This window comes from Pseudomonas sp. TH07, from assembly GCF_016651285.1.
Taxonomy (GTDB): Bacteria; Pseudomonadota; Gammaproteobacteria; order Pseudomonadales; family Pseudomonadaceae; genus Aquipseudomonas.
In genome coordinates, this window is sequence record NZ_JAEKED010000001.1 from 3,909,021 (window position 1) to 4,357,262 (window position 448,242).

Below are 448,242 nucleotides of genomic sequence, written 5' to 3' on the forward strand. Positions count from 1 at the left end.
CATCTCCGTGCTGACCGACCCGGTCTACGGTGGTGTGTCGGCGAGCCTGGCGATGCTGGGTGATGTGATCGTTGCCGAGCCCAAGGCCCTGATCGGTTTCGCCGGTCCGCGGGTTATCGAGCAGACCGTGCGTGAAAAGCTGCCAGAAGGCTTCCAGCGCAGTGAGTTCCTGCTGGAGCACGGCGCGATCGACATGATCATCGCCCGTCAGGAACTGCGCCCACGTCTGGGCAATCTGCTGGCGCAATTGATGGGGCTGCCGACGCCTGAGTTCGTTGCTGCACCTGTCGAGCCGATCGTGGTTCCGCCGGCTCCAGCCAACCTATGACCCAACGTACCCTTGGCGAATGGCTCGCCTACCTCGAGCAGTTGCATCCGTCGGCCATCGACATGGGGCTCGCGCGCTCGCAAGAGGTAGCGTCCCGTATGGGATTGGGCAAGCCGGCGCCTCGGGTGATTACGGTGACCGGTACCAACGGCAAGGGTTCGACCTGTGCGTTCGTGGCGTCCCTGCTGCGAACCCAGGGTTTGCGAGTAGGGGAGTACAACTCGCCACACCTGTTGCGTTACAACGAGCGGGTGCAGATCGATGGCGTCGAAGCCAGCGATGCCGAGCTGTGCGAAGCCTTTGCCGCGGTCGATGCCGGGCGTGGCGAGATTTCCCTGACCTATTTCGAGGTGGGCACCCTGGCAGCCTTCTGGCTGTTCCAGCGTGCCGGGCTTGATGCGGTGGTGCTGGAGGTCGGCCTGGGTGGGCGCCTGGACACGGTCAACCTGGTGGATGCGGATCTGGCGCTGGTGACCAGTATTGGTGTCGATCACGTTGACTATCTTGGCGATACCCGTGAGTCCGTGGCCTTCGAGAAGGCCGGGATCTTCCGCCAGGGCGCGCCCGCGCTGTGTGGGGATCTCAATCCGCCACAGCCACTGCTGGACAAGGCGCGTGAGCTCAATTGCCCATTCTTCCTGCGTGGGCGCGATTTTGACCTGGGTATGACCGAGCAGCACTGGCAGTGGCGCGGCCTCGATCTTTCGGGTGCCCCGGTGGAGCTGCACGATTTACCGTTGCTCGATCTGCCCATGGAAAACGCTGCCCTGGCCTTGCAGGCCTATTTGCTGACGGGCCTACCTTGGCAGCCAGAGCGGATAGTGGCTGCCTTGCGCCAGACCCGGGTGGTCGGTCGCCTGGATCGTCGGCAGTTCGAGTGGCAAGGCAAGCGCCTTAATCTGCTGCTGGATGTGGGCCACAACCCCCACGCCGCGCAGTACCTGGCCGAACGCCTGGGCCGTCGGCCGCTGGCTGGCAAGCGTCTGGCGGTGTTTGGTCTGCTGGCGGATAAAGACCTGGCTGGCGTGGTTGAGCATCTGCATCCGCAAGTCGAAACCTGGGCGGTGGCCCCTCTGGATTGCCCTCGGGCGCGTCCGGTTGCGGATTTGCAGGCGGCGCTGGAGAACCTTGGGGCTCGCGTAACGTCCTATGACAGCGTTGCTGCCGCTTTGGAAGGGCAGTGCGCGCTTGCAACGGCAGAGGATGAAATCCTGCTGTTCGGATCTTTTTATTGTGTTGCCGAGGCGCTTGAGTGGCTCGCCCGGCGCTCCACGGAGGAAGCTGCACATGGCTATGCTGGATAACGTCTACAAGCAGCGAATGGTTGGAGCTCTGGTTCTGGTGGCACTGGCGGTGATCTTCCTGCCCATGCTGTTTTCCCGCGAAGATGAGCAGCGTCATGTCAGCGTCGAGGCGCCTGCCGCGCCGCAAGCGCCTGTCATGCCTCAGGTGCAGGTCGAGCCGGTTGTGGTTCCCGAGCCGCAAGCGCTGCCCCAGGAGCCGATTCCGAGCGATGACGAGGTGGTGCAGCAGTCCGCACCGTCTGCGCCGATTGTGCCCAGTGCACCGGCGATCCCTGTTGCACCACCGACAGCTGCGATCAAGCCAGCTCCAGCGCCGGTCGCGCCCAAGCCTACACCTGCTCAATCTGTTGCCAGCACACGGCCGGACACCAGCCAGAGCCGGATCGATGCCAATGGCCTGTCGTTGAGTTGGTCGGTGCAACTGGCCAGCCTGTCCAGCCGCGAAAGCGCTGAAAACCTGCAGAAAACCCTGCGCAGTCAAGGCTATAACGCCTATATCCGTTCCGCCGATGGCAAGAACCGGGTATTCGTCGGTCCGCTGATCGAGCGTGCCGAAGCTGATCGCCTGCGTGACTTGCTGGGTCGCCAGCAGAACCTCAAGGGGTTTGTGGTGCGTTTTCAGCCTGAGCGTGGTTAAGGCTATCTGCTTGATTTGAAAAGCACAGTGAATCGCAGCTTACCGACAGCCAAGCGCTCTGCTAAAATGCGCCGCCTTATCCGTCTGTAGGCTGCACTGTGCCATTTACCTGGGTTGATTGGGCGATCGTTGCAATAATCGCCATCTCCGCGTTGATCAGTCTGAGCCGCGGCTTCGTCAAAGAAGCACTGTCGCTGCTGACCTGGATTATCGCTGGAGTCGTTGCCTGGATGTTCGGTGGCTCACTGTCCGAGTACCTCGCCGGATACATCGAAACACCTTCGGCTCGCGTGATCGCGGGCTGTGCCATCATGTTTGTCGCCACCTTGCTGGTAGGCGCAATGATCAACTTTCTTATCGGCGAATTGATTCGCGTCACCGGCCTCTCCGGGACCGATCGATTTCTCGGCATGGCCTTTGGCGCCGCGCGTGGCGCGTTGCTGGTGGTCGTGGCGGTCGGGCTTTTGAGCCTGGGGCCGGTACAACAGGATTCCTGGTGGCAGCAGTCGCGACTGGTGCCACAATTTCTATTGGTTGCAGACTGGTCGAAGAACCTCATATTGGGGTGGAGCAGTCAGTGGCTGGCCAGCGGTATCAGCGTACCCGCTGATATTCCGTTCAAGGAGCACCTCTTACCGGCCAAAACGCCTCAGTAAGATGTGTTCAGTTCAGTTTCATTAAGTAGGGGTTGCGTCGCATGTGTGGCATCGTCGGTATCGTCGGTAAGTCGAACGTCAATCAGGCGCTGTATGACGCGCTAACCGTCCTCCAGCACCGCGGCCAGGACGCTGCCGGTATCGTGACCAGCCATGATGGCCGGTTATTCCTGCGCAAGGACAATGGTCTGGTCCGTGATGTATTCCATCAACGGCATATGCAGCGCCTGGTCGGCCACATGGGCATCGGCCATGTGCGCTATCCAACCGCAGGCAGCTCGACTTCGGCCGAAGCTCAACCGTTTTACGTCAACTCGCCGTACGGCATCACCCTGGCGCATAACGGTAACCTGACCAACGTTGAACAGCTGGCCAAGGAGATTTACGAATCCGACCTGCGCCACGTCAACACCAACTCCGACTCCGAAGTCCTGCTCAACGTGTTCGCTCACGAGCTGGCCCAGCGCGGCAAGTTGCAGCCGACCGAAGAAGACGTGTTCGCGGCCGTGACTGACGTGCACAACCGCTGCGTCGGTGGTTACGCAGTCGTGGCCATGGTGACCGGTTACGGCATCGTCGGTTTCCGCGACCCGCACGGCATCCGCCCGATCGTTTTCGGCCAGCGTCACACTGACGAAGGCGTCGAGTACATGATCGCCTCGGAAAGCGTTTCCCTGGACGTGCTGGGTTTCACCCTGATCCGCGACCTGGCACCGGGTGAAGCGGTCTACATCACTGAAGACGGCAAGCTGCACACCCGCCAGTGCGCGACCAACCCGCAACTGACCCCGTGCATCTTCGAGCATGTGTACCTGGCGCGCCCGGATTCGATCATCGACGGCGTCTCGGTGTACAAGGCGCGCCTGCGCATGGGCGAGAAGCTGGCCGAGAAGATCCTGCGCGAGCGTCCTGAGCATGACATCGACGTGGTTATCCCGATCCCGGATACCAGCCGTACCGCTGCGCTCGAGCTGGCTAACCACCTGGGTGTGAAGTTTCGCGAAGGCTTCGTGAAGAACCGCTACATCGGCCGGACCTTCATCATGCCGGGCCAGGCTGCGCGGAAAAAATCCGTACGCCAGAAGCTCAACGCCATCGAGCTGGAATTCCGCGGCAAGAACGTGATGCTGGTGGACGACTCGATCGTGCGCGGCACCACCTGCAAACAGATTATCCAGATGGCTCGCGAAGCCGGCGCGAAAAACGTCTACTTCTGCTCCGCAGCGCCAGCCGTGCGCTACCCGAACGTGTACGGCATCGACATGCCGAGCGCTCACGAGCTGATTGCGCACAATCGTTCGACCCAGGACGTAGCTGACCTGATCGGTGCCGATTGGCTGATCTACCAGGACCTGCCGGACCTGATCGAAGCGGTCGGCGGCGGCAAGATCAAGATCGAGCATTTCGACTGTGCAGTGTTTGACGGCAAGTACGTCACGGGCGACGTCGATGAGGCCTATCTGAACAAGATCGAAAACGCGCGTAACGATGCCTCCAAGGTCAAGACCCAGGCGGTCAGCGCGATCATCGATCTGTACAACAACTGATTCAGAGCATTTAGAAGACTTGAGGAGTAGGCGGCATGAGTCAGGATTGGGATGCCGGTCGGCTGGACAGCGACCTTGATGGCGTAGCTTTCGACACCCTGGCCGTACGTGCCGGCCAGCACCGTACGCCGGAAGGCGAGCACGGTGACCCGATGTTCTTCACCTCAAGCTATGTGTTCCGTACGGCCGCCGATGCGGCCGCGCGGTTCGCTGGCGAAGTGCCAGGCAACGTCTATTCGCGCTACACCAACCCGACCGTGCGTGCCTTCGAAGAGCGCATCGCCGCCCTGGAAGGTGCCGAGCAGGCGGTGGCCACGGCTACCGGCATGGCTGCCATTCTGTCGGTGGTGATGAGTCTGTGCAGCGCGGGCGATCATGTGCTGGTGTCGCGTAGCGTATTCGGCTCGACCATCAGTCTGTTTGAAAAGTACTTCAAGCGTTTTGGCATCGAAGTCGATTACGTGCCCCTGGCGGACCTGTCCGGCTGGGATGCGGCAATCAAGGCCAATACCAAATTGCTGTTTGTCGAATCACCGTCCAATCCCCTGGCAGAGCTGGTGGATATCGCCGCGCTGGCCGAAGTGGCTCACGCCAAGGGTGCGATGCTGGTGGTCGACAACTGTTTCTGCACGCCTGCGTTGCAACAGCCATTGAAGCTGGGTGCCGACGTGGTGGTGCATTCGGCGACCAAGTTCATCGACGGCCAGGGCCGTTGCATGGGCGGCGTGGTGGCCGGCCGTGGTGAGCAGATGAAAGAAGTGGTGGGTTTCCTGCGTACCGCAGGGCCGACCCTGAGTCCGTTCAATGCCTGGATCTTCCTCAAGGGGCTCGAAACCCTCAGCCTGCGCATGCGTGCCCACTGCGCCAATGCCTTGGCCTTGGCGCAGTGGCTGGAGCAGCAGGATGGCATCGAGAAGGTGCACTACGCCGGCCTGCCAAGCCATCCGCAATATGAGCTCGCCAAGCGTCAGCAGCGTGGATTCGGGGCGGTGGTCAGTTTTGAAGTCAAGGGTGGCAAAGACGGTGCCTGGCGCTTTATCGATGCCACGCGCCTGATCTCTATTACCGCCAACCTGGGTGACAGCAAAACGACCATCACTCACCCGAGCACCACCTCTCACGGTCGCCTGGCGCCGCAGGAGCGTGAAGCGGCGGGCATTCGCGACAGTCTGATCCGGGTCGCTGTGGGGCTCGAAGACGTTGCCGACCTGCAAGCCGACCTGGCTCGCGGCCTGGCCGCCTTGTGATCGAGTTGTCCTCGCAGCAGGGCAGTGCCAATGGTCGCGTTGCGCTGGTCACCGGCGCGGCACGGGGCATTGGCCTGGGGATCGCCGCCTGGCTGATCAGCGAGGGCTGGCAAGTGGTATTGACCGACCTTGATCGCGCGCGCGGCGCCAAGGTGGTCGAGGTCATGGGGGAGAGCGCCTGCTTTATCGCCATGGATGTCTCGGACGAAAAGCAGGTGGCCCAGGGTGTGGCGCAAGTGCTCGGCCAGTTTGGTCGGCTCGATGCGCTGGTGTGCAACGCGGCCGTGGCCGATCCGCGCAATATCACCCTGGAAAGCCTCGATCTGGCGTACTGGAACCGTGTACTGGCGGTGAACCTCAGTGGGCCGATGCTGTTGGCCAAGCACTGTGCGCCTTACCTGCGCGCTCACGGTGGCGCCATCGTCAATCTGGCCTCGACCCGCGCCGGCCAGTCCGAGCCCGATACCGAGGCTTACGCGGCGAGTAAGGGTGGGTTGCTGGCCTTGACCCATGCCTTGGCTATCAGCCTGGGTCCGGAAATCCGCGTCAATGCGGTCAGTCCGGGCTGGATCGACGCACGTGACCCGGCAGCGCGCCGTGCGCAGCCGTTGAGTGATCTTGATCATGCTCAGCACCCCGCGGGCAGGGTCGGGACGGTCGAGGACGTTGCGGCGATGGTGGCCTGGCTGTTGTCGAAGAACGCCGGGTTCGTCACGGGCCAGGAGTTCGTGGTCGACGGCGGCATGACCAAGAAAATGATTTATCAGGAATAAGAGCAGCGACAAGCTTTTAGCTGCAAGCGGCAAGCAGGGGTGAGCAGTATCCCTTGTTGCTGCTTTTTCTTGCAGCTTGAAGCTAGCTGCTCTCAGCTGTTTTTGAAAAAAACTCCAACGCTGCTATTGACTTAGCTTCGGTATCTGCGTAAATTTCGCGGCCTCAACGAAGCAAAGGGTGATTAGCTCAGCTGGGAGAGCATCTGCCTTACAAGCAGAGGGTCGGCGGTTCGATCCCGTCATCACCCACCACTTCTTGAGTGTCTTTCGAAAGAAAGGCGGAAGCTTCCAAGGAAGCCTCCAACCGACGCGCAGCGGTAGTTCAGTCGGTTAGAATACCGGCCTGTCACGCCGGGGGTCGCGGGTTCGAGTCCCGTCCGCTGCGCCATATTTTCCAAGTCAGGTTCGCCTGGCTTGAGATTGAAAAGCCTCGAAGCTGATCAGTCCGACGATTTAAAAGGTTCAAATGGACGCAAGTCCAAGCGATACGCAGCGGTAGTTCAGTCGGTTAGAATACCGGCCTGTCACGCCGGGGGTCGCGGGTTCGAGTCCCGTCCGCTGCGCCATATCTGCCTCAAGGCCCACTGAACGCCTTGAAGCTACGAAGACGCCACAGGTGCTTCGGATTGATAGCAAAGACCCTGGTCGAAAGACCGGGGTTTTTTGTTTTCGATATTTGGAATGTCAGTCGCGTTTTTTGGTTCTGCCGCACACATGAAAACCCCGCCTGTTTGGCGGGGTTTTTTGTGGGAGTTTAGAAACCGTATTTGTCCCGCAGGCTGTAGTACCAGGCGCCCAGGGCGGTAAATGGAGTGCGCAGCAGCTGACCGCCAGGGAAGGGGTAGTGCGGCAGGTCGGCAAAGGCGTCAAAGCGCTCTGCCTGGCCGCGCAGGGCTTCGGCCAGGACCTTGCCCGCCAGGTGGGTGTACGTCACGCCGTGGCCGCTACAGCCCTGGGAGTAATAGATGTTGTCGCCCAGGCGTCCGACTTGTGGCAGTCGCGAGAGGGTCAGCAGGAAGTTGCCGGTCCAGGCGTAATCGATCTTGACGTTTTGGAGTTGGGGGAAGGCCTTGAGCATCTTCGGTCGGATGATGGCTTCGATATTGGCCGGGTCGCGGGCGCCGTAGACCACGCCGCCGCCGAAGATCAGGCGCTTGTCCGCAGAAAGGCGGTAGTAGTCCAGCAGGTAATTGCAGTCTTCGACGCAATAGTCCTGGGGCAGCAGGCTGTTCGCCAGTTCGTCGCTCAAGGGTTCGGTGGTGATGACCTGGGTGCCGCAAGGCATGGACTTTGCGGCCAGTTCCGGAATCAGGTTGCCCAGATAGGCATTGCCCGCGACGATGATGAACTTGGTCCTGACCTTGCCCTGTGGCGTGTGCACCACCGGATTGGCGCCGCGCTCGATGCGCAGGGCCGGGGATTGCTCATAAATAGTGCCGCTCAGGGACTCCACGGCTGCCGCTTCGCCCAGGGCCAGGTTCAGCGGGTGGATGTGCCCGCCACTCATGTCGAGCATGCCGCCCAGGTATTGATCACAGGCCACGACTTCGCGGATGCGGCGTTGGTCCAGCAGTTCCAGTTGGCTATGGCCGTAGCGCTCCCACAAGCGCTTCTGCGACTCCAGGTGGTCCATCTGCTTGCTGGTCAGGGCGGCAAACACGCCGCCGTCCTTCAGGTCGCACTGAATGTGGTACTTGGCCACGCGTTCGCGAATGATCCTTGCGCCCTCAAAGGCCATTTGCCCTAGCAGCTGCGCCTGCTTGGGGCCGACGCTGCGTTCGATCACATCGATATCGCGGCTGTAGCTGTTGACGATCTGCCCGCCATTGCGGCCCGAGGCGCCAAAGCCGACTTTGGCCGCCTCCAGTACTGTTACGCGAAAACCGTTTTCCAGTAGAAACAACGCGCTCGACAAACCGGTATAGCCGGCACCGATCACACAGACATCGGTTTCTACCTCGCCCTGCAGTGAAGGGCGTTCTGGCACGGCGTTGGCCGACGCTGCGTAATAGGATTCTGGGTAGGGAGTGTTCGCCATCCTGCAGCCTCTGTTTAATATATTTTACGAGTGCGCCGATCGTACCTGAGTTGAAAATCGGCTGCCAGCCGCTGATAAAGTCTTGCTCGCCACTAAAAAATTAAATAATTCGCATATTCATAGGCTTAGCTGCAAAAAAGGTGTTGACACCCCTCCGGAATTCCGTAGAATGCCGCCTCACAGCAGGCACGTAGCTCAGTTGGTTAGAGCACCACCTTGACATGGTGGGGGTCGTTGGTTCGAGTCCAATCGCGCCTACCAAACAAAATCCGCTCTGCTGGGCGGTCTAGAAGGGCTCACCGAAAGGTGGGCCCTTTTTTGTTGTCTGGGATTTGCAAAGCCCTCATTCATTGATTTCCCCATTGGCATTCGCTACCAATCACCGGGATTGGAGCAGAGCCGCCTTTATGGCGGCTCTGGTCGATGGTGGTCAGTCCTGGGGGATGAATGTCGGGCCGGCAAACGACCTTACAGCGTTGCCCCGCTCGACCTTGTGGTGGGAGTCCCGGCGCTGCAGGCGCAGGGTGTTGTGGGCTTCCTGCTCAAGGCCTGCGAGGCGCTGCTGAATCAGCAGCACTGCCAGGCGCTTGTTGTCGTGCTGGCTGCGCCCGGACTGGACCTTGACGCTGATCCCTGAAGCCAGGTGAGTGGCGCGCACCGCCGAGTCGGTCTTGTTCACATGCTGGCCGCCGGGTCCTGAAGAGCGCATGGTTTCGAAGCGTATCTGGCTCTCCTGGTTGCCTTGCGGGGCGTTGAAGACCTGGCCGGCGAAGAACCAGTTCTTGCGCTTGTGCCCGGGTCGGTAATGGCTCTTGCAGCTCCAGAGCAGGGTGCCGGTCCAGCGTCCGGCAAGCGCCTTGGCATTGTCGCCATCAAGGCCGACCAGTACCGACTTGCAGGTGCCGTTATGCCAGCCGGGTTCGCGCTCTATCACGCACAGACTGACCGCCTGGGTTTCGGCTTCGTCATGCAGCCTTTGCAGGGCCTTGGTCACGGCCAATTCACACTCGGCCGGCCCCTGTGCCGATGACAGCTGTAACAGAACCATCAGCAGCACCCCCGGCGTTTGTAGGTCAGCACCGGCTTGAGTCGCGCGATGATGTGCAGCAGGCCTGCGTCACGCAGGCTGCCGACCACGCTGTCGATGGCCTTGTAGGCTTCTGGAGCCTCTTCGTACATCAGGGCGCGATCTTCGCAGATCACTCGGCTGCCGAGGCTGGTGCGCTTGAGCTGATCGAAGCTGAAGCGCGCCGCCAGGCGACCCTTGCAGTCGCCGCGAATCCACTTCCTGCCGGCGCCATGGGCCAGGGAGTACAGGCTGCTGGCAAGCGGGATGGGCTGCACCAGGTAGCTGTAGTCACCGCGGGAGCCGGGGATGACCACCACGCCCTGATCGGACGGTGTGGCGCCCTTGCGGTGGATCCAGCCGGCTTCGCCGTCGACGCTGCCGGGCGATACCAGGTTGTGGTTGATATCCAGCGCGCTGCGGCCTTTCGCCCGCAGATTGACCAGGATGCGCTCCGCAATCAGCCGGCGGTTGGCTTCGGCAAAGCGCAGGGCTTCGTCATGGCGTTGCAGGTAGTCGACGCCGGCCGGGCTGTCGACCGCGATACCGGCATGGCCGTGTTGATCGACATGCCGGCGCAGAATGGCTTCGCCCAGGCCGCGCGAGCCGCTGTGAACCAGCATCAGCAGCGAGCGCCGGTCCAGGCCCAGGGTGTCCATGGCATCGCTGTCATGAACCTCGTCGATCTGTTGCAGCTCGGCGAAATGATTGCCGCCGCCGATGGTGCCCAGGGAGTGTTCGTGGCCGGTGGCGGCCAGCGCCAACTGCGCCAGTTCCTCCTGCCATTGCTCATCCAGGGCGGTGTCGATGTTGCCGATTTTCTTTTCCAGCTTATCCAGGTTCAGTCGGGCGCTCGGGATGTCCGTCTGCCACAGCGTCATGCCGCAACCGATGTCATTGCCCACCAGTGCCGGGTAAAGGGTTTCGCTGGAAAAGAAGGCTGCACCTACCGGATAGCCGCGACCTGGGTGCAGGTCAGGCATGCCGACCACGCGGCGCATGCCGGGCAGTTGTGCAGTCGTTTGAAGTTGCTGGATCGCTTTGTCTTCGATCCAGGTGCTGTCGGAGGCGATAAGTGATACGCCGGCCGACAAATTGCGGATGCAATTGTCCATGTCCAATTCCTGATTGGAGAAAATATTCAGGTAAGTGGCAGGGCGGATCCGGAGTAAGCGAGGCGCTAGAAACTAGCGGGTATAGCGTTTAAACCAGGCACGTCCTGCAAAGAGCGATCAGGTATTTCATGGTGGATCTCCTTTGCGAAAGTGTGGGAAGGGCGCGCAGATTAATCCGCGTTCGCGAATCTGGCAATGGTTGTCGCGGATTTTTGTCGGTGGGCGGCTGTTCCGGGCGAGACCCGGGGTTGGAAAAGGGCACGTTTGGGACGGCGCAGGGTCCTAATCGTGTTGCGTCATGAATGAGGAATTCCATGGACAAGTTTGGAGAACGGTTGAAAGAGGAGCGCAAGGCGCTTGGTCTTTCCCAGCAAGAGTTCGGTGCCATTGGCGGGGTTGAGGCCAATGCCCAGGGTCGTTACGAGAGCGGCGAGCGGCTGCCCAAGTCGGATTATCTGATGGCGGTGGGGCGCAAGGGCGTGGATTTGCTGTATGTCCTGACCGGTGAGCGTTCGAAGCTGTCGGACGGCCAACTGAGTGCGGAGGAAAGCCGGATCATCGAGCATTACCGCAGCCTGGGCGAGGACGATCAGGAGGCCATCGCCCAACTGGCCTCATCCCTGGCGGAGTGCTGAGCGCGGGTCGCCAGGGGTTTTTCTGGCTGTGTGGTATCTGCCGGCTCCAGGGTGGGCGATACTCTCGGTTTTTCAGCACGAGGTAGCATCATGCGGGTGTTAATGGCGATGATCGCCGCGGCGTTGCTTGCGGGATGCGCGAGTTCGGCAATGAATGAAGCGCGCTCCAAGAGTCCTTCGCGGGTGCTCTCTTCGGCCAAGGCCGATCAACTGGTAGCGCAGTGCGTGCAGTTTGCCTGGCAGGACGAGGCGGTCTTCGGCGTCGATGCTGCTGCCTATCTGGAGCCACGCAAAGGCGGTGGGTACACGGTCTATACGCGTTCCGCGGAGTCCTTTGCCGATATCCAGGTGCAGGCTTCGGGCACCAGCGTCAGTTACTACGCGCTTCACGACGACTGGATCGCCAAGCGCAGGCTCGCGGCCCTGGGTACGTGCTTGTAACGCGTCGCAGGACCCAAAGGCGTCTCGGTTGAGGCGCCTTTTTTATGCCTGATGCAATGGGGGGCTTCACCGCGTCATCTGTTGCGAAGTTTTAATCAGTTGTGAACATTGGTAAGCGGGGGCTGCGTAAGCCGGGTCGGGGGTTGTAGGCTCGCCCCTTGAATTTACCTGAATGGACGCAGCCGATGTTTGTGATGAATGCCCTGGTTCCGGAGATGCTCGTCAGTGACTTGCAGCGGAGTCTGACGTTTTACCGCGATGTGCTGGGGTTCAAGGTCGAATACGAGCGTCCGGAGCACCTGTTTGCCTTTTTGTCGTTCCATGGCAGCCAGCTGATGTTGGAGCAGGACGATGGCGAAACGTCCCCATGGCGCGTCGGTCCACTGGAGCAGCCGTTTGGGCGCGGTATGAACCTGTCGATCGAATGCCCTGACCTTGCAGTGTTGGTTCAAGCCCTGGCCGACGCCGGTTACCCATTGCGCAAGGAAATCGAGGAGCGCTGGTATCGCCACGATGCCCTGTTGCATGGGGAACTGAACTGTTTGCTGCTCGATCCTGATGGTTATCTGTTGCGCTTCACTCAGGACCTGGGGTTCAAGCCAGTGGAGGGCGGGGCTGCCTAGGAAAGCTGGCTGAAGGCTTTGCAGACCGTGTCGCGATTGGTTTTGTACTCAGCCTGCTGCACCGGAATGATGCCGAATTCATCGCTGATGATGGAGAGGGCGCGGTGCAGGAAGTCGACATTAGCCCTGGAGCGGAACGTGAAAATGCCACGCTTGACCTGGTACAGGCCTTCTGTGGAGCACGCGGCAACGGTTCTCATCGCATTCGGGTCATTGGTGATCAGCAGATAAGCGAACTCTTGCATCAAACTGCTCCTGGTTCATAAGGCATCGACTGGCGTCGTTGACGCTGGCTGACTCGCGTACGTGCGATAGCTGAAAGCTACTCCTGCGACAGCGCCATGCGTTACTGGGCATTTATACAAAGGTGGCTAATTGCCGGTGGTGCAGGCAGCCGCGTGCCTTGGGCGCAAAAGGACAGGGCCTTGCGCTTTTCAGGTCGAGTTGCAGGAAGGGGGCGCTAGCGAAGCAGGGAGGGAATGAGACTGAGTCCAGCGCCAGCCATTGTGGTCAGACAAAGGGCTGGCAACTCATCAAGCTCAAGGTGTTTCGCGTTTGTCCGGAGCGGTAAGCCCGGCCTGGATCCGTTGATAGATCTCTTCACGGTGTACGGCTACGTCTTTGGGGGCGTTGATGCCGATCCGGACTTGCTGGCCGCTGACGCCCAGGATGGTGATCGTAATGTCGTCACCGATGTTTATGCTTTCACCGACTTTGCGGGTGAGTATCAGCATGAGCTTCTCCTTGATTGCGTAGTAGGGCACCTGATTTCAGACAGTGCAGATATCGGTCGTATGTATAGATTAGTGCGAAGTTCCACTGAGTGGGTGCCTCTTTTCTGACGCGCAGACGATGTATTAATTCCCAGGGTGCAACTATACAGAGGCGATAAACATGATTCTCCCTGTTTCGGCCTGTTTTTGTGGCAGTGACCTGGCAGCCGGCAGTGTTAAAATCGCCGCCTCAGAATTTTAAGGGGTAGGTTGTGCGCACAGTAGCGATGATGGTTGCGGTATTGGCCTTGGCTGGCTGCGGCGAAGGCAAGGTGGCAGACGCCGGCAATAAGCCCGCTGCGCCGGCCCAGGCCCAACAGGTACAAGAGGCGGCGACCCCGCAGTGGGACGTGCTGGTGGGTAGCGATCTGCCGCAGGCGGTGAGCGATATGACCGGCTGGCTGATCGAGCACGGCATCATCTCTAGCGTGGTGATGCAGGACGGCAAGCAATTGATTCTGGTTGGGCCGTTCAACTCCCAGGCTGAAGCCGAGGCGAAAAAGGCCGAGCTCGAGGAGAAGTTGGCCAAGGCCAAGAAGCGCAACGTCAATGCAACGGTGATCGAGCACCGGGCAACGCAGTGAGCTTGAAGGGGCTGACGACAGGCACGGTCGGCAACCTCGCCTGAAAGGTTGGATCCAGGCCTCGCAGAACCGGCGAGGCCTTGGCGCTGAAGGCTAGCCGCAGGCTTTCAGATCCACCGGGCCAACAAAATCGTTACCGTGGCCCATCACGCAGCCCACGCTTTGATTGCGCTGGCGTTCCCAGGCCTGGACCGGGTAGGTCTTGTTCCAGGCTTCATACAGCTGGCGGTCCTGCTTGGACAGGTTCAGACCGTATTGCTTGCTCATGTAGAAATAAGTACGGGCGATCATTCCGCGAATCGAAGGGCGCGGCATGACCTTCTTCGCCTTGAAATCGACCTGGGTCAGGCATGAGCCGTATTGCCCGGTTTTCTCCGGCAGCCAGCCAAAGCTGAAGTTATTGCGGTCGCCATTCACCTCGCCGATGCTCGGCACCAGGTTGTGCAGGTCTGCCTCGGCGCGCTGGTAGATCTTGTCGGTGCGGGTGCAGTTCTTGCGTCCGCCCTGTTGCCAGCATTGGCGCTGGTGGCCAATCTGCCAGGCCGGGACAATGTGCTCCCACTCGATACGGGCTGCGCGATTGGCGTTCTTGCGCGGTATGTAACCGCACGCCGCAAGGTCCACCCGATTGCCGTTGTATTTACAGCCACAGTAGAACTCGGTGGATTGCGGGGCGTAGAGCTTCCAGGCGACCTTTTTCGCTTGGCTGAACGTACTTGGCGCATCGGCTTGGGCATTGAGGGCAACGCAGAACAGCAAAAAAACCAGACAGCGGACAATCATCGACTCAATCTTCCTTCGGCACGACCCAGAAAATCTGCACGCCGCCGTCGTCCCGATAGGCCAGGGTGACGTTGTCGTTTTCAGCAATTTCCTCCAATAGACGCGCCCATTCGTCCGCAGGCTCATCTTCAAGGCGGAAGATCAGTGCGGCTTTGGCCTTTTGTGCGGTAGGGGAGTTGATGATTTTTTGAACGCGTAGCCCCATCCGTTCGTAGGAGCCTGGCGGGGTATTGCTTGCAGCAGAAGACTTGGCCACGGAGTAATCCTTATTAAGCTGTACGTGCGTACAGTATTTAACTGTAGGCAATTTCGCAACTGCTTAAAATTCAAGAAAATCTTCTGACAGCACTTTTTCCGATTTGTCTGAAATCGTGGGGATTTTTTATTGCGGCGGGCGGGAGGAGGGGTGTGCCGCTTGCCCGGGCGTGCAAGCGGCAGGGTGCCCGACCAGGGAAGGTCGGGCGAGTGCTATCAGTATTCCCAGAACATCCGTTGCAGCTCTTTGCTGTCCTGAGTCTTGGTCAGGGCAACCATGGCCAGGATGCGGGCTTTCTGTGGATTCAGATCATGGGCGACGACCCAGTCGTACTTGTCGTCAGGCTGTTCTGCGTTGCGCAGGACAAAGCCGCCGGCATTGACGTGGGACGAGCGAATGATCTGCACGCCATTCTTGCGCAGTTCCTGCAGGGCCGGCACAACCCGCGAAGACACCGAACCGTTGCCGGTGCCGGCGTGGATGATGGCTTTGGCGCCGCCTTGGGCCAGGGCTTTGTAGGCGGTGTCGCTCACGTTGCCGTAGCCGTAGGCGATTTCGACGTCAGGCAGGCTCTTGATGTTCTTGATGTCGAATTCCGAATCCATGGTGTGGCGCTTGGCTGGCAGGCGGAACCAGTAGGATTTGCCTTCGACCACCATGCCCAGCGGGCCCCATGGGCTCTTGAAGGCTTCGGTCTTGATGTTGATCATTTTGCTGACATCACGACCCGACTGGATCTCGTCGTTCATGGTGACCAGTACGCCCTTGCCGCGAGCGTTCTTGCTGCCGGCAACAGCCACGGCGTTGTACAGGTTGAGCATGCCGTCAGCCGACATGGCGGTGCCTGGACGCATGGAGCCGACCACGACGATTGGCTTGTCGGTTTTTTCCACGAGGTTGAGGAAGTAGGCGGTTTCTTCCAGGGTGTCGGTACCGTGGGTGATCACGATGCCATCGACGTCCTTGCTGTCGGCCAGTTCGGCGACACGACGGCCCAGTTGCAGCAGGTTGTCGTTGGTGATGCTTTCGGAGGCGATCTGCATGACTTGCTCGCCACGTACGTTGGCCAGCGTGCTCAGTTCCGGAATCCCGGCGATCAGTTGTTCGATACCCACCTTGGCGGCCTGGTAAGTGGCGCTGTTGGCGGCGCTGGCGCCAGCGCCGGCAATGGTGCCGCCGGTGGCAAGGACCACGACGTTGGCCAGTTTCTGTTGGGTCTCGGCTTCTTTTGCTTGCAGTGCAGTAGGCAGGAGCAGGAGCAGGGCCAAAGCGCCCGGAACGAAGGTATTGAAGGCAGATTTCATTATTTTCTCTCTAGTGGTGAGACGGTGCTGGTGCAAGTTCATCTAGAAACACCCCGGCGGCAGATCTGAATGCCGTGGGGCGATGAGGAGGGAGCAGGATCTGTACCAGCGTCACATTGGCTCGGTAAGTATTTTAAGTTACTGATTTATATCAATTTTATTTCAGTTGTTATTTGATCGACGTGGAACCTTGTCCGGGTTTCCGAACATTTGGCGATTGCTTTGTTCGGCAATCCGAAAACGGCCCGTGTCCGCTAATAGCGTTTTGCCACAGGCTAAAGAATCGGCCTGGCCGGTCGATGCCGTTCAAAGGATATTTTTTCAGGAGTTCACATGTCTTTTTCAATCGGTTTCCCAAGTGCCGGTGCGATCACCATCAATGGCAAGTCGCCGGCCACCATCGACGCGTTGAGCAAGGCGACTGCCGATACGGCGTCACAGGTCCTGGGCACCGATGACCAGGACAAGGTCAAGGCGGGTGGGGCGTCGCAGGCTGAAGAAGGTTCTGCCCAAGGTTCCGATGGCGGTGGCAACAGCATCGTGGTGCAGATACTGCTCAAGCGCATGCAGGAGTTGCAGGAGCAGCTCAAGCAACAGCAGCAACAACTGGCAGCGGCCCAGGCGGCCAACTATCCGACTCCCGAAGCGAAGCAGACCATGGTGATGGCGGTTCAAGGTCAGATTGCCGATACCAATGGCGCGCTGCTGGACGTCTCGGGCCGTTTGGTCACGGAGCTGAGCAAAGGCTCATCCTCCGGCTCAGTGATTAGCACCACCGCCTGAAAAAGTGCCAGTGCCGACCCTCGAAAGAGGGTTTTCGGCATGTTGGAGCGGGGGTGTCGAGGATTCTCCGACGATAGGGTTATGCGTTGACAAAACGCCGTAGCGTTCGCATAGTTGATTTCCGCAAACGTTTGCGAGGTATTCAAGGGGTGACTTTCATTCCTTGAAGCGCGCGTTGATTGCCGTTGTCAGCGGTGGCGATCGTCAAAGCTTCTAACCTTGCAGGCGCTGCTCACAATAATCATAAGATCGGAGTCAATCCATGAAGCTGCCATTTGCTGGACGTCTTCTCGCTGTCGCTATCCTGGCCGCGGCATCCGCTGCGCTTCCTTTCTCTTCGGCCTACGCCGATACCGCTCAAAAACCCAAGGTCGCCCTGGTCATGAAGTCCCTGGCCAACGAGTTCTTCCTGACCATGGAAGATGGCGCCAAGGCTTATCAGAAAGAACATCCCGCCGATTTCGACCTGGTCTCCAACGGCATCAAGGACGAAACCGACACCGCCAACCAGATCCGTATCGTCGAGCAGATGATCGTGTCCAAGGTCAACGCCCTGGTGATTGCCCCGGCTGATTCCAAGGCCATGGTGCCGGTGATCAAAAAAGCCATGGATGCCGGCATCACCGTGATCAACATCGACAACCAGCTCGATCCGGCAGTGCTCAAGAGCAAAAACATCAGCGTGCCTTTTGTCGGGCCTGATAACCGCAAGGGTGCGCGGCTGGTGGGCGAGTACCTGGCCAAACAATTGAAGGCCGGTGATGAGGTCGGGATCATCGAAGGCGTGTCCACCACCACCAACGCGCAGCAGCGTACCGCTGGCTTCAAGGACGCGATGGAGGCGGCCCAGGTCAAGGTGGTTTCCCTGCAGTCCGGTGATTGGGAAATCGACGCCGGCAACCGCGTGGCGTCGGCCATGCTCAGCGAGTACCCGAATATCAAGGCGCTGCTGGCCGGCAATGACAGCATGGCCGTCGGTGCGGTTTCGGCAGTGCGTGCAGCAGGCAAGGCGGGCAAGGTCCAGGTGGTGGGCTACGACAACATCAACGCGATCAAGCCGATGCTCAAGGACGGCCGAGTACTGGCGACAGCCGACCAGTTTGCCGCCAAGCAGGCGGTGTTCGGCATCGAGACTGCGTTGAAAATCCTCAAGGGCGAGAAGGTCGACAGCGGCACCAACGGCGTCATCGAAACTCCGGTTGAACTCGTCACCAAGTAGTCATTCTGGCGGCACAACGGCGTCCGTCCACAGGGGCGGGCGCATGGAGAGTTTCCTATGTCAGTTTCCGCTGCGAACGCTGTCCTGACGGTCAGCGGTATCGGCAAGACCTACGTCCAACCGGTCCTGACCGGCATCGATCTGACGCTGATGCGCGGTGAGGTGCTGGCACTGACCGGTGAAAACGGCGCCGGCAAAAGCACCCTGTCGAAAATCATCGGTGGCCTGGTTACGCCCACCACCGGGCAGATGCAGTTCAATGGCCAGGCGTATCGCCCTGGCAGCCGCACTCAGGCCGAAGACCTGGGTATTCGCATGGTCATGCAAGAGCTCAACCTGCTGCCGACCCTGTCGGTTGCGGAAAACCTGTTTCTCGACAACCTGCCCAGTCGCGGCGGATGGATCAGCCGCAAGCAATTGCGCAAGGCGGCGATCGAGGCCATGGCCCAGGTCGGGCTGGACGCCATCGACCCCGACACCCTGGTCGGCGAACTCGGCATCGGGCACCAGCAAATGGTGGAAATCGCCCGCAACCTGATCGGCGATTGCCATGTGCTGATTCTCGACGAACCGACCGCGATGCTCACCTCGCGGGAAGTCGAAATGCTGTTCGAGCAAATCACCCGCCTGCAAGCCCGGGGCGTGTCGATCATTTACATCTCCCATCGCCTGGAAGAACTGGCGCGGGTGGCAAAGCGCATTGCGGTGTTGCGCGACGGTTGCCTGGTCTGTGTCGAGCCCATGGCCAATTACAACAGCGAGCAACTGGTCAACCTGATGGTGGGGCGCGAGTTGGGCGAACACATCGACCTGGGACCACGACAGATTGGCGGCCCGGCGTTGACGGTGAAGGGGCTGAGCCGTTCGGACAAGGTGCATGACGTTTCCTTCAGCGTGCGCAGTGGCGAGATTTTCGGGATTTCCGGTCTGATCGGGGCCGGGCGTACCGAGCTGTTGCGTCTGATCTTCGGCGCGGATAAAGCCGACAGCGGTACGGTGGCCTTGGGTACGGCGGAGCAGGTGGTGAGCGTTCGCTCGCCTGCCGATGCGGTGGCCCATGGTATTGCCTTGATCACCGAGGACCGCAAGGGCGAGGGGCTGCTGTTGAGCCAGTCGATCGGAGCGAATATCGCCCTGGGCAACATGCCGGCTATTTCCAGTGCCGGGCTGGTCAACGGCCAGAGCGAGGCACGGCTGGCACAACGGCAGATCGATGCCATGCGTATCCGCAGCTCCGGACCGGCACAACTGGTCAGCGAGCTTTCGGGCGGCAACCAGCAGAAGGTGGTCATCGGCCGCTGGTTGGAGCGCGATTGTTCGGTACTGCTGTTTGATGAGCCGACTCGCGGCATCGACGTCGGCGCCAAGTTCGATATCTATGCCTTGCTCGGCGAGTTGACGCGCCAGGGCAAGGCGCTGGTGGTGGTTTCCAGTGATCTGCGCGAGCTGATGTTGATCTGTGATCGCATCGGTGTGCTGTCCGCCGGGCGCCTGATCGACACCTTCGAGCGCGACAGCTGGACCCAGGATGAATTGCTTGCCGCCGCATTTGCCGGCTATCAAAAACGTGATGCGTTGCTCAATGAAGCGGCGCCTAGGAATGCACCATGAAAACTGCACCTGCAACCGGCAAGCGTGCCGGCAACTATTACGGCCTGGGGACTTACCTCGGCCTGGCGGGCGCCTTGCTGGCGATGATCATCCTGTTCTCGACCCTGAGCAGTCATTTTCTGTCCTATGACACCTTCAGCACCCTGGCCAACCAGATTCCCGACCTGATGGTGCTGGCGGTGGGCATGACCTTCGTACTGATCATCGGCGGCATCGACCTGTCGGTGGGTTCGGTGCTGGCCCTGGCGGCGTCGACTGTCAGCGTGGCGATTCTCGGCTGGGGCTGGAGCGTGCTGCCTGCCGCCTTGTTGGGCATGGCCTGCGCGGCGCTGGCCGGAACCATCACCGGTTCGATCACCGTGGCCTGGCGCATTCCGTCCTTTATCGTGTCCCTCGGCGTGCTGGAAATGGCCCGGGGTGTGGCCTACCAGATGACCGGTTCGCGAACTGCCTACATCGGCGATGCCTTTGCCTGGCTGTCGAATCCGATTGCCTTTGGCATTTCTCCCTCGTTTATCATTGCCCTGTTGATTATTTTCGTCGCCCAGGCAGTGCTGACGCGTACCGTGTTCGGTCGCTACCTGATCGGTATCGGCACCAACGAAGAAGCGGTGCGCCTGGCGGGGATCAACCCCAAGCCTTACAAGATCCTGGTGTTCAGTCTGATGGGGTTGCTGGCTGGCGTGGCGGCACTGTTCCAGATTTCACGCCTGGAGGCGGCGGACCCGAATGCGGGCTCCGGCCTGGAGTTGCAGGTCATCGCTGCGGTGGTGATTGGCGGCACCAGCCTGATGGGTGGGCGTGGTTCGGTGATCAGCACCTTCTTCGGCGTTTTGATTATCTCTGTGCTGGCTGCAGGTCTTGCGCAAATCGGCGCGTCTGAGCCGACCAAACGCATCATCACCGGCGCGGTCATCGTGATTGCCGTGGTGCTGGATACTTATCGCAGTCAGCGTGCACTTCGGCGGGTTTGATTCATGGCAACAATCAAGGATGTGGCGGCGCTCGCGGGGATTTCCTATACCACGGTGTCCCATGTAGTGAACAAGACGCGGCCGGTCAGCGAAGAGGTGCGGGTCAAGGTCGAGGCGGCAATCAAGCACCTCGATTATGTGCCCAGCGCCGTCGCGCGGTCGCTGAAGGCCAAGACCACCGCGACCATTGGTTTGCTGGTGCCCAACAGCCTCAATCCGTACTTTGCGGAACTGGCTCGGGGTATCGAGGATTACTGCGAGCGCAATGGTTACTGCGTGATCCTGTGTAATTCCGACGATAACCCGCACAAGCAGAGCAGTTACCTGCGAGTGCTGCTGGAGAAACGTGTCGACGGGCTGATCGTCACCTCGGCTGGCGGCGACAGCGGGCTGGCGGAAGGCCTGGCTGCTGTGCGCACGCCCATGGTGATCGTCGATCGTGGGCTCGAAGGCGTGGATGCGGACCTGGTGCGCATCGATCACGAATACGGCGCGTACCTGGCCACTCGGCATTTGCTCGAACTGGGCCATCGCGATATCGCCTGCATTGGCGGCCCGGCCAATACCAGCGTGGCGCAGATGCGCCTGGCGGGGTTTCTCCGGGCATTGAAAGGGGCGGGGTTTGCGGTCCCGCCAGAGCGCATTCTGCAAAGCGATTTCACCAGTACCGGTGGGTATAGCGCTGCGGCGTTTCTGCTGCAGAACAACCCGCCAAGCGCCATTTTTGCCTGCAACGACATGATGGGCATCGGCGTGCTGCGTGCGGCGGCTGAGCGCAATATCCGGGTGCCCAGCGAACTCTCGGTGATTGGCTTCGACGATATCCAGATGAGCCGTTACGTCTATCCCGCGCTGACCACCGTCGGCCAGTCGATCCTGCAACTGGGCGAAAAGGCCGCGGAGCTGCTGCTGCGGCGGATTGCCAAGCCGGGCCAGGCGATTGATCAGCGCATCGTTACACCCAACATTGTCTTGCGAGAGTCGACTGCACCGCTGGCCGGAGCATTCGCCGAATACCGCTGAATCGAATTGATGAGTACCGATGTATGTCAGCAAAAGTAGTGGTAGTGGGCAGCCTGAACATAGACCTGGTAACCCGGGCCGAGCGCCTGCCCCGAGGTGGTGAAACCCTGATTGGAAAATCCTTCGCCACGGTGCCCGGCGGCAAGGGAGCGAACCAGGCGGTGGCTGCGGCCCGGTTGGGCGCACAGGTGTCGATGGTCGGCTGCGTGGGCGACGATGCCTATGGCGAACAGCTGCGCGGCGCCTTGCTGGCCGAGACCATCGATTGCCAGGCGGTCAGCGTGATCGAGGGGTCCAGCGGGGTGGCGCTGATCGTGGTCGACGACAGCAGCCAGAATGCCATCGTCATCGTTGCCGGGGCCAACGCCCAGCTCGCCCCCGAGGTGGTGGCAGGGTTTGACGCAATCCTGCAGGCAGCCGATGTAATCATCTGCCAGCTTGAGGTGCCGTATTCGACTGTGGGTTATGCCCTCAAGCGCGGGCGGGAACTGGGCAAGACCGTGATTCTCAACCCGGCGCCGGCCAGCGGGCCCTTGCCGGCTGATTGGTATGCGTCGATTGATTACCTGATTCCCAATGAGAGCGAGGCTTCGGCCCTGAGCGGCTTGCCGGTGGACTCCCGGGAGAGTGCAGAAGCCGCAGCCAGCCAGCTGATTGCCGCCGGTGCGGGGAAGGTCATCGTGACACTGGGGGCTCAGGGCTCGTTGTTCGCCGATGGCGCACGCTTTGATTACTTCCCGGCGCCCAAGGTCGAGGCGATCGACACCACGGCGGCGGGTGACACCTTTGTCGGCGCATTCGCGGCGGCCTTGGCTGCCGGTAAAAGCGAAGCCGAGGCCATCAGTTTTGGCCAGGTCGCTGCGGCGTTGTCGGTGACCCGAGCCGGCGCGCAACCTTCTATCCCCACGCTGTCCGACGTCCAGGCGTTCTCTCCCTCATGAAAAAGACACCTTTGCTCAACGTCGCGCTGTCGCGTTTGGTTGCCTCCCTGGGGCATGGCGATATCGTGGTGATCGGCGATGCCGGCCTGCCGGTGCCGGCCGGCGTCGAGCTGATCGACCTGGCCTTGACCCACGGCGTCCCGGATTTCGTCACGACCCTGCGGGTGGTGCTCAGTGAAATGCAGGTGGAGAGTCATGTACTTGCCGAAGAGATCCTGCTCAAGCATCCACCGTCCCTGCAGGCGCTGGATGAGTTGAGCGCCAGTGGCGAGCTGGGCTCGCGCGAGCTGTTGAGTCATGAGGCATTCAAGGTACTCAGCCGCCGGGCACGAGCCGTGGTGCGCACCGGTGAGTGTCAGCCTTACTGCAATATCGCCTTGATTGCCGGGGTGACCTTCTAGCCAACCCGGCCTGTTATTTCTTCACGCACAAGGAGTGCGCCATGCACCGCTATGCTCAGCTACTGCACCATTGGCTTCGGAGTCTGCTGCTTTTGTCTTTGCTCACTGCTACAAGCGCCCAGGCGGCGGAAAAAATCGACCTGATCATCGACACCGATCCAGGGGCCGACGATGTGGTCGCCTTGCTATTCGCCCTGGCCTCACCCGAGGAGTTGCAGGTGCGTGCGCTGACCACGGTCGCCGGCAACGTGCGCCTGGACAAGACGTCGCGCAATGCTCGCCTGGCCCGTGAGTGGGCAGGGCGTGAAGAGGTTCCGGTGTACGCGGGGGCGCCTGGCCCACTGCTGCGGACGCCGATCTATGCCGAAAACATTCATGGCAAGGAAGGTATTTCCGGGGTCACTGTACATGAGCCCAAGGCGGCGCTGGCAAAAGGCAATGCGGTCAATTACCTGATCGATACCCTGCGTGCGGCCAAGCCTCACAGCATCACCATCGCCATGCTCGGCCCGCAGACCAACCTCGCGCTGGCCCTGATCCAGGCGCCGGATATCACCCAGGGCATCAAGGAGGTGGTGGTCATGGGCGGCGCGCACTTCAATGGCGGCAATATCACCCCAGTGGCTGAGTTCAACCTGTTTGCCGATCCACAGGCCGCCGAGGTGGTGCTCAAGAGTGGGGTGAAGCTGACGTACCTGCCGCTGGACGTCACCCATAAAGTGCTGACCAGCGAGGCGCGCCTGCAGAAGATTGCGGCCTTGAACAACCAGGCGAGCAAGATCGTGAGCGATATTCTCAACGAATACGTCAAGGGCGATATGGAGCATTACGGTATTCCGGGCGGTCCGGTGCACGATGCCACGGTGATCGCCTACCTGCTCAAGCCCGAATTGTTCAGCGGGCGTCAGGCCAATATGGTGATCGACAGTCGTGAGGGTCCGACCTTCGGCCAGACCATTGTCGATTGGTACGACGGTTTGAAGCAGCCGAAGAACGTGTTCTGGGTTGAAAACGGCGACGCCCAGGGCTTCTTCGATCTGCTGACTGAACGCCTGGCTCGGCTGAAATAAATCTGCGTGCTAGAGCGCGGTCAGCCTGAGGGCTGTCACTCGCGCTCGGGATCCGGGGCGCCCGGGTGGTCGGCAGGGTACTTTTCGAAGACTTGTCGGATAAACGCCTGGGCAGCCTGGGTTCCGAACTCCTTGACCAGCAGGTCGATACCGATGATTGCCAGTTCCTCCGGGCTGCCGGGGCTGTAGGAGCAATGGCCTTGTGGCCACTTGGCTTTGATGTCGGCGTCGATACTTACGATGGCCATGAAAATCTCACGATGTCTGTAGTTGAGGCGGGGCCTGAAAGGCACTAGTGCGGTATTGGCGGTGCGGCAAAGTTAAACATCTTGCCAGATTTTTAGCACTGCTACTTAGGCATGAGGGGAGGGCTATGCGACACTTGGGCTTTGTCTGTTTTCAAGGAAGCTCGCGTGCAGATCGATTTGAATAACCCTGACGCCTTGACCCTTGAGGCGGTTCGGCAGTTGCTGGCGTCGGCCAGTGACAACGTTCATACCCAATTGAGGGTTACCAAAGGCGGCATTGCCTACCTTTCCTCGGGAGTGGTGGGAGGCGTTGATATCGATGACCTGCTGTTCCGGCTCGAAACCTGGGCCGCCGGCTCTGGTTATGTAGGCCTGGTGGCGGCCAGCGATGAAGTCTGGGTCATGCAGATATTCAACGCATTGAAACAGAACTGGCCCAAGCCGCCGTTCGACTACATCGACATTTATTGAGCGCTGTTCATATTCAGTGACGATTGTGTGCTCAGGCTTGAGTCGCGTCTGAGGCAGACTTGTCCGCCACAGGGCAAATGGCCATTTTTTGAAACCAAACGTCCCTGCCGCTGTCGCACGATCTCTGCTTATTTTTGAAAAGGAGGCTTCATGCCTTGGAAGCTTGCATCATTCGCCACCCTGCTGGCCACGATCACCCTGGCTGGGTGCAGCACCTCGGGAGCGGAAAAGGACCCAGTGGTTGCCGATTCCGGTAACAGTCGTTGTGAGTCGAAGGCCGCCGAGTTCGCTATTGGCAAGAAGGCTTCCCCTGAACTGCTGGAGCAGGCCCGTACCCGTGCGGGGGCGCAGAATGCACGAATTCTCAAGCCGAATGACATGATCACCCTGGAATACCGTTCTGACCGCTTGAACCTCAATACCGATGCCAACCTGGTGATTACCCGGGTCAATTGCGGCTGATTGCTTCAAGACATTGTCAGCGCACATAAAAAACCCCGTCACATGGACGGGGTTTTTTTAGCTCGCGTAGATTTTACTCTGGGCGAACTTGTGCAGCTTGCATACCCTTTTGGCCTTTCTCAGCCACGAAGGAAACGGTTTGGCCTTCTTTCAGGCTTTTGAAACCGTCGCTTTCAATAGCTTTGAAGTGTACGAACAGGTCGTCACCGCCACCTTGAGGAGTGATGAAGCCGAAGCCTTTTTCATCGTTGAACCATTTTACGGTGCCGGTTTGGCGATTAGACATGGTGTATCTCCAAGAAACATATATTTTCAGTAGTGCTGTGCTGCTCAGGCCAACTGGGCACACCGGGCTATCATAGTCGAAATGTTCGACTTGGGAGCCCCCCGGCGGTGCTGTTTACCTGGTAGTTGCATGCTTTTTGTTGCTCTGATCGGCTGAAACCCCCGGTTTAAGGGGCTTTGGCAGAAAATAATCGGTTATAAAAAAAGCCGTAAAAGCTGCGTAAATTGTGAAAAAAGCCACTTTTTCAACCTGCTTTAGCCCTGAAAAAGTGTCCCTTCACTGATAGCTTCGAGCTATTTCACTACCCGGCAAGCTGCAATTGCATCCAGCGCCTTGGTTCTGAGTTCTGCGCTGGGCGGGTTCTGCTTGCTCATCAGCTCTTTGATTTGCTCACCGGTGAATTTTTCGTTCAGTTTGTCCGCGCCGCACGCGCAGTGCTTCTCAGCGGTCTTGGCATCGACGCTCTGACTGGCAGCGGCGGTGCAATCCTTCATATAGTCGGCGCGCAGACCGGTGGGCCAGGCAGCTTGGGCGCTAAGAGGCAAAAGCAGGGCAAAGGGGGCAGCTAGGGCGAGTAATTTAGTGAGGCGCATGAGTCGGGCTCTCCTGAGGTCGATAGCAAGAATGGCGATTCTCCGATTATTTGAGGCCGACGGTACACATCAAGTTCACTTTCTTGCACAAAAGCCTATTAACCAGGTGGCCGCAGCGCGATGACCGTTCATCTGTGCTAGCATGCTCGGCTTGGGTATTTGCCGGCTTTGGACGAATTCAATTGTCCTTGCCCTTTATGCCCCAATCTTTTGATTTGAATCCCAGTCACTCTGGTTCGATTTTCCGGTTGGCCGCCAAGGCCCCTGCCACTGTGCGGCAGGCGTTGTCAGACAACGGCCTGGATTGAACCGCGTACTGGCTCATCCCAACCCACGTGACCTTTGGTAGGGGTCACCACTAGGAGAGGAGGCGCCATGCCCACCATTACTCTTCCCGACGGCAGTCAACGTTCATTCGATCATCCGGTTTCCGTAGCCGAGGTCGCCGCATCCATTGGTGCAGGCTTGGCCAAGGCCACCGTGGCCGGCAAGGTCAATGGCAAGCTGGTCGACGCCTGCGATTTGATCGACGGCGACGCGACCCTGCAAATCATCACGCCAAAGGATGAAGAGGGGCTGGAGATCATTCGCCACTCTTGCGCCCACTTGGTCGGCCATGCGGTCAAGCAGTTGTATCCGACTGCGAAGATGGTTATCGGCCCGGTCATTGATGAAGGCTTCTATTACGATATCGCCTATGAGCGTCCTTTCACTCCGGACGACCTGGCGGCGATCGAACAGCGCATGCAGCAGCTGATCGAAAAAGATTACGACGTGATCAAGAAGGTCACTCCGCGCGCCGAAGTGATCGATGTGTTCAAGGCCCGTGGCGAAGACTACAAGTTGCGCCTGGTCGAAGACATGCCGAATGAACAGGCCATGGGCCTGTACTACCACGAAGAATATGTCGACATGTGCCGCGGTCCACACGTGCCGAACACACGCTTCCTGAAGTCTTTCAAGCTGACCAAGCTGTCCGGCGCCTACTGGCGTGGCGATGCCAAGAACGAGCAATTACAGCGCGTTTACGGCACCGCCTGGGCCGACAAGAAGCAACTGGCGGCTTACATCCAGCGAATCGAAGAGGCTGAAAAGCGCGACCATCGCAAGATCGGCAAGCGTCTCGGTCTGTTCCATACCCAGGAAGAAGCACCGGGCATGGTGTTCTGGCACCCTAACGGCTGGACCCTGTACCAAGTGCTCGAGCAGTACATGCGCAAGGTTCAGCGCGATAACGGCTACCTGGAGATCAAGACACCTCAGGTCGTGGATCGCAGCCTGTGGGAGAAATCCGGGCACTGGGCCAACTACGCTGAAAACATGTTCACTACTCAGTCGGAAAGCCGCGACTACGCGATCAAGCCGATGAACTGCCCGTGCCACGTGCAGGTGTTCAACCAGGGCCTGAAAAGCTACCGCGAGTTGCCGCTGCGCCTGGCCGAGTTCGGTGCTTGCCACCGTAATGAACCGTCGGGTGCGCTGCACGGCATCATGCGCGTGCGCGCCTTCACTCAGGACGATGCGCACATCTTCTGTACTGAAGAGCAAATGCAGGCTGAATCCGCTGCATTCATCAAATTGACCATGGATGTCTATGCCGACTTCGGCTTTAAAGACATCGAAATGAAGCTTTCCACTCGTCCTGAAAAGCGCGTGGGTTCCGATGAGTTGTGGGATCGGGCCGAATCGGCCTTGGCTGCGGCGCTTGATAGCGCGGGCCTGCCTTACGACTTGCAGCCGGGCGAAGGCGCGTTCTACGGTCCGAAAATTGAGTTCTCGCTGAAAGATTGCCTTGGCCGTGTCTGGCAGTGTGGTACCTTGCAGCTCGATTTCAACCTGCCGATCCGTCTGGGTGCCGAATACGTCTCCGAAGACAACAGCCGTAAACATCCGGTCATGTTGCACCGGGCTATTCTCGGTTCATTCGAGCGCTTCGTCGGAATTCTGATCGAGCACTACGAGGGGGCTTTCCCTGCGTGGCTGGCTCCGACTCAGGCAGTGATCATGAATATCACTGATAAACAGGCAGATTTTGCCCTTGAAGTCGAAAAAACTCTCAATCAAAGCGGATTTCGTGCCAAGTCCGACTTGAGAAATGAAAAGATCGGCTTTAAAATCCGCGAGCATACTTTGCTCAAGGTTCCTTATCTCTTGGTTATCGGAGATCGGGAAGTCGAGATGCAGACTGTCGCTGTGCGTACCCGTGAAGGTGCTGACCTGGGCTCGATGCCCATCGCCCAGTTTTCGGAGTTCCTCGCACAAGCGGTTTCCCGGCGTGGTCGCCCAGATTCGGAGTAATTACTATTAAGCGTGAAATGAGACAAGATAAACGAGCTGCACCGAAAGCCCCGATCAACGAGAATATCTCGGCACGCGAGGTTCGGTTAATTGGGGCTGAAGGTGAACAGCTTGGGATTGTGTCAATTGAAGACGCGCTTCTTAAGGCTGAAGAGGCCAAGCTGGATCTGGTGGAGATTTCCGCCGATGCAGTGCCCCCTGTTTGCAAACTGATGGACTACGGCAAATCGATCTTCGAAAAGAAGAAACAGGTTGCCGCAGCGAAGAAAAACCAGAAGCAGATTCAAGTAAAAGAAATCAAGTTTCGTCCAGGGACGGAGGAAGGGGATTACCAGGTAAAACTGCGCAACCTGGTACGTTTCCTGAGTGATGGGGACAGGGCCAAGGTATCCTTGCGATTCCGCGGCCGTGAGATGGCCCACCAGGAGCTGGGGATGGAACTCCTCAAGCGGGTTGAAGCTGACCTGCTCGAGTACGGTTCGGTCGAACAGCATCCTAAGATGGAAGGACGCCAGCTGATCATGGTCATCGCCCCGAAAAAGAAGAAGTAATCAATAGGGCACGGCAGGCCTTCTGATTATGTTTATCAACTGAATGCGGAGTATCCGAACATGCCAAAGATGAAAACTAAAAGTGGTGCTGCTAAGCGGTTTCTGAAAACTGCTAACGGTATCAAGCACAAGCACGCTTTCAAGAGCCACATCCTGACTAAAATGTCGACCAAGCGTAAGCGTCAACTGCGCGGTAGCAGCTTGCTGCATCCGTCCGACGTGGCAAAAGTCGAGCGCATGCTGCGCCTTCGTTAATTTTAGTCAAGAATAGAGGAAGTAACTCATGGCTCGTGTAAAGCGTGGCGTCATTGCCCGTAAGCGTCACAAAAAAATTCTGAAACTTGCTAAAGGCTACTACGGTGCACGTTCGCGCGTATTCCGTGTTGCCAAGCAAGCGGTAATCAAGGCAGGCCAATACGCCTACCGTGACCGTCGTCAGAAAAAACGTCAGTTCCGCGCTCTGTGGATCGCTCGTATCAACGCTGGTGCACGTGTTAACGGTCTGTCCTACAGCCGTTTCATCGCTGGCCTGAAAAAAGCGTCCATCGAGATCGACCGTAAGGTTCTGGCTGATCTGGCAGTGAACGAAAAAGCGGCGTTTGCTGCGATTGTCGAGAAAGCTAAAGCCACCTTGGCTTAAGTACCCCCGACAGTCACCTGGGCTCACCTCTGTGGGCTAGGGTGTTAAACGTCATAAATAGGGGAAGAGCCTTCAAGCTCTTCCCCTATTTTGTATCTGGAGTCTGTACATGGAAAACCTGGATGCGCTGGTCTCTCAAGCACTAGAGGCTGTGCAAAGCGCTGAAGATATCAATGCCCTGGAGCAAATCCGGGTTCACTACCTTGGCAAGAAGGGCGAGTTGACTCAGGTGATGAAGACCCTGGGGAATTTGCCGGCAGAAGAGCGTCCGCAAGTCGGCGCCCTGATCAACGTTGCCAAGGAGCGTGTCACAGAGGTTCTCAATGCGCGCAAGGCGTTGTTCGAGGAGGCCGATCTTGCGGCCAAGCTCGCCGCCGAATCCATTGACGTGACCCTGCCTGGCCGCGGCCAGACCTCTGGCGGTCTGCATCCGGTTACCCGGACTCTGGAACGTATCGAACAGTTCTTCACCCATATCGGCTACGGCATCGCCGAAGGCCCTGAGGTCGAAGACGACTATCACAACTTTGAGGCGCTCAACATCCCAGGCCATCACCCGGCCCGGTCGATGCATGACACCTTCTATTTCAACGCGAACATGCTGTTGCGCACCCATACCTCGCCGGTACAGGTCCGCACCATGGAGTCGACCAAGCCGCCAATTCGCATCGTCTGCCCGGGCCGTGTGTATCGCAGCGATTCCGATATCACCCATTCGCCGATGTTCCATCAGGTCGAAGGCCTGCTGGTCGATCGCGATATCAACTTTGCCGACCTGAAAGGCACCATCGAAGAGTTCCTGCGGGTGTTCTTCGAAAAAGAGCTGGCGGTACGTTTCCGTCCTTCCTACTTCCCGTTCACCGAACCTTCCGCCGAAGTCGATATGGAGTGCGTGATGTGTAGCGGTAAAGGCTGCCGCGTCTGCAAGCAGACCGGCTGGCTGGAAGTGATGGGTTGCGGCATGGTGCACCCGAACGTGCTGCGCATGTCCGGGATCGACCCGGAAGAGTTTTCGGGTTTTGCCTTCGGCATGGGCGTTGAGCGTCTGGCCATGCTGCGTTACGGCGTGAACGACTTGCGTCTGTTCTTCGACAACGACTTGCGGTTCCTCGCGCAATTTCGCTAGTCGTAACGGATCTTTAGGAGAGCAGGATGAAATTCAGTGAACAATGGCTGCGTGGCTGGGTAAGCCCGCAGGTAAGTCGCGACGAGCTGGTTGCTCGTCTGTCGATGGCCGGTCTTGAGGTCGATAGCGTAACGCCGGCCGCCGGTGACTTCAGTGGCGTGGTAGTGGCCGAGGTGCTGAGCACCGAGCAGCACCCGGATGCTGACAAGCTGCGCGTATGCCAAGTCAGCAATGGCGCGGAGACTTTTCAGGTGGTATGCGGGGCGCCCAATGTGCGTCCAGGCCTGAAAATTCCATTCGCCATGATCGGTGCCGAGCTGCCTGGCGACTTTAAGATCAAGAAGGCCAAGCTGCGCGGCGTCGAGTCCAACGGCATGTTGTGCTCTCAGGCAGAACTGCAAGTGGGCGAGGGCAACTCCGGCTTGATGGAGTTGCCTGCGGACGCGCCGGTGGGTGAAGACATTCGTGCCTACCTCAAACTGAACGATGCCAGCATCGAGGTCGACCTGACCCCGAACCGTGGCGACTGCCTGTCCCTGGCGGGCCTGGCTCGCGAAGTCGGCGCCTTGTACGCCGAGCCGGTTGCACGTCCAGCTGTGGCTGCCGTTGCAGCGGTGCACGATGAAGTGCGTCCGGTTGAAGTGCTGGCGCCCGCTGCGTGCCCGCGCTACCTGGGCCGCGTCATCCGCAATGTCGACCTGTCCAAGCCTACGCCGCTGTGGATGGTCGAGCGCCTGCGTCGTGGCGACGTACGCAGCATTGATGCGGTCGTGGATGTCACCAACTACGTGATGCTGGAGCTTGGCCAGCCGCTGCACGCTTTCGATCTCGCCGAAATCAATGGCGGCATCCGCGTGCGCATGGCTGACGAAGGCGAAAAACTAGTCTTGCTCGATGGCCAGGAAATTACTCTGCGTGGCGATACCCTGGTCATCGCCGACCATACTCGTGCCCTGGCGATTGCCGGCGTCATGGGGGGGGAGCACAGCGGCGTTACCGCTGGTACTCGCGACATCTTCCTTGAAAGCGCGTTCTTCGATCAGATCGCGGTAGCCGGCAAGGCGCGTTCCTACGGCCTGCACACCGATGCCTCACATCGTTACGAGCGCGGCGTGGATTGGCAATTGGCCCGTGAAGCCATGGAGCGTGCTACCGGCCTGCTGCTGGAAATCACTGGTGGTGAATCTGGTCCGATCATCGAAACCGTTAGCGAACAGCATCTGCCTTCGGTTGCGCCAATTACCTTGCGCGCTGAGCGCGTCACCCAAATGCTTGGCCTGGAAATCGACGCTTCCGAAGTCGAGCGTCTGCTCACTGGTTTGGGTCTGAAAGTTTCCGCTGATGGGGCAGGGCAGTGGCGTGTTGAGGTGCCAAGCCATCGTTTCGATATCAGCTTGGAAGTTGATTTGATCGAAGAGTTGGCCCGCCTGTACGGCTACAACCGTCTGCCGGTTCGTTACCCGCAGGCTCGCCTGGCACCTCAAGCCAAGGCGGAAGCGCGTAGCGACCTGTCTGAGTTGCGTCGCCTTCTGGTCGCTCGTGGTTATCAGGAAGCGATTACTTATAGCTTTATCGATCCGAAGCAGTTCGAATTGTTCAGCCCTGGCGTTGAGCCGCTGTTGTTGGCCAACCCGATTTCAAATGACATGGCAGCCATGCGCGCCTCCCTGTGGCCTGGTCTGGTCAAGGCACTTCAGCACAACCTGAATCGTCAGCAGGATCGTGTCCGTCTGTTCGAAAGCGGCTTGCGCTTTGTCGGTCAGTTGGAAGGTCTGAAGCAAGAGCCAATGCTGGCTGGTGTGGTTTGCGGCAGCCGCTTGCCTGAAGGCTGGGCGCAAGGTCGCGACGTCGTGGATTTCTTTGACGTCAAAGCTGATGTCGAAGCGGTATTGGGCTTTGCCGGTGCTCTGGATTCGTTCAGTTTCGTGCCCGGTAGCCACCCAGCGTTGCACCCGGGGCAAACGGCCCGCATTGAGCGTGAAGGTCGCCTGGTGGGTTATGTGGGCGCCATTCACCCCGAGCTGTCGAAGAACCTCGGTTTGGATCGCCCGGTCTTCGTCTTCGAGCTCGTTCTGGCCGAAGTTGCTCTGGGTAAAATGCCTAAATTCCAGGAGTTGTCGCGTTTTCCTGAAGTGCGTCGTGATCTTGCACTGGTGGCCGACAAAGACGTCGCAGCCAGCGCTGTGTTGGATGTAATCCGTGAAAATGCAGGTGAATGGCTGACAGACCTCAGGCTATTTGACGTGTATCAGGGTAAAGGCATTGATCCGCATAGAAAAAGCCTTGCAGTTGGCTTGACCTGGCAGCATCCATCGCGCACTCTTAATGATGATGAGGTGAATTCTGCGACACAAAATATCCTCACCTCGCTCGAACAAAGGTTGAACGCCACGTTAAGGAAGTGACGTATGGGGGCTCTGACGAAAGCTGAAATGGCCGAACGTCTCTACGAAGAGCTGGGTCTGAATAAACGTGAGGCCAAGGAATTGGTCGAACTGTTTTTTGAAGAAATCAGACACGCTCTCGAAGACAACGAACAGGTCAAATTATCCGGTTTCGGTAACTTCGACCTTCGGGATAAACGCCAGCGTCCTGGCCGCAACCCGAAAACGGGAGAAGAAATCCCGATCACGGCTCGCCGTGTGGTCACCTTTCGTCCAGGGCAGAAGTTGAAGGCCCGAGTTGAGGCTTATGCTGGAACCAAGTCATAACGACGAGCTACCCGTCATCCCGGGTAAACGCTACTTCACCATCGGTGAGGTCAGCGAGCTCTGTGCGGTCAAACCGCATGTGCTGCGTTATTGGGAGCAGGAATTTCCTCAACTCAACCCCGTCAAACGCCGCGGAAATCGCCGGTATTATCAGCGCCAGGATGTGCTGATGATCCGGCAGATCCGCGCGTTGCTTTACGATCAAGGGTTTACTATCGGAGGTGCGCGCCTGCGCCTTTCCGGTGATGAGGCCAAAGACGACACCACCCAATACAAACAATTGATCCGCCAGATGATCTCCGAGCTGGAGGATGTTTTGGTGGTGCTCAAGAAGTGATTTTTTGCTTTTAAAATACTTCCATATTTCAAAAGCTTGCGATATATTCTTCATCGCTTCGTTAGAAGCGAACCCAGTATCACGCCTAGTCGGGGCGTAGCGCAGTCCGGTAGCGCACTAGCATGGGGTGCTAGGGGTCGAGTGTTCGAATCACTCCGTCCCGACCATATTATTCAATGAAAAAGCCCAACTTTAGCGAGTTGGGCTTTTTCATGTGCGTGACTTTTTCGGCCCTACCTTTTTGTGAGTTGGCAGCAGATTTGGGTACTCACTAGCAATAACGAGCTTTCGAGCCCAACTCCAGTGCCTTATCCAGCGTCAGCGCCATTCACCTCAACTCCAGGTTTAATCCCGTGCTCGCCCGAAACAGCAACGTCACCTGCCCGCTGACGGCCGACCTTCGCCGCTTCTAACCGCTCCCGCCTAAGCAGCGCCCCCCCAACCCTCAACTCGTTGCATAAAACGCAACAAGTTACTCACGCCCTGTGATTGTTGCCCCTCCAGCTCATCGCTAATTTCCTGTCATCGCAATGTAAACGCTGGCAGGTGCTCTCTTATGAATTCATCCCTTGCAGATATTACGGTCCTGGCCGAGCGCGTCAGGGTGCTTGAGGCTGAGTCGGCGGTGCGGCGGGTGCTGCATCGCTACATGGCTTTGTGCGACGTTCCTGGTGAGGAAGATCGTCTGCCGGCGCTGCGCCAGTTGTTTTGCAGCGATGCGTATTGGCAGGGTGTGGGGTCGCGTTATGCCCGCAAGTTCGGTCGGCTTGAGGGGCGTGAGGCGATTGTGGCGATGCTTGCGGGTTATCTGCCGCCTAACCCGCACTTTCGCTTCAATGCGCATTTTCTGGCGGGCGAGCAAATTGCCGTTGACGGTCTTGAGGTGACTGGCCGTTGGTTGCTGCAGCAGCTCTCGCGTTATGACTCGGGGCAGGGGGAAGCCATTGTCGCTGCGCTGAACCTGAGGTTTCGCCTGGAGGAGGGCGCCTGGCGCATAGCGTCTTTCACCACCGAGCGACTCGATGTCTGCCCCTTTGCGCACGCACAGGAAGGACAGTCATGAGCCCGCTGGTTGTTGAAACTCATAAGCGGGGACCAGGGCCTACCGTGGCCATAAAGGATTCGCTGGATGTGGCCGGCTGGCCAACCCGCTGTGGCAGCCGTGCCTTTGAAGCGGCGCCGCCGGCCCAGCGCAACGCTACAGTGGTGCAATCACTGCTGGACGCGGGTTGGCAGGTGGTCGGTAAAACCGTGTTGCACGAGCTGGCCTTTGGCGTCACCGGGATCAACGATTGGGCGGGTACGCCGATCAATCCTCAGGCTCCCGAGCGCATTGCGGGTGGCTCGTCCAGCGGTTCTGCGGTGATTGTCGCCCAAGGCGCGGTCGATGCAGCGCTGGGGACTGATACCGGTGGCTCGGTTCGCATGCCTGCCGCCTGCTGCGGTGTGTATGGGCTCAAGCCGACCTTTGGCCGCTTGAGCCGGGAAGGTGTGTACCCGCAGTTCAGTTCCCTGGACTGTGTCGGCCCCATGGCCCGCGATCTCGACACATTGGTCGCCGCGATGCTCGCCATGGACGCCACTTTTGTCATGCCCCGGGCGCCCGAGCGGGTCCGTATCGGCCTGGTGGATGTGGCCTGTGACTCCAACATCCGCGCCGCCATTGACGAGGAAGTCAGCCGTCGTGGCTGGGGCTGTGAAGTCGTCAGCCTGACGCTGCTGGACTCGGCGTTCGAAGCGGCGTTGAGCGTGATCAATGCTGAAACCTGGGCCGCATTTGGCCAATACACCGGTCGCGGCCTGCTGGGTGCAGACATCGAAGCCCGACTGCTGCGTGCAGCCGCCACCGATGACGACGAGCTGCGCGCCGCCGAGGCTGTCCGCACTGCGTTCAGTGAGCAGGTGGACGGGTTGCTTGCGCAGTTCGACGCCCTGGTGCTGCCCAGCCTGCCGCGATTGCCGCCCTTGCTGGCGGATGTGCGCGCTGGTGCGCCGGTAATCGATCTGACCCGTTTTCTACGCCCGTTCAACCTCAGTGGCCACCCGGCGCTGAGTGTGCCCATCCCCTGTCCACAAACCTGTTTGAAAACCAGCCTGCAACTGATCGGGCGCAAGGGCGGCGATGCGCAGTTGTGCGCCATCGCGAACGCCTGACTCATAAAAACGCTGCTCGACATCAACGTATAGGACCTGACCGTGACCCAACTTATCGACGCCGTGAACCTGGGCATCAATCCCGCTGACCTGGTCAAGCCGGACCGTGTCCACACTTCGCTGTATACCGACGCCAAGCTGTTCGACGCAGAGCTTGAGAAGATTTTCTACAGCACCTGGGTCTGGGTGGCGCATGTCAGCGAGATCCCGGAGTCGGGCAGTTACAAAAGCACCTACATCGGCAAGCAGCCGGTGATTGTGGTGCGTGATCGCAAGAAGCAGGTGCACGTGCACCTCAATCGTTGCCGTCATCGCGGGGCAACCGTCTGCGAGCACAAGAAGGGCAAGACCAACAGTTTCGTCTGCCCCTACCACGGCTGGAGCTACGCCCTCGATGGGTCGTTGCGCGGCGTGCCGCATCCGGAGAGCTACGGGGACTGCCTGGATAAAGGCGAACTGCCCCTGGTGAGCCTGCGGGTGGAGGAGTACGCCGGGATGCTGTTCGCCACCTTCAAGGACGACATCGAACCTCTGGTGGACTTTCTCGGCCCGGCGAAAAAGTGGATGAACCTGTTCATGAAGCAGGGCGCCGGTTATCCGATCAAGGTCCCGGGCGAGCACCGTTTCCGCTTCCCTGGCAACTGGAAGATTCAGCTGGAAAACACCACTGACGCCTACCACTTCCCCTTGGTGCACAAGTCGTTCCTGTCGTCCGTGGATGAACAGACCCTGGCGCTGTTCGATTTCGTCGAAGGCCCGGGCTACGTCGAAGACCTGGGCAATGGTCACAGCGTGATGGTGATGATTCCCGACCTGGTGGACCTGGAAGCCGATCTCGACAAGCCGATCCCGGAGCGTTTCGCCGGGCTGGCTGCGGAGTTGCGCGATGAAGGCCTGGAAGAGAACCAGGTGCGGCGCATTGTTCGCGCCGTGGGTGGTTCGGGCTTCAACCTCAACCTGTTTCCCAACGTCGCCTGCTCCATGGCGTTCTTTCGCGTGTTGCAGCCGATCTCGGTGCTGGAGACCGAAATCCATCATTCGGTGATCACCATGGACGGCGGGCCCGTTGCGGCCAACCGCTACCGCCTGCGGCTGCACGAGCACTTCCAGGGCCCCATGGGCTTTGGCACGCCGGACGATTCCGAAGCCTGGGAGCGGGTGCAGAAGGGCGCCAGTGCCGGGGAAAACCTCTGGATCATGCTCAACCGTGGTTTGCCCGGCGAACGGGCGACCGAGGATGGCCTGGTCAGTGATGTCAGTGCTGAGACCGGAATGCGCGCGGCCTACCAGCAGTGGAAAAAGATGATGTCGGTGTAACCGGCGGAGAACCTTGATGAACCTGAATTTACTGAACGAAGTCACCGCTTTCATCTGGCAGGAAGGCGACATGCTCGACCATGGCGAATTCGATGCCTGGCTGGACCTATGGGCGGAGAAGGGCACTTACATCATCCCGATCGACCCCCAGGAGCAGGACTTCGAAAACACCCTCAATTACGCCTATGACGACGCCTACATGCGCCAGCTGCGGGTGCAGCGCCTGACCAGCGGCGAGTCGATTTCCACCAGCCCGCAGCCGCGTACCGTGCGCACGTTGTCGCGCTTTCGCGTGCTGTCGGAAAACGCGCAACAGGTGACGGTGCGCTGTGCGCAGAACCTGCGGGAGTTTCGCAAGGATTCGCTCAAGCACTACAGCGCCGACATCGTCTATGAGCTGGAACGGGACGCAGGCACCTTCAAGATTCAGCGCAAGCTGATTCGCCTGATCAACTCCGACGATACCCTCGCCGGTATCGGTTACATCCTCTGATCATGGGCGTGAATCGATGACTGACAGTGTATTGAAGGTTGTGGTGCACGAGGCCCGGCAGCAGGGCGGCAACGTGCTGGTACTGGACCTGTGTGCCTCGGATGACACGCCGTTGCCCGCGTTCGAGGCCGGGGCCCATGTGGATGTGCATTTGCCCGATGGCCTGGTGCGCCAGTATTCGCTGTGCAGCGATCCGGCAGACCCTGGCCTCTATCGATTGGGGGTGCTCAAGGATCCGGCCTCGCGCGGTGGCTCCGAGGCGGTTCATGCCACGTTGCGCGAGGGAAGCGTGGTGACCATCAGCGCTCCGCGCAATCTGTTTCCGCTGGCGGTTGATGCCCAGCGCTCACTGCTGATAGGAGGCGGAATCGGCATCACACCGATGATCGCCATGGCCTATGCACTGCACGCCAGGGGCGCTGATTTCGAGTTGCACTACTGCGGTCGCTCGCGCAGTCAGGCGGCGTTTTTGCAAGAACTGGCCAGCGCACCGTTTTCCCAGCGGGTCAGCACCCATTTCGATGATGAGCCGGCCGGCAAGCTCGACCTGAATGCCGTGCTCGGCACTGCGGCTCCAGGCTGCCATGTGTACACCTGTGGGCCGTCGGGGTTCATGAGCTGGGTGATCGACGCGGCCACGGCGGCTGGCTACGGCAATGATCAGGTGCATCGCGAGTATTTCCAGGTTGAGGTTGACGGTTCCGGGGAGGCTTTCGAAGTCCACACCGCCCGCAGCGGTAAAACCCTGCAGGTGCAAGCCGGGCAAAGCATCGTGCAGGCCCTGGCCGAAGTGGGTATCGCTATTGACGTGTCGTGCGAGCAGGGCGTCTGCGGCACTTGCCTGTGTGACGTGCTGGAAGGAGAGCCCGATCACCGTGACGTCTACCTGACTGCAGACGAGCGCGAGGCGAACGATCAAATGCTGCTGTGTTGTTCAAGGGCGCGCTCCGGGCGCCTGGTTCTGGATATCTGATTCACCACTCAAACAACAATAAAAAACATGACAGCCGCGGGCGTTCAGATCGGCGCTGTCATTCACTGCCATGTCTCTGAAGTTCTGCCCCCAACCGTGGCAAACCTGTATGGATGTAACTATGTCAAAGCGAGCTTTGCGTGTGCATGCAATTCACTCCTTAGGGCTTATAGGGATAGCAATACCGTGGTCGGCCCACGCCGACCTGATGGACGAGAGTCACCTGTCCTTGAACTTCAGGAACCTGTACCTGAACCGCAACTTCACCAACAGCGAGGCGCCCACCTCCAAAGTCGGCAACTGGTCCCAGGGCTTTGATCTGCAGTTTCAATCCGGATACACCGACACCCCGCTGGCCATCGGTTTCGATGCCAATGCCCAGTACGCGTTGCGGCTTGATTCCACCGGCAACGATGGTTCATTGCCCTACAGCACCTACGAGCAAAAGGCTGCTAATGACTACAGCCGCGCCGGTGGCACGCTGAAGCTGCGTTACTCGAAAACCGAAGTGAAAATCGGTGACCAGAAACCCAACCTGCCGATCGCTTCCAACGATCCCAGTCGGCAGCTCGATACCATCTACCAGGGGGCGGTGGTCAACTCCCGGGAAATAGACCGCCTGGAGCTGACGGGAGGGCGCTTCTGGTCCAGCGTCACCCGGCAGTCTTCCAACCACGAGCAGCTCTACAAGTACGGCTCGACCGACGATCTGGACAGCAAGGGGCTGGATTTCGGCGGCGGCACCTACTCGTTCACGCCGACCCTGCAAGGCACTTATTTTTATGGCGTGCTCAACGATATCTACCGCCAACACTACGCCGGTCTCAAACATGCGCTGGACCTGGGGGACGGCTACGTCCTGAAGACTGACCTGGGCTACTTCAACAACAGTGAAGATGGCAGTGCCCTTGCAGGCAAGGTCGACAACCGATCCTACAGCGGCCTGGTGACCCTGCAAAAAGGCGCCCATCTGTTTGGCGTCAGCTATCAGCGCATGCTGGGTGAAACGGTGTTCCCAACGCTCAACGGCTATGTTCCGCAACCGTATCTGCCGAACTGGGCAGGCCTGCCGTTCATCCGGCCGGACGAGCGATCGTGGTCGGTGCGTTATGGCTATGACTTCGCAAACATGGGGATACCCGGCCTGAAACTGTTCACGCGCTACATCAAGGGCACCGCCATCGACCGTGGTGCAGGGTTGAGCCATGACCAGGAAAGTGAACGCAACATCTTCCTGTCTTATGTGGTTCAAAGCGGTGCGCTCCAGGGCTTGAGCGTTGACCTGAAGAACTTCAACACCAAGCAGAAGTACGGCAACAACTATGACGAGTACCGCCTCGTCACCTCATACACCTGGAAGATCTGGTGAGCCGCTGGCTCGGTTTGGAGAAGTAGATGAGTAATTTCAAAGCAGGCGTTACCCAAACACCCAGCTCTTCCACCATGCGCCGAATTGTCATCGCCTCGGTGTTTGGCAACGCATTGGAGTGGTATGACTTCTTCCTGTACGGCACGGCGGCGGCGTTGATTTTCGGCCCGCTGTTCTTTCCTGCCGGGACTGATCCGGTGCTTGGCACCATGGGCGCGTTCGCAGGTTTTGCCGTGGGCTTTTTTGCCCGCCCCCTGGGCGGGATTATCTTTGGTCATATCGGCGACCGGGACGGGCGCAAAAAAGCGCTGGTCATGACGCTCAGCATCATGGGGGTTTCGACATTCCTGATGGGCTTGCTGCCGACATTCGAACAAGCGGGTTATCTGGCGCCCATCACCCTGGTGCTGTTGCGTATCGCCCAGGGCATCGCTTCGGGGGGCGAGTGGGGCGGTGGCGTGTTGATGATCAGCGAAAACGCGCCGGCCAATCGCGTCGGTTTCTATGCGGCCTGGAGCCAGCTTGGCGTTTCCGGTGGGTTTGTGCTCTCGGCCGCAGCGTTCTACCTGGTGCAGATGCTGCCCACCGAGGATTTCCTGAGTTGGGGCTGGCGCCTGCCGTTCCTGGCCAGTGTCCTGGTGTTCGGGGTCGGCATCTACATTCGCCGCAACCTGCCGGAGAGCCGCGATTTCGAGGATGCTGCGGCGCAACGGGCGAAGGTCAAGCATCCGCCGGCGATGGAGGTTCTGCGCAAGCACCCCAGGGAAGTGTTCCAGGCCATGGGGCTGCGCATGGCCGAAAACAGCTGCGCGTATATCTTCCTCGCCTTCGTGATGGCTTACGCAAAACTGACCGGCTTGAGCACGCAAGTGGTGCTGGGCGGGGTGATGGTCGCCATGATTGTCGAGGCCTTCACCATTCTGTTCTGGGGTTGGCTGTCCGACATCATTGGCCGGCGTACGGTCTATGCCATCGGTTCCATCAGCCTGGTGCTGTTCGCGTTCCCGTTCTTCTGGTTGATCGATACCCATGTCAGCGGCTACGTCTACCTGGCATTGCTGGTCGGCCTGGCCTTCTGCCATGGCGCCATGATCGGTACCCAGCCGGCGTTGATGGGGGAACTGTTTCCGGCCCATGTGCGCTATTCCGGCATGGCGTTGGGGCACGAGATTGCGTCGATTTTTTCCGGTGGGCTCGCACCGTTGGCGGCAACGGCCTTGTTCGGGGCCTTCCACTCGGCCTGGCCGGTGTCGGTGATGTTGATTGTGTTTGGCTTGATCACCACGGGCACCTTGTTCAGCATCCGGCGCAAACCGGATTTGCCTCACTGACCTTGCCCTGACAAAAAAGGCGGAACGGTTTCTACGTTCCGCCTTTTTTGTGGTTCCGGTTCAGCCGGCGTTGCTCAATTTGCTGATTGAACGCGCCAGGTGGCGGATCAGTTCCTGGGTGACGGGGGGCAGTTTGCGTGACTGGCGGCGAATGATCTGCAACTCGGTGCTGTTCATCTCCGGGCACTCCACCTCAAGGGCCACCAGGGTTCCGGCCTTGAGCTCCGGCAGGATCATCACCTCGGCCAGCAGGGTGCTGGCCATGTTGGCTTTGACGAAGTCGATGATCACCTGCAGTGAGTTGGCAGTGATTGCCGGTTCAATTTCAAACGGCTTGCCCTTGCACGACAGGGTGACCAACTCCCGTACCCGATAGCCGTGGTTGGGCAATACCAGTTGGGTGCTCGCCAGTTGTTCCAGGGTAATGGATGGCTGTCGGGCCAGCGGGTGATCAGGGTGGACGATGGCCCGCAGCGGCTGCTTGATACCGAACTGGCGGCGCAATGCAGGGTTGGGATGGGGGGCGAAGAGCACGCCGATCTGCGCCTGGTCTTCCATCACCATGTGCTGAACTTCAAGGGTCGGGGCAATCAGGATCTCGGTGCGCAGGCCCGGGTAGGATTTGAAAAAACTCTGCAGTTTGCCGATCAGCTGCGCACCGAAGAGCCCTTCACCCACGGCCACCACTGTCTTGCCCAAATGCTGGCCGCGCAAATCGTCCAGCCGGTTGAGCAGCGCCTCATGTTGGCTCGCCCGTGCACGGTAGTAATCCACGGTGACCAGGCCCGCTTCGGTCAGGCGAATGCGGTGAGTGCCGGCTTCGATCAGATCGATGCTCAGCTCTGTCTGCAGTAAATTTATTTGCCGGCTGACCGACGATGGGGCGATCCCCAGTTGGTCTGCCGCAGCGCGCATGGACCCTAGTTGATAGCTGAGAAAGAGATACTTCAGCCGCTGGTCCTGAAACTCCAGGGACGGGGTAAGTTTTGAAAGATCCATGCAAGGGCGACCTCTGAACTGCACATCAGGCGAAAGGAGCGCGACTCGTTGTTCGTGCTCTCGTTATGGTTATTTTTTTGCAATTAACGTGCCCCACCCGACTTCGTTTCCAGCTCTGCGCGTGCGCTAGTTTCTGATGGCCGTCCCTGATCAAAGCAGCGTGCATGCGCTGAAGGGCATGCAGGTGAGCAAGACGCCGTGTGGGTGGTTGAGGCTACTATTTGCGCGGCTCGGGGCGTTACTGGAAATTCGTACAGACAGGCAACTGCAGGGTTTGCATGGACAACAAAGCCCGCACTCGGCGGGCTTTGGCGGATCAGTGCTCAGGTCATTGCTGCGCAGTGGATAGGCTGGATCTGCAGCCCCGAATGTTTAGACAAACGGCTGCGAAGCAAAGCCCCGGGGCAAGCGTTGCGGCCCCTTCATGGCAGTCAGTCTTTCTCGCCATGCGGCGCGCCAATCATTGGCGGTGTGGGTGGCCCTGGCTTTGCGGGCGGCGCGACGGGTGGCGTTGCGCTCATCCTTGCGGGCCTGTTTGTAGGCCTCGGTATTTCTGCAGCTACGGCATTTGACCCGGGTCAGTTCGGAGCTTGAGACCAGGTGGGTGCCGTGGTGGCCGCAGGCAAGGTGCCCTGCGACCTTGTAGTGGGTAACCATTGAGTGTCTCCTTCGTTAAGCGGGCGGCGCCCGGAACATCTGGGGTGCTCGCTCGATCAGGCGAAGTACTCGATTGTCAGAGTGCTTCGCTGCGTCTGAATCCGCTTATCGCTGATCACGACATCTTGACTCTCGCCCGTATCAGCAGCGTCTTCATAAAGGTTTCGACCTTTATGGACCTGTGACGTTCACCTGCGGGCCGGGACATTGCACGGCCCGGAAGATCGCGCCGTACGCCCACTCTGTTGTATTTTTGCCCGCGGTCGCAATTTCGCGCCTGCTTTGCGGATTACGCCCCATGGACGCCAAGCAACTGAAGGAGGCCTGCGAACGCCTCATCATGACCGACCACGAGGACCATGAAGAAATCATCTGGTCGCTGCAGCAGGCCGCCGACCCTGGCAGCGTGCCGTTCCTGCGCCAGGCGGTGTTGTTGAAGCCGCTCCTGGAGTACCTGGAATACGACGACTATGGCGCCTACTACAAGAAGTGCTTCTGGGCGCTACGGGCGATTGGCACCAGCGAGGCGGTGGCGGTGATCAAGGCGTTTGCCGAGTCCGAGGACCAGGTGCTCAAGGAGCAGGCGCTGTATCGCCTGCACAAGATCCGCAATCCCGAGACAGGTAGCCGCTACCCGCGCCTGGATATCTGAAGCAGCGCGGGCTCAGTCGAGCAGCCCGGCCTTCTTCAGCAGCTCGTACAGCCCCACGGGCACCAGTGGCGCCTGGTGGGTGAAGCTTGAGCTGTCATGCCAGCTTGCGGTAAAGGCCATGCCGTCGGTTTCATGGCCATTGAGGTGAGGCTGTTGGTAGAGGCTGGGGTCGTCGAAGTCGGCGTCGTAGATCTGCACGATTTCATGACCCTGGGTGCCGTCGTACATAAACAGGCTTTCCAGGGTGCCGAGCAGCCGAACGCCGCTGATGGCCACGCCCAGTTCCTCACGGACCTCCCTGACCACCGTCTGTGCACTCAGCTCACCGAACTCGATGCCGCCACCGATCGGGCGGAAGAAATGCTGCTCTTTGACCTTGTCGTACGCCTGGTTGACCAGGATTTTGCCGTTGTGGTGAAAGACGCAGAGGGCAAGTGGACGAATGCGTTGGGCAGCCATGGGCGGGGTCCGGTTAGCTGAAAAAAGGGCGCCATTAGAGCACGCTTTTTTTGATTTTCAGCCAGGCTGACGGTGCTCTGCCGCGTGCATCGCCAGGTAGGCGTCCAGGCGTTCATCGTGGATGCCCGCGACCCGCAGGATCTGCGCCATAAAGCTCACGGGTGCGGTGCCCGGGGCGGTGACGACACGCTGGTCGGCCACGGCATAGGGCACATCCTGATAGTGGGCGGCCCCCGCATAATTGAGGGCCAAGAGGTTTTCTGCCGAGTTGGAAGTGTGGCGCACCGCATCCAGCACGCCTGCCTGGGCCAGGACCCGGGTGCCGTCGCAGATGCCGGCGACGATCAGGTTTTTAGCATGGGCGGTGCTGATCAGGGCGCTGATGTCCGGGGCCTGCTCGGACTGCCAGACCGTGCCGCCACATACGATCAACAGATCGAGTTCATCGAGGTCGATGGCCTCGATCGCCAGGTCAGGAAGGATGCGCATGCCGCCGGAGGAGGTCACCGCCGCGCCGCCAGGGGTGGCAAAACGCGTCTGGAAACCGAAGTAACCGCGGCCCGTGGAGTTGATCAGGGCGGTTTCCCAATCGGCAAAATTCTCGCTGAGGATGGTGATGGAGCGTGTCATCGGAGTGTCCTTCTCATGGGGGGCCTGTTTCAGGCGTCGAGTAGCCTGAAGTCGCCGTCAGCCTAACCGGGTTTGGTGTCAGTTTCTGTCAGGAGCGGGCCAGGCCACTGGTGCAGTCCCCTGATGGAAGATGGCTGGATTGATCAATGAGTTGTCCAGGTTGAACGATGCGGTCAATTTGGCTTTTGCAGATGATAGATATTCTTGTTTGTCAGTTGCCGAGGAAGCCTCCCATGATCATCGATCACCGCCAATTTCCCCTGGTCTGGTTGCACTACCGCCCAGCCGTGGGCCAGGACGATCCATTCGCCCAGCTCGACGCCTTGCTGCAACGCCAGCAGCCCTTTGTGCTGGTCACCGCCGACGTGCCGGGCGAGCAGCCGCAACCGAAAGAGGATAGCCAGGCTTCGCTCAAGCAGGCATCGCTGTGGATGAAGCAGAACAAGCAGGCGCTGCGCCGCTGGATCAAGGCCAGTATCGTGATTGCCCCGGACGCCGAGGCCCAGGCCCGGGTCGAGGCCTTCGCCGACAGCTACCAGAAGTTCTGGGGTTACCCCTTGTTGCACTGCGCTTCAGTCGAGGCCGCGAGTGCCAGGGTCGACAGCCTGCTGAGCCGCGCGCCGGCCACCCGTCACAATGGGTAGGGCGCGTTGTTGCCCGGGACCCCTGTACCAGGTGGCTTCAGGCGGTGCCCGGGTAGCGGGTCTGCATCACGATCGACAGGGCATCGGGGCGCCAGAACTCCTGGTCGAACTCCACCGGCTGATCCGCTTCGCCGAAGTTCAGGCGCTCCAGGTAGACGCTGGTGGAGCCGGGAGACAGTTGCAGCAGTTCGGCTTGTTGCTCGTTGACCGTGCCGATGTGCATGTCCAGTTCGCAGCGCGATTGCACCCGCGAGAAGCGTTCGCGCAGCAGTCGAGTGAGGGAGGTGTTCAAGTCGGCGTCGAGCAGGCCCGGGCACCAACTGGCCAGCAGCGCGTTGAACTCCAGAAGCACCGGGCGACGGTCGATCCAGCGCCGGCGCTGAAGGTAGAACACGGGCTCGTCGGCCGAAGCCAGGCCCATGCGCCGTGCCAGCCAACTGCCGGCCGGGCGCAGTTCGGCCTGCAGGCATTCGGTGCGCGGGGTACGGCCCTGGGCGCTGACGTATTCCATGAAGCCGCTGATGCGCGTCGGGTCATAGCGGATGCGCTGCGGGCTGACGAACCAGCCCCGGCGGTTTTCGCGGTACACCAGGCCTTCGGCTTCCAGTTGCTGCAGGGCCTGGCGCAAGGTGACCCGGGTGCAACCGAAGCGTTCGATCATGTCGCGCTCGGAAGGGAATTTCTGATCGGCCTCGGGTACGCCATTGGCGATGTCGCTGGCGATCTGCTCGCGGATCCGCTGGTAGTGGGGGGAGATGGGATCGAAGGGCATTCGGTCTGGCGCCTGTTGGCGAAGCGAAGAGGACGATGGCGCCAAACGGCGCCATCAATAGGCTGCCTACACTAACCAATCGACTTGCCAGCCGTCGAGCGGGCTCACACGGGGCGCGCGTGTTGTTCCTGGCGCGCCAGGTCCTGTTGCCAGGCACGCAGGCCGTACACCGCCAGCACCACGAAGCCTGCGTACAACCCGGCCGTCAGGCGCAGGTCCTTGAACAGGAACAGGCCGACATACAGGCAGTCGAGGACGATCCACAACCACCAACTGACCACATATTTGCGCGCCGCCCAAACGCTGGCCACCAGGCTGAAGGCGGTGAGCAGCGCGTCCATCCAGGGCGCCGAAGCGTCGGTGTAGCGGTGCATCACTGCTCCCAGCAACAGTGCGCCGATAGCGCCGCACAACAGGCCCAGCAGGCCTTCGCGCAGGGGCAGGCGCGCCACCCGGACCTTGCCGTCGGCCAGGCCGCCCTGGCTCCAGCGCCACCAGCCGTAGCCCTGCAACACCACGAACACGCCCTGCAACAGGGTGTCGGAGTAGAGCTTGGCCTCATAGAAGATCCACCCGTACAGCAGCACCGCAAGCACGTTGACCGGCCAGCACCAGCGGATCCGCCGGGCGGTCAGCCAGACGCCAAGGATGTTGGTGATGACGGCAGCTATTTCGAGATCGGACATAGCAGGTTCCTTAACTCACACGTCAGGGGGGCAATCAGAAGTTGATCGAAGCACTCAGGCGGGCCGTCAGTGGCGCACCCTGGAACAGGTAGGCATCGCCCATGTATTCGCCGGCATCACGCCAGTAGCGCTTGTCGAACAGGTTGTCGACCGTCAGGCGAAACACCGTGTCGTAGCCGTCGATGCGAGTGCTGTAGCGGCTGCCGAGGTTGAAGATGGCGTAGGACCCGGTCTGCACCTGGCCCAGGTTGTCGGCGTACTTGCGGGCACTGTATTGCACGCCGCCGAGCACTGCCAGGCCATCGAACCAGGGCAGGGCGTAGTCACCGTAGAGGCTGGCCCGCAGCTTGGGGACGTTGATTGCCTGGTGCCCGTCATAGGCGTCGGTGCCACTGTCGCTGACCCGGGCGCGGATCGCTGCCACGCTCGCCGAAATCTGCAGGCGCTGGCTGGCCCAGCCATTGGCCGAGAGTTCCAGCCCAGTGTTTTTCTGTTGGCCCTGCTGGACGAAGGTGAAAGTGTTGGCGACGTCATTGTTGGGCCGCGAGTACTGGTAGGCCTGGCGCAGCTGGAACAGCGCGGCGGCGAAGCTGATGCGCTGCCAGTCATACTTGACCCCGGCCTCAATCTGGCGCGACACGCTGGGCGCCAGGATTTCAAATTTGTTGCTGGCAAACCACGGCGCTTCGCCGCCCAGGGACAGGCCCTTGCTGTAGCGGGTGTAGAGCGCCAGGTTGGGCGCCGGTTTATAGATCAGCGCCGCCTCGGGCAGGAACACGTATTGCTGGGTATGGCGGACGTCGCTGCCGTTTTGGTCGAAGGCCTGTTCGTCCAGGCGCACTTCGCGCCCGCCGAGCACGGTCTGCCATTGCTCGTTGAAGCTGATCCGGTCATTGACGAACAGCCCATACTGGCGGCTGTCGAGGCGGGTGTGGGACTTGTTGAGCGGGCCGCTGTAGCGCGCCAGGTCTGCCGGTTCGCTGTTGATGTTGCCGCTGCCGAGCCACTCGTTGATCGGCTCGCGTTTATCCACCACGCGGCGCAAGGCGCTGCTGCCGACGCTGAGTTCATGGCCCAGGCCGGCGGTGTCGAAGCGGCCGCTGAGCATGGCCTGGGCTTCGTCGGTGCGCCGGGTGTCGTCGGGGCTGCGGAAGTCGTAGATGTCGTAGTCGCCTTCCGGGCTGAAGTAGTTGGCGACGCCGGGGGTGATGCAGCCGACGGTGCAGCCGCCCCAGGCGAACGAACTGTAGTCGTCGATCACCACCTGGCTGCGCGACGCGCTGAAGCTGCCTTTCCACTGTTCGTTGAAACGGTACTCGAAGTTGCCATTGAGGTTCAGCGCCTCGCTGCTGACCGGCTTGGAGCCGCTCTGGTGCGCCAGCAGTTTTTTCGGCGAGGCGTGGTGCGGCAGCTGGGAGCCGCCAAGCAGTTGGTAGCCCGGCACCGAGCGCTGTTCCTTGGTCTGGTACTCGGCATCCAGTTGCAGCAAGGCGTCGGGGCTGATGTTCCAGTCGAAGGCCAGGGACACGAAGTCGCGCTGGCCATTGGCGTGCTCGACGTAGGAATGCAGGTCTTCATGGGCCACGTTGGCGCGCAGGCCGAATTGCTGCTGGCTGCCGAACCAGCCGCCGACATCGGTGGCCAGGTAGCCGCTGCCGCGATCGTCGGTGGAGACCGTCACCGAGCGCACGTCAGTCGGACGCTTGGTCACGTAGTTGATCAGCCCACCGGGTTCACTGATGCCGCTCTGCAGGCCGGCCAGGCCCTTGAGCAGTTCCACCTGCTGCTTGTTTTCCAGGGCGACATTCTGTTCGCCGGTGATGGTGCGGCCGTTGATTTTGTAGCTGCTGGCGGCGTTCAGCGAGAAGCCGCGCACCACGAAGTTTTCGTAGTAGCCGACTGGTGCGTAGCTATCGCCCACCGAGGCATCGTTGCGCAGCACTTCGCTGAGCAGGCGGGCCTGCTGATCCTTGATCATGGCGTCGTTGATCACCGTGATCGAGGCCGGGGTTTCAAGCAGGGGCGCGGCTTCAAAGCCGCCGACCGACGCGCTGTGGGCCTGATAGCCCGAGGTGTCTTCGCCGGTGACGGTCACCGCCGGCAGTTCGGTTTCGCTGGCCTGGGCCGCAGGCATCGCGTTGGCCAGCAGCAGGCCAAGGGTCAGCAGGTTCAGTGCGAACCGCGGGGCGGACACTCCTTGGCGGGCCGTCCGGTAAAGCGTATCCATGTAAAGCTCCTCGACGACTGCGATCCCGGGCCAGGCGCGTGCCGGGCGCAGTAGCCCAGGCGCGCTCCAGGAAGGAGCCGTGCTGTTAAGACAGGAAAAAGCGATGAGTGCCCTAAGGGCGTCAGGCCGGAGTTGCTCCGGTGGTCATTGGCAAGTCTGAATCCGCGGCCCACTCTTGAAGCGAGCCATCATACAAGAGGACGTCGTCGCGTCCGACCCTTGTCAACGCCAGCGCGAGCGCCGCCGCTGAAATACCACCGCCGCAATACAGCACCAGCGGGCCCGGAGCCTGGAGCAAGTCGCTGCCCAGTTCCTGCTGCAGTTGTCTGCGTGGCAGGTAGCGGCCCTGGGCGTCGAACACGGTGCGCGCCGGCACGTTCAGGCTGCCCGGCAGGTGCCCGCGGCGGGCGTAACGGCTGGCCGTGGTGCCATGAAACAGCGCCGCCGACAGGGCGCAGATCAGCAGCCCCGGGCGCTCGCCAGCCAGCACGGCCTGCACGCCCTGGCGCTCGATCCAGAACCCCGGGCCCTGTTCCAGGCGCTGGGGAGCGACCGGCACCGGCGTCGATTCACCCTGTTCCAGTGGCAGCCCGGCATCGCGCCAGGCGCTGAGACCGCCGTCCAGCACTTGGGCGTGAATGCCCACGCTGCGCAGCATCCACCACAGGCGTGCGGCCCAGAAACCGTCGCCACGGTCATAAATCACCAGGCGGCTGCTCGCGGCGATCCCCAGGCGGGCCAGGCCGTTGGCCAATGCCTGCGGGCCGGGCCAGGCAAAACTGAATGGGGCCTCGGGCAGGGCCAGGTCATGCAGCAGGTCGGCATGCAGTGCGCCCGGAATATGGGCCTGGCGCCAACCTTCGCGGCCGCTGGCCACGCGGTAGTCCTGGTCGAAGCGCGGCGACGGCAATTCGACGCTGGCGTCGAGCACCCGCCACTGGGGTTGGCCCAGATGCCCGGCCAATTCGGTGGGACTGATCAGGATCGGTTTCATCGGCCATGACCTCCCAGGCTGGCCAGGCGTTGCAGGTGTTCCAGCAGGCCTTGACCGGCATCGCCGGCAAACCAGCGCAGGTGCCCCAGCAGGTAGGCGTGGTAGGCCACATCGGCACTGGCAGTGGAGCCCACCACGCCCTGGAAATAGGCGATTTCCGACAGGGCGAAATCCACATGCACCACCGGCAGCAGGGCGGCCAGGGTCTGCAGGTCGCGGGCGGATAGCGGCTTGACGCTGGCGTAGCCGTCGAGCAGGGCGTCGATATCCCCGAGGGCGGCCCGGGCGCTGCCGCCCTGGTCGAGTTCCAGCCAGGGGATGGCGTTGCGTTCAATGGCCGTGGCCAGGTCGAACAAGGCAAAGGTGCGATCAGCCAGGCCGAAGTCGAGCACGCAACTGACGGCGGCATCCTTGGCGCTGGAACTCCACAACAGGTTGGAGCCGTGCCAGTCGTTGTGGGTCCACAGTGCCGGTTGCCGTGCCAGCAGCGGCTGCAAGGTGCGGTGCCAGGGTTGCAGCAGCGGCAGCAAGTGCGCGCGCCAGTCACGCTGCCCGAGGTAATCGGCCAGCGCCGGATCGCGGGCGATGGCTGCGTTGAGGCTGGACCCGAGGTCGCCGCCGGCGAGCACTGTGCAGTTGGCCAGCAGGACACGGGCCTGGCGTGCGGGCGCCGGGTAATCCTCGGCGGCACGATGCAGGCGGGCCAGAGCCTGGCCGGCGGCCCAGGCCTGTTGCTGGCTGAAAAACGGCGTCCAGGACAACGCGTCGCGGTACAGGTCCTGACCTTCAGCCAGGGCGTGCACCTCGTACGTCCACGGGCCCTGGGCGATGGCCGTGGCGCCGTTTGCGTCCGCCAGCACCGGGCTGACGTTGATGCCGCGCTGGCCCAGATGCGCCATGAAACGGTGTTCTTCCTGGAGCCAGGCCGGGGTGCGCACACTCTGGTGATGGCGTTTGACGAACAGGGTCGCGGCGTCGGTCTGGACCAGGCTGGCGGCGGAAAACGGCCGGGGGCTGTGCCAGTCGATACGCTGCACCGACCCCAGTTGCGGGTAGCCGCGCAGCAACTGCTCGACGTCGTCGGCCTGCAATGCCGGCCAGTCGGCGGCCACCGGTTCGAGGCTCAGGCCGTGGGCGGTCAATGCCTTGAGCGCAGTCATCAGACTGGCTCCGGCAGGAAGGCATTGCTGGTGGCCTGGCGCCAGGCCTGGGCATCGTCCAGCACCCCGTTGGCGTGCAGCCAGTGGGCGTAGGGTTCGAGCAGTTCATCCCGTTGCCGGCCCCAGGCCCCCTCATGCAGCCAGGTGGGGGCGATCTTGTGCAGCGACGCCGCCAGCAGTTCGCGAGGGAAATAAGGCGTCACGTTTTCGTAGGCCTGCAGGGCGCTGGCCGGGTCCGCCGCGGCGGCCAGGTAACCCCGGGCACTGGCCGCAAGGAACGCGCGGGTCAGCTCCGGTCGGGCCTGCAACGTCTGTTCGTGGGCGCCCAGCAGGTAGCTGTGGTAAGCCGGTGCGCCCAGTTCGTCGACTGGCCAGACCACCCGCCGTTCAGCCTCGATCGGGCTGTCCATCAGGGCCTCCCAGGCCCAGTAGCCGCCGAAGCTGGCATCGGCGATGCCGGCGGCCAGTTGCTCGGGTCGCAGTTCGCGGGTGCCGCTGTCCACCAGGACCAGGGCATCCGGGTCGCCGCCGTCGACCCGCACCAGGTGCCGCACCATGGCCAGGCCGCGCGGTGTGGGGTTGAGCGCTAGACGCCGACCTGCGAGGTCTCGTGGGCGCCGGATTCCCGAGTCGGTGAGGGTCTGGATCGACTCCAGGCCCTGATGATTGATCGCGGCCACGCCTTGCAACGGCTGCCCCAGGGCCCGGCGTACCAGCAGGCGATTGCTGGGGAAAAGCCCGAAGTCCACGGCACCGGCCAACAAGTGATCCAGGGTGTCGCCGCGCCAGGGGTCATGCACCACCAGCTCCACATCCAGCCCGGCTTCTTGATACCAACCACGTTCGCGCGCCAGATACAGGCCGGCCGAATTCGGCCAGGGGTGAAAATATTCCAGCATGACCCTTACAGAAACCATCGCATTCGACTCCAACCCGAAGCCTTCGACGGCCTCGTGCACTGTGTTTGATTGCGGCGATTTATAAGGGAGCAATCTGGTATATACCAATATCCTTTATCACTATGGATATACCCGGAATGCGCAACGCCCGCGCAGGGCGGGCGTTGCTTGGGGTGGAGCCGCAGTGCCGGTGCTCCAGGTACGTCGCCCGCAAGTGCGGACGACAACTCAGCCAGGACTTAAGCCCAGCGCTTGAACAGCACGCTGGCGTTGACCCCGCCAAAGCCGAAGCCGTTGGACAAGGCGTACTCCATGGGCCATGGACGGGCCTGGCCGCTGACCAGGTCGAGGCCGGCGGCGGCGCTGTCGGGGGTTTCCAGGTTGAGGGTGGCGGGCACGATCTGGTCGCGCAGCGCGAGCACGGTGAAAATCGCTTCGATGCCGCCAGCGGCGCCCAGGAGGTGGCCGGTGGCGGATTTGGTCGAGCTGATGGCCAGGCCGCTGCCTGGGCCGAACACCGCCTGGATTGCCGCCAGTTCGCCTTTGTCGCCGACCGGGGTCGAGGTGGCATGGGCGTTCAAGTGCTGGATCTGCTCGGCCTGTACCCCGGCCTGGCGCAATGCCTGGAGCATGGAGCGGCGTGCGCCGTCGCCATCTTCCGGGCCGGCGGTCATGTGATAGGCGTCGGCGCTGGTGCCGTAGCCCACCAGTTCCGCCAGCGGCGTCGCGCCACGGGCCAGGGCGTGTTCCAGTTCTTCGATCACCAGCAGGCCGGCGCCTTCGCCCATGACGAACCCGTCCCGGGCCTGGTCAAAGGGCCGCGAGGCGCGCTGCGGGCTGTCGTTGTAATCGCTGGACAAGGCGCGGGCGGCGGCAAAGCCGGCGAGGCTGACCCGGTGGATCGCGGCTTCCGCGCCACCGCATACGGCGACATCGACTTCACCGGCGCGGATCATCCGCGCGGCATCGCCAATCGCCTGGACCCCGGCAGCGCAGGCGGTGACCGGCGCGCCCAGCGGGCCCTTCAAGCCATGGCGGATCGACACGTGGCCGGCCGCCATATTGCTCAGGAATGAGGGGATGGTGAACGGCGACAGGCGCCGCGGCCCCTTGCTGTCGGTGGTGCGCACGGCTTCGGCAATCGCCGGAAAACCGCCCACGCCCGAGGCGATGATGGTGGCGGTGCGTTCCTGGGCCTCGGCGGTTTCGGGATGCCAGCCCGCCTGGGCCAGGGCTTCTTCGGCGGCGGCCAGGGCGAACAGGATGAAACGGTCCATCTTGCGCTGTTCCTTGAGCGCCAGCAGGGCGTCGGGATCAAACCCGGCCTCGGGGTCCTGGTCACGGTCCTGGACCTGGCCACCGATGCTGATCGCCAGGTCGCCGATCAATTCCTCGGGCAGGCGACGGATCCCCGATTGCCCGGCCAGCAGGCGTTGCCAGATCTGTTCGACGCCACAACCCAGTGGGGTCAGCGCGCCCATGCCGGTGACGACTATGCGTTTGTTCATGAGGGTCCAGCTCCTTCAGCGTTTGGGGGGGAAGCGTCTTATGGACGTCACTATCATTATGAAAGTAACATGGCGCAGCGATAAAAGTCCTGGCCCACCCCGCCCGCTCGTCCAAGGAGACCCCATGCAGCGCAAGACCCTGATCCACGCCGAATGCCCGATTGCCCTGAGCCTGGAGCGGGTAGGGGAGTGGTGGAGCATCCTGATCATGCGCGACGCTTTGCAGGGGCTGCGGCGCTTCGAGGAGTTTTCCCGCAGCCTGGAAATCGCCCCGAACATGCTGACCCGGCGCCTCAACTCATTGGTCGAGGACGGCCTGCTCGAACGCCAGGCCTACAGCCAGCGCCCGCTGCGCTACCAGTATGTGCCGACCGCCAAGGGCGAGGATTTCGCTGGGGTGCTGCTGGCCCTGGTGGCCTGGGGCAACCGCCATTACGCCCACGAGGGCGAGAGCGTGCAGATTGTCGAGCGCGGCAGCGGACGCCCGCTGCAACCGATGATGGTGGACAGGGCCGATGGGCGCCTGGTGCCCCTGGACCAGTGCACGGTGCAGGCCGGGCCTGCGGCCAGTGCCGGTATGCGCCAGCGCCTGGAGGGCCTGGCCCTGGAGAGCCTGGCCGAGACGCCATGAGCCTCGGCGGCCATTCGTCAGTTGCCTCGCACCTTGGTTGCCGTGGGGGCTCTTAGCTGTAGGCCGGCGCTTTTGCCGGGCCCTGAGCAGGAGGTGCACATGAGTGCCAGAACACCCACCGGGCCGCGATCGTCCGAGCATGGTTCAGGTCAGGATGATCTGGGTTTCGACCCTGACTCCCCGGACCTCGCCGACCCGCAAGTCGACCCCATCGGCCCGGCCAAGGCGCCACTGGACGAGCACGATGACCCGTCCGAGCAGCGCTCCCGGGCCTACGATCCGCTGGCCAACCTGAAGAAAAAGTGAGGCGCCAGCAGCGGCGCCGTCCCGACGTCTGGCGGGCACGGCCCGACCAGCCGGGTGTAAGGTAGTCCAGGCCATGTGCTCGGTCTCGGTCGAGACGGAGCGGCGATAAGGAGGTGACTATGAGCGTTGCGATGCTGAACAAAATGCATATCAACGGCTACGACGTGCTCAGCGTGAACAATGGGCCCTGGCGAGTCTGCACCCAGGGCGACCGCCTGGGTTCCTTCGGTACCCGGGAAGAGGCCCTGGCCTATGCCGCCTGCCTGCCGGTGCGCAAGGAACGACCGGCACTCAAGGCGAGCACGCGCTGAACTATCATCCACGGGCCTGGAGCCTGGATCGGCCTGACCCTCGCCACACCCCCTGTGGCGAGGGAGCTTGCTCGCGTCGGCGCGCGAAGCCGCCCTGAAAAATCGAACGGCTACCCTTGGCACCACTCAGTGACCTGATCCCCCCGCCTGACCCTGCGCTTTATCCTGCGTCCCCACCCCCAGCGAGACCTGCCGTAGCGGCTTGTCATCAGCCGTCAGGCGCACCTGCAACACCAGCAGCGGCAACCCCAGGAAGTAGATCAGCAGCACCCCGGCAGCGATCATCTGCAACAGGCCCTTGCGCCGAGTCAGGGGCGGTCGCTGGCGCGGCGCCGGCTTGCGGCAGTAGACAAACCAGCCGATGCCCAGCCAGCCGATCGCCAGCCACATGGCAAGTTCAAGCTCTTTGGGCGGCGGGCTGAAGAGCAGGTTGCCGTCGAAATCATCCGGGTAGTTCAGGCGCCAGCCCAGGGAAATGCACAGTTGCACAATGCCGCCGGCGAACCACGCCAGGCGCGCCCCGGGCAGGCGCAACAGGGCCAGCAGGATCAGACCGAGGCAGGCTCCGGCCCAGCCTGCCGCCATAGCTGCCGCACCCATGGAACCACCGAACAGCGTGCCGCCGATGTCCACGGGGGTCAGCAGCTCCCAGCAGAAGTAGCTGAAGTGGGCCACGATCAGCGCGGCGCTGAGCCCGCTCAGGACGTAATACAGCCGTAACCACGAAGGGGATTGCAGAGGGGTCATTGATCCTGCTCGGTCGATAAGGGGAGAGAACGCCATGGCTCAGGCCAGCAGCGCCAGGCTGCCGACGGCAAACAGCAGCAGCGCCAGGCCGATGCCCAGCAGCGGCACGCGGAACCAGTAGCGCTGCGCCAGGATCAGCATGGCGCCCAGGAACAGCAACCCGATGGCCAGCAGCAAGGGGGCGTCGAGCAACATTTGCCGATGCAGCAGGCCCAGGTAACCGTAGAGGGCGCCAAACAGCATCGCCCCCAGGCTGTGGCTGGCGTTGAAGCCGATCCAGGCGCGCCACAAGGTGGTTTGCGGCGAGATGGCCGGCGACACGCACTGCATATGCGCGGTCAGGGCTGCGTCGCGGGGCACGAATTTGGCGCTGAAGTAGGTGAGTAACAGGTGCAGGGTGCCGAGCAGCAGCACAATGGCCGCGCTGGTTACGATCAGGGTTTGCGCCAACACAGTCGTTCCTTGGGTGTGTTTGGGGGCGCAAGTATGCCGTGCCCGGCACTAATTTGCATGAGCAGGCGCCGGGCCCTGCGCCCGACGCCGGATGGCGCTCTAGAACTGTTCGGCGGGCAGTTCGAACAACGGGCTGCTGCCGGCGCGAATGCTCTGTTCCAGGCTGAGGATGCGCGGTAGCAGGCGGCTGAAGTAGAAGCTCGCCGTGGCCAGCTTGGCGCTGTAGAACCCCTGGTCCTCGGCGCGCCGATGCTCGGCAATCTGCGCCATGCGCGCCCAGAGGTAGGCGTAGGCCACATAACCGAACAGGTGCAGGTATTCGACGCAGGCGCTGCCAATCGCGTTCGGGTCGAGGGCGGCTTGCTGCTGCAGCCAGTCGCTGAGGGTTTCCAGGCGTTGCACCGCATCCAGCAACGGCGCGGCGTAGGCGGCGCCCGGCAGGTAGGCGTAGGCGCGGATTTCGGCGGTAAACAGGCGCAGCGCCACACCGCCATTGCCCACCACCTTGCGTCCCAGCAAGTCGAGGGCCTGGATGCCGTTGGTGCCTTCGTAGATCTGCGCGATGCGCACGTCGCGCACCAGTTGTTCCTGGCCCCACTCGCGAATATAGCCATGGCCGCCGAACACCTGCTGGCCGTGGATGCAACTGTCGAGGCCGGTGTCGGTGAAAAACGCCTTGGCCACCGGCGTCAGCAGCGCCACCAGGGCCTGGGCGTTGTCGCGCTCGGCCGCCTGGTCGGAGAACTTGGCCAGGTCCAGCTGTTGCCCGACATAACTGGCAAAGGCTCGGCCGCCTTCGGTCATGGCCTTCATGCTGAGCAGCATGCGTCGCACATCGGGGTGGACGATGATCGGGTCGGCGATTTTATTCTTGGCCTGGGCCCCGCCCGGGGCGCGGCTTTGCAGGCGGTCGCGGGCATAGGTGCGGGCGTTCTGGTACGAGGCTTCGGCGCAGCCAATGCCCTGGATACCGATCGACAGCCGCTCGTAATTCATCATGGTGAACATCGCTGCCAGGCCCTTGTTGGCCTCGCCGATCAGCCAGCCGCTGGCGCTGTCGAAGTTCATCACGCAGGTGGCCGAGGCCTTGATCCCCATCTTGTGCTCGATGGAGCCGCAGCTCACCGCGTTGGCCGCGCCCAGGGCGCCGTTGGCGTCCACCAGGACCTTGGGCACGAGAAATAGCGAAATGCCTTTGGGCCCGGGCGGTGCGTCCGGCAGTTTGGCCAGCACCAGGTGGATGATGTTTTCGGTCAGGTCCTGATCGCCGCCGGTGATGAAAATCTTGCTGCCGCTGAGGCGATAGCTGCCATCGGCCTGGGGCTCGGCGCGGGTACGAATCATGCCCAGGTCAGTGCCGGCATGGGCTTCGGTCAGGCACATCGAACCGGCCCAGCGGCCTTCGTACAAGGCGGGCAGGTAGCGCTGTTTCAGCTCCTCGCTGGCGTGGGCGTCGATGGCCAGGCAGGCACCGGAGCTCAGGGCCGAATACAGGGCGAAGCTTGAGTTGGCGGCGTAGAGCATCTCCTCGAACTGCACCGCGAGCATCTTCGGCATGCCCATGCCGCCGAACGCCGGGTTGCCGCTCAGGCCCACCCAGCCGCCGGCGATGTACGTCTGGTACGCCTGCTTGAAACCCTCGGGGGTGGAGACCTGGCCGGCCAGCCACTGGGCGCCCTGTTCGTCGCCGCTGCGGTTGAGCGGGGCGATCAGGTTGCCGGTGACCTTGGCCGCTTCTTCGAGGATCGCGTCGGCGGTGGCGCCGTCGACCGTCTCGGCCAGGGCCGGCAAGCGCGCCCAGAGGGCCGGGGCGTCGAACAGTTCATGCAGGACAAAGCGCATGTCGCGCAGCGGAGCGTTGAATTCGGGCATTGCACAAAACCTCGTGTCAGGCGGGGCAGGCGGACGCAACCGCCTGCTTCAAAAGGGGCCAGGCCGTGTGTCACCAGCCTGGCGTCGCAGGCGCCGCTAGAGCGCCTTGGCCATGTCGCGCAGGACGAATTTCTGGATCTTGCCGGTCGACGTCTTGGGCAGCAGGGTGAAGACCACGCTGCGCGGGACCTTGAACCCTGCCAGATGCTCGCGGCAGAAGGCGATGATCTCGGCTTCGCGCACCTGCTGGTGGTCGGCCTTGAGGGTGATAAAGGCGCAGGGGGTCTCGCCCCATTTTTCATCGGGCCGGGCCACCACGGCCGCTTCCAGCACCGCCGGGTGCCGGTAGAGCACGCCTTCGAGTTCGATGGTGGAAATGTTCTCGCCCCCGGAAATGATGATGTCCTTGAGCCGGTCGCGGATCTCCACGTAACCGTCGGGGTGGGTCACCGCCAGGTCGCCGGTGTGGAACCAGCCGCCTTCGAAGGCTTCGGCGGTGGCGCTGGGGTTTTTCAGATAGCCCTTCATCACCGTGTTGCCGCGCATGAAGATCTCGCCGATGGTCTGGCCGTCATGGGGCGTGGGTTCGAGGGTTTTCGGGTCGGCCACCATCACCCCTTCCAGGGTCGGGTAGCGCACGCCCTGGCGCGCCTTGATCTGCGCCCGCTGCTCCAGGGGCAACTCGTCCCAGGCCGCGTGCCAGGCACACAGGGTCACCGGCCCGTAGACCTCGGTCAGGCCGTAGACGTGAGTGACCTTGATGCCCATTTCTTCCACGGCACCTATCACTTTGGCCGGCGGCGCGGCGCCGGCGACCATGGCGTTCACCGGGTGGTCGATGGCGGCCTTGGCCGAGTCCGGCATGTTGACCAGGGCATTGAGCACAATCGGTGCGCCGCACAGGTGAGTGACCTGGTGCTCGCGGATCAGGTTGAGGATCTTCTGCGGGTCGACCCGGCGCAGGAACACATGCACCCCGGCCAGGGCGGTCACGGTCCAGGGGTAGCACCAGCCGTTGCAGTGGAACATCGGCAGGGTCCAGAGGTACACCGGGTGGTTGCCCATGGCCCAGGTCATCTGGTTGCCCAGGGAATTGAGGTAGGCGCCGCGGTGGTGGTAGACCACGCCCTTGGGGTTGCCGGTGGTGCCCGAGGTGTAGTTCAGCGAGATCGCCTGCCACTCGTCATCCGGCCATTGCCAGGCAAAGTCCGGGTCGCCCTCGGCCAGGAACGCCTCGTAATCCAGTTCGCTGACTGCCTGGCCTTCGCCGTATTCCGGGTCGTCGAGGTCGATTACCAGGGGCGGGTGGTCGAGCATGCCGATGGCCGCCTGCACCACATCATGGAACTCGCGGTCGGCGATCAGCACCTTGGCTTCGCCGTGGGCCAGCATAAAGGCGATGGCCTCGGCGTCCAGGCGCACGTTGAGGGCGTTGAGCACCGCGCCGATCATCGGCACGCCGAAGTGCGCCTCCAGCATCGCCGGGATATTGGGCAGCATCACCGCCACCGTGTCGTTCTTGCCGATGCCGCGTCCGGCCAGGGCCGAGGCCAGGCGCCGGCAGCGGCGGTAAGTGTCGGCCCAGGTGCGGCGGATCGAGCCGTGGATCACCGCCGGGTAGTCGGGGTAAACGCTGGCGGTGCGTTCGATGAAACTCAGGGGCGAAAGGGCGATGTGATTGACGGCAGTCGGCGCAAGGCCTTGCTCGTAGATGGACATGGTTCGGGTACCCGGTGGCTGATTATTAGCTCTATGGACCGAGGCTTTTTTAACGGCGCTCGGTGACTTATCCGGGGTCTTTTATATACTGTTTGCCGGTCGGTATGGAAGTACTACCTGAGTTGTATAGTAGTTGTACTATAATTATAATTTGCTGCTCCGGCTCACAGGTTGATCGACGATGCCCAGCTCCACTCCCTTGAACCGCTGGTTGCGCCAGCAACGTGAAGGCCGGCTGACGGACACGCCCTGGCTTGGCCACGACCCGCAACCCAGTGTGCTGCTGGATGCCCAGGCGCAGCCCCTGGACCTCAACCCGGCCCTGGAGCAATGGCTGGAAACAGCAGCGCCGTGCACGGTGTCGGCGCTGTTGCCGGTCAACCACCCGGCTCTGGTGCGGGCCTGCCTGGAGCAGCAGCGGGCCATCGAAGACGTCGAGGCCCAGTGGGGCGAGCGGATCCTGCTCTGGAGCTTTATCCCCGACCCGCAACGGCAACGGGTCCTGGCCCGCTGCCGTGAGGCCACGGCGCAGATCCACGCCGAGCGCGAGTCGGCCCGGGCCCGGCGCCTGTACCGGCTGATCACCGAAAACACCACCGACCTGATTTCCCGGCACACCCCCGACGGCTGCTTCCTCGATGCCTCGCCGGCGTCCTTTACCCTGCTCGGCTACTGGCCCGAAGAGCTGCGCGGGCGCCTGGCCCGCAGCCTGTTCCACAGCCAGGACCTGGCCGGGCTGATGCAGCGCACCCGCGATGCCCTGGAGCAGGACGGCTATCACACCATGACCTACCGCATCCGCCATCGCGACGGCCATTACCTGTGGTTCGAGACCGCCTGCCGGGCCATCCGCGAAACCTACACCGGGGCGGTGGTGGAGGTGGTCAGCGTGTCGCGGGACATCACCGCCCGGGTCCAGGCCGAGGAGACCAAGCGCCGCCTGGCCGAGGTGGTGGAAGCCCATACCGACCCGGTGCTGTTTATCCAGCCCAGTGGCACCGTCACCTACCTCAACCCGGCAGCCCGGCGCACCCTGGGCCTGACCGCGCGCCAGGAGATGCCTAACCTCGACCGCCTGCTGGCCCCCGAGGCCCTGGCGCGCCTGCAGCGTGAAGGCTGGACCTGCGCCGAGCGCGATGGCCGCTGGAGCCTCGACACCCGCCTGCACCCCGTGGTCGATGGGCAATCGGTGGCGGTGTCACTGATGCTGCTGGCCCATCGCTCGGCCAGCGGCGAGCGCTTTTATTCCCTGGTGGCCCACGACCTGACCGAGCGCGAATTGCGTGAGGCCGAGCAACGCCACCACCAGGACGAACTGGCCCATACCGCGCGCCTGGTGACCCTGGGTGAACTGGCCTCGGGCATCGCCCATGAGATGAATCAGCCGCTGGCCGCAGTGGTCAATTACGCCAGCGCCAGCCAGCGTTACATGCAAGCCCTGGGTAGCCAGCCCCAGGCGGCCGAGCGTGTGGCCCAGGGCCTGGAGCGGATCGTGGTCCACGCCACCCACGCCGCCGAAGTGATCAAGGGTCTGCGCGCCTTCTTGCGCAAGGGCCGGCGGCGCATGGAGGCGCTGGACATCAGCGAAGTGGCCCGGGAAACCGTACGCCTGTGCGCCTGGGAGGCCGGTGCCTGCCAGGTGACGATCGAGCAGCAGTTGCCGGATAATCTGCCGCCGATTTATGCCGACCGGGTGTTGCTCGAACAGGTGCTGCTCAATTTGCTGCGCAACGCCATCGACGCCAACCGCGAGGTGCACGCGGATGCGCCGTCGCGGATCATCCTCGGCGCCCAGGGGCTGCCTGATGGCGGGGTCCAGGTCAGTGTCAGCGACCAGGGGCCGGGCGTCTCCGAGGCGCAGTTGCAGCAGATCTTCACCCCGTTCTACACCAGCAAGGCCAATGGCCTGGGGCTGGGGCTGTCCATGAGCCGCAGCATTATCGAAGGCTTCGGCGGCGAGTTGCAGGCCCGGCCCCAGGCGGTCGGCTTGCAGATGTGCTGCCGCTTGCCGGCCCCCGCGCTGAGCGGGGCAACCTCACAACAACAGGAGTAAGGCCATGGCGAATGTGGCGCAGCAGGTGGTGTATGTGGTCGACGATGACCAGGGCATGCTCGACTCCACCGTCTGGCTGCTGGAGTCGGTGGGCCTCAAGGCGCTGCCGTTCACCAGCGGTCGCGAGTTTCTGGACGCCTGTGACAGCCGGCTCAATGCCTGCGTGCTGTTGGACGTGCGCATGCCGGGCATGGGCGGGCTGAATGTGCAGGAAGAGATGCGCAGCCGCGAGTTGCGCCTGCCGGTGATTTTCGTCAGTGGGCATGCCGATGTGCCGATCGTGGTCCGCGCCTTCAAGGCCGGGGCCCATGACTTTATCGAAAAGCCCTACAACGAGCAGTTGCTGCTGGACAGCGTGCAACAGGCCCTGAGCCACAGCGATGAGCGTCAGCCCGACGCGGGCCTGGGCGCGGTCCAGGCGCGCCTGCAAAGCCTCACCCCACGGGAGAACGATGTGCTGCTGCCGCTGGTGCAGGGGTACAGCAACCGCGAGGTGGCGGAGCAACTGGGGGTCAGCGTCAAGACCATCGACCTGTACCGGTCGCGGGTGATGAAGCGCATGCAGGCCGACAACCTGCCGCAATTGGTGGGCATGGCCATCGCCGCCGGCCTGGTCGATCCGCTGCAACTGCGCTGAGGGGCCGCTTCAGGCCACCGCCACCTGCAGACTCGGCTTGGCCGCCAGCACTCGCTCGATGGCCCCGGTCAGCAGGTTTTCCAGCAACTCATCGCGTTCCCCTGGCTCCAGCGCCTGCTGGGCCAGCCAGCTGGGGGCGCTGTTGAGCAGAATGGCGATGGCATGCCCGGCCGCCTGCAGCGCGCCGGGGCTCAAGCGGCGCGGGCGGCCGAGCATCAGCAGCAACTGGCGTTCGTATTGCTCGCGCAACTGCCGCACCCGCAGCTGTTGATCGTCGTTAAGGCAACTGCTGTCGCGCTCCACCAGGCGAAAATGCCAGGGCATCTCGCGGTACAGCTCCAGGTGCGCGCGAATCAGCCGCTGCAGGTTGCCGCGCCGCGAGCGCGGTGTCTGCTCGATGCGCTCCAGAGTTGCCAGCAGCTCCTCGTAGAACTCTTCGATCAGGTCCAGCAGCAAGTGCTGCTTGCTCGGGTAGTGGTGATACAGGGAGCCTGGGGTCAGCCCCAGGTAAGTCGCCAACTCGCGCATGCCGACCTGGCCGAAGCCCTTGCAGGCGAACAGCTCCAGGGCCTTGTCGCGGCTCTCGGCAAAACGCGAGCAGCGCTCAGCCATAGACATGGAAGCCGCGTCCGGTTTTGCGCCCCAGGTAACCGGCGGCCACCATTTCCTTGAGCAGCGGGGCGGGGCGGTACTTGCTGTCGTTGAAGCCGTCGTAGAAGGCTTCGAGAATCGCCAGCAGGGTGTCCAGGCCAATCAGGTCGGCCAGGGCCAGCGGGCCGATCGGCTGGTTGCAGCCCAGGCGCATGCCGGCGTCGATGTCCTCGGCGCTGGCCAGGCCTTCCTGAAACACCAGGATCGCTTCGTTGATCATCGGCACCAGGATCCGGTTCACCACAAACCCCGGGCGGTTGCCGGCGGTGATCGCGGTCTTGCCCAGGCGCTGGGCCAGGTCCATGGCCAGGGCGTGGGTCGCGTCGCTGGTTTGCAGGCCGCGAATCACTTCGATCAGGCCCATCATCGGCACCGGGTTGAAAAAGTGCAGGCCGATAAAACGCTCGGGGGCGTTGACGCTGGCCGCCAGTTGGGTGATCGACAGCGACGAGGTGTTGGAGGCGATCACGCAGTCGGCGTCGACCACGCCGGCAATCTGTTGCAGCAGGCGCAGCTTGAGGTCGAGGTTCTCGGTGGCGGCTTCGATCACCAACTGCGCCTCGGCCAGGCTGGCGTAGTCGGTGCTGGTGCGGATCCGGGCCAGGGCGCTGTGTTTTTGCTCTTCGGCCAGGGTCTGCTTGGCGATCTGCCGGTCGAGGTTCTTGCTGATGGTGGCCAGGGCTTTTTCCAGGGCGCTGGCGCTGATGTCCAGCAGGGTCACCTCGAAACCGGCCAGGGCGCAGACCTGGGCGATGCCGTTGCCCATGGTGCCGGCGCCAATCACGCCAAGGGTGTGCAGATTCATAAAGGACAGTCCTGTGCAAACGGATTTCGAATGAGCGCGTGTGGCCGAGGGGGCATCGTCGGTCGCCTGCGACTGGCGTACCATGGCGCGCGGCCCTCGACACGGGGTTGGGCGCCAGTCTAGAGGCCACCGCCTGGTGGGCCTATGCCATAACTGTTCAGCGATGCTGGCGTTTTTTGCCATTCGGCTGATGGGGAGAACCGGCTTTGATGCGGGAAAAGGATTCGGTCGCGGCGTATTTCGTGCACGCCATGATCCACGGGCTGCGTGATCAGCCCCAGCGCCTGGCGGCGGTACTGGCCGAGGCCGGCATCGCCCCGGCGTTGATGGAGCAGCCCCACGCCCGGGTGCCGGCCAGTGCGTTTGCCGCGTTGTGGCTGATTCAGATCCGCGAGTTGCAGGACGAGTTCTTCCAGCTCGATGCCCATGGCATGCCCGTCGGCAGTTTCGCCCTGATCTGCCGCGCGCTGATCCAGGAGCCCGACCTGGGCAAGGCACTGCGCCAGTGCCTGGCCAATTTCGGGCTGTTCCTCAAGGACTTTCACGGCAGCCTCAGCGTGCGCGGCAAGCGCGCGGTGATCAGCCTGCACACCACTGCCACGGACCCGGACGCGCGGCGTTTTGGCGAAGAGACCTTCCTGGTGCTGATGATCAGCCTGCTGTGTTGGCTGGGCGGGCGGCGTATCCCCATCGACCGCGCGGATTTTCGTCAGACGCGCTTGTCCTTGAGCGACGACGCGTTGCTCTGGGGGCCGAATTTGAGTTTCGGCGCCGAGCGCACCGAGATCGAATTTGCCAGCCGCTTTCTGCGCTTGCCGGTGGTCCAGGACCTGGCCTCGCTCAAGGTGTTTTTACGCAGCGCGCCGCAGTGGCTGGTGATCCGCTTTCGCAATCAGCATGGGTTGGCGACCCAGGTTCACCAGCGGTTGCGGCGCAGCCACTACAGCCAGTGGCCGACCCTGGATGCCTTTGCCGGCGAGCTGCAAATGAGCCCCAGCACCCTGCGCCGGCGCCTGGAGCGGGAGGGCTGTTCGTACCAGGAAATCAAGGACGAAGTGCGCCGCGGCATGGCCTTGCAACTGCTGCGCAACAGCGCCACCAGCATCGGCGAAATCGCCGAGCAGACCGGCTTCCAGGAACCCAGCGCCTTCCACCGCGCCTTCAAGAAATGGACCGGCGAAAGCCCCGGCCGCTACCGCGCCCGTTTCCAACCCCACACCCTGTAGCCGCTGCCGAGGCACGAGGCTGCGCTGGCCGGCCCGAACGTCGCAGCAATACGGCGCCAATCAGGGCTATCGCCAGCGGCTACAGGCTTCGGCCGGGCATTTCGATGCCGTGCTGGTGCACGCGGCGGTACAGGGTGGCGCGGGAGATGCCCAAGGCCTTGGCGGCGGGCAGGGGTTTCCAGCGGTGGCGCACCAGGGCGTCGAGCAGGGCCTGGCGTTCCGGGCTGGCGTGGCTCTCGGCCGGGCTGTCGAGGGGCGTGCCGTCCACTGCCAGGCCTTGCAACTGTTCGGGCAAATCCCGCAGCTGAATCAGGTCGTCCTCGCACACCGCACAGGCGTAGCGCAGCACATGCCGCAACTGGCGCACATTGCCCGGCCAGCGGTAACCCAGCAGGCATTCCAGGGCGGCACTGCCCAGCTGCACCGGCGCCCCGCACAGCTGCGACTCTTCCTGCACAATGCGCTGGATCAGCGCCAGGCGATCGCTGCGCTCGCGCAACGGCGGCAACTGAAAGCGTGCGCCGCCCAGACGAAAATACAGGTCCTCGCGAAACTCGCCCGCCGCCACCAACTGCTCCAGGTCACGGTGACTGGCGCACACCACCTGGATATCCACGGCCTTGCGCCGCGAAGCCCCCAGCGGCGCCACTTCGCCCTCGGACAGCACCCGCAGCAGCCGGGTCTGCAACGCCAGGGGCATATCGCCGATTTCATCGAGAAACAGCGTGCCGCCATCGGCCTGTTGCAACAGGCCCTGCATGCCCTTGTTCGACGCCCCGGTAAAGGCCCCGGCGACATACCCAAACAACTCGCTTTCAATCAGGCTTTCCGGGATCGCCGCGCAGTTCACCGCCACGAACGGCCGCTCGCGGCGTTGGCTGGCCTGGTGCACCTGGCGGGCAAACACCTCCTTGCCGGAGCCGGTTTCACCCTGGATCAGCACCGGCAGGTTGCGGTCCTTGACCCGTACCGCCAGGCGCAGGCTTTCGGCCAGGCGCGGGTCGAGTTCGGCTGGCGCCAGGGCCAGGCGCTGGCGATTGCGGTTGACGCGCCGCGGCGCACTCAGGCGCCCGTGCAGCGCCTGGCGGCCGCCCAGGCAGGGCAGCAGGCACAGCGACTCATCCCGGGCCCGGTGCAGCGACTGTTGGTCGAACACCTGGCCGATGTGCTCCGGCAGGCGCCCCAGCCCCTGCAATAACCACTGGCGCGCCGCCGGGTTCAGCGCGTGCAGGCGGCCATCGTCGTCCCAGGCCAGCAGGTAGTCCGGCTGGCTGTCGACATAGCCCGGGCTGTGGTGGGCCCGCAGCACCCAGAAGCCCTGGGCGCTGCTCATGAAAAACGCCTGTTCGATCTCCCGTGCGCTCTGCACCACCATCTGCCGGATCAGGTGCTGGGAGCGGCGCTCGTCCGGGGAGCGCACCGCCGACACATCGAGCACCCCGAGCAGCTCGCCCTGGGGGTCGAAGACCGGCGCGGCGGAGCAGGTGAGGCCGATAAAGGCAGCGCGAAAGTGGTCGCGCTTGTGCACCGTCACCGGGGCCCGGGCGGTCAGCACTGCGGCCACGCCGCAGGTGCCTTCCTCGCCCTCGGACCAGCAGGTGCCCAGGTACAGCCCGGCCTTGCGGCAATCATTACGAATGGTGCTTTCGACCCGGTAGTCGATGGTCTGGCCCTGGGCGTCGGTGAGCAGCACGCAATAGTCGGCGTCGCGCACCCGGCCGTGCAGGCGCGCGACCTCTTCGCTGGCGATGCGCAGAAACAGCTCGGAACGCTCGCGGCATTCCTGCAGCACATTCTGCGACAGGATCCGTGGCCCCTGCAGCGAGCCCGGGTCCAGGTGATGTTGCTCCATGGAGCGGCGCCAGGAATCGAGGATCAGGTCCGAGACCGGCAATTGCGGCAGGTGTTCGGCGTTTCTCAAGACACGGCTGACGCAATCCACATGCGCCTTTGAATGTGCGCAAAGCATGAGGGCCTCCGGTTCCAGCTTCTTATCGTTGTGCGGGCATTAAGCGCCGAACACCGGCCGCCGACAAGCGCCCTCTGATCGCGGGTCGGGGTGAGACGCAACGTCTCAAGGTCTCGTCCAGGCCCCGTGCAGCCTGACATGCAGCGTCTCAGCCGGTGTCTTCCGACGCCACTCGGCCATTGCTTGCGCGAGGCCCTGGCCCGGGCTTTTGCGGGGTTTTTTCGCAACCTGGCACCGGCCTTGCTCTAGCTCTGATACCCAGCCTGACTGGCCAGATAATAAGAAGAGGTGCCCTATGTCGTTCGCTCAAGGTTCGTTCGCCGTTGTGCCCGGGGTGGCTGCATGAGCCGTTTGCCCTTGACCGTGGGCATCATCGCCAACCCGGCCTCGGGGCGCGATGTGCGCCGCCTGACCGCCAATGCCGGGCTGTTTTCCAGCACCGACAAAGTCTCGGTGATCCAGCGCTTGCTGGCGGCGTTTGGCGCCACCGGTATAGAACGGGTGCTGATGCCCACCGACATGACCGGCATCGCCGCCGCGGTGCAGAAAAACAGCCACAGCCGCCAGGCCCGGGACAGCCATTGGCCGGCGCTGGAGTTTCTCGACCTGACCCTGCGCCAGAGCGTCGAAGACACGCGCAAGGCCGCACGCTGGATGGCCGAGCGCGGCGTGGCGCTGATTGCCGTGCTCGGGGGCGATGGCACCCACAAGGCGGTGGCCGCCGAGGTCGGCGATATTCCGCTGCTGACCCTGTCCACCGGCACCAACAACGCCTTCCCCGAACTGCGCGAAGCCACCAGCGCCGGGCTGGCCGGCGGGCTGTTCGCCAGCGGACGGATCCCGGCCGAAATCGCCCTGCGGCGCAACAAACGGCTGCTGGTGCGCGAGCCCGCACGGGGCCTGCACGAGATCGCCCTGGTGGACGTGGCAGTGTCCTCGCTGCCCTTTATCGGCGCTCGGGCCATCAGCCGTGCGGCGGACCTGGCCGAGGTCTTCGTGACCTTTGCCGAGCCCCAGTCCATCGGCCTGTCTGCCCTGTGCGGACTGTGGCTGCCGGTCACCCGCCAGGAACCCTACGGCGCCTGGATGCGCCTGGACCCCCATGCGCCCCAGGCCCTGCTGGTGCCCCTGGCCCCGGGGTTGTTGCAGGGCTGCGGGGTGCGCGACGCCGGTTACCTGCAACCCGGGGTGCCCCGGCCCCTGTCCCTGCCCAGCGGCACCCTGGCCCTGGATGGCGAGCGCGAAATCGAATTCAACCTGCATGACCGGCCCACGGTCACCCTCGATGGCGGCGGCCCGCTGAGCATCGATGTCCAGGCGGCCCTGGCGTTCACGGCGCAAGAGCGCCTGTTGGCCATCGGTCGCGAACACCCGCAACACCCCGTGAACCTTCAGCACCAAGACACTCCTGGAGAATAAAAATGTCGACACCTTTGACCTCTGATCAGTTGCTGCATGCCTACCAGGTGATGCGCACCATCCGTGCCTTCGAAGAGCGCCTGCACGTGGAATTCGCCACCGGCGAGATCCCCGGTTTCGTCCACCTGTATGCCGGCGAAGAAGCCTCGGCCGCAGGCGTCATGGCCCACCTGGGCGACGATGATTGCATCGCCTCCAACCACCGCGGCCACGGCCATTGCATCGCCAAGGGCGTGGACGTGTACGGGATGATGGCCGAGATCTACGGCAAGAAAACCGGGGTCTGCCAGGGCAAGGGCGGCTCCATGCACATCGCCGATTTCGAGAAGGGCATGCTCGGCGCCAACGGCATCGTCGGCGCCGGCGCGCCACTGGTGGTGGGCGCGGCCCTGGCCGCCAAACTCAAGGGCACCGACAGCGTGGCAGTGGTGTTTTTCGGCGATGGCGGCTCCAACGAGGGCGCGGTGTTCGAGGCCATGAACATGGCCTCGGTGTGGAACCTGCCGTGCCTGTTCATCGCCGAGAACAACGGCTACGCCGAGGCCACGGCCTCCAACTGGTCGGTGGCCTGCGACCACATCGCCGACCGCGCCGCCGGCTTTGGCATGCCCGGGGTCACGGTCGACGGCTTTGACTTCTTTGCCGTGCACGAAGCCGCCGGCGCGGCCGTGGAACGGGCCCGGGCCGGGGAGGGGCCATCGCTGATCGAGGTCAAGCTGACCCGCTATTACGGCCACTTCGAAGGCGATGCCCAGACCTACCGCGCGCCGGATGAGGTCAAGCATTTTCGCGAGCACAACGACTGCCTGATGCAGTTCCGCGAGCGCAGCACCCGCGCCGGGCTGGTCCAGGCCAGCCAGTTGGACCAGATCGACCACGAGGTCGATCTGCTGATCGAAAACGCCGTGCGCAAGGCCAAGTCCGACCCCAAGCCGAGCCCCGCCGACCTGCTCACCGACGTCTACGTCTCCTACCCCTGAATACTCCCTATAACAAGAATCGAGACCTCTATCATGGCGAGAAAAATCAGTTATCAGCAGGCCATCAACGAAGCCCTGGCCCAGGAAATGCGCCGCGACCCCAGCGTGTTCATCATGGGTGAAGATGTCGCCGGCGGTGCCGGTGCCCCCGGTGAAAACGATGCCTGGGGCGGGGTGCTGGGCGTGACCAAAGGCCTGTACCACCAGTTCCCCGGGCGCGTGCTCGACACGCCGCTGTCGGAGCTGGGCTATGTCGGCGCGGCGGTCGGCGCGGCCACCTGTGGCGTGCGCCCGGTGTGCGAGTTGATGTTCGTCGACTTCGCCGGTTGCTGCCTGGACCAGATCCTCAACCAGGCGGCCAAATTCCGCTACATGTTCGGCGGCAAGGCGGCCACGCCGCTGGTGATCCGCACCATGGTCGGCGCCGGGCTGCGCGCGGCGGCCCAGCACTCGCAGATGCTGACCTCGCTGTGGACCCACATCCCCGGGCTGAAAGTGGTCTGCCCATCCTCGCCCTACGATGCCAAGGGCTTGTTGATCCAGGCCATTCGCGACAACGACCCGGTGATTTTCTGCGAGCACAAAATGCTCTACAGCATGCAGGGCGAAGTGCCGGAAGAGCTCTACACCATCCCCTTCGGCGAGGCCAACTTCCTGCGCGACGGCAAGGACGTGACCCTGGTCTCCTACGGGCGCACGGTCAACACCGCGATGGACGCGGCGCGCAGCCTGGCCGGGCGCGGCATCGATTGCGAGGTCATCGACCTGCGCACCACCAGCCCGCTGGATGAAGACAGCATCCTCGAAAGCGTGGAGAAGACCGGGCGTCTGGTGGTCATCGACGAAGCCAACCCGCGCTGCTCCATGGCCACCGATATCTCGGCCCTGGTGGCGCAAAAAGCCTTCGGTGCGCTCAAGGCACCGATTGAAATGGTCACCGCGCCGCATACCCCGGTGCCGTTCTCCGATGCCCTGGAAGACCTGTACATCCCCGACGCGGCGAAGATCGAAAACGCCGTGCTCAAGGTCATCGAATGGAGCAAGCGCTGATGAGCCAGATCCATACCCTGACCATGCCCAAGTGGGGCTTGTCGATGACCGAGGGCCGGGTCGATGCCTGGCTCAAGGAAGAAGGCCAGGCCATCACCAAGGGCGATGAAGTGCTGGACGTCGAGACCGACAAGATCTCCAGCAGCGTCGAGGCGCCGTTCTCCGGGGTGCTGCGGCGCCAGATCGCGCGCCAGGACGAAACCCTGTCCGTCGGCGCCTTGCTCGGCATCGTGGTCGAGGGCGACGTCAGCGACGCCGAGATCGACGCGGTGATCGAGCAGTTCCAGGCCGACTTCGTGCCCGGTGCCGGTGCCGAGGAAGACAGTGGACCCAAGCCCCAGAAAGTCGAACTGGACGGGCGCCTGGTGCGCTACTTCGAGCGCGGCGAAGGCGGTGTGCCGCTGGTGCTGGTGCACGGTTTTGGCGGCGACCTCAATAACTGGCTGTTCAACCATGAAGCCCTGGCCGCCGGGCGCCGGGTGATCGCCCTCGACCTGCCGGGCCATGGTGAGTCGGCCAAGCAGTTGCAGCGCGGCGACCTGGATGAACTGAGCGGCGTGCTGCTGGCGCTGCTCGATCACCTGGATATCCCCGAGGCGCACCTGGTGGGCCATTCCATGGGCGGTGCGGTGTGCCTCAACGCCGCGCGCCTGGCCCCGCAGCGGGTGCGCTCGCTGACCCTGATCGGCAGCGCCGGCCTGGGCACGGAAATCAACGGCAGCTACCTGCAGGGATTCGTCGAGGCGGCCAACCGCAACGCCTTGAAGGCGCCGCTGATGCAGCTGTTCTCCAACGCCGAGCTGGTCAACCGGCAGATGCTCGAAGACATGCTCAAGTACAAGCGCCTGGAAGGGGTGGACAGCGCCCTGCGGCAACTGGCGGCGAACCTGTTCGGCGAAGGCCGGCAACAGCTCGACCTGCGAGCCGTGGTCCAGGACGGCGCGCAACCGGTGCTGGTGATCTGGGGCAGTGATGACGCGATCATCCCGGCGGCCCACAGCCAGGGCCTGGCGGCACAGATCGAGATCCTGCCGGGCCAGGCGCACATGGTGCAGATGGAAGCGGCGGAACAGGTCAACCGGCTGGTGCTGGAGTTTATCCGCCAGCACTGAAGCCCGTGATGGCTGCGCCGGCCCCCTGGCTGCGCAGCCCTATAACAATAAGGCGTAGCCAAGATGGGTGTTTCTCTCAAATCGACTCAAAGCATGCGTGCCGCCGTGTGGCATGGCCGCAACGACATCCGCGTCGAAGACGTGCCGTTGCCGGGCGCGCCACCGGCCGGCTGGGTGCAGATCCGCGTCGAGTGGTGCGGGATCTGCGGTTCCGACCTGCATGAATACGTGGCCGGCCCGGTCTTCATCCCGGTGGATGCGCCGCACCCGCTGACCGGCATCAAGGGCCAGTGCATCCTCGGCCATGAGTTCTGCGGCGAGATCGTCGAGCTTGGCGCCGGGGTCCAGGGTTTCAGTGTCGGCGAGCCGGTGGCGGCCGATGCCTGCCAGCACTGCGGCACCTGTTATTACTGCACCCACGGCCTGTACAACATCTGCGAAAACCTGGCCTTCACCGGGTTGATGAACAACGGCGCCTTTGCCGAACTGGTCAACGTACCGGCCAACCTGCTGTACAAATTGCCGGCCAACTTCCCGGCCGAAGCCGGGGCGCTGATCGAGCCCCTGGCGGTGGGCATGCACGCGGTGAAAAAGGCCGGCAACCTGCTGGGGCAGAACGTGGTGGTGGTCGGCGCCGGGACCATCGGCCTGTGCACCATCATGTGCGCCAAGGCCGCCGGCGCGGCCCAGGTCATCGCCCTGGAAATGTCCGGCGCACGCAAGGCCAAGGCCTTGGAAGTCGGCGCGACCCACGTGCTCGACCCCAAGGAATGCGACGCCCTGGCCGAGGTCAAGCGCCTCACCGGCGGCCTGGGGGCCGATGTCAGCTTTGAATGCATCGGCAACAAACGTACGGCCAAGCTGGCCATCGACCTGATCCGCAAGGCCGGCAAATGCGTGCTGGTGGGCATCTTCGAAGAGCCCAGCGAGTTCAACTTCTTCGAGCTGGTGGCCACCGAGAAACAGGTGCTGGGCTCCCTGGCCTACAACGGCGAATTCGCCGATGTGATTGCCTTTATCGCCGACGGCCGCCTGGACATCACGCCGCTGGTGACCGGGCGCATCCAACTGGAAGAGATCGTTGGCCAGGGCTTTGAGGAGCTGGTCAACAACAAGGAACACAACGTGAAAATCATCGTTTCACCGGGTCGCGTGTAGCACGCCCAAGCGGGCGATTTGGCGATGGCCGTGGGTGGCCATCGCACTTTTTTACGTTTTGCCGCTCTATTCATGGCCAGGCCGCGCTGATCCCCAGCTGTGCCAGTGAATATTGACCCGGTGCCGATGGCCTACGCCCCCTTCTTTTGCATGAAGCAATTGCTGCGCCGCCCCCTGCTGTTGGCAGGGCTGTTGGTGCTCTGTTCCAGTGGCTGCAGCCAGCAGCAAGGACGCGATATCGCGGAACAGTTTCGTAAAGGCAAACCCGACGAATTCTTCCAGACCAGCGTCGACCGCATGGCCACCCTGGGCATGCGCGACAACCTGCAAAGCCTGTACCTGCTGATGGGCAAGCTGTACCTGCGCAACCCGGCGCAGTGGCGCAAATCGGGCTACCCCGACGGCACCACCGCCCAGCGCGAAATCCGCAACGCCATCGAAAAACGCCAGCCGCTGCCTTCATTGGGCGATCGCCGGGATCTGGCGGCCTTGAGTTATTCCCTGAGCCCGGAATTCCAGGGGGATCGGGTCGGGGCGTTTATCTATGCCATCGGCAGCATGCTGGTGACGGCCCATGGGGGGCGCACCGAGTTTTATATGACTGATGCCATCGATCCGCAGTTTGTCAGCAATGCGGCGCGCAATATTGAGAAGGCCACTTGGTTGTTGAGCCAGCGGCAGGATGCCAATGGGGTGCTGTTGTTGTTTTCCAATGAGATTTCGGAGGAGGGCAGTAACCTGAGTTTTGCGGTTGAGTTTGGGAAGATTGTGGCGCGGTTGGATTTGCTGACGCAGATGTTGGATGAGCGGTATCGGCGGATTGGGTTGAATTATGCGCAGAGTTTGCTGTTTATGAATTTTTTGCCGGTGCAGTGATTTGGGGCTCCCAGGCGGCCCTCCGGCCGGCCTGCCTTACCCCTGTGGCGAGGGAGCTTGCTCCCGCTGGGCCGCGTAGCGGCCCCAAGACCTGGCACCTCGGTTTTATGGGGGTGCATATCCATTGCTGCGGGTGTGGCGGCTAAGGGTTCCGCCCTTACGGCGGCTCACTTTTGAAAAGCGCAAAAGTAAGCAAAACGCTCTTGCCCCACCACTCGGTGCCTCGCCTAGGCTCGGCATGCCCTCACTCCGGCAGTGATCCGTGGGCCGCCGCGATGGGCCATCCCTGGCCCAGCGCGGCTAACCCGGCGTCCTGCCGGGTTGCCCACGGCTCACTGCCTGCGTTCGGCCAGCGTGGTTTAACGGGGCGCTTCAGATCAAAATCAAGGGCAAGACGGCGGCCTTCCGGCCGGCCTGTTTTTGTTCGTTCTGCCCCTGTAGCTGCTGTCGAGCCTGCGAGGCTGCGCTGGCCCTCATCGCCGCCCAACACATCCGCCACGGCCACCGTCCGAACGCCCCCCGACTCATCATCCGCAGCTACAGGTCAACTGCTCGCCGCCCGGGTCCTCAACGCCCCAATTTCTCCATCGCCGCATCCGCCAGAAAAGACGACCGGCTCTTGATGTTGTGCTCTCGCACGAACCGGTCGATCCGTTGAATCACGTACCCGGGCAAGGTCACGTTGACCTTCTCGGTTTTGCCCAGGTAAGGCGCGACGTCGATGTCCAGCATGCCCCAGCCCATCCCCGCGAAATCGGGGTTGGCGCGGTGCTGGCCGATGGAGGTGGGCAGGGGAATGGCGTGTCCTGCACGGGCCAGTTCTTCGAGCATGATGTGGGCGATTTCCATGGCGGCGCCGTACGCGGTCTCGAAGCTGTCGCCAGCGGTGACGGCTCCAGGAATGTCGGGAATCTGGATGCCGGTGGCCGTCTGTTCGTCGCCCCACTCGATGCAGATGGGATATTGCACGGGGATTTCCTCAATAGATGAAGGTTGAAGGGCTATATCAGTCCAGCCAGTTTCCGGATGGCCCTGACCGTGCCCGTGGCAGGTCCTTCTTCGGGTGCGGCACCGGAACGGTCTCGGGCCGGTAGGGATGCTTGAAAAGATGGTGGCTTCCGGTAACCCGGTCCAGTACCCATCCTGCGGCTTAAAGCTCCTTGATCAGCTGTCTGCTTTGCACCTCCATCTCCTTATCGGGGTGAGGGGTGCTTTATAACTCCAGGCGCATGGTAACGCAGGTTAAATTGTGTGTCTGGAGTTATGTATCGGAAAGTGTCGTTCAGGTGTCTTGGCAAGCATGAAAGCGCTTTCGGCCAACGGCTGCCGGTCGCAAAGGGCTGCAAGGGGGCGATTTTTGAAAAAACTGCGCTTTGTACAACACTTAGGGTTCGCCTGTGGATGTGCCTAGGTTCAGCGCGGCTGGAATGAAGGCGTCAGGCCTGATTCTGGAGAAGAAAAATGCTCAGCAAAAACACGATCTGCCTCTGGTACAACGGCACTGCGCAAGATGCTGCGCAGTTCTACGCCCAGACCTTTCCGGACAGCGCCGTCGTCGCTGTTCATCACGCGCCTGGCGACTACCCGGCGGGCAAGCAGGGCGATGTCATAACGGTCGAGTTTACGGTCATGGGCATCCCTTGCCTGGGATTGAACGGCGGGGCGGGGATCACGCATAACGAGGCTTTTTCATTCCAGGTGGCGACCGACGACCAGGCCGAAACGGACCGCTTGTGGAACGCGATTGTCACCAACGGAGGCCAGGCAAGCGTGTGTGGCTGGTGCAAGGACAAGTGGGGCGTGTCGTGGCAGATCACGCCCCGTGTGCTGACCGCCGCGATCATCGACCCCGATCCCGCCGCAGCCAAGCGCGCTTTCGACGCCATGATGACCATGACCAAGATAGACATCGCCGCCATCGAAGCCGCACTCGCCGGTTAGCGGGCCTGTGAGCCGCTGCGTTTTGGTATTGGCCGTCATCCGAACGCCAGCGGCTACAGAGCCTGTAGCCGCTGCCGAGGCACGAGGCTGCGCCGGCCAGCGCCGGCTCCGTGACACTTCAGGTGCATCAGGGCTCTTGTCCCGTACGCCACTGAATCACCTCCAACACCGCGCACCCTTCCCGGGTGAGCAGGTGCTCCCCACGAGTGATCCGCGTCAGATCACAGTCGGAAATATCTTTCAGATTAAGCGTGGACAGCGTGTCCATCAGATCCCGCACCACAGTGAAACGATGGGCCGCGCTGCTGGCCAGATCGTTCAGAGAGGCTTGGGTGTCGAGGTAGAAAACCGCTTGATCGGCGTCGTGGGTGTCGACGGCAGTAAAGCGCGAGTGTGCTTGGTCAATCATCGGTGCAGCTCCTGTGAGTGGTGCAATCACCTGAGATGCCGGCTACGAGGGAAATGACGATTGTGCGGGTATGTGCCGACCTGGGATCCACCGTGCACAGCCGTCATAACATCCTGTCGCGGGCACCTGATAGGCGACTGCAAGAGTGTGTCGAACGCTGATGCTGCGTTGTAATCCCGACCGGCCAAGGTCGTTCGCGATTTTGCTGCGAGGGCGAACTATAGGGTGAGTGGTTGAGAGCGACAACCGGGTATCGGTTGAGATTGTTTGAGTAGGTGTGTCGTGGGAGCAGCGGAAACAGTGGCGACGGCACATCGGTGATTAAGCTGTGGTTTGCCCTTGGGTATTGAGTACGTACAAGAGAGGCCGCTATCGGCCAAAATCGGACGTTCGCAAGTGACCTATTTCGACCCATAGCATCCGGTCACGAAACCTGTTGGCCTTTCGATAAGCCCCGACCAAAAATTGAGGTGACTGAAGGCGATCGCTAAAACGATGGGGGCACCGATCCTCACACTCACCGCCATCGACAGAGTTATGTCAATATGCCATCCATGCCTGTCGGCTTCATCAGCAGGTATCAGTGCCGCTCCAGGAGGTCTATCCGTGCATGAAGCATAAGCCAGTCAAAAAACCTCTGGGCATCCACCGCTGGAAACTGCGCTATAGCCATAAATTAGGGCGTGGCCTCCAGTTGATGCCGGCTGTAGGACAGATTCGCTCTCAGGTTTTCCTGAGCATAGAACTTTTTCTCGGAAGTATGGTTTCCGGTAGGTGCGTATGGGACATTTAGAACAAACAGCGGCAGATAAAAGCGCTTTAGGTTTTGAGTATCAGGATCTTGTACTCGTCAATATTCTGCTTGGATTAAAGCCAGGAGAGCAAATTGGGCTAGAGGTGTTCGATGATGTTCACACCGAGAGTATCACTCATGACCTCTGCCTTATTCAGGTTAAACATAGTCTTTCCGGAGGAAATATAACCGAGAGGGATATCGACCTGTGGAAGACACTGTACAATTGGTGGAAGTCGGTACCGGAGTTGCCACCCGGCAAAAATATTGAGTTCCAAATATATTCAAACAAAAAACTCAATAATCAAAATCTGATTGTTCTTCTGAAAGCCGCGAAGGAGAACAAGGAAAAAATCATTGATGCGATTCTGGCTATTTTTGAAGATATCCAAGCGGCTGAGGCGCTAAAAGCACCGACCGATCCAGAAAATCCTATTTTTAGATATGTAAAAGCCCTCGCAACAGCCAAGCATGAAGAAGTCGAGTTTCTTCTGGAACGCTTTAGTTTTCAGACTGATAGCGAAAGTATTAAACGCCAGATAAACAAAAAACTAGCGTATTTTGCCGTGCCGGATAGCAAGTTAGATGATACTCGAAAGTTTGTAGTTGGAGCCTATAAAGAGTTCAAGGTGGAAACTATTACATCGGGTGCAAAAGTGTTGATCACTTATCAGGCTTTCCGAGTTCAAATGGGTTTTGATAGGATTTTGAGATCATCGAGGAGCAACGAGGTCGATTATGATAGGTTCTATGATAAGTACTATCATTTCCAGCGCCTAGAAAATCTATCGTTTTTAGGGAGCATCTTTAGCACTCAATTGCTAGACATTGGTAAGACTGAAGCTGATGCTGTTGAGCACGGAATTGAGATGCTTGCAACTGAAGAGTTGATAGGTGAGTTAAAGAAAGAGGGCGACTTTACTTACCAAGATGATACTCGATTAGAGCAGCAGTGCGAGATAAGCTGGAAAAATATACACAAGCAAGCTCATGGAGCATTTTCCCAAGACGGTTCTCAGCCCCTCTTGGCCGCTCAAGCTTGCTATGAAAAAACCCTGAGTAAAGAGTTAAAAATAAAAAACATTGCACTTCCAGACGGGTTCAGTCGAGGAAAATTCATCAAGCTGTCTAATACCCCGTCGATTGGATGGAAGATAGATTGGCAGGAGCTTTACCTAAAATGAATCCTCTTGTAACAAACGAAGTGCTCGGGGTATTGGCGCTCCAAGCAACGCTGGCATGCATGCCAGATCGCACGATCGAACTTTCCAACTCACTGCTGATTTTGCCGTTAATCTTTAATAAGCGGATTCGGTCAATTCTAAAAAACAAAAACGTGGTGTATATCAGTAGTCGTGATCTGGTACTTTCATTTCCAAAAGACTTCTCCGCTGTGAGTAATCACTTCCTAGATTTTTCATCCGTCTCGGTAAATACAGTGTTACTTGCATGCGAAATGGGGGTCGCAGAGTTTGACGAAAGAACTTTATCCCTTATCTCTGAAGTTTTTACATCGACGAACCAAAAGTCGGTAGGGCAACTAGGAGCCGAAATTTATCTTGCTGCTCCGAGGTTGGCGAAAATTTTAGAAGAAAATAGCACTGAGCTATATCAGAATTTTAGGATTGTTCTATGAGCAGTATTCAAATAAAAAATATACTTCTTTGGCAAAAAAACGGAATTCTTAGAAATTTAGAATTCCTTGAGAATCGGGTTAACGTAATCACAGGGGACTCTGGAAAAGGCAAGTCGTCGATACTCTATATTATAGACTATTGCCTGCTTGCCAGTGAAACGAAAGGAATATCAAAAACCAATATTGACTCCAAGGTGACTTGGTATGGACTCAGGATTAATATTCACGGTCGTGAAATTTTGATTGGACGCCCTTCTGAAGAAAACGCGGAAACCTCTCAAGCGTTTTTCTCTGAAGATGGTATTATTCCAGAGGCACCACACTTTAACATCAAAGTCGATAATCTCAAGAAGATTCTCAACGATGCATTTGGTATCGACTCCGAGCTGAAAATTCCATATGGTGGCAGGCACATTCGTACCGGCTCTAAAGTTTCCTTTCGAAGCTTCCTTCCTCATAGCTATCAAGATCAGAACGCAATTATTGCTCCTGAGTATCTGTATATTCGGCCAGCTGACGGGCGATACCAAGAGTCTATTGAGCGAACTTTTCGAATGGCGCTAGGAGTTGAAAACGCCAAAACCTCGACCGCAAAAACAAAGTTGCTTGATCTCGAGCAGAAGCAGGTAGCAATAGAGCGCAAAAGAGAAATCTTTGAAAAAAATAAACTAGCGTTCGCCGACGACTTACAAGGTCTGGGTCGGGAGGCGGCTGCTCTGGGCATAATTGAGGATGTTCCCACCGACGTCGATGCGCTTTTGAGAAAATTGAAAGAAGTGGTAATCGACTCAGATATTGCGTTGCCTGGGAAGGGTGAGACGGAGGCGCTTGAAAAGAAAATATTTTCGCTTCGCTCTAAAAATAAAAAATATGAGGCCTTTGCTGATAAGAAACTTGAATTCTCCAACTCTACCAAGCAGGCAGAGGATGCATTGCGTCCAGTCGAGTTCTTTAACGAACATCCAGAATTGATCTTTCCATCAGAATTGGCCAATAGCCTCATTCATCATCTTCAGACAGAACTTAGCCGCCTACGTGCCGCACTTAAAAGTAAAAGCCAAGCTCCCTTTTTGGCAGAGGTGAAAGATTTAATATCAGAAAACACTCAAGAAATTAACAGCTTAGAAGAAAAGCTAGCTGCGTTACAAAAAAACCAGAAATCTCGCTCCAGCCCTAAAGAATATTACAAATATATCGGAAGGCTTGACACAAAAATCCAGCTTTTCAGTGACTCAGACAATCATACGTTTTCATACGATCCTGAAGAGTTTCAGACCAAGGTCGATCAGCTAAAAAGTGTGATTGAGGAAGATAATCTAAAGGTGGAGTTGGCAGAGCAAAAGCTTAATGAGTTTATTAATGACAAACTCAAGAGGCTGAAGCTCAAGGGTTACGATAATTTTACCGCTCGGTTTAGTGAGAAAGAGCGCCTGATTCATTTATTTTCCGAGGATTTGTCTTCTGTAGAAAAAATGCCTGATATTGGCAGTGCATCCAACTACCTATATCTTCACTTAGCTTATTTTTTTGCGATCCACCAAGTTGCTAAGCGACACAAAGTGACGTGGATGCCTTCGTTCATGGTTTTGGATCAGCCTAGCACCCCTTACTTCTCAAATGAGGGAGAACCAACTGATGACATTATCAGTCTTGATGCTGCGTTAATTGAGATGAATTCTTTTATCAAACAAATGGACGAAGAGGGTGGGTTTCAGATAATACTGCTTGAGCACATCAAGGAAACACATTGGAAACGCCTGGCGTTAGACAGGTTTCATTTGGTAGATAAAGAATTGCGCGGAGATTATGGTCTGATCCTCGACTGAAGATATAAAGCGTGAGCACCCTTGCAGCAAACGTGACAAAGGTGCTCCGTTCCTTGAGCTAATATCGGAGCAGCGTCGTTTTATAGTGATGTCCTGGATGAGCACAGCGAATTCGCTGAGACGAAGGCTCTGGCTTATTTAATGAACAATGCGAAGAGTTTGTCAAAATTCCATGAGTGGTGACGATAACTTAGTCGTCAGTTTTTATCCGAAGGATGAGGCAAAGAATTTGCTTGATCTAGGGGTAACAAAGTAATACCAATTGATGGAGTACTGCGAGTTATAAAAACCGGATCTGCTTATTCTTTTCAATAATGAACGCGGGGTAGCAGGCAGTGCTGAGTAACAGGCAACTCTGTTCCTTTGAATCGTTAGGTGCCATTCCTAACGGCAGCTTCTGGCCGAAATCAGCCAAAAGCGGTCGCTCATTATCTAAGAAATCCGGGGCGATTCAGTCTCAGAAAGTCCCTCTACTACCTCTGCCGAACCCTTGCCGTCGTCGCTATTAAATACGATGATATCACCGTGAAATTATGGCATGCGGGCGTTACCAAGGAAGGTTTCCTTCACGAGAAGGCTTGATGCCTCCTTTCGTCTCTCTCGGTGCTACCAGCCAAATGCACGCCAGCTGAGAACTGCTGCGCACTGCCCTACACGAGAGAGATGATGTCCATCATCAAAACGAAATATCTGGTCTTACGCCCCCGTGGCGAGAAGTTGATAGACATCGTCATCCTTGCCCAAGCTTGGAAAAAGACCCAAGGTTTCATCCGTCGCCACAACTCGTACGCTGATGTCCTTGAACTCGATAGATCTACCGTCAACCTAGAGCGGCAATTGATCGTGTGGGCCACGGACTTAAAGAAACCTCAGTTTCGGACTATGGAAATGATGCTGGTCCCTGCTCCAAAAAATGGAAGGTGGGTATTCCCGACGGACCTTGAGCCGGAGAAAGACAATTTCTTAGATAGCATTCTTACCAGCTCTCTATTTAACGCCTGGGGACCGGTTCCAAAGAAAGAAGATAATCCATCTAACCAACCCAGCCTTCAAAAACTACGGCCTCTCGCTCATATAGGTATTCGCGATCAGTCTCTAGCGACTGCCGTAATGATGTGCCTTGCTGAATCCATAGAAACAACCCAAGGGAACCCGGACGAAGTTGATGCAGTTAAAGCACGCTCAAATGGCCTCACAAGTTACGGAAATCGACTCCACTGCCGATGGTCCGAAAGTGCTGGAAGCCGTGCTAAAGCTAATTTTTCTTGGGGTAATAGCCAGACCTATCGTAAATACTACCAAGACTATCGCGCGTTCCTATCTCGCCCACGCCAAATCTGTGCCGAGTCAGCTCAACGGACACCTAAAGGAAAAGAGCTATCCGTAATTTCTCTTGATTTAAAGTCATTTTATGACCGCGTGGACTGTCAGGCATTGGTAATTGAGCTACAACGCCTTGAGACCGAGTTTAACCGAGAATTTCATGTGCAGGCGGACAATGGCGCCGACCAAGAGTTTTGGGATAAAACGGAAAAAATATTAAAATGGCGCTGGCGGGACAGCGACAACGAACAAGCTGAATTATTCAATGAATTGGGAAGTAAAAAGCTAGACCTTGGACTTCCGCAAGGTCTCGTAGCATCAGGTTTTTTAGCAAATGCATATTTAATCGGCTTTGATCAAGCAGTCGACAGAGACACTCGTGAGAACCTCGTAATCGAAAATAGCGGAATCAAGATTCTTGATTATTGCCGTTACGTCGATGATATCAGGATTGTAATTGAAGCACCAAGCCACAGCTCTCCACTCAATCAAGTAAAAAGCTATGTAATTGAAAAACTTCAAGAGCATTGCAAACGCATCGGGGCCCAAAAAGATATTGTCCTATCAGAGGATAAGTGCTCTATAATTCCCTATCGCTCAATGTCGTCCCAGAATAACGTATCAACATTAATGAGTGTGCTTGGGGCTGAGTTGAGCGGAACGTTTGATATCGATTCATTAGCACAAGCTGCTGGCGGCCTCGAGGGCTTGCTCTGGATATCGGATCAGATCGAAGGATCACAAGAACCGCCAAAATCCAAGCTACGATTAGCAACGATAGCTGCCCCCGCAACAGACGTTCGAGACGACACAGTCAAACGCTTTGTGGCGACTCGCCTCGTAGAGTTGATGAGACAGCGTCTAGCCATGACTGATCTCAGCGCACCTGATGATACAGGCGAGTCCTTAGGGGATCGGATGAATGGCGGAGAAGCCCTTGCCCATGAATTCGAATCTACAGCGCGTAAATTAATTAAATGCTGGGCAGAAAATCCCGCTTTAGTATTATTGCTCCGATGCGGGCTTGATTTATTTCCCCACCCTAAGTTGCTCGCACCAGTACTAGAAGCACTTAGTGCAAAGCTTTTCGAAGCTCCCGGCGAACCAAATCAAAATGAGCAGCGTCAAATTAAAAGCGCTGAATACATCGCCGCAGACTTGCTACGTGCCGGCATTGTGGAAACCGGCTTCCGGGATGACGAGAGCTATCCCGAAAACATCGACATTCAAGGTTACAGAGAAGATCTGGGAGGTTTCGCAAGAACTATCGTCGTAGAGCGAGAAAATTCGCCTTGGTACTTATTACAGCAGGCACTGCTTTACTTAGCATCGATTGGAGATAACAGTGTAAGCCTTGATGATATCGAGGAACCTGCGATAGACGAACCATATAAGAGGCTGCGAAGCGCACTTCTCTTTGAGCGTTCCAGCTCAGGCGAACTATTGAAGACAATTCCGTATGCACTTGTTGCTCAGCAGATGCATCCCAATCCCCGGCGCTTTGCCGCTTGGATAGCTGAAGGGCTTCGCTCTACCACGTCAGCCACTCAGATACAAAAAATTGTTAACTTAATAGCCCTTGAAAGGCCTGATTTGCTTCTCGAGGCGACCAGCAAGCGGGATGCCACGTTGCAAAAATGGAAAAAATTTGTCCCACAATCTGTAGTTGAAATTGGCCGCATCAGTGCCAGCAAACAAAAAGAAAATAAAACACTAGCAACACGCCAGTTACTTCGAGTCATGCAAGACCCATTAAATGCTTTCGGCCAAGAAAATGGGCTTTTAATGCTTGCCAAAGCACTTCTTATTACACCAGGTATTGAGGCGCGACTCTCAAATAGACTCAGTCCTATAGATATTACCGTTACATGTTCAAACTGGGCACAGCTACAATCACTTCCGAACACCCCTGAATTCTTGAAAGTTATTTTGTCAGAAGAGTCAGATGAAAATAATCCGCTATATGAGAATCCAGAGTGGGTTAGCGATGATCAGACCTGGATGTACGGATTAGGTCGAATCCTAAGATCAGCATTAACAGGAGATTTCGACTTCACCGCGCGGAGATTCTTAGTAACAGAGGAAGTTGGACGCTACAGAGGCATTCGGAGCAGCTGGTATAAGCGTCGCTTTGGAATGCTCAATTCTGGCAGCGGCATGCTGGACGAGCCTGCACCAATTTCCCCGTGGCTTTCTGGATTTATTTCAATACTCCTCCAATGGCCTGGTATCGAATTTAAGGCCAATGATGCGGCACCGGTTTCCGACGTCCGCACACCGGGTGAGCTGTTAGCAATTCTTGAAAAACGCATTTCAGAGCAACGGGAATTATATGGGGTGCGTAGTAAAACTCCTTTCTACGTTATCCCTACCAGCGACGGCACCACCCTTGTGGACAGGCCGTTGCGGGTTGCGATTGTCCAGACGCTTCGTCCTAGGATGGATGATTTCGATACCAAGGACCCTACCCACTGGACTCCGGCGATGTTGTCACAACACCGACGTCACTTGGCTCAGGTGTGTCGACTAGCGCACGCTAAATTGAGTGCTTGGACTTCGTCTCGACCGCTAAAAGACGGGGAGGATGAAGACTCCAAAATCGATGTTATTCTTTTCCCTGAATTGGCAGTTCATCCCGAACATGTTTTTTTTCTACGCCGCCTTTCAGACATGCTTAAGGCCAATATCTTCACTGGACTGACATTCATGCATTCCAGCAAATGCGGAGGCCCAATCAATCAGGGCCTATGGCTAATCCGAACAGATGCTCCAGATCAGGGCCGGAATATCCAATACGTGTGGCAGGGAAAACTGCACCCAATGAAACTTGAACAACAGATGGGAGTTAAAGGACATCGCCCTCATGTAACGCTTGTGGAGCTTCCCATAGGTACAACTTCACCAACACGCCTGGCTGCGGCGATCTGCTACGATGCAACTGATCTTGATTTGGTAGCAGATTTACGAGACCGGTCAGATGTATTCCTCGTTTCAGCGTTGAATCAGGACGTGCAAACATTTGACAATATGGTGGCGGCACTACATTTCCACATGTATCAACCAGTAGTACTTGCGAACTCAGGTGAATTTGGGGGTTCTACAGCCCAAGTTCCGCTTCCTAAACATGAACGCTTAGTAGCCCATGTCCATGGCAACAATCAAGTCGCGGTTAGTGTTTTCGAAATAGATCCAGCCCCATTCAAGTCCACAAAACCACGGCGATCACCAACACAGGTAAAAACTGCTCCCGCCGGTTATAAAGGAAGAGTGCACTGACTGGAGATCCAGCGTTCTTCCGAAGCTGTGCTTCGTGCACCTAAAATACTTGCTCCACAGGATGGAACCAGGAGATCCCTAGGCTTCCCGCGATTAGGTTTCTACATTTTGGAAGCTCTACGCTTGAATCCTATCGGCAGTAAAAATGGAGAGCGGGGTACAAAACTACCGGACCCAGCTCCGTATACAGAGTCGATTATTGGGATACCCAGTAGATGCAAAATCCCGTGTTTCCCGCGAACGGCTGCATTGGGTCGATTTCAGCCGGTCGCTACTGGCCGAAAGCAGCTGGTTGTGAACGGCAGTTATTGGCTCTAAGTCTTCCTTCTCGTAGAGGGTTATTGATCAGAGGCTTCAGGTCAATGTTTCTCAACAGTCGCGCGGAATCCATCTAGCAACCCTCCCAATATTTCCTACACCAGAAAAACCCAACCCGCTTTTCATGGACGCCCCCATGCCGTCCATTGAACTATTGCGCCGACCTTTCAGTCACCCACCATTCTCCCGTCAATGGCCGCCCCATCAACGGCCCACGCTAAGGAAGCAACCCGTTTTATGACCGTCTCCGAACTGTTCGCCGCTATTCGTAAACCCTATGTTGAAACGCTTTCACGTGTTGCTGCGCAGTGCGCGTCGCACGTTGAGCCGGCTTATAGAAACAGCGATGGCTCATTGGCCACTGAAGGGGCAATGGACACGCCCTGTCGGGTGGATGCCATTGCAGCGGAGGGCGTTTCGGCTGGGCAGCTGGTGCAGGTCGACTCTGAAACCGAGCTGGCCTTTGAGCCTGTACGTTTTGAGCTTGGGCAGACGGCGGTGGTCATTTCTCCGTTTGGTTGGGACTGGTTGCCGTTGCAGGTGCGGGGCTTGAGTGGGGAGGTGGCCTCACAGGTGGTTCGGGCCTGGTTCCTGGAGTGGTTCGATGGGGAGGATGAGAACTCGCCTACCGAAGAAGGGCTGCAAGGTGTGGTGCACTTTGTGTCGGACCCGGAGGCGACGGAGGAGGGGTACAGGGTGAAGATTGATTTGGGGTCGGCTCCGGGGAGGCGGTGGAGGGGCTGCTTTTTGAGTTGTCAGATGCGGGGGCTGTTGGGGTTGCGCTTGGGTGAATGAGTGCATCTGAGGGGGCATGGGGTTTTACAGGGCCCGATCAGGCCGGCCGGAAGGCCGCCGTCTTGCTCTTGATTTTGCTTTTGATCTGAAGCGCCCCGTTAAACCACGATGGCCGAACGCAGGCAGTGAGCCGTGGGCAACCCGGCAGGACGCCGGGTTAGCCGCACTGGGCCATGGATGGCCCATTGCGGCGGCCCACGGATCACTGCCGGAGTGAGGGCATGCCGAGCCTAGGCGAGGCACCGAGTGGTGGGGCAAGAGCCCTTTGGTTACTTTGGGGCTGTTCCAAAGTGACCCGCCGTAAGGGCGGAACCCTTAGCCGCCACACCCGCAGCAATGGATATGCACCCCCATAAACCCGAGGCGTCAGGTCTTGGGGCCGCTGCGCGACCCAGCGGGAGCAAGCTCCCTCGCCACAGCAAGCTCCACCACCTCACAAAGTCAGCTCGCCAGACCCGCAGATCACGCATCTACATCCCAAAAATCAATGCACAATCTGCGCAAGAAACGCCTTGGCCCTCTCACTCTTCGGCGCCCCAAAAAACGCCTCCGGCGGCGCATCCTCGACAATCCGCCCCCCATCCAAAAACAACACCCGCTCCGCCACCTGCCGCGCAAACCCCATCTCATGGGTCACACACAACATGGTCATGCCACTCCCCGCCAGCTTCACCATCACATCCAGCACCTCACTGACCATCTCCGGGTCCAGCGCCGAGGTCGGCTCATCGAACAACATGATCTTGGGCTCCATGCACAACGCCCGGGCAATCGCCACGCGCTGCTGCTGCCCGCCGGACAGCTGGCTCGGGTATTTGTCGGCCTGGTTCTCGATCCCCACCTTGGCCAGAAACCCCCGGGCCAGTTCTTCGGCTTTTTTGCGCGACAGGCCGCGGACGGTGATCGGCGCCAGGGTGCAGTTGTCGAGCACGCTCATGTGCGGGAACAGGTTGAAGTGCTGGAACACCATGCCCACTTCGCTGCGCACGCGGGCCGCTTCGCGGGTGGCTTGGGAGAGGTCGGTGTTGTCGATGAGGATCCGGCCTTTCTCGGCGATTTCCAGGCGGTTGATGCAGCGGATCAGGGTCGATTTGCCCGAGCCGGAAGGGCCGCAGAGGACGATGCGTTCGCCCTCGCGCACTTTGAGGTCGATGTCGTGCAGCACGTGGAACGCGCCATAGAATTTGTTCAGGCCGCTGATATCCACCACCACTTTGCGGGTGTCGGTGGCGGTGATCGGCGCGGTGGTCAACGGGGCAGTCTGGGTCAGCATGGTCGGGTCTCCGGCGATCAGTGGAAGCGGTCGGCGCTGTAGGGCGCAGGGTCGGTGAACGGCGCGGCGCCGGTGAGCATTTCCGCCAACAGGCGGCCGCTGACCGGGCCCAGGGTCAGGCCGTGGTGGGCGTGGCCGAAGTTGAACCACAGGCCTTTATGGCGTGCGGCCGGGCCGATCACTGGGCACATGTCGGGCAGGCATGGGCGACGGCCGAGCCAGGGCTCGGCGTCGACCCGTTCGCCCAGGGGGTAGAAGCGGCGGGCCAGGGTTTCGCAGCGGCGCAGCTGGATTTCATTGATCGGGTCGTCGCGGTCGGCGAACTCAATGCCGGTGGTCAGGCGAATGCCGCCGACCATCGGCGCCAGCACGTAGCCGCCCACCGGGTCCAGCAGCGGGTGCTGCAAACGGGTGCCCGGCAGCGCCGCGTAGTGCATGTGGTAACCGCGCTTGATCGCCAAGGGGATCTGGTAGCCCAGGGGTTCGAAAATCCCCCGCGCTTCAGGGCCCAGGGCGACCACCGCCTGTTCGGCGCTGATCACCCCGGCCTCGCTCTGCACCTGCCATTGGCCGTCGACCTGGCGCAGGCTCAGGGCATCGCCGATCACGAAGCGGCCACCGCGCTGCTTGAACAGTTCGGCGTAGCCGCGGGTCAGGCCGCCCGGGTCGGTGACGGTCTTGGGGTCGAGCCAGTGCAGGCCGCCGACCACGTCGGGGTGCAGCCCGCTTTCCAGTTGATGGATCTGCTGGCGGTCGAGCACCCGGTAGTTCAGGCCGTATTCCTCCAGGGCCAGGGCGTCGGCCTGGGCCTTGGCGAAGGCGGCCGGGTCGTTGAAGGCTTCGATCCAGCCTTCACCCTGGATCAGGCCCTGCATCCCGGCGGGTTCGGCCAGTTGCATATGTTCGCTGACGCAGCGCTCGATCAGCGGCAGCATGGCGCGGGTGGCGCGGGCCAGGCCTTTGGGCGCGGAATGGCGCCAGTACTGCAGCAGCCAGGGGCCGGCCTTGGGCAGGTGGCTGAAGCTGTAGCGCACGTCCGATTGCTGGTTGAGGCCGTAGCGCAGCAGCTTCGACACTTCCCGGGGGAAGGCGTAGGGGATCACGCTGGCGCGCTCGATCAGCCCGGCGTTGCCGTGGCTGGTGCCGTTGCCCGGTGGCTGGCGGTCGAGCAGGATCACCTGCTGGCCGCGTGCTTGCAGGTGCAGGGCGGTGCTGACGCCGACGATCCCGGCGCCCAGAACGATGGTTTGGCAATGCATGGGGTCAATCCTTGGTACGCGGGCCGCCAGGGCGTCCCGCTGGAGTTCGGTCAGTTGAGGTGGCGGCTGAGGCGGCCTTCGAGGAGTTTCAGGCTGCGCCGCACCACTTCAACGATCACCAGGTACAGCACCGCGGCCCATAGGTAGATCTGGAAGTCGAAGCTGCGGGAGAAGGCCAGTTTGGTCACGCCCATCAGGTCGTAGATGGTCACCAGGGAGGCGATGGCGCTGGCCTTGATCATCAGGATCAGCTCATTGCCCAGGGGCCCGATGGCCACCAGCAACGACTGCGGCAGGATCACTTTGCGAAAGCTGGTCCAGCGCGACAGGCTCAAGGCCTTGCACGCTTCGCGCTGGCCTTCGGCGACCGCCAGCAGGCTGCCACGCAGGATCTCGGCCTGGTAGGCGGCGGTGTTCAGGGTGAACGCCAGCAGGGTGCAGAACCACGCATCGCGGAAGAACCACCACAAGCCCACGTCCTGCCAGAAGCCTTTGAACGAGCCCAGGCCGTAATACAGCATGAACAGTTGGGCCAGCAGCGGCGAGCCGCGGAAGAAGTACACATAGGCGCCGCTGACGTTGCGCAGCAGGCGGCTGTTGGACAGGCGGGCGAGGGCGATCAGCAGGCCGAGCACGGCGCCGAGGCTGAAGGAGATCGCCACCAGCTTGCCGGTGACCAGCAGGCCGTCGATAAAGCGCGCGCCGTAGCGGTCCAGCAGCTCGGGGCTGAGGAACAGGTTGAGCAATTCATCCAGGCTCATGGGCGCGCGCTCCGTTGATGACGGTTGAAGTACTGCTCAAGGAAGCGGAACAGTTGCCCGGACAACGCCGAGAAAAACAGATAGCCGAAGCAGGCCACGGCGTAGAACAGCATCGGTTCCTTGGTCACGCTGACGGCCAGGTTGGTCTGGCGCATCAGGTCCACCAGGGAGATGGTCGAGACCAGGGAGGTGTCCTTGAGCAGTGACAGCCAGTTGTTCGACAGGCCCGGCAGGGCGATGCGGGTCAACTGCGGCAGCACCACCTTGGTGAAGGTGGTACGGCGCGACAGGCTCAGGGCCGAGGCGGCTTCGTACTGGCCCTTGGAGATGGTCTTGAAAGCGCCCAGCCAGATCTCGCTGGAGAACGCGGCGAACACCAGGCTGAAGGCGATCATCGCGGCGACGAAGGTGTTGATCGCCACTTCGCCGGGGTAGCCCATGGCGCCCAGGATCTTCTGTGCAGCAATCTGGCAGCCGTAGTAGATGATCAGCAGGGTCAACAGCTCCGGCAGGCCGCGAAATACGGTGGAGAAGGTGGTGGCCCAGGCCCGCACCCAGCGATTTTTCGAGCGGGCGGCCAGGGCGACGGCGAGCCCCAGGGGCAGGCCGATGGGCACGCAGCTCAGGGCCAGGGCGATGGTGACCAGGGCCCCGGCCAGCAAGGCCGAACCCCAGCCGCCGCTGGCGAACGATAACAGTGACAGATGTTCGAACATGCTCGAACCCTCAGGACAAATTGAGCCTGCACGCCGGCGCCGCACTCAAGGGGTGAGTGCAGGGCAGGGGTACTCGAAAGAGGCGGGCCGCCACGCGGCCCGGGGCGGTCAGTAGATATCGAAGGCGAAGTAGCGGCTGGAGATCTTCTTGTAGGTGCCGTCGGCCACGATCTCGTCCAGGGCCTTGTTCAGGCGCTCGCGCAGGGCGTTGTCTTCCTTGCGCACGGCGATCGAGGCGTCGGCGGTGGTGCCTTGCACGTCACCGATGATCTTGCAGCAGTCCTTGCCGGCGGTTTCGGCCCAGGCCAGCAGCGGAAACTTGTCGGCGATCACCCCGTCGACACGGCCGGCGGCCAGGTCGCTGTTGGCTTCGTCCAGGGTCGGGTAGAACTTCACGTCGGCACCGGCCGGGCCGTAATGGTCTTCGGCGTAGATGGCCTGGGTCGAGGACGACTGGGCGCCGACGGTGCGGCCTTTAAAGCTGGTCTGGGCGTCGGTGATGTCCGAGTCCTTGGCCACGGCGACCGACAGCGGGGTGCGGTAGTAGTGGTTGGTGAAGGCGATTTTCTTCTTGCGCTCGTCGGTGGCGATCATCGAGGCCACCACGGCGTCGTATTTCTTCGCCAGCAGCGCCGGGATGATGCCTTCCCAGTCCTGGGCGACGATGGTGCATTCGACCTTCATGCGTTCGCACAGGGCGTTGGTGATGTCGACGTCAAAGCCGTGCAGCTTGTTGTCGGAGTCGACGTAGTTGAAGGGCGGGTAGGCGCCTTCGGTGGCGATTTTCAGGACTTCAGCCTGGGCACCGGTAGCACCGGCGAGGACCATGGCACATGCACTGGCAAAGCGAACGACATTCTTCATTTAGCACCTCGATTATTGTTTTGGTCTGGCAGAGGATGTGTAACCCACGAACTCGTTATGCAGGGCGGCGGTGGCTTCCAGGCGGCGCTCGACGTCCGGGCCCAGTTGCTTGCACACCTCGTTCACCAGCAGGTGCACCAGCGACAGCATGGCTGCGGTGGACTCCCAGAACAGGTTGAACTCGGTGGGCACGCGGAACACTTCATCGGCGTTCTGCTCGGCCCAATCGCAGAACGTGTCGGTGACCAGGGTCACCGCGATCCCGGCCTCACGGGCCTTGCGGCACAGGTGCAGGGCGTGGCGCGAATAGCGCCGGGCCTCGAACACCACCAGGGCGCAATCCCCCGGCTGGCTCAGCAGCACCTCGGCGTAATGCCCGGCGGCACCGTCCACCAGGTGCACGTCATCGCGCAGGTACTGCAGCAGGTGGACCATGGACGCGGCGATACCGCGCTCGGTCTGGAACCCGGCGACAAACACCTTGCGCCGGGTGGCCAGGCGCTGGGCCACGGTGATCCAGGCCGGGGTCAGGCTGTATTCATAGACTTTCATCAGGGCGCCGACTTCCAGCTCGAAGCTGCGCGGCAAACCCTGGGGCGCCTGGTTCGGCTGCTGGCGAAATTCCTGCAACCGATCGCCGACCAGCCACGGGCCTTCGCCGAGGTCATTTTTCAGGTCGTTCTTCAGGTCTTTGAAGTGGCTGTAACCGATGGCGCGGCAGAAACGCCCAACGCTGGATTCGCTGACGCCGAGCTTGTCGGCAATGTCGGCGGCGGTCTGGAAGGGCAGCTCGTAGAGGTTGGCCAGCATGTAGCTGGCAATGGCCCGGCCCGAAGCGGTGGCGCTCGACAGACTGCTTTCAAGGCGTTGTTTGATGGGCTGGCTCACGGCGAATTCCTGTGGTTGGACAGCGCGTGGAGTGGAAAATGAATGTTTTCTGTCATTAAGTCAATGTTTGACAGATAACTGGCGTGACGCGATAGTCAGGCCACTTCCAATAACAACTCCACCGGAGCCTGCGATGTCCGAAGCCACCCCCGTGCACGCCGAAATCGAGCACCTTGAGCTGTCCGAATTGACCCAGTTGCTGCAGCGCATTTTCCTGCGCCATGGCACCAGCGCCGAGGTCGCGCAGGTACTGGCCGACAACTGCGCCCGGGCGCAACGCGACGGCTCCCATAGCCATGGGGTGTTTCGCATCCCGGGTTACCTGGCGTCCCTGGCCAGCGGCTGGGTCGATGGCCAGGCGCGGCCGGTGGTGGAGGATGTGGCCAGCGGTTTTATAGCCGTGGATGCGGCCAACGGCTTTGCCCAGCCGGCCCTGGCCGCGGCCCGCGAGGCCCTGATCGAGAAGGCGCGCAGTGCCGGGATCGCGGTACTGGCGATTCGCAATTCCCACCACTTCGCCGCGCTCTGGCCCGATGTCGAGCCCTTTGCCGAAGCCGGCCTGGTGGCCCTGAGCGTGGTCAACAGCATGACCTGCGTGGTGCCCCACGGCGCTCAGCGGCCGCTGTTCGGCACCAACCCGATTGCCTTTGCTGCGCCACGCGCCGGGGCCGACCCGATTGTGTTCGACCTGGCCACCAGCGCCATCGCCCATGGCGATGTGCAAATCGCCGCGCGCCAAGGCGAGCAGCTGCCGCCGGGCATGGGTGTGGACAGCCAGGGCCAGCCGACCTGCGACCCCAAGGCGATTCTCGACGGTGGCGCCCTGTTGCCGTTTGGCGGGCACAAGGGCTCGGCGCTGTCGATGATGGTCGAGCTGCTGGCCGCGGCGCTGACCGGCGGCAACTTCTCCTTTGAGTTCGACTGGTCCCAGCACCCCGGCGCGCAAACCCCCTGGACCGGTCAGTTGCTGATCGTCATCGACCCGAGCAAATCCGGGGGCGGGCGCTTTGCCAGCCGCAGTGACGAGCTGGTGCGGCAGATGCAGGCGGTAGGCCTGGAGCGCCTGCCGGGCGACCGCCGTTATCGCAGCCGCGCCCAGGCTCGCGAGCACGGGATCCCCCTGGCCGCTGCCGAGCTGGCCAAACTGCGCCAGTTGGCGGGTTGAGCCGCAAGTCGTTCATCCTCTCGGGCCGGGGCTTGTAGGCCTTAAGTTTTGCTCCCGGTAGCGGTCCGGTCTTACGTCGAGTTTGCCGGGCCCTGCCAGCCACTCCAAAGCAGCCGCCATTCAGCGCCAAGGCAGCATGGGCCTGGCCGCAGGTCCTTTTGATAATCGCCTCCGACATCTCGTCCCCCGTTTGCGGAGCGCGCCATGCATAACAATAAGAATTTGCGGCAGTCTTTCCTGCCGGCCCTGATCGCCGGCTTTTCGACCCTCGGCCTGAGCACCATCGCCGAGGCCGAGATCATGCTGTACGACAAGGACCAGACCACCTTTTCCACCGACGGCTACATCAACGCCTTCTACGTCAACAGCGATGTCGACCGTGCCGGCGATCAGTACGACCGGCGCCAGGCACGGGTCAAGATGGGCTTTTTGCCCAACTACCTGGGCTTCAACATGGGCAAGCAGGTGGACGACTTGAAACTCGGGGCCCGCGCCTCGTTCTGGGTGACCATCAACGACAGTGAAACCAACGGCACCGACACCGCCATCGACGTGCGCCAGTTCTACGGCACCGTGGCCAACCCGGAGTGGGGCGAGGTGCTGATCGGCAAGGACTTCGGGCTGTTCGCCCGGTCCAACATCCTGCTCGATGAACTGCTCGCCGGTTACGGCCAGGTCAGCGACAGCCTGGGCCTGGTGGATGGCGGCGGGGTGTCGTTCGGCAATATCGGCAGCGGCTACCCGTACCCGTTCCCGACCTCGCAGATCACCTATCGCACCCCGGTAATGGACGGCCTGCGGGTCGCGGTGGGGATCATGGACCCGGTGGACACCAACGACAGCAGCCCGACCGGCAAGGCCTACCAGGAGAACCCGCGCACCGAGAGCGAGATCACCTACCAGTTCGACCTGGGCGGGGCCAAGGTCTACAGCTGGCTCAACGGCAGTTACCAGAGCTCGGACAACACCGACTCCACGGTCAAGTCCGTCACCTCCAAGGGCCTGGGCTATGGGGTGCAGGCCAAGATGGGCGGTTTGTCCCTGACCGGCTCGGGGTTCCAGGCCAAGGGCATCAACCCGTTCTTCACCAACAACGCCGGCGAAGCCACGCTGCGCAATGTCGACAGCAACGGCTACCTGCTGCAGGGCTCGTACAAACTCGGCAAGAACCGCCTGGCCCTGTCCTATGGCAAGACCCGTGACGACGGCAACGGCGTGGTCGGCAGCGGCGCCGACTATGAAACCCGCGGCATCGCGCTGTTCCACGACATCAACGACAACCTCAAGCTGGTGGCCGAGTACAACCAGTTCGAGATCGATGGCCACGACACCAGCGCCCAGAACGAAAACACCGACACCTTCGCCGTCGGCGCAGTCCTCACCTGGTAACCCCCTGGCCCGGATCCCGCCGTGCGCATCGCGGCGTGGCCCCGGCCGTCTGCCTGGCGCCGGCGGTCGGCGTCTCATCCCATTGAAGCGCCCACCCACTACCCAAGTAGCATTCGTCGGGCGCGGGTGACTTCGTACACTCATGCCTCATACAGCGCACCCGCGGGAGGCGAAGATGCAACAAGCCCAGAGCGAGGGTGTCGTCAGCGCGATGTCCCAGGCCACCGATGTGCAGCAGGTCGCTCAGGAGCTGGCGCGGCAGCTGTTGCACCCGCACCTGGGGTTCGTGCTGTTTTTCTGTTCGGCCGAATATGACCTGCAGGCCCTGGGCCAGGCCCTGCATCAGGGTTTTGGCGGGATCCGCCTGGTGGGCTGCACCAGCGCCGGGGAGATCACCCCCCAAGGCTACGGGCGCAATTGCGTGACCGCGATCGGCTTTGACCACCGGCACTTTTCCATCGCCACCGAGCTGATCGACCAGATGGAGCACTTCAGCCTGATCGACGCCCAGCAGATGGTCGAGCGCCTGGTCAGCGACTGTCGCAGCAACACCCTGGCGCCGATCAAGGGCAACAGCTTTGCCCTGACCCTGCTCGATGGCTTGTCCAGCCGCGAAGAAATGGTCCTGGCGGCGCTGAGCGCGGCCCTGGGGGATATCCCGCATTTCGGCGGCTCGGCCGGCGACGACAATTACCTGACCCACACCCATGTCTACTTCGGCGGCGAGTTCCACAGCGGCGCGGCGGTGGTGGTGCTGGTCAATACCTGGCTGGATTTCGAGGTGTTCACCACCCACCACATCCTGCCGCGGGAAGAAAAACTGGTGGTCACCGGCGTCGACAGCAGCTTGCGCCGGGTCTACGAACTCAACGCGGAGCCGGCCGCCGAGGAATACGCGCGGCTGATCGGGGTGCCGGTGGCCGAACTCGACCACCGGGTATTCGCCGCCCACCCGCTGGCGGTGCGCATCAACCAGCACTACTACGTGCGCGCGGTGCAACAGGTGCACCCGGACCTGAGCCTGAGTTTTTACTGCGCGGTGGAAAACGGCATCGTCCTCACGGCCATGACCCCGGGGCCGTTGCTGCCCAACCTGCAAGCGCTGTTCGACGGTCTGCAACAGCGCCTGGGCGGGCTGCTGCTGACCATCGGCTGTGACTGCTTTTTGCGGCGCCTGGAACTCGAAGACCGCGGCAGCCTGGACGAGATCGGGGCCTTTTTGCGCGAGCAGCGAGTGATGGGGTTCAACACCTACGGAGAACAGTTCAATGGCATGCATATCAACCAGACCTTTACCGGGGTTGCCATTGCCCGCAGCCGAACCCCCGCCAGCCGCTGAGCTGCAAGCCCAGGTCACGCGGCTTGCAGAAGAGAACCGCAAGCTGCGGCGGATCAACGCCGCGCTGATCGAGCGGGTCGAATCCGGGGTCACCCGGGGCAACGACCCCTACGCCGCGTTCCAGCATTCGGTGGTGTTGGCCGAACAGGTGCGCGAGCGCACCGATGCGCTGAACCAGGCCATGGCCGAGCTCAAGGCCGGCAATCGCCTGTTGAGCGAGGCGCGGCTGCGGGCCGAGACCGCTCATCAGTACCTGATCGATGCCATTGAGAGTATTTCCGACGCCTTTGTGCTGTTCGACGAAGAGCAGCGCATCGTGCTGTTCAACAGCCGGTTCAAGGCGTTCTGGAGCAACAGCCGGGTGCGGATCATGGCCGGCATGCGCCTGGCCGAAGTCAAGCGGCTGATGACCAGCACCGGGATGTTCAGCGAAGAACCCCGGGGCCATGGCGACGAACACTTGCTGTATCGCTTGCAGGACGGGCGCTGGTTGCAGATCAGCGAACGGCCGACCCTGGAAGGCGGGCGGGTGATCCTGTTCACCGACATCACCGAGGTCAAGCTCAGCGAAACCCTGCGTCGGGAGCAGGCGGTGGCGCAAAAATCCCACCTGCTGCAGCGGGCGGTGGACAACCTGTCCCAGGGCGTGGCCATGGTCAACGCCGAGGGCATCCTTGAACTGTGGAACCGGCGCTTCCTGGAGCTCAGCGGCCTGGCCCCGGTGGCGGCCCACCGGCCATTCGCCGAGGTCATCGCCGACAGCGAACTGAGCCTGCTGACCCCCGCCAGCCGCGACAGCAACGGGCGGGTGATCCATGAATGCGAGCAGCGCCTGTACGACGGGCGCATGCTGGAAATCCGCACCCATCCGCTGCCCACCGGCGGTTTCGTCAACACCTTCACCGACATCACCGAGCGCTACCAGCACGCCGAGGCCCTGAGCGAAAGCGAGCGTTGGATCCGCCTGATCACCGACCATGTGCCGGCGCTGATCGCCTACCTCAACGCGGACCTGGTCTACGAATTCACCAACAAGGTCTACGAGGAATGGTACTGCTGGCCGCGCGGGGTGATGCTCGGCCAGAGCCTGCGCGAGGTCCACAGCGAACAGCACTACCAGCGCCTGGAGTCCTACGTGGCGCGGGCCCTGGCCGGGGAGAGCGTGACCTTCGAATTCCCGGAAACCAACATCAATAACCAGGAGCGCTACATGCTGCGCTCATACGTGCCCAACCGCCTGGCCACGGGTGAGGTGGTGGGGATTTTCGTGCTGATCCGCGACATCACCGAACGCCGGCGCACCGCCGAGGCGCTGCACCAGGCCTATCAGAACCTGGAGCTGCGGGTCCGTGAACGCACCGCGGAATTGACCACCCTCAACCAGCAGCTGCTGCGGGAAATCGACGAGCGCAGCCGGGTCGAATCGCGCCTGCGGGAAGCCAAGCTGGAAGCGGAGCAGGCCAACCTGTCGAAAACCAAATTCCTCGCGGCGGTCAGCCATGACCTGCTGCAACCCCTGAACGCGGCGCGGCTGTTCACCAGCGCACTGCTGGAGCGGCGCGAGCCCCAGGCCTGCCAGGTGCTGGTGCGCAATGTCAGCAATTCCCTGGAGGACGTGGAAAACCTGCTGGGGACTTTGGTGGATATTTCCAAGCTCGATGCCGGGGTGATCAAGGCCGATATCGCGCCGTTCGCCCTCAGCGAGCTGCTGGACAACCTGGCGGTGGAATACGCCCAGGTGGCGCGCAGCGAAGGCCTGGAGCTGCATTTTGTCGGCTGTTCGGCACTGGTGCGCAGCGATATCCAGTTGCTGGCGCGGATCCTGCGCAACCTGCTGAGCAATGCCATTCGCTACACCCGCAGCGGGCGCGTGGTGCTCGGCTGCCGGCGCCAGCGCCAGCGGCTGTCGATCGAGGTGTGGGACAGCGGCATGGGCATCGCGGAAAACCGTCTCGAGGAAATCTTCCAGGAATTCAAGCGCGGCGATGTGCAGCGCCCGGACCAGGATCGCGGGCTGGGCCTGGGGCTGGCGATCGTGGAGAAAATCGCCGGCATCCTCGGCCACCGGATACGGGTGCGCTCGTGGCCGGGCAGGGGTTCGATGTTCGCCGTCGAAGTGCCCCTCAGCGCCACCGCGCCCAAGGCCCTGCCCAGCCTGAACATGAGCGAACCGATGCTCGAACGGCTGCGGGGCGCGCGGGTGTGGGTGCTGGATAACGACGCGGCGATCTGCGCCGGCATGCGCACCCTGCTCGAAGGCTGGGGTTGCCGGGTGGTGACCGCCTTGTCCGAGCAGGACCTGGCGCGCCAGGTCGACAACTACCACGCCGAAGCCGACCTGCTGATTGCCGACTATCACCTGGACAATGACCAGAACGGCGTCGACGCCGTGGCCCGGATCAACGCCCGCCGTGCGTCGCCGGTCCCGGCACTGATGATCACCGCCAACTACAGCAACGAACTCAAGCAGCAAATCCGCGAGCTGGGCCATACCCTCATGCACAAACCCGTGCGCCCGATGAAACTCAAAACCGCCATGAGCCACCTCCTGGGCCCCAACCCATAGCCGCTGCCGCCAGGCTGCGCTGCGCCGAGGCACTCAGGTCAATTGGGGGCGTTATTGAGGGCCAGCGTCCGACCGCGGCCCGAGCCTTCGGCAGCGGCTACAGGGTGCTGCGGCTTCCCGTTTCGGGGCGCGTTCAGACGCCGATGGGCTACCGGCTCAACGACGCAAATAGGCGCCGAAGTCGATGTCCCCGGCGCTGAGGATGGCCTGCACGCGGTTGTGGACGTTGAGTTTGCGCAGGATGGCCGAGACGTGGGCTTTGACCGTGGTTTCGGCGATGTCCAGGGTGTAGGCGATCTGTTTGTTCGATTCGCCCTTGGTCATGCGTTCGAGCACCAGCAGTTGTTTGCGGGTCAGGGCCTGGAGCAGTTCCGGCGGGAAGCTGGGGTTTTCGTTCATGCGCCGCCCGGAGCTGCTCTTCTGGGTGCGGATGATGTCCGGCGGCAGGTACACGTTGCCGTTGAGGATCTGCTCGATGGCCTCGGTCATCTGCGAGCGCGGCGAAGACTTGGTGATAAACCCCACCGCGCCATAGGTGATGGCCTGGAGCACGATCTGCTTGTCCTGCTCGGCCGAGACGATCACCACCGGGATGGTCGGCGCTTCGTTGCGCAGGTTGATCAGGCCGTTGAGGCCGTGCATGCCCGGCATGTTCAGGTCGAGCAGGATCAGGTCCAGGTCGTCGTGCTGCTGGGTCAGGGCCAGGGCGCTTTCCAGGTCGGCGGTTTCCATGACTTCGCTGCCGGGGAAACCATCGCTGATAACGTTGTGGATCGCTTCACGAAACAGGGGGTGATCGTCGGCAATCAGAATTTTGTACATGGCCTTTCACCTCGTTATTTTTTGATTGTGGTGGGGCTGGAGCACGCGGGTATTGGCTCAGGGAAAGGGTTCGGGCTGGGCTGGCGACACGGGCAGGTTGGCGGCTTGCCAGGCGTCGAGGCCGTCGCGGTACCAATACAGGGTTTTATAGCCCAATGCTGCGGCGCGTTTTACCGCGTTCCAGCTCAACCAGCAATCGGATCGGCAATAAAAGACCAACGGTTGTTCCAGGCGGCCGGCGCTGGCTTGTTGCAGATGGCGGGCGAAGTAGGCCTGCCAGGGCGCGCCGAGTTCGCCGTCGCCGGTATTGGCCAGCCACAGGCTGCCGGGCAGGTTGGCATGGGGTTCGTCCTCGATGAAGCGGCCTTGCAGCCATTGCCGGCGATAGACATCGACCAGCACCGGGCGCGGGGTCTGTTGCAGCAGCTGTTGCAGGGCGGGGGTGTCGATGATCTGCGCACCGTCCAACTGGTTCGGCGTCGGGCTGCGGTACAGGCTGGTGCGATAACCCTCGGCGGAAAACAGCGGGGTTTCGGCGTGTGCCGGGCCGGCCAGCAGGCTCAGCCAGGCAAGTGCCAGGCAGGGGCGTAACAGACAACGCAGGGCACGTGGCATAGGGCTTTTATCCTTCTTGTTATAGGCCCATTACATGCCACGGATGGAGCTTTGTGAATGCGACGATAGACAGTAAAACCGCTACGAAAGTACTGTTTTCTGCCCGCAGCAGGCCTCGGCGGCGCCCTCAGCCCTGTTTGCGCAGCGCCGCATGCTGCGGGTTGAAGGTCAGCACCGCCAGCAGCGAGAACAGCAGGGTCAGGCCCAGGCACACCGCCAGGGCCAACGGGTTGAAGCGCTGGTACAGGGCAAAGCGCACCAGTTCCACGCCATGGGTGAAGGGGTTGAGGGCGCACAGCCAGTACAGCCACTGGCTGGCTTCGAGCATCTTCCACAGCGGGTACAGCGCTGACGACAGGAAGAACAACGGGAAGATCACGAAATTCATCACCCCGGCAAAATTCTCCAGCTGGCGAATGGCATTCGACAGCAGCAGCCCCAGGGCGCTCAGCATCAGGGCCACCAGCAGCAACGCCGGCAAGACCATCAGCAAGCCCATGGCCGGCGGCTGCACGCCGTACAGCCAGGCGATGGCCAGGAAGGCATAGACCTGCAGCAACGAGATCAGCGAGGTGGCCAACAGCTTGCTGGCCAGCAGGAAGGCCCGGGGCAGGGGGCTGGTGAGCAGCACCCGCATGCTGCCCATTTCCCGGTCGTAGACCATCGACAGCGAGCCCTGCATGCCGTTGAACAGCAAAATCATGCAGGCCAGCCCGGGGATGATGTAGACCTCATAGGGGATGTAGGTGTCGTAGGGCTCGATGATGGCGATGCCCAGTGCCGCGCGAAAGCCGGCGGCGAACACCAGCAGCCACAGGAGCGGACGCACCAGGGCGCTGAGAAAGCGCGTGCGCTGCAATACGAAACGCAGCCATTCGCGCAGCACGATACCGCTGAAACACTGCCAGTAGGCGTTCATCGGCCTGCGACTCCAGAAGGGGATGGGGCGGTGAGGCGGGCGAAGGCCGAATCGAGATCGCCGCCGTGTTCTTGGCTCAAGGCCGCGGCCTGTCCGCTGGCCACCAGCCGGCCCTGATGCAGGATCAGCAGGTCGTCGCTGGCCTGCACTTCGTCCAGCAGGTGGGTGGTCCAGAGCACGCTTAACTGCTGCTCGCGGCACAGGTTGCGGATGTGCTGGTTGAGGGCCAGGCGGCTGGCCGGGTCGAGGCCGGCGCTGGCCTCGTCGAGCAATAACAGGCGCGGTTCATGCAACAGCGCGCGGGCGATTTCGACCCGCCGCCGGTGCCCGCCATTGAGCTCGCGGACCCGTTCCCGCCGGCGCTCGGCGAGGCCCTGGCGCTCCAGTTCAGCGTCGATGCGGGCATGGCTCTGGCGCCGTGACAAACCGTGCAACGCCGCGTGGTAACGCAGGTTCTGCTCGATGCTCAGGTCCAGGTCCAGGGTGCTTTGCTGGAACACCACACCCAATTGGCGCAGGGCCGGGCGCGGGGCCTCGCGCAGGGAATGACCGCCGACCCGGACCTCGCCCTGCTGCACGTCATACAGCCGGGTGAGCAAGGCGATCAGGGTCGACTTGCCGGCGCCATTGGGCCCCAGCAACGCGGCAAAACGCCCGGGTGCCAGGCTGAAGCTGACCTGTTTCAGGGCCTCGCGCGGGCCGTAGGCAAAGCTCAGTTGGCTGACCTCCAGGGCATTCATGGGGTAACCACCACGCCCCACGGATAACGCCCGACCTTGATCGACTTCAGCACCTTGCGGCTTTGCACATCGATCACCGAGACGTCGCCGCTGACGCCGTTGGTGGCCAGCAGTTGGCGCTGGTCCGGGGTAAATGCCAACTGCCAGACGCGCCGGCCCACCAGCAGGTAGTCGAGAATTTCGAAGGTCTTGGCGTCGATCACCGCCACATGATTGGCCGGGCCCAGGGCGACGAAAGCGTACTGGCCGTCGGCACTGAGCTTGATCCCCACCGGCTGCACTTTGTCGGGGTGCACGCCCTTGATCTGGAAGTTCAGGGTCTTGAGGATCTTGCGTGTGGCGACGTCGAGAATGGTCACCGTGCCGCCGATTTCCGCCGAGGCCCAGAGCTGCGAACCGTCCTGGTTGAACTCGACAAAGCGCGGGCGCTGATCCACCAGGGTGCTGTCGGCCAGGGTCTGGGTGCTGGTGTCGATCCAGTGCAGCATGTTGGTGGTTTCACTGGTGTTGACCGCCCACTTGCCGTCGGGGCTGACTGCCATGCCTTCGGGCTCGACCCCGACATTGATCTGGCCGATGACCTTGGAGGTCTCGGTATCGATCACCGTCACCAGCGCATCGTCCTCGTTGGACACATACAGCCAGCGGTTGTTGGGGTGCAGGGCGAACTGCTCGGGGTCCTTGCCGGACGGCAGTTCCTTGATGATCTTGCGCGTGGCCACGTCCATCACCTGGACCCGGTCCGAGTCGCTGGCGCAGATGTACAGCAGCTTATTGTCGTGGGACAGCAGCAACCCGCGCGGACGCTGGCCCACGGGCAGGGTCTCGGTGACTTGCAGGGTCTGCATGTCGATCAGGCTCAGGCTGTTGTCTTTCTCGTTGGAGACCCAGGCGGTGGCGGCCGCGGCGTTTCCGGCAGCGAGCAGCAGGGCGCATGAGAGCAGGGTGCGACGCATGGCGGATTCCTTGTTGTTGTGGTGTTGGGATCAGGGGTAGCGGCAGGTCACCTCGGGCTTGTCGTAGCCCAGGCTGTCCATTTCATTGAAGGGGTGCAGGAAGCCGTCCTGGGGCGAGGTGCTGACCAGTGCCCGGGGTTGGACGATGGGGATCGGCTGGCGCAACTGGCCGTTCCACGGGCGATAGCTGAGCTTGCGGCCTTTGAACCCGTCCAGGGGCAACTGCTCGGACAGTTCCAGCTGCTGGATGGCCACGGGGTCGGCCTGGCGCAATTTGCTGACGGCGCTGGCGATGCTGCGCACGGCGATCCAGGCGGCGAAATCCCGGTCGTTCATCCAGCGTCCGGCCAGGGCCTCGAAGCGTTTCTGCAATTGCGCGGCGCCGTAGGTTTCCACGGTCTTGTGCCAGCCGGTGGGCGTCAGGCCCTGGGTCCCGGCCACCGGCCGCGGGTACCAGGTCTGGTACGGCACGTACTCGCCGAAATCGCCGCGTTCGTCGGCCACCAGCACCACGTCGTATTCGGCGGTCTGGGTGAACAGCGGCATGTCGGCTTGGGCGCTGCGGCGCTGGTCGTTGTCGAAGCTCCAGGGTTTTTCGGCGACGATCTTCACCCCGAAACGCTTGCTGGCGCGGCGCAGGGCGGCCGCATAGGCCTCGTCGTCCGGGGTCTGGCCGACGATCAGCAGCGCGCGCTGCCATTTGCGCACGGCCATGAACTGCACCAGCGCGTCGGCGAGCATGGCCCGGCTCGGCAGGCTGTGCAGCACGTTGCCCAGGCAGGCGGTGCTGCGCAGGCTGTCATCGGCGCTGCCGGCGTTGAACAGCAGGCTGTCGGGCAGGGCGGCGCTGAGCTGGCGCAGGCTGGCCGCCGGGGCATTGACCACAAACAGCCGCAGGCCCTCGGCGTGCTGGGCCTGGGCGGCTTGCAGCAGGGCCTCGGGGCTGTCGACGCTGGCGCTGCGCAGTTGGTAGTCGTGCTTGAGAAAACGCCCGGTGCTGTTGCTGTCCTCGATCGCCAATTGCGCGCCGCGCTCACCGGCGTCATTGGGCTCGGGAATGACGTTGGACAGCAGCGGGCCGGGGTCGGGGCGATACCCCAGGTAGCCGATGCGCACGCTCAGCGTGCCCTCGTCGGCCTGGCTTTGGGTCGCCAGCAACGCGGCGCTGGCAATCGCCAGCAAGTAGATCAAGGCGTAACTGACGAGCTGGCGCATGGGGCACTCCGCTAGGGGAGGCGTCAGCATAGGAAGCCCTGGCGGGCGGGGAAATATGCAGAAAGTACCGCTCGGCCAGTACCAAGGTAGTACCCCGCTGGCTCCGGCGCGGTTTTAGCATGAGGGCAACGGTCACCTGGCACGCCACCTTCCTTGCATCGCCACCTTGGAGAGCACCGAACATGCGGATTCTCAAAGCGTTGCTGTTGCCGCTGTTACTGATCCTGAGCCTGATCGGCGTCGACAAACTGCACCCGGCGCGCCCCTTGCAGACCCTGGTCGCGCCTGCAGTGCCGGGGCGTTAGGGATGTCGGCACTGTGGCGGATCAACCTCTGGGTGACGGCGTTTTTCGCCTTGGTCACGCTGGCCTGCATGGCGCTGCTGCTGCACCAGGCGGTGGCGGATGTGGAGCGCGAGCTGCAATCGGCCGAGGCGGTGGTGCAGTACCTGGGTGAAACGGCCGAGCGCGATCCGGCCAGCCTGCAACCGCGCCTGACCCGCAGCCTGCGCCATGTGCGGGTGCACTGGCTGGCGCCGGGCGAGTCACTTGAACTGGCCCCCGAGCAGGGGCTGGATGCCTGGCTCGGTCGCCAATTGTTCGACGGCAGCCGTCGCAGCCACAAGGTGCTGGACTTGAGCGACGGGCGCCGAGTGCTGATCGGCGTCGACCCCAGTGATGAGATCGATGAAGTCTGGGATTCATTGCAGCAACTGCTGAGCCTGTGTGGCATGGCACTGTTGCTCAGCCTGCTGACCATCTGCTGGGCGGTGCGCCGCGGCATGGGCCTGCTGGACGACCTGCTGCGCGCCTTGCGGCAAGTGTCGGGCGGGCAACTGGCGGTGCGCCTGCGAGCCGAGGGCCTGCCCGAGGCGCGGCAGCTGGCCGGCCACTTCAACCACATGGTCGAGGCCCTGGAACAGGCCCGGGCCGATAACACGCACCTGACCCAGGCCCTGCTGGCGGTACAGGAACAGGAGCGCACCCACCTGGCCCAGACCCTGCACGATGACCTTGGGCAATACCTGGCGGGGATTCGCGCCCAGGCCTGCCTGCTGCGGGTGGTGACCGACCAGCCGGCGCTGCTGGCGCAGACGGTGCAAGCCCTGGAATCGAACTGCGAACACCTGCAACAGGGCTTTCGCGCCCTGGTGCACGACGTGTATCCGGTGGTGCTGCAACACCTGCCGCTGGACCAGGCCCTGGGCCTGCTGGTGGAGCATTGGCGGGGTAGCCAGGGCATCGATTGCCAGCTGCGGGTAGACCAATACCTGCCGCCGCTGTCGATGCCGAGCAAGACTCACCTGTATCGGCTGCTCCAGGAAGCCCTGACCAACGTCGCCCGCCACGCCGGGGCGAGCCGGGTACGGGTGCGCCTGCAACACCGCGCCGGGCGCCTGCGCCTGTCGATCCGCGACAACGGCCGTGGCGCCCAGCAGCCGCAGCAGCCTGGGGTGGGCCTGCATTCGATGTTCGAACGCGCCCGCAGCCTGGGTGGCGAACTGCGCATCAACAGTCAGCCCGGCGCCGGTTGGGCGCTGGCCTTGAGCATTCCCTTGGAGGCGTGATGAATATTTTGCTGGTCGATGACCACGCGGTGGTCCGCCAGGGCTATGCCAGCCTGCTGCGGGCCTTGTTGCCGGCGATCCAGGTGCGCGAAGCGGCCACGGGCGAGGAGGCCCTGGTTCGGGTCCAGGAAGAGGTGCCGAACCTGGTGATCATGGATTTTGGCCTGCCCGGCATCAGCGGCCTGGAAACCACCCGGCGCTTGCGCCAGCGTTTGCCACAGCTGCGGGTGCTGTTCTTCAGCATGCATGACGAGCTGCCGCTGGTGCGTCAGGCGCTGGATGCGGGGGCTTCAGGCTACCTGACGAAGAACTCGGCACCTGAGGTGTTGATCGAGGCGGTGCGCAGGATCCTCGCGGGGCACGCCTACATCGAACAACCCCTGGCCACGCAACTGGCCTGCACGCCCCAGCAGAATGCCAGCGACCCGCGCCTGCAAAGCATGACCCAGCGCGAACTGGAGATTTTTGTGATGTTGGCCAAGGGCACACCGGCGCGGTTGATTGCGCAGCAGCTGTGCATCAGTGCGAAAACGGTGTCCAACTATCTGACCATGCTCAAGAGCAAGTTGCAGGTTAGTTCTCATGCGGAGTTGGTGCATTTGGGGATTGATATGGGGGTGGTTAGGGTGGCGGGGTGATTTTTTGGGGGGCTTATCCGTTGCTGCGGTAACGGCGGCTTAGGGTTTCGCCCTTACGGCGAGGTACTTTTGGCAAACGCCCGGAATGCCGGCCCAGCCAAAAGGAACCAAAAGTCTCGCCCCGAGCGTACGGCCCTCGCTGCGCTCGGGTTCCCTCGTTCCGGCGTCCCTCAGGGGGCATCGCTTCCAGCGACGTCTTCGACTGCGTCGAAGGGCGCTGCGCGCCAATCCCCTGATGAACACCTCCACTCGGCCTGCCGAAGGGGCGGGTAGATCAAAATCTGAAGCCGCTGCCGCCAGGCTGCGCTGGGCGGCATTGGCGCGGTGGTCTATCAGGTTGGTGAGTGTTGTTGAGGGCCAGGGTCCAAACGCGGCATGAGGCTGCGCTGGCCGGGATGGGCGCTGTGTTTTTATCGGGTGTATTGGGTGTCAGTGAGGGCCAGCGTCCGAGCGCGGCCCGAGCCTGGCGGCAGCGGCTACAGATGGCCGGTTAAGGCGCCTTGATTTTAGGGAGGACGGGACGCGCAGGTACCGGCCCAGGCCGGCCGGAGGGCCGCCTCGCTCTTGATTTTGATCTGAAGCGCCCCGTTAAACCACGATGGCCGAACGCAGGCAGTGAGCCGTGGGCAACCCGGCAGGACGCCGGGTTAGCCGCACTGGGCCATGGATGGCCCATTGCGGCGGCCCACGGATCAATGCTGGAGTGAGGGCATGCCGAGCCTAGGCGAGGCACCAAGTGGTGGGGCAAGAGCGTTTTGCTTACTTTTGCGCTGTTCAAAAGTGAGCCGCCGTAAGGGCGGAACCCATAGTCGCCACAACCGCAGCAACGGATCTGCCCCCAATCCCAAATCCCCCGACCGACCCCCTACTTATCCCAACTCCCCGGACACCCCCCACACCCCTCCATATTCGCATCCTGAAAATTCGCATAATGCTGCCGCGACCCACTCAGGTTCGCCCGCTCCAGATTACTCTCGCCAAACTTGGCCTCCTGCAGATTCGCATCCCGCAAATCCGCCCCCTGCAAATCCGCCTTGCTCAACCAAGTCATTTCCAGGTCGGCAGCCTGCAGATTGGCCTGGTGCAACTTGGCCCCGGACAACCTGGCAAATTGCAGATAGGCACCGCTCAAATTGGCGTTTTGAAACTGCGCCCCCTGGGCAAACATCCCCCAGCCCTGAATCGACATCAGCTTGGCGCCCGTGAAATCCGCCAGGCGCAGGTTGCTCTGCTGTAAGCTGGCGCGGGTCAGGTTGGCGCCTTGCAGCTGGGCTTTTTCCAGGTTGGCCAGGTCCAGCTGGGCATGGCGCAGGTCGGCATCGCGCAGGTCGGCGCCGGCCAGGTTCATCTTGCGCAGGTCCTGGTTGGCCAGGTTGGCCCCGCGCAAGTTGGCGCCAGGGCACTGGCTGGATTCGTCGATCAGGCAACCGTTGATGGTCAGGGGGACATCGTTGCCGTCGTCGTCGATATTCACGGCGAAGGCAGGGGAGAGGGTCAGCAGCAGGGCCAGTGGCAGATAGTTCATGGTGCGGTTCTCCGGCTGGAGTGAAGGCGGGTGTGGTGAGGGCGCGGGCTGGCCGGCGCCCCGGGGCGTAGCCGTGGTGAATCCGGCCCACGCGCTATGCCTGAGCTAGCGTGTGGGCGGGTTTCGGGGCCGCTGCGCGCTGGTACGCCAGCCCGGCCCGGCGGGAGCAAGCGCCCTCGCCACACGTCGGTTAGCGCTGGGCGGTCTTGGTATCCCAGCTCGGGATCTTGAACACCCAGAACGAACCGCCTTGCGCCACCGGCTTGGTCAGCTCAGCCATGTCGCCACCCCACAGCGGCACCGCGCCGCCGTAACCCACGGTCACGCCGATGTACTGCTCGCCATCCTGTTCCCAGGTGATCGGCGGCGAAACGATGCCGCTGCCGGTCTGGAACTTCCACAGCTCCTTGCCGGTTTTCGCGTCGAAGGCCTTGAAGAAACCGTCGCCGGTGCCGGTGAACACCAGGTTGCCCTTGGTCGCCAATACCCCAGCCCACAGCGGCAGGTGTTCCTTGTGCTCCCACACCACCTTGCCGGTGGTCGGGTTCATCGCACGCAGGGTGCCGACGTGGTCGTCGTACATGCGCTTGATGCGGAACCCCATCCCCAGGTAGGCCGAGCCTTTCTTGTAGTTGACCTCCTCGGTCCAGTATTCCTCCTTCCACTGGTTGCCCGGGATGTAGAACAGCCCGGTGTCCTGGCTGTAGGCCATGGGGTTCCAGTTCTTGCCACCCAGGAACGGCGGCGAGACTTCCACTGGCTTGCCCTTGGTTTCACCCGGTAATGGCTTGGCCGGACGCTGGCCTTCGTTTTCCACGGGGCGACCGGTCTTCAGGTCGATATGGCTGGCCCAGGTGATGTTGTCGACGAAGGGGAAGGCGTTCTGCAGTTTGCCGTTGTTGCGGTCTACGACGTAGAAGAAGCCGTTGCGGTCGGCGTGTCCGGTGGCCTTGACCACCTTGCCGTCCTTGTCCTTGTAGTCGAACAGTACCAGCTCGTTGTTGCCGGAGAAGTCCCAGGCATCGTTCGGCGTGTGCTGGTAGAACCACTTGACCTCGCCGGTGCTCGGGTCGACGCCGACCTGGCCCGAGGTGTAGAGGCTGTCGTAGTCGTGGGGGTTGCCGTCTTTCGAGGTCCGGGCCCAGGTGTTCCACGGGCCGGGGTTGCCGGCGCCGACGATGATAGTGTTGGTTTCGGCATCGAAGCTCGCGCTCTGCCAGGGGGCACCGCCGCCGTGGCTCCAGGCTTCGACCTTGCCGGTTTCGGTGGTCTTGTCATCGGGCCAGGACGGCGCCTTGACGTCGCCGGTGGTGGTGCTGTCCTTGCCATTCAGGCGGCCCATGTGGCCTTCGACGAAGGGCCGCATCCACACCTCTTCACCGGTGTCCGGGTCGCGGGCGAACAGTTGGCCGACCACGCCGAATTCATCGCCGGAGCTGCCGTGGATCAGCAGCACCTTGCCGGTGACCTTGTCTTTGATCAGCACCGGGGCGCCGGTCATGGTGTAGCCGGCGCTGTGGTCGCCGAATTTCTTGTTCCACACCACTTTGCCGGTGTTTTTGTCGAGGGCGATCAGGCGCGCATCGAGGGTGCCGAAGTAGATCTTGTCACCGAAGATCGCCGCCCCGCGGTTGACCACGTCGCAGCACGGACGGATGTTGTCCGGCAGGCGGTGGTTGTAGGTCCACAGGCGCTTGCCGGTCTTGGCGTCGAGGGCGAACACCCGGGAATAGGAACCGGTGACGTAGACCACGCCGTCGCTGACGATGGCCTGGGATTCCTGGCCGCGCTGTTTTTCGTCACCGAAGGAGTAGGACCAGGCCGGGGTCAGCTTGAACACGTTCTTGTCGTTGACCTGGGCCAGGGGGCTCCAGCGCTGGGCATTGGTGCCCATGCCGTACTGCAGCACGTCCTTGGTGGTCAGGTGATCGTTGGCGATGTCTTCCCAGGTCACGTTCTTGGTGGCAGGCGCCGCCGGGGCGGTGGCGGCCACGGCGGCCGAGGTCAGCGACAGGCTGCTGACCAGCAAAAGGCTTGCACAGACAGGGTCAGGGGCGAAAGGGCGGGTAGCGATCTTATTGTCATGGTTGCAGTTCCCAGTGGAGGTTTTGGCCTGCATAGGGTGGGTTGCCGCCGGTTTTGCAGATACGGAAAAAGTCCCGCCCTTGCCGGGAAAAGTTCCCAGGCGGCACATGATTTAGGCCCTCGCCACAAGCCCTACTACCAAGGGAGTAGGGGCCGACCACCAAAGCAGCATACGGCTGGCGCGGGGGTGTTCATAAGATGGCGGCATAGCCTCTGTAGAGAGGTCTTGCGTGCAATCTTGAGGGCATAACAATGACAACAAAACGCAACGCCTTGCTCGCGGTAGGGCTCCTGGCCGGGTTGATCAGTACCGGTGCGGTCTGGGCCCATGGCAACGTGGTGCCGCAGGCGGTGGAAACCAAAGGCCTGACCCCTGTCAAGGACGCAGGCGTGACCGTGGATGGCGACGGCTGGGCGGCGGTCAACCCGTACCGCACCTCCGCGGAACACGACAAGGCGGTGGAAATCGGCGCCTCGGCCTACAACCAGAACTGCGCGGCCTGCCATGGCCTTGAAGCCAAGTCCGGCGGTATCGCCCCTGACCTGCGCATGCTCGATGTCGGCGAAGCCGGCGATGAGTGGTTTGTCGAACGCGTGCGCCATGGCGCCGTGCGTGACGGCCGGGTGTACATGCCGAAAATGGCCGACTACCTGAGCCAGGAAGCCCTGTGGGCGGTGCGCACTTACCTGGACAGCGTGCACGTCGAGGAGTAAGCGCCATGCGCCTGTTTGCCGCGCTGTTGACCGGCCTGCTGCTGTGCTGCCAGGCGGCGCAGGCGCAGGTGCGCACATTCGACCAGATGATCGCCGACGGCGAATTGAAGGTCGCTGTCTACAAGGACTTCGCCCCCTACAGCTTCGAGGACCAGGGCCAGGCCAAGGGGGTCGACGTCGAGTTGGCGCAAGCCTTGGCCAAGGCCCTGGGCGTGCGCCTGCAACTGATCTGGGCGCCGCCCGGGGAAAAACTCGACGACGACCTGCGCGACTACATCTGGCGCGGCAGCCAGCTGCGCAACCAGCAGTTGGCCGACCTGATGATGCGCGTGCCCTACGACCATGACTACGCGCAAAAACGCAACGAACTGGGGGAGCTGAACAATGACCATGTGGTGATGTTCGGCCCGTACCAGAGCGAGTGCTGGCAGGTGGCCTATGATCGGCGCCGCCTGGACTCGGTGGCCAGCGTGGCGGTGTTCGAGCAGCACCCGATCGGGGTCGAGGTCGACAGTGTGCCGTCGTTTTACCTGACCTCGGTGTTCAACGGCATGCTCAGTGCCAAGACCCATCATTACCCCGATGTCGGCCAGGCCTTTGCCGCGATGAAAGCCGGCGAGGTGGACGCCGTCATGGCCATGCGCGGCGAGATCGACTGGCAGGTGCACCAGGCCGCCGACCCGCAACTGGCGCTCGCCGAAAACGCCTACCCGAACATGGGCAAGCAGCTGTGGGAGATCGGCATGGCGGTGCATGAAAGCAATCGCCAGCTGGCCTACGCCGTGGAAGAGGCCCTGGAAGGGCTGATCCGCGACGGCACGCTCAAGGCGCTCTACGCCGGCTACGGCCTGCGTTACGAAGTCCCGCAGATGTATCAATAGGAGCGTGTGATGAACTGGCGAGCGAGTTGGCTGCTGATCTGCTGGCTGCCCCTGGCGGGCCAGGCGGCGACGGTCGACCCGGGCAAGGACCCGGTGCCCTCGGTGATGTGGGCCTTCTACCACAAGCAGATGCTCGGCGATGCGCCCTTTGTTTTCGATGACCGGGTCAAGCTGCTGGCGCCGCCCTTTGCCGAGGATGCACGGCAGGTGCCGCTGGAGATCGATGCCCGGGCATTCGCGGGGCAGGTGGTGAAGATCCTCGCCTGGGCCGAGCTCAACCCGTTGCCGAAGATTGTCGACTTCCAGCCCGGGCCCGGGGTACAGCCCTGGTTGTCGATCCGCATCCGTATCGAGCAGGCCACGCCGCTGCGGGCGGCGGTGCAGACCCGCGACGGCCTGTGGCACGTCGGCTCGACCCTGATCGACGCCGCCGGCGGCGGTTGTACCGCGCCCAGTGTGGTGCGCACCCAGCCCGGCTGGGAGGAGCACATCGGCGAAGTCCTGGGCGGGCGCTACCCCCGCGGCGACTCCAGCCGCCTGCGTTTGCAGGTGGCGCACCCGATGGACAACGGCATGGTCAGCGGCATCCCCGAATTCTTCCTCAACCACGCCGAACTGCAGGACGCCCAGGGCCAGGTGCTGGCGCGCCTGGAGCTGTTTCCGGCGGTCAGCGAAAACCCCAACCTGGGGTTCGACCTCGAGGGCGCCGGGCAGACCCGCTTGCTGCTGCGTGACAACAGCGGCAATGAGTTCGAGGCAGCGATTCCCTGAGCCCATTGCCGCACCCCATTCGCTGAACAAGGGAGCGCGCCATGCGCTGGATACTGCTGTTGTGCCTGAGCCTGTGCCTGCCGGCGTGGGCCGAGCTGGACTACCACCTCAAGCCCCGGCAGATCGCCGAAGGCACCTGGCTGCTTGAGGGCAGCACCGACAACTTCGCCAAGAACAATGGCGGCAATATCGTCAATACCGGGTTTATCGTCACCGACAGCGGGGTGGTGGTGATCGACAGCGGGCCTTCCCGGCGCTACGGCGAAGCCCTGCGCCGGGCAATTGCCGCGACCACCGACAAGCCGGTGATCCAGGTGCTGCTGACCCACCATCACCCGGACCATGTGCTGGGCAACCAGGCCTTCGTCGACGTGCCGATCGGTGCCCTGGCCGGCACCACCGACCTGCTGCGCCAGCAGGGCGATGCCATGGCCGAGAACATGTACCGCATGGTCGGCGACTGGATGCGCGGCACCGAGGTGGTGCTGCCGACCCAGGTGCTGGAGCCCGGCACCCTGAACATCGGTGGCCACCCGTTGCGCCTGCTGGGGTTGGGCGGGCACACCGGGGCGGACCTGGCGATCCTGGATGAAAAAACTGGGGTGTTGTTCGCCGGTGACCTGGTGTTTTACCAGCGCGCCCTGACCACCCCCAACAGCCCCGGGCTGGACGTTTGGCTCAAGGACCTGGACACCTTGCAGGGCCTGCCCTGGAAACTGATCGTCCCCGGTCACGGACCGCTGGCCAGCGATGCCGCGCCCTTTGCCCAGATGCGCGATTACCTGGGCTGGCTCGACCAGTTGATGCGCGACGGCGCGGCCCAGGGCGATGACATGGCCGAGATGATCCGCCGCCCCATCCCCGAGCGTTTTGCCGGCATCAGCCTGAGCCGTTACGAGCTGATCCGCAGCGTCAGCCACCTGTACCCGCGTTATGAGCGGCAACAGTTGCGGCGTGTGGACACGCAGTAGTCCAGGCGCCGAGGGTTTTTTCTGTGACGAAGGTGTTGGCGCTGCTGAAGGGCTTCATGTGGCGAGGGCGCTTGCTCGCGCTGGGTTGCAAAGCAACCCCAACCCCGGCGCATGGAGTCTGCCTGTTGCAACCCGTACCCAGGTTTTACGGCCGCGGCGCAGCCGAGCGGGAGCAAGCGCCCTCGCCACAGGCGTGTTCACAGCCGCGCTCTTACATTTACCCCCCACCAAGGAACTAGAAAACTCCGTACTGCGGGTAATTGTTGGGAAGCGGGCCGGGACCAAGAATCTGCGCCAGACCGGGAAAATTTCCCGGGTACAACAAAAAACCGCAGAGGTAGCCGCCATGTCCCATCCCGCACGTCGCCCGTCCTTCGCCGTGAGCCTGTTGCTCAGCGCCATGCTGCTGTCCGGTACGGCGCTGGCTGGTGTCACCGATCAGGAAATCCTCCAGGACCCGCAGAACCCCGAGCAGATCGTCACCAACGGCCTCGGGGTCCAGGGTCAGCGCTACAGCCCGCTAGATACCCTCAACGTCGACAACGTCAAGGAGCTGCGGCCGGTCTGGGCGTTTTCGTTCGGCGGCGAGAAGCAGCGCGGCCAGCAGGCCCAGCCCCTGATCAAGGACGGGGTGATGTACATGACCGGCTCCTATTCGCGGGTGTTCGCCGTGGATGCGCGCACCGGCAAGAAGCTCTGGCAATACGACGCGCGCCTGCCGGATGACATCCGCCCCTGCTGCGACGTGATCAACCGGGGCGTGGCGCTGTATGGCGACCTGGTGTTCTTCGGCACTCTGGACGCCAAGCTGGTGGCCCTGAACAAAGACACCGGCAAGGTGGTGTGGAGCAAGAAAGTCGCCGACCACAAGGAAGGCTATTCCATCAGCGCCGCCCCGATCGTGATCAACGGCAAGCTGATCACCGGGGTCGCCGGTGGCGAGTTCGGCGTAGTCGGCAAGATCGAAGCCTACGACCCGAAAAACGGCGACCTGCTGTGGACCCGGCCCACGGTCGAGGGCCATATGGGCTACGTCTACAAGGACGGCAAGGCGGTGGAGAACGGCATCTCCGGTGGCGAGGCCGGCAAGACCTGGCCCGGCGACCTGTGGAAGACCGGCGGTGCGGCGCCGTGGCTGGGGGGCTACTACGACCCGGAAACCAACCTGCTGCTGTTCGGCACCGGCAACCCGGCACCGTGGAACTCCCACCTGCGCCCCGGCGACAACCTCTACTCATCGTCGCGCCTGGCGCTGAACCCGGACGACGGCAGCATCAAATGGCACTTCCAGAGCACGCCCCACGACGGCTGGGACTATGACGGCGTCAACGAGCTGATTTCCTTCAACTACAAGGAAGGCGGCAAGGAAATCAAAGCGGCGGCCACCGCCGACCGCAACGGTTTCTTCTACGTGCTGGACCGCACCAACGGCAAGTTCATCCGCGGCTTCCCATTTGTCGACAAGATCACCTGGGCCACCGGCCTGGATAAAAACGGCCGGCCGATCTACAACGAAGCCAGCCGTCCGGGCGCCCCGGGCAGCGAGGCCAAGGGTTCTTCGGTGTTCGTCGCCCCGGCCTTCCTCGGGGCCAAGAACTGGATGCCGATGGCCTACAACCGCGACACCGGGCTGTTCTACGTGCCATCCAACGAGTGGGGGATGGACATCTGGAACGAAGGCATCGCCTACAAGAAGGGCGCGGCGTTCCTCGGTGCGGGCTTCACCATCAAGCCGCTGAACGAGGACTATATCGGCGTGCTGCGCGCCATCGACCCGGTCAGCGGCAAGGAAGTCTGGCGCCACAAGAACTACGCGCCTCTGTGGGGCGGCGTCCTGACCACCAAGGGCAATCTGGTCTTCACCGGCACCCCGGAAGGTTTCCTCCAGGCCTTCAACGCCAAGACCGGCGAGAAAGTCTGGGAGTTCCAGACCGGCTCCGGGGTCCTGGGCTCGCCCGTGACCTGGGAAATGGACGGCGAGCAATACGTCTCGGTGCTTTCCGGCTGGGGCGGCGCGGTGCCGCTGTGGGGCGGCGAAGTGGCCAAACGCGTCAAGGACTTCAACCAGGGCGGCATGCTCTGGACCTTCAAGTTGCCCAAGGCTTTGGTGAAGCAGTAGTGAGCTACAAGCTGCAAGTAACGAGCTTTTGGTGTAGCGCTTTGGGTGTGCAGCAGGCGCGAGCGGCAAGCTGACCGCGTTCCGCTCCGCACTTGGCGCTTGCAGCTCCAGGCTTGCAACTGGGCCGCAAGCGGCCCCGCCCTACTACCAAATAACGAGAGTCCCCCTGCCAACGGCGCATTCGTCTGGGGCCCGGGGCTCTCTACCATCGGGGTATCGCCTGTTGACCGACAGGCTTCGACCCAAGCAGAGGCCCAGCATGATCTACGCACAACCCGGAACCCCAGGCGCTGTCGTTTCCTTCAAGCCGCGCTATGGCAATTTTATCGGCGGCGAGTTCGTGGCCCCGGTCAATGGCCAGTACTTCAGCAACACCTCGCCGGTCACCGGTGAAGTGATCGCCGAATTCCCCCGCTCCAGTGCCGAAGATGTGGAAAAGGCCCTGGACGCCGCCCACGCCGCCGCTGACGCCTGGGGCAAGACCTCGGCCCAGGACCGCTCCCTGGTGCTGCTGAAAATCGCCGACCGTATCGAGCAGAACCTGGAGATCCTGGCGATCACCGAAACCTGGGACAACGGCAAGGCCGTCCGCGAAACCCTGAATGCCGACGTGCCCCTGGCTGCCGACCATTTCCGCTATTTCGCCGGTTGCATCCGCGCCCAGGAAGGTTCGGCCGCCGAGATCAACGAACACACTGCCGCCTATCATTTTCACGAGCCCCTGGGCGTGGTCGGGCAGATCATCCCGTGGAACTTCCCGCTGCTGATGGCCGCCTGGAAACTCGCCCCGGCCCTGGCCGCCGGCAACTGCGTGGTGCTCAAGCCGGCCGAGCAGACGCCGCTGTCGATCATGGTGTTCGCCGAGCTGATTGCCGACCTGTTGCCGGCCGGGGTGCTGAACATCGTCCAGGGCTTTGGCCGCGAAGCGGGCGAGGCGCTGGCCACCAGCACGCGCATCGCCAAGATCGCCTTCACCGGCTCCACGCCGGTGGGCTCGCACATCATGAAATGCGCGGCCGAGAACATCATCCCGTCCACCGTGGAACTGGGCGGCAAATCGCCGAACATCTTCTTCGAAGACATCATGCAGGCCGAGCCGCAGTTCATTGAAAAGGCTGCCGAAGGCCTGGTGCTGGCGTTCTTCAACCAGGGCGAAGTCTGCACCTGCCCGTCGCGGGCGCTGGTCCAGGAGTCGATCTACGAACCCTTCATGGCTGAAGTCATGAAGAAGATCGTCAAGATCAAGCGCGGCAACCCGCTGGACACCGAAACCATGGTCGGTGCCCAGGCGTCGGAGCAGCAGTACGACAAGATTCTCTCGTACCTGAAAATCGCCCAGGAGGAGGGCGCCGAGCTGCTCACCGGCGGCGCTGCCGAGCACCTGGAGGGCGACCTCTCCAGCGGCTATTACATCCAGCCGACCCTGCTCAAGGGCCACAACAAAATGCGCGTGTTCCAGGAAGAAATCTTCGGCCCGGTGGTGGGCGTGACCACCTTCAAGGACGAAGCCGAAGCCCTGGCGATTGCCAACGACAGCGAGTTCGGCCTCGGTGCCGGCCTCTGGACCCGCGACATCAACCGCGCGTACCGCATGGGCCGGGCGATCAAGGCCGGTCGCGTGTGGACCAACTGCTACCACCTGTACCCGGCCCACGCCGCGTTCGGTGGCTACAAGAAGTCCGGCGTGGGTCGGGAGAACCACAAAATGATGCTCGACCACTATCAGCAGACCAAAAACCTGCTGGTGAGCTACGACATCAATCCCCTGGGCTTTTTCTAAAAAGCAGGGTCGTAGCGGGGCAGTTGGGTGCTGCCTCGCTCCGACCTGAAGGAACACAATAAAACGGCGCGACGTCTTGGGTGGACGCCGCGCCGTTTTGCGTTGCCCCCCAACCTCATCCCCTACCAACGCACCCCGCCAGCTTGTCCCAAAGTAGCATTCGGCCCCGTTGCCCCCCGTGCATTAATGCCTCTACCGGAATCGCCCGGCACAAGAAGAGGATTGACCCATGTGGCATAAACCCGCGTACACCGATCTGCGTATTGGCTTCGAAGTGACCATGTATTTCGCCAACCGCTGATGCGTTCCGCTCCGGTCAATCGTCTGCGTTGGCCGGAGTCTTCCTCGATTCCGGGAGCTTGCCCATGCATATCCGCATTCTTGGTTCCGCGGCCGGTGGCGGCTTCCCGCAGTGGAACTGCAACTGCCGCAACTGCGCCGGCGTGCGCGACGGCAGCGTGCGCGCCCTGCGCCGTACCCAATCCTCGATTGCCCTGAGCGACAACGGCGTCGACTGGATCCTGTGCAACGCCTCGCCCGACATCCGCGCCCAACTCGAATCCTTCCCGGCCCTGCAACCGGCGCGGCAACTGCGGGACACGGCGATTGCCGGGGTCATCCTGCTGGACAGCCAGATCGATCACTGCACCGGCCTGCTCAGCCTGCGCGAAGGCTGCCCGCATCAGGTCTGGTGCACCGAGATGGTCCATCAGGACCTGAGCAGCGGCTTCCCCTTGTTCAACATGCTCAGTCACTGGAACGGCGGCCTCGACTGGCAGCCGATCGATCTTTCGGGCGAGGCCTTCAGCGTCCCGGCCTGCGAGCACCTGCGGTTGCGGGCGATCCCCTTGCGCAGCAGCGCGCCGCCCTATTCGCCGCACCGGGGCAACCCGCACCCGGGGGACAACATCGGCCTGTTTGTCGAGGACCTGCGCAGCGGCGGCACCTTGTTTTATGCGCCGGGCCTGGGCCAGGTAGACCCGGAGCTGCTGGGCTGGATGCGCCGCGCCGACTGCCTGCTGGTGGACGGCACGCTGTGGCGCGACGATGAAATGCGCGTCTGCGAAGTCGGCGACAAACTGGGCAGTGAAATGGGCCACCTGGCACAAAGCGGTCCTGGCGGCATGCTCGAACTGCTCGACGGCTTTGCGAGGGCGCGCAAGGTGCTGATCCATATCAACAACACCAACCCGATCCTCGATGAGGACTCCGCCGAACGGGCGCTGCTCGACAGGCGCGGGATCGAGGTCGCGTTCGATGGGATGGACATTCACCTCTGAGCCCCTGCTGTAGCCGCTGCCGCAGGCTCGGGAACCACCGCAGTTCCACGGCGTGCTTCAGGGCCGGCGCAGCCTCGCGGGCCTGGCAGCGGCGACAGGCATTGGGTGGTGTTCGAACTGCCACGGCGTAGGTCAGGCAGCGGCTACAGGGGTACCCGATGGTCGGATTGCATTCGCAGCGGGATGCTTTAGGCTGGCGTTCATCTTCCAGAACAACAAGAAACAGGCTTCCCATGGGCCAGAATCTCAGTCTGCTGCGTAAATTCGTTTCCCCGGAAATCATCTTCGGTGCCGGCTGTCGGCACAACGTCGGCAACTATGCCAAGACCTTCGGTGCGCGCAAGGTGCTGGTGGTCAGTGACCCCGGGGTGATCGCCGCCGGCTGGGTGGCCGATATCGAGGCCAGCCTGCAGGCCCAGGGCGTCGACTATTGCCTGTACAGCGCGGTCTCGCCCAACCCTCGGGTGGAAGAGGTGATGCTGGGCGCCGAGATCTACCGCGAGAACGGCTGCGACGTGATCGTCGCGGTCGGCGGCGGCAGCCCGATGGATTGCGGCAAGGCCATCGGCATCGTCGTCGCCCACGGGCGCAGCATCCTTGAGTTCGAAGGCGTGGACATGATCCGCGTGCCGAGCCCGCCGCTGATCCTGGTGCCCACCACGGCCGGCACCTCGGCCGATGTGTCGCAGTTCGTGATCATCTCCAACCAGCAGGAACGGATGAAGTTCTCCATCGTCAGCAAGGCGGTGGTGCCGGATGTGTCGCTGATCGACCCGGAAACCACCCTGAGCATGGACCCGTTCCTCTCCGCCTGTACCGGCATCGATGCCCTGGTGCATGCCATTGAAGCCTTTGTCTCCACCGGCCACGGTCCACTGACCGACCCCCACGCGCTGGAGGCGATGCGCCTGATCAACGGCAACCTGGTGCAGATGATCGCCAATCCGACCGACATCGCCCTGCGGGAAAAAATCATGCTCGGCAGCATGCAGGCCGGCCTGGCGTTTTCCAACGCCATCCTGGGCGCGGTGCACGCCATGTCCCACAGCCTGGGCGGCTTCCTCGACCTGCCTCACGGCTTGTGCAACGCGGTGCTGGTAGAACACGTGGTGGCCTTCAACTACAGCTCGGCGCCGGAGCGTTTCAAGGTGATTGCCGAGACCTTCGGCATCGACTGTCGCGGCCTCAACCATCGACAGATCTGCGGGCGTTTGGTCGAACACCTGATCGCCCTCAAGCACGCCATCGGCTTCCACGAAACCCTGGGCCTGCACGGCGTGCGCACCGCGGATATTCCGTTCCTCTCGGAGCACGCCATGGATGACCCGTGCATCCTCACCAACCCGCGGGAATCGAGCCAGCGTGACGTCGAGGTCGTGTATGGCGAAGCGCTCTGAGGAGCAGCAACGCGCCCTCGCCGGGCTGCTGGGGCTGGGCAACCACTCGGCGCGCAAGAGTCATTACCCGGAGCTGGCGGCGCGCCTGGACGACCTGGAAGCCGAGCGCAACCGCTACAAATGGCTGTTCGAGAACGCCGTGCATGGCGTGTTCCAGGGCAGCCTGCTGCAAGGCATGCGCGCCGCCAACCCTGCCCTGGCGCGGATGCTCGGTTATCAGGACCCGCAGGAGGTGCTGTTTTCCCTGGCGGACCTGGCCGGCAACCTGTTTGTCGGCGGTGCCCCGGAGCTGGAAGCCATAGGCGAAATGCTGCAACGCCAGCGCAGCCTGCTGGGCTATGAAACCCAGCTGCGGCGCAAGGACGGCAGCAGCATCGATGTGCTGATGAACCTGTTGCTCAAGCCGGACCAGGATGAACTGGTGGAAGGCTTCGTCGCCGATATCACCGAGCGCAAACTGGCCCAGCAGCGCCTGCAACAACTCAATGACCAGCTTGAACAACGGGTCGCGGCACGCACCGACGAACTGCTGGAGGCCAACCGTAACCTGCAGCAGCAGATCGCCCAGCGGGAACAGGTCGAACAGGCCCTGCGCGATGCCCGGGACGCCGCGCAAGCCGCCAACCGCAGCAAGGACAAATACCTGGCCGCCGCCAGCCATGACCTGCTGCAACCCTTGAATGCCGCGCGGCTGCTGATTTCCACCCTGCGTGAACGCCAGTTGCCCGCTGCCGAAAAGGTGCTGGTGGAGCGTACGCACCAGGCCCTGGAAGGCGCCGAAGATCTGCTCACCGACCTGCTGGACATCTCCAAGCTCGACCAGGCCGCGGTCAAGCCGGATGTGGCGCTGTACCGCCTGGATGAACTGCTGGCGCCGCTGGTCTCGGAATTCCAGTCGGTGGCCGAGGCGACCGGGCTCGATTTGCGCGCGCGCATCGGTGATTTCGCGGTACTCACCGACCTGCGGCTGATGACGCGCATCTTGCGCAACTTCCTCAGCAACGCCTGTCGCTATACCGAGCGCGGCAGCATCCTGCTCGGTGCCCGCCGACGTGGGGCCATGCTGCGCCTGGAAGTCTGGGACACCGGCCGCGGTATCGCCGCCGATCGCCTGGACTCGATCTTCCTCGAATTCAACCAGCTGGATGTCGGCCGCGCGGCCGATCGCAAGGGCGTCGGCTTGGGCCTGGCGATTGTCGAGCGCATTGCCAAGATCCTCGGCTACCCGGTTTTGGTGCGTTCCCAGCCAGGGCGCGGCTCGGTGTTCAGCATCGATGTGCCGCTGTCTGGCGAAGTGCCGCTGCCCATCAGCCTGGCCATGCCGCAGCCGAGCACCGGCAACCCGTTGCCGGGCCGACGCCTGCTGGTGCTGGACAACGAAGTCAGCATCCTGGAAAGCATGGCCGCGCTGCTCGGGCAGTGGGGTTGCGAGGTGCTGACCGCGACCGACGAGGCGGGGGCACTGGAGGTTTTGCAGGGGCGGGCGCCGGAGCTGATCCTGGCGGACTTCCACCTCGATCACGGGGTCATAGGGTGCGAGGTGGTGCGCAACCTGCGGGAACATTTCCGTTTGCCGCTGCCGGCGGTGATCATCACCGCCGACCGCAGCGACCAGTGCCGCCGCGCCCTGCAACAGCTCGGCGCGCCGCTGCTGAACAAACCGGTCAAGCCGGGCAAGCTGCGGGCGGTGCTCAGCCAACTGCTGGGCTAGGCTGCGCCGGGCGCTGCCGTTAAGATGCCGCAGTTTTTTCACGGACGAAGGCTGCGGGCCAATCGATGAAACCCCTGTCGCTGTATCACCCGCTCCTGTACTGGCTACGGGTCCGGCAAAAACGCCTGGTGCGGCATCTGGCCTGGCGCTTTGGCCGCCGGCGTTATGCGCGCCCCGAGGCGGGCAGCGAGCGCCTGGCGTACCGCTATATCAAGCACACCTCGAAACTGATCCGCAAACTGGGCGACTCCGACCTGGCCCTGCAGCACAACAAGGTGATCAACCTGCGGCTGGCGGTGGCCAGTATCGATGGGGTGCGCATTGCCCCGGGCGAGTACTTTTCGTTTTGCCGCCTGGTCGGTCGCCCAAGCCGCGAGCGGGGGTTTGTCGAAGGCATGGAGCTGTCGTTCGGCGAGGCGCGCAGCGGCATCGGTGGTGGCATCTGCCAGTTGAGCAACCTGATTCACTGGATGGCGATCCACTCGCCGCTGGTGGTGGTCGAGCGTTCCAACCACAGCTTCGACCCCTTTCCCGACGAGGGCCGGGTGCTGCCATTCGGTTCGGGGGCGGCGATCTTCTACAACTACATCGACCTGGTGCTGCATAACCCGAGCACAAGCACCTTCCAGCTCAAGTTGAAGGTCGGCGAGTCTCAGCTCGAAGGCGAACTGCTGTGCGAGCAGCCGCGGGATTTCAATTACCACATCTACCAGCGCGGCCATCGCTTCACTCGCGAGGGCAGCCGGGTGCTGCGTGAGAACGAGATCTGGCGCGATGTGCTGACCAAGGGCCAGAACCCGCAATTGGAGCGCCGGGAGTTGCTGTACCGCAACCGGGTCGTGGTCAAGTACCCGGTGGCGGACGAGCTGCTGGACCCGCCGCTACAGGACCCGCAGCGTCCACAGTAGGCCGAGGAAGACCACCGCGATGCCCAGGGGCAGCACGTACAGCAGGCGCGCCTGGGAAAAGAACGAAGGCACGTCGCCGATCAGGGTCGAGTCCTCCAACTGCTGGCGGGTCATCACCGGCACGCCGTCCTGCGCCGGGGCGCTGAGCTGGGCCTCGATATGGGGTTCGACGGCCGCCACTTTGCGCATCAGTGCCCGGCCCGAGGCGAACAGCGCGGCACCGACGAAGATCAGCAGGTAAATCACCAGGTATTTCCAGTGCTGCGAACTGTTGAGCCGAATGAAATCCGGGACCGGGCTGTTACTCCAGAACCAGTCCAGGGGCCGGGTGTTTTCGTAGAGCCAGTACATGAAGTTCTTGATCGGCCGGTTGATGGTGCCGGCCATGGCGGTGTAGTCGTCCAGGCGCCACTTGAACATCTGCAGGGTGGAAAACACGGTGGAGATCAAGGCGCCGGTGAACATCAGTGCACCTACGCCGATGAACAGCCGGTATTTCAATTGGGCGCGGGTGTAGTTCATGTGTGCTTCCTGCCATGAAGAAAAGGGGCGCAATACTATATTCCGCCGCGCCTGGCCGATAGTGGCGGCGCGGGTTGATGGGCGCTCAGGCATTGACTGCCTGGAGCGGCGAAGGTTTCAGCGCCACGCACACCTCGAAACTGATCCGGAAGCTGGGTGACTCCGACCTGGCCCTGCCGCACAACAAGGTGATCAACCTGCGGCTGGCGCTGGCCAGTAGCGATGGGGCGCATTGCCCCGGGCGAGTACGTTTCGTTCTGCCGGCTGGTCGGTCGCCAGCGTCGGGCATCAGATGATGCCCAGCATCCACAGTAGGCCCAGGTAGACCGCCGCGGCGCCCAGCGGCCAGACCACAAGCAGGCGGACCTGGCTGAAGAACGACGGAGCCTTGTCCACCAGGGTCGAGTCTTCCAGCTGTTGCAGGGTCTTGGCCGGTACGCCTTCCTCCACCGGGGCCTTGAGCTGGGCTTCGATCAGCGGCTCGACTGCTTCGACCTTGCGCATCATTCCCCGGCCCGTAGCGAACAGCGCCGCGCCGACGAAGATCAGCAGGTAGATCACCAGGAATTTCCAGTGGGACGGGTAGCTCAGGTCGATGAAGCTGGGTGTCGGGCTGTTGTCCCAGAACCAGTTCAGCGCCTGGGTGTTGTCGTTGACCAGGTACACGAAGTACTTGATCGGGCGATTGATGGTCGAGGCCATGGTGGTGTAGCTGTCCAGGCGCCAATAGAGCATTTTCAGGGTCGAGAAAAAGGTCGAGATCAAAGCACCGGTAAACAACAGTGCGCCTGCGGCGATGTACAGCCGGTACTGCAATTGGACCCTGGTGTAGGTCATGGATGCTTCCTGCAATGAAAAAAGGGCTGCAATACTATATTCCGCCGCGCCAGGCCGATAGGGGCGGCGCGGGTTGATGGGCGCTCAGGCATTGACTGCCTGGAGCGGCGAAGGTTTCAACCGGCCTCGGGCGCTGCACGCGCTATCCTTGGGCCTCATCTTCGGTCGGACGATTCAGCCCATGCTCGATGTACAAGGAGTGTTCAAGAGTTACGCCACGCCCCAGGGGCCGTTGGCGGTGCTGCAGGGTGTCGACTTACAACTGGGGCAGGGCGGCAGCCTGGCGCTGATGGGCGAGTCGGGCAGCGGCAAGAGCACCTTGCTGCACCTGGTGGCGGGGCTGGATCAGGTTGATCGCGGCAGCATTCGCGTTGGCGGGCAGCCGCTGGAGCGCATGAACGAACACCAGCTGGCCAACTGGCGCCGCACGGAAGTGGGCCTGGTGTTCCAGCAGTTCAACCTGATCGGCAGCCTGCGGGTTGACGACAACCTGGCGTTCCAGGCGCGCCTGGCCGGGCGTTTCGATCCGCGCTGGCAGGCGCAATTGGTGGAGCGCCTGGGCCTGGGCGAGTTGCTGCGGCGCTACCCGGAGCAGTTGTCCGGTGGCCAGCAGCAACGGGTCGCCCTCGGCCGCGCGCTGGCGTCCAGGCCTGGCCTGCTGCTGGCCGACGAACCCACCGGCAGCCTCGACGAAGCCACCAGCGACGAAGTGCTGCAGCTGTTGCTCGACCTGCTGGCCGACAGCCCCACCAGCCTGCTGATGGTTACCCACAGTCAGCGGGTCGCGAGCCGCCTGGGGCAGATTGTGCTGTTGCACGGCGGACGCCTGGCCGACCCGGACGGGCACTGAGATGGGGGTCTTCACAGGCGCCCTGGGCGCGCTGCTCAGCCATTGGCGGCGGCACCCGGTGCAGTTCTTCAGTGTGCTGACTGGTTTGTGGCTGGCCACCAGCCTGCTGACCGGAGTCCTGGCGCTCAACAGCCAGGCCCGTGACAGCTACGCCCGGGCCAGCCAACTGATCGGCGGCGAGCCCCAGGCCAGTCTGGGCACGGCCAGCGCCGGCAACTTTACTCAAGCCTGGTTCGTCAGCCTGCGCCGTGCCGGTTGGCCGGTATCGCCCGTGCTGCAAGGGCGCATTACGCTCAAGGAACATCCGCAGGTGCGCCTGCAATTGATGGGGATCGAGCCGCTGTCGCTGCCGGCCGGGGCCGCGGTGGCCGGCAAGGCCCTGGACCTGCGGCAGATCGTCGACTTCTTCGGCCCGCCCGGGCGCACCTGGATCGCGCCGCAGACCCTGGCTGCCCTGGGTTATCACGAGGGCCAGCAGCCGCAGACGGCGGATGGCCAGGTGCTGCCGCCGTTGCACAGCCAGGCCGACATGGCCCCGGGCATGCTGTTGCTGGATATCGGTTTTGCCCAGGCCTTGCTGGGCCAGCCGGGGCAAGTCTCACGGCTGCTGTTGCCCCGGGATTTCGCCGCCCATGCGCCGCCGTTGCCCGCCGAGCTGGCCGGGCAGTTGCGGCTCAAGCAGGGCGCCGATGAGAGCGACTTGTCGCGCCTGACCGAGAGCTTTCACCTCAACCTCAATGCCCTGGGCTTTCTGTCGTTTGTGGTCGGGCTGTTTATCGTCCACGCCGCCATCGGCCTGGCCCTGGAGCAGCGCCGCAGCCTGCTGCGAACCTTGCGTGCCTGCGGTGTCAGCGCGCGGATGCTGATCTTCTGCCTGGCGGTGGAGCTGGGCGGCCTGGCGCTGCTGGGCGGGATTGCCGGGGTGGCCAGTGGTTACCTGCTGGCGGGGTGGTTGCTGCCGGATGTCGCTGCCAGCCTGCGCGGGCTGTACGGCGCCGAGGTGGCGGGGCAATTGAACCTGAGCCCCGGGTGGTGGCTGAGCGGCATCGGCCTGAGCCTGTTGGGGGCCTTGCTTGCCGGCGGCAACAGCCTGCTGCGTGCCGCGCGCCTGCCGCTGCTGGCCCTGGCCAACCCCCAGGCCTGGCATCAGGCCCACGCCCACTGGCTGCGGCGCCAGGGCCGGGTCGCCGCCCTGGCGTTGGCCGTGGCGGGCGCGGCCTGGTGGCTGGGCGACAGCCTGAGCAGCGGCTTTGTACTGATGGCGGCCTTGCTGCTGGGGGCGGCCCTGGGATTGCCGGTGCTGCTCGATGCCTTGCTCGGCGGCCTGCTGGGGCGCAGTCGCTCGGTACTGGGGCAGTGGTTTGTCGCCGATTGCCGTCAGCAACTGCCGGCACTGAGCCTGGCGTTGATGGCGCTGCTGCTGGCCCTGGCGGCCAATATCGGCGCCGGCAGCATGACGTCGGGTTTTCGCCAGACCTTCACTGACTGGCTCGAACAGCGCCTGACCGCCGAGCTGTACCTCAACCCCCAAAGCCCGGCCCAGGCCCGGGAGCTGCAGCAGTGGCTGCCCGAGCAGCCGGAAGTGACAGCGCTGTTGCCCAGCTGGCTGGTGCCGTTGCAAGTGCAGGGCTGGCCGGCGGAGCTGTACGGGGTCATCGACCATCCAACCTACCGCCAGCACTGGCCGCTGCTGGAAGCCCTGGGCGAGCAGCCCTGGGACCAGTTGGCCCGGGACGACAGCCTGATGCTCAGCGAACAGCTGGCGCGTCGGCTCAAGGTGCGCGTCGGCGACCGCTTGCCGATCCCGGTGCCCGAAGGCCAATGGGCGCCGCAGGTGGTGGGGATCTACGCCGACTACGGCAACCCCAAGGGCCATATCCTGGTCAACGCCGGGCACCTGTTGCAGCACTGGCCGCAACTGACGCCGAGCCGTTTCAACCTGAGGATCGAGCCGTCGGCCATCGGCCCCCTGGTCAGCCGCTTGCACCAGCAGTTTGCCCTCGACGACAGCCGGATCATCGATCAGGTGCAACTCAAGGGCTGGTCGAGCCAGGTCTTCGAGCGCACCTTCGCCGCCACGGCAGCCCTCAACAGCCTGACCCTGGGGGTGGCCGGCGTGGCGCTGTTTATCAGCCTGCTGACCCAGAGCCAGAGCCGCCTGGGCCAGTTGGCGCCGCTGTGGGCCCTGGGCGTGACCCGGCGCCAACTGATGCTGCTCAACCTGGGCCAGACCTGGCTGCTGGCGGTGCTGACCCTGGTCCTGGCACTGCCCCTGGGCATCGCCCTGGCGTGGTGCCTGGACACCGTGATCAACGTCCAGGCCTTCGGCTGGCGCCTGCCGTTGCGGGTGTTTCCATGGCAGTTGCTGCAACTGCTGGGGCTGGCGCTGCTGGCCACCTTGCTGGCGTCGGCCTGGCCGCTGTTCACGCTTTACCGCACGCAACCTGTGGACCTGCTGAGGACGTTTGCCGATGAGCATTGATCGGGCATGCCGCCTGTTGCTGGTGTTGAGCCTGTGCCTGGGCGGTTGTGATCAGCCCGCCGCACCGCAACAGGGCTTCGCCGGGCTGGGCAACCAGGCGGCCGACTTCGCCCAGGTGGTGCCGGGCCGCACGTTCGGGTTTCCCGCCGATCACGGCGCCCATGAGGGGTTTCGCATCGAATGGTGGTACCTCACCGCCGATCTGGTGGACCCCCAAGGCCAGCACTTCGGCGTGCAGTGGACGCTGTTTCGCAGCGCCTTGCGGCCCGGCCCCGAGCAGCCCGGCTGGGGCGCGCCGGTGGTGTGGCTGGGCCACGCGGCGGCCACGTCGGCCGACGCCCATCACGCCGCCGAGCGCTTGGCCCGGGGCGGGGTGGGCCAGGCCGGGGTCAGTGCCCAGCCGTTCCAGGCCTGGATCGACGACTGGAGCCTGCGCAGCCTCACGCCCGTCGGCGATCCCCTGGCCCACCTGCAGGTGCAGGCCAGCGGGCCGGGCTTTGCCTACCAATTGCAATTGCGCGCCAGCCAGCCGCTGGTGTTGCAGGGCGAGGGCGGCTACAGCCGCAAGTCGGAACAGGGCCAGGCCTCCTATTACTACAGCCAGCCGTTTTTTCAGGCGGCGGGCAGCTTGCAGATCGATGGCAAGACCTATCAGGTCAGCGGCCCGGCCTGGCTCGACCGCGAGTGGAGCAGCCAGCCACTGGCGGCCGGGCAGAGCGGTTGGGACTGGTTCTCGTTGCACCTGGACAGTGGCGAGCGGCTGATGCTGTTTCGGGTTCGGGAGAACGATCGGGAGCCGTACCTGACCGGCACCTGGATCAGCGCCGATGGCCGCACCCAGACCTTGCACAAGGATGATATCGAACTGCTGCCCCTGGACCTGACACGGGTCGCCGGCCGCGACTTGCCAACCCGCTGGCAGCTGAAAATCCGCTCCAGGGGCCTGGATATCAGCACCCAGGCACTGAATCCCAAGGCCTGGATGAACCTGAGCATTCCTTACTGGGAGGGACCGGTACGCCTCAGTGGCAGCCATGGCGGCAGCGGTTACCTGGAAATGACCGGCTACTGAGGTCGCGGCAAAATCGGGCGCCGGGTGTGGCGTGCAGTGGGCGGGCGGGATGACGACCTGGCGGGCGCACTCGCCAGCAGCGTCTATGCTCATGCCCCACGCCTGATCGAACACCTCGATTGGCGGTCGGTTTTGTTTTCAACCACAAGGAATGTAGCCCTATGAAACTGCACACTTTAACCAAGGCCATTGCCCTGGCCACTCTGCTGTCAGCCGCCAGCCTCAGTGCCCATGCGGCGGATATCCCGCTGGCTGGCGCGGTGGAAGCCGATGAGGTGGTGACCAAGGTCCTGTCCGTGGACGCGGCCAAGCACCAGGTGGTTCTGGAAGGCGCAGGCGGCAAGCCGGTGCATGTGCAACTCAGTGACCAGGCCAAGGACCTGGGCAACCTCAAGGTGGGCGATCAGGTCAAGGTCCTGGTCACCCATTCGGTGGTCGCCGTGCTCGACACCCAGGTGGATAAAGGCGCGCCGGATGCCAGCGAAAGCAGCGGGGTGATCCGTGCCACCAAGGACAACCCCAATCCGGGTGGCGAGGCCTATCGCCAGGTCCAGGTGCAGCTGAAAATCACCGCCATCGACCTGAAGAAAAACCAGCTGACATTCGAAGGTCCGGCCGGCAATAAAAAGGTCGTGAGCGTCGAGAAGCCGGAAGTCCAGGCCCGCCTCAAGGATCTCAAGGTCGGCCAGAGCGTGGTGGTGACTTACACCGACGTGCTCAAGGTCACCAGCGAGCATGAAAGCTGATCGAGGTTTGTCGCCGCACCCGGTTCGGTTTGAGGCGCAATGGGTGTCTCAAATCGAACATTCAGCGCGGTGATTGTGTGCAGATTTATTCAGAATCTGTGCACGGACTTTCTTCGGACGTTCGATTAAAATAGCCCCCGTTCGCCCGGTGCAAAGGCTCTTTACCAGTGCATGGATTGCCGAGGCCAAAGCACTGGGCGAACACCTTTTTTTCGACGTGATGCAAGGCCGGGCTTCAGCACTTCAAGGTCTGCAACGGACCGATCTTCCGGCTCAACGCTGCTGCGAATTGCGCCTCGTCCGCAAACTGTTCCGTCTCGATAAAATCCAGAAACCACAGCCCCTCGGCCCCGGCCAATACCTCCAGCCAGCCGGGCTTGCGGATCTGTTCCTGGGGAATTGTGCTGCCGCCCATGCCATGGCCTTTACCCTCGCTCAGCATAAACAGGCGCTGCTCAAAGCAGTAGGCAACCTGCTTGGGCCACTCGGCGTGATGGGGGTACTGGGGAAACAGGTCTTTTTCGGCGATCACGTAAAAGGTTCTCATGGGCAGGCCACCATCGGCGCGACATCACCCTTGAGGCAGCTCTCGAGGAAGGCACGGGCCGCCTGCGGATCACGCTGGAACAGCTCGAAGGACGCCGCGTCCAGCTCGAAGTAATGATCGAACTCCACCAGGCTGCGGCCCGGGCGTATCGGGGTGGACATATAGGTCCGGCCCGACTCCTGCTCGATACCGAGGCAAAACTGCTCGGTGCGGTTGATGAATACGTCGTGGTACGTCATGTGCGCTCCTGATAGTTGACGCAATGGGCCAGCAGGAATTGCAGGAAGTCGGCCGGGGCGAAGCTGCTCCAGCGCTCATCGTCGTGCCGGTAGATCGACACCCGGGGCAGGCAGCGACCGTCCCTGATTGCAAAACCGTACAGGTCACCGCAACCGTTATCGGAGAACAGCACATGTTGGCCGCGCAGGGCAGCGTATTGCTGGTTGAGCTGGACCAGGTTCAAGCTACTGTCCGGGTCCAGCGAGTAGACCGTGCCCAGGGCAAAGAAGCCGCCGCCATGGCGGCTGATGAACCTGAGGTAGTCGTCGGGCAACAGGCAGTTCAATTGCTGCTGGGCATGCTGGATCTGGCTGGCGTTCGGCGGTTGGTCCGTCTCCAGTTCAAACCAGATCGGCTGCCGTTGGCGCGCATCGTCGATCAGGCGCTCAAAGATTTCAAAGTCCATGCTGCACACCCGGTGATGGGACAGGGAGATGCCTGCGATTCATGAGTACTGGCCCTCGCAACTGTCCAGCAGGTTGCCCAGGCATTCCTCGTCGAGGGTGATGTTGTCCAGTTGCTGCGGGTCCAGATCGCTCCAGTCTTGTTCGGCGCTGATTTCATGGATGGTCAGGGGGATTTCCCGGGCCTGGAAAAACGCCAGGATCGCACGCAACGTGGCCGCTTGTTGCACATGCTCGTTGCTGTAGACCTGCCCGTCGTAGAAGAACCCGGTTGCGCCCGCCGCCAGTTTGGCGCTGGCCATGGACAGTGGCAGGCCCAGGCGTTGGTGAAGGAACTTGGTGGCTTCGAGGTTTTTCAGCGGCAGGGTTGAGGCAATTCTGATTCTGGACATGGTCTGGTTCGCTGAGCCCGTAGTAGAAAGTGGGAAGTGCCGGGTGTGGACGCTCGATGGCGTCACAGTCGCAGGTTCACGTAGTCCTGGAAAAACAGCGAGAAGCTCGGGTTGAGCACGCGCTCGATCTTGCGCTGGAACAGGCTGTAACTCAGCACCCGGCCCTGGCCCTGGTCGCTGCAATCCACGGCCCAGCAGACTTCGTCGTCACGCAGGTAGATGACGGCCAGGTGTTCGGGCAAGCCGAATTCGCTGCGGCAATAGGTGGTGGCGTAGAGCAGGCTGCCGCCATTGCAGAGTGTCGCGTCGTTGTCTTCAATGCCGGCGATTTCCGATTGCACCACGCCTCCGCCGCCGCAGGTCAGCAGGAACGCCACCAGGTCGGCAGGCAGTTGCAGTTTCAGCAGGCCTTGCAGGCGGTGTATCTGCTCCGCGCTGGCGGGGCCGAACCAGAAGGTTTCCTCGTCGCTGGCGTCCAGGGCGTCGATCAGGGGCTGATAGTCAGTCATGGTTGTGCGCTCGATGGAGGGCCTGGTTGCGGTTGCGGTGCCCGGTCGTACCGACAGTCGTCGGCGATGATGCTCAGCACCGGGCGGCCGCTCCAGGCGCAGATAAAACTGTAGCTGTCAGGGGCCGATGACAACTCCCCCGGCTCCACCTGGGCCAGCAATTGCGACAGAGGAGCGCGGCTCAATTCGGCTATCTCCGTGCCTTCGGCGCCGAGGCTCTGGTAGGCCACCAGCCCGGTGAAGGACAGCACCCAGGGCTGTTGCTGCCAATCGATAAACTCGACGCGCAACAGCCCCGGGCTGCTGCCGAGGTGTTGGATGCTGCCGTCGGCGACACAGAACGGGGTGTCCGGGCCTGGTGTTGACGGGGTCACAGTGCAACACCCTGCAACGTGACATCGCGCGCGACCAGTTCGACCCACCCGGTGCGAGCCTCCGGGTTCGGTGCCAGGGAAATCAGCACAATCGAGCCGCCAACGTTGAGGGCCCCGGTGCCGTCGGCCTCGATGGCGATCAGCTCGGCGCGCAGGTGCAGGGCATCATCCTGGACGCGCAGCTGGCAGTCGTGGTGGGTACTGGGTTTGAGGTTTTCCCCCCAGTGGAATGCATCGTCGAGGTCGAGCTCGACCTCCAGCCAGGCGTCGAGCGCCGGCCGCGGCCCTGACCAGTTGGCCTGGCCCGTGCCGTGGGCGCTGAGGAAGCTGACCCGGGCCGGGTTCGAAGGCTTGCATTGCAACAGACGAACCTTCATTGGCGCGGTTTTACCGCATCGAAGGTTTCACCGGTTACCGTCAGCACATCGCCGTTGAGCTCGGAGGTGAACAGGTTGTTGATCACCAGTTCCAGGCAGCCCTCATTGTAGGGAAACAGATGCTCCAGCAATTCCTGCCACAGGTACTCGCGGATCAGCCAGGCCGCCACGTCTGGCCAGCGCTCGGCCAGGGTCTGTAGGTCCGGGTAGCCCAGAACCTGTATTTCGGAGATGTCGACGGTGCCGTATTGCTGGTCATCGATCGGGCATTCGGCGATGAAAATATCGGCCAGGGCAAAGAACGCCGGGCGCAATTCATCCAGGGTCACGCTGAAGCTGAAGGCCTTGGTAGGGCGGTCGACTTTCTGCGAAAAACCCGGCTCGCGTTGAGTGATTATCCGTGGGTCGACCACGTTGCCTGCGGATAGGACGATCATGCCGTTCCCTGTTGATGTGAATGAACGCTTCCTTGTGCCAGCGACCCGGGCAGAAGGGGCGCTGCCGGGGGATTTTTACACAGTAAGTGCTTGCCGATCAGCTGCTTATTTTTCCGGGGGCGGTTTTTGTTCGGGCCCTGGCTGTTCAGTGCCCATCGGGCCGCTCGCCATGGCTCTGCTCGGCGCTGTAAAGGCTGCTGAGTCCCAGGGCTTCGAGGTGCTGCTGCACCCGCTTCACGTTTGCGGCATCGGGTTTGTCGGTGCCGTGGACGCGGTAAATATCGTTGAGCACCCGATCCGGATCCCTGGCACTGAGCGTGGCGATCAGTTCGGCCAGATTGCGGTCGGAAAAGTGTTCGTAGAGCAACGCCAGCAAGGGCCGGTAGTCCGCGTCGGGCAGTCCCTGCGGGTAGGCGATCTGCAGCATCTTCAAGCTGGTTGGCATGGGGCAGGTCCTCACCTGGAGCGATGGTTCAAAGCACGTGCAGGTCAAGCATCTGCAGCTGTGGGCGGTCGCCTTCGAACAGCACTTGCAGCGACAGGGTCAGGTCGCTCAAACCTTCCTCGGCGGTCCACAGCGGTACGTCCAGGTGCAGGCCCGACCCATCCTGATAGGCGTAGCGCTCGATGCTGTCGATAAAGGCGGGGGGCGGAGCCACCAGCGTGGCGCCGTACTCGTGCAGGCACAGTTGCACGTCGTCCTGACGCAGCCGGCCGAGCCAGCCTTCGGCGCAAAGGGTGGTGTAGTCCGCTGTCACCAGTGCATTGACCAGCTCGCGGATTTGCTGTTGCAGAGGGGGATCGACGTCCATTGTCCAGGGCCTTTCAAGTGAGGGCGAAGCCTGTCGCGGTGCGGTGCTTTTTACAAGCCGGCGCACTGGTTTTTTTGCGACCTGCCGGGGTTGTTCGCCGCGATGCCTGCGCCAGGGCGACAGGCTGCCGGGTGTTCAGGGCCGCCTGCCGGCTTCAGCCGTGGGTCACTTGGGTACGCAGTTGAATTCCCAGGGCGCGCATGACCTTGACCACGGTGTCGAAGCGCGGCTTGGCGCCGGGGGCGAAGGTTTTATAGAGGCTGGCGCGGCCCAGGCCCGAGTCGCGGGAAACCTGGGCCATGCCCCGTGCACGGGCGACGTGGCCCAGGGCGCGCAGCAGTTCATCGGTGTCGCCGTCGGCCAGGACCTGGGACAGGTACTCGCTGATGGCCTCGTCGCTGTCGAGCAGGGTTGCCATGTCGAAGGGAACAAGTGTGCCAGCCATATTAAAACTCCTTTGCCAGGGCGCGGGCCTTGTGGATGTCGGCTGCCTGGGTCGCCTTGTCGCCACCGTGCAGCAGAATGATCAGCCAGGTGCCACGCCGAATGAAATAAATGCGGTAGCCGGCGCCGATATCGACGCGCATTTCACCGAGTTCGCCGCCCAGCGCCTTGACGTCGCCGAGGTTGCCCGCCGCCGCGCGCTCGAGGCGCCGTGCGATGGCGATCCTGGCCCGCAGATCGCGAAGTGAGGCATGCCAGCGCGCAAAACCGGGCGTCTGCTGGAGCGTGTAATCCATGGCTGAGTGTATCCATATAGAGACAAAAAACAATGCCGTCATGAAGCCATCCGACTGGCGGCTCACAACGAATGCCTGGCTATAAGGTAAGCAGCGAAGGGTGCGGGGAGGGCGGCATTTTTCGTATCGGAATGTTCAGTGCAAACCCCGGCCAGAGCCAGGGGCGCGAGCTTCAGCCTTGCACGGCGTCCAGCGCGGCGACAGCCAGGCGCGCCAGTTCCGCGTCCTGCTCGGGCCTGACGCCGGAAACGCCAATCGCGCCGATGCATTGCCCCAGGTGCAGGATCGGCACCCCGCCTTCAAGCATGCCTTGCAGCAGCGGTGCGCTGAGAAATGCCTGGCGACCGCCGTTGATCATCTGTTCATAGGCCCCGCTGTCGCGGCGGCCGAGGGCGGCGGTGCGGGCTTTTTCCGTGGCGATGTAGGCGCTGATGGGCGCCGCGTCGTCGAGCCGCAGCAGGCCCAGGGGATGGCCACCGTCATCGACCACGGCAATGCTCACGGCCCAGCCGCGTTCACGGGCGGCGTGCTCGGCTGCAAGTAGCATCTGGGTGACGTCGGGCTGGGACAGGACCGGTTTGTTGCGCATGCTGTTTCCTCTATCGAGCGCCACTGGCCAGGCGCGTGTCACGCGCCCGGCCAGCTTCGTGGGGGTTAGGTCTGGCACGTTCACCGTTGCCGGCTAGCGGGCCGCAACGGCGTCCGCCAGGGGGAGGGCTTACTCGCCGTAGATATCGAAGTTGAAGTACTTCTTGCGGATCTGCTCATAGCTGCCGTCGGCCCGTATCGCCGCCAGGGCCTGGTTCAGTTCGGCGCTCAGCGGGTCGTTCTTGCGCACCGCGATGCCGATGCCAGTGCCGAAGTACTGCGGGTCGGTGAAGCTGGGCCCGACAAAGTGATAGTCGCCGCCTTCGGGCCGTTTGAGCAGGCCTTCTTCGACGGCCACCGAACTGGCCAGGGTGGCGTCGACGCGGCCGGCCAGCAGGTCGAGGTAGATTTCGTTCTGCGAGCCGTAGCGCACGATCTGTGCACCGGCCGGCTCGAAGGTGGCCGAGGCGTAGCGGTCGAAGTTGGTGGCGCGCTGCACGCCGATGCGCTTGCCGGCCAGGGACGCTGGAATGGCCTCGATGCCGTTGCCCTTGCGGGTCACCAGCTTGGCCGGGATGCGGTAGTAGCGGTCGCTGAAGTCCACCGATTTGAGGCGCTCGGGGGTGATCGACACCGAAGAAATCGCCGCGTCGATCTTGCGCACCTTGAGCGCCGGGATCAGGCCGTCGAATTCCAGTTCCTGCCACTGGCAGGTGACCTGCATCTTGGCGCACAGGGCCTGGCCGATGTCGTAGTCGAAACCTTCCAGGCGGTTGTCGCTGGTCTTGTAGGCAAACGGCGGGTAAGCCGCCTCGATGCCCACGCGCAGGGTTTTCTCGGCGGCCTGGGTGCTGGCGCCGAAACTGGCGAGGCTGGCCAGGCCAAGGACGGTGAGGGTTTTTTTCAGGTTCATACAAAGCTCCGGATGCGTGTTGTTGTACATCGGGCACTCGCCAATGCAAGGCGCCCGTTATCGGCAGTCGCAATGAGAACGCAGGGTCGGGCGGCTCGCAGGTGGCTGCCCTGACCGGTTGCCCGCGTGTGCGGGCGGCTTGCCTGAGCCTCAGACGGCGCCGGTGACGATCAGCTCGAGGCGGATCTCGGCGTCGTCGAAAGCCACCTGGGCCGTGGCTCGGGCCGGGGTTTGCGTGGGGTCGACCCAGGCGCTCCACAGCGCATTCATGGCGTCGAAATCGGCGGTCATGTCTTTCATCCAGATCTGCACACTGAGCAGGCGGCTCTTGTCAGTGCCGGCCTCGGCCAGCAACTGGTCGACACGCTCCAGCACCTGGCGGGTCTGGCCCTGGATGTCCTGGCTGCAATCGGCGGCGACGATGCCGCTGAGCCAGGCCACCTGGTTGTGCACCACCACGCGGCTTAGCCGTGGGTTGCTTTGGATACGCTGGATAGAGGTCATGGGTGCTCCTGGGAACGGTCGAGGCAGGCTTCACCTGCGAGTTGGGTGAGGGTGATGGGTTTGAGTGGCGGGCGGATGCGGTAGTAGCCGACGGCGGCCGGGGAAACCTGGCGCCGCTCGGCGATCACTTCGCTGACGCTGAGCCCGCACAGGCGGCCCTGGCAGGGGCCCATGCCGCAGCGGCCGAAAGCCTTGGCCTGGTTCGGCCCGAGGCAGCCCAGGTCGACGTAGTGGCGCAAGTCGCCGGCGCTGACTTCTTCGCAGCGGCAGACGATGACGTCGTCGGCGGGGATGCGGTTCTGCTGCTGTGGGCGGTACAGGGCGTCGATCAGCGGACGGGCCGCCAGGTGCCGGGCCAGGGCGCGGCGCAGCGCTGGCAGTTGGGCATCGATCTGCGCGGCAGCATGGGGCTGCAACTGACGGGCGATTCCCAGGGCCGCTATCCGCCCCTGTTCCCGCGCGGCCAGGGCGCCGCCGATGGCCGCGGCATCGCCGGCGATAAACACGCCGGGCTGACTGGTTTCTCCAAACGGGTCGCGGTGCACGGTCCAGCACAGTTGTTGTTCGTCCCACTGGTGCTTCAGGCGCAGCGACCAACTGATCTGGGTGTTGGGCACCACGCCCTGATGCAACAGGATCAATTGCGCCGGGAGCCGATGTTCATCCCCGCCGCAGCGAAAGCGCAGGGCCCGGGCCTGGTCTTGACCCTCGATCAGCAAGTCGCGCGCGCCCCGGAAATGGCGGATCCCGGCACGCCGCAGTTGCCTCAGCAGGCCCAGGCCCTTGCGCAGTTCGCGCCAGCCGCCGAGGGCCGCCGGGATCTGGCGCCAGGCGCGCAGCAGGTCGGCGTGGCTGCTGGTGTCCACCAGGGCCGCGACCTGGACCCCGGCCCGCAGGTATTGCGCCGCCAGCAGGTACAGCAGCGGGCCGCAGCCGGCCAGCAGCACCGGCACCGCCGGCAGCAGCGCAGCGCCCTTGAGCAGGATCTGCCCAGCGCCGGCGTTCATCACCCCGGGCAGGGTCCAGCCGGGAATCGGCAGGGCGCGTTCGTAGGCCCCGCAGGCAATCAGCAGGCGCCGTGGGTGGAGGGTTCGCGCCTGGCCCAGGTGCAGAAAATGCACTTGCTGTTGCGGGCTAACCAGCCACACCGAGGCCTGGGGGATATAGCGCGCGCCGCAGGCCAGGAAGCGCTCGACCAGGGCCAGCCCGGCCTGGTAGTCGGCACCCAGCACGGCCAGACGCTGAGGGTCGGCGAGGCGCACATCACGGTAGATCTGCCCGCCGGGGCTGGCCTGTTCGTCGAGCACCGTCACGCTCAAGCCCAGGCCGCAGGCCTCGATAGCAGCCGCCATGCCGGCGGGGCCGGCGCCGATGATCAGCAGGTCCACAGGTTCAGGATTCATCGTCGGCCCCCTCGGTAGTCGACACTGCACGCACCCCGTGCTGGCTGCGCACACGCATGCCTTCGCGCACCGGCAGCAGGCAGGCCTGGCAACTGGCTTGGCCGTCGACCTCCACCAGGCACTCAAAGCACACCCCCATCATGCAAAACGGCGCCCGCGGGCTGGCACTGACCACGCTGCTGCGGGTGCTGCGCACGCCACTGGCGAGCAGCGCCGCTGCCAGGGAAACACCGGCCAGCACCCGCAGGGGTTGGCCGTCGAATTCGATGGTCAGGGTCGGGTTGCTGGCGGACATGGGTTGAAACAGGCGATCAGCCGGCATGCTGCACCTCGCTGGCAGATTGAAAGCGCGCCAGGCCAAAAGGCTGCACGTCGGGAAGTTGGCCCTGGCCGCTGAGCCACGGCGCCAGCAACAGGGCGTGGGCCGCGGCCAGGGTGACGCCGCTGTGGCAACTGGCGACAAACACCTGCGGGCACTCGGGCAGCGTCTGGTAAATCGGCAGGCCATCCGGGCTCAGGACCCGCAGCGCACCCCAGGCCCGAACCAGGCGCACATCGGCCAGCAAGGGGAAGCAGCGCACGCCGCGCTGGGCGATGTCGGCCATCACCTCGGCGCTGCCCCGGTCGTCGTAGCCCACGGCTTCCATGGAGTCGCCGAGCTGCACCGTGCCTTCGTCGGTCTGGCGCACATAGGTGGTGGGGTAGTGCAAAAAAGGCGCGAGGCGCTCGGTGACCAGGATCTGCCCGCGATTGGGCTGCACCGGTACATCGGCGCCGAGCAGGGCGCCCAGCGAACGGTTGCCCAGGCCGGCGGCCAGCACCAGTTGCCCGGCCTGCCAGCGCTGGTCGCCAGCGCGCACTTCAAGGCCATCACCGACCTGGCGGATGGCGTCGACCCGATGGCCGTTGTCGATCTGCACCCCATGGCGGCGGCAGCCGGCATACAGCGCTCGCAGCAATTTCAGCGGGTTGACCTGGCCATCCATCGGCGAATAGCAGGCCCCGACCACATCCGGACCGACGCCGGGCAGGCGCTTGCGCAGCTCGCCCGGGCTCAGCAGTTCAAAGGGGTAGTCGCCGTCCAGGGCTTGCTGCAGCCAGGCCAGACGCTGGCTTTCCTCGGCCATTTCCGCCTCGGACAGGCACAGCTGGAACCCCCCGGCCTGTTGCAGGCAGACATCCACGCCGCTGTCCTCGCGCAGGTACGCCGCCAGTTGCGGCCACAGCGCCACGGACTGCCGGGTCCACTGGGCATAGGCGCTTTTGCGATAGCCCTTGCCCTGCACCCACAGCAGGCCGAAGTTGCCACGGGCCGCGCGCAGGGCACTGTCGCCCTCGTCCAGCACGCGCACCTGGCGCCCGCTGCGGGCCATGCCGTAGGCGATCGCCAGGCCCACGAGGCCGCCGCCGATTATCAGTGCATCAGGTTTTTGCATGGGTGGGTCCAGTTCCAGGCCGGTCAGGCGTTATCCCGATAAATAGGGTGGAGGCTGAGGCGGTTGAGGCATGGCTAGGATGCTAGGGGGCTGATGCAGCGATGAAAAATGCTTTATTTTGCGCAGATCATGTCTTTTTGTTATGGGGTGCGGTGGGATGAATTTGCGTCAGCTGGAAGCCTTTCGTGCGGTGATTCTCGGCCAGACCGTGACCCGCGCCGCCGAGATGCTGCATATCTCCCAGCCCGCCGCGACGCGCTTGATCAGCGCGCTGGAGGAAGACATCGGCTTTGCCCTGTTCGAGCGTCTCAAGGGGCGCCTGCAGCCGACGCCCGAGGCGCTGGTGCTGTATGAGGAGGTGCAGCGCTCATTACTCGGCGTTGAGCGTATTGCCCGCACCGCCCAGGAAATTCGCACCCTCAAGCGCGGCTCGTTGCAGATCGCCTGCGCCCCGGCCATGGGCCTGGGATTCATGCCGCGGGCCATCACCGCCTTCCAGCGTGAACACCCCGAGGTGCAGATCAGCCTGGTGGTGCACTCCTCGCGCGAGGTGGTCGACCTGGTGGTCGGCGGGCGCTGCGACCTGGGGGTGATCGTCGAGCCCAACACCTACCCCAGCCCGCGCGCGGAGAAACTGCTGAAATCGCGCATGCTCTGCGCCTTGCCGGCGGGGCATCGCCTGGAGCCGCAGGCGCTGATCGTGCCCGAGGACCTGGAGGGCGAGGCGTTTGTTTCCTACCCCCATGCCATCGCCTCGCGCCAGCACGTCGACGCGATCTTTGCCGCCCATGGCGTGCAGCGCCACTTGCGCCTGGAAACCCAGCTGTCGCTGCCCATGTGCCTGTTTGTCGAAGAGGGCGCCGGGGTGGCGCTGGTGGATGCCATCAGCGCCCTGGAATACCGCGGGCAGGGCGTGGTCTTCCGTGCCTTCGCGCCGGCCATCGAAATGGACTTCAGCCTGCTGCTGCCGCCCCAGGCGCCTCTGTCCCGATTGCAGGAGCGCTTTGTCGAGCACATGCGCGAGTTCGTCGCGACCCAGGTGCCGTCGGCGTATCGGGTGCAGTAGGGATCCGGGCGCGGCGAATTTCGCTGCCCAGGGTTCAACCGGCGCTGGCACATGCCCTAAGATGCGTCGGACTTTTTGCGCGGATGACCCCGCCGAACTTTGCAGAAGTGAATGCACATGAGCGATTTTGAACGGCTGGCCGAGACCGCAGGTATAGCCTTGCCAGCGGAGCTGCAGTGGCTGCTGGCCGAGGGACGGACCCGCTACGGCAATAGCCGTGAGGACTGGAGCAAGGGGTGGCGTGAGTACACCCTGTCGGCACAACCGGCGCTGTCCTGCGCCTACGACTTCGAGTGGATCGACGGGCAACAGGCCGGCGACGTTATCGAAGAATGGCTCAACCCGGCCTACCAGGACGGGCGGCGGTTCTTGCCGTTTGCCCAGTCCGGTGCCGGCGACGCGTACTGCCTGACCCCCCTGCAAGACGGGCAGGTCGGCGTCGCCCTGGTCTGGCATGACCGAGAGTCCAGCGAAGTGGAAAACCTGTCGTTTGCCGGGTTCGCCTACCGATTGCTGGTGGAGTCTGCCCAGGATATCGAGCATCTGCTTGACGACGACTGGGCGTTCGACGATGCCAGGCACTGCGTGATCGCCAACTTGCAGCTTATGGAAAACTGCCTGCCGGAGCCCTTCAAGGCCGGGCTCAAGCAACTGGTGGCGCAGGTGCAGCAAGCCCATGCAAACCCGCACGCGTTGATCACGGCAGAACAGGCGCGGGTTGCGCTGGCGGTTGTGCCCGAGCCTGTCGCGGAGCGGTTTTCAGTGACCGCCAGATGGGAGTGCGGGCAGGGTTGAAGCGGCGCTGAGGTCAGGATCCACCGACAACGTCAGCGCCATGGCGGTGGATCACGCGGCGCCTGTATTCACACCCCGGGCAGGCCCAAGGCACTCGCACACTGCTCCAGCGAGCGCTGCTGGGTCTGGGCGTAGAGCTGCAATTCATCGATGGTCGGCCGGCCCAGGGCCTGTTCGAAGGCCTGCTGGTTGGACTGGCCGGCATAGTGACTTTGTGCATCGTCGCCGAGGTTGGACTGGAAGATCCCGGCGGCGCTGACCGGTAGGAAGTCTTCATACACCAGAGGTTCGAAGCGCACGTGCCCGGCGGCAATCAGTGCGGCCAGGGTGGTGGGCCGCTGGGCCTGTTCGCGTGCGGCCAGGCCCTGTTCGGTGGCGAAATAGCGGAAGTACGCCAGGTCCTCTTCGCGCATGGCGTCGTGGCTGTCGGGGAAGGCTTCGAAGTGGTCGCGCATCAGGGCGTCGTAGCGATCGGCGTTGGACTCGTTGGGGAAGGCATTGAGCTGGTCGCGGGCGGCATTCAGCAGGCGGTCGTACAGGGCGCGGCCTTTGGGGGTGAGGGCCGCACCGCGTTGTTCGATTTCGCCGAAGCGTGCGCTGTGGCTGCCCTGGCTCTGTTCCTGGTCGGTGAAGGCCACGGTTTCCTCCAGGGCCTTGAAGCTGGTCTGGCGCAGCAGGATCGGGCAGTCCCGCCGTGGCGGGCCTTCGATCACGGCCTTGGGGGTGATGCCGTGGGCGGGCATCAGGCGTTGCACCTGGTCGATGTCCAGGGTGCGTGGGGTCAGGTGGTTGATGTGCGGACCCTTGAACGCCACCACGTCGGCGATCAGCCGATGCTGGGCGCTCAGTTGCTGATACTGCGCGGCGGTGACGGTGGCGCTGTGGTGCCAGCGGAAGGTTTCCAGGGCCTGCTCGACGAACGCCTCGGCATCCGCCTGGTTCAGCCCGCCATCCGCTTCGCACTGGGCGATCAGGCTCAGGGCCCGGGCGGTGAAGATCGAGCGCCGGGCCAGGACCGATTCGGCAAAGGTGCGCAGTTCGGGGTTCTCGATCAGTTCCAGGCGCAGCAGTGAGGTGAAGACCCGGAACGGGCTGATGTGCAGCGCCGTTTCATGCACCGCGCGAAAGGCCGTGGAGTGCACCGGGACCCCGGCCGGGGTCAGGTCGTAATAGCCCACCGGCTGCATGCCCATGACCGCGAACAGGCGGCTCAGGGTCGCCAGTTCGGTCGAGGTGCCGACGCGGATGGCGCCGTGGCGCTCCAGGTCCAGGCGTTCGATTTCACCGGTCTGGCGCAGGTGCCGGGCCAGGTCGGGATGCTGTTCCAGGGTCTGGGCGTTGACCTCGGCCACCAGTTCCATCAGCGCGCCATACAGCGGCACTTCATCGCGGTACATGTCCGACATCGCCCGCGAAAAGCGTTGGCGGATCAGGTCAGGGCTGACGAAGCTCTGGTTGCTCATAAACAGGATTCCCGGTGCAGTGACATCAAGGGTGGAGTGGGGCCGATTCTGTTCGGCGTCGGGGGCGCTGACAAACGAAGTTTCCTCTGAACTTCATTCTGCAAATGAATGCACTGCCGTTCGGGCGCCGCGCGTCGGGCGCCGTGCCCGGGCGTCGCTGGCAAAGTGGGCACGAGCGTTCAGCGGCTATTGCGCAGGGCTGCCTGTTGCAGGAACTGGCGGTACAGCCGGGCGCTGCGGTTAGGGCGCTCGACCATGGGCATATGGCCGATGCCTTGCCAGATCTCCACCTGCAACTGGGGGATGCCCCGGGCCCAGATCAGCGCGCTGCTGGCATGCAGCAGCCGGTCCTCGCGGCCCCAGAGCAGCAGGGTCGGGGCCTGTATTGAGCCCAGCAGGGGTTCCATGGGCGCACTGCCATGGAAGTCGTCGAAGATTTTCGCCAGCTGCGGGCGCCGCTGCCGGTAGCGTTCGGCGATGGCCGCCAGGACCACCTCCGGCACCCAGGGCGGATCGGCCATGGTCATGCCGTAGAAGGTGTCGAAGTCGGCGCGGGTGTCGATCAGGAACGGATTGCGGCCCACCGCCAGCATGCGCTCCAGGTCGCTGGGCTCGGGCGCGCTGACGCCGGCGGGGTCGAACAGGGTCAGTGACGCTACCCGCTCCGGGCTGGTGGCCGCCAGCCACGCCGCGATATAGCCGCCCATGGAGTTGCCGACCAGGTGCACCCGCGCCTCCTGGCAGGCGTCGAGCAATTGCAGCAGGCGTCGGCCCTGGGCCGGGATGCTGTAGTCCTGGCTGGCGTCGAAGCCGGTGGCGCCGTGGCCGCCCAGGTCCGGGATCAGCACCCGGCAGTCGTTGCTGAAGTGCCGGGCAAAACGCAGCCAGATGCTTTTGTCGGCGCTGTAGCCGTGCAGCAGCAACAGGGTCTGGCTGGCGGTGGTCGGGCCGCCCATGTAAGTCGCCAGGGTCATGCCATCGATGGCCACCGGGTGTTTTTTCAACCGGTAGAGCCGGGCCTCCAGCGCGCTGCTGGCGTCATACAGCCAATGGCCGATGCGCGGGTAGGTGCGATAGCACCAGAACAGGCCAAGGGCGAGCAGGGCGATAATCACGAACATCGGGTGGCTCCTGTGCGGGCACGGGTCAGGACAGTTGATGGTCCACGGGCTTGAGGCCCCGGGTCAGCCAGTGGTAGCTGAAGCTGAAGCCGGGAAACAGCGCCGTCACATGCCCGCTGCTGCTGCGGTACCAGCTCTGGCAACCACCGGATTGCCACACCGTGCGCTGCATCTCGCGGTGGATCATCGCGGTGTAGCGCGCCTCCGCTTCCGGGCGAGCTTCAATGGCCTGCAAGCCCTGGGTCTTGAGGGCCCGGATGCAGCTGAGAATGTAGCGGGTCTGGGATTCGATGATGAACAGCAGCGAGGTGTGGCCGATCCCGGTGTTGGGGCCGCAGAGGATAAACAGGTTGGGGAACCCCGGCACACAGGTGCCCAGGTAGGCGCGCGGGTAGGGCGCCCAGGCATCGCGCAACAACTGGCGGTCCTTGCCGCGCACCGGGTAGGCGATCATGCCGTCGGTGGTGTCGAAGCCGGTGCACCAGATGATCAGGTCCAGCTCCAGGTGCTGGCCGTCTCGGGTGTTGATGCCGCTGGCGTCGAGGCTCTGGATGCCTTGCTCGCGCCCGTGCAGGCTGACGTTGGCTCGCCCCAGCGCCGGGTACAGGGTGTTGGACAGGATCACCCGCTTGCAGCCGATGCTGTAGTCCGGCGTCAGTTGGCGGCGCAGTTGCGGGTCGGGCACCTGGCGTTTGAGCAGGCGCAGGGCCTGGCGCTGCACCAGGGTCATTGCCGGCCGTGAATACTTGAAGGCGATGATCCGGCTTTCCAGCTGCCAATAGATCAACCAGCGCAGCAGGGTGTAGGCCGGCTTGAACCCCAGCAGGCGCCGTTCTAAGGCACTGAAGTGCCGGTCAGGGCGCGGCAGCACCCAGTGCGCACTGCGCTGGAACACATGTAACTGGGCGACATCGGCGGCAATTGCCGGGATGATCTGCGCCGCGCTGGCGCCACTGCCGACAATCGCCACGCGCTTGCCACGGTAGTCGTAGTGGTGGTCCCACTGGTTGCTGTGGAACTGGTGGCCGGTGAAGTCGGCGAGGCCCTGGAGGGGCGGAATCAGGGGTTGGCTCAAGGGCCCCGAGGCGTTGATCACGAACTGCGCCTGGAATCGACCGCGGGCCTGGGTCTGGACGATCCAGCGTTGCTGCGCCGAGTCCCAGTCCATGGCCTCGACCTCGGCCCCGAGCAGCACCTTGTCCTGCAAGCCTTGCTGGTGCAGCAGATGCTGGGTATAGCGCTGCAATTCGTCCTGGGTGGCGTACATCTGGCTCCACCGGTAAGGCGCGAACGACAGGGAGTACAGAGGCGAGGGCACATCGACCGCGGCGCCGGGGTAGGTGTTCTGGCACCAGGTGCCGCCAGGGAAGTTGCGGCGCTCCAGCAGCAGGAAGTCATCTATTCCCGCCTTGAGCAGATTGACCGCTGCACACTGTCCGCCAAAACCGCTGCCGATGATCAGTACCTGATAGCTGTGCATGCGCCTCCTCCGGGGTACTTGGCAAGCGGGCGCAGAGTAATGTTATGTGCCCACCGTCAGTTATAGCCAAATATTCCCGCAATGCCGGGCCAGGGCGCTGTAAACAGGGGAGAAGGGGTAATGGCTATTTGACTCTTCGCTGGTAGACTGCTCGGCAGTCCCAGTAGCCTCATCGACCCTCGTACTGCTTGCACGGAGGAGCCTTGGCCCCTACGCCACATACACCAGGGAAGGGACTTTCATTGGCCAGGAGGCTATACAAGTCGCGGATCCTGGGTCTGGCCCTGGGCTTCTTCTGCGTCGCCGCAGCCATGCAACCGCTGCAGCCCCCGGCCTGGCTCTGGGGCTTCATGCTGTTCAACGCCTTTGCCTGGCCGCACCTGGCGTACCAGTGGGCGCGCCGGTCACGGGTGCCGTTTCGCGGCGAACACCGCAATTTGCTGGTGGACTCGTTCCTCGGCGGGTTCTGGGTCGGCGCCATGCATTTCAATCCGCTGCCGACCACGACCACCCTGGCGATGATGGCGATGAACAATATCGCCATTGGCGGTGTGCGTTTCTTTCTCGCCGGGAGCCTGGCCCAGGCCCTGGGGATCGGCGTCTCGCTGCTGCTGTTCAGCCCGTTGTTCATCGCCGAAACCAGCCAACTGCAAGTCTATGCCTGCCTGCCGATGCTGACGTTGTACCCGCTGGCCCTGGGGTATATCTGCTACCAGCAGGCGTGCGTGCTGGCCGGGCACAAGCGCGAGCTGTTGGCCCTGAGCCGCACCGACAGCTTGTCCGGGCTACTTAACCATGGCGCCTGGAAGGATCAGCTGGAGGTTGAGTTCCAACGCTGCCGACGCCAGCAGCAGGGTGGGGCCATTGCCCTGATCGACATTGATCACTTCAAGGTCATCAACGACACCTACGGCCATGTGGCCGGCGATATCGTGCTGCGCCAACTGAGCAAGATCCTGCGCCAGAACCTGCGGGTCAGCGATCAGATCGGCCGTTATGGCGGTGATGAGTTTTGCGTGATCCTGCCGGACGTGCCCCTGGAGCAGGCGGCCCAGTTGATGGAAGGCCTGCGTACCCGCTTCGGTGCCCTGGGCTACGAGCAGAACCCGGCGCTGCAAGTCAGCCTGAGCATTGGCCTCGCGGCGTTTGATCCGGAGTACAGCGACGCGGTCAACTGGCTGGACGACGCCGACCAGGCGCTGTACGAAGCCAAGACCACCGGCCGCAACAAAGTCAGCTGCCGACCGGGAGACGTGCCGTCGCGGGTGCTGCTCAATTCCTTGCATTGACCCCACCTGTAGCCGCTGCCGAGCCTGGCGGCAGCGGTTACAGGTGCGCCGGTTCCTATCGATTGATAGGACCCGCGCAACCTCGCGCTAGCGGTTACAAAGGTTCCTGGATTTTATAGGGTTCGCCGTTGCCCAGTTTGTTCAGCAGGAACAGGTACACCACGCCGACGACTATCCAGATGGCGCCCAGTTTCTGTGCCTCGATCCCCATGTTGAACAGGATCGCGCAGACGATCAGCAGGCCGATGGCCGGGCACACCAGGTGGCGGATCACCTGGCCGGACTTGAGCCGGCGCCAGTAGTAGTTGATCACTGTCAGGTGCAGCAGGATAAACCCGCTCAAGGCGCCAAAGTTGACCAGTGAGGTCAGGGTGTCCACCGAGTCGATGAACAGGTAGCAGATCAGCAGCGACAGCACGGCCACCAGGTAGATGCTGATATGGGGCGTGTTGTGTTTGCGATGGACCCGGGCCAGGACCTTGGGCAGCTTGCCGTCGCGGGCCATGCCGAACAGCAGGCGCGACACCGCGGCTTGCGAGGTGATCGCCACCGCCACGCCCCAGGCCAGGGCCGTGGCCACCCCGGTCAGGGTCGCCAGCCAGCTGCCGGCGGCGATCTCGGCGATCTCGTAGAAGGCGGTGTCGGTGGACTTGAAGCCCATGCCGGCCGCTAGGTCGGTGGCGATCCAGGTTTGCACGACAAAGATCAGCCCCATCACCACCAGGGTGATCAACGCCGCCCGGCCGACGCTGCGCCCGGGGTCGCCCTTGACCTCTTCGGCCAGGGTCGAGATCGCGTCAAAACCCAGGAACGACAGCACCGCGATCGACACCCCCTGCATCAACATGCCGAAGTGGAAACCTTGCGGGTTGTACAGCGGCGCCAGGGTCAGTTGACCGTTGCCGGCGCCCCCGTGCAGGGCCGTCCAGGCGTAGAACAGGAAGATTCCCAGCACCACCAGTTGCGCCAGCAGAAACACGATGTTCATCCGCGCGGTAAAGGTGATACCGCGCAGGTTGACGAAGGTGGCACTGACCAGGAACGCGAGGATAAACCCGACCTTGGGGATGTCCGGGTACAGGTGGTTCAGCGCCATGGCCGCGTAGACGTACAGCAGCGGCGGGATCAGCAGGTAATCCAGGAGCATCAGCCAGCCGGCGATAAAGCCGACATGGGGGTTGAGGCCGCGCTGGGCGTAGGAATAGACCGAGCCGGCGATGGGAAAGGCCCGGGCCATGCAGCCGTAGCTGAGGGCGGTGAAGACCATCGCCACCATGCCGATGATGTACGCCAGGGGCACCATGCCCGGGGCTTCCTGGTTGACGTAGCCATAGACCCCGAACGGCGCGATGGGGATCATGAAAATCATCCCGTAGACCACCAGGTCCCTGAGGGTCAGTCCGCGTTTGAGTTCCTGTTTGTAGCCGAATTGTTCAATCTCCATGACACAGTGCTCCTGAGCAGGCATTGAGTGGGGTGCAGGCCCGCGCAACGTGGCGCGAGCGCACGTTGAACAAGGCCCGGTGTTCGAACCTGGCAGGTTAAAAGACACACCACGGCGGTTTTTGTAATTGTTCTACCGGTCCGGCAAACAGCAGTTGGTGCAACAGCGACAGCGTGATTCGACAGCAGGGTCTACAACAGCGGCGCCAGGTAATCGCTCCAGCGCCGTACCGCTTGCGGGGTGCGCAGCAGGTCGTTGCGCACCTCGATCAACACCGAGTCCAGGCCGCGCCCGTCGCCGTGCACCGGCACCGTCATGTCGCTGCCGGCCTCGATCCGATACGGCTGGTTGCCCGCCACCTGCAACGGGTGTTGGCCCAGGCCGGCCACCAGGCGTTCGGCGTAGGCCTGGGCGCGGTCGTAGAGCACGCCGATTTCCAGTTGGCGCGGCTCGCCGAAGTACACCGGAGTGAAGCTGTGGATGCCCACCACCCGTACCGTTTTTCCGGCGGCCAGGCGCTCGTCGATCAAGCTCGCCAGGCGTGAGTGAAACGGCCGGAACAGGCACTGGCGCCGGTATTCGCGGGTGGCTTCATCCAGCGCCTGGTTGCCCGGCACCGGGTAGATCTCGCTCTTGAGCGGGATGCTGTCGGGGGCGTGCAGCGGGCGATTGAGGTCGATCAGCAGGCGTGAGTAATTGGCCGTCAGCAGCGTCGCGCCCAGGGCCTCGGACAGGCTCTCGGCCAGCGCCAGGGCACCGATGTCCCAGGCGATGTGCTGCTGCGCCGCTTCCGGGTCCAGACCCAGGTCGTTGAGCGGCGCGGGGATATAGCGGCTGGCGTGCTCGCAAACCAGGATCAGCGGGTGCTCGGACGCTTCACGCAGCAGGCCATAGGCCGGCCGGTCGTAGTAGCCAAGCTCGGGGGTTTCAGTAGAGGCGTGCATAGTGTTCACAGAGTTGGGCCGGGTCGAGGTTTTGGGTCAGGCGCAGTTCTTCGTGCTTGACCGCCAGGTAAGTGTCGAGCAGTGGCTTGGGCACGGCCAGGGTCAGCGCCGGGCTGGCGGCCAGCAGCTCCAGGGCCTGGGCCAGGGAGCCGGGCAGGGCGACGATGCCGCGCTCCTTGAGCTGAGCCGGGCTCAGGGTGTCGGGCGCATCGTCGGTGGTGGCGCGCAGGGCCAGCCCCTGCTGGATCCCCAGGCGCCCGGCGATCAGCACCATGGCCATGGCCAGGTGCGGCGAGGCGGTGGCGTCCAGGGCGCGAAACTCCAGGTTGTACTGCGGCGCCACGTCCTTCCCGCCCAGGCTGACGGTCGGGCAGATACGCAACGAGGCTTCGCGGTTGCGTTGCCCGAGGCAGGCGTAGGCGGCGCTCCAGTGATGGGGTTGCAGGCGCTGGTAGGAGATCGGTGTCGGCGCGGTAAAGGCGCACAGCGCCGGCAGGTACTTGAGCACCCCGGCGGCCCAGCGCCGGCCCAGTTGCGACAGGCCATTGTCGGCCTGCGGGTCGTAGAGCTTCGGCCGGCCGTCGAGGTCTTGCAGGCTGATATGCAGGTGCACGCCATTGCACACCGCATGCTGCGACACCTTGGGTGAAAAGCTCACCTGCTGCCCCAGTTGCCGGGCGATTTCCCGGGTGATCTCCCGCACGTTCACCGCGCGGTCGGCGGCGGCCACGCCCGAGGTCGGGCGGCAGGTGATCTCGTACTGTTGCTTGCCGTACTCGGGGAGGAACATCTCCGGCTCGACCCCGGCGGCGCGCAGGGCGCTGAGCAGCCAGCCGCCGAAGTTCGCCCCCTGGCGCTGAGCGCCCAGGGAGAACGCCAGTTGCTCGGCTTGCGCGGGGGCGCCCTGCAGGTTGAATTCGTGTTCGAAGGCGGCGGTGATCTGCAGTTTCAGGTCGTCGCGATAACGCGCCACCTCTTCGCGCAGCAGGGTGCGCGGGCAGGCGGCCCAGGGCGTGCCGTCGGTTTCGCAGATATCGGCGTGGAGGTAATCCAGGGGCGCGGCCTCGGGATCCGGGCCGTTGGCGACGCTGACCCGGCTCGCCATGTCCGGGATCAGCCGCAGGTCGCCATAGGCGCCCCAGGGGTTGGCCTCGGCAATCTGGTCCTGCGGGGTCAGGGCGCTGTTGGCCGGAACCCAGCCACAGCCGGCGGCCTGGTAGCTGTCCAGCTCGTCGCTGGGAAAGGAACGCCCGCGGGTCACGCCGATCAGGTCGGTGGTGACGATGCTGGTCATGGCCACGGCGGCCAGCGGCGTCACGCCGCTACCCCGGCTCATGCCGCCAACTCATGCAGGCGGTCGAGCACGGTCCGGGTGTCGGTGATCCAGCAATAACCCTTGATCGCATTCAGGCAGGCCAGGTGCCGCGCCTCGGTGTAGGTGGCGCAGGCGTCTTCCACCAGGGTCACCAGGTAGCCGCGATCGGCGGCATCGCGCACGGCCATGTCCACGCACTGGTCGGTGACGATGCCGGCGATGATCAGGTGCCGGGTCTGCAGGTTGCGCAGCACGTAGTCGATATTGGTGGAGTTGAAGACCCCGGACGAGGTCTTGGGCAGGATGATTTCGTTTTCCCCGGCCGCCAGTTCATCGATGATCGCCGCCTGCGGGCTGCCCTTGGGCAAGTGCATGTCAGACAGCTTGTGGTCCAGCGAGCGGTCGCGGCCGTCGGCGGTCAGGCTTTCGATCAGGGTGTGCAGCACGTTCTGCCGGGCGCCACGCATGGCCGCCAGGAGCTGTTGCTGGTTAGGGATCACCTGGGTCCGTGTCCGTTGCAGGAAGTACTGCGCGTCGGCGTCCTGCAGGTGCGGGTCGAACTGCGGTTCGAGCCAGGCACGTTGCATATCCACCAGCAGCAGGGCGGTGTGGTCGGCGACAAAGGGCAGGTCGCGGGGCGAGCGATGGGGCAGGCTGAACATGCTTACTGATCCTCCAACAGGTGGGTGGCAAAGCTGTCCCGCAGGGCGTCGATACCCTCCAGGCGATCTTCAAGATGGTCGCCGCGCAAGGTCAGGCTGGCGATCAGCGCTTCAACCTGGGCCAGGGCCGGCACCAGGGTGTCGAAGGCCGAGACCGACTCCACCGGGGCGCTGATCACCAGGTCCGCCAGTTCGCGCAGGGGCGAGGCGTAGATGTCGGTGAACAGCACCACCCGGGCGTAGCGCGCCTTGGCCGCGCTGGCCACGCGCAGGGCCTGGGCCTGATAGCGGCGGTAGTCGAACAGCAGCACGAGGTCCTGGCGTTGCAGGTCGTACAGGCGGTCGGGCAGGTGCGCGTTGTCTTCCAGGGCGAAGCAGCCCGGGCGCAGCAGCCGCAGATGGTTGAGCAGGTAGCCGGCGAGGAAGCTGCTGAAGCGGCCACCGAAGCAGTACACGGCGTGCCGGCTGTCGAGCAGCCACTCCAGGAGGATGCGGATGTCCTCGGGCTGGGTCAGCGCCTGGGTCTCCACCAGGCGCCGGGCGCTGTCATTCAGGTAGTGATTCCAGGCGTCGTCCTGTTGCAGGTGCGAGCGCGGCTGCAACAGGGTGCTGGGCGAGCGCAGGCGGTCATCCATGTCGCTGAGCAGGGCTTCCTGGAACTCGGCATAACCGCCGAACCCGAGCTTTTTCACCAGGCGCACGATGGTCGGATCGCTGACCCCGGCATGCTCGGCCAGGCGCGACATGGGCCCCAGGCCGTTGCGCGGATAGTGGTCGAGCAGGGCCCGGACCACCTTGCGCTCGGCGGGGGTGAGTTCCAGTGCGGGGTCGGTGATCAGCTCTCTGAGCGAGGACATGGCAGCGCCTTGAATGTCGTGTGTTGTTTTTATTTCATATCTGGCGAAATTAGTATTTATGTAATTTACGCTACATGTCCAGCGAAAGTTTCAGCGCCGGTGAAATGCCCCGCAAGGGGGCGTAATGCTGTTCACTTAAGAACCAACACCGTACCTGTTGCGAGGGAGCTTGCTCCCGCTGGGGCGCGAAGCGGCACTAAAAATGGGACGGCTGCGCACCGGCGCGCCGGCCGGTCCAGTGGGAGCAAGCACCCTCGCCACATTGACCACACCTATAGCCGCTGCCGCCAGGCTCGGGCCGCGTGCGGACGCTGGCCGGTAGGGCGCCCAGGTCGGGGTTGGCAACGCAGTGGGAAATTGCCCGTCGGCCATGCTACAAACGCAACCTCAGCCCAGGCCGTCGATGGCCCTTTTTCGAGAATGCCCCGTGCAAGCCACCCGCTTGACCCTGATTTGTCATGCCCGAACCGTCGCCCAGAAACGCGCGTGCTTCCCCCTGGACGAGCCGCTGGAGCTTGACTGGCAAGCACTCGCCGGCTCGCGGGCGGCGCTGTTCAAGCGTCCGCCGCGCCTGCTCAGTGCCCCGGAGTTGCGGGCGCGGCAGAGCGCCGGGTTGTATGGTGCCGAGCCGCAGATCGTCAGTGCCTTGCGCGATTGCGACATGGGTGATTGGGCGGGGGTGGCGCTGGATCACTTGCAGCAGCACCAGCCGCAAGCCTTGCAGGCGTGGCTGGCCGACCCCCAGGCGGCGCCCCATGGCGGTGAGTCGGTGGCGCAGTTGTGCGAGCGGGTCGCGGCCTGGCTGGAGAGCGTGAGCCAGAGCCCCGGCCATGTACTGGCGGTGACCCATCCGCTGCTGATTCGCGCGGCCTTGCTGCAGGTCATGCAATGCCCGCTGGCCAGCTTCAATCACATTGATGTCGAGCCGCTGTCGGCCCTCGAACTACGCTTCAACGGGCGCTGGCGCCTGCGCCTGGATGCCCGGCCATAAGTGGCCGGGTCCCTAAGCCCCCCCATACCGGGCTCCTGCCCACAGATTGAGAACCGCCCATGAAAACCCTCCTGATCATCGGCATCGGTGCCGGCAACCCCGACTACATCACGATGCAGGCGGTCAAGGCGCTGAACCGCAGCGATGTGTTCTTCCTCATGGACAAGGGGGCGAGCAAGGACTCATTGATCGACCTGCGCCGCGAGATCTGCGAGCGCTATATCACTGAGCCGGGCTACCGTTTCGTGCAGGCGCAAAGCCCGGAGCGGCTGCGTGGCGATGTCGATTACCAGGCCAGCGTCGAGGACCTCAACCGCGACAAGCAGGCGACCTTCGAACGCCTGATCGACGAGGAATTGGCCGATGGCCAGACCGGGGCCTTCCTGGCCTGGGGCGATCCGGCGTTGTACGACAGCACCCTTCGCATCCTGCAGGCGATTCTGGACAGCGGTCGCTGCCGCTTCGAGTTCGAGGTCATCCCGGGTATCACCAGCGTCCAGGCCCTGGCCGCGCAGCATAAGGTGCCGCTCAACCGCATCGGTCGCTCCGTGGAAATCACCACCGGGCGTCGCCTGGCAGCGGGGCAGGTGAGCGACGCCGACAGCCTGGTGGTGATGCTCGATGCCGAGGACTCCTATCGCCAGGTGCTGGACCGCGAGCTGGATATCTACTGGGGCGCCTACCTGGGCACCGCGGACGAGATTCTGATCAGCGGCCGGTTACAGGACGTGGCGGATGAAATCCAGCGTGTGCGCAAGGCGGCGCGGGAGGCCAATGGCTGGATCATGGACACCTACCTGCTGCGCAAACCGGACGCCTGACGGGCGCCGCCGGCTTCATACCGGGGTCTTGGCGCCCCGGCCAAAGCGCTCGCGGTACACCGAGGGCGGCACCCCCACCACGCTGCGAAACGCCACGCGAAAACTCTCCACCGAGCGATAACCGCAGCGCAGGGCGATGTGCTCGGTGTGTTCGCTGCCGCTTTCCAGCAATTCCCGGGCCCGGGCCAGGCGCTCATGTTGCAGCCAGGCCTTGGGCGAGGCACCGGTGGCTTCGCTGAAACGCCGCAAGAATGTGCGCTCGCTCATCAGCGCCTGGCGGGCCAGGTCGCGCACCTCCAGTGGCTCATGCAGGTGTTCGCGCGCCCACTGCATGACTTTCGACAGGTCGCTGCGCGGCGTACGGCTGACCGGCGCCGGAATGAACTGGGCCTGGCCGCCGGTGCGCTGCGGCGACATCACCAGGCGCCGCGCCACCGAGTTGGCAACGTGGGTGCCGAAGTCCCGGGCCACCAGGTGCAGGCAGGCGTCGATCCCGGCGGCGCTGCCGGCCGAGGTGATCAACTGCCCGGCGTCGACGTAGAGCACATCCGGGTCCACCTCGATCAGCGGGAAGCGCGCCGCCAGTTCCTCGGTGTAGCGCCAGTGGGTGGTGGCGCCACGGCCGTCCAGCAGCCCGGTGGCGGCGAGGGCAAACACCCCGGAGCAGATCGACAGCAAACGTGCGCCACGCCGGTGGGCGCGGCGCAGGGCGTCGATCAGGGGGCCAGGCAAGGGATCGCTGCGGCTGCGCCAGCCGGGAATGATGATGGTGCGGGCCTGCTCCAGCAGCTCCATGCCGCCGTCGGCCGTCACCTGGATCCCGCCGGTGGCGCGCATGGGGCCTGGGTCCACGGCGACGATGCGGTGCTCATACCAGGGGAAATCGAACTCCGGGCGCGCCAGGCCGAAGATCTCCACGGCAATGCCGAACTCGAAGGTGCACAGGCCGTCGTAGGCCAGGATCGCGACTAAACCGGGGTGGGCGTGCATTTGGCGGAAAGTTACCAGTCAGTGTCTTGTGCGCCACTGTAGCGGCGCGGGCGTGGCGGATAAAGTCTTTCTCTCACCCCCATTCGCTTTCGGAGATGCCCCCCATGACCAGCCTGGTCCGTGATGTTCCCGCCGCCCCCTCGGCCATTGCCCTGATGCATTTTTCCAACCGCCTGACCTTTGAAACCGACTGCTCCGATGTGCACGCCAGCCAGCAGGCGGGCGCGCTGGATTTTGTGTTACTGGACGTGCGCGGCCCGCAGGCGTTCGAGCGCGGGCATGTGCCGGGGGCGATCAATATCCCCGGGCGGCAGATCAGCGCCGAGCGCCTGGCGGGTTACGCCCGGGACACGCTGTTCGTGGTCTATTGCGCCGGGCCCCACTGCAACGGCGCAAACAAGGCCGCGGTGAAACTGGCGGCGCTGGAGTACCCGGTCAAGGAAATGATCGGCGGCGTCACCGGCTGGCTGGATGAGGGGTTCCACCTGAGCGCACCTACCGAGCGCCCAGCACCCACCGTGATCGAGTGCGCCTGCTAAACCTGGCCTCCCCAACGACGCCAATCGACCCACCCCGATTCCTGTAGCCGCTGCCGCAGGCTGCGGCTACAGGTGCAACGCGTATTTCAAGGCCAGCACAGCGGGTTACAGGATTTGTGGAGGGGGTGTTTTCAATTCGACCACCGGGTCGGATTCCGGACGGCGGGTGGGCGCTTTACCGGCTTTTGCACCGCTCTGGGGCGGGGCTTTCAGGGGGGAATGGCACGCGTGACTTTTTCATAAATATTTGTCGCATAAACGCAATTTGCTTCCCGGGGGCGCCTCTAGACTGCTGGCCACTTCGATTTTCCGTAATCGAAACCCAGCCAATAAAAGTCTCCACCCTTGGAGTTATAAATGAACAAGTTTGCGTTCTTCGGTGCCCTGGCACTGTCGATGTTTTCCCTCTGCGCCGTGGCCGATGAAGCCAAGCCGATTCGCATTGGTATCGAAGCCGGCTACCCACCGTTCTCGATGAAAACCCCCGACGGCAAGCTCACCGGTTTTGACGTGGATATCGGCGATGCGCTGTGTGAGCAGATGCAGGTCAAGTGTGTGTGGGTCGAGCAGGAATTCGACGGCCTGATCCCGGCGCTGAAGGTCAAGAAAATCGACGCCATCCTGTCGTCGATGACCATTACCGACGACCGCAAGAAAAACGTCGACTTCACCATCAAGTACTACCACACCCCGGCACGCTTCGTGATGAAGCAGGGCATCGAGATCAAGGACCCGCTGACCGAGCTCAAGGGCAAGAAAGTCGGTGTGCTGCGCGCCAGTACCCACGACCGTTTCGCCACCGAAGTGCTGGTCCCGGCCGGGATCAGCCTGGTGCGCTACGGCTCGCAGCAGGAAGCCAACCTGGACATGGTCTCCGGCCGCATCGACGCGCTGCTGGCCGACTCGGTCAACCTCGACGACGGTTTCCTGAAAACCGACGCCGGCAAGGGCTTCGCTTTCGTCGGTCCCGAGTACAACGATCCGAAATACTTCGGTGGCGGCGCCGGCATTGCCGTGCGCAAGGGGGATACCGCCCTGGCCGAAAAATTCAACACGGCGATTACCGAAGTGCGCGCCAACGGCAAGTACAAGGCCGTGCAGGACAAGTACTTCAAGTTCGACGTTTACGGTGAGTAATCGCCAGCAGTGAAAAAAAGGTGGCGCCCGTTGATACGGCAGCCACCTTTTTTATGCGCTGCTGTTTTATCCTGCGCCACCCCATTTTCCTCAGGGAGCTGCCATGCAACGTATTGACCACCCATTGCCCTGGAGCCACCTGGGCAGCGAGCGCCAGCTCAGCGTGTTCCGCTTTGGCGCAGGTTCGCGCAAGGTGTATATCCAGGCCAGCCTGCACGCCGATGAGCTGCCGGGCATGCGCACCGCCTGGGAACTGAAAAAACGCCTGGGCGAACTCGAAGCCAACGGCCAGTTGCATGGCGTGATCGAGCTGGTGCCGGTGGCCAATCCCATTGGCCTGGACCAGTACGTGCAAAACAGCCACCTGGGGCGCTTCGAGCTGGGCAGCGGGAAGAATTTCAACCGTGCGTTCTTTGAACTCAGCGGCCCGGTGGGCGACCTGATCGGTGGCCAGCTGGGCACTGACGCTGCGGCCAACGTGGCGCTGATCCGGCGCACCATGGGCCAGGTGCTGGACCGCTTGCCTGCGCCGGGCTCCCAGCTCGAAGCCTTGCACCGCCTGCTGTTGCGCCATGCCTGCGAGGCCGAGATCACCCTCGACCTGCACTGTGATTTCGAAGCGGCGATCCATCTCTACGCACTGCCCCAGCACTGGCCGCAGTGGCAACCCCTGGCCGCGCGGTTGAAGGCGGGCGTGGCCTTGCTCTGCGAGGACTCCGGCGGCAGCTCGTTCGATGAGTCCTGCTCCGCGCCCTGGTTGCGCCTGGCCCGGGACTTTCCCCGGGCGGCGATTCCCCCGGCCAACCTCGCCACCACCCTGGAGCTGGGCAGCATGGGTGACACCCGGGTCGAGCAGGCCCAGGCCAATTGCGAGGCGATCCTGGGGTTCCTGGCCGAGCAGGGTTTGATCAGCGGCGACTGGCCGCCAGCCCCCGATGCGTGTTGCGAAGGCATGCCGTTCGAAGGCACCCAGTACCTGTTCGCCCCTCACCACGGCGTGGTCAGTTTCCTGCGTGAAGCCGGCGAGTGGGTCGAGGAGGGCGATGCGCTGTTCGAGGTGGTCGACCCGCTGCAGGATAAAGTCAGCGTGGTACGGGCGGGCACCCGCGGCGTGCTGTTTGCCCTGGACCGTGGGCGCTACACCCAGCCGGGTATCTGGCAGGCCAAGGTGGCCGGGCGCGACGCGATTCGCGCGGGCAAGCTGATCAACGACTGACCCGATCTCTTTGAAGGCGAATGGCTCCATGCACCGATGTTCTCTGCTGATTCGCCTGCTGTTCGCCTTGTGCTTGTTGGCGGCGACCGCCAATCACCTGCGGGCCGTGCTTGATCACGGCTGGCTCTGGGATTACGGCTATGGCCCCCAGACCTTGCTGGCCAGCCGGGTGTTCTGGGGCGCGTTGACCGTGCTTGATCCGCTGGCGGCGCTGCTGCTGTGGTTCAGGCCGCGCTGGGGCCTGCTCCTGACCCTGGCGATCATTGCCTGTGACGTGCTGCACAACAGTTTCTACGTCGCCGCCCATGGGCAATGGACACAAACCTTTTACCTGTCCCAGCTGGGCTTTTTACTGGCGGTGCTGGTGCTGTCACCCCTGGCCTGGCGCGGAGTGCGCAACCCGCTGAGGCCGGTCGGCTGAATCTCATCGCTGTTTGTCGGTCCGATCTTCAGTCACCCGCCTTGTGGCTACCCGCCGCGCCGTGAAAGGAAAACGCCTCATGTCCAAGACCTCGCTGCTCAAGTGCTGGCTGGTGCCGTTGCTGCTGGCCTGCGCCTCAGCCCAGGCTCAGTCCGGCTCGCCCACGCTGCACAGTGACCTGCCGTTGCAGTACCTGGAGCAGGCCGGCGCCGATACCCGCAACCAGCCGCTGGTGATTTTCCTGCATGGCTACGGCAGCAACGAGGAGGACCTGTTCGGGCTCAAAGAGCAGCTGCCGGCCGGCTACACCTACCTCTCGGTACGGGCACCCCAGGTGCTGGAGGAGGGCAGTTATCAGTGGTTCCACAAGAAGGGCGACGGGGCCTATGACGGCGTGACCGAGGAACTGGCCAGCAGCGCCCAGGTGCTCGAGGCCTTTGTGGCCAAGGCTGCGGCCAAGTATCAGACCCCGCCTGACAAGGTGTTCTTACTGGGCTTCAGCCAGGGCGCGATCATGTCCTATGAAGTCGGCTTGCGGCACCCGCAGGCGGTGCGTGGGATTGCGGCACTGAGCGGCAGTGTGCTGCCGGTGCTGAGGTCGCAGCTCAAGCCCGACCCGGGGTTGAAGCACCTGGCGATTTTCATCGGCCATGGCACTGCCGATCAGCGCCTGCCCTACAGCGATGGCTCAGAGGCCAACAGCCTGCTGCAGGGCCTGGGCCTGGCGCCGGAATTTCATGCCTACCCGGGCCTGGGGCACAGCATCAGCGAGAGTGAAGTCCACGACCTCAAGGACTGGTTGCAGCGGCTCAACCCCTGAGAACCTGTTCACGACCTGCTGCGCCTAGCTCAGGGGCGTTAACAATGCCTGAGCGTCGCTGGCTGGTTCGTGAACAGGTTCCGGGACCGCTGCCAGGCCTGCTCAGCGGCCGAGGATCTGTTTCATCAGGGCCTCGTGACCGGCCTTGTCGCTGATCCGCGACACCACCTGGATTACCGCGATACGCCCGCCGGAAGCGGCCAGCAGGGTCGAGTTCAGGGTCTTGCCGCCGCCCATGGTGGCGCTGCTGTCGATCTGGCGTACGCCCAGGCCCTTGATGGTCAGGCTCTTTTCACTTTGCTTGGTGAAATCCGGCAGGGCCGCTGCCTGTTGCTTGAGAAACCCCGCCACGGCTGCGTCGAGGAACGGGGCGTCGTTGTCCTTGGCCTGTTGCCCATTGGGGATGGTGTTTTCCGCAGCGATCACCGCAGTCTTGGTGTCGTTGTTGGAGTACAGGGTGCCGGTCGCCCCGGCGGTGCCGTTGGCCGCGCTGCCGGCGGGCAGCACCGTGGCCGTGAAGCCTTTGGGCAGGCTGAAGGCAAGTTTGCCGCCCAGCATCGAGACCTTTTGCGCTGTGGCGCCAGCGGCACTTGGCTGGGCCGCATAGACGCTCGCCGCGCCCAGGCCGAGCAAGGCTACCAGGGCCAGGCCCAGGGCTTTTTTACCGAACAATGACATGCAGATTCTCCAGAGTGATCGCGTCAGGCGCGCATCATCCCACGGGCCCCGAGCGACACTCCAGCGGGTTATGGCGGTTCGGATAAAAGGCGCCGGCGAGCAGGGCAGCCCCTGGCCAATCATTGCACCGCGTGTGCATCCATTCTTCGACCTGATCCGTATGTACAACCATGGGCAGGTCGGCTTGTTCGTTTTGTATAGGTTTTTTCGGATTTTGATTGGTTTTTGCGTCAATATCCGCTAAATAGTTATACATTCTTAATTGTGTTGTATAGGTATTGAGAGTGGCGGCCCTGCGAATGGGATCCACCGCTCCATGGTTAGTGGACCCGAGGTCAAGTCCGGGCAGCGCCAGGGCTGGGCCAGTCAAGCAATCGGCTACCTCGGGTCCACCTTTGTTCAGCCGGGCCAGGCACTCAAGCAGATTGAGGCGGGCTCCTATCAGGACGTGCTGCCATGAATTCGCTTGTGCCCGAGCCTGGAGGAAGCTGCAAGCGTCGCGGCGGATCCGCCTGGCGGCCCTGGTTGTGGCTGCTGCTGGTGCTCAGTGCCACGGCGGCGGCCGGCTGGCAGCAGACGCTGCCCGGTGCCCGGGTGGTGGGTAGCGGCGAGTTCAGCTGGTTTGGTTTCAAACTCTACAACGCCCGGCTCTGGAGCCCGGTCACGCCGCTGGCAGCGGACACCCCGTTCGCCCTGGAGCTGACCTATCGCCGCAGCATCAGCCGCGACGATCTGGTGAAGGCCAGCCTCGATGAGATCAAGCGCCTGTCCGGTTCTGCGGTCAGTGCCGAGCAATTGAGCCGTTGGCAGGCGCAGATGCAGCAGTCGTTTGTCGATGTGCAGGCCGGCACCGTCATCACCGGGGTGTTTCTGCCGGGGCAGGGCGCGCAGTTTTTTGTCGACCAGCAACTGCGGCATGAGGTCAGGGACCCGGCGTTTGCCCGGGCCTTTTTTGATATCTGGCTGGACCCGCGTACGCGCAACCCCGAATTGCGCCGGCAGTTGCTGGGCCAGGCAAAACCCTGAACGGCCGAGGGCCATGAGCATGTGGAAAACCTGGATTCTGTTGTTGGGCCTGGGCGCCGGCCTCGCCGGTTGCGGCGGTATTGATGTCACTCACTACCGCGAACAGACGCCGCCCCTGGAACTGCGCCAGTTCTTCAGCGGACGGGTCGAGGCCTGGGGGCTGTTTCAGAAGCGCTCGGGGGAGGTGATCAAGCGCTTCCATGTCGTGATCGACAGCCACAGCGAGGGCGACACCTTTGTCATGCACGAAGACTTCACCTACAGCGACGGCACCCGCCAGACCCGGATCTGGACCCTGCACCCGGACGGCCCGGGTATCTGGCGCGGCACCGCGGGCGATGTGGTCGGCGAAGCCCTGGGCGAGGTGTCCGGCAATACCTTGCGCTGGCGCTATGTGCTGAACCTGCCGGTGGACGGCAAGACCTATCAGGTGCACTTCGACGACTGGATGTACCTGCTGGATGAAAACACCCTGGCCAACCGCTCCTACATGACCAAGTTCGGGGTCGAACTGGGGCAGGTCACGTTGTTCTTCCGCCGCCAGCCGGGTCAGTCCTGATGGTTGAGAAAGCGTCCGCGGTGCTCGGCGCTGGGCAGCAGGCACTGGTCGTAACGGCCGAACAGCCGATAGCGGTTGCGGGCGATCCGGTCGTAACCCCAGTCGCGCAGCGGTCGCGGCACCAGGCGCAATACCCTGAGCCAGGACCAGGGCCGCGGCAGGTGGCGCATCAGCTGGATAAAGGCCCCGGAGCGGGTATACAACTGCTGGTCGTCGATCAAGGCCACGGTGTCGAAACGCTCGGTGGGCAGGCCGAACCAGGCGAGCAGGGCCTGGCCCTCCACCGATTGCACCGAGGCCAGTTTGATCCGGCGCCGGGTGTCGTGGCGGATGACGAAGCCGACCGAGGCATTGCACAACTTGCACACACCGTCGAACAGCAGCACCCGGTCACCGGGTTGTAAAAAAGGCGGGGAGCTGGAGTTCATGCCAATCCTTGGGTGCCAGGGTTGAGGTGCCAGCAGCATACGCGCCTGGGCCTCGGTTTTCAGGCTTGGGCGTGGCGGCGCAAACGTCTAAGCTGGGCCATTGTTTCATGTTGCTGGATGTGTCCGTGAAATTGACCTTGCCGAAAATCGCTACCGCTCCCTTCTGTCCACCGGAAGTGGCGGGCAGCATCAGCGTTGACCCCACTGCCTCGTTGTTCAAGCGTGTCCTGCGTTTCGCCGGCCCCGGACTGCTGATTTCCATTGGCTACATGGACCCCGGCAACTGGGCCACGGCCATCGAGGCCGGCTCGCGCTATGGCTACAGCCTGTTGTTCGTGGTGCTGCTGGCGAGCCTGGCGGGGATGGTCGTGCAATGCCTGTGTTCGCGCCTGGGCATCGCCACCGGGCGCGACCTGGCGCAACTCTGTCGCCAGCGCTACAGCCCCCGCGCGGCGCGCACCCAGTGGCTGCTGGCGGAGATCTCGATCATTGCCACCGACCTGGCCGAAGTGCTGGGCTGCGCCCTGGCGTTCCACCTGTTGCTCGGGGTGTCGCTGAGCACCGGGATCATCATTACCGCCTTCGACACCTTGCTGATCCTGGCCCTGCAGAACCGGGGCTTTCGCCGCCTGGAAGCAATCATGCTGGTGCTGGTGGCAACCATCGGCGTGTGTTTCTTCATTGAGTTGCTGCTGATCAAACCCTACTGGCCGGACGTGGCTCGCGGCTTTGTCCCGTCGCTGGCGGCGGTCAGCGACGCCGCGCCGCTGTACCTGGCGATCGGTATCCTCGGCGCCACGGTGATGCCCCATAACCTGTACCTGCACACTTCGATCGTGCAGACCCGGCTGGTGGGGCACGACCAGGCCAGTCGCGAGGATGCGATCAAGCTGTCGCGCATCGACACCATCGGCTCCCTGGCCCTGGCGCTGCTGGTCAACGCGGCGATCCTGATCCTCGCTGCCGCGGCGTTCCACCAGACCGGGCACACCGAGGTGGTGGAGATTCAGGATGCCTATCACCTGCTTGATCCCCTGGTGGGCGGGGCCCTGGCCAGTGTGCTGTTTGGCGTGGCGTTGCTGGCGTCGGGGCAGAGTTCGACCTTTACCGGGACCATTGCCGGCCAGGTGATTATGGAGGGTTACCTCAATCTGCGTTTGCCGTGCTGGCAGCGGCGTTTGATTACCCGTGGTCTGGCGCTGATCCCGGCGTTTGTTGGGGTTTGGTTGTTGGGGGATGGGGCGGTGGGGCAACTGTTGGTGTTGAGTCAGGTGGTGTTGAGTCTGCAATTGCCGTTTGCGTTGTATCCGTTGATTCGTATGACTAACGATCGGCAGTTGATGGGGGTGTTTGTTAATCGGTGGCCGACTCGGGTTCTCGCTTGGGGGTTGTTTGTTGTGATTAGTGGGGCTAATGCGTGGTTGATCGGGCAGTGGTTGGGTTGAGTGTTCTGTAGTGGGGTTGAGGGTTTTTTTGGGGGGGCTTTGGATGTGGCTCCGGGGTTTCGTACATCTTGTGGCGAGGGAGCTTGCTCCTGCTGGGCCCGCAGCGGCCCCCAAGACCTGGCGCCTTGGTTTTATTGGGGGGCATATCCGTTGCTGCGGGTGTGGCGGGTATGGGTTCCGCTCTTACAGCGGCTCACTTTTGAAAAGCGCAAAAGTAAGCAAAACGCTCTTGCCCCACCACTCGGTGCCTCGCCTAGGCTCGGCATGCCCTCACTCCGGCAGTGATCCGTGGGCCGCCGCGATGGGCCATCCCTGGCCCAGCGCGGCTAACCCGGCGTCCTGCCGGGTTGCCCACGGCTCACTGCCTGCGTTCGGCCAGCGTGGTTTAACGGGGCGCTGCAGATCAACATCAAGAGCAAGACGGCGGCCTTCCGGCCGGCCTGGGTTGGCAACTGCGCGTTCCCGACACACGGCCAGCAAGCGGCTACACCCGACCTCGGCGGCTACGGTTATTGGTCCCAGTAGGGCACGGGGCCGAATTTTTCGACGAAGAAGTCGATCACGGTGCGCACTTTGACTGACAGGCGTCGGCTGCCGGGCCACAGGGCGGCGATTTGTTGGGGTTCGAGGCTGGTGGCTACCTGGTAGTCGCCGAACAGCGGCACTAGCCGTCCTTCGCGCAGGGCTTCGCCGATCAGCCACGATGGAAACAGTACCAACCCCAGCCCTTGCTCGGCGGCCTGGGTCAGGGTATCGGCGTGGTTGCCGGTGATCGCGCCTTTGACGCTGTAGGGCGTCCAGTCCATGTCGTCCTGGCGGAAGAACCAGCGCTGCTGGCCGGTCTCGCCCTTGTAGGCCAGGCACTGGTGCGCCGCCAGTTGCTCGGGGTGGTGCGGCGTGCCGTGTTCGGCGAGGTACGCCGGGCTGGCGGCGATGCGGTAGCGGTGCGGGGCGAAGATCCGTGCCTGCATCCCCGAATCGTTGAGGCTGCCGATGCGAAACAGCAGGTCGGCGCCTTCCTGCAAGGGGTCGACGTAGCTGTCGGTCTGCTGGATATCCAGCTGCAATTTCGGATAACGCCGACACAGTTCCCCCAGCCATGGCGACAGGTGGCGCTGGCCAAACACCACCGGTGCGTTGATCCGCACCAGCCCGCTGGGCTCGCTTTCCTGTTCCTGCAGCGCCTGTTCGGCTTCTTCCCACTGCGCCAGGACCCGCCGCGCGTGGTAGCCCAGCAGGCGTCCGGCCTCGGTGGGGCTGACTGCCCGGGTATGGCGGTAGAGCAACTGCTGGCTCAGGGCCTGTTCCATCAGCTGGATCTGCCGCGAGATCGACGACGGCGCGAGGCCTTCGCGCCGGGCCACCGCGGAAAAGCTGCCGAGGTCGAGCACCGCCACAAACAGGCGCAGTGCCTTGAAACCCAGTTCATTGAAGCCGTGCATGATCGGTCCTTGCCGTGCGTAATACGCAAAGGTGTTGTCGGCATGCTCCCATTTATCGCAAAGGATCGGCAATCGATAATGGGCGCATTCCCTTACTCCTTGACGCAGGTTTCCCATGCAGGCTTCTTCCCTTGATCACGTCGCGGCAGCCCCGACCCCGGCCGTGGCGGCCCCCGTTCCCAACCCCTGGCTGCGCCTGTTGCTGCTGCCGCTGGTGATCCTCGCCGGCATGGGGCTGTCGGTGGAGGCCGGGCTGCTCGGGCCGCTGGGGGTGCAAGTCGGGCACCTGTGGGCGACCTTGAGCATCTTCGGCGTCGGTGCGGCGCTGCTGTTTCTGCTGTTGCTGCTCAGCGGCCGCCAGCAGGGCCCGGCCTTCAGCGAGCTGCCGCGCTGGCAGTTGATCGGCGGCTTTCTGGGGCCGATCTATGTGGTGGTGCTGACCCTGGCCACGCCCCATATCGGCATCGCCATGACCATGATCGCGATCCTCTCCGGCCAGGTCGGCAAGAGCGTGTTGATCGACCATTTCGGCTGGTTCGGCAGTGCCCGCAAGCGGGTCAACGGCGAGCGCTGGCTGGCCCTGGCGCTGATTGTCGCCGCCCTTGTCCTGATTGCCCGAGGTTAAGCATGAACCTGATTCTATTGTTGGTTGTGGTAGTGGCCGCCGGCGCGGTGTTGAGTGTGCAGGCGGCGATCAATGGGCGCCTGGGAGAGACGGTCGGGGTCCTGCGCAGCAGCCTGCTGACCTTTGCCGTGGGCACGGTGGTGACGGCGCTGCTGATTGTGTTTTTCGAGCCGGCGCACGCCGTGAGTCTGCTTGATGTGCCCAAGTGGCAACTGGCCGGCGCGCTGTTCGGTGTGGTGTACATGATGGTCATGGTCGGCGCGGTGCCCCGGGTTGGCACGGCGGTGGCCACGGTGGCGGTGATCGTCGGGCAACTGGGCATGGGCATGCTGATCGACAACTTCGGCTGGCTCGGCAACCCGGCCATCGAGTTGTCGGGCAGCCGGGTGCTGGCGATGGTCTGCCTGGCCCTGGCGCTGCTGTTCATGTACCGCAGCAGTGCCCGCCAGGCCTGAGCCACGGGGGATTCAGCCGAGGCTTTGGGCGCCGCGGCGGGCAACCTGGGCGTCCTGCTCGGACTTGACCCCCGACACCCCGACGGCGCCGACCACCTGGCCGTCGACGATGATCGGCACTGCGCCTTCGAGGCAGATCAACAGCGGTGCCGAGAGAAACGCCGTGCGCCCGCCGTTGACCATCTCTTCGTAGAGCCGCGATTCGCGGCGACCCAGGGCCGAAGTCCGGGCCTTTTCGGTGGCGATATAGGCACTGGCCGGCGAGGCGCCGTCCAGGCGTTCGAAGGCCAGTGGATGGCCGCCGTCATCGACGATGGCGATGCTCACCGCCCACTGGTTGGCCTGGGCCTCGTCGCGCGCGGCGGCAAGAATCTGGCTGACTTCGGTCTGGCTCAATACGGCTTTGCTGTTCATGGGGTTCTCCGGGGAGCAGGGGGCTGATGGGGCAATGCACCGTCCACCAGTTCGATCCAGTGCCGGACCGGCGTGCGGCCGGCGCCGTCGAGGTGGGTCTGGCAGCCGATATTGGCGGTGACGATGACATCCGGGTGGCCACTTTCCAGGGCGCTGAGTTTATTGTCACGCAGTTGTCGCGCCAACTCGGGCTGGGTCAGTGAATAGGTGCCCGCCGAGCCGCAGCACAGGTGGCTGTCGGGCACCGCCGTGAGGTTGAAGCCCAGGCGCACGAGCACCGCCTCTACCGCGCCGCCGAGTTTCTGCGCGTGCTGCAAGGTGCAGGGGCAGTGGAAGGCCAGGCGCTGCTCGCCGTGGACGCCGAGCTGTTCCAGGGGCTCGTCGCCCAGGAACTGCACCAGGTCGCGGGCCATGGCACTGACACGTTCGGCCTTGGCCGCGTAGCGCGGGTCGTGGGCCAGGAGGTGGGCGTAATCCTTGACGAAGGCGCCGCAGCCGCTGGCGGTCTGGACGATGGCTTCGGCGCCGTTTTCCAGCAGTGGCCACCAGGCGTCGATATTGCGTCGCGCCCGATCCAGGCCTGCTTCCTGGGCATCCAGGTGATAGTCCACAGCGCCGCAGCAGCCGGCCTGGGGCACGGGCCGGATGCCGATGCCCAGGCGGTCCAGGACCCGCGCGGTGGCGGCATTGGTATTGGGCGACAGCCCCGGCTGCACACAGCCTTCCAGCAGCAGCACCTGGCGCGCATGGGCGTTGCCGGGGCGCGCCTCGGCCACCTGGACCCGGCGCGGCAGCTTGCCTTGCAGGGCCTGGGGCAGCAGCGGGCGCAAGCGTTCGCCGCTGTTGACCAGGGCCTTGAACAACTGCGGGTTGGGCACCAGCGCCCTCAGCCCCTGGCGCAGCAGGCGCTGGCCCAGCGGGCGCGGCACCGTGGCGTCCACCAGCGCGCGGCCGATGTCCAGCAGGTTGTGGTAGTCGACCCCGGAGGGGCAGGTGGTTTCACAGTTGCGGCACGACAGGCAGCGGTCCAGGTGCTGCTGGGTCTTGACCGTCGCCGGCTGGCCTTCGAGCACCTGCTTGATCAGGTAGATCCGCCCGCGCGGGCCATCCAGTTCATCCCCCAGCAGCTGATAGGTCGGGCAGGTGGCGTTGCAGAAACCGCAATGCACGCAACTGCGCAGGATGCGTTCGGCCTCTGCGGCGCGGGGCAGTTGCCGCGCCTGGTCGCTCAACGTGGTCTGCATGGTTCAAAGCTCCGCGTACAGTCGGCCCGGGTTGAAGATCCCTTGCGGGTCCAGTTGTGCCTTGAGTTGCCGGTGATAGCGCAGCAGGGTCGGCGCCAGCGGCTGGAACGGGCTGTCGATCAGGCCCGGACGGTAGCAGGTGGCATGCCCGCCGACGGCCTGGACCCGGGCGCGGATCTGTTCGGCACTGGCGTCGGACTTGAGCCAGCGCTGGGCCCCGGCCCAATCGATCAACTGCTCGCCGGGCAGGTCCAGGGGGCCGGTGTTGGTCGGCAGCGACAGGCGCCACAGCGGCAGTGCCTGGGCAAAAAATGCCAGGCGCTGTTCGTTCAGGTCGCTCCAGTAGGCGGACGCCAATGGCTCGCCCCCAGACGCTCGTGGGCCGCCGCCACCGATCCGGCGCCGCCCTCCAGCCGCAGGTGCAGGCGCTGGCCATCGTGGCTGGCGGCACTGATCGGCAGTGGCTGCTGGCCCCATTCGGCGAGCTTGGCCAAGGCCCGGGCGCTGTCCATTTCCAGGGCCAGGCTCAGGCACTGCCGGGGCTTGGGCAGGACCTTCAGCGAGACTTCGGTGAGCAGGCCGAGGCAGCCGAAACTGCCGGCGAGCAAGCGCGAAAGGTCGTAGCCGGCGACGTTTTTCATCACTTCGCCGCCAAAGCGCAGGTGCTTGCCGGTGCCGGTGATGACCCGGGTCCCGAGCACAAAGTCGCGCACCGAGCCCGACCACGGCCGCCGTGGCCCGGACAACCCGGCGGCGACCATGCCGCCGACAGTGGCCTCGGCCCCCAGGCTCGGCGGCTCGCAGGGCAGCATTTGCCCGGCGCGCTCCAGTGCGGCGTGCAGTTGGTGCAGCGGGGTGCCGGCGCGGACGGTGATTACCAGTTCGGTCGGGTCGTAACTGACGATGCCGCGATGGGCGCGGGTGTCGAGCACCTGGCCCTCGGTGGGGCGCCCGAGGCCGGCCTTGCTGTTGCCGCCCTGGATCCGCAGCGGTGTGCGGCGCAGCAGGGCCTGGTTGACCTGTTCCAACAGGCTGGCGCTGGCGTCGACGTTCTGTGGCTCGGTCATCAGAAACGCTCCAGCTCAGGGAAGGGCAGTTGCCCCAGGTGCACATGCATCGCGCCGAATTCGGCGCAGCGATGCAGGGTCGGGATGTTCTTGCCCGGATTGAGCAGGCCGCCGGGGTCGAAGGCGGCCTTGACCGCGTGGAACAGGGTCAACTCGTCGCTGTTGAACTGGGCGCACATCTGGTTGATTTTTTCCCGGCCGACGCCGTGTTCGCCGGTGATGCTGCCGCCGACCTTGACGCACAGTTCGAGGATCTTGCCCCCCAGGGCTTCTGCGCGGTCCAGTTCGCCGGGCTGGTTGGCATCGAACAGAATCAGCGGGTGCATATTGCCGTCGCCGGCATGAAACACGTTGGCCACCCGCAACTGGTACTCGGCGGCCAGCGCGGCAATGCCCTTGAGCACCCCGGGCAGTTCGCGGCGGGGGATGGTGCCGTCCATGCAGTAGTAATCCGGTGACAGCCGGCCCACCGCCGGAAACGCGTTCTTGCGCCCGGCCCAGAAGCGCACGCGTTCGGCTTCGTCCCGGGCCTGGCGCACCTCGGTGGCGCCGGCGCGTTCCAGCACGGCGCGCACCCGCTCGCAGTCGTCGTGCACATCGGCTTCCACACCGTCCAGTTCACACAGCAGAATGGCCTCGGCCTCCACCGGGTAGCCGGCGTGGATAAAGTCTTCGGCGGCGCGCAGCGCCAGGTTGTCCATCATCTCCAGGCCACCGGGGATGATGCCGGCGGCGATGATGTCGGCCACCGCGGCACCGGCCTTTTCCACCGAGTCGAACGCCGCCAGCAGCACCTTGGCGATCTGCGGCTTGGGCAGCAACTTGACCGTGACCTCGGTGATCACCCCGAGCATGCCTTCGGAACCGGTGAACAGCGCCAGCAGGTCGAACCCCGGGGAATCCAGGGCTTCGCTGCCCAGGGTCAGGCGCTCGCCCTCGACTGTGAGCACGTCCACCTGCAACAGGTTGTGCACCGTCAGCCCGTATTTCAGGCAGTGCACGCCACCGGCGTTTTCCGCAACGTTGCCGCCGATGGAGCAGGCGATCTGCGACGACGGGTCGGGCGCGTAATACAGGCCAAAGGGCGCCGCCGCCTGGGAGATTGCCAGGTTGCGCACCCCTGGCTGGACCCGGGCGGTGCGGGCTGCCGGGTCGATGTGCAAGATGGCGTTGAAGCGCGCCATCACCAGCAGCAGGCCTTTTTCCAGGGGCAGGGCGCCGCCGGACAACCCGGTGCCAGCGCCGCGTGCCACCACCGGAACCCGCCATTCATGGCAGATCTGCAACAGGGTCTGCACCTGGTCGAGGTGGCGCGGCAGGGCCACCAGCATCGGCGTAGTACGGTACGCCGAGAGCCCGTCGCACTCATAGGGGCGCAATTCTTCCAGCTGATGCAGCAGCTCCAGGTCCGGCAAGCGCGCTTGCAGGGTCTTGAGCAATGCGGCTTTGTCCACCGTCGGCAGGGCACCGTCGACGCGTTCGTCGTAGAGAATATTCATGGGCGGCTAATGACCCTGAGTTGTTTTTATTAGGGCGCGTTGTCAGCAACGGCTGCCTTGCATCATTGGCCCGGCGGGCTTTACTGTCCATCGGGCGCCAGGGTGGTCGAACCAGTTTGTGCAGCGGTGACTGCTTGCGGGTCGACTTAAAACCACGCATTTCAATGGCTTGAATCGCCCAGTCGGTGGCCGGGGTTTAGCGGTCGCTTCTGGTCATACCAGTTGGAGAGCCCATGAGCGCCAGCCATACCCCGCCACAACCCCATGTCGCAGACGTGGTGTGCCAGCGCATCGAGCGCTTGATCGTCGACGGCGTGCTCAAGACCGGGCAGCGCTTACCCTCGGAGCGACGGCTCACGGAAAAACTCGGCGTCTCGCGCACCGCCTTGCGCGAAGGCCTGCAACTGCTGCGGGCGCGGGGCATAATCGACACCGCCCAGGGCAAGGGCTCGTTCGTCGCGGATTTGTCAGGGCAGGGCCCGGCCTCGCCGTTGATGCACTTGTTCAGCTCCCAGCCGCGGACCCTGTATGACCTGTTCGAGGTGCGCAGCCTGCTGGAAGGCGAGTCGGCGCGCCTGGCGGCATTGCGCGGCACCGAGGCCGATTTTGTGTTGATCGGCCGCGCCTATCAGGCCCTGGTCGACGCCCGCGAGCAGACGCTGGAGGCCTCGGCCCACGCCCGGCTCGATCATGCCTTCCATCTGGCGATCTGCGAGGCCTCCCATAACCCGGTGCTGGTGCAGACCCTGGCTTCATTGACCGATCTGCTGTTGAGCTCGGTGTTCGCCTCGGTCAACAACCTCTACCACCGCGACGTGCAGAAACGCCAGATCGATCGTCAGCATGCGCGGCTCTACAACGCCGTGACCGGCCGCCTGCCCGAACAGGCGCGCAAGGCGGCGGTGGCCCATATCCAGAGCATCTGCGACAACCTGCGGGAAATCGAAAACGAAGAGCAGCGCCTGGTGCGCGCCACCTTGCGCCTGGAGGGCTGGGACTGATCAGCCCCGCTCAGGTCTGGCGCCGCTGCCGAAGCGCCACAGCGCGCCGATGCCGATCAGCGCACTGAGCCCGGCCAGGGCCAGGATCACCCGTTGTGTGCCCCAGGGCGTGGCCAGCAGCGCCACCAGCAAACCGGCCAGGGGTTGGGACAGGTTGTTGAGCAGGGTCAGCACGCCCACGGTCTTGCCGAAATCCCGGGTCGGAATCACTTGCTGGCGCAGGCTGCGGATATAGACATTGAACATTTTGTCGAAGCCGACAATCAGCAAAAAACCCAGCACATAGCCCGACAGCCCCGGGCTCAGGGCGCAGATAAAGGCGCCGCCGCCAATCATCAGGTAGGCCACCAGCCCCAGCACCCGCAATGGCAGGGTGACGCGGGCGAGAAACAGCAGGATGCCGATGGTCACCAGGGCACCGACCGCTTGCAGGCTGGCGTAGTCATCTTTGCTGGCGCTGTACTGGCCGATGACCATGGCCGCCGAGGTGGCCAGGGTCACGCCGATGATCAGGTTGACCCCGACCGCCAGGGTGATGATTTTCTGCAGTTGTGGCTGCTCAGCGATATGCCGGAAAGCGATGCGCAGCGGTTGCAGCCAGATATCCCGGTGTTGATCGAAGCTTTCCAGGGGGGTGCGGTTGTGGCGCTGCCACACTCCCATCCCCAGGTCGGCCAGCAGGAACAGCCCGGCCACCCACAGCACCACCCAGTGCCAGGCGCAGAATTCCAGCAGCAGCGCGGCCACCAGGGGCCCGAGTACCAGGCCGGCCTGATCGGCAATCTGCGAGTAGGACAGGGTCTTGGTGTAGCTGTAATCACTGAAGATGTGCGGCAACAGCACTTCCCGGGCCATCAGGCCCTGGGTGGTCAGCACGCCGCACAGCGCCGAGAGCGCGATCACCCAGCCGATCCCGCCGAAGACCCCGTGCAGCGCCATCGCCAGCACACAGGCCAGGGCCCGGTAGACCTGGCTGATGTGCAGCACCTTGATCGGCGAGTACTTGTCGCAGAGGGCGCCGCACACCGGAAAGGCCAGGTAGCGCGGCAGTGATTCAATGAAAAACGCCAGGCCGGCCCAGGCAGCGCTGCCGGTGGTCTGGAACACGATCAGCGGCACCAGGAACAGCAGAATCTGATCTGCCAGCCGCGAGACAAACAGCGAGCTGAAAAAGGCCAGGTATTCCTTGCGCATGGTGACGTCCTGTCGGGGCGGGCGGTGGGGCGGCTATCTTAGCCGGCGCCGAGCCGCGTTGCTTGAGCTTGAGCAGGCGTCAAGTTCCCGGAACTTGCTTTCACCCCAGGCAGTCACTGTTTCAGGGGCGGAAAAACCCTGCGCCCTGACGACCACTGCCAAAGGAGTCACACCATGAATGATCAGACCTGTGCCTGCCCGAGCTGCAAATGCAAAGTCGGCGCCAATGCCATCGTCCATCAGGGCAAGCACTACTGCTGCGAAGGCTGTGCCGAGCACCATGCCCAGGGCCAGCCCTGTGCATCGACCGAGGGCTGCAAATGTGCCGAGGGTTCCGGGGAGGGCTGACGGCCAATGACAGGCGGAGCCGGGTAGGGCTCCGCTTTCAACGCCTGGCGTGATGAAGGTGAATCTGCTTTATCGGGATCAAGCCTGAGGTTTCAGACTGACGGGCGCCACGTCACGTTTTCGATGCCGAATTTCTCCGCCAGCGGCTTGCTGGTTTTTTTCACCTGCTCCCGACCGAAACGCCCGATCCGGCCGACCCCTGCATCGCAGCTTGCCCAATGCCAGGCTTCGGCGTTGTCCATCTTGTCCAGGCGGATGATGAAAGACTTCGGCGTGCCGTGCAGGGTGTATTCGATGACGAAAAGTTTTGCGTTGTTCATAAAGCCATTAATTCTCCCTGTGATGCTTAAGTGATCCTGCGTGGCGCAAATAATTCACTCCGATTGCCCGGCGGCGGCACCAGCGGTAGAGCCCTTGGCGCCGATTCATTCGAACGGGTTCGTCGCGCAGTGCACAGGGCTCCGTTCGGGGGGATCTGCGGGCGCTGGCGGCGCCCGGAGCGGCTGGTTACCATGGCCACCCCTCGATCAATCACGTGCCTTGTCATGGCCCTTGCCACGCCTCCCGACCTCAGCGATACCGATGTGCCGGTGCAACCCCTGGCGCGCACCTACCCGCGCGGGCTGTTTATCGAGCCGCATCAGCATGTCTGGGGCCAGTTGCTGTACGCCATGAGCGGGGTGATGTGGGTCGAGACGCCCAGCGAGGCGCTGGTGGTGCCGCCCCAGCGCGCGGTGTGGTTGCCACCGGGGGTGCCCCACGGCATTCGCGTGGTCAGCGACCTGCAGATGCGCAATATCTACCTGCGCCCGTCCCTGGCGGCGACGCTGGACAGCCAGGTCCAGGTGTTGCAGGTGGATAACCTGCTGCGCGAGTTGATCGTGCGTCTGGTCGAACAGGATCAGCCGCAGCCGGAGTACTACGAGGCGCTGGTGGGGCTGGCCTTGCTGGAGCTGCGCCGGGCCCGGCGCTCGTTGCTGAAAATCCCCCTGCCGGACGGTGGCGAGCGACGGCTGATGAACCTGTGCCAGGCGGTGATGGCTGCACCGTCCCTGGCCATTTCCTTCGAGCAGCACGCCGATGCGGCCGGGGCCAGCGTGCGCACCCTGGCCCGGCTGTTCAAGGATGGTCTGGGCATGGGCTTTGCGCAGTGGCGCCGCCAGGTGCAACTGGCCACGGCCGCCGCCGAGCTGATCCAGGGCGTGCCGATCGGCAGCATCGCCCGGGAGTTGGGCTATTCCCCCAGCAGCTTCAGCGACATGTTCCGCCGCGAGCTGGGAGTGGCGCCGTCGCAGTACGGCGCGGAGCAGGGCCTGCGCGCAGCGGGCTGACAGCGCCGGGGCAGGGCAAGGGCCCTGGCGATGGCCGTGCGTCGACCCGGTGTCGCGCCTCATCTTGGCCGAAATTCAGAAGCCCTTGACCGATCGCCCGGGCGGCACCTGCCTACACTCGCGGCATGCCCAATCACTCCCGCCCCCCATGGAGTCTGTCATGAGTTACCTCATTTCCCTGGCCATCGGCCTGGGCGTCGGCTTGCTCTATGGCGCCCTGAACGTTCGTTCTCCGGCACCTCCGGCCATCGCCCTGGTGGGCCTGCTCGGCATGTTGGCCGGGGAGCAGCTGTGGCCCATCGGGCGGCAGTGGCTCAGTGGCTGGTGGTCCTGAAACCCCTTACTCAGTTGGATGAAGACACTTATGAAAGCACTGCAATTTTCCCGTACCGGTGACCTCGCGGCGCTGCAATCGGTCGAGGTGCCGACTCCGGTGCCGGGCGCCGGGCAGGTGTTGGTGCAGATCAAGGCGGCGGGCCTCAACCCCAGTGATGTGAAGAATGTGCTGGGGCGCTTTCCCTACACCACCTTGCCGCGCATCCCCGGGCGCGATTTTGCCGGGGTGGTGGTGGACGGGCCGCAGGCGCTGCTGGGGCAGGAAGTCTGGGGCACCGGCAAGGAACTGGGTTTTTTCGCCGATGGCTGCCATGCCGAGTACGTGGTGTTGTCGGCCAAGGGCGTGGCGCCTAAACCCCGGCACCTGAGTTTTGCCCAGGCCGCCAGCCTCGGGGTGCCGTACACCACAGCCTGGGATGCCTTGCAACGCAGCCAGGTGGGCTCGGGTACGCGTCTGCTGGTGATCGGCGGTGGTGCCGTGGCCACTGCGGCCCTGGCCCTGGCCAAGGTCAGCGGTGCCCAGGTACTGGCGGCGGTGCGTCGACCCGAGCAGACCGAGGCGCTGCGGGCCCAGGGGTATGCCACCTTGCAATTGACCGAGCCCGAAGCCTTGGCGGCGCAGGTCAATGACCTCTACAGCGGCGGTGCCGAGGTGATTTTCGACACCACCGGCTTCTGGTTGCCGGCCGCGGTGCCGGCCCTGGCCCCGTTTGGTCGCATCGCGATCATCGCCGCACCGGTCGACGGCCACGTGCAACTGCCGGCCCTGGCCCTGTACCGGCGGGGCGGCTCGCTGGTGGGGATCAACTCTCTGCTGTACGGCGTCGACGCCTGCGCCCTGATGCTGGAGCAGTTTGGTCGGTTCTTCGATCAAGGCTTGCTGCCATTGCCCGAAGGCCTGGTAGAAGCGCCCCTGGAACAGGGGCTGGAGCGCTACGCACAGGTCAACCAAGGCACCAGCGAGAAAATAATCCTCGTGCCTTGATGCGCCACGGTGTCCTCACGGGCCAGCGTCCAAACGCGGCCCGAGCGGCTACAGGGGGTTTCCCGCGGGGTTTCCCCGCGGGGTGTTCGCGAGGGCTGCAGCGCTTGCGATATCTATGTCGATTTGGAATACCCAGGGTCACCTTTTCTATTATCGGGTAATGGATGCCGGAGTTAGGATCCGCGGGCGTCTATGGGCTGTCTGCCGCACCGACTAATAAGAACAATGCCCCGAGGGATCCGTATGTCCAGCTCGACCCCGCTCCGTACGCGCGATTATTGCGTTCATCTTGACCAGGTGGATGAACTCAGGCGTTTTCGCGCACGTTTTGATTTGCCCAGGGACCAGATCTACTTCGATGGCAACTCCATTGGCGCGATGCCGGCCCATGTGCCCGAGCGCATGGACAAGGTCTTGCGCCAGGAGTGGGCCCAGGGCCTGATCCGGTCCTGGAACGATGCCGACTGGTACCCGGCGCCGCAGCGCACCGGAGCCAAAATCGCCCGGCTGATCGGAGCCCAGGGTCATGAGGTGATCGTCGCCGATTCGACCTCGATCAACCTGTTCAAGGTGCTGGTGGCGGCCCTGCGCATGCAGCCGGGGCGCAAGGTGATTCTGGCCGAGCGCGGCAACTTCCCCTCCGACGTGTACATCGCCCAGGGCGTGGCCGAGCTGACCGCCTGCGAGTTGCGCTGCGTGGAGCCGGAGCAGGTGCTGGACGCCCTTGGCGAAGACGTGGCGATCCTCTCGCTGACCCACGTCAACTTCAAGTCCGGGCGCCGCTACGACATGGCGGCCATTACCGCCCGTGCCCACGAGCTTGGGGTGCTGGTGGTCTGGGACCTGTGCCACTCGGCCGGGGCCATGCCCATCGAGCTGAACCAGGCCGGCGCCGACTTCGCCGTGGGCTGTGGCTACAAATACCTCAACGGTGGCCCGGGAGCGCCGGCATTCGTGTTTGTCGCCGAACGCCATATTCCCCAGGTGCGCCAGCCGCTCACCGGTTGGCACGGCCACGCCAAGCCTTTTGATTTCACCCACGACTACGTCCCGCACCCGACCATCGACCGCATGCTGGTGGGCACCGCGCCACAACTCGGGGTATTGGCCCTGGAGGCCGCGCTGGAGGTGTTCGACGACGTCGACATGAGCGCCCTGCGGGCCAAGAGCGAAGCCCTGGGCGACCTGTTCATCGAGCTCTGTGATCAGCACCTGGGCGGGCTCGGTGTGGAGCTGCGCAGCCCGCGCGAGGCCGGGCAGCGCGGCAGCCAGGTGTCCCTGGCCCATGCCCAGGCCTACGCGGTGATGCAGGCACTGATCGCGCGCGGCATCATCGGCGACTTCCGCGCGCCGGACCTTTTGCGCTTCGGTTTCGCGCCGCTCTACAACGGTTACCAGGATGTCTGGGATGCCGTGGCCGCCCTCAAACACATCCTTGAACAACAAGAATGGGATCGCCCGGAATTCCTTGCCCGTAAATCGGTGACCTGAGTTCCCACGCCAAGCCCTGGAGCATGAATGTCATGACAAAAACAACACGCACATTCGAACAGGTTTCAGACCGCGAAAAAGGCCTCAAGCAGAGCCTGACCAGTGGCCAGCTGTCGATGATCGCCATCGGTGGCGCCATTGGTACCGGGCTGTTCCTGGGCAGTGGTTTCGCCATCGGCTTTGCCGGCCCCAGCGTGCTGATCAGCTACGGCATCGGCGCGGTGATCGCGCTGCTGCTGATGGGCTGCCTGGCGGAAATGACCGTGCGCCACCCGACCTCGGGTTCGTTCGGCTCGTTCGCCGAGTTCTACGTCGCGCCCTGGTTCGGCTTCGCCATCCGCTATGCCTACTGGGCCTCCATCGTGTTTGCCGTGGGCACCGAAATCACCGCGGCGGCGATGTACATGAAGTACTGGTACCCCGAGGTGCCGGGTGGCTACTGGATGGTCACCTTCTCGATGGCGCTGATTCTGGCCAACGCCTTCAGCGTCAAAGTGTTCGGCAGCATCGAGTATGTTTTTTCCTTGCTCAAGCTGTGCGCCATCGTCGGTTTTATCCTGCTCGGCGCCTGGGTGGTGTTCGACGCCCCGGCCCAATCGAGCATCGGCTTTGCCAACTACAGCAATGACCGCGGGTTCTTCCCCAATGGCTTGTGGGGCACCTGGGTGGCGGTGATCGTGGCGTTCTTCAGTTACCTGAGCATCGAGATGATCGCGGTCGCCGCCGGCGAGGCCAAGGACCCGCAACAGGCCGTGACCCGTGCCTTTCGCATTACCGTGGTGCGGCTGGTGGTGTTCTACCTGCTGACCATCGCGCTGGTCCTGGCCATTGTGCCCTGGGGCAAAAACAGCGGTGGCGAAAGCCCGTTCGTCACGGTGATGGCGGCCACCGGCATTCCCTATGCGGGCGCGGTGTTCAACGCGGTGATCCTGATTGCCGCGCTGTCGGCGATGAACAGCCAGCTGTACATCACCACCCGGCTGATGTTCAGCCTGTCGCGCGCCGGCCAGGCGCCGGCGGTGTTCGGCAAGCTCAACGACAAGGGCGTGCCGTTGCCGGCGCTGCTGCTGTCGTCCCTGGGAATTGCCCTGGCGACCTTGCTCTACCTGGCGTACGCCGACAAGGCCTTCACCCTGATGATGTCGATTGCCATGTTCGGCGCGATGTTCACCTGGGCCGGGATCTTCCTTACCCACCTGTTCTTTCGTCGGCAACAGGGCGACCAGCCGCTGGCGTTCAAACTCTGGGGCTACCCCTGGACCAGCCTCGGCGGGTTGCTGCTGATGCTGGCGGTGATGGTCACTACGCTGTTCACCGCCGAGTTCGAATTGACCCTGTGGATCGGCCTGCCGTTCCTGGGGCTGATCCTGCTGATTTACTTCCTGCGCTTCCGGCACAAGGCGCCCCTCATTGCAGACGCCCCCAAGCCGTTGCCGATCCGTCACTGAGTACCCGGGGCCGGACACGGCCCCACCTTCACCCTGCCCCCCCTGGACCGTTCCGGGCCGCTTATCGGCTTGGGCTCACGGCTGTGCGCGATGGCGCGTGCAGGCTTATTACAACAACAAGAAAAGAGGCACCCATGCGTCAACCAACCCATCCCCATACCCTGTTGCTGCTGCCCCTGCTGTGCTCGCTGCCGTTGGCGGCCGCGGCTGGCGAGGGCGAAAGCGGCTTTATCGAAGACAGCCACCTGACCCTGCTCAGCCGCAACTACTACCTCAACCGCAGCATCCAGGACGGGCGCCGCGACCGCAAAGACTGGACCCAGGGCTTTATCGCGCGTTTCAGTTCCGGCTTTACCCAAGGCACGGTCGGGGTCGGGGTCGATGCCTTCGGCACCCTGGGCCTGAAGCTGGATGCCTCGGGCGGCAAGATCGGCACCTACAACCTGCCGGTGCACGATAACGGCAAGCCGGCGGACGAATACTCCAAGGGTGGCGCGGCGCTCAAGCTGCGGATTTCCGAGACCGTGCTGCGTTACGGCGAGCAGTCGGTGGACACCCCGGTGTTCGCCGTCGGCCACAACCGCCTGATTCCCCAGGCCGCCACCGGCTTTGCCCTCGACAGCCGGGAAGTGCAAGGCCTGAAGCTGCGGGCCGGGCACTTCACCTCGGCCAGCGGCCACGTCACCACCAACAGTGACGGTGATCTCTGGGCGTTCTACGCCGGGGTCACCACGCCGTCGGTGGACTACCTGGGCGCCGACTACCAGTTCAGCGACAAGCTCGGTGCCAGCCTGTACACCGCACGCTTTGCAGACATCTGGAACCAGTACTACGCCAACTTCAACGGCAGTACCGACCTGGACGAGCGCCAGCAAGTGGGCTTCGACCTGAACTTGTACCGCACCGTCGACACCGGCCAGGCCAAGGCCGGGGCCATCGACAACACCACCCTTGGCGCATCGGTGTTCTACGGCCTGGGCGCCCATCGCCTGACCCTGGCCCTGCAGAATGTGGATGGCAACACGCCGTTCGACTACCTCGGGGTGGGTGATATCGACCGCAACGGGCGCAATGGCCGCGACCAGGGGGCGTCGATCTATCTGCCGAACTCGGCGCAGTATTCGGACTTCAACGGCCCCAACGAACGCTCCTGGCAATTGCGCTACGACCTGGCGATGGACAGCTACGGCGTACCGGGCCTGAAGCTGATGGCGCGCTACCTGCGCGGCTCCGGCATCGACGGTACGCACATGCCGGTGGGCAGCCCCTACGCCGGTTTCTACGGCAAGGACGGGACCCACCGCGAGACCAACCTCGAAGCCCGTTACGTGGTGCAGAGCGGCCCGCTCAAGGACCTGAGCCTGCGCCTGCGGCAAACCTGGCACCGCGCCAATGCGGCCCAGGGCGAGGGCAATATCGATGAGTTCCGCCTGATCACCGACTACCCGCTGGATATTTTCTAAGCCGGTTGCCGCATAAAAAATGCCGCTGGGCCTGTTGGGCGCAGCGGCATTTTTTTTTCAGGTTCAGCAGTACCTGGCCATCAGCTCTCGACCGGCGCCTCTTGGTGCCGGCCCTGGCTGTTCATCAGCATCAGCGCCAGGCTGGCGATCAGCACCGGCACCGCGATCCAGATAAAGAACTGCGGCAGGTCGCCCGCGCTGCTGAAGATCCAGCCGCCGAGCATCGAACCGATGATCGAGCCGGCGCGCCCGGCGGCCAGTGCCCAGCTGACGCCCGTGGCGCGCGAGCGGGTGGGGTACAGGGTCGCGGCCAGGACACTGAGGTTGTTCAGGGTCCCGGTCAGGCTGAAACCGGCCAGGAACACAATCGCCAGCAAGCGTGCGCCGTGCTCCAACTGGCTGCCGGTGCAGGCCAGGGCCACGGCGCCGGTCAGGCACAGCAGCGGCAGCACGCGCAGGGCGCCCAGGCGGTCCATCAGCAAGGCCATGGCGATCCCGCCGAGCACTCCGCCCAGGGGAATCATCGCGCTGATCTGCGCCGCATTTGCCGTGCTGTAGCCGCTGCCGCGGAGCACGGTGGGCAGCCAGTTGGTCAGCAGGTAGAACACAAACAGGCAGCAGAAGAAGGTCAGCCACAGCAGCAGGGTGCGGGCCATCTGGCCCTGGCTGAACAGCGCCGCCACCGACGAGTGCCCGGCGCGTTGCGCGGCGTCGCCGATAAAGCGCACACCGTGCCAATCCTCGCGCCCGCTGATGCGCTCCACCGTGCGCCGCAACGCGGCCTGATGACGCGGGCTGTCGGCCATGAAACACACCGACTCGGGCAAGGCGAACCACAACACCGGCCACAGCAGCAGCGGCGCCAGGCCACCGATCAACAGCAAGCCCTGCCAGCCCACCAGGGGCAGCAGCACCCCGGCCACCGCGCCGCCCAGGGCCAGGCCCAGGGTAAACCCGGAATAACTCAGGGTGACCAGCAGCATGCGCCGCCGCGCCGGTGAGTATTCGGAGCTCAGGGTGATGCAGTTGGGCAGCACCCCGCCCAGGCCGATGCCGGTGATAAAACGCAACACCGCCAGCACCTCCACCGACGGCGAGAGCGCCGAGGCCAGGGTGCCGAGGGCGAAAATCAGCACGCACACCAGCAGCACGCTCTTGCGCCCATGGCGGTCGGCCAGGGGGCCAAAGCAGAAGCTGCCCAGCAGCATGCCGAACAGCCCGGCGCCAAACACCGGCGCCAGTTGGGCACGCTCGATGTGCCAGCTTTGCAGGAGTTCCGGGGCGATGTAGCCGATGGCGGCGGTGTCGAAACCGTCCAGCAATACCACCAGGAAACACAGGACCAGCACCCGTATCTGCAAACGCGAGAGCGGGCTCTGGTCGATCAGTTCAGTGAGGTTTTGCGTGCTGTGGGACATGGCTTGCTCCTTGTGATTGTTGTTGGAGTTGAGCGCAGCGAAGCTGTCTGGCGGCCACAGTCGCCCGTTACCGGGCACGCCCGGCGCGTTGTACCAGCGCCGTCAGACAGGGGGTGGGCCGCCGGGGCCCAGGGATCAGTGCAGGTCGAAGAAGGCCTGGGCGTTGCCGGCGAGGATCTGCGCCTGCTGGGTGCGGTCCAGTTGCGGGTGTTCCAGGACCCCGGCACCGATGCGTTGCTCGCCGAGGGGGAAGGGCGAGTCGGAACCGAGCATCACCCGGTCGCTGCCCATCACGTCCACCAGCAGTTTGAGCGCGCCCGGGTCGAACACCGCCGAGTCGACGAAGAAGCGTTTGACGTAGCTCGACGGCAACTGCGGACAGTCCTCGCGCACGATGTCGCGGTGCAGCCAGGCGTTGTCCACCCGCCCCAGCAAAAAGGCAAAGCCGCCGCCACCATGGGCGAAGCAGATGCGCAGCGACTCGGGCAGGCGCTCGAAGGCCCCGGACAGGATCAGCGATAGAATCCCCAACTGGGTCTCCGCCGGCATCGCCACCAGCCACGGCAGCATCCATTTTTTCATGCGTTCGCCGCCCATCATGTCCCAGGGGTGCACCAGCACCGGGATGTTGTCGTGGGCGCAGTGAGTGAGGAAGCTCACCAGGTTGTCGTGGTCCAGGTCATGGTTGCCCACATGGTTGCCGATCTGCACCCCGACGTGCCCACAGGCCTTGGCCCGGCTGGCTTCGCGGCAGGCGGCGTCGAGGTCCTGCAGTGGCACCTGGGCCAGGACCTTGAGTCGCTCGGGAGCGCTGGCGGTCATTTCCAGGGCGCGGTCGTTCATCAACTGGGCCCAGGGCAGGGCCTTGGCGATGGGCGCGTCGTAGGCAAACATCACCGGCGTGGCGCACATGACCTGCTGGTCCAGGCCTTGCTCGTCGAGGTGCTCGATGCGCCGCTGCGGGTCCCAGAGCACGTCGTGCACCGGGCGAAAGGCCTTGTCGCCGACCATGATCTGGCCCTTGCGCCCCTCACGCTGCAACCAGGGCGCGCGCTCGGGGTTGAGCCGAGCCGCCTCGGCCTGGCTGATGGGGGGGAAGAAGTGCGAGTGGATATCGATTTTCATGGGTGCTTCGCTGCGTTGAGGGTTCGGTGCCAGGTCTGCCAGTCGCGGCCAGGGTGGGTTTCGCCGCATTCGCTGCAGCGCCGCTCGCTGTCGCTGGTGGCGTAGAACTGTTCGTACACCGGCGGCAGGTCGTGGACGATGCTCTGCAACTGCATCTCGTAGCGCTTGATCAGGGTGCCGCAATGGGCGCACGACCATTGCAACGCGTCATGCAGGCCCTGGGGCCGCTGGCGCTCGATGACCAGGCACAGGCTGCCGGGCTCCGGGCGCTGGGGCGAGTGGATGACGTGGGGCGCCATCAGGTAGATATCGCCCTCGCGCAGATCGATGCGCTCATAGCGCCCACGGTCCCAGATATTGAGGTAGGCGTTGCCCCGGAACTGGTAGAAAAACTCCTCCACCGGGTCATCGTGAAAGTCGGTGCGCTGATTCGGGCCGCCGACCACCGTGACCATGAAATCGGCGTCCTGCCACACCTGGCGGTTGCCCACGGGGGGCTTGAGCAGGTGCGCGTGTTCGTCGATCCAGCGGTTGAAGTTGAAGGGTGGGCTGTAGTGATGCTTGTCCATGTTCGAGGTGCTCTTTTTATTGTTGTTCTGGGGCGCCACCGCGATCGAGCGGGGCGTAGGCCACGGCCTTGATTTCGATCCGCAGGTGCGGGTGCGGCAATTGATGCACGGCCACGGTGGTGCGGGTCGGGCCGCTTTCATCGAAGTACTCGGCGTAGACCTGGTTGTAGCCGCCGAAGTCGTTCATATCGACCAGGTAGCTGCACAGTTCCACCAGGTCCTGCAGGCCGGCATTTTCGCTGGCGAGGATATCGCGAATGTTCTCGATGACGGCGCGGGTCTGGGCACGAATGTCCAGGCAGGTGGTGCCCATGGCGTCGACGTCGACCCCGTCGAAACTGTTGTCCGGGCGCCGCGAGCTGGTGCCCGAGACATAGAGAAAATCCCCTGCGCGCCGGATATGGGGGAAGCGCCCCCGGGGCGTGGCCTTGCCGGCCACCACGGTCGAGCGGCTGGCGGTCATGGCGCGACTCCCGGGCGGGTGCCGCTGCAGGTGAAGCCACATTCGCCGTAGCCGGCGATCTCCACCGCGACGTGGCTCCCGGGCACCAGGGCAACCGCAGCGGTGGCGGCGCCGGCCATGATCAGGCTGCCGGCCGGCAGGGCGATTTCGGCCTTGGCCAACAGCTGCGAGGCCTGCACCAGGCTGCGCAGCGGATGGCCGAGAATCGCCGCGCTGGAGCCGCATTCCACCAGGCGTCCGTCGACACGCAACAGCACCCCGGCATTGGCCAGGCCGCTGAAATCCCGGGACCAGGCGCCCACCACCAGCCCGGCCGATGAACAGTTATCCGCCACCACGTCCTCCAGGCTGAACTTGAAGGCCTGGTAGCGCGAGTCGATGATCTCGATCGCCGGGGCCACCGCTTCCAGGTAGTCGGCGGCCTCGAGCTGGGTCAGCGGGCCGTCGATGGCGCGTTTGGTGAGAAAGCACAGCTCGGGTTCGGCCCGGGGGTGGATATAGCGCGACAGGTCCACCAGGCCGCCGTCCTCTTCGAGCATGGCGTCGGTCAGCCAGCCCCAGATCAGGCTGTCGACCCCCATCTGGATCATCTTCGCGCGGCTGGTAAACCCCAGCTTCACGCCGATCATGCGTTCGCCATCGGCGTAGCGGTGCTGCATCGAGGCGCGCTGGATCCGGTAGGCCTGTTCCAGGCTGAACGGGGTGACGCTGCTGAATTGCACCAGGGCTTCGGCGCGGCGCGCGGCCTGGTCGAGGGCGTGGGCGATACGGGCGGTATCCGGGGTCATGGGCGCTGCTCCTGAGGGTGGGCGAGAAGGTCGAGGGCGACGTCGACGATCATGTCTTCCTGGCCGCCGACCATGCGCCGGCGGCCCAGCTCGACCAGGATGTCGACGGTTTTCAGGCCGTACCGGGCAGCGGCCACCTCGGCGTGGCGCAGGAAGCTCGAATAGACCCCGGCATAGCCCAGGGCCAGGGTTTCGCGGTCGACCCGCACCGGGCGATCCTGCAGGGGCCGCACCAGGTCGTCGGCGGCATCCATCAAGGCATAGAGGTCGGTGCCGTGGTCCCAGCCGAGCTTGTCGGCGGCGGCGATAAACACTTCCAGCGGTGCGTTGCCGGCGCCGGCGCCCATGCCGGCAAGGCTGGCGTCGATGCGGTTGCAGCCTTCTTCCACGGCGACCATGGAGTTGGCCACCCCCAGGCCGAGATTGTGGTGGGCGTGCATGCCGGTCGCGGTCTCGGGCTTGAGCACGGCCTTGAAGGCACGGAAGCGCTCGCGAATGTCCTGCATGTTCATCGCGCCGCCGGAGTCGACCACGTAGATGCAGGTGGCGCCGTAGCTTTCCATCAGCAGTGCCTGCCGGGCCAGTTCGGCTGGCGCCAGCATGTGGCTCATCATCAGGAAACCCACGGTGTCCATGCCCAGTTCCCGGGCGGCCTCGATGTGCTGGCGCGACACGTCGGCTTCGGTGCAATGGGTGGCGACCCGCACGATGCGGGCACCGGCGTTGTAGGCGGCCTTGAGGTCATGCACGGTGCCGATCCCGGGCAGCAGCAGGGTGGCGATCCGGGCATGGCGCACCACGTCGGCAGCGGCTTCGATCCACTCCAGGTCGCTGTGGGCGCCGAACCCGTAGTTGAAGCTGGAGCCTTGCAGGCCGTCGCCGTGGGCCACTTCGATGCTGTCGACCCGGGCGGCATCCAGGGCCCGGGCGATGCGCTGCACCTGGTCCAGGGAGTATTGATGGCGCACGGCGTGCATGCCATCGCGCAGGGTCACGTCGCTGATGTACAGCGGGGTGTTGGGGATTGCAGTCATGGCGCGGTTCCTCAGCGGCAGTGGCTCATGGACTGGGCCATGCGTTCGGCGGTGGCCAACGCGGCGCAGGTCATGATGTCGAGGTTGCCGGCGTAGGCAGGCAGGTAGTGGGCGGCGCCTTCGACTTCAAGAAAGATCGAGGTCTTGAGGCCGCTGAAGCGTCCGATCCCGGGCAGGTACAACGGCGCGTCGGCGCTGATCGGGTCGAACTGCACCTGCTGCTTGAGGCGATAGCCGGGCACATAGGCCTGGACCGCCGCGGCCATCTCTTCGATCGAGGCGGCGACCCGCTGCGGGTCGGCGGCGGCCGACAGCACGTACACCGTGTCGCGCATCATCAGCGGCGGCTCGGCCGGGTTCATGACGATGATCGCCTTGCCCCTGGCTGCGCCGCCGATGACTTCGATGGCCTTGGCCGTGGTTTCGGTGAACTCGTCGATATTGGCCCGGGTCCCGGGACCGGCGGATTTGCTGGCGATCGAGGCGACGATTTCCGCGTAATGCACGGTCGCTACCCGTGACACCGCAGCGACCATGGGAATGGTCGCCTGGCCGCCGCAGGTGATCAGGTTGACGTTGAGTTGGTCGAGGTTGTGTTCCAGGTTGACCACCGGCACGCAATACGGGCCGATGGCCGCCGGGGTCAGGTCGATCAGGCGGATGCCCGGCCGGGCCTGGCGCAGCAGGGCGTCGTTGCGCACGTGGGCGGTGGCCGAGGTGGCGTCGAACACGATCTGGATCTCGGCGAACTGCGGCATCCGCAGCAGGCCTTCGACCCCTTCATGGGTGGTGGCCACGCCCAGCCGGCGCGCGCGTTCAAGGCCGTCGGAAGCGGGGTCGATGCCGACCATCACGCTGATCTCCAGGTGCCGGGCCTGGCGCAGAATCTTCAGCATCAGGTCGCTGCCGATATTGCCCGAGCCGATGATGGCGGCTTTTATTTTCGGTTGCATGTGCCAGTCCTTGTTCAGTGCGCGGCGGCGAAGGCGGCGGTGACGCTGCCCAGGCCCTGGATATGCGCGGTAAAGCTGTCGCCGGGACGGGCCACGACCATCGGCCCCAGGGCTCCGGTGAGCAGCACGTCGCCGGCACGCAGGGGCTGGCCGAGGCGCACCTGGGTGTCGGCCAGCCACAGGGCGGCGTTCAGCGGGTTGTCCATGCAGGCCGCGCCGGCGCCGACCGAGACCGGCTCGCCGCGCAGGGTCATGTGCATGCCGCAGCGCACCAGGTCCAGGGTCGCCAGTGGTACTGGGCGGCTGCCGAGCACGAACAGGCCGGAGGAGGCGTTGTCGGCGATGGTGTCGAGCAGGCGGATGTCCCAGTTGGCGATGCGGCTGCCGACGATTTCGATGGCCGGCAGGGCAAAGGCGGTGGCGCGGATCAGGTCGGCCACGGTGTGCCGCTCATGGGTCAGGTCGTGCTCCAGGACCAGGGCGATCTCCGCCTCGACCTTGGGTTGCAGGGTGTCGGTCCAGGCGATGGGCTGGCCATCGCCCCGGGCCATGTCGGCGAACAGCTGGCCGAAGTCCGGTTGCTCCACCCCCAGCTGTTGCTGCACGACGCGCGAGGTGAGGCCGATCTTGTGCCCCACCGGGCGCCGTCCGTCCGCGATCGCTCGTTGGTTGTTATGGCGTTGCACGGCATAGGCCAGGTCGATGGCGGCCTGTTGCGGCAGGTCGGCCTGGGCGCTGGCGATCAGCTCGCGCAGCGGGGCGCAGGGCTGGCCGGTGAGCTGGGCCTGGTGCAGGCGCTCGGCGGCTTGAAGAAGTGCTGCATGCATGGGGAAGCTCCCGCTCAAGGGTTGACGCAAATGGTGGTGATCGCGGAGTAGAAATCCAGGGAATGGTGGCCGCCTTCGCGACCCAGGCCCGACAGCCGCGCACCGCCGAACGGGGTGCGCAGGTCGCGCAGGAACCAAGTGTTGACCCACACCATGCCCACGTGAAAACGCCGCGACACCTGGTGCGCGCGCTTCAGGTCGCGGGTCCACAGGGCAGTGGCCAGGCCGTAGGCGCAATCGTTGACCCGGCGCACCACTTCGTCCTCGCTGTCGAACGGGGCGATATGGCACACCGGGCCGAACACCTCTTCGCGCATGCAGCGCGCGTCGTCGCCGAGCCCGGTCCAGATGGTCGGCTGCACGTAGGCGCCGTTGTCCCGGGCGTCGCCAAAGTGCGGCACGCCGCCCCCGGTGACCTGGGTCGCGCCTTCATCCCGGGCCAGCTGGAAATAGCCGAGCACCTTGTCCCTATGCTTGTGGGAGATCAGCGAGCCCATGTTGACCCCGTCTTCATCCGGGTAGCCGATCTTCAGTGCCTCGGCCCCGGCCGCCATGGCCGCGACAAACCGCTCGTAGATCGGCCGTTCGACGTACACCCGTTCCGAGCACAGGCAGACCTGGCCCGAGTTGCTGAAGCTTGAGCGCAAGACCCCGGCCACGGCGGCGTCGAAATCGCAGTCGGCAAACACCACCGCTGCGTTCTTGCCCCCCAGTTCGAAGGACACTTCACGCACCCCTTCGGCGGCGGCTTTCATGATGGTCGAACCGGTGCGGGTCTCGCCGGTGAAGGTAATGGCGTCGACGTCCGGGTTGCGGGTCAGGAACTCGCCCGTGGACTGCGGGCCGAAGCCGTGCACCAGGTTGAATACGCCGCTGGGCAGGCCGGCATCGCGCATGACCTCGGCCAGCAGGGTGGCGCTGGAGGGCGAGTCTTCCGACGGCTTGACCACCACCGAGTTGCCGCAGGCCAGGGCCGGGGCGACTTTCCAGGTCAGCAGCAACAGCGGCAGGTTCCACGGCGAGATGATCGCCACCACGCCATGGGGTTTGCGCACGGTGTAGCTGAACACCTCGTTGCCATCGGCGGCGCGCATCTCGAAGTACTCGCCGCCGGACTGGCGCAGCAGCTCGGCGAAGGTGCGGAAGTTGTGCACGGCGCGGGCGATGTCCAGGGTTCGCGCCTGATGCACCGGGCGCCCGGTGTCGGCGACTTCGGCGGCCACGAACTCTTCGAAACGTTGCTCGATGCCCTGGGCGATGCGCAGCAGCATGTCGGCGCGCTGGCTGCTGCTGTAAGCGGCCCAGGGGCCTGCCTGGGCAGCGCGGGCGGCGGCCACGGCCTGGTCGACCTGATAGGCGTCGGCCTCGCAGACCTGACTCAGCTGGCGGCCGTCGATGGGCGAGATGTTGGCAAAGGTCTTGGCGCTGGCGACAAATTCGCCGGCGATGAAATGGCGCAACAGGGGCAGGGCAGTGGACACGCGAACCTCCGGAACTTGGGTTTCGGAGCGAGTGTAGGCAGGCCAAGTATTAGTTAATAATCAAATACTCCGGGTTGTCTATTAGTGATTGGAATACATGGATTCAGGTCTCGAGGCTGGCCTGCTGTGGGTCCGATTCTTCGCGGGCGGCGAGGTACAGGCATTCGCGGAACAGGCGCGCGGCCGGGCCCAGGTTGCGGGCATTGGAGAAGAAACAGCCGATATCGCCGAACTGCATCGGAGCCCCCAGATCAAAGGCCTTGAGCATGCCGGCCGCGACAAACTGCAGGGTCGCCTCGTAGGGCATCAGGGCCACGGTGCGCTGGTCCTGCATCAGGCTGAGGTTGGTCAGGATCGACAGCGACTCTGCAACATTGTCCGGCGTCGACAGCCCGGCGGCGGCGAACATCTGGTCGGACGTGCGGCGCAGCAGCGAGTCGCGGGTCGGCAGCACCCAGGGGTAGGCGTGCAGGTCGTGCAGGCTGATGGCGCCCTTGCCATGCAGCGGGTGCGCGGCCCCAGCGACCACACTCAACTCCTCGCCGTACAGCACCTCGACGTCCAGGCTCGGCGACTGGTTGCGCCAGCTCCAGTCGTCCGGAACCCGGCCCACCACCAGGTCCACTTCGCCCACCGCGAGCGCCGGGAACAACTGGTCCATCTGCCCTACGCGCAACGACACCAGGACCCCGGGCGCCCGTTGCTTGAGCAGGCGAATGGCCTTGGGCAGCAGCGAGGTCGAGGCGGAAATCAGCGTGCCGACCATGACCTGGCCCGCGGTGCCTTCCTGAAAGGCGTTGACCTCGTCGGTCAGCGAGCGCAGTTCGGCCAGCAGCGACTTGGCCCGCAGTACCACCAGTTCGCCGAGCTCGGTGGCCGTGACCCCGCGGTTGCTGCGTACCAGCAGCGGTGCGTCGAAATAGGATTCCAGCTCGTGGATGATCTTGGTCACCGCCGGCTGGGTCAGGTTCAGCGCCTGGGCCGCGCGTACCAGCGAGCCGCTTTGCAGCACCTGGTCGAACACCAGCAGTTGGTAGAATTTGAGCTTGCGGGCAATGGAGATGGTGGTGAATTTCATGCAGGGCCTCGGTTCGTTCGCTGGGGGCGCCGCGTGGCGCCGGGCAAGACTAACCAAAGCCGCGGGCTTTTGCTCCTTTGGCACGGCGTACCGTGCTGGCCGGGTTGTCAGCGGCGCGGCAAGAGGCTGGACAGGGGGGGCGCCACCGGTTAATGATCGGGCGCCGTTTATTTCAGCCTACGGGCTGCAACACGCCTGAGTGCGTGATGCCGCGGCATCGATGACGTGGCCAGGAGGCCTGGCCTGTCGATTATCCAAGGAGGAGAACCCCATGAGTCTGCATCAACAATTGCTCGATCTGGAAAACCGCCTGCTGCAGGCCGAGGTCCGCGCCGACCGCGAAAAGTTGCGGGCACTGCTGGCCGAGGACTTTTTTGAATTCGGCGCCAGCGGCGGCACCTGGCACCGCTCCGAAGTGCTGCAACGCCTGCCCGGGGATGAGTTCGTCGAGCGCAGCATCAGTGATTTTTCGGTCAAGCGTCTGTCGGACGTACTGGTGCTGGCGACCTATCGCTGTCGTCGCGCCGAGACCGCCGGGCAGCCGGCGCTCGATTCCCGCCGCAGTTCGATCTGGCGCTTTGACCAGGGGCGCTGGCAGATGATCTTCCATCAGGGCACCCAGGTCCCGGCCTAGGGGTCAGCTCGGGCAACTTTCCTGGCCGTTGTCCAGGCCTTGCTTGTAGTTGCGGCTGAGCAGGGTGGCCTTGCCGTTGTGCCAGGTCAGGGTCAGCACATACAGGGTGTCGAAATCGTTGGAAGCCCAATCGTCGGTGATGGTGCGCTTATCGCCGACGGCTTCCTGGGCCACCTTGTTGATCAGTTCCGGCAGGTAACCGTGGGACCAGGCGGTGTAGATAATCGAGTTGTGGTAGCGGTCTTCGAGCAGCTCATCGGCCAGGGCACTGGTGTCGTTGGCCGAAAACTCGATGTTCACCGGCAGGCCGAGCTTGATCGCGCTGGGGCTGATCGTCATAAGCGGGCGGATGTAGCTGTAGGAATTATCGAACTCGCCTTCTTCGACATTGCGCGTCGGGTTGGCGGCGAACACGTAGTCGGCCTTGCCGAATTTTTCGGGCAGCAGCGAGGCCAGGTCGATGGCGCGGTTCAGGCCCTGGCAATTGAGCTGGCCGAGACCGCCGGCGGGTTTTTCCGCGTGGCGCAGGAACACCAGGGTCTGGGTACCGTCGGCCGGCTGGGCGCGGCTCTCGCCGGACTCCAGCGACAGCAGCAGGCCGCTGACGAGCAACAGGGCCGGGAGCACGACGTAACCGCGATGTTTAAGGCGTTTGGCGAGGTTCAGCAGCTTGGTCATTGAATAGGTGTTCTTCAGCGCATTCGATTGAGGCTGACAAACCTTTGCACGGCACCCTGGCGGTGGCCTGTGGTTTTCCCTGTCATAAGCGATGCATCCACCCGAAGGTAGTTGTCTGAGTCCCTGCACGGCTTTTGGTTCGATCCTGGCAGGCTGATGGCACTGTATGCGCCTTGGCCCCAGGGTGTGAGCGAGCTTAACCACAGGATGTTGCCGATTTAAGAATGCGTCTCGCCGCGTGACGCTTATAATCGATCCGCCGCCGCTCTAGCGCCTGCGGCACAGCCCCCCTGACCGTCACTGGAAACCTGTCATGACTGATCTCTCAGCCTTTCCCATCACCCAGAAGTGGCCCGCGCAGTTTGCTGACTGGATACAGCTGTACTCCTTGCCCACGCCCAACGGGGTCAAGGTCTCGATCATGCTCGAGGAAATCGGCCTGCCCTACGAGCCGCACCGCGTCGGTTTCGACACCAACGATCAGTTGTCCGCGGAGTTCCTGTCGTTGAACCCCAACAACAAGATCCCGGCGATTCTCGACCCCCACGGCCCGGGCGACCAGCCGCTGGCCTTGTTCGAATCGGGGGCGATCCTGATTTACCTGGCCGATAAGAGCGGGCAATTGCTGGCCCAGGAATCCGCCGCGCGCTACGAGACGATCCAGTGGCTGATGTGGCAGATGGGCGGCATCGGCCCGATGTTCGGCCAGCTTGGCTTCTTCAATAAATTTGCCGGCAAGGACTACGAGGACAAGCGTCCGCGCGACCGTTACGTGGCTGAATCCAAGCGCCTGCTGGGCGTGCTCGAAGGGCGCCTGACCGGCCGTGACTGGATCATGGGCGAGCGCTACACCATCGCCGATATCGCGGTCTTCCCCTGGGTGCGCAACCTGATCGGCTTCTATGAGGCTGGCGATCTGGTGGGTTTCAAGGACTTCCCCAACGTGCAACGGGTGCTGGACCGCTTCCTGGCCCGGCCCGCCGTGATCCGCGGGCTGGAAATCCCCAAGCCGGTGTAAACCTGTAGCCGCTGCCGAAGGCTCGGGCCAGCGCCCGAACGCGGTCCGAGCCTGGCGGCTACAGCGCTATCCGATAACCCTTCTTCAGCGTGCTAATTCAACCCGGGACCGGCAATGAGCCAATTCGATTTCAGGCAAGTGGATGTGTTCAGTACCCAACCGCTCAAGGGCAATCCGCTGGCGGTGGTGCTGGGGGCCGATGAGTTGAGTGATGAGCGCATGGCGGCCTTCGCCCGCTGGACCAACCTCAGTGAAACCACCTTTGTGCTCAAGCCCCGGGACCCGCGGGCCGACTATAGGCTGCGGATTTTCACCACCCTGGAAGAGTTGCCCTTCGCCGGTCATCCGACCCTGGGCAGTTGCCATGCCTGGTTGCAAGCCGGTGGCGTGCCCCAGGGCGAGGAGGTGATTCAGGAGTGCGAGGTCGGCCTGGTGCGCATTCGGCGCCAAGGCGCGGACCTGGCTTTTCTCGCGCCGCCACTGTTGCGCTCGGGTGCGGTCGAGCCCGAGTTGCTGGAGCAGGCGCGGCGTGGCCTGGGGTTGGCGCCGGGGGCGATTGTCGAGGCGCAATGGGTCGATAACGGCGCCGGCTGGATGGCGCTGATGCTCGCCGAACGCCAGCAAGTGCTGGAGTTGCAACCCGATTACCCGCAGCTGCAAGGCCTGGCCGTAGGCGTTATCGCCCCATGCGACCCGCAGCGCGACGATACCGATGCGCAGTTTGAAGTGCGGGCCTTTATCGCCGGGGACGGCATGCCCGAAGACCCGGCCACCGGCAGCCTCAATGCCGGAATCGCCCAATGGCTGCTGGGTGCGGGCCTGGCGCCGTCGAGCTACGTGGTGAGCCAGGGCCTGAGCATGGGCCGGGCGGGCAGGATTCACGTGCAGCAGCGGGACGAGGAAATCTGGATCGGTGGCGCGGTCGTGACCTGCATCCAGGGCCGCCTCGACCTGTGAGCCAACACCCGGCCCCCGGCGCACCGGGGGGCCAGGGTCATCAGCGGTTGTTGGTCGCCAGCTTGATGCCAAAACCGATCAGCGCCAGGCCGGCAACCCGGGTCGCGATGCGCCGCGCCATGGGCAGGGCCTTGAGGCGGATCGCCGCGGCGTTGCCCAGGAGCACCAGGCCGACCTGATACACCAGGCTGATGGCGGTGATGTGCAGCATCATCACCAGCAGGGTCATGCTGGAGCCGTCAGGACGAATGAACAGCGGGAAGAACGCCACGAAAAACAGAATCACTTTCGGGTTGGTCATGGCCACGGCCAGCCCGGTGCGGAAATAGACCCAGCCCGAGGTTTTGGGCTCGAGCCCCGAGTCTTCCGCCTTGATCGGGGTGCGCAGCAACTGCACGCCCATCCAGCACAGGTAGGCCGCGCCGAACCATTGCAGGCCCTGGAACAACATCGGGTTGGCCTGCATCAGCGCGGCCAGCCCGGCGACGGCGGCGACCATATAGATGATGTCCCCGAGCAGGGTGCCCATCGCCGCGCCGATCCCCGCGTTGACGCCATTGCGCGCCGTGGCATTGAGAATGGTCAGGGTGCCGGCGCCAGGAATCATCTGGAAAATCACGATGGCGGCAATAAAACTGCCGTAGTTCTGGATATCGAACATCGGAGTGACTCCTGTCACGGGGGGGAGGCCAATACTAGTCAACAATTCCATTGTTACGAAAGCGGAAAAATACTCTTGGCAAAGCGGTGTTTGTGCCCTTGGCATTCAAGGCATAAGCTTTGCCCCTTTTTAGACTTTGGTCCTGTTTACACTTGGCCTGCCGTTAGGAAATCCCATGTCCAGCCAGTTCCCCGAAGCCCGTCCACGTCGCCTGCGTCGCACCGAGCAAATGCGCAGCCTGTTCCAGGAAACCGAGTTCACCCTCAACGACCTGGTGCTGCCGATTTTCGTCGAGGAAGAAATCGACGACTTCGTGCCGATCAAGAGCATGCCGGGGGTGATGCGCATCCCCGAGTCCAAGCTGGCGGGCGAAATCGAGCGCTACGCCCGGGCCGGGATCAAGTCGGTGATGACCTTTGGCGTGTCCCACCACCTGGACAGCACCGGCAGCGACACCTGGAATGACAACGGCCTGGTGTCGCGCATGTCGCGTATCGCCAAGGACGCCGTGCCGGAAATGATCGTGATGTCCGACACCTGCTTCTGCGAATACACCGACCACGGCCATTGCGGCGTGGTGCACGGCCATGAAGTGGACAATGACCAGACCCTGATCAACCTGGGCAAGCAGGCCGTGGCCGCGGCCCGTGCCGGCGCCGACGTGATCGCGCCGTCGGCGGCCATGGACGGTCAGGTCCAGGCCATTCGCCGGGCCCTGGATCAGGCCGGCTTCAGCCACGTGGCGATCATGGCCTACTCGACCAAGTTCGCCTCGGCGCTCTACGGCCCGTTCCGTGAAGCCGGCGGCAGCGCGCTCAAGGGGGACCGCAAGAGTTACCAGATGAACCCGATGAATCGCCGCGAAGCGGTGCGCGAGTCGTTGCTCGACGAGCAGGAAGGCGCTGATTCGCTGATGGTCAAGCCGGCGGGGGCCTACCTCGACATCATTCGCGATATCCGTGAAGTGTCGCGCCTGCCGCTGACCGCGTATCAGGTCAGTGGCGAGTACGCGATGATCAAATTCGGCGCCCTGGCCGGTGCCATCGACGAGCAGCGGGTGGTGCGTGAAAGCCTGGGTTCGATCAAGCGTGCCGGCGCCGACCTGATTTTCACCTACTTCGCCATGGACCTGGCCCGCGACGGGATCTGACCCGGATCAGGCCGCAGCCGGCGGCAGGTGCTGCTCCAGCAGCGCCTGCAGGTTCTCCAGCGGGATCGATGCCGGTAGCCGGTTCCAGTTCATGTACAGGCCGATGCCCGGGTTCGGCGTCTGGCTGACCGGGGCCAGCGGGCGTAACACCAGCTCATCCCTGAGGCCGCTGGCGGCGAACGATTGCGGCACCAGGGCCACACCGAAACCGCAGGCCACCAGGCCCAGCAGGGTCTGGATCTGCGCCGCCTCCTGCACGATGCGCGGGTAGAAACCGGCGCTTTCGCACAAGGCAATCAACTGTGCGTGGTACCCGCTGCCCAGCACTTGCGGGGTAAACACAAAATCCTCTGTGGCACAGTCCTGCAACTGCACCTCGCTGTGCGCGGCCAGCGCGTGATCGCGGGGCAGGGCCAGCAGCACGGGTTCATCGAGAATCAGCCGTGACGCCAGATGACCGCCCGGCAGCGGCAACTGGCGCATAAAGGCGATGTCGCTGTCGCCGGTCAGCAGCGCCTTGGCCTGCTCGGCGGACGGCATCTCGCGGATGATCAACTGCACCTGCGGGTAGGCCTGGCGAAAGGCCTTGAGGCTGTGCAGCAAAAACGGGTAGCCGGCGATGGAAATGGCGGTGACCGTCAAGCTGCCGGCCATGCCCTTGGCCACTTTGCGTGCCTGTTCGACGCCGTGCTCCAGGGTCTGGAGGGTGGCGTGGGCGGTGGCGAGAAAGTCCGCGCCGGCCACGGTCAGCCGCACTTCGCGCTTGTCCCGGGTGAACAGGCTGAAGCCGAGTTTGTCTTCCAGGCGGTTGATTGCCTGGCTCAGGGGCGGCTGGGCCATGTGCAGGCGGATCGCCGCGCGGTGAAAATTCAGCTCCTTGGCCACGGCGATAAACTGCCTGAGCAGGCGGGTTTCGATCATTCGAGGGGGTCTCCGGGCAAGCGGCGAAGGGGCGGCAATCCATAGCATGAACGGGCAGTGTGCGTGGGCCCGGGTTTAACCTCCGACCCCATACGCATCCCACAATTTATTGCGAAATTTATTCCCTGGATCGACCCGTGCCTTGAGCGCAAAAAACTCGGGCGCCCGTGGATAGGCCGCGCGAAACTGCGCCGGCGTGGCGTGGATCTGGTAGGGCAGGTAATAGCTGCCGCCACGCTCGATCGCGCTGTCCACCAGGGCCCGGGTCCATTCCCGCACGTCATCCCGCGCTGCCGGCGCGGTGCTCTGCTGGTAATACAGCACGAGCGCGAAGACGTCGGTCTTGGCCCAGGCCAGCAGGGTGCCGGGATCTGCCTTGGCGTGGCGGATCGACAGGTTGATCACGTTGACCTGGTGCGCGCGCAGGGTGGTGCCCATCTCCTGGATAAAGCTCTCCAGTTGCGCCGGGGGCACGAAATATTCCTGCAGCACGTACGTGCGCTTGGCCCGGGAGTCGGGTTCCAGTTCGCGCACGTCGAGGCTGGCTTCGTGGTTGCGCCAGCTCACTTGCGGCTTCTTCAACACCAGCGGGTCGATCACATCCTGGCGCAGGGTCTTGCCCATGGGCCACTGGCTCACGACCTTCAAGGCTTTCTGTTCTTTCCAGTAGTTGCGGTCCAGGGGTGTCAGGCGTTCGGCGACGGTGAGCGGCAGCTCGGTCTGGCGGTAGGACACGGCGCGCAGGGTCTGATACTGGTCGGGGTAGAGCACGGCGTTGTGCAGGATAACCTTGGGATCGTGCTCGATCTGTTTGACGAAAAAGGGCCGGTAGTCGCTCAGGGGCATCTCTTCGACGCTGCGCAACAGGCGAACGTTGTCGCTCAGGCGCAGGGTGGCTTCGACTATCACCCCCAGGCCGCCGTAGCCGCCGATGGCGCCGTAGAACAGATCGGCGTTGTGCTGCGGGCTGGCCTCGACCACCTGACCGTCGGCCAGCACCAGCTTGATGGCCTTGACCGAGGTAACCAGCGGGCCATAACCGACGTAACGCCCGTGGGCGTTGACGCTCAGGGCGCCGCCAACGGTGAAGTTGGCGTAGCTCTGCATGATGCTGACAGACAGGTCATGGGGGTCGATAACGTCTTGCAGGGCCCGCCAGGTGATCCCCGGCTGGACCGTGATCTCCTTGCGCTCTTTGGAAAAATCCAGCACCCGGTTGAAACCGCGCATATCGATCTGCAACGCATACTCGGTGGCGGTCTGGCCGCCCATGCTGTAGCGCCCGCCACCGATGGCGATGGGCCCGGGGTGGGTGGCCACCAGTTGCGCGATCTGCTCCAGGGTCGTGGGCCGGGCCACCTGGTCGACCACGATGGGGTTGAGCTGAGTGATGTCGTTGACGGTTTCTGCCGCGTGGGCATTCAGGGCGGTGCCGAGCGCACAGCAGAAAAACAGGCCGATCGCGAATCTCATTCGCCGTGTCCATCCTTGGTGGAGCGCCACCGATTCGGGCGCGAGTGGCGGCAGAATAACTTTCTCGCCCGGTCCTGACCATGGGCCCCTGCCATCGGGTCGCCGCGCGGCGTTGTGGCTGATACCTGGAACGTCTCAAAAGCGCCTGTATTAAGTATTAAACCCTTGATTTCATTGTTGTTAGGCTGGAAAAAAAGGAGGACTCCAGCATGAATTTCAAAGGTAGGACCGCCATCGTTACTGGCGCTGGCCGCGGCTTGGGCCTGGTGTATGCACGGGCGCTGGCCGAACGGGGCGCCCAGGTGCTGATCAATGACCCGGGCACTGATCGCAGCGGAGTCGGCAGCGATGCCGACGTGGTCCAGGAGGCCGCACGCAGCCTGCAAGCCGACGGTTTGTCGGTACTGGGCGACAGCAGCAGCCTGGCCGAGGAGGCGGGTTGCCAGCAGTTGATCGCGCGTGCCCTGGACGCCTTTGGCGGCCTGGACATTCTGATTCACAACGCCGGCTGGGTCGGTTACCAGCCCATCGAAAGCGTAGACACCGGGTTTATCGAGCGGGCCGTGGCGGTGAATATCCAGGCGCCGATCTGGCTCTGCAAGCATGCCTGGCCGCACCTGCGGCAATCGCCGGCGCCACGGGTGGTGCTGACCACTTCGGACCGGGCCATGTACCAGCGTTACGCCCAGGCCGGACTGGTGGCCTATGCCGCCGGCAAGATGGCGCAACTGGGGATCATGAACGCGTTGAGCATGGAGGGCGCCGCGCACGGGATTTTGGTCAACGCCGTGTCGCCGGTGGCCAAGACCCGCATGTGGGGTATCTCCGGCCAGCCGCCGGACCTCACGCCCGAAGCGGTGGCGCCGGGTGTCATCTACCTGGCCAGCGCCGATTGCCACGACAGCGGCTATATCCTGCGGGCCAGCAACGGCCAGTTCAGCGCCACCCGCTTCGAGGAAAATCCTGGCGTCGACTACCCGCTGGACCTGGCCCGGGTGCACGCCGCCAGCCCCGCCGACGTCGCCCGGTTGTGGGCCAGCATCAAGGAGACACGGCATGCCTGAGCCTTTGAGGGTGCGCCGGGTGGCCAAGGCCCAGGCCGACCTTGGCGAAAGCCCGGTCTGGGATGAGCAGCGGCAGATTCTGTACTTTGTCGATATCTCCGGCGGTCGCATCCATCGCCTGGATGCCGGGGGCACACTCGCCACCCTGTACCGCAGTGCGGCACGGATTGGCGCCCTGGCCCTGACCGACAGTGGAAACCTGATCTTCACCGAAGACACTGCCGTGGCGATTCTCGATAGCCGGAGCCTGGCACCTGTTCAGCGCTCGGCGGCGTTGGCCGGGCCGGCCTCCTGGCGCTTCAACGACGGCGCCTGCGACCCGCAGGGGCGATTTGTCACAGGGCTGATGGACGAGGGCCACAGCCCGGACAGCGGCAAACTGCTGCGCTACGACCGTCAGCTCGGCTCCAGCCTGCTGCACCAGCCCCTGGGCCTGCCCAACGGGCTGGTCTGGTCCGAAGACGGCCGGCAGCTGTTTTTTGTCGATTCGGTGGCGCGGCGAATCTACCAGGCGCCTTACGCGGCGGGCGAGGGCGGGCTGGGGCCGGTCTCGGTCTTTGCCGAAACCCCGGCGCACCTGGGCCGCCCCGACGGCCTGGCCATCGACCGCGAAGGCGGGATCTGGGTCTGCCAGTTCAACGGCGGCTGTCTGTTGCACTACGACCGTCACGGCGAATTGACCCGGGAGCTGGCGATGCCAGTGCCACGTCCCACCAGTTGCTGTTTCGGCGGGCCGGACCTGAGCACCCTGTTTATCACCAGTGCCCGCTTCGCCATGAGCGCCGAGGAACTGGCGCGCTACCCCGAGTCCGGGGACCTGTTCGCCATCGACCACTTGGTGCCCGGGTGCCCACGGCACCGTTTCCGGCAGGGCTGAGGCATTGGCGGCGAACCCGGGCTGATCCCTGAGGGCTCACAAGTCCCTCAGGGCGCTCCTTGCAAGCCAGTACGCGCCAAAGGAGAATGGCGCGCTTCTAATCACCGTGATTAGTGTTTGTTCAACTAAATCAACGTATTGAAGTCAGGTTTGTGGGGCGCGGCCCATTGCCAATCAGCCCTCTCGGTTTGAGCGTCATCGAGAACATGGAGGGTTGCAGTGGCGCTGTCGGGGTAGCCCTGGAGTCAGAGCTGATTGACACCATAAGGACATGTGGCACATGAAAATAAGAAGATTGTTCATCGCTTCGCTAGGGGTGTTATCGCTGCTTCAAACATCACTTTCCGTTGCGGATATTGCCAATGGCAAGACGCTCTATCTGCAGAGATGCGCCATGTGCCATGGAGCCGATATCAAGGCCACAGGGCCACTGGCCAATAAAAGCAATCCTCCTACACCCGACCTCACGACGTCCGCGTTCAAGAAGCGTCTGAATGATTATCCGGGGGTTATCGTGTCGTCGGTAATCCTTCGCCCCAACGGCAACCTGATTCCAAAGACCTTGCAAGAGAACGGTGTAAAGCTGGCGCCGTTCTCGTGGAAAGTTCAGGATTTTTGCGACTTGAATCAATACATGACGGGTGTGATTGCAAAAAGTCGATAGAGGGCCCGCGTCACGGTCCACCTCCCTTACCGAGATCAGTCGATCGGTCATGAGCCCATCGCGATTGAACAAACCCGGTTGATGGCTATTGCCAAGCCCTGAGTGCTACATGACAATGCGATTCATTATCAAACGTGAATTTTCTGTGTCATGCCCGCCGACGACTTGTCCCTTCGCAGCGCCGTCAACACCCTCTACTCCGAGCACCAGAGCTGGTTGCACGGCTGGTTGCGCCAGCGCCTGGGCAATGCCTGCGATGCCGCGGACCTGGTCCAGGACACGTTCGTACGGGTGATCACGGCGCGCAATGCCATGGAAATCCGCGAGCCGCGGCCCTATCTGTCGCGGGTCGCCAAGGGCCTGCTGATCGACCTGTTCCGCCGCCGCTCCCTGGAGCAGTCCTACCTGGAGGCCCTGGCCAACGTGCCCGAGGCCGAGTACCCATCGCCGGAAGAGCAGGCGATCCTGTTGCAGGCGCTGCTGGACATCGACCGCATGCTCGAAGGCCTGGGCAGCAAGGTGCGCCAGGCGTTCATCCTGTCGCAGTTCGACGGCTTGACCTACCCGCAGATTGCCGAGCGCCTGGGGATCTCCGAGCGTTCGGTGAACAACTACATGGCCAAGGCCATGGAGCATTGCTGCCTGATGCAGATCCGGATGCAGTGCCCATGAGCCTGTCCGGCCCGCAACTATCAGCTGCCGAACTGCAAGCCATCAGCGCCGCTGCGCGCTGGTATGCGCGGCTCAGGTCCGGCAGCCAGACCGAGCAGGAACAACAGGCCTGGCACCAGTGGCTGGCTGCCGACCTGCTGCACCGCGAGGCGTGGACGCGCATGCAGCAGGTCGGCGAGCAGATGGCCGCCGTGCCGGGGCGCCTGGCCGCGCCGACCCTGCGCGGTGCCAGCCATTCGCGGCGCGAGGTCCTGCGCGGGCTGGTGCTGGTGGCTGCGGCCGGTTCCCTGGGCGCCCTCGGCTGGCGCAGCGAAACCGCGCAGAACCTGCTGGCCGACTACCGCACCGAGGTCGGCGAACGCCGCGAAGTGCGCCTGGCGGACGGCAGTTCGCTGCTGCTCAACACCGACACGTCGGTCAATGTGCGTTTCGATGGCCAGCAGCGGGTGCTGGAATTGCTCTGGGGCGAGATCCTGGTCAACAGCGTGGTCGATCCCTTGCAGCGACCGTTGCGGGTCGACACCCGCTACGGCCAGGTTCTGGCCTCGGGCGCGCGGTTCCTGGTGCGCTCGTCGGCCGAGGGGGACCAGGTGGCAGCCATGGACCAGGCACTGCAGGTCAGCCCGAGCGGCGCCGGTGCGCCCCTGCGCCTGGACGCCGGCCGGCACTTGCAGTTGAACGCTCGGGGCCTGGGCACGGTGGCGCTCAATGACGTCACCCTGGGCGCCTGGCGCCAGGGCAGCATCATTGCCATCAATCGGCCGTTGGGCGAGTTGCTGGCCGACCTGTCGCGTTACCGGCGCGGTGTCGTGCGCTGCGACTCGCGCATCGCCGACCTGAAAATCTCCGGGGCCTTTCCCATCGATAACACCGACCTGGCGCTGGCGGCGTTGCAGAGCGGTTTCTCCCTCACGATCAATCGCTACACGCCTTACTGGGTCACGGTTTCCGGGGCCTGAGCAGTTTTTTTGAAAAATTCTCATTAGCCTTTGCAGTTTTTTTGCCCCTGGTTCGGCTTATCCCCCAGTGGATTCATTTTTGTCATTGGGGAAGGGAAAGCATGTCTGAAGTTCACAAGCCGAAGCCGGCGGGGCTGTCGATTGCGGTGAAGGCAGGGTTGTGGGGAATGGTCGCGTTGTACTCGGCGCTCACGCTGCCGCTGGCCATGGCCGAAAGCCCCGTCCAGCAGGGCGCGGTGCGCAGTTTCGATATCGCCGCGGGCAACCTGACCGAGGTCCTGAGCCGTTTTGCCAGTGCCGCCGGGGCGGCGATTTCCTTCGATGCGCAGCAGACCGAAGGGCGGCGTTCGGCGGGGCTCAAGGGTGATTACGGGGTCGACGAAGGCTTTGCCCGGATCCTCTCCGGCAGCGGCCTGCAGGCCGAACCGCAGAGCAACGGCAGCTACGTGCTGCGCGCCGCGCCCAATGCCGGCTCGGCCCTCGAGTTGGGGGTGACCAGCGTCCAGGCCCAGGCGCTGAACGCCACCACCGAAGGCTCGGGCTCCTACACCACCGGTGCGGTGACCATCAGCAAGGGTGCCCATTCGCTGAAGGAAACCCCGCAGTCGGTGACGGTCATCACGCGCAAGATGATGGATGACCAGCACCTCGACACCATCGATCAGGTGATGGAAAAGACCCCCGGCATCACTCTCTACGACTCGCCCATGGGCGGCAGATACTTCTACTCCCGGGGCTTTCGCATGACCGGCCAGTACCAGTTCGACGGCGTGCCGCTGGACATGGGCAGCAGCTACGTGCAGGCCGACAGCTTCAACAGCGACATGGCTTTTTATGACCGGGTCGAAGTGTTGCGCGGCGCCGCCGGGATGCTCAAGGGCGCGGGCGGCACCGCAGGTTCGGTGAACTTTGTGCGCAAGCGCGGCCAGGCCACCCCCCACACCGAGCTGACGATGTCGGCCGGCTCCTGGGACAACTACCGGGGCCAGGTCGATACGGGCGGCCCGTTGAATGAATCCGGCACCATTCGTGGCCGGGCCGTGGTAGCCCAGCAGAGCCGGCAGTATTTCTACGACAATGCCGAGCGCCGCGATCAGGTGTACTACGGCGCCCTGGACTTCGACCTCAGCCCCGACACCACCCTGGGCCTGGGCCTGGCGTATGAAGATGTGGATTCCACCCCATGCTGGGGCGGCCTGCCACGCTACAGCGACGGCAGCGACCTGAAGCTCAGCCGTTCCACCTGCCTCAACACCGCCTGGAACAACTCGCGCAGCAAGAAAATCACCTACTTCGGCGATCTCAAGCACCAGTTCGATGACAACTGGGCGCTCAAGGTGGCCGGGGTCTACAGCAAGAACACCCAGGACATCGCGTACGCCTTCCCGAGTGGCGCGGTGCCGGTGGGCAGCACCAGCAGCAACACCCTGATGCTGGGCAGCATCTATGACTACGATCAGGTCGACTACGGCTTCGATGCCTACGTCGATGGCAAATTCCAGGCCTTTGGCCAGGAGCACGAACTGATTGTCGGGACCAATGCCAGTCGTTCGCGCAAGGACGATTTCTACGCGGTGGCGGCATTGCCCCAGCGCCAGAATGTGTTCAACCCGGATAAACACATCCCCGAGCCCGACGACAGCTACTACGACACCCACTCCACGCGGGGCGGCCCGGTGGATATCCATATCCAGCAATACGGCGCTTATTCGACCTTGCGCCTGAAGCTGGCCGACCCGCTGACCCTGGTGGTCGGCAGTCGCGTCAGCTGGTACAGCTCGGAGAATGACTCCCTCAGTTACTGGATGGACACGCGCACGCCGATCAACGCCAAGTCCAAGGAAACCGGCCAGGTCACGCCCTTTGCTGCGGTGCTGTATGACCTCAACGATAACCTGACCGCCTACGCCAGCTACTCGGATATCTTCACGCCTCAGGGCAGCTACCGCAGCTTCGACGGTTCATCGCTCAAGCCGCTGATCGGCAAGAACTACGAACTGGGGATCAAGGGCGAGTGGTTCGACGGGCGCCTGAACAGCGCGTTCAACCTGTTCCGCACCCTGCAGGAAGATGCGGTGCAGGACGACCCGGCGTGCCCGGACAGCAGCTGCTCGATGAACTCGGGCAAGGTCCGGGCCCAGGGCTTTGAGGCTGAAGTCAGCGGTGAAGTGATCGAGCGCCTGCAACTGCTGGCCGGCTACACCTACACCCAGACCAAGACCCTGGAAGACGCCGATACCAGCAAGAACGGTTCGGCGGGCAACTCCTATGTGCCGCGCCACCTGCTGCGGGTGTGGGGCGACTATGCCCTGGACGGGGCGCTGGACAAGTTCTCCATTGGCGCCGGGGTCAATGCGCAAAGCGACAACTACCGCACCTCGCCGACCAGCAGCAGGCATATCACCCAGGCCGGTTATGCGATCTGGAACGGGCGCATCGGTTACCGCATCGATGAGACCTGGTCCCTGGCCCTGAACGGCAACAACCTGTTCGACAAGCGCTACTACCGGACCGTCGGCACCGAAGGCTTCGGCAACTTCTACGGCGATCCGCGCAACTTCATGTTGTCGGTCAAGGCCAGCTTCTAGGGCTTGGGTACGCCGTTGCTCCAGGGCGTGAGGTCGCGTTCGGCAAAGTAACGCTCCAGCACCTTGGGGTCCGCCGAACGTTCGGCCAGCGCCACGTAGGTGTCCGGGCGCAACAGGTAAAAGCCGTTGCGCGCCAGGCCCGCCGTGGCGTGGGCCGGGTGCCAGGGAAACTGCTGCAAGGGCAGTTGATGGGCCCTGCACCAGGCCTGCAACTCATCGCTGGTGTCGCCATACACATGCACTTGCCAGCCAATCAGCGCCAGGCTGGCGAAGTTGTCGCTGTCGGCGTCATGGGCCCAGGGCAGGCGATCACCGCCATGCACATGGCCGCTGCTGCCGACGCTCAGGGGCATGCCCCGGTAGTTGAGGGTGATCTGCGACACGGTGCGAAACAGCAGCTCGCGGGCCGACTCCAGCGCCGCGACCCGGGGGATCAGCAGCGGCGCCAGGCGCGTGCGCAGCAGGTTGGCAATCGGCCCGTCGGCGGTGGCGAAGCTGAACACCCGGTCGGTGGTCGCCACCAGGCGCCGGGCAAACTCGATGCGTTCGATTTCATAAGTGTCCAGCAGGCTTTGCGTGGCCTTGCCGGTCAACACCGCGGCGAGTTTCCAGGCCAGGTTGATGGCGTCTCCGATCCCGGTGTTCATGCCCTGGCCCCCGGCCGGGCTGTGCACATGGGCCGCGTCGCCGAGCAGAAACACCCGGCCGCGACGAAATTGTTCGGCCACCCGGTGGTGCACCCGATAAGCGGAAAACCAGTTGACCTGCGCCACCTCGACCTTGAGGTGGTGCAGGGCGCGCTGGCTGACGTCTTCGAACTTCAGGGCCTGCGGGTGCTGCGCACGGGCGTCGCGTACGGTGCCGATCAGCCGGGCGTGGCCCGGGTCGGCCAGGGGGAACACAGCGAGAAAGTCCGCTTCGTCGAGGTCGATATGCAGCTGGCCATCCAGCGCCGGGCCGCTGGCTTCGACGTCGGCCACGTAGAACACTTGTTCATAGGTGCCGCCGGGGAAGCCCGTGCCCAGGGTCTTGCGCACCGTGGAGTGGGCGCCGTCGCAGCCGGCCAGGTAATAGGCCTGGCAGGTTTCCTCGACGCCATCGGCACCGCGCAGGCGGGCGCTGAGCAGGTGGCCGTGGTCGTCAAAGGCCAGCAATTGGGTGTTGCGTTCCACGCTGACGCCCAGGTTTGCCAGGCGCTCGATCAGCAGCTGTTCGTGCAGGTCCTGGGGGAAAATTTCCAGGAAGGGGTAGGGTGTCAGGTCGGCGCCGATGGCCCCCAGCGGCAGCTGGGCAGTGGGTTCGCCACGGACCCAGAGATTGACCGCCGGCACCTGATGGCCCTGGTCGAGGATGGTCTGGGTCAGGTCGAGCTGACGGTACAGCTCCAGGGTCCGGGCCTGTACCGCCAGCGCCCGGGACGTGGTGCCGGGGCCGCTGCTCTGGTCGAGGATCCGTACCTTGATTCCCTGCCGGGCGAGCCACAGCGCCAGTACCAGGCCGGTGGGGCCGGCGCCAATGATCAGTACGTCGCTGCGGTTCATGGCCTTGTCCTCGGTCAGGGATCAATGCATGCCGGTGGTGCGGCCCCGGGCCGCGGGTTTCAGCGCTGGCTGAACGCCAGGTTCAGCCCCAGCCCGGCAAAGCTGGCGGCAAAGCTGCGGCGCAGCCAGTTCTGCACCTTGGGCGACTCGATCACCGCCGTGCGGAACAGGTTGGCCAGCACGCCGTAGAGCACGAACACGGCAAAGGTCATGGCCATGAACACACCGCTCAAGGTCAGCATCTGCATGGCCGGTGCGGCGCCATCGTGGCTGATGAACTGCGGCAGGAAGGCCAGGAAGAAAATCGTCAGCTTGGGGTTGAGAATATTCAGCAGGCAGGCCTTGAGGATCAGGCCGCCGGCGCTGCTGGCGGGCAGCGAGCTGTCGACGGCAAAGGCCGAGCGATCACGCCAGGTGGCATAAGCCAGGTACAGCAGGTAGGCGACGCCGGCGAACTTCAGGCCCTGAAAGGCCAGGGCGCTGGTGTGCAGGATGGCCGAAAGGCCGAGCACCGAGGCCAGCAGATGCGGGACGATCCCGGCGGTACAGCCCAGGGCGGTGTACAGGCTGGCGCGCTTGCCGGCCACCAGGGCGGTGGAGATGGTCAGGATCACGCCACTGCCGGGGATCAGCACCACAATCAGCGAGGTGATGAAAAAATCCAGGGTCAACATTGCACACTACTCCATGTCGGAAAGGTCGAGCGGGGTGGGCAAAACCTACACAGTGCGCGACCTACACACAATAGTCCGCCACGGGGTTTTACGCGGTGCTGGTCCAATAAAAATGCAGGTACTCCTGGCTGTATTCGGCAAACAGCGACACCAGCAGGTCGGTGTCCAGCGAATACATCAGCAACGCGCCCTGGAAGGTTTGGTCGCTGATCAGGGGCAGCGGCGGCGGTTGGATCAGCTCGGCGCAACAGTCGGCAATCTGCTTGAGCAGGGCCGGTTCGGACAACGGTGCAAAGGCGGCATCGGCCAGGTAGGGCGCAAAATAGCGCTCGCGCTGGGGCGTGAAATCCACGCTCTCGGCGGCCAGCCAGAACCCCAGGCCATTGTCGGCGGCGGCCTTGGGCGCGCGGGTGATGCGCAGGGTCTGCTCGCTGTCCGGCACCTGGAACGCGTATTGCGGGTAGGTGCTGTAATGCAGGCCACGATAGCCCGCCACGAACCTGGGGTTGGCCAGGGAGGTCCGGGCCAGTTGCTGGAAATCTTCGCGGGTGAACATGGGGCTGGGGTCCGCCGGGAGTGAGGAATCTGCGAGGCGAGTGTCGCAGGGGCGGGGGCCACTATAATCGCAAATGGGCCAGGGCGACCGAGGTTGCGCGCCGCCTTCGGGCGCTGCCGGCGAACCACCGGGCGCGCGGGCAGTCGATATCCTTGCCTGCCTGTTTCTCGGGCACTGCCTGGTTAGGAGCCTTATGCACGTTTATCGTCCCCTTGCGCTGCTCGGCGCGCTGCTGGTCCTGGCCGGTTGCGCCGGCTCGGGCACCGCGCCCCAGGTGGCGCCCTTGTCTCCCGCCCAGGTCCAGGCCCGGGTCGAGCGCCTGCTGCCGGCACAGACCGCCGACCGTGCCGGCTGGGCCCGGGATATCCAGGTGGCGTTCACCGCCCAGGGCATTGAGCCCAGCACGCAGAACCTGTGTGCGGTGCTGGCGGTCACCGAGCAGGAGTCCACCTTCCAGGTCGACCCGGCGGTGCTGGGGCTGGGCAAGATCGCCCGCCAGGAAATCGACCGCCGGGCGGCCACCGTGCATGTGCCGGCGCTGCTGGTGAGTGCCGCGCTGCAAGTGCGCTCACCCACTGGCAAGAGCTACAGCGAGCGCCTGGCCAGTGCTCGCACCGAGAAGCAGTTGAGCGCGATCTTCGACGACTTCATCGGCATGGTGCCCATGGGCAAGACCCTGTTTGGCACCTTCAACCCGGTGCACACCGGCGGGCCGATGCAGGTCAGCATCGCCTTTGCCGAGAAGCAGGCGCGGGACTACCCCTATTCGGTCGACGGTTCGATTCGCCAGGAGGTCTTCAGCCGGCGTGGCGGGATGTACTTCGGCATTGCCCACCTGCTGGGGTACCCGGCCAACTACCCGCAGCCGCTGTACCGCTTTGCCGACTTCAACGCCGGCTGGTACGCCAGCCGCAACGCCGCCTTCCAGAATGCCGTGAGCCGGGCGTCGGGCATTGCCCTGGCCCTGGACGGCGACCTGATCCGCTATGACTCGATCATGCCCGGCACCACCGAACTGGCGGTGCGCGCCCTGGGTAAACAGCTGGACATGCGCAACCCGAGCATTCGCGATCAGCTGGAGCAGGGCGACAGCCTGGACTTTGAAAAGACCCGGCTCTACCAGCGCGTATTTGCCCTGGCCGACCAGGCCGCCGGCAAGCCAGTGCCGCGCCAACTGCTGCCGGGGATCGAGCTCAAGAGCCCGAAAATCACCCGCAAACTGACCACCGCCTGGTTCGCCAAGCGGGTCGATGAACGCTATCAGCGCTGCCTGAAGCGGGGTTGAGAAGCGCTTGTCAGTACCCCGTGCGCCGTGCAAGGATGCGCGATGATTTTTTCTGACCTGAATTCCCGCATCCATCATCACGGACCTCATTCCCGGGGGCCGTGGTCGCTTATGCGCATCGAACCGTCAGTGGCTGCAACGACTCACTGACCAACGATGAAAAAACCAAGGCGCCCACAAGGCGCCTTTTTTATTGCCTGGCAAACAGCCAGAACGAGGAAATACCAATGACGATGCTCCGTGGAACCCGAATGATCACCGGCCAACAAGCCGCCGCCCTGCGCACCCTGGAAGGACGCTTCCGGAGCTGGCTTCATCGAAGCGGGTGCTGAAGAAGTCATAGTTCCGGCGCTCTGGGGCCAGGACACCTTTATCGAGAAAGCCGGTGGCAGCGAAGTGATCGGCCAGATGTGGGCCTTCAACGACAAGGCCGGGCGGCCGTGCTGCCTGATTCCGGAAGCCACGGCGCTGTTCCAGGAAACCGCTGGTACCTTGCTGGCGGGGCGTGAAGAGGCGGCGTTTTTCTATGTGGCGCGTTGTTATCGCTATGAGCGGCCGCAGGCGGGTCGTTATCGCGAGTTCACCCAGTTGGGGCTGGAGATTCTGGGGCCGGATCCGCAGCGTGCGTTGCAGCGCAGCCGGGAGTTGTGTGTGGGGTTTCTTGATGGGTTGGGTCTGGAGTATCAGCTTGAGTTGGGGGTCAAGCGGGGGTTGACCTATTACCTGGGTGGGGAGGGGTTTGAGGTGCGATGTCCGCGGTTGGGGGCGCAGCAGCAGGTGGTGGGGGCGGGGGCTTATCGGGAGGGGGCAGGGTTTGGGATTGGGTTGGAGCGGTTGGCTTTGGCGTTGCAGGGGTGAGCTTTTTGGCTGGTGGTGCAGGGGGATTTGGTGCGGGAGCTGATTCGTTGCTCTGGCAAGGGCGTTTTTTGAGGTTAGGGAGCTGGCTGTGGTGAGGGCGCTGGCTGTGGTGAAGGAGCTTGCTGTGGCGAGGGAGCTTGCTCCCGCTGGGTCGCGCAGCGGCCCCAAGACCTGGCACCTCGGGTTTATGGGGGGCATATCCATTGCTGCGGTCACGGCTACTTATGGTTCCGCTCTTACAGCGGCTCACTTTTGAACAGCCGGAATGCCGGCCCAGTCAAAAGTAAGCAAAACGCTCTTGCCCCACCACTCGGTGCCTCGCTTCGGCTCGGCATGCCCTCACTCCGGCATTGATCCGTGGGCCGCCGCGATGGGCCATCCATGGCCCAGCGCGGCTAACCCGGCGTCCTGCCGGGTTGCCCACGGCTCACTGCCTGCGTTCGGCCATCGTGGTTTAACGGGGCGCTTCAGATCAACATCAAGAGCAAGGCGGCGGCCTTCCGGCCGGCCTGGATTGATAACTGCGCGTCCCGTCCTTTTACTGACCAGCGCAGCCTCGTGCCTCGGCAGCGGCTACAGGCGAAATCCGCTCTGTAGCCGCTGCCACAGGCTCGAACTTCACTCTCAGCTACGTCGACGCACAAACTTGCGCCACAGCCAGACCCAGATCAGCGCCAGGGGGAAGGCCAGGATTACGAAGGGCAGTGCGTGGCTGATTTTTTCCACTGCGCTGGCGGTGCCGTCTGCCAGGTTGCCGAGGATGTTGCTGAAGGCCTGGCGCAGGTTGGACATGCCTTCGCTGCTGTCGGTGGGTTCGAAGTTCAGGGTCAGGCGGTTGGTGTCCAGGCGTCGTTGCTGTCCGGCGGCGGCCTGGGCCAGGGCTTGCAGGTCGTTTTCGATGGCGGCCTGTTCCTTGCTCAGGGCAATCAGGTCGCTGACGGTGATATCGCGGCGCGCGGCCAGTTCGTCGAGGCGTTTTTGTTGTGCCTTGAGGCGTTCCTGCTGGCGTTGGACGTCGGCGACGGCGTCGGCCAGGTCTTCGGCGGTGGTCACTCGTTCGGCCAGTTGCGCGCCCTGGGAGGCGAGCTTGACGAGGGGCTCCACACCGTCGGGGACGATGCGCACAATCACTTGGGAGCGGTACTTGCCGTTTTCGATGCGCAGCACGTTGCAGGCGCCGAACTGGGCGTTTTCGCAGGCTTCACGGGTGGCGGTGAGGCGGGCGGACACCAGGTCGGCGGGCAGCGACAGGGTCAGTTGGTGTTCGTAGGCGAGCAGGGCGCCAGCCTTGCCTCGGGCGCCGGCGAGTTCGGCTGACGAGGAGTCGCCACCGCCGGAGCAGGCGCTCAGGGTCAGGCTGCTCAGCAGGACGAGGGTGAGGCGGCGCAGGGTGGTGGATTTGCCATCCGGGTGGTGCATGGTCGTTCCTTGAGATCGTGGGTCGTGGCGTTTTTTCTGGCGCGCATCTTACCGCTGATCGATAGGTTGGGAAGGGCTTTCGTCTGGCTTATCGGGTTTGATTTGCCGTCCTGATACAGCTGGGCAGCGGAGCCTGGGTGCACTACATATCAGGCACCTCTTTTTAAAGGATTCAGCCCATGGACGCCCCGGACATTCCCCTCGGTTACAGCCCGCTGTCGCGCAGCAGCCCGTTACTGGAGCTGATCGGCCCGGTCTATAGCCGAGGCAGTGGCCTGCAACTGGAGATCGGCCTGCGCGCCGATCAACGCCACGCCAATGGTCGCGGCACGGTGCACGGCGGCATCATCGCCACCCTGGCGGACATCGGCATGGGCTACGCCATGGCGTTCTCCAGCGATCCGCCGTTGCCGCTGATCACCGCCAGCATGACCCTCGACTACCTTGGCGCGGTGCGGGTCGGGGAGTGGATCGACGTTCGCCTGGAACACTCCAAACGCGGTCGGCAAATGGCGTTCGCCACCGTCAGCCTGCACGTCGGCGATCGCCCCGTCGCCCGCGCCAACGCCGTGTTCGCCGTACCTCTGTAGCGGCTGCCGATAGGCTCGGCTACGGGTTCAGGGCTGGGTTTCGCTGATTTTTTTCCAGTCGATGTCGAAGCGGGCCAGGTATTTGCGCAGGCGGTCGGCGTCGTTGGGGGTGGCTTTGGCTTGGCGGGAGACGCCGAACAGCTGGCGGCCGGCGGCAGAGAGGCTGCCGGCCTGGCGGCAGACGCCGATCACGGCCTTGAGTTGCAGGCGGTCGAACAGGTCCAGTTGCAGCTCGCCCGCCAGCAGCGGCGCCAGGTCGTCGTGTTCCTGGGTCAAGCCCCAGGCATAGCGCAGGCGCTGGATTTCCTCCGCGACCTGGGCTTCGTCGATGCGGCCGCTGTCGGCCAGGGTTGCCATGCGCGTGATCGACGCCGACAGCTCGCGAAAGTTGCCCAGCCAGGCCGCCTCCCCGGAGCTGGCAAAGGCCAGGTAGCGGCGCCGCGCTTCCAGGTTGAAGCGCACCAGGCGCCCTTGTTCGCGGGCATGGCGCTCCAGCTCGAAATCGATGTTCGGCTCGATGTCTTCACGGCGTCCGGCCAGCCCTGGCAGGTCGAAGGTCCAGAGGTTGATCCGCGCATACAGGTCTTCGCGAAACAGGCCCTCGGCCACCCGCCCGCGCAAGTCGCGGTGGGTGCCGGCGATCACCAGGAAGTCACTCGCCACCTCCTGGTCCGCGCCCATGGGGAAGAAGCGTTTTTCCTCGATGGCCTTGAGCAGCATCGCCTGCTCGTCGGCCCCCAGTTCGCCGATTTCATCCAGGAACAGCATGCCGCCATCCGCCGCCCGCAACAGGCCGTCGCGGGCGTTCTGCGCCCCGGTAAAGGCGCCCTTGATATGCCCGAACAAGGTCGACATGGCGCCGTCGCCGCGCAGGGTGGCGCAGTTGACCTCGACAAAGCGCCCCTCGACCTGATGCCGGCTGCGCTTGAGTTCGTAGATGCGGCGCGCCAGGAACGACTTGCCGGCGCCGGTCGGGCCAATCAACAGCATCGGCGCCTTGGAGCGCACCGCGACCCGTTCGATCTGCTCGATGGAGCGGTTGAACGCGCTGTTGCGCGTGGCGATCCCGGCCTTGAGAAACGCCAGGCCCTCCAGGCGCTTGTGGGCAAAACGCGAGGCGATGCGGTCGTAGCGCGACAGGTCCAGATCTATCAGCGCGTAGGTGCCGGTGGCCTGCTCGTCGAGGTTGCGCCGGCGGGACGGGGAGGTCTGGATCAGCCGCGCCGGCAGGTAGCGGGCCTCGGTCAGCAGGAACCAGCAGATCTGCGCCACGTGGGTCCCGGTGGTGATGTGCACCAGGTAGTCCTCGTGCTCGGTGTCGAACGGGTAGTCGGTGGTGAAGTCGTGCAGCGCGCCGTAGACCTCTTCGAAGTCCCAGGGGTTGCGCAGCTCCATGGGGTGCAGGCGCACCTCGGTCAGCGGCGAGACCTGGCGGATATCCTCGCGCACCCGTTCGGCCAGGCCGAGGTCGCGGGCTTCGGTGCCGTGGATCAGGTCCAGGCGATCCAGCAGCAGGTCTTCCTGCTGGCACAGGCCGACGCTGGGCCGCCAATGGCTCCAGCGATTGGCGCCCTTGCCGACGCGGTCGAGGTTGGAACCGATAAAGCCAATGGCGACCGTGCGCTTGGCGGGCATGTTTATATCCTTGGATAAAAGGCGATATGAAAGGATAAATAAATCCAGGGTATTACGCTTGCCTAAAACACTGTTTAAATTCTTTTGTAAAAATAAAGCTATATAAATCAATAAGTTAAAAATAATTTCAGCCAAAAAAACAAACCTGGCACGTGCTCTGCAATATCTCTAGCAACGAACGAGACAACAGAGCGAGACGCCAAGATGGCCAACTTCAAGCTGTTCAACAGCCAACCGGCAACCCTGCCAGCCTGCGACACCTTGAACGCGGCCCAGGCCCCGGCCTACGCCTACAGTGCCAAGCACAAGCTGGCACAACTGGCAGTGACCGGTTGCCTGAACCAGACCTTTTACGCCTCGGCCGAAAGCCAACTGGCCGACGTGCTGCAACTGGTGGCCGAACTCGACAGCCGCTATGTGGCCAAGGCCGCGCTGTATGCCCGGCGCAAAGGGCACATGAAGGACATGCCGGCGCTGATGCTCTCGGCCCTGACCGCACAACGTTCGGCCCTGGTGCCGGAGTTGTTCGAGCAGGTGGTGGACAACGGCAAGATGCTGCGCAACTTCGTGCAGATCCTGCGCAGCGGGGCCACCGGGCGCAAATCCCTGGGCTCGCAGCCCAAGCGGCTGGTGCAGAACTGGTTGAACAGCGCCAGCGAATACCAGCTGTTGCAAGCCTCGGTGGGCAACCAGCCGTCGCTGGCGGATGTGGTGAAGATGGTTCACCCCAAACCCAAGGAAGCCTGGCGTGCAGCGTTTTTCGCCTGGCTGATCGGCAAGCCGGTGGATATTGCGGCGCTGCCGGAGCTGACCCGTTCGCTGCTGATGTTTCGCAGCGGGGCCAGCACACAGATACCGCAGGTGCCGTTTCAGTTGCTGAGCAACCAGACCCTGAGCCCGGAACAATGGGTGGCCCAGGCGCGGAACATGGGCTGGCAGGCGCTGCGCATGAACCTCAACACCCTGGCGCGCAACGGTGCGTTCCAGGTGGCCGGTTGCGCCGAGTATGTGGCGGCGCGCCTGGCGGATGCCGAGGCGGTGGCCAAGGCCCGGGTCTATCCGTACCAGTTGCTGGCGGCCTACCGCATGGCCGGTGACGATGTGCCGCTGGTGGTGCGCGAGGCGTTGCAGGATGCCCTCGAGCTGTCGCTGGCCAACGTGCCGGCGCTGCAAGGTGCAGTGGTGGTGTGCCCGGATGTCTCGGGTTCGATGCACAGCCCGGTCACCGGTTATCGTCCGGGAGCCAGCACGGCGGTGCGTTGCATCGATGTCGCGGCGCTGGTGGCGGCAGCGGTGCTGCGCAAGCAACCGACGGCGCGGGTGATGCCGTTTGAAGTGCAGGTGGTGGATATCTCGCTCAACCCTCGCGACAGCGTGATGAGCAATGCACAGAAACTGGCGGCCATCGGCGGTGGCGGGACCAACTGCTCGGCGCCCCTGGCCAGGCTGGCCGATACCAAGGCCAAGGTCGATACCCTGATCCTGGTCTCGGACAACGAGTCATGGATTGACGCCCGGCGCCGTGGTGCCAGCGCGACGATGCAGCAATGGGCGCGGATCAAGAAGATCAACCCGCAAGCGCGGCTGGTGTGCATCGATATGCAACCCGGCGCCACCACCCAGGCAGCGGACCGCGAGGATATCCTCAACGTCGGCGGCTTCAGTGATGCGGTGTTCGATGTGATCGCCCAGTTCACCGCCGGCCACTACGGTGCGCGGCACTGGGTCGAAGCGATCGAAGCGATGCAGCTCTGATCGTGGCAACAACAGTCGTCCGCCGCTGACCCGGCGGGCGCAACAGAAATTGATTTTCGGCGTGTGTGAATGCCGGCGGGACTACATTGACGGCGTCTCGCCAAACCCTTGTCACACGCACTGAAGGCACGAATGCCCGTGGCTGTACATCATGGATACGCCGGTTCGATTCCGGCTACTCAGTCACACCTTTTGTCGTGCCACCTATTTGCGGTTTTATGCGACGAATGCTTGTGGAACTACATCCCAGGTTCGTGATGCGGGTTCGACTCCCGCCGGTGGTTGAAAGACCGCCGTAGTTCAAGGGGCAGAACACCAACCACTGTTTCCACACACCCTTGTCGTCGCACCTTTTGACCCGCCTCGGCGGGAGGCAGCGAATGCCACAGGTACTCCATTGTGTCGCGGGTTCGAGCCCCGCCCCGGCAACGGGTAGCTCAGTCGGTAGAGCAAATGTGCCTGTCCCCTTGTCGCTGCCAGCAGGCCCAGGCTTGCAGGTTTTATCGATTGACCCGGCGAATGCCGGTGGAACTACAGAACAGCGTGGTAACGGGTTCGACTCCCGTGCGCCTCACGGCGCTAGCTCAACGGTAGAGCGTGCTGCAATGTTTCACCTGACCCTTGTCGCCGTTTATGCGGGCTTCGGCTTGCAGTGGTTTGCCTGACTGAATGAACGAAGCGTCTGAAAAATTTGTGCCGGATCGCCGGCCCACGGAAAAAGAGTCGAGAACATGGAACACAAAACCTATCAATTGCTGGAAGTGGCCAACGGTAAGCCGATCAAGATGTGGACCCAGGGCGTGCCTGTGGAAAGCGAAGCCAAGCAGCAATTGATGAACACCGCGCAGATGCCGTTCATCTTCAAGCACCTGGCGGTGATGCCCGATGTGCACCTGGGTAAGGGGTCGACCATTGGTAGCGTGATCCCGACCCAGGGCGCGATCATCCCGGCGGCGGTCGGGGTCGATATCGGTTGCGGAATGATTGCCGCGCGCACCTCGCTGACCGCCGCCGACCTGCCGGATAACCTGCTGGGTCTGCGTAGCGCCATCGAGCAGGCCGTGCCCCATGGCCGGACCTCGCCCCGCAGCGGCCGCGATAAAGGCGCCTGGGGGGAGATTCCGCAGCAGGCCGACCAGGCCTGGGCGGCGCTGGATCCTCGGTTCAAGGCCATCACCGACAAGTACCCGGCGCTGGCCAACAGCAACAACCGCAAGCACCTGGGAACCCTGGGGGGCGGTAACCACTTCATCGAGGTGTGCCTGGATGAGGCGAACCGGGTCTGGTTTATGCTGCACAGCGGTTCCCGTGGGGTAGGGAATGCCATCGGTAACCTGTTTATCCACCTGGCCCAGGCCGATATGCGCCAACATATCGCCAACTTGCCGGACCGTGACCTGGCGTACTTCGAGGAAGGCAGCCAGCACTTCGACGACTATGTCGAGGCCGTGGGTTGGGCTCAGGATTTCGCCCGGCAAAACCGCGAGCTGATGATGCTGGCGGTGATCAAGGCGACGCGCCAGGTGATCAGCAAACCGTTCGAAGTGGCGCTGGAAGCGGTCAACTGCCACCACAACTACGTGCAGAAAGAGCGGCACTTTGGTGAAGAGGTGCTGGTCACCCGCAAGGGCGCGGTGTCGGCGAAGAAGGGCGAACTGGGGATCATTCCAGGGTCCATGGGGGCCAAGAGTTTCATTGTGCGTGGCCTGGGTAACGAGGAAGCCTTTTGCTCGTGCAGCCACGGTGCCGGTCGCACCATGAGCCGGACCCGGGCCAAGAACACCTTCACCCTCGAGGACCAGATCCGCGCCACGGCCCATGTGGAGTGCCGCAAGGACGCCGATGTAATTGATGAAATACCGATGGCCTACAAGGACATCGATCAAGTCATGCACGCCCAGCGCGAGCTGGTGGAAGTGCTGCACACCTTGCGTCAGGTGGTGTGCGTCAAGGGATAAGAACATGGATTGCATCACCCAACTCAAGCAGCTGCGCAGCCAGTCATGGCAGCAGCGGCCTTATGAAGCCGATCAGCTCGACGAACTGATCGCCGCGCTGCAAGGCCCGGACGATCACCAGGGCTGGAGTGCCCTGAGTCAGTTCCGTTGGGGGTATGTGCGCGAAGTGGCGGTCCGGGCACTGGGCCAGCGGCCCTCGGCCCAGGCACTGGCGGCGTTGCTGCTGCGCCTCAATGACTGGGTGCCGCAGGTTCGGCAACTGGCCGCCGCGGCGGTCGAGCCCTACCTGCGCCGGGAGTACGTCGGCCTGCTGTTGCAGGCGCTGGGGCCGTTGATCGCCCTGGGCGACAAGCAGCGGGTGGATCACCTGGCGACACTGACGGCGGCGCGTGCGGTGCTTCAGGCGCCCGAGGTGCGGGCCGAGGTCGAAGCGGCGTTCGTCAGCCTGCAAGGCAAGCCGGCGCGCTTTTTGTTCGGCTTGCTGCACGAGGCCACGGCGCAACCTGAGGTGCTGATCCGTCGGGCCCTGGTCCACCGCGACATGATGGTGCGGCAATTGGCGGTGGAAGCCTGCGCGGCATTGCCCCTGGAGCAGGCCGTGCCGTTGCTGGAGTTCGCCCTGCACACCCGGGGCGCCAGTGTCCGGGTCAAGGCCCTGCGCCGGTTGCTCGGTTTGGTGCAGGCGCCACAGGCGTACCTGCAACGAGCCCTGCTGGATGATTCGGCAGCCATGCGGTGCCTGGCCCGTTGGGCGGCGCCGCAATGGCAGGTGGAGGCGCGCCAGGTATTGCTGGCACGGCTGGCCCTGCCGGCGCCGGCTTCGCGCCGTGAATGGCTGGGGCTGGCGGGCCTGGCCCGGGAGCTGAATGAGCCGGCGGCCGAGCCGCTGCTGTGCCTGGCCCTGCAATCGCCCTTGGCGTCGGTGCGTCTGCAAGCACTGGAGGCCCTGGGCGAGCGCGGCCTGGAGCAGCAGCTGGCAGCCTTGGACGATGAGTCGGACAAGGTCTTCACGCGGGCGGTGGAGCTGTTGCGCGAACAACCCTGGCGGGACCTCGACGAGCCGCTGCGCCAGCGCCTGGATGCGGGCTGGCAAGGGTTGCCGGCACAACGCCGGGCGGCCCTGATGACGCTGTGGCCCCGGGGTTATCAGTTGCAGTATCTGCTGCAGCGTCATGCCCGGGCCGGTGCGGATCAGGCCTATTGGTTGACCTGTGTCCAGGGCTGGTGCCGGGGCCGTGTCACCCTGGCCGACGCGCATACGCCCAAGGCGTTGCGCGAGGCGTTGCTGCAACAACTGCAGACAATGGAAGAGGCCGCTGAACTGAGCCCCGGCACGGTCAGCCGCCTGCGTTAGAAAAGGATTGAGCGTGATCAGACAGACAACCCTGCTGCAGGGCATCGAGCAGGCCCATTGCGCCTCGCTGCGAAATCGCATGGACGCGGCCGGTTGCGTCTTCGAGTTCGTGCTGCTGGCGCCCGAGGCCGAAACCCGGGTGGACGAGGCCCTGCATCGCCAGGCCTTGCAGCAGTTGCATGAGCACCTGATGCACGGCCAGTTGGAGTGGCACCGGGCCTTGATCCAGAACCCGGAATACGCTCATCGTCCGCCGCCCAGCATGACCTGGGAGCAGCATCGGGCCCAGGCCACGCCCCTGGCGGCGGAGCAGGTGCAGCGTTTGTTGCGGGTCGAGGAGGCGCCCCAGGAACCGCTGGAGCTCTACCACGGCTTTCGCCGGCCGCCCTATGGCACCCGGTTCAAGGGTGGGGAAGAGGAGGCTCGGGCACTGTTTCACGAGTGGTGCAACCTGCTGGGCCTGGAAGCCGCAGAGGGGGTGCAGGTGATCAATTGGGTCGACGGCTTTGTCCTCGACTGGCAGGACGGCGACGACAACCCGCCCTGGAGCGACTATTTCGCCAGCGGCCTGGAGTGGTGGGGGATCTGGTGCATGACGGTGTGGAACCCTCGGCGCCGTACCCTCAGTGCCCTGGTCGCCAGCGCGACTGATTAAAGGAAGAGCAACATGGATTTCGAACAGCGCCACCCCCTCGACGCCACGATGCGCGAGCGGGTGCTGCAAGAGCTGGAACGCATCGAGAGCGAGCGCAACGTCAAGGTGCTGTACGCCTGTGAATCGGGCAGCCGCGCCTGGGGTTTTGCCTCCACCGACAGCGACTATGACGTGCGTTTTGTGTACGTGGAAAAGCCCGAGTGGTTTATCCAGGTCGACACCCCGCGGGACGTGATCGAACGCCCCCTGGACGACGAACTGGACGTCAGCGGCTGGGAGCTGCGCAAGACCCTCGGGCTGTTGCGCAAGTCCAACCCGACCCTGCTCGAATGGCTTGACTCGCCCCTGGTGTACCGCAGCGAAAGCGTCGCCACCCTGCGCCTGCGGGAGTTGGCCGAAGCCTTCTACAGCCCGCCGGCGGCCCGCAGCCACTACCTGTCGATGGCCAGGAAGAATCTTCGCGGCTACCTGCAAGGCGACAGCGTGCGCCTGAAAAAGTACTTCTACGTGCTGCGGCCGTTGCTCGCCGTGCGCTGGATCGACCAGGGCCGTGGCCGGCCGCCGATGACCTTCGACGACCTGCTGGGCACCGTCGACGATCCGGCGCTGCTGGCGGAAGTGGCCGAGCTGCTGGTGCTCAAGCGCAACGCCGATGAGGCCACCTATGGCCCACGACGCCCGGTCCTGCATCGGTTTATCGAAACGGAATTGGCGCGTGCGGTGCCCAAGCTGCCCCGCACCCAAGAAGACAACAGCGTGCTGGATGCCTACCTGAGACAGATGGTTGGCCACTACGCCTGAGGAATGGTGATGAAACAGGATGTGATTGAAATAGACGGCGCCATCGGCGGCGGGCAGGTATTGCGCAGCGCCTTGAGCTTGTCGATGGTGACCGGCCGTGGGCTGCGGATTAAGAATATTCGCGCCAGGCGCAGCAAGCCGGGGCTGTTGCGTCAGCACCTGACCTCGGTGCTGGCGGCGGCCGAGGTGTGCCAGGCCCGGGTCGAAGGGGCCGAGCTGGGTTCGCAGCAGTTGACGTTCGAACCCGGGGCGATTCGCGGTGGCGACTACCGCTTCGCCATCGGCAGCGCCGGCAGCTGCACCCTGGTGTTGCAGACCTTGCTGCCGGCCTTGCTCCATGCGTCGCAACCCAGCCGGGTGACCATCAGCGGTGGCACCCACAACCCGATGGCGCCTCCCAGCGATACCCTGGAGCGGGCCTGGCTGCCGCTGCTGCGGCGCATGGGCGCGCAGGTCGAGCTGCAACTGCTGCGGCACGGTTTTGTGCCCGCGGGCGGTGGCGAACTGACCCTGTTCGTCCAGCCTTCGTCGTTGCAGCCTTTGCACCTGCCCCAGCGTGGAAAGCTGCTTGAGCAACGGGCCACGGCCTTGATTGCCGGCGTGCCGTGGCGCGTGGCCGAGCGCGAGCTGGATCGGGTCGCCAAGCGCCTGGGGTTCGCTGCCGAGCAGTTGCAGGTGAGCCAGATCGACCAGGAGCACGGCCCCGGCAACGTGCTGTTGCTGGAGTTCGCCTTTGAGCACCTGACTGAGGTCTTCAGTGCTTTTGGCCAGACCAGCGTACGCGCCGAGACCGTGGCGGACCGGGTCGTCGACCAGGCTCGCGAATGGCTGCACAGCGAAGCGGCCGTGGCCGAACACCTGGCCGACCAGTTGCTGCTGCCGATGGCCCTGGCCGGGGGTGGCAGCTTTACCACGCCGCGCATGAGCGATCATCTGCGCAGCAACCTGGCCGTGATCGAGCGCTTTTTGCCGGTGCGCATCGAATGCCGGCAGCAGGCCGAAAACCTGTTGCTGGTGGAGTGCCGGCCCAGCGCCTGATTGCACCGCCTGCGTCGCAGGCGGCCAGCGGCAATCGGCGCTTGAATCGCCAGGGCGGAAACTGGCAGGCTGCGCGCCTGGATGACCATCGGCTTCACACTCAAGGACGCGCGCGATGCAAGGCAGCAAGGGGCTCAAGGCCCTGAACAGAGTGCTCAATCTCCTGCAGCGCCTGATATCGATCAGTGGCTGGTTTATCGCCGCGCTGATCCTGGGCTTCGGCATAAAGTCCGGGCTGCAGCCGTTCCTGGCCATGGCCCTGGCCACTGTGCTGGGGATCATCGGTCTGGTGGTGCATGAGGGCGGGCATTACCTGGGGGCCCGGCTGGCGGGAATGCCGGTGTTGCTGGTGCGTATCGCGGCGCTGGAGATACAGGTGCAGCGGCGTGGCTGGCGGGTGCGCTGGTCGCCCCAGCTCAAGCGCAATCGCCTGGGCGGCTATGTCATTCCGGCGACCAATCCGCAGCGTCCCTGGCGCTCGCAGTGGATGCTGGTGGCCGTGATGGGGCCGCTATCGAATCTGGTGGTCGGGCTGCTGGCCCTGGGGTTGGGCTTGTACGCATCCTCGGTGGTTGGGGCGATGTGCCTCGCGTTCGCCGCCATCAACCTCAGCATGGGCCTGGCGAATCTGCTGCCGTCGTGGCACGTGATGCCCAGCGACGGCATGCTCCTGATCGCCTGGTATCGGCATCGCGATGACCAGAGTGCGGCATTGGCCCAGGCGCGCCTCACCGCCTTGACGGTGGCCGGGGTGCCCAGCGGGCAACTGCCGGTGGCCGATCTTCAGTTGCTGGACCAGGGCGCCATGCCCGAACCCTTGATGGCCTTCAGCTACCGGCTAAATGCCGCGCAGGATCGCGGCGACTGGCCAGGGGCGGCGCAGATGAGCCAGGAGCTGGACGGGTTGCTCAAGGCCCGGGCCGGGCAATTGCACGGCATGAGCGCCTTGATCGAGTTATTGCGCGCCGAGTTGGCCTTTTGCCAAGCCTACGAGCAGCAGGATGCGACACCCTTGAATGACAGCGGCCTGAGCGCCGATGCCGATTGGTACGCGCCCTGGCTGCGCCCACGTTGCCAGGCCTTGCGCGCGCTGCTTGAGGGGCGCCGGCAACAGGCCGAGGCCTATCTTGCGCAGGCGCAGCAGGCGGCGGATAACAGCCCGGTGCTGTCCCAGGGCCACAGTGAGCGGCTGCTGGCCGCCAGCCTGCGCCAGTTGTCAGCGGGCACCTGCGCAGCGTCCGAGAAAGCCCTCGGCCTCGGGCGCTAAACCTCTTTATACTGGCGCGCTTTTTTCCGCCCATTGATGAGGAACGCCCCTATGACTGACGAAGCGGCCAACCAGACGGCTAACGAAACGGATCAGGATTTCTACAACCGCGCGGACGCCATTATCGAACTGGCCAACACCCAGATCGCCGACAGCAGCCGTGGCAAGACCAGCGCTTCACTGATGTACGCCAACTCGCGTTTCAGTGCCTGGGTCAGCGCCTGCGGGTGCCGCAATGCCGAGGAACTGGCGGCGGCCAAGCAGCAGGCGGTGGATTATTTCGTCGAGGAATTCCGCTTGATGATGGAAGAGAACCTGACCGACTACATCGAGAACTTCGACCGCTACATGACCCGCCAGGACCACTGACAGCCCCGTGTCAGGCGTGGGCCGCGCTGCGCCACTGCCTGGGGCTGAGGCCGAACCAGCGCTTGAACGCCCGTGAGAAGGCGCTGGTTTCCGAATAGCCGAGCAGGGAGGCGAGCTGGGTCACGCTGAGGTTCTGTTGTTGCAGGTGGTTCATCGCCGACTCCTGGCGGATCTGGTCCACCAGTTGGGTGAAGCTCAGGCCGCAGTCGCGCAGCTTGCGCTGCAAGGTCCACTCCGACAGCTCCAGGCGCCGGGCCAGTTCATCCAGTGACGGTTCCCCCAGGTGCAGGGTGGCGAGGATCGCCTGGCGCGCCTGATCCAGCAGGCTGACCTCGCGCCCGCCGTCGCCCAGCTGGCGAATTGCATCCTTGATCAGCATCAGCAGCATCGGGTCGCTGCCGGGCATGGCCTTGGCGTACAGCTCGTGCTTGGGAATCAGCACCGAGTTGCAGGCCTGGCCAAAGCGCACATCGCTGCGAAAGGCCTCGCGGTGCTCGTGCCAGTCCTGGGGCTTGGCATGTTCGAAGCACACCTCGCGCGGCGCCCAGTCCGCCCCCAGCACATGACGCACCAGGTTGGTGGCCATGCCCATGGTCAATTCGGCGTCCTGGCGCCGTTCGCTGATGGCGCCGTGGCGCACCTGATAGTCAAAGCGGTAACAGTCGCCCTGGTCCACCAGCTGGATCAGGGTGCTGTGCTGGTGAAAGGGGAAGGCGGCGGCGAAGTTGACCAGGGCCTCTTCCAGGGTCGCCGAGCACAGGCCGATATAGCCCAGCAGGCCCAGGGCCTGGGGCTGGAACTGCTGGCCATAGCGCAGGCCGAAGTTGTCGCACTCGGTTTGCCGGGCGGCTTCTTCCAGCACCCGGCAGTAGTTGGGCAACGGCAGGCTCAGGGTCGGGTGCAATAGTTGCTCGGGGTCGATCCCCGAGCGGCCGAAGACCCGGTCCAGGTCCCCGCCATGCTGCACGATAAAGCCGTCCAGGCCATTGGCAGCGGCCGACAAGACTCCACGATTGCTGGTGCCCGAGGCGTTCAACGGTGAGGGCGAAAGCAGGCTCTGGAACATGGAGATGAAGGACCGTCATGGTGTGTATGAAAATAATTCAAGCAATTGTCATACCTTGTTACGTCTGACGTTGCGCAACGGCAGTCCGGCCAGGGCAGGCGCTGCTTGAGCGCACGGGTTGCGGGCGGTTGCTGCGAGGCATAGGTGCTCGGGCTGGGCCGGTCCGGTGCACAGCGCTTTGCTACTTCGCGACTCAATAGCGCCCAGGCTCCCGGGGCCCGGTTGGGGTGATCGGTGGCAGCGCACAGGGGGCGTCGGTGACCTGATTTGAGGCGCTGCGCCAGATTTGTGCGCCGCCGTGCAGCATCAGGCAGCACGCCGCTGAAAACTTGACCGCAGACGACAAAAGCGGCGTTCCCGGGTCAAGCCTTGGCGCCGTCGCTGTGACTATTCTCGACTCCAGGCAAATACCGTCGCTTGGCTTCCGGGGTGCACGATCATGACCGTTACACAACTCAAACCTACATTGGGCACCCTGCATCTGTGGGGGCTGGCCGTCGGCCTGGTGATTTCCGGCGAGTACTTCGGCTGGAGTTACGGCTGGGGCACGGCGGGCACCTTGGGCTTTCTGGTCACCACACTGATGGTGGCGGTGATGTACACCTGCTTTATCTTCAGCTTCACCGAACTGACCACCGCCATTCCCAACGCCGGCGGCCCGTTCGCCTACAGCCTGCGAGCATTCGGCGTCACCGGCGGGATGATTGCCGGCCTGGCAACACTCATCGAATTCGTCTTTGCGCCACCGGCCATCGCCATGGCCATCGGCGCCTACCTGAATGTGCAATACCCGACCCTGGACCCGAAGGTGGCGGCGATCGGCGCCTACTTCGTGTTCATGACCCTGAACATTCTCGGGGTGAGCATCGCCGCGACCTTCGAACTGGTGGTCACGGTGCTGGCCGTGGCCGAGTTGCTGGTATTCATGGGCGTGGTTGCACCGGGTTTCAGCTTCAGTAACTTCGTGCTCGGCGGCTGGTCCGGCTCCGATACCTTCGGCCTGCCGGCGATCAGCGGCATGTTCGCGGCGATCCCCTTTGCCATCTGGTTCTTTCTCGCCATTGAAGGCGCGGCCATGGCCGCCGAAGAAGCCAAGGACCCCAAACGCACGATTCCCCGGGCCTATGTGGCGGGCATCCTGACCCTGGTGGTTCTGGCCATTGGCGTGATGATCTTTGCCGGCGGCGTCGGCGACTGGCGGACCCTGGCCAACATCAACGACCCGCTGCCCCAGGCCATGAAAGCGGTGGTCGGCAACAATTCGAACTGGATGCACATGCTGGTGTGGATCGGCCTGTTCGGCCTGGTGGCGAGTTTCCACGGGATCATCCTCGGCTACTCGCGGCAGTTCTTTGCCCTGGCCCGGGCCGGTTTCCTGCCGGCGAGCCTGGCCAAGCTCTCGCGTTTCCAGACCCCGCACCGGGCGATCATCGCCGGCGGCGTGGTGGGCATCGCGGCGATCCTCAGCGATGGCTTGGTCAACCTGCAAGGCATGACCCTGACCGCTGCCATGATCACCATGTCGGTGTTCGGCGCGATCGTGATGTACATCGTCAGCATGCTCAGCCTGTTCAAGCTGCGTAAGAGCGAGCCCAACCTGGAGCGCACCTTCCGCGCCCCGGGCTACCCGGTGGTGCCGGCGATTGCCCTGGTGCTGGCGGTGGTCTGCCTGGTGGCGATGGTCTGGTTCAACCCGCTGATCTGCGCGATCTTCCTGTGCCTGATGGCACTGGGTGCGCTGTTCTGCAAAGTGGTGCGCGCTCGCGGTGCGGTCGCGCTGCCGGCGGCCTGATAACGGAGGTCCTGTATGAGCTTCGCCCACAGCATCGGTGGCATGACCTGGCGTTTTGAGCACCTGCGCGAGCTGATGGCCAAGGCCACGCCCGCGCGCTCCGGGGATTTTCTGGCCGGGGTCGCGGCCGCCAGCGACGCCGAACGGGCGGCGGCGCAGATGGCCCTGGCCGACGTGCCGCTCAAGCGCTTTCTCAATGAGGCGCTGATCCCCTACGAGAGCGATGAAGTGACCCGGCTGATCATGGACAGCCATGACCTGGCGGCCTTTGCCTCGGTCAGCCACCTGACCGTGGGCGGCTTTCGCGACTGGCTGCTGGGGGACGAGGCCACCGAGGCCAGCCTGCGGGCCCTGGCCCCGGGTCTGACTCCGGAAATGGCTGCCGCGGTGTCGAAGGTCATGCGTGTGCAGGACCTGGTGCTGGTGGCGCAGAAGATCCGTGTGGTCACGCGCTTTCGCAACACCGTGGGCCTGCGTGGGCGGATGTCGACCCGCCTGCAACCCAACCATCCCACCGACGATCCGGCGGGCATCGCCGCCAGCGTGCTCGACGGCCTGCTGTACGGCAACGGCGACGCCATGATCGGCATCAACCCGGCCACCGACAGCATCAGCGCCATCAGCGAATTGCTGAAGATGCTCGACGGGGTCATCCGCCATTACGAGATTCCCACCCAGTCCTGCGTGCTGACCCACGTCACCTCGTCGGTGGCGGCCATCGAGAAAGGCGTGCCCCTGGACCTGGTGTTCCAGTCCATCGCCGGCACCGAAGCGGCCAACAGCAGCTTCGGCATCAGCCTGGAAATCCTGCGTGAAGGCCACGAGGCCGGCTTGAGCCTGAATCGCGGGACCCTGGGCAACAACCTGATGTACTTCGAGACCGGGCAGGGCAGTGCACTGTCGGCCAACGCCCATCACGGCGTCGACCAGCAGACCTGCGAAACCCGGGCCTACGCCGTGGCCCGGCATTTCAACCCGTTCCTGGTCAACACCGTGGTCGGTTTTATCGGCCCCGAGTACCTGTACAACGGCAAGCAGATCCTGCGCGCGGGCCTGGAGGATCACTTCTGCGGCAAGCTGCTGGGCGTGCCCATGGGCTGCGACATCTGCTACACCAACCACGCCGAAGCCGACCAGGACGATATGGACACCCTGCTGACCCTGCTGGGGGTGGCCGGGATCAACTTCATCATGGGCATCCCCGGTTCCGACGACATCATGCTCAATTACCAGACCACGTCCTTCCACGACGCCCTGTACGCGCGCAAGACCCTGGGTCTGCGCACGGCCCCGGAGTTCGAGGCGTGGCTGGCGCGCATGGACATCCTGCGCCACGACGACAGCGGCCTGCATCTGGGCCAGGGCGTGCCGCCGCTGTTCCGTCAGGCCCTGGCGCGACTCACTTAAGGAGCGGCCATGAGTGCCCGCGATACCTCACCGGCCCACGGCAGCGCCTGGCGTCAATTGCGCGGCCTGACCTCGGCGCGCATTGCCCTGGGCCATGCCGGCACCAGCCTGCCCACCGGGGCCCAGCTGGATTTCCAGTTCGCCCACGCCCAGGCCCGGGACGCGGTGCACCTGCCGTTCGAGCCCGGGGTCCTGGCCGAGCGCCTGGCGGCCCGCCAGCGCGAGACCCTGAGTGTGCATAGCTCGGCGCCCGACCGGCATATCTACCTGCAACGGCCGGACCTCGGGCGGCGCCTGTCCACGGCGTCGGCCGGGCAACTGCGCGAATGGGGACAGGCCCATCCCCAGGGGTTCGATCTGGCGCTGGTGGTGGCCGATGGCTTGTCCTCACTGGCGGTGCAGCGCCACAGCCTGCCCATGCTGGAACGCATCGATGAACTGGCCGCCGCCGAAGGCTGGAGCCTGGCGCCGGTGGTGCTGGTGCAGCAGGGGCGGGTGGCGGTGGCCGATGAAGTGGCCGAACTGCTGGGGGCGCGGATGGTGGTGATCCTGATCGGCGAACGCCCCGGCCTCAGCTCGCCGGACAGCCTGGGCCTGTATTTCACCTTCGCCCCGCGCGTGGGCCTGAACGACGCCGCGCGCAACTGCATTTCCAATGTGCGCCTGGAGGGCATGAGCTACGCCATGGCCGCCTACAAACTGCTGTACCTGATGCGCGAGGCCTGGCGCCGGCAGTTGTCCGGGGTCAACCTCAAGGACGAGGCGCCGGTACGCAGCCTGGACACGGCGGACCAGGGCCGGGGCAATTTCCTGCTGGGGGCGCCGATGCCCTGAACGGTAATGCCTTTGACTTTGATTGATGTCAATGTGACATTGTTTGTGGCGTGTCAGAGGCGCTTTTTTTCATTCGCACCTCCCGGCTTTGGCCAGGGGCTGCGCCTGCCGCTTCCAGTGCCGCGACCTGGGCCCCACGCCCGGCTGCCACGCGGCCGACATCGATCCAGAGCCTTTTACCCGGAGTTCACCATGGCCTTGCTACCCGTTCGTCTGTCTCAGCGTTTGACCTTGGGCAGCCTGATGCTGTTGTTGTGCACGGCCCTGGCGGTCTTTGCGGTGATGACCCTGCGCGGCCAGCCCCGGGTGGTGGCCGCCAGCTCGGCGCTGATCGAGCAGACCGGCAGCGCCATCGTCCGCCAGCTGGCCTTGCAACTGGCGGGCATCGAAGGCGTGACCGCGAGCATGGCGCACCTGGTGGAAGGGCTGCCCAGGGAGGCGCCGCTGTACATGGGCACCTTGCCCAATGTGATTGACCACCAGGGCGACAAGGCGATTGCCGGCGGCGGGATCTGGCCGGAGCCGGGGGCCTTCAGCGCCGGGGTCGAGCGCCGCAGTTTCTTCTGGGCCCGCAGCGATGCCGGGCAACTGGTGTATTCCGATGACTACAACGCCGCCAGCAGCCCGGCCTATCAGCAGGAGGCCTGGTACAGCAGCGCGCGCAACAGTGCCCTGGGGCGCTGCCTGTGGTCCGAGGCCTATCAGGACCCGGTGACCCACGTGCCGATGACCACTTGCAGTGTGCCGTATCGCCAGGGCGGGGCGTTCGCCGGGGTGGCCACGGTGGATTTGCGCCTGGAAGACCTGGCGCGCTTTCTCAAGGAGCAGGGCGCGGTCACCGGCGGCTACGCCTTTGCTGTGGATCAGGCGGGCAACGTGCTGTATTTCCCCGATGCGCCGCAGAGTGCGAGCGGCATGCTGGGTTTTGATGCGTTGAGCAAACAGCAGCCCTGGTTGCAACCGGTGGCCCAGGTTTTAGCGCAGGCCAAAGGGCGCCCGGGCGAAGTGCGCAGCCTGGACCTGGACGACGACGGGCGCTTGCAGCAGGCCAGTCGGGTCAGCCTGTTTTCCATGCCCGACACCGGCTGGACCATCGGCCTGGTGACGCCGGAAACCCGGGTCACCGGCCTGGCCCGGGCGCTGACCGCCGAGATTCTGTTGTTCCTGTTGCCGCTGCTGGCGTTGCTGCTGTTTCTGGCCTGGCTCGGCGGGCGCAAATTTATCAAGCAACTGGAAGAAACCACCCAGCAGATCGACGCCCTGGGCAGCGGCCAGGCCAGCAGCAGCGCCGAGCTGCATGTAGAGCGGGCGGATGAAATCGGCGCCCTGCGCGGCGCCGTCAACCGCTACGCCGGGCAACTGCGGCAGATGCTCCAGGACATTGCCAGCGAGGCACAGCGCCTGCAGAGCGAAGCCGGGCGCCTGGGGGACCTGAGCAGCACTCTGGCCCGTCGCGCCGAGCAGCAACGCCAGGAAAATACCCAACTGGCCACGGCCATTACCGAGATGTCTTCCAGCGCCCTGGAAGTGGCGCAGAACACCAACAACTGCGCCGACACTGCGCGCCAGTCGCTGGTGGTGGTGCAGGACGGCCAGCAGCGCGTGGCTGCCAACAGCCAGTCGATCCAGCAGCTGTCCACGGAGATGGCTGCGGCGGCCGCCGTCATGCAGCGCCTGGAGCAGGACAGCCAGCAGGTGGGTGCGGTGCTGGACGTGATCAAGGCCATTTCCGAGCAGACCAACCTGCTGGCGCTCAACGCCGCCATCGAGGCCGCCCGGGCCGGTGAGCAGGGCCGCGGTTTTGCGGTGGTGGCCGATGAGGTGCGGACCCTGGCCGGCAGGACCCAGAGTTCGGCCAATGAAATCAGCGGCATGATCGGCACCTTGCAGCAGGCCTCGCGCCAGGCCGTCGAGGCGATCCAGGCCGGCGAGTCGCGCACCCGGCAAGCGGTGGGCGAAGCGGCGGGGGCGGCGGATGCCTTGTCCAGCACGGTCACCAGTTTCGACGACATCTCCCAGCGCGCGCAGCAGATTGCCGTCGCCGCGCAACAGCAGAGCCACGTGACCCAGGAAATCAACGAACTGGCGGTGCGTATCCACGGCATCAGCGAAGACAACGCCCGCGACGCCCAGGCCCTGGATAAAGTCAGCGAGGCGATGCAGGCGCTTTCCGGGCGCCTGTCGAACCTGAGCCAGGGGCAGCGCTAGGGGTCAGCCCGGGTTCGCGGCGCAGCGTTGCGCCGCGAACAGCGTCTTGAGCTGTGCGCTCATCCACTGATGGGCATCGCTGCGGGCATATTTGCTGTGGCTGTAGAGCTTGAGCCGATAGGGCGCAATCTTGAACGGCGGCGGATACAGGGCAATCCCGGCGGCGGCTTGCAGCGCCACGGCGGCCGGGCGCGGGAGGGTCATCAGCCACTCGCTGTCGGCGATGATGAACGGCGCGACCATGACGGCCGGCAGTTGCAATGCCACCTGGCGTTGCAGGCCCATGGCCTGCAACACATGGTCAACCACTCCCAGGGTTTCGCCCCAGGGCGTGATCACCACATGCCGTTCAGCCAGGTACGCCGAAAGCTCGGGAGGCCCCTGGATGCGTGGATGGCGCTGGCTGGCGATCAGCACGTAGTCGTCCTGCAACCAGTCCTCGCTGTGGATGCCGGCCGGCAACGTGTCGCGGTCTTCGCTGTAGCCCAGGGCAAAGTCGATCCGCCCCGAGGCCAGGTCTTCGATGGACACCTTGCGATCGGAATACACCACCCGCAGGCATAACCCCGGCGCACTGCTCTGCAGTTGCCGGATCAGGCCCGGCAGCAGGGCGAAGGCGGTGTAGTCACTGGCGGCGAAGACAAAGGTGCGCTGGCTGGTGGCCGGGTCGAAGGGCTCCCACTCGGCCAATTGGTCACCCAGCAGCTTGAGGCTGGCACCGACCGCCGTGGCCAGTTGATCGGCACGCTGGGTCGGGTGCATGCGATTGCCCTGGCGAATGAACAGCTCATCGTTGAGGGCGTCGCGCAGCCGTCCCAGGGCATGGCTGAACGCCGAGGCGCTGATGGAAAGCTCATTGGCCGCGCGGGTCACGCTGCGGTGGCGGTACAGGGCGTCGAACGCCAGCAGCAGGTTGAGATCGAGACGTCGAAGAATGGAATGCATAGTCTTCACTTTGAGCTGAATAAGTTGCACTACATGCATTCTATGGCGGGCTTTAGCATCGGTGCTCCTGACTTTTTACGGATGCACCCTCTTGGAACTTCAGATCCGAACCGCCCAACCGGCCGATGCCGGGCAAATCCTCGCGCTCATCACCGAACTGGCCGATTACGAACGCGCACGCCACGAAGTTGTCGCCAGCGTCGAGGACATCCAGCGCACGCTGTTTGCCGACGGGGGCGCGGCCAAGGCATTGATGTGCCTGCGCGGTGAGCAGGTGATCGGTTTCGCGGTGTATTTTTTCAGCTATTCAACCTGGCTCGGGCAGCCGGGGTTGTACCTGGAGGACCTGTACATCACGCCTCAACATCGGGGCAGCGGCGCCGGTCGGCAGATGCTCCAGTACCTGGCGCGCGAAGCCTGCGCCCAGGGTTGCGGCAGGTTCGAGTGGAGCGTGCTGGACTGGAACGAGCCGGCCATCGGCTTCTACCAATCCATCGGCGCCCAACCCCAACCCGAGTGGGTGCGCTATCGCATGCAGGGCGAAGTCCTGACGGCATTTGCCGAAGGCCGTACCGTGCCTGCGCAATGCCATTCAGTTAGCTGAAAGCCCACGCTGTTCTCGCGGGCTATCAACTCACCTGAAACCCCACGGCGCCCTCGAGGGCCAGCGTTCGAACGCTGGCCCGAGCCTGGCGGCAGCGGCTACCGGCTACAGGCCGATTTCCAGTTGCAGCAGGTCGGCCAGGGGTTGGCGGCGGCGGATGAGGTGGGTGGTGCCGTTTTCGAACAACACTTCCGGCAGCAGCGGCCGGCTGTTGTAGTTCGACGACATGCTGGCGCCGTAGGCGCCGGTGTCGTGGATCACCAGCAGGTCGCCGACTTCGGCCCGGGGCAGCAGGTGGGGGGTCAGGGCTTCGTCGTCCTGGGTGAAGATATCGCCGGACTCGCACAACGGCCCGCCGACCACTGTGGGTTGCAGCGGACGCTCCAGGGGTTGGCCGTTGCCGTCGAGCAGGGTCATGGCGTGGTAGGCGCCGTACATGGCCGGGCGCATCAGGTCGTTGAAGCCGGTATCGGCCAGCACGAAGTGATGGTTGCCGGCAGTTTTCACCGCACGCACCTCGGCCACCAGGCAGCCCGACTCGGCCAGCAGGAAACGTCCCGGCTCGATTTCCATGCGCACGCCGTGGCCGAGGTAGGCTTCGATCTGCTCGCGGGCCTGGCGCCAGGCGTTGGCGTAGCGCTGCACGTCCACCGGCTCGTCGTCGGCACGGTACGGCGTGGACAGACCGCCGCCAATGGAAAAAGCCTCGATGTCATGGTCCAGGGACTTCACCGCCGCCACCATGGCCGCGCCCACTTGTTCCAGATGGTCGTAATCCACCCCCGAACCAATGTGCATATGTAGCCCCACCAGGTGCAGGCCGTATTGGCGAATCACCGCCAGGGCCTCTCCCATCTGTTCGTGCCAGATCCCGTGTTTGCTGTTCTCGCCGCCGGTGTTGGTCTTGCGGCTATGGCCGTGGCCGAAGCCCGGGTTGATCCGCAGCCACACCCGATGCCCGGGCGAGCGCTGGCCCAATTGGCGCAGCATGTCGATGGAACCGGCGTTGACCTCGATCTTGAGTTCGACCACTCGCTGCAAGGTGGCCTGGTCGAACAGGTCGCAGGTAAAGACGATCCCCGCCGGGTCGCCTGCCGGGCTGAAGCCGGCCAGCAGGGCACGTTCGATTTCCCCCAGGGACACGGCGTCGACCTGGACCCCGGCTTCGCGGATCAGGCGCAGGATGCTCAGGTTGGACGAGGCTTTCTGCGCATAGCGCACCACGTCGAAGGCTTGCAGCTGGGCGATGCGCGCCTTGATCGTCGCGGCGTCGTAGCACCACAGCGGGGTGCCGTACTGGCGGGCGGCGGCGGTCAGTTGCGGGAAAGCGAAAGGGATCGGCATGGGCGGGTTCATCTGCGGCATGAAAGAGAGCTGCATGATGCCGAGCTGTGTGTATTCAATAAAATATCTATTCTTTGTCCATCGATTCAGTTTTGATATGGGTTTTGCTCGACGGAGAACCAGGATGGGCATGTCCCTGCGACACATCGAAGTGTTCCGCGCCATCATGCAGGCCGGCAGTGTCACCGGTGCCGCGCGCCTGCTGTTCACTTCGCAACCCACGGTCAGCCGCGAGCTGGCGCGGCTTGAAGCGCTGTCCGGGCTCAAGTTGTTTGATCGCGAGGGCGGGCGCCTGCTGCCCACGTCCCAGGCGCTGATGCTGCTGGAAGAGGTGGAGCGGGCCTATGTCGGCCTGGAGCGGATCAACAGCGTGGCGCAATCGATCCGCCGTTTCGAACACGGCCAGTTGAGCATCACCTGCCTGCCGCTGTTCTCCCAGACCCTGCTGCCGCGGGTGTTCAAGCATTTCCAGCACCAGCACGCGGGCATCGGCCTGAATATCAGCGCCCAGGAATCGCCGTTGCTGGAAGAGTCCCTGAGCGCCCAGCGCCACGACCTGGGGTTGACCGAAAACCAGCATGTGCCAAGGGGCACCCAGGGCGAGTTGCTGTTTTGCGCTGACATGGTGTGCGTGCTGCCTGACGGTCACCCGTTGCTGGCCAGGCCGCTGCTGCAGATGGAGGATTTTCGCGGTGTCGATTTCATCAACCTGGCCGGCCTGGATATTTACCGCCAGACCCTCGACGAGCGTTTTCGCCAGGGCGCGGTGGACCGTCGGGTGGTGATTGAGACCACCAATGCGGCATCGGTCTGCGCCATGGTGCGCGAGCAATTGGGGGTAGCGATCATCAACCCGCTGACGGCCATGGCCGAAGCTGGCCGGGGTTTGGCGATCCGTCCGTTGCAGTGGTCGATTCCGTACCGGGTGATGCTGATTCGGCCTGATTACCGTCCTTCGTCGAGTTTTGTCGAGGGGTTCTGCCAGTCATTGCGGGAAGAGGCGGTGCGTCTGGATGAGCAGTTGAAGGCGATTGTGCACACCTGCAATCCGCTGTAGGCCCTGTAGCCCTGTAGCCCTGTAGCCGCTGCCGAGCCTGCGAGGCTGCGCTGGCTCTATGCAACAACCCACTTCTACCCGGCGTATCCCAGGGGTTCACAGCACCTGTGGCGAGGGAGCTTGCTCCCGCTCGAGTGCGTAGCGCTCGTTAACCCTGGTGTACATATCCATTTTTGCGGGTGTGGCGGGTAATGGTTCCGCCCTTACGGCGGCTCACTTTTGAGAGGAGCGCAAAAGTAAGCAAAACGCTCTTGCCCCACCACTCGGTGCCTCGCCTAGGCTCGGCATGCCCTCACTGCCTGCGTTCGGCCATCGTGGTTTAACGGGGCGCTGCAGATCAAGATCAAGGGCAAGACGGCGGCCTTCCGGCCGGCCTGGTGCCGCGCTCTGTAGTCGCTGCCGAGGCTGCGAAGCTGCGAGGCTGCGCTGGCCCTACGCAACAACTCATTACTTCCTGGCCTATCGCGCTGCCTATTTTCGCCAGCGGCTCCCTGGGTTTCACACCACCTTGTGGCGAGGGAGCTTGCTCCCGCTCGAGTGCGCAGCGCTCGTAAACCCTGGTGTACATATCCATTGCAGCAGGTGCTGCGGCTTTAAGTTCCGCTCTGACAGCAGCTCATTTTTGAATAGCCGAAATGCCGAGGTCAGTGCAGTCTCGTGGCTCGGCAGCGATTGGATTGTGGCGAGGGGAGAGGGGTGTGGCGAGGGGGAAGCCCCTCGCCAGCGGTGGTTAGCGTTCGATGGCCAGGGCTACGCCTTGGCCGCCGCCGATGCACAGGGTGGCCAGGCCTTTTTTGGCGTCGCGCTTGATCATTTCGTGGAGCAGGGTCACCAGCACTCGGCAGCCCGACGCACCGATCGGGTGGCCGATGGCGATGGCGCCGCCGTTGACGTTGACCTTGCTCGGGTCCCACTCCAGCTCTTTGCCCACGGCCAGGGCCTGGGCGGCGAAGGCTTCGTTGGCTTCGATCAGGTCCAGCTGTTGCAGGGTCCAGCCGGCTTTGTCCAGGCAGCGGCGGGTGGCCGAGACCGGGCCGATGCCCATGATGGCCGGGTCGACACCGGCGTTGGCGTAGGCGGCGATTTTTGCCAATACCGGCAAGCCCAGGGCCTTGGCCTTGGCCGCGCTCATCAGGATGACCGCCGCGGCACCGTCGTTCAGCGACGAAGCGTTGCCGGCGGTCACCGAGCCGTCTTTCTTGAAGGCCGGCTTGAGCTTGGCCAGGGCTTCGGCGGTGGTGCCGGCACGGGGTTGTTCGTCGGTGGCGAAGGCCACCGGGTCGCCCTTGCGCTGGGGAATCAGGATCGGCGTGATCTCATCGACAAAACGCCCGCCCTCGATGGCGGCGATGGCTTTTTGCTGGGAGGCGGCGGCGAAAGCGTCCTGGGCTTCGCGGCTGATGGCGTATTTGTCCACCAGGTTCTCGGCGGTGATGCCCATGTGGTAGTCGTTGAAGGCATCCCACAGGCCGTCGCTGATCATGGTGTCGATCATCTGGCTGTGGCCCATGCGCAGGCCGGTGCGGGCGCCGGGCAGCACGTAGTTGGACAGGCTCATGTTTTCCTGGCCGCCGGCAATGATCACCTCGGCATCGCCGCAGCGAATGGCCTGGGCTGCCAGGTGCAGGGCCTTGAGGCCCGAACCGCAGACTTTGTTCAGGGTCATGGCCGGTACGGCGTGGGGCAGGCCGGCCTTGATCGCGGCCTGGCGCGCCGGGTTCTGGCCAGCGCCGGCGGTGAGCACCTGGCCCATGATCACTTCATCGACCTGGGCCCCGTCGAGGCCGGTCTGGGCCAGCAACTGGCGGATGACGGCGGCGCCCAGGTCCACGGCGCTGATACTGGCCAGCGAGCCCTGGAAACTGCCCACGGCGGTACGGGTGGCGGCAACGATTACGACGTCTTGCATGGAATTGATCCTCCTCAGGCGAACTGCATTTCAGGTACATGGTCCGGCACGATCAGCTTGCCGGCGGTCTTGCTGACGATTTCCTCGACGCTGACCCCGGGCGCGCGTTCCTTGAGGATAAAGGCGCCGTTTTCGATTTCCAGGTAGGCCAGGTCCGTCAGGACGCGTTTGATGCATTTGGCGCCGGTCAGCGGCAGGCTGCAGCGGGCCAGCAGTTTCGACTCGCCGTCCTTGGAGGCGTGGGTCATGGTGACGATGATGTTCTCCGCACCGGCCACCAGGTCCATGGCGCCGCCCATGCCCTTGACCAGTTTGCCGGGGATCATCCACGAGGCGATGTTGCCCTCGACGTCCACTTCAAAGGCACCCAGCACGGTGAGGTCGATATGGCCGCCGCGGATCATCGCAAACGACTCGGCGGAAGAAAAGATCGAGGCGCCGGTGCGGGCGGTGACCGTCTGTTTGCCGGCGTTGATCATGTCGGCGTCGACTTCGGCCTCGGTGGGGAAGGCGCCCATGCCCAGCAGGCCGTTTTCCGATTGCAGCATGACTTCCATGCCTTCGGGGATGTAGTTGGCCACCAGGGTCGGAATGCCGATGCCGAGGTTGACGTAGTAGCCGTCCTGCATTTCGCGGGCGACGCGTTGAGCCATTTGTTCGCGGGTAAGAGCCATGAGGGTTGTCCTTTTATTCTTGAGGCTGGAGGCGTGGGTTCACTTGCGCACGGTGCGCTGTTCGATGCGCTTCTCGAACGTGCCGCAGATGACCCGGTCGACGTAGATGCCAGGGGTGTGGATCTGCGTCGGGTCCAGCTCGCCCGGTTCAACGATCTCTTCGACCTCGACCACGGTGATCTTGCCGGCGGTGGCCGCCAGCGGGTTGAAGTTCTGCGCCGTGTGGCGGTACACCACGTTGCCGAAGTGGTCGGCCTTCCAGCCTTTGACGATGGCGAAATCGCCGGTAATGGACTCTTCCATCAGATAGGGGCGGCCGTTGAATTCACGGGTTTCCTTGCCGTCGGCGACCGGAGTGCCCACCCCTGTGGCGGTGAAGAAGGCCGGAATACCGGCGCCGCCGGCGCGCATTTTTTCCGCCAGGGTGCCTTGGGGGGTGAGCACCACTTCGATTTCGCCGCTGAGCAGCTGCTTCTCGAACAGGGCGTTTTCGCCGACGTAGGAGGCGATGACCTTGCTGATCTGCCGATCTTCAAGCAGCACGCCGAGGCCGAAACCGTCGACCCCGCAGTTATTGGAAACCACCGTCAGGTCGCGGGTGCCGCGACGCTTGATCTCGGCGATCAGGTTTTCCGGAATGCCGCACAGGCCAAAGCCGCCGGCGAGTACGGTCATGCCGTCTTCCAGACCTTCAAGGGCTTCTGCATAAGACGCTACGCGCTTGTCGAAACCTGCCATTGGACCATCCTCTTTTGTTATTTGTCGGCGGCTGGCTAGCCGTATGGGGAAGCAGTGTTGCGCCGCTGGATTGATTTGTTAAGTTGTTTTTTAAGGGTCATTGATTTAAAAAGCAGCACAATAAGCGGCGAGTTGCTCGCGGCAAGCTGCGAGCAACAGCCACTCACATCCCGCTTTTCCCTTGCAGCCTGCAGCTTATAGCTTGCCGCTGCTCCTCTGGAGCTGTCGATGACCGTTAAACAGATTCGGGCTTTTCTGGCTGTTGCCCACAGCCTGAGCTTTGCCCTGGCATGTGAACGTCTGCATTTGTCGCAGTCGGCGTTGAGCTTGACCATCAAGGCCCTGGAAGAGGGCCTGGGTGGGCGGTTGTTCACCCGTAATACGCGCAACGTGGCCCTGACCCCCGAAGGCGAGGCCCTGGTGCCCCTGGCCCGGCGCCTGATCGCCGACTGGGATAACGCCGAGGATGACCTGCGCCAACGCTTCACCCTGCAACGCGGGCGCGTGACCCTGGCGGCGATGCCATCGTTTGCCGGCAACCTGCTGCCGCCGATTCTCAAGGCGTTTCGCGCCCGGTATCCCAAGGTCAATGTCACGGTCAATGACGTGATCAACGAGCAGGTGCTGGAGATGGTCCGCGACCGCCAGGTGGAGTTGGGCGTGGCCTTCGAACCGCAAGACAGCTCGTCCCTGGAGTTCACGCCGCTGTATATCGACCGTTTTATCGCGGTGGTGCCCAGCGATTCCGAGCTGGCCCGGCGCAGCGAGATCGATTGGCAGAGCCTGTTGCAGCAGCCCTTTATCACCTTGCAGCGGCCGTCCACGGTGCGGGTCATGCTTGAAGAGCACCTGCGCGCCCGGGGCATGCCGCTGCCGGTGGAATTTGAAAGCCACCAGTTGGCGACCGTGGGACGCATGGTCGCCAGTGGCCTGGGGGTGAGTGCGGTGCCGGCCTTGTGCGCCGGGCAGATGCGCGAGCTGGGGGCGCACTGCATCACCCTCGGCGACCCGGTGGTGGAGCGGGCGATTGGCATACTGACCAAACCCGGGCACGAGTTGTCGGCGGCGGCCCAGGCACTGTTCGATACCTTGCGCGATGCGCGCCTGGGCGAGGCCATGTTCAACCTCGACTGAGCAGAGCGTCACCAGGCACTCACGCCAGGCGCTCCACCAGCAGCGGCAGCAACACCTCGCAAGGGGTGGCGATCTTCATCTGCAACAGCTCGTCGGCACGGGTCCTGCCGAAGTTGATGGCGATCAGCGGCTTGTGCTGCTCGACGATATTCAGGCACAGGCGATACGCCGAGTAGGCCATCAGCGACGATCCCACCACCAGCAACCCCGCGCTCTGTTGCACTGCCTGCATGGCCTGAGCGGCGGTGGCCGGGGCGACGTTTTCGCCAAAGAACACCACATCCGGCTTCAGCCGTTCGCCGGCGCAATGGGGGCATTGCGGCACCTGGAAGCGCGACTCGAAGGCCGGGTCGAGCAGGGTGTCGCCATCCGGCGCCTGGATGGCATCGACTCCGGCCAGGTAGGGGTTCTGCTGCTCCATCACCTCCTGGATCAGCTGGCGCTCGCTGGTTTGCCCGCAGTCCAGGCACCGCACCCGGTGCAGGCTGCCATGCAGTTCGATGGCCTGGGGGCTGCCGGCCTGGTGGTGCAGGCTGTCGACGTTCTGGGTGATCAGCCCGGCGATCTGCCCACGCTCCTGAAGGGTGGCCAGGGCCGAGTGGGCGGCGTTCGGCCGGGCCTGGCGCACCCGTGGCCAGCCGAGCATGGCGCGGGCCCAGTAGCGGCGGCGGGCTTCGGCCCGGGCGAGGAATTCCTGGTACATCATCGGCTGGCGTCCACGGCGCACACCGTCGTTGTCGCGGTAGTCGGGAATGCCCGAGGGGGTGCTGATGCCAGCACCGGTGAGCACCACAAAGGGTTGCCCGGCCATCACCCGGGCCAGGGAGTCGAGGGCGTTGCGAGTTTGGCTGTCGATCATGCTGGAGGCCCGGGTACGGAGGCGCGCTGAGCGGTACCCAGGAATAAACGCAAACGCGGCGCCAGGCCAGTTTTTTATGCAGCGGCGGCTGATTGCCCTGGCGTTCCGGGCGCCTGCCGCGCCGTTGCGCTCAGCGGCGCTTGCCGAACACCGACTTGGGCGGCTTGCCGAAGAATCGGGTAAAGGCCGCGCTGAAGTTGTTGGGGAACTTGTAGCCCACCTGATACGCCGCCTGCGCCACCTGGCAGCCGCTTTCCAGCAGGGTGTAGGCCTTGCGCATGCGCAGCTCGTGGAGCATGCGATGGGGGGTGGAATTGAAGCGGTGGTGCAGGCCTTCCTTGAGCTTGAACTCGTTGAGCCCGACCGCGGCGCACAGGTAGGGAATGGTCAGCGGCTGGTCCATCTGCTCGATCATGATCTCGCGCACCCGTTCCAGCTTCTCGATATCGGCGGCGGCAAATTGCAGGTTTTCCGGCGTGCTCGGCGGGCTCAGCAGTTTGAGCTGTTCGGACAGCAGGCTGAGGGTGTGGATATGCAGCTCCAGGGTGTCGCTTGCCCCCTGGTTGAGGTAGCGCGTCAGGGCCGTGGCGTGGCAGATGCTGGTGGCCGAGGTCTTGGCGAAGCCCAGCTGGCGCACGTTGCCGTTACCCAGCAATTGCCGGGTGCGCTGCTCGCCAAGGTACTTGCACAGGGTGTGTTCACCGATCAACAGGCGCAGTTGCGAAACCGTGGCCCCTGCCTCGTAGCAGCGCTCGCCGAGGCTCGACTGGAACGAGGTGATGGTGGTGTGGCCGGCGCGGAACACCACGGCTGATCCGTCGGCGCCCTTGTAGCCGGAGTCGCCCTGGATGCCGTAGGTGATCACCAGCATGTGGCGGTTGTGCGGGCTTACGGTTTCTTCGATCAGGTTGCGGGTGGGGCGGTAGCGCGAACGCACCACCATCAGGTCGTCCTCCAGGGAGAAACGTTCGGAATAGCATTCGCCCAGTTCGTGGGGCAACTGATGGCGCATCCAGCCGCAGGCATCGTTGCTGACCAGCCGCGAGTGCGTTGACGCGACTCGATACGACTGGGAAATCCTTTGTAAGGCCGCCACTTTTGCTGTCCTCCCTTGAGTTGGCTCCGGCTCGCATATGGATTGATCCAGAATCCATACGAACACACATGATAAGCATTCGCATTAATGAATAGCATGTTTCCACGGCAACTGCTATCGCCAGGACGAAGCGGGCGCTGATTCATTGATGGGGAGCACGATGAGCAAGCATGTGTTGAAAGCCGGCGGTTATACGCTGTGGGTCGGCTGCTGGCTGGGTGGGGTCGCCAGTGTGGCGGCACAGACCGAGCTGGCGCCGGTTCGGGTCACCGCAAACAAGATCGAGCAGACCCAGGAACAGGTTCCGGCCAGCCTCTCGGTGCTCAACGCCGAAGACTTGCGCAAGGGCGGCATCGACGACCTGGAGCGCCTGGCTCGTGTGACCCCGGGATTCACCTTTCAGCCTTTCGGCCAGTCCGGCACCAACCTGCCGGTGGTGCGCGGCCTGACCTCCAGCCCCACGGCGTTTTCCTCATCGATGCTGATGCTGGTCGATGGTGTGCCGACCCTGATGGGCCAGGGCTTCGACCACAACCTGCTGGGGGTGGAGCAGGTGGAAATCCTGCGCGGCCCGCAGTCCACCCTTTATGGGCGCAACGCCGAGGCCGGGGTGCTGAGTATCCGCACCCGCCAGCCCGGCGCCGAACCCTACGCGCGGATCGAAGCCGGCATCGGCAGCCGCGACCAGCGCACCCTGAGCGCCGACGCCAGCACCGCGCTGGTGCCCGATACCTTGTACGCCGGGGTGTCCGGGCAATGGCTGGAGCAGGACGGTTTTATCGACGACGGTTACCGGGGCGGCCAGGCCGATGACCGCGAGCGCCACAGTGCACGCATGGTGCTGCGCTGGACCCCGAGCCTGAACACCGACGTCAACCTGCGCTACAGCCGCCAGGACTATCGCGACGGTGCTTCGTTATGGGGCGCGGTCAATGCCTCGCGGCGCGAGGTGCGTTCCGGCACCCCTAGCTGGAACCACTCCAGCGGACGCAGCCTGTCCCTGGACGTGCTGCATGAGTTCGACTCAGGGCTCAAGCTGCGCTCGATCACTGCGCGCAACGACTTCTACGACCGGGTCCAGCAAGACACCGACTTCATGCCGGCCGACCTGTTTCACCTGCGTCGCGACTACCACATGAACACCCTGTCCCAGGAGTTTCGCCTGGAAGGCCAGTGGCGCGACAGCCAGTGGCTGTTGGGGGCCTACGCCGATCGCGATGACCACGACCTGTCGTACCAGCAGAAACTGCCCCTGCGCCTGACCCGGACCGATGTGCAACTGGGGGGCAATACCACGGCGTTGTTCGGCCAATGGGTGATGCCCCTGGCCGAGCGCTGGACCCTGACCCTGGGTGCCCGCGCCGAGCAGGACAAGGTGCATATCGACCCGGCCATCGGCAGCCGTCAGAGCGATCAATGGCAACGCCTGACCCCCAAGGCGGCGTTGCAATATGAATGGCAGCCTGATGCCTACCTCTATGGCAGCTACTCCGAGGGCTTTCGCGCCGGCGGCTTCAACGCGTTTTCCAGTGCTGCCAACTACCCGGGCTATGACCCGGAAAAGGTCAAGACCTACGAGGTCGGCGCCAAGGGCTGGATGGACGACAAGCGCCTGCGCTACTCGGCGGCGCTGTACTGGATGGACGTGCGCGACATGCAGGTGCAGCAAATGATCCAGCCGGGGGTGGTGTACATCACCAACGCCGCCTCGGCGCGCTCCACCGGCCTGGACCTGGAAGCCGAATACCTGCTCGCCGACAACTGGCGGCTGGTCAGCGCCGTGGGCCTGAACCGCACCCGCTTCCAGAGCTTTCGCGAGGGCAGCAACGACTACCAGGGCAATCGCAACCCCTACGCCCCGGACCTGACCGGCCACCTCAGCCTGCGCTACGACGCGCCCCAGGGCTGGTGGGCCCAGGGCGGCGTGAGCGCCGTAGGCAAGACCTACCTCGACTCGGCCAACCAATACAGCCGTGGCGGCTACGGCCTGATCGACCTCAACGCCGGGTACGACTTCAGCCACTACGGCATCAGCGCCTATGTAAAAAACGCCGCCGACAAGCGTTACGACGCGGTCGGCTATTTGAACGGCACCGCGCGGGTCTACAGCCCGCCCCGGGAAATCGGCCTGCGTGTGAGCTATGAACTGTGAGCTGCGAATTATGAATGGCGTCAACCTGGCAACCCCGCACCCGCTGCAACCTTATTGGGACCTGACATTGGCCGCCGTGCGCGCCGATGCCCTGCGCATCGCCCTGGAGTGGAAGCTGTTCAACCTGCTGCACCTGCCGGCCTCTGCGCAGTCGATCGCCCGCCAGCTGCAACTGGACCCGGCCAACACCGGTTACTGGCTCGACACGCTGTGGAGCATGGAACTGCTGAACCGCGATGACAGCCAGCCGCCGCAGTACCACAACACCTCGGTGGCCAGCGATTACCTGCGGCCCGAGGCGCCGGACTACTGCGGCGATGCCTGGAGCTTTCGCCTGCGCGGGTTGCGGCATTTTGCCGGGCAGCTTGGGGATCAGGTCCGGGCCGGCCGTCCCAGTGGCCAGGCGCCGGACGTGGCGACCACCATCGACAACTGGACCAGCGCCGCCCGCCTGCAGATCGCCCAGGAGCAGCGCGCGGTCACCGTCGACCTGGCGTTGCGCCTGATGGCGCAGATTCCGGAGTTCCCCGGAGCCCGGCGCATGCTCGACCTGGGCGGTGGCCCGGGGCTGGTGGCGATAGCCCTGGCCCGCGACAACCCGCTGCTGTGTGGCGAGGTGTTCGACTTTGCCCAGACCGTCAGCGTGGCCGCCGATAACATTCGCCTGGCCGGCCTGGAGCAGCGGCTGACGGTGCGTGGCGGCGACCTGGCGAGCGACCCGATCGGCGAGGGCTACGACCTGATCTGGTGTTCCTCGGTGCTGCATTTCGTGCCGGACTTGGCGGCCACCCTGAAAAAAATCCACGCCGCCTTACGCCCCGGCGGGGTGCTGGTCAGTGCCCATGCCGAGATCCCCGAGGACCCGCAACAGGCGCGTCGGGTCATGCCTTACTACCTGTCGATGCAGATGCTCGGGCGCCAACTGACCCCCGCCGGCGGTCTGGTTGAAGCCCTGGAACAGGCCGGCTTCGAGGCCATCGACAGTCATGCCGAAGTGGCGTTTGCCGTGGCCCCGGTAGCGGTCCAGGTGGCGCGCCGGAGCCCGTCATGAGCCCGCTGTCGACTGCTCGCGCCTGGCGCCTGCAACTGATGTTCGGCTGGCTCAACTTCGTGCTCGCGGTGCCCAGCATCTACCTGCTGCTGGGGCTGCCGCTGGTGATGCGCGAGCACGGCTGGTCGGGCACCGATATCGGCCTGTTCCAACTGGCCGGCCTGCCGGCGGTGTTCAAGTTCCTGCTGGCGCTGCCCGTGCAGCGCTATCGCTCGGTGCGCGGCCACTACCGGGCCTGGGCCTGGGTGTTGTGCCTGTTGCTGGCGCTGTTGCTGGTGGTGGTCAGCCAGCAGGCGATCAATACCCATCGCCTGTACCTGTTCGGCCTGGCGTTCGTGGCCGGGGTCCTGGCGACCTGGGCCGATATTCCGGTGAACGCCCTGGCGATCAAGTTGCTGCCCCAGGCGCAGCAGATCCGTGCCGGTGGCATCCGTTCGGCGGCGCTGTTCCTGGGGGCCATTGTCGGCGCCGGGGTGATGCTGCTGGTGCAGAACCGCTGGGGATGGCAGGCGCCGTTCCTGTTGATGGCCGGCGGTCTGCTGCTGGCGCTGCTGCCCCTGGGCCTGCTGCGCGAAAGCGCCAGCGACGCCGATCAGCCGCAGCCGGTGCGGCCCTCGCTGACGGACTGGTCGGGTTACTTCAGCCAGCCGGGGGCCCGGCTCTGGACCTGGGTCCTGCTCAGCAGCTTTCCCTTTGTCGGCGCCGCCTGGCTGTACCTCAAGCCGCTGCTGCTCGACCAGGGCATGCCGGTGCAGCAGGTGGCGTGGGTCGCCGGGATCGGCGGCGGCGTGGTCGGGGCCCTGGCCAGCCTGCTGGGCGGGCGCCTGGTGCGGCGCCTGGGCCCGGGCCGGGCGATCCCCTGGTTCATGGTCTTCGCCCTGGGCGCGTTGCTGGTCCTGACCGCCGCGCTTGGCCTCCAGGCCTCGTTGCCGTGGCTGGTGTTCGCCGCGTTTTTGCTGGCCTGCGCCATGGGCGCAGTGTCGACCCTGGTCTTCGGCTTGATGATGTTTTTCTCGCGTCAGAACCGCCAGGCCGCCGACTACGGCCTGCAGGCCAGCCTGTTTGTGCTGACCCGGCTGCTGGTGCCGATCGGTGCCGGGGTCTTGCTCGACCGCAGCGGCGCGCTGGGCATGCTCGCCGGCCTGTCGCTGGCGATGGTCGGCGTATGCGGCCTGGCACTGGCCGCACGGCATTCGATTACCCAGGCCACGGCCGGGGTGTATGGGCAACCCGACAAGGCAGTCGGCGCCCCACCGGGTTCCGGCTGACGGGGCTTGAGCCACCCCCGTCAGCCACTCGGAACCTGTTGACGATTTAGCGAGTGACGCTCAGGCAAGGCAAAAATGGCTGAGGAAGCGGAGTTTAGGCCGCTAAATGAGCATTTTCGAAGCCATTTTCAACGCCGCATGGGCTAAGCGCAGCAACTCGTGGACAGGTTCTCAAGCGTAAGTTCGACTTAATAGGGATGAGTCCATGAAGGCTACTTTAGGTATCTGTCTGATTACCCAGGCTCAGCCTCTGATCGAAGACGTGGCATTTGTCATCGAGCAGTTGCAGGCCGGCTTGCAGCCACCGGCCAACGCCGCGGATTGGCCGCTGGCCAGTGCCGATTGCGAAGCCATGCACCGTGCCCTCGGGCCCCGTCCCCACAGTGAGGCGGTGCTGGAAACCCTGATGGTCCAGGCCCGGCGCTATCTGCAAGGCAACCCGGCGAACAGCGCGGCCTTGCCCGATCTGTGGCTGCTGACCTTCGACTCGCCACGGGCGGCACAAGAGCACTTGCGCTGCCAGAATCCGCCGCTGTCCAACGAGCTGTTCATTCTCGACCTCGGGCACCAGGCCGAGGCCGGTGCCGAGGACCCCTTCGACGAGCTGATCGAAGCCGCGCCCGAATCGCGCCTGTCACCCCATTCGGCGCTGTTGTATTGCGCCTTGCCGGCGCTGCCGGGGTGGATGAACCGCATTGGCGGCAACCGTCATCTGCGGGTGGCGGGGGAGGACCGTGCAGCGCGCCGCGCCGACCTGCTGCGGATCGTCCTCGATCACCTGGAGCACGCCCACTTCAACCGGCTGCTGGCGCGCTCCATCAGCGGCCCCTTGCTCTCGGTCAGCCTGGCCACTGAGGTCACGCGCTTTATGCGCAGTCGCTGGCAGGAGCGCTGGGACTTTCATTCCTACACCGGCTCCATGGTTGCCGGGCTGATCCAGTCGATGCAGGACAACGTCGCCGGCAGCGGCATCCGTTGCCTGGGCGGGTGCAACGAACACAGCCTGGCCGTGAGTGCCATGGCCGGCTGGCAGCTGTTTGGCCGGGCCTATGTGATCACCGTGACCTCGGGGATGATCGACGAGTTTCGCGGCACCCTGGCCAACCTCAAGCGCCTGGGCGCGCCGGGCCTGATCATCTGCGCCGACAGCCCGGACAGCGTGTGGTACGCGTTCCAGGGTACCCAGGACGTGGACAACGACGGGCGCCGGGTGATCGAGGCGCGGGGCCTGCGCCAGGTGTTTATCCGCAAGGTCGAGGAGATCGGCGCCCGCCTGGAAGAAGCCTTCGCCATGCTCGCCGAGCGGGCCGAGCCGGTGTTTATCCTGGCCACCCAGGGGGTGCTCGAATCGCGACCCCAGGTGCCGTTGGATGTGCGCCTGCCCGAGCCCGCGGCGCCCCTGGCCCGGGTTCTCGAGCCTGGCCAGCGTGCGGCCCTGGACCAGGCCCTGGACCTGATCAACCACCAGCCGCTGCACCTGCTCTGGCAGTGCGGCAAGCTCAGCGCCGAACAACGCCTGCGCGTGCATGCCCTGGCCGAACGCGGCGCCATCGGCCTGGCCGACAGCATCACCCAGCCCGGCAGCATCGGCCCCTATCACCAGGGCCGGCCGGTGGCCGAGTACCTGGGGCCGCTGTCGCTGTATGGCTTCAGTCGCCGGGTGTATCGCTTCGTGCACACCGAGCACGAACTCAACGGGCCCCAGGAGCACTGCGTGTTTTTCCTCAAGGGCAAGGTCGACCAGGCCTCTACGCCGTTTTCCGAGGGCAAGCTCAAGCGCCAGTTGCGGGTGGTCCAGGTCAACCATGAGCCGCGTCACCTGTCGCCGTTCACCGACCTGGCCCTGGATGTGCCGTTGGATGTGTTCCTCGACCATATCGAGGGCGGCCTGCAGGTCGAGCCACAGATTCTCCAGCTGCGCCGCGACAAGTTGCAGGCCATGGCCCGCAGCAGCGAGAGCGTGGCGGCCGACCACATCGAAACCCTGCCGATGACCTCCAACTACTTCTTCCAGCGCCTGGGGCAACTGGTGCGCGAGCTGATCGAGCAGCAGGGCTATCGCTACACCGGGGTCTACGATGTCGGCCGCTGCGGGATCTCCGCGGTACGCAACGTGCCGCGCACCGACCCCGGGTTCTCCGGCTGGTATGGCCGCGCGCTGATGGGCGACGGGTTGATGGCCTTGCCCTATATCGCCATCACCGGCGAGCGCAACGTGCTGGCCTTTGTCGGTGACGGCGCCCGGGCCCTGGTGCCGGACATCGAGACGCGCCTGGCCGAAGGCCTGTCTCGGGACCCGACGGCCAGCTCACGCAACGTCAGCCTGTTCTACCTCACCAACGGCATGCTCTCGCTGATCCAGACCTACCTCGACAAGCGCTATGCCCACAACGGCGCGCAGCAAGTGACCATCACCCACCGGGCGCTCCAGGCCGCGCCGCTGCAGCAGGTTGGTGCCATCAGCGTGCACCGCGAGCGCCTGGTGCGTTTCGACGAAGCAGCCCTGCGCAGCGCCCTGACGCGCCCCGGCCAATTGAATATTTTCGACGTGTTGCTGGCCCATAACTCGGAAGGCGACGGCTTGAGCCTGGTCTCCGAAACCGCCTGGAACCGTCAATGAGTCAGCACCAAGGACAACCCACCATGAAATTCGGTTTTATCGCTCACCCGACCTCCATTGCCCTGCAACGCCAGGTCAAGATCATTGATCTGCTGGACCGCACCCTGGCCGAGCAGGATCGCGGCTATCAGCCTCACCTGTGGCAGCCGCGCAACCTGGTGCCGTTCGCCGATTTCGGGCGCATCGTCAGTGCCACCGGCGCCACCTGCGAAGGCATCCTGCATTACCTGCCACTGACCGCCGAGCAGATGCTCAGCCAGCCGCGCACCATTGCCGGCCGGGTGCTCGAAGGCGTGCACAGCCTGCAACAGCAGGGCGCGCAACTGGTGGGCCTGGGGGGCTTTACCGCGATTGTCGGCAACCGTGGCTTGCAGACCCTGGACCGCAGCGGCGTGGCGGTGACCACCGGCAACTCCCTGACCGCCTATGCCGCCTACAAAAACGTGCTGGAGGCCATGGCGCGCCTGGAAGTGGCGCCGGACGAGGCTGAGGTGGCGGTGGTCGGTTACCCGGGTTCGATTGCCCTGGTGATCGCCAAGCTCCTGGCCCGCGACGGCTGCCGCCTGCGCCTGGTGCACCGGGGCAGCGCCGAGCAGGGACGTGAAAGCCTGGCCTACCTGCCAGCAGAGATGCACGGCCAGGTGCGCCTGACCTCGGACATCGACAGCTGCTACGACGAGCTGCGTTTCTACGTCGCCGCCACCTCCAGTGGCGGGGTCATCGACCCGTACCGCCTGGCCCCGGGCTCGGTGGTGGTGGACGCCGCGCTGCCCCGCGATGTGCTGCCGTACCGGCACGACCGCAAGGACATCCTGATCATCGACGGTGGCCTGGTGTCGGCCAGTGAAGCCCTGCGTTTCGGCACCGAGACCCTGGGTCTGGCACCCAAGAAGTTCCTCAACGGCTGCCTGGCGGAAACCCTGGTGCTGGCCCTGGAAGGCCGAGCCGAAGCGTTCTCCATTGGCCGCGAACTGCCCGAGGAACGGGTCCTGGAAATCGGCCGCCTCGCCGAGCTGCACGGTTTTTCGCCGTCGCCCATGGCCTCCTATGGCGAGCGCCTGCGCGAGGAAGACTTCCAGGCCCTGCGCCGTTTCCATCGCCGCAGCGTGGCGGCCACCCCCATCGATCAGCCGGCGGCCCTGCGCGCCGAAGCCCTGCGTTGCTTTGGCGAGCACATCAACCCGGTGCTGCGCGAGTTCTACCAGTTCAACCATATCGAGCGCGTGTTCACCCATGGCAGCGGTTGCTGGCTGACTGATCTGGACGGCGGGCGCTACCTGGATTTCGTCGCCGGCTACGGCTGTCTGAACACCGGGCACAACCACCCCCGGGTCAACCAGGCGTTGCAGGACTACCTGCAACAGCAGCACCCGACCTTCGTCCAGTACGTCTCGGTGCCGCTGCAGACCAGCCTCCTGGCACAGCGCCTGAGCGAACTGGCGCCGGGCAATCTGGAGCGGGTGTTCTTCAGCAACTCCGGCACCGAGGCGATTGAGGCCGCATTGAAATTGGCCATGGCCGCGATGCAACGGCCGCGGGTGCTGTACTGCGATAACGGCTACCACGGCAAGACCCTGGGTGCGCTGTCGGTGACCGGTCGCGACAAGCACCGCGACCCGTTCAAGCCGCTGCTGTCGCGCTGCGATTCGATCCCCTTCGGCGACCTCGATGCGCTGGAAGTTGCCTTGCGCCAGGGCGATGTCGGGGCCTTTATCCTGGAGCCGATCCAGGGCGAGGGCGGGGTGATCCTGCCGCCGCCAGGCTACCTGAAGCAGGTGCGTGCGCTGTGCGATGCCCACGATTGCCTGATGATTCTCGACGAAATCCAGACCGGCCTCGGCCGCACCGGCAAGCTGTTCGCCTGTGAGTGGGAACAGGTGGTACCGGACATCATGGTGCTCTCCAAATCCTTGTCCGGCGGCGCCGTGCCCATTGGCGCCACGCTGTCCAGCGCCCAGCTCTGGGACCGCGCCTACGGCAGCATCGACACCTTTGCCTTGCACACCTCGACCTTCGGCGGCGGCAACTTCGCCTCGGCCTCGGCCCTGGCCACCCTGGACGTGATCGCCGACCAGGACCTGGCCGGCAATGCCGCCCGGGTCGGCGGCCAGCTCAAGGAGGCCCTGCGCGAGGCGGTCAGCGGCTACCCGTTTATCCGCGAGGTGCGCGGCGTGGGGCTGATGATCGCCATCGAGTTCCAATACAGCTTCGACGGTGGGGTCGAGGCCTTTGTCCGCGAGTTCGCCAGCCGTATCCCGGGCAACGCGGCGGGCACCTACCGCATGCTCTCGGGCAAGGCCAAGCGGCATATCGAGGAAGCCATCAGCGAGGTCGAGAAGAACTTCGAGGAGATGTTCGTGCTGCGCTTTGTCAGCAAGCTGTCCCGCGAGCATGGGGTGCTGACCTTCGTCACCGCCAACAACAACCGGGTGATGCGCATCCAGCCGCCGCTGGTGCTCAACGACGCCGAGGCGCGGCATTTTGTCGAAGCCTTCAGTGCCGTGTGCAAGGACATGTCGACCTTTCTCGCCTGATTAATCGCGCAGGCGGCCGGCCCTCGGAAGAGGGCCGGGCATCGGCCGGAAAGTTGCGCCCGATGTTCGATTGAATACGAATTCGTCCCCTTCGAATATGAAAAACGCCGGTGGTTGAATTGCTTAATCCAAGTTGCTAGTTGAGAATCGATTGCATTCATAAACAGGTATTACTTATGAAACTTCCTGCACTTGTAGAACCTACAGCGAACTTAAGTAACGAAGAAATAACCCGTTATAGCCGCCACTTGCTGATCCCTGATGTCGGCCTTGATGGCCAGCGTCGGCTCAAGAGCAGCAAAGTGCTGGTGATTGGTGCCGGCGGCCTGGGTTCGCCCGCGTTGTTGTACCTGGCCGCGGCCGGTATCGGCACCCTGGGCATCATCGATTTCGACCGGGTGGACGAGTCCAACCTGCAACGCCAGGTGATCCACCGGGTGGCCACGGTCGGCCAGCTCAAGGTCGACAGTGCGGCCGCCGCGATCCACGATCTCAACCCCCATGTCCAGGTCCAGGTCTACGACCAGCGCCTGGAGCCGGAAAGCGCGGTCGAGCTGTTCAGCCAGTACGACCTGATCCTCGACGGCACCGACAACTTCGCCACCCGCTACCTGGTCAACGACGCCTGCGTCCTGGCCAATCGGCCCTATGTCTGGGGCTCGATCTTCCGCTTCGAAGGCCAGGCCTCGGTGTTCTGGGAAAACGCCCCGGGCGGCGTCGGCCTCAACTACCGCGACCTGTACCCCGAGCCGCCACCGCCGGAACTCGCGCCTTCGTGCTCCGAAGGCGGGGTGCTGGGGATTCTCTGCGCCTCCATCGGCGCGATCATGGCCACCGAGGCGATCAAGCTGATCACCGGCATTGGCGAGAGCCTGCTGGGCCGCCTGATGGTCTACGACGCCCTGGAAATGTCCTACCGGCAAATGCCCCTGCGACGCTTGCCCAACCGCCGGCCTATCGAGGCCCTGAGCGACTACCAGGCCTTTTGCGGCCTGACCGCGCCGGTCGGCGTGCAGCCTTCGGACATCCCTTCGATCAGCGCCCGCGAACTGCACCAACTGCGCGAAAGCGGCCAGGACCTGCTGTTGATCGATGTGCGTGAACGCACCGAGTGGGACATCGTGCGGATCCAGGGCGCCCAGCATCTGCCCAAGGGCCCCAAGCTCGCCGAGCTGATCGAGACCCGCTTCGGCAAGCACGCCAACCTGGTGCTGCACTGCAAGTCCGGGATGCGCTCCAAGGCGGTGTTGCTGGAATTGCAGCAGCGTGGGTTCAGCAACGTGCGCAACCTGGACGGCGGGGTGCTGGCCTGGGTGCGTGATGTCGAGCCATCGTTGCCGTCCTACTGAGCCGGGACTGGGGAGCCGAGATGTTGAGTCTTCGTGCCGGTCTGCTGGAGGCCATGCTGGAGCAGGCGCGGCGAGATCACCCCCTGGAAACCTGCGGCATCATCGCCGCGCCGCTGGGGGAGAAAACCGCCGAACGCCTGATCGCCATGGACAACGCCTCGCGTTCGCCGACCTTCTTCAGCTTCGACCCGAGGCAGCAGCTGCGGGTCTGGCGCGAGTTGGATGAGCGCGACGAGGAATGTCGGGTGATCTACCACTCGCACACCGCCAGCGTGGCGTATCCGAGTGCCGACGATGTGCGTTACGCCGGCGACCCGAGCGTGCACTACGTGATTGTTTCAACCCTGCCGGACACTGAAGCGCCGATCCGCAGTTTTCGAATAATCGATAACAAAGTGACTGAAGAAAGTATTTATATCGTTCGCTAAATCCACGACTGGCCAACTTTAACTAACGATCAACTTATTAATGACGGGCTGTATAAAGCTCGGGGAGTTCTGTATGTCGATTTCCGTCAACGTGCCCACTTTGTTGCGCACTTTTACCCACGATAAAAAGCGTGTCGAAGTTCAAGGCGCTACTGTTCTGGAAGTTATCGAGCACTTGGAACGGGACTATCCAGGGGTCAAGGAACGCCTGATCGGCGATGGCCAGGTGCACCGTTTCGTCAACATCTACGTCAACGACGATGACATCCGTTTTGCCGACAACCTGGCCACCGCGCTCAAGCCGGGCGACGCCATCACCATCCTCCCGGCCGTGGCCGGCGGCTGAGGTACGCCGAACCCTCCGGGCCTGCGCGGCGTACCTCACCCGAGGCCATCGCGCAGTGGCATGCAATCACTCTGGCGTCTGTCTTATGTCTCCTCTCTTACAGGGCTGCACCCTCAGCGGCGGCTTTGCTCCATCGGCCACCGGGTTCGCGCCGCTGGCAGCGTCACTGCGCTATCAAGCGACGGCGCTGGGCCTTGCGCCACGCATCACCCATGCCGATCCGGCACAGCAGGGGTTGGGTTTCACCTTGCGCCATCCCGACCTGCAACCGGTGCAGGCCCTGGTTCACGCCTGGCCTGATGGCCGATCCCAGGCGTTCAGCGAACACACGCTGCAGGCCGCCTGCGGCTTGATGTCAGTGCACGGCCGGGCCAGTGGCAGGGCCCAGGGGCTGGGGCTGGACTATGTGGCCAACCTCAGCGCCAGCCTGGCCTTGCAAGGTGCCTTCGCCGCCGCCCTGGGCCAGTTGCGCGGTGGTGAGTGGCGTGAGGTGTACAGCTCGATGGCGGCGGCCGGGGTGCTGGGCATCGGCCAATACCTGGCGGGTGCCACGGCCGGTGCCGAGGCCGAGCACCTGCTGCCGGGCGCCACCTGCGCCAAGAATCGCCCGCCCTTTGTTTCGGCCGACGGCCTGCACTTCGAACTGGAAACCCTCGACGCCGAACCCTGGCGCCGCTTCTGGTCCGCCGTGGGCATCGACGGCGAGCTGGCGGGGCAGGGCTGGAAGGCTTTTCTGCTGCGCTATGCCAAGGCCGTCGCGCCCATGCCGCCGGCGTTTCGCCAGGCGCTGTCGCGCTTGTCCATGGCCCGCATCGAGGCCTTGTGCGCCTTGAGCGGCATGGCCGTATGCCCGTTGCGCAGCCTGCAACAGCGCGCCACCGATACTGATCTGTCACGCCAGCGCAGCCAGGGCCCCTGGGCCTTCAGCGCCGGCCTTGGCAGTGACGCCGGCTGGCCGGCCCTGGCCCAGGACGGCTTGCCCTTGAGCGGGCTGACGGTGATCGAATCCTGCCGTCGGATTCAAGGCCCGCTGGCCGGCCACTTGCTGGCCATGCTCGGGGCCGAGGTGGTGCGCATCGAACTGCCTGGCGGCGACCCGTTGCGCTCCATGGCGCCCTGTGTCGATGGGGTATCGGTGCGCTTTGATGCGCTCAACCGCCTCAAGCAGGTGCGCGAGCTGGACATCAAGTCGGCGGCCGGCCGTGAAGAGTTGTATGAGCGGGTCCGCAACGCCGCGGTGTTCCTGCACAACTGGGCACCGGGCAAGGCCGCCGAGCTGGGCCTGGACCGCGCCGACCTGGCGCGGATCAACCCGGGCCTGGTGTACGCCTATGCCGGTGGCTGGGGCCATGACCGTCCGGGCGAACCCTTGCCGGGCACCGACTTCATGGTCCAGGCCTGGTCGGGGGTAGGCGAGTGCATCGGCCAGGCCTCGGCCACCCCGGGCGGCTCGCTGTTCACCGTACTCGATGTGCTGGGTGGCGTGGTCGCGGCCCAGGGCGTCACCGCCGCCTTGCTCCAGCGTGCCCTCAGTGGCCAGGCGGTGCGCGTCGACAGCTCGCTGCTGGGCGCCGCCAACCTGTTGTGCGAACCGCTGTTGCAGGCCGAATCGGCGCCGGACTCAGTGCTCAAGGGCCTGTACCCGACCCTGGACGGGCTGCTGGCCATCGACTGCCAGACCCCGGAGCAGCTCCAGCGCCTGGCACGACTGCTCGACTGCGACCTCAGCGCCGGCCCGCCAGGGCAGGACGCGGCGTTGCGCAGTGCCCTGGCGTCGCAATCCGCTGCTACCTGGCAACAGGTGCTGGGCGACGCCGACATCCCGACCTCCGTGGTCGTACAAGACCTGTCGCAGCTGGCTGAAGACGGGCGATTGAAGACGTGTTTAAGCGTGAATTCCTATACCTCGGTCAACGCTCACTGGAGTTTTCGATGAATAACGCAGGCATTATTGATCTGGTCCCCGCCGATGTACGCCGTGTCTGGGAATCCGACGGCACCTACCCCAATCGTTCGGTGTATCAACTGTTCCGCGAGCACGCCCTGCGCGAGCCGCACAAACCCGCAGTGCTCTGCGCCGAAGGCACCCTCAGCTATGGCGAGCTGCATGACGCGGCGCTGCGCATGGCCGCCAGCCTGCGCGCCTCAGGCATCGTCGCCGGTGATGTGGTGGCCTACCAACTGACCAACAGCTGGCGCAGTTGCGCCATCGACCTCGCCGCCGCTGCTCTGGGGGCGGTGGTCGCGCCATTCCCGCCGGGCCGTGGCAGCCTGGATATCCAGGCCCTGGTGCGCCGCTGCGATGCGCGGGCGGTGATCGTCCCCGCCGAGTACGCCGGGATCGACCTGTGCCAAGTGATCGAAGCGCTGCGCCCGACCCTGTTGTCGCTGCGGGTGCTGATTGTCGAGGGCGAGGCCCGTGCCGGCTGGCTGAGCCTGGAGTCGATGCTCAAGGCCGAGCCCCTGAGCGACGCGCAATTGCCCACGGTCTGTGCCAATTCCCCGGTGCGCCTGCTGGTGTCGTCCGGCACCGAATCGGAACCCAAGCTCGTGGCTTATTCGCACAACGCGCTGGTGGGCGGTCGCGGCCGTTTCCTGCAACGCATCCACCCCGAAGGTGCGACTTTCCGTGGCCTGTACCTGGTGCCGCTTGGATCGTCATTCGGCTCCACCGCGACCTTTGGCAGCCTGTCCTGGCTCGGCGGTTCGATTGCGCTGCTGTCGCAGTTCGACGTCGGCGCGGCCATCGAGGCCATCGAGCAGTTGCGGCCGACCCATATCCTCGGGGTGCCGACCATGCTCCAGCGCATCGCCGCCGATGCGCGCCTGGCCGAGGTCGACAAGTCGAGCCTGCTGGGCCTGATCTGCGGCGGGTCGCTGATCGACGAGGTCACCGTGCGCCGTTGTGTAGAGGCCTTCGGCTGCGGCTTTATCAGCCTCTACGGCTCGGCGGACGGGGTGAACTGCCATAACACCCTGGACGATGCTCTGGACGTGGTGTTCTACAGCGTCGGCCGGCCGAACCCGGCGGTCTGCGCGATCAAGATCTTCGACGAACACGGCCAGGAACTGCCCCAGGGCAGCATTGGCGAAATCAAGGCCCGGGGGCCGCTGAGCCCGATGCAGTACGTCAACGCCCCGGAACTCGACGCCCAATACCGGGACGCCGAAGGCTGGGTCAACACCGGCGACCTGGGCTACATCGACGCCGATGGCTACCTGATTCTGTCCGGGCGCAAGAAGGACATCATCATCCGTGGCGGGGCCAATATCAGCCCGGTGCAGATCGAAACCCTGGCCACCGGCCACCCGGATGTGGTCAGCGTGGCCTGCGTCCCGGTGCCCGATCCGGACCTGGGCCAGCGCGTGTGCATCTGCGTGACCCTGCGCGACGGTGCGCCGCGTTTCTCCCTGACGGAGCTGACCGACTACCTGCGCGAGCAGGGGCTGGAGGTCAACAAACTGCCGGAATACCTGCGCTTCTACCGTCAACTGCCGCTGACCCCGGCGGGCAAGATCGACAAGAAATCCCTGGCCGCCGAAGTGGCGTTTCTCGAAAGCGGGGCGGGCATCGCATGTTGAGTGCACTGGCGGTCGCCGCCCCCCAGGACAGCGCCGAACTGGCGCGGCAGGTCCGGCAGTTTGTCGATGAGCGGATTCTGCCCCATGAAGCCGAACTGGCCGGTGAGCCGCGCCAGGCGGCGCGGCGCATGGCCGAGATGAGCGCCGCGGCCCGGGCCGCCGGGTTGTGGGGCAGCTTCTACCCCCAGGCCCTGGGCGGCCGGGTCAGCAGCCTGCGCAGCTACCTGGCGGTGGCCGAGCAGGAAGGGCGCTCGGAATACGCTCCGGCGATCTTCGGCGACGACGCGACCCTGGACCTGCACATGCTCACCCGGCATGCCAGCGAAGACATCCGCCGGCGCTTTCTCGCGCCCTTGGCGGCGGGGTCGATGGTGTCCAGCTACGGCATGTCCGAGCCCGACAGCATTGGTTCGATCCCGGCGACCATGAGCAGCCGCGCGCAGTGGGTCGACGGTCATTGGCTGCTGAGCGGACGCAAGTGGTTTATCTGCCGCGCCGAGCGTGCAGCGCTGGTCACAGTGATCGCCCGCACTGCCGAGGGGCCGCTGGAAGGGGCACTGTCGATGTTGCTGGTGCCCAGCGATGCGCCGGGGTTTGGCGTGGTGCGGCCGCTGTCGATCCTCGGGCGGTTTTGCGGCCAGGGCGAGTTGCTCTTCGATCAGGTCAAGCTGCCCCCCAGCCATGTGCTGGGGCAGGCGGGGCAGGGCCTGGCGCTGATGCAGGAGCGCTTGCGCCTGGGGCGGGTGCTGCGCTCAGTGCACTGGCTGGGCCTGGCCCAGCGCTGCTTCGACCTGATGTGCGCGCGCATCCATTCGCCGCGCGGCGAGCAGGCGCGGCTGGGGGACAAGCAACTGGCGCGGCAGCGGGTGTTCCAGGTCTACCAGGCCATCGCCAGCGCCCGTGCGCTGTTGCAGGACGCCGCCGATAAATACGATGCCGGGGTGGCCAACAGCGTCGAAGTCAATATCGCCAAGGTCGCGGCTTCCCAGGCCCTGAGCATGGCGGCTGACTCGGCGATCCAGATCATGGGCGCCGAGGGCCTGAGTGAGCTGTCGCCGCTGTCGGGCATTTATCGCACTGCGCGCACCACCCATATCCTCGACGGCACCGACGACGCCCTGATCAGCGCCGTGGGCCGGCAACTGCTGGACAACTGCGGCGAGGCGGGGCTGGATTTCGACTGGCCATCACGGCCGGCGGGAGTCCCACGATGAGCGAGGGCAATACGGCGCGCGGCGGTGGGTTGCGGCTGGTACTGACCGCCGCCATGGCCCTGCCGATGCTGATCTTCTACGCCGTCGGCACCCTGGGCCCGTTGCTGGTGGCCGACCTCGGCGTGCCGACCCACTGGCTCGGCTGGCTGATCATGAGTGCCTTTGGTTTTGCCGCGCTGCTGTCGCTGTGGGCCGGGCCGCTGGTCAATCGCCTGGGTACCCGGCGTGCCCTGGCCTGGCTGTTCTGGGCCACGGCCGGTGCCTATGCGTTGCTGGCGAGCCTGCCGGGGTTTGCCGGGGTGGTCCTGGCGCTGGCGGTCTGCGGCATTGCCCAGGCCCTGGCCAACCCGGCGACCAACCTGTTGATCGCCGAGCGCGTCGCCCCCCGGGACAAGGCCTCGGTGGTCGGCCTGAAGCAATCCGGGGTTCAGGTTTCGGCGCTGTTCGCCGGCCTGCTGCTACCGGGCCTGGCCTTGGGCCTGGGCTGGCGCGGGGCCCTGGCCACCTTGCTGGTGCCGACCTTGCTCCTGGCGGTCCTGGGACCGCGCGTTGCCCCGCGCGCGCACCAGGCCAAGCCCATGAGCCTCGCCCTGCACCGGCCCAATGGACGCCTGGCGCTGCTGATGAGCGTGCAGCTGTGCGTGGGCATCGTGCTGTCGTCGTTCGTGACCTTTCTCGGGGTGTTCGCCACCCGCCAGGGCATGAGCCCGGGCCTGATCGGCGGCTTGATCGCCGGCTTCGGGGTGATGGGCATCGTCGCCCGCACCTGCCTGACCCCGCTGGGCGCGCGCATGGCCGATGAGTCCTGGTTATTGCTCGCGCTGTTGCTGCTGTCGGGGGTGGCGTTGTGGCTGACCTCCCTGGCCACCCCGGAGCGCCACTGGTTGCTGTGGGCCGGCGCCCTGGGCATGGGCCTGACGGCGGTGGCGACCAATGCCATCGCCATGAGCATGGTGTTGCGCGACCCGGGTTTCGGCAGCCCGGCCCCGGCGGCAGGCATGCTTTCGGTGGGCTTCTTTGGCGGTTTCGCCCTGGGCCCGGTGTTGTTCGGGCAACTGTTGCGCGGGTCCCTGGGCTTCGCCGATGCCTGGCTGGCGCTGATTGGGGTGCTGCTGCTCGGCGGCGTACTGAGCCTGCTGCTGTACCGCGCCCGGCAACGCCATCGGCGTGCACCGGTAGTGGCGGCCAAGCCGCTGCTGAGGGCTGTCGAATGAACGCCTTGAGCCGCACCCAGGCGCCGCTGCAATCGGCGGAAGTGCAGCGCGCCATCGACCAGTTGCTGGCGCGCCTGGAGCTGATCGACGCCGCCTGTGGCGAGGGCTTCCCGTTGTATTGCCGGGGCCTCGACCAGCCCTGGAAAGTCTCCGCCGGCGGTTCCTGGCTGGGCGGTTTCTGGGCCGGCCTGTGGTGGCTGCGCGCCTATTGCCGCGCCGCGGACCAGGACCGGCAACAGGCCGAGCAGATCAGCCAGCGCCTGGCCGACAAGCTCGACAGCGACACCCATCACCGCAGCCTGATTTTCTGGTACGGCGCCGGACTTGGCGCGTGCCTGCTGGGCAGTGAGCCCGCCGCCGAGCTGGCACGCCAGGCCAGCCAGCGTTTGGCCCAGGCCTTCAATCCGTTGCTGGGGGCCATTCCCCTGGGGCGCGACATGGGCGGTGGCGAACAGGGCGATCAGAGTCTGAGTATCGACCCGTTGGCCGCGACCCTGCACCTGTTTGCCATGGACGCCGAGCCACGCTCCCTGGGCCTGGGGCGCCAGCAACTGCACAGTTCGTTTCGGGCCTGTGCCGGGCCGGACGGTGCCTGGAGCAGCCATGGGCGCTTCGTCCAGGGGCAGTGGCAGGCTGGTGATGCGCCCGGGAATTGGTCCCGGGGCCAGGCCTGGGCCATGCTCGGCCTGGGGGTGGGGGCCGAGCTTTACGGCGCGCCATTCACGGCCGATGCCCAGCGCGCGGCCGCGTACTGGTTGCGCAGCCGGGCGTTGGCCGGGCCGGTCAATCGGTTGTATGAACCCCAGGGTGCGGATGATCCCTGCGCGGCGGCCATGGCCTCCCTGGCCCTGCTCGGGCTGGCGGCCACGGCGGCTGATGGCGAGGCCTTGCGCCTGCAAGCCGAGGCGCAACTGGCGGCGATCATTCGTGGGGGCGACTTTCAGCAGGGCTGCTTTGTCGGTCACTGCTACCGCACGGCGCCGGCCGTGGAGCAGAAGGTCGAAACCGCCTGTGGCAGTTTTTTCCTGCTGGCGGCGCTGCTGGCCTGGTCCGGGAAAATCGACCCCAGGTGGATCTGACATAGCGCTTCACCTGCGTGAAGCGCTGGGTCCGGCGGGTTTACAGGCGGAACACATTCACCTGCTGTTCGAGGTTCTGTGCCAATTGCTGCAGCGAGCGCGCGGTCGCGGTGGTTTCCTCCACGGCCTGGCTGTTCTGTTGGGACATCTGGGCGATGCGCTCGACGTTGCGCGCCACGTCCTGGCTGGCGGCGGTCTGTTCGCGCAGGGCCAGGGAGATCTGATCCACCACCCGCACCACGCTGCCTGAAGACTGGCGGATATTGACGATGGCTTCCCCGGCCTGCTGCGCCAGTTCGACCCCGGTCTTCACCTGCTCCACCCCCACGTCCATCTGAGTGACGGCATCCCGGGTGCCGACCTGGATTTTCTTGATCATCTCGGTGATTTCCTGGGTCGAGTTGGCGGTGCGTTGCGCCAGCAGCCGCACTTCGTCGGCCACCACGGCGAACCCGCGGCCCTGTTCGCCGGCGCGGGCGGCCTCGATGGCGGCGTTGAGGGCCAGCAGATTGGTCTGCTCGGCGATGCCCTTGATCACGCTGACAATGCTGGAAATCTGCTCGGAGTGCTGGTCCAGTTCAGCGATCTGGGTTGCCGAGGACTGCACCGTGTCGGCAATCAGACGCATGCTGGCCAGGGTGTCCTGGATCACGCTGCCGCCTTCCTCGGACTGGCGCCCCGAGTCGCTGGACATGGCATGGGCTTCGCCGGCGTTGTCGGCCACGTGGTTGATGCTGACCGTCAGTTCTTCCACCGTGGCCGCCATGGACGAGGCCGAGTGGGATTGTTCATGGGCCGACGCCGAGAGCTGGGTCGAGGCGCTGGAGATACTCTGGGACGCGACCACCAGCTGATCGGCGCCTTGCTTGATGCCGGTGATCATGCTCCGCAGGCGTTCCTGCATCACGGCGAAGGCGCTGAGCAGGTTGCTGACTTCATCCTTGCCGCTGCTGGCGATGCTGCTGTCCAGGCGCCCGTCGGCAATCGCCTTGGCCACGTCCACCGCCTGGCGGATGCGCCCCACCAGGTTCGACGACAGCGACCAGGCCACCAGCAGCGCCAGGACTGCCGCGGCCAGGCCGCCGCCGATCAGGATCACCAGAGCCGAGCGCTTGGCCTCGACCATGGCGGTGGAGCGGCTCTCCAGCAGTGCTCGTTCGTCGTCGCGCAGTTCACTGATCAGCTGGCGCATGCCATCCATCTTGGCCTTGTCGCGGCCGGCGGCGATCTGCTCGAGCAGCGCCGACAGCGGCTGGGTGCCGGCGGTCACCGCACGCCGCAGGTTGAGGTGGCTCTGGATATCGTCTTGCATCCACTGATCGTGCAGGACCTTGATGCGCTCCAGGCGCGACTGCTGCGCCGGGTTGTCGGCGGTGCTGCTCTTGATGCGGGCGTAATACTCGGCGAAGGCTTTTTCACCGTCCTGCAAGGGTTGCAGGAAACTCTCCTGGCCGCTCAGGGCAAAACCGCGCACGCCGGTTTCGATATTGATCAGGCTGCGCAGCAGGGACCCGGATTCGTTCATCACTTCGTAGCTGTGGATGTTGCTTTTGACGCTGCTGCTGACCTGATCGAAGCCGCGCAACGCCGAGAGCACCAGGACCAGGATAATCAGCAGGACCAGGCCGAAACCTGCATACAGCTTTTGCGAAATGCTCAGATTGGAAAACATGGGAGGTGGTTCCTGAACCGTTGGCCGAAGAAGTCACGGGCGCCTGCCACAGCGGGCGCCGAGTGATGGCTTATTGATATTTAAATGACATCAACGGTCGGACTTAAGCTGTACAAAAAAAGTTTCATGTACAGGTAATTTTAATCGCCGGAATGGTCGGCGCAGTTGTTTCAGCAGGTAACGGCGGGGACGGCGGCTGGCGCAGGGCGCGCTCGCAGCACTGTAGCGGCATGAGCTGAAGCGAGGTGGTGATGCCGTTGCCGCGGCGTCGAGGTGCGCGGCAACGGCGGCGGCTCAACTGGATTGGGCGACGTGGTCGTCCGGCACATCGTCCAGGGCTTCTTCCTGCCCGGGCACTTCGGTCACCACGCTGAAATCACTGACTTCAATGGCGCCATGGCCATAGCCCAGCAGGTGGAAGGAGAACGCTTTGCGCGACTCCGGGTTGGCGAAGCGGAAGTCCAGTTCCAGGGGCTGGTCCGGAGTCACTAGCATCTCGCCGTCCGGCAGGCCCAGTTGCACATCCTGCTCCAGTTCCTTGGCCTTGAGCAGGATATAGGCGTTCTGTTGCGGGTCCAGGGAGCGCACCTTGAGGCGCACGCTGGTCTGCGAGCCCTTGGGCATTTCCAGGTACTGGGCGCCGATCAGGTTGTCGGCCCAGTCATCCTTGATCTGCGCCTGCAACGGGATCACCGCCGGGCTGCCGAACTGGTAGTGCTGGTTCAACGGCGTGCGCAGCAGGGTGCCGTCCAGGGCCGTGGCCCGGGCGCTGATCAGGCGCGCGCGCTGGCCGCCGTACTGCCCCAGCAGGGTGGCGCGCTCGGCGATAAAGCCGGGGCTGGCGTAGTAGCGGCAGCGCTGCTGGAAGTCGCACTCGGTCAGGGTGCCCAGGCCATCGTGGTAACGCAGCTTGCCGTTGGTGTAGGACATGATCTCGCGCCCGCTGCTGTACTCGCGAAACAGCGAACGGCCGCTGAGGGCGGAGGGCACCGGCAAGGCGAAGTAGTCGAGGATCGATGCGCTCAGGTCCACATGCCCGTAGACCCCGGACTTGATCCTCGGCAGTTGCGCCTGCTCCGGTGCCAGGGTCAGGTTGAACCCCCAGGAAGAGGCCAGGCGTACGCCGTCGATGCCGTGGGATTCGTCCGAGGTGATCACCACCAGGGTGTCCTTGAGCACGCCTTTGCGTTCCAGGCCGCTGAGGAACTGTTCCAGGGCGTCATCCAGGTAACCCACGGCGGCCTGCTTGGGGCTGTCGTAGCGTTGCAGGTAGTCGTCGGGGGCGGAGTAGGGCTGGTGGGTGCCGACGGTGAGCAGCGTCAGCATCCAGGGCTTTTTCTGTTTTTTCAGCTGGCCGACGTAATCCAGGGCGCCTTCGAAAAAGGCCTTGTCGTCCTTGCCCCAGGGAAATTCCAGGTAGTTGTCGTTCTTGAACCACTCCAGGCCGTGGGTCGCGGCAAAGCCGATGTGCGGCATGATCTGGTCCTTGGCCATGAACCGCAGGCCAGCACCCTGCAGGTAGTGGGTGGCGAAGCCGTTCTTGCGCAGTTGGGCCGGCAGGCAGGCCTGGTTGCGCTCGCTCTGGGTGAGCATTTCCACACCCTTGGGCGTGCCGTTGTCGAGTTTGTCGTAGTCGCCGCAGAGCATGGCGTACAGGCCGCGAATGGTCTGGTGGGTGTGCAGCACGTAGTCCGGGGTGTTCATGCCGCGCTCGGCCCAGCGGCTGAGGTTGGGCATGAGGTTTTCCTGGTAGCTGCTGTGCAGCGCCTGGCGATTGGCGCCGATGTAGGCCCCGGGGATGCCTTCCAGGGCAATGATCAATACGTTGCGTGCCCGGCCCGGGGCCGCCAGCAGTTTTTCCCCTTGCAGGTCGAGCTGGGTCAGCCCGGCCATCTGTGGAGGGATATCGGCGATATCGCCTTCGAGCCAGTCTTCGGCGCGGGTCTGGAGTTCACCGACACCGGCGGCCAGCAGTTGATGGGGCAGGTTGAACAGGCGCCACTGGTCAGCCTCGGACGGCTGCAGGTTCTGGGTGCCCCAATGGGCGATCAACAGCAGCACCGGCACGCAGCCGCTGTAGGGCGGCAAGGGCGGGGCGGCATGGGCCCGGCCGGCCCAGCGGGTGGCCAGCCACAGGCCTAGGGCCAAGAGCAGGGCGACGCCGATCCAGGGCTGGGACATGCCGCCGCCGGTGGAGTTGCCCAGGAATTGCGGGTCGATCAGGTAGTGCAGGTCTGCCGGCGTCGGCAACCGGCCGACAGCGGTGACCAGCTCGGCGGTGGACAGGGTAAACAGGCTCCACACCAGCAGCACCGGCAGCGCCAGCCACCACGGCCGGCGATGCAGCGTGACCACCAGCAGGCTGCCTATGGCCAGGTCGGAGACGTAGCCCAGGGGTTCGGACCAGCCCAGCACGGCGCGCAGGACCAGGGGCAGGACCAGCACCCAGCCGATCAGGGCGATAAGCGCGGCGCGGGGGTGTTGCAACCCGTGACGAATGAAATTCACAAAGAGGGTTCCAGTCATTAAGTGGTCATAAAAGTGTGCGCGATGTTACCGGGCTACGAGGGCAAATGGGGGATATTCCCGGCCACGCAGGTGTTGGCGAATGCTTCGCCAGGGATGCAAGTGGCCTGCATGCCGCGCGCTGCAAGCCCTGGCGCGCAGACAGGGCACAGGCACTGAACGGGTGAATCGGGGGGATTAACTGTTTCAGGCTGTTAAACGACGCCCTACGTCATACGGCTGTAGCCGCTGCCGAGGCACGAGGCTGCGCTGGCCCTGGAGGACGCCGGAGGTGTGTCAGGTGCATCTTCGGCATCGATCAGGGCCAACGTCCGAGCGCAGCCCGAGACTGGGGCAGGGGCTACGGGCTATTCGCCACGGATGTATTGCTCCAGCTGGCGGATCAGGTCGGCCTGTTCGGCGATGGCTTCCTTGACCAGGTCGCCGATGGACAGCAGGCCCAGCAACTGCCCGTTCTCCACCACCGGCAAGTGCCGCAGATGGCTGTCGGTCATGATGCCCATGCAGGTCTCGACGCTCTGGTGTGAGTCCACGGTGATCACCGGCGAACTCATGATTGCGCTGACTGGGGTGCCAACCGAGGACCGCCCGTGCAACACTAGTTTGCGCGCGTAGTCGCGCTCACTGATGACCCCCACGACCACGCCGTTTTCCAGGACCGGCAGGGCGCCGACGTTTTTTTCCGCCATCAGCATCAGGGCCTCCAGCACCATCTGGTGGGGCGCGATGGTGTGGACTTTCTGGTTGTGTTGGGCCTTCAGCTTGAGTACTTGCGCGACGCTCTTCATGGGGCGCTCCTGTTGTTGTGCCTGGGACGACGACGCATCGCCCGCAGGGGTTCCTACAGAATCGTAGAGACTGGCCCAACCGGCAAGGTTGAATGCGTCGCCCAAGCACGAAAAAACGCCGTACCCAGGCTGTTTTTGCCCAATAGCCCAAAGATCGGCGCTTTTAGCCGCTCATAGCGCCTGCCCGCTGCTGAAGCGCTGCAAGCTGAAGGCGCTCAGGTCGACATCGCTGCGGCCATCGACACAGCGTTGGGCCAGGGCTTCGCCGATGGCCGCCGAGTGCTTGAAGCCATGCCCGGAGCAGGCGCTGACCACCGTGACATTGGCCAGGCGCGGGTGCTGGTCGATGATAAAGCCCGAATCCGGAGTCACGGTGTAGGCGCAGACCGCCGACTTCACCAACTGCGGGGTGACCCCGGTGAAATTGACCGCCACCAGATGGCGGTACATCTGCTCGGCCTCGGCGCGGCTGACCTGGCGATCCAGGGTGTCCGGCAGCGAGGTGGCGCTGTACTGCTCGGTGGCGATTTTCATGCTGCCTTCCCCGGGTACCGGCGGGAAGCCGTAGCAGGTCTCGGCCTCGCTGGCGCCGTGGATGATAAAACTCGGCGAGCGCGGGGCGAAGGGCGTCGGTTGCGCGAGCTTGAACCAGTACAGGGTTTGCCGGCAGACCCGCAGCAACTGGTCGAACGGTGCCCCCAGCAGCTCGCTCGACCACATGCCGGCACAGACAATGGCCTTGCCCGCCGTCACGCTGCGGCCTTGGCTGGTGATCCGCACCAGGCCGTCTTCGTTGGCCAGCGCCGTCACGGTTTCGCCGCCGATCCAGGTCGCCCCGAGGGCTTGGGCGCGGGTCAGTTGTGCCTCGATGCAACGTTCGGGGCGCACATATCCGCCGCCCGGCTCGAAGTAGCCCAGGGCACTGTCGTGGATCGGCGCGAACTGCGGGAACCGCTGGCGAATCTGCGCCGCGTCCAGCACCTCATGCTCGATGCCGTTGCGCCGCGCCAGCTCGATGCTGTGTTCGGTGAAGTCCGCGGCGCTGTCGGCGGCGGGCGCGGTGGCGCTGGAGGTCATCACCAGCACCCCGCACTGTTCGAACAGCTGCACATCCAGCTCGTTTTCCAGCTCGCGCCAGATCTGCTGCGAGCGTATCGCCAGCGGCACATAGGCCGCGCCTTCGCCCACCGCCTGGCGGGTGATGCGCGTGTCGCCATGGCTGGAACCCAGGTCGTGGGGCGGGGTGAACCGGTCGATGCCGAGCACCTTCACCCCGCGCTTGGCCAGTTGGTAGAGGGTGGCGGCGCCCATGGCGCCCAGGCCTACGACAACAACATCGAAATCGGGTGTATGCACGGCAAAAATCCTTGGACAGGGAGGTTCAGCGGCGATTGATGGCGGACAGGGTTATAGGCGCGATGATCCGGTGAAACGGCGCCACCGGCAGCATGTACAGGCGCCCCAGCCAGTTGTGCGGGTGCACCACGGTGGACAGCACCACCGGCCGTTGGCCATCGGCGGTCAGTGGCAGAAGGTTCAGCGACAGGTGCACATCCAGATGCTTGTCGCGGTCCACCACCAGCACCTCGTCGGGGCGCTGGGAGATCAGGGTGAAGATGCCGACCCGGTCGCCGGGCTGGTAATCCTCGTCGGGGCGGGACAGGTCGATACGGGTCAGGCGCCCCAGGTCCTTGAGGCCGAACAGCTGCACCACGCGGTTGCGCAGGCTCATCAGGTGGTCGATCCAGGCCGGCGTCTGGCTCATCAGGTTCAGCACATGGCGCATGGCGGTGCGTTCGGGATCAGTCGCCAGGGTCTGGCGGCAATCGATGAAAGTCGCGCCGGGGGCGAGGGCGGCGATGCTGGAGTCACTGGGCAGCGGGCAAGGGTGAACGGGTGACTTCATCGGTACGGCTCCCTGAAAAATGGCGGCTTCGGGCTTCATGCCCCTTAGCCATGGCAGACGCGGGGAAAAATACCACTTCTGTGGACTGGCAGCTTGCGCGGGCTAGGGCGCAATCTCCCTCGCCACCGATATGCCTCGGGCCTGGGGCTCGGCGTTGTGCACCAGCAACTGGCCGAACGCCTCGGCCGCCGCGCTCTTCTCGCCGCTGCTCCAGGCCAGCAGGAAGCGCGCCCCGGGCAGCGTCGGCAGACCGTATTCGCCGTCGACAATGCGCAGGCCCGGGCGCAGGTCGCTGGCCATTTGCACGGTCACCCCGAGGCCGGCGAGCACCGCATTGCGAATGCCTTCCTGGCTGGGCGAGCTGAACGCCAGGTGCCAGCTGCCGGCGCTTGCGCCCAGGGCGTCGAGGCCGATCTGCCGGTTGACGCAGGGTGCCGGCGCCAGGGCCAGGGGCAGGGAGGCCCCCGGGGCCAGGTCGAAGTGCTCGGCGGCGACCCAGACGAAGCGGGCACTGCGCAGCACTTCGCCGCTGTCCCGCCGCCCCGTCTCCGAGAGCACCACCGCCAGGTCCAGTTCCCCGGCCTTGAGCATTTTGCGCAGGTCGAGGTAGGTGCCGACGCTGACGTCCAGGCGCACCTCGGGAAAGGCCCGGGAGAACTGGCAAAGCAGCGGCGGCAGACGCTCGCCCATAAAGGTTTCGGGGACGCCGAAGCGCACCACGCCGCCCAGTCGCGAAGGCTGGAAGCGCCGCGCCAGGGCATCCAGGGAGGCAAGGATCTGCTGCGCGTGCTGCAGCACGTCCTGGCCGTCTTCGGTCAGGCTCAGGCGCCGGGTGGTGCGCAGCAGCAGGGGTTGGCCCAGTTGCTCTTCCAGGCGGCGGATCTGATGGCTGACTGCCGACTGGGTGAGGTTCAGGCGTTTGCCGGCGCGGGTGAAGCCGCCGCATTCATGGACCGCAACCAAGGCCCGCAGCAGGGTGGGATCGATATTCAAGGCAGGCTGCCATTCATGATGGGAATTACTGGATCCTACAAAATTTAATCATTTCCGTCATCAAGCGGGCTTGCCCAGACTTGAGCCCGCAGTCGCCAGCGGCTGAAACCTGCCGACCCTCTTTCTGGAAACCACTCGATGTCACCATCTCCTTCATCCAACCCACTGGCCCTGGCAGCGGTCTGCCTGGCCGCGCTGATGTTCGGCCTGGAAATCTCCAGCGTGCCGGTGATTCTCCCGGCCCTGGAAAGCCGCCTGCAGGGTGATTTCAAGGACCTGCAATGGATCATGAACGCCTACACCATCGCCTGCACCGTGGTGCTTATGGCCACCGGTGCCCTGGCCGACCGCTTCGGGCGCAAGCGGGTGTTTGTGCTGAGCATCCTGGCCTTTGGCCTGGCCTCGTTGCTCTGCGGCCTGGCGCAGGACGTGAACCTGCTGATTGCCGGTCGAGCGCTTCAGGGGCTGGCCGGTGGCGCGATGCTGATCACCCAGGTGGCGATCCTGTCCCAGCAGTTTCGCCAGGGACGGGAGCGCAGCCGGGCCTTCGCGGCCTGGGGCGTGGTGTTTGGCATCGGCCTGGGGTTTGGGCCGATCATCGGCGGGGTGATCCTGGCGCTGTCCAGTTGGCCGTGGATCTTCCTGGTGCACGGGCCCCTGGCGCTGCTGACCCTGGGGCTGGCTTTGGGCGGGGTGGAGGAATCGCGCCAGGCCCGGGCCGGCAAGCTGGATGGCGCGGGGATTGTGCTGCTGTCCCTGGCGGTGTTCGGCCTGGCGTTTCTCCTGACCCAGGGTTCGAGCCTGAGCCGCCCGGGCGCCGTGCTCATGGTCCTGGCGACCCTGGCCTGTTGCGCCGCCTTTGTCCGCGCCGAGCGCCGCAGCCCGCAACCGATGTTCGAACGGGAGGTGTTGCGCAACCGTCGCTTCTGCGGGGCGTTGCTGGGGTCCATGGGCATGAACTTCAGTTTCTGGCCCTTCATGATCTACCTGCCGATCTACTTTCACAGCGCCCTGGGCTACGACAGTCTGCACAGCGGCCTGGCGCTGCTGGCCTATACCTTGCCGACCCTGGTCTTTCCTCCGGTGGGCGAGCGCCTGGCCCTGCGCTTCGAACCCGGCCGGGTGATCCCCCTGGGGTTGTCCTGCATCGGCCTGGGGTTTGTGGCGATGTACGGTGCCAGCCAGTGGGCGGCGGTCAATGACCTGGCGATACTGCCCGGCGCCTTGCTGGCGGGGATCGGCCTGGGCATCACCAATACCCCGGTCACCAACACCACCACCGGTTCGGTGCCTGCCGAGCGTGCGGGCATGGCCTCGGGCATCGACATGAGCGCGCGGATGATTTCCCTGGCGCTGAATATCGCCTTGATGGGCCTGATCCTGGTGGCCGGGGTCGGCGCCTATCTGCAGCGTCACCTGAGCGGCGTGCCGGATGCCGGGCAAGTGCACCTTTGGGCGGAGCAGATCGCCGCCGGCCAGGGTGCGCTTGAGGGCTTGCCGTGGCTGGCCGGTGGTTCGGCGCAGGCGGCCCTGGCCCATGGCTTTGGCTGGGTGATGCTGTACGGCGGCTTGAGCGTCTGCGGGCTGGCGCTGTTCAGTGTCCTGACCTTCGCTCCCTGGCGGCGCGCGCGGCTGGGCAGTGTCAGTTGAACGCAAAAAAGGCGCCCTGACAGACCGTGTGAAAACGCAGTGGTTTTCACGCGGGCGGTGAAGGCGCCAAGGGGTTCACCCCAACCGAGGAGGGCCGGGTGAAACCGTTCGCAGCAAAGGTCGCGGTGGTAAGGCGCGACGGGAACGGAAGTGAGGGGCGCGCCGAGTGCTGGCGCGCCGGGGTTATTTGCCGAGCTTGACCTTGGTCCAGCCACGGGTCATCAGGCGCTGCACGGTGATGGGCTGGTCGGGGATCGCGTACAGGGTGGCGAGCACTTCCTGAGGCGGGTAGGACGCCGGGTCGTTGCGGATCGCTTCGTCCACCAGGGGCGTGGCCGCCGCGTTGGCGTTGCTGTAGCCGACGCTGTTGGTGACCTCGGCGATGATGTCCGGGCGCATCAGAAAGTTCATGAAGGCATAGGCGTTGTCGACGTTACTCGCGTCCCGGGGGATGGCCACCATGTCGTAGAAGCTGCCGGCGCCTTCTTTGGGAATGCTGTAGTCGATCTTCACCCCGTTGTTGGCTTCTTCAGCCCGGGCGCGGGCTTGCAGCACGTCGCCGGAGTAGCCCACGGCCACGCAGATATTGCCGTTGGCCAGGTCCGAGATGTACTTGGACGAATGGAAGTACGCCACCGAAGGGCGGATCTTCATGAACACGTCCTGAGCCTGGGCGATCTGCTGTTTGTCCTGGGAGTTCACCGGGAAACCCAGGTAGTGCAGGGCCGCGGGCAGCATTTCGGTCGGCGAGTCGAGGAAGCTGATGCCGCAGGCCTTGAGCTTCTCGGCGTTCTCGGGTTTGAACAGCAGGTCCCAGGAGTTCAGCGGCGCGTCGGTGCCTAATGCCTGGCGGACTTTTTCCGGGTTGTAGCCGATGCCGATCGAGCCCCACATGTACGGGAAGGCATGGGCGTTGTCGGGGTCGCTGGCGGCGGCGTTTTTCAGCAGCACCGGGTTCAGGTTCTTCCAGTTGGGGAGCTTGGACTTGTCCAGGGGCTGGTAGACCCCGGCCTTGATCTGCTTGGCCAGGAAGCTGTTGGACGGAACCACGATGTCGTAGCCCGACTTGCCGGCCAGCAGCCGCGCTTCCAGGGTTTCATTGCTGTCGAAAACGTCGTAGGTGACGTGGATGCCCGTCTCGGCCTCGAACTTTTTCAGGGTGTCGGGGGCGATGTAGTCCGACCAGTTATAGACGCGCAGCACCTTGTCGTCGGCCTGGGCGCCGCCAGCCATGGCGCCCAACAGGGACAGTGTGAGCAGAGTCCTGCCAAACCTTTTCATGCATCCAACTCCATTTCTTGTTGTGGGGTAAAACGCGACGGCCTAGGCCGTCGCTGGCGTTCGTTGTGGCTGCTTGGGTTGCGCCTGCCAGGTTTCGCTGGCGGTCTGCTCCATGGCTTCCTGGATCGCCCGTTTGCGGTTGGCTTCGGCCTTGCGGCTGAAGTACCAGACCATGAAGGTCACCAGGGACACCGCCAACAGAATCAGGCTGGCCACGGCGTTGATCTCCGGCTTGACCCCCAGGCGCACGGCGGAGAACACCTCCATCGGCAGGGTGGTGGAGCCGGGCCCGGAAACGAAACTGGCCAGCACCAGGTCATCCAGGGACAGGGCGAACGACATCATGCCGCCCGCCGCGAGCGAGGGCGCGATCATAGGGATTGTGATCAGGAAAAACACCTTGAATGGCCGCGCACCGAGGTCCATGGCGGCTTCTTCGATGGACAGGTCCAGCTCCCGCAGGCGCGCCGAGACCACTACCGCAACATAGGCGGCGCAGAACGTGGTGTGGGCGATCCAGATGGTCACCAGGCCGCGCTCCATGGGCCAGCCGATCATCTGTGCCATGGCCACGAACAGCAGCAACAGCGACAGGCCGGTGATCACTTCGGGCATCACCAGGGGCGCGGTCACCAGGCCGCCGAACAGGGTCCGGCCCTTGAAGCGGGTGACCCGGGTCAGCACGAAGGCGGCGAGGGTGCCCAGGGCCACGGCGGCCACGGCGGTGTAGCAGGCAATCTCCAGGGAGCGCGCCACCGAGCCCATCAGTTGGGTGTTGTCGAGCAGGCCCAGGTACCACTTGAACGACCAGCCGCCCCAGACCGTCACCAGCTTGGAGGCGTTGAACGAGTAGATCACCAGAATCAGCATCGGCAGGTAGATGAACAACAAGCCGAGCACCAGCATCAGGGTCGAAAAACTGAAACGCTTCATGCCCGTGCCTCCATTTCTTTGGCCTGGCTGCGGTTGAACAGCAGGATGGGAATAATCAGGATCGCCAGCATCACCACCGCCAGGGCGGACGCCACCGGCCAGTCGCGGTTATTGAAGAACTCCTGCCACAGCACGCGGCCGATCATCAGGGTTTCCGGGCCGCCCAGCAGTTCCGGGATCACGAACTCGCCGACCACCGGGATGAACACCAGCATGCACCCGGCAACGATGCCGTTCTTGGCCAGGGGCACGGTGATTTTCCAGAAGTTGTTGAAGTTGCTCGAGCCCAGGTCCGAAGCCGCTTCCAGTAGGCTCTGGTCGTGCTTGACCAGGTTGGCGTACAGCGGCAGCACCATGAACGGCAGGTAGGCGTAGACCACGCCGATGTACACCGCGGTGTTGGTGTTGAGGATTTCGATCGGGCTCGAGGTCAGGCCGCTCCACATCAGGAAGGCGTTGAGCAGGCCGTTGTTGCTGAGGATGCCCATCCAGGCATAGACGCGGATCAGGATCGCGGTCCAGGTCGGCATCATGATCAGCAGCAGCAACACGTTTTGCGCTTCCTTGCGCGCCTTGGAAATCGCATAGGCCATAGGAAAGCCGATCGCCAGGCACATCAGGGTGCTGAGCAGGGCAATCTTCAACGAGCCCAGGTAGGCCGAGATGTACAACTCGTCGGCGCCCAGCAGGCTGTAGTTGCCCAGGTTCAGCAGCACCTGGAGTTTCTGGTCGACGAAGCTGTAGATCTCCGAGTAGGGCGGAATTGCCACCGCCGCTTCGGAGAAGCTGATTTTCATCACCAGGAAGAACGGCAGCATGAAAAACAGGAACAGCCAGAGGAAGGGAATGCCGATCACCAGCTTGCGACCGCTGGGCAGCACACGGATCAACGCCTGATTGAAAGTGCTCATGGTCGAAGTACTCATGCCCGCAGTACCACGCCGCTGTCGTCTTCCCACCACACGTACACCGTGTCGTCCCAGGTCGGCCGGGCGCCACGGCGTTCGGCGTTGGCCATGAACGACTGAACGATCTTGCCGCTGGGCAACTCGACGTAGAACACCGAGTGGCCGCCGAGGTAGGCGATGTCATGCACCTTGCCCTGGGACCAGTTGTAGCTGTTCTCGGGTTTGACGGTGCTGACCAGCATTTTTTCCGGGCGGATGGCGTAGGTCACCGACTTGTCCTGCACCGAGGTGCTGACCCCGTGACCGACGTAGATAGGCTGTTCCAGCTCGGGGCAGTGGATGATGGCGTGGCCTTCGAGGTCTTCGACCACGGTGCCGTCGAAGGCATTCACGTTGCCGATGAACTCGCACACCAGACGGCTCACCGGGGCTTCGTAGATGTCCACCGGGCTGCCGATCTGGGCGATCCAGCCCAGGTGCATGATGGCGATGCGCTGGGCCATGGTCATGGCCTCTTCCTGGTCGTGGGTCACCATCACGCAGGTCACGCCCACGCGTTCGATGATCTCCACCAGCTCCAGTTGCATCTGCGAGCGCAGCTTTTTATCCAGGGCGCCCATGGGTTCGTCGAGCAGCAGCAGTTTCGGGCGCTTGGCCAGGGAGCGGGCCAGGGCCACGCGCTGGCGCTGGCCGCCGGAGAGCTGGTGGGGTTTGCGCCGGGCGTACTGGGTCATGTGCACCAGCTTGAGCATTTCCTCGACCCGGGCCTCGATCTCGCTGGCCGGCAGGCGATCCTGCTTGAGGCCGAAGGCGATGTTCTGGGCCACGGTCATGTGCGGGAACAGGGCATAGGACTGGAACATCATGTTGATCGGCCGTTCATAGGGCGGCATATCGGTGATGTCCACGCCATCCAGCAGGATGCGGCCTTCGGTGGGCCGTTCGAAACCGGCGAGCATGCGCAGCAGGGTGGACTTGCCGGAACCGGAACCGCCCAGCAGGGCGAAAATCTCGCCCTGGTGGATCTCCAGGGACACATCGTCCACGGCCACGGTTTCATCGAACTTCTTGGTCACGCGGTCGATCTTCACCAGCACCTTTTGTGGTTGCTGATGACCTTCCAGAGCCTTGCGATAAATGCTGGAGGCGTTTGCCATGTGAAACTCCCAACAGGTCGTCGGGCCAATGCGGCCTGACTTAATAAGGTTGATTGCAAACCTGCACCGTCAGTGCTGTGCAGATTTATTCGGCGCCGCCGTCCTGGCTGCCTGGCCTTGCTTGTTGTTGTTCAGGTATTGCCGTTCACGCCGCACGACGGGCGCACGGAAGTGCGCGCGCCGGGTGGGCAGGGCGTGTCAATCGGTGACTCGGGTGCTTGCAACCCTGTGCGGGCTGCCTTGGGTTAAAGGCGCTGACGCTGCGCGGCACGGTGCCGGCAGGCATCGCCAAAGGCCTGGAAAATGCTCAGGTAGGCCGGGTTCGACAGGACCTGCCATTCCGGGTGCCACTGCACGCCGAAGGCAAACGCCTGGCTGTGCTCCACGGAAACGGCTTCGATCAGGCCATCCGGGGCCACGGCCTCGACCCGCAGGCCATCGCCCAGGCGGTCGATGCCCTGGCTGTGGATCGAGTTGACCTGGATCTCGCCGGCCAGGCCCATGGCCTCGAACGCACCGCCGGGCTGGATCGCCACCGGGTGCGCCGGGGCGTACTGGACTTCGAGGCGCGGGTCGTCGGCTTCGCGGTGGTCCATATAGCCCGGCAGTTCATGCACCTTCTGGTGCAGGCTGCCGCCAAAGGCCACGTTCATTTCCTGGAAGCCACGGCAGATACCGAGGACCGGCACGCCGGCCTCTACCGCCGCCCGCAACAGGGGCAGGGTGGTGGCGTCGCGCTGCGGGTCATGGGCGGTGCCCGGCGCGCTGGGAGTGCCTTGATAGTGGAAGGGTTCGACATTGGATGGCGAGCCGGTAAACAGCAGGCCATCGACGTAGCGCAGCAGATCCTTGATCTCGCAGAGGTCCGCCAGGGAAGGGATGATCACCGGCAGCCCCAGGGCCGCGACGCCGACAGCACGCAAGTACTTGTCGCCGCTGACATGGTAGGGGTGCAGGCCAATCTCTTTGACGCACGCAGTAACACCGATCAATGGCTTGAGTGCCATTTTTATCACCTCGAAATTCACGCTGGAACGAGTTTTTCCAGAGCTTATCCTCGTTGATTTTAATTAACAACTTTCCTGTAAAAAATTATAAACACCGCATGGCGTGATCAGGCTGATTAGCGGGGTGTGCGCCCTGTATCGGCCTGATTGGTGTCAATATAATTAACGAAATACCCCAGGTGTTCGCTATTGACTTCACTTTGCCTTTCGGATTGACTGCTGTCACGAAACAGCTTTGAACATAATAATTAACACAATAGGTGCATCATGTCGGTCCCACTGCGTGCCGTTCAGCTCAACGAAGCCAACGCCTTTCTGAAAAAACATCCTGAGGTCCTGTACGTCGATCTGCTGATTGCAGACATGAACGGCGTGGTGCGCGGCAAGCGCATCGAACGCACCGCGCTGCACAAGGTGTACGAAAAAGGCATCAACCTCCCGGCCTCGTTGTTCGCCCTGGACATCAACGGCTCCACCGTGGAAAGCACCGGCCTGGGCCTGGACATCGGCGACTCCGACCGCATCTGCTACCCGATCCCGGACACCCTGAGCATCGAGCCCTGGCAGAAGCGCCCCACCGCGCAGCTGTTAATGACCATGCATGAACTCGAAGGCCAGCCGTTCTTCGCCGACCCGCGGGAAGTGCTGCGTCAGGTGGTGAGCAAGTTCGACGAACTGGGCCTGACCATCTGCGCCGCGTTCGAGCTGGAGTTCTACCTGATCGACCAGGACAACGTGAACGGTCGCCCGCAAGCGCCGCGCTCGCCCATCTCCGGCAAGCGCCCGCATTCGACCCAGGTCTACCTGATCGATGACCTCGACGAATACGTCGATTGCCTGCAAGACATCCTTGAAGGCGCGAAAGAGCAGGGCATCCCCGCCGACGCCATCGTCAAGGAAAGCGCCCCGGCGCAGTTCGAGGTCAACCTGCACCACGTCAGCGACCCGATCAAGGCCTGCGACTACGCGGTACTGCTCAAGCGCCTGGTGAAAAACATCGCCTACGACCACGAGATGGACACCACCTTTATGGCCAAGCCCTACCCGGGCCAGGCCGGTAATGGCTTGCACGTGCACATCTCGATCCTCGACAAAAAGGGCAACAACATCTTCGCCAGCGAAGACCCCGAGACCAACGACGCCCTGCGCCACGCCATCGGCGGCGTGCTGGAAACCCTGCCGGCGCAGATGGCGTTCCTCTGCCCCAACGTCAACTCCTACCGCCGTTTCGGCGCGCAGTTCTATGTGCCGAACTCGCCGAGCTGGGGCATCGACAACCGCACCGTGGCCGTGCGCGTGCCGACCGGTTCGGCGGATGCCGTGCGCATCGAGCACCGAGTGGCCGGCGCCGACGCCAACCCCTATCTGCTGATGGCCTCGGTACTGGCCGGTATTCACCATGGCCTGACCAACAAGATCGAGCCGGGGGCGCCGGTCGAAGGCAACTCCTACGAGCAGAACGAGCAAAGCCTGCCCAACAACCTGCGTGACGCCCTGCGCGAGCTGGACGACAGCGAAGTCATGGCCAGGTACATCGACCCGCTGTACATCGACGTGTTTGTGGCGTGCAAGGAAAGTGAGCTGGCCGAGTTCGAGAATTCGATTTCCGACCTTGAGTACAACTGGTACCTGCACACGGTCTGACGGCCCTCCCACTTTTTGCGTTGAGCACTGCATATGACCAAGCATCGCAATGACTGGGAGCAGTACTTCCAGTCCCTGAGCCTTGAAGGCCGGGCCTTTATCGACGGCGAGTACCGCTGGGCCGAAAGCGGCGAGACCTTTGACAGCATCAGCCCGGTGGACGGGCGGTTTCTGGCCCGGGTCGCCAGCACCGATACCGCCGACGCCGACGCGGCGGTGGGCGCTGCACGCCAGGCGTTCGAATCCGGGGTCTGGCGCTTGCAAGCCCCGGCGGCGCGCAAGCGGGTGCTGCTCCGGTTCGCCGAGCTGATCCTCGAGAATCAGGAAGAACTGGCGCTCCTGGAAACCCTGGACATGGGCAAGCCGATCGGCGATTCCATGGCCATCGACGTGCCGGCCACCGCCAACGCGATCCGCTGGAGCGCCGAGGCCATCGACAAGCTCTACGACGAAGTGGCGCCCACGCCCCACGACCAGTTGGGCCTGATCACGCGGGAACCCTGCGGCGTGGTGGCAGCCATCGTGCCGTGGAATTTCCCGATGATCATGGCCAGCTGGAAGTTCGCTCCGGCCCTGGCGGCGGGTAACTCGTTCATCCTCAAGCCTTCGGAAAAGTCGCCGTTGACCGCCATTCGCCTGGCCCGGCTGGCACTCGAGGCCGGCATTCCCCCGGGCGTGTTCAACGTGCTGCCGGGCTACGGCCACACCGTCGGCAAGGCCCTGGCCCTGCATATGGATGTGGACGTGCTGGCCTTTACCGGTTCCACCGGGGTGGCCAAGCAACTGCTGGCGTATTCCGGCCAGAGCAATATGAAGCGGGTGTGGCTGGAGGCTGGCGGCAAGAGCCCCAACGTGGTGTTCGCCGATGCCCCGGACCTGCGCGCCGCAGCAGAAGCGGCAGCGGCCGGGATCGCCTTCAACCAGGGCGAAGTCTGCGTGGCCGGTTCGCGGCTGCTGGTGCAGCGCTCGATCCGCGAGGCATTTATTCCGTTACTGGTGCAAGCGCTCCAGGCCTGGAAGCCGGGGCACCCCCTGGACCCGGCGACCAAGGTCGGCGCGGTGGTCGATCAGCGGCAACTGGACAACGTATTGCGCTATATCGAGATCGGCAAGGAGCAGGGCGCCCAGCTATTGGTCGGCGGCCAGCGTACCCTGCAGGACACGGGCGGGCAGTACGTGGAGCCGACGATTTTCGACGGCGTGACCAACGCCATGACCATCGCCCGCGAAGAAATCTTCGGCCCGGTGTTGTCGCTGATCAGCTTCGACACCGAAGAAGAAGCGCTGGCGATCGCCAACGACAGCATCTTCGGCCTGGCGGCTGCGGTGTGGACCGCCAACCTCAGCCGCGCCCACCGCTTCGCCCGGGGCCTGCGCGCCGGCAGCGTGTGGGTCAACCAGTATGACGGCGGCGACATGACCGCGCCGTTCGGCGGCTTCAAGCAGTCGGGCAATGGCCGCGACAAGTCGCTGCACGCCTTTGACAAGTACACCGAGCTCAAAGCCACCTGGATCAAGCTCTAAGCCCTAATAACAACGGCGATTGCCGGCCTGCGCCGGCCAGTCGCCCGGGAGTCCGAACCATGCAACCTCATGTAAACAGCTACTACGCCGCGACCCGCAACCACACCGGCGACTTCCCCGTCCTTGAAGAACTGGTGGAGTGCGATGTCTGTGTGATTGGCGCCGGTTATACCGGCCTGTCGTCGGCGCTGTTCCTGGCTGAAGCCGGCTACAGCGTCACCGTGCTCGAAGCAGCCAAGGTCGGCTTCGGCGCCAGCGGGCGCAACGGCGGGCAACTGGTCAACTCCTACAGCCGTGACGTGGATGTGATCGAACAGCGCTACGGTGAAAAGAGCGCCGAAATCCTCGGCAGCATGATGTTCGAAGGCGCCGATATCATTCGCCAGCGCATCCAGCACTACGACATCCAGTGCGACTACCGCCCGGGCGGGATCTTCGCCGCGCTGAACAAAAAGCAGCTCAAGGGCCTGGCTGAACAGAAAAGCAGCTGGGAGCGCTACGGCAACCGCAATCTGCAACTGCTCGATGCCAAGGACATGGCGCGTGAAGTGGGCTGTGACAACTACGTTGGCGGCCTGCTGGACAAGCAGGGCGGCCACGTCCACCCGCTGAACCTGGCCCTGGGTGAAGCCAGCGCCATCATCGGTCTGGGCGGCAAGATCTTCGAGCAATCGGCGGCCGAGGAAATCACCTACGGCGAACCCAACGTGGTGCGCACGGCCAAGGGCGTGGTCCGGGCCAAGTACCTGCTGATCGCCGGCAACGCCTACCTGCCGCAAAACCTCGACCCACGGGTGACCCGCAAAAGCATGCCTTGCGGTTCGCAGATCGTGGTCACCGAGCCGCTGTCGGAAAAAGTCGCGCGCAGCCTGATCACTAACAATTACTGCGTCGAAGACTGCAACTACCTGCTCGACTACTATCGCCTGACCGCTGACAACCGGCTTCTGTATGGCGGTGGCGTGGTCTATGGCGCCCGCGAGCCGGACGACATCGAGCAACTGATCCGGCCGAAGATCCTCAAGACCTTCCCGCAGCTGAAAGACGTCAAGATCGACTACCGCTGGACCGGCAACTTCCTGCTGACCATGTCGCGCATGCCGCAGTTTGGCCGTATCGAAAAGAACGCCTACTACATGCAGGGCTACAGCGGGCACGGTGTCACCTGTTCGCATTTGGCGGGCAAGCTGATCAGCGAAGTGATCCGTGGTGACGCCGAACGCTTCGACGCCTTTGCCTCACTGCCGCACATGCCGATGTTCGGCGGCCGCACCTTCCAGGCCCCGCTGACGGCCATGGGCGCCGCCTACTACGCCCTGCGCGACCGCTTCGGTATCTGACGCCACCGCCCTCCAGTGCTGAGCGCTTCCTGTGGCGAGGGAGCTTGCTCCCGCTGGAGGGCACAACCCTCCCAAACCCGGCGACCGCGATCAACCCAAACAACCCGAGCGCCTGATTGACGACCGCCTCGCGGCCGAGCGGGAGCAAGTTCCCTCACCACAAAAAGGCAGGGTTTCAGGGGGCTGTAGCCCGCGCCAACCCAGCCCGAAATCCCCCCGTCATTCCCCTCATCGCCAGTCTTTACAGCACCTGTGTCAAACATGTTTAAATAGCCGCCTTTCAGGCTCCAGGGGCAGCCAAATCGCGAAGTTCGCGACCCAACCGCCGCAAAATACCCTTAAGTTCCTCTCACATAAGGCTGTTATGGACACGGGCACCCGACTCAAACTCGTTCGCGAAAGCTACAAACTCTCCCAGCGCGAGCTGGCCCGTCGTAGCGGCGTGACCAACGCCACCATCTCCCTGATCGAACAGAATCGCGTCAGCCCCTCCGTCAGCTCCCTGAAAAAGCTGCTGGAAAGCATCCCCATGTCCCTGGCGGACTTTTTCACCTTCGACCAGCCGCCCCGCGAACACCAATACATCTTCCGCGCCAACGAACAGCCCGACCTGGGCCGCGACGGCCTGCGCCTGCTGCTGGTGGGCGCACCGATCCCCAGCCGCCAGATGCGCTTTCTGCGGGAGCAATACGCCCCCGGCGCCAGCTCCGGCGAAGAACCGATCGTGCATGCCGAAGGCGAGGAGTGCGGTCTTGTCACCCGTGGCACCGTCGAGCTCACCGTCGATGGCCAGGTCAGCATATTGAATCCGGGGGATGGCTATTACTTCCCCACAACCTTGCCCCACAGGTTTCGCAATATCGGGCAGGATGAGGCGGAAATCATCAGCGCGAATACGCCGGCGAACTTCTAGGTAGGGTTGGGCAGGGCTTCTGTGGCGAGGGAGCTTGCTCCCGCTGGGGCGCCCGGCGCCCTCAATCCAGGCACCGCGCGATCAGGCATGCCACGTGCCTGACGGGAATGCCGCTTCCACCTGAAGCGGCACATCCCTTGGGTCAATCGTCCAGGTTGCCCATGGCCGTGGTGTTGAACCCGCCATCCACGTACATGATTTCCCCGCTGATACCCGAGGCCAGGTCCGAGCAGAGGAAGGCACCGGCGTTGCCGACTTCTTCGATGGTCACATTGCGCCGCAGAGGCGTTTGCGCTTCGTTGGCGGCGAGCATTTTGCGGAAGTTCTTGATCCCGGAAGCGGCGAGGGTGCGGATCGGGCCCGCCGATACCGCGTTGACGCGGGTGCCTTCCGGGCCGAGGCTGCCGGCCAGGTAGCGCACGCCGGCTTCCAGGCTGGCCTTGGCCATGCCCATGACGTTGTAGTTGGGCATGGTGCGTTCGGCGCCCAGGTAGGACAGGGTCAACAGGCTACCGTTACGGCCCTTCATCATCGGCCGCCCGGCCTTCGCCAGGGCGATAAAGCTGTAGGCGCTGATGTCGTGGGCAATGCGGAAGCCATCGCGGGTGGTGGCTTCGGTGAAGTCGCCGTCCAACTGGTCGCCAGGCGCAAAGCCCACCGAGTGCACGATGCAGTCCAGTGCATCCCATTGCTGGCCCAGCTTTTCGAAGACCTGGGCGATCTCCTCATCGCTGGCCACATCGCAGGGGAAGCACAGCCCCGGGTTGGAGCCCCACTCAGTGGCGAACTCCTCCACGCGCCCGCGAAGCTTTTCGTTCTGGTAGGTGAAGGCCAGCTCGGCGCCTTCGCGATGCATGGCCGCGGCAATGCCCGATGCAATGGATAACTTGCTGGCGACACCGACGATCAGAACGCGTTTGCCCGTGAGAAAACCCATGTGTTGCTCCTTGAAAATTCGCTTTTTACTGCCGCTGCCGGGCGCTTTCAGTAGGCCTTGAACAGCGGCGCATAATCCGAGGCATGAGCACTTCAGGCCTCGGTTCGACTGCTGGAAATCATGCGCAGGCGAGTCGGTTTCCAGGCTCTGCGCCTATGTCGGCCCAGGGAATGGGCGGCATGGGGCGAGAGCCGGGGATCGCGCAACAGGAATATGACGGACGAAATCTGTGCTGAGTTACATGGCTTGCGTTCGCAGGCGTTCAGCAGGAGGAGCCGGCGGCCCTGCAACCGATGCCTGATGACCAGGCACGTTTTGCAGCACCCGCCGGTGACAGGGGGAAGGGCAACCTACGACTTGAACCGCCCCACCAGGCCATTCAACTCTTCCGAGAGTTGCGACAGCCGACCCGAATCTTCCTGCGCCGAATGGGCCAGGGTTTCCACCAGTCGCGCTTCGTCGTAGATCTGCTGGATGTGGCGGTTGATCTCTTCGGCAACGCTGTGCTGTTCCTCGGCGGCGGCGGAGATTTGCAGGTTCTGGTCCCTGATTTCATTGACCGACAGCTGGATGCCTTCAAAGCTGTCACGGGCATTTTCGATGGACGACACGCTGGCGCGGGACAGGTCGAGGCAGCTTTCCATCTTCTGAGAGACTTCCTGGGTCTTGCTGCCGAGGGTGCCCAGCAGTTGGTCGATTTCCCCGGTGGAGTCGGAGGTGCGCTTGGCCAGGGCCCGCACCTCGTCGGCCACCACCGCAAAGCCGCGCCCTTGATCGCCGGCCCGGGCGGCCTCGATGGCTGCGTTCAGGGCCAGCAGGTTGGTCTGTTCGGCGATGGCGCGGATGGTGCCGAGGATCTGGTTGATGCTGCGGCTACCGGCTTCCAGCTCGACCATGGCCTGGGACGACTCGGTCAGGCGGCTGCCCAGGCGGTTGACGTTTTCCGTGGTCAGCTCGATCTGCTGTTTGCCCTCGGCCACCCGACGGTGCCCGCTCTCGGCGGATTCGGCGGCATTGCTGCACGAGCGGGCCACTTCGTTGGCGGTGGCGACCATTTCGTTGAAGGCCGTGGACACCAGCTCCACCGCCTCACGCTGACGCCCGGCGGCGTCGTTCATGTTGTGGGCCACCTCGCTGTTGACCCGGGACGCATCCTGCAGATTGGTCGAGGCGGCGCCGATGTGCTGGATCAGTTGGCGGATGGCGGCCAGGAACTTGTTGAACCAGCCGGCCAGTTCCGCGGTTTCGTCCTTGCCCTGGACCACCAGGTCCCGGCGCAGGTCGCCCTCGCCCTGGGCGATGGACTGCAAGCCGGTGCTGACCTGGCCGATGGGCTTGACGATGACTTTGGAGAACGCCGCCGCCAGCAGGGCGAAGATCAGTGCCAGCACCACCACGATAATGGCGGTGAGGTAGGTCATGCGCGTCGCCGCAGCCATGACTTCGCTGTACTCGATCAGGCCGATGTAGCGCCAGCCCAGGCCCGGTGACGTCCAGATATTGGCCATGTAACGCACGCCATCGATTTCCACCTCGGTGGAGCCCTGCGGGGTGGCCGCCAGGTGCGCATAGGCCGCGCCCAGGTCCTTGAGCTGCTTGAAGCTGTGCTTGGCGTCGCGCGGGTCGACCAGCACGGTGCCGTCTTCGATCAGCATCACGTAGCCGCTTTCGCCGAGCTTGATGCTCTTGACCAGTTCCGTGAGGTTTTTCAGGGAAACACTGACCACGAACACGCCCTTGGCTTTGCCGGCGTTGTCGAGCAGGGCCCGGGCGGTGCCGACCAGGGCCACATCGTCCTTGTCGTAGTAATAGGCGGGGGTGCGCACGGTTTGCCCCGGGCTTGCCATGGCGGCCTTGTACCACGGGCGTGCACGCGGGTCGTACTTGGCCAGTTGCGGGTCGTCCGGCCATTTGGCGTAGGTGCCGTCCTCCAGGCCGATGGACAGGATCGCCGCCGCCGGGTGGGTCTTGCCAAAGCGCGCAAACTGCTCAATGACCTGTCGGGCTGCTTCAGGCAGGGGCTGGCTGGCGGCATCGGCGGCCTGGTAGTCCTTCAGGCTGGCCACTGAGGTGTATACAGGATCGGCCGCCATCTGATCGACGTTCTGCTGGCTGGCGTCGAAAAACTGCCGGATATTGCCGTCAATCTGGCGGATTTCCCGGGTGCTGCCATCGATGAATTGATCCACCGCCTGGGTCCGGGTGTTGAGCACGGAAATCAGCGCCACCAGGCTGACCGGGATAAAGGCGACTGAGACGAACGCAAGCACGAGCTTATTTTTTATTTTCATGACGACAACCATCAGCGGGGAGGGCAGCGCAAATGGCCGAAAAATAAACTGCGTGGCCATGTGCTATCACTGTTATGTCGGCCCGAGCGGGGTAAATCTTTAACCGTTTTTTGTGTACAACCCGTGCGGCACGCCTGCGGAACGGGTTCAGGCCTGGTACCCAGGGCGTTTCAGCGATTCGCGGTGGCCGTCGACGAGGCACGGCTGGGCAGGCCCGCCAGGTACTGGCGAATCTGCCGGGTACCCCGCAGGCGAACCACCGGAATGCCTGGGCCGATGGCCTGGCGCGCGGCTTCGATCCCGGGCCGTTGGCGCCGATCAAAATTCCACACGTAATTCAGAAAGCCCAGGAACTCCCGGTCCAGCTTCTCGCTGCAGCCCGCTGGAAGATCGGACCGCGGGCGGTTCAACAGGCTGCGCAACAGCACCCGACGCCAGCAAGTCAGGCGCGGCGTGTCGAGCCAGATGATCAGGTCGGCGCGGGGCAGCCGCAGGTCGAAGGTGCGTCGCGCATAGTTGCCTTCACACACCCAGGCGTCCGCCGCCACTGCCTGGCGGACCCGGGTGCGAAATGTCTCGGCATCCGGTTCGACCCAGCCGGCCTCCCAGAACAGCGTATCCAGGTGCACCACGGGAAGGCCCAGGCGCGCGCCCAATGTTCGCGCCAGGGTCGATTTGCCGCTGCCGGAGTTGCCCAAAATCACGATGCGTTGCATGAGCCGGTCCTTGCTGCAAAAAAGCCGGCGATTGTAATCACCTTGGCGGGGCGGGTCACTGCGCCGTTCAGTCGGGCAGGGTGAGGGCCGAGCAGGCTGATCAGGCGCTTGGGTTCGACGCTTGCAGTAGGTGGGCGATTTGCTTGCGCAAGTCGCCGTGGGTTTCCTCGGCGTAGGGAATGGCGGTTTTCCAGTCGTAGAACCAGGCCGGCATCTTGCGCTTCTGTTCCGGCTCCGAGGCGTAGCGGGGGAAAATATGGCAATGCAGTTCGGGCTCGGAGTTGCCGAGGATTTCATAGTTCATGCGCAGGGCGCCGGTGGCCGCCAACACCGCGTCCCCCATGCGCGCCATGTCCAGCAGATAGGCGGTGCGGGCCTCGATGCTCAGGTCGTTCAGGCTGGCGACGACCGGGTCGGGCAACAGCAGGCAATAGCCCGGCAGGAACTGCACATCGCCCATGACCGCCCAGCCCGAGGGCATCCGGCAAATGACTTTATCGTTGGCTCCATGGCGTGCGAGCGCTACACGTTGCGAGATCAGTGACATGCATCGTCCTTAATGAGGGGCACCAGGGGTGATGGGGCGCTGCCTTCGGTGCGGGTTCTGAAAAAAGCCGCCTATTCAACCACCCAATTCGGCAGCGGGCACCGCCCGCGTTCAATCCACCAACCAATCCCAGAGTCGACCGGCCGCGTAGGCCGCGCCCGCCGCCAACGCAATGGTTGCAACGGCCGGGGCGAGCGCCGCGCCGCTGGCAATGCCCGCTGCGCCAAGCCCTGTGGCGGCCAGGCCGGAAACGCCGCCCGTGCCGATCAGGCCGGTTGCGGTGCCTACAGCGCCCCTGGCCAGGGTTTGGCCGACCAGGGAGCGAGCAGCCTGATTGGCGATGGTTTTGCTCGCTTGCCCGGTAATCAGATTGCGCGCAGCGGCCGTTGTCCCCTTGGCGGCCAATGAGGTTACTGCCTGCTTCGCCGCATCCTCGGCGGCTTTGCGTGTAAACAGCTGCGAGGCCAGCGCCGCGCCGACACGCATGCTCGCGGCCTCGACCTGCGCGCTGCTGTGCAGGTCGGTGACGCACCAATTGGCAAAGTGCTCGCAGTTGTTGAACAAGATGTTGTACTGATCTTCACCCAGTCGGGAGCGCGCACGCCGGCAAATGGCGGGGCCGCTGAAATAGGTTTTCTTGTAGGTTCTGATCCGCGGTTTCTTGTCCTGGCAGAACGCCGCAAGGCTGGTGGACTCGATGCAGCCCTTGTCGATGCCCGAGGCCATGCCGGAATAATGGATTACACGCTTTCTACCGACGTAAATCCCGTGGTGGGTGTACACGCCTCGACCGACAACCAGATGGGTTCCAGTGGGGTAAGTATCCATGTAAGGCTCCACATTCAATGTTTGGCGTGAGGGTGTGGGACTGCATCGACGGCCTTTTTACCTGGCGGCACGCGGTGCAGTAAAGCGGTCTTTGGCAGATTCCGGGGCTGGGATCGTTCGCTGATCGGGGTTGGCGGCAGAAGGTCCATTGCTGTGTCGATACACGCGCTGGCCGCCAGCGCCTGGGTCAGGTATTGGCCAAAAAGGCCTGTGCCTCGCCGGCCTCGCATTTCCAGTCGGCGAACACACCCACCAAGTGGCAGTTCGGGCAGTAGCAGCCGATGTAGTACCAGCGCACATCATTGCTTTGCGGGTAGAGCGCCACGGCTGACAGCAGATGGAACGCATCGCCGTCGCAGATGCACTCGTGGCTTTCCAACTCGGCCTCGCTGGCATAGAGCTCGCTGTCGCCCATCCAGTGTTCGGCACCGCACTGGGTGCAAGTGCGGCGGGCGGCACCGGCGTTTTCATCGCTGGCAAGGCGGAATGCCTGGCTGCCGCAGGGGCACGCCGCATGCCGGAAGCCAGCGGCCGGGTAGCGGTTGCGCGTGCTGTACCTGAGCACCTCGGCCTCGGTGTCGTGGGCGCTGGTGCCGTACCAGTACTTGCCCTTTTTTTGCACTGCCATGGATTGATCCTTATCTGGCCTGGCGCTGGAAAGTCGCTACCAGCGCGAACGGGGAGTATGAAAGGGCGGCGCGCAGGGGCTTGTCAACCAGGCCATGTCCCTGTCGCCTGGTGCGTGACCCGTGGACAGCGTGACTGATGCTTTGATAGCGTGCCGCCGGCCAATCGCAGCCACGTTTAGCAGGGAAGACCGGTGATCACGGACAAAAGACAAACATTCTTGAGCGCAGCACGCTTCGACAACTTCTTTATCAACTACCGCAAGAGCGTGTGCTTCTTTGAAGAAAACACCTTCCAGGCCGACTCCGAGGCCCAGGAAAAGTCCGTCAGGGCCCGCTATTTCCAAAAGCTGATCTTCAAGGAAATCCTCATCCGCTACACCGCGGGTGATGCCATCGAATCCTTGATCCCCTTGCTGGAAACCCTGGTCGACAGCTACGAAGGGCTGCAGCGGCAATTGGCGATTTACCAGGGCATCCCCAACATCACCCCGCTGACCATCGACGACTGGCTCGACCAGTACGAAGAGTGCGTCCAGGTCTTCAGCCTGTGCATCCTGCTGCACCGCACCGACCTGCTGCAGCGCTTTGTCGCCCTGATCGACCCCGCCGGTTACGCCGGCGACGACACCCTCTACGAAGACTTGCTGTGCAAGCTGCTGCCTGAGCGCTATGACGTCGATCGTTGGTACCACGACCTCTACACCCCGCTGGTCCAGGCCATTTATGAAGAAGACCCGACCCAGGCCGCCACGCTGTTGCAGCAATACTGCGACGCCTGGTACCCGGCGTTCGAGCAGGCGCCCTGGCACGACAGCCACCTGCAAGGGGATGAGGGCAGCTACTGTGGGTACTGGGCGCTGGAGGCGGCGGCGGTGGCGTTTCTGTATGGGATCGATGACGGCGCGATTGAGTCGATGGTCTATCCCCGGGACCTGGTGGCCTACGCCAGGGATGTTCGGCCAGCTGATACGGGGCGGGTGGCGCCTTTGCCGGCGGGCCAGGCCTGTAGTCGGACGGGGTATTGGTTTGCGCCGCTGGAGACTGAGACGCGCGAGTATTTTGAGTCGGGGGAGGTGATGCCGCAGAGCGGTGGCGTTTGGTATTGGGTGGGGGAGGAATAGGGGGTGTGGATGACTGAGGTGAATCCACGGTCGAGATTTTTTCAGGGCGGCTAAGGGGGGCTCGGCGTGAGCTCGCTCTTGTGATTGGAGCGAGGCTGATTGCCGGGCACACCCGTTGGGTGCCCGCCGCCCTTTGTAGATGTAGCGTTTGAATAGGTGGTTTAGTCAGGGCAGATAAAATGCGTTACGGCTTGATCCACACCAACCCGGAAAGCCCCGCCGGGTGCTGTCCACCTCCGGCGAGGGCCCGATATGTTCCGCTGATCATCAGCACCCGGGCGCTTTGAGCTCCGAGCCGATTGTGACGGCAGTGACCGGCACGTTTTCAAAGGCCTTCTGCGCGATGGAGGCGTATTTCTGGTCGCAGTTGAAGCGCGTTTCCATCACGTAGTCATCGCCTTCGGCCTTGCGCATGTGAGACTCCCACTGGCCGGAGGCGTCAAGCGCTGCATCCGATACCAGGACCACCTCCAGCAGGACTTCTCTGAATCCGACGGCATGGGGGCCTTCCCAGTGGGCGTAGAACGAAGGATCTGCGGCATTGCCGCACATGCTCAGGCAGTCGGCGGAGAAGCTCAGGCCACCACCGGACGAGGCGGTAAATGCACCGACGGTGAGGGGTTTGCCTGGAGCGGGAGCGTAGGTGCCGACGAACTGGGTCAAGTCAGCCTGGCATTTTGGCGTCAGTTCCAGGCGCAGCTTGCTGACTTTGCCGCCTTCTACCGTGGCGGTGATGTCACAACCCTGGACTTTGAAATGGTGATCGTTGCCGTTGGACTCCCGGGGAATGCCGGCTACCGATTCAAAGTAACGCTGATTGGTGCCCAACATGTCGCCGGTAAAGACTTCAGCAACGGAAGCGGCATGGGCAGTGTTGAGCGACATGGCCAGTGTTGAGGCGAGAAGGCTGAATAGCACCTTGTTCATAAGCGAGTCCTTTCAATGGGCGACCAGAACCCGTGGTCATCATCAAGTGGGTTCGGGGGCGGGAGTGTAGCAGGCGGCGGTTTTGCAGTAATGAGTACATTCATGCTCACGACAGAGTGCCGTTAGTTGGGCAACAGGGCGTTGTCTCTGCTCAAGGGCCGAGGCCACTCAAGCGGAACGCTGAGTGATGGTCAGGAATATGCCGAAGCTCACAAGCAGGCCGCCAAACCCTCGGTCAATCCATTGCCGTGATGCCATCAACGTCTCGCGCATTTTTCCGCTTGAGAAGCACAGCGCGACCAGGCTGAACCAGGCTATGTGCGCACTCGCGATGAACAGACCGTATGCCACTTGCACCGTCATCGCGGTATCCGGTCGTACTACGCCCATGAACAGGCTGACGATGAAGATCGATGTTTTGGGGTTCAACGCGTTGGTGAGAAACCCCGTGCGCAGGGCGGCCAGATCCGAGATTGCCGGTGGCGGTACGTTTGGCTGTTCGCTCGCCGGCTCGGAACGGATCATCTTGATTCCCAGGTAGACCAGGTAAGCAGCACCCGCGAGCTTGAGCGCATTGAACAGCCAGGGCGTCTGCTGCAGGACCCACCCGAGCCCGAGCAGTGTGTAGCAAATGTGGACCAGAACCCCCGCGCCGATTCCCACTGCGGTCAGCAAGCCAGCCCGGCGAGACAGCAGCAATCCGTTGCGGGAAACCATGGCGAAGTCTGGCCCCGGGCTGATGCAGGCGAGTAGGGTAATGGTGATCACTGCTATCCATTCGCTCATGCTGAGCCCTTGCGTTGTTATGATGGAAAGCAATGTTTACAGATCATATTCCTGGGCACTAACGATGATTTCTGATGAAAATGATGACTCAAGCTCACGAATCGGTGAGGCGCGAATGCCTTCTCTGCTTGCATTGCGTTGCTTCGAGTCAGCCGGACGCTTCGAGAGCTTTGCCCGCGCCGCCCGCGAACTGCACCTGACGCCCGGCGCCATCAGCCGTGCCGTACGTTTGCTTGAAGAGGACCTGGGCGTTGATCTGTTCGAGCGCCGCAGCCGCAGGGTCTATTTGACGCACGCGGGAAAGCGCCTGGCGAACGCAGTGAGTGAGGGGCTCGGGATAATGAGCCAGGCAGTTCGCGAGATACGCACCGAAGCCCGGCGTACTCGGGTGCTTGTCCTGTCGTGCGAGCCAACGTTGTTGATGCGCTGGTTGATCCCTCGATGGAGCGACTTCCAACAAAGACATCAAGGGCAGGACATCCACCTGGTAGCCGGCGGTGGTTGTTTTTCGTTTGACCAGGGCATAGACCTGGCCATTCGCCGCGACGATTTTCCTCGGCCGCCCACCTACCATGCCGAGACACTGTTCACTGAAAAGGTTGGCCCTGTATGCCGGCCCGAGAAGGTCGGCCAATGGTTTGGCAAAGCCAGAAAGAGCCTGAGCCCCACGGCGCCATTGCTGCAGACCGCCAGCAGGCCTGACGCCTGGCAGGAGTGGGCCGGTGCAAGTGGACTCAGTCTTTGCGTGGCGCAGAGGCAGTCTTTCGAGCACTTCTATTTCAGCATCCAGGCGGCGGTCGCGGGCCTGGGGGTTGCCATCGGTCCGTGGCATCTGGTGCGCGATGATGTTCAGAGCGGTGTCTTGGCCGCACCGCTGGGATTTGTCGAGGATGGCTCGCGCTATTGCCTGTTCTCTCCCGCAGCGCTCAAGCAGGGCAGCCTGGAAATGGATCTGCTCAAATGGTTGCAGACAGTGGAATGAGGTGCGGCGTGCTTCAGCGACCCGCCGGCCAGACACAGGCATCGCGGCCCACCCCCAAAACGTAGCTTGAGCAAACGCGGCTAGGCGTGTTGATGCGGCGATAGACGACTCTATTGGCGACCGAACTTCCAGGAGCTTTTCCAGTGTCAGACGTGCCGATCCATTTCGCTTACACAACACGTTTCAACGCCGTACTCGCCTACATTGACGCCAATCTTGAAGGTGACCTGTCGGTGAAGACGTTGAGCCAGGTGGCGAACTTTTCGGCGTTTCACTTCCATCGGCAATTCACCGCGTTCGTTGGCGTGCCTGTCTCACGTTATGTGCAACTGATGCGACTAAGGCGCGCGGCACATCGCCTGGCCGCCGCTGCGGATCACTCGGTACTGGAGGCCGCGCTTGGTGCCGGCTTTGAAAGTCCCGAGGCATTTTGCCGGGCGTTCAGAAGGGCGTTCGGTATGACGCCCAGCGCGTTCAGGAAGGAACCGAACTGGCAGGTCTGGAATGCGGTCTTCGCCATCCCTCACTTTTCTAGGACGATCATCATGCAAGTACGAATCGTAGATTTCCCTGAAGTCACAGTCGCAGCGCTTGAGCACTGCGGACCCGCCGGGCTGGTCAATGAGAGCGTGGGCAGGTTTATCAAATGGCGTATGCAGAGCGGCCAGTCGCCGGTGGCATCGAGTCGCACCTTTGGCATTCCCTACAACAACCCCGATACGACACCTGCCCACGCATTCCGCTTCGCAATCTGCGGCGAGATTCACGAGGCCGTGGCGCCGAATGAGTTCGGCGTGCACGAAATGGTCATTCCGGCCGGTCGCTGCGTCGTGGTGCGACACACCGGGTCGCCGGATCACATCGGCGAAACGATCTATCCGATTTACCGCGATTGGCTCCCGGCCAGTGGCGAGGAACTGCGTGATCATCCGCTGTTCTTCCACTACCTGAGCGCCTACCCCGAGACACCGCAGGATCAATGGCAAACGGACGTGTACGTTCCGCTGCAATAGCGGAACAGGCGGCTTTTAACCCTGAACGGGCGTTGACGAATGTCTGTTCAGGGGCGAAAGGTGCTTGCTTCGCAAGTGCGGGACGTTCTTCCAGAGGGACAGGGGCGCAGTTCACGGCCTTTCCCGATGGCAGGCACTCATGACCACACCAAGGAAGAATTACTGGGACACCGCCGACATCAGCAACTTGCGAATTTCCCCGGTAATCGCACTTTTGGTGCCTTGTTCCAATATCCCCACCCGGCGTACTGCCAGGTCGCCCGGCAATGGCAGCACCCGCAGGCTTGGGTCTTTGTGCCAGTCGAAATTTTTCAGCAGCGGCACAATCGCCACCCCGACTTGCTGGCGCACCAGATCGGCGATTCCGATGATCGAGTTCAGCTCCAGAATCTCCAGCGGTTCTACCGATTCACTCTTGATGATCGACTGCACCTTGCGACCCACTGCCGTGGACCTGTCGTAGCGAATAAACGGCTGGGTTCTCAGCAACTCCACCGCGTCGTTGATGCCGGCGGTCTGCGTGGCATTGGCGAGCATGACGATGGGTTCGTTGTAGAGCAGGGTCCAGCTCAAACCACTGAAGTTTTGCCGCGCAGTCTCGATCAGCAGCGCGGCGTCGAGTTTGGCGGCTTGCACCAGGTTGACCACTTCGTCGGAACGGGCGGTCATCAGGTTGACCGAGATCCGGGGGTGCAGTTTTTTCAGTTGCACCAGGCAATTGGCGAGCAGGCCCATGCCAGAGGTGATGCCGCCGATCGACACTTCGCCCTCCATGGCCTCGCCATCGGGGGCTTCGGCGATCATTTGTTCGTAGTCCGCCAGCAGGCGCTTGGCCTTGGGCAGCAATAACACGCCGTCGCGGCTCAGCTTGATCTGCCGCTGACTGCGGTCGAACAGCGGGCGGCGCATTTCTTCTTCGAGTGCGCGCATTTGTTGGCCGACGGCGGCGTTGGTCAGTGCCACGCGGTCGGCAGCGGCGGCAAAGCTGCCGTACTCGGCGACGGCGATAAACGTCTTGAAAAAGCGAATGTTGCTCATGGGTCAACTCGCAACCAGGGGTAGGGTGTGATCGTAAAGGTTTTGTTTGCTCAGGCTAAAGTTTAATTAGTTTTTCTTTTTATAGCGCCCGGCCAATACTCAAGTCCGAACTGACTCGGCGAACTTTCCATGAGCAATCCAGATACCCATCCAGACACCAACACCATCGACGCGGCCTTGCGTGCGGCCAAAAACGTGTATCACCTCGGCGCTACCACGGTGTACTCGCACCACGAGGACAGCCGTTTTGCCTACACCCTCTATGTGCCTGAAACCATCGAAGACAGCTCCCGGCCAGTGGACCTGGTGGTGTCGCTGCACGGTTCGACCCGTGCGATGGAGATTTATCGCAATGGCTTCGCGGAGTTTGGCCGCTGGAACGATTGTGTGATCCTGTCGCCGCTGTTCCCGGTCGGCGTGCTGGGTGACAGCAATGGCGATGGCTACAAGCAACTGGTCGAGGGCGATATCCGTTACGACCAGGTGTTGCTCGACATGATCGCCAGCGTCGGCAAGCGCTACGGGCGGCGCTTCGATACCTTTGCGCTGTTCGGCTATTCCGGCGGCGGGCAATTCACCCACCGGTTCTGCTACCTGCACCCGGAGAAACTCTGGGCGGCGTCCATCGGTGCGCCGGGCTCGGTGACCTTGCTGGACGCCGAGCAGGACTGGTGGGTCGGCGTGCGGGACTTCGCGACGCGCTTTGGCAAACCGTTGAACCTGCAAGCCTTGCAGCAACTGCCGGTGCACATGGTGGTCGGCGATTCAGACCTCGAAACCTGGGAAATCACCCACCGCGAAGGGGGCAAGCACTACATGGCCGGTGCCAACGCGGCCGGACGCACGCGCCCGGAGCGCCTGGCCAGCTTGAAGGCGAGTTTCGAAGCCGCCGGCGTGCACGTGCACTTCGACCTGCTGCCCAACGTCGCTCATCAGGGCATCAAGGCCATGCCGGCTGCCCAGGACTTCTTCGCCAAGGTGTTGCGCCGCAAGCGCAGCCTTGGCTGATACACCGTTGGTAGATGCACTCAGAACAGGCCGTATAACAATAACCAAGGATTCACTCATTCTGATGCCGGTCCTGCCTTGGCCCTCGCCACTGACCGGAAAATTTCTTCAAGGAGTCTTTCTCCCGTGAATAGTTACGTAAAGACGGCCCTGGCCGTCGCGATGTCGGCGTGCACCTTTTCCATGGCCGTCGCGCAAGACAAGGTCATCAGCGTGGGTCTCAATGGTGATATCCGCAGCACCGACCCGGGCGTCAACCGTGACGACAATACCGATGCGGTGATGATGCATATCGTCGAAGGGTTGGTGGCGTATCGCGAAGACACCAGCATCGCGCCGATGCTGGCCAGTGCCGTCGCGATATCGCCAGATGGCCTGCGCTACACCTTCAGTCTGCGAGACGGCGTGCACTTCCAGAATGGCCAGCTGTTGACGGCCAAGGATGTGCAATGGACCTGGCAGCGCTACCTGGACCCCAAGACCCAATGGCGTTGCCTGGCGGAGTTCGACGGGCGTGGTGCTGCCAAGATTGTCGATGTCGCCACCCCTGACCCAAAAACCGTGGTGTTCACGCTGGACCAGGCCAACGGCTTGTTTCTCGCCGCGATGGCTCGCCCGGATTGCGCCGGCAGCGGCATCCTGCACCCGGACTCGCTGGCCGCCGATGGCAGTTGGCGTGCGCCGATTGGCACCGGGCCGTTCACCCTGGGCAAATGGCAGAAGGGCCAGTACGTCGAACTGGATCGCTTCAAGGAATACACGCCGCGTGCCGAGGCCGAGGCGGACGGGTACACCGGCAACAAGCAGGCGTTTGTCGACAAGGTGCGTTTCGAGGTGATCCCCGATTCGGCCTCGGCCAAGGCCGCACTGCTCTCGGGTGGCGTCGACCTGTTGCCGGACGTGACGGCGATGGACGCCGCGCAACTCAAGCAGGTCAAGAATCTGCAGATCCAGGTCAGCCCGATCATGACCATCAGCGGCCTGCTGTTTCAGACCCGTGACCCGTTGCTCAAGGACGTGCGCATTCGTCGCGCGGTGGCGTTATCCCTGGATTACGCGCAGATGGTGGCGGCCTTGTCCGATGGCTTGTCGGTGGTCAACAACTCGGTCATCCCCACCGCCAGCCCGTACTACGACGACACCGCGCACCAGGGCTACACCTACAATCTCGATGAGGCGCGGCGCCTGTTGAAAGAGGCCGGTTACGGCGGCGAAAAAATCCGCATGCTGGTCAACAAACGCTACCCGCAGATGTTCGACATGGGTTTGCTCAGCCAGGCCATGACTCAGGCGGCGGGGCTGAATATCGAGATGGAAACCCTGGAGTGGGGCACGCAGTTGGAGCGCTACCAGACCGGCAGCTACCAGATGATGTCGTTCTCCTACTCGGGGCGTTTCGATGCGGCGCAGAGCTACGAATCAGTGATTGGCGACAAGCAGAAAGAGCCGCGCAAGGTCTGGGACAACCCCGAAGCCTTGGCGATATTGCGCGAGGCCCAGCGTGAAGTTGACCCCGCCAAGCGCCAGCCGCTGTTCGACAAGCTGCACACCTTGATGCTCAAGGATGTACCGATGGTGGTCATCTACAACGGCACCGCCATCGGCGCCATGGGCAAGCGCGTTGAAGGTTATCGCTCCTGGCCCGTTGCCAAGCCGCGCCTGTGGGGCGTGAAGCTGGCCGACACTTCCAAGTAAGGCGTACCGCTATGTTTCGATTCATATTGCACAGGCTCGGCATGGCGGTGCCGACCCTGCTGTTGATCTCGGTAATTGTATTTGCCTTGATTCGCCTGATCCCCGGCGACCCGGCGTTGCTGATGCTGGGTGATATGGCCGACCCGCAAAGCCTCGCCGACATGCGCAGCAGCCTGGGGTTGGACCACTCGGTGGTGACCCAGTACCTGATCTGGATCAAATCGGTACTCAGTGGCGATCTCGGGATGTCCATCAGCAGCCGCCAGCCGGTAGTGGAGTTGCTGATCGAACGCTTCAGCGTCAGCGCCACAGTGGTGCTCGTCGCGGTGTTACTGGCGACCCTGCTCGCGGTGCCGGTGGGTCTGCTCGCGGCCTGGAAGCAAAACAGCGCGCTGGACTTGGGCCTGGTGGCTACGGCGACCTTGCTGCTGTCGGTGCCGAGTTTCTGGTTGGGCTTGTTGTTGCTCTATGTGTTTGGCATTCAGCTCGGCTGGTTGCCGGTGATCGGTTACGTCGGCTTTGCCAGCGACCCGATGAAAGCGCTGACCTATGTGGTGCTGCCGATCATCACCCTGACCCTGGTGGAGTTCGGCGCGATTGCGCGGATGGCGCGGGCCAGCACCATCGAAGTGCTGCGCCTGGAGTACATCGCCCATGCGCGGGCCAAGGGGTTGTCGGAGGGGGCGGTGCTGTGGAAACACGCTCTGCGCAACGCTTTTGCGCCCACCTGGACCTTGATTGGCCTGATTCTCGGCAATTTGCTCGGCGGCATTGCGGTACTGGAAACCGTGTTCACCTTGCCCGGTATTGGCCGCCTGATGGTCGATTCGATCTTCTCCCGTGACTACCCGGTGCTGCAGGGTTGCCTGCTGCTGGTCACCTGCATCTACGTGTTGGTCAACCTGTTGGTGGATCTGTTGTATCCGCTGTTCGATCCAAGGGTGAAGCTATGAACCTCAAGACTCCTGCCTTGCCCACAGGGCTGGATGCCCAGCCGCGACGTGCCTGGCGTTACCCGCCGTTGAATGCGTTGATCGGCGGCAGCCTACTCGCGGCACTGGTATTGCTGGCGTTGCTCGGCGTGGTGTGGACACCTTTTGACCCGCTCAAGCTGGACCTGTTGTCGCGCCTGCACGCGCCCAATGCTGTGCACTGGCTGGGCACCGACGAATTCGGCCGTGACGTGTTCAGCCGATTGATCATTGGTGCACGCACCAGCCTGTGGATCAGCCTGCTCTCGGTGAGCGTGGCGGTTATCTGCGGCACGGTAATCGGTATGCTTGCCGGCTACCTGCGCGGCTGGACCGACCGCGTGCTGATGATGCTCAACGATGCCCTGCTGGCGTTTCCGGGCATTCTCATGGCCCTGGGCATCATGGCAATCGTTGGTGCCAGCCAGTACGGCATCGTGCTCGCCCTGGGCATTGCCTATACCCCGTCAGTGGTGCGGGTAGTGCGGGGCAGTGTGTTGTCGTTGCGTGAGCTGGAGTTCATCGAGGCGTCTCGGGTGATCGGCAACTCCGAGCTGTACACCATGTTCCGCCATATCACCCCCAACTGCCTGGCGCCGCTGTGCGTGCTGGGCACCAGCATGTTCGGCTGGGCGTTGCTCTCGGAGAGTGCGCTGAGCTTCCTTGGCCTGGGCGTACCGCCGCCGGCCGCGACCTGGGGCAGCATGCTCTCGGCGAGCCGCACCTACATCTCGACGGCACCGTGGCTGGGGATCTTCCCGGGCATTTTTATCAGCCTGACGTTGCTGGCTATCAATCTGTTCGGCGATGCCTTGCGTGATCGTCTCGACCCGCGCATGAGGAAATGAGCATGAGCGTTCCAGTGCCATTACTGGCCGTTGAAAATCTACAGATTCGCGTCGGTGCGGACGGTCCGCTGGCCGTCGATGATTTCAGCTTCACCATGGCCCCTGGCGAGATCGTCGCGCTGGTCGGCGAATCGGGCAGCGGCAAGACCATGGCCGCACGCGCTGCCATTGGCTTGCTGCCGGCGCCGATGCAGGTGTGTGGTGGGCGCATCATGTTCCAGGGCGAACCGCTGGACAGCGGCAATGCCAAGGCGATGCGTGAAGTGCGCGGTGCGCGGATCGGCATGGTGTTCCAGGAACCAATGGTCTCGCTCAACCCCGCGCTGACGATTGGCCGGCAGATGAGCGAGGCGCTCAAACTGCATACCACGCTGGATGCGGCGACGATCCGCGAGCGCTGCCGCGCCATGCTGCAACGCATCGGGATCAAGGATGCCGAGAAATGCCTGGGGTCCTACCCGCATCAGTTCTCCGGCGGCATGCGCCAACGCATCATGCTGGCCTCGGTGATGTTGCTGCGTCCGGCGCTGCTGATCGCCGACGAGCCCACCACGGCGCTCGATTGCCTGGCACAACTGGACGTGATCGAGTTGATGCTGGAGCTGACGCGCGAGCAAGGCACGGCGATTTTGTTCATCAGCCACGACTTGTCCCTGGTGGCGCGTTATGCCCACAAGGTGGTGGTGATGCGTGCGGGCAAGGCGGTGGAGCAGGGCCGTATCGAAGACATCCTGTTCGCGCCGAAGGCCGACTACACCCGGCAGTTGCTTGAAGCGCTGCCACGGCGCGGCGAGCTGGTGCCATTGCCGGCCGCCGACCACGCGTTGTTGCAGGTCCGGGATGTGTGCATCGAACACCCGGGGCCGCGCAGTTTCTGGGGCCGCAGCGTGCCCAAGCGCGTGGTGCATTCGGTGAACCTGAGCATCGCACCGGGCGAGACCTTGGCCCTGGTCGGTGGCAGCGGTTCGGGCAAAACCACCCTTGGGCGGGCAGTGGTCGGGTTGGTCACGCCCTGCGCCGGGGCCATCCTGTTCCAGGGCGTGGATATCCTCAAGGCCGCCAACCGGGCCCACCGCCTGCAATGCCAGATGATATTCCAGGACCCGTATTCGTCCCTGGATCCGCGCATGACCGTCGGCCAGATCATTGCCGAGCCGCTGCGCCATGAGCCGGGGCTGACGGCCGCGCAAAAACGCCAGCGGGTCACCGAGACCCTGGTCGACGTCGGCTTGCCCGAGCAGTTCCGTGAGCGCTTTGCCCATCAACTCTCCGGTGGCCAGCGCCAGCGCGTGGCGATTGGCCGGGCGCTGGTCAGGCGACCCAAGCTGGTGATTGCCGACGAGCCGATTTCGGCACTGGACATGACCATTCAAAAACAGATTCTTGAGTTGTTCGAGCGCTTGCAACGCCAGTACGGGTTCGCCTGCCTGTTCATCTCCCACGACCTGTCGGCCGTGGAGCGCATCGCTCATCGCGTGGCGGTGATGAACCAGGGCGAAGTGGTTGAGATGGGGCCGCGCGACACCCTTTTCGACAGCCCGCAACATCCCTATACCCGGCGGCTGCTCGCAGCGGCCAGCCCCTTGGAGAAACGTGCGGATGGCAGTTACCGCCTCCGCGCCGGTGTGATTTAGGTACTGCTGCACCCCAGGCCATGTTCTGAAACCCAAACCTTCGTCAATCGGTGATTGGCGAAGCGGGCGAAGCCATGGCCGAAGAAAACAAAAACAACCCCACTCAACCTGTCTGCCAGGAACCTCCACATGAATAACCGCATCAACAAAGTTGTCACCAGTGCCAGCGTCATGGGCGTCGGTTTCATGCCCTTGTTTGCCCAGGCCGACTTTGTCGCCGACAGCAAGGCCTCGCTTGAATTGAAGAACTATTACTTCAACCGCGACTACCGCGAGTCCAGCGGGCAGAACAAGCGCGCCGAGTGGGCGCAGGGGTTTATTCTCAACCTCGAATCGGGCTTTACCGAAGGTACGCTGGGGTTTGGCCTGGACGCGGTGGGCATGCTGGGCGTGAAACTCGACTCGAGCCCGGATAACTCCGGCACCGGGCTGCTGGCGCGCTCCAGCGTGGCCGAGCCGGGCTCTCCCAGCTACGCACGCCGCGCCCATGACAATTACTCCAAACTCGGCATTACCGGTAAGGCGCGCATGGCCCAAAGCGAGCTGCGAGTGGGCTACATGGTGCCGGACCTGCCCACCCTGCAACCCAACCTCAGCCGTCTGTTCCCCCAGAGTTTCAGTGGCACAGCGTTCACCTCCAAGGACATCGACAAGCTGACCCTGACCCTAGGCCAACTGGACCAGGTCAAGCAGCGCGACTCGACCCACTACGAGGACATGGGCCTGACCAGCCAGTACGGTGCTTACAAAAGCAGCGCCAAAAGTGATGAGTTCCGCTACGCCGGCGGCGAGTACAAGCTCACGCCAACCACGCTCGTGACCTATCAGTACGCGCAACTGGAAAGCCTCTACCAACAGCACTACCTGGGCTTGAAAAACAGCCTCAAGTGGGGCCCCGGTACGTTCAAGACCGACATCCGTTACTTCAACGCCAGTGAAGACGCTGCGGGCCTGGCCGGCAAGGTGGATAACCGTGCGTTGAGTACCCGTATCGGCTACAGCCTCTATGGCCACAACCTCAGCGGCGGTTACCAGGCACAGTACGGCTCGACGCCGTTCACCTACGTGGATGGCACTAACACCTACCTGTTCACCGAGTACCAACTGGCCAACTTCTCCCAGACCGGCGAGCGCGTGTGGCATGCCCGCTATGACTATGACTTCGCCTCGCTGGGCCTGCCGGGCCTGCTGTTCTCGACGCGTTACGCCAAGGGCGACAACGCCAAGGTCATCGGCTTCAAGGGCGAAGGGCGCGAGTGGGAGCGCGATTTCAGCCTCGGCTACGTGGTGCAAAGCGGCACGTTCAAGGATGTGTCTGTGCGTTGGCAGAACGCCAGCGCCACCAGCAACTTCACCCGTGACACCAACGAGAACCGAGTGATCCTGGGTTACACCGTGGCGCTCTGGTAGCAGTAACGGCGGGCAGCCGGGTCAGCCTGTTGCCCGCCAAGGCAGTGGAAATGAGGGGATAGATCAGATGACGAGTTTGCCGTTGCGGCGGGCACTGCCCAGCCACCAGCGCGTATCGGCGCGTGGCGTGAGCGCTTTCATTGAGGCGGTGAACGCTGCGGGCCTGGAGCTGCACAGTTTCATGCTGTACCGCGACGGTGCGGTGGTGGCCGAAGCGTTTTGGGCGCCTTATCGCGCCGAACGCTTGCATGTTCAGCATTCGGTCACCAAAAGCTGGGTATCCATGGCCATCGGGCTGTTGGTGGATGACGGCGTGCTGTCGCTGGAGGCCAAGGTGGTGGATTTTTTTGCCGCAGATTGCCCGTCACCGATCAGCGCCAATCTGGCAGCCATGACCGTGCGCGATTTGCTGACCATGCGCACCGGCCATCGCCAGGGCATTTCCGGCGGGGCCTGGCGTGGGCGCAGTGAAAGTTGGGTCAAGCTGTTCCTCGATGAACCGGTTGAAGACCCGCCGGGGCAGCAGTTTATCTACAGCAGTGCCTCGAGTTTCATGCTCTCGGCGATTGTCAGCGTGGTCAGCGGCCAGACAGCCTTTGAGTTGTGCAACGCACGTATTTTCCAACCCATGGCCATGGGGACCATCGAATGGGACCTGGCACCTGGCGGCTTCAACACGGGCGGCAATGGCTTGAGTTGCAGCACCGAGGACTTGCTTAAGTTCGGTGTGCTGCATTTGCAACAAGGCCACTGGGAAGGGCAGCAGTTGCTGTCCCGGGAGTGGGTGGCCGAAGCCACCCGTGGACATGTCGATGATGTATGGATGGGGGCCTTCGACGGCAAGCGCTACCAGGGCCGCGACTCGAGCGATGCAGGTGTCACGCGCCGTGAAGGCTACGGCTACCAGTGGTGGATGACCCTGCACGGTGGCTACTACGCCTCCGGGGTATTTGGCCAGCAGTGCATCGTCTTGCCACGCCATAACGCGGTGATTGCGTTTACCGCCGGGCTGCCCTTGGGCGAGCGGCGCTTGCACAGCCTGCTCTGGGAACACCTGTTGCCGGCGCTGGACGTGCCCGCCGACGGCGCGGCGGATGCCGAATTGGCGGCGTTGTTGGCAAGCCAGCGGCGGCCGTCCCTTTCAGGGGCGTCGACTTCGCCGCGTCATGCCGAGTTCAACGGCACATTTGTGATGGAGGCCAACGACGATCACGTCAGCGAAATACGCTTGGTGCTGGGTACTGACCATTGCGACTTCTACCTCACCGACCCCCGTGGCACCCACTGCATTCGCGCCGGCCTGGCCGACGGCATCGAAAGCCGGACCAGCATGACCGGCCATTATCTGCATCACCAATACCAGCCCGAGCTCACCCCGGTGGTGGCGCAGGCGCGCTGGACCGACGACGGGGCATTGAGCATGACCTGGCAGTTTGTCGAGATGGCGTTTTGTGACCGTGTCAGCTGCCGTATCGAGCGCGGCATGTTGTACGTGGACCGCAGCGTCAACGTTAACGCAGGCCCGTTACAGCGCCCGACGCTGACCGGCCATCCAAGAACCGCTTTGCAGGAGTCGCTATGAACGATATTTCCAACCCGACAGGTGCCGAGTGTGGCGCGTTCTGGGCACCGTTTACCCCGATGCGCCAGTTCCAGCAGCAACCGATGATGTTCGCCAGTGCTGACGGCATGTACTACACCACCACCGATGGGCGTCGTGTACTCGATGCAATGGCCGGGCTCTGGTGCGTCAATGCCGGGCATGGCCAGCCGAAAATCGTCGAGGCCATTCGCGAGGCGGCGGGGCGCCTGGACTTTGTTTCGTCATTCAAGATGAGCCACCCCCACGCCCTGGAGATGGCCGAGCGCCTGATCGACATCAGCCCGGCCGGCATGCAACAGGTGTTTTTTACCAACTCAGGTTCCGAGGCTGTCGACACCGCGTTGAAGATCGCCCGGGCCTATCACCAGGCCCGCGGCGACAGCCGCCGTACCAAGTTTATCGGGCGTGCCAAGGGCTATCACGGCATGGGTTTCGGCGGGCTGTCGGTGTCGGGTATCGGCCGGCAGAAGCGTGACTTCGGTCCGTTGCTGGGCGAGGTGTCACACCTGCCGCTGCCTTACGACGCGAGTATGCGTTTCAGCGCGGGGCAACCGCAGCAGGGCGTCCATTACGCCGACGCGCTGACCCAACTGTTGGACATTCAGGATCCGAGCACTGTGGCCGCCGTGATCGTCGAGCCGGTGACCGGCTCCGGCGGGGTCTACCCGCCGCCCCAGGGTTATCTGCAACGCTTGCGCGAGATCTGCAGCCGGCACGGCGTGCTGCTGATTTTCGACGAAGTGATCACCGGTTTTGGCCGCGTCGGCGAGAGTTTCGCCGCCCAGGCATTGGGCGTAACACCAGACCTGATCACCACCGCCAAAGGCCTGACCAACGGCGCCGTGCCCATGGGCGGCGTGCTGGTCAGCGGTGCGGTATACGAAGCGTTCATGGCCGGGCCGGCGAACGTCATCGAGCTGATGCACGGCTATACCTATTCGGCGCATCCGCTGGCGTGTGCGGCCGGGTTGGCGACCATCGAGGTGCATCGCGAACTGGGCATCAATCAACACGTCAACGCGGTCAGCGGGCTCTGGCAGTCGGCCGCGCTGGCGCTGCGGGGTGTGGGGCCGGTGCTGGACGTACGCACCATCGGTTTGCTGTGCGCCGTCGAACTCGAGCCGCGCCCCGGTGCCGCCGGCGCGCGTGGCAGTGACGTTGCGCAGTGGTGCTTTGAGCACGGCGTGCTGGTGCGCGGTTCGGGCGACACCATCGTGATTTCACCGCCGTTGGTGATCAGCCAGCAGGAGATCGCCCAGGTGTTCGACACCTTGGCGGCTGCCTTGAATCAGGTGGCCTGAAGGGAGTCGAGGGTATGTCCGATTTGTTTGAGTTCTACATTGACGGCGCCTGGGTCAAACCCCACGGCGAAACCGTCGAGACGGTGATCAATCCGTCCACCGAGCAAAGGGTTGCGCGCATCATCCTGGGCGACGCACACGATGTAGATCGTGCGCTCGGAGCGGCTCGGCGGGCTTTTCCGGCGTTCGCCGCGAGTTCGCTCGAGGCACGTATCGACTTGCTGCAGCGCATCATCGAAGCCTACAAACGCCACAGCGAGGCGTTGATCGAGGCGGTTCATCTGGAGATGGGCGCGCCGCTGTCCCTGGCCCGAAGCGCTCATGTCCCGGCAGGCCTGGGCCACCTGGCGCAGGCGCTGGAAGTGCTGCGCGAGTACCGCTTCGAACGGCGCCTGGGCCAGACCCTGGTGGTGCGTGAGCCTATCGGCGTGTGCGCCCTGATCACCCCCTGGAACTGGCCCCTCAATCAACTCACCTGCAAGCTCGCACCCGCCCTGGCAGTGGGCTGCACCGTGGTACTCAAGCCCAGTGAGTGTGCGCCGTTGTCAGCGCATATCGTCGCGCAAATCCTGCATGAGGCCGGGGTGCCGAAGGGGGTGTTCAACCTGGTCAACGGCAATGGGCCGGGGGTTGGTGCTGCGCTGGCCAGCCATGCCGAGGTGGATATGGTGTCGTTTACCGGCTCGACCCGCGCCGGCATCGCCGTGGCCAAGGCGGCGGCCGATACAGTGAAGCGAGTGTCCCAGGAACTGGGCGGCAAATCGGCGAATATCCTGCTCGACGACGCCTACCTGCCTAGCGCGGTGCGCCACGGGGTACAGGCCTGTATCCGCAACAGCGGCCAGTCGTGCAATGCGCCAACACGCCTGCTGGTACCGCGCGCGCAGCAACCGGCGGTGATTGATATCGTCCGGGAAGTGCTGGCCCAGGTGTGCTTCGACGACAGTCACCCGACCTCCGCCATCGGTCCCGTGGCCAATGCCCTGCAATTCGAACGGGTACAGGCCATGATCGCCCAGGCCATCGCCGAGGGTTCGCGCTTGATCGCCGGAGGGTTGGGACGACCACAAGGGGTGGAGCGTGGCTACTACGTGCAGCCGACGGTATTTGCCGACGTCACCCCGGACATGCTGGTGGCCCGGGAAGAAATCTTCGGCCCGGTCCTGGCGATCATGCCGTACGACAGTGAAGCCGAGGCAATAGCCATCGCCAACGACAGTCCTTATGGCTTGTCAGGCTACGTCAGCTCGACCAGCCTCGAACGCAGCCGCGGGGTTGCGCGGCAATTGCGCACCGGCATGGTCCATCTCAATGGCGCCCGCGCCGACCAGGCCGCGCCGTTTGGCGGCTATAAGCAGTCGGGTAACGGGCGTGAGTGGGGGGAGTTAGGGTTTGACGAGTACCTGGAGAACAAGTCGCTGTTTGGCTATTGACGGTTTCAGAGGGGCGCTGCGGGGCGACAGTTAAATCAGCCGGAATTGCCGTGTTGATGATGAGTGGATCGGATCATTGCCGGCTCGACCTGGTCACGAAAATGACTAAGCGTGAGGCAGGCAATGGTGGCGGCATTTCCCGCCCATCATCAACCCCCGCGAGCCTTGAGCTCCGAGCCGAGGGTGACGGCAGTGAGCGGCACCTTTTCAACGGCGGGCAGGGCTTTGTTTCAGCGCTCTATACAATCCCCACCCGCAAACCATAAAATGAGAAGCATTATCATTAATGCGAATCTCCCATGCACGACAACAGCCTTTTCTCCCCCGTCGCCCAGTTGTATGTGAACCATCACGGCTGGCTGCGGGGGTGGTTGCATCGGCGGTTGGGGCACAGTGCCGATGCCGAGGATTTGGCTCACGACACCTTTATCCGCGTGTTGCGCTCCCAGGAGGATGTGCGTGAATTGCGCCAGCCCATGGCGTTCCTGGCGACCATTGCCAATGGCTTGCTGATCAATCGCTGGCGACGCCAGGCCATCGAGAAGGCGTATCTGGAGGCGTTGGCGGCACGGCCGGAGGCGTACGAGCCGTCGCCGGAAGAGCGGCATTTGATGATCGAGACCCTGTTGCAGCTCGATTCGTTGCTGGTGGGGTTGTCGATGCGGGTGCGGCAGATTTTCTTTTTGTCCCAGCTCGACGGTTTGACCTACCCGCAGATCGCCGTGCAGTTGAGCCTGACCGTCGCGCAGGTGCAGCGGGCCATGGGCAAGGCGTTCAGTGTCTGTTATGCGAGCCGTTTCGAATGAGTGAGGCGGTGGTTGATCCCCGGGTGCGCGATTGCGCCATCGATTGGATGGTGCGCATGCAGTCCGGACTGATGGGCACTGCCGATCAACAGGCACTGGAGCAGTGGCGGCAGGCGAGTGCCGAACATGAATACGCCTGGCAGCGGGTCAGCAGTTTGCCGCTGCTGTTGCAGCCGGGGGCGAATCTGCTGGGCGATGCCACGGCGCGCCGGGCGCTGGAGGCGGCTGGGGCCGATCCGCAGCGCCGCCGGCAAGTGCTCAAGTGCCTGCTGGCCCTGGGGCTGCTGGGCGGGGTTGGCTGGCAGGGGGCGGAGTCGACCCTGGTGCGGTCGGCGCTGGCGACCTGCCGCACCCGTATCGGCGAGCGGCGACGCTGGGCGCTGGCAGACGGTGGCGCGCTGTGGTTGAACACTGCCAGTGCGGTGAACCTGGAGTTGAGCGCAACGCAGCGCAGGGTGCAGTTGGTCGAGGGCGAAATGGCCCTGGATATGCCGGCTGCGTCGGCTTCGCTGCAACTGCTGAGCGAGGACGCGGTGCTCTACAGCCATGGCGCCCATCTGCTGTTGCGCCAGGATCGGCAGGGCACCCAGGTCAGGGTGCTGCGCGGGTTGGTGCAGGTCAGTGCGCGCCATCATTCGGCCCCGGTGCCGCTGCACGCCGGTTGGCAAACCCGGGTCGACGGCCGGGGCGTCGCCGCGCCAAGCCCCGTCGATACGGTCCTGGCCCAGGCCTGGCTGCGGGGCATCTTGCCGGCCGAGCGCATGCGTCTGGACCAGTTGCTGGCGGAGCTGTCGCGCTACCGCCCAGGCATTTTGCGTTGCCGTGCCGAGGTCGCGGCCTTGCGCGTGACCGGCAGTTTTCAACTGGACGACACCGATGCCGCACTGGCGTTGGTGGCCCTGGCGCTGCCGGTGCGTATCGAGCGCCGGACCCGTTATTGGGTGACGGTGGTGCCGGCCTGAAACTTTTTTTTCGTCGGGACGATAGTTTTTCAGATGTGCTTTGGCCTTTAGGTATTACCCACCGAAACAGGTGGGTCTCGACCCCTAGGAGCCCTGCATGATTTTCCCCGCCCGTGCCTTGTGCACTCACACCCTTGGCGTGCTTTTCCTCAGTGTGCAGCCGCTGTACAGCGTGGCGGCGTTCGCCGCTGCCGAGCGTCAGCACTACAGCATCGAGGCCGGCCCGCTGGATCAGGTGTTGTCGCGGTTTGGCGCCGAGGCCGGCATCAGCATGGCCGGCAGCGCGCTGCTCACGGCGGGCAAGACCAGCCCCGGGCTGCACGGGGATTTCAACCCGGAGGCGGGCTTGACCCAACTGTTGAGCGGAACTGGCCTGAGCTACCAGCGCCAGGCCGATGGCGGCTATGCCTTGCGCGTTGGCCAGGGGCAGGGCGCGGTGGTGCTGCCGGCGCAGCAGGTCAAGGGTGAAAACCCCGAGCAGGCCGAGGTCTACCGGGCGCCGCGATCGTCGGTGTACATCTCCGGCGAAGACATGCAGCGCTTTGGTGTGGTCTCGGTGGGGGATGTGCTCAAGGGCCAGCCCGGGGTCCAGGTGGGCGACAGCCGCAATGGCGGCGGCCTGGATGTGAATATCCGCGGGATCCAGGGCCAGAGCCGGGTGGCGGTGACGGTGGACGGTTCGCAGCAGGCGCTGGATGTCTATCGCGGTTATGCCGGCACCCAGCAGCGCAGCTACATCGACCCGGACATGATCAGCGACATCAGCATCGACAAGGGCCCGAGCCTGACCTCCAGCGCCATCGGCGGCACGGTGAAGATGCGTACCCTGGGTGTCGGCGACATCCTCAAGGACGGCCAGAACATCGGCCTGCGTCTGAAGGGCGACGTCTGGAACAACGGCGTGGCCCCGGCCTCCCGTGACCCGCACTCCCGGACCGAAGACCTGTACTCGGAACCGCACCAGAGCCGGGGCGGCCTGTTTGGCTCCGAGGCGCAGGCCGGCAGCGCCGCGTTCGCCTATTCCCATGAACGATTCGACGTGGTGGCAGCCTATGCCCACCGCAAGCAGGGCAACTATTTCTCCGGCAAAAAGGGCCAGGACCGCTACCGCACCTTTGACCGTTATGACCAGGAAGAAACCAGTGTGGCCACCACCTACAACGCTGGCGAAGAGGTGCTGAACTCGTCGGCCGAGACCGAGTCGTTCCTGCTCAAGACCACGATCCGCCCGGCGGACGACCACACCTTCGATTTCGGTTATCGCCGCTATGACGGACGCATCGGCGAGATCATGCCTTCGGATATTTTCCGCTTCGGCACCGGCGGCATTTATCAGTACCCCCTGGGCCATACCAAGATCGACACCTACACCGCACGCTACAACTACCTGCCCTCGGGCAACCCGTTGGTGGACCTGACTGCCGACCTGTGGATGACCGACGCGCAAACCAGCCAGTTGACCTCATGGTCGGCACCGGCCTCCCAGGCCTTTCGTACCGACCGCGCCTGGAGCCGCCAGGCCAACCGCCGCACGGGCGGTGGCCTGGCCAACACCTCGCGGTTCGAGACCGGTTACGGCGACTTGAAACTGGACCTGGGCGGCTCGTTCCAGCTGGAGGAGCTGCGCCCGCAGAAGGGCGTGCTCACCACCCAGGACGATATCAACGCCAACCGCAGCTTGCGCGAGGGTTCCCGGCAGGAGTTCAGCTTCAACGGCAAGCTGGAGTACAAGCCACTGGACCAACTGACACTGTGGGGGGGCGGGCGATACACCCATTTTCGCAGCAAGGATCAGGTCGCCCAGGCGACGGCGCGCAAGGAGGTTCGCGAGCACAAGTACGTGACGGTCAACAAGCCCGGTGACTATGGCTACCTGATGTGGTTCCCGGACCAGAACGGCCTGTACACCGACGCCACCGACCCTCGCCTGAACAACGGGATCGTCTTCAACAACACCAACTACCCGTTCGAGGGCACGCCCTATAACCAATACGGCGCGACCGATACCGACGTCGGCGACGCTCAAGTGGGCAGCGTGGTCAGCGGTTACAACTATTCCGGCAAGGACAGCAACAGCGGCGGCGCCTTTGCCCCGGCCTTCGGCATCAACATCGAAGTGCTGCCGGACACCTTCGTCTATGCCTCCTACACCCAGGGTATTCGCATGCCTTCGTTGTTCGAAACCGGTCACGGCGTGCAGCAGACGACCCCCGGCAAGGGCCTGAAACCCGAGCGCTCGAGCAACTGGGAGATCGGTGCCAGCACCCTGCAAAAAGGCCTGCTGTTCGATGACGACTCGGCGGCGATCAAGCTGGCCTACTTCAACAACAGCATCAAGAACTACATCACCCGCTACTACGACCCGAGCCCGGGCCTGTGGGGCCTGATGCGCTTCAGCAACACCGACAGCTATAAAACCAGCGGCCTGGAACTGCAGACCCACTACGACGCCGGCCGGGTATTTGCCGACCTGTCATCCACCTACTACCTGAAGACCGAAACCTGCGACGCGGCCTTCGCCGCCACCCTGCGCGCCACCGCTAACCCCTACCAGAAAACCAGCGACACGCCGAACTGCACCCCGGGCAGTTTCATGGGCTCCTACACCAACACCCAGAACCCGCCGCGCTTCGCCGGCAACCTGACCACCGGCCTGCGCTTCTTCGACCAGAGCCTGACCCTGGGCACCCGCATCACTTACACCTCGGGCCCCACGGTGACCGCCGACAAACCGTGGCAGACCGGCGCCACCACGCCACAGCTGAACTACCGCGAAGTGGCGCTGTTCGATCTGTTCCTCAACTACAAGTTGCAGGAGCACGCCCAGCTCAATGTCTCGCTGCAAAACCTGACCGACCGCTATTACCTGGACCCGCTGGCGCAAAGTTTCATGCCGGCGCCCGGACGCACCCTGCGGGTGGGGCTGCAAGCCCGGTTCTAAGGCGATCAGGCCTGGGCGTTGACGCCGATCCGGGCCTGCAGCCAGTCCTGATACTGCGCCAGGCTGTCCGTCGCCAGATCGCCGTTTTTCGCGCTCAGGGTCTTGCCCTCCAGGCGCCCGATCTCCAGCAGGTACTGCAAGCCGTTGGCGATATGGGTGGCGTCGCTTTTGCCGAGGGACTGCACGTCGGGCAGTTCGACCTTGTTGCTGCTGGGATCGAAGGTCGCCCAGCTGGGGTTGGCGCGGTAACGGGCGGTCATCTCGGCTGTGGCTTTCTGGCTGTCGAGAAAGCTGGCGTCGAGTTGGGCCTGGAGTTGCGGCGTGGCGTTGGCGACCTCGATCCTGCCGGCCTTGAGGGTGCCGTTTTCCAGCGACTTTCTGAGGGCGTCGACAGCCGGCAATGAAAATGAACTGCTTCCGATCATGGTGGTGCTCCCTGGTTGGTATCCGTGGAGCTCAGCAAAACTCGGGCCATGGCGGCGCAGCCTTGCCCGGCAAGGGCGTGGCCTGGGCGCTGGGCGAGCAGGTGGCAGCGGCTTGCCGACATTGGCCAGGGCCTGCCGCCCGAGCGCTTCCCGCTTAAGCCCGGGGCGGCAGATTCAGCAGCCTGATCTCGAGGATTTCCACGGTTTCCCAGACCCGCTGCGTGATGTAGGGCTCGTCCTCAAGCCATTGGTCCAGTTCCGCGCGCCGGGCAAAACCCAGGTGCACGTTGGAGCCGATCATTTTGCCTTGGGGGTCCAGCAGTACGCCGCCGCCAAGCAGTCGGCCCTGGTCGGCGAGCTGTTGCAGGCGCTGCAGATGTTGTTCGCGGCAGGCCATGCGGCGTTCCAGGGCATCGTCATAGTCGTGGGCGATCAGGGCAAAGGGCATGGCGGTGTCTCCGAGGTGGGGCGGGCACGGCAATCGCGCAGTACCCGCAAGTAGGGGATCAGGCGCGCTGGGCGAGCGCTGCGTGCGGGCGCTCGGCGGCAGGTTCGCTGGCCGGGCGCGAAAGCAGGGCAGCGATTGCGGCCACCAGGGTCAGGCCACCGATGAAGCAGCCCACGGGCAGCCAGGCATGGCCGTCGCCGAGCAGCGCATAACACACGCTTGGTGAGAAGCCGGCAACGATAAAGCTCAACTGGGTGGCCAGGCCGACGCCGGTGTAGCGCACGCGAATGCTGAACATCTCCGCGTAGAAGGACGGCCACAGGGCATTGGGGGCGCTGTAGACGATGCCTTTGAGCAACACGGTGCTGAAGATGATCAGCCCGATCTGGCCGGTGGTGATCGACCACAGGAACAGGAACACCCCGGCGCAGCAGGCCAGGGACCCCGCGGCGAAAATGCGCTTCTTGCCGATCCGGTCCGCCAGCAGGCCGAACAGCGGTTGGCAGACCAGGGCCACGACCTGGCTGGCGGCAATCGCCGAGAGCATGGACGCGCGGTCCACCTGCTGGTTATTGGTGGCCCAGGACAGGCCGAAGATAATCACCAGCGACGACACCGAGCAGATCAGGGCGCAACAGAACACCACGACAAAGGCGCGCCATTCCTTGCTGAACATCTCCAGCACCGGAATCTGCGAAGCGTCGTGTTTTTTCGCCATGAACTCGGGGCTCTCATCCACCCCACGGCGGATGATCCAGGTAATCGCCACCATCACCGCGCTCAGCAGGAACGGGATGCGCCATCCCCAGGCCAGCAGCTGTTCTTCAGACAGCATCGACAGCGGGATAAACACCGACGTAGCGAGGATCGAGCCCATGGAGGCGCCGTTGATCAACCAGCTGGTGTAGAACGCCTTGTTCTTGCCGGGTGCGTGTTCCATGGTCAGCAGGCTGGCCCCGACCTGTTCGCCTCCGGCGGACAGGCCTTGCAGCAGCCGGCACAGCACCAGCAACGCCGGGGCCCAGGCGCCGATGCTGGCGTGGGTCGGCAGCAGGCCGATGGTGAAGGTTGCCAGGCCCATCAACAGCAGGGTCATCATCAGCACTTGCTTGCGCCCGAGGCGATCCCCCAGGTGCCCGAACAGCAGTGCGCCGATGGGCCGGGCGATGTAGCCGACGCCAAAGGTGGCAAGGGCCGCCAGGGTGCCGGCCATGGGGTCATCGGACGGGAAGAAGATTTTGTTGAAGACCAGCGCCGCCGCCGAGCCGTAAATGAAGAAGTCGTAATACTCGACCACGCTGCCGAGAAAACTGCCGAAGGCGGCCCGGCGGGCCATGCTCCGGTTGTCGGGTTGAGGGGTATTCATAAGCAACCTTTATTGTGATTGTGGTGGTTGAACCATGTGCTGCTCAGCGGGTGCCGAAGGGCGCCAGCTGGCTGCCGCCGCAGACATGAATGACTTCGGCGGTAATGAACTCAGCGTCGCTGGAAGCCAGGAACGAGGTGGTGTTGGCGATATCCTCGGGGGTGGTCAGGCGCTTGAGCGGGGTGTCGCCGATGGAGCTGTCGGCCATGCGCTGGAAGCTCTCGGCATCGCGCCCATCGAGGGTAAAGGCCGAGGGCAACAGCCCCGGGGCGATGGCATTGACCGTCACGTTGTGCGGCGCCAGCTCCCTGGCCATGGAGCGGGTCAGGCCCACCAGACCGGCCTTGCACGCGACGTAGGCGGGCGGGCCGCCGGCGACCCAGCAGCGCGAGACGATATTGATCACCCGGCCGCTGGCCTGGGCCTGCCAGTACGGCGCGACCTTCTGGCACAGCAGGGCCGGGCCGCGCAGGTTCACCGCCAGCATGTGGTCCCACTGGGCGACGTCAAAGTCGTAGATCGAGCCCCGGTGGTTGACCGCCGCATTGTTCACCACCACATCGATGCGACCGAAGGCGGCGCCGGCCTGGGCGACCATGGCGACGATCGACGACTCATCGCCGAGGTCGGCCTGAATCGCCAGGGCGCGCTGGCCCGGCTCCAGGTGCAGGGTTCGCAGCAGTCCCTGGGCGGCATCCAGGTTCAGGTCCACGGCGACCAGGTCCAGGCCGTCGCGGCACAGGCGCGTGCAAATGGCGCGGCCCAGTTCGCCGGCGGCACCGGTGACCAGGGCCACGCGGCGGTGAGTGTGGGGGCTGTTCATTGGCTGATGGCCTCGTGGCGGGAAGAGACGGCGGGCTCGTTGTCGAGCCCCATGTAGTGCCGGACCAGGGCCCGGTTGCGCGACAGTTTCTGCAGGTCGCTGTAGGTGCTTGAAAAGTCCTCGATCGACACCCAGTCGCTGAAGCCACTGGCGCGCAGGGTGGCGAGCATCGCCTGCAACGGCAGCACTCCGGCGTCGGGTGGGCACCAGTCCCACTGCCAGCCCTGGCCCGGGCCGAGGGGGCGGTAGGCGACGTTTTTAATCTGGACATGGGCCAGGTGCGGGCCCATCAGGTCCAGGGACAACTGCACATCCTCGCGGCCCTCGATGGCCAGGTTGCCGATGTCATAAATGATGCCCAGGTGCTGGTGCGGGTAGTGTTCGGCCACGCGCATGGCCAGGGATGGGCTGGAGCAGATGGTGCGCTGATGCACCTCCAGCACCAGGCGCACGCCCTGGGCCTGGGCCCGCGGCAGGATCTGGTCGAGGAAGCGGCGCATCCGGGCGTAGGCCTCGGGGTAGCGTTCGCCTTCATAGCCGGGGGCCCACAGCCGCAGCCGGGCCTGATCGGCGAGGGCGGCGAGGTCGATCATGCGCAGGGTCTGGTCAAGTTCGCCCACGGTCAGGTAAGGGCTGAGGCCAAACACCTTGAGGCCCAGGGCCAGGCAATGGCGCTGGATGCCCTCGATCGCCGCAGCGTTGGGAGCGATGGTGCAGCGGTTGTTGCTGCGGGCGTTCCAGGGTTGGCTCGGGTCGAGCGGGCGGGTATCTGCCACGCGCCACTCGACCCCCTGGTAACCCAGGCGGGCCAGTTCGTCTGCCAGCGCCTCGGGGCTGAGGCTGGGCAGGGACGCGCTGGAGGCGCCTAGTCGCGGCTCGGGTTGGGTCATGGAACGGGTCCTCGCAAGGTCGGTCGGTGAAGTCAGGAGGCATGCTAAATCAAAGATTTGGTTGATTAAATTGATATAAAATCCGCTGTTAATTAACCTGTGGGTTGACTAAAAAGGTGTGTTCCCGCCGTGAGCCAATCCTCGATCAACCTGCGTCATCTGCGTGTCTTTACCGCCGTGGTCAGCTCCGGCAGCCTGGTCACCGCCTCGAAACTGCTGCACATCACCCTTTCCGCCGTGTCCAAGAGCCTCAAGGAGCTCGAGCAGGAGTTGGGGGTGCAGTTGCTGGTGCGGGGGCGCAAGGGGGTGCGCTTCACCGAAGCCGGGGAGGCCTTCCATAAACACGCGGCGCAGACCCTGGCCAGTTTCAACCAGGCCATGGACCCGACCCGGGTCGACACCCAGGCCCCGCAACTGCTGCGGGTCGGGGCGTTGCCCACGGCGGCCGGCTACATGCTGGCGCCGGTGGTGGCGCAGATGCGCGAGCGCTATCCCCAGGTGCGGATCCAGGTGCTGTCCGGGGTCTACGATTTTCTGGTGGGCAAGTTGCGCACCCATGACATCGACCTGATCGTCGGGCGCCTGATTGGTCGCGACATGCTCGGCGTGGCCTTTGAAGCGCTGTACGAAGAAGACCTGCTGCTGGTGGTTCGCCACGACCATCCCCTGGCCAAACGGGAACACCTGGTGCTGGATGACCTGCTGCCCTATGTGCTGCTGGCCTCGCCCCAAGGCACCCTGGTGCGCATCAGCGTGGATAATTTCCTGCTGTCCAGCGGCGCCGCGAGTGGCTTCCAGATGCTCGAATCCCTGAGCGAAACCTTTTCCCGGGTCTACCTGCAGGATTACGACGCGGTCTGGTTCGTGCAGCGCGGGGTGGTCGACCTTGACCTGCGCCTGGGCGTGGTCCGCGCGCTGCCGTTTGCCAGCCCGCTGCTGCGGGCCCCGATAGGCTTGACCACACCCACCGATCGCCCGCTCTCGGAAGCGGCCCGGCACTTCATCCAGTTGCTGCGTGACTGGCGCGCTCGATAAGCGCCGGGCGCGGGTGCTTGACGAGATTGAGCAACCCTCGCACGATATTTTTCGCTTCGGCCAAACCCATGGTTCTCAAGATGAGGTGCTTCGTTCGTGGTCATCATGGTTTCCCCTGACCTGGCACCGTCCTGGGACGTGGACAACATCCCGCGCCCGGTCAGTGCGCTGAGTGCGTCCCTGGTGTCCAGGGACTGGGAGCACGCCAGCCATCGACATCGCAAGGCTCAGTTGCTGTATTCGCTGCGGGGCGTGCTCAAGTGCGAGGTGGACGGAGGGGTGTGGATCGTGCCCCCGCACTGCGCGGTCTGGATCCCTGGCGGGCTGGAGCATTCGGTACGCGGCTCGGGTGAGACCCAATGCTATTGCCTGTTCGTCGAGCCCGCTGCGGTCGCCGGTCTGCCCCAGGCCTGCTGCACGATCTCGGTGTCGCCGCTGCTGCGCGAGTTGCTGCTCAAGGCCGCGGGCTTTCCCCAGTTGTATCCGACCCAGGGCCGGGAGGCGCGCCTGATCGGCACCTTGCTCGACGAGTTGTGCGAGGCCCCGGTCGAAGACCTGCACCTGCCGATGCCCCAGGACCGGCGGCTGCGCCAGCTGGCGCAACTGCTTCTGGCCGACCCGTCTTGCAAGGCGACCCTCGGCGATTGGGCCAAGCGCATTGGCCTGAGCGAGCGCAGCATGAGCCGGCTGCTGATACAGCAGGTCGGCATGAGCTTCGGCCGCTGGCGCCGGCAGTTGCACATCATCCTGGCCTTGCAGCGCCTGACCCGGGGCGACAGCGTGCAGAGCGTGGCCCTGGAGCTTGGCTACGAGAGTGCGAGCGGTTTTGTCACCATGTTTCGCAAAGCCCTCGGCAAGCCACCGGCGCGTTACCTGTTCGAGCGGATGGCCACGGCCGAGCCGGCAGGCGAGGCTGCCAGCGTGCCAGGGATCGTGCTGCGGTCCTGATCCTGATGGGATGAGGCCGCTTTCGGCACGGCGGCCATGGGCCGGCGGCAGACGCGGTTCGCGTCCGGCCACCGGTGCCAACGGTTTTAGAAGGTGCCGCGCAGGGTCACTGCGACGTTGCGCGGGTCGCCGTAGTAGTAACCGGTCGCGGTCGCGGCCACCTTCTTGTAGTAGTGCTTGTCGAAGATATTGTTGGCGTTGAGTTGCAGCGAGTACTGCTCGTTGAAGCGGTAGCCCAGCAGCGCGTTGTACACCGCATAGCCGCTTTGAGTGGCCTCGGCGCTGCCGTTGCGCGAGTAGATGTCGCTTTGTGCGCTGACCCCGCCACCGACGGTCCAGGCGGCGTATTCCCCCGGCAGGCGGTAGCTGGAGAACAGCTTCAGCTGGCGCTTGGGGTCGGTGGAGCGCAGGACGTTACCGGTGTTGCCGACGGTGTCCTTGAGGTACTCGGTGGTGGTGTAGGTGTAGCCGCCGCTGACCTGCCAGCCGGGCAGCACTTCGCCGGACACTTCCAGCTCGACGCCGTCGCTGCGGTTCTTGCCGGCGGCGACCTTGCAATAGCCGGCGGTGTAGTTGGGCGGGCAGGGGTTGGGACTGCTCAGGTCGTCCAGGGCATTGCCCACCTGGTTGATGCGGAACACCGCGAGCGAGGTGTTCAGGCGGCCGCCGTAGAACTCGCCCTTGAGCCCCATTTCATAGGCTTCGCCGGTGACTGGTTCGAGCACTGAGCCGGCGGCGTCGGTGGCGCTTTGCGGGTTGAAGATTTCGGTGTAGCTGCCGTACAGGCTGAAGTTCCGGTTCAGGTCGTAGATCAGCGCCGCGTAAGGCACCACTTGCTGATCGACACTGTATTGGCCGGAACTCTTGGTGTTGTTTTCCTGCTCGTAGTCGTACCAGTTCAGGCGCGCGCCGATGATTGCGGTCAGCGGGTCGGCCAGGGAAATGCGCCAGGTGGCGTGGGCCGCTTCCTGGGTGGTGCGGGTGCGCACCGGGTGCGCGGTGATATTGATCGAGGGCTCGGCCAGGCTGGTTTTCGGGTCCCACTGGCGGATGTCGAAGACCCCGGAGGTGACGAAGTTGGTGGCCGAGGCATAGGAGTCGTTGCGGATGCGTTCGACACCGACCATCAGCTCGTGCTCGCGGCCCAGCAGTTCGAACGGGCCGTTGAGGGTGGCGCTGAGGTTGGTCTGCTGGCTTTCGCCGCCGTCGCCTTCGGTGACCTGGTAGTTCATCAGGTAGGGGTTGGTGGTGCTGGCGCGGGTGAAATAGGTCTGCTTGAAGCCGTTGTCGTCCAGCTCGAACTGGGTGCGGGTGGCCGACAGCTTGAGGGTCCAGTCGTTGTCGAAGTTGTGCTCCAGCTCGCCAAAGGTCTGCAGGTTGCTGCGGTTCCAGCGGTTCCAGTCGGCGCCCAGGTAAGTGCTGCGCGACAGCTTCAGCGGCGAGCCGTCGAAGTTGGCCGGCAGGCCGCCCCAGGACCCCGTGGCCTCAAGCTCGGTGTATTCGATGCCGGTGGTGAAGGTGGTGCGCTCGTCGAGGTCGGCGGCCAGGGCGCCGTAGAACACGTTCTTGCGTTCCATGCGGCTGTCCTGGAACGAGTCCTTGTCGTCGTGCACGGCAATCATCCGTCCCCGGATTGCGCCGTTGTCGGTGAGCGGGCCGGAGAGGTCGGCGACGTAGCGTTGCGCATCCCAGGAGCCGGCAGTGACCGTGGCCGAGGCCTGGAAGTCGCGAGTGGGGCGCTTGCGCACCAGGTTCACCGTACCCGACGGGTTGCCCGCGCCACGCAGCATGCCGGTGGCGCCGCGCAGGATTTCGGCGCGGTCGATGATCGCCGAGTCGCTCTGGATAAACGAACCGCCGCCGCTGCCCTGGACCACGGTGGCGCCGTCGTACTGGATGGCGTCGATCTGGTAGCCGCGCGAGTAGTAGGTGACCCGCTCGCTGTCGGTGTAGTCGACGACGATGCCCGGGGTCTGCTCCATCATGCTCGTCAGGTTGGTGATGTTCTGGTCGTCCAGGCGCTGGCGGGTCAGCACCGATACCGATTGCGGCGTGTGGCGCAGGGTTTGCGGCATCTTGCCGATGGTCACGGCGCCGGTGGTGTAGGAGCCGGAGTGCTCGGTGGTGGCGCCCAGGAGCTCGCTGGAGATGGTGGTCGCGCCCAGTTCCAGGGCGCCGCCGCTGGTGGTGGCCGGCACGAGGATAAAGCTGTTGGCCGACTGTTGCTGGATCTGCACGCCACTGCCCTGCAACAGCAGCGACAGCGCCTGGGCACTGTCGTGGGCGCCGCTGACGCCCCGGGTCTGTTTGCCTTGCAGGCTCGCGGCGTCATAGGACAGGTTCAGCCCGCCCTGGCGCGCCAGTTGTTCCAGGGCCTGGTCCAGGGGACCGGGGGCGATGTTCCAGGTGCGGGCCTGTTGCGCGGTTGCGGGTTGCTCGGCACGTGCCAGCGCGGGCAGACCGGCGCTGGCCATGGCCAGGCCGAACAGGGCGCCACGAATGGCCCGCTGCAGCGGGTCGGGTTGAGCAACGCTTGGGTGAATCATTCGGAACTCCTGCGGAAGAAGGGGGCGAAAATTGCCTTTATTCCTACAGGCCGAACGCGAATGAGAAAGTACCTCATTTATCTGTGAAAAATTTCAACTCGCTGAAACACTGACCCAATAGCGGGTGCGGTAGTCGACCCGGACCGGCAGGGTTTTCGCGATCAGGGCGAGGATCTGGTCGGTGTCGGCCAGTTGATAGGTGCCGGACACCTTCACCCTGGCGACCTCTTCGGCGCAGCGCAGCAAGCCCGGGCGATAACGCGAGAGTTCGGCGATGAACTCGCCCAGTGGCATCTGCTGCACGCTCAGCACGCCTTCGCTCCAGCCCCAGGGATCGCCATGGGTGATCGCCGGCCGCACCTGGCCGCTGGCGCTGAGCAGTAACTGTTCGCCGGGGGCGGCGATGCGTAGGGCGCGGCCGCTGGCGGCATACAGCATCACATCGCCGCGACGCACGGCGAGCACCGTGTCTTCGCCCCGTTGGCGCACCAGCAGGTGGGCGTTCAGGGCCTGGAGCATGCCGTCGCGGGTGATCACCCGCAACGGACGCGGATCCTTGCCGGTGTCGATCGCCACTTCGCCCTGGACCAGGCTCAGGTTGCGCAACTGTTTGTCAAAGCGCAGGTCGATGGCGCTGGCGGTGTTGAGCTGGATTTTTGCACCGTCGGCGGTGTGGTAGGTGCGGCGCTCGCCGGTGGCGGTGTGACGGTCGGCCAGCAACGAGGGCAGCCCGAGCTGTTCGCGTCCGACCCAGCCCAGGCTGCCGACGGCGCACAGCACGCCCAGCAGCTTGAGGCTGTGTCGGCGGCTGGTGTGATGGCTGGTGTGGTGGCGCTGGGTGCCTTCCAGGGTACGCCGGCTGAGGTCGCGGGGCAGGCCGCTGAACTCATCGCACATGGCCTCGACCTGGGTCCAGGCCAGGGCGTTATGCGGGTGCTGCTGCAACCAGTGCTGGAACCCTTGTTCGGTTTCGGCGCTGGGTGGGTTGTAGCGCCGTTGCACCAGCCATTCGATGGCCTGTTCGACGTGGGCCTGGCCCGGGGTGATTTCAGGACTGTGCATAGCGCCACCGGTAGCAGGTTGCCATGGCCTTGGCCAGGTCGCGCTCGACGGTGGCGCGGGAGATGCCCAGGTGCTCGGCGATGGTCTTGCAGCTCATGTCATCGAGTTGGGCATGCAGGAACACCTGGCGCACCCGTGGCTTGAGCAGCATCAGCAGTTGATCGAGACGCTCCAGGGTGTCGAGGATCACCCAGCGCTGTTCTTCCGACGGCGCTTCGCTGGGCGGCATCAGCGCCAGGCTTTCGAGGTAGGCCTGCTCCAGGGCACGGCGCCGGTACTGATCGATCATCAGCCCGCGAGCGATGCTGCTCAGGTACGCCCGGGGCTCCTTGAGCGGGTGCGCATGGCTCGCCTTGAGCAGGCGCACGAAGGTGTCCTGGGCCAGGTCCGCGGCATTGGCATGGCAGCCGACGCGACGGCGCAACCAGGTCGTGAGCCAGGAATGGTGGGAGCGATAGAGCAGGTCCACTTCAGAGGAATTCAGGGTGTCTCTCGTGTGCATCGTGGATCGGGTCCTGCCCCAGGGGGTTGTTATTGAAAATCGTTCTCATCTTATGCGTTCGCTGCCCGATAACGCAATTAGCAATCGTTCGCTATTTCGCTGTTTGGCTGACCATTGGTCGACTTCGCGGGGGCGGGCCAGAGGCTCGCAGAGCGGCTGCTTTCTGCTAATGTCGCCGCCAGTTATTCTCCGCCCACCCGCGCCGACCCAAGGACGACCCCTCGATGGCCTACGAAATTCATATCCTCAGAACCGCCGACGCGGGCGAGATCAGTCTGCAAGAGTGGCACGCGCTATGTGCCGCCGACCCCTCGCTGGAGCTGCAGGAGCAACTGGTCGGAATCAACCCGCGCACCGGTGAAACCATCGTTCTGGGTGAGACCGATGCGGCGTCCTGGCGGTCTCCGGTGAGCGGTGATGAGTACCTGTTCGACTATCGCCGCGGGCGCATTTCGTTTGTGCATGACGATGAACTGATCATCAAGGCGAAGGACATTGCCCGTGCCCTCGGTGCCCGGGTCGAGGGCGACGAAGGCGAAGCGTACTGAGGCGAAGGCCGTCACCGATCACACAGGAGCCCTGAAAATGTCAGCTCAGCTTGCGACTCGCGGTTATCAGCAACTTCTGCAATTGCAGCAGCGAATCCATCAATTCACGGTGGCTGCCGCCGAAGAACTGGAGGCCGATTTTGCCCGCCACGACACACCGCTTTACGTCGGCACCCTGCAATACCTGGCCCTGGCCCCGCTGCACGGAGGGCTGCACGTCGAGTTTTATGGCGAGGTGTATGACGAGCCCCTGTTCTGGACGCTGGAGTGCCTGAGCCGACAAGAGGTGGCGGATACCCTGGTGTCCCTGACCTTCACCGGCCCCGACTCGGGCGCCAATGGCACCCGTGAATGGGAATTCACATCCTTGCTCAACAGCGATGTGCGCTTTCCCGCGTTGCGCTCCCTGGTCATCAGCCCGACCGAGCCGCAGCACCATAACGCGTCACTGATCCAGCGCGCCGGCAGCATCATGGAGGAGGGCGGCGAAGTCGCGCGCTTTTGCGCCAAGGCGCCGAACCTGACCCAACTGGTGCTGCCCAACTCGCCCAACCGCGATTTTTTCCAGGTGCCGTTGCCGCAGTTGGCGACGCTGCGGATCGGCGGTAATTTCGACACCCAGCAATTCATCGACAACCTGGCAGCCTCGAGCAATCTGCCCAATCTGCGGTTGCTCGACTTCACCGAATCCACCGAACTGCAAAGCACCTGGGCCGACGTGCGCGAGGATGGCCTGGTGACCCGCTTTTCGTCCTATCAGGCATTGTTTGCCAGCCCGGTCTGCGACGTGCTGCGAGTCCTGGTGCTGCGCAACAGTTGCTTGAGCCTGGAGCAGTTGCAGGCCCTCAACGCCTTGCGGCCGAACCTGCAATTCCAGGTGGTACAGGCGACCCATGGTGGCTATGTCAGCCATTTTGCCCGGGATGTTTTCCCTTGGCGGCACCTGGTGCAGGCGGATCCGGGGCAACGCTGAGGATCAAGCCTACGGCAGCGGCTACAGAAGACCCGTAGCCGCTGCCGAGCCCGTGACGCTGCGCAGTCCCTTGCAACCGCTCACTAAATCCTGCGATGGATCGCGGTGCCTATTCCGGACGGCGCAACTGTTGATGGCGTTCAATCGAATTGGGTAAAAAACTCGCCGGAGATCAGGTCCTGCAAAAACTGCTTTTGATCGGCAGTCACCAGGCTGCGTGGGGAATAGCCGTGTTCGTCGGGGGGCGCGAGCAGGCGTGCCTGGGTTTCTTCGGCGACTTGCGCCAGCGCGGCTTTTTCCGCGTCGGACATGATCGCGAAGTAGTCGGGCATGGACTCCTGCAGGCGGATAGCGAAGTCCGGGTCGAGGTAGTCGTCGTCGGTAAACATCAGGTGCCAGATGTAATCGAAAGCCAGGTTGGCGAGGGTTTTCATGGGGTGTGGCGTCCTTGCAGGGGCGAGGTGCGCTCAACGAAGGTTGAGCGCGTTGATCCTGTAGCGGTGGGCAGTTTAGGCCCGCAGGCAAAATCAATCCTGACTCTGAAAGCCATCATCGAAAATAGTTTCGATCGGCAACTGAAATACCCGCGCAATCTGGAACGCCAATGGCAGGCTCGGATCGTAGCGGCCGTTTTCGATGGAGTTGATGGTTTGCCGCGAGACATCCAGCAGTTCGGCCAGGTCGGCCTGTGACCACTTGCGCTCGGCGCGCAGTTCCTTGAGTTGGTTTTTCATTGATAGCGATGGCTGGCGAGGCGCAGGCCTACCATCCACATCACGCCCATTACCGGCCACACCCACAGCCAGGAGATGTGCGGGAAACCTACATTTTCCAGAAACCCGTAGCTGAAGGTCAGCAGTGCGGAGGCGGCAAAGGCGAAGCCCAGGGCTTCGAACTGGATCCGCAGGTGCATTTCGTCCAGGCGCCGCAACTGGCGCACGATCGCCCAGCACATCAGCCCGGCCGGCACCACCGGGGTCAGGGTGATGATGATGCGCAGCGCCATGCTGAAGTCCTCGGGGCGCCGCAGCAGGATCAGCGAACTGACCAATGCCAGCGCATAGAGGCCCAGGGAGGCGGCCATTTCGTAGTAGTAGCGTTTCATCCGTGTACTCCTGTATGTAAAACGTCCTTTACATGATTATGCAGTTTTGTGCGGATGTAAAGCTCGCTTTACATGGGCGATTCAGGAGCGAGATGCTCGCGAGGCGGACAGCCCGCCGGGGCGGTGGCTGCAATCGTTTAAGGGGAGCATCAGGTCGGCCGCACGCTGCGACTGACTGAGTTACCGATACAGCTACGTGGACAGCCCGCGCAGCTGTATCGACAACCCTCAGTCAGAGAGCGTCGCTTGGGCTGCTTTCTCCGCCCAGCAGGTCGGTGCCGTAGGAGTTGTCGACCACGCACAGCCACCGGCCCGCGATGTGGCGGAACACATAGGTCGCGCGCCGGGTGATTTCGCTGCTGGCCCCTGCCGGGTCGGTGGTGTGCAGCAGGGTTTCCATGATCACCAGCGCCACGTCGCCGCCTTCGATCACCTGCATCTGGCCCTGGGTCACGTGGATGCTGTGGTTGAAGTGCTCGGCGATGGCGACAAAGGCCCGGCGGATAGATTCTTTGCCGGTGACGTTGAGGCCGGGCTTGACCACCAGGGTGGCGTCGTCGGCGTAGAAGTCCATCAGGGCGTCGAAGTCTTCGGCGTTGATCGCCCGGTCGGCGGCTTCGATGGTTTGCTGCAACAGGTGCTGGGTGCTGCTCATGCTTGCTCTCCTGGGGTGGACGCCGGGCCAGGCAGGAATGAAAAACCCGCCTGGGGAGGCGGTCTGGTGCTGATTAAAGCGCTATCCCACCGACTGGTCAGCGGTGGTAATAATCAGGCGGTATACAGCTGGGCGTTGAAAATTCATGGCCGAAACTTGGCAGACACGGCAGCAGAGATCAACCACCCGCGCGCTTTATTTCTCCGCGTGCAGGCTCAGCAAGAGACCATCGGCCGATCTAGGCGAGGGTCGATATTTACTGATTTAATGCCGCAGCCCTTTCAATACAGCGCTTCCCCGCCATGAATAATTCCCAAGCCCAGGTCGCTGACGGCGAGCCGCCCTCCACGGATGCAGCGGTGCGTCGCCGCTCATTGTTCGCCGGCTGCGGTGCCCACGCGGTGCACGATGGTCTCACTGATCTGATCTATGTCCTGCTGCCGATCTGGCAGGCGCAATTCGGCCTGAGCTTCGCCCAGGTCGGGCTGTTGCGCGGTGCCTACTCGGGGATGATGGCCGGCTTTCAGTTGCTGGCCAGTCGCGCGGCGCGACGTTGGGGCCGTGAGCGGATGCTGGTGGGCGGCACGGCCCTGGCCGGTCTGGCCTATCTGCTGGCGGGGCAGGCCGGGGGCTTGAGCGTGTTGTTCCTGGCCTTGCTGCTGGGCGGGCTGGGGGCGAGTACCCAGCACCCCCTGGCGTCGTCGCTGATCACCGATACCCATGAAGCGGGCGGTGGGGTCAAGGAAGCGTTGTCGCAATACAACTTCGCCGGCGACATCGGCAAGACCCTGATCCCGGGCCTGGTCGGCCTGTTGCTGACGGTGCTCAGCTGGCGCGCGAGCGTCACGCTGATGGGCCTGCTGGGCCTGGCTGCCGCCGGCCTGTTGTGGTGGCTGATTCCGTCCCGGGCGGCCACGTCCTCCATGGCGGCCAAGGTGCCGAAGGCGGTCGTCGGCCAGGGCTCGGCCAGCGGGCTGCGGGCGCTGATTCTCACCGGCACCCTGGACAGCGCGGTGCGCATGGGTTTCCTGACCTTCCTGCCATTTTTGCTGCAAGCCAAGGGCGCCGGCACCGCGGGCATCGGGCTGGCGCTGACCCTGCTGTTTGTCGGCGGTGCCTTCGGCAAGTTGCTGTGCGGTTACCTGGGGGCGCGCATCGGCATGATGAAAACCGTGTGGCTCACCGAGTTCAGCACCGCGCTGTTGATCGTGCTCGCGGTGTACCTGCCGCTGTTTGGCCTGATGCTGATGCTGCCGTTGCTCGGGCTGGCGCTCAATGGCACCTCGTCGGTGCTGTACGGCGCGGTGCCGGACCTGGCGGGCGCCGGCAAGCGCGAGCAGGCGTTCGCGATTTTCTACACCGGCACCATCGGCGGCGGGGCGCTGGCACCGGTGCTGTTTGGCCGGCTGGGCGACCTGACCGGTGTGCCGGATGCGGTGATGCTGCTGGCGGCGACCTTGCTGCTGACGCTGCCGCTGTCGTGGTTCGTGCAGCGCGGTCTGGATCGGGATGGGGCGCGGGCTTGAGGTGTGCATGTCACGAATAGATAAAGCCTGCCCCGTGGTGCTGCGGCATGCCGCGGCGTTGCAGGTCCTGGCCTTTGCCCACCCCCTGGCGGGCTTGCAGCTGGTCAAGGGCAGCCTCGAACCGGGCGAAGCCAGTGCGGTCGCGGCGGTCCGGGAGCTGGCCGAGGAGGCGGGGATAAAGGGCGAAGTGATCGCTGACCTGGGACTTTGGGTTGCCCCCCAGACCGGCCAGCGCTGGGCGTTCCATCAGTGTCGGGTTGCACCTGACCTGCCTGACACCTGGACGCACTTTGCCGCAGACGACGGTGGCCATGAATTCAGATTCTTTTGGCATCCCCTGGCCAATGAGCCGTCTGCGCAGTGGCATCCCTTGTTCCAGGGCGCCTTGGCCTTTCTGCGTCAGCGCCTGGGGCCCATCTAGGCTCGCAGGCGCCCGCCTGCTATTTAGCTCGCGTGCGGCGGGTGATAGGAGGCGAACCGTTGCCGGTGCTGGACGGTTAGCGCGCAGGCGCCGGAGTGCGCCTGGGTGCCTGGCGACTGCCAGCTGCGGCGTTCGCCGCTGTAGGTGTGGATCACTTCGGCGCTGTCCCAGAACAGCTGTTGCAGCAGGCTTTCGAACTCAACCAGCCAGTCATCCTCGAAACTCCAGGCGTCCTTGTAATAGGCGGCGAAATGCAGCAGATGGCCGTAGTAGCACTGGCCTCGTGCGTTCGGCGTCAGGGCGAAGAGCGGCCTGGTCAGCCGTGCGCCGGATACCGGCAAACGGTCGAGCACCGCCTGGTTATGGGCTTGAGCGTCTTCCGCGCGGCTGAAGCAATGGATGAACCCATACAGGATGCTGCTCATGAGCGGTGGCGCATTGGGGAAACCTCGCGGGCCTTCAGTTCTGTTTGGCCAGGCGCAGAATCGAGCCGACGCCGGCCCGCATTTTTTCCACGGCTGAGGCGTTGGCGGAATGCACGTGAATCAGCGGTGGGCAAAAACCGTCGAGGGCCACAGCTTCCTCGATCCACAGGATCACGTCGTAGCCGGTGCCCCGCTCATCATCCCCCAGGTCATGGTCGAGGCTGATCTCGGTCACGCCGCCGGCCTTGAGCAGCGCGATGACTTCGTCCGGCCAGTAGGTCCGCACCCAGCCCTCGGGGGTCTGGCGCTCATCGTCGAGGTAGATTTTCATCGGTGGCTGATCACTCCCTGGTTGATCGACGGCGTTTTGTCTGCGGCCTGATCCGTATTTTTCAATCTGATCCGTATTTTTGTGGGCTATCTGCGTCTGTAATCAGTACAGCCATCGCCTCACACTAGCGCGAACTTTCGCGGCCTCGCAGCCGCCGTCACCCGCACTGATAATTTAGGATGCCCAATGTTCAAGATGGCGATGTTCCTCGGTGGATTTCTGGCTTTAACCATCCTGATCGGGATGCTGGCGACCATTTCTCCGGTCTAGGCCGTGCGCGGGTTGCAGCCCTGACTGCCCTGGCAGCAGGCGCTGCATCGGCCTTTTTTGCCTCAGCTTTGCGCCTCGCGGCGCAGAGTCACGGCGCCGCCCATGCCAAGCGGATCAGGCGGCGGCCTGGGCCTGCAACTGCAGGCTGCCATCCACGTCCTTGACCAGGCCACTGGCCACGAACAAGGGCTTGAGGCGCTTGTGCAGCTCGGGTTGGACAAATTCCTTGACCGTGTCCAGGGCCAGTTCGCCGCTGACTTCCAGCTCGGCCTTGGTGTAGGACAACCAGGCCTTCTTCAGGGCCTGCAACACGTCGCTGCCGGCGGTGGAGGCGAAGCGGCGGTTGGCCTGCTGCCCGTCGAAGTTGAAGCTGTGCGCGTGCTCGTAACCGGTTTCGTCGCCGGCGCTGGCCAGGCAGCGGCTGCAGGTGCAAGGGCCGTTGCCGAACGCTGTACGCAGATAGGTGTTGAAGTCCACCACCGGCTTGAGTGCCAGGCGTTTATCGACTTCGAACAGATCCCCGGTCATTTTTTCGTCATTACTCAACGTCCATTTCCTCACAGTCATGCGGCTGATTTTTACAGCGCGGCACAATAGCAGCCGGATCGATGACGCGGGTATTTTTTGCCCGTCCGGCGTGCGCCGACAAGCGCACGCCGGAGCCGATCAAAGGGCGCCCAGCATCAAATCCAGGTTCTGCACCGCCGCGCCAGCCGCGCCCTTGCCCAGGTTGTCGAACACCGCCGCCAGCACCACCTGGCCGCTCTGTTCGTCGCCGCAGACCATCAGCCGCACATCGTCGGTGCCGTTCAGCGCCTGGGGATCGAGGTGGGTCAAGGCCTGCGCCTCGGCAGCGGGCAGTACCTGCACGTGGCGTGTCTCGGCGTAGTAGGTATCCAGGCAGGCCTGCAAGTGCCGGGCGTCGACCCCCGGTGCCAGCAACCGCAGTTGCAGAGGGATGGTCAGCACAATGCCCTGGCGAAACGCACCGTAGGCCGGCACGAACAGTGGCCGCTGGCTGAGGCCGCTGTGTTGCTCGATCTCCGGCACGTGCTTGTGGGTCAGTTGCACGCCGTAGACCTGGAACGGCGTGGCCTGGGCCGCGTTCGGTCCTTCATAGGCCTCGACGCCGGCCCGGCCCTGGCCGGAATAACCCGACACCGCATTGATCGTGACCGGGTAATCCCGGGGCAGCAGCCCGGCCTCGATCAGCGGACGCAGCAGGGCAATGGCGCCAGTGGGGTAGCAGCCGGGGTTGCTGACCCGCCGCGAGCGGGCAATGCGCTGCGTCTGTTGCGGGTGCATTTCGGCGAACCCGTAAGTCCAGTCCGGATGCGTGCGGTGGGCCGAGCTGGCATCGATCACGCGCACCGCCGGGTTTGCAATCGAGGCCACGGCGTCGCGCGCGGCGGCGTCGGGCAGGCACAGCAGGGCGATGTCGCAGGCGTTGATCGCCTCGGCGCGGTGCTGCGGGTCCTTGCGGTGCTCAGGCGCCAGGGTCACCAGCTGCAGATCGCTGCGCGAGTGCAGGCGTTGCTGGATCTGCAAACCGGTGGTGCCTTGGTCGCCGTCGATAAATACCAGTGGAGTGCTCATGGGGTTCTCGGACAGTGGAGAGGAGAGGCGCCCATGGTCAGTCAGCGGGTAAGATAGGAAAAGTTGAATTTAATAACGATCAGATTCAGTTTTTCTGAATGAGGAGCAGGTCATGCGTGAGATCAGCCTCGACCGGCTGCGCACCCTGGTGGCGATTGCCGACCTGGGTTCCTTTGCCGAAGCGGCGCGGGTGCTGAACCTGGCGCCGCCCACTGTCAGCCTGCATATCGCCGACCTTGAAGCGCGGCTGGGGGGCAAGCTGCTGTCGCGCACCCGGGGGCAGGTCCAGCCGTCGGTGATCGGCGCCACCCTGGTGGAGCGCGCGCGCCGGCTGCTGGCCGATGCCGAGCAGGCGTTGCAGGAAGTGGAGCGGCAGATCCAGGGCCTCAGTGGCCGAGTACGCCTGGGGGCCTCCACCGGGGCCATCGCCCAGTTGCTGCCCCAGGCCCTGGAAACCCTGAGCCAGTGGCACCCGGATATCGACGTGCAGGTGCGGGTCTTGACCTCCCAGGAAAGTTTGCAGGAACTGGCCGCGGGCTCATTGGAAATCGGCCTGGTGGCGCTGCCGCAGACCGCGGTCAAGGGCTTGCTGATCGAGCCCTGGCGCCGGGACCCGGTCATGGCCTTTTTGCCGGCGCGCTGGGAATTGCCGGCCGTGGTCACCCCCGAATGGCTGTGCACCCAGCCGTTGATTCTGAATGACCACAGCACCCGCCTGGCGCGCCTGACCGCGGATTGGTTCGCCAGCAGCGCGGCCCAGCCCACGCCGCGGATCCAGCTCAACTACAACGATGCGATCAAGAGCCTGGTGGCGGCCGGCTACGGCGCCACGTTGTTGCCCCACGAGGCCAGCACGCCGCTGCCGGACACCCGGATTGCCATGCGGCCCTTGCAGCCCTTGCTCTGGCGGCAACTGGGAATCGCCCACCGCGACCAGGACATCGAGCGCTCGACCCAGCACGTGCTGCACGTCTTGCGCGGCCTGAGTGCCGGGTAGGGCGCCTCAGCGGTAGTAGTACTTGGCGGGGTAGGTGTAGGTGCGCCCCTGATCGGCGCACCACTGGGGGAAGCTGCCGCTCGGCGCCCTGGAGTAGGCGATCCAGTCGGCGATCAGGTCCTGGTACGCCAGCAGTTCGGTGTGCAGGTGCTGCAAGCGCTCGGGCTCGGTGGCGCCGGTTATCAGGGCCTGGGCGCGGGCCAGCTCATCCAGAGCGTACTGGACCTCGCCGATGAAATGGCTTTCATCGAGGTGGTGGGTGGCATGGTCGGCGCTGGACAAGTGATGGTCGATCAGGCGCATGCGCACCGGGGTATCGGCCGGATTCAGGGCCAGGGCCCTGAGCAGCAGTTCATGCTCATTGCGCTGCAAGCCGAGCCAGCGCAACGGCACCTGGGCGTTGGGTTGCTCGTCGACCCAGGCCTGGAGCGTGGGCAGCAGGAACCGGCTCATCAGCGGCTGGTTCAGGAGATGATGCGCCTCGTGGGTCCGGGCGTTGGCTTCGAAAATGTCCACGGCCAGAGCACGCTGGGTGGCGGTGTCGAACGACGATGCGCTCGCGAGGAACTGTTCCAGCGCGCTGAACGCTTCACGCCGCAGGCCTTTTTCGCGCATGCGGCAATACTGCGCCAGCGCTTGCAGTCCGGGCTGGGCCTCAAAGTGCGCCGCCAGCGTCAGCAGCCCTTCGAAGTTCGGTTGGTTCCAATACATTGCAGTCTCCAGACACAGGGCCGGCCTGTGTGCGATTCTCCTTCGGCGCGCCGCCATGGCCGCCTGGTGCGCGCCTATCCGAGAGGCGCCTGCCCCTTGGGGCCGCGCTATAGTACCCGCGCTCAACCCCGTCACCACAGCCCCTTCAATGCCCGTCAGGATTTGCCTTATGCCCCACAACCCCATCACCCGCATCACCTTCGACGACACCATGCTCTGCGTGGGCTGGGCCGATGGCCTGGAATTGCGCCAGCACCTGACCCGCTTCGACCGCTTACGAGAAGCCAGCGCCGCACAGCGCGCCGATTTTCAGATTATTGACGAGGGCACTTCGGTGGTTTGGCCGCACCTGGCTGCCGATGGCGAGACCATCGATGGCATCGAATGGATCTGGGAGCACCTGTGCAACCAGGCCCTGGGGCGTTTGCGTGCCCAGGAGTGGCACCTGGACCAGGTGAGTGCCAAGGATCAGGCGATCGTCGCCCTCTGGCGCCTGGAGGCCGATGGCTACAACGGCGGTTTTCTGCAGTTTTTCTGCAACTGGGGCGACCAGACCTACGACCTGGCCGTGGCGGCCTTGCAGGCCATTGGCGCCGAGCGCATCCGGGAGCTGGTGAGCCGCCAGCGGCAACTGATCGATCACCTCGACGGCCATCCGCAACTCAAGGAATTGTGGGACATTCCGGGGCTGCTCAGCGATGACGAGCACGAGCTGATCAGCGGCGAACTGGACGCGAAGCTGTGGGAAGTCGCCGTGGAAATCCCGGCCCTGGCGGTGCGGCATTTCTACCCGGGCTGAACCTGCTCCAGCACCGGCGTCAGCAACGGCCGACCGGCAAAAAACGCCTCCAGGTTGTCGATCACCAAGTGCAGGGTGGCGCTGACCGCCTCGGGCGAGCGCCCGGCGATGTGCGGGGTCAGGATCAGGTTATCCAGGCCCAGCAGCGAGCTCGGTACTTCGGGTTCGCCTTCGACCACATCCAGGGCCGCGCCGGCAATCTGCCGCTGCCGCAGGGCCTGGGCCAGGGCGCTGCTGTCGACCACGCTGCCCCGGGCGATGTTGACCAGGTAACCCTCCGGCCCCAGGGCCTGCAGCACTGCCGCATCCACCAGGTGCAAGGTCCCGGCACCGCCGGGGGTGGCGACGATCAGGAAGTCGGCCCAGGCCGCCAGCGCCTGCGGCGTCGGGAAGTACTGCAAGGTTGAATCCGGCCGTGGATGCCGGCTGTGATAGGCCACTGCCATGGCGAACCCGCCGGCGCCGCGCCGGGCAATCTGCTGGCCGATATTGCCCAGGCCGAGGATCCCCAGGTTCTTGCGCGACAGCAGCGGACGCGGCTGGCGCGATTGGCTCCACAGGCCGTGGCGCACCGCCGCGTCGGCCTGGACAATGCCGCGCACCAGGGCCATCAGCAGCGCGATGGCATGGTCGGCCACCGACTCATCGTTGGTCCCCGGGCCGTGACTGACCTGGATCCCGCGTGCGCGGGCGGCGGGCAGATCGATCTGTTCATAACCGGCGCCCTGGGCACAGATGATGCCCAGGTTCGGCAGTGCCTCGATTTCCGCCGCGGCAAGCCCGGTGGAGCCGTTGGTCAATACGCCCTGGACCTTCGGCCCCAGGGTCCTGATGGCCTGGGCCCGCTCCCGGGCAGTGAGCGCCAGGTGCAGGGTGAAGCCCGCCGCCTCGAGGCGGGCAAGGCTGGTTGGCGCCAATTCAATCAGAACCAGAAGGTCTCGGGTCATGGCGGTGCGCTCTGGGTCGGGGGAGGGGGGACGGCCTATTTACCCTAGACGATCAGACGCACGTGTCACCCGCCACGTGCAAAAAATGAGGCAGCCCCTCGACGGCGACGGTCTGCTGCACCGAGCTCCTGGCGGCCACCCGGGCGGCGAAGGCCTGGAGGTGGGCCCAGGGCGCCAGATCCAGGCCGATGCGCCGGGCCCAGGTCAGCATCACGAACAGGTAGGCGTCCGGCGCGGTGAAGGCATCGCCCATCAGGAACTGCCGGCCCTGCAGATGCCGGTCGACATAGGCCAGGCGCGGCGCCACATGGACCCGCGTCTGGGCCTGGCCCTCGGCGGTCTTGGACAGGAAGTTGGCGGCGACCCCGTTGTGGCGCTCGGGGGTGATGAAGTTTTTGTGCAGGTCGGTGGCGATAAAGCTGAGCCATTCCAGTTCGTGATAACGTCGCCGCTCGCCGGCGGCTGCCAGCAGGTTTTTCTCGGGGGCCTGGTCGGCGATCCAGGTCAGGATGGCCAGGCACTCCGTCAGCCGGTCGCCGTCGTCCAGGGTCAGTGCGGGCACGCAGGATTTCGGATTGATCAGGTGGTAGTCGCCCTGGGCCCAGGTCTTGCTGGCCAGGTCGACCCGCTCGGCGCGAAACGGCACGCCGGCTTCATGCAGCAGAATATGCGCGGCCATGGAACTGGCGCCGGCGGCATAGAATAAAGTCAGCATCGTGGTGCTCCTCAAGTCATCAGAGCCGCATCTTCTCAAACCTCTGGATCCGGTGAATCCCGTGAAAACGCAGACCAAGCGTGCGCAAATGCAGCCATGTTGAACTGGCAGGATCTTCAGTATTTTCTGGCGGTGGCCGAACACGGCTCGCTGTCCGCGGCAGCACAGGCGCTGGGGGTTGATCACACCACCGTCAGCCGGCGGGTGGCGAGCCTTGAGTCCGGTACCGGGCTCAAGTTGATCGACCGCTTGCCGCGCAGCACCCGGCTCACCGAACAGGGGCTGGCCCTGGTGCGGGCGGCGGCGCCGATGGCCGTTATCGCCAACGATGTGCAGCGGCATGTGCGCGGCCAGGGCCCGGGCATTTGCGGCACGGTGGTGATCAGCGCGCTGCCACTCCTGGCGTCCCTGGTGATCGCCCCCAGTCTGGCGCGCTTGCGTTGCAGCCACCCGCAATTGCAGGTGGTGCTCAGTGCGACCCCGGCCCTGGCGTCCCTTGAACGGGGCGAGGCCGACCTGTCGCTGGGCCTGGTGCGGCCCGAGGCGCAAGGCCGTGTCGTGCGCAAGGTGGGCCAGTTGCCATTGGCCCTTTATGGGCATGCGGGCCATGCCGGCACCGCGCCCGAGGACTGGGTGTTTATCGGTTTCGAGCGCAGCCTGGAGCACATTGCCCAGCAGCGCTGGCTACTGGACGTCGCGGGCGCGCGGCCCTTTGTGCTGCGCAGCAACGATGTGCAGACCCAATACCAGGCGGTGAAATCCGGGCTCGGCCTGGGGCTGTTGCCCTGCCTGCTGGGCGATGCGGACGAGCAACTGGTCCGGCTCCAGGTCGATGCCGCGCCGCTGACGCGCACGTTGTGGCTGTCGGTGCACGCCGATATCCGTAAAACACCGGCGGTGCGGGTGGTGATGGATCATCTGATCGCCACGTTCGGGCAGTTGTGAGGGCGTTACGGCGCTTATTTTCTTGGCAGGACGGAGCCGGGCGTTTAACGTGCGCCGGCACCCTTTGACCGTACTGTTTCAACTCCAGGGAGAGGCGCCCGCCATGAGCATCAGCAACCCGGCACTGCAGCACTATCCGTTCCTGGCCGAGATGGCCGGGGACTCGTACTACCCGCCGCATCTGGTCGCCAAGGGCCAGCAACTGCTGGCGGCCCTGTGCGCCAGCATCGAAGCCCAGGCCCCGAAGGACCTGGACGCCTTGTACGCCCTCACTCACGCCACCACCGAGCAGTTCAACAGCCTCGCCGAAGCGTTCGACGAGCAAGGCAGCGAGATCGAAACCGTCGCCCGTGAGTGCATCGGCGCCGACGTCGCGGCGATTGCCACGGCCTACGGTTTCGATGCCGACATTGAAGAGCTGATCAGCCCGCGCGACTGGTGAGCCGGCACTGACCGCGCCTCACTCCTCCCGGCCATGGGCGTTTGCCGCCAACTGGCCGGTATCGACCCGCACGAACACCGAGTCGCCGATGGCCGTCAGCACGTCGCCGGCGTAGACCTCGCAGATCACCCGGCTCTTGCGCCCGACCGGGCCGTCGACCCGGGCGCGCAAGGTCAGGGCGACGCCCATCGGCGTCGGCTTGATGAACTTGATGCCCAGGTTGCCGGTGACGCAGTCGATGCGCGGCAGGCTGCCGGGCTCACGGTTTTGCGCACGGTAGTGGTAAGCCATGGCGGTCCAGTTCGAATGGCAGTCCACCAGCATCGCAATCAGCCCGCCATACACCAGGTCGGGCCAGCCGCAATATTTGGCTTCGGGGGTATGTTCGGCCAGCACGTGCACCCCGTCCTCGTGCCAGTGGCTCTTGATGTGCAGCCCGTGGGGGTTGCTGCTGCCGCAGCCGTAGCAGACGCCTTCAGGCGCGGCGCTGTCTTGCAGGGGGAGATCGTCCATGGATGCACCTTGTTGTTTTTGGAAAGGGTTGCCTCGGCCTTGAGCCGGGGCCGGCGAGTCGCGCGTTCGCGCTGAGCGCCCTTGAGTCGGGGATGATAATTGTTCGATTGGCCTGGCGCTGCCCATGCCTGCAAATAATCAGCGCGGCGGACATGCGGCCCGCCAGCCTACCGGCTGATTGCGCCACGAATCCGCCCGGGGAATCGGCGAGCAGGTCGCAATTTCGCTGAAGACAGATCGCGTCCGTGGCGCTTGGGGCCTATCATCCGATGCGCCGTGAACATTGACCGGCCCTGACTCGACCGAGACCCCACCCTCGGCATCCCCCTGGATACGGACGCCCCATGCCTCGATCAAAACTGTTGGTCACCCTGTCTGTCGTGCTGATCGGCGCCGCGGCGCTGTGGTACGTGTGGATGCTCGTCAGCGCCAGGCTTGAGCTGGGCGGCGCCAGCCCCGACCGGCAAACCCTGGGCCGCGTGCAGGCCCCCCAGCAGCGCGCCATGACCCAGTACTGCACCGGCGTGGTCGTCACGCCCCAGGGCACCTGGCTGGTGGGGCGGGTTGAGGCGCGCTCCAACCTGTTGCCGGCTGCACCCGAGGCGCTCGACCTGGATGCGCTGGTCTACGGCAAGGCCGGCGAGCCCCAGGAAGAGGAGGGCTCGGGGGCTTTTGCGAGCTTGATGCAGCCCCGCGAAAAGGAGGTTTCCTTTATCTCCCGGCTCGACGCCAACGGGCAGTTTCAGCGAATTGCCCAGGTCGGCGAGGTGGCGTGCCTGGTGGCCAGCCCGGACGGCAGCAGTGTGTTTCTGCTGACCGGCCTGAAACGGCCGCAGACCGCTGGCCGCGACGATGCAATCAGCCAGACCGTGGTCCTGCGCAGCGACGATCAGGGCAAAAGCTGGACCTGGCTGCGCCAGGGGCTGTTTCCCCAGGTCGAATCACTGGCTGAGAACCTCAGGCCGTATTTCCATGGCCCGGATGAGATCTGGGCCCTGGGCACCCCCAGCGGCCTGGACAACGAAGATGGCACCGACCGCCCCGGTGCCATTGACACCGGGCTGTTCTACTCGGCCGATCGCGGGGCCAGCAGCACGCCCATCGTCGCCGCCGAGTCGCTGCTGGTGCCCGCCGAGTACGCCCACGGTACGCGGCCCGAAGTGCGGGAATGGCACAGCGGCGACCCCTATGGCGAGATCCGCAACCATGTCGTGCAGCTCGATGCCCAGCGCGCGGTGCTCTGGGTTTCCCAACGTTTCTGGGGCAGCCACCCGGACGGCGTCAGCGACCACATCGCGGCCACTGTCACCACCCGCGCCCAGTTACAACGCAGCGGCGGGCACTGGCAGGTGACGTCGCTGCAGCGCGAAGACGGCCTGTACGTCGACGCCCTGGAAGACAACGGCGCCGGCCGGATCGTCGGCGTGATCGACCAGGGGACCGGGAGCCGCGATCGGGTGGCCGAGCTGGACACCACCACCTTTGCCTGGCGCGTGCTGAGCGAGCTGCCCAGTGTGTTTGCGCCCCTGGCCTCGGACAGTCACCTGCGGGGCGGCAACTTCTGGGTCGGACGCAACAGCCTGGTGGTCAACACCTGGAGCGAACACCGGCCGCCGCGCTGGCTTTACGGGTGGTCGGACGCCAGCATTTCTGCCAGCGCGACCTTCTACTCCAAGGATTGGGGTCAGTCCTGGCAGCGTTTGGCCATCGACGGCTATCTGGGCACCCTGGGTTTCCAGGGGGCCGAGGACCGGGTGATCTGGGCCAAGGGCAACTGGTATGACAGCAACGACCTCGGGGTCTATTCCTACGGTTTACAGTGAGGGCGAGGCGGTGTTGCCAGGCGTCGGACAAGGCGGGATGACCCGCGATTACGGCCAGCGTACCTGCGATCGCTGCGGCCAGCAGATCACCGCTTACTGCCCTTCGGTGCAGACGTTTTCCGCCATCGGCGCTTTTCTGGACCAGGGCCGGGACGCGGTGCTGGCCAAGATCATCGAATGGGAAGGGGTGGATTTGCCGACCCTGACCCAGTACTACGACCATCGCATGCAGCCCACCTGCCGGGTCAAAGTCGCCTTCTGCGCATTTTGCGCCGGGCCGTTGCGAACCTGGCGCGCCCGGCAATGCATGCATTGCCTGCGCGACTGGCACTGAGCGGGCCGGGCGCCGGATACCGACGGGCCTGGCTGTTTGTGCAACGCCGGGGTCGGCCAATGCAGCCTGAAGTTGCTAGTCCTTCCCCCGTCGATCTGGTGCACAAGGAGCCCACAGTTCCTAATGCCGATCAGTTAAGCGCTAGAGCGAACGAAACATAACCTGTGGCGAGGGAGCTTGCTCCCGTGGGGCCGGCCGGGGCTCCGGGGCGTAGCAGTCCCATTTTTGGGGCCGCTGCGCGGCCCAGCGGGAGCAAGCTCCCTCGCCACAATGACGGTGCTTGCCCTTAACTGACTGGCATTAGCCCACAGTGCCTGTTTTTGAAACCCCGAGATTGATCGTCCGCTCGCTGTCGCACCATGATCTGCCGGCATTGACCGCGATTCTGGGTGACCCGCAGGTGATGCAGTATTCGATCCGTGGCGTGTGCGATGAGCAGGCCACGGCGCAGTTTATCGATTGGTGCCTGGGGTGTTATGCGAGCCATGGCATGGGCCCCTGGGCCCTGGAAGACAAGGCAAGCACCGAGTTGGTGGGATTTTGCGGAGTGGCCCCGGAAACCGTGGCCGGGGTCGAGGAGGCCGGGCTGGGTTATCGCCTGGCCACCCGCTACTGGAACCGGGGGCTGGCGTCCGAGGCGGCGCGGGGCGTGATCGATCACGTGTTTGCCGCCGGGCAGGTCGAGTCCTTGGTGGCGATTATCGAGCCGGCCCACGGCGCCTCGCAGCGGGTGGCCGAGAAGGTCGGTTTCAGCGAGTTCGAGGCGCTGGAGTTCCACGCCCGGCCGGTGCGGCTGTACCGTTTGCAGCGGCAGGCGTGGAGTCGCTGAGGGCGAGCCGGGTCTTCAGAAGTCCCAGCGGGTGCTGAGCATGAAATTGCGCGGTTCGCCGTAGGCGGCGGAGTTATAGAAGCCGATGTTGGTGTAGTACGACTTGTCGAAGATGTTGTTGACGTTGAGGGTCGCCGAGAGGTTTTTGCTGATCTGGTAGCGGGTCATCAGGTCCACCAGCCAGTAGGCGTCCTGGGACACATCTTCGTACTTGCCCAGTGGCGCGTTGTAGATCGGCTGCCAGCCCACGCTCTGCCAGCGCACGCCACCGCCCACGGTCAAGCCGTCCAGGCGGCCGCGCAATTTGTAGCTGGTGTAGAGGCTGACCTGGTCTTCTGGTTCGAAGGTGGAAATCTTGGCGTCGTTCTCGTCGCGCACGACCTTGTGGGTGTAGCCGGCCTGGACCTGCCAGTTCGGGGTCAGTTCGCCGGAAAGCTCCAGCTCATAGCCCTTGGTCGTGGCCTTGGTGCCCTTGAACGCGTAGTTGGTCGGCTGGGGCCGCAGGTTGTTGTAGTCGTCGTCGGGCATCGCGCGGTTGGTTTCGTGGATCTCGAAATAGGCCAGGCTGGTGTTGAGGCGGCCTTCGAAATACTCGCCCTTGAGGCCCAGTTCGTAGTTCTGCCCTTCGTCGGGCTCGAGGATCTTGTCGTCGCGGTCTTTGTTCCAGCTTTCCTGGGGCATGAAGATGTCGGTGTAGCTGGCATACAGCGAATAGGTGTCGTTGAGGTCATAGACCGCACCGACGTAAGGCACGAAGCGCCCCGACTCGCGGTAGGACGGGGTCAGGCCGGTCAGGTGGTAATTGACCACGCGCCCGCCCAGCAGCAGTTTCAGGTCGTCGCTGAGGTTGAGCCGGGTGCTCATGTAGGCCCCGGTCTGGCGCACCACTTCGTCGATGCGGTATTGCAGCGGGCCCCAGTCCGGCTCCGCAAGTTTGCCGTTCCAGTGGTTGAAATCCACCACGTTGCCGTTTTGGTAGGTGACGTCCCAGTAGCTCTTGCCGGTCCAGTGCGAGGTGCCGATGGAGCCGCCGAGCACCAGTTCGTGTTCGCGCCCGAACAGGGTGAATGGGCCGCTGACATACAGGTCGCCGGAGTCGCTGATGGTTTCGCCGATGTATTTGCCCGGGGTGATCTTGGCCGTGCCGTCGGCATTGGGCAGGTCGCCCTGGATCGAGCCGAGCACCGCGTGGTAGCCGTTGATCTTGTGGTCCAGTTGCAGCTTGGTGATCCAGCCATCGCCCAGGTCGTGCTCCAGGGTGGCGAAGGCGGTGCGGGTGTATTGCTCCCAGCGGCTCCAGTCGGTGGCGTTGTTGAACGAGCGCGAGACTTCGTTGTGGCCGCCGCTGGAGTTGATCAGCGGGAAGCTGCCGGACCAGCTGGAGCCCTTGGGGTTGGTGTCCTGGTAGTCGCCGCCGACGGTCAGCAGGGTGTCGGGCGAAAGGTCGAATTCAAGGATGCCGTAGTACACCGAGCTGTTGCGCGAGTAGTGGTCCATGAACGAGTTCTTGTCCTGATAGGCCGCCACGGCACGCCCGCGGACATTGCCGGTTTCGGTCAGGGGGCCGCCCAGGTCCAGCTCGCTGCGGTAGTTGTCCCAGGAGCCCATGCCCAGGGTGGCGTGGCCCTGGAAGTCGGCACTGGGCTTCTTGCGCACCAGGTTGATGGTGGCGCCCAGGGAGCCGGCGCCGCTGAGCAGGCCGGTGGCGCCCTTGAGCACCTCGACCCGGTCGTAGATCGCCATGTCGCTCAGGGTGTTGCCCGCCGAGTAGGCCACGTTGCGCACGGTGGAAGGAATCCCGTCGTACTGGAAATTGTTGATCGAGAAACCGCGGGCGTAGTAGTTGGTGCGGTCGCTGTCGAAGGCCGAGACGGTGATGCCCGGGGTGTGGCGCATCACGTCGTCGACGTTGTTGAGGCCGAAGTCGTCCATGTGCTGGCGGGTGATCACGGTGATCGACTGCGGGGTTTGCCGGGGTGTGAGCACCAGCCGGGTGGCGGTGGCGATGGTGCCGGGGGTGTAGGAGCCGCTGCCCTCGGTGACGGTGCCCAGCTGGTTGCTGACGATATTGGTGGCGCCCAGTTCCAGGCTGCCGCTGCTTTCGGGCAGGGGGGTCAGCAGCACCGCATTCGGGCCATTGCGCTCAAAGCCCAGGCGGCTGCCGGCCAGCAGTTCTTGCAGGGCCTGCTGGGTGCTCATGCGGCCATTGACCCCCGGCGACTCGATGCCCTGGGCCATGCCTGACGCATAGGCAATCTGCAGCCCGCTCTGCTCGCTCAACTGGTCGAGGGCATTGGCCAGCGGCTGGCGGGCAATGGCGAAGGCATGGGTGCTGAGCACCTGATCGTCCGAGGTGGCGGTCGCCGGCTCGACGGCCGCAGCCTGGGCGCAGGCCAGGCAGATGGCCAGGGCCAAAGTGGAGGTGGCGTAGCTGGGCTTGAGTGTTGGGAAGTGCATGCGGACACCGTGCTAATAAGAATTATTTGCAAAAGCAAGCTCCTTGACGGGTTGGCATCACCAAAGCCGTAAAACTTTTTTCAGGAATTTCACGACCGGCTTTTTCAGCGAATCACCAGGATCCCACCCGGCAGGCGGGTGAGTTGGGCCGAGGCCACTTTGCTCAAGGCCTGGGCGACCGCCAGCGGGTCGTCCAGCTGGTAATTGCCGCTGACCCGGCTCTGGGCCACGCGGTCGTCGAGCACCAGAATCGGCGCCGGGTAATAGTGCCGCAGCTCCCCCAGCACCTCGGCCAGGGGCCGGTCCTGGAAGGACAGGCGGCCATTGACCCAGGCCATCTGCCGTTCGCCGCCCTCAAGGTTCAAGGCTTGCAGCTGCCCGTCCCTGAGTTGCTGCCAGTTGCCGGCCTGCAACAGCGCCTGCTGGCCGCCGTGATTGGCAAAGCGCACCCGGCCTTCACGCACCGCCACCGTCACCCCTTGTTCACGACGACTGACGCTGAACTGGGTGCCGACCACGGTCACTGTGGATTCGCCGGCCTCGATGGTCAGCGGGCGCGTGGTGTCGTGGAAGGCTTCGACGTACAACTCGCCGCGCAACAGGCGGATGTGGCGCTGTCTGTCGTTGATCTCGCTGCTGATGGCGCTGTCGCCCCCGAGCACGACATGGGAGCCGTCGGCCAGCTCCAGGCGCTGCACCTGGGCCACGGCGGTCAGGTGATCGGCTTGCAGACGCAAGGGCACATCGGCCATCCAGCCGGCGCCCAGCATCAACACCAGCGCCGCTGCGCTGGCCAGCCAACGGCGGTGGTGGCGCACCCGGGGGCGGGCCGGAGGCAGTTCCAGGTCGAGGGCCAGGTGTTGCAGGGCCTGCTCGAACGCGCTGGCATTCCACAGGGCTTGCAGCTCGGCATAGGCCGCGGCATGTTGCGGGTCGGCTGCGTGCCACTGTTCGAAGCGTTGACGCAGCAGCGGGTTGTGGGCCATGGCCTCGCGTTGGCTGAACCAGTGGCTGGCCTGTGCTCGCAGCGCTGCGCTGGGCGGGGCATGGGGGCGCTGTTCAGTCATGGGGGCTCTGCAGGTCGGTGGCTTTGAGGCAGGCCTCAAGGGCGTGGCGCAGGTCTTTTTCCACGGTGCTCAGGGAAACCTGCAGGCGCTGGGCAATCTCGCTTTGCGCCAGGCCCTGGAGTTTATGCAAAACGAGGATTTGTTGCTGGCGTTTGGGCAGGGTCCCGAGCACCTGCTGGAAACGCTGTAATTGCTGCTGGCCCTGGGCGTGGCTTTCCGGGCCCGGAGCCGTGGTGGGAACTTCGGCAACCCGATCTTCATCGCTGTAGGAGCATTCGAAGCGGCGCTTGCTGCGCTGGTTGCGCAGGTGGTCGAACGCCAGGTACTGGGCGGTCTGGTACAGAAACGGCCGCAGGTGTTCGATGGGCCGGGTGCCCAGGGCCTTGGCCACCTTGAGGTAGGTTTCCTGGGCCAGGTCCTCGGCCAGGCTGGCGCAGCCGACCACCCGCGACAGCATGCGAATCAACGCCCCGCGCTGATCGATAAACAGCACGCTGAGTTCTTGCTGATTGTCCCCGGTGTCCATGACCTTCTGCCCCCATGACCTGATGCGTCATCTGCATGACCGGCGGTATTCTAATGAGAATCCCTATCATTACCAGCTTAATCGCCCAGGCCTGCGAACCGGCGTAGCGGCTGGACGCTGGTCCGCCGAGGGCGTCGGGGCATATCAGGGGCAGGGGCTGCGCTGGGGACGGTCAGCGCAGCCTCGCCTTGCTCGGCAGCGGCTACCGTGCTGGCTCAGATCATTGTGCAATGCACAGCGCAAAATGGCGGAAGCTGTAGAAGCCTTCGGTTTCCGGCCACTGCGCCTGTTGCAGCGCCTCCAGGGCCTGGGGCCAAGGCTGGTTGTTGAGCAGCGCCTCGTACGTCGGCTCGCCCTTCACATTGACATAGAGCACCCGGCACGCCGTTACCCGGCTGGCGCTGGCCTGCTGTTCAAGGGTGCGCTGGATCAGGTCGAACAGCATTGGGGGCGGCGAGACCTCGACCCCGGCTGAGGTCCGCACGCCAATGTTGCCCAGGTACAGCCGATGGGGGTGGCCGGCGACCGTGATGTCCGCACGTTGCACCTGCTCTTCATCGGTCTGGTCCCAGAAGGCCGACAGAAACACATGCAACGAGTTGCGCATAAAGTTGGCCCAGGCATCGGCCAGGCCTTTTTCGCCTTCGCCCAGACCTGCAAAACTTTCATTGATCAGCACGCCGGCTTCAACCAGCACATCGATCGACAGGCGCCCTAGTGTCTCCTGGGGATACCAGCTGGCGCGGATCGCGGGCAGCTCGCCATAGGGCAGGACCCACTCGTCCTCGGTGGCGCACTCCAGGCCATGGCTGGTGATGAGTTCGAGCAGGGTTTCGGCGGGGTCAATCATGGGCACTCCAGGCCAGTGGCGACGTCGCTCGGCGACGATCAGGGCGTGCAAGTCTACGGGGTCGGCACGATCCTTTCGACGGGAAGTGGTGCTCGCGTGTTCAGATCACGCGCGCACCACAGGACCGGGGCGACTCGACGCCTGCCATTACCCCGGCCGGGGGCGAGGCCCTGGAGCCTGTTCACGCGCTGCTGCGCTTGGCGCATGGGGCGTCAACAATGCCTGAGCCTCGCCCGTCAGAGCGTGAACAGATGCTTAGAACTGCGGGGTGTACTTCACGCTGAGCATGAAATTGCGCGGGTCGCCGAAGCTGTTGCTGCCATTGAGCTGGTTGTAGCCGGGTACGTAGTAGTGCTTGTCGAACAGGTTGTTGGCGTTCAGCGCCAGGCCCACTTCCGGGCTCAACTGGTAGGCCAGGCGGGCGTTCCAAAGGGTGCTGCCAGGCACGTCGAAGGTGCGTTCATAACCCAGGGTGTGGCTCTGGCTGGTAAAGCCCAGGCCGGTGCTGACCCGGCTCCAGTCGCCGCTGAACTGATAGTCGCCCCAGACCCGCAGCATGTGCTTGGGCGTCCAGAGGCTGAACACCTTGCCTTTGTTTTGCGGGTCTGCGAGGTACTTGGTGGTGTTGTAGGTGTAGCCGGCGGACAGTTGCAGGCCGTCGAGCACCTCGCCGCTGATCTCCGCTTCCACCCCCTGGCTGCGGACCTTGCCCGACGCCACGGAGCAGTTGCCGCCGCCGCAGGCGCCATTGGTGTTGGGGTCTTCGATGGCGCGATTTTCCTGGTCGTAGCGAAACAGCGCCACCGAGGTGTTGACTCGGCCATCCAGCAGCTCGCCCTTGAGGCCGACTTCATAGTTGCTGCCGATCACCGGCTTGAGTGCGGTGCCGCTGGCGGTACGCGCGGTCTGTGGCTCGAAGACGTCGGTGTAGCTGGCGTATACCGCCCATTCCTGGCTCAGGTCGTAGACCACGCCGGCGTAGGGGGTGACCTCGCCGGTTTCGGTCATGGTGCTCGGTTCGTTGACGGTGTAGGCGTGGGTGATGGCCTGCTCGTTGGCGTCTTTGTAGGAGTAGTCGAACCAGCTGACCCGCGACCCCAGGACCAGCGTCAGGCGATCGATGGGCTTGACCCGCCAGCTGCCGTACAGGCCTTTCTGCCGGACTTCGTACTCGGCGTAAGTGGCGCGGCCGCCTGCGGTTTCCAGCAGCCCGCCGAAACTGACTGCGGGGCGGTGGTGGTCGATGTCGAAGACGCTATCGCTGCTGTTGTTGAAGGTCCTGGCGTAACGGTCGTCGGTAGTCAGCTTGGAGTAGTTGCCGCCCAGGGTGATTTCCTGGGCCATGGACAAGGCTTCGAAGCGACCGGTGAGGTTCATGTCGAGGCCAAACTTCTCGTGGTTGAAATCGGTGTACCAGTCGGCATAGGTCATGCCGGTGCCGTCCGCCTTGAGTCCTTGAGCCGTGGATTGCACTCGCTGGTGGGTCGATTCATTGTCTTCGCTCATGCGCACGGCACCGACCTTGAGGGCCCAGTCGTCGTTGAAGTGATGCTCGATATCGGCCTGCAGCGTGGTGACATTGATCTGCGAATGGTTCCAGGTGGCGCCGCTGTAGGTGGAACGCGGCAGGTTCAACGGGCTGCCGTCGGTAAAGCGCGGCAGGCCACGCACCATGGGCCGAGACTCGGCCTCGGTGCGGCTGACGGCCAGGCCCAGGGTGGTGGCGTCGCTCAGGTCGAAGTCCAGCGAGCCGTACAGCGAGTGGGTCTTGCTCCACTCGTAGTCGATAAACGAATGGCTCTGGTCTTCATCGGCCACCATGCGGCCGCGTACGGTGCCGCTGTCGTTCAACGGGCCGCCGGCGTCCAGTTGCAGGCCGTAGTGGTCCCAGGAGCCGGCCTTGCCGGTGAGGGTCACGGTGGGCTTGGCCTGGCCGCGCTTGCGCACCAGGTTGATCGCGCCGCCTGGGCTGCCAGTGCCTTGCAGCAGGCCCGAGGCGCCGCGCAGGACTTCCATGCGGTCGAAGAAAATCAGGTCCTGGGTCGCCCAGTTGCCCAGGGCGTAGATATTGCGCGGGATCGGCACGCCGTCGTATTGCCAGTCATCGATCTGGAAGCCGCGGGAGGTCAGGATCATGCCCTTGCCGATGCCCTGCACGCCCACCAGGCCGGTGGTCTGGTTGGCCGCGTCCTTGAGGTCGGTCAGGCCCTGGTCATCCATTTGCTTGCGGGTCATGACGCTGATCGACTGCGGGATTTCCTTGAGGCTGTGGCTGCCCTTGCCGATGGTCACGGCTTTGGCCGCATAGGAACCCGAGCCTTCGGTGATGCTGGGGTCGTCCACGCTGTGTTCGACGATGTGGGTCGCCCCCAGTTGCAGGCTGGTAGCGCTGTCGGCAGCCGGTTCGACACTGAAGTTGCCCTGTTCGGTCACCCGTAGCTGCAGCCCAGTGCCCGTCAGTGCGGTGTGCATGGCCTGGTCGGGGCTCATCTGGCCGATCACGGCCGAGGCCTGCTTGCCCTGCACCAGCGCTGGTTCCAGGGACACAATGCGCCCGCTCTGGCTGGCGATGGCATTCAGCGTGGCCGCCAGCGGGCCGGCCGGCAGGTTGAACGGCAAACGTTGTTCCTGCGCCAGGGCAGGGCTGGCCAGGGTCGCCAGGGCAACGGCGACGCAAAGGGCTTTAGGCCAAGGGTTGAGCACGGCATTCTCCTGATTGTTTGAACTCGTCAGGAGATAGGTGGGACGAGAAATGAAAACCAGACACAAATAAGAAAGATTTTCAAAAAATAGTTTTCGCGTCACTTACCGCGAATCAGGGTCAGCCACGGACCGTAGCGATCGACCCGGATCGGCAGGGTCTCGGTCATGGCCAACAGCGCCCGATCCGGATCGTTGAGCGGGAATACCCCTTGCACCCGCAGGTTGCGCACCTCGGGGGCGACCCGGACAAACCCTCGGCTGTAGGGACGCAAGGCCTCCACCACGTGGTCCAGGGAGTCATCCAGCACGTTGAGCCGACCGCTGAGCCAGTCGGCGCGGTAGCGCTGGTCGTCGTTCAGGGGCGCGATGCGGTCCGGGTAGAGCAGGGCCGCCTGGCCTTGTTGCAGCGTGCGTTCGGCGCCACCGAACAGCTGCACACGCACCGAGTGCTCAAGCACCACCACGCGGCTGGCGGCGGCTTCCTGGTTGACCAGAAAACGTGTGCCCAGGGCCTGCACTTCGCCTTGGGCGGTGCGTACCCGCAGGGGCCGTTGCGGGTCGGGCGCGACCTGGATCACCAGTTCGCCATGGCGCAGGATCACCAGCCGTTGCCGGGCGTCGAAACGCAGGTCCACGGCACTGTCGGCATTCAGGCTCAGGCGGCTGCCGTCGGCCAGGGTGAAGTCCTGGCGCTGGCCGCGGCCGGCGTGCAAATCGGCCAGCAATGAGTCGCCCAGCGGGCTGCGAGCCCCCAGCCACAGGCCACCCCCGAGCAGCCCCAGGCCGGCCATTGCGCGCAGCACGTCGCGTCGTGAACCCTGGGGCTGGAGCAGGACCTGGCGCGCCTCACCGGCCTGGCCCGGCAGGCGCCGATCCAGGCTGCGCACCGTCTGATAGGCGCCGCCGAGTCGCTGCTGCAAGCGTTCCCAGGCCTGGGCATGGCTCGGGTCGGCGTTCAGCCACAGGGTGAAGCGCTCCTGCAGCCGACTGTCGGCGGTGCCGGCGCGCAGGCGCACCATCCAGTCAATGGCTTGTTCGGCGGCCGGGTCCAGGCGCACCTTGCTCATGGCGTCAGTTCGCTGAGGTAGCACTGGCACAGGGCCTGCTTCATATAGCGGCTGACGGTGCGCTCCGAGAGCCCGAGCTTTTGCGCGATGGCCACGTAGCTCAGGCCGTCCAGTTGGCTGTAGAGGAAAGTGGCCTTGACCACGTGCGGCAAGCCGTCGAGGACGCGGTCGATGGTCACCAGGGCTTCGAGCAGCAGCAGTTGTTCCTCGGGGGAGGGCGCCAGCGGCTCGGGCAGCAGTGACAGGCGCTCCAGGTAGGCCAGCTCCAACTGCCGCCGCCGGTGCCGATCGAACATCAGCCGGCGCGCGATGGTCGACAGGTAGGCCCGCGGCTGCTCGATGCTGTCGGGGTCGACCTGGGCCGCCAGCAGTTGGCAGAAGGTATCGGCAGCCGTGTCCTCGGCGTCCGCGCGGTTGCGCAGGCGCTTGTGGATATGCTGCAGCAGCCACCGGTGATGGTCGCTGAAAAAGAACCCCAGCTTGCTGGTTGAAGTTGGTTGCACCGGTTGGCTTTCCAGGTGTGAGTGTGAATCGTTCGCAATAGTAACCGGCCCGGGATCACCACCGCAATCGGCCTCTGGCGTCGCCATGGTCGGGAGCTCGGGTATGATTGGCGTCTTTTTTCGCCCTCCAAGGACCGACCCATGCTCTTGAGCAAGCGCGAGCAGGCCCGCACCGAACGGCGCCTGGCAGCGACCCTGACCGAGGCCTGCGAAACCGCCAAGGCCGAAGTGCCGGGTTTTTGCTGGTTGACCCACAAGGTCGATTACGCGGCATTCGCCTCCAGCCTGCTGGTGCTGTGGGTGTTCGACACCCAGGCCAGCCAGGACCAGGCCCTGGCCGACGGGCAGGGCGCACGGCTGGTCGAGCTGACGGCCCAGGCCCTGGATGCGGCCCAGGTGCAGGTCAGTGCGGTGGCCGCCCATGTGCAGTTCGACAACGAAGAGCAATGCGCCCGGTCCAACGCCGGCAACTGGCAGCAACGTTTGGCGCGCAAGCGCCTGTTGCGCGGCTGAAGCGCACCGGTATAACCCTCCAGCCCCGAGTGGGCGATCACATTGAGAACAGGACGATCCGATGGACATGCAGTTTTGCGGCAATGCCACCCCGGGCAACCCCTCCGAAGGACTGTGCGACGAGTACCGCTTGAGCACCATGACCCATATCGACGAGCTGTTCGCGGCCTGCGCACAGATCCTCGCCAGGCACCCGGGCTGCCGGCCGCTGGTGTCGCTGGATGATTTGCCCCAGGCCCGTTACACCTCGGGCCATGCGCGCCAGAGCATCGACCTCGACCAGGTGACCGAACTCGACCTCGCGGGCCTGCCGCCCGAGTGCTTCGAGGACGGCGAGTACGTGGGCTTTATGACCACCAAGGCCGAATTCCCGATCTGTGTGCGCAACTTCGCCGCACTCACCGCCGGGGCGTCGTTCAGCGACGCCTGTAGCCATGGCTTGACCCTGGATGCCGAGGGGTTGGCGGAGTGGGTCGGCTATCAGCAGGAGCCGCTGGCGCTGCTCGATCAACCGCTTTCGGCCCTGGTGGTGCCGGTCGCGCAAGCCTGCGAGGCCCTGGCGGCCTTTCCCAACGGTTACTTCAGCTGCGACCTGGGGCCGGTGCACAACTTCGCGGTGGCCCGCCATCTGGCGCAGCACCATGGTTATCAACTGATCGGGGTCGGCGCGGCCTACCTCGGGTTTCTTCGGGCCACTGCTGCCGACCCGGAGACCGCCCGCGCCGTCGCCGCGGATTTTTGCGCGCTGTACAACGTTACCGATGAGCAGCGCGAAGGGCTGGCAGACACCGTGGCCCAGGCCGTGCTCGGGCGGACGTACCTGTGGCTGCGCTACGTGGAGTAAGGCCTGCAGAGCAACTGCGCAACGCTTCGGGGGAGCAGGCCTGAGGTTCTTTTCGACCTCGGCCGCCGTCTGCAATGGACGGCGGCTCGCGCCAGGCTCCTGCCTATGAAAAGTGCAATCTTCCAGGTGGAACGTGCATTTTTCATCGCCCTGCGCTTACCCATACTGACTCGGCACAGATCATTGATCTTCGCCATTGCTCCGCTGTCGGCTGCCTTGCACGACGCGCTGAGGCGAGATCAGCAGACGCCAATAATAAAAGAGTCAGTCCATGAAAAAGCCCAACCCGCTGCTTGAAGACCTGAAGTCGATCTTGCCCGCCATTGCCGCCAACGCCTTTCGGGCGGAACAGGATCGCACGCTGCCCGCCGAGAACATCGCGCTGCTGAAAAGCATCGGCATGCACCGCGCCTTCCAGCCGAAGAAATTCGGCGGGATGGAAATTTCCCTGCCTCAGTTCGCCGACTGCATCGCCCTGCTGGCGGGCTCCTGCGCCAGCACCGCCTGGGCCATGAGCCTGCTCTGCACCCACAGCCATCAGTTGGCGATGTTCCCGGCCAGAACCCAGCAGGAAATCTGGGGCGACGACCCCGACGCCACGGCCAGCAGCAGCATCGCGCCCTTCGGCCGTACCGAGGAAGTCGAGGGTGGGGTGACATTCAGTGGCGAGATGGGCTGGAGCAGCGGTTGCGACCATGCCGAGTGGGCGATTGTCGGATTTCGGCGCAAGAACGCCGAAGGCACCCAGGACTATTGCTTTGCCGTGCTGCCGCGCAGCGACTACCAGATCCGCGATGACTGGTACGCGGTGGGCATGCGCGGCAGCGGCAGCAAGACCCTGATCATCGACCAGGCGTTTGTTCCCGAGCACCGTATCCAGAAAGCCCGGGACATGATGGAGGGCACCTCCGGCGGCTTTGGCCTGTACCCCGACAGCAAGATTTTCTACTCACCGTATCGCCCTTATTTCGCCAGCGGCTTCTCCACCGTCAGCCTGGGGGTGGCCGAGCGCATGCTCGAGGTGTTCCGCGAGAAAACCCGCAACCGCGTGCGCGCCTACACCGGCGCTGCCGTGGGGGCCGCGACGCCGGCCCTGATGCGCCTCGCCGAGTCCACCCACCAGGTGGCGGCGGCGCGGGCCTTCCTGGAAAAGACCTGGGAAGAACACGCCGACCACAGCGCGCGCCATGAGTACCCGAGCCGCGAGACCCTGGCCTTCTGGCGCACCAACCAGGGTTACGCGACCAAGATGTGCATCCAGGCCGTGGATCGGTTGATGGAAGCGGCGGGTGGCGGTGCCTGGTTCGAGAGCAACGAGCTGCAACGGCTGTTTCGCGACGCCCACCTGACCGGTGCCCATGCCTACACCGACTATGACGTGTGCGCGCAAATTCTCGGTCGCGAGCTGATGGGCCTGGAGCCCGACCCGACCATGGTTTGATCCGCCCCGCTGCGGGCAGCCCTTGCACATAACAACAAATCGAGGCCGACCACTGCGCCGGCCCAGGAGTCTTGCATGCCTGACCTTTCTGAAACCGCCTTCGACACCCGCGCCTTTCGCCGGGCCCTGGGCAACTTTGCCACCGGCGTTACCGTGGTCACGGCCGCGGCCGAAGATGGGCGCCGGGTCGGGGTGACCGCCAACAGCTTCAATTCGGTGTCCCTGGACCCACCCCTGGTGTTGTGGAGCATCGACAAGCGCTCCAGCAGCCATGAGGTGTTCGAGGCCGCCAGCCATTTTGCGGTGAACGTGCTGGCGGCCGACCAGATCGACACCTCGAACAACTTCGCCAGGCCCCGGGAAGACCGCTTTGCAGAGATCGCATTCGACGCCGGTGCCGGTGGCGCGCCGGTGCTGGCCGATTGCGCAGCGCGTTTTCACTGTGAAAAGTACCAGCAGGTCGATGGCGGCGATCACTGGATCATGATCGGCAAGGTGGTGGCCTTTGATGATTTCGGCCGCTCGCCGTTGCTCTATCACCAGGGCGCCTACTCCATGGTATTGCCCCACACCCGCATGACCCGGCGCGAAGAAGGGCAGTTGCCCAGCAGCCACTTCCAGGGGCGCCTGAGCCACAACCTGTATTACCTGATGACTCAGGCGCTGCGGGCCTACCAGGCCAGTTACCAGCCTCGGCAATTGTCCACCGGCCTGCGCACCAGCGAGGCGCGCATGTTGATGGTGCTGGAGAGCGATGCCGGGCTGGACCTGGCCGACCTGCAACGGGAAGTCGCCATGCCGATTCGCGAGATCGAGGAGGCGGTGGCCAACCTGCGGCGCAAGGGCCTGGTGAGTGACGACGGCGGCCGGGTGCGCCTGACGGCCAAAGGCATCGATGAAACCGAAGGCTTGTGGAGCATTGCCCAGGAGCAGCAGGACAAGGTCTTCAGTCAGTTCGCCCCGGGGCAGATCGAGCATTTCAAAAATGTGCTCAAGGGCGTGATCCAGGACGCTTGATGGGGCTATGCGCTGGCGGCGTCAGGCGTTTTCTTCGAGCAGAAAGTGCCTGACGGCCTGGGCGCTGGCCGCCGGGTTTTCCTGCATGAAGCAGTGCTGCCCGTCGATGACCTGGGTCCGCAGGTGCGGGTTGAGCGCGGCCCAGCGCCTGACCGAATGCGCCACATAGGGGTAGCTGTCGCGGCCGTGCAGCACCAGGCTCGGGGTCTGCACGGCACGCAGGGACTGCCACAGCCGGCGCGGGAACGAGCTGTAGATATCGACCTCCCGTTCCGGCAGGCACCTCAAGGTCACGCCGTGGGCAACGTCTTTCAGCCCGTGCTCGACATAAGCCTGCAGCGCTTCGTCGCACCAGCCCTTGAAGATCCCCCGATTGGCCAGTGCGGTGCTTGCGGTGGCGCGGTCCGGCCAGCTGTGACGGCGCGCCGCGGCCTTGCGCGCCAGGGCGTGACGGCGGTTGAGGCCCACCAGCGACAGCGCGCCGAGCATGCGCAGCATCGACGGCGGGAAGATTACCGGATCGAGCATCACCGCCCTGGCAAACAGCTGCGGTCGCTGCGCCACGATCAGGCAGGTCAGCACACCGCCGAAGCTGTGGCCCAAGGCATGGCGCGGCACATCGCCATAGGCCGCGATGCCGGCTTCGAACGCGTCGGCGGCCAGCTCGGCGCTGCGGTTCCAGCCAACAAAGCGGCCGCCATGTTCGGTTTCGCCATGGCCCTGGATATCGCACAGCCATAGGTCGAAGGACTCGGCCAGGAGCGCCAGCATCGGCCGGTAGGCCAGGGAGCAAAAGCCGTTGCCGTGAAGAAAGTGCAACAGCGGTTTGCCCGAAGGCGGGCAGCGCCAGCCGCGCAGGGTAAAACCTTCAGGGCAGGCGTAAGACCAGGGAATCAGTTGCATTGGGCCTCTTGGGCAAAGGGGTGATCAATCAGGTCGGCCACCAGTCCGCGAACCGGGCCTGGACCGGCCGCGATATTAATCGCCTTGGCCGGCGAAAACAAAAGCCCCGCTGAACACCAGCATCGCCAGCACGCCGTGCTGCCACACCCGGTGGCGTTGCCGGAAATGGTCATCAACCTGTTCTGGCCCGCCAAATATCCCAAGGCTCCGGCCAATCGCTGGCTGCGGCAATTGATGTTCGAGGTGTTTTCGGACTGAGGTCGAGGCGCAGTGGGTAAGGCGCCGATTGACGGGATTATGGTTGCGCGATACAACTATGTTTTCGAGGATTTCGAGGGCCTGGCCATGAGCTCATCTCCCGTTGCGCTGATTCAGCAGATTCGTTCGGCCTCACGCCTGATGGTGCGTGAGCTTGGCTTTATGAATGCGACCCTGGCCGCCACCGACTATCCGCCCTCGGCGGTGCACAGCCTGGTGGAGCTGGGCCAGCACGGGGCCCTGACCGGTGCGGAGCTGGCGCAATTGCTGGGCCTGGAAAAATCCAGCGTCAGCCGCATGGTGCGCAAACTGATCGACGCCGGCGAGATCGAGGAACTGACCAGCACCCAGGACGGGCGCGCCAAGCCATTGCGGCTCACGGCGCGGGGGCGCAAGACCGTGCGCGCCATCGATCGCTTTGCTGCCGGGCAGGTGGGCAACGCCATCGCCCACCTGGGCCCGGAGCAGCAACAAACCGTCGGTGCAGGGCTGGCCCACTATGCCGGCGCTCTGCAAACCCAGCGCCTGGGCGCCTCGGCAGCGGTGCTGGCGCCCCTGCGGATTGTTGCGGGCTATCAGCCCGGGATCATCGGCCGCATCGTTGAAATGCACGCCCGCTATTACGCCGACCATGCTCGGTTCGGCCAGCCATTTGAAAGCCTGGTGGCCACCGATATGGCCGAGTTGATGGGGCGTCTGCACAACCCGCGCAACCAGGTCTGGGCGGCGATGGACGGCGAAAGGATTGTCGGCTCGATCGCCATCGACGGTGAAGGCGAAGACAACCAGGCGACGTTGCGCTGTTTTATTCTCGACGAAGCGGCGCGAGGGCGGGGCGCCGGCAAACGCCTGCTGGCAGAGGCCATGGATTTTTGTGACGGCTGGGGGTTCGCCCGGACTCGCCTGTGGACCTTCAAGGGCCTGGATGTGGCGCGCAAACTCTATGAAGACTGCGGGTTTACCCTGGCCCGTGAAGAGACGGGCCAGCAGTGGGGCGGGCCGGTGATCGAGCAGTATTTTGTACGCGAAGCGCGGGCTGGCGCAGGCGTGTGAACGTGACTGGGCGAGTCGGCCAGGGGCCAACAACGCCCCGGCCGATTGGGCCCTGATGGTTACAGGGCGACCCGGGTCAGCCTTCGCAACGCGTCGATGACGCTGGGATTTCTGGCTTCGAGTACGTCGGCCTGGATCTGCGAGATCACCGATTTGAGCAACTCGGTCTGGCTCATGCGGGTGGCCTGCAACAGCCGGGTAAAGTCCTCGGCCACATGGGGATTGACCTTCATCGACAAGCGCTTCATCGACGGCGAAGGCGGCAGTTGGCGTGCGCCGAGCTGCTCGGCGAGGGCTTGGCTGAAGGCCTCGTGCACCCGTTGCAAGTTCGCGGCGGCGGTGGCCACGTGCCCTGCCAGTTCGTGGAAGTAGTAGCTGAAGAACAGCTTGCGAATATGCACGCCTGCCTCTGCGGTGACCGAATGCATCGCGGCATCCAGGGCGTCGAGGTAGATCGCCGGCAGGCGCGCCTCGATCGAGGTCTGCGGCAGCTTGCGTGACTCCTTGATCGCCGGCGTGGATTGGGCAGGGATGGCCACCACCGTGTCACACACCTGACAGACCCCCACCAGAATATCCTTGGCCTCGCCGTGGCCGTCACTGAATGGCACGTCACGACGGACATAGGTCGTGGCGACCAGTTGTTGGCATGGCTCGCACAGCGCCTGGCCGTGATCGCCTTCGAAGAGAAGTTTCATGGGCTGCCCTCACTGGTGGACGCTGATAAACCAGGCATCCGGTTCGATGAAATAGAACTTGACGTACCACGGTCTTCTGGCCAGCACATGGACCTCGATTTGCGGCGCTGCATGGTGCGGGCTGCTGCTGTGATGCCGGCCCGTGCATTGCTCGATGATCTCGATCAGCTCCGGCACCGAGACTTCGGCGGTGGCCAGCAGGTTCTTGACCTCGATCGAACCACGCACCGCGTGCAGATAGTTGCCGGTTTGCAATGCCGCGATCAGGTCGCGCTTTGCTTGTCTGAAGCCTCTTTCCATGTTGGCCTCAATTTGTACGAAAGTAATCGTACATTGTCAAGGCGACCTTCAGTCGCGTTATTAGCCAGGTACTTGACCCGGACCGCAGATGATCGCCGATCTGTCCTCGCAGGCCTTCAAGGCATAGGTTTCAGGTTTTTTCGGCTCGTGATCGGCGAAGATTTTTGACTGCTCATGGGGGCGTCAGGCGCAAAAAAGCCGCCCGGCGCGCAAGCGACGGGCGGCTTGAGGCCAGCGACTCAGGCTTCGGCCGGGGCCGCCAGGGACGCCATGTCGATCACGAAGCGGTAGCGCACATCTGCGCGCTCCATGCGTTCGAAGGCGTGGTTGATGTCTTGCATGGCGATCATCTCGCAGTCCGGTAGGATGTTTTTGCGCGCGCAGAAATCGAGCATTTCCTGGGTCTGGGCGATCCCGCCGATGGGCGACCCGGCCAGCCGCCGCCGACCCAGCAGCATGGGCAGGGTCAGTTGTTCATCGATCGGGCCGACCTGGCCGACGATCACCAGGGTGCAGTCCACGTCCAGCAGCGGCATGTACGGCGACACATCGTGGCGTACCGGGATGGTGTCGATGATCAGGTCGAAGCTCGACTGGGCCTTGGCCATGGCCGCCGGATCGCTGGACACGATCAACCGGTCGGCGCCCAGGGCCAGGGCGTCGGCGGTCTTGTCGGCACTGCGGCTGAGCACGCTGACAATCGCCCCCAGACCCACGGCCAGCTTGACCGCCATATGCCCCAGGCCGCCGAGGCCGATGACGCCGACCCGGCTGCCGGGGCCGACATTCCAGGTGCGCAGCGGCGAGTAGGTAGTGATCCCGGCGCACAACAGCGGCGCGGCCTTGGACAGGTCCAGGCCATCCGGCACCCGCAGCACAAACTCTTCGCGGACCACCAGGTGCTTGGAGTAGCCGCCCTGGGTCGCTTCCTTGCTGATGCGGTCAACGCCGTTGTAGGTCTGGGTGTTGTGCTCGCGGCACATTTGCTCTTCGCCCTTGCGGCATTGGTCGCACTCCTGGCAAGAGTCGACCATGCAGCCTACGGCGACCGCATCACCGACCTTGTAGCGCGTGACCTCGGCCCCGACCGCCGTCACCCGACCGACAATCTCGTGACCCGGGACCATGGGGTAGCGGCTGGCGCCCCAATCGTTGCGGGCCTGGTGCAGATCGGAATGGCAGACCCCGCAATACAGGATCTGCATCGCCACATCGTTGGGCCGCAGTGCGCGGCGCTGGAAGTTGAAGGGCGCAAGCGGCGCCCCGGCGTTTTGTGCGGCATAACCCAAGGTTTTCATCGGTGGCGATCCTGTAGGGAGGGAGGCAGCGATCCATAAGTTCGAGCACACAGCATAGAAGGCCTTCGCACGCCATGACGGCGGATGTGGGCACCGTGCCCGGCCCAGCCGCTGAGGGGCCGTGGAAAAAGCTGCTGGGTCATTGGGTGAATTCGCATAAGATCGCCCGCCACAGGATGGGTTTTGGGGCGTGTAAAACAGTGAACTGGGATGATCTGAAGTGTTTCATTGCCGTTGCACAATCCGGCAGCCTCACCGACGCGGGAGCGATGCTCAAGGTCTCGGCCTCGACCGTTGCGCGCAGGATCGCCGCCCTCGAACAGGCCCTGGGCCGCACCCTGTTCGTGAAGAAAACCAATGGTTATTTCCTCAGCGAAGCCGGGGCGGCGCTGGTGCCCCTGGCCCTGGAGACCGAGGAGCGTTTTCGCCTGATCGAGCGCCAGCTGGCGCAACCCGGCGCGGGCCTGGCCGGGCAGGTGCGTATCGATTGTCCGGAGTTGATGGGCACCCACCTGATCATTCCGGGGCTCGATGAGTTTCGTCAGCAGTACCCGCAGATCAGTTTCGACTTCAGCAACAGCGCGTCCTCGGCAAAACTCACGCAAAGCCACAGCGATGTCATCGTGCGCCTGCACCGTCCGGACCAGGGCAACTTCACCCTGCGCCGGGTGGGGTGGCTGGCCCAGGGGTTGTTCTGTTCCCCGGCCTATGCCGCGCGGCACGGGGTGCCGGGTTCGGCGGCCGAGTTGGCGCAGCACTCGCTGATCGGCTGGAGCACGGCCATGGCCCATATGCCGCTGGCGCAATGGCTGGAGCAGATCAGCGGCGGGCAGACACCCTGGATGCGCACCGCCAACCTCACGGCCCAGCTCAAGGCGGTGCAGGCCAACCTCGGCATCGCGGCGTTGCCGGCCTATGTCGGGCAGGGCGAGGGCTTGCATCCGGTATTGGATGACCTGCCGCCCCAGGGCGCCGATATCTGGTTGCTGCGCAACCTGGCGACCCAGGGCCTGGAGCGTGTGGACCGGGTGGTGGAACACCTGGTGGCGCAGTTCCAGCGCAGCCTGGCGCCGCGGCCTTGACCGCGCCCCTCAGTGGGTGCCGCTGCGCATAAAGATCCATACCGCCACTGCCATCAGCATCAGGCCGAATAGCCTGTTCTGGGCCACCAGCAATCGCGGCCGGGTGCGCAGCAGGCGTTGCACGCTCGAGCCCATGGAGACCCAAATCAAGTGCGCGCAGAAGTTGAGGCTGATCAGCGCCGCGCTGAGGGCCAGCACCAGGGCGATGCTGCGGCTGTCACCGCTGGGCATGAAGGTCGAGAACATCACCAGCAGCATGACCATGCCCTGCACATTGCCCAACTGCACCATGACTCCGTCACGCCAGCGCAGTTGCCGGGCCTCGGCCCCCGGAGCGGGCAGTGCACGCCACAACAGGCGCAGGCCGAGCCAGAGGATGTACAGGCTGCCCGCGACCCGCAACAGCCACAGCAACTGCGGCTGGTTCATCAGGCTGTGGGACAGCCCCAGCCCCACCAGCAGTGCCAGCAGGAAATAACACAGGTCGAGCCCGGCGATAAAACCCAGGGAGCGGCGTGCGCCACTCTGCGCGCCGGAGGTCGCGACCATCAGGTTGCCGGGGCCGGCGCTGAGGGTCAGTGGGGCCATGGTCGAAAGCCAAAGGGCCCAGTTGATGTCGAAAATGTGCTGCACCTGTCGCTCCCGGAGACGGTGCGAATTGCACCGGCGGCCAGTCTAAGACGCCCTCGCGGCCGAGGTTATCGCCAGGAATGCAAAGCGCTTTTGCACAAATGCCTGCAAGCCGCGAACCGATTGCCGCGGCATGCCCTGGGCCGCGCTCGGGTTATGATGGGCCGGCCCGGCGCCGCCCCTTGTGGCGGCGGGCACGCCTCAACCCCCGGAGTCAGACGTTCGATGTGCACTATCAGCCTTTTCCAAGCCCCGCCTCCCGAGTCGGTCAACAGCCAGATCCTGCAAATGGTGGTGGACTACCTGAGCGATATCAGCCTGCTCGCCATCACCCCCAGCAACCCCCTCTACAACCTGTATCAATACGGTGTCGGCTACGAGGTGCACCTGTACCTGGCGGCCATGGACGGCTCGCGCGGCATGGCCGTCGAGCTGATCGTGGCCCTGGACCCGGAGCAGCCCGAGACGGTGCTGGGCTTCCTGCTGTGCCTGCCGGTCAAGGACGATCCGCAGGCTTGCGCAGTGCCCTATATGGCCGTGCATGCCCGCCATCGGCGCCAGGGCATTGCCCGGGCCATGCTGGCGCAGATGCTCGCGCGCTACCCCCACGCGGAGCTGGCCTGTAGCGTTGCCAAGGTTCCGTATTTCGAGGCGCTGGGGTTTCAGGTGCTGGGCGCCCGCGGCCCCCAGGTGTTGATGAATACCCGCGACCACAGCACTGAAGGCTTGCTGCCGGTGCTGGACGTGGCGCCGATCTACAGCTCGCTGGAGGTGCGGCAGATTCACAGTTACCTGCTGGCGCAGCACGGCAGGAAGGCCATGCTCGAGGCCGAGAAAAAACGCGACCGGCAACTGGATCAGATGACCCGCCAGGCTGCCCGTTTTGTCCAGGAGCACCTGGGCCTCGCCGCCGAGCCAAACCCGGGGCCGGGGCCGCGCCTGCAGTAGGGCAGGGCCGGTGACCCGGTTCGCCAGCCCTCTGGGCGAGCCTGCAACAGCCTGAAAAACACTTTCACGTTTTTTTCACGCATGGCTGGTATTCTCCGCAACCTCTTTGGGGAGTAGCCGGCCGTCACGTGAGTGATGGCGCTGTTGGTCAACATTCTCGGCAACCTGCCGTGGCCACAGCATCCGTCGGGATTGGCGAGACCAACGACATACCTGTGCTGAAGTCGGGCGCGCAGGGCTATGTCGTTGACTCACGCCCGACTGGTACATAACCGTGAATGCAATAGCCCTTATCTTCCTGGCGTTTGCCATGTCCACCGACGCGTTTGCGGCGGCCATCGGCAAAGGCTCCAGCCTCAACAAACCCCGTTTCAGCGAAGCCCTGCGCACCGGCCTGATCTTCGGTGTGATCGAAGCCATCACCCCCGTGATCGGCTGGGCCATCGGCCAGGCCGCCAGCAGCTATGTCACCGAGTGGGATCACTGGATCGCCTTCGTCCTGCTGCTGGGTCTGGGCCTGCACATGATCTATGCCGGCCTCAAGCCCGACGACGAACAGGAAGTCGAAAAGTCGACCCAGCACTCGTTCTGGGTACTGGCCGTCACCGCCGTGGCCACCAGCATCGACGCATTGGCGGTGGGCGTGGGCCTGGCCTTTGTCGAGGTCAATATCCTGGTGGCCGCTGCGGCCATCGGCCTGGCAACCATGGTGATGGTGACCCTGGGCACCCTGCTCGGGCGTGTACTCGGCAGCCTGGTGGGCAAGCGCGCCGAGATCCTTGGCGGGATCGTGTTGATGATCGTCGGCGGCACCATTCTCTATGAGCACTTGAGCGCGGTCTGACCCGCCGCCGCAGGGTTGATGCCCCGACGCTGTTAAAGGCGCCGGGGCTTGATTCGAACACGGGCTTTCAAACGATATACAGCGGCTGGCCTTGCGCCTTCCAGGCCGCGAAGCGGGCATCCATCAGCGGTGCCAGGCGCTCGTAGTTTTCCCAACTGTCTTCGACGCCATACAGCGACGCCTCGTCGACCTCGAACACCTGGAAGTAGTCGTCGATGTAGCGGCTGTCGTTATCCAGGCCTTTGTAATAGGCCAGGGTAAAGGCGTTGCCTTGCTCGCTGAATTCCTGATCGGTGAGCTTCTCGTCCAATACCCGTCGTACAACGGCCGGCCCGCTGATGCGCCGCGCCTGCAGGTCGTCGATGTCACTGTCGGCATCCTCCAGCAATTCCTCGCTGGCCAAACCGTTGAGCAGCATCCAGGCCAGGAACATACCGATATGGGTCGCGGCTGCGGTGTCCGGCAGGTCCTTGGGATAATCGCCTTCGTAGTGCCAGGCGGCGTCGTCATATTTCATGTTTCAGGTCCTGGGGTGGGAGAGGGGCGCGCAGGGCGCTACAGAATGCTCGATTGCCATTTCTCGGTGCCGGCCAGGCGGCGTTTCACGCTGTCGATGCGCCATTGCCCGGCCGCGCGCTTGAGCAGGAAGCGGTGCTCGTAGCACAGGCTGCGTTCGGCCGGATCGCGGATGATGACCGCCGTCTGGTTGGCCGACAGCGGGTCACACGCCAGCAACTGATCCTCGGGCGCGTAGGTGGTGGGCCAGCCGTGGGAATGATGTTTGTAGACACGCTGGCGCTGGGTGCAAAAACGCTCGACGATCTGCTCCTGTTCGGCCCAGAAACTGCCATCGCTGCCGTGCCCGGGGTCGGCTGCGCTCAGGGCGTTGCCCCGTTGTTCCCAGGCGTGCATGGCCAGGGTGTAGCCGCGCACGACGCTGATCGGGTCGGTGCGGTCATCGACCGGGTCCGGCCACGGCAGGACCGGGGTGGGCGCAGGCGCAGGCGGCGCGCCAAGCCCGGCTTGCTCCAGGCGTTGCAGCACCGCTTGGTGGCCTTTGTCCTGGGCCAGGGACCAGGCGCTTTGCTGCTTGAAATCCAGCAGCTGCGGGTTGGCGCCGGCATCCAGCAGCAGCGCGACCAAGGCGGGATGGCCGGCCTGCGCGGCGCACATCAGCGCCGTGCGTTTGAGTTCCGGGGACGCCAGGTCGAGGGCGGCGCCGCGTTCGATCAGCAGCGTGGCCAGGGAGGCGTTGCCTGCATGGCTGGCCCAGGCCAGGGCGCTGTAGCCCAGGGCTGTGCATTGATGGTCGATACGGGCGCCGCGATCGAGCAGGGTCACGGTCGCTTCCCATTGCTCGGCGATGACTGCGCTGAGCAAGGCCGTACGGCCGGTACCCTTGTGGGTCCATTCAAGGTCCGCGCCGCCCTCGAGCAGGCGCAGCAGGGCAGGAAGGTTGCCGCTCTCGGCGGCTTTTGCCAATAGGTGGGACAAGGTCGGGGCGCTCGTGCAGATCAATCAATGAATCGCCTGCCGCACAAGCTGCATCCGTGCGTGGCGCTGTAAGGGCGCCCATGGTAACTGCGCAGCACCTTGATTCGCCACGCCGGGTTTTCAGCGTCCCTTGTGCCCGCCATTGACCACCAGGTACAGCAACGGGCCGATGGACACGAACAGCGCCGTCAGCGCCAGGTACGGCAGCACGCTGGTCATTGAGCGGCCCCGGGCCCGGGCATCGCGCAGCATCCATATGCCGGCCAGCAGCGCCATCAGGTACAGGTCGATCACCACCTGGGCGGTGTCGGGGCGTGACATCAGCTGCAGGCCGAATTGCAGCAGCGACTGCTCGGCGGTTGCCAGGGTGAAGAGGGTGTAGGCGCTGAAGGCCAGCAGGGTGACGAGGGCGAGGGTGGGGCGGCGCATTTCACTTTCCTTGTGCGGTCAGGGGGCGGCGGTGGGTCGAGTGGCGGTCCATGAGAGTCAGCAGCAGGTACAGCGCTGCCACGGCCGCGCAGCCGAAAATCAGCAGTTGCGACAGCACTGAATCGAAGCTGTAGAGCGGGTGCAGGCGCAGGTTGAAGTGCAGGCCAGCGTGCACCACGGCAAAACCGGCCAGCAGCCTGCGGCTGGATTCGCGCCAGCGCCTTGCCGGGTGCCAGCCCAGCCACAGCACCAGGCCCAGCAAGGGCACATGCAGCGCCACGAACAGTGCCCGGGCGCTGTCTGCCTGCAGCTCGCGCAAGCCGTACAACAGTCGCCATTCGGCCTGGCTGACGGCGTCCAGTTCATGGCCGAAGAACAGGCTCAGGCAGGTGATGAATACGAGGTTCTTCATGGTTCAAGGCTGGCGTGGCGAAGGGTGAGCACAGGCTAGCCGGGGTGCGTGCCGACACTCAATGACCTCCCAGGTCATAGACACGCCCGCGACCAGCTGCCAGAGTCGCGCCATGCTAAAACTCCTTGATCCTCAGCAACCGGTCGGTGCGCAACTGCGCCGCCTGCGCCAGCGGGCGCGCCTCAGCCAGCTGGAGCTGGCCCTGCAATCGGGAATTTCCCAGCGGCATTTAAGCTGCGTCGAAACTGGCCGCGCCAAGCCCAGCCCGGCGATGCTGCATGCCCTGCTGACCGCCCTGGACACGCCCCTGGAAGAGTGCAACGCGGCCTTTCTCGCCGCCGGCTATGCGCCGCGCTACGAGGCCTTGCCCCTGGCTGATCCGAATATGCAGGCGGTGCGCAGCGCGCTGATGCACTTGCTGCACGCCAACAACCCGGCCCCGGCCATTGTGCTCGACAGCGCCTGGCAGGTGCTGGCGGCGAATGCCGCGACCGGGGTGCTGTTCGGGTTGGTGGGGTTGCCCGCGAGTGCGGTCCCGGGTGAGTTCAATCTGCTGCGCACATTGCTTGAGCCCGGTGGCCTGGGTGACCACTTGCTCAATGCCGATGAAATCCGTCAGGTCGCCTGGCAGCGTGCATCCCGCGAGGCGCTCAATTGTCCGGCCCTGGCTGCGCTGCTGACGAGCCTGCCTTCGGCTGCCGAGGTCGATCCGGCTTCGAGCGCCAGCCCGTCGGCTCCGCTGTTGCTGACCCGAGTGGCGTCGACAGTGGGCGAGTTGCGCTTTCTGTCGACCTTCACCACCTTTGGCATGCCGCTGGATATCACCGTGGCCTCCTTGCGTATCGAACACCTGATTCCTGCCGACCCGGCGACCTGGCGCATCATGGGCGAAGCCTACGAGCGTGCCAGTGCCGGCCAGGTCACTGTCGAGGCCTAAGCCGCTCTGTGCAGCTGCCACTGGCGGGCCAGGCGCAGGTAGACCAGCAGGTTGATCAGCAGCACCACGCTGCCCATCATCAACTGCATGCCATTGGTCAGCCCGGCCGGGTAAATCAGCGGGATCAGGTAGTGCTCGATAAACCCATCGGCATACCCCTCCTGCCCGGCGTAATGGCGCAGCAGGTTTTCCCAGCGGGTCAGCGGGCAAGTCAGGTGAAACACCTCCACCGCCACACCCCAGGCCGCCGCCGGCAAATGCAGCCACATCACGCCGCGCCACTTGAGCACCAGCAGCCCGCCGAACAGCACGAACAGAATGAACAGCAGGTGAAACAGCACCAGCCCATCGGCGGCAAATCGGTAAAACATCGTGACTCCTTTTTCTGATCCGGGTCCCTGGCGTCAGCGCCGCGGCGAATATACAGGGTGAGCCGGGGCGTGCGGGAGGTTGCAGGTGAAAGAGGGGGACCGGGTCAGCACTGCCCCTCGCCACAAGGTAAAAAACGCCATGTCCCGCTTAAAGGGCATGGCGTCTCTGTTGATTCGCTGGCCCGGTCAGGGGCAGCGCGCAGTCAGTCTCAGCTCACCACTCGATAGCACGGCACATACGCCGCGCCGCCGGGCAGTTTCATCCGGTGCTGCTCGACGAAGGCTTTAAGCAGTCTGTCCAGCGGCTGCATGATCGCAGGGTCGCCGTGGATGCTGTACGGGCCTTGCTCCTCAATCAGGCGGATGCCTTTGTCCTTGACGTTGCCGGCGACAATCCCGGAGAACGCGCGGCGCAGGTTGGCTGCCAGTTCATGGGGCGGCAGATCGAGGCTCAGTTGCAGTTCGGCCATGTTGGCGTGGGTCGGGTCGAAGGGACGTTGCAGGCTTTCGTCGATCTTCAGCAACCAGTTGAAGTGGAACGCATCGTTGCGCTCACGACGGAACTGTTTGACCTGCTTGAGCCCTTCGGTCATCTGCCGGGCCACTTCGGCCGGGTTGTCGATGATGATTTCATAGTGGCGCTGGGCGGCATCGCCCAGGGTCGCGCCGACGAAGGCGTGCAGTTGTTCGAGGTAGGCCGCGGCGCTTTTCGGCCCGGTGAGGATGACCGGGAACGGCAGGTCGCGGTTGTCCGGGTGCATCAGGATGCCCAGCAGGTACAGGAACTCTTCAGCGGTGCCGGCGCCACCGGGGAAGATGATGATGCCGTGGCCGACGCGGACGAAGGCTTCCAGGCGCTTCTCGATATCCGGCAGGATCACCAGTTCATTGACGATCGGGTTCGGTGCCTCGGCGGCGATGATGCCCGGCTCGGTCAGGCCCAGGTAGCGGCCGCCGCTCATGCGCTGCTTGGCGTGGGCGATGGTGGCGCCCTTCATCGGGCCCTTCATCACGCCCGGGCCGCAGCCGGTGCAGATGTCCAGTTTGCGCAGGCCCAGTTCGTGGCCGACCTTCTTGGTGTACTTGTATTCGTCGGTATTGATCGAGTGCCCGCCCCAGCACACCACCATCTTCGGCTCGACGCCGGGACGCAGGGTGCGCGCGTTGCGCAGCAGGTGGAACACGTAGTCGGTGATGCCCTGGGAGTCGCTCAGGTCGATGCGCTGGCTGTCCAGTTCGTTCTCGGTGTAGACGATGTCGCGCAGGGCGCTGAACAGCATTTCCCGGGTGCTGGCAATCATTTCGCCGTCGACGAATGCGTCGGCGGGCGCGTTCAGCAGCTCCAGGCGCACACCGCGATCCTGCTGGTGAATACGCACTTCAAAATCGTGATAGGCGTCGAGGATGGTCTTGGCGTTGTCGACGTGGGCGCCGGTATTGAGGATGGCCAGGGCGCACTGGCGAAAGAGGGTGTAGATACTGCCTGAACCCGCTGCGCTCAATTGCTGGACTTCGCGTTGGGAGAGTGTTTCCAGGCTGCCTTTGGGGCTGACCGAGGCGTTGATGACTTGTCTTGGGGGCATTCTAAAATTCCCTGAAAGCGGAGCCACCGTGCCGGCTGGGGCCGATGGCGAAAAAAGTTGCACATCCAATCTGACCGCGTGCACCGGGGATTTTCTCCGGTGGCGGTGCGCGAAAGCAAACTTCGGCGCGGGATCTGTCGCGCGGCGGATCTCACTTCGGTATAGCGTTTTTCGCCGGGAAGGGAAATGCGCCGCGGCACGCAGTGTGCCAGAAGAGAGGGCGGCGAAGCGCGGGTGCTGAAGCCTTTGCCGGCTAAATGGCACAATGGCATCATTGGGCGCTGGTCAGTGCCGTATCAATCCAGACAATCAAGAATGAATTTCTGCGCCGGTCGTGGCTCATAAGAGCAGATAGCGTCGTTCATCCGCTCAGTCGTCCATGCAGTCAGGGAGCAACAACCTCATGAATCCAGCCTCGTCCACCCGCGCCGATACCGCCCGCCGATTGATCCTGATCGTGGAGGACGAGCCGACGGTGCTGGAGTTCCTGTGCGAGATTCTGCAGGACGAAGGGTTTGCCACCCAGGCGTGCGCCAGTGCCGACCTGGCGTGGGATTTTCTTCAACAGCACGCCGATGAGGTGTGCCTGCTGCTGACGGATATCACCATGCCCGGCCGGCTCAACGGTGCGAGCCTGGCCAACCTGGTGGGGGAACACTGGCCGGCGATGCCGGTGGTGGTGATGTCCGGCTACGAAACGCCGGAGAGTTCCGGGGTTCGTCAGCCGGTGACGTTTATCCGCAAGCCCTGGACCATTGGCCAGATTGTCGATTGTGTCGAGGGTGCACTCGGCAAGGCAATGGCCCGCTGATTACTCCTTGACGCTCATGTACTCCTTGGCCCAGACGATGTAGTCCTCGGGCTGGGTGTAGGTGTGCGCCAGTTCCGTTGCGCTCAGGTCCGAGGCCTGGGTGAAGATCTGGCGCTGTTCGCGCAGGCAATCGTAAGTGGCCTTGATCGCGGCGAAGTAGGCGGCGTGGCCGTCGACTGCAATGCGCACACCGAGTTCGGCCAGGCGTGCGTCGTCGCGCAGGGCCGGGTTGCCGTAGGTCACCAGCATCAGTGGCACAGTCAGGTGTTCGCTGATCTGCTCCAGTTGTTCGAAGTCACGCACGCCGACCATGCAGATGGCATCCGCGCCTGCCCGTTGGTAATGCTGGGTGCGGCTGATGATTTCCTGGATCGGCAGGATCGCCGCGTTGGTCCGGGCAATGATCGACAGCTCCGGGTCGACCCGGGCTTCCAGTGCCGCACGGATCTTGCCCACGCCCTCGGCGACCGAGATCAGGTCGGTGGACTTGCGGCCGAATTGGGCCGGCAGCAGGGTGTCTTCGATGGTCAGGGCGGCGATGCCGGCCCGCTCCAGTTCCACCACGGTGCGCATCACGTTGAGGGCGTTGCCATAGCCGTGGTCGGCGTCGGCGAGTACCGGCAGTTGGGCGACGCGGCCGATGCGGGTGGCCTGTTCGGCAAATTCGCTGAGGGTGATCAGGGCAAAGTCGGGTGCGGCCAGGACCTGCAGCGAGGCGACCGAACCACCGAGAATCCCCACTTCAAAACCCAGGTCGGCGGCGATTCGCGCGGACATCGGGTCGAAGACTGAAGCGGTGTGGTAGCAGGCGTTGGAGGCCATGAGTTCACGGAAGGCGCGGCGCAGATCTTGATGGGAAAGCCTGGACATAACAGCTCCGAATTTGAAACGAAAAGGTGCCGACACTAGGGCCGAGTCAATATTTGCTGTCGGTTTTCCTGAAGGTCTGTAGTGGATAGACCCAGAGTGAAACGCTGAGCTGGGCAGAGAAGATCGAAGCAAGCATGTACAAGGCTTCTTTATCCTGCGCGGGTGTTCGAAGCGAACAGGCAGGTTTGTTGTACGAAGCCACAGAGGAGCGGAAGGCTATCACGCTCTTAAAGTCGGGATGATGACGAGTTTGCATAGCATTATGCCGCAGCGGCATTGGATTTTTTTCTCGGTTTGTAGGTCAGTCGGATTTTTCCGGGCTAAAAACGGGCACTTTCCGGCCCGGGAGGGCGACTGCGCTTGCTCCTGCCGGATAAATCGGGGAAGCTCCCGCGCGCCGGCCCCCAAGCCAGAAAAGGGACCGTCTGAGCCACTGATGCAAGGAAGTCATAGATGACGTTGAAGGTAATGGTGATCGGTGGTTACGGAAATTTCGGCAGCATCGTCTGCCGTCATCTGGGCCAGATGCCGGGCGTGAGCCTGGTGAGTGCGGGGCGCAACCGGCAAAAGCTAGCGCAACAGCTCGACGAACTGCGCCAGCAAGGCGCCCAGGATTGCAGCAGCTGGTGCGGCGATGCGATGGGGCCCCAGTTCACGGCGGCCCTGGGCAGCCTGGGCATCGAACTGGTGATCCATACCGGCGGGCCCTTCCAGGGCCAGCCCTACACCGTGGCTCGGGCCTGTATCGAGGCCGGGGTCAATTACTGCGACCTGGCCGACTGCCGGACCTTTGTCGGCGGCATCGGCGTGCTGGACCAGGCGGCGCGCGAGGCCGGGGTCACGCTGCTCAGCGGCTGCAGCTCGGTGCCGACCCTGGCGGCGGCGATCATCGACCAGCATCGGGCGCGTTTTGCCCGTATCGAACGCATCGAACACGGTATTTCCTCCTCGGCGAAAATGCCCGGCCTGTCGACCATCGAAGGCGTGCTGGCCTATGCCGGCAAGCCGATCCAGCAACTCAAGGACGGCCGGCCGTACCCGGTGATCGCCTGGCAGGGCCTGACCCTGCGCAAGATGCCGTACCTGGGCAGCCGCTTGCTGGCCAACGTCGACGTGCCGGACCTGGACCTGTTCGCCGAGCGCTACGGCGCCCACACCCTGGTGTTCAAGGCCGGCGCCGGGCTGAAGATCGCCGGCCTGGCCAATGCCCTGCTGGCCCAGGCGGTGCGGTTCGGGCTGGTGCGTTCGACCCAGGCCTGGGCGGCCCGGCTCTACCGGTGCGGCCTGTGGTTCGAAAAACTCGGCGACGGCCAGAGCGCGATGTATATCGACGTTCAGGGGCAGGGCGTCGACGGCCAACCCCTGGCCATGACCGCACAACTGACCGCCGCCAACGACAAGGGGCCGCAGATTCCCAGCTGCGCCGCCGTGGCCCTGACCCGCAAACTGCTCGACGGCTACGTGCCGCAACCCGGGGCCCGGGCCTGTGTCGGTGAAGTCACCCTCGACGAGTACCTGGCCGCCATCAACGATCCGGAAAACCTCAAAATCGAGGCCTGGTTCTCTGCCGGGAACGCCTGAGACGCCGCGCAAGATACGCTCGCCAGCGGTCTTGGCAGGCGCGCGATAGCAGGGTTCGAGTGATGGCACAACGGTATTTTTGTAGGACAAAGTAACCATAAAAAGTATCAACTGAGAATGAGTATTGATAATATTCGATACCAATTCTTGTCGGGCTCCTGTTGTGCCCGGCATCTCTTTAAGGGCAGTCCGTTGATGCGTCGAACTCTGGTTTCTCTGTGCGTGATCCAAGCCATTTCCCAGGCCGCCTGGGCTGAATCGGCAGCCACTGATAGGTCGACAATCGAGCTGCAGGCGATTGATATCAACGGCACCACCGAAGAGCAGGCCCAGGGTCCGGTCCAGGGTTATCGCGCCACCCGTTCCGCCAGCGCCACCCGCACCGACACCTCGATTCATGAAACCCCGCAGTCCATCAGCGTGGTCACCCGCGACGCCGTGGAAGACCTCGGCGCCACGCGCCTGCAGGATGCCCTGGACTACGCCGGCGGCGTGGGCCGGGCGAACAATTTCGGCGGCCAGGGCCTGACCACTTTCACTGTGCGCGGCTTTACCACCGGCGAGTTCTACCGCAACGGCTTCCCGATCAACCGCGGCTACCCGAACATGCCCGACGCCAACACCATCGAGCGTCTGGAAGTGCTGCGCGGCCCGGCCACCATGCTCTATGGTCGTGGCGATCCGGGCGGCACCTTCAATGTGGTGTCCAAGCAGCCGCTGAAAGAGACGGCGGTGACCCTGGGCAGCCAGCTCAGCGACCAGGGCATGCGTCGTGGCACCCTGGACGCCTCGGGGCCGCTGGACCAGGAAGGGCGTTTCGCCTACCGCCTGAATGTCATCGGCGAGGGCGGCGACACCTTCCGCGATCATGTGGAGACCGAGCGTTACGGCGTGACCCCGGTGCTCAGCTGGCAGGTCGACGACCGCACCAAGATCACTTTCGAGGGGGACTTCATGCGCAACAATGCGCCCCTGGATCGCGGCGTCACCCGCTATCCGGCGCAGATCGGCGTGGCCTCGCGCGAGACCTTTTTTGGCGAGAAGGACATCGGCAAGCTGCACAACGACAACAATATGGGCCAGCTGCGCTTCGAGCATTTCCTCAACGACGACTGGACCCTGGGTGGCGGTGCGCAGATCCTCGACGGCTCGCTGGCCGGCAACGGCATCGAGGCCAATGGCATTGCCGCCGACGGGCGCACCCTGGGGCGCAACTTCAACTACCGCAAGCTGGAGTGGCGTGACCGCGACTACCAGTTGAACCTCACCGGGCATTTCTCCCTGGCGGGTTTCGAGCACACCCTGCTCACTGGCGTCGAGTACGAAGACTACGATTACCAGTCGATCATCCAGCGCTCCGCGGGCGGCATCAGTTACCCCATCGATATCTTCGATCCGGTCTACGGCCAGGCCCGTCCGGCGCTGACCCGCACCACCACCCATGACCAGGAAAACCTCAAGACCTACGCCGCCTTCATCCAGGACCAAGTGAGCCTGACCGAGAACCTCAAGGCGCTGGTGGGGGCGCGTTTCGAGCGTTTCGAACATGACTACGACAGCTACCTGGCCGGCACGCCGAGCTGGACCAACAGCGACAACGCGGTGACCCCGCGCGCCGGCCTGCTCTACAACCTGACGCCGACCGTGGCGGTGTACGCCGACGCCGCGCGTTCCTTCAAGCCGAACACCGGCGCGGCGCGTACCGGTGGCGGCTTCAAGCCGGAGGAGGGCAAGTCTTATGAAGTGGGGGTCAAGTGGGAAGCCCTGGAGCGCCAGTTAAGTGTGGACGCGGCGCTCTACCAGATTGAAAAGCGCAACGTGCTGACGGCCGATCCGGTGGATTCGACGTTCAGTGTCGCCGCCGGCGAAGTGCGCAGTCGTGGCCTGGACCTGAACGTGGCCGGCAACCTGACCCCGGAGTGGCGGATGATCGGTGGCTACGCCTATGTCGACGCCGAGGTCACCAAGGACAACCGCCTGGCCTCGGGAACCCGCCTGCTGAACATTCCGCGCAACAGCTTCAGCCTGCTCAATGTCTACGAGTTTCAGGACGGCGGGCTCAAGGGCCTGGGCCTGGGGCTGGGAGCCAAGTACGTCGCCGAGCGCGCCGGGCAGACCGCGGCCAACGCCTTCAGCATGGACAGCTACCGGGTGTTCGACCTGCTCAGCTACTACAAGCTCAACCAGCACGTGCGCCTGAACCTGGACGTGAAGAACCTGTTCAACGCCGACTATGACGAAGGTGCCTTCGGCAACGTTTACGCCTACCCGGGCGCGCCGCGTACGGTGCAGATGGGGATTGCCTACACCCTGTAGGGCGCCCTTGTTCCGGCACGCGGGTGGCAAACCCCGCGCGCCGGCCGAGGCTTAGCAGACCAGGGGTTTGGCGAAACTCTTCCAGAACATCCAGCGCCGCACTTCGTGGTGATCGCCGGTGCCGATCTGCCATTGCGGGCGCCCGGCGTCCAGGTCGATCTGCACGATGATCCCGGCGCAGGTGGCCGCCACCAGGGTCTTGCCGTCGGGGCTGATGTCCATCGCGCTGAAGGACGAGCCGACGTAGTGCTGCCAGCGCTCCTCGCCGGTTTCACTGAAGGCGCGCAGGTAGCCGTAGGCGTCGCCGACGATGAACTCATCGTGGCGGGCCGCGCCGGCATAGACCCGGGCACCTTCCTGCAACACCGGGGTCCGGGGGTCATCGCTGTAAAAGTCGGTGCGCAGGCCCGGCAGATCGGCCACCGCCACCCCCAGGGTGCCGCCGTTATAGAAGTGGCAGGCATTGAGGATCAGTCGGTCGCCGGCCTGGTTGAACATCGCGAAGTGCGGGTATTCACCGGCCGGGCCGACCTCGGCCACCACCTCCAGCTGGGCGTTGAGCACCAGGTGATGCCCGCACTGTTCGCCGATGGCGATCCACTGGCCGTCAGGGGAGATCGCCCCGTGCTCCATGGACAGGCCCACGGCCAGGTCATCGGGGGCGACACCGTCGGCCAGGTCTTTGTCGAGTTCTTCCGGGCGCCGCAGGACCCGGGTGGCGCCTTCGGCGTGCAGCACGAAGATCCCGTCCGAACTCACCAGCAGCACCCGCTGGCCATCGGGGAAGGGGATCAGCGCGCTGGGCAGTATTTGCGCCTCTTCTTCCAGTACCAGGCTGTCCGGCAAGCCTTCACGCCCGGTGGGCCAGGGGAACTCGGCCACTTGCGGGCCATTCCAGCCGTCGGTGACACGCACGCCGCTGGGTACCGACCAGGCAAAGAATCGGCGCTGCGGGCAACGTCCGAAGAACTTGCCCTGGCTGACCTTTTCAATGTGCTGTCCGTCGATATGCACCACATGCCCGCCTTCATAGGGGGCGCCGATGCGTGCCAGCAGGGTGCCGTCGTCCAGCAGTGCCAGGGCCGGGATCGAGCGGCCCTCCTGCTCCAGGCGCGAATGCAGCGGGAAGTGCGCCGGCGGCCACTCTTCACGCCAGGCGGCGAATGCGGCGGCATCCCGGGGTTGCTGGTTGAGGGTTTCGAGGGCGGCTTGCCAGGCATTCAGCAGGTGTTCGGTTTCCGGCAGTGTCGGCTCTTCGAGCCCGTCCCAGCCTTGGGCCATGCCGTCTTGCACGTATTGGTTGATGGCGCGGGTGTATTGCAGTACGGCGTTGTGCCACTGCTGTTGAGGGGAGGCTGTTCGAGGATCGGCCATGGCCAGAGGACTCCTTGTTCCGGCAATTCAGGGGAGAGGTCGCGCATTGATGCAGCCAATGTGGACCGCGAGCTGGCGCACTCTATCCGCAGCCCGGGCTTTTTTTTAGCCCGGCGCCGTACTTGGCGCCCGGAGTCAGCCCGTGTAGCTGGACACCCGATTGCGTCCGGCATGTTTCGAGGCGTACAGCGCCTGGTCGGCCCAGCCGATCAGGCAGCGGTGGTCCTGGGTCGGGCGGTCGAGGCTGGCGACACCGAGGCTGATGGTGAAGCGGATGCTCTGGCCCTGATGGATGACTTCCTGGTGCTCGACCGCCTGGCGCAGGCGCTCGGCCAGTTTGCAGGCGCCGTCATGGTCGGTGTGGGGCAGGAGCAGGGCGAACTCTTCGCCACCATAGCGCCCGGCCACGTCACCTGCGCGCACGTGCTGGCGGATCAGGGTCGAGACCTGGCGGATCACGGCGTCGCCGGCGGGGTGGCCGTAGCGATCATTGATCGACTTGAAGTGATCGATGTCGAGCATCACCAGGGACATGCCGTGGCTCTGCCGCTGGTAGGCCAACTCCACGCTCTGCTCCCAGTGTCCACGGTTGTAGAGCTGGGTCAGGTGGTCGGTGCGCGACAGGTGCTGCAACTGGGCATTGGCGCCTTGTAGGGCCTGGCTGTTGATCGCCACATCGGTGACGTCATAGATCACCAGGCACACGTGGTGGATTTCGCTGTTGGACGAGCGCAGCGGCAGCAGGGTGGTGTTCTGGAACATGAACTCGCCCTGGCCGGTGATTGGCTGGTAGTTCTTGAATCGCACCAGGTACGGGCGCTGCTTCCAGATGGTGAAGGCCGGGGTACCCAGGGCCACCACCCGGCCGAGCTTGCGGCTGAACCACTCCTGGTCGACCTCTGGAAACAGCTCGAAGAACGAGCGGTCGATGGCGTCCTTGGACTGCACCCCGGAGCGGTTCTCCATAAAGCTGTTCCACACCTGGACCTGGCATTCGAGGTCCAGGACCACGATGCCGACGTCAATGCTCTGGACGATCGCCAGCAGCCAGTGCAGCTCACTAAAATCCATTCGGTTGCGCATGGGCTCAGCTCATCAGGTAGGAAAGTTTTTGCTCCAGCAGCTCCATGGAGCCTTCGGTGAACAGCAGCAACAGGTCGAAGTGGATGTTCTGTTCTTCGAGGCTGTAGCTGATTTCCACGGCCTGGGTCTTGGCCCAGCGTTGCTGATTGAGGCGGATCAATTCATCGATCGAGGTCTGCTCCCCCAGCACCTGCGGGTGGCCGACGGAAAAGAACACATCCAGCTGGTCGGCGATGCTGCTCAGGCAGGCGCCGATCAGGACGCTGGAGAGGTCGATCAGCACTTCCATTTCCTGGTACTCGGCGGTGCCGTGCTCCATCAGCTTGGCGATGTCGGCGACCTCCGAGTCATAGAACATCAGCAAGGCCTCGCCGGCGATGCCACTGCCGATGTAGCTCTGGCAAATGGCGGTCAGTTGCTGGGCGCGGTTGGCGTCGGCCAGCAGCATCTGCAGCTCGCCGGCTTCGAGCACATTGACGTGGGGAATCGGCAGGTGCACGAACACTTCGAGCACCTTGGCGATCAGCGCCGCGGCGTAGCCCATGGACACGTTGACCGTTTCGCGGAACGCGTCGCGAAAGGTCACTTGCGGGGCTGGGGAGGGCGCCAGGGCCGGGACCTGGACCGTGCCGTCGAGCAGGCGCAGTTCGCTGAGCAGCGCGCGCAACTGGTCCGGGTCGAAGGGTTTTTTCAGGAAGGCCCGGGCGCCCAGTTCGCGGGCCCGGCGAATGGCTTCTTCCTGCACATCACCGGAGATCACAATGATCTGCGCCTCGATTCCTTCGGCCTGGACCGCGCTCAACAACTGATAGCCATCCATCACCGGCATGGTCAGGTCCAGCAGCACCACCTGGCCCAGCCCCTGGCGCAATGCCTCAAGCCCCTCCTGGCCGTTGCAGGCCTGAGTGACGGACACTCGCCATTCGCTGGGCAGGGTTCGCAGCACCTGCTTCCTGGCCATGCTCGAATCATCACAGACCAATAACGGGATCATGGGTAGACAGAGCTCATTGCGAAATATCCAGGCAGCCGCGGACTGTTTCAGGAAGTGCAGTGCGGTCCTTGCGCGGCCACTTCTTGAACGGGGTTTTTTATGCAGCGCGCACTATAGAGCGGCCGATGCTTATAGAACAAGCCAGTTTGACGCTGTGTCGGGCTTATATAAGGAGTGCCAATCGGCTTGTTTAACCGCGTGGTTTATTCCGCGCCGCAAGTGTCGGGCCAGGCGCGTGAATGGTGCGTATTCTCTGGCGTCAGGCGATTGGCGGCTGGCACTGGAGGAGGAACTTCGATTAACAAAAGTTTGAAATGAAGCGATTGAGCTGAGTCAGTCTTTATTGATTGAACAGCAACTTTGCCTGGCAATTGTTGGCAATTACCGTTCGTGAGTTGTTCATGGGCGTTGCACAGTTGTGTTGCACTCTTGTGGTGCTCGGGTAATGCAATTGTTTACGTTATGAGTGGCCGGGTTCGGGTCGATCTGCGCGAGTTGTTGGGACACGCCCGTGCTCGACCCTGGGGCCGCAGGTTAAGATTGCCGGCACTTTTCACCGTCGATGCCGTCAATAGGCGGACCCGTACGATCGACCCCAAGGAGCGACATGATGTCCGACACCCCCCTCGAGCAAGACGAGCTGCCATCGACCGTGGGCTGGGACGGGATTTCCCAGCGCCTGGAAGCGCTGTATCCCGGCCAGGAACCCCAGCATTTCGGCACCATCATTTCCTATAGCCTCGGCGGCAACGATCCGTTGGACGGCATCAGCGTCTACAAGAACCTGGAGCCGCTGCCCCATTGGCACTTCATCACCTACGGCTTTTCCGAGCTGTACGCTAAGGAAAACGATAATGCGCAGACCAGCGGCTTTGGTTTCGAGCTGACCTTTCGCTTGGCCTGCGCCGCGGATGAAGCCCATCCGCCAACCTGGGCGATGAACTTTTTGCAGAACCTGGCGCGCTATGTATTCGGCAGCGGCAATGTGTTCCGTGATGGCGACTGGATGCCGGCCAACGGTCCGATTGCTCGCGACCAGCCGACGCAGATCTGCTCCATGGCTTTTATCAGCGACCCGCAATTGCCCGAGTTGGACACCGCCAATGGCAGCCTGAAGTTCCTGCAGGTGGTGGGCCTGACCGATGACGAAGAGCAGGCCGCCAAGCGCTGGCGCACCCACAAGCTGCTGGATGTTCTGCTGCCTTATATGCCGCTCTGGATCACCGATCTTGAGCGTGAGTCGCTGCTCGACCGGGGCCAGGTTCGCCAGCAGATTGCCGAAGGCCTGAGCCGCGACGGATCCGCCAGCGGCTACCTGTACACCGACCTGCTGCAAGTGACCCAGCAGGAACGCCTGCTGCGCTCGACCCAGACCCGCATCACCCTGGCGGCGCGCCAAGCCGATGAACTGCTGGCCCTGTTGCCATTGCGCCTGCCATTCGGCAAGCCGTTCCTGGTGGCGGGGGCCGACTGGCAACTGCGTTTCGTGGCCGGGGAGCAGGACCAGTTGCAGATCGAAGACCAGTTGCTGACCCTGACCCTGACGCCGGCGAGCCTCGACGAGTTGCTGCGCACCCTCAAGCCGCAGGCCGGTGAATACCGGTTGGCCGGCTTCAAAGGGCTGGAGTGGCAGTTGCAGTAACGGGCGCTCAGCGCATCATCAGCCCGCCATCCACCGGGTACTGGCTGCCGGTGACGAACGAGGCGGCATCGGACAGCAGGAACAACGCCACCGCTGCCGCTTCATCGGCGCTGCCCATGCGTCCGAGCGGCACTTGGCGGGTGATGTGCCGATCAAAGTCCTGCTGCGCCTGGGGACCGAGAAAATCACGAAAGCCGGTGGCGATGGGCCCTGGCAGCAGTACGTTCACCCGAATCCGCCGTGTGCTCAAGGCACTGGCCCAGCAGCGAGCCATGGACACCAGCGCGCCTTTGCTGGCGGCGTACAGGCTGGCCATGGCGGCGGCTTCGTAGGCGGAGCTGGAGGCGCTTACCAGTACCGACGCCCCCGGCTTGAGCAGCGGCGACAGGGCCGCCAACTGCAAGGCTGGGCCGCGTACATTGGTCGCCAGCATTCGGTCGAACGCCTGGGCGTCGACCTGTTCCAGCGGCCCCAGCTCGGCGTAACCGGCATTCAGCCACAGGCCGTCGAGCAAGCCGGCGCCGGCCACCCAGTTCGCCAGTGCCTGGCCGGTGTCGACGGCTGCGGCGTCGTTGCGCAGGGCTCGGCCATGGGCGCCCAAGGTTGCGGCAACGGCTTCCACCCGCTGTGGATCGACCCCGGTGACCCAGGCCTCTCCGCCTTCGGCAATGATGCTTTGGGCGGCGGCGTGGCCCATGCCGCGGGTGCCGCCGGTAATCAGAATGCGTTTCCCTTCAAACCTGCCCATGGTCCTGGAGCTCCTCGATAGATAGCGGAAGCGCCAGGATTTCACCCTTGGATTGATTAGAGAATGCCGTAGTATCGCCATGGCTTATTAAGCTGGAGATACATAATGCGTGGCAGTGAACATGCCGAGCTGCGGGCATTCGTCGCAGTCGCCGAGCAGGGCAACTTCGCCCGTGCGGCGGCCCATCTGGGCGTTTCGGCCTCGGCGCTGAGCCAGACCATCCGTCATCTGGAGGAGCGTCTCGGCGCCCGTCTGTTGAACCGAACCACGCGCAGCGTGAGCCTGACCGAGATCGGCAGTGGCCTGCTGGATCGGCTGCGGCCGGCCCTGGCCGATATCGATGCGGCGGTAGCGACGGCCATGGGCGCAGCCCACGCAGTGCCGGCCGGCAGGGTGCGAATCAACAGCACCCGGGACGCCGCGGTGCATTACCTGGCGCCGCTGCTGGCCGGGTTTATGCAGGCCCATCCGCTGATCAGCCTGGATGTGGAGGTCGACGATCGCCTGGTGGACATCGTCGCCGGCGGCTTTGATATCGGCATCCGCCTGGGCGAGTGCCTGGAGCAGGACATGCACGCCCTGAGCCTGAGCGGTGAGCTGCGGATGATGGTGGTGGCTGCCCCCGGCTATCTGCAGCGCCATGGCACACCGCGCACTCCCCAGGACCTGCGCGGGCATCAGTGCCTGTCCTACCGCTGGCCGACCGATAACAGCGTCTATCGCTGGGAGTTCGAAAAGCGTGGCCGCTCATTGCAAGTGGCGGTGGAGGGCGCCCTGGTGGTCAGTGATCCGCAACTGCTGACCCCGATCGTGCTGGCGGGGGCCGGTATCGCCTATGTATTCGCCCATCAGGTCCAGGCCCTGGTGGAGCAGGGGCGGCTGGTGCACCTGCTGGCCGACTGGACGCCGGCGTTTCCCGGGTTCTATCTGTATTACTTCAGCCAGCGGCAAATGGCCCCGGCAGTGCGCGCGTTTATCGATTTCGTGGGCCAGGCGCTGCCGTCGATTCAGGCCGGGAAGGCGCTTTTGGCCGATTAAAATGTCAGATTTTGAGTCGCGGCCTGGACCTTTTCCCGCAATGCGCAATCATTAGAACGTGGAAAATCAACAGGAGAGACGCATGTTCATTCGGTCATTGACCCTCGCAACCCTGCTTGCTGTCGCCGGTCCCCTGCTGGCCGCCGACAATGACGGCCCGCTGGCCCAGGAGCTGGGCAAGGCGCGCCCGCTGATAGTCATCGCCCCCAGCAGCGTCGATCCGACACTGATGAGCCTGAAGAAGTCGCTGGACGAGCCGGCCAATCGCCAGGCCTTTACCGAACGCAACATGGTGCTCTACACGGTGATCAACACCATGGGCCAGCGCGACGGCAAGGACCTCGATCCGCAATCCACCATGGCCCTGATCCGCAGCCTCAAGCTCGGGGCGGGGGCCCAGACCAAGGTGATCCTGGTGGGCAAGGACGGCGAGAAGAAGCTCGAACACTCCGGCGCCATTGAACTCAAGGAAGTCTTCGCCACCATCGACCAGATGCCCATGGCGGAAAAAGAAGCCGCTGCCCCCGCGCCAGCCCCGGAACCCGAAGCCAAGCCGACCCACGCCGGCAAGGCGGGCAAGGCCGCGAAACCGGCGGGCCCGGCCAAGCCCCTGGATGACTGAACGCCAAACGCGGGCAGGGGCGAGGCCGTGCGCCCCTTGACCGGCAACCAACCCCATCGGGTACCTTAGGCCACTCGTTTCTCTGGCCGGGTACCGCCTCCCATGTCTTCACGCCGCTCCACCCTGATCGCCCTGCTGGTGGCGGTGACCTTTTTCATGGAAAACCTCGACGCCACGGTGATCGCCACCGCGCTGCCGGACATGGCCCGCACCTTTGGCGTGGCCGCCGTGGACCTGAACATCGGCATGAGCGCCTACATGCTGGCGCTCGCGGTGTTTATTCCCATCAGTGGCTGGCTGGCCGATCGCTTTGGTTCGCGCTGGGTTTTCGGTTCGGCCATCGTCCTGTTCAGTGTCTCGTCCCTGCTGTGCGGCTTGAGCGACAGCCTGCAGACCTTTGTCGCGGCCCGGGTGCTGCAAGGCATCAGCGGCGCGATGATGGTCCCGGTGGGGCGCCTGGCGGTGTTGCGGGTCACTGAAAAGAAGGACCTGGTGCGGGCGATTTCATTCATTACCTGGCCGGGCCTGGTGGCGCCGATCCTGGGGCCGCCGCTGGGCGGGTTGATCGTCACCCATGCCTCCTGGCCTTGGATCTTTTACCTCAATCTGCCCCTCGGCCTGCTGGCCCTGATCGCCGCCCTGGTGCTGTTGCCCAGGCGCGACGAGCTTCGTTCGCGCCGCTTCGACCTGGCTGGCTTCGTGCTGGTGGGCGGCGCCTGTGCGGCGATTCTGTATGGGGTCGAGCTGCTCGGCCTGGGGCGCGCCCAGTGGTGGCCGGGGCTGATCCTGGCCGGTGCCGGGCTGCTGCTGGCGGCCCTGGCCTGGGCCCATATGCGCCGCCGTGAAGAACCGCTGTTGCACCTGGCGGTGATCGGGGTGCGCACCTTTGGTGTCAGCCTGTTCAGCGGTTCGCTGTTTCGCATCGCCATCAGCACCTTGCCGTTTCTGTTGCCGCTGATGTTCCAGCTCGGGTTCGGCCTTTCGGCGCTGGATGCCGGGCTGCTGGTGCTGGCGGTGTTTGCCGGCAACCTGGCGATGAAACCCTTCACCACGGCGGTGATGCAGCGCTGGGGGTTTCGTCCGGTGCTGCTGGTCAATGGCATTCTCGGCGCCCTGGCGATTGCCGCCTGCGCCTGGCTGGAGCCGCGCATGGGGTGGCCGCTGATTATGTTGATCCTGTTTGTCGGCGGCTTGTCCCGCTCGATGCAGTTCACCGCGTTCAACACCCTGGGATTTGCCGACGTGCCCAAGGTGCAGATGAGCGATGCCTCGACCCTGTTCAGTATGTTTTTCCAGCTGAGCATGGGCCTGGGGGTGGCCATCGGTGCCTTGCTGCTGCGCCTGGCGATGACTGCCCATGGCAATGATGGGCAGGCCGCCACGGCGGATTTTCAGCTGAGCTTTCTGTGGGTTGCGCTGATCGCCTTGCTGGCGTTGCTGGGCACTTTGCGCCTGCCGGCCAAGGCCGGGGAGGCGGTGCTGCAATCCAGGTAAGGCGCCGTGCTCAGGCTCGACCCAGAGCCCGGCACAGGCCCTGGACGATCAGTTCCACCTCGTCGGCATCGATCACCAGGGGCGGCAGCAAACGGATGGTCTGGCCCCGGGTGACATTGATCAGCAGGCCCTGTTCGCGGGCCGCGAGCCCCACCAGGTCAGGCTGCGGGCGCTTGAGTTCGATGCCGATCATCAGCCCCAGGCCGCGCACCTCAAGCACCTCGGGATGGGTCCTGAGTTCATTGCGCAAGCGTTGCAGCAGTTGCTCGCCCTGGCGCCGGGCGTTGGCCAGCAGGCCCTGCTCCTCGATGATCTGCAGCACGGTGCAGGCCACCCGGCACGCCAGGGGATTGCCGCCAAAGGTGCTGCCGTGGCTGCCGGGGGTGAACAGTTGCGCGGCCTTGCCCCGGGCCAGGCAGGCGCCGATGGGAATGCCGTTGCCCAGGCCCTTGGCCAGGGTCATCACATCCGGCACCACCTGTTCATGCTGGCAGGCGAACCAGTGGCCGGTGCGACCGATACCGGTCTGGATCTCATCCAGCATCAGCAACCAGTCGCGCCGATGGCACAAGGCACGGACCGCCTTGAGGTAACCCGGCGGCGGCAGTTGCACACCGCTTTCACCCTGGATCGGCTCCATCAGCACGGCGCTGATGCGTTGCCCGTATTCGCTGGCGATGTGTTCCAGGGCGACGATGTCGCCGAACGGCACCTTGATGAAATCCCCCGGCAGGCAGCCGAACCCCAGCCGCACCGCAGGCCCGTCGCTGGCTGACAGGGTGCCCAGGGTGCGCCCGTGGAAGGCGTTTTCCATGACCACCACCAGGGGCTGCTGGATGCCTTTGTTCCAGGCGTGCAGGCGCGCCAACTTGAGCGCGGTTTCATTGGCCTCGGCCCCCGAATTGTTGAAGAACGCGCGCTCCATGCCGGCCAGGACGGTGAGCTTTTGCGCCAGTTGTTGCTGCCAGTCGATGGTGTAGAGGTTGGAGGTGTGCAGCAGCAAGCCGGCCTGTTCGCTGATGGCCTGGACCAGCTTCGGGTGGGAGTGGCCGACACCGGTCACCGCGACGCCCGCCACCGCATCCAGGTATTCGCGGCCGGCCTGATCCCAGAGACGGGTGCCCAGCCCTCTGATGAAACTCAGGGGCTGGGGTTGGTAGGTGTGCATCAGGCTGGTGGCGGGCATGGGGTGAAACTCCATCTCGGGTGGGGTTTTTCCAGTATCTTTGGCCACCATTGCTGGATAAACGCGCTAAACCTTTAATGATCTTCAATCAGGACTTGATAATGGATGTGTTCCTGGCGATGTCGGTGTACGTCAAGGTAGTGGAGAGCGGCAGCATGACGGCTGCTGCGAATGAGTGCGGGCTGTCGACGACCATGGTCGGCAACCACGTGCGGGCACTGGAAGAGCGCCTGGGCGTCAGCCTGCTCAACCGCACCACACGCCGCCAACGGCTCACCGAGTTCGGCGCCGATTACTACCAGCGCTGCCTCGCGGTGCTGGGGCTGGTGGCCGACTCCGAACGCCTGGCCGAGCAGGCCCAGGGCGAGCCGGCGGGGATCTTGCGCATCACCGCGCCACTGACCTTCGGCACCGAACGCCTGGCGCCGGCCCTCAGCGAGTTCTTGCAGCGCTGCCCGCAGGTCAAGGTCGACGTGGTGCTGGCCAACCAGCGCCACGATTTGATCGACAGCGGTTTCGACGTGGCGATTCGCCTGGGCAATCTCGAGCCATCGGCGCTGATCGCCCGTCCGCTGCAGGACTACACCCTGACCATTTGCGCCGCCCCGGACTACCTGCGGCGCTGCGGTACGCCGCAGACGCCTGGCGATCTGCAGCAGCACAATTGCCTGGCATTCGCCTATCCGGCCGGGGATGAGTGGAGTTCCACCGCCCGCCAGTGGCCGCTGAGCGGACCCGAAGGCGAGGTGCTGGTGCCGGTGTCCGGCTCGCTGGTGATCAACTCGTCGGCCGGCTTGTATCAGGCGGCCCGCGCCGGGCTGGGGGTGGTGATGCTGCCCGACGCCCTGGTCCAGGAAGACCTGGAGCAGGGACGGCTGGTGGCGGTGCTGCAGGGCTACCAACTGCCCCGGCGCGCGACCCACCTGCTGTACGCCCAGGACCGCTACCGGTTGCCCAAGCTGCGCAGTTTCGTCGAGTTTGCCCTGGAGAAATGGGGTAGGGCGCCTTAGCACCGGTTCACGATCCGCTGCACTTGGCTCATGGGGCGTTAAAGATGGCTTCCTCGAGCGTCGCTCGCTCGATCGTGAACAGGTTCTTAGATCGACTCGCTGGCGAGCAGCAGCATGGCCGCCGACAGGGTATGGCCGTCGGTGATCTTGCCGCTGGCAATCAGGCGCATCAGCTCCTGGCGGGTCACCCACAGCAACTCATCCACTTCGCCGTCGGTGTCGCCGGCAGTCTGGTCGTCGATCAACACCTGGCACACCGCGACCGCACTGGCGATCAGCGAGGTGTTGCTGTGCAACAGACCCAGGTCCTTGACCTCCCGGGCCTGCCAGCCAGTTTCTTCCAGCAGTTCGCGGACGGCGGCGTCACGCGGGCTTTCGCCCGGGTCGATGGCGCCCCGGGGAAACTCCAGGGACATGCCGCCGATGGCCCGGCGCTTGAGGTGGGCCAGCATCAGGCGGCCATCGGCCAGGGTCGGCACGGCGACCACGCCATTCACCGCCTGGGGTTCCTTGATGATGAAGTAGCCGTTTTCACGCACGACCTTGAAATACGGGGTTTGCAGCAGGGTTTCGTCAGCGGGCTTCATGCGCGGTATTACTCCAGAAAGCAGCGATCAAAAAGGTACAGCTGGGCAGGCTTGAGGTTGGCCAGGGTGGCTTGCGGGCGGCCACCGTCGCCGCTTTTCTTGCGTCCGGTTTCTGCCAGGTGGCCGGCTTCACTCATCTTCAGCAAGCGTTGGCGGATGCTGGTTTTCAGTACCGGGCGAGCCAGCACCAGGGAAAAGATGCTCACTGCTTCCGGGGCGCTGAACTCGTTGCCGAGAAACATCAGTGGCAGGCTGCTGTAGAGCGACTTCGACAGCAGGCGTTCCTGCACCGCGGCCACCAGGCGGTTGTGGTCGAAGGGCAGTTTGAAGCTGGCGCTGGCCACCTCGTTCAGGGGCTGGAATACCTGGTGCTCGGCCAGCGGCACCGGGTCGCTGACGATGGCCAGGTAAAAGGTCGAGGACGACCAGCAGCGGGGGTCGCGAAAGGCGTCGCCGACAGTGCCGACCTGTTCGATCCAGGCCAGGGGCATGTCGACTTTGCTCGAGGCGCGCAGGCGTTCCACGGCGTCCTCCAGGCTCAGGTCGACGACGTCGCCGTTGACCACGATCCCGGGCAGGGCCCAGTGCCCGGCGAAGGGTTCGCCATCACGTTTGTTGAGGAGGATTTCCAGCGCCTGGGTGTCCCGGCAGTAGCGCAATACACACAGGTCGATGGTGTGCAGATAGGCGCTTTGTTTGGTGGTGCGGTCTTGCATGTCAGTTCCCGTGGGCGGCGTAGAGGCCGTAGTTTAGCGGATCCATGCCCGGTGCCATCCAGTGGCTGGGCAAGCTTTCACCCTGGGCCAGGCGTTCACGCATGGCGGTGCTGCGTACGCCGATCTGTTCCTCGACGCAGAGCACGGAAAACCGCTGCAGCAATTCGGCGCCGCGGTAGAAGCTGGGCAACAGGGCCTGCACGTCTTCGCCCACCACCAGCGCGATCTGCTTGTCGGGGATGTCGAGGCCGGCGGCCAGGCGATCGAGCAGGGTGTAGCTGTAGATCGCGCCTTCAACGTCGCGCGCCAGCTGTTGCTCGATGCGGCTCACCCTGACCTCGGCAGCACAACGGCTTTGCACATGGGCCACGATGGCTTGCAGCCAATTCATGCGCAGCTCGAAATCGGCCATGCGCTTGCCATAAGGATGGCGGAAGCTGGGCGCCACCAGCACCCGGCGTGCCTGATGCGAGGCTTGGACCATGACTTGGGCATGACCGGCATGGGGCGGATTGAACGCACCGCCATAAAGGGCTATCTCGTACATCGTGGGCTCTCCCTGTTGGTACATGACGTGTACCTTAGCATCGAATTTTGCAAAGGGATATGCCTCAGGTTGCCCCATGTATTGGATAATAAATGCTCGGTTGTGAGCGGCATGAAAAATAGTTGGCGCGAACTGTTGATATGAAAGTACATGACGTGTACCTTATGTTCCATGCAGAGGAGATACCCGCCATGAACGCTTCAACCCTGAAAACCGCTTCCTTCGATGTCGATGCACAAAAGAGCTTCACCCCGCTGTGCCCTGACGAGCTGCCGGTAGCCGGTGGCGATCGCATCGGCGGCGAACTGAACTTCATGGCGAGCCTGGCCGGCCTGCGGGTCGGCAGCAAGGATGCCCACAGCCCGCAAGCACCGTGGGTCGTGGCCGAGCACTCGCAGATGCTCCAGCCCACTGGCCTGGAACATGCCGACATTACCTGGGTCAGCCACTGCGTTCCCGGCACCGAGGGGTTCACCCTGCTGGACGAGCTGCCGACGCCCTATGACTACGACTACTTCGTGTGGAAGGGCGTGGAACCCGACCTGCACCCCTACGGCGCCTGCTACCACGACCTGCACGGCAAGCTGTCCACCGGGGTCATCGAGTACCTGCGCAGCCAGGGTGTGGCCCAGGTGATAGTCGGCGGCCTGGCCCTGGACTTCTGCGTCAAGACCACCGCCCTGCAACTGGCCGCCGCCGGGTTCAAGGTGATCATCCACTTGCCGGCCTGTCGCGCCATCAGCGAGCCGGGCGCCGAACAGGCCATTCGTGACATGCAGCAAGCGGGTATCTCGATGGGCGAGACCCGTGAACAGACCGCCGAACTGGCAAGCGCATAAGGAACCACCATGGAAAGTGCATTCGATCGCAGCAACGGCGTCATCCAGAGCCTGCTGGACACTGATTACTACACCTTCACCATGATGCAGGCAGTGTTGCACCAGCACCCCAATGTCGAAGTCGAGTACCTGTTTATCGTGCGCTCCAAGGAGCGGCTCGGGCACTTGATCCCGGAGATCCGCGAAGAGCTGGAAAAGCTCGCTGGCCTGCAGATGCGCGAAGGTGAGCAACGCTTTCTGTTCAACAAGCGCTTTCGCGAGTACCTGACGCCGGACTTCGAACAGTTCCTCGGTCTGTTTCGCTTCAACCTGCGCTACATCCATGTCTCGGAGGTCGACGGCCAGCTGAATATCCGGGTTCGCGGGCCGATGCTGCACTGCATCATGTTCGAGCAGCCGGTGTTGGCGATGGTCAGCGAGTTGCGCAACCGGGACAAATACCCGGATGTGGAGCTGGCCGATGTCACCCGCAAGCTGTACCAGAAATTCGAATGGCTGGAAAAAAACGCCAGCCGCGAAGAACTCGCCGAGTTGCGGGTTTCGGATTTCTCGACCCGTCGGCGCCTGTCGTTCCGGGCTCAGCGCGAAGTGGTCAATGTGATGCGCAGCGACTTCCCCGGGGTGTTCGTCGGCACCAGCAATGCGCACCTGGCCTATGAATTCGACCTGCCGTTGATTGGCACCATGGCTCACCAATGGCTGATGGTGCACCAGCAACTGGGCCGCCTGCGGGAGAGCCAGAATGCGGCGCTGGAGAACTGGGTGCATGAGTACCGCGGCCGCTTGGGGATTGCCTTGACCGACTGCATCAGCACCGACTTTTTCCTCAAGGATTTCGACCTGTACTTTGCCAAGCTGTACGACGGTTTGCGCCAGGATTCGGGAGACCCCATCGTCTGGGCCGACAAAGTGCTGGGGCGCTATGCAGAGCTGGGTATCGACGCCAGGACCAAGGACCTGATGTTCTCCGACGGCCTGAACTTCGAGAAATGCCTGCCGATCCTGCGTCACGTGCGGGGCAAGGCCCGGTTCGGTTTTGGCATGGGCACCAGCCTGGCCTGCGACGTCGATGGCGTCGAGCCGCTGAGCATCGTGATGAAGCTGGTGAGGGTACACGGCGAGCCGGTGGTGAAGTTCTCCGATGACCCGATCAAGAACGTCTGTGAGGACGTGTCGTTCCTGCGCTATGCGGCGCAGGTGTTCAACGTCGATCTGAATAATCAGTAACGGGAGCTGGATATGAGCACGCAATTGCAAGACAGGATTGCCCTGGAGCTGGGCATTGATCGGCAACTGGTGGCGGGCGGCGAGCAGGGGGAAATCAGCCGGCGAGTGGAGTTTATCAAGTCGGTGTTGCGCGGCTCCGGCTGCAAGGCGCTGGTGCTGGGCATCAGCGGCGGGGTGGACTCGCTGACCGCCGGGCGCCTGTGCCAACTGGCGGTGGAGCAGCTGCGTGGGGAGGGCGCCGAGGCTCGGTTTATCGCGGTGCGCCTGCCGTACAAGACCCAGGCCGATGAGCGCGATGCCCAGGCATCCCTGGACTTTATCCAGCCGGACCTGATCACCACCAGCAACATTGCGGCCTGTGTCGATGGGCTGATGGCGAGCATTCAAATCGAGGGCTTGCGGCCCAGTGCCGAGCTGACGGATTTCGCCAAGGGCAACGTCAAGGCCCGGGCACGGATGCTGGCGCAGTACGCCATCGCCAACTTCAGCCAGGGCCTGGTGGTGGGGACTGACCATGGGGCGGAGGCGTTGATGGGGTTCTTCACCAAGTTCGGGGACGGTGCCTGTGACCTGGCGCCGCTGTCCGGCCTGACCAAGACCCAGGTGCGGTTGCTGGCCGATGCACTCGGCGCGCCTACGCAACTGGTGCGCAAGGCGCCGACCGCCGACCTCGAGGAACTGGCCCCCGGCAAACTCGATGAGCAGGCCTACGGCTGCACTTACGAGGAGATCGATGCCTACCTGATGGGACGCCCGGTGACCGAACCAAGCCGCACCCTCATCGAAACCGCCTACCGCAACACCGCCCACAAACGCGAACTGCCACGCACGCCGAACAGCAGTTTGTAGCGGCTGCCGAAGGCTCGGGCCGCGTTCGGACGCTGGGTCTCACCAACACCGCCTCATGTACCTGACACCCCACGGCGTCCTCGAGGGCCAGTGCCGAGCGGCTACGCAACGCTAAAGGGTGTCGGGTTTTTGGGCGGCGAGGTCGGTGCGGATCTGCTCGGCCAGTTGGCGGCAGTCGCGGGTGCCCAGGAGGCGGTCGATGCCTTCGATTCTTTCCAGCGCCTGTTCGATATCAAAGGCCCGGCCCTCGAGTACATCCAGTGCGTTGTTGTGCAGGGCATACGCCAGGTTGGCGGCGAGGCTGACCCCCAGGTCGCCGTCGGTGCAGGCGCCGAACTTGTGCGACAGCTGCAGGCGCATGTGGTACAGCGCCAGGGCGAAGAGGCGTTCTTGGGGTGTGCTCATGTCAGGCTCCGGCGGTCAAAAGGTGTGTTTCAGTCCGGCCATTTGCGCAGGGCGGCGCGGCAGTCGTCGGTCAGGGCGGGCAGGTGTTCGGCCAGCTCCGGCCAGCCCATCTGCTCGAGCGCTTCGCTGGCCATTTCGCGCAACGGCGCCCATTGCGGGTCTTCGAAGCCATTGCTCTCGAGGGTGCCGTAGGCGGCCGGGCTCAAGGCTTCGCAGGCGCTCAATAACCTGCGCAGCAGCAGGCACAACTGCGGTTGCAGGTGCGCGGGAAAGCGTTGCACAAAGGTGTCGAGGTATTCGAGGAAGTGCGACCACAGGTTGCATTCGGCGCAACAGCCGATGTCTTGCTGCTGGGCGTTGGCATCGCTGCTCAAAAACACCAGGGTCGGCGCCAGTTCACCCACCAGAATGATTTTTCGCCACTCGTCCTGGCCGTACCAGGTCCAGATCAGCGAGGCGATTTTTTCTGCGGATTCCAGGCCGGTTTCGCTCATGGCCTGTCCCCGACATGCCACCAGGTAGGGCGCTCATCGCTGTAGGAGTGAGCCGTTGGCATCAGCGCCGGGTGCTGGTTGTCATCGAAACAGCCCAGCAGCAGGGCGATGGTCGGCGCATCGTCGATCGCACCCAGGGAACTGCCGCAGCTCGCGCAGAAAGCCCGGCTCGAGTAGTCCGATGACCTGAAGGTGGAGGGCGCGCCGCCCGGGCCGGTCCAGCTTACCCGCTCACGGGGGAACTCGACCCAGGATGCGGTCAGCGAACCGGTGTGCCGTTGGCAGTATTTGCAGGAGCAGGTGTGCGGGTTCTCGGCAGGCCCCCGGGCCTGGAATCGGATGCGCCCACACAGGCAACCGCCGTGGTAAGTCGATGCGCTCATTGCGAATTTCCTTCGGGGTTGTGGACGGGCGCGTGCCACTGGGCTTCTTCGATCTTGCGTTTATAGGCGACCTTGGCCTCATCCGGATTGCAGGAGACGATGCTGTCGACTTCGACGAACCCCTTGCGCCGCACCTGCATTTTTCGGCACAGGTTGCCACACGCGCCAAAGATGACGGCGATGCTGAGCATGCCGAGGGCAAACCAGTGGCTGTCAGGGTCAGCTATCACCGCGAACAGGGCCACCCCCAGCACCATCAGGGCAATGCAGGCGAGGCCGTAGAGACCGACGAAAAACAACCAGAACACGCCAAACAGGCACGCCGCGAAGTTGATGCCGTCGCCAATCGCTTCCAGTTGGCCCTGGGGGTTTTGATAGACACGGTGGAGGCGCTTGTATTGAGCCTCGAGCATGCTGTTGAGGCGTTTTTCACGCGCGGCGACCAGCCCTTTCTCCTTGGCTGAAAGATCGCTGTCGTCGGTGATTTCCTGGAAGGTTTCCCGCAATAGGTAGTAGCCGGTGTCGTACCAGCTCCGGCCGGTGATAAACACCGCATCGACCCGATAGCGGCGGTTGAGTTTCAACTGCTCGTCGCCATGGAAGAAACTCGCGGCCGAGGTCTCCATATGCAGGTGGTGGGGGCCGAAGTTGTATTTGAAAATGGGCCTGCCGCCTAGACGTGCGAGCTGCCAGTCAAAATAACCCTCCAGTTGTTGCACCTCGAGGCCGCTGACATCAGGCGCTGGCCGCTCCTGGGCTTTGGCCCGCTTGACCAGGTACCAGGCGCCGGCCAGGGCGCAGAGAAATACGATGAGGATGACCTTGGCAAACAGTGGCCCGTCCATCAGCGATAAAAGGATCAGGCAGGGGATCAGGACGATGGTCGATACCACCCCGACTTCCCCCACATCAGTGTAATTGTTGCGCAGCAATTGCTTGTTGATGCGCTCGATGGTTGCCGCGTCCAGGGTTCGGGTCACGGGGCTGCTCATTGAGTGCAAGCCTCGGGCTTTTGTGGGCTCCCTTCGGGAGTGAGGTCGGTCACGTGCCACTGGGCTTCTTCGATCTTGCGTTTATAGGCGACCTTGGCCTGATCCGGGTTGCAGGACAGCACGCTGTCGACCTCGACAAAGCCTTTGTCTCGGGCCTGTTTTTCTCGCCACAGGTTGCCACACGCGCCAAAGACTGCAGCGATGATAAACAGGCAGAGGGTTAGCCAGTGGTAGTTGTCGTCAGCCCACGCGGCGAACAGGGCCAGGCCCAGTGCCGCGAGGGCTATCCAGGTGGCTCTGTCGACGCGTGCGGAGAACGACCACAACACGCCGAGAAAAAACGCCGCGAAGTTGAAACCTTCGCCTATGGCTTCCAATTCGCCCTGAGGGTTTTGGTAGATACGGTAGAGGCGCTTGTATTGGGCTTCGAGTTGTTGGTTGATGCGCGTTTCACGCTCGGCGACCTGTGCTTTCTGTTCGGCTGAAAGGTCGCTGTCGTCGGTGATTTCCTGAAAGGTTTCCCGCAGCAGGTAGTAGCCGCTTTCGTAAGCGACCGGTTCAGTGAGATACAGCGCATCAACCCGGTAGCGGCGGTTGAGTTTCAACTGGTCATCGCCGCTGAAAAAACTCCCGGGCAAGGTCAGCAAGTGCAGGGTGTAGTTGCCGAAGCTGTACTTGTAATCGAGGCCCGTGCTGGTACGGACCCTCTGGCGGTCAAAGTAACCCTCCAGTTGTTGCACCTCGATGCCGCTGACATCACTGGCTGGCCGCTGTTGATTGTTCGTGCGCTTGACCAGGCACCAGGCGACGGCCAGGAAACAGATAAAACCACCCAGGATTACCTTGGCAAACAGCGGTCCGTCGAGCAGGTAAATACCGAACAGGCAGGGGGGCAGGTAAAAGATCAAGTTGAACCAGGCGCCCAGCGCGTCACCCCTTCTGGTCCGCATCAGGTGCTGATTGATGCGCTCGATGGTTGCCTGGTCCAGGGTTCGGGTCACGGGGGAGCTCGCTTGGCACCGGCCAGTGGCGGGTGCAGGTTGAAGGGTGCGCCTGAACCTCCCGTCAGTGGGGGCGATCCATGCCTTTGACGGGGCGCAGCCTACTGAAAAACAGGGCGAGTCATCAAGCAGCGTCTGCGATCCCGGCTTGATGACTCCGGCCCTGGGTGCAGCGCGCCGTCAGCGCAGGCGTTCGAGCATCTGGTAGTACCACATGCCGGCGGCCAGCATCGGGTTGCCCAACTGGTCGCCGAAGGGCACGCGGATGTGGCGGCAGGCGGCGAAGGTGTCGTAGTGCTCCAATTGCCCGGTGATCGCCTGGGCCATGATCTCGCCCATGATGTGGCTGGTGGCGATGCCGTGCCCGGAGTAGCCCTGGCAGTACCAGACGTTGTCCGAGAGCTTGCCCAGTTGCGGGATGCGGTTGATCACGATGCCCATGGCGCAGCTCCACTGGAAATCGATGCCCACGCCCTTGAGCGCCGGGAAGGTGCGTTCGATGCAGGGTCGCAGTTCGCCGGCGATGTCCCGCGAATCCTTGCCGCTGTAGTTGGCGCCGCCGCCGAACAGCAGGCGCCCGTCGGCGGTCATGCGGTAGTAGTCGAGGACGAAGCGGCAATCGTACACCGCCAGGTCCTCGGGGTTCAGGCGTTGCGCCAGGTCGCCCAGGGGCTCGGTGGTGACGATGCCGCCCATGGCGGGGAAGATCTTGCCCTTGAGCTGGCCCGGCTCCAGTTTGTGGTAGACGTCGCCGGCCAGCAGCACCTGCTTGGCGTCGATCCGACCCTGTGCGGTAATCACTGCCGGCTGGGCACCGTGGATGATTTCCAGCACCGGGCTGTGTTCGAAAATCAGCGCCCCCAGGCTGTGGGCTGCGCGCGCCTCGCCCAGGCACAGGTTCAGCGGGTGCAGGTGCATGTTGCGGGTGTTCTTCAATGCGCCGTGGTACAGCTCGCTGCCAAGCAGGCTGCGCACTTGCTCGCGGTCCAGCAGGCTGACCTGGTCACCCAGGCCGCGGCGTACGGCTTCCTCGTGATCGGCCCGCAGCTCGGGCAGGTGGCTGGGCTTGTAGGCAGCGTGCAGGTGACCGTGCTTGAGGTCGCAGGCGATGGCGTATTTGTCCACCCGCTGCTGGATGATCTGGTGCCCGCGCCAGCGCAGGTGCCAGATGAAATCGTCGACCTCGGTACCGAGTTTGGCGCGCATCTGTTTGCGCATCGCCTGGTCGCCCGAAAGGCTGCCGGTGACCTGGCCGCCGTTGCGTCCGCTGGCGCCCCAGCCGATCCGGTGGCTTTCGACGATGGCGACCTTCAGGCCTTTTTCCGCAAGCTCCACGGCGCTGGCGACTCCGGTGAAACCGCCGCCGATGATCACGACATCCACCGCGACCTGGCCTTGCAGGGTGGGGTAGGCGGTGGGGTCATTCAGGGTGGCGCTGTAGTAGGACGGGCAACGCTGGCTGGCGGCCAGTGGGTTCTGGATAGCAGTCATGGGTGATCCTCGGCAATACAGGGAATCGACCGCTGCCCAGGGCAACCGGCCGCCGAATCAGGCCTGAGGCGCTATCCGCGACAATCGGCGTCGACCGTGACCAATGGGTAACGGGAGCTGCCAGACAGGAGGCGCGGGAGGGCGATCAGGCGTGTTGCGGATGATCCGGAGGGCGCGAGGAATGACGCAGGCGGGAACGGCACAGGGCCATGGGCAGGTTGACCAGCAGGCGACTCTTGATGCCAAGCCCGACGCCCACGCTGCGACCACTGGGCTGGGCCAGTTGCACGAAGGTTTGCGGTGCGTCTCGCAGGGGGCAGGGCTGCATCAGCCGGGGCGTCTCGTGGTCGGTTCAGGTCGGGGAATGCTGAACACAGGCACACCGTTTTACCGGGGCCGGGCCGTGCTGCCAAGGGGGAGAGGGTGAAATATCCGGCTTGCCGGTGCGCCGGGTGCGTTCAATAGACCCACGGAATCAGGCGCCAGGTGTGGGCGCAATAAGCGTTGTAGCGCTTGCCGAAGGTCTGGCGCAGCAGTGCCTCTTCGGCATGGATACGGGCCACCAGAGGCACCAGCATCAGCGCGGTCAGCAGCAGGCCGAGGCTGGAGCGAAACGCCAAGGCCCAGCCGATGGAGTTGATCAGCAGCCCGAGGTAACTGGGGTTGCGCAGGGTGGCGTAGAGACCGGTGGTCACCAACTGGTGCCCGGGCTGGATCGCCACCAGGCCGCTGAAACGCTTGCCCAGCACAAACACCGGCCACAGCCGCAGAACGCCACCGACGACGAACAGCACCACGCCCACCCAGCGCACATCGCCCTCATTGAATGTCCACAGGTGCAGCCGGTCACTGTAGGCGGGAACGAACGCCTGCAGCAGGCCGATCACGGCAAAGGCGGGCAGCACCCAGCGGTTGCCGGTGTCTTCGCGTTCGCCGGAGCTGAGGTTGCCCTCGCTGAAAAACGTCGCGCCGGTCATCGCCAGGGTGGCCAGCACCAACACCCACAACGCCGGGTGGGCGAAGAATGCAGCAAACCCGCCCCTGCCAATGATCGCCAACCCCAGGTAAAGCAGGGTGCCGAGCACAGTGAAAACAGCCAGCCTGGGGGAGATTTTCATCACGGCGCTCCTGTTTCGCGAGGGCTACTTGTTCAGTGTAGGAGGCCGTTCGCTGCCGATCGGAATTTCATCGCCGGTCAGGGCACCGGCTGTTTTTCCGCGAGCTGCTCCACCAGGAAATCAATAAAGGCCCGGGTCTTTTGCGGCACCCGGCGCGCCGAAGGGTAGACCGCGTTGATGGTGATCGGCGGTGCCTGCCATTCGCACAGCACGGGCACCAGGCGTCCGTCGGCCAGGGCGTCCTCGACGATAAAGTTGGGCAACAGCGCAATACCCATCCCGGCCTCGGCGGCCTGGGCGAGCAGGTCGCCGTTATTGGCGTGCAGCGGGCCGGTCACGGTCACGCGCTGGGTGTCCTTGCCGTTGCTCAGTTGCAGGCTGACTCCGCTTTGCAGGTAGCCATAGTTCAGGCACTGGTGCTGGCTGAGGTCGCGGGGCACCTGGGGGACGCCGGCGCGGGCCAGGTAGGCCGGCGCGGCGACCATGATCCTCGGCGCCGGCGCCAGCAGTCGGGCAACCATCGAAGAGTCCGGCAGGCTGGCGATGCGGATGGTCACATCGAAGCCGCCGCGTACCGGGTCCACCTGTTGGTCGCTGAGCACCAGTTGCAGTTCGATGTTCGGGTGCAATTGATGGAACAGCGGCACCAGGCGCCCGAGCCGGCGCAAGCCAAAGGACATTGGCGCGTTGACCCGCAGCACGCCGCGCAATTCGCCGATGCCGTCGCGGGCACGCTGCTCGGCTTCATCCAGCGAGGCCAGGACTTCGCGTGCCGCGTCGTAGTACTCGGCGCCGGCTTCAGTCAGGTGCAGGCTGCGGGTGGTGCGCTGCAACAACTGCACGCCGATGGCGTCTTCCAGCGCCTGGATCTGCTTGCTGACTTTCGAGCGCGGCACGTCCATCGCCCGGGCGGCAGCGGCAAAGCCGTTTTCACCGACGGTGACGACAAAGGCGCGCATGCATTCGATGCGGTCCATGATTGTCCCTTATTTAGAATCAATGATTCTCGATTTTGTGGGATTGTCCCTTTTTTGTCGAGCGCCTAAATTAGCCACCAAGCCGGCAGCAAACAGTCTTCCACGAAGCACGCCGCGGCTCACTCATCGAACCGAACACACCGACATCAAAAGGAACGCGCCATGTCCATTCGTGAATTGCTCAACCCGTCCAACTCCACCCTGATCCTGATCGACCACCAGCCGCAGATGTCCTTCGGCGTGCAATCGATCGATCGCCAGACCCTGAAGAACAACACCGTGGCCCTGGCCAAGGCGGCGAAGATCTTCAACGTGCCGACCATCCTGACCTCGGTGGAAACCCAGAGCTTCAGCGGCTACATCTGGCCGGAACTGCTGGCGGTGTTCCCGGACCAGCAGCCCATCGAGCGCACCTCGATGAACTCCTGGGAAGACAAGGCGCTGGTCGAGGCGGTGAAAGCCACCGGGCGCAAGAAGCTGATCATGGCCGCGCTGTGGACCGAGGTCTGCCTGAACTTCCCGGCCCTGGAAGCCCTGGCCGAAGGCTATGAGGTGTACATCGTCACCGACGCTTCCGGCGGTACCACCAAGGAAGCCCACGACATGTCGGTGCAGCGCATGATTCAGGCCGGCGCGGTGCCGGTGACCTGGCAGCAAGTGTTGCTCGAATACCAGCGTGACTGGGCGCACAAGGAAACCTACGACGCGGTCATGGGCCTGGTGCTGGAACACAGCGGCGCCTACGGCATGGGCGTGGACTACGCCTACACCATGGTCCACGGCGCGCCGCAGCGTCAGGTCAAGTAAGGCCAGGCAGAGATGGGCGCCCGGGTGGTGCCCAAACGCGTGTGCAGTGTCACCTACCGCTGGAGTCTTTCATGGATATCGAACTTGCCGATGGCGTGGTCACGCTGCTGGTGCGGCACCGGATCAAGCAGGGCCGCGACCAGGAGTACGAAACCTGGTTGCGCCAGATCATCGCCAAGGCCCGCACCTACCCGGGCCACCTGGGCATTGATGTGGTGCGCGGACACCACGCCGGGCTGGCGCTGTTCACCAGTGTGCTGCGCTTTGCCAGCACCGGGCAGTTGCAGCAATGGCTGGATTCCGACGATCGCCGCGACCTGGTGCAGCAGGCCCGGCCGTTGCTGGCCGATGGCGACCAGACCGAGATCAACGCCGAACGCGAGTTCTGGTTCACTCCGCCTGAATCCGGTGCACCGACTCCGCCACCGCGCTGGAAGCAGGCCTGTGTCACCTTCCTGGTGATCCTGCCGCTGACCTTCCTTGTGCCGCTGCTGTGGAAACCGCTGTTCGCCTGGTGGCCGTGGCTGGGTGGTTATGTCCAGGCCAATGTGCTGATCACCCTGAGCATCGTGCTGTTGGTGGTGTATGTGTTCATGCCCCGCGTGACCCGCTTATTCAGCCAATGGCTGCAAGCGCGGCCCGTGGGCTGATCGTGCCCCAGCACGCCCTCGCAGCCCCTGCGGGTCAAGGTACTGTGCAGGGGGCGCGAGGGTGCACTTTGCCTAGCGTCCTTTCAGCACTTTCGGGTTGGAGTTGCCCCAGACCGTGTACAGGTCGGCCAGCAGGGCGCCGTTGATGGTCTCCAATTCGCCCTGGGTGATTTCCTCATCACCCTGCTTGCCATACAGCACCACTTCGTCCCCGGGCCGGACGCCCTTGATGGCACTGACATCGACCATCAGGGTATTCATGGTGACCTTGCCGATTACCGGCGCGCGTTGGCCATGGATCAGCACCGAGGCCTTGTTGGAAAAACCTCGGCGGTAGCCGTCCGAATAACCGACCGGGATGTTGGCGATCTGCGAGTCCTTGCTCAGGGTGTAGGTCCGGTCGTAGCTGATGGTGCTGCCGGCCGGGTAGGGGTTGACCGCCGCCACCCGCGACTTGAACTGCATGACCCGCTGGAACTCCTGGTGGCCACCCACCGGGTAGCCGTACAGCGCGGCACCCGGGCGCACCATGTCGAGCCAGCCTTCGGGCACTTCAAGGGTGGTGAAGGTATTGGCGCAATGCAGGGTCAGGCGGTTGCGGTCCAGTTGGGCGTGCTCGATCAACCAGGCCGACTGCTCCTTGAACAGCGCCAGGCCATGCAGCACGTCCTCTCGTTCCTCGACCGGGAAGTGGGTCATGATCCCCACCACCTGAAGCCGGTCCAGCCGGGTCATGGCCACGGCCTGGCGCTTACCCTCGACCGTGTTCATTTCCAGGCCGTTGCGGCTCATGCCGGCCGAGTTCAGGGCCAGGTGCACCGACAGCTTTGTCCCGTGCCGATTGGCCAGGGCGTTCATCTGCCTCGCCACCTCCAGGTTGCCCACCAGTTCTTCGAGGTTGTAGCTCAGGGCGCCTTCCATCTCTTCCAGGGTGGCGCTGCGCAGGCGCATCAGGCGCCCGGTAAAACCCTGGGCCCGCGCGACCCTGGCTTCTTCGTTGCTGGCGATACCGATGCAGGACACCCCCATGCGGATCGCCGAGGGAATCAATAACCCGATGCCGGTGCCATAGGCGTCGGCTTTCATCACCGCGCACAGCTGGCTGCGGCCGGCGAGACGCTGCTGGAGTTTGGCAATGTTGCCTTCGAAGGCGGCCTGGTCGATTTCCAGCCAGCTATTGGCCGGGGTCTCATGGGTGGCGGAGGGCGCGAGCTGTGGGCTGGGGTCCAACAGTGGGGCGGCGTTCAAGGTGCCGCACGCGGTGGCCAGGGTCATGGCGAGGGCCAGGGTATTGAGGGAAAAACGTTGCATGGCGAGCTTTCCATTCTGTGGGGAAATGAGCCCTATGCGTTGGCAGGCAAGGTCGTGACCAAGTCCATCAGGCACCGAGCGAACAGCCCGGGAATTTTTCAGCAAAGCCGAGGTGGGTTTATGTGGTGTTGGGCGGTGGAGGCAGCGGATAACGCTGTTGATGGCGGGGTGACGACTGCAACTTCGATACGTGCTTAAAAACAATCAAGCCATTAAAAAAGGGGCCACTCATTTGCCGAGTGGCCCCTTGTCATATCAGCCTGGAAAGGCTCGATAGTTGTACTTAACAGAAACGATCGATAACCCGAACTTCCGACTTGTTCTGCAGCGATTGCCATTCAGTCTTCAGGGTTTCAAGTACCTGCCCGATGAAGTCTTTGTCTGCTGCAGCTTTCTTGCCGACATAACCCTGGCCGCGACGGTACATCTTCAGGCGGGCCGCCAGGTCCTGTTGGTGCTGGTCGAACTCTTGTTCATGGGTGTGGGGCGACAGGCAGTCGATATGCACCTGACCTGACTTGGCTATCCACAGAATATGGCTGTCCAGGCTGTCCTTCTGCTTAGCAAAGAGGTGAGCCAGTTCATCAATAGTGGGTTGGTTGTTCAGATTCATTTTATAAGCCCCTTGACCATTTATCGATCTATCTAGTTGAGTCGCTAATTCATGTTGCTACGTCGGTAAGTTGAACCCTGATACCGGAAACAGGGCGACAGAGGGTGTCTGTCGGATACAGATAAGGCCCAGAGCCTGATGCGTGTAGTTGCCTTGATTAACTGCTACGCAATAGCGTCACAACGAGGAGAAGCAGCGCAAACCTGGATGAAGCTGCCGATATTTCCGCCATCGGCCACAAGCATCTTGAAGAGTTCTCGCTAGCGTCTCGTCCTTGTACTGGACGTTCATGCCAGGTCAGTTTCATCAATCTGCCTTGTGGGCAGTACACATCCGGGTCACAGCTCGGCGGTCAGACGAGCTTGCTCATAACACCTTTGCCGCGTCTCCCGATCGGGGAGACGTCTGCATCATGCAAGGGCAAATTCCCCTCGTCAACGGTTTTGTAGTGAAAATTTTAGGGCACTACATGTTGTCCGACAAAGCTGGAATGCCATCACCGGCGCGGGCTATCGCAGGCGATGACAGGTAGAATCGCGCCCTTGAAAACGTCTTCTCGAGGTTGCAGCGGTGGATTTACAGCAGGGCTTCGTCCTGACCCGGCACTGGCGTGACACGCCGGCAGGCACGCAAGTCGAATTCTGGTTGGCGACCGACAACGGTCCCCGACAGATCCGCCTGCCCGTGCAGAATTCCGTGGCGTTCATTGCCGCGCAGCAGCGTGTGCAGGCCCAGCGCCTGCTGGTCGATGACCCCGATGTCGAGTTGCGCCCCCTGGAGCTGTGCGACTTCCAGCACCGTCCGGTGCTCGGCCTGTATTGCCCGCAGCACAATCAGTTGATTCGTCTCGACAAGACCCTGCGGCGTGCCGGTGTCGATGTGTTCGAGGCCGATATCCGTCCGCCGGAGCGCTACCTGATGGAGCGTTTCATTACAGCGCCGGTATGGTTCGGCGGCCAGGCGGACGCCAATGGCCTGTTGCTCGAGGCGCAGATGAAACCCGCCCCGCAATACCGGCCGACGCTGAAACTGGTGTCCCTGGACATCGAGACCAGCGAGCAGGGCGAGCTGTATTCCATCGCCCTCGAAGGCTGTGGCCAGCGCCAGGTGTACATGCTCGGGCGTGCCACGGACAGCGACAGCGCTGTGGACTTCGACCTTGAGTTTTGCGACAACCGCGTGCAATTGCTCGAGCGGCTCAACCAGTGGCTGGCCCGGCACGACCCGGACGCGATCATTGGCTGGAACCTGGTGCAGTTCGACCTGCGGGTGCTGCACGAACATGCCCGGCGCCTGGCGGTGCCGCTGCGCCTGGGGCGTGGGGGCGAGGAGATGCAATGGCGCGAGCACGGCACCCGCACCCATTACTTCGCTTCGGCGGCGGGGCGCCTGATCATCGATGGGATCGAGGCCCTGCGCTCGGCCACCTGGAGTTTTCCGTCCTTCAGCCTGGAGAACGTGGCCCAGACTCTGCTGGGTGAGGGCAAGGCGATTTCCACGCCCTACCAGCGCATGGATGAAATCAACCGCATGTTCGCCGAGGACAAACCGGCCCTGGCCCGCTACAACCTCAAGGACTGCGAGTTGGTGACGCGGATTTTCGCCAAGACCGAGCTGCTGACTTTTCTCCTAGAGCGCGCCACCGTCACCGGTTTGCCCGCCGACCGCAATGGCGGCTCGGTCGCCGCCTTTACCCACCTGTACATGCCGCTGATGCACCGCCAGGGATTTGTTGCGCCGAACCTGGGTGAGCGCCCGCCGGAGGCCAGCCCCGGCGGCTTTGTCATGGACTCGCGGCCGGGGCTTTACGAGTCGGTGCTGGTGCTGGACTACAAGAGCCTGTACCCATCGATCATCCGCAGTTTCCTGATCGACCCGGTGGGCCTGGTGGACGGCTTGCGCCACCCCGGGGACAACGAGTCGGTGCCGGGATTTCGCGGCGCGCGGTTCTCCCGTTCAAGGCATTGCCTGCCGGCCATCGTCACCCGGGTTTCCGAAGGCCGCGAGCAGGCCAAGCGCGAGCACAACCAGCCGTTGTCCCAGGCGCTGAAAATCATCATGAACGCCTTCTACGGCGTGCTCGGCTCCAGTGGTTGCCGGTTTTTCGATCCGCGGCTGGCGTCTTCGATCACCTTGCGCGGCCACGAAATCATGCGCCGCACCCGGGAACTGATCGAGGCCCAGGGCCACACCGTGATCTACGGCGACACCGACTCGACCTTCGTCTGGCTCGGTCATGCCCATGCCGAGGAGGACGCGACGCGCATCGGCCGCGGCCTGGTGCAGCAGGTCAACCAGTGGTGGTGCGATCACCTGCGTGAGGAGTACGGGCTGGAGAGTGCCCTGGAGTTGCAGTTCGAAACCCACTTCAGTCGCTTTCTGATGCCGACCATCCGTGGGGCCGAGGAGGGCAGCAAGAAGCGCTACGCCGGCCTGGTGCTGCACGCCGACGGTCGCGAGGAGATGGTGTACAAGGGCCTGGAAACCGTGCGCACCGATTGGTCGCCCCTGGCTCAGGAGTTCCAGAAGGAGCTCTACCAGCGGATCTTCCACCGCCAGCCGTACCAGGATTATGTGCGCGACTATGTGCGGCGTACCCTGGCCGGCGAGCTGGATCAGCAGTTGGTCTATCGCAAGCGCCTGCGCCGCCGGCTCGACGACTACGAACGCAACGTCCCGCCCCATGTGCGGGCCGCGCGCCTGGCGGATGAATACAACGACCTGCACGGCCGTCCACGGCAGTACCAGAATGGCGGTTCGATCAGCTACGTGATCACCCTGGCCGGCCCCGAGCCCCTGGAGAATCGCCAGGCCGCCATCGATTACGACCACTACGTGACCCGGCAATTGCAGCCGGTGGCGGATGCGATCCTGCCCTTTGTGCAGGATGATTTCAGCACCCTGATCGGCGGGCAGTTGGGGTTGTTCTAGGCCTCAGTCGACCACGAACAGCCTGGCGCCGACCGCGGTGAACGAACGATGGGGTTCGGCGTTGTCGGCCACCTGGTAGCTCATGCCCGGGCTGAGTACAAACTGCCGGCCGTCCTCCAGTTCAGTGTGCAACTCGCCCTCCAGGCAAAACAGGATATGGCCCTTGGAGCACCAGTGATCGGCAAGGTAACCCGCGCTGTACTCGATCATGCGCACCCGGATCGCACCAAACTGCCGGGTGCGCCAGTAGGCGCAGCCGGTCTCGCCGCGGTGCTCGGTGGGCTCGATATGGGACCAGTCGGTGGTGCCAAAAGGGATGCCAGCAATATCCATCGATCACTCATCTGTTCAGGTGTGGAGGGGAAAGGGGTCAGTCATCGACCGAGGTGCAGATGCCATTGGCGCCGTGCTTGCCGGTGTAGCTCACGATCACCGAGTCATCGTCGGAGAGGCTGATGGAAATCGTCACGTCCGCCGCCTTGGCTTCAAAAAAACGCTCGTTGACGGTACGGGTCTTGGCTTCCTTGCCATTGATCAACACCGGCCCGCCCTGGTCGGCGCTGACCGCCAGATTGCCCGGGCAGTCGACGTTGAATGCGGGAACGCCTTCGGCATGGGCACCACCGGCTACAAGCAACAGGGTGACGAGGGAAAGGATTTTTTTCATCGCAAGACTCCTTGGGCGCAGATGGATTCTCAAAGCGTAGCGCGTGCCACGTCGGGTGTTCGTTCATCAAACTGCAGCGGCCATTGCTCAATCACCGCCGCCGCCCCCGCAACCGCCCCCTCCGCAACCACCGCTGTCGCCTCCGCCATCACTGCTGCCGGAGTCACCATCGAATCGGGAGTCGTCACTGCCGAAGCTGGAGCCGGAATCGCTGTCGCTGCTGACGCTGTACAGCTCGCTGCCGCAATGGACAATCGTGGTCTGGGCGCCGCTCTCGGTCACGCGCTGCAGCGACTGGCAATCGACCACGTAGTGAAAGCCGTTGGCGATTTTCAGCTTGGCATCGAGGGCGAACAACAACGGCAGGCGCGTGGCCTTGCTCGGGTTGATGTTCTCGTCGTGGCAGGCGAACCACCAACAGCGGCGCAAACCGATGTCACTTTTTTTCTCGGCGCCCTGGCCCAGTACCGCCGCCGGCGTGTGATGCAGGAATTGGCCGAAGGCCTTGTCGCAGAATTCCTGGTAGTCCCGGGTGTGGAGGATGAACTCATGCCACAGATCGTCGACCACCTGGGACGGCATCGACACATAGCGCTGGCCGCTCTTGAGGTAGGCCATGAAGAACTGGCGCAAGCCCTGGGCCACCAGCTGGCAGTGCTTGAGGTCCAGGTGCGGGTGCTGCGCGCGCAGCGGTTCGAACAACCTGGGCGGCAAGGTGAAACTGCGGATATAGGCTTCGCGGCGCAGCGCAGTCAGGGCTTTCTGGCGCCGCCAAAGCATCGCCAGCAGCACCAGTCCAAGGACAGCAGGGAGAATAAACGGCATGCAGGCGATCCATCAGCCAAAAAAGTGCGCTGACAGTGGCGCAACTGGCGGGATTGTTCAAGAGGTCGAGCCCTGTGCATGGGCAGCATCGGTACACACATGCCTTGAGTCCGCAGCGGCGAGTGCCTATGATTGCGATCAATTCTTATCCGCATTTTCGCGCTTGCCATGAGCTGAGGGTTCCAGTGCCGCCATCTTCCCCCGGCCCGCTTAGGTTGCATCAGGACATCGGCCGTCTTTACCACGATCATCACGGCTGGCTGTTCGCCTGGCTGCGCCGCCGTTTGCGCGACACCGACAACGCCGCGGACATGGCCCAGGACACTTTTCTCTACGTGCTCGGTAAACCCGACCGGGTCGCGGAACTGCGTCAGCCCAGAGCCTGGCTCAGCAGTATTGCCCAGGGCTTGATGGTTGATCGATTCCGGCGGCAGAAGATCGAGCGCGCCTACCTCACTGCCATCGCCTTGCTCCCCGAGCCCGAGCATCCGTCGCCTGAAGAGCGCCTGATCCTGCTGGAAACCCTGACCCAGATCGACGCGTTGCTCGACGGCCTCAGCCCCAAAGTGCGTACCGCCTTCCTGCTCTCGCGCCTTGAGGGCCTGGGGTATCGGGAGATCGCCGAGCGCCTGGGGGTGAGTCAAAGTTCGGTGGAGAAATACATGGCCACTGCGATCCGACATTGCTATCTGGCTCGGGGCCTGATGTGAGCGGATTGCCACGGGACGATATTCCCGAAGCGGTGCTCGACCAGGCGATCCAATGGCTGGTGCGCCTGCAATCCGGTGCGGCCGACCCGGCCATGCACGCCGCTTGCGAACAGTGGCGGCGTGCGCAACCCACTCACGAAAATGCCTGGCAAGCCTTGCAAGTCAACGAGCAGCGCTTTCGGGTAGCCGCGCAACTGACTGCTGGGCTGGCGCGCGACACCCTGGCCAACGCGGCGGCGAGCCACAGCCGCCGCCAGGCCCTGAAGTTGCTGGGGCTGGGGATCTGCGCCAGCGGGCTGGGGGCTGTGGCGATCCAGCAGACCTGGCGCGGGGCCAGCGCCGACTACGTCACCCGTACCGGCGAGCGCCAGCGTTTTAAACTGGTCGACGGCACGCTGCTGCAACTCAATACCCATAGCCGCGCCGACGCTGAGTTCAGTGCCGAGCGGCGTCTGATTACCCTGCGTGAAGGCGAGATATTCATCCGGACCGGCGCCGACACCGACGGGCTCCAGGGGCGTCGGCCGTTCTACGTTCAGACTGCAGAGGCGCGTCTGGAGGCGATCGGTACCGCGTTCAACGTGCGCCAGGAGCCCGGATGTACGCGCTTGAGCGTGGAGGAGGGCACAGTGGCGGTGCATCTGGCCAGTGGCCGGGGGCCGCTGATCACGGCTGGCAACGAGTGCCTGATCCGTGCGGGCAGGGTCGAGCAGGTCCAGGGCAGCGTGTTGCAGGCCAGTGCCTGGACTCGAGGTGCGGTGGTGGCGCGGCAGATGCGCCTGCAGCAGTTGGTCGAGGAGTTGGGGCGCTATCGCACGGGGTGGTTGCTGTGTGATGGGACGGTGGCCGATTTGCGCATTTCCGGGGTGTTCCAGCTTGAGGACATCGACCGCGCCCTGGCTGGGTTGAGCCAGTCGCTGCCGGTGCGTATCGAGCGCCGGACCCGCTATTGGGTGCGCATTGTTGCGGCTTGAGCGGACGCGACAGAGGCAGACAGGAATAATTATCAAAAAGACTTACGGCTTTTTTCCGCTCCTTCGACAAACAGGAATAACACCTGCCAATCGTAAGGAGCGCTGCATTGAAGTCCCGTTCTGTAACCCCGATTAAAACCCGCCGCAGTCACCTGGCAATCGCCCTGCGCGTGGCTCTGTTCACCCCGGGCGCCGTGTTGCTGGCGGCCCCGTTCTGTGTCCAGGCGGCTGATGCGGTGCAGGCCCGCCCCTATGACGTTCCAGCCGGCAGCCTTGAAGACAGCTTGAGCCGGTTTGCCGAGCAGGCGGCCATCAGTTTGTCGTTTGATCCGGCGCTGGTCAGAAACAAGCGCACGGCAGCTTTGCAGGGGCAATTTGCCGTCGATTCGGCGCTCCAGCGCCTGTTGAGCGGCAGCGGCCTGATGGCCAGTCTCGGCAGCCAGGGCACCTGGTTCTTGCAGGCGCTGCCGGCCGGGGCCGTGCAACTGGAGGCGACCCAGGTCACCGGCAGTGCCTTGGGGGCGACTACCGAGGGTACCCACTCCTACACCACGGGGCGCTCGGCGACCGCAACCAAACTGCCGTTGTCGCTGCGTGAAACCCCGCAGTCGGTCACCGTGGTCACCCGCCAGCGGATGGATGACCAAGGCATGAAAAACCTCGATGACGTGCTGCAGAACGCTACCGGTATCACCGTGCTCAAGAACGGCGCCGAGCGTTCGATGTACATGGCCCGCGGGCAGTTGGTAGAGACCCTGCAGATCGACGGCATCCCCACCAATATCAGCAACGCTTACTCGATGGATGCGATCGCCAAGCCGACCACCGAGATCTACGATCGGGTCGAGATCGTGCGGGGCGCCACGGGACTGATGGAGGGGGCGGGTAACCCATCGGCGGCAATCAACCTGGTGCGCAAGCGCCCGACTGTCGAACCCCAGGTACTGGTGGAAACCTCGGTCGGTTCCTGGGATGACTACCGCACCCTGCTCGATCTGTCGTCGCCGCTCAACGAGCCGGGCACCCTGCGCGGGCGGACGGTGATCAGTTACAACAACGCCAACAGTTACCTGGACACCGCGCAGAAAGAAAACCAGGTGTTCTACGGCATCGTCGAAGCCGACCTGTCGGATTCGACAATGGCGACGCTGGGTTTCACCTACCAGAAGGATCGCAACTCCGGCTACGACTGGTCCGGCCTGCCGACCCAGGAAAACGGCGCGTTTTACCCCTTGTCCCGCTCCACTTCCCTGACCGGCAAGTGGAACCACCTCGACAAGCGCAACACCACGGTGTTCGGTGATATCCAGCATGACTTCGATAACGACTGGAAGCTGGTGGTGGCCGCCAACCAGACCTGGGCCAAGTCCGACTTCCTCGGCAACTTCACGACCAAGGTCGCCAACACCGACAGCAGCTTTCGCCTGCAACCCCGTCATTTCCGCTACAACGACACCCAGACCAGCGTCGACAGCTACCTGACCGGCCCGTTTCAGTTGTTCGGCAAACAGCACGAACTGATCCTGGGCAGCAATGCGCGGATCGACGACTTCGACTACCACGGCGGCAACGACCTGACCTACAACTACGTCTTTGACGTCAACGACCCGGGTGCCTTCAACCCGCCGGCGCCTACGGCCCTGAGCGTCAATAAATGGAAGTACAACATCACCCAGGAACAGCAGGGGGTATACGCTGCCGGCCGTTTCAGCCTGAGCGATTCCACACGCTTGATCCTCGGCAGCCGGGTCAGCTGGTTCAAGAGCGAAAACCTGACCCAGGTCACCACACGCAACAAGAGCGACTACGCGAAAAACCGTCAGTTCACGCCCTATGCCGGCCTGGTTCAGGAGCTCAACCAACAGTTCTCGGCCTACGCCAGCTACACCGAAATCTTCAAGCCGCAGAACAACCTCGGGGTGGATGGTTCGATCCTCGACCCCATGACCGGCAGCAACTATGAGATCGGCCTCAAGGGTGAATTCCTCGATAAGCGCCTGACCTCGGCGCTGGCGCTGTTCCAGACCGACCAGACCGGCCGCGCCGAAGCGATTGACGGTAATGAAGCGGCAACCCTGTGTCCGGCCTTGCCCAACGGCTGCTACCGTGCTTCGGACAAGGTCCGCAGCCGTGGCCTGGATCTGGAGCTGAACGGAGCCTTGAGCGCTGATTGGAACTTGTCCGCCGGCTACACCTACACCCAGTCCAAGTACATCGGCGGCAGTCAGAAAGGTGAGGACTCTTCGGCCTCATCGCCACGTCACCTGTTCAAGGTCAGCACCGACTACCGCCTGCCGGGAGTGTTGAACAAGGCCCGGGTCGGTGGCAGCTTCTATGCCCAGAGCAGCATGACCTATACCGAGGCCGGCAGGTCCTTCAAGATCCAGCAGGATCCCTACACCCTCACCAACCTGCACGCGGTGTACGAGATCAACCAGAATCTGGAAGTGCAGTACAACCTGGATAACGTCTTCGACAAGAAGTACATCCAGACCACCGGCAACACCAATTACTGGAACTTCTACGGCGAGCCGCGCAACTTCAACCTCGCCCTCAGGGCCAAGTACTAGGCCAAAAAAACGCCGGGCCAGGCCAAGGTTCTCCTGGCCCGGTGCGGCGTCAAAACGGCCTCAGTTATTGTCGATATCGACATCCTTGGTTTCCCGCAGGCAGATCAGCCCTACGACCAGGCTGACCCCGGTGACCAGCACCGGGTACCACAGGCCGTAGAAAATATCGCCGGTGTAGACCACCAGGGCAAAGGACACAGTGGGCAGGAAGCCGCCGAACCAGCCGTTGCCGATGTGATAGGGCAGGGACATGGAGGTGTAGCGGATGCGGGTCGGAAACAGCTCGACCATCAGCGCCGCCAGCGGCCCGTAGCACATGGCCGCGATCAGGATCAGAGCCACGATCAGCACCACCACCATGGTTTTGTTGACGTTCTGTGCGTCAGCCTGTTGCGGGTAGCCGGCCAGGGTCACCGCGCCGCGCAGGGCCGCTTCGTCGAAACCGTCGAGCTTCAACTCACCGACGCTGACCTGGACCGGGCTCCCGGCCGGGGCGGCGACGCTGCTATAGGGCAGGCCCTGCTTGACCAGGAAGGTCTTGACCTTGTCGCACGGGCTGTCGAATTTGGCCTTGCCCACCGGGTCGAACTGGAAGGTGCAGGTGGCCGGATCGGCGATCACGCTGATCGGTGCCTGGCGGCTGGCCTGGTCGATGGCCGGGTTGGCGTAGTGCGCCAGGGATTTGAAGATCGGAAAGTACAGCGCAGTGGCCAGCAGCAGGCCGACCATCAGCACCGGCTTGCGTCCGACCTTGTCCGACAGCCAGCCGAAAAAGATGAAGAACGGCGCGCCGATCACCACGCTGATGATCAACAGCATATTGGCCAGGGCCGGGTCCATCTTGAGGAACTGGGTGAGGAAGAACAGCACGTAGAACTGTGCGGCGTAGAAGGTCACCGCTTGCCCGGCATTGATGCTGAACAGGGCGATCAGCACCACCTTGAGGTTTTCCCATTTGCCGAAGGATTCGCGGATCGGCGCCTTGCTGGCGCGGCCTTGCTCTTTCATTCTGAGGAAGGCCGGCGACTCGTGCAGGCTCATGCGGATCCAGGTGGAAATCCCCAGCAGCACGATCGACAGCAGGAATGGCAGGCGCCAGCCCCAGACTTCGAACTGATCGCCGGTGAAGTAGCGGCAACCCAGCACCACCAGCAGCGACAGCAACAGGCCGAGGGTCGCGGTGGACTGAATCCAGCTGGTGTGAAAGCCGCGCTTGCCGGCTGGCGCGTGCTCGGCGACGTAGGTCGCGGCGCCGCCGTACTCACCGCCCAGCGCCAGGCCCTGGAGCATGCGCAGCAGCACCAGGATGATCGGCGCGGCGATGCCGATGCTCGAATAGGTCGGGAGCAGGCCAACGGCGAAGGTCGCTACCCCCATGAGGATGATGGTGACCAGGAAGGTGTATTTGCGCCCGATCATGTCCCCCAGGCGCCCGAACACCAGCGCGCCGAACGGGCGCACCACGAAGCCGGCGGCAAACGCCATGAGCGCGAAGATAAAGGCCGTAGTGTCGTTGACCCCGGCGAAGAACTGCTTGCTGATGACGGCCGCGAGGGCGCCATACAGGAAAAAGTCGTACCACTCGAATACCGTCCCCAGGGACGAGGCGAAGATGACTTTGCGGCTGCCTTTGCCGGTGGCGGCGGCCAGGGGCGGGTTCAGGGGCTGAGCGTGGTCTGACATACAGGTGTCCCTCACAGTGATTATTTTTGTTGTTCCACTGCCAACGCCAGTATCGGCGCGGTTAGCGCGTCACAGCTTCTTGGTAGGAGCCGGCGTGCCGGCGATTTGTTCCACGGCCCGGGCTCCATGCTTCGGGTCGTGCTCGCCGGCCAGCCGCTGGTACGGGTCAGGCAAGTTGCGGCTGTTGGCTGATGTTCCGGGTGGCCGGGGCCAGCATCAGCTCGGCGGCTTTTTCGGCAATCATCAGGGTGGGTGAACAGGTGTTGCCCGAGGTGATGCGCGGCATGATCGAGGCGTCGGCGACGCGCAGCCCCGGGATGCCATGCACCCGCAGTTCGGCATCCACCACCGCCTGGCGATCCTGGCCCATGCGGCAGGTGCCCACCGGATGGAAGATGGTGGTGCCGATGCGCGCCGCGGCTTCCTGCAGTTGCTCCTGGCTTTGCAGTTCGGCGCCGGGCAGGTATTCGCTGGGTTTGAACGCTTGCAGGGCCGGAGCGGCGACGATGCGTCGGGTCAGGCGGATGGCGTCGGCGGCCACTCGCAGGTCGTGCGGATGGCTCAGGTAATTGGGCTGGATCACGGGGGCCGCGCCGGCGTCCAGGGAGCTGATTGCCACCTGGCCGCGACTCTGCGGGCGCAGGTCGCAGACCGAGGCGGTGAACGCCGGGAAGGCATGCAGCGGTTCGCCGAAGCGCTCCAGGGACAGCGGTTGCACGTGGTATTCGAGGTTGGCCGAGGTCTGTTCCGGCCCGGAGCGGGCAAACGCGCCAAGCTGGCTCGGGGCCATGGACAGCGGGCCACTGCGGTCGTACAGGTAGCGCAGGCCCATGCCCATCTTGCCCCACAGCGTGCCGGCGATCTGGTTCAGGGTGCGGGCGTTTTCCAGTTTGTAGATCAGCCGCAGTTGCAGGTGATCCTGCAGGTTGGCACCGACCCCGGGCAGCTCGTGGGCCACCCCCAGGCCGAGGCGTTGCAGGAGCGGCGCGGGGCCAATGCCCGAGCGCTGGAGAATGCACGGCGAACCGATCGAACCGGCGCAGAGGATGATCTCGCGGCGCGCCTTGAAGTTGTGCAGCCGGCCCTGGCATCGTGCCCGGACGGCCACCGCACGGCCGTTTTCCAGCAGCACCCGTTCCACCTCGATGTCGGTGAGCACGGTGAGGTTGGGGCGCTGGCGAATCGGCTTGAGAAAGGCCTTGGCGGCGTTCCAGCGCACCCCGGCTTTCTGGTTGACCTGGAAGTAGCCGCAGCCCTGATTGTCGCCGCCGTTGAAATCATCGATGCGAGGAATGCCGCTTTGCTCGGCGGCGTCGCGAAAGGCGTCGAGTATCGGCCACGACAGGCGCTGGCGCTCGACCCGCCACTCACCGCTGGCACCGTGCAAGGGCGAGGCCCCGGCGAAGTGGTTTTCGCTCTTCTTGAACAGCGGCAGCACCTCCTGCCAGCTCCAGCCCGGGTTGCCGTCGGCTGCCCAGCCATCGTAGTCACCGGCCTGGCCGCGCATGTAAATCATGCCGTTGATCGATGAACAGCCGCCCAGCACTTTGCCCCGTGGGTAGCTCAGGCTGCGCCCTTGCAGGCCGGGTTCGGCCTCGGTCTTGAAGCACCAGTCGGTGCGCGGGTTGCCGATGCAGAACAGATAGCCGACGGGGATATGGATCCAGGCGTAGTTATCGCGCCCACCGGCTTCCAGCAGCAGGACCCGGTGTTGCGGGTTGGCCGACAGGCGATTGGCCAGCAGGCAGCCGGCAGGGCCGGCACCGACCACGATGTAGTCGTATTGATCAAAGGCAGGCAGCATCCATGACCTCGTGTGGATTCTTGTTGTGGTGAATCGTCCTGATTCGTTGCGTTGCCCTGCAAGGGTAGCTTTCGCTCGGTGGCTGTGTGGTTTAAATCACAGACTTTCTGCTGCCGGTTTTGACCTGGAGGTTGCGCTGAATGGGCCAGCGGCGGCGCTGGGTTGTCGAGGCGCGGGTTGGGGCCCGCGTCCGCACGCGGCCCGTGCCTGGCCGCAGCGGCTACGGGGAGGTTGGACGTCGTTCTTGGCGGCGGTGGGTGTGCAGCAGCAGGCCCATGGCGATCAGGCTGCTGGCGCCGGCGAGCAGCATGGCCAGGCGAAATCCGCTGCTCATGGCGCTGCTGTAGAGCTCGGCAAACAACCCGCAATGGCTGGGAAAATAGTGCTGGTTGACCGCTGCCCGGGCCATCGGCAAGGCGTCGGTAAAGCCGTTGGCCCGAGCCGACTCACTGAGCCGGCGTACCGCCTGGGCGCTCATCAGGCTACCCAGCAGGGCAATGCCCACGCTCATTCCGGTCTGGCGCAGGGCGTTCATGGTGGCCGAGGCGATCCCCGCGCGTTCCGCTGGCGCCGTGGCCATCACGCTGAGCCCGGTCGCCGGGACCGCCAGGCCCATGCCCAGGCCCAATACCGCAAACAGCGAGCCCACCCACCCGTAGGGCGTGTGAGCGTCGAAGCTGCTCATGGCGCACATCGACAGGCCAATCAGGCCATAGCCGATGATCATCAATTGCGGCACCGGCAGGCGCCCCGCCAGGCGGCCGAAAAGCATCGACACACAACCGGTGACGATAAATTGCGGGAGCATGCGCACCCCGGTTTCCGAGGCCGACCAGCCCTGGATCTGCTGCAGGAAAATCGAAAAGAAAAACAGGCTGCTGTAGCTGGAGAACCCCAGCATGAACGAGGCCAGGTTGGCCACGGCAAACGGGCCCTGGCGCAGCAGTTGCACCGGCACCAGAGGGCGTTTGACCCGGCGCTCCACCAGCACAAACAGCACCAGCAGCACGCCAGCCAGGACCAGGGCCGTGAGGGCTGTGGGTCCGCTGAAGCCCTCATCGCCGGCGACGATCAGGCCATAGGTCAGCGCCCCCAGCCATAGCACGCTGAGCACCTGGCCGGCTGGATCGAGTGCTGCGTGCTCGGGGTGTTTGCGTTCGCTGATGCCCCAGGCACCCAGGACGATGGCCAGCAAGCCGAGCGGCAGGTTGATCAGGAAAATGCTCGGCCAGCCCAGCGAGTCCAGCAGCACGCCGCCCACCAGCGGCCCCAGGATCAGGGCCATGGCAGTGAACGCCGACCAGCCGCCAATCACGTGGGCGCGTTGCTTCGGGTCGGGGAAAGCATGGCTGAGAATCGGCATCGCCCCGGGGATCAGTAGCGCCCCGGCCAGCCCTTGCACTGCGCGTCCGGCCAGCAATTGCGGCAGGTCGCCGGCCCAGGCGCAGAGTGCCGAGCCAATGCTGAACAACCCCACGCCGATCAGCCAGCAGCGCTTGTGACCGTAGCGATCGCCCAGGGGGCCGGCCGACAGCATGAAGGCCGACAGGCAGATGGCGTAGGCATTGACCACCCACTGCAACCCGGCAAGGTCGGTGTTCAGCGCGTGCTGCAAGGTCGGCAGGGCAACGTTGACGATGCTGATATCCAGTGTCGCGAGGAAGGTGCCGAGGTAGGCGGCGGCCACCAGGGCCGGGCGGCGATAACGCTGCATGAGACAACTCCCGGAGGGGGGGGAAGGGAAGTGAGTGGAGGCATCATAAGTAGTCGACTGACCGTCGGTCAATGGATTATGAAGTGCGCTGCTGTCGCTAGCGCACGGCGATTCCCCTAAACTGTCGACCTTTGTCTGCCAGGCCGGACCCGCCGATGACCGTGAAACGCACCAGGGATGAACAGCAGGCGCCAGACCTGCCGCGCCCCCGAACCAAACCTGCCGAAGTGCGCCTGGACGAACTGATGGCAGCCGCCGAAAGCCTGTTCCTGAGCCAGGGTGTGGAAGCCACCACCATCAGTGAAATCGTCGAGCGGGCCCAGGTCGCCAAGGGCACCTTCTATCACTACTTTGCTTCGAAGAACGAGATGCTGGTGGCCCTTGGCGAGCGCTACACCGCGCATTTTCTCCAGCGCCTGGAGCAGGCGGTCGAGGCCTGCGCCGCCGACGATTGGGTGGCACGCCTGTCGAGCTGGATCCGCGCCAGCGTCGACACGTACCTGGCGACCTACCGGATTCACGACATCGTCTACACCAACCATCACCACCATGACCGCGACAACCCGGACAAGGGCGCGATCCTCGCCCAACTGCAGGGCATCCTTGAAGGTGGGCAGCAGGCCGGCACCTGGTCGCTGTCGCACCCCGGCATCGTGGCCTCGCTGATCTATGCCGGGGTGCATGGCGCCACTGACGATGTGATCGCCGCCCGTCAAGGTGACAGCCAGGCCCTAGCCGACGTCATCATCCAATCCTGCTTGCGCATGCTCGGTGTACCCAGGGCTTAGGCCCAGTCATTTTCTGTAAAAGGACTTACCTGCTCGATGAAAAAACGCACCCGCATTCTCTGCGCCGTGGTCGCTGTGTTCCTGGCGTTTCAGGGGTACTACGCCTTCTATTACGGCTACACCTATCAGAAGCCGGACTACAGCCCGAACAAGGCGTTCTACTACCAGAAGTACCGGCTGTTCAGCTGGAGCCGCTGGATCCCCAGCATCGGCATGCCCGGTGATGGCGCGCAGTCGTTGTACAACACCGGTGGCTATGTACGGGTGTTCAGGGCCGACGGGACTCTGGAGGGGCAGTTCTACAACAGTTGCGTGGCGATGACCGAGGTGCACTGGACGGGTGACTCGATTGTCGGGTTTGGCTGCGGTGAGAGTGACGACAACCTGGTGGAACTCTCGGCGGATGGCGGATGAGTCGTCATCGCGGCTTGCCCGATCGCCTTGAGAGGGCGGGCGGGTTCCGGGTCTGCCGAGCCGACTCGGGCGCGATGTCGAGTGTCGACGCCGGGGCCGCACGCGAGGCTCGGCCCATGACCCTGGCACAGGGGGCTTGAGATGGAGTTTGAATCGCTGTTCGCCGGCCTGGTGCAAGGGGCCTTCGACGCTGGCCCCGGGTTGCTGAAGCTTGCCGCGCTGAGCCCGGCACAGCTGCTTGCCCAGGGCTTTGATCGGGTGGGGGAACCCCTGGAGTTTCATCTTTACGAAAAGCCGGCGGTGCTCACCCGCAAGGGTCGTGAGCTGGGTGTGCTGTTGAAGGTCTACTTTGATGCCGAGCGCCGCCTTGGCCCCGGCGTGGAACTGGGCAAGGGCTTGCGCCTGACTTCGCTGCTGGCATGCTACCTACGGCTCAGGGGGCTGGAGCAACCGAACCAGGGCACCCTGGAGTTTTATTTTGTTGATGATGAGCGCAGGGAAGGCGCGGTGATTATCGAGGGGAGTACCGTGGTCCGCTTCAGCCAGTGGGATCGAAGAGCCGGGTACCGGGTTGCAACCCTGGAGCGCAACTTTCCCGAGGCGGGGCCGTGCCAGGAACTGGCGACCTCTATGGTCAAGCGCACCCTGCACCCTTTGGCGCTGGAGTCGGTGCCCTCGCGTCGCACCGGCAACCCCGCCTTTGACCGCTTGCGTCGCGCCTGGCCCCCACCTCTGTAGCCGCTGCCGAGCCCGCGAGGCTGGCTGGCCCTCTAAAACGCCGCAGAGTGTCAGGTGTTCGTACGTTCTCGCACAGCTCAATCCTCCCCCAACAACTCAAATTGCGTGCTGCCCAGGCATTCGCCATTGACCAGGATGTGCACCCGGTGGCTGCCGGCGTAATGCCGGCGGGTGCTCAGTTCGCGGATGTGCTGGGCGCGGCTCAAGGTTTCACGGGCGTGGGCGGCGAGGGTCAGCGCCTTGAGCTTGAACACCTTGGCCGACGTGGCGCCCGAGGCCTTGACGTAATCGATGGCGTAGTCGACCACCAGCTTCTGGCTGGCGGCAGCCGTCGAGGCCAGGGTGAAGGACAGATTCACCCGCTCCCCCAAGCGAATGGTCGGCGGTTCGATCCGCAGGTCCAGCAGCTCGACCTCGGCCCGGGCACCGGCGCCGATGATTGCCAGGGCCCGGCGGTCGCCCTGCTTGATCAGGCTGCGCAGGGCATGCCGGGCAATCCACGCGGTGTGGCGGTTGTCCAGGGGCCAGCCTTCGATCAGGTCCAGGACCCAGCTCGGGTGATCCTTGGTGATGTCATTGAGGTGGTTGGCCACCGATTTGCGCACGTACAGGCTGGGGTCGGCCTTGAGCGCGTCGAGGATCGGCGCGGCCAGCGTCGGGTCGGCCTGGATCTGCTCCAGGCGAAAGGACCAGGGCAGGCGCGGGCGGCTGCCTTCACTGGCCAGGCGCCGCACATGCTCATCCGGGTCCAGCGCCCACTGCTGCATCAACGCCAGGGTGCGCTGCGGGTCGCTGCGCAGAAAAGGCCGTATGGCAAATTCCGAGGAGCCGAACCCGGTGAAAAACTTCAACGCCTGCATCGAGCGCTCGAAGGCATGGGTGCCATGACTGGCCACGTAGTGCGGCAGGAACATGCACACAAACCGGCTGTCCAGGCGCGGCGCCAGGGCTTCCAGCAACCCCAGGCTGGTTTCGTAGTCCAGCGCCAGCACGCTGTGCAGGCTGTCACTGACCCGGGCCAGGCGCTGCATCACCGATAACTCGGCCAGGCCCTGGCTCGCGTGCTTGAGAAACCCCCGGCGATCGAACCCCGGATACACCGCCAGCATTTCGTCGGCGATATGTTCCAGGCGTTGCTGGTTGAAGATTTCCTTCAGCGCAGGTGCGCTTTGCTCGGCAGTGGTCATCGGCAGATCCAGTCAGTGGCAGGGCGCGAACACTCTACAGCAGGGCCCTGACAGTTTATGTCAGGAGCCGCAGGCTGGGAGAGGTGGCGCGGCGTAGCCCTTGCAAACCCGGACACCGCGCTGCCCGGGAGTCAACGCCAGGGCGTTTAACGCGGTGGCGGCAATGGGCTTTCGACCTGCTCGTCCAACTGGTCGGCGGCGAACAGCCGTGCCAGTTCATTGCGCGCCTCCTGGGCGGTCTGCAGTACCTTGGCCGCGTCGTCGTACACCGCGTGCTGGGCTTGCAGCACTTGTTCGTCGTGGCGGGTGAAACGCTGGATGCGCGAGTCGGCCTGGGCCTGGCTCAAGCCGAGGCCGACCAGGGTCCGCCGGCTCATTTCCAGGCTCGAATAATAGGTTTCGCGCACCGCTTCGGCGCCCAGATCCACCAGCTTGTGCACGTGCTGGCGGTTGCGGGCACGGGCGATGATTTTCATGTGCGGGTACAGCTTGCGCACCAGGGCGGCGGTCTGGATGTTGGTGTCCGGGTCATCGGTGGCGATCACGAAAAACTCGGCCTCGCCGACCTTGGCCGCATTGAGGATCTCGGGGCGCATCGGGTCGCCGTAGAACACCGGCATACCGCCGAAACTGCGGGTCAGTTCGATGGTTTCCACCGAGGTGTCGAGGGCCACGAACGGCACTTTCTGCGCCTTGAGAATCCGCGCCACAATTTGCCCCATGCGGCCCATGCCGGCGATCACCACCCGCGGCGCGTCGCTGTCGATGTCCCGCAGGTGCGCCGGGACTTCCACCGGCTTGCTCTTGGGCACCAGCAGGCGCGAGCAGGCCAGCAACAGCAACGGGGTCATGGCCATCGACAAGGTAATGGTCAGCACCAGCAGGTCATACAGCCGCGCCTCGAACAGGCCCTGGTCACGGCCGATCTTGAACACCACGAACGCAAATTCGCCGCCCGCCGCCAGCACCACCCCCAGGCGCACGGCGCTCAAGCGCCCGAGCCCCCCGGCCAGGCGCCCGACCACGTACAGCAACGGCAGCTTGAGGCCGATCAGCAACAGGGTCAGCCCGAGCACCGCCAGCGGTGCGCTGAACAGCAGGCTGATATTGGCCCCCATGCCGACGCTGATGAAAAACAGCCCCAGCAGCAAGCCTTTGAACGGTTCGATCTGGGCTTCCAGTTCGTGGCGGTATTCCGAGTCGGCCAGCAGCAGGCCGGCGAGGAACGCGCCCAGGGCCATGGACACCCCGGCCAGGTCCATCAACCAGGCGGTGCCGATGACCACCAGCAGCGCGGTGGCGGTGGACACCTCGGGCAGCCCGGTGGCGGCCACCACGCGAAACACCGGGCGCAGCAGATAACGCCCGCCAACCACCACAACTGCAATGCTGCCCAGCACCTGCAGGCCGTGGGTGATGTCCTGGGCGGTGCTGGTGTGGTGGTCGCCGCCGGCCAGAGCCGGTACCAGGGCGATCAGCGGGATGGCGGCAATGTCCTGGAACAGCAGAATGGCAAACGCCAGGCGCCCGTGGGGGCTGTTGAGTTCCTTGCGTTCGGCCAGGCTTTGCAGGCCGAAGGCGGTGGAGGACAACGCCAGCCCCAGGCCGAGGACGATGGCGCTGTTCAGAGGTTGGCCGAACACCAGCAGGGCCATGCTGCCGATCACCACCCCGGTCAGCAGCACCTGGGCCAGGCCGACGCCGAACACCGCCTTGCGCATCACCCATAGCCGTCGCGGCGACAGCTCCAGGCCAATGATGAACAGCAGCAGCACCACCCCGAGTTCGGAAATGTGGCTGACGCTCTGAGGGTTGCCGATCAGCCCCAGCACCGACGGGCCGATGATCACCCCGGCAAACAGATAGCCCAGGACCGCCCCCAGTTGCAGGCGCTTGGCCAGGGGCACGGTCAGCACCGCCGCGAACAGAAACACGACGGCGGCTTGTAACAGGTTGCCTTCATGGGGCATGGGCTTACTCCGGGGGATGGGCAGCGCTGGTTGACCTTGGCCAGCAGGGTGCGACCCAGGATAGGGGGATAAGGTTACGACCGATCGATGGCCGCTGGCGTCACAACTGGCTGCGCCAGGTACTGGTGAATTCGGCGGCCGCCGGCGGCAGGCGGTTCAGCAGGGCCAACGCGTTGTCGCCCTGGTTGTAATAGACCAGGAAGTCGCCGTGTTCAAAGCAGACCATGAAGCCGCTGAGAATGCTTGTGTCCAGGTGCGGCCATGTATCGAACAGCGCGGCGACATCGGTGATCAGTTGACCCGCCAGATGGCCGGCGCCGAGGGTGGCCAGCAGGTCTTCGGCGCGCCATTCGCAGCGTTGCCCCGGGTCCAGCTCGAAGGCGGGCGTCAGGTGCAGGGGCTGGTGGTCGGTGCCGACGCTTTCGCCGTCGCTGAGCAGGAACATCGACAGCAGGCTGGCATCGCTGCAGCGCCATTGCAGGTCGCCGCAGTCATCCATGACCCGCTCGCCAGCAAAAAAATAGCGCTCGTTGTCCAGCCCGGCCAGGCGTTTGCCGATCAGGCTGCGCAGTCGTTGCAGGTCGAGGGCCTGGCGTTCGGCACCGGAGGTGCGGCAGTGGTGGGCGCTCACGCCGTGGCCTGGGGGCAGCGGCAGTATGGGGCGCCGGGGCCTGGGCGAGCAGGGGTGGCATCGGGCAATCCAGCAGGTCGGCCACCGCGCGCATCAGCTCGGCTTCGGCCACTGTCACTTCGCCGTCGTATCCGATGCAGCGGGCCATGGCGCCGAGCAGCGTCGGGCGTTGTTCCAGTGTCAGCTGGCGCAGGCGGAGCAGGGCCTGGTCCAGGTGTTCAAGGTCGGTTTCAGTTGCTTGCGGGCGCTCGAATGGCAGCCCGCCCCAGGCGCAGGTCAGGGCCAGGCGTGCCTGCTCCGGGTCGGCCTGGCCGGCGTTGGCCAGGGCCCCGAGCAATACCGCCAGTTCAGCGCTGCACTGGGCCAGGGTCCATTTGGACTCGGCGGCCGGCAGGCCTTCGACATTGCGCTGCACGATGCGCAACAGGGTCCACTCCAGCAGCTCGACCTTGTCGTCAGCCTCGATCAGGTGCCGGAGGTTGTCCATGAAGACCTGCAGTGCGCCCTTGTCCAGTTGCTTGAGGGCCGGGATGACCAGGTCCAGCAATGGCAGGCGCAGGCCCGGATCAAGCTGCTCCAGAGCCGGGCTCAGGGAGTCGACGGCGCCCCGTAGCGCAGCGTCGGTGCTGCCGGCCAGCTGTTGCCGTTGCAGGTCGCGGACCGTTGCGATTGGCGACAGCAGCAGGCCGTAGACCAGGGCCTGGGCCCCGGTGCTGCTGCGGGCGCTGTCCTTGAGCCGTGGGTCGAGGCTGGCCAGGGTCTGTTGCGCCGCGTGCAGGTGGCCCTGTTGCGGCGCGCCGATGGTGGCAATCGAGGCCTGCACGGCGGCCAGGTCAAACACCAGTGCCGCCGGCGCAGGGGCGACGCTGGGCAGGGAGCTGAGCACTTCGGAAAAATCGAGGTCGCTGCTGCCGCTGGCGGCGGGCAGCTCGACCAGGGCCACGCTGGGGAAGTTGCCGTCCCAGCTCGGCTCGATCCGGCGAATGCGTTCGCCCAGGGGTGGGTGGGTCGCCGAGCCACCGCTGGCCGATAGCGTCGCGCCTTCGCTGAAGTAGAGATGGCTGAATTCGGCGGCGTGGGCGGCGTCCAGTTTGGAGCTGGCGGAGTAGCCGCCGATCTTTTTCAGGGCGCCGAGGATGCCGGTCGGGTTGCGGGTGAACTGCACAGCCGAGGCGTCGGCGAGGAACTCGCGTTCGCGGCTGATGGCGCCCTTGATCCGATTGCCGAAAAACGTGCCCACCGACCCCAGCAGGACCAGGGCCATGCCGATAAACAATCCCACGGTCCCGGCCTGGTTGCGCCCGGACTTGCTATTGAGAGCGCTGGAGCCGCTGGCAATCACATTGCCCACCAGGCCGATCACCAGGATGCCGTGGACGATCGCCACCAGCCGGGTATTGAGGCGCATGTCGCCGTTATAGATGTGGCTGAATTCATGGGCGATGACCCCCTGCAATTCATCGCGGTTGAGGACCATGATCGCCCCGTGGGTGACCCCGACCACAGCGTCCTGGGGCGTGAGCCCGGCGGCGAAGGCGTTGATCCCGGCATCCGGCAGCACGTACACCTGGGGCACTGCGGTGCCGGACGCCAGGGCCATTTCTTCGACCACGTTAAGCAGTCGCTGCTCCTCCAGCCCCCGGGGTTCGAGGTTGATCAAGCGGCCGCCGAGCCGCTCGGCCACCACCTTGCCGCCGGCGCGCAATTGCGCGTGCTTGCTCAGGCTGGCACCGATGACCACCACCAGTACCAGAGCGGCGATGCTCGGCACCATTTGCCAGTTGATGCCTGCCTCGATTTTCATTTCCTGCTGGAGCTGCTGCATACCCACGATCAGCACCACGCTGGTGACGGCGATCAGCGAGATCACCGCCAGGGTCATCAGCAGTACCAGCTGCAGGGTGCGCCGTTTGGCACGGGCCTGGTGTTCAAAAAAATTCATCGGACCGTCCGTGGTGAAAGCGGGTTAGAACGCAACCTTGGGCGCTTGCTGGATCGCCGCGCTGTCGGCGAATTCCAGCAGGCTGGCGTCGCTGCCATGGCCCAGGACCCCGGCCAGCAGCACCGGCGGGAAGCTCTGGCGATAGCTGTTGTAGGCCATGACCGAGTCGTTGTAGGCCTGGCGGGCGAAGGCCAGTTTGTTTTCGGTGCTGCTCAGCTCTTCGCTCAATTGCTGCATGTTCTGCGAGGCCTTGAGGTCCGGGTAGGCTTCCATGGTCACGTTCAGGCGGCCCATGGCGCTGGTCAGGGCCCCTTCGGCCTGGCCCAGTTGCGCCATGCTCTGGGCGCTGCCCGGTTGCGCCGCGACCGCCTTGAGGCCGGCGAGGGCGGTGTTGCGCGCGGCGATCACCGCTTCGAGGGTTTCGCGCTCGTGCTGGAGATAGCCCTTGGCGGTTTCCACCAGGTTGGGGATCAGGTCATAGCGGCGTTTGAGCTGGACTTCGATCTGGGCGAAGGCGTTCTGATAGCGATTGCGGCGGTTGACCAGGGTGTTGTAGATGCTGATGGCACCAATCACCAGCACGGCCAGAATGGCCAGGGCGACGAGGGTGGAAATAGCCATGGTGATGTCCTTATCCAGGTGGTTTTTGTGGGGCGCATGGTAACCGAATTTTTTCTCTTCACGCGCCGCGTTGGTCGCCTGGGGATCGCTTTTTTGCCGTCGGAGCGCTGGCCCCGACGTCCATCGGCAAGGGCTGTGAATGATTTCCCCGCGCCGCGGTCCGACCCAGGGTATGCCTTGAATTCTGGAGTGCCTCATGATCGTCAAACCACTGATTGCCTGCCTGTCCCTGACCGCCTGCCTGTCTGCCATGGTGCCCCTGGCCCAGGCCCAGGAGGCTGCCGATAAAAGCGTGTCCTCGACCTTCAACGGGCGCGAGCTGGTGGTCGGCGACCGTGCCCCGGACCTGTATCAGCGTGAGGTTTCGGCCCTCCACGACTGGAAGAAAAAAGGCCTGAAGGCACCCCAGGAGCAAAGCCAGTGGGTGCAAATCAAGGACCAATACGTGCTGGTGGAAATCACCAGCGGCAAGATCCTCGACATGGCGCCGGTCAAGCGCTGAGGCACTGGCCGGACGTCGCCAGCGCGTCGCGGGGTTTGCCAAGCGCGAGCAATTCTGCGAAAACCCTGCGCGCATTCCCCGGCGGCGGGGAGCGTTGAACGAGGGGCAATGATGAACGAGCAGATGAGCGACCAATTACAGGTGATCGATACCCAGTTGGGCGACGGCAAGGCCGTGGTCAAGGGGGCGTTGATCACCACCCAGTACCGGGGCTTTCTGGAAGATGGCACGAGCTTCGATTCCTCCTACGAGCGCGGCAAGCCATTCCAGTGCGTGATTGGTACCGGGCGGGTGATCAAGGGCTGGGACCAGGGCCTGATGGGGATGAAAGTCGGCGGCCAGCGCAAGCTGCTGGTACCGGCGCACCTGGCCTACGGTGAACGCTCCATGGGGGCCCATATCAAGCCCCATTCCAATCTGATCTTCGAGATCGAATTGCTGGAAGTGCTGACCCGCGACGACTGATCCGATTCGCAGTTACCTCCACCCGTGGCCCGGGCGGCTATTGCCCGTGGACCACCCTGCCATTGCCGTGCTGCTCTATAACGGGCAGGCGTTGCCACCTATCCAAATGTTTGGCGACATGCTTGCCAGGCTGGCCGGCCAGGGGTGAAGATGCTCGCCACATAGGGGTAGGGGGTATAGGTATGTCGCACACGCATGCACAGAAAGATGAACTGCTGAAACGGGTCCGGCGCATTCTCGGGCAGGTCCAGGCCGTGGAACGGGCGCTGGAGTCCGGCGCCGAATGCGCCAAGACCCTGCACCTGGTGGCCGCGACCCGTGGCGCCATCAATGGGTTGATGGGCGAGATCATCGAGGCCCATGCCCTGGAGCATGTGGCCAACCCCGAGCTCAGCGATGCAGAGCGGGCCAAGGGCGTCGACGAGTTGCTCGAAGCCATCCGCCGCTATTCCTGACAGGGGACTCCCGCATGAGCATTGCAGCCCAAGCCCGGCATTTTTCTCATCCTCACCTGTTTCTCGGCGCCGGCCACGACGATAACGCGCGCCGCACCCTGTGGGTGGTGGCGCTGACCCTGGTGATGATGGTCGGCGAAATTGCCGCCGGCTATATCACCGGCTCCATGGCCCTGTTGGCCGATGGCCTGCACATGGCGACCCACGCTGGCGCCCTGGGCATTGCGGCGGCGGCCTACGGCTATGCCCGACGCCATGCAGGCAGCGCGCGTTTCAGTTTCGGCACCGGCAAGGTCGGCGACCTGGCAGGCTTTGCCTCGGCGATGATCCTGGGCCTGGTGGCGCTGGGCATTGCTGCCGAGTCGCTGCTGCGCCTGTTCCAGCCGACCCAGGTGGCCTTTACCGAGGCCACACTGATTGCGGTGGCGGGGCTGGCGGTGAATATCCTCAGCGCCTGGCTGCTGGGCGGCCATCACACCCATCATGGGCATGGGCAGCACGCGGAGCACGGAAACGGGCATGAACATGCCCATGACCATCCCCATGAACACGCCCACGCCCATCACGACAACAACCTGCGTTCGGCCTATGTGCATGTGCTGGCCGATGCCCTGACTTCGGTGCTGGCGATTGCCGCGTTGCTTGCGGGGAGTTACCTGGGTTGGGTCTGGCTCGACCCGCTGATGGGCCTCGTCGGCGCGGTGGTGATCGCCCGCTGGGCCTACAGCCTGATGAAGATCAGCGCCGCCGTGCTGCTCGACGCCAGCGACGAGCAGGTGGCCGCAGAGATTCGGCAATTGGTGGAGTCGAGCGGGGACGCCAGCATCACCGATTTGCATGTGTGGCAGGTCGGGCCCCAGGCGCGGGCGGCCATTGTCAGCGTCCTGGCCCAGCCGTCGCTGAGTGCCGAGGCGTTGCGCCAGCGCCTGGCCGCGGTGCACGAGTTGGCGCACCTGACCCTGGAGTACCGCAGCCTGTAATCGCGCCCGGCGCCCTCAGGCATTGTCGGGCGCCAACAGCCCGTGGGCCGAGTAGGCGATCCCGCTCAGCGCCACCACCAGCAGCACCAGGCTGGAAGCCCAGGTCACGGCCCGCTGGTACTTGAGCGTGAGGGCGTGACGCGAAAGCAGGATATAGCCCGCCAGCACCGCGAAATCGATCACCACCCACAGTCCGATCAGCACGCTCACGCTGGTGCTGAACGACGGGCTGACCTGGATGAACCGGGGAAAGAACGAGACAAAGAACAGGATGTCCTTGGGGTTGGAAACCCCCACGAGAAAACCTTGCAGCAGATTCCCGCCTGCCCGCCGCGGCCGTGATCCCTCGGCGCTGGCGGAGCGCTCTGGCGCCCGCAGGCTGCGCAGCCCCTGCCATGCCAGGTAACCGATAAAACAGCAGCCCAGCAGGCTCACCCAGTTGAGCAGGGACGGCGCCAGCTTCAGGCTGCCACCTAGAATCAGCACCGCCACCAGGGCCAGCAGCAAGGACGCAGCGTTGGTGCCCAGGGCGGTCAGCACGGCGCGCCGTGGACCGGCCCGCAGGCTGGTGTTGACGATCAGCGCCACCACCGGCCCCGGTGTCGCCACCAGCAGCAGCACGCTGAATACATAAAGCACCACCAGGGAAAGTTGGAGTTGCACGAACGGCCCGCCTTGTAACGAGTGAAAGGTGCATCGAACGGCCGATGCGTCATGGTCCGGCACAGCTTGACCGGCTGACGGCGGGTTTAAAAACCGATAAAGCTGTAACCTTGCATGAGTATTTATCATTGTCGGAGCCGCTGATGGCCGAACGTATTCCTCCGCTTTATGCCCTGCGCGCCTTTGAGGTGGCGGCCCGGACCTGCTCCTTTACCCAGGCCGGGGCCGAGTTGGCACTGACCCAGAGCGCGATCAGCCGCCATATCCGCACCCTGGAAAGCGCCCTCGATTGCCGCCTGTTCGAGCGCAAGGGACCCAAGGTGACGCTCACCGATGCCGGCCAGCGCCTGGCCCAGGAACTCAAGGTGGGCTTTCGGATTATCGAAGAGGCCTGCCTGCCGTTTCGCGGCAACGCCCTGCAACTGCGGCTCAAGGCGCCGTCGACCCTGACCATGCGCTGGTTGTTGCGCGCCCTGGAGACCCTCAGGCAGGCCGAGCCCGAACTGGAGGTGCAACTGGCCAGTGTGTGGATGGATGTGGACGCTGTGGATTTCCAGGCCGAGCCCTACGATTGCGCGATTTTGCTGGGCAACGGGCAGTTCGGCGCCGGGATCGAGGGCTGCAAGCTGTTCGATGAATGGCTGATCCCGATCTGCGCCCCCGAAGCCACGCCGACCACGCCCTGGAACCTGCAGCGCTTGCAGGAAGCGCAATTGATTCACCCCTCGCCAGACCGCCGCGATTGGCGGCGCTGGCTCGCAGCGCAAGGGTGGCTGGAGCAGGTACGGCTGGATCGCGGCAAGGTGTTCGACACCCTCGATCAGGGCATCAGCGCGGCCATGCGCGGCCACGGGGTATCGATCGGTGACCTGCACCTGGTGGCCGACGACATTCGTGACGGCCAGGTCGGCTTGCCATTCGACAGCGCTGTGGCCTCGGGGGACGGTTATTACCTGGTCTGGCCCAAGGCCGGCCCGCGCCGGGAGAAAATCCTCCGCCTGCGGGATTTCCTGATCGGCGACCTGCCAAGTCTCGCCGGCATCGACCTCAATTACCTGCCCCCGGTGTAGGCGCAGTGCGCGCCTGGCGCCGGATCAGACCGTGGCGGGTGGCTGGCGCAGCATGACCCAGTCGCGGTGCAGGTCGGCGCCGCATTGGAAGGTGGTTTCACCGACGTTGATAAAGCCATTGCGCTGGTAGAAACGGATCGCCCGTGCGTTGGCTTCGCTGACCGTCAGCCGAATGGGCTGGGTGAGCGATTCCAGCGTCTGTTGCAACAGGTACTGGGCGCCGCCGCTGCCGTGAAAATCCGCCGCCAGGTAGCAGCGGGTCAGCTCTGGCACCTGGTCTGCCTCGGCGATACCCAGGGCCTGCGGACGCAGTTTGACCAGGCTGTAGCCGATGACCTGGCCCTGGTGCACCAACACCCGCAGCTGTTGCTCCGGGTCATCCAGGGCCGCATTGAAATGCTCTACCTGCAACTGGTCCTGGATAAAGGCCGTGATCTCCGCGGGCGGCGTATTGGCCGGGCAGGCCAGGGCAAAGGTCTGGGCGGCGATCTGGCTGATGCGCGGGCTGTCGGCGTGAAGCGCGTCGCGAACCTGAAAGGGCATGGGGCCTGTCCTCCTTGAGGGTTAGTCGATGGCAGCGGCCCATCATAAACAGGCCACCCCGACAGAATGGGCTGAAAGTGCATTTTTTCAGCCGATTTGCGCACATCCCTGGCCCATGTTCGACAGGATCCGCCGCTAGGCCGTGGAGCTTCTATCTGCCTGGAATTGTGCTCATGACCCGTTCCTCGGCAGACACCGTTGCAGCCAGACCTCATCCTCCCCCCAGCGCTCTCAGTGGGGGGCTGCAACTGCGGCTACGGAAACCGCGCCTTGCTACTATCCACTTCCCGATGCCGATCACCCTTCGTTCCGGAGCGAACCATGAGTGCGCAACAACACGACAGCGCGGTATCCCAGGTGGCTGCAGCCATCGCCGAACCGGCACGCACCAAAATGCTCTGTGCGCTGATGGATGGCCATGCCCGTACCAGCACCGAGTTGGCGGCACTGGCCGATGTCAGCGCCTCCACCGCCAGCGCGCACCTGGGCAAGCTCAAGGAGCTGTCGCTGGTGCGCCTGCAAGTGCAGGGCCGCCACCGTTACTACAGCCTGGCCGACCCGCGCGTGGCCCAGGCCCTGGAAGCCCTGATGGTGATCGGTCACAACAGCGCTCCGCGCTTCAGCCCGCGCACCCCGGACCGCCTGCAATTTGCCCGCACCTGCTACGACCACATGGCCGGCACCCTGGCTGTGCTGCTGCATGATCGGATGTGCGAAGCCGGTTGGTTGCAGGAGTTGCAAGACAGCGCGCGGCAGTACCACCTGAGCGCGTCCGGCGAGGCGTTCTTTGCGGGGCTGGGGATCGAGGTCGAAGGGCTCAAGACCTTGCGCCGACGCTTTGCCTGCCCGTGCCTGGACTGGAGCATGCGCCGCCCGCACCTGGGTGGGGCCCTGGGCGCGGCCTTGCTGCAACACGCACTGCAATGTCAGTGGCTGAGCCAGGACCTGGACAGCCGCGCCCTGGCCCTGACTACCAAGGGGCGCAAGCAACTGTCGACACGCTTCGCCCTGCAACTGCCCGAGGCGGGCTTGGCCTTGTCGGAAATGCACGGCGAATCGCCGACGAGGCCATGAAGCGCCAGCGGGCGGTCCCTGGTGCGATAACCAGGGGCCGCTCCCATCATCCGTTCATTGTCTTCCCGACCAGGGTGAGTTTCAGACTCCCCTTATAGCCCCCCGCGTGTTCTCCCTCCTAAATTCCCGCACTCGCGAAAACCCGGCACCCCAGCGTCCAGCACGGCATCGCCCAAGCCTATGACGACGCGGCCTGGGCACGCATCGCAACCTCCTTGCCCCGCGCGGAGAACTACTCATGAGCACCAATACCGCCCTCGGCATTGCCATCAATGAAGCCGCGCCCAACCCCACCGGGGCCTGCAATGCCTGCCAGCGCACTGGCCTGCCGATCCTGCCGCTGCGAGCGGCCTATGCGCCAACGCGTTTCGCCATGCACAAGAAGACGCCCGTGTCCGGCTCGGGGCCGGCGTCGATCCCGATGATCCTCGACCAGCCGCGGATACTTCGCCAAGGCTACCTCTACGTGCTGCTGGACCAAAAAGAATGGCAGGCCTACCAGGTGACGCCGGAAGGTGCGTTGCGCCAGTTCCGCCCTTACCAGGTCCCGCGCGAACAACCAAGGTCGCTGAGCCCTTCCTGCATCGCCCAGGACCACGACTTCAGTGCGTCCTTTATCAATATCGACGCCGACACCTACTCGACTGCGTGGATTGCGTTCGCCAACGATCCATGGCCAGAGAACGTGCTGGATCAGTACAGGCGTGGCACGGCGGATGACGGCACAGCGCTGGACGGCCGATTCCACAAGCTCGATCTGAAGGCGGCGCGCGACAACCCGAGCAGCGTCGGCATCGTGATGACCGAGCAACACCTCGAGATCACTCAAGTGCTGGAGTACTCGGAGGCCAACCCCGGGGACTTCGTCAGCGTCCACGGCTTCTACAGCCGCCATCACCGAGGTGGGCTCTTTTTACGCTATGTGCGGAACTTGGTTCAGCGGGAAAACCTGCAGGAGGGGGGAGTGCTGGCGGTGGTGCTGCCCGACCCGATTGGCCGGGTGCAGGAATGCAATGCCCAGCGGGTAAGCGGGGTCAGGGCCCTGCAGGAATGGCGCTCAGAGCCGAAGCGGCGTTTCGAGTTCTTCACCTCCCAGGCACTGCTCGGCATCAAGGAGCTGCGCGATGCCTGGGCGGTTGCCGAGGCCAGCGAAGAGGCCAAGGCCCTGGACGAACACCATCGCCGTTGGAACAACAGCGCGGCAGGGCTCAGGGCACCGCTGCCGCCCATCGATGTCGAGGCCGAAACCCAACGCGGGACCCGACTCAAGCAGACCGAGGCCCGCGAGCGGCTCGAAGAGCGGTACGACGAAGCCCAACGGGCGAGTTTCGAACGGGCCTACCTGGCCGAGCAAAAGGCCTGGCAGCAGGCCATCGACCGCGAGGGCGAGCTGTACGCCCGGGAATACCAGGCCGCGCCATTCCAGCTCGCCGCCCGGTATGACTACAGTGTGACCTCCACACGCTCCGTAGAAGGTTTTATTCGCATGATGAGCCTGTGCCTGGTGGGCGGTCCCAGCGAAGTCATTCATCCAGACACCGCGACCCTGGGCGCGACCCAGCGGCTCTGGAAAAACCTGCTCGAAGACCGCCAGAGCTTGCTTTATCAGGCCTTGCTGGCCAAGGATCAGGCACTGTTCGACCACTTGAAGACAGCGCTGGCAGGCGATGATCTGGGCAAGCTCTACGACACCCTGAAAAGCATCATTGCCACCCACGAAGGCAAGGAGCTGATGATCGCGCCGGTCAAGCACGCCATCGGCCAGATACTGGCGGCCACCAGCAATGCCAGTAACGCCCTGATGCAACAGCTGTCGGCACAGACCCAGACGCTGGTCGGCCACGTGCACAGCGCGGCCTTTCTGCGCTACACCGGCCAGCAGGTGACCCAGGTTGTGGTGTCCCTGAGGCTTGGCGAATACCTGTCCCTGCTCAACGAGGCGATGCAAGAGCGCACCGATCAATTCATCACCCAACTCGACCAGAAGTTTCGCAAACCCGCAGAACGAAAGATCCGCGCCATGGTGGTGAGCGGCGCCATTGCCATCGCCGTCTCCGGCAACCACGGCAAATTGGTCGACGTCATGCTCTGGTCCCTGGAAAGCGCCCAAGCCCTGCAAGCCCGCCTGGAAAAACTGCGGGCCAATGCCAGCACCAACGTTACAGAGGCGCTGCGCAGCGTCAGCATCGGCGCCGCCACGCTCCACAGCGGCAGCACCCGGCTGCTGCATACGCTGGCTATTGGCGTGGACGACGCCCAAGCGCTGGCCAGAGGCGCCATGCAACGGATGCGCAATGGTGTGATCTCCGCAGCCCCTGCCGGCGCCGACCTGCTGCTGGGCCTGGGCAGCCTCTGGTTCCAGCAAGACAGCCTGCGCAAAAACTTTGAAACCTTCCTCAACACCCCAGGCAGCGGCAATCCCGAGGCGCTGGCGGCGGTGTGGTCGTCGTCCATCGGGGTGATGGGAGTGGGAGTCGAGATTGCGGGGGTAGGGACTCAGCTATTGCGGCCGGGGCTGACGACCACGGTGCGGGTGGCAGGGCAGGTGCAGACGGTGATGATGGGGGCGCGAATTGCGCAGTATGGGGGGCGATTGCTGCGATTGCGGGGGTGATGGATGGTGTGCAGTACTCATTTGCTGCGAATAGAGCTGCTACAAGAGGAGATAGTGAGGCTGAAAGTGATTACCGATTGGCAGCTTCGGTTTCAATGATCACTGTGCTCCCAGCTGTATACGGCGCATTGGCCGGTAGTGCCTTATTGGGTCCAATTGGATTGGCGTTAATACTAGGCTTGATCGCCTATGCGGTAGCAACTCGTGCTAAGAAGAAGGAGTCCTCCCTTCTTGAAATTTGGGCTCGTAGATGTCTTTGGGGACTTCCGAAAAGTCACCGCAGATGGAAAGGACCAGAAGATCTCGATAATGCAGTTGGCGAGCTTAATGCTTCTGTATTGGGAGTGACAGCCGATCTATCCATTAATCTTCGACCAGTGCGTGAATCAGACATTAAGGCGGCGGGCGAAGATTACGCGGCTTACGCCGAAATTAGACCTGTACCATATGGGTATTTCTTGGAGTATAGAATCTCTCTTCCTGAATACGACTCCGCACTGTCCGATTACACATGGAGTATGAAAGTATATCGCCCTGGTATGGATGGGCTGGTTATTGCTGCAGGCAATAACAATAGTCCGGCGACTGCGACCGAAGCACCACCTCCTTTAAAGAGAACTGACTACAAAACTGAAACGACACGACCCGCAATTAGCTCTAATGAAACAGCTTCCACTCTAACAATAAGCGGCGCCATCTGGTTTTACGATAATCACGACATGCATGCAGTGGACTTAGAAGTTTCATTCTGGCCGGACAGGAGCGATGAGTCGGGCGTCGCTCGACTCATCGCTCTAGAAGATAAAACAGATATATTGAAGAAGGGAAAATAAATGGCCAAACCTACACTTAATCCTCCTTGTCCGGGGTGGCAAGAAGACTTGCCTATTTCTCACCTGACACCTGCTACGATTTCGTCGCTTGGTGCAGGAAGCCCAAATCACATCAGCACAACTTATTTGGAGTTATCTCGACAAGATATGGCCTCGCGTGGAGTCTTGTTGGCGCTAACACTATTCATTCTGCTTTTGCTAATATCCCTCCAGCTTTTCTCATTTCAAAGAATGGCAGGATCATTGAAAGCAAATGACCTTATTGGCCTATTTTTTGATCTCGTTCTAGTTTGGATAGTGGCGTTTGGGCTACGTATAGATATAGCAATTCCGCGCGACTTACCCATCCGCTTCAACCGCTCCCGCCAACGCATCTACGCCTACAACTTCAACTACCGCTGGTGGAACCCTTTCGAACGTTGGCGAGTTATCCCCGTAGCCTACGATTGGTCACAAGTCCGCGCCGAACGCTGGAAAAAGCGCGGCGCCACCGCCCAAGGCGCGCTCATCATCAAATGGGGCGTGGTCCTGTCCATCGTCGAGCCCGGCACCAATAAGGTCATTGATCGTTTTCCACTAAGCACCATGGGCGCCGATGAGTTTGCTTGGGCTTATATCTGTACCTACATGCAGCAAGGTCCTTCAGCCCTGCCGCCACCGGGGCCACCGCACGACCATAACGATGTGCCCTGGTACAACTTGGCCCTGCGCCTGGCACCGAAGGTGAAGTGGCCTGCCGACATGGATCGTGAGTCGCGGACGGCGCCGTGAGCAGAAACTACTCAGGAGGACTTATTAACGGCGCACTTGCTCTTAATCAACTCATAGCGTCCACGCCATTAAACTAGAGGTGTCGTATTGACCTAACTTAACTGACGAATCAGGCGTTGCTTTTCTGATAGCTAAGGAGGACAAAATTGATATTGACGAAAAGGGTAATTAAAATTGGTTAAATCTCTACTCGACCCACCTTGTTCGGGCTGGCAAGAAGACTTATCTGAGCAAGAACTCCCACCAAGCACGCAGCCGTCACTAGGCGAAAAGGGGCCAAACTATCTAGATGATGTCTATCTGGAGGTGTCTCGCCAAACAAATGGAGCCAGGGCGCTTTTGATTTGGCTTGCGATTATATCAATACTTAGTCCGCTATATGTTGGAAGTTATAATTTCTGGCTGGGACAATCTTTCACCCATGAATATATTGGTAACTTGCGTCGTGATTATTCCGCTTGCTGTTTGGATGACTTTTTACTTTATCCGGATGGGTATCTCTCCCCCTCGTGATGAACCAATTCGCTTCAACCGAGCCCGCCAACGCCTCTACGCCTACAACTTCAACTACCGCTGGTGGAAACCCTTCGAACGTTGGCGCGTTATCCCCGTAGCCTACGACTGGTCGCAAGTCCGCGCCGAACGCTGGAAAAAGCGCGGCGCCACCGCCCAAGGCGCACTCATCATCAAATGGGGCGTGGTCCTGTCCATCGTCAAGCCCGGCACCAATAAGGTCATCGACCGCTTTCCCCTGAGTACCATGGGTGCCGATGAGTTTGCCTGGGCTTATATCTGCACTTATATGCAGCAAGGTCCCTCGGCCCTGCCACCGCCGGGGCCACCGCACGACCATAACAACGTGCCTTGGTACAACTTGGCCCTGCGCCTGGCGCCGAAGGTGAAGTGGCCGGCCGAGATGGACTGGGAGTCGCGGACAGCGCCGTGAGAAGAGGTTCCTACCTTAAAGAAGATGCCAAGTCACACACGTTGAGCATCAGTGATTCCATTGCTGAAAACCCAGCTCATAACATCCATGCTATTGAACTACAGGTCTCACTTTGGCCGGATGTAAGTGATGAGTGCGGTGTTGCGCAACTGGTAGTTAAAGACGACAAATTAAATGATCACGCTAAGGAAAGTAAATTGACATCCCCCCTACTCAACCCACCTTGTCCCGGCTGGAAAGAGGATCTTCCACCGCCAAACGCACCTCCGTCTGCCATAGCCTCACTTGATAATAATGGGCCCAATCACTTGAGTGATTATTATTTAGAACTGCCTAGGGCCTCGTTCCGGGCAAGAGGGATTATGTTGTGGATGGGGCTAATTATGTTGTTATGGTTGGTGACGTTAACCATAGGGCCATTCTCTTTTATTCACTCTACAAAACCATCAATTTTATTGATTGGCATAGTTTCTACCCTAGTATCTTTTTGGATTTCTCTACTAGCCATTAGGCTAGATTTATCAGTACCACGTGATCTACCACTGCGTTTCAACCGCTCCCGCCAACGCATCTACGCCTACAACTTCAACTACCGCTGGTGGAACCCTTTCGAACGTTGGCGAGTTAACCCCGTAGCCTACGATTGGTCACAAGTCCGCGCCGAACGCTGGAAAAAACGCGGCGCCACCGCCCAAGGCGCGCTCATCATCAAATGGGGCGTGGTCCTGTCCATCGTCGAGCCCGGGACCAATAAAGTCATCGACCGTTTTCCCTTGAGCACCATGGGCGCCGATGAGTTTGCCTGGGCTTACATCTGTACCTACATGCAGCAAGGTCCTTCAGCCCTGCCGCCACCGGGGCCACCGCACGACCATAACGATGTGCCCTGGTACAACTTGGCCCTGCGCCTGGCACCGAAGGTGAAGTGGCCGGCCGAGATGGACTGGGAGTCGCGGACGGCGCCGTGAGCAGAAAGCGTCAGGTGGCGCTGCGACACCCCGGCAGCCGTCTCTCGGGGTGATGGACACTTTTAGTTTGCGTATGCTGCTTAGCCGTCCCAGGAGCAACCCCCATGCTTATTGTCTTCAGCGGCCTGCCCGGCACTGGTAAAACCACCATCGCCCGCTTGCTGGCCGTGCGCCTGGGTGCCACTTACCTGCGTATCGACAACATCGAGCAGGCGCTGCGTGACAACGGTATGCGCGAGGTGGGCAAGACTGGCTATGACATTGCCAATGCCCTGGCCCGCAGCAACCTGGCCCTGGGCAATCAGGTGATCGCCGACTGCGTCAATCCGCTGGCCGAGAGTCGTGAGGCCTGGCGCGCGATCGCCGATGGCGAGGGAGTAGGGCTGCTGGATATCGAGGTGCTGTGCTCCGACCTCGATGAGCACCGACACCGGGTCCAAGGCCGGGAGTTGGATGTGCCGGGGCTGGTGCCGGCGAGCTGGCAGTCGGTGTGCGAGCATGACTACCAGCCCTGGACTGTGCCGCCATTGCGTCTGGACAGCGCCCAGTTGTTACCGGAAGAGGCAGTGCAACTGATCCTTGAGCGGCTCGCCGCCGGTCAGTGAAGCGGTATGTTGCAAGCTGTTTCAACACGCGCTGTACAGGGGGCGCCAACAGGCCTTTTTCAAAATGGAAGCGGTGTTGGCTGGCTGTTCTGCCGTGACCCGTTACCGGCAGATTGCCCGCCGTTTCGCCGATGATCCCCCGGTCAATACCCCAACTCCATAGGGGCCGCGCAGCAGTATCAACGACGGTAGCCACGGCTCAGTCAGTTACAGCGCATTTGCCCGGGATACGGGCGAAAAGGGCGGTGACTGCCGCTGTGCTGCGCTTTTTCGGACGCGGATGGTGCGTGCAGTACCGCTGTTTTCAGTACCGGGCGCCCAGGGTTACGTCGGGTGGTCAGGCAGGTTGGGTAAAAAAGTCCCGGTTAAGGGGCAAAAAAACCGTCAGCCGCGCTTTCTGCACTTTTTTCGGTCGTTCCAGGGTTGAGCGACCCTGGGGGACGATGTTGCCGGCTCAACCGATTCAGTGAATATCGGTGTCCATGTCTCATAGGTGAATAAAAATGTCGCTTTATAGATGATATTGCGGGCTGCCTCGGCAAAATCCCCAAGGCACGGCATTTGGGCATAGCGATTGCAAAAGCCCTGAAGAGACCGGGGGCATGCCAATGCCTGAGTGCCGGTCCGTTGTCTTCTTTAAATTCCCCTCTTACCCATCAGCAAGGTCACGACGTCATTGCCTGTCCTGGCGCTGCCGCCCTTGCCGAAAAAACTGCACACAGTCCAGCGCAACGTTCGCGTCACGCGTCGCCGTGCTGCGTGTGCATCGTCCCCGGATAGCTGCAACGCACAATGAGGTGCTTTACAACCCAGTACTGACCGCACAGCGCAAGGCCCGATTTATCGAAATAGAGAGCGTAAATAAAAAGCCGTTTAAACCACGGCGAGGAGTGGGGTATGTCCCGTGCTTTTTTTAATGAAATGTATGACGCGAGTGGTGGCTGCCGCCCACATTATCAGGAGTTTGCCCGCTGGTTGGCGGACACTCCCTTGGAGTTGCTGGACCAGCGTCGGCGCGAAGCCGACCTGTTGTTCCATCGCGCCGGCATCACCTTCACTTTGTACGGGGACGAGCAGGGCACCGAACGGCTGATTCCGTTCGACATCATTCCGCGCAGCATCAAGGCCAGTGAATGGCAGACGGTCGAGCGCGGCTGTATCCAGCGGGTCCAGGCGCTGAACATGTTCCTGGCCGATATCTACCACGGGCAACACATTCTCAAGGAGGGCATCATCCCGGCCGAGCAAGTCCTGGCCAACGAGGGTTACCAGGTGGCGATGCAGGGCCTGGATCTGCACCGCAATATCTATTCGCATATTTCCGGGGTCGACCTGGTGCGTGATGGCGACGGCAGTTACTACGTGCTCGAAGACAACCTGCGCACCCCCAGCGGCGTCAGCTACATGCTTGAAGACCGCAAGATGATGATGCGCCTGTTTCCGGAGCTGTTCGCCGCGCAGCGGGTGGCGCCCATCGACCATTACCCGAACCTGCTGCTCGAAACCCTGAAAAGCTCCTGCCCGCTGGACAACCCCACGGTGGTGGTGCTGACCCCCGGGCGCTTCAACAGTGCCTATTTCGAGCATGCATTCCTGGCCCGCGAGATGGGCGTGGAGCTGGTGGAAGGCGCCGATCTGTTTGTGCGTGACGACCGGGTATTCATGCGCACCACCTCCGGCGCCCAGGCAGTGGATGTGATCTACCGTCGCCTCGACGACGCCTTCCTCGACCCGTTGTCGTTCAACCCCGATTCGATGCTCGGCGTACCCGGGCTGATCGCCGCCTACCGCTCGGGCAATGTGGTGCTGGCCAATGCCGTGGGCACCGGGGTCGCCGACGACAAGTCGATCTACCCCTATGTCGACGAGATGATCCGCTTCTACCTCAGCGAAGAGCCGGTGCTGAAGAACGTGCCCACCTGGCAATGCCGCAAGCCGGCGGAACTGTCCCATGTGCTGGCCAACCTGCCGGACCTGGTGGTCAAGGAAACCCAGGGCTCCGGCGGCTACGGCATGCTTGTCGGGCCGGCGGCCACGGCGGCGGAAATCGAGGATTTTCGCGCCCGGCTCAAGGCGCGCCCGCAGGCCTATATCGCCCAACCGACCCTGTGCCTGTCGACCTGCCCGACCTTTGTCGAAAACGGCATCGCGCCGCGGCATATCGACCTGCGTCCCTTTGTGCTGTCGGGCAGCGAAACCCGTTTGGTGCCCGGTGGCCTGACGCGCGTGGCCTTGCGCGAAGGCTCGCTGGTGGTGAACTCGTCCCAGGGCGGCGGCACCAAAGACACCTGGGTAGTGGAGGACTGACACATGCTTTCAAGAACCGCTTCCGATCTGTACTGGATGTCCCGTTACCTGGAACGCGCGGAGAACCTGGCGCGCATGCTCGAGGTCAGTTACTCGCTGTCGCTGATGCCCCAGGCCGGGCGCAGCGACGGCCACGCCGAACTGGCGATGTCGCTGCTGGCTGCCGGCACCCTGGACGATTACAACGAGCGTTACGGTGAGCTCAATACCGAGCGCATGCTGCATTTTTTTGCCCTCGATGAAACAAACCCCGGCAGCATCTTCAGCTGCCTGCGGGCGGCACGCAGCAACGCCCATGCGGTGCGCGGGCGGATCACCGCCGACATGTGGGAGAACATCAACGCCACCTGGCTGGAAATGCGCAACATCGCCAGCAACGGTCTGGGGCGCTACGGCATCAGCCATTTCTGCGAGTGGGTCAAGGAACGCTCGCACCTGTTTCGCGGCGCCACCTCGGGCACCATCATGCGCAACGATGCCTACTGCTTCATTCGCCTCGGGACTTTCCTGGAGCGGGCCGACAACACCTTGCGCCTGCTGGACGCACGCTACGAAATGTTCGGCGAAGAGTCCGAGGAGGTCAGCGACAACTCGGCCCGCGGCTATTACCAGTGGAGCGCCCTGTTGCGAGCCCTGTCGTCGTTCGAGGCGTTCAACGAGATCTACCGCAATGCGCCGAATGCCGAACAGGTCTCGGAAATGCTGCTGTTGCGTGCCGATGTGCCGCGTTCGCTGCACGCCTGTATCGAAGAGCTGGACCACATTCTCGCCAGCCTGCCCGGCACCAACGGGCGCCCGGCCCAGCGCCTGGCGGCGGAGCTGAATGCACGGCTGCGCTATACCGGGATCGACGAAATCCTGGCCTCGGGGCTGCACCTGTGGCTGAGCGATTTCATCGCCCGGGTTCGCCACCTGGGGCAGACCGTGCACGAGTCTTATCTGGAGGTTGTATGAAACTGTCCATCCGTCACGACACCACCTACAGCTACGCCGACGAGGTCTGCACCAGCATCCAGTTTTTGCGCCTGACACCCCAGGACAGTCAGCGTCAGCGCATCCTGCAATGGCACCTGGAATTGCCGCGTCTGGTGCGCAGCCAGATCGACCCCTACGGCAACATCCTGCATGTGCTGACCCTGGACGAACCCCACGGCGCCATCGTGCTCACTGCCTATGGCGAAGTGGAAATCGACCGCTCTCGGGAGGTCGAGCCTGACAGCCAGTCGCCGCTGCCGTTTTTGCGCAGCAGCCACCTGACCCAGTGCGACGCCGCCTTGAGCGCCTTTGCTGTGCAGCATTGCGGTGCGCGCCGTGATCGCGCGGCGCTCACCGACCTGATGCACGCCCTGGCCGACCACATGCCTTACAGCCCGGGGGCCACGGCGGTCGACAGCACCGCCGCCGAGTCCTTTGCCGGCGAGGTCGGGGTGTGCCAGGACCACACCCATGCGTTTCTCGCCTGTGCTCGCAGCCTGGGAATCCCGGCGCGCTATGTCTCGGGCTACCTGTGCACCGAGGATGAAAGCCACCTGGCCAGCCACGCCTGGGCCGAGGCCTGGCTCGACGATGGCTGGTACAGCTTCGACGTGACCAACCGCCTGACCCGGCCCGAACGCCATCTGAAACTGGCGCTCGGCCTGGACTACCTCGACGCCTGTCCGGTGCGCGGCATGCGCCGTGGCGGCGGCGCCGAGCGCATGCAGGCGCGGGTCCAGGTCAGTTCGATGGTGCAGGTGCAGCGGTAAGGGCCGCCCAGGCGCGAGCCTGGGTGTCAGTTGGAGCCGGGATGCTGGTAGTCCCGGCACCAGGCGTCGCCGTAGCGGCTGAGCAGGGCCTGGGTCAGTTGCTCGCTGTCGGCGGTTTCGCTGACGCGGAACAGGGTCCAGACCAGGGGCCGCAGCAACTGATCGCGGGTCCGGTAGCCGGGGACATCAACGATGCTCTCGGCACGCTGGGTGAACCAGTGCTCCAGCAGGCGCTGGGCATCGGCGTCGGCCCCCAGCAGGAACACGAACACCAGGCTGATCAGGTCCAGGTTCCAGCTCAGCATCGGGTTGTCAAAGGCCACCTCGGCCAGGGGCAGGCTGCGTAGCAGGGCGGCGATTTCTCCATGCAGCCAGGGATCGTCGGCGAACTCGGTCTTGAGCTTGGCTTTTTTGCTCAGCATCCCGGGCTGGTGGGAGAAGCGCCGCAGTTGTGTCAGCAGCGCCAGCTTGCGCGTATACCCCGTCAACGACACGTCGCCGGTAAACAACAGGCGCATGACCCAGCGGTTCAGGCGGCAGCGCGGAAATCCGTATTGCTCCAGAACCTCGGCGGCCTGCCCGGCGGCCTGGGTCAGCAGTGGCCAATGGGCGTCCTTGCTTACAGGCGGGGTCAGGCCATTGAGCAGCAGGTGGTAATAGAACGCCTGCAGGGTGGCCTCGGGCAGATCCCGGGGCGGCTTGCGACTGAGTGGCGTGATGGCCGGGTGATGCTGGTTGTAATACTCGTTGTAGCTCAGTTCCTGATCGAAGCTGTCTTGGCCGGAAGCGATAAAACGCTCCACCGTATCCGTGCTGGAAGTCATGGGCAGTCCTGTGCATCAAGGGGGCGGGCAGTATAAGAAAAACCGCCGCCATGGCGCACCTCATGAGGGCGGCAGGTAGCTTTTTCGGTACTCGTCCGGGGTCGCGCCCATCATCTTGCGGAACATGCTGATAAAGGCCGAGGCGCTGCTGTAGCCCAGGTCCAGGCCGATGGTTTCCACGGTCTGGCCTTGTTCCAGCAGGGCCAGGGCTTCCACCACTTTCAGGCGTTGGCGCCACTCGATCAGCGACATGCCCAGGTCGCGCTGGGCACGGCGCATCAAGGTGCGCTCGGTAGTGTTGGCGGCGCGGGCCAGTTGTGGCAGTGAGCGCGGATCGCCAGGGGCGGCTTTCAGCGCACGCAACACCGGGCCCAGCAGCGGGTCGTCGGAGGATGGCAGGTAACTGCCGGCGCATGAGGCTCGGGCCAGTTTATCCACCAGCACCTGCAACAGGCGTTGCTGCTCCTCGGTCTGGGGCTGGCTCGGCGGGTCGCGGCGCAGGTCGTTGAGCAGCGCCAGGATCAGCGGGCTCAGGGTCAGCGCGCAGTGGCGGCTGGGCAGGGCGCCGCACAGCTCGGCGCTCAGGTACAGCGAGCAATGGCACGCCGCATGGCGGTTGAAGCCGACGTGCTCGACGTTCGGCGGCAGCCAGATGCCGTATTGGGGCGGCGCCAGGTAATGGTGATCGCCCAGTTCGATTTCCATCACGCCGCTGTAGGAGTAGACGAACTCACCCCAGGCATGGCTGTGACGCGGGTAGGTGGCCTGGGCCGGCATGCACTCGGTGCGAAAGAAGATCGGCGCCGGCAGCGACTCGGTAAAGGGTGGGATGCGCAAATGCTGGGCGGTGTGGCGCATGGAACACCTGCTTGGCGGATAAGTGTTATGGATTGTCGGATAAAGACTATATCAATCAAATCTGTCAGTCGGACAATGCCAGCTCACTTCCCCCCCAATCAAGGACGCCCCATGGCCAATCGCCAAGCGCTCGATGCCAATGCCACTCTGTTGATGGTCGGCCTGTGCGCGGTCTGGGGTTTTCAGCAGGTCTCGTTGAAAGCCATGGCGCCCGACATCGCGCCGATCCTGCAGATTGCCCTGCGCTCCGGCCTCGCTGCGTTGCTGGTCGGGGCCTTGATGCGCTGGCGCGGGGAAACCCTGGCCGTGGGCGAGGGCCACTGGCGCCCGGGGTTGCTGGTGGGGGGGCTGTTCGCCCTGGAGTTTCTGCTGGTGGGCGAGGGCCTGCGCTACACCACGGCTTCGCACATGGTGATTTTCCTCTACACCGCGCCGATCTTCGCCGCCCTCGGGTTGCACTGGAAACTCCCTGCCGAGCGGCTCCAGGCCGTGCAATGGCTGGGCATCGGCGTGGCTTTCGCCGGGGTGGTGGTGGCATTCAGCGGACACTCCGGCCCGGCCCAGGGCGCCAGTACCTGGCTCGGGGATTTGCTGGCGGTGCTGGCCGGCGTGGCCTGGGGCGCGACCACGGTGGTGGTGCGCTGCTCGCGCCTGGCGGCCAGCCCCGTGACCCGGACCCTGCAATACCAGTTGCTCGGCGCCTTTGTCTGGCTGTCGCTGGCGGCCCTGTGGACCGGGCAGACCACCCTGCATTTCACGCCCATGGTGTTCGCCAGCCTGACCTTCCAGGTGCTGCTGGTGTCGTTCGCCAGTTTCCTGGTGTGGTTCAGCCTGTTGCGTCGCTACCTGGCCTCGCGCCTTGGGGTGCTGTCGTTCATGACCCCCCTGTTTGGCGTCGGCTTTGGTGTGTGGCTGCTGGACGAACCCCTGGAGTCGAACTTTATTCTCGGTTCGTTGCTGGTGTTGGCGGGGCTCGTGCTGGTCAGCGGTTATGAGTGGTTGCAGCAGCGCCTGGCTCGCCGCGCATTGGCGGGCCAGGGCCGGTTGTAGCCGGCCGGGGCTGGGAGGCCAAGTTTGGGCAGAGCCTGAGCCTTCAACGAAGGCGTTCATCGTGAACGGTGCCCGCAAAACCGGTACCGCCTTCATCAACACTGCACTGGCGGTCAGCAGGCGCAGGCAGTTCTGTCTCAGCCGGCACCTGGCGCCGGTTCAGGATTCGGCAGCGCGCCGGGCCTGGAGAATCTCCTCGCGCAGTTTTTCTGCGCCGCTGCAGGCCGGATCCTGCGGGCCGAAGCGGCAGGATTTTTGTAGCACCTTGAGCGCCAGCTCAAGGTCGGCCTTGACCCCGATCCCGCGACTGAGGTGGAAGCCGTACATGGTGCAGGCCCAGGGGTCGTCGAGGTCACAGGCTCCAGCAAAGGTCTGGACCGCACATTGGCGAGCCTCGGGGCTGTCGGCATCCGCCGCGAGCATGCCGGCGGCGCGGTTGGTGCACCCGGAGACCAAGCCCAGGCTGCATGCCCGCTGGTACAGCGGCTCATAACCCTCGTCGGCGCCACCGGCCGGTTGCAAACCATTGGCCAGCCAGTAGCAGGCATTGGCGTCGCCGGTTTCGCAGTGGGCCAGGCAGCTTTCCATGCGCCCCGGGCCCTGGCAGGGATCGGCTCGCAGTGGCTGGAGGGTGGCGCGCGCCGGCATGGATTCGGCCGGGCACTTTTTGGCCTGAGCCTGCCAGTCGGCGTTGGCCTGGACCCGGGCCGCAAGGCTGGCGCTCAGCTTGAGCGGGTCTTGGTCGGCGTTGGCGTGCATGGCCGAGAACAGCGTAATAGCCAGTAGCCAGAGGCGATGGGCGGAGCGCATTGAGGGAATCCTTTCTGGGGGGCTGCGTATCTTAAGTAAATTCATGGCCGGTTCCAGGGCTTTCCCGGTATCGGTCGCAGTTTATTTCGAGCCAGGTCCACGTGCCTCTTGAACGGAACAGGTTCGACTCTGTACTGTATATGCAAACAGTATAGGGTTTAGCCATGCAGCTGATCGACAAGCTGAGCATCCTCGCCGACGCCGCCAAGTACGACGCGTCCTGCGCCAGCAGTGGTGCGCCCAAGCGCAGTTCCGCCGGCAAGGAAGGGCTGGGCTCGACCAATGGCATGGGCATCTGCCACAGCTATACCCCGGACGGGCGCTGCGTTTCGCTGTTGAAGATCCTGCTGACCAATTTCTGCCTCTATGACTGCCAGTACTGCGTCAACCGTCGTTCCAGCGACGTGCCCCGGGCGCGGTTCAGCCCCGAGGAAGTGGTGACCCTGACTCTGGACTTTTATCGGCGCAATTGCGTGAGCGGGCTGTTCCTCAGCTCGGGGATCATTCGCTCGGCGGACTACACCATGGAGCAGTTGGTGCGGGTGGCCAAGCTGCTGCGCGAAGAGCACGAGTTTCGCGGTTATATCCATTTGAAAACCATCCCCGAGGCCGACCCGCTGTTGATCGCCGAAGCCGGGCGCTACGCCGATCGTCTCAGCGTGAACATCGAGTTGCCGACCGACCTGAGCCTGCAGACCCTGGCTCCGGAGAAGCAGCTGGGCTCGATCAAGCAGGCCATGCAGACCATCTACACCGGCGAGCAGACGGTGCTCAACGAACCCCGGGCGCCGCGTTTCGCGCCGGCGGGGCAGAGCACCCAGATGATCGTCGGCGCCGACGATACCGACGACAGCACCATCCTCCACAGCGCCGAAGCGCTGTACGGCAATTTCCGTTTGCGCCGGGTGTATTACTCGGCTTTCAGCCCCATTCCCAACAGCCCGAAAAGCGTGCCCCTGGCCGCGCCGCCACTGATGCGCGAGCACCGTCTGTACCAGGCCGACTTCCTGCTGCGCAGTTACGGCTTTAGCGCCGATGAGTTGTTCAAGGGGCCAGGGCACCTGGCGCTGGACATGGACCCGAAACTGGCCTGGGCCCTGGAACACCGCAGCGTGTTCCCCCTGGACCTGAACCGCGCCGAGCCGGCGCTGATCGCCAGGATCCCCGGCATCGGCCTGCGCACCACTCAGCGCCTGGTGGAGTTGCGCCGCGAGCGGCGGATCCGTTACGAAGACCTGGCGCGCATGCGCTGCGTGCTGAGCAAGGCCAAGCCGTTTTTTATCACCAGCGACTATCACCCGCAGCAAGCCGAAAGCAGCAGCGCGCTGCTTTACCAGCAGTTGCGGGAGCGCCCGCAACCTCAACAGATGGGCTTGTGGGGATGATCTGCCTTGATTGCGACGAGCTGTTCGAAACCTGGCGCCAGCAAGCGCGCTGGTTGCTCAGCCACGGCATTGACCCGAGCCGGGTCAGTTGGTGTGGGACCCAAGTGGCCGACCTGTTCGCCACCGATGAAGCGTGCCCGCCACACATGGGACCGGTGCAGGCGCGCATACCCAAGGCCTTGCTCGGCTTGCTGGAACACGCCGCGCGCTATCACGGCGAGCAGCGCTGGAGCCTGCTGTATGAGGTGCTGTGGCGGGTCAGCCACGGCGATCGCACGGCCATGCTCAGTGGCGACCGCCTGGGCAGCGAATTGCAGCGGCGGATCAAGCAGGTGGACCGCGAGGCCCATCACCTGCATGCCTTTGTACGATTTGTCGAGGTGCCGCCAGGGCCGGAGGGCGCACAGGGGGCGACTGCCGAACAGCCGCAGTACGTGGCCTGGCATGAGCCTGCCCATGACATCCTGGCCAGCGCCAGCGAGCATTTTATCGGGCGCATGGGCCGCCATCGCTGGATGATCGCCACCCCCCGGGACGGCGTCTATTACGACGGCCAGACGCTGATTCACCAGCGCCGCTGTCCCGTGGCCTGGCAGCAACTGGCGCAAGGCGTGCAAGACCCTGGCGGTGAAATGTGGCTGGCCTACTACAGCCATATTTTCAATCCTGCGCGGCTCAACCCCAAGGTCATGCAGGGTCACTTGCCAGCGCGGTTCTGGAAGAATCTGCCGGAAGGCCCGTTGATCCCTTCGCTGATCAGCGAAGCGCGCCACGGCAAGCAGCGCGACGGGCAGGCCAGCCAGGTGGCGAATCGTCCGGGTAAACGTATCGGCCCAGCGCAACCAGACACCCTTTGAAGCGGATCAGGAGCAGCATTGACGATGGATGATGGCAAGGGCATTACCGAGGCGTTCTGGTCGCAACAGGTGAGTGACGACGCGAAGATGCTGTGGCGGGTGGGCAGTCGGGGCATCACCTTTCTGGCGGCGCTGTTGCTACCCAAGACCGGCTTGAAGGTGCTGGATATCAGCGTCGCGGTGCTGACGGCGTTGATTCCACTGTTGGTAATCGAGACGCACCGCGCCTATTCCAAGTTTTCGCCGGGCTTTCTTGCGGCCGTGATCAGGATTTGTGTCAACGGCACCAGCGTTGCCGTGGCGTGCCTGGGGTTGCTGATTTACATCGGGGTGGTAGTGCCGGTGGTGTCGGCGATCGGCAGCGTGTTTTTCCTGGAAGTTCTGCGCAGCTTCAATGGCCAGGGGGCCGGGCCCCTTGAACAGCTATTTTTTAGCGTGTTTGCCATGGCAATCCTGTTGGCCATGGTGATCGCGGTATTGAGGAATTTTCGCGAGTTGAACATCCTCGAGCTGGTCTATCGGCTGCCACGGGCCCAGGTCGAATGGGTGATGACACAGCGGCCGATGCGGGCCAGCAACTGGGGGATGTTCGTCTGGTTCGAGCTGTGCGTGTTGATCGCCAGCTTCGTCTACACCCTGACGGTATCCAAGGCAGCGGTGTTGCTGGTGGAGGGTTTCAAGCAGGTGCTGGCGTTGTTTCAGGCCAGCGTTTGAGACCGTGATTCGGTCGCTGGGTCCCGATATTCAGGCAGGTTTTAACTCCTGCAATAGCACCTTTTACAAGTTGGCTTAGTGCGGTTTTTGAAGGGTTGTGTAATGGCGTGTTAGTCCGTTTCCTTATGTTGATTTTGGTGGTTTTTGAACTTTAAGTTTACGCTGCGACATTGAGTTGGCATGATGAAAACACCCCTCGCCTTGATTGGGAAAATAATAAATTAATCGTGCGTGGGCTGTCCGTAACCAACTAGCGGATTAAGAATAAGAACTATCTTAGCTCTTGATAAGACAAGTCTTATTGATTAATAAGTGGCATGTTCGGTTTTTAGTTGTCAGTCATTCACCGATTGTTAGTGTATTTCTAACTAGTCCGAGCTTGAGTTGGTGCCACTCTGTCGACCCGGAGTATTACGTCATGCGCATTGCCATTCTCGATAATCAACCGCTGGAGCTTGAGCGGTTGCGCGAGGCGCTGAGTTCCTACAGTTTGTCTGACGGTAGTTCCCCACTCTGTACCGCATTTTCCAACAGTCCGGATCTGCTGCGCCGGCTCAAGCGCGAGACCTTTGACCTGGTCATCCTCGATTGGCAGGCCACCGAAGTCAGCGGTTTGCAGGTGCTGCTGTGGATCAAGGAGCATTTGCGGCCCGAGCCCCCGGTGATCATGGTGACCTCACGCAGCGCTGAGCGTGACGTGGTCCAGGCCCTGAACGCCGGCGCCGACGAGTACATCAGCAAACCCTTCCGCCAGGCCGAGCTGCTCGCGCGGTTGAATAACGTGTTGCGCCAGCGCCAGGGCGAAAAGGGCCGAGATGAGGGGGCGGTGGTCTTCGGCAATCTGCGTTTCAACGTGCATGAGGGGCAGGTCTGCGTTGGCGGGACCCCGGTGGCCTTGACCCTGCGCGAGTTCAACCTGGCGTTGCTGCTGTTTCGTAACCAGGGCCGGCCCTTGTCGCGCAGCTATCTGTATGAACACCTGTGGATGCGCGATGAAGTGTTGTCGTCCCGGACCCTCGATACCCATATCTACCGCGTGCGCAGCAAACTGAAGCTGACGGCCGAGCACGGTTGGGTACTGAGTACGGTCTATGGCTACGGCTATCGGCTCGAAGCGCTCAATGCCTGAAAGGTCATGTTTTTCAGGGTTTTGGCGTGCGCGGCGCGTCTGGGCTGCTTGTTGCTGAAGGAGGGTTCAAGGCGTCGTCGCACACCTGTTTACGGACGTTGAGCAGGTTGGCGGCAGCGGGTGAGCGGGCGAGTATCCTGGCGGCTTCCAGCTCACGTTTTATCGGTCCCATTTCCTCACGCCGCGGCGGCCCCATGCGCCCGGCATAGCCGGTGATGATCTGGTTGGAGTGGGTGCCGCAGCGAGTTGAAAGTAACGGCGCGAGCGTCAGCGGATTGCCTGGGCCCAAGGCGGGAACCCGCGGTTGCGGCCCGAATTCGGCATCGGTGACAGGGGGAGGTGAGCTGATAAGCACACCATGCTTGGGAGGGGATAAGGCATTTCCAAGGTGATGCGTGATATGGGCTGTCTGCAGCATGAATATCTTCAGGACTCGCCAGAACTGACCCTCGACCAACATTTTTGAGTTCGCTGTACTAAGGGGGGTTAACTCCATGTTATGTGTTTGCGTTTCAGCTGTTATGCAAATTGACAATTGCTCAGAATTACTTGCTGTTAAATGTCAAAAAGTTTGAAATTCCTAGCGCTCCCTTAATGCCTCCTTGGCCTTGTTGAAAGGTTTGATCAAGTAAGAGAGCACGCTTTTCCTGCCGGTACGAATGTCCACCGTGGCAATCATCCCGGGCACTATGGGTAAGGGTCTGCCAGCCTTGTCCAATAAGGAGTCGCTGTCGGTCAATATGTGTACCCGGTAGTAATAGACATCGCGGTGTACATCGTCCTGCAAAGTATCAGGTGAGATAAATATGACCTTTCCCGATAGCCCGCCATAAATCGAATAGTCATAAGCCGAGACTTTGACGCTGGCCACTTGCCCTGGATGGATATACGCGATGTCTCGGGGCGAAATGCGAACTTCAACTTGCAGGCGTTCATCCAGGGGCACGATCCGCATCAACTGGCCATTGGGCGGGATGACCCCGCCGATGGTATTGATCTCGATGTCTTTGATCACCCCGCGCACTGGCGAAGTGAAGGTCAGGCGGGTCAGCGAGTCGGTGCGCCCGCGGGTCACTGATTCCTGGGCGTCGATCTCGGCGTTGGCCTTGGCCAGTTCCTCGCGGGCCTTGACCAGATACTGGCTCTGGGTGTCGGTGTAGTGGTTTTGCAGTTCGTTGAGTTGGCGTTTCAGGCGCAGCACCTCCACAGCGCTGGCGGCTCCCTGGGCGACCAGGGGCGCGGTCAGTTGCAGTTCGCTGCGAATCAGGTGCATGGCCTCGTCGAGCCCCTCCAGGGATTTGTCCAGGCTTTCGCGGCGCGAGTGATAGAGCGCGGTTTCGGCGGCGACCAGGCTGGGGTCGGCCACGACCTCCGGCGGGAACTGCAAGGGCGTGCCGTTGACCTCGGCCATCAGGCGCGCGGCGGTGGCCTGGGCGGCGCGACCGCGGGAGGCACTTTCCTCCACGGCCGACTCGACCCGGATCGGGTCCAGGCGCGCCAGTACCTGGCCCTTGCTGACGATCTGCCCCTCTTGCACGCTCAAGCTGGCGAGCACACCGCCTTCCAGGGACTGGATCAGTTGCTCCTTGGAAGAGGCGATCACTTTGCCGGTGCCGCTGGACACCTCGTCGATCTCGAAGTACCAGGCCCACAGGCCGAAAGCCAGGACCGCCAGCGCCAGGCAGGCGATCAACCGCGAAGCCCCCGGCAGCTCCTGTTCGGAGCGGTTGAAGCCGTCCGCCGGCAGGGTGTCGGTGACGTGTGGGAAGGGTTTGGGGGGATCGACCTGATGCGGTCCGATCGGCATTGAATGAGGCATGGCAGAGGTTCGCTCACACAGGGAAAGTTAAGACAGTCATTGATTGCCGAAGTGGGCCAGCACCTGTTCCTTGGTGCCGTCCATGACGATGCGCCCGGCATCGATCACCAGCACCCGATCGACCCACTGCAGCACCGCCAGGCGATGGGTGGCCACCACCAGCGTGCGGCCGTCGAGCCAGGGCGTCAGTTGTTCCAGTACCTGGCGCTCGCTGACTTCATCGAGGGTCGCGGTGGGTTCGTCGAGCAGCAGCGTATTGGGTTCGCGCAGCAGCGTCCGGGCCAGGAGCAGGGCTTGTTTCTGGCCACCGGAAAGGCCGATGCCCCCTTCGAGGATCAGGTAGTCCAGGCCGCCTTCCTGGGGTTGCACCAGTGCCAGGGCGCCGCTCAGGGTCAGGGCCTGGAGGATTTCGGCGTCGCTGGCCATGGGCCGGCCGAGGGTCAGGTTGTCGCGGATCGAGCCAAAGAACAGCCGCGAGTTCTGGGTCAGCAGGCCAATATCGCGGCGTACGTCTGCCGGGTCGATCTGGGTCAGTTCCAGGCCGTCCAGGACCACGTTCCCCTGTTGCGGCAGGTGCAGGCCGGCGAGCAATTGCAGCAGGCTCGATTTGCCGGCGCCATTGCGCCCGAGAATCGCCACGCGCTCGCCGGCGTGAATATTCAGGTGCTGGATATCCAGTGCCGGCTGCTTGTCCTTTTCGCTGTAGCGAAACTGCACGTCCTTGAGGGTGAAGCGCCCACGCAGCAAGGGACGGTGCACCCGCCGCGAGCGTTCGGGCTGGTCCACCGGACGTTTCATCAGTTCGTCCAGGCCCTGGCGGGCGACGCGGGCCTGTTGCCAGCGGGCAAAGATCCCGGAAATCTGCGCCAGGGGCGCCATCATCCGCGAGGCCAGGATCGAAGAACCGACCAGGGCGCCGGTGGTCATTTCGCCGCGCATCACCAGGTAGCAGCCCGCCAGCAGCACCGTGACGTAGACCAGGCTTTGCAGCTCCTGGGTCCAGGTCAGCAGCAGGTTGGTCAGGTGCCGTTGCTTGATGGCGATATCCGCTGCGACGGCGTGCATCTGGTTCCACTGATTCTGAAAACGCGGTTCGGCGCGCAGCAGCTTGATGTCTTCGATGCCTTGCACCGCTTCCACCAGCAAGGCGTTGCGCAGCGCCGCCTCGCGCATGCCCTCGGCCGAGAGCCGGGCCAGGGGTTTCTGCACCAGCAGCCCGGGCAGGATCAGCAGCGGCAGAGCGGCCAGGGCCACGTACACCAAGGGCCCGCCGGTGAGGTAGAGGATCACCAAAAACAACAGGACAAAGGGCAGGTCGGTGATGGCGCCGAGGGTGGTCGAGGTGATCAGTTCGCGCACTTGTTCCAGCTCGCGAATCTGCGCGATGAAGGTCCCGGTGGACTTGGAGCGGACATCATTGCGCAGGCGCAGGGCATGGCCGAAGACCTGGTCGGTGATTTTCAGGTCGGCGCGCTTGCCGATCATGTCGGCGACCTTCGAACGGGCCATGCGCAACAGGAACTCGAAGCCGATCGCCAGCAGCACCCCGATAAACAGGACCCACAAGGTCGGTTCCGATTGGGCGGGTATGACGCGGTCGTAGACCTGCATGGAAAAAATCACCCCGGCCAGGGCCAGGATGTTGGCCACAGTTGCCGCCAGCAGCACGTCGCCGTAACGCTTCCAGTCACGCAGGGCGATGCGCCAGAACCAGTCGGGGCGGTAGGGCTTGATGTAGTCGTCGACCCGGGCGTCGTCAACCGACGATTTCGGGCGCAGGATCGCCACCCGCACGGCGCGCTCGCGCAACTGGCCGAGCCGCAGGTTGATGAACAGACCCTGTTCGCCGCTTTTCAGCACGCTGATGTTGCCCGCGGTGTCGGCCTTGTCGATGATCGCCACCTGCCCGTCGTCGAGTTCCACCGCCAGTGGCAGGCGCCAGGGGTCGAGCGCCGCCTCGGAGAACGCCTCGAACCGCAAGATCAGCCCCATTTGCCCGGCCATGCGCCGCAGCACCGCATCCGGGTCGTTGCCATGCTCCCAGGCGAGGGAGACGCGCACGGTTTCTTCGGAGACGTCCATGCGGTAGAACCGGGCGATGTTGAGCATGGCTTCGAGCCAGGGTTGGTAGGCTGCGGCGTTGTTCATGGGTGGTTTTCGCCCTGTGCGGTAGGTGGGGTGTCCAGGCCATAGGCCTGGCGACTGCGGCCAGCCGCGCCGATGTAGGTGATCAGGCCCAGCCAGAAATCATGGCGCGCGGTTTCCTGGTCGGCGGCGGCCTGGTAGACCTCCTGCTCGGCGTTGAGCAGGTCGAGCACCGAGCGCGTGCCGACGCTGTACTGCTCGCGGTACAGCGCACGGGTTTCACTCATGCTGGCCATGCGTTGCGCGAGGATGCCGAGCCTGGCCCGGGCCCCGATTGCCAGTTCATGGGCGCGCAGGAGGGCGTCTTCGGCCGTCAGGCGGCTTTCGTTGATGGTGGATTCGGCATGCTCGATGGCGGCGTTGGCGCCTCGGACCTGAGCCGAGATCGCCCCCCCTTCGTACAACGCCATGGAGCCGGTCAGGGTCAGGGTGTTGTAGCTGCCGTGGCGGATCCCGTTGTTCGGGTTGGTGCCGCTGAGGGCCTGGTTCGCCGTGGCCTCCAGGGCCAGGGTTGGATAGCGCTGGGCCTTGGCGTTTTGCAGTTGCCCGTAGGCCGAGCGCCGATCCGCCTCGGCGGCCAGTACATCGGGCAGCAGGCCGTAGTCGGGTGGGGTGTCGAGTTGGGCCAGGCGCTCCAGGTCCGGCGGCAAATCGGCGACCCTGGCCGGCAGCGCGGCGCCAACCAGGGTTTTCAGGCGCGCCCGCCATTGATTGAGCGAGGTGCCCACTTGCTGGCTGTTGGCCTGGGCGCTTTGCAGGCGCGTGGTGGCCTGGATGAAGTCCGACTGCGGCGTCAGCCCGGAGTCGGCCCGCAGCTTGACCCGCTGCAGCACATCCTCGACCGCGACCACCTGGTCCCGGGCGATCTGCAGCAGGCTCTGTTGCCGATGCACTTCAAGGATGGCCTCGGCGGTCTGCCCGGCGATGCTGTCGACCTGCTTGAGCAGCAGCGCCTGTTGTTTGAACACCTGGCCCTGGGCCTGGGTCACCGAGCCCTCGACCTTGCCGAAGTCATGCAGCATCTGCGACAGCGACACCGTCGCCACCTGGCCATAGCCATAGGTGTTGACGCGCCCGGAGTTCATCCCGGCATTGACCTTGGGGTAGTAACCGGCCCTGGCCACATCGACCTGGCCTTGCTGCTGCTCGATGGCACTGACCGCGGAAATGATCGAAGGGTGACGGCTGACGGCGATGGCGATAGCTTCGAACAGGCCCAGGGTCGCCGCTGGCAGCGTGTTGAAGGTCAAGGGTTGGAGGGCAGGGGCGTCTTGTCCCAGCTCGGTCGCTAGCGCCTGCGCGCCTGGTGTCTGGACCGGCCTCGAGGGACCCTGCGATAACCATGGCAGGTTGGCTTGTATTGCCTGGGCAGGCGTATCGCAGACACTAGCGAGTAATAAGCCGAGGGGCCAATAGTGCAGTCTGGGCATATGCTCCGATGTCCTGGTCAATAACTAAACATGCACTTCGGGTACCGGTTAATAAGGAAAGTGATCGATTTTTTACGGCGCGGAATAGATAACTTTCAATAGGTTGTCCGGATGTTTACGGTATTTGTATCCTGGAGAAGCGGCATGTTCAGCGTGGTTCGTAAGTGATCGGTGGGTTTATGTGCCGGACCGAGGCTAGCACCTCGTTTGAGCGTGCATGGGGTTGTGTGTCAATTGTTGACAATTGATCCGGTGGAGTTATGCCGGTCGGATTGATTTTATTAACTATTTGAATTTTATTGATTTATTTTTTGTTGTTGGTGTTTTTAAGAGGGTTGTTCTGCTGGGTTATATCTATTTGAATGGGTTATTGTTCGATAACTTTAGTTTATGGTCGATTCGTATAAAAAGACGGGTGTTGTTGGAGTTGTCGAACTTTCATGATGTTTTCCTGTTTGTGAACAATTGTCATGTACGCCGTGATAGTGCAGCCGCCGTTGCTACGTTTACCTCAACTTCAAGTGCTGTTAAGCCCTTATTGCAACGAGGTGGATCCAGTGGACATGTCAATTTCCATTATCGATAAAGCCACTCAAAAACAGCTGTCGGTGGTCGGGCAGGAAGTGTCGTTGCACGGGCCGTCGGTTATCCGCCTGACAGGCAAACGCAGTGAGCTGCACCAGGTGGTGCGTGAAGGCGACAGCCTGAACTTGACCCTGGCATCCGGAGCGGTGATCAAGGTTCACGGGTTTTTCCCAGCCCAGGGGCCTCAGCAAAACCAACTGGTGCTGCAGGACGGCAAACAGTTGTTGCAGATGGAGTCGGTCGACGATGGCCTGGTGAGCGCGCGGTTTGTGCCCATCGACTCGATTGATCCGTTGCTGGTCTACGCCCATTTCGATCTGTCGACCCTGGCCTGGATCGTCGGTGGGCTGGCATTGGCCGGGGCCGGGGCCGCCGCACTCGCGGGGCGTAATGCCAGCAGCAACAAACACCCGGCAGCGCAGGGCCCGGAGCCCCTTGCGGCGCCTGTGTTCAGTGTGGAAGGCAATGCCGACGGCGGGTTGACCGTGGCTGGTACGGCGCCCGCCGGCAGCACAGTACGGGTGACCTACCCGGATGGCAGTTCCAGTAGCGTGCTGGTGGGCAGCGATGGCCACTTCAGCGTTACCTCCGGGCCCAATCAGCCGTCGGGCCCGGTCAGTGCGCAGAGCACGGACAGCAGTGGCCAGAGCAGCACTTCGGCCACCACCGGTTATGTCGATACCTCGGCGCCGCAACCACCCACTCAAACCGTCAGCGCCAACCCCGATGGCACGTTGACGGTCACGGGCACGGCAGAACCTGGCAGTACGGTGAAAGTGACCTACGCCGACGGCAGCTCAAGCACCGTGGTCGCCGATGCCACGGGGCACTACAGCACCAGTTCCAGCACGGTCCAAAGCAGCGGCAACGTGAGCGTCACCGCGACCGATGTGTCGGGCAACACCAGCACCGCGACCACCAGCGTCTTCACTGACACGGTCGCTCCGCAACCTGCGACTGAAACCGTGACGGCCAACCCTAATGGCACACTGACGGTAACCGGCCATGCGGAACCGGGCAGCACAGTGGTGGTGACCTACCCCGATGGCAGCTCAAGCACCGTGGTTGCCGATGCCTCGGGGCATTACAGCGCCAGCTCCAGCACGGTACAAGGCGATGGCAGCGTCACCACCACCAGTACCGATGCGGCAGGTAATACCAGCACCGCGACCACCGGCACCTATACCGACACCAGCGCCCCGCAATCTCCGACTCAAACCTTCACGGCCAACCCCGATGGCACGCTGACGGTCACGGGCACGGCAGAACCGGGCAGCGCGGTGACGGTGACCTACGCCGATGGCAGCTCAAGCAGCGTGGTCGCCGATGCGGCGGGGCACTACAGCACCAGTTCCAGCACGGTCCAAGGCAGTGGCAGCGTGAGCGTCACCGCGACTGATGCGGCGGGCAATAGCAGCACGGCGACTACCAGCACCTATGTCGACACCACGGCGCCGCAAGCGCCCAGCCAGACCCTCACCACCCATCCTGATGGCACGCTGACGGTTTCCGGCAGCGCCGAGCCGGGCAGTACGGTGACGGTGACCTATGCCGATGGCAGTTCCAGCACCGTGGTCGCCGACGCCACCGGGCACTACAGCACCGGCTCCAGTACCGTGCAGACCAGCGGCACGGTGAGTGTCACCGCGACCGATGCCGCAGGTAATACCAGCGCAGCGGATGCCAGCACCTATGCCGATACCACCGCGCCACAAGCACCGATTGAAAGCGTTTCCAGCAACCCGGACGGCACGCTGACGGTCAGTGGTACCGGGGAACCTGACAGCACGATAAACGTCACCTACCCCGATGGCACCTCGGGCACGGCACTGGTCGATGCCTCGGGGCACTACAGCACCACCTCGAGCACCCCGCAAAGCAGCGGCAATGTGTCGGTCAGTGCCACCGATGTGGCGGGCAATACCAGCGCAACGGACGTCAGCACCTATACCGATACCAACGCACCGCAAGTTCCGACTCAAACCATCGCTGCCAACCCCGACGGCACGCTGGCGGTGACCGGCACTGCGGAGCCGGGCAGCACGGTGACGGTGACCTACGCCGATGGCAGCTCAAGCACCGTGGTTGCCGATACGTCCGGGCACTACAGCACCGGCTCCAGCACGGTACAGGGCAGCGGTAGCGTGAGCGTTACCGCGACGGATGCGGCCGGCAATGCCAGTGGGCCAAGCACCAGCGTCTATACCGATACCAGCGCCCCGCAATCTCCGGCTGAAACCGTCACGGCCAACCCCGACGGCACACTGACGGTAAGCGGCACGGCGGAACCGGGCAGCACGGTGACGATCACCTATGCCGACGGCAGTACAAGCACCGTGGTTGCCGATGCCTCGGGGCACTACAGCACCGGTTCCAGCACGGCGCAGAGCAGCGGCAGCGTCAGCGCCACAGCAACGGATGTGGCGGGCAATACCAGCGCCGCGACCACCAGCGTCTATACCGACACCACGGCCCCGCAATCTCCAACTCAAACCATCACGGCCAATCCCGACGGCACGCTGGCGATCACCGGCACTGCGGAGCCGGGCAGCAGGGTGACGGTGACCTACGCCGATGGCAGCTCAAGCAGCGTGGTCGCCGATACGTCCGGGCATTACAGCACCAGCTCTAGCACGGTACAGAGCAGCGGTGGCGTGAGCGTTATCGCGACAGATGCGGCGGGCAATGCCAGTGCGCCGAGCACCGGCGTCTATACCGATACCAACGCTCCACAAATGCCTAGCCAGACCATCACCGCCCAGCCTGACGGCACGCTGACGGTTTCCGGCAGCGCCGAGCCGGGCAGTACGGTGATGGTGACCTATGCCGATGGCAGTTCAAGCACCGTGGTTGTCGATGCCAGCGGGCATTACAGCACCGGCTCCAGTACCGTGCAGACCAGTGGCGCGGTGAGCGTCACCGCAACCGATGCCGCCGGTAATACCAGCGCGGCAGCGGTCAGTACCTATACCGACACCACTGCGCCACAGGCACCGAGCGAGGGCGTCTCCAGCAACCCGGACGGCACGCTGACAGTCAGCGGTACGGCGGAAGCTGGCAGCACGGTCAGCGTCACCTACCCTGATGGCACTTCGGGTACAGCGCTGGTCGATGCCACCGGGCACTACAGCGCCACCTCGACCACGGCGCAAAGCAGCGGCAATGTGTCGGTCAGCGCCACCGATGTGGCGGGCAATACCAGCCCGCCGACCACCAGCGCCTATACCGATACCACGGCGCCGCAAGCGCCCAGCCAGACCCTCACCACCCATCCTGATGGCACGCTGACGGTGGCCGGCAGTGGCGAACCGGGCAGCACGATAAACGTTACTTACCCCGATGGCACCTCGGGCACGGCGCTGGTCGATGCCTCGGGGCACTACAGCACCAGCTCCAGTACCGTGCAGACCAGCGGCACGGTAAGCGTCACCGCGACCGATGCCGCGGGTAATACCAGTGCCGCGAACGCCAGTAGCTATATCGATACCACCGCGCCACTAGCACCGGGCGAAAGTATCTCCAGCAACCCGGACGGCACGCTGACAGTCAGCGGTACGGCGGAACCCGGCAGTACGGTCAGCGTCACTTACCCTGATGGCACCTCGGGCACGGCTCTGGTCGATGCCACGGGCCACTACAGCACCACCTCGGGCACGCCGCAAACCAGCGGCAGTGTGGCGGTCAGTGCCACCGATGCCGCAGGCAATACCAGCGCCTCCACCACCTCCGGCTACATCGACACTGCGCCACCCCTGGCGCCGAGCCAGAGTGTCAGCGCCAATCCTGACGGCACCTTGAGCGTTTCCGGCACGGCGGAGGCGGGCAGTTCGGTGACCATCACTTACCCCGACGGCAGCACCAGCACCGCGCTGGTCGACGGGACCGGGCATTACACCACCACCTCGGGCACACCGCAGATCAGCGGCAGCCTGAGCGCCATCGCCACCGATGCCGCCGGCAATAGCAGCGCGTCCACCAGCGCACCCTATGTCGACACCTTGCTGCCGACGGCGACCGCCGCCATCAGTGCCGTGACTTCGGACACCGGCAGCAGCACCAGCGATTACCTGACCAGCGACTCCAGCCTGGTGGTCAGCGCGACCCTGACCGGAACACTCAACCCCGGCCTGGGCGACAAGGTGCAGATCTCGCTGGACGGCGGCGCCACCTGGCACGACGCGGCGCTGGTCAGCGGCAGTACCTTTGCCTTCGACAATACCGCCAGCGCCCTGGCCGACGGCAGCTACCTGTTCGAAGCCCGGGTCATCAACGCGGCAGGCAACCCCAGCCCGGCCGGCACCCAGGCCGTGGTGATCGACACCTCGACCCCCAGCGCCAGTGAAACCATCAGCCTCGACGCCATCACCACCGACAGCGGCGCCAGCAGCAGCGACTTCATTACCAGCGACAACACCTTGGTGCTCAACGGCACCCTGGGCACTGCCCTGGCAGCGGGCGAGGGCGTGCGTATCAGCCTGGACGGCGGCGCTACCTGGCATGACGCGGCGGTCAGCGGCACCGCCTGGAGCTACGACAACACCAGCAACACCCTGGCCGATGGCATTTATGCGGTGCAGGTGCAGGTGATCGATACCGCCGGCAATATTGGCCAGAGTGCGAGCCAAAATGTGCAGATCGACAGCACGCCTCCGGTCGCCAGTGAAACCATCAGCATCGATGCCATCACCACCGACACCGGCGCCAGCAGCAGCGACTTCATCACCGGTGATAACACCCTGGTGCTCAGTGGCAGCCTCGGTACGGCCCTGGCGGCGGGCGAGGGGGTTTACCTCAGCCTGGATAACGGCGTGACCTGGCACGCGGCCGCTGTCAGTGGCACCCAGTGGAGTTATGACAACAGCGCCATTGCGGTTCCCGATGGCACCTACCACCTGCTGGTGCAGGTGGTCGACAGTGCCGGCAACCTTGGCCAAAGCGCCAGCCAGACGGTGGTGGTCGATACCCAGGCGCCAGCGGCCAGCGAGACGGTGAGTATCGCCGGGATTTTCCTCGACACCGGGATCAGCGCCAGCGATTTCATTACCAGCGACCACGGTCTGTTTTACTTCGGCAATCTCGCCACGGCGCTGCCCAGTGGCGAGGGTGTGCAACTGAGCGTCGATGGTGGCGTCACCTGGAACGACGCGACGCTCTCCGGCGCCAGTTGGAGCTATGACGGTATCGGCCAGCCGCTGCCTGACGGCACCTATACCATTGAGCTGCGGGTGATCGACAGCGCCGGCAATATCGGCCAGACCGCCAGCCAGCCCCTGGTGATCGACAGCAGCGCCCCGGCGGCCAGTGAAACCATCGCCATCGCATCGATTACCAGCGATACCGGGAGCAGTAGCAGCGACTTCATCACCGGCGACAACACCTTGATATTCAGCGGCACCCTGGGCACGGCCCTGGCGGTGGATGAAGGCGTGCGCATCAGCCTGGATGGCGGAACCTCCTGGCAAGTCGCGACGGTCAGCGGCACGAACTGGAGCTACGACAACAGCGCCAGCACCCTGGCCGATGGCACTTACACCGTGCAGGTTCAGGTGGTTGATACGGCAGGCAATATCGGTCAAAGCGCGAGCCAGGCGCTGGTGATCGACACCACGCCACCGGCGTCCAGCGAGACGGTCACCATTATCTCGATCGTCACGGACACCGGTGCCAGTGCCTCCGACTTCATCACCAGCGACAGCAGCCTGGTGTTCAACGGTGGCCTGGGCGCGGCCCTGAGTCCGGATGAGTCGGTGCGCATCAGCCTGGACGGCGGCGTCACCTGGCACGCGGCGGCCGTCAGTGGCACCGCCTGGAGTTTTGATAACAGCGCCAATACCCTGGCCGACGGCACCTACAACGTGCAGGTGCAGGTCATCGATAGCGCCGGCAATATCGGCCAGCGCGCCAGCCAGAATGTGCTGATCGACAGCACGCCACCGGCGGCCGGTGAGACCATCACCATCGCCTCGATCAGCAGCGACAGCGGCAGCAGTAGCAGCGACTTCATCACCAACGA

At 63.7% G+C, this 448,242-nt stretch carries 431 protein-coding genes, 5 tRNA genes and 8 pseudogenes (2 of these 444 running past the window's edge); 234 read left to right on the plus strand and 210 right to left on the minus strand.

Annotation, left to right across the window (positions count from 1 at the left end; genetic code table 11):
• The 10 genes from accD to JFU57_RS18205 all read left to right on the plus strand — a co-directional run.
• Positions 1-328: the 3' end of an acetyl-CoA carboxylase, carboxyltransferase subunit beta gene (gene accD / locus JFU57_RS18160; RefSeq protein WP_078474017.1), read on the plus strand. Its footprint begins 593 nt before the window's first position; only the last 328 of its 921 coding nucleotides appear in the window; the start codon falls outside the window, past its left edge; it ends in the stop codon at positions 326-328.
• Positions 325-1,632: a bifunctional tetrahydrofolate synthase/dihydrofolate synthase gene (gene folC, locus JFU57_RS18165; RefSeq protein ID WP_201130277.1), complete on the plus strand. Its 1,308-nt coding sequence runs from the start codon at positions 325-327 to the stop codon at positions 1,630-1,632. The genes accD and folC overlap by 4 nt, the downstream gene beginning before the upstream one ends.
• Positions 1,616-2,269, plus strand: coding sequence for an SPOR domain-containing protein (locus JFU57_RS18170; RefSeq protein WP_201130278.1), 654 nt, complete (start codon positions 1,616-1,618; stop codon positions 2,267-2,269). The genes folC and JFU57_RS18170 overlap by 17 nt, the downstream gene beginning before the upstream one ends.
• Before the next feature lie 98 nt (positions 2,270-2,367).
• Positions 2,368-2,925, plus strand: coding sequence for a CvpA family protein (locus JFU57_RS18175; RefSeq protein WP_020297838.1), 558 nt, complete (start codon positions 2,368-2,370; stop codon positions 2,923-2,925).
• A 41-nt stretch (positions 2,926-2,966) separates the two neighbouring features.
• Complete coding sequence (purF, locus tag JFU57_RS18180; protein ID WP_078474020.1) at positions 2,967-4,472, plus strand: amidophosphoribosyltransferase; 1,506 nt, start codon at positions 2,967-2,969, stop codon at positions 4,470-4,472.
• A 35-nt stretch (positions 4,473-4,507) separates the two neighbouring features.
• Positions 4,508-5,719 carry an O-succinylhomoserine sulfhydrylase gene (locus tag JFU57_RS18185; RefSeq protein ID WP_078474021.1) on the plus strand — a complete coding sequence of 404 codons (1,212 nt, stop codon included), beginning with the start codon at positions 4,508-4,510 and terminating at the stop codon, positions 5,717-5,719.
• Between the two features lie 5 nt (positions 5,720-5,724).
• Positions 5,725-6,492, plus strand: coding sequence for an SDR family oxidoreductase (locus tag JFU57_RS18190; protein WP_207202425.1), 768 nt, complete (start codon positions 5,725-5,727; stop codon positions 6,490-6,492).
• A 176-nt stretch (positions 6,493-6,668) separates the two neighbouring features.
• Positions 6,669-6,744: transfer RNA gene (locus JFU57_RS18195), tRNA-Val, on the plus strand.
• A 59-nt stretch (positions 6,745-6,803) separates the two neighbouring features.
• A tRNA-Asp gene (locus tag JFU57_RS18200) sits at positions 6,804-6,880 on the plus strand.
• A 101-nt stretch (positions 6,881-6,981) separates the two neighbouring features.
• Positions 6,982-7,058: transfer RNA gene (locus tag JFU57_RS18205), tRNA-Asp, on the plus strand.
• 188 nt (positions 7,059-7,246) lie between these two features.
• On the opposite strand, the gene JFU57_RS18210 is transcribed toward JFU57_RS18205, so the two are convergent.
• Positions 7,247-8,530 (minus strand): NAD(P)/FAD-dependent oxidoreductase, encoded by a 1,284-nt coding sequence (locus JFU57_RS18210; protein WP_201130280.1) that lies wholly within the window; start codon positions 8,528-8,530, stop codon positions 7,247-7,249.
• A gap of 184 nt (positions 8,531-8,714) precedes the next feature.
• On the opposite strand from JFU57_RS18210, the gene JFU57_RS18215 reads away from it, so the two are divergent.
• Positions 8,715-8,791: transfer RNA gene (locus JFU57_RS18215), tRNA-Val, on the plus strand.
• Between the two features lie 169 nt (positions 8,792-8,960).
• On the opposite strand, the gene prfH is transcribed toward JFU57_RS18215, so the two are convergent.
• Positions 8,961-9,578, minus strand: coding sequence for a peptide chain release factor H (gene prfH, locus JFU57_RS18220; protein ID WP_201130281.1), 618 nt, complete (start codon positions 9,576-9,578; stop codon positions 8,961-8,963).
• On the minus strand, positions 9,578-10,711 hold the full coding sequence (locus tag JFU57_RS18225; RefSeq protein WP_201130282.1) for an RNA ligase RtcB family protein: 1,134 nt from the start codon (positions 10,709-10,711) through the stop codon (positions 9,578-9,580). Before JFU57_RS18225 ends, prfH begins: the two co-directional genes overlap by 1 nt.
• Before the next feature lie 314 nt (positions 10,712-11,025).
• On the opposite strand from JFU57_RS18225, the gene JFU57_RS18230 reads away from it, so the two are divergent.
• From JFU57_RS18230 to JFU57_RS18240, 3 genes are all read left to right on the plus strand, one after another.
• Entirely contained in the window at positions 11,026-11,346 is a 321-nt protein-coding gene (locus JFU57_RS18230; protein ID WP_020300185.1) for a helix-turn-helix domain-containing protein, read from the plus strand.
• A 90-nt stretch (positions 11,347-11,436) separates the two neighbouring features.
• Positions 11,437-11,787, plus strand: coding sequence for a hypothetical protein (locus JFU57_RS18235; protein ID WP_078474025.1), 351 nt, complete (start codon positions 11,437-11,439; stop codon positions 11,785-11,787).
• Between the two features lie 185 nt (positions 11,788-11,972).
• Positions 11,973-12,410: a bleomycin resistance protein gene (locus tag JFU57_RS18240; protein ID WP_201130283.1), complete on the plus strand. Its 438-nt coding sequence runs from the start codon at positions 11,973-11,975 to the stop codon at positions 12,408-12,410.
• Here JFU57_RS18240 and JFU57_RS18245 read toward each other — a convergent pair.
• A complete protein-coding gene (locus JFU57_RS18245) occupies positions 12,407-12,655 on the minus strand; it encodes a hypothetical protein (protein ID WP_020300182.1) in 249 nt (82 codons plus the stop codon). The two genes, JFU57_RS18240 and JFU57_RS18245, sit on opposite strands and share 4 nt — an antisense overlap.
• Before the next feature lie 294 nt (positions 12,656-12,949).
• Positions 12,950-13,144 carry a carbon storage regulator CsrA gene (gene csrA / locus JFU57_RS18250; RefSeq protein ID WP_007920550.1) on the minus strand — a complete coding sequence of 65 codons (195 nt, stop codon included), beginning with the start codon at positions 13,142-13,144 and terminating at the stop codon, positions 12,950-12,952.
• A gap of 266 nt (positions 13,145-13,410) precedes the next feature.
• On the opposite strand from csrA, the gene JFU57_RS18255 reads away from it, so the two are divergent.
• On the plus strand, positions 13,411-13,767 hold the full coding sequence (locus JFU57_RS18255; RefSeq protein WP_201132145.1) for an SPOR domain-containing protein: 357 nt from the start codon (positions 13,411-13,413) through the stop codon (positions 13,765-13,767).
• 93 nt (positions 13,768-13,860) lie between these two features.
• Here JFU57_RS18255 and JFU57_RS18260 read toward each other — a convergent pair whose 3' ends face one another.
• From JFU57_RS18260 to JFU57_RS18270, 3 genes are all read right to left on the minus strand, one after another.
• A complete protein-coding gene (locus tag JFU57_RS18260; RefSeq protein WP_020300180.1) occupies positions 13,861-14,550 on the minus strand; it encodes an endonuclease in 690 nt (229 codons plus the stop codon).
• Between the two features lie 4 nt (positions 14,551-14,554).
• Positions 14,555-14,806, minus strand: coding sequence for a DUF1654 domain-containing protein (locus JFU57_RS18265; RefSeq protein ID WP_078474028.1), 252 nt, complete (start codon positions 14,804-14,806; stop codon positions 14,555-14,557).
• A 215-nt stretch (positions 14,807-15,021) separates the two neighbouring features.
• Complete coding sequence (locus JFU57_RS18270) at positions 15,022-16,110, minus strand: asparaginase (protein WP_020300178.1); 1,089 nt, start codon at positions 16,108-16,110, stop codon at positions 15,022-15,024.
• Positions 16,111-16,443: 333 nt separating this feature from the next.
• Here JFU57_RS18270 and JFU57_RS18275 point away from each other — a divergent pair, with 333 nt between their 5' ends.
• The 8 genes from JFU57_RS18275 (at position 16,444) to JFU57_RS18310 (ending at position 24,132) form a co-directional block, all read left to right on the plus strand.
• Positions 16,444-16,893: a hypothetical protein gene (locus JFU57_RS18275; protein ID WP_201130284.1), complete on the plus strand. Its 450-nt coding sequence runs from the start codon at positions 16,444-16,446 to the stop codon at positions 16,891-16,893.
• A 262-nt stretch (positions 16,894-17,155) separates the two neighbouring features.
• Positions 17,156-18,112 carry a sugar ABC transporter substrate-binding protein gene (locus JFU57_RS18280; RefSeq protein WP_201130285.1) on the plus strand — a complete coding sequence of 319 codons (957 nt, stop codon included), beginning with the start codon at positions 17,156-17,158 and terminating at the stop codon, positions 18,110-18,112.
• 57 nt (positions 18,113-18,169) lie between these two features.
• Complete coding sequence (locus JFU57_RS18285) at positions 18,170-19,723, plus strand: sugar ABC transporter ATP-binding protein (protein WP_201130286.1); 1,554 nt, start codon at positions 18,170-18,172, stop codon at positions 19,721-19,723.
• Positions 19,720-20,697 (plus strand): ABC transporter permease, encoded by a 978-nt coding sequence (locus JFU57_RS18290; protein ID WP_020300173.1) that lies wholly within the window; start codon positions 19,720-19,722, stop codon positions 20,695-20,697. The genes JFU57_RS18285 and JFU57_RS18290 overlap by 4 nt, the downstream gene beginning before the upstream one ends.
• Before the next feature lie 3 nt (positions 20,698-20,700).
• Positions 20,701-21,720: a LacI family DNA-binding transcriptional regulator gene (locus JFU57_RS18295; RefSeq protein ID WP_201130288.1), complete on the plus strand. Its 1,020-nt coding sequence runs from the start codon at positions 20,701-20,703 to the stop codon at positions 21,718-21,720.
• Positions 21,721-21,743: 23 nt separating this feature from the next.
• On the plus strand, positions 21,744-22,661 hold the full coding sequence (rbsK, locus tag JFU57_RS18300; RefSeq protein WP_201130290.1) for a ribokinase: 918 nt from the start codon (positions 21,744-21,746) through the stop codon (positions 22,659-22,661).
• Complete coding sequence (gene rbsD / locus JFU57_RS18305) at positions 22,658-23,062, plus strand: D-ribose pyranase (RefSeq protein WP_201130292.1); 405 nt, start codon at positions 22,658-22,660, stop codon at positions 23,060-23,062. The genes rbsK and rbsD overlap by 4 nt, the downstream gene beginning before the upstream one ends.
• Positions 23,063-23,103: 41 nt before the next feature.
• A complete protein-coding gene (locus JFU57_RS18310; protein ID WP_201130294.1) occupies positions 23,104-24,132 on the plus strand; it encodes a nucleoside hydrolase in 1,029 nt (342 codons plus the stop codon).
• Positions 24,133-24,167: 35 nt separating this feature from the next.
• Here JFU57_RS18310 and JFU57_RS18315 read toward each other — a convergent pair whose 3' ends face one another.
• Positions 24,168-24,380 (minus strand): hypothetical protein, encoded by a 213-nt coding sequence (locus JFU57_RS18315; RefSeq protein WP_020300168.1) that lies wholly within the window; start codon positions 24,378-24,380, stop codon positions 24,168-24,170.
• 165 nt (positions 24,381-24,545) lie between these two features.
• Here JFU57_RS18315 and JFU57_RS18320 point away from each other — a divergent pair, with 165 nt between their 5' ends.
• Together JFU57_RS18320 and JFU57_RS18325 are read left to right on the plus strand one after the other, a co-directional pair.
• Positions 24,546-24,851: a hypothetical protein gene (locus JFU57_RS18320; protein ID WP_020300167.1), complete on the plus strand. Its 306-nt coding sequence runs from the start codon at positions 24,546-24,548 to the stop codon at positions 24,849-24,851.
• A gap of 150 nt (positions 24,852-25,001) precedes the next feature.
• Positions 25,002-25,313 carry an I78 family peptidase inhibitor gene (locus JFU57_RS18325; RefSeq protein WP_201130296.1) on the plus strand — a complete coding sequence of 104 codons (312 nt, stop codon included), beginning with the start codon at positions 25,002-25,004 and terminating at the stop codon, positions 25,311-25,313.
• Positions 25,314-25,386: 73 nt separating this feature from the next.
• Here the strand turns inward: JFU57_RS18325 and JFU57_RS18330 are convergent, their stop codons facing one another.
• Together JFU57_RS18330 and JFU57_RS18335 are read right to left on the minus strand one after the other, a co-directional pair.
• Positions 25,387-25,599 carry a cold-shock protein gene (locus JFU57_RS18330; protein WP_003179963.1) on the minus strand — a complete coding sequence of 71 codons (213 nt, stop codon included), beginning with the start codon at positions 25,597-25,599 and terminating at the stop codon, positions 25,387-25,389.
• A gap of 293 nt (positions 25,600-25,892) precedes the next feature.
• Positions 25,893-26,192 carry a hypothetical protein gene (locus JFU57_RS18335; protein WP_020300165.1) on the minus strand — a complete coding sequence of 100 codons (300 nt, stop codon included), beginning with the start codon at positions 26,190-26,192 and terminating at the stop codon, positions 25,893-25,895.
• A gap of 375 nt (positions 26,193-26,567) precedes the next feature.
• Between JFU57_RS18335 and thrS the strand changes: the two genes are divergently transcribed.
• From thrS to JFU57_RS18415, 16 genes are all read left to right on the plus strand, one after another.
• Positions 26,568-28,490: a threonine--tRNA ligase gene (thrS, locus tag JFU57_RS18340; RefSeq protein ID WP_201130298.1), complete on the plus strand. Its 1,923-nt coding sequence runs from the start codon at positions 26,568-26,570 to the stop codon at positions 28,488-28,490.
• Entirely contained in the window at positions 28,490-29,041 is a 552-nt protein-coding gene (gene infC / locus JFU57_RS18345; RefSeq protein ID WP_170827566.1) for a translation initiation factor IF-3, read from the plus strand. Before thrS ends, infC begins: the two co-directional genes overlap by 1 nt.
• A gap of 60 nt (positions 29,042-29,101) precedes the next feature.
• Positions 29,102-29,296, plus strand: a complete 195-nt coding sequence (rpmI, locus tag JFU57_RS18350; RefSeq protein ID WP_002553160.1) for a 50S ribosomal protein L35 — start codon at positions 29,102-29,104, stop codon at positions 29,294-29,296.
• A gap of 28 nt (positions 29,297-29,324) precedes the next feature.
• Complete coding sequence (rplT, locus tag JFU57_RS18355; RefSeq protein WP_002553161.1) at positions 29,325-29,681, plus strand: 50S ribosomal protein L20; 357 nt, start codon at positions 29,325-29,327, stop codon at positions 29,679-29,681.
• Positions 29,682-29,790: 109 nt separating this feature from the next.
• On the plus strand, positions 29,791-30,807 hold the full coding sequence (pheS, locus tag JFU57_RS18360; RefSeq protein WP_020300163.1) for a phenylalanine--tRNA ligase subunit alpha: 1,017 nt from the start codon (positions 29,791-29,793) through the stop codon (positions 30,805-30,807).
• Between the two features lie 26 nt (positions 30,808-30,833).
• The gene (gene pheT / locus JFU57_RS18365; protein WP_201130300.1) at positions 30,834-33,212 is read left to right on the plus strand and encodes a phenylalanine--tRNA ligase subunit beta; all 2,379 of its coding nucleotides are present in this window, start codon (positions 30,834-30,836) and stop codon (positions 33,210-33,212) included.
• 3 nt (positions 33,213-33,215) lie between these two features.
• Complete coding sequence (gene ihfA, locus JFU57_RS18370) at positions 33,216-33,518, plus strand: integration host factor subunit alpha (protein WP_002553164.1); 303 nt, start codon at positions 33,216-33,218, stop codon at positions 33,516-33,518.
• Positions 33,499-33,855: a MerR family transcriptional regulator gene (locus tag JFU57_RS18375; RefSeq protein WP_007920509.1), complete on the plus strand. Its 357-nt coding sequence runs from the start codon at positions 33,499-33,501 to the stop codon at positions 33,853-33,855. Before ihfA ends, JFU57_RS18375 begins: the two co-directional genes overlap by 20 nt.
• A 90-nt stretch (positions 33,856-33,945) precedes the next feature.
• Positions 33,946-34,022, plus strand: a tRNA-Pro gene (locus JFU57_RS18380).
• A gap of 389 nt (positions 34,023-34,411) precedes the next feature.
• Positions 34,412-34,918: a nuclear transport factor 2 family protein gene (locus JFU57_RS18385; protein ID WP_201130302.1), complete on the plus strand. Its 507-nt coding sequence runs from the start codon at positions 34,412-34,414 to the stop codon at positions 34,916-34,918.
• Positions 34,915-36,009 carry an amidase gene (locus tag JFU57_RS18390; protein ID WP_201130304.1) on the plus strand — a complete coding sequence of 365 codons (1,095 nt, stop codon included), beginning with the start codon at positions 34,915-34,917 and terminating at the stop codon, positions 36,007-36,009. The genes JFU57_RS18385 and JFU57_RS18390 overlap by 4 nt, the downstream gene beginning before the upstream one ends.
• A gap of 42 nt (positions 36,010-36,051) precedes the next feature.
• Positions 36,052-37,326, plus strand: a complete 1,275-nt coding sequence (locus JFU57_RS18395; protein ID WP_201130306.1) for a Rieske 2Fe-2S domain-containing protein — start codon at positions 36,052-36,054, stop codon at positions 37,324-37,326.
• 16 nt (positions 37,327-37,342) lie between these two features.
• Positions 37,343-37,819, plus strand: coding sequence for an aromatic-ring-hydroxylating dioxygenase subunit beta (locus tag JFU57_RS18400; protein ID WP_201130307.1), 477 nt, complete (start codon positions 37,343-37,345; stop codon positions 37,817-37,819).
• Between the two features lie 16 nt (positions 37,820-37,835).
• Positions 37,836-38,792, plus strand: coding sequence for a PDR/VanB family oxidoreductase (locus tag JFU57_RS18405; protein ID WP_201130308.1), 957 nt, complete (start codon positions 37,836-37,838; stop codon positions 38,790-38,792).
• 208 nt (positions 38,793-39,000) lie between these two features.
• Positions 39,001-40,161, plus strand: a complete 1,161-nt coding sequence (locus JFU57_RS18410) for an OprD family outer membrane porin (RefSeq protein ID WP_242487587.1) — start codon at positions 39,001-39,003, stop codon at positions 40,159-40,161.
• Positions 40,162-40,187: 26 nt separating this feature from the next.
• A complete protein-coding gene (locus JFU57_RS18415; RefSeq protein ID WP_238596244.1) occupies positions 40,188-41,492 on the plus strand; it encodes an MFS transporter in 1,305 nt (434 codons plus the stop codon).
• Between the two features lie 60 nt (positions 41,493-41,552).
• Here the strand turns inward: JFU57_RS18415 and JFU57_RS18420 are convergent, their stop codons facing one another.
• Together JFU57_RS18420 and JFU57_RS18425 are read right to left on the minus strand one after the other, a co-directional pair.
• Positions 41,553-42,491: a LysR family transcriptional regulator gene (locus JFU57_RS18420; protein WP_238596243.1), complete on the minus strand. Its 939-nt coding sequence runs from the start codon at positions 42,489-42,491 to the stop codon at positions 41,553-41,555.
• Between the two features lie 372 nt (positions 42,492-42,863).
• Complete coding sequence (locus JFU57_RS18425) at positions 42,864-43,148, minus strand: hypothetical protein (RefSeq protein WP_078473826.1); 285 nt, start codon at positions 43,146-43,148, stop codon at positions 42,864-42,866.
• Positions 43,149-43,446: 298 nt separating this feature from the next.
• Between JFU57_RS18425 and JFU57_RS18430 the strand changes: the two genes are divergently transcribed.
• Positions 43,447-43,800 carry a hypothetical protein gene (locus JFU57_RS18430; RefSeq protein WP_078473825.1) on the plus strand — a complete coding sequence of 118 codons (354 nt, stop codon included), beginning with the start codon at positions 43,447-43,449 and terminating at the stop codon, positions 43,798-43,800.
• Between the two features lie 12 nt (positions 43,801-43,812).
• Here the strand turns inward: JFU57_RS18430 and JFU57_RS18435 are convergent, their stop codons facing one another.
• Positions 43,813-44,259, minus strand: coding sequence for an NUDIX hydrolase (locus tag JFU57_RS18435; protein WP_201130310.1), 447 nt, complete (start codon positions 44,257-44,259; stop codon positions 43,813-43,815).
• 57 nt (positions 44,260-44,316) lie between these two features.
• Positions 44,317-44,889 carry a type 1 glutamine amidotransferase family protein gene (locus JFU57_RS18440; RefSeq protein WP_201130311.1) on the minus strand — a complete coding sequence of 191 codons (573 nt, stop codon included), beginning with the start codon at positions 44,887-44,889 and terminating at the stop codon, positions 44,317-44,319.
• 233 nt (positions 44,890-45,122) lie between these two features.
• Here JFU57_RS18440 and JFU57_RS18445 point away from each other — a divergent pair, with 233 nt between their 5' ends.
• Positions 45,123-45,533, plus strand: a complete 411-nt coding sequence (locus JFU57_RS18445; protein WP_201130312.1) for a hypothetical protein — start codon at positions 45,123-45,125, stop codon at positions 45,531-45,533.
• A 37-nt stretch (positions 45,534-45,570) separates the two neighbouring features.
• Here the strand turns inward: JFU57_RS18445 and JFU57_RS18450 are convergent, their stop codons facing one another.
• The 7 genes from JFU57_RS18450 to fabF form a co-directional block, all read right to left on the minus strand.
• The gene (locus tag JFU57_RS18450; RefSeq protein WP_078473821.1) at positions 45,571-46,305 is read right to left on the minus strand and encodes a UTRA domain-containing protein; all 735 of its coding nucleotides are present in this window, start codon (positions 46,303-46,305) and stop codon (positions 45,571-45,573) included.
• Positions 46,306-46,409: 104 nt separating this feature from the next.
• Entirely contained in the window at positions 46,410-46,991 is a 582-nt protein-coding gene (gene pnuC, locus JFU57_RS18455) for a nicotinamide riboside transporter PnuC (RefSeq protein WP_078473820.1), read from the minus strand.
• Positions 46,992-47,025: 34 nt separating this feature from the next.
• On the minus strand, positions 47,026-49,218 hold the full coding sequence (locus tag JFU57_RS18460; protein ID WP_201130314.1) for a TonB-dependent siderophore receptor: 2,193 nt from the start codon (positions 49,216-49,218) through the stop codon (positions 47,026-47,028).
• Between the two features lie 121 nt (positions 49,219-49,339).
• The gene (locus tag JFU57_RS18465) at positions 49,340-50,212 is read right to left on the minus strand and encodes a sulfurtransferase (protein ID WP_078473818.1); all 873 of its coding nucleotides are present in this window, start codon (positions 50,210-50,212) and stop codon (positions 49,340-49,342) included.
• Positions 50,209-51,372, minus strand: coding sequence for a phosphotransferase enzyme family protein (locus tag JFU57_RS18470; protein WP_201130315.1), 1,164 nt, complete (start codon positions 51,370-51,372; stop codon positions 50,209-50,211). The genes JFU57_RS18465 and JFU57_RS18470 overlap by 4 nt, the downstream gene beginning before the upstream one ends.
• Positions 51,372-52,289 carry an ABC transporter substrate-binding protein gene (locus JFU57_RS18475; protein ID WP_078473816.1) on the minus strand — a complete coding sequence of 306 codons (918 nt, stop codon included), beginning with the start codon at positions 52,287-52,289 and terminating at the stop codon, positions 51,372-51,374. The genes JFU57_RS18470 and JFU57_RS18475 overlap by 1 nt, the downstream gene beginning before the upstream one ends.
• 221 nt (positions 52,290-52,510) lie before the next feature.
• The gene (gene fabF / locus JFU57_RS18480) at positions 52,511-53,779 is read right to left on the minus strand and encodes a beta-ketoacyl-ACP synthase II (RefSeq protein WP_201130316.1); all 1,269 of its coding nucleotides are present in this window, start codon (positions 53,777-53,779) and stop codon (positions 52,511-52,513) included.
• Positions 53,780-53,903: 124 nt separating this feature from the next.
• Between fabF and JFU57_RS18485 the strand changes: the two genes are divergently transcribed.
• From JFU57_RS18485 to JFU57_RS18495, 3 genes are all read left to right on the plus strand, one after another.
• Positions 53,904-54,410: a winged helix-turn-helix transcriptional regulator gene (locus tag JFU57_RS18485; RefSeq protein WP_201130317.1), complete on the plus strand. Its 507-nt coding sequence runs from the start codon at positions 53,904-53,906 to the stop codon at positions 54,408-54,410.
• A gap of 99 nt (positions 54,411-54,509) precedes the next feature.
• Positions 54,510-54,716 (plus strand): DUF6021 family protein, encoded by a 207-nt coding sequence (locus JFU57_RS18490; protein ID WP_201130318.1) that lies wholly within the window; start codon positions 54,510-54,512, stop codon positions 54,714-54,716.
• 119 nt (positions 54,717-54,835) lie between these two features.
• A complete protein-coding gene (locus tag JFU57_RS18495) occupies positions 54,836-55,027 on the plus strand; it encodes a DUF2188 domain-containing protein (RefSeq protein WP_078473812.1) in 192 nt (63 codons plus the stop codon).
• A gap of 126 nt (positions 55,028-55,153) precedes the next feature.
• Here the strand turns inward: JFU57_RS18495 and JFU57_RS18500 are convergent, their stop codons facing one another.
• The 4 genes from JFU57_RS18500 to JFU57_RS18515 all read right to left on the minus strand — a co-directional run bounded on the left by JFU57_RS18500 (position 55,154) and on the right by JFU57_RS18515 (position 59,818).
• Positions 55,154-55,774 carry a hypothetical protein gene (locus JFU57_RS18500; RefSeq protein ID WP_201130319.1) on the minus strand — a complete coding sequence of 207 codons (621 nt, stop codon included), beginning with the start codon at positions 55,772-55,774 and terminating at the stop codon, positions 55,154-55,156.
• Between the two features lie 39 nt (positions 55,775-55,813).
• Positions 55,814-56,227, minus strand: a complete 414-nt coding sequence (locus JFU57_RS18505) for an LIC_13387 family protein (protein WP_201130320.1) — start codon at positions 56,225-56,227, stop codon at positions 55,814-55,816.
• Between the two features lie 99 nt (positions 56,228-56,326).
• Positions 56,327-58,099, minus strand: coding sequence for an acyl-CoA dehydrogenase C-terminal domain-containing protein (locus JFU57_RS18510; RefSeq protein ID WP_201130321.1), 1,773 nt, complete (start codon positions 58,097-58,099; stop codon positions 56,327-56,329).
• Between the two features lie 96 nt (positions 58,100-58,195).
• Positions 58,196-59,818 carry an acyl-CoA synthetase gene (locus JFU57_RS18515; protein WP_078473808.1) on the minus strand — a complete coding sequence of 541 codons (1,623 nt, stop codon included), beginning with the start codon at positions 59,816-59,818 and terminating at the stop codon, positions 58,196-58,198.
• A 181-nt stretch (positions 59,819-59,999) separates the two neighbouring features.
• Here JFU57_RS18515 and JFU57_RS18520 point away from each other — a divergent pair, with 181 nt between their 5' ends.
• Positions 60,000-61,871 carry a PAS domain S-box protein gene (locus JFU57_RS18520; protein WP_201130323.1) on the plus strand — a complete coding sequence of 624 codons (1,872 nt, stop codon included), beginning with the start codon at positions 60,000-60,002 and terminating at the stop codon, positions 61,869-61,871.
• 4 nt (positions 61,872-61,875) lie between these two features.
• Entirely contained in the window at positions 61,876-62,508 is a 633-nt protein-coding gene (locus JFU57_RS18525; protein WP_201130324.1) for a response regulator transcription factor, read from the plus strand.
• Positions 62,509-62,517: 9 nt separating this feature from the next.
• Here JFU57_RS18525 and JFU57_RS18530 read toward each other — a convergent pair whose 3' ends face one another.
• Positions 62,518-63,126: a TetR/AcrR family transcriptional regulator gene (locus JFU57_RS18530; RefSeq protein WP_201130325.1), complete on the minus strand. Its 609-nt coding sequence runs from the start codon at positions 63,124-63,126 to the stop codon at positions 62,518-62,520.
• Positions 63,113-63,964 carry a 3-hydroxybutyryl-CoA dehydrogenase gene (locus JFU57_RS18535; RefSeq protein WP_201130326.1) on the minus strand — a complete coding sequence of 284 codons (852 nt, stop codon included), beginning with the start codon at positions 63,962-63,964 and terminating at the stop codon, positions 63,113-63,115. The genes JFU57_RS18530 and JFU57_RS18535 overlap by 14 nt, the downstream gene beginning before the upstream one ends.
• Positions 63,965-64,173: 209 nt before the next feature.
• Between JFU57_RS18535 and JFU57_RS18540 the strand changes: the two genes are divergently transcribed.
• On the plus strand, positions 64,174-65,190 hold the full coding sequence (locus JFU57_RS18540; RefSeq protein WP_201130327.1) for an AraC family transcriptional regulator: 1,017 nt from the start codon (positions 64,174-64,176) through the stop codon (positions 65,188-65,190).
• Positions 65,191-65,269: 79 nt separating this feature from the next.
• On the opposite strand, the gene JFU57_RS18545 is transcribed toward JFU57_RS18540, so the two are convergent.
• Positions 65,270-67,159 carry a sigma-54-dependent Fis family transcriptional regulator gene (locus tag JFU57_RS18545; RefSeq protein WP_201130328.1) on the minus strand — a complete coding sequence of 630 codons (1,890 nt, stop codon included), beginning with the start codon at positions 67,157-67,159 and terminating at the stop codon, positions 65,270-65,272.
• A gap of 342 nt (positions 67,160-67,501) precedes the next feature.
• On the opposite strand from JFU57_RS18545, the gene JFU57_RS18550 reads away from it, so the two are divergent.
• The 6 genes from JFU57_RS18550 to JFU57_RS18575 all read left to right on the plus strand — a co-directional run bounded on the left by JFU57_RS18550 (position 67,502) and on the right by JFU57_RS18575 (position 73,754).
• A complete protein-coding gene (locus tag JFU57_RS18550) occupies positions 67,502-68,578 on the plus strand; it encodes an ATP-NAD kinase family protein (RefSeq protein ID WP_201130329.1) in 1,077 nt (358 codons plus the stop codon).
• Positions 68,579-68,580: 2 nt separating this feature from the next.
• Positions 68,581-69,558, plus strand: coding sequence for a thiamine pyrophosphate-dependent dehydrogenase E1 component subunit alpha (locus tag JFU57_RS18555; RefSeq protein WP_201130330.1), 978 nt, complete (start codon positions 68,581-68,583; stop codon positions 69,556-69,558).
• Between the two features lie 33 nt (positions 69,559-69,591).
• Complete coding sequence (locus tag JFU57_RS18560) at positions 69,592-70,608, plus strand: alpha-ketoacid dehydrogenase subunit beta (RefSeq protein ID WP_078473800.1); 1,017 nt, start codon at positions 69,592-69,594, stop codon at positions 70,606-70,608.
• The gene (locus JFU57_RS18565; protein WP_201130332.1) at positions 70,608-71,720 is read left to right on the plus strand and encodes an acetoin dehydrogenase dihydrolipoyllysine-residue acetyltransferase subunit; all 1,113 of its coding nucleotides are present in this window, start codon (positions 70,608-70,610) and stop codon (positions 71,718-71,720) included. The genes JFU57_RS18560 and JFU57_RS18565 overlap by 1 nt, the downstream gene beginning before the upstream one ends.
• A 93-nt stretch (positions 71,721-71,813) precedes the next feature.
• Entirely contained in the window at positions 71,814-72,878 is a 1,065-nt protein-coding gene (locus tag JFU57_RS18570) for a 2,3-butanediol dehydrogenase (protein ID WP_238596245.1), read from the plus strand.
• Between the two features lie 126 nt (positions 72,879-73,004).
• The gene (locus JFU57_RS18575; protein ID WP_242487591.1) at positions 73,005-73,754 is read left to right on the plus strand and encodes a hypothetical protein; all 750 of its coding nucleotides are present in this window, start codon (positions 73,005-73,007) and stop codon (positions 73,752-73,754) included.
• Positions 73,755-74,321: 567 nt separating this feature from the next.
• Here the strand turns inward: JFU57_RS18575 and JFU57_RS18580 are convergent.
• Together JFU57_RS18580 and JFU57_RS18585 are read right to left on the minus strand one after the other, a co-directional pair.
• A complete protein-coding gene (locus JFU57_RS18580; protein ID WP_201130334.1) occupies positions 74,322-74,723 on the minus strand; it encodes a type II toxin-antitoxin system HicB family antitoxin in 402 nt (133 codons plus the stop codon).
• A gap of 32 nt (positions 74,724-74,755) precedes the next feature.
• Positions 74,756-74,889 (minus strand): annotated as a pseudogene (locus tag JFU57_RS18585) (type II toxin-antitoxin system HicA family toxin).
• 326 nt (positions 74,890-75,215) lie between these two features.
• Here JFU57_RS18585 and JFU57_RS18590 point away from each other — a divergent pair.
• The gene (locus JFU57_RS18590; RefSeq protein ID WP_201130336.1) at positions 75,216-75,695 is read left to right on the plus strand and encodes a VOC family protein; all 480 of its coding nucleotides are present in this window, start codon (positions 75,216-75,218) and stop codon (positions 75,693-75,695) included.
• A 127-nt stretch (positions 75,696-75,822) separates the two neighbouring features.
• Here the strand turns inward: JFU57_RS18590 and JFU57_RS18595 are convergent, their stop codons facing one another.
• On the minus strand, positions 75,823-76,104 hold the full coding sequence (locus JFU57_RS18595; protein ID WP_201130338.1) for a hypothetical protein: 282 nt from the start codon (positions 76,102-76,104) through the stop codon (positions 75,823-75,825).
• Between the two features lie 780 nt (positions 76,105-76,884).
• Between JFU57_RS18595 and JFU57_RS18600 the strand changes: the two genes are divergently transcribed.
• From JFU57_RS18600 to JFU57_RS18620, 5 genes are all read left to right on the plus strand, one after another.
• Positions 76,885-78,081, plus strand: coding sequence for a hypothetical protein (locus JFU57_RS18600; RefSeq protein ID WP_201130339.1), 1,197 nt, complete (start codon positions 76,885-76,887; stop codon positions 78,079-78,081).
• Complete coding sequence (locus JFU57_RS18605) at positions 78,078-78,533, plus strand: hypothetical protein (RefSeq protein ID WP_201130341.1); 456 nt, start codon at positions 78,078-78,080, stop codon at positions 78,531-78,533. The genes JFU57_RS18600 and JFU57_RS18605 overlap by 4 nt, the downstream gene beginning before the upstream one ends.
• Positions 78,530-80,359, plus strand: coding sequence for a DUF3732 domain-containing protein (locus JFU57_RS18610; RefSeq protein WP_201130343.1), 1,830 nt, complete (start codon positions 78,530-78,532; stop codon positions 80,357-80,359). Before JFU57_RS18605 ends, JFU57_RS18610 begins: the two co-directional genes overlap by 4 nt.
• Positions 80,360-81,025: 666 nt before the next feature.
• On the plus strand, positions 81,026-84,958 hold the full coding sequence (locus JFU57_RS18615) for a reverse transcriptase domain-containing protein (protein ID WP_201130345.1): 3,933 nt from the start codon (positions 81,026-81,028) through the stop codon (positions 84,956-84,958).
• Between the two features lie 555 nt (positions 84,959-85,513).
• Positions 85,514-86,071 (plus strand): hypothetical protein, encoded by a 558-nt coding sequence (locus tag JFU57_RS18620; protein ID WP_242489766.1) that lies wholly within the window; start codon positions 85,514-85,516, stop codon positions 86,069-86,071.
• Between the two features lie 484 nt (positions 86,072-86,555).
• Here JFU57_RS18620 and JFU57_RS18625 read toward each other — a convergent pair whose 3' ends face one another.
• The 6 genes from JFU57_RS18625 to JFU57_RS18650 all read right to left on the minus strand — a co-directional run bounded on the left by JFU57_RS18625 (position 86,556) and on the right by JFU57_RS18650 (position 91,832).
• The gene (locus JFU57_RS18625) at positions 86,556-87,344 is read right to left on the minus strand and encodes an amino acid ABC transporter ATP-binding protein (protein ID WP_043230593.1); all 789 of its coding nucleotides are present in this window, start codon (positions 87,342-87,344) and stop codon (positions 86,556-86,558) included.
• 17 nt (positions 87,345-87,361) lie between these two features.
• Positions 87,362-88,603, minus strand: a complete 1,242-nt coding sequence (locus JFU57_RS18630; RefSeq protein WP_201130347.1) for an NAD(P)/FAD-dependent oxidoreductase — start codon at positions 88,601-88,603, stop codon at positions 87,362-87,364.
• Positions 88,604-88,653: 50 nt separating this feature from the next.
• A complete protein-coding gene (locus JFU57_RS18635; protein WP_020300018.1) occupies positions 88,654-89,364 on the minus strand; it encodes an ABC transporter permease in 711 nt (236 codons plus the stop codon).
• Positions 89,361-90,080, minus strand: coding sequence for an ABC transporter permease (locus JFU57_RS18640; RefSeq protein ID WP_020300017.1), 720 nt, complete (start codon positions 90,078-90,080; stop codon positions 89,361-89,363). The genes JFU57_RS18635 and JFU57_RS18640 overlap by 4 nt, the downstream gene beginning before the upstream one ends.
• Positions 90,081-90,188: 108 nt before the next feature.
• On the minus strand, positions 90,189-90,944 hold the full coding sequence (locus tag JFU57_RS18645) for a transporter substrate-binding domain-containing protein (RefSeq protein WP_020300016.1): 756 nt from the start codon (positions 90,942-90,944) through the stop codon (positions 90,189-90,191).
• Positions 90,945-90,956: 12 nt separating this feature from the next.
• On the minus strand, positions 90,957-91,832 hold the full coding sequence (locus tag JFU57_RS18650; protein WP_020300015.1) for a MurR/RpiR family transcriptional regulator: 876 nt from the start codon (positions 91,830-91,832) through the stop codon (positions 90,957-90,959).
• A 133-nt stretch (positions 91,833-91,965) separates the two neighbouring features.
• Here JFU57_RS18650 and JFU57_RS18655 point away from each other — a divergent pair, with 133 nt between their 5' ends.
• The 4 genes from JFU57_RS18655 to nahK all read left to right on the plus strand — a co-directional run bounded on the left by JFU57_RS18655 (position 91,966) and on the right by nahK (position 98,291).
• Positions 91,966-92,997 carry an Ldh family oxidoreductase gene (locus tag JFU57_RS18655; protein WP_201130349.1) on the plus strand — a complete coding sequence of 344 codons (1,032 nt, stop codon included), beginning with the start codon at positions 91,966-91,968 and terminating at the stop codon, positions 92,995-92,997.
• A gap of 204 nt (positions 92,998-93,201) precedes the next feature.
• Positions 93,202-94,386, plus strand: coding sequence for a porin (locus JFU57_RS18660; RefSeq protein WP_201130351.1), 1,185 nt, complete (start codon positions 93,202-93,204; stop codon positions 94,384-94,386).
• A 175-nt stretch (positions 94,387-94,561) separates the two neighbouring features.
• Positions 94,562-95,725: a nitric oxide-sensing protein NosP gene (nosP, locus tag JFU57_RS18665; RefSeq protein ID WP_020300012.1), complete on the plus strand. Its 1,164-nt coding sequence runs from the start codon at positions 94,562-94,564 to the stop codon at positions 95,723-95,725.
• Positions 95,655-98,291 (plus strand): hybrid sensor histidine kinase/response regulator NahK/ErcS', encoded by a 2,637-nt coding sequence (gene nahK, locus JFU57_RS18670; protein ID WP_161955779.1) that lies wholly within the window; start codon positions 95,655-95,657, stop codon positions 98,289-98,291. Before nosP ends, nahK begins: the two co-directional genes overlap by 71 nt.
• Before the next feature lie 156 nt (positions 98,292-98,447).
• On the opposite strand, the gene JFU57_RS18675 is transcribed toward nahK, so the two are convergent.
• From JFU57_RS18675 to JFU57_RS18700, 6 genes are all read right to left on the minus strand, one after another.
• On the minus strand, positions 98,448-99,113 hold the full coding sequence (locus JFU57_RS18675) for a response regulator transcription factor (RefSeq protein ID WP_078473787.1): 666 nt from the start codon (positions 99,111-99,113) through the stop codon (positions 98,448-98,450).
• Positions 99,114-99,170: 57 nt separating this feature from the next.
• Positions 99,171-99,728: a PQQ-dependent catabolism-associated CXXCW motif protein gene (locus JFU57_RS18680; protein ID WP_020300009.1), complete on the minus strand. Its 558-nt coding sequence runs from the start codon at positions 99,726-99,728 to the stop codon at positions 99,171-99,173.
• A 127-nt stretch (positions 99,729-99,855) separates the two neighbouring features.
• A complete protein-coding gene (locus JFU57_RS18685; protein ID WP_078473786.1) occupies positions 99,856-100,647 on the minus strand; it encodes an ABC transporter permease in 792 nt (263 codons plus the stop codon).
• Positions 100,644-101,387 (minus strand): ABC transporter ATP-binding protein, encoded by a 744-nt coding sequence (locus tag JFU57_RS18690; protein WP_201130353.1) that lies wholly within the window; start codon positions 101,385-101,387, stop codon positions 100,644-100,646. Before JFU57_RS18690 ends, JFU57_RS18685 begins: the two co-directional genes overlap by 4 nt.
• Complete coding sequence (locus JFU57_RS18695) at positions 101,384-102,343, minus strand: YVTN family beta-propeller repeat protein (RefSeq protein ID WP_020300006.1); 960 nt, start codon at positions 102,341-102,343, stop codon at positions 101,384-101,386. Before JFU57_RS18695 ends, JFU57_RS18690 begins: the two co-directional genes overlap by 4 nt.
• 30 nt (positions 102,344-102,373) lie before the next feature.
• Positions 102,374-103,558, minus strand: coding sequence for an ABC transporter substrate-binding protein (locus tag JFU57_RS18700; RefSeq protein ID WP_201130354.1), 1,185 nt, complete (start codon positions 103,556-103,558; stop codon positions 102,374-102,376).
• A 182-nt stretch (positions 103,559-103,740) separates the two neighbouring features.
• On the opposite strand from JFU57_RS18700, the gene JFU57_RS33440 reads away from it, so the two are divergent.
• The 3 genes from JFU57_RS33440 to JFU57_RS18710 are packed head-to-tail and all read left to right on the plus strand — an operon-like array spanning position 103,741 to position 105,763.
• Positions 103,741-103,863 (plus strand): hypothetical protein, encoded by a 123-nt coding sequence (locus tag JFU57_RS33440; RefSeq protein WP_020300004.1) that lies wholly within the window; start codon positions 103,741-103,743, stop codon positions 103,861-103,863.
• A 2-nt stretch (positions 103,864-103,865) separates the two neighbouring features.
• Entirely contained in the window at positions 103,866-105,125 is a 1,260-nt protein-coding gene (locus JFU57_RS18705) for a HAMP domain-containing sensor histidine kinase (protein WP_201130355.1), read from the plus strand.
• Positions 105,125-105,763: a response regulator gene (locus JFU57_RS18710; protein ID WP_020300002.1), complete on the plus strand. Its 639-nt coding sequence runs from the start codon at positions 105,125-105,127 to the stop codon at positions 105,761-105,763. Before JFU57_RS18705 ends, JFU57_RS18710 begins: the two co-directional genes overlap by 1 nt.
• Before the next feature lie 865 nt (positions 105,764-106,628).
• Here the strand turns inward: JFU57_RS18710 and JFU57_RS18715 are convergent.
• Positions 106,629-107,288 carry a pentapeptide repeat-containing protein gene (locus JFU57_RS18715; RefSeq protein ID WP_201130356.1) on the minus strand — a complete coding sequence of 220 codons (660 nt, stop codon included), beginning with the start codon at positions 107,286-107,288 and terminating at the stop codon, positions 106,629-106,631.
• A gap of 190 nt (positions 107,289-107,478) precedes the next feature.
• Positions 107,479-109,317, minus strand: coding sequence for a quinoprotein ethanol dehydrogenase (gene exaA, locus JFU57_RS18720; protein WP_207202212.1), 1,839 nt, complete (start codon positions 109,315-109,317; stop codon positions 107,479-107,481).
• Between the two features lie 308 nt (positions 109,318-109,625).
• Between exaA and pedF the strand changes: the two genes are divergently transcribed.
• From pedF to JFU57_RS18775, 11 genes are all read left to right on the plus strand, one after another.
• On the plus strand, positions 109,626-110,087 hold the full coding sequence (gene pedF, locus JFU57_RS18725) for a cytochrome c-550 PedF (protein ID WP_020299999.1): 462 nt from the start codon (positions 109,626-109,628) through the stop codon (positions 110,085-110,087).
• Between the two features lie 5 nt (positions 110,088-110,092).
• Entirely contained in the window at positions 110,093-110,968 is an 876-nt protein-coding gene (locus JFU57_RS18730; protein WP_078473729.1) for a substrate-binding periplasmic protein, read from the plus strand.
• 9 nt (positions 110,969-110,977) lie between these two features.
• A complete protein-coding gene (locus JFU57_RS18735) occupies positions 110,978-111,739 on the plus strand; it encodes a quinoprotein dehydrogenase-associated SoxYZ-like carrier (protein ID WP_078473728.1) in 762 nt (253 codons plus the stop codon).
• Between the two features lie 41 nt (positions 111,740-111,780).
• Entirely contained in the window at positions 111,781-112,710 is a 930-nt protein-coding gene (locus JFU57_RS18740) for a quinoprotein relay system zinc metallohydrolase 1 (RefSeq protein ID WP_201130357.1), read from the plus strand.
• A gap of 346 nt (positions 112,711-113,056) precedes the next feature.
• On the plus strand, positions 113,057-114,829 hold the full coding sequence (locus JFU57_RS18745) for a PQQ-dependent methanol/ethanol family dehydrogenase (RefSeq protein WP_078473726.1): 1,773 nt from the start codon (positions 113,057-113,059) through the stop codon (positions 114,827-114,829).
• A 259-nt stretch (positions 114,830-115,088) separates the two neighbouring features.
• Entirely contained in the window at positions 115,089-116,609 is a 1,521-nt protein-coding gene (exaC, locus tag JFU57_RS18750) for an acetaldehyde dehydrogenase ExaC (RefSeq protein WP_078473725.1), read from the plus strand.
• Between the two features lie 229 nt (positions 116,610-116,838).
• Positions 116,839-116,910, plus strand: coding sequence for a pyrroloquinoline quinone precursor peptide PqqA (gene pqqA, locus JFU57_RS18755; protein ID WP_011060521.1), 72 nt, complete (start codon positions 116,839-116,841; stop codon positions 116,908-116,910).
• A gap of 64 nt (positions 116,911-116,974) precedes the next feature.
• On the plus strand, positions 116,975-117,889 hold the full coding sequence (pqqB, locus tag JFU57_RS18760) for a pyrroloquinoline quinone biosynthesis protein PqqB (RefSeq protein WP_201130358.1): 915 nt from the start codon (positions 116,975-116,977) through the stop codon (positions 117,887-117,889).
• 233 nt (positions 117,890-118,122) lie between these two features.
• On the plus strand, positions 118,123-119,286 hold the full coding sequence (gene ercA, locus JFU57_RS18765) for an alcohol dehydrogenase-like regulatory protein ErcA (protein WP_078473723.1): 1,164 nt from the start codon (positions 118,123-118,125) through the stop codon (positions 119,284-119,286).
• Positions 119,270-120,997: a hybrid sensor histidine kinase/response regulator gene (locus JFU57_RS18770; RefSeq protein WP_078473722.1), complete on the plus strand. Its 1,728-nt coding sequence runs from the start codon at positions 119,270-119,272 to the stop codon at positions 120,995-120,997. The genes ercA and JFU57_RS18770 overlap by 17 nt, the downstream gene beginning before the upstream one ends.
• 65 nt (positions 120,998-121,062) lie before the next feature.
• Complete coding sequence (locus tag JFU57_RS18775) at positions 121,063-121,905, plus strand: VanW family protein (RefSeq protein WP_201130359.1); 843 nt, start codon at positions 121,063-121,065, stop codon at positions 121,903-121,905.
• Here the strand turns inward: JFU57_RS18775 and JFU57_RS18780 are convergent.
• The gene (locus JFU57_RS18780) at positions 121,879-122,427 is read right to left on the minus strand and encodes a YniB family protein (protein ID WP_078473720.1); all 549 of its coding nucleotides are present in this window, start codon (positions 122,425-122,427) and stop codon (positions 121,879-121,881) included. The two genes, JFU57_RS18775 and JFU57_RS18780, sit on opposite strands and share 27 nt — an antisense overlap.
• A gap of 128 nt (positions 122,428-122,555) precedes the next feature.
• Here JFU57_RS18780 and JFU57_RS33265 point away from each other — a divergent pair.
• Positions 122,556-122,703: pseudogene (locus JFU57_RS33265) on the plus strand (VanW family protein); the annotation flags it as partial.
• 12 nt (positions 122,704-122,715) lie between these two features.
• Here JFU57_RS33265 and JFU57_RS18785 read toward each other — a convergent pair.
• Positions 122,716-123,264, minus strand: a complete 549-nt coding sequence (locus JFU57_RS18785) for a YniB family protein (RefSeq protein ID WP_078473718.1) — start codon at positions 123,262-123,264, stop codon at positions 122,716-122,718.
• Between the two features lie 181 nt (positions 123,265-123,445).
• Between JFU57_RS18785 and JFU57_RS18790 the strand changes: the two genes are divergently transcribed.
• The 4 genes from JFU57_RS18790 to JFU57_RS18805 all read left to right on the plus strand — a co-directional run bounded on the left by JFU57_RS18790 (position 123,446) and on the right by JFU57_RS18805 (position 128,414).
• Entirely contained in the window at positions 123,446-124,114 is a 669-nt protein-coding gene (locus JFU57_RS18790; protein WP_201130360.1) for an ABC transporter ATP-binding protein, read from the plus strand.
• Position 124,115: 1 nt separating this feature from the next.
• Positions 124,116-126,596 (plus strand): ABC transporter permease, encoded by a 2,481-nt coding sequence (locus JFU57_RS18795; protein WP_201130361.1) that lies wholly within the window; start codon positions 124,116-124,118, stop codon positions 126,594-126,596.
• On the plus strand, positions 126,586-127,668 hold the full coding sequence (locus tag JFU57_RS18800) for a lipocalin-like domain-containing protein (protein WP_201130362.1): 1,083 nt from the start codon (positions 126,586-126,588) through the stop codon (positions 127,666-127,668). Before JFU57_RS18795 ends, JFU57_RS18800 begins: the two co-directional genes overlap by 11 nt.
• A gap of 161 nt (positions 127,669-127,829) precedes the next feature.
• Positions 127,830-128,414, plus strand: coding sequence for a hypothetical protein (locus JFU57_RS18805; protein ID WP_078473715.1), 585 nt, complete (start codon positions 127,830-127,832; stop codon positions 128,412-128,414).
• A gap of 235 nt (positions 128,415-128,649) precedes the next feature.
• Here the strand turns inward: JFU57_RS18805 and JFU57_RS18810 are convergent, their stop codons facing one another.
• The 18 genes from JFU57_RS18810 to JFU57_RS18895 all read right to left on the minus strand — a co-directional run bounded on the left by JFU57_RS18810 (position 128,650) and on the right by JFU57_RS18895 (position 138,129).
• Positions 128,650-128,961 carry a hypothetical protein gene (locus JFU57_RS18810; protein ID WP_078473714.1) on the minus strand — a complete coding sequence of 104 codons (312 nt, stop codon included), beginning with the start codon at positions 128,959-128,961 and terminating at the stop codon, positions 128,650-128,652.
• Positions 128,958-129,200 (minus strand): hypothetical protein, encoded by a 243-nt coding sequence (locus JFU57_RS18815; RefSeq protein WP_201130363.1) that lies wholly within the window; start codon positions 129,198-129,200, stop codon positions 128,958-128,960. Before JFU57_RS18815 ends, JFU57_RS18810 begins: the two co-directional genes overlap by 4 nt.
• A complete protein-coding gene (locus JFU57_RS18820) occupies positions 129,197-129,646 on the minus strand; it encodes an SMI1/KNR4 family protein (RefSeq protein ID WP_078473712.1) in 450 nt (149 codons plus the stop codon). Before JFU57_RS18820 ends, JFU57_RS18815 begins: the two co-directional genes overlap by 4 nt.
• A gap of 39 nt (positions 129,647-129,685) precedes the next feature.
• Entirely contained in the window at positions 129,686-130,036 is a 351-nt protein-coding gene (locus JFU57_RS18825; RefSeq protein WP_201130364.1) for a hypothetical protein, read from the minus strand.
• Between the two features lie 62 nt (positions 130,037-130,098).
• Positions 130,099-130,545 (minus strand): SMI1/KNR4 family protein, encoded by a 447-nt coding sequence (locus JFU57_RS18830; protein WP_201130365.1) that lies wholly within the window; start codon positions 130,543-130,545, stop codon positions 130,099-130,101.
• Entirely contained in the window at positions 130,542-130,919 is a 378-nt protein-coding gene (locus JFU57_RS18835; RefSeq protein WP_078473709.1) for a hypothetical protein, read from the minus strand. Before JFU57_RS18835 ends, JFU57_RS18830 begins: the two co-directional genes overlap by 4 nt.
• Positions 130,916-131,281, minus strand: a complete 366-nt coding sequence (locus tag JFU57_RS18840) for a hypothetical protein (protein ID WP_201130366.1) — start codon at positions 131,279-131,281, stop codon at positions 130,916-130,918. Before JFU57_RS18840 ends, JFU57_RS18835 begins: the two co-directional genes overlap by 4 nt.
• Before the next feature lie 11 nt (positions 131,282-131,292).
• Entirely contained in the window at positions 131,293-131,733 is a 441-nt protein-coding gene (locus tag JFU57_RS18845; RefSeq protein ID WP_201130367.1) for a hypothetical protein, read from the minus strand.
• 145 nt (positions 131,734-131,878) lie between these two features.
• Complete coding sequence (locus tag JFU57_RS18850; protein ID WP_201130368.1) at positions 131,879-132,178, minus strand: DUF3349 domain-containing protein; 300 nt, start codon at positions 132,176-132,178, stop codon at positions 131,879-131,881.
• A gap of 28 nt (positions 132,179-132,206) precedes the next feature.
• Positions 132,207-132,545, minus strand: a complete 339-nt coding sequence (locus JFU57_RS18855) for a DUF7668 domain-containing protein (protein ID WP_201130369.1) — start codon at positions 132,543-132,545, stop codon at positions 132,207-132,209.
• 154 nt (positions 132,546-132,699) lie between these two features.
• Positions 132,700-132,990, minus strand: coding sequence for an addiction module antidote protein (locus JFU57_RS18860; protein ID WP_078473704.1), 291 nt, complete (start codon positions 132,988-132,990; stop codon positions 132,700-132,702).
• A 1-nt stretch (position 132,991) separates the two neighbouring features.
• Entirely contained in the window at positions 132,992-133,285 is a 294-nt protein-coding gene (locus JFU57_RS18865) for a type II toxin-antitoxin system RelE/ParE family toxin (protein WP_201130370.1), read from the minus strand.
• Between the two features lie 172 nt (positions 133,286-133,457).
• Positions 133,458-133,874: a GlcG/HbpS family heme-binding protein gene (locus tag JFU57_RS18870; protein ID WP_201130371.1), complete on the minus strand. Its 417-nt coding sequence runs from the start codon at positions 133,872-133,874 to the stop codon at positions 133,458-133,460.
• Between the two features lie 129 nt (positions 133,875-134,003).
• Positions 134,004-134,786: an ABC transporter substrate-binding protein gene (locus JFU57_RS18875; protein ID WP_078473701.1), complete on the minus strand. Its 783-nt coding sequence runs from the start codon at positions 134,784-134,786 to the stop codon at positions 134,004-134,006.
• 150 nt (positions 134,787-134,936) lie between these two features.
• Entirely contained in the window at positions 134,937-135,290 is a 354-nt protein-coding gene (locus tag JFU57_RS18880; RefSeq protein ID WP_201130372.1) for a RidA family protein, read from the minus strand.
• Positions 135,287-136,693 (minus strand): FAD/NAD(P)-dependent oxidoreductase, encoded by a 1,407-nt coding sequence (locus tag JFU57_RS18885; protein ID WP_201130373.1) that lies wholly within the window; start codon positions 136,691-136,693, stop codon positions 135,287-135,289. The genes JFU57_RS18880 and JFU57_RS18885 overlap by 4 nt, the downstream gene beginning before the upstream one ends.
• Positions 136,683-137,015 (minus strand): (2Fe-2S)-binding protein, encoded by a 333-nt coding sequence (locus JFU57_RS18890; RefSeq protein ID WP_201130374.1) that lies wholly within the window; start codon positions 137,013-137,015, stop codon positions 136,683-136,685. The genes JFU57_RS18885 and JFU57_RS18890 overlap by 11 nt, the downstream gene beginning before the upstream one ends.
• Entirely contained in the window at positions 137,005-138,129 is a 1,125-nt protein-coding gene (locus tag JFU57_RS18895; RefSeq protein ID WP_201130375.1) for an NAD(P)/FAD-dependent oxidoreductase, read from the minus strand. The genes JFU57_RS18890 and JFU57_RS18895 overlap by 11 nt, the downstream gene beginning before the upstream one ends.
• A 157-nt stretch (positions 138,130-138,286) precedes the next feature.
• Here JFU57_RS18895 and JFU57_RS18900 point away from each other — a divergent pair, with 157 nt between their 5' ends.
• Positions 138,287-139,195, plus strand: a complete 909-nt coding sequence (locus JFU57_RS18900) for a LysR substrate-binding domain-containing protein (RefSeq protein WP_201130376.1) — start codon at positions 138,287-138,289, stop codon at positions 139,193-139,195.
• A gap of 117 nt (positions 139,196-139,312) precedes the next feature.
• Positions 139,313-139,990 (plus strand): SMI1/KNR4 family protein, encoded by a 678-nt coding sequence (locus JFU57_RS18905; protein ID WP_201130377.1) that lies wholly within the window; start codon positions 139,313-139,315, stop codon positions 139,988-139,990.
• 68 nt (positions 139,991-140,058) lie between these two features.
• Here JFU57_RS18905 and hglS read toward each other — a convergent pair whose 3' ends face one another.
• The 3 genes from hglS to JFU57_RS18920 all read right to left on the minus strand — a co-directional run bounded on the left by hglS (position 140,059) and on the right by JFU57_RS18920 (position 144,054).
• A complete protein-coding gene (hglS, locus tag JFU57_RS18910; RefSeq protein ID WP_201130378.1) occupies positions 140,059-141,453 on the minus strand; it encodes a 2-oxoadipate dioxygenase/decarboxylase HglS in 1,395 nt (464 codons plus the stop codon).
• 179 nt (positions 141,454-141,632) lie between these two features.
• The gene (locus tag JFU57_RS18915) at positions 141,633-142,574 is read right to left on the minus strand and encodes an alpha/beta fold hydrolase (protein ID WP_201130380.1); all 942 of its coding nucleotides are present in this window, start codon (positions 142,572-142,574) and stop codon (positions 141,633-141,635) included.
• A gap of 25 nt (positions 142,575-142,599) precedes the next feature.
• Positions 142,600-144,054 carry a flavin-containing monooxygenase gene (locus JFU57_RS18920; RefSeq protein ID WP_201130382.1) on the minus strand — a complete coding sequence of 485 codons (1,455 nt, stop codon included), beginning with the start codon at positions 144,052-144,054 and terminating at the stop codon, positions 142,600-142,602.
• 203 nt (positions 144,055-144,257) lie between these two features.
• Here JFU57_RS18920 and JFU57_RS18925 point away from each other — a divergent pair, with 203 nt between their 5' ends.
• A complete protein-coding gene (locus JFU57_RS18925; RefSeq protein ID WP_078473691.1) occupies positions 144,258-145,343 on the plus strand; it encodes a diguanylate cyclase in 1,086 nt (361 codons plus the stop codon).
• 94 nt (positions 145,344-145,437) lie between these two features.
• Here JFU57_RS18925 and JFU57_RS18930 read toward each other — a convergent pair whose 3' ends face one another.
• The 5 genes from JFU57_RS18930 to JFU57_RS18950 all read right to left on the minus strand — a co-directional run bounded on the left by JFU57_RS18930 (position 145,438) and on the right by JFU57_RS18950 (position 150,565).
• Positions 145,438-146,787 carry an APC family permease gene (locus JFU57_RS18930; protein WP_201130384.1) on the minus strand — a complete coding sequence of 450 codons (1,350 nt, stop codon included), beginning with the start codon at positions 146,785-146,787 and terminating at the stop codon, positions 145,438-145,440.
• A 191-nt stretch (positions 146,788-146,978) separates the two neighbouring features.
• On the minus strand, positions 146,979-147,731 hold the full coding sequence (locus JFU57_RS18935; RefSeq protein WP_078473689.1) for an N-formylglutamate amidohydrolase: 753 nt from the start codon (positions 147,729-147,731) through the stop codon (positions 146,979-146,981).
• Positions 147,715-149,067: a glutamine synthetase family protein gene (locus tag JFU57_RS18940; RefSeq protein WP_201130386.1), complete on the minus strand. Its 1,353-nt coding sequence runs from the start codon at positions 149,065-149,067 to the stop codon at positions 147,715-147,717. The genes JFU57_RS18935 and JFU57_RS18940 overlap by 17 nt, the downstream gene beginning before the upstream one ends.
• On the minus strand, positions 149,064-149,708 hold the full coding sequence (locus JFU57_RS18945; protein WP_201130388.1) for an isochorismatase family cysteine hydrolase: 645 nt from the start codon (positions 149,706-149,708) through the stop codon (positions 149,064-149,066). Before JFU57_RS18945 ends, JFU57_RS18940 begins: the two co-directional genes overlap by 4 nt.
• A 2-nt stretch (positions 149,709-149,710) precedes the next feature.
• Positions 149,711-150,565: a MurR/RpiR family transcriptional regulator gene (locus JFU57_RS18950; RefSeq protein ID WP_201130390.1), complete on the minus strand. Its 855-nt coding sequence runs from the start codon at positions 150,563-150,565 to the stop codon at positions 149,711-149,713.
• A gap of 427 nt (positions 150,566-150,992) precedes the next feature.
• Between JFU57_RS18950 and JFU57_RS18955 the strand changes: the two genes are divergently transcribed.
• On the plus strand, positions 150,993-151,556 hold the full coding sequence (locus tag JFU57_RS18955; protein ID WP_201130392.1) for a histidine phosphatase family protein: 564 nt from the start codon (positions 150,993-150,995) through the stop codon (positions 151,554-151,556).
• A 59-nt stretch (positions 151,557-151,615) separates the two neighbouring features.
• A complete protein-coding gene (cobF, locus tag JFU57_RS18960; protein ID WP_201130394.1) occupies positions 151,616-152,377 on the plus strand; it encodes a precorrin-6A synthase (deacetylating) in 762 nt (253 codons plus the stop codon).
• Positions 152,378-152,392: 15 nt separating this feature from the next.
• On the opposite strand, the gene ftrA is transcribed toward cobF, so the two are convergent.
• Positions 152,393-153,367, minus strand: coding sequence for a transcriptional regulator FtrA (gene ftrA / locus JFU57_RS18965; RefSeq protein WP_201130396.1), 975 nt, complete (start codon positions 153,365-153,367; stop codon positions 152,393-152,395).
• Positions 153,368-153,471: 104 nt separating this feature from the next.
• Between ftrA and JFU57_RS18970 the strand changes: the two genes are divergently transcribed.
• The 5 genes from JFU57_RS18970 (at position 153,472) to JFU57_RS18990 (ending at position 157,500) form a co-directional block, all read left to right on the plus strand.
• Positions 153,472-153,906: a rhodanese-like domain-containing protein gene (locus JFU57_RS18970; RefSeq protein WP_078473682.1), complete on the plus strand. Its 435-nt coding sequence runs from the start codon at positions 153,472-153,474 to the stop codon at positions 153,904-153,906.
• 357 nt (positions 153,907-154,263) lie between these two features.
• Positions 154,264-155,043: an ABC transporter substrate-binding protein gene (locus tag JFU57_RS18975; protein ID WP_078473681.1), complete on the plus strand. Its 780-nt coding sequence runs from the start codon at positions 154,264-154,266 to the stop codon at positions 155,041-155,043.
• 103 nt (positions 155,044-155,146) lie between these two features.
• Complete coding sequence (locus JFU57_RS18980; RefSeq protein ID WP_201130398.1) at positions 155,147-156,259, plus strand: succinylglutamate desuccinylase/aspartoacylase family protein; 1,113 nt, start codon at positions 155,147-155,149, stop codon at positions 156,257-156,259.
• A gap of 28 nt (positions 156,260-156,287) precedes the next feature.
• A complete protein-coding gene (locus JFU57_RS18985; RefSeq protein WP_201130400.1) occupies positions 156,288-156,680 on the plus strand; it encodes a hypothetical protein in 393 nt (130 codons plus the stop codon).
• A gap of 79 nt (positions 156,681-156,759) precedes the next feature.
• Positions 156,760-157,500: an alpha/beta hydrolase gene (locus JFU57_RS18990; RefSeq protein WP_201130402.1), complete on the plus strand. Its 741-nt coding sequence runs from the start codon at positions 156,760-156,762 to the stop codon at positions 157,498-157,500.
• Between the two features lie 102 nt (positions 157,501-157,602).
• On the opposite strand, the gene JFU57_RS18995 is transcribed toward JFU57_RS18990, so the two are convergent.
• A complete protein-coding gene (locus tag JFU57_RS18995) occupies positions 157,603-158,178 on the minus strand; it encodes a hypothetical protein (protein ID WP_078473678.1) in 576 nt (191 codons plus the stop codon).
• Between the two features lie 316 nt (positions 158,179-158,494).
• Between JFU57_RS18995 and JFU57_RS19000 the strand changes: the two genes are divergently transcribed.
• From JFU57_RS19000 to JFU57_RS19010, 3 genes are read left to right on the plus strand one after another with little or no spacing between them, the layout of a single operon-like run.
• Positions 158,495-158,638 carry a hypothetical protein gene (locus JFU57_RS19000; protein ID WP_161955776.1) on the plus strand — a complete coding sequence of 48 codons (144 nt, stop codon included), beginning with the start codon at positions 158,495-158,497 and terminating at the stop codon, positions 158,636-158,638.
• Complete coding sequence (locus JFU57_RS19005; protein ID WP_242487589.1) at positions 158,635-159,204, plus strand: chalcone isomerase family protein; 570 nt, start codon at positions 158,635-158,637, stop codon at positions 159,202-159,204. The genes JFU57_RS19000 and JFU57_RS19005 overlap by 4 nt, the downstream gene beginning before the upstream one ends.
• A 19-nt stretch (positions 159,205-159,223) precedes the next feature.
• Entirely contained in the window at positions 159,224-159,763 is a 540-nt protein-coding gene (locus JFU57_RS19010) for a DUF3833 domain-containing protein (protein ID WP_201132149.1), read from the plus strand.
• Here the strand turns inward: JFU57_RS19010 and JFU57_RS19015 are convergent.
• Positions 159,754-160,191 (minus strand): thiol-disulfide oxidoreductase DCC family protein, encoded by a 438-nt coding sequence (locus tag JFU57_RS19015; protein WP_201130404.1) that lies wholly within the window; start codon positions 160,189-160,191, stop codon positions 159,754-159,756. The two genes, JFU57_RS19010 and JFU57_RS19015, sit on opposite strands and share 10 nt — an antisense overlap.
• Positions 160,192-160,316: 125 nt before the next feature.
• On the opposite strand from JFU57_RS19015, the gene JFU57_RS19020 reads away from it, so the two are divergent.
• Complete coding sequence (locus JFU57_RS19020; protein ID WP_201130406.1) at positions 160,317-161,636, plus strand: Nramp family divalent metal transporter; 1,320 nt, start codon at positions 160,317-160,319, stop codon at positions 161,634-161,636.
• A 509-nt stretch (positions 161,637-162,145) separates the two neighbouring features.
• Here JFU57_RS19020 and JFU57_RS19025 read toward each other — a convergent pair.
• Positions 162,146-163,078 (minus strand): LysR family transcriptional regulator, encoded by a 933-nt coding sequence (locus JFU57_RS19025; protein ID WP_201130408.1) that lies wholly within the window; start codon positions 163,076-163,078, stop codon positions 162,146-162,148.
• A gap of 115 nt (positions 163,079-163,193) precedes the next feature.
• Here JFU57_RS19025 and JFU57_RS19030 point away from each other — a divergent pair, with 115 nt between their 5' ends.
• Complete coding sequence (locus JFU57_RS19030) at positions 163,194-163,703, plus strand: DMT family transporter (protein WP_078473673.1); 510 nt, start codon at positions 163,194-163,196, stop codon at positions 163,701-163,703.
• A gap of 2 nt (positions 163,704-163,705) precedes the next feature.
• Positions 163,706-164,158, plus strand: a complete 453-nt coding sequence (locus JFU57_RS19035) for a DMT family transporter (protein ID WP_201130409.1) — start codon at positions 163,706-163,708, stop codon at positions 164,156-164,158.
• A 12-nt stretch (positions 164,159-164,170) separates the two neighbouring features.
• On the opposite strand, the gene JFU57_RS19040 is transcribed toward JFU57_RS19035, so the two are convergent.
• The 4 genes and pseudogenes from JFU57_RS19040 to glcD all read right to left on the minus strand — a co-directional run bounded on the left by JFU57_RS19040 (position 164,171) and on the right by glcD (position 168,382).
• A complete protein-coding gene (locus JFU57_RS19040; RefSeq protein ID WP_201130410.1) occupies positions 164,171-164,572 on the minus strand; it encodes a heme-binding protein in 402 nt (133 codons plus the stop codon).
• On the minus strand, positions 164,569-165,816 hold the full coding sequence (gene glcF, locus JFU57_RS19045) for a glycolate oxidase subunit GlcF (protein ID WP_201130411.1): 1,248 nt from the start codon (positions 165,814-165,816) through the stop codon (positions 164,569-164,571). Before glcF ends, JFU57_RS19040 begins: the two co-directional genes overlap by 4 nt.
• A 3-nt stretch (positions 165,817-165,819) precedes the next feature.
• Positions 165,820-166,883: pseudogene (glcE, locus tag JFU57_RS19050) on the minus strand (glycolate oxidase subunit GlcE).
• Positions 166,883-168,382 (minus strand): glycolate oxidase subunit GlcD, encoded by a 1,500-nt coding sequence (glcD, locus tag JFU57_RS19055; protein ID WP_078473668.1) that lies wholly within the window; start codon positions 168,380-168,382, stop codon positions 166,883-166,885. Before glcD ends, glcE begins: the two are co-directional and overlap by 1 nt.
• 233 nt (positions 168,383-168,615) lie before the next feature.
• Between glcD and glcC the strand changes: the two genes are divergently transcribed.
• A complete protein-coding gene (glcC, locus tag JFU57_RS19060) occupies positions 168,616-169,383 on the plus strand; it encodes a transcriptional regulator GlcC (RefSeq protein ID WP_201130412.1) in 768 nt (255 codons plus the stop codon).
• Here glcC and JFU57_RS19065 read toward each other — a convergent pair whose 3' ends face one another.
• Positions 169,384-170,577 (minus strand): MFS transporter, encoded by a 1,194-nt coding sequence (locus JFU57_RS19065; protein WP_078473666.1) that lies wholly within the window; start codon positions 170,575-170,577, stop codon positions 169,384-169,386.
• Positions 170,578-170,751: 174 nt separating this feature from the next.
• Between JFU57_RS19065 and JFU57_RS19070 the strand changes: the two genes are divergently transcribed.
• Complete coding sequence (locus JFU57_RS19070) at positions 170,752-170,925, plus strand: metallothionein (RefSeq protein WP_078473665.1); 174 nt, start codon at positions 170,752-170,754, stop codon at positions 170,923-170,925.
• A gap of 92 nt (positions 170,926-171,017) precedes the next feature.
• Here JFU57_RS19070 and JFU57_RS19075 read toward each other — a convergent pair whose 3' ends face one another.
• Positions 171,018-171,245 carry a DUF6555 family protein gene (locus JFU57_RS19075; RefSeq protein ID WP_020294514.1) on the minus strand — a complete coding sequence of 76 codons (228 nt, stop codon included), beginning with the start codon at positions 171,243-171,245 and terminating at the stop codon, positions 171,018-171,020.
• A gap of 225 nt (positions 171,246-171,470) precedes the next feature.
• On the opposite strand from JFU57_RS19075, the gene JFU57_RS19080 reads away from it, so the two are divergent.
• From JFU57_RS19080 to JFU57_RS19105, 6 genes are all read left to right on the plus strand, one after another.
• A complete protein-coding gene (locus tag JFU57_RS19080; protein ID WP_078473664.1) occupies positions 171,471-172,256 on the plus strand; it encodes an AraC family transcriptional regulator in 786 nt (261 codons plus the stop codon).
• Positions 172,257-172,416: 160 nt separating this feature from the next.
• Positions 172,417-172,590 (plus strand): DUF1427 family protein, encoded by a 174-nt coding sequence (locus JFU57_RS19085; RefSeq protein ID WP_020294512.1) that lies wholly within the window; start codon positions 172,417-172,419, stop codon positions 172,588-172,590.
• A gap of 30 nt (positions 172,591-172,620) precedes the next feature.
• Positions 172,621-173,577, plus strand: coding sequence for a quinone oxidoreductase family protein (locus tag JFU57_RS19090; protein ID WP_201130413.1), 957 nt, complete (start codon positions 172,621-172,623; stop codon positions 173,575-173,577).
• A gap of 243 nt (positions 173,578-173,820) precedes the next feature.
• Positions 173,821-175,068, plus strand: coding sequence for a kynureninase (kynU, locus tag JFU57_RS19095; RefSeq protein WP_078473662.1), 1,248 nt, complete (start codon positions 173,821-173,823; stop codon positions 175,066-175,068).
• Positions 175,069-175,100: 32 nt separating this feature from the next.
• Positions 175,101-176,516: an amino acid permease gene (locus JFU57_RS19100; protein WP_201130414.1), complete on the plus strand. Its 1,416-nt coding sequence runs from the start codon at positions 175,101-175,103 to the stop codon at positions 176,514-176,516.
• 134 nt (positions 176,517-176,650) lie between these two features.
• On the plus strand, positions 176,651-177,979 hold the full coding sequence (locus JFU57_RS19105; protein WP_201130416.1) for an OprD family porin: 1,329 nt from the start codon (positions 176,651-176,653) through the stop codon (positions 177,977-177,979).
• 80 nt (positions 177,980-178,059) lie between these two features.
• On the opposite strand, the gene JFU57_RS19110 is transcribed toward JFU57_RS19105, so the two are convergent.
• The 10 genes from JFU57_RS19110 to JFU57_RS19155 form a co-directional block, all read right to left on the minus strand.
• Positions 178,060-179,397: an MFS transporter gene (locus JFU57_RS19110; protein ID WP_201130418.1), complete on the minus strand. Its 1,338-nt coding sequence runs from the start codon at positions 179,395-179,397 to the stop codon at positions 178,060-178,062.
• 135 nt (positions 179,398-179,532) lie between these two features.
• A complete protein-coding gene (locus JFU57_RS19115; protein WP_078473658.1) occupies positions 179,533-180,522 on the minus strand; it encodes an amidohydrolase family protein in 990 nt (329 codons plus the stop codon).
• Entirely contained in the window at positions 180,519-181,091 is a 573-nt protein-coding gene (locus JFU57_RS19120) for a 3-hydroxyanthranilate 3,4-dioxygenase (protein ID WP_201130420.1), read from the minus strand. Before JFU57_RS19120 ends, JFU57_RS19115 begins: the two co-directional genes overlap by 4 nt.
• A 16-nt stretch (positions 181,092-181,107) precedes the next feature.
• Positions 181,108-181,554 carry a RidA family protein gene (locus JFU57_RS19125; RefSeq protein WP_201130421.1) on the minus strand — a complete coding sequence of 149 codons (447 nt, stop codon included), beginning with the start codon at positions 181,552-181,554 and terminating at the stop codon, positions 181,108-181,110.
• A complete protein-coding gene (locus JFU57_RS19130) occupies positions 181,551-182,342 on the minus strand; it encodes a 2-keto-4-pentenoate hydratase (RefSeq protein WP_078473655.1) in 792 nt (263 codons plus the stop codon). The genes JFU57_RS19125 and JFU57_RS19130 overlap by 4 nt, the downstream gene beginning before the upstream one ends.
• Positions 182,339-183,376: a 4-hydroxy-2-oxovalerate aldolase gene (mhpE, locus tag JFU57_RS19135; RefSeq protein ID WP_078473654.1), complete on the minus strand. Its 1,038-nt coding sequence runs from the start codon at positions 183,374-183,376 to the stop codon at positions 182,339-182,341. The genes JFU57_RS19130 and mhpE overlap by 4 nt, the downstream gene beginning before the upstream one ends.
• Before the next feature lie 11 nt (positions 183,377-183,387).
• Positions 183,388-184,329, minus strand: coding sequence for an acetaldehyde dehydrogenase (acetylating) (locus tag JFU57_RS19140; RefSeq protein ID WP_201130423.1), 942 nt, complete (start codon positions 184,327-184,329; stop codon positions 183,388-183,390).
• A gap of 14 nt (positions 184,330-184,343) precedes the next feature.
• Positions 184,344-185,156, minus strand: coding sequence for a 2-keto-4-pentenoate hydratase (locus JFU57_RS19145; RefSeq protein WP_201130430.1), 813 nt, complete (start codon positions 185,154-185,156; stop codon positions 184,344-184,346).
• Positions 185,157-185,170: 14 nt separating this feature from the next.
• Positions 185,171-186,637, minus strand: coding sequence for a 2-hydroxymuconic semialdehyde dehydrogenase (locus JFU57_RS19150; protein WP_446739664.1), 1,467 nt, complete (start codon positions 186,635-186,637; stop codon positions 185,171-185,173).
• A gap of 103 nt (positions 186,638-186,740) precedes the next feature.
• Positions 186,741-187,715 carry a LysR substrate-binding domain-containing protein gene (locus JFU57_RS19155; protein WP_078473650.1) on the minus strand — a complete coding sequence of 325 codons (975 nt, stop codon included), beginning with the start codon at positions 187,713-187,715 and terminating at the stop codon, positions 186,741-186,743.
• A 271-nt stretch (positions 187,716-187,986) separates the two neighbouring features.
• On the opposite strand from JFU57_RS19155, the gene JFU57_RS19160 reads away from it, so the two are divergent.
• Positions 187,987-188,349, plus strand: coding sequence for a nuclear transport factor 2 family protein (locus JFU57_RS19160; protein WP_078473649.1), 363 nt, complete (start codon positions 187,987-187,989; stop codon positions 188,347-188,349).
• 3 nt (positions 188,350-188,352) lie between these two features.
• Here the strand turns inward: JFU57_RS19160 and JFU57_RS19165 are convergent, their stop codons facing one another.
• Positions 188,353-189,027: a histidine phosphatase family protein gene (locus JFU57_RS19165; protein WP_201130431.1), complete on the minus strand. Its 675-nt coding sequence runs from the start codon at positions 189,025-189,027 to the stop codon at positions 188,353-188,355.
• A 313-nt stretch (positions 189,028-189,340) separates the two neighbouring features.
• Between JFU57_RS19165 and JFU57_RS19170 the strand changes: the two genes are divergently transcribed.
• Together JFU57_RS19170 and JFU57_RS19175 are read left to right on the plus strand one after the other, a co-directional pair.
• A complete protein-coding gene (locus tag JFU57_RS19170) occupies positions 189,341-190,045 on the plus strand; it encodes a glutathione binding-like protein (RefSeq protein ID WP_078473647.1) in 705 nt (234 codons plus the stop codon).
• 114 nt (positions 190,046-190,159) lie between these two features.
• Positions 190,160-191,002: a PhzF family phenazine biosynthesis protein gene (locus JFU57_RS19175; protein ID WP_201130432.1), complete on the plus strand. Its 843-nt coding sequence runs from the start codon at positions 190,160-190,162 to the stop codon at positions 191,000-191,002.
• 40 nt (positions 191,003-191,042) lie between these two features.
• Here JFU57_RS19175 and JFU57_RS19180 read toward each other — a convergent pair whose 3' ends face one another.
• A complete protein-coding gene (locus tag JFU57_RS19180) occupies positions 191,043-191,663 on the minus strand; it encodes a LysE family translocator (protein ID WP_078473645.1) in 621 nt (206 codons plus the stop codon).
• Positions 191,664-191,838: 175 nt separating this feature from the next.
• Between JFU57_RS19180 and hemB the strand changes: the two genes are divergently transcribed.
• On the plus strand, positions 191,839-192,813 hold the full coding sequence (gene hemB, locus JFU57_RS19185; protein ID WP_020297054.1) for a porphobilinogen synthase: 975 nt from the start codon (positions 191,839-191,841) through the stop codon (positions 192,811-192,813).
• Between the two features lie 6 nt (positions 192,814-192,819).
• Here hemB and JFU57_RS19190 read toward each other — a convergent pair whose 3' ends face one another.
• Entirely contained in the window at positions 192,820-193,734 is a 915-nt protein-coding gene (locus tag JFU57_RS19190) for a LysR family transcriptional regulator (RefSeq protein ID WP_201130433.1), read from the minus strand.
• Between the two features lie 75 nt (positions 193,735-193,809).
• Positions 193,810-195,207, minus strand: a complete 1,398-nt coding sequence (locus JFU57_RS19195) for an FAD-binding oxidoreductase (RefSeq protein WP_201130434.1) — start codon at positions 195,205-195,207, stop codon at positions 193,810-193,812.
• A gap of 209 nt (positions 195,208-195,416) precedes the next feature.
• On the opposite strand from JFU57_RS19195, the gene JFU57_RS19200 reads away from it, so the two are divergent.
• The 6 genes from JFU57_RS19200 (at position 195,417) to JFU57_RS19225 (ending at position 202,031) form a co-directional block, all read left to right on the plus strand.
• Entirely contained in the window at positions 195,417-196,271 is an 855-nt protein-coding gene (locus JFU57_RS19200; RefSeq protein ID WP_201130435.1) for an SDR family NAD(P)-dependent oxidoreductase, read from the plus strand.
• Positions 196,264-197,148 (plus strand): SMP-30/gluconolactonase/LRE family protein, encoded by an 885-nt coding sequence (locus JFU57_RS19205; protein ID WP_201130436.1) that lies wholly within the window; start codon positions 196,264-196,266, stop codon positions 197,146-197,148. Before JFU57_RS19200 ends, JFU57_RS19205 begins: the two co-directional genes overlap by 8 nt.
• Before the next feature lie 280 nt (positions 197,149-197,428).
• Positions 197,429-197,812 (plus strand): c-type cytochrome, encoded by a 384-nt coding sequence (locus tag JFU57_RS19210; RefSeq protein WP_201130437.1) that lies wholly within the window; start codon positions 197,429-197,431, stop codon positions 197,810-197,812.
• Between the two features lie 150 nt (positions 197,813-197,962).
• Positions 197,963-198,484, plus strand: coding sequence for a sigma-70 family RNA polymerase sigma factor (locus JFU57_RS19215; RefSeq protein WP_078473639.1), 522 nt, complete (start codon positions 197,963-197,965; stop codon positions 198,482-198,484).
• On the plus strand, positions 198,481-199,443 hold the full coding sequence (locus JFU57_RS19220) for a FecR domain-containing protein (protein ID WP_201130438.1): 963 nt from the start codon (positions 198,481-198,483) through the stop codon (positions 199,441-199,443). Before JFU57_RS19215 ends, JFU57_RS19220 begins: the two co-directional genes overlap by 4 nt.
• Before the next feature lie 101 nt (positions 199,444-199,544).
• Positions 199,545-202,031 carry a TonB-dependent siderophore receptor gene (locus tag JFU57_RS19225; RefSeq protein WP_201130439.1) on the plus strand — a complete coding sequence of 829 codons (2,487 nt, stop codon included), beginning with the start codon at positions 199,545-199,547 and terminating at the stop codon, positions 202,029-202,031.
• Here JFU57_RS19225 and JFU57_RS19230 read toward each other — a convergent pair.
• The 3 genes from JFU57_RS19230 to JFU57_RS19240 all read right to left on the minus strand — a co-directional run bounded on the left by JFU57_RS19230 (position 202,028) and on the right by JFU57_RS19240 (position 204,802).
• Positions 202,028-203,572: an FAD-dependent oxidoreductase gene (locus JFU57_RS19230; protein ID WP_201130440.1), complete on the minus strand. Its 1,545-nt coding sequence runs from the start codon at positions 203,570-203,572 to the stop codon at positions 202,028-202,030. The two genes, JFU57_RS19225 and JFU57_RS19230, sit on opposite strands and share 4 nt — an antisense overlap.
• 59 nt (positions 203,573-203,631) lie before the next feature.
• Positions 203,632-204,246 carry a LysE family translocator gene (locus JFU57_RS19235; protein ID WP_020296883.1) on the minus strand — a complete coding sequence of 205 codons (615 nt, stop codon included), beginning with the start codon at positions 204,244-204,246 and terminating at the stop codon, positions 203,632-203,634.
• An 88-nt stretch (positions 204,247-204,334) separates the two neighbouring features.
• Positions 204,335-204,802 (minus strand): hypothetical protein, encoded by a 468-nt coding sequence (locus tag JFU57_RS19240; protein WP_201130441.1) that lies wholly within the window; start codon positions 204,800-204,802, stop codon positions 204,335-204,337.
• 193 nt (positions 204,803-204,995) lie between these two features.
• On the opposite strand from JFU57_RS19240, the gene JFU57_RS19245 reads away from it, so the two are divergent.
• The gene (locus tag JFU57_RS19245; RefSeq protein WP_201130442.1) at positions 204,996-206,087 is read left to right on the plus strand and encodes a DUF1615 domain-containing protein; all 1,092 of its coding nucleotides are present in this window, start codon (positions 204,996-204,998) and stop codon (positions 206,085-206,087) included.
• 315 nt (positions 206,088-206,402) lie between these two features.
• Positions 206,403-206,945, plus strand: coding sequence for an ATP phosphoribosyltransferase regulatory subunit (locus JFU57_RS19250; RefSeq protein WP_201132151.1), 543 nt, complete (start codon positions 206,403-206,405; stop codon positions 206,943-206,945).
• A 624-nt stretch (positions 206,946-207,569) separates the two neighbouring features.
• Here the strand turns inward: JFU57_RS19250 and JFU57_RS19255 are convergent.
• Positions 207,570-208,364 carry a DUF4349 domain-containing protein gene (locus JFU57_RS19255; protein ID WP_201130443.1) on the minus strand — a complete coding sequence of 265 codons (795 nt, stop codon included), beginning with the start codon at positions 208,362-208,364 and terminating at the stop codon, positions 207,570-207,572.
• A 179-nt stretch (positions 208,365-208,543) separates the two neighbouring features.
• Between JFU57_RS19255 and JFU57_RS19260 the strand changes: the two genes are divergently transcribed.
• Complete coding sequence (locus JFU57_RS19260; RefSeq protein ID WP_201130444.1) at positions 208,544-208,954, plus strand: PaaI family thioesterase; 411 nt, start codon at positions 208,544-208,546, stop codon at positions 208,952-208,954.
• Positions 208,955-208,981: 27 nt separating this feature from the next.
• Here the strand turns inward: JFU57_RS19260 and rtcR are convergent, their stop codons facing one another.
• Positions 208,982-210,589 carry an RNA repair transcriptional activator RtcR gene (gene rtcR / locus JFU57_RS19265; RefSeq protein ID WP_201130445.1) on the minus strand — a complete coding sequence of 536 codons (1,608 nt, stop codon included), beginning with the start codon at positions 210,587-210,589 and terminating at the stop codon, positions 208,982-208,984.
• A gap of 204 nt (positions 210,590-210,793) precedes the next feature.
• Between rtcR and JFU57_RS19270 the strand changes: the two genes are divergently transcribed.
• From JFU57_RS19270 to JFU57_RS19305, 8 genes are all read left to right on the plus strand, one after another.
• On the plus strand, positions 210,794-212,344 hold the full coding sequence (locus JFU57_RS19270; RefSeq protein WP_078472723.1) for a TROVE domain-containing protein: 1,551 nt from the start codon (positions 210,794-210,796) through the stop codon (positions 212,342-212,344).
• Positions 212,345-213,075: 731 nt separating this feature from the next.
• Entirely contained in the window at positions 213,076-214,302 is a 1,227-nt protein-coding gene (locus tag JFU57_RS19275; protein ID WP_201130446.1) for an RtcB family protein, read from the plus strand.
• Positions 214,303-214,306: 4 nt separating this feature from the next.
• Positions 214,307-215,656: a PBS lyase gene (locus JFU57_RS19280; RefSeq protein WP_078472721.1), complete on the plus strand. Its 1,350-nt coding sequence runs from the start codon at positions 214,307-214,309 to the stop codon at positions 215,654-215,656.
• Between the two features lie 13 nt (positions 215,657-215,669).
• Positions 215,670-216,311 (plus strand): hypothetical protein, encoded by a 642-nt coding sequence (locus JFU57_RS19285; protein ID WP_201130447.1) that lies wholly within the window; start codon positions 215,670-215,672, stop codon positions 216,309-216,311.
• A 12-nt stretch (positions 216,312-216,323) separates the two neighbouring features.
• Positions 216,324-217,112, plus strand: a complete 789-nt coding sequence (locus JFU57_RS19290; protein ID WP_201130448.1) for a nucleotidyltransferase domain-containing protein — start codon at positions 216,324-216,326, stop codon at positions 217,110-217,112.
• 9 nt (positions 217,113-217,121) lie between these two features.
• Positions 217,122-218,150: an RNA 3'-terminal phosphate cyclase gene (gene rtcA, locus JFU57_RS19295; RefSeq protein ID WP_201130449.1), complete on the plus strand. Its 1,029-nt coding sequence runs from the start codon at positions 217,122-217,124 to the stop codon at positions 218,148-218,150.
• 115 nt (positions 218,151-218,265) lie between these two features.
• Positions 218,266-219,417, plus strand: a complete 1,152-nt coding sequence (locus JFU57_RS19300) for a M50 family metallopeptidase (RefSeq protein WP_201130450.1) — start codon at positions 218,266-218,268, stop codon at positions 219,415-219,417.
• A 51-nt stretch (positions 219,418-219,468) separates the two neighbouring features.
• Positions 219,469-219,786 carry a DUF3144 domain-containing protein gene (locus JFU57_RS19305; RefSeq protein WP_078472715.1) on the plus strand — a complete coding sequence of 106 codons (318 nt, stop codon included), beginning with the start codon at positions 219,469-219,471 and terminating at the stop codon, positions 219,784-219,786.
• A 10-nt stretch (positions 219,787-219,796) separates the two neighbouring features.
• On the opposite strand, the gene qhpR is transcribed toward JFU57_RS19305, so the two are convergent.
• The gene (qhpR, locus tag JFU57_RS19310) at positions 219,797-220,852 is read right to left on the minus strand and encodes an AraC-like transcriptional regulator QhpR (protein ID WP_201130451.1); all 1,056 of its coding nucleotides are present in this window, start codon (positions 220,850-220,852) and stop codon (positions 219,797-219,799) included.
• Positions 220,853-221,288: 436 nt separating this feature from the next.
• On the opposite strand from qhpR, the gene eat reads away from it, so the two are divergent.
• The 5 genes and pseudogenes from eat to JFU57_RS33675 form a co-directional block, all read left to right on the plus strand.
• Complete coding sequence (gene eat / locus JFU57_RS19315; RefSeq protein ID WP_078472713.1) at positions 221,289-222,644, plus strand: ethanolamine permease; 1,356 nt, start codon at positions 221,289-221,291, stop codon at positions 222,642-222,644.
• A gap of 15 nt (positions 222,645-222,659) precedes the next feature.
• Positions 222,660-224,051 carry an ethanolamine ammonia-lyase subunit EutB gene (locus JFU57_RS19320; protein WP_201130452.1) on the plus strand — a complete coding sequence of 464 codons (1,392 nt, stop codon included), beginning with the start codon at positions 222,660-222,662 and terminating at the stop codon, positions 224,049-224,051.
• A 9-nt stretch (positions 224,052-224,060) separates the two neighbouring features.
• Positions 224,061-224,885, plus strand: coding sequence for an ethanolamine ammonia-lyase subunit EutC (gene eutC, locus JFU57_RS19325; protein WP_201130453.1), 825 nt, complete (start codon positions 224,061-224,063; stop codon positions 224,883-224,885).
• A gap of 450 nt (positions 224,886-225,335) precedes the next feature.
• Positions 225,336-225,971 (plus strand): annotated as a pseudogene (locus JFU57_RS33670) (PDC sensor domain-containing protein); the annotation flags it as partial.
• Positions 225,972-226,559: 588 nt separating this feature from the next.
• Positions 226,560-227,093 (plus strand): annotated as a pseudogene (locus JFU57_RS33675) (methyl-accepting chemotaxis protein); the annotation flags it as partial.
• 3 nt (positions 227,094-227,096) lie between these two features.
• On the opposite strand, the gene JFU57_RS19335 reads toward JFU57_RS33675, so the two are convergent.
• The gene (locus tag JFU57_RS19335; protein WP_078472743.1) at positions 227,097-228,038 is read right to left on the minus strand and encodes a LysR family transcriptional regulator; all 942 of its coding nucleotides are present in this window, start codon (positions 228,036-228,038) and stop codon (positions 227,097-227,099) included.
• 91 nt (positions 228,039-228,129) lie between these two features.
• Here JFU57_RS19335 and JFU57_RS19340 point away from each other — a divergent pair, with 91 nt between their 5' ends.
• Positions 228,130-228,642: a GNAT family N-acetyltransferase gene (locus JFU57_RS19340; RefSeq protein WP_201130455.1), complete on the plus strand. Its 513-nt coding sequence runs from the start codon at positions 228,130-228,132 to the stop codon at positions 228,640-228,642.
• 105 nt (positions 228,643-228,747) lie between these two features.
• On the opposite strand, the gene lysA is transcribed toward JFU57_RS19340, so the two are convergent.
• Positions 228,748-229,986 (minus strand): diaminopimelate decarboxylase, encoded by a 1,239-nt coding sequence (gene lysA, locus JFU57_RS19345; protein WP_078472742.1) that lies wholly within the window; start codon positions 229,984-229,986, stop codon positions 228,748-228,750.
• A 124-nt stretch (positions 229,987-230,110) separates the two neighbouring features.
• Here lysA and JFU57_RS19350 point away from each other — a divergent pair, with 124 nt between their 5' ends.
• Positions 230,111-231,043, plus strand: coding sequence for a LysR family transcriptional regulator (locus JFU57_RS19350; protein ID WP_201130456.1), 933 nt, complete (start codon positions 230,111-230,113; stop codon positions 231,041-231,043).
• Positions 231,044-231,773: 730 nt separating this feature from the next.
• Here JFU57_RS19350 and JFU57_RS19355 read toward each other — a convergent pair.
• From JFU57_RS19355 to JFU57_RS19365, 3 genes are read right to left on the minus strand one after another with little or no spacing between them, the layout of a single operon-like run.
• On the minus strand, positions 231,774-232,952 hold the full coding sequence (locus JFU57_RS19355; RefSeq protein WP_078472669.1) for an acetyl-CoA C-acetyltransferase: 1,179 nt from the start codon (positions 232,950-232,952) through the stop codon (positions 231,774-231,776).
• Between the two features lie 14 nt (positions 232,953-232,966).
• Positions 232,967-233,626, minus strand: coding sequence for a CoA transferase subunit B (locus tag JFU57_RS19360; RefSeq protein ID WP_020300219.1), 660 nt, complete (start codon positions 233,624-233,626; stop codon positions 232,967-232,969).
• A 39-nt stretch (positions 233,627-233,665) separates the two neighbouring features.
• Positions 233,666-234,364 (minus strand): CoA transferase subunit A, encoded by a 699-nt coding sequence (locus JFU57_RS19365; protein ID WP_020300220.1) that lies wholly within the window; start codon positions 234,362-234,364, stop codon positions 233,666-233,668.
• A gap of 228 nt (positions 234,365-234,592) precedes the next feature.
• Between JFU57_RS19365 and JFU57_RS19370 the strand changes: the two genes are divergently transcribed.
• Positions 234,593-235,498 carry a LysR family transcriptional regulator gene (locus JFU57_RS19370; protein ID WP_078472668.1) on the plus strand — a complete coding sequence of 302 codons (906 nt, stop codon included), beginning with the start codon at positions 234,593-234,595 and terminating at the stop codon, positions 235,496-235,498.
• A 19-nt stretch (positions 235,499-235,517) separates the two neighbouring features.
• Here JFU57_RS19370 and JFU57_RS19375 read toward each other — a convergent pair whose 3' ends face one another.
• Positions 235,518-236,357: an NAD-dependent protein deacetylase gene (locus JFU57_RS19375; protein ID WP_201130457.1), complete on the minus strand. Its 840-nt coding sequence runs from the start codon at positions 236,355-236,357 to the stop codon at positions 235,518-235,520.
• Positions 236,358-236,487: 130 nt separating this feature from the next.
• The gene (locus tag JFU57_RS19380) at positions 236,488-237,453 is read right to left on the minus strand and encodes a helix-turn-helix domain-containing protein (RefSeq protein ID WP_201130458.1); all 966 of its coding nucleotides are present in this window, start codon (positions 237,451-237,453) and stop codon (positions 236,488-236,490) included.
• 160 nt (positions 237,454-237,613) lie between these two features.
• Here JFU57_RS19380 and JFU57_RS19385 point away from each other — a divergent pair, with 160 nt between their 5' ends.
• The 13 genes from JFU57_RS19385 (at position 237,614) to JFU57_RS19445 (ending at position 256,290) form a co-directional block, all read left to right on the plus strand.
• Positions 237,614-239,605, plus strand: coding sequence for a TonB-dependent receptor (locus JFU57_RS19385; protein ID WP_201130459.1), 1,992 nt, complete (start codon positions 237,614-237,616; stop codon positions 239,603-239,605).
• A 10-nt stretch (positions 239,606-239,615) separates the two neighbouring features.
• On the plus strand, positions 239,616-240,656 hold the full coding sequence (locus JFU57_RS19390) for a methyltransferase (protein WP_201130460.1): 1,041 nt from the start codon (positions 239,616-239,618) through the stop codon (positions 240,654-240,656).
• The gene (locus JFU57_RS19395; RefSeq protein WP_201130461.1) at positions 240,653-241,924 is read left to right on the plus strand and encodes an MFS transporter; all 1,272 of its coding nucleotides are present in this window, start codon (positions 240,653-240,655) and stop codon (positions 241,922-241,924) included. The genes JFU57_RS19390 and JFU57_RS19395 overlap by 4 nt, the downstream gene beginning before the upstream one ends.
• Before the next feature lie 205 nt (positions 241,925-242,129).
• Positions 242,130-244,544, plus strand: a complete 2,415-nt coding sequence (locus JFU57_RS19400; RefSeq protein ID WP_201130462.1) for a decarboxylase — start codon at positions 242,130-242,132, stop codon at positions 244,542-244,544.
• 23 nt (positions 244,545-244,567) lie between these two features.
• A complete protein-coding gene (locus tag JFU57_RS19405) occupies positions 244,568-247,078 on the plus strand; it encodes an aminotransferase class III-fold pyridoxal phosphate-dependent enzyme (protein WP_201130463.1) in 2,511 nt (836 codons plus the stop codon).
• Between the two features lie 176 nt (positions 247,079-247,254).
• Positions 247,255-248,427 (plus strand): molybdopterin-synthase adenylyltransferase MoeB, encoded by a 1,173-nt coding sequence (gene moeB / locus JFU57_RS19410; protein ID WP_201130464.1) that lies wholly within the window; start codon positions 247,255-247,257, stop codon positions 248,425-248,427.
• 20 nt (positions 248,428-248,447) lie between these two features.
• Positions 248,448-248,855: a Mov34/MPN/PAD-1 family protein gene (locus tag JFU57_RS19415; protein WP_078472659.1), complete on the plus strand. Its 408-nt coding sequence runs from the start codon at positions 248,448-248,450 to the stop codon at positions 248,853-248,855.
• A gap of 73 nt (positions 248,856-248,928) precedes the next feature.
• Positions 248,929-249,201 (plus strand): MoaD family protein, encoded by a 273-nt coding sequence (locus JFU57_RS19420; RefSeq protein WP_201130465.1) that lies wholly within the window; start codon positions 248,929-248,931, stop codon positions 249,199-249,201.
• A gap of 85 nt (positions 249,202-249,286) precedes the next feature.
• Positions 249,287-251,137, plus strand: a complete 1,851-nt coding sequence (locus JFU57_RS19425; RefSeq protein WP_201130466.1) for a CoA transferase — start codon at positions 249,287-249,289, stop codon at positions 251,135-251,137.
• A complete protein-coding gene (locus tag JFU57_RS19430; protein WP_020296669.1) occupies positions 251,134-252,783 on the plus strand; it encodes a class I adenylate-forming enzyme family protein in 1,650 nt (549 codons plus the stop codon). The genes JFU57_RS19425 and JFU57_RS19430 overlap by 4 nt, the downstream gene beginning before the upstream one ends.
• The gene (locus JFU57_RS19435) at positions 252,777-253,997 is read left to right on the plus strand and encodes an acyl-CoA dehydrogenase family protein (protein WP_201130467.1); all 1,221 of its coding nucleotides are present in this window, start codon (positions 252,777-252,779) and stop codon (positions 253,995-253,997) included. Before JFU57_RS19430 ends, JFU57_RS19435 begins: the two co-directional genes overlap by 7 nt.
• Entirely contained in the window at positions 253,994-255,211 is a 1,218-nt protein-coding gene (locus JFU57_RS19440) for an MFS transporter (RefSeq protein ID WP_201130468.1), read from the plus strand. Before JFU57_RS19435 ends, JFU57_RS19440 begins: the two co-directional genes overlap by 4 nt.
• Complete coding sequence (locus JFU57_RS19445; protein ID WP_201130469.1) at positions 255,208-256,290, plus strand: glucuronyl hydrolase; 1,083 nt, start codon at positions 255,208-255,210, stop codon at positions 256,288-256,290. The genes JFU57_RS19440 and JFU57_RS19445 overlap by 4 nt, the downstream gene beginning before the upstream one ends.
• Positions 256,291-256,330: 40 nt before the next feature.
• On the opposite strand, the gene JFU57_RS33680 is transcribed toward JFU57_RS19445, so the two are convergent.
• From JFU57_RS33680 to JFU57_RS19475, 7 genes and pseudogenes are all read right to left on the minus strand, one after another.
• Positions 256,331-257,194, minus strand: a complete 864-nt coding sequence (locus tag JFU57_RS33680; protein WP_446739675.1) for a methyl-accepting chemotaxis protein — start codon at positions 257,192-257,194, stop codon at positions 256,331-256,333.
• A pseudogene (locus JFU57_RS33685) lies at positions 257,189-257,962 on the minus strand (CHASE3 domain-containing protein); the annotation flags it as partial. The gene JFU57_RS33680 and the pseudogene JFU57_RS33685, both read right to left, overlap by 6 nt.
• 294 nt (positions 257,963-258,256) lie before the next feature.
• Positions 258,257-260,488 (minus strand): LTA synthase family protein, encoded by a 2,232-nt coding sequence (locus JFU57_RS19455; RefSeq protein ID WP_207202216.1) that lies wholly within the window; start codon positions 260,486-260,488, stop codon positions 258,257-258,259.
• 347 nt (positions 260,489-260,835) lie between these two features.
• On the minus strand, positions 260,836-261,276 hold the full coding sequence (locus tag JFU57_RS19460; protein WP_078472650.1) for a CBS domain-containing protein: 441 nt from the start codon (positions 261,274-261,276) through the stop codon (positions 260,836-260,838).
• A 171-nt stretch (positions 261,277-261,447) separates the two neighbouring features.
• Positions 261,448-262,632 carry an N-methyl-L-tryptophan oxidase gene (gene solA, locus JFU57_RS19465; RefSeq protein ID WP_201130471.1) on the minus strand — a complete coding sequence of 395 codons (1,185 nt, stop codon included), beginning with the start codon at positions 262,630-262,632 and terminating at the stop codon, positions 261,448-261,450.
• Positions 262,633-262,657: 25 nt separating this feature from the next.
• Positions 262,658-263,182 carry a DUF2867 domain-containing protein gene (locus JFU57_RS19470; protein ID WP_201130472.1) on the minus strand — a complete coding sequence of 175 codons (525 nt, stop codon included), beginning with the start codon at positions 263,180-263,182 and terminating at the stop codon, positions 262,658-262,660.
• Positions 263,183-263,284: 102 nt separating this feature from the next.
• Positions 263,285-264,175, minus strand: a complete 891-nt coding sequence (locus JFU57_RS19475; RefSeq protein ID WP_201130473.1) for a LysR family transcriptional regulator — start codon at positions 264,173-264,175, stop codon at positions 263,285-263,287.
• 138 nt (positions 264,176-264,313) lie between these two features.
• Here JFU57_RS19475 and JFU57_RS19480 point away from each other — a divergent pair, with 138 nt between their 5' ends.
• Positions 264,314-265,825, plus strand: a complete 1,512-nt coding sequence (locus tag JFU57_RS19480) for an MFS transporter (protein WP_201130474.1) — start codon at positions 264,314-264,316, stop codon at positions 265,823-265,825.
• A gap of 183 nt (positions 265,826-266,008) precedes the next feature.
• Here JFU57_RS19480 and JFU57_RS19485 read toward each other — a convergent pair whose 3' ends face one another.
• The 5 genes from JFU57_RS19485 to JFU57_RS19505 all read right to left on the minus strand — a co-directional run bounded on the left by JFU57_RS19485 (position 266,009) and on the right by JFU57_RS19505 (position 271,111).
• The gene (locus tag JFU57_RS19485) at positions 266,009-267,106 is read right to left on the minus strand and encodes a polyamine ABC transporter substrate-binding protein (protein WP_078472646.1); all 1,098 of its coding nucleotides are present in this window, start codon (positions 267,104-267,106) and stop codon (positions 266,009-266,011) included.
• A gap of 42 nt (positions 267,107-267,148) precedes the next feature.
• The gene (locus tag JFU57_RS19490) at positions 267,149-268,039 is read right to left on the minus strand and encodes an ABC transporter permease subunit (RefSeq protein WP_020298242.1); all 891 of its coding nucleotides are present in this window, start codon (positions 268,037-268,039) and stop codon (positions 267,149-267,151) included.
• Positions 268,036-268,917 carry an ABC transporter permease subunit gene (locus JFU57_RS19495; protein ID WP_161955769.1) on the minus strand — a complete coding sequence of 294 codons (882 nt, stop codon included), beginning with the start codon at positions 268,915-268,917 and terminating at the stop codon, positions 268,036-268,038. Before JFU57_RS19495 ends, JFU57_RS19490 begins: the two co-directional genes overlap by 4 nt.
• Positions 268,918-268,961: 44 nt before the next feature.
• Positions 268,962-270,104 (minus strand): polyamine ABC transporter ATP-binding protein, encoded by a 1,143-nt coding sequence (gene potA / locus JFU57_RS19500; protein WP_078472644.1) that lies wholly within the window; start codon positions 270,102-270,104, stop codon positions 268,962-268,964.
• 245 nt (positions 270,105-270,349) lie between these two features.
• Entirely contained in the window at positions 270,350-271,111 is a 762-nt protein-coding gene (locus tag JFU57_RS19505; RefSeq protein ID WP_201130475.1) for a gamma-glutamyl-gamma-aminobutyrate hydrolase family protein, read from the minus strand.
• Between the two features lie 267 nt (positions 271,112-271,378).
• On the opposite strand from JFU57_RS19505, the gene JFU57_RS19510 reads away from it, so the two are divergent.
• The 4 genes from JFU57_RS19510 to JFU57_RS19525 all read left to right on the plus strand — a co-directional run bounded on the left by JFU57_RS19510 (position 271,379) and on the right by JFU57_RS19525 (position 276,532).
• On the plus strand, positions 271,379-272,755 hold the full coding sequence (locus JFU57_RS19510) for a glutamine synthetase family protein (protein ID WP_078472642.1): 1,377 nt from the start codon (positions 271,379-271,381) through the stop codon (positions 272,753-272,755).
• A gap of 33 nt (positions 272,756-272,788) precedes the next feature.
• On the plus strand, positions 272,789-274,279 hold the full coding sequence (locus tag JFU57_RS19515; protein WP_201130476.1) for an aldehyde dehydrogenase: 1,491 nt from the start codon (positions 272,789-272,791) through the stop codon (positions 274,277-274,279).
• A gap of 59 nt (positions 274,280-274,338) precedes the next feature.
• Positions 274,339-275,619 (plus strand): NAD(P)/FAD-dependent oxidoreductase, encoded by a 1,281-nt coding sequence (locus tag JFU57_RS19520; RefSeq protein WP_078472640.1) that lies wholly within the window; start codon positions 274,339-274,341, stop codon positions 275,617-275,619.
• 364 nt (positions 275,620-275,983) lie between these two features.
• Positions 275,984-276,532 carry a cupin domain-containing protein gene (locus JFU57_RS19525; protein ID WP_078472639.1) on the plus strand — a complete coding sequence of 183 codons (549 nt, stop codon included), beginning with the start codon at positions 275,984-275,986 and terminating at the stop codon, positions 276,530-276,532.
• Positions 276,533-276,674: 142 nt separating this feature from the next.
• On the opposite strand, the gene fabI is transcribed toward JFU57_RS19525, so the two are convergent.
• The 7 genes and pseudogenes from fabI to JFU57_RS19555 form a co-directional block, all read right to left on the minus strand.
• On the minus strand, positions 276,675-277,469 hold the full coding sequence (gene fabI / locus JFU57_RS19530) for an enoyl-ACP reductase FabI (RefSeq protein WP_078472638.1): 795 nt from the start codon (positions 277,467-277,469) through the stop codon (positions 276,675-276,677).
• Positions 277,470-277,819: 350 nt separating this feature from the next.
• A complete protein-coding gene (locus JFU57_RS33690; protein ID WP_421547590.1) occupies positions 277,820-278,587 on the minus strand; it encodes a methyl-accepting chemotaxis protein in 768 nt (255 codons plus the stop codon).
• 87 nt (positions 278,588-278,674) lie between these two features.
• Positions 278,675-279,820, minus strand: a pseudogene (locus JFU57_RS33695) (cache domain-containing protein); the annotation flags it as partial.
• A gap of 110 nt (positions 279,821-279,930) precedes the next feature.
• Entirely contained in the window at positions 279,931-280,476 is a 546-nt protein-coding gene (locus JFU57_RS19540) for an AAA family ATPase (protein ID WP_201130478.1), read from the minus strand.
• 100 nt (positions 280,477-280,576) lie between these two features.
• Positions 280,577-281,023, minus strand: a complete 447-nt coding sequence (locus JFU57_RS19545) for an HIT family protein (RefSeq protein ID WP_078472636.1) — start codon at positions 281,021-281,023, stop codon at positions 280,577-280,579.
• A 111-nt stretch (positions 281,024-281,134) separates the two neighbouring features.
• Positions 281,135-281,851, minus strand: a complete 717-nt coding sequence (locus tag JFU57_RS19550; RefSeq protein WP_078472635.1) for a lecithin retinol acyltransferase family protein — start codon at positions 281,849-281,851, stop codon at positions 281,135-281,137.
• A gap of 187 nt (positions 281,852-282,038) precedes the next feature.
• Positions 282,039-282,479, minus strand: a complete 441-nt coding sequence (locus JFU57_RS19555) for a hypothetical protein (RefSeq protein ID WP_078472634.1) — start codon at positions 282,477-282,479, stop codon at positions 282,039-282,041.
• Between the two features lie 192 nt (positions 282,480-282,671).
• On the opposite strand from JFU57_RS19555, the gene JFU57_RS19560 reads away from it, so the two are divergent.
• Complete coding sequence (locus JFU57_RS19560) at positions 282,672-283,601, plus strand: PoNe immunity protein domain-containing protein (RefSeq protein ID WP_201130479.1); 930 nt, start codon at positions 282,672-282,674, stop codon at positions 283,599-283,601.
• A 267-nt stretch (positions 283,602-283,868) separates the two neighbouring features.
• Here the strand turns inward: JFU57_RS19560 and JFU57_RS19565 are convergent, their stop codons facing one another.
• Positions 283,869-284,528, minus strand: coding sequence for a hypothetical protein (locus JFU57_RS19565; RefSeq protein ID WP_201130480.1), 660 nt, complete (start codon positions 284,526-284,528; stop codon positions 283,869-283,871).
• A gap of 168 nt (positions 284,529-284,696) precedes the next feature.
• Entirely contained in the window at positions 284,697-285,314 is a 618-nt protein-coding gene (locus tag JFU57_RS19570; RefSeq protein WP_201130481.1) for a LysE family translocator, read from the minus strand.
• A gap of 64 nt (positions 285,315-285,378) precedes the next feature.
• Here JFU57_RS19570 and JFU57_RS19575 point away from each other — a divergent pair, with 64 nt between their 5' ends.
• The gene (locus JFU57_RS19575; protein WP_201130482.1) at positions 285,379-286,296 is read left to right on the plus strand and encodes a LysR family transcriptional regulator; all 918 of its coding nucleotides are present in this window, start codon (positions 285,379-285,381) and stop codon (positions 286,294-286,296) included.
• 143 nt (positions 286,297-286,439) lie between these two features.
• Positions 286,440-287,309: a GyrI-like domain-containing protein gene (locus JFU57_RS19580; protein WP_201130483.1), complete on the plus strand. Its 870-nt coding sequence runs from the start codon at positions 286,440-286,442 to the stop codon at positions 287,307-287,309.
• 159 nt (positions 287,310-287,468) lie between these two features.
• Here JFU57_RS19580 and JFU57_RS19585 read toward each other — a convergent pair whose 3' ends face one another.
• Positions 287,469-288,347 (minus strand): LysR family transcriptional regulator, encoded by an 879-nt coding sequence (locus JFU57_RS19585; RefSeq protein ID WP_020298223.1) that lies wholly within the window; start codon positions 288,345-288,347, stop codon positions 287,469-287,471.
• Between the two features lie 129 nt (positions 288,348-288,476).
• On the opposite strand from JFU57_RS19585, the gene JFU57_RS19590 reads away from it, so the two are divergent.
• From JFU57_RS19590 to JFU57_RS19645, 12 genes are all read left to right on the plus strand, one after another.
• Entirely contained in the window at positions 288,477-289,355 is an 879-nt protein-coding gene (locus JFU57_RS19590) for a hydrolase (RefSeq protein WP_078472629.1), read from the plus strand.
• 126 nt (positions 289,356-289,481) lie between these two features.
• Positions 289,482-291,050, plus strand: a complete 1,569-nt coding sequence (locus tag JFU57_RS19595) for an ABC transporter substrate-binding protein (protein WP_078472628.1) — start codon at positions 289,482-289,484, stop codon at positions 291,048-291,050.
• Between the two features lie 11 nt (positions 291,051-291,061).
• Positions 291,062-292,003 carry an ABC transporter permease gene (locus JFU57_RS19600; protein ID WP_078472627.1) on the plus strand — a complete coding sequence of 314 codons (942 nt, stop codon included), beginning with the start codon at positions 291,062-291,064 and terminating at the stop codon, positions 292,001-292,003.
• Positions 292,000-292,869, plus strand: coding sequence for an ABC transporter permease (locus JFU57_RS19605; RefSeq protein WP_201130484.1), 870 nt, complete (start codon positions 292,000-292,002; stop codon positions 292,867-292,869). Before JFU57_RS19600 ends, JFU57_RS19605 begins: the two co-directional genes overlap by 4 nt.
• Positions 292,870-292,871: 2 nt before the next feature.
• Complete coding sequence (locus JFU57_RS19610) at positions 292,872-294,503, plus strand: ABC transporter ATP-binding protein (protein WP_078472625.1); 1,632 nt, start codon at positions 292,872-292,874, stop codon at positions 294,501-294,503.
• 129 nt (positions 294,504-294,632) lie between these two features.
• Complete coding sequence (locus JFU57_RS19615) at positions 294,633-295,913, plus strand: OprD family porin (RefSeq protein ID WP_201130485.1); 1,281 nt, start codon at positions 294,633-294,635, stop codon at positions 295,911-295,913.
• Positions 295,914-295,980: 67 nt separating this feature from the next.
• On the plus strand, positions 295,981-297,495 hold the full coding sequence (locus tag JFU57_RS19620) for a serine hydrolase domain-containing protein (protein ID WP_201130486.1): 1,515 nt from the start codon (positions 295,981-295,983) through the stop codon (positions 297,493-297,495).
• A complete protein-coding gene (locus tag JFU57_RS19625) occupies positions 297,492-298,817 on the plus strand; it encodes an aminotransferase class III-fold pyridoxal phosphate-dependent enzyme (RefSeq protein WP_201130487.1) in 1,326 nt (441 codons plus the stop codon). The genes JFU57_RS19620 and JFU57_RS19625 overlap by 4 nt, the downstream gene beginning before the upstream one ends.
• 14 nt (positions 298,818-298,831) lie before the next feature.
• Positions 298,832-300,250 carry an aldehyde dehydrogenase family protein gene (locus JFU57_RS19630; protein ID WP_201130488.1) on the plus strand — a complete coding sequence of 473 codons (1,419 nt, stop codon included), beginning with the start codon at positions 298,832-298,834 and terminating at the stop codon, positions 300,248-300,250.
• A 299-nt stretch (positions 300,251-300,549) separates the two neighbouring features.
• Entirely contained in the window at positions 300,550-301,056 is a 507-nt protein-coding gene (locus tag JFU57_RS19635) for a sigma-70 family RNA polymerase sigma factor (RefSeq protein WP_078472620.1), read from the plus strand.
• Positions 301,053-302,018 carry a DUF4880 domain-containing protein gene (locus tag JFU57_RS19640; RefSeq protein ID WP_201130489.1) on the plus strand — a complete coding sequence of 322 codons (966 nt, stop codon included), beginning with the start codon at positions 301,053-301,055 and terminating at the stop codon, positions 302,016-302,018. The genes JFU57_RS19635 and JFU57_RS19640 overlap by 4 nt, the downstream gene beginning before the upstream one ends.
• 97 nt (positions 302,019-302,115) lie before the next feature.
• Positions 302,116-304,959 carry a TonB-dependent receptor gene (locus JFU57_RS19645; protein WP_201130490.1) on the plus strand — a complete coding sequence of 948 codons (2,844 nt, stop codon included), beginning with the start codon at positions 302,116-302,118 and terminating at the stop codon, positions 304,957-304,959.
• Positions 304,960-304,964: 5 nt separating this feature from the next.
• Here JFU57_RS19645 and JFU57_RS19650 read toward each other — a convergent pair whose 3' ends face one another.
• From JFU57_RS19650 to JFU57_RS19670, 5 genes are all read right to left on the minus strand, one after another.
• Positions 304,965-305,384: a hypothetical protein gene (locus JFU57_RS19650; protein WP_078472617.1), complete on the minus strand. Its 420-nt coding sequence runs from the start codon at positions 305,382-305,384 to the stop codon at positions 304,965-304,967.
• Between the two features lie 154 nt (positions 305,385-305,538).
• The gene (locus JFU57_RS19655; protein ID WP_078472616.1) at positions 305,539-305,832 is read right to left on the minus strand and encodes a YciI family protein; all 294 of its coding nucleotides are present in this window, start codon (positions 305,830-305,832) and stop codon (positions 305,539-305,541) included.
• 58 nt (positions 305,833-305,890) lie between these two features.
• Positions 305,891-307,198, minus strand: a complete 1,308-nt coding sequence (locus JFU57_RS19660; protein ID WP_242487449.1) for an MFS transporter — start codon at positions 307,196-307,198, stop codon at positions 305,891-305,893.
• Between the two features lie 43 nt (positions 307,199-307,241).
• Positions 307,242-308,021, minus strand: a complete 780-nt coding sequence (locus JFU57_RS19665; protein ID WP_201130491.1) for an SDR family NAD(P)-dependent oxidoreductase — start codon at positions 308,019-308,021, stop codon at positions 307,242-307,244.
• On the minus strand, positions 308,018-308,911 hold the full coding sequence (locus JFU57_RS19670; protein ID WP_201130492.1) for a sugar phosphate isomerase/epimerase family protein: 894 nt from the start codon (positions 308,909-308,911) through the stop codon (positions 308,018-308,020). Before JFU57_RS19670 ends, JFU57_RS19665 begins: the two co-directional genes overlap by 4 nt.
• Positions 308,912-309,040: 129 nt before the next feature.
• Here JFU57_RS19670 and JFU57_RS19675 point away from each other — a divergent pair, with 129 nt between their 5' ends.
• Together JFU57_RS19675 and JFU57_RS19680 are read left to right on the plus strand one after the other, a co-directional pair.
• Positions 309,041-309,946, plus strand: a complete 906-nt coding sequence (locus tag JFU57_RS19675; RefSeq protein WP_201130493.1) for a LysR substrate-binding domain-containing protein — start codon at positions 309,041-309,043, stop codon at positions 309,944-309,946.
• A 105-nt stretch (positions 309,947-310,051) separates the two neighbouring features.
• A complete protein-coding gene (locus JFU57_RS19680; RefSeq protein WP_201130494.1) occupies positions 310,052-310,894 on the plus strand; it encodes an AraC family transcriptional regulator in 843 nt (280 codons plus the stop codon).
• An 86-nt stretch (positions 310,895-310,980) separates the two neighbouring features.
• Here the strand turns inward: JFU57_RS19680 and JFU57_RS19685 are convergent, their stop codons facing one another.
• The 3 genes from JFU57_RS19685 to JFU57_RS19695 all read right to left on the minus strand — a co-directional run bounded on the left by JFU57_RS19685 (position 310,981) and on the right by JFU57_RS19695 (position 315,004).
• Entirely contained in the window at positions 310,981-313,440 is a 2,460-nt protein-coding gene (locus JFU57_RS19685; protein ID WP_078472612.1) for a TonB-dependent siderophore receptor, read from the minus strand.
• 93 nt (positions 313,441-313,533) lie between these two features.
• Positions 313,534-314,502, minus strand: a complete 969-nt coding sequence (locus tag JFU57_RS19690; RefSeq protein ID WP_201130495.1) for a FecR domain-containing protein — start codon at positions 314,500-314,502, stop codon at positions 313,534-313,536.
• Positions 314,489-315,004 carry a sigma-70 family RNA polymerase sigma factor gene (locus JFU57_RS19695; protein ID WP_078472610.1) on the minus strand — a complete coding sequence of 172 codons (516 nt, stop codon included), beginning with the start codon at positions 315,002-315,004 and terminating at the stop codon, positions 314,489-314,491. The genes JFU57_RS19690 and JFU57_RS19695 overlap by 14 nt, the downstream gene beginning before the upstream one ends.
• A gap of 224 nt (positions 315,005-315,228) precedes the next feature.
• Here JFU57_RS19695 and JFU57_RS19700 point away from each other — a divergent pair, with 224 nt between their 5' ends.
• Together JFU57_RS19700 and JFU57_RS19705 are read left to right on the plus strand one after the other, a co-directional pair.
• Complete coding sequence (locus tag JFU57_RS19700) at positions 315,229-315,552, plus strand: hypothetical protein (protein WP_078472609.1); 324 nt, start codon at positions 315,229-315,231, stop codon at positions 315,550-315,552.
• Between the two features lie 37 nt (positions 315,553-315,589).
• Positions 315,590-316,525, plus strand: coding sequence for a hypothetical protein (locus JFU57_RS19705; RefSeq protein WP_078472608.1), 936 nt, complete (start codon positions 315,590-315,592; stop codon positions 316,523-316,525).
• Between the two features lie 140 nt (positions 316,526-316,665).
• Here JFU57_RS19705 and JFU57_RS19710 read toward each other — a convergent pair whose 3' ends face one another.
• The 4 genes from JFU57_RS19710 to JFU57_RS19725 all read right to left on the minus strand — a co-directional run bounded on the left by JFU57_RS19710 (position 316,666) and on the right by JFU57_RS19725 (position 318,285).
• Positions 316,666-316,959 (minus strand): hypothetical protein, encoded by a 294-nt coding sequence (locus JFU57_RS19710; protein ID WP_020298197.1) that lies wholly within the window; start codon positions 316,957-316,959, stop codon positions 316,666-316,668.
• A gap of 93 nt (positions 316,960-317,052) precedes the next feature.
• On the minus strand, positions 317,053-317,259 hold the full coding sequence (locus tag JFU57_RS19715; protein ID WP_078472607.1) for a helix-turn-helix transcriptional regulator: 207 nt from the start codon (positions 317,257-317,259) through the stop codon (positions 317,053-317,055).
• Positions 317,256-317,630 carry a hypothetical protein gene (locus tag JFU57_RS19720; protein ID WP_078472606.1) on the minus strand — a complete coding sequence of 125 codons (375 nt, stop codon included), beginning with the start codon at positions 317,628-317,630 and terminating at the stop codon, positions 317,256-317,258. Before JFU57_RS19720 ends, JFU57_RS19715 begins: the two co-directional genes overlap by 4 nt.
• A 232-nt stretch (positions 317,631-317,862) precedes the next feature.
• Positions 317,863-318,285: a YybH family protein gene (locus tag JFU57_RS19725; protein ID WP_201130496.1), complete on the minus strand. Its 423-nt coding sequence runs from the start codon at positions 318,283-318,285 to the stop codon at positions 317,863-317,865.
• Positions 318,286-318,587: 302 nt separating this feature from the next.
• Here JFU57_RS19725 and JFU57_RS19730 point away from each other — a divergent pair, with 302 nt between their 5' ends.
• On the plus strand, positions 318,588-319,811 hold the full coding sequence (locus JFU57_RS19730; RefSeq protein ID WP_201130497.1) for an MFS transporter: 1,224 nt from the start codon (positions 318,588-318,590) through the stop codon (positions 319,809-319,811).
• Positions 319,812-319,818: 7 nt separating this feature from the next.
• Complete coding sequence (locus JFU57_RS19735; RefSeq protein ID WP_201130498.1) at positions 319,819-320,232, plus strand: NUDIX hydrolase; 414 nt, start codon at positions 319,819-319,821, stop codon at positions 320,230-320,232.
• 23 nt (positions 320,233-320,255) lie between these two features.
• Here JFU57_RS19735 and JFU57_RS19740 read toward each other — a convergent pair whose 3' ends face one another.
• From JFU57_RS19740 to argC, 4 genes are all read right to left on the minus strand, one after another.
• Positions 320,256-320,657: a hypothetical protein gene (locus JFU57_RS19740; protein ID WP_201130499.1), complete on the minus strand. Its 402-nt coding sequence runs from the start codon at positions 320,655-320,657 to the stop codon at positions 320,256-320,258.
• 34 nt (positions 320,658-320,691) lie between these two features.
• Entirely contained in the window at positions 320,692-320,988 is a 297-nt protein-coding gene (locus tag JFU57_RS19745; RefSeq protein ID WP_078472601.1) for a cyclic-phosphate processing receiver domain-containing protein, read from the minus strand.
• A 384-nt stretch (positions 320,989-321,372) separates the two neighbouring features.
• Positions 321,373-321,804 carry a hypothetical protein gene (locus JFU57_RS19750; protein WP_078472600.1) on the minus strand — a complete coding sequence of 144 codons (432 nt, stop codon included), beginning with the start codon at positions 321,802-321,804 and terminating at the stop codon, positions 321,373-321,375.
• 120 nt (positions 321,805-321,924) lie between these two features.
• Entirely contained in the window at positions 321,925-322,854 is a 930-nt protein-coding gene (gene argC / locus JFU57_RS19755) for an N-acetyl-gamma-glutamyl-phosphate reductase (protein WP_201130500.1), read from the minus strand.
• Between the two features lie 112 nt (positions 322,855-322,966).
• Here argC and JFU57_RS19760 point away from each other — a divergent pair, with 112 nt between their 5' ends.
• Positions 322,967-323,851, plus strand: a complete 885-nt coding sequence (locus tag JFU57_RS19760; RefSeq protein ID WP_201130501.1) for a LysR family transcriptional regulator — start codon at positions 322,967-322,969, stop codon at positions 323,849-323,851.
• A 6-nt stretch (positions 323,852-323,857) separates the two neighbouring features.
• Here JFU57_RS19760 and JFU57_RS19765 read toward each other — a convergent pair whose 3' ends face one another.
• Positions 323,858-324,562, minus strand: a complete 705-nt coding sequence (locus tag JFU57_RS19765) for a hypothetical protein (protein ID WP_201130502.1) — start codon at positions 324,560-324,562, stop codon at positions 323,858-323,860.
• A gap of 169 nt (positions 324,563-324,731) precedes the next feature.
• Here JFU57_RS19765 and JFU57_RS19770 point away from each other — a divergent pair, with 169 nt between their 5' ends.
• The gene (locus tag JFU57_RS19770) at positions 324,732-325,361 is read left to right on the plus strand and encodes a DMP19 family protein (protein ID WP_201130503.1); all 630 of its coding nucleotides are present in this window, start codon (positions 324,732-324,734) and stop codon (positions 325,359-325,361) included.
• Here the strand turns inward: JFU57_RS19770 and JFU57_RS19775 are convergent.
• On the minus strand, positions 325,349-326,308 hold the full coding sequence (locus tag JFU57_RS19775; RefSeq protein WP_201130504.1) for a 2-hydroxyacid dehydrogenase: 960 nt from the start codon (positions 326,306-326,308) through the stop codon (positions 325,349-325,351). The two genes, JFU57_RS19770 and JFU57_RS19775, sit on opposite strands and share 13 nt — an antisense overlap.
• A gap of 52 nt (positions 326,309-326,360) precedes the next feature.
• Positions 326,361-327,023, minus strand: coding sequence for a glutathione binding-like protein (locus tag JFU57_RS19780; protein WP_201130505.1), 663 nt, complete (start codon positions 327,021-327,023; stop codon positions 326,361-326,363).
• A 96-nt stretch (positions 327,024-327,119) separates the two neighbouring features.
• Here JFU57_RS19780 and JFU57_RS19785 point away from each other — a divergent pair, with 96 nt between their 5' ends.
• Positions 327,120-327,968: a LysR family transcriptional regulator gene (locus JFU57_RS19785; RefSeq protein WP_201130506.1), complete on the plus strand. Its 849-nt coding sequence runs from the start codon at positions 327,120-327,122 to the stop codon at positions 327,966-327,968.
• 103 nt (positions 327,969-328,071) lie between these two features.
• Positions 328,072-328,410 carry a DUF5713 family protein gene (locus JFU57_RS19790; RefSeq protein WP_078472592.1) on the plus strand — a complete coding sequence of 113 codons (339 nt, stop codon included), beginning with the start codon at positions 328,072-328,074 and terminating at the stop codon, positions 328,408-328,410.
• Positions 328,411-328,428: 18 nt separating this feature from the next.
• Here JFU57_RS19790 and JFU57_RS19795 read toward each other — a convergent pair whose 3' ends face one another.
• Complete coding sequence (locus JFU57_RS19795) at positions 328,429-328,923, minus strand: PaaI family thioesterase (protein ID WP_201130507.1); 495 nt, start codon at positions 328,921-328,923, stop codon at positions 328,429-328,431.
• 344 nt (positions 328,924-329,267) lie between these two features.
• Between JFU57_RS19795 and JFU57_RS19800 the strand changes: the two genes are divergently transcribed.
• The 3 genes from JFU57_RS19800 (at position 329,268) to JFU57_RS19810 (ending at position 331,909) form a co-directional block, all read left to right on the plus strand.
• Positions 329,268-330,746 carry a hypothetical protein gene (locus JFU57_RS19800; protein WP_201130508.1) on the plus strand — a complete coding sequence of 493 codons (1,479 nt, stop codon included), beginning with the start codon at positions 329,268-329,270 and terminating at the stop codon, positions 330,744-330,746.
• Between the two features lie 37 nt (positions 330,747-330,783).
• Positions 330,784-331,080, plus strand: coding sequence for a hypothetical protein (locus JFU57_RS19805; protein WP_078472589.1), 297 nt, complete (start codon positions 330,784-330,786; stop codon positions 331,078-331,080).
• Between the two features lie 310 nt (positions 331,081-331,390).
• Positions 331,391-331,909 carry a GNAT family N-acetyltransferase gene (locus tag JFU57_RS19810; protein WP_342032569.1) on the plus strand — a complete coding sequence of 173 codons (519 nt, stop codon included), beginning with the start codon at positions 331,391-331,393 and terminating at the stop codon, positions 331,907-331,909.
• A gap of 15 nt (positions 331,910-331,924) precedes the next feature.
• Here JFU57_RS19810 and JFU57_RS19815 read toward each other — a convergent pair whose 3' ends face one another.
• The 7 genes from JFU57_RS19815 to JFU57_RS19845 all read right to left on the minus strand — a co-directional run bounded on the left by JFU57_RS19815 (position 331,925) and on the right by JFU57_RS19845 (position 341,082).
• Entirely contained in the window at positions 331,925-334,366 is a 2,442-nt protein-coding gene (locus JFU57_RS19815; RefSeq protein WP_201130509.1) for a TonB-dependent siderophore receptor, read from the minus strand.
• 104 nt (positions 334,367-334,470) lie between these two features.
• Positions 334,471-335,433: a FecR family protein gene (locus tag JFU57_RS19820; RefSeq protein WP_078472586.1), complete on the minus strand. Its 963-nt coding sequence runs from the start codon at positions 335,431-335,433 to the stop codon at positions 334,471-334,473.
• Positions 335,426-335,959 carry an RNA polymerase sigma factor gene (locus JFU57_RS19825; protein WP_078472585.1) on the minus strand — a complete coding sequence of 178 codons (534 nt, stop codon included), beginning with the start codon at positions 335,957-335,959 and terminating at the stop codon, positions 335,426-335,428. Before JFU57_RS19825 ends, JFU57_RS19820 begins: the two co-directional genes overlap by 8 nt.
• Positions 335,960-336,179: 220 nt before the next feature.
• Positions 336,180-336,809, minus strand: a complete 630-nt coding sequence (locus tag JFU57_RS19830; protein ID WP_201130510.1) for a DUF6348 family protein — start codon at positions 336,807-336,809, stop codon at positions 336,180-336,182.
• 255 nt (positions 336,810-337,064) lie between these two features.
• Entirely contained in the window at positions 337,065-339,512 is a 2,448-nt protein-coding gene (locus JFU57_RS19835) for a TonB-dependent siderophore receptor (RefSeq protein ID WP_201130511.1), read from the minus strand.
• A 98-nt stretch (positions 339,513-339,610) separates the two neighbouring features.
• Positions 339,611-340,579 carry a FecR family protein gene (locus JFU57_RS19840; protein WP_201130512.1) on the minus strand — a complete coding sequence of 323 codons (969 nt, stop codon included), beginning with the start codon at positions 340,577-340,579 and terminating at the stop codon, positions 339,611-339,613.
• Positions 340,576-341,082, minus strand: a complete 507-nt coding sequence (locus JFU57_RS19845) for a sigma-70 family RNA polymerase sigma factor (RefSeq protein WP_020298861.1) — start codon at positions 341,080-341,082, stop codon at positions 340,576-340,578. Before JFU57_RS19845 ends, JFU57_RS19840 begins: the two co-directional genes overlap by 4 nt.
• Before the next feature lie 141 nt (positions 341,083-341,223).
• Between JFU57_RS19845 and JFU57_RS19850 the strand changes: the two genes are divergently transcribed.
• The 4 genes from JFU57_RS19850 to JFU57_RS19865 all read left to right on the plus strand — a co-directional run bounded on the left by JFU57_RS19850 (position 341,224) and on the right by JFU57_RS19865 (position 344,897).
• Positions 341,224-341,595, plus strand: a complete 372-nt coding sequence (locus JFU57_RS19850) for a hypothetical protein (RefSeq protein WP_201130513.1) — start codon at positions 341,224-341,226, stop codon at positions 341,593-341,595.
• Between the two features lie 61 nt (positions 341,596-341,656).
• Positions 341,657-342,439 (plus strand): hypothetical protein, encoded by a 783-nt coding sequence (locus tag JFU57_RS19855; protein ID WP_201130514.1) that lies wholly within the window; start codon positions 341,657-341,659, stop codon positions 342,437-342,439.
• A 271-nt stretch (positions 342,440-342,710) separates the two neighbouring features.
• Complete coding sequence (locus tag JFU57_RS19860) at positions 342,711-343,880, plus strand: p-hydroxyphenylacetate 3-hydroxylase oxygenase component (RefSeq protein WP_078472579.1); 1,170 nt, start codon at positions 342,711-342,713, stop codon at positions 343,878-343,880.
• A gap of 75 nt (positions 343,881-343,955) precedes the next feature.
• Positions 343,956-344,897, plus strand: coding sequence for a p-hydroxyphenylacetate 3-hydroxylase reductase component (locus JFU57_RS19865; RefSeq protein WP_201130515.1), 942 nt, complete (start codon positions 343,956-343,958; stop codon positions 344,895-344,897).
• 21 nt (positions 344,898-344,918) lie between these two features.
• Here JFU57_RS19865 and JFU57_RS19870 read toward each other — a convergent pair whose 3' ends face one another.
• Complete coding sequence (locus JFU57_RS19870) at positions 344,919-345,800, minus strand: alpha/beta fold hydrolase (protein WP_201130516.1); 882 nt, start codon at positions 345,798-345,800, stop codon at positions 344,919-344,921.
• Between the two features lie 135 nt (positions 345,801-345,935).
• Between JFU57_RS19870 and JFU57_RS19875 the strand changes: the two are divergent.
• Both JFU57_RS19875 and JFU57_RS19880 read left to right on the plus strand, forming a co-directional pair.
• Positions 345,936-346,058: pseudogene (locus JFU57_RS19875) on the plus strand (LysR family transcriptional regulator); the annotation flags it as partial.
• A gap of 87 nt (positions 346,059-346,145) precedes the next feature.
• A complete protein-coding gene (locus JFU57_RS19880) occupies positions 346,146-347,111 on the plus strand; it encodes a bifunctional helix-turn-helix transcriptional regulator/GNAT family N-acetyltransferase (protein WP_201130517.1) in 966 nt (321 codons plus the stop codon).
• 59 nt (positions 347,112-347,170) lie between these two features.
• Here the strand turns inward: JFU57_RS19880 and JFU57_RS19885 are convergent, their stop codons facing one another.
• The 3 genes from JFU57_RS19885 to JFU57_RS19895 form a co-directional block, all read right to left on the minus strand.
• Positions 347,171-347,809, minus strand: coding sequence for a hypothetical protein (locus tag JFU57_RS19885; protein ID WP_201130518.1), 639 nt, complete (start codon positions 347,807-347,809; stop codon positions 347,171-347,173).
• A 9-nt stretch (positions 347,810-347,818) separates the two neighbouring features.
• The gene (locus tag JFU57_RS19890) at positions 347,819-348,109 is read right to left on the minus strand and encodes a hypothetical protein (RefSeq protein ID WP_201130519.1); all 291 of its coding nucleotides are present in this window, start codon (positions 348,107-348,109) and stop codon (positions 347,819-347,821) included.
• A gap of 239 nt (positions 348,110-348,348) precedes the next feature.
• On the minus strand, positions 348,349-349,407 hold the full coding sequence (locus JFU57_RS19895) for an NAD(P)-dependent alcohol dehydrogenase (RefSeq protein WP_078472575.1): 1,059 nt from the start codon (positions 349,405-349,407) through the stop codon (positions 348,349-348,351).
• A gap of 200 nt (positions 349,408-349,607) precedes the next feature.
• Between JFU57_RS19895 and JFU57_RS19900 the strand changes: the two genes are divergently transcribed.
• Positions 349,608-350,489: a LysR substrate-binding domain-containing protein gene (locus tag JFU57_RS19900; protein WP_201130520.1), complete on the plus strand. Its 882-nt coding sequence runs from the start codon at positions 349,608-349,610 to the stop codon at positions 350,487-350,489.
• A 9-nt stretch (positions 350,490-350,498) separates the two neighbouring features.
• On the opposite strand, the gene JFU57_RS19905 is transcribed toward JFU57_RS19900, so the two are convergent.
• Positions 350,499-351,122: a LysE family transporter gene (locus JFU57_RS19905; protein ID WP_201130521.1), complete on the minus strand. Its 624-nt coding sequence runs from the start codon at positions 351,120-351,122 to the stop codon at positions 350,499-350,501.
• A gap of 222 nt (positions 351,123-351,344) precedes the next feature.
• Here JFU57_RS19905 and JFU57_RS19910 point away from each other — a divergent pair, with 222 nt between their 5' ends.
• Complete coding sequence (locus JFU57_RS19910) at positions 351,345-352,067, plus strand: GNAT family N-acetyltransferase (RefSeq protein ID WP_201130522.1); 723 nt, start codon at positions 351,345-351,347, stop codon at positions 352,065-352,067.
• A 274-nt stretch (positions 352,068-352,341) separates the two neighbouring features.
• Positions 352,342-352,911 (plus strand): manganese efflux pump MntP, encoded by a 570-nt coding sequence (gene mntP / locus JFU57_RS19915; protein WP_201130523.1) that lies wholly within the window; start codon positions 352,342-352,344, stop codon positions 352,909-352,911.
• A gap of 67 nt (positions 352,912-352,978) precedes the next feature.
• On the opposite strand, the gene JFU57_RS19920 is transcribed toward mntP, so the two are convergent.
• The 4 genes from JFU57_RS19920 to JFU57_RS19935 form a co-directional block, all read right to left on the minus strand.
• Complete coding sequence (locus tag JFU57_RS19920; RefSeq protein ID WP_201130524.1) at positions 352,979-353,428, minus strand: DUF7832 domain-containing protein; 450 nt, start codon at positions 353,426-353,428, stop codon at positions 352,979-352,981.
• Between the two features lie 38 nt (positions 353,429-353,466).
• The gene (locus tag JFU57_RS19925) at positions 353,467-354,405 is read right to left on the minus strand and encodes an ankyrin repeat domain-containing protein (RefSeq protein ID WP_201130525.1); all 939 of its coding nucleotides are present in this window, start codon (positions 354,403-354,405) and stop codon (positions 353,467-353,469) included.
• A gap of 120 nt (positions 354,406-354,525) precedes the next feature.
• Positions 354,526-354,834, minus strand: coding sequence for a DUF2834 domain-containing protein (locus JFU57_RS19930; RefSeq protein ID WP_201130526.1), 309 nt, complete (start codon positions 354,832-354,834; stop codon positions 354,526-354,528).
• Between the two features lies 1 nt (position 354,835).
• Entirely contained in the window at positions 354,836-355,246 is a 411-nt protein-coding gene (locus JFU57_RS19935) for a DUF6713 family protein (RefSeq protein ID WP_078472569.1), read from the minus strand.
• A gap of 112 nt (positions 355,247-355,358) precedes the next feature.
• On the opposite strand from JFU57_RS19935, the gene JFU57_RS19940 reads away from it, so the two are divergent.
• On the plus strand, positions 355,359-356,183 hold the full coding sequence (locus tag JFU57_RS19940) for a helix-turn-helix domain-containing protein (RefSeq protein WP_201130527.1): 825 nt from the start codon (positions 355,359-355,361) through the stop codon (positions 356,181-356,183).
• Here JFU57_RS19940 and JFU57_RS19945 read toward each other — a convergent pair.
• Positions 356,180-356,554 (minus strand): DUF2784 domain-containing protein, encoded by a 375-nt coding sequence (locus JFU57_RS19945; protein WP_201130528.1) that lies wholly within the window; start codon positions 356,552-356,554, stop codon positions 356,180-356,182. The genes JFU57_RS19940 and JFU57_RS19945 overlap by 4 nt on opposite strands.
• A 209-nt stretch (positions 356,555-356,763) precedes the next feature.
• Positions 356,764-358,137 (minus strand): nucleotide 5'-monophosphate nucleosidase PpnN, encoded by a 1,374-nt coding sequence (gene ppnN / locus JFU57_RS19950; RefSeq protein ID WP_078472566.1) that lies wholly within the window; start codon positions 358,135-358,137, stop codon positions 356,764-356,766.
• A 403-nt stretch (positions 358,138-358,540) separates the two neighbouring features.
• Here ppnN and JFU57_RS19955 point away from each other — a divergent pair, with 403 nt between their 5' ends.
• On the plus strand, positions 358,541-358,948 hold the full coding sequence (locus JFU57_RS19955) for a response regulator (protein WP_078472565.1): 408 nt from the start codon (positions 358,541-358,543) through the stop codon (positions 358,946-358,948).
• Here JFU57_RS19955 and JFU57_RS19960 read toward each other — a convergent pair whose 3' ends face one another.
• Entirely contained in the window at positions 358,949-359,818 is an 870-nt protein-coding gene (locus tag JFU57_RS19960; protein WP_020298836.1) for an isocitrate lyase/PEP mutase family protein, read from the minus strand.
• A 453-nt stretch (positions 359,819-360,271) separates the two neighbouring features.
• Here JFU57_RS19960 and JFU57_RS19965 point away from each other — a divergent pair, with 453 nt between their 5' ends.
• Both JFU57_RS19965 and JFU57_RS19970 read left to right on the plus strand, forming a co-directional pair.
• Complete coding sequence (locus tag JFU57_RS19965) at positions 360,272-361,399, plus strand: saccharopine dehydrogenase family protein (RefSeq protein WP_201130529.1); 1,128 nt, start codon at positions 360,272-360,274, stop codon at positions 361,397-361,399.
• Positions 361,400-361,594: 195 nt separating this feature from the next.
• Complete coding sequence (locus tag JFU57_RS19970; protein ID WP_201130530.1) at positions 361,595-363,715, plus strand: TonB-dependent siderophore receptor; 2,121 nt, start codon at positions 361,595-361,597, stop codon at positions 363,713-363,715.
• Positions 363,716-363,766: 51 nt separating this feature from the next.
• Here JFU57_RS19970 and JFU57_RS19975 read toward each other — a convergent pair whose 3' ends face one another.
• The 3 genes from JFU57_RS19975 to JFU57_RS19985 form a co-directional block, all read right to left on the minus strand.
• Positions 363,767-365,089: a hypothetical protein gene (locus JFU57_RS19975; protein ID WP_201130531.1), complete on the minus strand. Its 1,323-nt coding sequence runs from the start codon at positions 365,087-365,089 to the stop codon at positions 363,767-363,769.
• 135 nt (positions 365,090-365,224) lie between these two features.
• The gene (locus JFU57_RS19980; protein ID WP_078472561.1) at positions 365,225-366,172 is read right to left on the minus strand and encodes a sensor domain-containing diguanylate cyclase; all 948 of its coding nucleotides are present in this window, start codon (positions 366,170-366,172) and stop codon (positions 365,225-365,227) included.
• 4 nt (positions 366,173-366,176) lie between these two features.
• Positions 366,177-367,166 carry a response regulator gene (locus tag JFU57_RS19985; protein ID WP_201130532.1) on the minus strand — a complete coding sequence of 330 codons (990 nt, stop codon included), beginning with the start codon at positions 367,164-367,166 and terminating at the stop codon, positions 366,177-366,179.
• Positions 367,167-367,776: 610 nt separating this feature from the next.
• Between JFU57_RS19985 and JFU57_RS19990 the strand changes: the two genes are divergently transcribed.
• Positions 367,777-368,808 carry a suppressor of fused domain protein gene (locus tag JFU57_RS19990; RefSeq protein WP_201130533.1) on the plus strand — a complete coding sequence of 344 codons (1,032 nt, stop codon included), beginning with the start codon at positions 367,777-367,779 and terminating at the stop codon, positions 368,806-368,808.
• Between the two features lie 7 nt (positions 368,809-368,815).
• Here JFU57_RS19990 and JFU57_RS19995 read toward each other — a convergent pair whose 3' ends face one another.
• On the minus strand, positions 368,816-369,556 hold the full coding sequence (locus JFU57_RS19995; RefSeq protein ID WP_078472558.1) for an SDR family oxidoreductase: 741 nt from the start codon (positions 369,554-369,556) through the stop codon (positions 368,816-368,818).
• A gap of 105 nt (positions 369,557-369,661) precedes the next feature.
• Between JFU57_RS19995 and JFU57_RS20000 the strand changes: the two genes are divergently transcribed.
• The 3 genes from JFU57_RS20000 (at position 369,662) to JFU57_RS20010 (ending at position 372,710) form a co-directional block, all read left to right on the plus strand.
• Positions 369,662-370,594 carry a LysR family transcriptional regulator gene (locus JFU57_RS20000; RefSeq protein WP_078472557.1) on the plus strand — a complete coding sequence of 311 codons (933 nt, stop codon included), beginning with the start codon at positions 369,662-369,664 and terminating at the stop codon, positions 370,592-370,594.
• 82 nt (positions 370,595-370,676) lie between these two features.
• Positions 370,677-371,216 carry a DUF4174 domain-containing protein gene (locus JFU57_RS20005; RefSeq protein ID WP_078472556.1) on the plus strand — a complete coding sequence of 180 codons (540 nt, stop codon included), beginning with the start codon at positions 370,677-370,679 and terminating at the stop codon, positions 371,214-371,216.
• A 102-nt stretch (positions 371,217-371,318) separates the two neighbouring features.
• Positions 371,319-372,710 carry an MFS transporter gene (locus JFU57_RS20010; protein WP_078472555.1) on the plus strand — a complete coding sequence of 464 codons (1,392 nt, stop codon included), beginning with the start codon at positions 371,319-371,321 and terminating at the stop codon, positions 372,708-372,710.
• 10 nt (positions 372,711-372,720) lie between these two features.
• Here JFU57_RS20010 and JFU57_RS20015 read toward each other — a convergent pair whose 3' ends face one another.
• Positions 372,721-373,896 (minus strand): aspartate aminotransferase family protein, encoded by a 1,176-nt coding sequence (locus JFU57_RS20015; RefSeq protein ID WP_201130534.1) that lies wholly within the window; start codon positions 373,894-373,896, stop codon positions 372,721-372,723.
• A gap of 101 nt (positions 373,897-373,997) precedes the next feature.
• Between JFU57_RS20015 and JFU57_RS20020 the strand changes: the two genes are divergently transcribed.
• Complete coding sequence (locus tag JFU57_RS20020) at positions 373,998-374,906, plus strand: LysR family transcriptional regulator (RefSeq protein ID WP_078472729.1); 909 nt, start codon at positions 373,998-374,000, stop codon at positions 374,904-374,906.
• Positions 374,907-374,992: 86 nt separating this feature from the next.
• Here JFU57_RS20020 and JFU57_RS20025 read toward each other — a convergent pair whose 3' ends face one another.
• The 3 genes from JFU57_RS20025 to JFU57_RS20035 are packed head-to-tail and all read right to left on the minus strand — an operon-like array spanning position 374,993 to position 376,756.
• Complete coding sequence (locus JFU57_RS20025) at positions 374,993-375,493, minus strand: NUDIX hydrolase (RefSeq protein WP_201130535.1); 501 nt, start codon at positions 375,491-375,493, stop codon at positions 374,993-374,995.
• An 8-nt stretch (positions 375,494-375,501) separates the two neighbouring features.
• Positions 375,502-376,209: an NUDIX hydrolase gene (locus tag JFU57_RS20030; protein ID WP_201130536.1), complete on the minus strand. Its 708-nt coding sequence runs from the start codon at positions 376,207-376,209 to the stop codon at positions 375,502-375,504.
• 1 nt (position 376,210) lies between these two features.
• Positions 376,211-376,756, minus strand: coding sequence for an adenylyltransferase/cytidyltransferase family protein (locus JFU57_RS20035; RefSeq protein WP_078472551.1), 546 nt, complete (start codon positions 376,754-376,756; stop codon positions 376,211-376,213).
• 191 nt (positions 376,757-376,947) lie between these two features.
• On the opposite strand from JFU57_RS20035, the gene JFU57_RS20040 reads away from it, so the two are divergent.
• The 3 genes from JFU57_RS20040 to nadE are packed head-to-tail and all read left to right on the plus strand — an operon-like array spanning position 376,948 to position 379,671.
• Positions 376,948-377,595, plus strand: coding sequence for a nicotinamidase (locus tag JFU57_RS20040; RefSeq protein WP_078472550.1), 648 nt, complete (start codon positions 376,948-376,950; stop codon positions 377,593-377,595).
• 9 nt (positions 377,596-377,604) lie between these two features.
• Positions 377,605-378,822 (plus strand): nicotinate phosphoribosyltransferase, encoded by a 1,218-nt coding sequence (gene pncB / locus JFU57_RS20045; RefSeq protein WP_020298819.1) that lies wholly within the window; start codon positions 377,605-377,607, stop codon positions 378,820-378,822.
• Positions 378,823-378,834: 12 nt separating this feature from the next.
• Entirely contained in the window at positions 378,835-379,671 is an 837-nt protein-coding gene (gene nadE / locus JFU57_RS20050; protein WP_201130537.1) for an ammonia-dependent NAD(+) synthetase, read from the plus strand.
• Positions 379,672-379,782: 111 nt separating this feature from the next.
• On the opposite strand, the gene JFU57_RS20055 is transcribed toward nadE, so the two are convergent.
• From JFU57_RS20055 to JFU57_RS20095, 9 genes are all read right to left on the minus strand, one after another.
• On the minus strand, positions 379,783-380,076 hold the full coding sequence (locus tag JFU57_RS20055; protein WP_201130538.1) for a hypothetical protein: 294 nt from the start codon (positions 380,074-380,076) through the stop codon (positions 379,783-379,785).
• A gap of 29 nt (positions 380,077-380,105) precedes the next feature.
• Entirely contained in the window at positions 380,106-380,570 is a 465-nt protein-coding gene (locus JFU57_RS20060) for a hypothetical protein (protein ID WP_078472547.1), read from the minus strand.
• The gene (locus tag JFU57_RS20065) at positions 380,567-380,953 is read right to left on the minus strand and encodes a GFA family protein (protein ID WP_201130539.1); all 387 of its coding nucleotides are present in this window, start codon (positions 380,951-380,953) and stop codon (positions 380,567-380,569) included. The genes JFU57_RS20060 and JFU57_RS20065 overlap by 4 nt, the downstream gene beginning before the upstream one ends.
• Positions 380,950-381,933, minus strand: coding sequence for a DUF2628 domain-containing protein (locus JFU57_RS20070; protein ID WP_342032570.1), 984 nt, complete (start codon positions 381,931-381,933; stop codon positions 380,950-380,952). Before JFU57_RS20070 ends, JFU57_RS20065 begins: the two co-directional genes overlap by 4 nt.
• Positions 381,934-381,941: 8 nt before the next feature.
• On the minus strand, positions 381,942-382,946 hold the full coding sequence (locus JFU57_RS20075; RefSeq protein WP_201130541.1) for a DUF2628 domain-containing protein: 1,005 nt from the start codon (positions 382,944-382,946) through the stop codon (positions 381,942-381,944).
• A 180-nt stretch (positions 382,947-383,126) separates the two neighbouring features.
• Entirely contained in the window at positions 383,127-384,437 is a 1,311-nt protein-coding gene (locus JFU57_RS20080) for an NAD(P)/FAD-dependent oxidoreductase (protein WP_201130542.1), read from the minus strand.
• A 145-nt stretch (positions 384,438-384,582) separates the two neighbouring features.
• Entirely contained in the window at positions 384,583-384,765 is a 183-nt protein-coding gene (locus JFU57_RS20085) for a hypothetical protein (RefSeq protein ID WP_078472542.1), read from the minus strand.
• A gap of 130 nt (positions 384,766-384,895) precedes the next feature.
• Positions 384,896-385,555 (minus strand): methyltransferase family protein, encoded by a 660-nt coding sequence (locus JFU57_RS20090; RefSeq protein ID WP_201130543.1) that lies wholly within the window; start codon positions 385,553-385,555, stop codon positions 384,896-384,898.
• Between the two features lie 77 nt (positions 385,556-385,632).
• A complete protein-coding gene (locus JFU57_RS20095) occupies positions 385,633-386,532 on the minus strand; it encodes a LysR family transcriptional regulator (RefSeq protein ID WP_201130544.1) in 900 nt (299 codons plus the stop codon).
• A 162-nt stretch (positions 386,533-386,694) separates the two neighbouring features.
• Between JFU57_RS20095 and JFU57_RS20100 the strand changes: the two genes are divergently transcribed.
• Positions 386,695-387,339 (plus strand): hydrolase, encoded by a 645-nt coding sequence (locus tag JFU57_RS20100; RefSeq protein WP_020298808.1) that lies wholly within the window; start codon positions 386,695-386,697, stop codon positions 387,337-387,339.
• 71 nt (positions 387,340-387,410) lie between these two features.
• Positions 387,411-387,989: an antibiotic biosynthesis monooxygenase gene (locus tag JFU57_RS20105; RefSeq protein ID WP_201130545.1), complete on the plus strand. Its 579-nt coding sequence runs from the start codon at positions 387,411-387,413 to the stop codon at positions 387,987-387,989.
• Positions 387,990-388,061: 72 nt separating this feature from the next.
• Here the strand turns inward: JFU57_RS20105 and alr are convergent, their stop codons facing one another.
• On the minus strand, positions 388,062-389,300 hold the full coding sequence (gene alr / locus JFU57_RS20110) for an alanine racemase (protein ID WP_201130546.1): 1,239 nt from the start codon (positions 389,298-389,300) through the stop codon (positions 388,062-388,064).
• 283 nt (positions 389,301-389,583) lie between these two features.
• On the minus strand, positions 389,584-389,913 hold the full coding sequence (locus tag JFU57_RS20115; protein WP_020298805.1) for a hypothetical protein: 330 nt from the start codon (positions 389,911-389,913) through the stop codon (positions 389,584-389,586).
• A gap of 570 nt (positions 389,914-390,483) precedes the next feature.
• Here JFU57_RS20115 and JFU57_RS20120 point away from each other — a divergent pair.
• Positions 390,484-392,844 carry a DNA polymerase II gene (locus JFU57_RS20120; protein WP_201130547.1) on the plus strand — a complete coding sequence of 787 codons (2,361 nt, stop codon included), beginning with the start codon at positions 390,484-390,486 and terminating at the stop codon, positions 392,842-392,844.
• A gap of 3 nt (positions 392,845-392,847) precedes the next feature.
• On the opposite strand, the gene JFU57_RS20125 is transcribed toward JFU57_RS20120, so the two are convergent.
• The 3 genes from JFU57_RS20125 to JFU57_RS20135 all read right to left on the minus strand — a co-directional run bounded on the left by JFU57_RS20125 (position 392,848) and on the right by JFU57_RS20135 (position 394,336).
• On the minus strand, positions 392,848-393,177 hold the full coding sequence (locus JFU57_RS20125) for a DHCW motif cupin fold protein (protein ID WP_201130548.1): 330 nt from the start codon (positions 393,175-393,177) through the stop codon (positions 392,848-392,850).
• Positions 393,178-393,214: 37 nt separating this feature from the next.
• Positions 393,215-393,511: a hypothetical protein gene (locus tag JFU57_RS20130; RefSeq protein WP_201130549.1), complete on the minus strand. Its 297-nt coding sequence runs from the start codon at positions 393,509-393,511 to the stop codon at positions 393,215-393,217.
• An 87-nt stretch (positions 393,512-393,598) separates the two neighbouring features.
• Entirely contained in the window at positions 393,599-394,336 is a 738-nt protein-coding gene (locus JFU57_RS20135; protein ID WP_201130550.1) for a glycine-rich domain-containing protein, read from the minus strand.
• 185 nt (positions 394,337-394,521) lie between these two features.
• Here JFU57_RS20135 and JFU57_RS20140 point away from each other — a divergent pair, with 185 nt between their 5' ends.
• From JFU57_RS20140 to JFU57_RS20150, 3 genes are all read left to right on the plus strand, one after another.
• Positions 394,522-395,046 carry a sigma-70 family RNA polymerase sigma factor gene (locus tag JFU57_RS20140; protein WP_342032571.1) on the plus strand — a complete coding sequence of 175 codons (525 nt, stop codon included), beginning with the start codon at positions 394,522-394,524 and terminating at the stop codon, positions 395,044-395,046.
• On the plus strand, positions 395,043-396,020 hold the full coding sequence (locus JFU57_RS20145; protein ID WP_342032572.1) for a FecR family protein: 978 nt from the start codon (positions 395,043-395,045) through the stop codon (positions 396,018-396,020). Before JFU57_RS20140 ends, JFU57_RS20145 begins: the two co-directional genes overlap by 4 nt.
• 107 nt (positions 396,021-396,127) lie before the next feature.
• Positions 396,128-398,590 carry a TonB-dependent siderophore receptor gene (locus JFU57_RS20150; RefSeq protein WP_242489767.1) on the plus strand — a complete coding sequence of 821 codons (2,463 nt, stop codon included), beginning with the start codon at positions 396,128-396,130 and terminating at the stop codon, positions 398,588-398,590.
• Between the two features lie 60 nt (positions 398,591-398,650).
• Here the strand turns inward: JFU57_RS20150 and JFU57_RS20155 are convergent, their stop codons facing one another.
• The 3 genes from JFU57_RS20155 to JFU57_RS20165 all read right to left on the minus strand — a co-directional run bounded on the left by JFU57_RS20155 (position 398,651) and on the right by JFU57_RS20165 (position 403,791).
• On the minus strand, positions 398,651-400,273 hold the full coding sequence (locus JFU57_RS20155; protein WP_201130552.1) for an MFS transporter: 1,623 nt from the start codon (positions 400,271-400,273) through the stop codon (positions 398,651-398,653).
• A 166-nt stretch (positions 400,274-400,439) separates the two neighbouring features.
• Positions 400,440-402,077, minus strand: a complete 1,638-nt coding sequence (locus JFU57_RS20160; protein ID WP_201130553.1) for a GMC family oxidoreductase — start codon at positions 402,075-402,077, stop codon at positions 400,440-400,442.
• 220 nt (positions 402,078-402,297) lie between these two features.
• Positions 402,298-403,791: an MFS transporter gene (locus JFU57_RS20165; RefSeq protein WP_201130554.1), complete on the minus strand. Its 1,494-nt coding sequence runs from the start codon at positions 403,789-403,791 to the stop codon at positions 402,298-402,300.
• 155 nt (positions 403,792-403,946) lie between these two features.
• Here JFU57_RS20165 and JFU57_RS20170 point away from each other — a divergent pair, with 155 nt between their 5' ends.
• The 3 genes from JFU57_RS20170 to JFU57_RS20180 all read left to right on the plus strand — a co-directional run bounded on the left by JFU57_RS20170 (position 403,947) and on the right by JFU57_RS20180 (position 405,731).
• The gene (locus JFU57_RS20170; RefSeq protein WP_201130555.1) at positions 403,947-404,579 is read left to right on the plus strand and encodes a TetR/AcrR family transcriptional regulator; all 633 of its coding nucleotides are present in this window, start codon (positions 403,947-403,949) and stop codon (positions 404,577-404,579) included.
• Positions 404,580-404,615: 36 nt separating this feature from the next.
• A complete protein-coding gene (locus tag JFU57_RS20175; RefSeq protein ID WP_078472526.1) occupies positions 404,616-404,993 on the plus strand; it encodes a hypothetical protein in 378 nt (125 codons plus the stop codon).
• 141 nt (positions 404,994-405,134) lie between these two features.
• Entirely contained in the window at positions 405,135-405,731 is a 597-nt protein-coding gene (locus tag JFU57_RS20180) for a hypothetical protein (protein WP_201130556.1), read from the plus strand.
• 77 nt (positions 405,732-405,808) lie between these two features.
• Here JFU57_RS20180 and JFU57_RS20185 read toward each other — a convergent pair whose 3' ends face one another.
• From JFU57_RS20185 to JFU57_RS20205, 4 genes are all read right to left on the minus strand, one after another.
• The gene (locus tag JFU57_RS20185) at positions 405,809-406,918 is read right to left on the minus strand and encodes a DNA alkylation repair protein (protein WP_201130557.1); all 1,110 of its coding nucleotides are present in this window, start codon (positions 406,916-406,918) and stop codon (positions 405,809-405,811) included.
• Positions 406,919-407,064: 146 nt separating this feature from the next.
• Positions 407,065-408,888 carry a monovalent cation:proton antiporter-2 (CPA2) family protein gene (locus tag JFU57_RS20190; protein WP_201130558.1) on the minus strand — a complete coding sequence of 608 codons (1,824 nt, stop codon included), beginning with the start codon at positions 408,886-408,888 and terminating at the stop codon, positions 407,065-407,067.
• A gap of 491 nt (positions 408,889-409,379) precedes the next feature.
• Positions 409,380-411,461, minus strand: a complete 2,082-nt coding sequence (locus tag JFU57_RS20200; protein ID WP_242487446.1) for a M48 family metallopeptidase — start codon at positions 411,459-411,461, stop codon at positions 409,380-409,382.
• 24 nt (positions 411,462-411,485) lie between these two features.
• Positions 411,486-412,082, minus strand: coding sequence for a LemA family protein (locus JFU57_RS20205; protein WP_020298791.1), 597 nt, complete (start codon positions 412,080-412,082; stop codon positions 411,486-411,488).
• A gap of 196 nt (positions 412,083-412,278) precedes the next feature.
• Here JFU57_RS20205 and JFU57_RS20210 point away from each other — a divergent pair, with 196 nt between their 5' ends.
• The 4 genes from JFU57_RS20210 to dmeF all read left to right on the plus strand — a co-directional run bounded on the left by JFU57_RS20210 (position 412,279) and on the right by dmeF (position 414,484).
• Positions 412,279-412,584, plus strand: coding sequence for an RcnB family protein (locus tag JFU57_RS20210; RefSeq protein WP_201130560.1), 306 nt, complete (start codon positions 412,279-412,281; stop codon positions 412,582-412,584).
• A 123-nt stretch (positions 412,585-412,707) separates the two neighbouring features.
• Positions 412,708-413,049, plus strand: coding sequence for an FKBP-type peptidyl-prolyl cis-trans isomerase (locus JFU57_RS20215; RefSeq protein ID WP_078472728.1), 342 nt, complete (start codon positions 412,708-412,710; stop codon positions 413,047-413,049).
• 182 nt (positions 413,050-413,231) lie between these two features.
• Entirely contained in the window at positions 413,232-413,504 is a 273-nt protein-coding gene (locus JFU57_RS20220; RefSeq protein ID WP_020298789.1) for a metal/formaldehyde-sensitive transcriptional repressor, read from the plus strand.
• Between the two features lie 14 nt (positions 413,505-413,518).
• On the plus strand, positions 413,519-414,484 hold the full coding sequence (dmeF, locus tag JFU57_RS20225) for a CDF family Co(II)/Ni(II) efflux transporter DmeF (RefSeq protein ID WP_201130561.1): 966 nt from the start codon (positions 413,519-413,521) through the stop codon (positions 414,482-414,484).
• 15 nt (positions 414,485-414,499) lie between these two features.
• Here the strand turns inward: dmeF and JFU57_RS20230 are convergent, their stop codons facing one another.
• On the minus strand, positions 414,500-415,147 hold the full coding sequence (locus tag JFU57_RS20230; protein WP_201130562.1) for a LysE family transporter: 648 nt from the start codon (positions 415,145-415,147) through the stop codon (positions 414,500-414,502).
• 143 nt (positions 415,148-415,290) lie between these two features.
• Between JFU57_RS20230 and JFU57_RS20235 the strand changes: the two genes are divergently transcribed.
• Positions 415,291-416,217, plus strand: coding sequence for a LysR substrate-binding domain-containing protein (locus JFU57_RS20235; RefSeq protein WP_201130563.1), 927 nt, complete (start codon positions 415,291-415,293; stop codon positions 416,215-416,217).
• A 24-nt stretch (positions 416,218-416,241) separates the two neighbouring features.
• On the opposite strand, the gene JFU57_RS20240 is transcribed toward JFU57_RS20235, so the two are convergent.
• Entirely contained in the window at positions 416,242-416,760 is a 519-nt protein-coding gene (locus JFU57_RS20240) for a GNAT family N-acetyltransferase (protein WP_201130564.1), read from the minus strand.
• Positions 416,761-417,081: 321 nt separating this feature from the next.
• Here JFU57_RS20240 and JFU57_RS20245 point away from each other — a divergent pair, with 321 nt between their 5' ends.
• The 10 genes from JFU57_RS20245 to JFU57_RS20290 all read left to right on the plus strand — a co-directional run bounded on the left by JFU57_RS20245 (position 417,082) and on the right by JFU57_RS20290 (position 428,623).
• Positions 417,082-417,834 carry an ArsR/SmtB family transcription factor gene (locus JFU57_RS20245; protein WP_201130565.1) on the plus strand — a complete coding sequence of 251 codons (753 nt, stop codon included), beginning with the start codon at positions 417,082-417,084 and terminating at the stop codon, positions 417,832-417,834.
• 238 nt (positions 417,835-418,072) lie between these two features.
• Entirely contained in the window at positions 418,073-420,448 is a 2,376-nt protein-coding gene (locus tag JFU57_RS20250) for a T6SS effector BTH_I2691 family protein (protein WP_201130566.1), read from the plus strand.
• A complete protein-coding gene (locus tag JFU57_RS20255) occupies positions 420,448-421,281 on the plus strand; it encodes a hypothetical protein (RefSeq protein ID WP_201130567.1) in 834 nt (277 codons plus the stop codon). Before JFU57_RS20250 ends, JFU57_RS20255 begins: the two co-directional genes overlap by 1 nt.
• Positions 421,282-422,052: a DUF6708 domain-containing protein gene (locus JFU57_RS33195; protein ID WP_207202219.1), complete on the plus strand. Its 771-nt coding sequence runs from the start codon at positions 421,282-421,284 to the stop codon at positions 422,050-422,052.
• Between the two features lie 421 nt (positions 422,053-422,473).
• Positions 422,474-422,998 carry a DUF6708 domain-containing protein gene (locus JFU57_RS20265; protein WP_242487452.1) on the plus strand — a complete coding sequence of 175 codons (525 nt, stop codon included), beginning with the start codon at positions 422,474-422,476 and terminating at the stop codon, positions 422,996-422,998.
• Positions 422,995-423,966, plus strand: a complete 972-nt coding sequence (locus tag JFU57_RS33275) for a DUF6708 domain-containing protein (RefSeq protein WP_242487453.1) — start codon at positions 422,995-422,997, stop codon at positions 423,964-423,966. Before JFU57_RS20265 ends, JFU57_RS33275 begins: the two co-directional genes overlap by 4 nt.
• 104 nt (positions 423,967-424,070) lie before the next feature.
• The gene (locus JFU57_RS20275) at positions 424,071-424,571 is read left to right on the plus strand and encodes an AAA family ATPase (RefSeq protein WP_201130568.1); all 501 of its coding nucleotides are present in this window, start codon (positions 424,071-424,073) and stop codon (positions 424,569-424,571) included.
• A gap of 897 nt (positions 424,572-425,468) precedes the next feature.
• The gene (locus tag JFU57_RS20280; protein WP_201130569.1) at positions 425,469-426,878 is read left to right on the plus strand and encodes a circularly permuted type 2 ATP-grasp protein; all 1,410 of its coding nucleotides are present in this window, start codon (positions 425,469-425,471) and stop codon (positions 426,876-426,878) included.
• A gap of 3 nt (positions 426,879-426,881) precedes the next feature.
• Entirely contained in the window at positions 426,882-427,832 is a 951-nt protein-coding gene (locus JFU57_RS20285; protein ID WP_020298781.1) for an alpha-E domain-containing protein, read from the plus strand.
• On the plus strand, positions 427,829-428,623 hold the full coding sequence (locus JFU57_RS20290; protein WP_201130570.1) for a transglutaminase family protein: 795 nt from the start codon (positions 427,829-427,831) through the stop codon (positions 428,621-428,623). Before JFU57_RS20285 ends, JFU57_RS20290 begins: the two co-directional genes overlap by 4 nt.
• Positions 428,624-428,649: 26 nt before the next feature.
• Here JFU57_RS20290 and JFU57_RS20295 read toward each other — a convergent pair whose 3' ends face one another.
• Both JFU57_RS20295 and JFU57_RS20300 read right to left on the minus strand, forming a co-directional pair.
• Positions 428,650-429,447 (minus strand): hypothetical protein, encoded by a 798-nt coding sequence (locus JFU57_RS20295; protein WP_201130571.1) that lies wholly within the window; start codon positions 429,445-429,447, stop codon positions 428,650-428,652.
• Positions 429,448-429,507: 60 nt separating this feature from the next.
• Positions 429,508-430,305: an AraC family transcriptional regulator gene (locus JFU57_RS20300; protein WP_078471541.1), complete on the minus strand. Its 798-nt coding sequence runs from the start codon at positions 430,303-430,305 to the stop codon at positions 429,508-429,510.
• Between the two features lie 111 nt (positions 430,306-430,416).
• On the opposite strand from JFU57_RS20300, the gene JFU57_RS20305 reads away from it, so the two are divergent.
• On the plus strand, positions 430,417-431,355 hold the full coding sequence (locus JFU57_RS20305) for a DMT family transporter (RefSeq protein ID WP_078471540.1): 939 nt from the start codon (positions 430,417-430,419) through the stop codon (positions 431,353-431,355).
• A gap of 159 nt (positions 431,356-431,514) precedes the next feature.
• On the opposite strand, the gene JFU57_RS20310 is transcribed toward JFU57_RS20305, so the two are convergent.
• Positions 431,515-432,165 (minus strand): sel1 repeat family protein, encoded by a 651-nt coding sequence (locus tag JFU57_RS20310; protein WP_201130572.1) that lies wholly within the window; start codon positions 432,163-432,165, stop codon positions 431,515-431,517.
• A 164-nt stretch (positions 432,166-432,329) separates the two neighbouring features.
• On the opposite strand from JFU57_RS20310, the gene JFU57_RS20315 reads away from it, so the two are divergent.
• From JFU57_RS20315 to JFU57_RS20330, 4 genes are all read left to right on the plus strand, one after another.
• A complete protein-coding gene (locus JFU57_RS20315; RefSeq protein ID WP_078471538.1) occupies positions 432,330-433,550 on the plus strand; it encodes a putative DNA modification/repair radical SAM protein in 1,221 nt (406 codons plus the stop codon).
• The gene (locus tag JFU57_RS20320; RefSeq protein ID WP_078471537.1) at positions 433,547-434,407 is read left to right on the plus strand and encodes a TIGR03915 family putative DNA repair protein; all 861 of its coding nucleotides are present in this window, start codon (positions 433,547-433,549) and stop codon (positions 434,405-434,407) included. The genes JFU57_RS20315 and JFU57_RS20320 overlap by 4 nt, the downstream gene beginning before the upstream one ends.
• Before the next feature lie 24 nt (positions 434,408-434,431).
• Positions 434,432-435,121 carry a hypothetical protein gene (locus JFU57_RS20325; protein WP_201130573.1) on the plus strand — a complete coding sequence of 230 codons (690 nt, stop codon included), beginning with the start codon at positions 434,432-434,434 and terminating at the stop codon, positions 435,119-435,121.
• Between the two features lie 418 nt (positions 435,122-435,539).
• Positions 435,540-436,250, plus strand: coding sequence for a response regulator transcription factor (locus tag JFU57_RS20330; protein WP_201130574.1), 711 nt, complete (start codon positions 435,540-435,542; stop codon positions 436,248-436,250).
• 13 nt (positions 436,251-436,263) lie between these two features.
• On the opposite strand, the gene JFU57_RS20335 is transcribed toward JFU57_RS20330, so the two are convergent.
• The 4 genes from JFU57_RS20335 to JFU57_RS20350 form a co-directional block, all read right to left on the minus strand.
• Positions 436,264-436,746: a hypothetical protein gene (locus JFU57_RS20335; protein ID WP_201130575.1), complete on the minus strand. Its 483-nt coding sequence runs from the start codon at positions 436,744-436,746 to the stop codon at positions 436,264-436,266.
• Between the two features lie 84 nt (positions 436,747-436,830).
• Positions 436,831-438,057, minus strand: coding sequence for an HlyD family efflux transporter periplasmic adaptor subunit (locus tag JFU57_RS20340; RefSeq protein ID WP_242487546.1), 1,227 nt, complete (start codon positions 438,055-438,057; stop codon positions 436,831-436,833).
• A 48-nt stretch (positions 438,058-438,105) separates the two neighbouring features.
• Positions 438,106-440,217, minus strand: a complete 2,112-nt coding sequence (locus tag JFU57_RS20345; protein ID WP_201130576.1) for a type I secretion system permease/ATPase — start codon at positions 440,215-440,217, stop codon at positions 438,106-438,108.
• A complete protein-coding gene (locus JFU57_RS20350; protein WP_201130577.1) occupies positions 440,214-441,464 on the minus strand; it encodes a TolC family outer membrane protein in 1,251 nt (416 codons plus the stop codon). The genes JFU57_RS20345 and JFU57_RS20350 overlap by 4 nt, the downstream gene beginning before the upstream one ends.
• 743 nt (positions 441,465-442,207) lie before the next feature.
• Between JFU57_RS20350 and JFU57_RS20355 the strand changes: the two genes are divergently transcribed.
• On the plus strand, positions 442,208-448,242 hold the start of the coding sequence (locus JFU57_RS20355) for an Ig-like domain-containing protein (protein WP_201130578.1). It continues 13,198 nt past the right edge of the window; 6,035 of the gene's 19,233 nt are visible here — the first part of the coding sequence; it begins with the start codon at positions 442,208-442,210; the stop codon falls past the right edge of the window.

Bases quoted from the DNA above. Each gene is read 5' to 3' on its own strand.
- folC (WP_201130277.1), top strand. From the start codon at position 325: ATGACCCAACGTACCCTTGGCGAATGGCTCGCCTACCTCGAGCAGTTG.
- JFU57_RS18170 (WP_201130278.1), top strand. From the start codon at position 1,616: ATGGCTATGCTGGATAACGTCTACAAGCAGCGAATGGTTGGAGCTCTG.
- purF (WP_078474020.1), top strand. From the start codon at position 2,967: ATGTGTGGCATCGTCGGTATCGTCGGTAAGTCGAACGTCAATCAGGCG.
- JFU57_RS18185 (WP_078474021.1), top strand. From the start codon at position 4,508: ATGAGTCAGGATTGGGATGCCGGTCGGCTGGACAGCGACCTTGATGGC.
- JFU57_RS18210 (WP_201130280.1), bottom strand. From the start codon at position 8,530: ATGGCGAACACTCCCTACCCAGAATCCTATTACGCAGCGTCGGCCAAC.
- prfH (WP_201130281.1), bottom strand. From the start codon at position 9,578: ATGGTTCTGTTACAGCTGTCATCGGCACAGGGGCCGGCCGAGTGTGAA.
- JFU57_RS18225 (WP_201130282.1), bottom strand. From the start codon at position 10,711: ATGGACAATTGCATCCGCAATTTGTCGGCCGGCGTATCACTTATCGCC.
- JFU57_RS18230 (WP_020300185.1), top strand. From the start codon at position 11,026: ATGGACAAGTTTGGAGAACGGTTGAAAGAGGAGCGCAAGGCGCTTGGT.
- JFU57_RS18235 (WP_078474025.1), top strand. From the start codon at position 11,437: ATGCGGGTGTTAATGGCGATGATCGCCGCGGCGTTGCTTGCGGGATGC.
- JFU57_RS18240 (WP_201130283.1), top strand. From the start codon at position 11,973: ATGTTTGTGATGAATGCCCTGGTTCCGGAGATGCTCGTCAGTGACTTG.
- JFU57_RS18245 (WP_020300182.1), bottom strand. From the start codon at position 12,655: ATGCAAGAGTTCGCTTATCTGCTGATCACCAATGACCCGAATGCGATG.
- csrA (WP_007920550.1), bottom strand. From the start codon at position 13,144: ATGCTGATACTCACCCGCAAAGTCGGTGAAAGCATAAACATCGGTGAC.
- JFU57_RS18255 (WP_201132145.1), top strand. From the start codon at position 13,411: ATGATGGTTGCGGTATTGGCCTTGGCTGGCTGCGGCGAAGGCAAGGTG.
- JFU57_RS18260 (WP_020300180.1), bottom strand. From the start codon at position 14,550: ATGATTGTCCGCTGTCTGGTTTTTTTGCTGTTCTGCGTTGCCCTCAAT.
- JFU57_RS18270 (WP_020300178.1), bottom strand. From the start codon at position 16,110: ATGAAATCTGCCTTCAATACCTTCGTTCCGGGCGCTTTGGCCCTGCTC.
- JFU57_RS18275 (WP_201130284.1), top strand. From the start codon at position 16,444: ATGTCTTTTTCAATCGGTTTCCCAAGTGCCGGTGCGATCACCATCAAT.
- JFU57_RS18280 (WP_201130285.1), top strand. From the start codon at position 17,156: ATGAAGCTGCCATTTGCTGGACGTCTTCTCGCTGTCGCTATCCTGGCC.
- JFU57_RS18285 (WP_201130286.1), top strand. From the start codon at position 18,170: ATGTCAGTTTCCGCTGCGAACGCTGTCCTGACGGTCAGCGGTATCGGC.
- JFU57_RS18290 (WP_020300173.1), top strand. From the start codon at position 19,720: ATGAAAACTGCACCTGCAACCGGCAAGCGTGCCGGCAACTATTACGGC.
- JFU57_RS18295 (WP_201130288.1), top strand. From the start codon at position 20,701: ATGGCAACAATCAAGGATGTGGCGGCGCTCGCGGGGATTTCCTATACC.
- rbsK (WP_201130290.1), top strand. From the start codon at position 21,744: ATGTCAGCAAAAGTAGTGGTAGTGGGCAGCCTGAACATAGACCTGGTA.
- rbsD (WP_201130292.1), top strand. From the start codon at position 22,658: ATGAAAAAGACACCTTTGCTCAACGTCGCGCTGTCGCGTTTGGTTGCC.
- JFU57_RS18310 (WP_201130294.1), top strand. From the start codon at position 23,104: ATGCACCGCTATGCTCAGCTACTGCACCATTGGCTTCGGAGTCTGCTG.
- JFU57_RS18315 (WP_020300168.1), bottom strand. From the start codon at position 24,380: ATGGCCATCGTAAGTATCGACGCCGACATCAAAGCCAAGTGGCCACAA.
- JFU57_RS18325 (WP_201130296.1), top strand. From the start codon at position 25,002: ATGCCTTGGAAGCTTGCATCATTCGCCACCCTGCTGGCCACGATCACC.
- JFU57_RS18330 (WP_003179963.1), bottom strand. From the start codon at position 25,599: ATGTCTAATCGCCAAACCGGCACCGTAAAATGGTTCAACGATGAAAAA.
- JFU57_RS18335 (WP_020300165.1), bottom strand. From the start codon at position 26,192: ATGCGCCTCACTAAATTACTCGCCCTAGCTGCCCCCTTTGCCCTGCTT.
- thrS (WP_201130298.1), top strand. From the start codon at position 26,568: ATGCCCACCATTACTCTTCCCGACGGCAGTCAACGTTCATTCGATCAT.
- rpmI (WP_002553160.1), top strand. From the start codon at position 29,102: ATGCCAAAGATGAAAACTAAAAGTGGTGCTGCTAAGCGGTTTCTGAAA.
- rplT (WP_002553161.1), top strand. From the start codon at position 29,325: ATGGCTCGTGTAAAGCGTGGCGTCATTGCCCGTAAGCGTCACAAAAAA.
- pheS (WP_020300163.1), top strand. From the start codon at position 29,791: ATGGAAAACCTGGATGCGCTGGTCTCTCAAGCACTAGAGGCTGTGCAA.
- pheT (WP_201130300.1), top strand. From the start codon at position 30,834: ATGAAATTCAGTGAACAATGGCTGCGTGGCTGGGTAAGCCCGCAGGTA.
- ihfA (WP_002553164.1), top strand. From the start codon at position 33,216: ATGGGGGCTCTGACGAAAGCTGAAATGGCCGAACGTCTCTACGAAGAG.
- JFU57_RS18375 (WP_007920509.1), top strand. From the start codon at position 33,499: ATGCTGGAACCAAGTCATAACGACGAGCTACCCGTCATCCCGGGTAAA.
- JFU57_RS18385 (WP_201130302.1), top strand. From the start codon at position 34,412: ATGAATTCATCCCTTGCAGATATTACGGTCCTGGCCGAGCGCGTCAGG.
- JFU57_RS18390 (WP_201130304.1), top strand. From the start codon at position 34,915: ATGAGCCCGCTGGTTGTTGAAACTCATAAGCGGGGACCAGGGCCTACC.
- JFU57_RS18400 (WP_201130307.1), top strand. From the start codon at position 37,343: ATGAACCTGAATTTACTGAACGAAGTCACCGCTTTCATCTGGCAGGAA.
- JFU57_RS18405 (WP_201130308.1), top strand. From the start codon at position 37,836: ATGACTGACAGTGTATTGAAGGTTGTGGTGCACGAGGCCCGGCAGCAG.
- JFU57_RS18410 (WP_242487587.1), top strand. From the start codon at position 39,001: ATGGACGAGAGTCACCTGTCCTTGAACTTCAGGAACCTGTACCTGAAC.
- JFU57_RS18415 (WP_238596244.1), top strand. From the start codon at position 40,188: ATGAGTAATTTCAAAGCAGGCGTTACCCAAACACCCAGCTCTTCCACC.
- JFU57_RS18420 (WP_238596243.1), bottom strand. From the start codon at position 42,491: ATGGATCTTTCAAAACTTACCCCGTCCCTGGAGTTTCAGGACCAGCGG.
- JFU57_RS18425 (WP_078473826.1), bottom strand. From the start codon at position 43,148: ATGGTTACCCACTACAAGGTCGCAGGGCACCTTGCCTGCGGCCACCAC.
- JFU57_RS18430 (WP_078473825.1), top strand. From the start codon at position 43,447: ATGGACGCCAAGCAACTGAAGGAGGCCTGCGAACGCCTCATCATGACC.
- JFU57_RS18435 (WP_201130310.1), bottom strand. From the start codon at position 44,259: ATGGCTGCCCAACGCATTCGTCCACTTGCCCTCTGCGTCTTTCACCAC.
- JFU57_RS18440 (WP_201130311.1), bottom strand. From the start codon at position 44,889: ATGACACGCTCCATCACCATCCTCAGCGAGAATTTTGCCGATTGGGAA.
- JFU57_RS18445 (WP_201130312.1), top strand. From the start codon at position 45,123: ATGATCATCGATCACCGCCAATTTCCCCTGGTCTGGTTGCACTACCGC.
- JFU57_RS18450 (WP_078473821.1), bottom strand. From the start codon at position 46,305: ATGCCCTTCGATCCCATCTCCCCCCACTACCAGCGGATCCGCGAGCAG.
- pnuC (WP_078473820.1), bottom strand. From the start codon at position 46,991: ATGTCCGATCTCGAAATAGCTGCCGTCATCACCAACATCCTTGGCGTC.
- JFU57_RS18460 (WP_201130314.1), bottom strand. From the start codon at position 49,218: ATGGATACGCTTTACCGGACGGCCCGCCAAGGAGTGTCCGCCCCGCGG.
- JFU57_RS18465 (WP_078473818.1), bottom strand. From the start codon at position 50,212: ATGAAACCGATCCTGATCAGTCCCACCGAATTGGCCGGGCATCTGGGC.
- JFU57_RS18470 (WP_201130315.1), bottom strand. From the start codon at position 51,372: ATGACTGCGCTCAAGGCATTGACCGCCCACGGCCTGAGCCTCGAACCG.
- JFU57_RS18475 (WP_078473816.1), bottom strand. From the start codon at position 52,289: ATGGTTTCTGTAAGGGTCATGCTGGAATATTTTCACCCCTGGCCGAAT.
- fabF (WP_201130316.1), bottom strand. From the start codon at position 53,779: ATGAACAAACGCATAGTCGTCACCGGCATGGGCGCGCTGACCCCACTG.
- JFU57_RS18485 (WP_201130317.1), top strand. From the start codon at position 53,904: ATGCAGCGCAAGACCCTGATCCACGCCGAATGCCCGATTGCCCTGAGC.
- JFU57_RS18490 (WP_201130318.1), top strand. From the start codon at position 54,510: ATGAGTGCCAGAACACCCACCGGGCCGCGATCGTCCGAGCATGGTTCA.
- JFU57_RS18495 (WP_078473812.1), top strand. From the start codon at position 54,836: ATGAGCGTTGCGATGCTGAACAAAATGCATATCAACGGCTACGACGTG.
- JFU57_RS18500 (WP_201130319.1), bottom strand. From the start codon at position 55,774: ATGACCCCTCTGCAATCCCCTTCGTGGTTACGGCTGTATTACGTCCTG.
- JFU57_RS18510 (WP_201130321.1), bottom strand. From the start codon at position 58,099: ATGCCCGAATTCAACGCTCCGCTGCGCGACATGCGCTTTGTCCTGCAT.
- JFU57_RS18515 (WP_078473808.1), bottom strand. From the start codon at position 59,818: ATGTCCATCTACGAGCAAGGCCTTGCGCCGACTGCCGTCAATCACATC.
- JFU57_RS18520 (WP_201130323.1), top strand. From the start codon at position 60,000: ATGCCCAGCTCCACTCCCTTGAACCGCTGGTTGCGCCAGCAACGTGAA.
- JFU57_RS18525 (WP_201130324.1), top strand. From the start codon at position 61,876: ATGGCGAATGTGGCGCAGCAGGTGGTGTATGTGGTCGACGATGACCAG.
- JFU57_RS18530 (WP_201130325.1), bottom strand. From the start codon at position 63,126: ATGTCTATGGCTGAGCGCTGCTCGCGTTTTGCCGAGAGCCGCGACAAG.
- JFU57_RS18535 (WP_201130326.1), bottom strand. From the start codon at position 63,964: ATGAATCTGCACACCCTTGGCGTGATTGGCGCCGGCACCATGGGCAAC.
- JFU57_RS18540 (WP_201130327.1), top strand. From the start codon at position 64,174: ATGCGGGAAAAGGATTCGGTCGCGGCGTATTTCGTGCACGCCATGATC.
- JFU57_RS18545 (WP_201130328.1), bottom strand. From the start codon at position 67,159: ATGCTTTGCGCACATTCAAAGGCGCATGTGGATTGCGTCAGCCGTGTC.
- JFU57_RS18550 (WP_201130329.1), top strand. From the start codon at position 67,502: ATGAGCCGTTTGCCCTTGACCGTGGGCATCATCGCCAACCCGGCCTCG.
- JFU57_RS18555 (WP_201130330.1), top strand. From the start codon at position 68,581: ATGTCGACACCTTTGACCTCTGATCAGTTGCTGCATGCCTACCAGGTG.
- JFU57_RS18560 (WP_078473800.1), top strand. From the start codon at position 69,592: ATGGCGAGAAAAATCAGTTATCAGCAGGCCATCAACGAAGCCCTGGCC.
- JFU57_RS18565 (WP_201130332.1), top strand. From the start codon at position 70,608: ATGAGCCAGATCCATACCCTGACCATGCCCAAGTGGGGCTTGTCGATG.
- JFU57_RS18570 (WP_238596245.1), top strand. From the start codon at position 71,814: ATGCGTGCCGCCGTGTGGCATGGCCGCAACGACATCCGCGTCGAAGAC.
- JFU57_RS18575 (WP_242487591.1), top strand. From the start codon at position 73,005: ATGGCCTACGCCCCCTTCTTTTGCATGAAGCAATTGCTGCGCCGCCCC.
- JFU57_RS18590 (WP_201130336.1), top strand. From the start codon at position 75,216: ATGCTCAGCAAAAACACGATCTGCCTCTGGTACAACGGCACTGCGCAA.
- JFU57_RS18595 (WP_201130338.1), bottom strand. From the start codon at position 76,104: ATGATTGACCAAGCACACTCGCGCTTTACTGCCGTCGACACCCACGAC.
- JFU57_RS18600 (WP_201130339.1), top strand. From the start codon at position 76,885: ATGGGACATTTAGAACAAACAGCGGCAGATAAAAGCGCTTTAGGTTTT.
- JFU57_RS18605 (WP_201130341.1), top strand. From the start codon at position 78,078: ATGAATCCTCTTGTAACAAACGAAGTGCTCGGGGTATTGGCGCTCCAA.
- JFU57_RS18610 (WP_201130343.1), top strand. From the start codon at position 78,530: ATGAGCAGTATTCAAATAAAAAATATACTTCTTTGGCAAAAAAACGGA.
- JFU57_RS18615 (WP_201130345.1), top strand. From the start codon at position 81,026: ATGTCCATCATCAAAACGAAATATCTGGTCTTACGCCCCCGTGGCGAG.
- JFU57_RS18620 (WP_242489766.1), top strand. From the start codon at position 85,514: ATGACCGTCTCCGAACTGTTCGCCGCTATTCGTAAACCCTATGTTGAA.
- JFU57_RS18625 (WP_043230593.1), bottom strand. From the start codon at position 87,344: ATGCTGACCCAGACTGCCCCGTTGACCACCGCGCCGATCACCGCCACC.
- JFU57_RS18630 (WP_201130347.1), bottom strand. From the start codon at position 88,603: ATGCATTGCCAAACCATCGTTCTGGGCGCCGGGATCGTCGGCGTCAGC.
- JFU57_RS18635 (WP_020300018.1), bottom strand. From the start codon at position 89,364: ATGAGCCTGGATGAATTGCTCAACCTGTTCCTCAGCCCCGAGCTGCTG.
- JFU57_RS18640 (WP_020300017.1), bottom strand. From the start codon at position 90,080: ATGTTCGAACATCTGTCACTGTTATCGTTCGCCAGCGGCGGCTGGGGT.
- JFU57_RS18645 (WP_020300016.1), bottom strand. From the start codon at position 90,944: ATGAAGAATGTCGTTCGCTTTGCCAGTGCATGTGCCATGGTCCTCGCC.
- JFU57_RS18655 (WP_201130349.1), top strand. From the start codon at position 91,966: ATGTCCGAAGCCACCCCCGTGCACGCCGAAATCGAGCACCTTGAGCTG.
- JFU57_RS18660 (WP_201130351.1), top strand. From the start codon at position 93,202: ATGCATAACAATAAGAATTTGCGGCAGTCTTTCCTGCCGGCCCTGATC.
- nosP (WP_020300012.1), top strand. From the start codon at position 94,562: ATGCAACAAGCCCAGAGCGAGGGTGTCGTCAGCGCGATGTCCCAGGCC.
- nahK (WP_161955779.1), top strand. From the start codon at position 95,655: ATGGCATGCATATCAACCAGACCTTTACCGGGGTTGCCATTGCCCGCA.
- JFU57_RS18675 (WP_078473787.1), bottom strand. From the start codon at position 99,113: ATGTACAAAATTCTGATTGCCGACGATCACCCCCTGTTTCGTGAAGCG.
- JFU57_RS18680 (WP_020300009.1), bottom strand. From the start codon at position 99,728: ATGCCACGTGCCCTGCGTTGTCTGTTACGCCCCTGCCTGGCACTTGCC.
- JFU57_RS18685 (WP_078473786.1), bottom strand. From the start codon at position 100,647: ATGAACGCCTACTGGCAGTGTTTCAGCGGTATCGTGCTGCGCGAATGG.
- JFU57_RS18690 (WP_201130353.1), bottom strand. From the start codon at position 101,387: ATGAATGCCCTGGAGGTCAGCCAACTGAGCTTTGCCTACGGCCCGCGC.
- JFU57_RS18695 (WP_020300006.1), bottom strand. From the start codon at position 102,343: ATGCGTCGCACCCTGCTCTCATGCGCCCTGCTGCTCGCTGCCGGAAAC.
- JFU57_RS18700 (WP_201130354.1), bottom strand. From the start codon at position 103,558: ATGCGCCAGCTCGTCAGTTACGCCTTGATCTACTTGCTGGCGATTGCC.
- JFU57_RS33440 (WP_020300004.1), top strand. From the start codon at position 103,741: ATGCGGATTCTCAAAGCGTTGCTGTTGCCGCTGTTACTGATCCTGAGC.
- JFU57_RS18705 (WP_201130355.1), top strand. From the start codon at position 103,866: ATGTCGGCACTGTGGCGGATCAACCTCTGGGTGACGGCGTTTTTCGCC.
- JFU57_RS18710 (WP_020300002.1), top strand. From the start codon at position 105,125: ATGAATATTTTGCTGGTCGATGACCACGCGGTGGTCCGCCAGGGCTAT.
- JFU57_RS18715 (WP_201130356.1), bottom strand. From the start codon at position 107,288: ATGAACTATCTGCCACTGGCCCTGCTGCTGACCCTCTCCCCTGCCTTC.
- pedF (WP_020299999.1), top strand. From the start codon at position 109,626: ATGACAACAAAACGCAACGCCTTGCTCGCGGTAGGGCTCCTGGCCGGG.
- JFU57_RS18730 (WP_078473729.1), top strand. From the start codon at position 110,093: ATGCGCCTGTTTGCCGCGCTGTTGACCGGCCTGCTGCTGTGCTGCCAG.
- JFU57_RS18735 (WP_078473728.1), top strand. From the start codon at position 110,978: ATGAACTGGCGAGCGAGTTGGCTGCTGATCTGCTGGCTGCCCCTGGCG.
- JFU57_RS18740 (WP_201130357.1), top strand. From the start codon at position 111,781: ATGCGCTGGATACTGCTGTTGTGCCTGAGCCTGTGCCTGCCGGCGTGG.
- JFU57_RS18745 (WP_078473726.1), top strand. From the start codon at position 113,057: ATGTCCCATCCCGCACGTCGCCCGTCCTTCGCCGTGAGCCTGTTGCTC.
- exaC (WP_078473725.1), top strand. From the start codon at position 115,089: ATGATCTACGCACAACCCGGAACCCCAGGCGCTGTCGTTTCCTTCAAG.
- pqqB (WP_201130358.1), top strand. From the start codon at position 116,975: ATGCATATCCGCATTCTTGGTTCCGCGGCCGGTGGCGGCTTCCCGCAG.
- ercA (WP_078473723.1), top strand. From the start codon at position 118,123: ATGGGCCAGAATCTCAGTCTGCTGCGTAAATTCGTTTCCCCGGAAATC.
- JFU57_RS18770 (WP_078473722.1), top strand. From the start codon at position 119,270: ATGGCGAAGCGCTCTGAGGAGCAGCAACGCGCCCTCGCCGGGCTGCTG.
- JFU57_RS18775 (WP_201130359.1), top strand. From the start codon at position 121,063: ATGAAACCCCTGTCGCTGTATCACCCGCTCCTGTACTGGCTACGGGTC.
- JFU57_RS18780 (WP_078473720.1), bottom strand. From the start codon at position 122,427: ATGAACTACACCCGCGCCCAATTGAAATACCGGCTGTTCATCGGCGTA.
- JFU57_RS18785 (WP_078473718.1), bottom strand. From the start codon at position 123,264: ATGACCTACACCAGGGTCCAATTGCAGTACCGGCTGTACATCGCCGCA.
- JFU57_RS18790 (WP_201130360.1), top strand. From the start codon at position 123,446: ATGCTCGATGTACAAGGAGTGTTCAAGAGTTACGCCACGCCCCAGGGG.
- JFU57_RS18795 (WP_201130361.1), top strand. From the start codon at position 124,116: ATGGGGGTCTTCACAGGCGCCCTGGGCGCGCTGCTCAGCCATTGGCGG.
- JFU57_RS18800 (WP_201130362.1), top strand. From the start codon at position 126,586: ATGAGCATTGATCGGGCATGCCGCCTGTTGCTGGTGTTGAGCCTGTGC.
- JFU57_RS18805 (WP_078473715.1), top strand. From the start codon at position 127,830: ATGAAACTGCACACTTTAACCAAGGCCATTGCCCTGGCCACTCTGCTG.
- JFU57_RS18810 (WP_078473714.1), bottom strand. From the start codon at position 128,961: ATGAGAACCTTTTACGTGATCGCCGAAAAAGACCTGTTTCCCCAGTAC.
- JFU57_RS18815 (WP_201130363.1), bottom strand. From the start codon at position 129,200: ATGACGTACCACGACGTATTCATCAACCGCACCGAGCAGTTTTGCCTC.
- JFU57_RS18820 (WP_078473712.1), bottom strand. From the start codon at position 129,646: ATGGACTTTGAAATCTTTGAGCGCCTGATCGACGATGCGCGCCAACGG.
- JFU57_RS18825 (WP_201130364.1), bottom strand. From the start codon at position 130,036: ATGTCCAGAATCAGAATTGCCTCAACCCTGCCGCTGAAAAACCTCGAA.
- JFU57_RS18830 (WP_201130365.1), bottom strand. From the start codon at position 130,545: ATGACTGACTATCAGCCCCTGATCGACGCCCTGGACGCCAGCGACGAG.
- JFU57_RS18845 (WP_201130367.1), bottom strand. From the start codon at position 131,733: ATGATCGTCCTATCCGCAGGCAACGTGGTCGACCCACGGATAATCACT.
- JFU57_RS18850 (WP_201130368.1), bottom strand. From the start codon at position 132,178: ATGCCAACCAGCTTGAAGATGCTGCAGATCGCCTACCCGCAGGGACTG.
- JFU57_RS18855 (WP_201130369.1), bottom strand. From the start codon at position 132,545: ATGGACGTCGATCCCCCTCTGCAACAGCAAATCCGCGAGCTGGTCAAT.
- JFU57_RS18860 (WP_078473704.1), bottom strand. From the start codon at position 132,990: ATGGCTGGCACACTTGTTCCCTTCGACATGGCAACCCTGCTCGACAGC.
- JFU57_RS18865 (WP_201130370.1), bottom strand. From the start codon at position 133,285: ATGGATTACACGCTCCAGCAGACGCCCGGTTTTGCGCGCTGGCATGCC.
- JFU57_RS18870 (WP_201130371.1), bottom strand. From the start codon at position 133,874: ATGCGCAACAAACCGGTCCTGTCCCAGCCCGACGTCACCCAGATGCTA.
- JFU57_RS18875 (WP_078473701.1), bottom strand. From the start codon at position 134,786: ATGAACCTGAAAAAAACCCTCACCGTCCTTGGCCTGGCCAGCCTCGCC.
- JFU57_RS18880 (WP_201130372.1), bottom strand. From the start codon at position 135,290: ATGACCTCTATCCAGCGTATCCAAAGCAACCCACGGCTAAGCCGCGTG.
- JFU57_RS18885 (WP_201130373.1), bottom strand. From the start codon at position 136,693: ATGAATCCTGAACCTGTGGACCTGCTGATCATCGGCGCCGGCCCCGCC.
- JFU57_RS18890 (WP_201130374.1), bottom strand. From the start codon at position 137,015: ATGCCGGCTGATCGCCTGTTTCAACCCATGTCCGCCAGCAACCCGACC.
- JFU57_RS18895 (WP_201130375.1), bottom strand. From the start codon at position 138,129: ATGCAAAAACCTGATGCACTGATAATCGGCGGCGGCCTCGTGGGCCTG.
- JFU57_RS18900 (WP_201130376.1), top strand. From the start codon at position 138,287: ATGAATTTGCGTCAGCTGGAAGCCTTTCGTGCGGTGATTCTCGGCCAG.
- JFU57_RS18905 (WP_201130377.1), top strand. From the start codon at position 139,313: ATGAGCGATTTTGAACGGCTGGCCGAGACCGCAGGTATAGCCTTGCCA.
- hglS (WP_201130378.1), bottom strand. From the start codon at position 141,453: ATGAGCAACCAGAGCTTCGTCAGCCCTGACCTGATCCGCCAACGCTTT.
- JFU57_RS18915 (WP_201130380.1), bottom strand. From the start codon at position 142,574: ATGTTCGTGATTATCGCCCTGCTCGCCCTTGGCCTGTTCTGGTGCTAT.
- JFU57_RS18920 (WP_201130382.1), bottom strand. From the start codon at position 144,054: ATGCACAGCTATCAGGTACTGATCATCGGCAGCGGTTTTGGCGGACAG.
- JFU57_RS18930 (WP_201130384.1), bottom strand. From the start codon at position 146,787: ATGGAGATTGAACAATTCGGCTACAAACAGGAACTCAAACGCGGACTG.
- JFU57_RS18935 (WP_078473689.1), bottom strand. From the start codon at position 147,731: ATGCACGCCTCTACTGAAACCCCCGAGCTTGGCTACTACGACCGGCCG.
- JFU57_RS18940 (WP_201130386.1), bottom strand. From the start codon at position 149,067: ATGAGCCGGGGTAGCGGCGTGACGCCGCTGGCCGCCGTGGCCATGACC.
- JFU57_RS18945 (WP_201130388.1), bottom strand. From the start codon at position 149,708: ATGTTCAGCCTGCCCCATCGCTCGCCCCGCGACCTGCCCTTTGTCGCC.
- JFU57_RS18950 (WP_201130390.1), bottom strand. From the start codon at position 150,565: ATGTCCTCGCTCAGAGAGCTGATCACCGACCCCGCACTGGAACTCACC.
- cobF (WP_201130394.1), top strand. From the start codon at position 151,616: ATGAAAACCCTCCTGATCATCGGCATCGGTGCCGGCAACCCCGACTAC.
- ftrA (WP_201130396.1), bottom strand. From the start codon at position 153,367: ATGCACGCCCACCCCGGTTTAGTCGCGATCCTGGCCTACGACGGCCTG.
- JFU57_RS18970 (WP_078473682.1), top strand. From the start codon at position 153,472: ATGACCAGCCTGGTCCGTGATGTTCCCGCCGCCCCCTCGGCCATTGCC.
- JFU57_RS18975 (WP_078473681.1), top strand. From the start codon at position 154,264: ATGAACAAGTTTGCGTTCTTCGGTGCCCTGGCACTGTCGATGTTTTCC.
- JFU57_RS18980 (WP_201130398.1), top strand. From the start codon at position 155,147: ATGCAACGTATTGACCACCCATTGCCCTGGAGCCACCTGGGCAGCGAG.
- JFU57_RS18985 (WP_201130400.1), top strand. From the start codon at position 156,288: ATGCACCGATGTTCTCTGCTGATTCGCCTGCTGTTCGCCTTGTGCTTG.
- JFU57_RS18990 (WP_201130402.1), top strand. From the start codon at position 156,760: ATGTCCAAGACCTCGCTGCTCAAGTGCTGGCTGGTGCCGTTGCTGCTG.
- JFU57_RS18995 (WP_078473678.1), bottom strand. From the start codon at position 158,178: ATGTCATTGTTCGGTAAAAAAGCCCTGGGCCTGGCCCTGGTAGCCTTG.
- JFU57_RS19000 (WP_161955776.1), top strand. From the start codon at position 158,495: ATGGTTAGTGGACCCGAGGTCAAGTCCGGGCAGCGCCAGGGCTGGGCC.
- JFU57_RS19005 (WP_242487589.1), top strand. From the start codon at position 158,635: ATGAATTCGCTTGTGCCCGAGCCTGGAGGAAGCTGCAAGCGTCGCGGC.
- JFU57_RS19010 (WP_201132149.1), top strand. From the start codon at position 159,224: ATGTGGAAAACCTGGATTCTGTTGTTGGGCCTGGGCGCCGGCCTCGCC.
- JFU57_RS19015 (WP_201130404.1), bottom strand. From the start codon at position 160,191: ATGAACTCCAGCTCCCCGCCTTTTTTACAACCCGGTGACCGGGTGCTG.
- JFU57_RS19025 (WP_201130408.1), bottom strand. From the start codon at position 163,078: ATGCACGGCTTCAATGAACTGGGTTTCAAGGCACTGCGCCTGTTTGTG.
- JFU57_RS19030 (WP_078473673.1), top strand. From the start codon at position 163,194: ATGCAGGCTTCTTCCCTTGATCACGTCGCGGCAGCCCCGACCCCGGCC.
- JFU57_RS19035 (WP_201130409.1), top strand. From the start codon at position 163,706: ATGAACCTGATTCTATTGTTGGTTGTGGTAGTGGCCGCCGGCGCGGTG.
- JFU57_RS19040 (WP_201130410.1), bottom strand. From the start codon at position 164,572: ATGAACAGCAAAGCCGTATTGAGCCAGACCGAAGTCAGCCAGATTCTT.
- glcF (WP_201130411.1), bottom strand. From the start codon at position 165,816: ATGCAGACCACGTTGAGCGACCAGGCGCGGCAACTGCCCCGCGCCGCA.
- glcD (WP_078473668.1), bottom strand. From the start codon at position 168,382: ATGAATATTCTCTACGACGAACGCGTCGACGGTGCCCTGCCGACGGTG.
- glcC (WP_201130412.1), top strand. From the start codon at position 168,616: ATGAGCGCCAGCCATACCCCGCCACAACCCCATGTCGCAGACGTGGTG.
- JFU57_RS19065 (WP_078473666.1), bottom strand. From the start codon at position 170,577: ATGCGCAAGGAATACCTGGCCTTTTTCAGCTCGCTGTTTGTCTCGCGG.
- JFU57_RS19070 (WP_078473665.1), top strand. From the start codon at position 170,752: ATGAATGATCAGACCTGTGCCTGCCCGAGCTGCAAATGCAAAGTCGGC.
- JFU57_RS19075 (WP_020294514.1), bottom strand. From the start codon at position 171,245: ATGAACAACGCAAAACTTTTCGTCATCGAATACACCCTGCACGGCACG.
- JFU57_RS19080 (WP_078473664.1), top strand. From the start codon at position 171,471: ATGGCCCTTGCCACGCCTCCCGACCTCAGCGATACCGATGTGCCGGTG.
- JFU57_RS19085 (WP_020294512.1), top strand. From the start codon at position 172,417: ATGAGTTACCTCATTTCCCTGGCCATCGGCCTGGGCGTCGGCTTGCTC.
- JFU57_RS19090 (WP_201130413.1), top strand. From the start codon at position 172,621: ATGAAAGCACTGCAATTTTCCCGTACCGGTGACCTCGCGGCGCTGCAA.
- kynU (WP_078473662.1), top strand. From the start codon at position 173,821: ATGTCCAGCTCGACCCCGCTCCGTACGCGCGATTATTGCGTTCATCTT.
- JFU57_RS19100 (WP_201130414.1), top strand. From the start codon at position 175,101: ATGACAAAAACAACACGCACATTCGAACAGGTTTCAGACCGCGAAAAA.
- JFU57_RS19105 (WP_201130416.1), top strand. From the start codon at position 176,651: ATGCGTCAACCAACCCATCCCCATACCCTGTTGCTGCTGCCCCTGCTG.
- JFU57_RS19110 (WP_201130418.1), bottom strand. From the start codon at position 179,397: ATGTCCCACAGCACGCAAAACCTCACTGAACTGATCGACCAGAGCCCG.
- JFU57_RS19115 (WP_078473658.1), bottom strand. From the start codon at position 180,522: ATGAAAATCGATATCCACTCGCACTTCTTCCCCCCCATCAGCCAGGCC.
- JFU57_RS19120 (WP_201130420.1), bottom strand. From the start codon at position 181,091: ATGGACAAGCATCACTACAGCCCACCCTTCAACTTCAACCGCTGGATC.
- JFU57_RS19125 (WP_201130421.1), bottom strand. From the start codon at position 181,554: ATGACCGCCAGCCGCTCGACCGTGGTGGCCGGCAAGGCCACGCCCCGG.
- JFU57_RS19130 (WP_078473655.1), bottom strand. From the start codon at position 182,342: ATGACCCCGGATACCGCCCGTATCGCCCACGCCCTCGACCAGGCCGCG.
- mhpE (WP_078473654.1), bottom strand. From the start codon at position 183,376: ATGACTGCAATCCCCAACACCCCGCTGTACATCAGCGACGTGACCCTG.
- JFU57_RS19140 (WP_201130423.1), bottom strand. From the start codon at position 184,329: ATGCAACCGAAAATAAAAGCCGCCATCATCGGCTCGGGCAATATCGGC.
- JFU57_RS19145 (WP_201130430.1), bottom strand. From the start codon at position 185,156: ATGCATGCAGCACTTCTTCAAGCCGCCGAGCGCCTGCACCAGGCCCAG.
- JFU57_RS19155 (WP_078473650.1), bottom strand. From the start codon at position 187,715: ATGAAATTCACCACCATCTCCATTGCCCGCAAGCTCAAATTCTACCAA.
- JFU57_RS19160 (WP_078473649.1), top strand. From the start codon at position 187,987: ATGAGTCTGCATCAACAATTGCTCGATCTGGAAAACCGCCTGCTGCAG.
- JFU57_RS19165 (WP_201130431.1), bottom strand. From the start codon at position 189,027: ATGACCAAGCTGCTGAACCTCGCCAAACGCCTTAAACATCGCGGTTAC.
- JFU57_RS19170 (WP_078473647.1), top strand. From the start codon at position 189,341: ATGACTGATCTCTCAGCCTTTCCCATCACCCAGAAGTGGCCCGCGCAG.
- JFU57_RS19175 (WP_201130432.1), top strand. From the start codon at position 190,160: ATGAGCCAATTCGATTTCAGGCAAGTGGATGTGTTCAGTACCCAACCG.
- JFU57_RS19180 (WP_078473645.1), bottom strand. From the start codon at position 191,663: ATGTTCGATATCCAGAACTACGGCAGTTTTATTGCCGCCATCGTGATT.
- hemB (WP_020297054.1), top strand. From the start codon at position 191,839: ATGTCCAGCCAGTTCCCCGAAGCCCGTCCACGTCGCCTGCGTCGCACC.
- JFU57_RS19190 (WP_201130433.1), bottom strand. From the start codon at position 193,734: ATGATCGAAACCCGCCTGCTCAGGCAGTTTATCGCCGTGGCCAAGGAG.
- JFU57_RS19195 (WP_201130434.1), bottom strand. From the start codon at position 195,207: ATGAGATTCGCGATCGGCCTGTTTTTCTGCTGTGCGCTCGGCACCGCC.
- JFU57_RS19200 (WP_201130435.1), top strand. From the start codon at position 195,417: ATGAATTTCAAAGGTAGGACCGCCATCGTTACTGGCGCTGGCCGCGGC.
- JFU57_RS19205 (WP_201130436.1), top strand. From the start codon at position 196,264: ATGCCTGAGCCTTTGAGGGTGCGCCGGGTGGCCAAGGCCCAGGCCGAC.
- JFU57_RS19210 (WP_201130437.1), top strand. From the start codon at position 197,429: ATGAAAATAAGAAGATTGTTCATCGCTTCGCTAGGGGTGTTATCGCTG.
- JFU57_RS19215 (WP_078473639.1), top strand. From the start codon at position 197,963: ATGCCCGCCGACGACTTGTCCCTTCGCAGCGCCGTCAACACCCTCTAC.
- JFU57_RS19220 (WP_201130438.1), top strand. From the start codon at position 198,481: ATGAGCCTGTCCGGCCCGCAACTATCAGCTGCCGAACTGCAAGCCATC.
- JFU57_RS19225 (WP_201130439.1), top strand. From the start codon at position 199,545: ATGTCTGAAGTTCACAAGCCGAAGCCGGCGGGGCTGTCGATTGCGGTG.
- JFU57_RS19230 (WP_201130440.1), bottom strand. From the start codon at position 203,572: ATGAACCGCAGCGACGTACTGATCATTGGCGCCGGCCCCACCGGCCTG.
- JFU57_RS19235 (WP_020296883.1), bottom strand. From the start codon at position 204,246: ATGTTGACCCTGGATTTTTTCATCACCTCGCTGATTGTGGTGCTGATC.
- JFU57_RS19240 (WP_201130441.1), bottom strand. From the start codon at position 204,802: ATGTTCACCCGCGAAGATTTCCAGCAACTGGCCCGGACCTCCCTGGCC.
- JFU57_RS19245 (WP_201130442.1), top strand. From the start codon at position 204,996: ATGCACGTTTATCGTCCCCTTGCGCTGCTCGGCGCGCTGCTGGTCCTG.
- JFU57_RS19255 (WP_201130443.1), bottom strand. From the start codon at position 208,364: ATGCACCACCCGGATGGCAAATCCACCACCCTGCGCCGCCTCACCCTC.
- JFU57_RS19260 (WP_201130444.1), top strand. From the start codon at position 208,544: ATGGACGCCCCGGACATTCCCCTCGGTTACAGCCCGCTGTCGCGCAGC.
- rtcR (WP_201130445.1), bottom strand. From the start codon at position 210,589: ATGCCCGCCAAGCGCACGGTCGCCATTGGCTTTATCGGTTCCAACCTC.
- JFU57_RS19270 (WP_078472723.1), top strand. From the start codon at position 210,794: ATGGCCAACTTCAAGCTGTTCAACAGCCAACCGGCAACCCTGCCAGCC.
- JFU57_RS19275 (WP_201130446.1), top strand. From the start codon at position 213,076: ATGGAACACAAAACCTATCAATTGCTGGAAGTGGCCAACGGTAAGCCG.
- JFU57_RS19280 (WP_078472721.1), top strand. From the start codon at position 214,307: ATGGATTGCATCACCCAACTCAAGCAGCTGCGCAGCCAGTCATGGCAG.
- JFU57_RS19290 (WP_201130448.1), top strand. From the start codon at position 216,324: ATGGATTTCGAACAGCGCCACCCCCTCGACGCCACGATGCGCGAGCGG.
- rtcA (WP_201130449.1), top strand. From the start codon at position 217,122: ATGAAACAGGATGTGATTGAAATAGACGGCGCCATCGGCGGCGGGCAG.
- JFU57_RS19300 (WP_201130450.1), top strand. From the start codon at position 218,266: ATGCAAGGCAGCAAGGGGCTCAAGGCCCTGAACAGAGTGCTCAATCTC.
- JFU57_RS19305 (WP_078472715.1), top strand. From the start codon at position 219,469: ATGACTGACGAAGCGGCCAACCAGACGGCTAACGAAACGGATCAGGAT.
- qhpR (WP_201130451.1), bottom strand. From the start codon at position 220,852: ATGTTCCAGAGCCTGCTTTCGCCCTCACCGTTGAACGCCTCGGGCACC.
- JFU57_RS19320 (WP_201130452.1), top strand. From the start codon at position 222,660: ATGAGCTTCGCCCACAGCATCGGTGGCATGACCTGGCGTTTTGAGCAC.
- eutC (WP_201130453.1), top strand. From the start codon at position 224,061: ATGAGTGCCCGCGATACCTCACCGGCCCACGGCAGCGCCTGGCGTCAA.
- JFU57_RS19335 (WP_078472743.1), bottom strand. From the start codon at position 228,038: ATGCATTCCATTCTTCGACGTCTCGATCTCAACCTGCTGCTGGCGTTC.
- lysA (WP_078472742.1), bottom strand. From the start codon at position 229,986: ATGCCGATCCCTTTCGCTTTCCCGCAACTGACCGCCGCCGCCCGCCAG.
- JFU57_RS19350 (WP_201130456.1), top strand. From the start codon at position 230,111: ATGGGCATGTCCCTGCGACACATCGAAGTGTTCCGCGCCATCATGCAG.
- JFU57_RS19355 (WP_078472669.1), bottom strand. From the start codon at position 232,952: ATGCAAGACGTCGTAATCGTTGCCGCCACCCGTACCGCCGTGGGCAGT.
- JFU57_RS19360 (WP_020300219.1), bottom strand. From the start codon at position 233,626: ATGGCTCTTACCCGCGAACAAATGGCTCAACGCGTCGCCCGCGAAATG.
- JFU57_RS19365 (WP_020300220.1), bottom strand. From the start codon at position 234,364: ATGGCAGGTTTCGACAAGCGCGTAGCGTCTTATGCAGAAGCCCTTGAA.
- JFU57_RS19370 (WP_078472668.1), top strand. From the start codon at position 234,593: ATGACCGTTAAACAGATTCGGGCTTTTCTGGCTGTTGCCCACAGCCTG.
- JFU57_RS19375 (WP_201130457.1), bottom strand. From the start codon at position 236,357: ATGATCGACAGCCAAACTCGCAACGCCCTCGACTCCCTGGCCCGGGTG.
- JFU57_RS19385 (WP_201130459.1), top strand. From the start codon at position 237,614: ATGAGCAAGCATGTGTTGAAAGCCGGCGGTTATACGCTGTGGGTCGGC.
- JFU57_RS19390 (WP_201130460.1), top strand. From the start codon at position 239,616: ATGAATGGCGTCAACCTGGCAACCCCGCACCCGCTGCAACCTTATTGG.
- JFU57_RS19395 (WP_201130461.1), top strand. From the start codon at position 240,653: ATGAGCCCGCTGTCGACTGCTCGCGCCTGGCGCCTGCAACTGATGTTC.
- JFU57_RS19400 (WP_201130462.1), top strand. From the start codon at position 242,130: ATGAAGGCTACTTTAGGTATCTGTCTGATTACCCAGGCTCAGCCTCTG.
- JFU57_RS19405 (WP_201130463.1), top strand. From the start codon at position 244,568: ATGAAATTCGGTTTTATCGCTCACCCGACCTCCATTGCCCTGCAACGC.
- moeB (WP_201130464.1), top strand. From the start codon at position 247,255: ATGAAACTTCCTGCACTTGTAGAACCTACAGCGAACTTAAGTAACGAA.
- JFU57_RS19415 (WP_078472659.1), top strand. From the start codon at position 248,448: ATGTTGAGTCTTCGTGCCGGTCTGCTGGAGGCCATGCTGGAGCAGGCG.
- JFU57_RS19420 (WP_201130465.1), top strand. From the start codon at position 248,929: ATGTCGATTTCCGTCAACGTGCCCACTTTGTTGCGCACTTTTACCCAC.
- JFU57_RS19425 (WP_201130466.1), top strand. From the start codon at position 249,287: ATGTCTCCTCTCTTACAGGGCTGCACCCTCAGCGGCGGCTTTGCTCCA.
- JFU57_RS19430 (WP_020296669.1), top strand. From the start codon at position 251,134: ATGAATAACGCAGGCATTATTGATCTGGTCCCCGCCGATGTACGCCGT.
- JFU57_RS19435 (WP_201130467.1), top strand. From the start codon at position 252,777: ATGTTGAGTGCACTGGCGGTCGCCGCCCCCCAGGACAGCGCCGAACTG.
- JFU57_RS19440 (WP_201130468.1), top strand. From the start codon at position 253,994: ATGAGCGAGGGCAATACGGCGCGCGGCGGTGGGTTGCGGCTGGTACTG.
- JFU57_RS19445 (WP_201130469.1), top strand. From the start codon at position 255,208: ATGAACGCCTTGAGCCGCACCCAGGCGCCGCTGCAATCGGCGGAAGTG.
- JFU57_RS33680 (WP_446739675.1), bottom strand. From the start codon at position 257,194: ATGCAGGAACGCCTGCGGAGCATGATCACCGGCATCAAGCAAGGCGCC.
- JFU57_RS19455 (WP_207202216.1), bottom strand. From the start codon at position 260,488: ATGACTGGAACCCTCTTTGTGAATTTCATTCGTCACGGGTTGCAACAC.
- JFU57_RS19460 (WP_078472650.1), bottom strand. From the start codon at position 261,276: ATGAAGAGCGTCGCGCAAGTACTCAAGCTGAAGGCCCAACACAACCAG.
- JFU57_RS19470 (WP_201130472.1), bottom strand. From the start codon at position 263,182: ATGAAGTCACCCGTTCACCCTTGCCCGCTGCCCAGTGACTCCAGCATC.
- JFU57_RS19480 (WP_201130474.1), top strand. From the start codon at position 264,314: ATGTCACCATCTCCTTCATCCAACCCACTGGCCCTGGCAGCGGTCTGC.
- JFU57_RS19485 (WP_078472646.1), bottom strand. From the start codon at position 267,106: ATGAAAAGGTTTGGCAGGACTCTGCTCACACTGTCCCTGTTGGGCGCC.
- JFU57_RS19490 (WP_020298242.1), bottom strand. From the start codon at position 268,039: ATGAAGCGTTTCAGTTTTTCGACCCTGATGCTGGTGCTCGGCTTGTTG.
- potA (WP_078472644.1), bottom strand. From the start codon at position 270,104: ATGGCAAACGCCTCCAGCATTTATCGCAAGGCTCTGGAAGGTCATCAG.
- JFU57_RS19505 (WP_201130475.1), bottom strand. From the start codon at position 271,111: ATGGCACTCAAGCCATTGATCGGTGTTACTGCGTGCGTCAAAGAGATT.
- JFU57_RS19510 (WP_078472642.1), top strand. From the start codon at position 271,379: ATGTCGGTCCCACTGCGTGCCGTTCAGCTCAACGAAGCCAACGCCTTT.
- JFU57_RS19515 (WP_201130476.1), top strand. From the start codon at position 272,789: ATGACCAAGCATCGCAATGACTGGGAGCAGTACTTCCAGTCCCTGAGC.
- JFU57_RS19520 (WP_078472640.1), top strand. From the start codon at position 274,339: ATGCAACCTCATGTAAACAGCTACTACGCCGCGACCCGCAACCACACC.
- JFU57_RS19525 (WP_078472639.1), top strand. From the start codon at position 275,984: ATGGACACGGGCACCCGACTCAAACTCGTTCGCGAAAGCTACAAACTC.
- fabI (WP_078472638.1), bottom strand. From the start codon at position 277,469: ATGGGTTTTCTCACGGGCAAACGCGTTCTGATCGTCGGTGTCGCCAGC.
- JFU57_RS33690 (WP_421547590.1), bottom strand. From the start codon at position 278,587: ATGAACGACGCCGCCGGGCGTCAGCGTGAGGCGGTGGAGCTGGTGTCC.
- JFU57_RS19540 (WP_201130478.1), bottom strand. From the start codon at position 280,476: ATGCAACGCATCGTGATTTTGGGCAACTCCGGCAGCGGCAAATCGACC.
- JFU57_RS19545 (WP_078472636.1), bottom strand. From the start codon at position 281,023: ATGTCACTGATCTCGCAACGTGTAGCGCTCGCACGCCATGGAGCCAAC.
- JFU57_RS19550 (WP_078472635.1), bottom strand. From the start codon at position 281,851: ATGGATACTTACCCCACTGGAACCCATCTGGTTGTCGGTCGAGGCGTG.
- JFU57_RS19555 (WP_078472634.1), bottom strand. From the start codon at position 282,479: ATGGCAGTGCAAAAAAAGGGCAAGTACTGGTACGGCACCAGCGCCCAC.
- JFU57_RS19565 (WP_201130480.1), bottom strand. From the start codon at position 284,528: ATGAACAAGGTGCTATTCAGCCTTCTCGCCTCAACACTGGCCATGTCG.
- JFU57_RS19570 (WP_201130481.1), bottom strand. From the start codon at position 285,314: ATGAGCGAATGGATAGCAGTGATCACCATTACCCTACTCGCCTGCATC.
- JFU57_RS19575 (WP_201130482.1), top strand. From the start codon at position 285,379: ATGATTTCTGATGAAAATGATGACTCAAGCTCACGAATCGGTGAGGCG.
- JFU57_RS19585 (WP_020298223.1), bottom strand. From the start codon at position 288,347: ATGAGCAACATTCGCTTTTTCAAGACGTTTATCGCCGTCGCCGAGTAC.
- JFU57_RS19590 (WP_078472629.1), top strand. From the start codon at position 288,477: ATGAGCAATCCAGATACCCATCCAGACACCAACACCATCGACGCGGCC.
- JFU57_RS19600 (WP_078472627.1), top strand. From the start codon at position 291,062: ATGTTTCGATTCATATTGCACAGGCTCGGCATGGCGGTGCCGACCCTG.
- JFU57_RS19605 (WP_201130484.1), top strand. From the start codon at position 292,000: ATGAACCTCAAGACTCCTGCCTTGCCCACAGGGCTGGATGCCCAGCCG.
- JFU57_RS19610 (WP_078472625.1), top strand. From the start codon at position 292,872: ATGAGCGTTCCAGTGCCATTACTGGCCGTTGAAAATCTACAGATTCGC.
- JFU57_RS19615 (WP_201130485.1), top strand. From the start codon at position 294,633: ATGAATAACCGCATCAACAAAGTTGTCACCAGTGCCAGCGTCATGGGC.
- JFU57_RS19620 (WP_201130486.1), top strand. From the start codon at position 295,981: ATGACGAGTTTGCCGTTGCGGCGGGCACTGCCCAGCCACCAGCGCGTA.
- JFU57_RS19625 (WP_201130487.1), top strand. From the start codon at position 297,492: ATGAACGATATTTCCAACCCGACAGGTGCCGAGTGTGGCGCGTTCTGG.
- JFU57_RS19630 (WP_201130488.1), top strand. From the start codon at position 298,832: ATGTCCGATTTGTTTGAGTTCTACATTGACGGCGCCTGGGTCAAACCC.
- JFU57_RS19635 (WP_078472620.1), top strand. From the start codon at position 300,550: ATGCACGACAACAGCCTTTTCTCCCCCGTCGCCCAGTTGTATGTGAAC.
- JFU57_RS19640 (WP_201130489.1), top strand. From the start codon at position 301,053: ATGAGTGAGGCGGTGGTTGATCCCCGGGTGCGCGATTGCGCCATCGAT.
- JFU57_RS19645 (WP_201130490.1), top strand. From the start codon at position 302,116: ATGATTTTCCCCGCCCGTGCCTTGTGCACTCACACCCTTGGCGTGCTT.
- JFU57_RS19650 (WP_078472617.1), bottom strand. From the start codon at position 305,384: ATGATCGGAAGCAGTTCATTTTCATTGCCGGCTGTCGACGCCCTCAGA.
- JFU57_RS19655 (WP_078472616.1), bottom strand. From the start codon at position 305,832: ATGCCCTTTGCCCTGATCGCCCACGACTATGACGATGCCCTGGAACGC.
- JFU57_RS19660 (WP_242487449.1), bottom strand. From the start codon at position 307,198: ATGAATACCCCTCAACCCGACAACCGGAGCATGGCCCGCCGGGCCGCC.
- JFU57_RS19665 (WP_201130491.1), bottom strand. From the start codon at position 308,021: ATGAACAGCCCCCACACTCACCGCCGCGTGGCCCTGGTCACCGGTGCC.
- JFU57_RS19670 (WP_201130492.1), bottom strand. From the start codon at position 308,911: ATGACCCAACCCGAGCCGCGACTAGGCGCCTCCAGCGCGTCCCTGCCC.
- JFU57_RS19680 (WP_201130494.1), top strand. From the start codon at position 310,052: ATGGTTTCCCCTGACCTGGCACCGTCCTGGGACGTGGACAACATCCCG.
- JFU57_RS19685 (WP_078472612.1), bottom strand. From the start codon at position 313,440: ATGATTCACCCAAGCGTTGCTCAACCCGACCCGCTGCAGCGGGCCATT.
- JFU57_RS19690 (WP_201130495.1), bottom strand. From the start codon at position 314,502: ATGCACAGTCCTGAAATCACCCCGGGCCAGGCCCACGTCGAACAGGCC.
- JFU57_RS19695 (WP_078472610.1), bottom strand. From the start codon at position 315,004: ATGCACACGAGAGACACCCTGAATTCCTCTGAAGTGGACCTGCTCTAT.
- JFU57_RS19700 (WP_078472609.1), top strand. From the start codon at position 315,229: ATGGCCTACGAAATTCATATCCTCAGAACCGCCGACGCGGGCGAGATC.
- JFU57_RS19705 (WP_078472608.1), top strand. From the start codon at position 315,590: ATGTCAGCTCAGCTTGCGACTCGCGGTTATCAGCAACTTCTGCAATTG.
- JFU57_RS19710 (WP_020298197.1), bottom strand. From the start codon at position 316,959: ATGAAAACCCTCGCCAACCTGGCTTTCGATTACATCTGGCACCTGATG.
- JFU57_RS19715 (WP_078472607.1), bottom strand. From the start codon at position 317,259: ATGAAAAACCAACTCAAGGAACTGCGCGCCGAGCGCAAGTGGTCACAG.
- JFU57_RS19720 (WP_078472606.1), bottom strand. From the start codon at position 317,630: ATGAAACGCTACTACTACGAAATGGCCGCCTCCCTGGGCCTCTATGCG.
- JFU57_RS19725 (WP_201130496.1), bottom strand. From the start codon at position 318,285: ATGAGCAGCACCCAGCACCTGTTGCAGCAAACCATCGAAGCCGCCGAC.
- JFU57_RS19730 (WP_201130497.1), top strand. From the start codon at position 318,588: ATGAATAATTCCCAAGCCCAGGTCGCTGACGGCGAGCCGCCCTCCACG.
- JFU57_RS19735 (WP_201130498.1), top strand. From the start codon at position 319,819: ATGTCACGAATAGATAAAGCCTGCCCCGTGGTGCTGCGGCATGCCGCG.
- JFU57_RS19740 (WP_201130499.1), bottom strand. From the start codon at position 320,657: ATGAGCAGCATCCTGTATGGGTTCATCCATTGCTTCAGCCGCGCGGAA.
- JFU57_RS19745 (WP_078472601.1), bottom strand. From the start codon at position 320,988: ATGAAAATCTACCTCGACGATGAGCGCCAGACCCCCGAGGGCTGGGTG.
- argC (WP_201130500.1), bottom strand. From the start codon at position 322,854: ATGAGCACTCCACTGGTATTTATCGACGGCGACCAAGGCACCACCGGT.
- JFU57_RS19760 (WP_201130501.1), top strand. From the start codon at position 322,967: ATGCGTGAGATCAGCCTCGACCGGCTGCGCACCCTGGTGGCGATTGCC.
- JFU57_RS19765 (WP_201130502.1), bottom strand. From the start codon at position 324,562: ATGTATTGGAACCAACCGAACTTCGAAGGGCTGCTGACGCTGGCGGCG.
- JFU57_RS19770 (WP_201130503.1), top strand. From the start codon at position 324,732: ATGCCCCACAACCCCATCACCCGCATCACCTTCGACGACACCATGCTC.
- JFU57_RS19775 (WP_201130504.1), bottom strand. From the start codon at position 326,308: ATGACCCGAGACCTTCTGGTTCTGATTGAATTGGCGCCAACCAGCCTT.
- JFU57_RS19780 (WP_201130505.1), bottom strand. From the start codon at position 327,023: ATGCTGACTTTATTCTATGCCGCCGGCGCCAGTTCCATGGCCGCGCAT.
- JFU57_RS19785 (WP_201130506.1), top strand. From the start codon at position 327,120: ATGTTGAACTGGCAGGATCTTCAGTATTTTCTGGCGGTGGCCGAACAC.
- JFU57_RS19790 (WP_078472592.1), top strand. From the start codon at position 328,072: ATGAGCATCAGCAACCCGGCACTGCAGCACTATCCGTTCCTGGCCGAG.
- JFU57_RS19795 (WP_201130507.1), bottom strand. From the start codon at position 328,923: ATGGACGATCTCCCCCTGCAAGACAGCGCCGCGCCTGAAGGCGTCTGC.
- JFU57_RS19800 (WP_201130508.1), top strand. From the start codon at position 329,268: ATGCCTCGATCAAAACTGTTGGTCACCCTGTCTGTCGTGCTGATCGGC.
- JFU57_RS19805 (WP_078472589.1), top strand. From the start codon at position 330,784: ATGACCCGCGATTACGGCCAGCGTACCTGCGATCGCTGCGGCCAGCAG.
- JFU57_RS19815 (WP_201130509.1), bottom strand. From the start codon at position 334,366: ATGCACTTCCCAACACTCAAGCCCAGCTACGCCACCTCCACTTTGGCC.
- JFU57_RS19820 (WP_078472586.1), bottom strand. From the start codon at position 335,433: ATGACTGAACAGCGCCCCCATGCCCCGCCCAGCGCAGCGCTGCGAGCA.
- JFU57_RS19825 (WP_078472585.1), bottom strand. From the start codon at position 335,959: ATGGACACCGGGGACAATCAGCAAGAACTCAGCGTGCTGTTTATCGAT.
- JFU57_RS19830 (WP_201130510.1), bottom strand. From the start codon at position 336,809: ATGATTGACCCCGCCGAAACCCTGCTCGAACTCATCACCAGCCATGGC.
- JFU57_RS19840 (WP_201130512.1), bottom strand. From the start codon at position 340,579: ATGAGCAAGGTGCGCCTGGACCCGGCCGCCGAACAAGCCATTGACTGG.
- JFU57_RS19850 (WP_201130513.1), top strand. From the start codon at position 341,224: ATGCTCTTGAGCAAGCGCGAGCAGGCCCGCACCGAACGGCGCCTGGCA.
- JFU57_RS19855 (WP_201130514.1), top strand. From the start codon at position 341,657: ATGGACATGCAGTTTTGCGGCAATGCCACCCCGGGCAACCCCTCCGAA.
- JFU57_RS19860 (WP_078472579.1), top strand. From the start codon at position 342,711: ATGAAAAAGCCCAACCCGCTGCTTGAAGACCTGAAGTCGATCTTGCCC.
- JFU57_RS19865 (WP_201130515.1), top strand. From the start codon at position 343,956: ATGCCTGACCTTTCTGAAACCGCCTTCGACACCCGCGCCTTTCGCCGG.
- JFU57_RS19870 (WP_201130516.1), bottom strand. From the start codon at position 345,800: ATGCAACTGATTCCCTGGTCTTACGCCTGCCCTGAAGGTTTTACCCTG.
- JFU57_RS19880 (WP_201130517.1), top strand. From the start codon at position 346,146: ATGAGCTCATCTCCCGTTGCGCTGATTCAGCAGATTCGTTCGGCCTCA.
- JFU57_RS19885 (WP_201130518.1), bottom strand. From the start codon at position 347,809: ATGAAACTTCTCTTCGAAGGCGATCACGGCCAGGCGCTGTGCGAGCCA.
- JFU57_RS19890 (WP_201130519.1), bottom strand. From the start codon at position 348,109: ATGGAAAGAGGCTTCAGACAAGCAAAGCGCGACCTGATCGCGGCATTG.
- JFU57_RS19895 (WP_078472575.1), bottom strand. From the start codon at position 349,407: ATGAAAACCTTGGGTTATGCCGCACAAAACGCCGGGGCGCCGCTTGCG.
- JFU57_RS19910 (WP_201130522.1), top strand. From the start codon at position 351,345: ATGTGCACTATCAGCCTTTTCCAAGCCCCGCCTCCCGAGTCGGTCAAC.
- JFU57_RS19920 (WP_201130524.1), bottom strand. From the start codon at position 353,428: ATGAAATATGACGACGCCGCCTGGCACTACGAAGGCGATTATCCCAAG.
- JFU57_RS19930 (WP_201130526.1), bottom strand. From the start codon at position 354,834: ATGCGCCGCCCCACCCTCGCCCTCGTCACCCTGCTGGCCTTCAGCGCC.
- JFU57_RS19935 (WP_078472569.1), bottom strand. From the start codon at position 355,246: ATGAAGAACCTCGTATTCATCACCTGCCTGAGCCTGTTCTTCGGCCAT.
- JFU57_RS19940 (WP_201130527.1), top strand. From the start codon at position 355,359: ATGCTAAAACTCCTTGATCCTCAGCAACCGGTCGGTGCGCAACTGCGC.
- JFU57_RS19945 (WP_201130528.1), bottom strand. From the start codon at position 356,554: ATGTTTTACCGATTTGCCGCCGATGGGCTGGTGCTGTTTCACCTGCTG.
- ppnN (WP_078472566.1), bottom strand. From the start codon at position 358,137: ATGCCCCCAAGACAAGTCATCAACGCCTCGGTCAGCCCCAAAGGCAGC.
- JFU57_RS19955 (WP_078472565.1), top strand. From the start codon at position 358,541: ATGAATCCAGCCTCGTCCACCCGCGCCGATACCGCCCGCCGATTGATC.
- JFU57_RS19960 (WP_020298836.1), bottom strand. From the start codon at position 359,818: ATGTCCAGGCTTTCCCATCAAGATCTGCGCCGCGCCTTCCGTGAACTC.
- JFU57_RS19965 (WP_201130529.1), top strand. From the start codon at position 360,272: ATGACGTTGAAGGTAATGGTGATCGGTGGTTACGGAAATTTCGGCAGC.
- JFU57_RS19970 (WP_201130530.1), top strand. From the start codon at position 361,595: ATGCGTCGAACTCTGGTTTCTCTGTGCGTGATCCAAGCCATTTCCCAG.
- JFU57_RS19975 (WP_201130531.1), bottom strand. From the start codon at position 365,089: ATGGCCGATCCTCGAACAGCCTCCCCTCAACAGCAGTGGCACAACGCC.
- JFU57_RS19980 (WP_078472561.1), bottom strand. From the start codon at position 366,172: ATGCGCAACCGAATGGATTTTAGTGAGCTGCACTGGCTGCTGGCGATC.
- JFU57_RS19985 (WP_201130532.1), bottom strand. From the start codon at position 367,166: ATGATCCCGTTATTGGTCTGTGATGATTCGAGCATGGCCAGGAAGCAG.
- JFU57_RS19990 (WP_201130533.1), top strand. From the start codon at position 367,777: ATGTCCGACACCCCCCTCGAGCAAGACGAGCTGCCATCGACCGTGGGC.
- JFU57_RS19995 (WP_078472558.1), bottom strand. From the start codon at position 369,556: ATGGGCAGGTTTGAAGGGAAACGCATTCTGATTACCGGCGGCACCCGC.
- JFU57_RS20000 (WP_078472557.1), top strand. From the start codon at position 369,662: ATGCGTGGCAGTGAACATGCCGAGCTGCGGGCATTCGTCGCAGTCGCC.
- JFU57_RS20005 (WP_078472556.1), top strand. From the start codon at position 370,677: ATGTTCATTCGGTCATTGACCCTCGCAACCCTGCTTGCTGTCGCCGGT.
- JFU57_RS20010 (WP_078472555.1), top strand. From the start codon at position 371,319: ATGTCTTCACGCCGCTCCACCCTGATCGCCCTGCTGGTGGCGGTGACC.
- JFU57_RS20015 (WP_201130534.1), bottom strand. From the start codon at position 373,896: ATGCCCGCCACCAGCCTGATGCACACCTACCAACCCCAGCCCCTGAGT.
- JFU57_RS20020 (WP_078472729.1), top strand. From the start codon at position 373,998: ATGGATGTGTTCCTGGCGATGTCGGTGTACGTCAAGGTAGTGGAGAGC.
- JFU57_RS20025 (WP_201130535.1), bottom strand. From the start codon at position 375,493: ATGAAGCCCGCTGACGAAACCCTGCTGCAAACCCCGTATTTCAAGGTC.
- JFU57_RS20030 (WP_201130536.1), bottom strand. From the start codon at position 376,209: ATGCAAGACCGCACCACCAAACAAAGCGCCTATCTGCACACCATCGAC.
- JFU57_RS20035 (WP_078472551.1), bottom strand. From the start codon at position 376,756: ATGTACGAGATAGCCCTTTATGGCGGTGCGTTCAATCCGCCCCATGCC.
- JFU57_RS20040 (WP_078472550.1), top strand. From the start codon at position 376,948: ATGAACGCTTCAACCCTGAAAACCGCTTCCTTCGATGTCGATGCACAA.
- pncB (WP_020298819.1), top strand. From the start codon at position 377,605: ATGGAAAGTGCATTCGATCGCAGCAACGGCGTCATCCAGAGCCTGCTG.
- nadE (WP_201130537.1), top strand. From the start codon at position 378,835: ATGAGCACGCAATTGCAAGACAGGATTGCCCTGGAGCTGGGCATTGAT.
- JFU57_RS20055 (WP_201130538.1), bottom strand. From the start codon at position 380,076: ATGAGCACACCCCAAGAACGCCTCTTCGCCCTGGCGCTGTACCACATG.
- JFU57_RS20060 (WP_078472547.1), bottom strand. From the start codon at position 380,570: ATGAGCGAAACCGGCCTGGAATCCGCAGAAAAAATCGCCTCGCTGATC.
- JFU57_RS20065 (WP_201130539.1), bottom strand. From the start codon at position 380,953: ATGAGCGCATCGACTTACCACGGCGGTTGCCTGTGTGGGCGCATCCGA.
- JFU57_RS20080 (WP_201130542.1), bottom strand. From the start codon at position 384,437: ATGACTGCTATCCAGAACCCACTGGCCGCCAGCCAGCGTTGCCCGTCC.
- JFU57_RS20085 (WP_078472542.1), bottom strand. From the start codon at position 384,765: ATGCAGCCCTGCCCCCTGCGAGACGCACCGCAAACCTTCGTGCAACTG.
- JFU57_RS20090 (WP_201130543.1), bottom strand. From the start codon at position 385,555: ATGAAAATCTCCCCCAGGCTGGCTGTTTTCACTGTGCTCGGCACCCTG.
- JFU57_RS20095 (WP_201130544.1), bottom strand. From the start codon at position 386,532: ATGGACCGCATCGAATGCATGCGCGCCTTTGTCGTCACCGTCGGTGAA.
- JFU57_RS20100 (WP_020298808.1), top strand. From the start codon at position 386,695: ATGTCCATTCGTGAATTGCTCAACCCGTCCAACTCCACCCTGATCCTG.
- JFU57_RS20105 (WP_201130545.1), top strand. From the start codon at position 387,411: ATGGATATCGAACTTGCCGATGGCGTGGTCACGCTGCTGGTGCGGCAC.
- alr (WP_201130546.1), bottom strand. From the start codon at position 389,300: ATGCAACGTTTTTCCCTCAATACCCTGGCCCTCGCCATGACCCTGGCC.
- JFU57_RS20115 (WP_020298805.1), bottom strand. From the start codon at position 389,913: ATGAATCTGAACAACCAACCCACTATTGATGAACTGGCTCACCTCTTT.
- JFU57_RS20125 (WP_201130548.1), bottom strand. From the start codon at position 393,177: ATGGATATTGCTGGCATCCCTTTTGGCACCACCGACTGGTCCCATATC.
- JFU57_RS20130 (WP_201130549.1), bottom strand. From the start codon at position 393,511: ATGAAAAAAATCCTTTCCCTCGTCACCCTGTTGCTTGTAGCCGGTGGT.
- JFU57_RS20135 (WP_201130550.1), bottom strand. From the start codon at position 394,336: ATGCCGTTTATTCTCCCTGCTGTCCTTGGACTGGTGCTGCTGGCGATG.
- JFU57_RS20155 (WP_201130552.1), bottom strand. From the start codon at position 400,273: ATGTCAGACCACGCTCAGCCCCTGAACCCGCCCCTGGCCGCCGCCACC.
- JFU57_RS20160 (WP_201130553.1), bottom strand. From the start codon at position 402,077: ATGCTGCCTGCCTTTGATCAATACGACTACATCGTGGTCGGTGCCGGC.
- JFU57_RS20165 (WP_201130554.1), bottom strand. From the start codon at position 403,791: ATGCAGCGTTATCGCCGCCCGGCCCTGGTGGCCGCCGCCTACCTCGGC.
- JFU57_RS20170 (WP_201130555.1), top strand. From the start codon at position 403,947: ATGACCGTGAAACGCACCAGGGATGAACAGCAGGCGCCAGACCTGCCG.
- JFU57_RS20175 (WP_078472526.1), top strand. From the start codon at position 404,616: ATGAAAAAACGCACCCGCATTCTCTGCGCCGTGGTCGCTGTGTTCCTG.
- JFU57_RS20180 (WP_201130556.1), top strand. From the start codon at position 405,135: ATGGAGTTTGAATCGCTGTTCGCCGGCCTGGTGCAAGGGGCCTTCGAC.
- JFU57_RS20185 (WP_201130557.1), bottom strand. From the start codon at position 406,918: ATGACCACTGCCGAGCAAAGCGCACCTGCGCTGAAGGAAATCTTCAAC.
- JFU57_RS20190 (WP_201130558.1), bottom strand. From the start codon at position 408,888: ATGCCCCATGAAGGCAACCTGTTACAAGCCGCCGTCGTGTTTCTGTTC.
- JFU57_RS20200 (WP_242487446.1), bottom strand. From the start codon at position 411,461: ATGAATTTTTTTGAACACCAGGCCCGTGCCAAACGGCGCACCCTGCAG.
- JFU57_RS20205 (WP_020298791.1), bottom strand. From the start codon at position 412,082: ATGGCTATTTCCACCCTCGTCGCCCTGGCCATTCTGGCCGTGCTGGTG.
- JFU57_RS20210 (WP_201130560.1), top strand. From the start codon at position 412,279: ATGATCGTCAAACCACTGATTGCCTGCCTGTCCCTGACCGCCTGCCTG.
- JFU57_RS20215 (WP_078472728.1), top strand. From the start codon at position 412,708: ATGAGCGACCAATTACAGGTGATCGATACCCAGTTGGGCGACGGCAAG.
- JFU57_RS20220 (WP_020298789.1), top strand. From the start codon at position 413,232: ATGTCGCACACGCATGCACAGAAAGATGAACTGCTGAAACGGGTCCGG.
- dmeF (WP_201130561.1), top strand. From the start codon at position 413,519: ATGAGCATTGCAGCCCAAGCCCGGCATTTTTCTCATCCTCACCTGTTT.
- JFU57_RS20235 (WP_201130563.1), top strand. From the start codon at position 415,291: ATGGCCGAACGTATTCCTCCGCTTTATGCCCTGCGCGCCTTTGAGGTG.
- JFU57_RS20240 (WP_201130564.1), bottom strand. From the start codon at position 416,760: ATGCCCTTTCAGGTTCGCGACGCGCTTCACGCCGACAGCCCGCGCATC.
- JFU57_RS20245 (WP_201130565.1), top strand. From the start codon at position 417,082: ATGAGTGCGCAACAACACGACAGCGCGGTATCCCAGGTGGCTGCAGCC.
- JFU57_RS20250 (WP_201130566.1), top strand. From the start codon at position 418,073: ATGAGCACCAATACCGCCCTCGGCATTGCCATCAATGAAGCCGCGCCC.
- JFU57_RS20255 (WP_201130567.1), top strand. From the start codon at position 420,448: ATGGATGGTGTGCAGTACTCATTTGCTGCGAATAGAGCTGCTACAAGA.
- JFU57_RS33195 (WP_207202219.1), top strand. From the start codon at position 421,282: ATGGCCAAACCTACACTTAATCCTCCTTGTCCGGGGTGGCAAGAAGAC.
- JFU57_RS20265 (WP_242487452.1), top strand. From the start codon at position 422,474: ATGAATATATTGGTAACTTGCGTCGTGATTATTCCGCTTGCTGTTTGG.
- JFU57_RS20275 (WP_201130568.1), top strand. From the start codon at position 424,071: ATGCTTATTGTCTTCAGCGGCCTGCCCGGCACTGGTAAAACCACCATC.
- JFU57_RS20280 (WP_201130569.1), top strand. From the start codon at position 425,469: ATGTCCCGTGCTTTTTTTAATGAAATGTATGACGCGAGTGGTGGCTGC.
- JFU57_RS20285 (WP_020298781.1), top strand. From the start codon at position 426,882: ATGCTTTCAAGAACCGCTTCCGATCTGTACTGGATGTCCCGTTACCTG.
- JFU57_RS20290 (WP_201130570.1), top strand. From the start codon at position 427,829: ATGAAACTGTCCATCCGTCACGACACCACCTACAGCTACGCCGACGAG.
- JFU57_RS20295 (WP_201130571.1), bottom strand. From the start codon at position 429,447: ATGACTTCCAGCACGGATACGGTGGAGCGTTTTATCGCTTCCGGCCAA.
- JFU57_RS20300 (WP_078471541.1), bottom strand. From the start codon at position 430,305: ATGCGCCACACCGCCCAGCATTTGCGCATCCCACCCTTTACCGAGTCG.
- JFU57_RS20305 (WP_078471540.1), top strand. From the start codon at position 430,417: ATGGCCAATCGCCAAGCGCTCGATGCCAATGCCACTCTGTTGATGGTC.
- JFU57_RS20310 (WP_201130572.1), bottom strand. From the start codon at position 432,165: ATGCGCTCCGCCCATCGCCTCTGGCTACTGGCTATTACGCTGTTCTCG.
- JFU57_RS20315 (WP_078471538.1), top strand. From the start codon at position 432,330: ATGCAGCTGATCGACAAGCTGAGCATCCTCGCCGACGCCGCCAAGTAC.
- JFU57_RS20320 (WP_078471537.1), top strand. From the start codon at position 433,547: ATGATCTGCCTTGATTGCGACGAGCTGTTCGAAACCTGGCGCCAGCAA.
- JFU57_RS20325 (WP_201130573.1), top strand. From the start codon at position 434,432: ATGGATGATGGCAAGGGCATTACCGAGGCGTTCTGGTCGCAACAGGTG.
- JFU57_RS20330 (WP_201130574.1), top strand. From the start codon at position 435,540: ATGCGCATTGCCATTCTCGATAATCAACCGCTGGAGCTTGAGCGGTTG.
- JFU57_RS20335 (WP_201130575.1), bottom strand. From the start codon at position 436,746: ATGGAGTTAACCCCCCTTAGTACAGCGAACTCAAAAATGTTGGTCGAG.
- JFU57_RS20340 (WP_242487546.1), bottom strand. From the start codon at position 438,057: ATGCCGATCGGACCGCATCAGGTCGATCCCCCCAAACCCTTCCCACAC.
- JFU57_RS20345 (WP_201130576.1), bottom strand. From the start codon at position 440,217: ATGAACAACGCCGCAGCCTACCAACCCTGGCTCGAAGCCATGCTCAAC.